The organism is Pseudomonas haemolytica, assembly GCF_009659625.1.
In the GTDB taxonomy this organism is placed as follows: domain Bacteria; phylum Pseudomonadota; class Gammaproteobacteria; order Pseudomonadales; family Pseudomonadaceae; genus Aquipseudomonas; species Aquipseudomonas haemolytica.
In genome coordinates this window covers 342,248-803,620 of record NZ_VOIW01000001.1, presented here as the reverse complement: position 1 = coordinate 803,620, position 461,373 = coordinate 342,248, and the positions used below count along the sequence as shown (strand labels likewise).

Below are 461,373 nucleotides of genomic sequence, written 5' to 3'. Positions count from 1 at the left end.
GAGTCACACAACGATAAAATCATTCTGTACGCAGCTAGCCCTCTTAATGGACAAATATAAAATCAACAACTAATATCAACTCACACTACAACCCAAGACCACTTACCTGACCAACAATTAGCAACTGCAACTACTGGGGGGTGATTGGAAACCGTGTAAATCATGCCGAACTAGCAATGTTTCCTGCAGGGTTAGGATGAAGGACAACTTCTATTGAAAAGCAATATCACTCTTGCCCTCGCCTGCAGCGCTGCCTTCCTCGCCCAAGCCGGTATCAGCAGCTATCTGCCCGCCGTCCCAGCTATCGCCCAAACGCTAGCCGCCGCTGAAGACTATGTTGCGCTGGCCCTCGCGGTGTACCTGGTGGGCATGGCATTACCAATGCTGCTGTGGGGTAGCCTGGGTGAGCGGTTTGGCAGAAAGCCAGTGTTACTTGCAGCATTGGCGGTGTATGCCCTGGCGAGTGCGGCGATTCCATCGGCGTTCAACACTGAGTCATTTCTGGCCTTGCGCCTGCTTCAGGGTTTGGGGGCTGGCGGTGTGTCCGTCATGGCGCGGGTGTTGGTGCGCGACAGCTTCAGCGGCGCACTATTGGCCAAGGGTCTGTCGTGGCTGGGGATGACCTTCGTGGTCGCCTTGGGTATCGCCCAATTCGTAGGTTCGTTGTTGCAAGTGGCGTTTGGCTGGAAGTCGATCTTCTATACGTTGGCGATCGGGGCCATCTCATTGATGGCGGTGTTGCAGCGGGTGGTATTTTCTACGCCCGCAAAAGCCAGTTCCTCGGCATGCGCCTGGCGTATTTACACCGCGATTGTGCGACATCCCCCCTTTCTGCACGCGGCATTGGCCGGCGGTTTGGGCTACGGGGTGATCATTGCATTCAACACCTGCGCACCACTGATTTTGCAGGGACATTTTCAGTGGAGCGCTGCCGAGTACGGCTGGCTGGGTTGGCCGATCAGCGGGGCTTACCTGGCAGGTGCGTTGATGGTCAATCGCTTCGTTGCACACACAGGCCGCTTGACGATGATGAGTGCAGGCGTGGCATTTATGCTGCTCGGTACGGCCATCCTTTTGCTGAGCAGTGTGTTTGCCAGCGGGCTCGCCGTACTGCTGTGGTTGCCGTATTGCCTGGCGGTGCTGGGGCAGTCGATGAGTTACCCCATCAGTTTGTCCCTGGCCAATGATGAGTCACCCGTGAGTGGCTCCTACGCCATGGCCCTGAGCGGGTTTATGCATCAGATGATGGCTGCGATGATCGGCGCCGTGGCGAGCCTGCTGGTGAGTCAGCAGGCGTGGCCGCTGGCGTTGATGTGTGTGGCGTTGGCGGGCGGCGCGTTTGTATGCGTCGTCCGCTGCAGGTCGGATCAAAACGCGCTACGAAAAATCTCCTCTATCTGACGCTGATCCGCCCGCCGCGGATTGGTCAGCCCACATGCATCCTTCAGCGCATTGGTAGCCAGCAGCGGAATGTCCTGCAACTTGGCGCCGAGTTCACGCAAGCCTGCTGGGATGTCCACGTCCTGGGACAGCCCGCGGATCGCCGCGATGGCTGCCTGGGCGCCCTCTTCTGCAGTAATACCCTTGATGTCCGCACCAAGGGCGCGGGCCACGTCGCTCAGGCGCTTGGCGCTGACACTGGCATTGAAGCTTTGTACGTGGGGCAACAACACTGCGTTGCATACGCCATGGGGCAAGTCGTACAAGCCGCCCAATTGATGGGCCATGGCATGTACAAAACCCAGGGACGCGTTGTTGAAGGCCATGCCCGCGAGGAACTGCGCGTAGGCCATGTTTTCCCGGGCGGCCATGTCACTGCCGTCGCGCACCGCCAGGCGCAGGTTGGCGCTGATCAGCTCGATCGCCTTGATCGCGCAGGCGTCGGTGATCGGCGTGGCGGCGGTGGATACATAGGCTTCGATGGCGTGGGTCAACGCATCCATGCCGGTGGCGGCAGTGAGGCCCTTGGGCATGCCAACCATCAGCGCCGGATCGTTGACCGACAGCAGCGGCGTGACGTTGCGGTCAACAATTGCCATTTTTACGTGGCGGGTTTCGTCGGTGATGATGCAGAACCGCGTCATCTCGCTGGCGGTGCCGGCGGTGGTGTTGATAGCCACCAGCGGCAATTGCGGCTTGCTCGACTGATCGACACCTTCGTAGTCGCCGATACGCCCGCCGTTGGTGGCGCACAGGGCGATACCCTTGGCGCAGTCATGGGGCGAACCGCCGCCCAGGGATACCACGAAATCGCAGGCACTCTGTTGCAGCAACGCCAGGCCTTTCTCGACGTTTTCCACCGTGGGGTTGGGCTTGGCGCCGTCGTAGATCACCGAGTCGATGTCCTGCATCGCCAGCTTCTCGGCGATCATGCTGGCCATGCCGGTTTTGGCCAGCCCGACGTCGGTAACGATCAATGCTTTGCGAAAGCCGTAGTTGCGAATGGCGGTCATGGCTTCGTCGAGGCAGTCGATGCCCATGATGTTGACGGCGGGGATGAAGAACGTGCTGCTCATGGTCAATCCTCAGAGGCGTTATGCCGACAGAATCAACCCGTACCGCGTGGCGCATCTTGATCAGGATCAACGCCAGCTCGTGATAAAGTCACCACCCAGCCGATTTCGAGTAGACCCGCCGCAATGAAGGATTTCCAGGATAGTGACGCCCACCTTGAAGACTGGAGCGTCCTGGGCGCTGCCCTCGACTTCAGTGGGATTCTGATCGGCAACGGCGCCAGCCGTACGATTTGGGAAGACTTTGCCTACGACTCGCTGTTTGAAAATGCGCGTACCGTTGAAGAAAAACCCCTGAGCCAATCCGAACTCAGCGTATTTGACGCCTTGCAAACCCGCAGCTTCGAGCAAGCCCTGGGCGCCTTGAAAACCACCAGTCGGGTCAACAAGGCCCTGGCGGTCAGTTCGGCGGCGCCGCGTAACCGTTACTACGCGATCAAGGAAGCGCTGATCAACACCATCCACACGGTGCATATTCCCTGGCGTCTGGTGCAGCCGACGACGCTGGCGATCATCAACCGTGAGTTGGCGAACTACGCCACGGTATTCACCAGCAACTACGACTTGCTCAACTACTGGGCGATCCTGCACACACCGGGCATTGATGACCTGTTCCGCAGCGCCGACGCCAGCTTCGACCTGCGCAATACCCACGCCGACACCACGCGCATCCTCTACCTGCACGGCGGCCTGCACCTGGTGCGCAACCTTGACGGCACGGCACGCAAACTGCCATCCACCGACAGCACCTTGCTCAGCAGTTTTGCGATCAACAACACGATCAAGACCCTGGACGATGTGCCGCTGTTCGTCAGTGAAGGCAAGGTGGAAGAGAAGCTCAAGAGCATCCGCAGTTCGGATTACCTGTCGTTCTGTTATGAGCAACTGCTGAGCCATGAAGGCGCACTGTGCATCTTCGGCCATGACTTGGGGCCGCAGGACAAGCACCTGGTGGATGCGATTCGCCAGGCGAGCATCAGCACGCTGGCGATCTCGGTTTCGGGGCGCAGCGATGGTTTTATCCGTCAGCAGAAGCGGCGGTATTCGGAGTTGTTTGAAGGTACTGGAGCGCAGCTGAAATTCTTCGCGGCGCGCACGCATCCGCTGGGTAACCCGGCGCTGTCAGTGCCGGTCGAACACTGATCTACTGAACAAAGAAGATCAACTGTGGGAGGGGGCTTGCTCCCGATTGCAGAGAGTCAGCTACAGATGAGCTGACTGATCCACCGCAATCGGGAGCAAGCCCCCTGCCACACTGACTGCATTTCAGGTTGCGACAAGCGTTACTCCTCAGAGCTGTGCACCACCACCAGCAACTGCGCCTGCACCTCTCCCACCGAGCGAATCCGATGAGGTTTCTGTGCGTTGAAGTGCAGCGCGTCGCCACGCTCCAGCAGTACTCGCTCGTTCATGAAGTCCACTTCCACCTGGCCTTCATGCACGAACAAAAACTCCTCGCCCAAATGCTCCTTGAAGGTCTTGTCAGTGAACTCCGCCGGCGGGTAGATAATGAACGGCAGCAGGCTGCGCTCGCTGACTTGATGGGCGAGCACCGCGTAACCCGGCGCGGTGTCGGGACGTTCATGGCTGCGCACCAGGCTGTAGCTGTCAAGGCTGACGCTGTCTTCGCTGAACAACTCTTCAACCTTCACGTTCAACGCCTTGGCCAGTTTCAGCGCAGCGGCGATGGAGGGCGTGTTGAGCCCGCGTTCGACTTTCGACAGGTAACTCTTGGTCATCCCGGACTTTTCGGCCAGTGCCTCCAGGGTTACGCCAAGTTTTTTTCTCAATAATTTCAAACGGATAGACATTTGCTGCGGTTAATCCATGCAGAAAGCGATGAGCCATGCTTGCCAATGACACAATGTGTCATATAGCATGTTTAGTGTCATTTGCATTCACCCAACGACCTTGCGAGCAGCGGGCGAGCAGCAAATCCGACGTCCATTGAACCACCCAAAGGACACCGATATGGCCAAGACATTAGCACTCCCAAAAGACCAACTGGTCAAGCAAGCCCTGAGCCAGATGCAAAACAACCTGGCAGATAATACGTGGACCGACCGCCAAAAGCTGGCACTGACCTGCCGAATCCTGTTCGAGCATGGCCACGACTCCGGCCTGGCCGGGCAGATCACCGCACGCGGGCCGACCCCTGGCACCTACTACACCCAACAACTGGGCCTGGGTTTTGACGAAATTACCGCCAGCAACCTGCTGCTGGTCAACGAAGACCTTGAAGTGCTGGAAGGCCATGGCATTCCCAACCCGGCCAACCGTTTTCACACCTGGGTGTACCGTGGCCGGCCGGATGTAAACTGCATCATCCATACGCACCCGACGCACATTGCCGCGCTGTCGATGCTGGAAGTGCCGCTGCAGGTGTCGCACATGGACCTCTGCCCGCTGTACGAAGACTGCGCGTTCCTGGAAGCCTGGCCCGGCGTGCCGGTGGGCAATGAAGAAGGCGAAATTATCACCACGGCCCTGGGCGACAAGCGCGCGATCCTGCTCTCGCACCACGGCCAGTTGTCCACGGGTGCCAGCATCGAAGAAGCCTGTGTCATTGCGCAACTGATCGAACGAGCGGCCAAGTTGCAGTTGCTGGCGATGGCCGCAGGCACCGTCAAACCGATCCTGCCGGAGCTGGGGCGCGAGGCCCATGACTGGATCTCCAAGCCCAAGCGCCACGGCGCCGCGTTCAATTACTACGCCCGGCAAAACCTGCGCAAGCACGCCGATTGCCTGAACTGATTGCCCCTTTTTCGACCGGAGTTTTCCCATGCCCAACCCAACTATTCACGGCATCATCGGCTACACCATCACTCCGTTCAGCGCTGACGGCCAACACGTTGACCTCGATGCCCTCGGGCGCTCCATCGATCGCTTGATCGACAGCGGCGTACACGCCATCGCGCCCTTGGGCAGTACCGGCGAAGGCGCCTACCTGAGCGATGCCGAGTGGGACGAAGTCAGCGCCTACAGCCTCGAGAAAGTCGCCAAACGCGTGCCGACCATTGTCAGCGTGTCCGACCTGACCACCGCCAAGGCCGTACGCCGCGCACGTTATGCCGAAGCCCATGGCGCTGATGTGGTGATGGTGCTGCCCGCCTCGTACTGGAAACTCAGCGAAGCGGAAATCCTCGCCCACTACGCCGCGATTGGCGACAGCATCGGCGTGCCGATCATGCTCTACAACAACCCGGCCACCAGCGGTACCGATATGTCGGTGGAGCTGATCCTGCGCATCCTCAAGCAGGTCGACAACGTGACCATGGTCAAGGAGAGCACCGGCGATATCCAGCGCATGCACCAGTTGAAGCTCCAGAGTGACGTGCCGTTCTACAACGGTTGCAACCCGCTGGCTCTGGAAGCCTTCGCGGCTGGTGCCAAAGGCTGGTGTACTGCAGCGCCGAACTTGATCCCGCAGCTCAACCTAGACCTGTATCACGCAGTGCAGGCCAATGACTTGAACAAGGCGCGGGAGCTGTTCTATCGCCAGTTGCCTTTGCTGCAATTCATCCTCAAGGGCGGGTTACCGGCGACGATCAAGGCCGGGTTGCGCTTGACCGGCTTGGAAGTGGGTAATCCGCGCCTGCCGGTGTTCCCGCTGGGTGAGGCAGGTATTGGGCAATTGAAAACGCTACTGAATTGAAATCAGCTCCCCTGTGGGAGGGGCGGTGCGACGATTCGACTTGCCCCCTCCCACATTTGAATTGAGTACAGCCTTTAAATAGAGACAAATGACAATAATTCTCGATATCATTCACGGCTTTTCCACGCCGTGCTTCGTCAAGAAGGATATCCATGTCTCGTCCCAAGCCCGACCCGTCGTCGGCCGATGCCTGTCGCGGGTTTTATGCAGATATTCTGTATTTCCTGCGTAAACGCACGGACAACGCCAGCGACGCGGCGGACATGACCCAGGATGTCTTTACCCAATGGCTGGGCTACCGCGACCGGGCCAAGGTCGAGCAGCCACGGGCGTTTCTGTTCCAGATGGCGCGCAACCTGCTGCGCGATCACTGGCGCAAACAGAAGGTACGACAGAGCGTCCACCCCGATCAGTCCGAAATGGATGCCGAGCCGGTCACCGACGAGCAGAACGACCCCATGGCCGTCACCCTTCGCCTGCAACGCCTGGAACAATTGAAAGAAGTCCTCGCCCAACTCTCGCCCCGCCGGCGAGAAGCCCTTATGCTGCACCGCTTCGAAGGCTTGAGCCAGGCGCAGATCGCCGAGCGCATGGGCATTTCGACCAGCATGGTAGAAAAGCACATCGCCTTTGCCCTGCTGCATTGCAAGCGACGCCTTCAACCCGACCCCGGCACGGAGCAGCCAGAATGAACCGCCTGAGCGACACCGACGCCCTGGACATCGAAACGAGCGACTCCATCGATGCCCAAGCCGCCAGCTGGTTTGCACGCAACCGTAACGACGCAAGCCGTGCCGACCGCAAAGCCTTTGCCGCCTGGCAAGCGGTACCTGCGCACGCTCGCGCCTATGCCGAATTCGAACAGCTGTGGGCCGACCTGGGCCAATTGCAGCAACTGAACAAACCCGTGCCACTGCCCAAGCGCAAGCCGCCCCTCTGGCGCTCTGCCCTGGCGGTGGCCGCGGCCCTGCTCTGCGCTGTGCTGGCCACGCATATCGGCGCGCCCCGCGAGCTGTATCACACCCAGGTCGCTACCCATGCCAAGGGCATGCGCACATTGAACCTGCCCGATGGCAGCACCTTGTATGTGAATGCCAACACCCACATCCGCGTGGACTTCAACGCCCATCAACGCATTCTCCATCTGGACAAAGGCCAGCTGTATATCGAGGTGGCCGCCGACAAGGAACGCCCACTCTACGTGCAAGCTGGCGAATCGAGCGTACGGGTGGTGGGCACCGGTTTTGATGTACGTCGTGGCCCACAGCAACTGGTGGTCAGTGTTGCCCATGGCCAGGTGGCATTCGAGCCGGATGGCAAAACCCCCGTCACGCTGCTCGGCGCTCGGCAACGCGCCGTTTACAACTACGCCAAGGGCACCTTGCAACAGCAAACCCTCAGCGCTGAAGAAGTGGCTGATTGGCGCAGCGGGCATTTGTCGTTTCGCAATCGCGAGCTGGCCAGCCTGATCGACGAATTGAGTCTGTACCGCCCCCAGGCGCCGTTGCAGGTCAACAAGGCCATTGCGCAGCTCAAGGTGTCCGGCAACCTTGACGTGAATGACCCGGACGCCCTGCTCAATGCCCTGCCCGCGCTATTGCCGGTGAAAACCATGGTATCGGCCGATGGCATCGTGAGAATCGAGCCAAGCAAATAGCCTGCAAAAACCACACATGAGAATATTTTGCATTCGCATGTGTGGTTTTTTTTGCCTGCCCCGTCTTCCTCCTGTCTGCGTTTGATACGCACACCTTTTTGGCTATTTAGCCGCTCCGGGGGATTTCATGTTTCGCGCGCCTTGCCACGCTTCGCACCTGTTTCTTCGACCGACGCTCATCGCTACCTGCCTGGCCTTCAGCCTCGGCGCCCAGGCCGAGTCGTTCAAGCTGCAACTGCCGGCCCAGTCGCTGGCAACGTCCCTGAGCCAAGTGGCACAACAGGCGAAGATCCAGTTACTGTTCGATGAAAGCCTGCTCAAGAACCTGCAGGCGCCGGCTCTCAACGGTGACTACACACCGGAAGTGGCGATTCGCACCCTGCTGAAAAACGGCGAGTTCACCCTGATCAAGGTCGGCAGCACCTATGTCGTGCGCCCGGATGAGGGCAAGACCACTCACAGTGGCGCGATCCAGCTGGACACGTTGAGCGTGATCGGCACCGGTAACGAAGTGAACTCCAGCACCGTCAACCGCTCCACCCTGACCCAGACCGACATCGACCGCTACCAGTCCAACAACATCCCAAGCCTGTTGCAGACCCTGCCCGGCGTCAGCCAGGGCGGCTCGTTGAAACCCGGCGGCCAGACCATCAACATTCGTGGTTTCGGCGATGCAGAAGACGTACCGATGACCGTCGACGGCGCCTCCAAGAGCGGCTTTGAGCGCTATCAGCAAGGCACGGTGTTTATCGAGCCTGAGCTGATCAAGAGCATCGAAGTGGAGAAAGGCCCAAACTCGCCATTCACCGGCAATGGCGGCTTCGGTGGCACGGTCAACATGGTCACCAAGGACGCCCCGGACCTGCTCAAGGACGGCCGCAACAGCGGCGCGATGCTCAAATACGGCTACTCCAGCAACGACCATGAACAGGTCTACAGCGGTGCCGTGTATGGCCGTACCGACGATGGCCGCTTTGACGCGCTGGCCTACCTGACCCAACGCGATGGCGGCGATATGAAGGTGGCCGCCAAGTTGCCCAACGACAATAATGAGTACCCGATCAACCCCCAGCGCCTGCCCAACAGCGCCCAGGATGTGGACGGCAAGCTGTTCAAGGTCAACGCGCATTTCACCGATGAGCACAGTGTCGGCCTGTCGTACTCGCGCTCCCACAGCAACCGCTGGACGCCGTTCTCTGCGGCGAGCTATCCGACGCCACCCAGCCAGTTCAACATTGACCGCTACGGCTACGAAGGCGCGTTGAAGCGTTTCCTGGCCCACCGTGACACGGTCGACACCACCTGGTCCGGCAAGTATGAATACCAGCCCCTGAACAACCCGCTGGTGGACTTGACCATCAAGTATTCCCAGTCCAACACCGAGCAGACCGACGAGCGTGACGCCACCGCGTTTTTCCAGTTGGCCACCGGCGGGCGCAAGATGGATACGTCCTATACCGACAAGAACCTCGACATCCGCAACGTCAGCTTGTTCGACACCGGCCCCTTGCAGCACGCCGTGACCGTCGGCGGGCAAATCCGCAAGCACATCCGCGAAACCGAAATGTGGATGCCCGGCACCGCCTATAACACCCAGCGCTACAACTACGGGCACTTCCAGCCGGGCTTCATGCCCCACGGCAAGGTCGACACTAATAGCTTCTTTATCCAAGACGCGGTGACCCTCGGCGACGTGACCATCACTCCGTCGCTGCGCTATGACCATGTGCGCAACCGTGGCGAAGGCAACGATGCGCCCTATTACAACAACCCCGATCCCAAAGTTGGCCACGACTACAGCGACCGCACCTACACCGGTTGGTCGCCACGCCTGGCGTTGTTCTGGACCGTGACGCCGAATGTCGGGCTGTTCGCCAACTGGAGTCAGACCTGGCGCGCACCGGTGATCGACGAACAATACGAAGTGCAAGGTGTGGGCAGCCGTACCGCCACCAGTGTGGACCTGGACCCGGAACGCATCACCTCGATCACCCTGGGCAACATCACCAGCTTCGACAACCTGATCGCCCAGGACGACAACCTGCAACTGCGCACCACCCTGTTCCACAACAAAGTCGAAGACGAAATCTTCAAGGCCACCGGCGTCGGCTGCCAGAACCAGGCTATCAACGGTGGCACCATCCCGTCCGCCTGCCCGCCGGGGCCGATGTCCAACTACCGCAATATCGGTGGCATGACCATCAAGGGCGTCGAGCTGGAGTCGATCTATAACTCCACCTACCTGTTTGGTTCAGTGTCGTTTGCCTATGCCAAAGGCCAGCACCAAGGCGCCTACACCAACCCTTGGGGCCCGGATGTGGCGGCGCGGGATATTCCGCCGACCAAATGGGTGCTGGTACTGGGTACCAACATTCCGGCCTGGGATGCCCAAGTAGGCTGGATGGGCCAATTCATCGGCGCTACCGACCGCCTGCCCAGCGACAAATACTCCGGTGGCCCCGGTTCCAATCTCGGCGACGCGTTCTACAACCAGTACGGCAACAAGCGCTACAACACACAAGGCCTGTTCGCCAAATGGACACCGCAGCAGGCTTACCTCAAAGGCACCGAGGTGAACTTCACCGTGGACAACCTGTTCAACAACAACTTCCGCCCGGCGTTGAGCGGCGACCGCGCCTACACCAAAGGGCGCGATGCGAAGATCAGCGTGACGCGGTTCTTCTAAAACTGTACGGATAAATCCGCACCCAGCTGTAGGCCCGCAAACGGCGGGACGTGTGGCTAGATGGGCTTCCCTTGAAGCCCTCTTGATCCCGGTCCCGCCCCATGAGCTCGCGCGAAAACACCGGCATGGCCCTCGGCCTGCTGGGCGTCATCATCTTCAGCCTCACCCTGCCTTTCACGCGCATCGTGGTGCAGGAAATCCACCCGTTGCTCAACGGTTTGGGGCGAGCCTTGTTCGCGGCAATCCCGGCTGCAGCCCTGTTGTTGTGGCGCCGCGAACGCTGGCCCACCTGGCGCCAGGTACGCGGTCTGTGTTTGGTGATCGCCGGGGTGATCCTCGGTTTCCCGGTGCTGTCGGCCTGGGCCATGCAAACCTTGCCAGCGTCCCACGGCGCCCTGGTCAACGGCCTGCAACCGCTGTGCGTGGCGCTGTATGCGGCATGGTTGTCCCATGAGCGGCCGTCGAAAGCCTTCTGGGCCTGCGCGGCGCTGGGCAGTGGTTTGGTGTTGAGCTACGCGCTGATTACCGGTGCCGGCAGTATTCAGGCAGGGGATTTGCTGATGCTCGGCGCGATTGCCGTGGGCGGCCTGGGCTATGCCGAAGGCGGTCGACTGGCCAAGGAAATGGGCGGCTGGCAGGTGATCTGTTGGGCGCTGGTGCTGTCAACGCCAGTGTTGATCGGGCCGGTGGCCTACCTGGCGGCGCAGCATCACGGGCCGATCTCCATGAGCACCTGGTGGGCGTTTGGCTACGTGTCGTTGTTCTCGCAATTCCTGGGGTTCTTCGCCTGGTATGCCGGGCTGGCCATGGGCGGGATTGCGCGAGTCAGCCAGATTCAGCTGCTACAGATCTTCTTCACCATCGCGTTTTCGGCGTTGTTCTTTGGTGAGCATATCGAGCCGATTACCTGGTTGTTTGCCTGTGGAGTGATTGTCACCGTGATGCTGGGGCGCAAGACGGCAGTGCAGCCAGCACCTATTGCCAAGGTGCACACAGTCTAAATGTGGGTGCGGGCTTGCTCGCGAATGCGGTGGGTCAGTCGCCGAATTTATTGACTGATACTGCGCATTCGCGAGCAAGCCCGCTCCCACAAGGGCTCTGTGCTCAGTTCAATAGCCCATCGGCACGCAGCAAGGTTTCCAGGCAGTGTTCGCTGATGTGGTAGAACGCCTTGAGTTCCTGGATTTTCGCCAACAGTTGCGCGTTGTCCACCGGCTCCGCACGCTTGACCGCAAGAATCATCTTGTTCTTGTTGGTGTGCTCCAACGAAATGAACTCGAACACCTTGGTCTCATAGCCACAGGCTTCAAGGAACAACGCACGCAGGCTGTCGGTGACCATTTCCGCCTGCTGGCCCAAGTGCAGGCCGTATTGCAGCATCGGCTTGAGCAGCGCCGGGCTCTGGATCTGCAGGCGAATCTGCTTGTGACAGCACGGCGAGCACATGATGATCGACGCGCCGGAACGGATACCGGTGTGGATCGCGTAGTCAGTGGCGATGTCGCAGGCATGCAGGGCGATCATCACGTCCAGTTCACTCGGTGCCACGCTGCGCACATCCCCGCATTTGAACACCAGCCCCGGGTGTTCCAGGCGTGCGGCGGCGCTGTTGCATAAGGTGACCATGTCTTCGCGCAATTCAACGCCAGTGACCTCGCCCTCGGCCTTGAGGGTATTGCGCAGGTAATCGTGGATGGCGAAGGTCAGGTAGCCCTTGCCCGACCCGAAATCAGCGACGCGCACCGGTTGGTCGAGCTTCAATGGCGACGACGTCAGCGCATGGCTGAACACTTCGATGAACTTGTTGATCTGCTTCCACTTGCGCGACATCGACGGGATCAGCGCCTGCTTGGCGTCGGTCACGCCCAGGTCGGCGAGGAATGGTCGGCTCAGGTCAAGGAAGCGGTTTTTCTCACGGTTATGCTCGGCCGACGGAGCCTCACGCAGTTGCTGCGGTTTGCTTTTGAACAGCGAGCTTTTGTTCTTCTTGCTGTATTCCAGCTGGGCTTCGTCGGTCAGCGACAGCAAGTGCGCGTTCTTGAACGACGCCGGCAACAGCTCGGCAATCGCAGCCACGCCGTCGGCCAAGGGGAAGTTCTTGGTGATGTCGCGGGTCTTGTAGCGATAGACGAAGGACAGGCACGCCTGCTCCTTGACCTCAATCTGCTTGATGATCAGCCGTTGCAACTCGGCTTCATCGCCCACGTACTTGGCCAGCACCAGCTTGATAAAAGCGTTCTGCGCAAGGCTGGTGCTGAGCAGTTCGATGAACTGAGCGTGATGATCCGGCGCAGGGCGGGCAGGTTGAGCGGTGACGGACATGAACAAAAACGCCTCGGGTAAAGAATGCCGGGCATTTTAGGGGGGATAGGGGCTCAGGGCACGGGGTTATTTGATCAACGGTCAGTTCCAGCAACCACTGTAGATCCAAATGTGGGAGGGGGCTTGCTCCTGATTGCAGTGTGTCAGCCAACAGATTCATTGACTGGTGCACCGCCATCGGGAGCAAGCCCCCTCCCACATTGGGAACTGCGTTAGCCGTGTTATTCGAGTACAACCAGGCGATTGGGCAACTCATTACGCGTCTGCGTCACCGGCACGTGCACCTTGAGCAACTCGCCACAGGCTTCAACGCATGCAATGAACCCGGCCAGCGTCTGCCCCTGTTTCACCTGCTGGGTAAACGCCTGGACGATGACATCCCAACTGCTGTCATCCAAGTGTTTGGAAATCCCGTCATCCACCAGAATTTCCACATAGCGCTCCGCCTCGCTGACAAAAATCAGCACGCCGGTGCTGCCCACGGTGTGGTGCAGGTTTTGCTCCAGGAACTGCCGGCGCGCCAGGTTGGACGCGCGCCAATGACGCACCGAACGCGGGATCAGCCGCGTGGTGACCTTGGGCAAACGGAACACCAGGCACAACAGAATAAACGTCGCCCATTGCGCCAACAGCAAGGTGTACATGGTCAGGTAGCCCGACAAATAATGCACCACGCCCGGCACCACCAACGCGATCAAGCTCGCCCACAGCAACGGGATATAGGCGTAGTCGTCGGCCCGCGCAGCCAGCACCGTCACCAACTCCGCGTCGGTGGTTTTCTCGACCCGGGCGATGGCTTCGGCGACTTGGCGTTGCTCGTGTTCAGTCAGTAATGCCATGGTTGTAGATGCTCTTTTCTCGTTATTGTCATTACCAGCCACCCGAAGCCCCGCCGCCGCCAAAACCACCGCCGCCGCCCCGGAAACCGCCGCCACCGCCTCCCCCACCGCCGCCGCGTCCGCTGCTGAGAATAGCCAGCAGGATTGCGCCCACCGGCAAGCCCAGGCGATTACACAGCCACAACACGCCGATCAGCAGGATAAACAGGCCGATGGAGAACCCGGGATTATCCTTGGCAAAATTCGCATCCGCCACATGGGCAGGCACTGCCAAGGGTTCGCCGCCAACCACCTGCAGCATCGCGGCCACGCCGTCGCTGATGCCCTGGCTGAAGTTACCGGCCTTGAACTTGGGCAGGATCACCTGGTTGATGATCACCCAGGATTGCGCATCCGTCAGCACGCCTTCCAGGCCGTAACCGACTTCGATACGCACCTTACGGTCATCACGGGCGACGAGCAGCAGCGCGCCGTTGTCCTTGCCCTTCTGGCCAATGCCCCACTGGCGGCCCAATTGATAACCGTAGTCTTCAATGGGCACGCCCTGCAGGTCGGGTACGGTGACCACCACGATCTGGTCGCCCGAGGTTTGCTCCAGCGCCTGCAATTGCTGGGTCAGTTGCTCGCGTACCGCCGGGTCGAGCATCTGCGCGCTGTCCACCACGCGCCCACTCAGCGCCGGGAAGGTCAGCGCTGCCTGGGCCACGCCCACGCAGGCCAACAGCCACAGCGCCAGGCTTATCCGTAATAAACGCATCGACACCTCAGTGCAGCCTTATTTGAACTTCACTTGCGGCGCTTTATCGGCGTCGGCACTGGTGGCTTCAAACGTGGCGCGGATCGGCAAGTCGCTGTACATCACGGTGTGCCACAGGCGGCCAGGGAAGGTGCGAATTTCGGTGTTGTAGGCTTGCACAGCCTGGATGAAATCACGACGGGCCACGGCGATGCGGTTCTCGGTGCCTTCAAGTTGGGACTGCAAGGCCAGGAAGTTCTGGTTGGCCTTGAGGTCCGGATAGCGCTCGGATACCACCATCAAACGGCTGAGTGCGCCGCTAAGGCCATCCTGGGCCTGCTGGAACTGCTTGAGTTTTTCGGGGTTGTCGAGGGTGCTGGCATCCACCTGGATCGAGGTGGCTTTGGCCCGCGCTTCAATCACGGCGGTCAGGGTGTCTTGCTCATGGGCAGCGTAGCCCTTGACGACTTCCACCAGGTTGGGGATCAGGTCGGCACGGCGTTGGTACTGGTTCTGCACCTGGCCCCAGGCCGCCTTGGCCTGTTCATCCAGGGTCGGGATGTTGTTGATGCCGCAACCGCTCAGCACTGTGCTGATCAGTAGCAAAGCCGCAGCCTTGAAGCCCCAGCGGTAATGTTGTGCTGCTTGCATGGTGTTTCTCCTGCCCAATCTTGATGGAAGTTGACGACTAACCCTATAAACGACGCGCTTGGGGCATAATCCGCCACCACTGGCATGCATCGAGCCAATCAGCTACAAAGATGCCCAGCGCGAAAAAGAGTTCAGAGTGTGCTGCATTTATCTGAACAACACCCGAACAACAATAGACGCTCCCCACATTTTGGCCGATCAGCGTTATCGCTGTGCAGTGAGCCGAAAAAGGATATTCATGAAGAAGCTGTGTTTGCTCGGCCTTGTTGCCACTCTGGCCAGTCACCCCGTATGGGCAGAAACAAAGCCTGCTGCGCTTAAAGACAAGGACGCCTTCGTCAGCGACCTGCTCAAGCAAATGACCCTGGACGAGAAAATCGGCCAATTGCGCCTGATCAGCATCGGCCCGGAAATGCCCCGGGAGCTGATCCGCAAGGAAATCGCCGCCGGCCGCATCGGTGGCACGTTCAACTCCATCACCCGCCCGGAAAACCGCCCGATGCAGGACGCGGCCATGCGCAGCCGCTTGAAGATCCCGATGTTCTTCGCCTATGACGTGATCCACGGCCACCGCACGATTTTCCCGATCAGCCTGGCCCTGGCTTCCAGCTGGGACATGGACGCCATCGGCCGCTCCGGGCGCATCGCCGCCCAGGAAGCCGCCGCCGACAGCCTCGACATCACCTTTGCGCCGATGGTCGATATCTCGCGTGACCCACGCTGGGGCCGCACCTCCGAAGGCTTCGGTGAAGACACGTATTTGGTCTCGCGGATTGCCGAAGTCATGGTCAAGGCGTTCCAGGGCGCAAGCCCCGCGAATGCCGACAGCCTCATGGCCAGCGTCAAGCACTTCGCCCTGTATGGCGCGGTGGAAGGCGGGCGCGACTACAACGTGGTCGACATGAGCCCGGTCAAGATGTACCAGGATTACCTGCCGCCTTACCACGCAGCCATCAAGGCCGGCTCCGGCGGCGTGATGGTGGCGTTGAACTCGATCAACGGCGTGCCTGCCACCGCCAACACCTGGCTGATGAACGACCTGCTGCGCAGAGACTGGGGCTTCAAGGGCCTGACCGTCAGCGACCACGGTGCGATCTTCGAATTGATCAAGCACGGCGTGGCCAAGGACGGGCGTGAAGCCGCCAAGCTGGCAATCAAGGCCGGCATCGACATGAGCATGAACGACTCGCTGTACGGCAAGGAATTGCCTGGGCTGCTCAAATCCGGCGAGATCGAGCAGAGCGACATCGACAACGCCGTGCGCGAAGTGCTCGGTGCCAAGTACGACATGGGCCTGTTCAAGGACCCGTACCTGCGCATCGGCAAGGCCGAGGATGACCCGGCCGATCCCTACGCCGACAGCCGCCTGCACCGCGCCGAAGCCCGCGACATTGCACGGCGCAGCCTGGTACTGCTGAAGAACCAGAATGAAACGCTGCCGCTGAAAAAATCCGCGACCATCGCCCTGGTCGGCCCACTGGCCAAGGCGCCGATCGACATGATGGGCAGTTGGGCCGCTGCCGGCAGACCTGCGCAATCGGTGACCCTGCTCGACGGCATGAACGCTGTCATCGGCGAAAAAGGCCAAGTGATCTATGCCCGCGGCGCCAACATCACCAGCGACAAGGCGGTGCTCGACTACCTCAACTTCCTCAACTTCGATGCCCCGGAAGTAGTGGATGACCCGCGCCCAGCCCAAGTGCTGATCGACGAAGCAGTGAAAGCGGCGAAGAACGCCGACGTCATCGTCGCAGCGGTGGGCGAGTCGCGTGGTATGTCCCACGAGTCATCGAGCCGCACCGACCTGAACATCCCGCAAAGCCAGCGCGACCTGATCAAGGCCCTTAAAGCTACCGGCAAACCGTTGGTCTTGGTGCTGATGAACGGCCGTCCGCTGTCGATCCTCGAGGAAAACCAACAAGCCGACGCGATCCTGGAAACCTGGTTCGCCGGCACCGAAGGCGGCAACGCCATCGCCGACGTGCTGTTCGGCGACTACAACCCGTCGGGCAAGCTGCCTATCACCTTCCCGCGTTCGGTGGGGCAGATTCCGACCTACTACAACCACCTGACCATTGGCCGCCCGTTCACCCCGGGCAAGCCTGGCAACTACACCTCGCAGTACTTCGATGACACCACCGGCCCGCTGTTTCCCTTTGGTTATGGCCTGAGCTACACCCACTTCAGCCTGTCGGACATGGCGCTGTCGTCCACCACCCTGAACAAGACGGGCAAGCTCGACGCCAGTGTCACCGTCAAGAACACCGGCAAGGTCGATGGCGAAACCGTGGTGCAGTTGTATATCCAGGACGTGGCCGGTTCGATGATCCGCCCGATCAAGGAGCTGAAGAACTTCCAGAAGATCATGCTCAAGGCCGGCGAAGAGCGCACGCTGCACTTCACCATCACCGAGGACGACTTGAAGTTCTACAACGCCCAGCTCAAGTTCGCGGCGGAACCGGGTGAGTTCAATGTGCAGATCGGGCTGGATTCCCAGGATGTTCAGCAGCAGACCTTTGAGCTGCTCTAAACCTCGAATGCAGTAAAAAATGTGGGAGGGGGCTTGCTCCCGATACGGTGTGTCAGTTAACCGATTCATTGACTGACCCGCTGCTATCGGGAGCAAGCCCCCTCCCACATTTGATTGAGGTGATGCGACTAGCCGCGTCGGTCCAGCAAATTGACCACCAACCGATCAATCCACCCCCACATCCGCTGCTTGACCCGCCTCCACAACGGCCGCGCCTTCCATGCCTCCAGGCTCACCACCTGGCTCTGGGCAAAGTCTGCTTCGAAACTGCCCACCACCGCCGCCGTCAATCCCGGGTCCAACGCTTCGAGGTTGGCTTCCAGGTTGAAGCGCAAATTCCAGTGGTCGAAATTGCACGAGCCAATGCTCACCCAATCGTCCACCAGCACCATCTTCAGGTGCAGGAAGCACGGCTGGTATTCAAAGATCTGCACACCTGCACGTAGCAGGCGCGGGTAATAACGATGGCCGGCGTAACGTACGGATGGGTGATCGGTGCGTGGGCCGGTGAGCAGCAAGCGCACATCTACACCCCGCCCTGCCGCCCGGCGCAAGGCACGGCGCACGCTCCAGGTCGGCAGGAAGTACGGCGTTGCCAACCAGATACGCGTCTTGCTGCTGTTCAAGGCGCGGATCAGCGATTGCAGGATATCTCGATGCTGACGGGCGTCGGCATACGCCACGCGGCCGAGCCCAGGCCCGGTGGCTGGCACCTTGGGCAAGCGTGGTAACCCGAAATGGGTCGCCGGTTTCCATTCACGGCGCGCCACGTTGGCGTGCCATTGCCGATCGAACAGGGCCTGCCAGTCCAACACCAGCGGGCCGCTGATTTGCACCATGACTTCATGCCATTCGGCGCTGTCTTGCCCCGGGGTCCAGAACTCATCGGTGACACCGGTGCCACCGACCACGGCGATATTCTGGTCGATCAGCAGCAGCTTGCGATGGTCGCGATACAGGTTGCGCATCCAGCGCCGCCAGTTCAGGCGATTGTAGAAGCGCAGCTCCACGCCGGCATCGGTCAAGCGCTTGCGCAGCCCGAGGGTAAACGCCAGGCTGCCGTAATCATCGAACAGGCAGCGCACCTGCACGCCGCGTTCGGCGGCCAGCACCAGCGCCTGCACCATAGCGTCGGCACAGGCACCGGCTTCGACCAGATACAGTTCAAGATCAACCTGCTGCTCGGCCCGGGCAATGCCCACCAGCATCTGCGGGAAGAAACTCGGCCCGTCGATCAACAATTCGAACTGATTGGCGCTGCGCCACGGGAACACTGCGCCGCTCATGTCAGCGCGCCGTGAAGATCAGTACCGCACCCACCGGCACCGACAGGCTGATCGACTTCAGCCCAGCCGCCTTACGCAACGCCGCCACACCGGGCGCCAGGTCGAAATCCTCGGCATGCAGCACCACCGGCTCAAGGGTCACCACTTGGAAGCGTCGTTCATCCAGGCGTGTGGCGAGCAACTCGGCGCTGTAGGTCTGGGTCTTGCCGTGCAGCGTGACGTTCAATGGCAAGCGCAATTCCAGCTGCGCGCCGGACGCCAGGTCATTGATCGGTTGCAGATTGATCTGCGCGCTGATCAGCGCTTCAGGGAAGGTCTTGATCTGGAACAGGTCATTGCGCATGCGCTCGTCGCGCAGGGGGATGCCGCTGTTGATCGACTCCATCTCCACTTGCAACTGCGCCGCGCCTTTGGCGTCGACCTTGCCATGCAACACCAGGAAGCGATGCACCTCGGCAATCTCGGTGTTTTTGGTGGTGACGAAAGACAGGCGCGAGGATTCGTTATCCAGGTACCAGTCGGCGTGGGCAGGCACGGTGGCACAGGTCAGCAGCGCGAAGACCAGAGGTTTGACATTGAACATAAAGACTCTAGGGCAAAAAACCTGGATGAACCTTAAGCGCAATCTCACGAATGGCGCAAATCCAATGTGGGAGGGGGCTTGCTCCCGATGGCGGTGGATCAGCAACACATCCAGTGACTGACACTCTGCTATCGGGCGCAAGCCCCCTCCCACATTGGTCCTGTGGTGACTGTCTAGGCCAATGCCTGCTGCACTTCGCGCACCGCTTGCTCCAGGCTGGCCATGTGCAGGTTCAGCACCCGTTCCACCGGCGCCTGATGCATCGGCCAGTGCAGGGCCATGCTCCCCACCAATCGGCCATTGGTACGCACCGGCAGCGCCACCGCACGGATCAGGAACGGCAGGCGCACCGGGTATTCCCAGTAACCTTCGGTGCGCTGGCCGAAGCCTTGGTGCTGGGTTTGTTCGCAGGCACGGTATTGCTCGTCCGCCGCCACCTGATCGCGGCCCGCCAGGCGTTGCACTTCCTCAAGGGGCAATTGCGTCAGGCACGCCTTGCCCATCGCCGAATGAAACAGGCTGGCATACTGGCCGACGATCTGGCAGTTGTTCGGGTACAGCTTGCGCAGCACACCGGGAATCGCACTCTCCATGACTTCCAGGCGCTCGCCATCGAAACAGGACAAGTCCACCACCAAGCCGGTGCGTTCACTGAGCTCCAATAACCAGGGTGCCGCGCTTTCCACCACCTGGCGCTTGAAGCGTTGCTGGGTATCGCCGAACAAACGCCGGGCGCGCAGGCGGTAACGCCGATCGCTCAGGCCACGATAGACCCAGCCCTGTTCCTGCAAGGTCAGCAACATGCGTGACACCGTGGCCTTGGGCAGCCGCGTGAGGTAGTGCAGCTCTTCCAGCCCCAGGGCCTGGTGCTCGCCCAGCAACTCGACGATTGCCAGTGCGCGTTCAACCGAGCGTACGGTGCCTGTGTCCATGTTCGATCTCCCTGTTGCCGGTGGATGATCATTCTCACAGCAAGATACAGGCCCGGTCGCGGCTCAGGCGATCGCTTCAAGGCACGCCGGCGGCCGGCGTTGCACCCATTGGGTCAGTTGTTCATGGGCATAGGCCAATTGCAGCACGGCTCGGTCCGCCTGGGCCGGGCCGATGATTTGCAGGCCCATCGGCAGGCCCTGGGGGTTGAAGCCCACCGGGATGCTCATGCTCGGTAAACCGGCCAGGGTCGGTCCGATCACTACTTCCATCCAGCGGTGATAGGTATCCATTTCGCGCCCAGCCACGTGGCGCGGCCACGCCTGTTGTGCATCAAAAGGGAACACTTGGGCGGTGGGCAGCAGCAGGAAATCGTAACGCTCGAACAAGTTGGCCAAGGCGCGGTACCACTCGCTGCGATCCATCGACGCCTGGTACACCTGCTGCGCACTCAAGCCCTGGCCGCCCTGCACTTCCCATTGTGCTTCAGGCTTGAGCAGTGCGCGTTTCTGCGGGTTGGCGTAGGCCGCGCCGAGGTTGCCATGCACCAGCCAATGGCGGTGTACCAGCCAGCAGCGCCACAGACGCGCCAGGGAAAAATCCGGCTGGCAGCGTTGCACGTCGCAGCCCAGCGTGGCGAAGTCATCGAGGGCCGCTTCGCACAGGCTCATCACGCCGTCCTGCATCGGCAGGTAACCGTTGTAGTCACCCAGCCAACCGAGGCGTGCGCCGTTGAAGTCACGCTGCAACGGCTGGCCCAGCACCGCGGGATCGTCCCGGGATGACAGTGGCACCCGTGGGTCGTAACCGGCCTGGATGCTCAGCAGGCGCGCCACATCCGTAACGCTACGGCCCATCGGGCCTTCGGTGCCCAACTGCTGCACGAACAGCTCCGGCATCGGCCCATGGGGCACGCGCCCTTGGGACGGGCGCAAGCCGAACACATTGTTGAACGCCGCCGGGTTGCGCAGCGAGCCCATCATGTCGCTACCATCGGCCACCGGCAGCATGCGCAGCGCCAGGGCCACCGCCGCCCCACCACTGCTGCCGCCGGCCGCCAGGCGTGGGTCATAGGCATTGCCGGTGGTGCCGAACAGCGTGTTGTAGGTATGGGAGCCCAGGCCGAACTCCGGCACGTTGGTCTTGCCGATGATGATCGCGCCATTGGCCCGCACCCGCGCCACGCTGATGGCGTCTTCGCTCGGTACATGCTCGGAGAACAGCGGTGAGCCCAAGGTGGTGCGCAAGCCTTGGGTCGCCGCGAGGTCCTTGATGGCCTGGGGCATGCCGTGCATCCAGCCACGCGACTTACCCTGATCCAGCTCACGATCACAGGCCCTCGCCTCAGCCAGCACGGCATCGCTGTCGCGCAACGACACCAGTGCATTCACGCTCGGATTAAAACGCTGAATCTGTGCCAGGTATGCCTGCATCACCTCTTCGCACGACACTTGCCGCCCGTGGATCGCCCGCGACAGTTCAGTGGCATCCCACTCGACAATACTCAAGGCTTCACCTCACTTGAAAACGGCAGCGGTTTCTTCGCCCGTGGTGCCTCCTGCATGCAGTAAGTGCCCAGCAGCGTCAGCACGCAAGCGAACAACACATAGAACGACGGCGCCACCGGCGTGCCCAGCACTTTGCTCAGCCAGGTCACGATCAACGGCGCAAAACCACCGAACACCATCACCGCCACGTTATAGGCCACCGACACGCCGGTGGAACGCACCTCGATGGGAAACTGCTCGGCCAAGGCGGTCGGCGCCGGCCCGAAGAACCCGCCAATGGCGGTGCACAGCATCACCTGCATCACCAGCAAGCGTTCGATGGACGGCCCCGCAGCCACCCACACATACAACGGGTAGACCATCACGAAGAACGCCAGGGTGAACGCCATCAACACCGGGCGCCGCCCCAGGCGATCCGAGAGCAGGCCCGACAACGGAATCACCACGGTCATCAGCGCCACCGCAAACATCTGCACCATCAGCACCTGGTCCAGCGGCAGGCCGAGGTTCTTGTGGGCGAAGGTCGGCATGTTCACCAGCACCACATAGAACGACACCGTCGCCCCGCAGGCCAGGCCCATGGACACCAGGATGCTGCGGCGATGATCACGCAACACATCCATCAAGCTGGGTGCCGGGCCGGTCGCGTTTTTACGCGCCTCGATAAACTCTTCCGGGTCTTCCATGTGCCGACGAATCCACAACCCCACCGGGCCGATCAGCAAGCCCAGCACAAACGGTAAACGCCAGCCCCACAGGTCGAGGGTCTCGGGAGAAAAGAAGTGCGTGACCAACGCCACCATCGCCGCCCCGCCAAACACCGCCAGGCATTGCCCCACCAACTGCCATGACCCGTACAGGCCCTTGCGATGGGCCGGTGCGCTCTCCACCAGAAACGCCGTGGCACTCGCGTATTCCCCGCCGGTAGCAAAGCCTTGGAGCATCCGCGCCACCACGATCAACAAAGGCGCGCCCATTCCGATGGCGGCATAGTTCGGCGCGAAGGCGATCAGCGCGATGGATACGGTCATCAGCCGGATAATCAACTGCATCGCCGCCTTGCGGCCTTTGCGGTCGGCATAAATGCCCAACAGGATTCCACCCACCGGGCGCATGAAAAAGCCCACGCCAAAAGTGGCCAACGCCATCAGCAGCGAGGCGTATTCATCCTCAGAGGGGAAGAATTGCCGGGCGATGATGCTCGCCAGAAAGCCGTAGACGATAAAGTCATACCACTCCAGCGCGTTGCCGATCACGGCCGCCACCACTTGGCGGGTGCGGGAGACACCAGGTTTTGAAGTCTGCATGAGGAACACTCCATTCAACCGATAAGGGAAAGGGTCCAGCGGCAGAGAAAAGTGCGCTCGTCAGGCAGGCTTGAGCCAGCTCTCGGCCAGCGCGCCCCAATAGGCGGCGCCGGTCAGCAGGATGTCGTCGTTGAAGTCATAGGCGGGGTTGTGCACCATCGGCCGCGACACACCGTTACCGATAAACAGGTAACTGCCGGGGCAGCGTTGCAGCATCCAGGCGAAGTCTTCGCTGCCCATCAGCGTGCGGGTGTTGCCGTCCACTGCCTCGGCGCCGAGCAAGGCCACGCCGACCTGACGGGCAAACTCGGTTTCTTCGGCGTGATTGACCAGCACCGGGTAGGCCGGGCGGTGTTCGATCTGCACCGTGCAGCCGAAACTGGCGGCCTGGGTCTGGATGATCGCGTTGACCCGTTCCAGCATCTGCTCGCGCACCTTGGGGTTGAGCGCACGCAGGCTCAAGCGCAGCAACGCTTGCTGGGGAATCACGTTGGCGGCCTGGCCGGCCTGCAAGGCGCCGACCGTGACCACAGCGGCTTCCTGGGTATCAATGTTGCGCGCCACTACCGTCTGCAAGGCCATGACCATGCTCGCGGCCGCCACCAGTGGATCGACTGTGAGATGCGGCATGGAGCCATGGCCGCCGACGCCTTCCAGCGTCACGGTGAGCAAGTCCTGCGAAGCCATCATCGGGCCGACCCGCAAGCCCAAATGCCCCGCCGGCAAGCCCGGCATATTGTGCATCCCGAACAGCGCATCACAGGGGAAACGCTCCAGCAGACCGTCCGCCAGCATCGCCTCGGCGCCGCCCTGGCCCTCTTCGGCGGGTTGGAAAATCAGGTTCAAGGTGCCGTCGAATTGCCGGGTCGCCGCCAGATAACGAGCCGCGCCGAGCAGCATGGTAGTGTGGCCGTCATGCCCGCAGGCGTGCATGCAGCCGGCGTGCTGGCTGGTGTAGGAAGCACCGGTGTTTTCGATGATGGGCAAGGCGTCCATGTCGGCGCGAATACCCAGGGTGCGCGAGCTGCTGCCGTTGCGCAGCACGCCGACCACCCCGGTTTTGCCGATGCCGGTGTGCACCTCATAACCCCACTCCCTCAGGGATTGCGCGACCAGCGCAGAGGTTCGGTTCTCTTCAAAGCCGAGTTCAGGATGGGCGTGAATATCGTGACGCACAGCGTGCAAGTCGCTGGCGACGTCGCTGAGCCAATCCAGGATGTGCTGGTGTGGGCGCATGGTGATTCTCCTCACAGGCGGGTGTTCCCGTTCTTGTTGGCGACACACCGACAGCTAAGCGCGATGTGGGCCCGAGGACAATCAAAGGTGGTTCCACTGGGTGGAACCTCAGGGCGTTAGACGACAGCCCTGCCGTTCACCCAACCACCTTGCCGTATGCGTACGCCCCAACCCACTCGCCGTCACTTCACTGCGTTCCGGCTTGTCGATAAACGCACTGGTCGGCACGTACTGCTTCACATACCCACGGCAATACTCCGCCGGATTGTTCTCCACATACCGGCACGAGCAGTACTCCTTGGCTGTGTACGCCGCGATGATGTCGGGGAAGGCTTGCAGGTTGACGCGCTCATGCCACACCCAGCCCAGCAGGGCGAGCACCAGCAGCAGAAACAGACTGGTAAACGGTCGACGGCGAATCATGGCTGCACCGCCGCCAGCACGCGCTTGAGCAGTTCGTTATGGCGGTAGCTGCCATCGCGGTCATCGCCGTAGCGCACGATTACCAGGTGTTCATCGGGCATCACAAACAGCGCCTGGCCCCAGTGCCCGAGAGCGGCGAAGGTATCGGCGGGGGCACCGGGCCAAGGTCTGGGCGTGCCCGTGTTGAGCCACCATTGGCCACCGGGCACGGCTTCATCCTGGCCGGCTTTGTACTTGTCGAACGGCTGGCGATTGAAGGCCACCCACTCCTTGGGCAACAACTGCTGCTCACCCCAGCGCCCGTCACGTGCCATCAGCAGGCCGACACGCGCCAGATCCCGGGCGGTGAGGTAGGCGTAGGACGAGGCGACGAAAGTCTCATCGGCATCGGTTTCCCAGGTCGCATTACGAATGCCCAGCGGCTTGAACAGCGCATCCCACGGGTAAGTCATATAAGCCTTGTGCCCGAGCATGCCTTTGAGGGCGGCGGACAAGATGTTGCTGTCACCGCTGGAGTAACGGAAGGCCTGGCCAGGTGCGGCGACGGCTTGGCTGTCGGCGGCAAACTCGCCCATATCGCCCCGGCCTCGGGTGTAGAGCATCGCCACCACCGAGGATTTCAACGGCGCGTATTCATAGTCTTCCTGCCAGTCCAGGCCCGAGGCCCAGTGCAGGAGGTCGGCCATGGTCACCTTGGGGTGCTGTTTCATCGGCGGATAAAAACGTGCGGCGGGGTCAGTCAATTTGAAGCGGTTTTCGCCGTAGGCCACACCGAGCACCGTGGCCATCAGGCTTTTGCTCACCGACCAGGTCAAGTGCGGCGTGCTGGCGGTGGTGGGGGCGGCGTAGCGTTCGTAGATGATTTCACCGTCACGAATAACCAGCAGCGCGTCGGTGCGAATGCCTTTGCGGGTAGTGTCGTCGCGGGGCGGGAAGGCGTAAGCATCCAGGGCATCGACAGCGGGACCGACGAGTGGCGTGCCCAAGGCCCAATCCTTTTCGGGCCAGATTTCAGCGCGGGCGGTAACGGTGATGAACAACAAGGCAACGCACAACAAGCCACGGACCATGGACGCAAACTCAAGGGGAGCATTCAAGCCCGCGAGCCTAGCGCAGGCCAATGACAGATTTGCTACATAGGGGCTGTCATCCAACCGTCACCGTAACTTCATGGAGATGACACCGAGGCTACATAGCCTGACTTTGGACAACAAAGTCGACTGGCCGAAACGTGGCCGGCACTCGGAGACTCGCCATGACTCAGATCGCCCGCATCAGCGACACCGGCAATGAACGCCGCCTGCAAGCCGAACGCCTGGTTGGCGCCAAGGCGTTGCAGGAAGCCCAGGCCCTGCGGTTCAACGTGTTCAGCGGCGAGTTCAACGCCAAGCTGAAAGGCGCGGAACTGGGTCTGGACATGGATGACTATGATGTTCACTGCAGCCACATCGGCGTGCGGGATTTGAACAGCGGTCGACTCGTCGCCACCACCCGTTTGCTCGACCATCAGGCCGCCAGCACCTTGGGCCGGTTCTACAGCGAAGAGGAATTCAGCCTGCATGGCTTGTTGCACCTGCAGGGCCCGATCCTGGAAATCGGCCGTACCTGCGTCGACCCGGCCTACCGTAATGGCGGCACCATCGCGGTGTTGTGGGGCGAGTTGGCCGAGGTGCTCAACCAGGGCGGCTACAGCTACCTGATGGGTTGCGCGAGCATCCCGATGCACGACGGCGGCATCCAGGCCCACGCGATCATGCAACGCCTGCGCGAGCGTTACTTGTGCAACGAACACCTGCGCGCCGAACCGAAAAAACCGCTGCCGGCCCTGGACTTGCCATCCAACGTCATCGCGGAAATGCCGCCACTGCTCAAGGCCTATATGCGCCTGGGCGCGAAGATCTGCGGCGAGCCGTGCTGGGATGAAGATTTCCAGGTGGCCGACGTGTTCATCCTGCTCAAGCGCGATGAGCTGTGCCCGCGTTACGCGCGTCACTTCAAGGCGGCCATGTGATGAACCGCCTGCGCGTGTATGGGCGCATCGCCCGAGTACTGCTGGTGGTCGCGCTGGGGTTGAGCATGGCCAGTGTGTTCGGCCTGTTCGAACGTCTGGGCGTGGCTAACTCGATGGTGCGCCGCCAGCGTTGGTCGCGGTTCTTTATGGCGCGATTGACCAATGCCCTGCCCTTTCGCGTAACGGTGCACGGTGAGGTGCCGCAAACGCCGATGTTGTGGGTGAGCAATCACGTGTCCTGGACGGATATCCCGCTGCTGGGCATGGTCACGCCAATGTCGTTTTTGTCCAAGGCCGAAGTGCGTACCTGGCCGGTGGCTGGCTGGTTGGCGGCCAAGGCCGGTAGCCTGTTTATCCGTCGCGGCTCGGGTGACAGCCAGTTGATCCGCAAGCAGATGACCCGCCATCTGGAGCAACAGCACCCGCTGCTGATGTTCCCCGAAGGCACCACCACTGACGGGCGCAGCCTGCGTACGTTCCACGGGCGTCTGCTGGCCAGTGCGATTGATGCGCAGGTGTCGCTGCAACCGGTGGCGATCCGTTATCTGCGCGATGGGCAGGTGGACTCACTGGCACCGTTTATTGGCGACGATGATTTGCTCTCGCACCTGATGCGCCTGTTTTCCAATGACCAGAGCGATGTGGAAATTCACGTGCTCAAGCCGATTGCCTGCGCCGGGCAGGAGCGTGCGGCGTTGGCATTCCAGGCGCAGCAGGCGGTGCAGAAGGCGTTGTTCGGGCCGTTGGCGGAGACGGAACAAGTGCATGCTCGACCGGCTTTTGCAGCCTGAGATGTGAACACCGTTCAAATGTGGGAGGGGGCTTGCTCCCGATAGCAGTGGATCAGCCAGCATCAGCGGTGGCTGACACACCGCAATCGGGAGCAAGCCCCCTCCCACATTTAGCTTTGTGTTTTCAGGTGGTTATGCGCGAAGGCTTGCAGTTCAGGGTAGAAGATCCGGAAGTCTTCACTCAGCGGCTCATACAACACCCGCAACTCCTGCATCGCCTGCCCCAACTCCTGAGGCTGCGTCAGCCGCCGCGAAATCCCGCGCAACACCTGATCCATCACCGCGAACTCGCGGTAAGAGCCCAGCCAATCATCCGCTGCCATATACGGCGCAATCTGCGCCAGGCGGCCCGGCAGCGTGGGTTCGGCCGCCAGCACGCGGTACACCTGGGAGGTGAATTGCTCCAAGGGCTGGTCGGCATACAGCGCCCAATCCCGCGCCAGGCAGTGGTCAAAGAATACGTCGAGGACGATCCCGGCATAGCGCCTGCGGGTCAGGCTGAAGCGCGACAACGCCGCGCCGACCAACGGGTGGCTGTCGGTGAAACGATCGATTGAGCGATGCAGCTGGATCGCCGCTTCGATTTGCGGGTTGAACTGGCCCTGCAGGCGGCCTTTGACGAAATCGCCATAGAGGCTGCCCAGCAGTTGCGCAGGAAGTTGGCCGCCCAGGTGCAGATGTGCGAGATAATTCATGGCGCGCAGTCTAACACTGCCATCAACGTATCGTTATAACCCGATATACCTAATCGGCTTGAGCTAAGACCAAAATCATATTGGTATATCGGAATATAACGATTTAAAGTTCGCCTCATCGCGATATAACGTTTTACGACACCGAGCAACTGCCATGTCCATTGACCTCGACGAAATAATAAAAGCCCTGGCGCACCCAGTACGACGAGACATCCTCACCTGGCTGAAAGACCCGAAGGTGCAATTCCCCGAGCAACTGCACAACCACGAATACGGCATCTGCGCCGGGCAGATCGACCAGCGCTGCGGCTTGTCCCAGTCGACCGTGTCGGCCCACCTGGCCACCTTGCAACGCGCCGGGTTGATCAGCAGCCAGAAGGCCGGGCAATGGCACTTTTTCAAGCGCAACGAGGAAGTGATCCAAGCCTTTCTCGCGGCGCTCACCACTGAACTCAGCGCCGATATGAGCGCACCGCTGTAATAAAGGAAACGTCAATGCCCCTCTCGCTACTCATACTGGCCCTGAGCGCCTTCGCCATCGGCACCACCGAGTTCGTCATCATGGGCTTGTTGCCCGATGTGGCCGCGGATCTGGGCGTGTCGATTCCCGGCGCCGGCTGGCTGGTTACCGGCTACGCCCTGGGCGTGGCCATCGGCGCGCCGTTCATGGCACTGGCCACCGCCAAGCTGCCACGCAAGGCCGCCCTGGTAGCGTTGATGGGCATCTTTATTGTCGGCAACCTGCTCTGTGCCCTGGCCAGTGACTACAACGTGCTGATGTTTGCGCGCGTCGTCACTGCGCTGTGCCACGGTGCATTCTTTGGGATTGGTTCAGTGGTAGCGGCCAACCTGGTACCGGCCAACAAGCGCGCTTCGGCCGTGGCCTTGATGTTCACCGGCCTGACCCTGGCCAACGTACTCGGCGTGCCGCTGGGTACCGCACTGGGCCAGGAAGCCGGCTGGCGCTCGACCTTCTGGGCGGTGACCGTGATCGGCGTGATCGCCTTGATCGGCCTGATCCGCTTCCTGCCGGCCAAGCGCGACGAAGAAAAACTCGACATGCGTGCCGAACTGGCAGCCCTCAAGGGTGCCGGCATCTGGTTGTCGCTGAGCATGACGGCGTTGTTCGCCGCCTCCATGTTCACTCTCTTTACCTACGTCGCACCGTTGCTCGGCGATGTCACCGGCGTGTCGCCCAAGGGCGTGACCTGGACCCTACTGCTGATCGGCCTGGGCCTGACCGTGGGCAACATCATCGGCGGCAAGCTGGCGGACAAGCGCCTGGCGGCCACCCTGATCGGCGTGTTCATCAGCATGGCGGTGGTCTCCACCGTCCTGTCCTGGACCAGCGTCGCGGTAATCCCCACCGAAATTACCCTGTTCCTGTGGGCCACCGCCTCGTTTGCCGCCGTACCGGCGCTGCAGATCAACGTGGTGACCTTCGGCAAGGCCGCGCCAAACCTGGTGTCCACCCTCAACATCGGCGCCTTCAATATCGGCAATGCCCTCGGCGCCTGGGTCGGCGGCAGCGTGATTGCCCACGGTTTCGGCCTGACCAGCGTGCCATTGGCCGCGGCGGCCCTGGCGATTCTGGCCCTACTGGTGACCCTGATTACTTTCCGTCAGAGCGGCAATGCCGACCTGGCCCCCGCGACCAACTGATCAACTTAAAGAGAAAGGTGTTTTCCCCATGACGACTATTTTCGATCCGATCAAACTGGGCGACCTGGAACTGTCGAACCGCATCATCATGGCGCCGCTGACCCGCTGCCGCGCGGATGCCGGTCGTGTGCCCAATGCGCTGATGGCCGAGTACTACGTGCAACGCGCCTCCGCCGGGCTGATCCTCAGCGAAGCCACCTCTGTGACGCCTATGGGCGTCGGCTACCCGGACACCCCGGGTATCTGGTCCAACGACCAGGTGCGCGGCTGGGCCAACATCACCAAGGCCGTGCATGGCGCGGGCGGCAAGATTTTCCTGCAACTGTGGCACGTCGGCCGGACCTCCCATGAATCCTATCTGGACGGCGAAACCCCGGTGGCACCCAGCGCGATTCAGGCCAAAGGCCACGTCAGCCTGGTGCGCCCGTTGGCCGACTACCCTACCCCGCGCGCCCTGGAAACCGCTGAAATCGCCGACATCGTCGACGCTTACCGCGTAGGTGCAGAAAACGCCAAGGCCGCAGGCTTTGACGGTGTGGAAATCCACGGCGCCAACGGCTACCTGCTCGACCAATTCCTGCAAAGCAGCACCAACCAGCGCACCGACAACTACGGCGGTTCCCTGGAGAACCGTGCGCGCCTGCTGCTGGAGGTGACCGACGCTGCGATTGAAGTCTGGGGTGCCGGCCGGGTAGGCGTGCACCTGGCACCGCGTGCCGACGCCCACGACATGGGCGACGCCAACCTGGCCGAAACCTTCACCTACGTTGCCAGTGAACTGGGCAAGCGCGGCATCGCCTTCATCTGCTCCCGTGAAAAAGAAGGCGCGGATAGCCTCGGCCCACAACTGAAAAAAGCCTTCGGCGGCCCGTACATCGCCAACGAACGCTTCACCAAAGACAGCGCCAACGCTTGGCTGGCGGCGGGTAAGGCGGATGCGGTGGCCTTCGGCATACCCTTCATTGCCAACCCGGACCTGCCGGCGCGCTTGAAAGCTGATGCACCGCTGAACGAGCCGCACCCGGAGACCTTCTACGGTAAAGGCCCGGTGGGTTATATCGATTACCCGACGCTGGCGATCTAACGCGATCCGCAAAACAATGCGGGAGGGGGGCAAGCCCCCTCCCGCATTTTTGTCTGTGTATAGGCCCTTGGAAACATTGCTTCACAGAACCGCAACAATATCGCTACAAAATACTTAGCCAACTACCTATCAACCGCAGGCCAGCCCGTATATAAAGTCACCCCGCCAATCAGGCAAAGGGACGATTGGCTGTCTCTGGTCTTTACTATTGACACAACTGGACGCAATTACGCATTTTGTCTCAATTGCGCAGGCTGGGGCTCAGGCGCAGCATGTCCAGCCCTATATCAGCCCAGCGCTCGGCGTCCTGATGCAGTTGAAAACTGTCAGGCACCAGCAGCCACTGGCCGATCAAACCGTGGATAAAGGCATGGATACATACGGCCCCGCGGGTGGTATCGAGCGTTTCTGGAAGTTGCCCGCGATGGACCGCGTTACGCAACGTCAAGCCGATGCGCAGGTTGCATTCAAGACTGTGGGTCTGGCGTTGGCGGCGCATGTCACACATTTCATCGGTGAACTCGCACTTATGAAACAGAATCTCGTTGATGCGCCGGGTTTTCGGGTCCAGGGCCACTTCATGGTAGAGATGAATCAGCAATTTGCGCATACAGCCCAGCGGGTCGACCTCATCCTCGCTTTCACTTGCCCGGGCCAGTTCGTCCAGCGGCTCGTGCAACGTGTCGAGCAGCGCCTGGAGCAAGTCGGCCTTATTGCTGAAATGCCAGTAGATAGCCCCGCGTGTCACGCCGGCCAGCGCGGCGATGTCCGCCAGGGTGGTCCGCGCGACACCGCGATCATAGAAAGCCTGCTCGGCGGCTTGCAGAATCTGGCTGCGCGTTTCCTGAGCTTCCTCTTTGGTGCGACGAACCATGGCAGTAAAACCTCAATCGGGACACTGTGGATGGTACTTGACCATCATCTGAATAATTGTGGGACGACGCCGTCATGGGCGCCGAACGTACTAGAATCGAGGCTTACGGTGCTGCTTTGTCAATATTCCACGCAGCCTGTCAAGAGTTTACAAACAACCATGAACGTAAGTATATTGCGTAGCAAGCTACTTATCCACTCACCGCTTGTTTTTTACCCTTCCACACTTCTTGTGCGCACTCTGCGCGCCTGACCCGAGGATCTTCATGCAACTTAAGCCAGCTGTTACCGCTCTGGTCACTGCCGTCGCCCTGGCATCGCTGCTCAGCGGATGTAAAAAGGAAGAAGCGGCACCGCCCGCTCAAACCCCTCAGGTCGGCGTGGTCACCATTCAACCGCAAGCCTTCACCCTGACCACCGAGCTGCCAGGCCGCACCACGGCCTACCGCATCGCGGAAGTCCGGCCTCAGGTCAACGGCATCATTCTCAAGCGCCTGTTCAAGGAAGGTGCGGACGTGAAGGAAGGGCAACAGCTCTACCAGATCGACCCGTCGGTGTATGACGCCACCCTGAAAAGCGCCCAAGCCAGCCTGACCCAGACCAAGTCCATCAGCGACCGCTACAAGCAATTGGTCGATGAGCAAGCCGTCAGCCGTCAGGAATACGACACTGCCGTCGCCAACCGCATGACCGCCGAAGCAAACGTTCAAACCGCCCAGATCAACGTGCGCTATACCAAAGTGTTCGCGCCGATCTCCGGGCGCATTGGCCGCTCTTCGGTGACCGAAGGCGCACTGGTCAGCAATGGCCAGGCCGATGCCATGGCCGTGATCCAGCAACTGGACCCGATCTACGTTGACGTCACGCAGTCCTCGGCGGAAATGCTGAAACTGCGCCGCGACCTTGCAAGTGGCCAACTGGAGAAAGCCGGCGAAAACGCTGCCAAGGTCAAGCTGACCCTGGAAGACGGCACGCCCTACGCCCAGGACGGCAAGCTTGAGTTCTCGGAAGTGTCGGTCGACCAGACTACCGGTTCCGTGACCCTGCGCGCCGTGTTCCCGAACCCTGACCACACCCTGCTGCCCGGGATGTTCGTGCACGCCCAGCTGCAAGCCGGCGTGAACAGCAAGGCCATTCTCGCGCCGCAACAAGGCGTGACCCGTGACCTCAAGGGCATCCCGACGGCGTTGATCGTGAACAAGGACAACAAGGTCGAGCAACGCGTCCTGGTTGCCAACCGTACTTCCGGCGCCTACTGGCTGGTGGAAAAAGGCCTGGACGCCGGTGACCGTGTGATCACCGAGGGCCTGCAATTCATCAAGCCGGGCATCGAAGTCAAGGTCAAGGACGCTGACAACGCTAAACCCGCCGGTACTGCTGCAGCGCCCGCTGCCGCTGCTGGTCAAGGGGAGTAATCCATGTCGAAATTTTTTATCGACCGTCCCATTTTCGCCTGGGTAATTGCCCTGGTGATCATGCTGGTCGGGGCACTGTCGATCCTGAAGTTGCCCATCAACCAATACCCGGCCATTGCGCCAACGGCCATTGATATCCAGGTAACCTACCCAGGCGCGTCTGCACAAACCGTGCAGGACACCGTGGTGCAAGTCATCGAGCAACAGCTCAACGGTATCGACAACCTGCGTTATGTCGCCTCAGACAGTAACTCCGACGGCAGCATGACCATCACCGCGACGTTCAACCAGGGTACCAACCCGGATATCGCCCAGGTCCAGGTGCAGAACAAGCTGAACCTGGCCACCCCGCTGCTGCCACAAGAAGTGCAGCAACAGGGTATCCGCGTGACCAAGTCGGTGAAGAACTTCCTGATGGTGATCGGTCTGGTGTCGGAAGACGGCAGCATGACCAAGGACGACCTGTCCAACTACATCGTGTCCAACATCCAGGACCCGATCTCCCGTACCGCGGGTGTAGGTGACTTCCAGGTCTTCGGTTCGCAGTACGCCATGCGTATCTGGCTCGACCCGGCCAAGCTGAACAACTATCAGCTCACGCCCGTGGATGTCAGCAACGCCATCAAGGCGCAGAACGTGCAGGTGGCTACCGGTCAACTGGGCGGCTTGCCTGCCCTGCCCGGCACCCAGCTGAACGCCACCATCATCGGCAAGACACGCCTGCAAAGCGCTGACGAATTCGCCAAGATCCTGATGAAGGTGAACACCGACGGCTCGCAGGTTCGCCTGGGTGACGTCGCGCGTATCGAGCTGGGCGGCCAGAACTACAGCATCAGTGCACAGTTCAACGGTAAGCCGGCATCCGGTATGGCCATCAAGCTGGCGGCCGGTGCAAACGCCCTGGACACCGGCAAGGCCATCCGCGAAACAGTGAAGTCCCTGGAGCCGTTCTTCCCGCCTGGCATGAAGGCGGTAGTACCGTATGACACCACCCCGGTCGTGACCGAATCGATCTCCGGTGTAGTTGACACCCTGGTCGAAGCGATCGTGCTGGTGTTCCTGGTGATGTTCCTGTTCCTGCAGAACTTCCGCGCCACCATCATCACCACCATGACCGTACCGGTGGTATTGCTGGGTACCTTCGGGATCCTGGCCGCGTGCGGCTTCACCATCAACACCCTGACCATGTTCGGCATGATCCTGGCCATCGGCTTGCTGGTGGACGATGCCATCGTCGTGGTGGAAAACGTCGAACGGGTAATGGCCGAGGAACACCTGTCGCCGAAAGAAGCGACGATCAAGTCCATGGGCCAGATCCAGGGCGCCCTGGTAGGTATCGCCCTGGTACTGTCGGCGGTACTGCTGCCGATGGCGTTCTTCGGTGGTTCCACCGGTGTGATCTACCGCCAGTTCTCCATCACCATTGTTTCGGCGATGGCATTGTCGGTACTGGTTGCCCTGATCTTCACCCCGGCCTTGTGCGCCACCATGCTCAAGCCGATTGATCCAGAAAAACATGGCCAGCCCAAGCGCGGCTTCTTCGGCTGGTTCAACCGTACCTTCGACAGCGGCGTACTCAAGTACGAGCGCGGCGTAGGCGCCATGATCAAGCACAAGATTCCAGCGTTCCTGGTGTATGTGCTGATCCTGGCCGGCATGATCTGGATGTTCACCCGTATCCCAAGCGCGTTCCTGCCAGAGGAAGACCAGGGTGTGATCTTCGCCCAGGTGCAGACACCGGTAGGCTCTTCGGCTGAACGTACGCAAACCGTGATCGACGACATGCGTGCCTACCTGCTCAATGACAAGGAAGGCGAACCGGGTGAAGGCAAGGCTGTGAAGTCGGTGTTTACCGTAAACGGCTTCAACTTCGCTGGTCGTGGCCAGAGCTCGGGCCTCGCGTTCGTGATGCTCAAGCCGTGGGACGAGCGTGATGCGTCGATGTCGGTATTCGAAGTGGCCAAGCGTGCCCAGGGTTACTTCTTCGGGGCCTTCAAGGACGCCATGGTATTCGCCATCGTGCCGCCTTCGGTTCTGGAGTTGGGTAACGCCACCGGTTTCGACGTGTTCCTGCAAGACCAGGGTGGCGTCGGCCACGACAAGCTGATGGCTGCACGTAACCAGTTCCTCGGTGCGGCGGCGCAAAGCAAGGTGCTGGCGGGCGTACGTCCTAACGGCGTGAACGATGAGCCGCAGTACGAGCTGACCGTCGACGACGAGAAAGCCAGTGCCCAGGGCATCAGCCTCGCGGATATCCAGCAGACCCTGGCCATCGCCTTGGGCGGTAGCTACATCAACGACTTCATCGACCGTGGTCGTGTGAAGAAGGTGTATGTGCAAGGTGACGCTGCCAGCCGGATGTCTCCGGAAGACCTGGACAAATGGTACGTGCGCAGCAACTCCGGGAAGATGGTGCCACTGTCGGCCATCTCGTCGGGCCAGTGGATCTTCGGCTCGCCCAAGCTCTCGCGATACAACGGTGTAGCGGCGATGGAAATCCTCGGTACTCCGGCACCGGGCTACAGTACCGGTGACGCGATGGCGGAAGTCGAGCGCATTGCCAAAGAGCTGCCGGCCGGCATCGGCTACTCCTGGACCGGCCTGTCGTATGAAGAGCGCTTGTCCGGCTCCCAGGCGCCTGCGCTGTACGCCCTGTCGCTGCTGGTGGTGTTCCTCTGCCTGGCGGCCTTGTACGAAAGCTGGTCGATCCCGATCGCGGTGATTCTGGTAGTGCCACTGGGTGTGATCGGTGCGCTGATCGCCACCAGCCTGCGCGGCCTGTCCAACGACGTGTTCTTCCAGGTGGGCTTGCTGGTGACGGTGGGCCTGGCGGCGAAAAACGCCATCCTGATCGTGGAATTCGCCAAAGAGCTGCACGAGCAAGGCAAAGGCATTGTCGAGGCGGCTATCGAAGCGTCGCGGATGCGTCTGCGCCCGATCATCATGACGTCCATGGCGTTCGTGCTCGGCGTACTGCCGCTGGCGATTTCCAGTGGCGCAGGCTCGGGTAGCCAGCATGCCATCGGTACCGGCGTAATCGGCGGTATGATCACGGCCACTGTGCTGGCGATCTTCTGGGTGCCACTGTTCTATGCAACCGTGTCCTCGGCCGGCGAACGTAAAAAGAAAGACACTACTGAAACTCCTAAAGAGGCTGGCCAATGAGCAAGTCGCTACTTTCCCTAGCCGTCACGGCATTCGTGCTCAGTGGCTGCTCGCTGATACCTGACTACCAGCGCCCCGAAGCGCCGGTAGCGGCCCAGTTCCCGCAGGGGCCGGCGTACTCGTCGGCCCAGGCGCCGGGCCAGGCCGCTGCCGAGCAGGGCTGGAAGCAGTTTTTCCATGACCCTGCCCTGCAACAGCTGATCCAGACCGCGCTGGTGAACAACCGTGACCTGCGTGTCGCGGCGCTGAACATCGACGCGTATGCGGCGCAGTACCAGATCCAGCGTGCCGACCTGTTCCCAGCCGTGTCGGCCACTGGCAGCGGCAGCCGCCAGCGTACCCCGGCCAAACTGTCGCAGACCGGCGAATCGGGCATCACCAGCCAATACTCGGCCGGCCTCGGGATCAGCTCTTACGAGTTGGACCTGTTCGGTCGCGTCCGTAGCCTGAGCGAAGAGGCGCTGCAAAAGTACTTCGCGACTGAAGAAGCGCGCCGCAGCACCCAAATCAGCCTGGTGGCCAGCGTGGCGAATGCCTACCTGACCTGGCAGGCCGACAAGGAGCTGCTCAAGCTGACCCAGGACACCCTCGGTGCTTTCGAGCAGAGCTTCAAGCTCACCTCGCGCAGCAACGAAGTCGGCGTGGCCTCGGCCCTCGACCTCAGCCAGGCACGCACCTCGGTGGAAAACGCCCGGGTTCAACTGGCCCGGTATACCCGCCAGGTGGCCCAGGACGAAAACAACCTGACCCTGCTGCTGGGCACCGGCCTGCCGGCAAATATCGCCAGCAAGCCACTGTCGGATGACCTGCTCAGCGAAGTGCCTGCCGGGTTGCCGTCGGACCTGCTGCAACGTCGTCCCGACATTGTGCAGGCCGAGTACAACCTCAAGGCGGCCAACGCCAATATCGGCGCGGCCCGTGCGGCGTTCTTCCCGAGCATCAGCCTGACCGCCAGCGCCGGTACCGCCAGCCCTACCCTGGGCGGCCTGTTCAAAGGCGGTTCGGGCACCTGGGCGTTTGCCCCGCAGATCAACATCCCGATCTTCAACGCCGGTAGCCTGCGCGCAAGCCTGGACTACTCGAAGATCCAGAAAGAGATCAACGTGGCCAACTACGAGAAAGCGATCCAGACCGGCTTCCAGGAAGTCTCCGACGGCCTTGCCGCACGTGAGACCTACAAGCAGCAACTGGACGCCCAACGTGGCTTCGTCGCCGCCAACCAGGATTACTACCGCCTGGCCGAGCGTCGCTACCGCATTGGTGTCGACAGCAACCTGACGTTCCTCGACGCCCAACGCCAACTGTTCAGTGCCCAGCAATCGCTGATCACCGACCGCCTGGCGCAGCTCAACAGCGAGGTCAACCTGTACAAGGCCCTCGGTGGTGGTTGGAACGAGCAAACGGCGAAGAATGAACCGCTGAAAGAAGAAGCACCGCCGTTGAAGTTGTTCTGATAGCGCGGGTATGAAAAAACCGCTTCCCTCACCGGAAGCGGTTTTTTTATGCCTTGATTTTCATCCCGCCAACTTGCGTTCGATCATCGCCCACAACCCACCCTGCCCTGATTGAATCGCCCCCGCACCACCGCGCACCATGGCGCCCACCTGAATAAACCCAATAACAACAGGTCCAACGCCATGAGCACTTTCCAACCGCGCCAGCTGTTGCTGGCTACCGCTGTCGCCAGTCTTGCCCTTCCTGCTATCGCCCAAGAGCACGGCTTTTTCGAAGACGCCAGCGCCAACCTCAACCTGCGCAATTTCTTCTTCAACCGCAATTACACCAACCCGACCAAAACCCAGGGCGGTGCGCAGGAGTGGACGCAGAGCTTCATCCTCGACGCCAAGTCCGGTTTCACTCAAGGCACCGTAGGTTTCGGTGTGGATGTGCTGGGCTTGTACTCGCTCAAGCTTGATGGCGGGCGTGGCACCGGTGGCACCCAGTTGCTGCCGCTGGACCATGATGGCCGGCCAGCGGATGAATTCGGGCGCCTGGGCGTGGCGTTCAAGGCGCGGCTTTCCAAGACTGAACTGAAGGTAGGCGAATGGATGCCGGTGCTGCCGATCCTGCGCTCGGACGACGGCCGCTCACTGCCGCAAACCCTGCGCGGCGGGCAGATCACTTCGAAGGAAATCGACGGCCTGACCCTGTATGGCGGCCAGTTCCGCGCCAACAGCCCGCGTGACGACAGCAGCATGAGCGACATGACGATGTTCGGTAAAACTGCGTTTACCTCCGACCGCTTCAACTTCCAGGGCGCCGAATACGCGTTCAATGACAAGCGCACCCAGGTCGGCGTGTGGAACGCCCAACTCAAGGATATCTACAGCCAGCAGTTCATCAACCTGATCCACAGCCAACCCGTCGGCGACTGGACCCTCGGCGCCAACCTCGGGTTTTTCTACGGCAAGGACGACGGTAGCGCCCGCGCAGGCAGCCTCGACAACAAAACCTGGTCCGGCCTGTTCTCCGCCAGGTACGGCGGCAACACCTTCTATGTCGGCCTGCAAAAACTCACCGGCAACAGCGCCTGGATGCGCGTCAACGGCACCAGCGGCGGCACCTTGGCCAACGACAGCTACAACTCGAGTTACGACAACGCCGAGGAAAAATCCTGGCAGGTGCGCCACGACTATAACTTCGCCGCCCTCGGCATACCGGGCCTGACCTTGATGAACCGCTACATCAGCGGCAGCAACGTACACACCGGCGCTATCACGGACGGCAAGGAGTGGGGGCGTGAAAGTGAAGTGGGCTATACGGTGCAGAGCGGCACACTGAAGAACTTCAACGTGCGCTGGCGCAATTCCAGCATGCGCCGGGACTACAGCAACAATGAGTTCGATGAAAACCGGTTGATCGTCAGCTATCCGATAAGTCTACTGTGAACCGGCGCCAGACTTACGGTATGGTGCGCGCCTGCCGCTGCTGACCCACCCAGCAGCGGCCTTTATCGAGCTCGCGTCCCCCATGAAATCCCTTGCCGCAGCCACCGCATTGTTCGCCCTGGCGCTGAGCCTGAGCGGCTGCATCGGCGCGCCCATTACCCTGACGCCAACGACCCAGGAGCGCTTGCAGGCCCAGGCACCGATCCGCTTCCTGCTGACCTTCGATGACGGCCCCAGTGCCTCGGGCTACAACAATCCGAGCCGGTCGGTGGTGGCTGATCTGGCACATAACCCGGTATTACCGGGCATCAAGGCAGTGTTCTTCCTGCAGACCGAGGCCTACCGCTCCGGCGGCAGTTCCCGGGGGCGCAAGACCATGGAACGTGAATTCGCCGCCGGCCACCTCCTGGCGTTCCACACCGCCACGACATTTCATACCAACCACCGTTGGTTGAATGACACAGAGCTGGAGCGCACCCTCACCGTCGGCGCCGCGGCTATCGCAAGCATCACCGGTACGCCCCCTGTATTGGTACGCCCGCCCTTCTGGAACTACGACAAGCGCACCTTCGCCGCCTACCAGCGGCACGGCATGCAGGTACTGCTGACGGACCTGAGTGCCAACGACGGCAAGATCTGGGGCTTCAATGGCAGCCCGCGTCGGCGGGCCAACTTGTATCGGCAACTGTCAGTTGTACGCGAACGTATCGCCTTGGGAGAGTTGCCTAGCGTGGAGGGCGTGATACCGGTGGTGGTGACCTTCCACGATATCAACCGCTACACAGCCCGACACATGCAGGAGTACTTGCAAATCCTGATGGACAGCGCACGAATCAACGGAGTAAAGACCGCTGCCGAGCCGTTCTACACCGACACCGCCATGCTGGAACGCGCAGCACTGGCACGTACCGTGAAGGATGTGAATGAAGAGGTCCATCTGCCGGGCGTATGGAACTGGATATGGGATACGGACTCACACTGAAAGCTACAAACACTTACAGCAGTAAGATATTTAAGTCAGACAGGTAGTCCCATCTTGCCCCACCACGCCCGTCTTATTAACCGCCGACTGACCACAAGCCCTTTAAACACGTAGGAAAATGAAACAAGTGGCGCTGGAACTCAATACTCCCGCACCCCCACTATCGGATCAGTAGCACGTAAGACGTATCGCGCACTGCCTAACCAAATCATACTTCCTAACATTTAAAAGGACTTAGTCATGTCGACAATTCCCTCACAGAACAGCTATTCGCACAGCCTTTACAACGCTAATGAAAAATCCATTGATCCCGATAAAAAACATTCAAACTCACCACACACACTTCACCGTAAAGAAGATAACTTTCTACCGGCAAACACCGCCAAAAAAACTGCAACGGCGAAGGACCAGGTTGTTACATCGCTGATCGGCCAGCGTCTTAACACCTTGACGGATAAACCCGTCAATTCCGCTGCTACGGCTCCAGCACAACAGCCCATGGAATCACGCCCCATCACCGAAGTGCCACGCGCCCTCACCAGCACGCCGACCACTCACACGTATGATAACGGCACCGTCAAAATCACCTCCGCAACGGCCCATGAAGGCAGTTTTCACGGCATTCCCATGCTACGTAACAAAGTCACTATCGAAACCGGTAATAGTGCAGACAACGTTCACCTCAAGAGCCTGCCGGACATTGGGGTCGTCGCAGAAATAAACGGACGGCGTTACTTGCTGCCCGTTCAAAATGTTGGCGGCATGACCGATACCGTAGAAATAAAAACCAAGGGTGGCGACGACCACGTCAAAATTGCAGACGACATCTGGTTCCAAACCACTGTGAGCCTTAACGATAACCACACAGTGTCCGGGACCAATGGCTATACCTCTGCCCCCGAGTCGGCGGGCGTGAAAACATTCTCGCAACCCGAAATCATCGCCATTGCACCTCACCTGCAAAAAGGGGCCGAATTCAAACATGACGAGACCACCTTCAAGTTCTCGCCAAACAACAACCCAAGGCAGTTCGGCGACGGCGTCATGCAAATCATCGCCGGCAGCGGTAATGACACTATTCGTATCAGTGCAGCAGAAGACAATTCATTGTTAGCTGAAGTTAATGGACAGAAATTCCTCCTGCCGATTAAAAACGATCCGTCGGGTGGTTCCAGGCTGTTCATTCAAGCAGGAGACGGAGAAGATAAAGTCACCATCGACTCTAATGTAAAGAACTATGCCTTTATTAACATGGGCGATGGTAAAGCCGGCACTTTATACAGTGGCGGCGGGTTCGTTTCGGGTGAAGAAGAACCCAACTTGAAGCAGCGCTATACCACACAAAACTATAACCCTGTCGAAACCAGTGCCTGAACCCACCCGGGCATAACGTCATGAATGCGCCCCGCCTGATAGCCAGCAGGCGGGGTTTCATGTTTATGACTCCCGCGACTCAACCCCCAGCTCATCCCACACCGACTCTGCCAGGTGAAACGTCGCATTCGCCGCCGGTATCCCACAATAGATCGCACTCTGCATCAGCACTTCCTTGATCTCGGCGCGGGTCACGCCATTGCTGGCGGCCGCACGCAGGTGCAGTTTCAGCTCTTCACTGCGGTTCATGCCGATCAGCATGGCGATGGTGATCAGGCTACGGGTGTGCCGTGGCAAGCCAGGGCGGGTCCAGATATCACCCCAGGCGTGGCGGGTGATCATTTCCTGGAACTCGCTGTTGAACTCGGTCAGGGCATTGAGGCTTCGGTCGACATGAGCATCGCCCAGTACTTCGCGGCGCACTTGCAGGCCGTCGGCGTAACGTTGTTTCTCGTCCACAAAAAGCTCCTCAGCGGGCCAGCAGAAATTCAATCACGCGGTCGCTGAACGCAGCGCCGGCTTGCACATTGGACAGGTGCGCCGCATAGAACTCGGCGTATTCAGCGCCGCGCACATGGCTCTGGATAAAGTGGCTGCCGGCTGGCGGCGTCACCGCGTCTTCGGTGCCGGCTATCACCAGGGTCGGCACGCTGATCGACGACAATTGCTCACGAAAATCCGCATCGCGCACCGCACCGCAGTTGGCGGCATAACCTTCAGGCGAGGTGGCCGCAAGCATGTCGGTGATCTGCTTGGCCTGATGCGGGTTGGCCGCTGCGAAATCCGCGGTGAACCAGCGCGCAATCGATGCATCGCGCAGGGCCACCATCGCGGCGGCGCCATCACGCAGGACCATTTCGATGCGTGGGTTCCACACCTCAGGCGTACCGATCTTGGCGGCGGTATTGCACACCACCAGGCGCTGCAGGCGCTCGCCGGCGTAAATGCCCAGCCACTGGCCGATCAAGCCGCCCATAGACAGGCCGCAAAAATGTGCACGTTGGATATCCAGCGCATCCAGCAGTGCGATCACGTCACGGCCCAGTTGCTCGATGCTGTACGGCCCTTCGGTCACCAGGGATTTGCCATGGCCACGGGTGTCGAAGCGCAATACGCGAAAATACTTGGTGAACGCCGGGATCTGGATGTCCCACATATGCAGGTCAGTGCCCAGGGAGTTGGACAGCACCAGCACCGGTGCCCCCTGCGGCCCGTCCAATTGGTAATGCAGTTCGCCCTCGGCGAGTTGTACAAAAGCCACAGCGGTCTCCTCAGGCAGTCAAAGCAAAGTGTTCGGTCACGGCACGCGTGACCCAGGTATGCGCCTGGCCCAGGTAGTGGGCCGGGTCGAGCAGGCGGTCCAGTTCAGCCGCTGACAACTCGGCGGTCACTTGCGGCTCATCCGCCAGCACTGCGCGCAAGTGGCACTGCTCGGCAACCGCACGTTTGCAGCATTGCTCCAGCAAATGGTGCGCGGTATCGCGCCCCAGCCGTTGCGCAAGCACGATGCTGACAGCTTCGGCCAGCAGCAGGCCTTGGGTCAGGTCAAGGTTCCGCGCCATACGCTCGGCGTCGACCTCCAGCCCTTCACTGACCGCCAGTGCCTGTTGCAAAGCCCCGGACACCAACCGGCAAATCTCCGGCAAGGTTTCCCATTCGGCGTGCCACAGGCCCAGGCTGCGTTCGTGCTCCTGGGGCATGGCACTGAACAGCGTCGCCACCAGGCCCGGTATGCGGGTGGCGGCGCTGATCAGCACGGCGGCACCGACCGGATTGCGTTTGTGCGGCATGGTGGACGACCCGCCCTTGCCCGGCGCCGAAGGCTCAAACACCTCCGCCGCCTCGGTTTGCATCAACAGGCTGATATCGCGGCCCAGCTTGCCGAGGCTACCGGCGATCAGGCCAAGCACACTGGCGAACTCCACCAGGCGATCACGCTGGGTGTGCCAGGGTTGTTCGGGCAGGCTCAGTTGCAGCTCAGTGGCCAAGGCTTCGGCCACAGGCATGGCGTGTTCGCCGAGCGCTGCCAAGGTGCCGGACGCGCCGCCAAATTGCAGCACCAACAGGCGCGGTTTCAACTCGGCGAGGCGCTGGCGACTGCGCGTCACCGCGCCCAGCCAACCGGCAATTTTCATCCCCAGGGTGACCGGCGTCGCGTGCTGCAACCAGGTGCGCCCAGCCAACGGCACAGCGGCGTAACGCCGGGCCTGAGCAGCCAGCACATCCCCCAGGCGCGCCAGGTCCGCTTCGATCAACACCAGTGCCTGACGCACTTGCAGCACCAAGCCGGTGTCCATCACATCCTGGCTGGTCGCGCCCAGATGCACATACCGCTCGGCACCGGGATCTTCACTGGCAATCAACTTGCCCAGCGCCTTCACCAATGGAATCGCCGAGTTGCCCGCGGTGGCAATCGCCACGCCGAGGGCGTCCACGTCGTACAAAGACGCCAGGCACGCCTGGGCGATCGGTGCGACAGCGGCCTGCGGGATCAACCCGACCCGCGCCTCAGCCCGGGCCAGCGCGGCCTCGAAATCCAGCATGCCCTGCAAGCGTCCCTGGTCACAGAACACCTCGGCCATGCTGTCAGCGGTGAAGTAAGCGTCGAACAGTTGATTGCTCGTGCGCAGCGTCATAACTCATCCCTTACAGATCGTGGTGCAGGTACGCCGCCTGTTTCGGCAAGCGCAAGCTGAACAGGAAGGCCACCGCCATCATTGCGGTGACGTACCAGTAGAAGGTGTTTTCCATACCGATGGATTTCAGGCTCAATGCGACCACTTCCGCCGAACCGCCAAACACCGCGTTAGCCACGGCATACGCCAGGCCCACGCCCAAGGCACGCACCTGGGGCGGGAACATCTCGGCTTTGACCAGGCCGCTGATGGAGGTGTAGAAGCTGACAATCGCCAAGGCCAGGGTGATCAGCACAAAGGCCAGGAACGGGCTGGTCACGGTTTTCAAAGTCAGCAGGATCGGCACGGTGAACAGGGTGCCAAGGCCGGCGAACCAGAGCATGGAGTTACGGCGACCGATCTTGTCGGCCAGCATGCCGAACAGCGGCTGCATGCACATGTACAGAAACAGCGCGCCGGTCATGATGTAGCTGGATGTCTTGGCATGCATGCCAACGGTATTCACTAGGTACTTCTGCATGTAGGTGGTGAACGTATAGAAAATCAGCGAGCCGCCGGCGGTGTAGCCCAGCACGGTGATGAACGCTTTGCCGTGGTCGCGAAACAGCGCGACGATACTGCCGGCGTCCTTGTCTTCGCGCATTTCCTTGCTGGTGGTCTCTTTCAGGGTACGACGCAGCAGCAGGGAGATCACTGCGGCAATGGCGCCGATCACGAACGGAATACGCCAGCCCCAGGCGCGCAGTTCGTCTTCGGTGAGGATCTGTTGCAGGATCACCACCACCAATACCGCCAGCAACTGACCACCGATCAGGGTCACATACTGGAACGAGGCGAAGAAACCGCGCTGGCCCTTGAGTGCGACTTCACTCATGTAGGTCGCCGTGGTGCCGTATTCGCCACCCACCGACAAGCCCTGGAACAGCCGCGCCACCAACAGCAGCGCCGGCGCCCAGGCACCGATGTCTTTGTAAGTGGGCAGGAACGCGATGACCAGGGAACCGGCGCACATCATCAGCACCGAGATCATCATCGAGTTCTTGCGACCGTGCTTGTCGGCCACTCGGCCAAACAGCCAGCCGCCGATGGGCCGCATCAGGAACCCGGCGGCAAACACACCGGCGGTGTTGAGCAGTTGGACCGTGGGGTCGTCCGAGGGGAAAAACGCCGGGGCGAAATAAATGGCGCAAAAGGCGTAGACGTAGAAGTCGAACCATTCGACAAGGTTGCCGGAAGAGGCACCGACAATCGCAAAAATCCGTTTGCTGCGTTCTTCTCCGGTGTAGTGACTCGTTGTTGTTGTCATGTTTTTTTACTCAGTGGGAACGGTTATAGCCTAGACATACTTTGCAACAACCATGTTCCGCAAGCAGACTTTTGGGTATGTAGTGACTGTGAGGGCCTCATCGGGAGCAAGCCCCCTCCCACATTGGTATGTATTCACAAGTCCAAATGTGGGAGGGGGCTTGCTCCCGATGGGCCCCTACAGCCAACTCAGTAATCGAAAAACACCGTTTCCTTATCTGTCCCCTGCAAAATCACATTCCACTGATGCACGCCCTGCGCATCCGGCTTGGCAATCAACGTACCGCGACGCTCGGCTGGCACACACGCCAGCAGCGGGTCATCGCCATTGAGTGCCTCACCGTCAAAATAAATCCGCGTCAGCAAGTGCTTCACCAGCCCGCGGGCAAACACCAGCACCACCAGGTGCGGCGCCTGGGTGGTGCCCTTCAAGCCTGGAACGGCACCCGGTTTGATGGTGGTAAAGCGGAACCGCCCTTCGGCATCCACCGGCACCCGGCCAAAGCCTTCGAAGTTGGGGTCGAGCGCCTTGTCCTGCTCATCCTCAGGGTGGTCGTATTTGCCGGCGGCATTGGCCTGCCAGACTTCGAGCATGGCGTCGTTGACGACATCACCGTTGCCATCCACCACCTGCCCGCTGATGGCCACGCGTTCGCCGAGGGTCGCGGCAACGGTCAGGTCTTCGCGGTTCAGCCAGGTCAGGCCGATGTGGTAGTACGGCCCGACGGTGTGGGACGTGGTCGCATTGAGTGTCATCTTATTTCTCCATCGGCGTGGCGTCGCGGCCGCGCAGGACGATGTCCCAGCGGTAACCGAGGGCGTAGGAAGGAACGGTTTTTTCCAGGTCGAAACGCGCGATCAGGCGTTCTTTGGCGCGGGTATCCGGCACACAGTTGTAGATCGGGTCGTATTCGAGCAACGGGTCGCCAGGGAAATACATTTGCGTCACCAACCGCGTCAGCACACTGGGGCCGAACAGCGAAAAGTGGATATGCGCCGGGCGCCATGCGTTGTGGTGGTTGCCCCATGGGTAGGCGCCGGGCTTGATGGTCTGGAACTGGTACCAACCATCGGCATCGGTGACGGTACGCCCGGTGCCGGTGAAGTTCGGATCCAGCGGTGCATCGTGCAGATCGCGCTTGTGGTTATAGCGACCGGCGGCGTTGGCCTGCCAGATCTCCACAAGGATGCCCGGTACCGGTAGCCCGTTCTCGTCGAGCACACGGCCGTGAATGATGATGCGCTCGCCTTGGGGCTCACCGTCATGCTGAGCGGTCAGGTCGTTGTCTTTCTCATTGATGCGCTCGGCGCCGATAGTCGGGCCGGTGATTTCCGACAACGAATGGGGCAGGAACACCAGTGGCTGGGACGGCGAACGCAGGTTCGTCGACTGGTAGGCCGGGTGCAGGTAATCAGGTTGGGTGCCCGCTTGCGGGCGCCGGTAACCGGGCTTGTCACTCATGGAGCAATCCTCTCTTATTAGACGCGTTCAATCGCCAGGGCCAGGCCTTGGCCGACGCCCACGCACATGGTCGCCAGGCCTTTGCTGCCGCCGGTTTTCTCCAACTGGTGCAGGGCCGTCAAGACCAACCGCGCACCGCTCATGCCCAAGGGGTGGCCGAGGGCAATGGCGCCGCCGTTCGGGTTGACCTGGGGTGCATCGTCAGCAATGCCCAGCTCGCGCAGCACCGCCAGACCTTGGCTGGCGAAAGCTTCGTTGAGTTCGATCACGTCAAAGGCAGTGACCGCTAACCCCAGGCGCTCCACCAGCTTGCGCACCGCCGGTACCGGGCCAATGCCCATCACACGCGGGGCGACCCCGGCACTGGCCATGCCCAGCACGCGGGCGCGGGCGGTGAGGCCATGTTTCTTGACGGCCTCGGCGGACGCGAGGATCAGTGCTGCGGCGCCATCATTGACGCCCGAGGCATTGCCAGCGGTGACGGTCTTGTCCGGGCCGTTGACCGGCTTGAGTTTGGCCAGGGCTTCCAGGCTGGTGGCCCGTGGGTGCTCATCGTGCTCCACCAGGGTCTCGCCTTTTTTATGGGCGACCCGCACCGGCACGATTTCCTCCGCGAAGAAACCCGCGGCTTGCGCGGCGGCGGTGCGTTGCTGGCTGCGCAGGGCGAAAGCGTCCTGGTCGGCGCGGGAAACCTGGTAGTCGTCGGCCACGTTATCGGCGGTCTGCGGCATGGCATCCACGCCGTACTGGGCCTTCATCAGCGGGTTGATAAAGCGCCAGCCGATGGTGGTGTCTTCCAACTTCATGTTGCGCGAAAACGCAGCATCGGCCTTGCCCATCACGAACGGAGCACGGGACATCGACTCGACGCCACCGGCAATCGCCAGCTCCATTTCGCCACTGGCAATGGCGCGAAAAGCAGTACCGATTGCATCCATGCCCGAGGCGCACAGGCGGTTGAGGGTCACGCCCGGAATGCTTTCCGACAGCCCCGCCAGCAACAGCGCCATGCGCGCCACGTTACGGTTGTCTTCGCCTGCCTGGTTGGCGCAGCCGAGAAACACCTCGTCCACTGCGCTCCAATCCACCGAGGGGTTGCGCTCGATCAGCGCCTTGATCGGCAACGCCGCCAAGTCATCGGCGCGTACCGTGGACAGGCCACCACCAAAACGACCGATAGGCGTGCGAATGGCATCGCAGATAAATACGTCGCGCATCAGGCTTCTCCCGGCGCTTGGCCGTGGGCCGCGGCCGTGCGTGCTTCGAGATCACGCAGGGCGGTCAGTTCTGTCTCGGTGGGTTCGGCCGTGGTACTGACCTGATCGGCAAAGCGAATCGCCCAGCCGGTGGCGGCGACCACTTGCTCACGGGTCACGCCAGGATGCAGCGCGGTGACCACGAACTCATGGCTGCCCTCTTCCGGCTCCATGATGCACAGGTCAGTAATAATGCCTACGGGACCGGCGCCGGGCAGGCCAAGACGCTTGCGTGAATCGCCGCCTTCGCCGTGACCGACGGAGGTGATGAAGTCCAGCTTGTCGACAAATGAACGGGACGACTGTTTAAGAATGATCAGCACGCTCTTGGCGGAACCTGCGATCTCCGGCGCGCCACCGGCACCGGGCAAACGCACTTTGGGCTGGTGATAATCACCGACCACGGTGGTGTTGATATTGCCGAAACGGTCGACCTGGGCTGCACCGAGAAAACCGACATCAATGCGCCCGCCCTGCAGCCAGTAGCGAAAGATCTCACCGGTGGGCACTACAGTGTCGGCAGTCTCCGCCAACTCGCCGTCACCGATGGACAGCGGCAACACGCTGGGCTTGGCCCCAATCGGGCCGGACTCGTAGATCAGCACCACGTCGGGCGACGAAGTCAGGCGCGCCAGGTTGGCCGCTTTGGACGGCAGGCCGATGCCGACGAAGCAGACTGAACCGTTCTGCAGGCGGCGTGCGGCGGCGACGGTCATCATCTCATTGGTGGAGTAAGCCATTACTTGGCCTCCTGAGTGGTGGCCAGCTTGGCCTGGAATTCACTGAAGTCGGCAGTGCCATGGATGTACTCGTCGATCCAGGCGGTAAAGGTCCCACGGTCGCGGGCAATCGGGTCCCACGCCTGGTAGAAGCGGTTATCCCGCTCGTTGTAGCCGTGGGCGTAGGACGGGTGCGCACCACCCGGTACGTGACATACCGCCGTCAGGGCCCAGGTCGGCAGCACGCAGCTGTTCATCGGTGCATTCAGGTCATCGACGATTTCCTCGACGGTGACGATGCAGCGCCTGGCCGCCAGGGCCGCCTCCTTCTGCACACCCAGAATGCCCCAGAGCAACACGTTGCCCTTGCGGTCGGCTTTCTGCGCGTGGATCACGGTGATGTCCGGACGTACCGACGGCACCGCCGCCAGCACTTCGCCAGTGAACGGACAGGTGACGGTCTTGATCAGTGGGTTGACCTTGGGCAAGTCAGAACCGGCGTAAGCACGAAGCACCGCGAACGGCAGGCCGGATGCACCAGCAACGTAGGCATTGGCCAGGTCGGCGTGGCTGTGTTCTTCGATCTCCAGCGGTTGCGGCCATTGCTTCTCGACCGCGTCGCGCAGCCGGTGCAGGGAGCCCACACCCGGGTTGCCGCCCCAAGAGAAAATCAACTTGCGTGCGCAACCGGCACCGATCAACTGGTCGTAGATCAGGTCAGGCGTCATACGCACCAGTGTCAGGTCTTTCTTGCCCTGACGAATGATTTCATGACCTGCGGCCGTAGGGATCAGGTGGGTAAAGCCTTCGAGGGCGACGGTATCGCCGTCGTTCACGAAGCGCTTGACCGCTTCACGCAGGGTGAGGATTTCAGCCATGGGGTTGGGCTCCCGGGGTTGATCGAAAAAGGCGCTGAGGTGGCGCCGAAGTGCTTGAAGATTAAGCCGGGGAAATGAGTCGAACAATCCGATAATCGACTCAGCGTTCGATTATCGAACGGATTGTTGTCTAGCTAACCTTCTAATCTGGGAGGGGCAAGCTCCTCCCACCTTTGCCTAGGTAGCGTCGGCATGACTGACCATGCCTTTGATCACTACGGCGGCCGTGGCTAACGCCGCCGGAATCACCAATGCTGTAAGCACCTGCTCGAAGTTCCAGCCCAGGCCCAGCAAGGTAGCGCCCATCCACGCGCCGAGGATCGCGCCGAAGCGGCCAATACCAAGCATCCACGACACACCGGTGGCACGCCCTTGGGTTGGGTAGAAGCGTGCGGCCAGGGACGGCATCGCCGACTGCGCACCGTTGACGCACATCCCGGCGATCAGCACCAGGGTTGCCAACAAGGTGATATTGCCCAGGCTCTGCCCGACCGCGTACGCAAACACCCCGGCCAGCAAATAGAAAGTGCCAATCACTTTGTGCGGGTTGAACCGGTCCATTGCCCAGCCCACGCCGACAGCGCTCAATACCCCGCCAAACTGGAACAGCGCGCCGATAAACGCGGCCTGTTCCATGCTGGCACCGCTGTCGCGCATCAGGGTGGGCAGCCAACTGGTCAGCAGGTAAACAATCACCAGGCCCATGAAGTAAGTGAGCCACAACAGCAAGGTGCCGGCGCTGTAGGTGCCCGAGAAGATCACCGCAAACACGTTGCGGGCCTTCACGGTTTTTTGCTCAGGCACACTGAAACCGGTGGCCTGTGCCACGATGCCGGGCTCGATCGGTGCAAGGGTCTTGCGCACCTTGTTGGTGCCGCGATTGCGTACCACCAGATAACGCGCCGACTCCGGCAGCCACACCAACAGCACCACCGCCAGGATCAATGGCAGGATGCCGCCGATCAGCAGCAGGCTGTGCCAGCCGAACGCCGGGATCAGCTTGGCCGAAATAAACCCACCGCCGGCCATGCCCAGGTTGAAACCGCAGAACATGCTGGTCACCAGCAACGACTTATGGCGCTCGGGGGTGTATTCGGAGAGCAAGGTGGTGGCATTCGGCATGCCGGCGCCCAGGCCCAGCCCGGTGAGAAAGCGCAGCACCAGCAACTGGTCGACATTACTGCTGTAGGCCGACGCCAGGCTGAAAGCACCAAACACCAGCACCGCGCCGACCAACACGACTTTGCGGCCAAAGCGGTCGGCCAGGGGGCCGGACCCCAGTGCGCCGAACACCATGCCGATCAGCGCGGCGCTCATTACCGGGCCGAGGCTGGCGCGGTCGATGCCCCAGTCTTGGGACAGTGCCGGAGCAATAAAGCCCATGGCAGCGGTATCGAGGCCGTCGAGGAAGACAATCAGGAAACACAGAATCACCACGCGCCACTGATAGCGCGACAGCGGCTGGGTATTGATAAAGGACTGCACGTCCAGGGTGGTACCGACAGATGGCTGATTCATTATTTTTATTCCACACCGATGGCGGGCTGACGACCTGGGGTCATCATTATTATTGGGCGGCTGCGCACAGCGCTGCCGCACATTAATAAGCCAGGGGAAACACCGTCAATCGAGCGAGCCGGGATCTGTGCGGTCACCGAACAGCTTAGGCAAACAGTTGCGCACTCAAATCACGGCTGGCACTGAGCATGCTCGGCAAAAAACGCTGCTCCAACTCACTGCGGCTGACCCGCCCGGCATGGGTGCTGACGTTAAGCGCGGCCAACACCTGGCCGGAGGCGTCATACACCGGCACCGCGATGGAACGCAGGCCCTGCTCCAGTTCCTGGTCCACGATGCACCACCCCTGCTGACGCACTTGTTGCAGGCACTCGAACAAGGCTTCGGGCGTGGTCAGCGTGCGACTGGTCTTGGTTTGCAGGTCGGCATGCTCGAGATAATCCTGCAGCGACGCATCGTCAAGGGCGGCGAGCAGGATGCGGCCCATGGACGTGCAATACGCCGGCAAGCGCCCGCCCACCGACAAGTCAACGGAGATCAGGCGCTGGGTGGTGGCGGAACGCGCGATATAGAGGATGTCGTCGCCTTCGAGGGTGGCCATATTGCAGGCTTCATGGAGTTGCTCGCTCATGCGGTCCAGATAAGGTTGAGCCGAGACAGCCAGCGGTGTGGACGACAGATAGGCGTGACCAAGGGTCAGCACTTTAGGCAGCAGCGAGTAGGTGCGCCCATCCGTGGTGGCGTAGCCAAGTTTGATCAAGGTATGCAGGCAACGGCGCACGGCGGCGCGGGGGATTTCCGTGCGGTGGCTGATCTGGGCGATGGTGAGATGACGCTTGCGCTCCTGGAACGCCTGCACCACGGCCAGGCCACGGGCCAGGGAGGTCATGAAATCCGGATCACCGGTGAACGCCTGGATGCGCTTGGCCGGTGAAGCCACGATCGGCGGCGCCACTGATGCAAAGGAGTTGCGCAATTGATCGTTCATTTCAAGGGTCCTTTCTCTTGTTCTGACCACGGGAGGGTTGGCCGCTATTACAAGCCGTGCCGGTCGCGATGCACAAGTCAGCGCCGGCAACATTGGGCGATTATCGGACGGTCATGCGATTATCGCAATTTGACAGGCACCGGCCTCAGGGGGCTAACGTTTCAGATTGGCCTTATAAGCTCACAAGAGTGGCCTTCTAACCCTGCCATGTAGAATGAATGCAGACAATATGATGACGGTGTTCACAATTACTGACAGCGACATGTAACAAAATCCTCACACGATGTTGACGCTTTTTAACTTCATGATGATAGTGTTATTCAAATGCACCGCTATAATGCAATCTGTGCAGAGGTCAGCCCGATATCACTGTCGGGATTGGAGCTCACCAGGCGTTGCAGGTTGTATGCAACGCCGGTCACATGTACCCGCTTAAAAGAACTGCCCTCAGGCCCGCCTTTCAACTTGAACGGTTCAACTGTTCAATTGGAAACCGCCCGAGGACGCTTTCAGGCATGACACTGCGCGATCAATAAACTCAACTCAATTAGGTAACACTGTGACGAAAGATGAACTGCGCGCGGAACTTGAGCGCCAGGAGCAACGTTACAAGGACGTTTACGGCGGGGAAGTCACCACCTACGCCGCGCAACCTGAGCCGGAACGCAAACCATGGCGCAAACGAGCCAGCTTGCTGGACCAGGCCTTTGCCCAGGAAATCCAAAAGATAGAACAGGAACTCAAGACCGAAGAGCCATAAGCACTTCGGTTCAAGCCTCCAGGGCCTTGCTGTCTCTGCCGGTCCACCACTGGCAGAGGGCACCTCGTATCCGTGCCCGCTGGTCAGTAACCTACGGCCGCCCACGAAATTTCATACAAATGTTTCAGGCATGACGTTTTCATGACAAAAGCCTGGCTTTTCCGACCTGCGCTTTATAAATCAAAGACTTGCCAAACCCCCGATAACCCTGGGATGCGTCCGTTTTGCCGGTGGTTTCTCAATCAAGATTGTTACCGATGAGCAGCTAATGCATCGATTACTGATGTTTTCTGGCATAATCGCGCCCCCTTACGACCGGGTCAGAAAACCTTCATGATCGATTTATTCAGCGGACTGGATGCTTGGGTTCTAGTGAGCCTGTTGCTCGCCCTGGCCTTTGTCCTCGCCTTCGAGTTCATCAATGGCTTTCATGACACCGCTAACGCGGTGGCCACAGTCATCTATACCAAAGCCATGCCGCCGCACCTGGCCGTGTTCTTCTCCGGGGTGTTCAATTTCCTCGGCGTGTTGCTCGGCGGTGTCGGTGTTGCCTACGCCATCGTGCACTTGCTGCCGGTGGAGTTGCTGATCAATGTGAACACCGGCCATGGCTTGGCGATGGTCTTCTCTTTATTGGCTGCGGCGATCACCTGGAACCTGGGCACCTGGTACTTCGGTATCCCCGCCTCCAGCTCCCACACCCTGATCGGCTCGATCCTCGGTGTCGGCCTGGCCAATGCCCTGATCAACGACATCCCCCTGGCTGACGGTGTGAACTGGCAGAAGGCCGTGGATATCGGCGCATCCCTGGTGTTCTCGCCGATGGCCGGCTTCCTGGTCGCAGCCCTGGTGCTGATCGGCCTGAAGTGGTGGCGCCCGCTGTCGAAGATGCACAAGACGCCGGACCAGCGCCGCAAGCTCGATGACAAGAAGCACCCACCCTTCTGGAACCGCCTGGTCCTGGTAATTTCGGCCATGGCGGTGAGTTTCGTGCACGGTTCCAACGATGGCCAGAAAGGCATCGGCCTGATCATGCTCGTACTGATCGGTATCGTGCCGGCGCAGTTCGTCCTTGACCTGGGCAGCACCACCTACCAGATCGAGCGTACCCGCGACGCGACTCTGCACCTGAACCAGTTCTACCAGCGCAACCACGAGACCCTGGGCGAGTTCCTGGCCCTGGGCAAAAGCGTGAAGGATGACCTGCCGGGCAAGTTCCGTTGCAACCCGCAGCAGACCGAACCGACGATCAACGCGCTGCTGGGTACCTTGAAAGGCGTCTCGGACTACCATTCGCTGACCGCCGACCATCGCATTGAAGTACGTCGTTACCTGCTCTGCCTGGACGACACCGCGAAGAAAGTCGGCAAGCTGCCAGGCCTGGATTCCCGTGAGAAGTCCGACCTCGACAAGCTGCGCAAAGACCTGACTGCCACTACCGAGTACGCCCCGTTCTGGGTGATCCTCGCGGTCGCACTGGCCCTAGGCCTGGGCACCATGGTGGGTTGGAAGCGCGTGGTGCTGACCATCGGCGAGAAGATCGGCAAGCAGGGCATGACCTATGCACAGGGCATGTCGGCACAGATCACCACGGCCACCATGATCGGCTTCGCCAATATCTTCGCCCTGCCAGTGTCCACCACCCACGTGCTGTCTTCCGGCGTTGCGGGCACCATGGTTGCCAACAAGAGCGGCCTGCAAGGTGGCACCGTCAAGACCATCCTGATGGCCTGGGTATTGACCCTGCCAGCGACCGTGGGCCTGTCGGCCGGGTTGTTCTGGTTGGCGTCCAAGGCATTGGGCAACTGATAGCCAGACGGCAATAAAAAAGGTGCGATCCGCGAGGGTCGCACCTTTTTTTATATTCGCATTTAGAGAAAAGCAAAGCGAAAAAAAGGGCGACCGAAGTCGCCCAAAATGCCTTGCGTGCCCATGTAACCCGGAAAGACCTAAGGTTTTTTACGCTTGTTCGCGTCTTTCCAGATAAAAAATCCAAACCCTACAAAAAACAGCACCATGAGGCTTACAGTCAGCACTCCGGCAAAAACCACATTATCGAAAAACATGACCGGCCTCCTGCACTTGCCCTGTTGCGATAGGGCTAAGTTAATGGAGAAGCCGCAGTGGGAAATTGACTAGGATCAATGTCGCCCGCAACGGGGCGTAAAGAAGGGTAATAACTGACCTGCATCAATGGATGCAGGCTGTTTCAACGTTTTTTCGGCTTTTTCTTCGACTTCTTCTTGGGTTTCCCCAAAGGCATGGCTTGTTCAAAGGCTTGTCGAACTTCATTCAAGCGTTTGTCGTTGAGATCATGTACGCGCTTGGCGCGTTCGGCGTTCAGGTCAATCAGTTTGTCGTCATCACTCATGGCTTGGCTTACGCAGTGGCGGGAATGCCGCAATAATGCGGCCTGCCCCGCCCGACGGCAAATCAGCGGGCGACAAAATGCAGGTCATCGACCAAAATCGGCGCTTTGCACCCGACCGAGGAGGCGCCCCCAGTGGCCCTGCACAACGATCTTCCACCGCTGCTGGCCCTGCGCGCTTTCGAAGCCGTGGCGCGGCACTTGAGCTTTATCAAGGCGGCGAACGAGTTGTCGGTGACACAAAGTGCGCTGAGCCACCAAGTGCACAAGCTCGAACAACATTTGGGCAAACCGCTGTTTATCCGGCGTACCCGTGCGATTGATCTGACATCAGACGGGCAACTCTATTACGCCCAAATCCGCCCAGCCCTGGACGCAATCGCGGCTGCCACCCGCAGCCAACGGGTCGCAACCAGCGCCAGCGTGTTGCGCATCGGCGTGCTCGCGTCCTTCGCCGCGCTATGGCTGGCACCCCGCCTGGCCGAGTTTCTCCAGCACCACCCGCATATCCAGGTGGAGTTGCTGCCCGCGATTCAATTGGCCAATGTCGCCACGGCCGAGGTAGACCTGGCCATCCGTTACGGCAAAGGCGACTGGCCCAACGTGCAAGCCACACGCCTGATGGCCGAAACCCTATACCCGGTGTGCAGCCCGGGCTTCAAGGCCAGCCAGGTGCCCCATGGCTCCTTGTTGATGGCGACTTCGCACCGCCCCTTCGAATGGACGGATTGGTCCGCCCATTATCAGGTCGACCTCGAGCGCCACCCCCGCGTAATGCTGCATGACTACAACATCGTGGTGGAAGCCGCGGTGGCTGGCCAGGGTATCGCCATGGGCCGCCACCGCCTGATCGCGCGCAGGCTTCAGGACGGCAGCCTGGTACAGGCATTTGACTGGCCGCCCTACCACAGCGAAATCGGCTACTGGCTGATCGCGCCCCAAGGCCCACTCAGCGCAGCGGCCGAGTGCTTCAGCCAATGGCTGAAGCAAGCCTGCGCCGACGCGTGAGTTTTTTCGATACATCGGGTGAGATCTATCCGTTTGTCGGCCACCTCGACAATCAACATGCTGAAACCTCCTGAACCCAGAGGATTCACCATGAGCGATTCCATCCGCCAACGCGTACACGCCCTCGGCCTGACACTGCCAACGCCCAGCCAACCGGCAGCCAACTACATCAACCATGTCATCAGCCAACACCAGCTGTTCATCTCCGGGCAAATTCCCATGCTCGATGGCAAACCCGCCTACGTCGGGCGGCTGGGTGACGCCCTCGGTGATGAAGAAGGCGCACAGGCGGCGGAACTGGCAGCGTTGGGGCTGCTGGGGCAATTAAGCGATGCGCTGGGTGATGACCTTTCGCGGGTGGTGCGCACCCTGCGTCTGGGCGTGTTCATCGCCAGCACAGCGGACTTCCAGCGCCAGAGCGTAGTCGCCAACGGTGCCTCAAACCTGTTGGTCAACGCCCTCGGCGACAAAGGCCGGCACGTACGCACCGCTGTAGGCGTCTGCAGTTTGCCGGCCAGCGTCGCCGTGGAGGTTGATGCCATTTTCGAGCTGCAGCCGTGAGCCCGCTGGCTATCCAACAACTGCGCAAGGCCACACCCGGCTGCCAGTCAGGCCTGGTGCACTTCAACCATGCCGGGGCGTCATTGCCCAGCCAGGCAACCCTCGACGCCATCTTCGACCAGTTGCAACGCGAAGCCCGTGACGGCCCGATGGAAGCCGGCGAACACGGCGCGGTGCTGGTGGAAAGAGCCCGCCGCGCCGCCGGGCAACTGCTCAATGCGCCGGCCTCCTCGATGGCCTTCGCCAGCAGCGGTTCCACGGCCTGGAGCATGGCCTTCCAGGCGCTGGGCCCCTGGAAAACGGGCGACCGGATCCTGGTGGGCCGCCACGAATGGGGCGGCAACTTGGCGAGCATGGCGTTGGCCGTACAAGCGGGCGCGCGGGTTGAGATCATCCCCTGCGATGCCACCGGCGCGGTCTGCCCAGTGGCGCTGGAGTCGATGCTCGATGCCAACGTGAAGCTGATCGACCTCACTTGGCTGCCGGCCAACGGCGGCCTGATCAACCCAGCGCAGGCCATCGGCGCAGTCGCCCGGCGGCATGCCATCCCCTATTTTATCGACGCCGGCCAAGCCGTCGGCCAGGTGCCGGTGGATGTGCAAGCGTTGCAGTGCGACGTGCTTAAATCCGCCGGCCGCAAGCACCTGCGCGGGCCTCGCGGTACTGCACTGCTGTATGTCAGGCCGGATTTTCTCCAGCACCTGGCCCCCGCCCAACGCGACGTGCTTTCAGCGCCCTGGACCGCCGAAGGCTTCGACTTGCGCAACGACGCCCGGCGCTTTGAAACCAGCGAAGTGTCCTTCGCCCTGCTGGCCGGCCTAGGCAATGCGTTGCAAGAGATCAATCGATTGGGGATCGAGCGCGTGTGGGAAAGGGTCTCGCAGACCCGTGCGCGAATCCGCGAAGCGCTGCTTCAGATATCAGGGATTACCCTGCATGACCTGGGCACCACTCATTCCGGCTTGATCGCTTTCAACCTGGCCGGTTGGGACAGCTTTGAACTCAAGCGGCGCCTGGGATTGAAGCGCATCAATATCGGCGCCAACGGCGTGGCTTACACCCCCTTGGATATGCAGGCACGCGGGCTGGCCAGTATTGCGCGAATCTCCGTCAGCCCACTCAACACCGATGACGATATCGAGTTACTGACAAAGGCCCTGCGTGAACTGAACGATTAAACCTCGATATCCACCCACAGGCCCTGGCGTGGCGCATCTTCGATCAAAGGTGCCACGGGAACAGTGTTGTCCGCGTTAAGCACGTCGCCGGGAATGGGCAAATGCTGCTCCGAGCCGTCGTCGGCTTCGCGCCGGCGTTTCTGCTGTTCCTGCTGGCGGCGTTGTTCTTCGCGCAACAGAAAGGTCGATTGCTCCACATCGCCCTTTTTCAGGTCGATGGTGCTCTCGTTGGAGCCCGCTTGAACGGGTACCACCGGCGGAATATCCGGCTTCTGGCGTGCCGGATCGAGTTGCGACGTGACCGGCACAACGCTGACGGGCAGCATGGGTGGCAGCATGATAGTTACTCTCCTGATCAACAGGCTGTCGGCGGGTTGCAGGGCGACTTGAGCGCGGGCTCGCCAAGCTGTGACTCAGTCGACACTCGCAAGTGCCCGCCACCCGTCGATTCAGCACTCTGCCCGCCCGCCAAACGGAGTAGTTTTTGTCAGAGTCCTTGGGCGCAGGGGCTTGTTCCGTTAAGATAGTCGGCTTTTTCACGGCGGGAGTCAGGCAGCATGGCGCAGCAGTATCAACCGGGGCAACGCTGGATTAGTGACAGCGAAGCAGAGCTGGGGTTAGGCACCGTTCTGGCACAGGACGGGCGCTTGTTGACCGTGCTCTATCCGGCCACTGGCGACACCCGCCAGTATGCGCTACGGAATGCGCCCCTCACTCGCGTGAGGTTTTCGCCGGGCGACACCATCACCCATTTCGAAGGCTGGAAAATGACCGTACAGGAAGTCGACGACGTCGACGGCCTGCTGGTCTACCACGGCCTCAACGGGCAGAACGAGCAGGTCACCCTGCCGGAAACCCAGCTGTCCAACTTCATCCAGTTCCGCCTGGCCAGCGACCGTCTGTTTGCCGGGCAGATCGACCCGCTGGCCTGGTTCTCGCTGCGCTACCACACCCTGGAACACACCAGCCGCCAGTTGCAGTCCTCGCTGTGGGGCCTGGGTGGCGTACGTGCGCAACCTATTGCTCACCAACTGCACATCGCCCGTGAAGTCGCTGACCGTATCGCGCCACGGGTCTTGCTGGCTGACGAAGTGGGCCTGGGCAAGACCATCGAAGCCGGCCTGGTCATCCATCGCCAACTGCTCTCGGGGCGCGCCAACCGCGTGCTGATCCTGGTCCCGGAAAACCTGCAGCACCAGTGGCTGGTGGAAATGCGCCGCCGCTTCAACCTGCAGGTCGCCCTGTTCGACGAAGAACGCTTCATCGAAAGCGATGCCACCAACCCGTTCGAAGACACCCAGCTTGCACTGGTTGCGCTGGAATGGCTGGTCGACGATGAGAAGGCCCAGGACGCACTCTTCGCCGCCGGTTGGGACTTGCTGGTGGTCGACGAAGCCCACCACCTGGTGTGGCATGAAGACAAGGCCAGCGCGGAATACAGCCTGGTCGAGCAGCTTGCCGAGGTTATCCCGGGCGTGCTGTTGCTGACCGCCACCCCGGAACAACTGGGCCAGGACAGCCACTTTGCGCGCCTGCGCCTGCTGGACCCGAACCGTTTCCATGACCTGCAGGCCTTCCGCGCCGAGAGCGAAAACTATCGCCCAGTGGCCGAAGCCGTGCAGGAACTACTGGACAAGGGCCGCCTGTCGCCAGCCGCGCACAAGACTATCCAGGGTTTCCTCGGTGACGAAGGTGAAGCCCTGCTCACCGCCGTCAACGATGGCGACAGCGAAGCCAGTGCGCGCCTGGTGCGTGAACTGCTTGACCGCCACGGCACCGGCCGCGTGCTGTTCCGCAACACCCGCGCCGCCGTGCAAGGCTTCCCCGAGCGCAAGCTGCACGCCTACCCGCTGCCGAACCCGGACGAATACCTCGAGCTGCCTCTGGGCGAACACGCCGAGCTGTACCCGGAAGTCAGCTTCCAGGCGCAACCGGACATCGAGGAAGAAAACCGCTGGTGGCGCTTCGACCCACGGGTCGAGTGGCTGATCGACCAACTGAAAATGCTCAAGCGCACCAAGGTCCTGGTGATCTGCGCCCACGCCGAAACCGCCATGGACCTGGAAGACGCTCTGCGCGTGCGCTCCGGCATCCCGGCCACGGTGTTCCACGAGGGCATGAACATCCTCGAACGTGACCGCGCCGCCGCTTACTTTGCCGATGAAGAGTTCGGCGCCCAGGTGCTGATCTGTTCGGAAATCGGCAGTGAAGGCCGTAACTTCCAGTTCTCCCACCACTTGGTGCTGTTCGACCTGCCGTCCCACCCCGACCTGCTGGAACAGCGCATCGGGCGTCTGGATCGAATCGGCCAGAAACACGTGATCGAACTGCATGTGCCGTACCTGGAAACCAGCCCGCAACAGCGCCTGTTCCAGTGGTACCACGAAGCGCTCAACGCCTTCCTCAACACCTGCCCGACCGGCAACGCCTTGCAGCATCAGTTCGGCCCGCGCCTGCTGCCATTGCTGGAAGCCGCCGACGACGGCGAGTGGCAAGCCCTGATCGACGAAGCCCGTGCCGAGCGCGAGCGCCTGGAGCAAGAGCTGCACACCGGTCGTGACCGCTTGCTGGAACTCAACTCCGGCGGCGCCGGTGAAGGCGATGCGCTGGTCGAAGACATCCTTGAGCAAGACGACCAGTTCGCCCTGCCGATCTATATGGAAACCCTGTTCGACGCCTTCGGCATCGACAGCGAAGACCATTCGGAAAACGCACTGATCCTCAAGCCGAGCGAAAAAATGCTCGACGCCAGCTTCCCCCTGGGCGACGACGAAGGCGTGACCATCACCTACGACCGTAACCAGGCGCTCTCCCGTGAAGACATGCAGTTCATCACCTGGGAGCACCCGATGGTGCAGGGCGGCATGGACCTGGTGTTGTCTGGCTCCATGGGCAACACCGCCGTGGCGCTGATCAAGAACAAGGCGCTCAAGCCGGGCACCGTGTTGCTTGAACTGCTCTACGTCAGTGAAGTAGTTGCGCCACGCTCGTTGCAACTGGGCCGCTACCTGCCACCGGCCGCCCTGCGCTGCCTGCTGGATGCCAATGGCAATGACCTGTCGGGCCGTGTGTCGTTCGTCACCTTGAACGACCAACTCGAAAGCGTGCCACGGGCCAGCGCCAACAAGTTCGTGCAGGCCCAGCGCGATCAACTCACACCGCGCATCAACGCCGGTGAAGAGAAGATCGCCCCACGCCACGCCGAACGTGTGGCCGAGGCCAAGCGTCGCCTGGCCGCAGACACCGACGAAGAGCTGGCACGCCTGACCGCGTTGCAAGCGGTCAACCCGACCGTACGTGACAGTGAGCTGGTTGCCTTGCGCAATCAACGCGAGCAAGGCTTGGCCATGCTCGATAAGGCGGCGCTGCGACTGGAAGCGATTCGGGTGTTGGTAGCGGGCTGATAATCCGCTGTAAGTAGAAGGCCCGCTTAGTGCGGGCCTTTTTATTTGTCTTGCTCCCGATGGAGTCACCTGAATCTCATGCTGTTGCCACCGAAGCCGGCACCTCAACCCCACTCAATCCCTCCTTCATGCGCTTGGCATCGCGCACAAAACTGCGCGACGCCTGAAACAGAAACAGCATGGTCAAGAACAGCGCCACCGGAATCAGGTACATGGCGTCATGCAACCCCACGGCTTTATAAGCCTCCGTCATCTGCTGCGCTCCGGCCGCATACATCGCCGAATGGGCAAAGTGATCGGACAAGGCCCCGACCACCACCGGCCCCATGCCACCGCCCAGTAAATACAGCCCAGCAAAGAACAGCGCCATCGCCGTCGCTCGCAGGCGCGGTTCGATCACGTCCTGGATCGCCGTGTAAACGCAGGTGTAGAAGTTGTAGGCAAACAACCAGCCCACACTGAACAGCGCCACAAACACCCCAATCTCGACACGCCCGGCATGCAATGCCCAGGCGGTGGTGACCGTGGAGATGATCAAACTGAACGCGGCAAACAACAGGCGGCCATTGGCAACCCGTTGATGAATCTTGTCGGCAACCCAGCCGCCCAGCGTCAGCCCCACCAAGCCGGTCAGGCCGACGATCACACCGGTAGCGACGGCTGCATCCTGCAACGGCATCAGGAAATACCGTTGCAACATTGGCACCAGGAACGAGTTGCACGCGTACGTGGCAAAGTTAAAGCACAGCCCGGCCAGCACCAGCCACAGGAAGGTGGGCACCGCCAGCACGCGACGAATCGGGCGGTCGACACGTTCCTGGGCGACTTGCACGGTTTCCGCCGCGCCGCGCTTGGGTTCTTTTATATAGAACATGAACACCGCAAGAATCAGCCCCGGCACCGCCGCGATAAAGAACGGTGCGCGCCAGCTGTCGAATGCCTTGACCATCCAGCCGATGGTAAAAAACGCCAGCAACAGCCCCAACGGTAAACCGAGCATGAAAATACCCATGGCTCGCGCGCGACGGTGGGCCGGGAACAAGTCGCCAATCAGCGAGTTGGCTGCCGGTGCATAGCTGGCTTCCCCGATGCCAACACCCATGCGCACCAGCAGGAACGTCCAGAAACTGCCGACCATGCCGTTGATCGCCGTCAGCCCGCTCCAGGCGAACAGGCCCCAGCCCATCAACTTGCTGCGTGAGCCGGTGTCGGCCAGGCGCCCGAGCGGCAGCCCGGCAATGGCGTAGACGAGGGTAAAGGCGGTGCCGATGATACCGAGCTGGAAGTCGCTCAGGTGCCACTCCATGCGGATGGGCTCGATGATGATCGCGGGGATCGTGCGATCGAAGAAATTGAACAGGTTGGCGAGGAACAGCAGGAACAGAATGCGCCAGGCATTCGCCGCTTGGGTCGAGTTCTGCATGGGTCCGTCTCTATTATTGTTATGAGAGCTGCGATGCCCGATGCATCCTGCCCGGTACCTGCAACATAGTCAGGCTGGCAGCGGTTGTCTGTAATGATTCGTAAAGCTGATAGGGCATGATTTCACCCATCATCAGGGGATTTTGCCTACGAAAATATAAGTGCACGCCCCCCTTCCCAACGGCCATGGCACGGATAGAATGGCGAGCCTCTCGTAGCACCCACCTCCTACTTTTCTTATCGATGACGCCCATGTCCGAAGCCAGTCCGTGTCTGAATTGCGGTGCCTGCTGTTCACACTTTCGCGTGTCTTTCTTCTGGGGTGAATGCGCCTCATCCGGGGGCACAGTGCCCGATGATTTGGTGGTGCAGATCAACCCCAGCCGCGTGGCGATGATCGGTACCGACCAGAAACCTGCACGTTGCTGCAGCCTTGAGGGCGAAGTCGGGCAGGCCACCAGTTGCTCGATCTATGAGCAACGCTCCAGCGTCTGCCGCGAATTCGACGCCTCCTGGAGCCAGGGTGTGCAAAACGTCGACTGCGATGCCGCACGCGCCGCCTTCGGCCTGGCCCCACTGGAAGCGCTGCCCTTCGAACTGGACCTGCCCATCAGCGCTTAGCACCAGACGCTATGCAAGGCATGCCAAAATAATTGAGATCAAAGTGCCATTATTCATGGCAAATCCCGCGCGGCTTCTATACTCGACTTCATAGGTCATCGCCTGTGGCAGTGACGTGGCTCTATGACGGGATAAGCTATGGAATGGCTGGGTCAGCATTTTTTTACCGACCTTCCAGAAAGCGGGCACTTATTACTCAATTGCAGTCATAACCCCTTTCTGGTGCTACTCGCGTACCTGGTCGCCTGCGCAGCGGGTTTCGGTACGCTGGACATGGCCGAACGCGTCGGCCATGTCGAAGACCCCACCGCCCGCCGCCATTGGCGCTGGTTGGGAGCGGGTTGCCTGGCCGGAGGGATCTGGTCGACCCACTTCATCAGCATGCTGGCTTTCCAGGCCCCCATTGCCATTCACTACGAATTGATCATGACGTTCGCCTCGCTGGGGATCGCCCTGATCGCATCGTTGTTCGCCATGCAAACCCTCAGTCATGCCCACCTACGGTTCCATCAGTACCTGCTGGCTTCGGTATGGATGGGCCTGGGCATCGCGCTGATGCACTACGTGGGCATGGCGGCCATGCGCTCCCAGGCCCAGGTGTATTTCGACACAAGGCTGTTCATGGCCTCGGTGGCGATTGCCATCGGTGCCAGCCTCGCGGCATTGCTGCTGTCGAGCTATCTGCGCAACGGTGCCGGGGTGTTTCATCAGTTGCTCAAATACGCCGCCAGCCTGGTGCTGGGCGCCGGGATCCTGAGCATGCACTTCACCGGCATGGCGGCCATGCAAATGCTGGTGCCCAGCGGGGCGGACCTTTCATTGCCAGCGGATAACAACCCGATTCAATTGGGCCTGTCGGTGGCGGTGATTACTTTGCTGGTGATCGGCAGCAGCGTCAGTGCGGCCCTGGCGGACAAAAAACTGCAACACAAGGAGCGCGACCTGCGCCGGGTCAACGCGCTGCTCAGCGAACTGGACCAGGCCCGTGCGTCACTGCAACAGGTGGCCCACTTTGATGCACTGACCAACCTGCTCAACCGCCGTGGCTTCAATCAGATCTTCGCGGAAAAGATCGCAGAAAAAACGCGCAGCCAAGGCATGATGGCGTTGATCTTCCTCGATATCGACCACTTCAAGCGCATCAATGACAGCCTTGGGCATGACGCTGGCGACCAATTGCTGGCGGTGCTGGCCGCAAATATCAAGGGCTCGATACGCAGCCACGAGGATGTGGTCGCACGGTTTGGTGGCGATGAGTTCTGCATCCTGATCAATATTCATCACCGCGACGAAGCCCGGCACCTGGCCCAGCGCATCATGCAGCAGATGAAAGACCCCATCGAACTGGCGGGCCGGCGCATGGTGATGACCACCAGCATCGGCATCAGCCTGTTCCCGGATGACGGCCAAACGTGCGAAGAGCTGCTGAAAACCGCTGACCTGGCGCTGTATCAATCCAAGGACGCCGGGCGCAACAGCCTGAACTTCTTCAGTTCCAACCTTAAAACCCGCGCATTCCTCGAACTGCAACTGGAAGAAGAACTGCGCGCCGCCTTGCGTGCACGCAGCGAACTGGTGCTGTTTTATCAGCCGATCTTCGACATGAAGCTCGGCAAGGTCACGCGCCTCGAGGCCCTGGTGCGCTGGCAACACCCCCAACATGGGCTGCTGGCCCCGGACCGGTTTATCGGCATCGCGGAGAACAACGGGTTGATCGCCGAACTGGACCACTGGGTATTGCGTCAGGCCTGTCATGATCTGAGTCTGCTGTCTGACCGGGGCTACAACGAGTTGACCATGGCCGTGAACTGCTCGGCCCTGAACCTGGCCCGGGACGAGCTGGCCGATGAAATCGAAGCCGCCCTGCGCTTCGCCGGCGTGGCTGCCGACCGCCTGGAACTGGAAGTCACCGAGAATGCGCTGATGGGCAATATCAGCAGCACCTTGGCGTTGCTGCGGCAAATCCGTGCCTTGGGTGTCTCCCTGGCAATCGATGATTTCGGCACCGGTTATTCGTCCCTGGCCTACCTCAAGCGCCTGCCGCTCAACACCTTGAAGATCGACCGCTCGTTTATCCAGGACATTCCCAAGTCCACCACAGACAGCGAAATCGTCCAGGCGATTATCGGCATGGCGCATACCCTGCACTTGCAGGTGGTGACCGAAGGCGTGGAAACCCAGGCGCAGTTCGAGCTATTGCTCAAGCACGAGTGTGACTTTATCCAGGGTTATCTGCTCAGCCCGGCGGTGCCCTTCAACGACATCATCGGCGTGATACAGGGCCTCGCGATGCGCAACCCGCTCTACCCGTTCAGCGTGGAGGGCAACAAAGACACCCCGCCGTCAAAAGACCCTGCCCCGGCGCGTATCAGCCCGCCGTCTATTGTCAGGCCGATTCGTTGAGCGCCAAACGTATGGATTGGCGGTTAAACGGTCATCGATATCCAGCGCTGTGGCACACCTGGAAACAATTCCTTGGCTATTTCCTGGCGAGCTGAACTGTTCCCGTGACGTTAACGTCACCCTCGGCTGTGACCTTTCTCTACGGCAAGTTGCCATCACGGGGCGAGCGGTTACTCCGCTACACACTTGCCAAGGTGAAAAAGCCGCACCTTTTTAGTGCGAGCAATACTTACGCTGCCCTTTCCTGGATCAGAATCCATGGCGAAACCACCACCGCCCACAGGCTCGGGTCACGTTCGACCAGGTCCAATGCCCGCGTCGCAGACACTTCGCCAAGGCTCCCCGCAGCCAGCCAGGCAGCGACTTTGTCGCGGTTATCTTCGGCCATTCCCTCGGCCGCCTCGATCAAATCCAGGCCGGCGTCGACCCACAATAGGGCACCCTTGGCAAAGAACGGCTCGAGCTCCTTCCAGGAAATTTCGGCGGTTTCACCGAGCAGCTTGGCATAGAGGGTGCTAGGTTCTTGGGTCATGGGAGTTCACCTGAGTAAAAAATCGGCGCAATCATAGCTTCGTAACTCCGGCAGAAAAACCCAGTAGCAAATGAGGTAGCGATTGAAAGTGCCAGAAAAGCCAGGGAATGCCTTAGAAGGCTGATATCAACCGCCGCAATTCTGTCTTTTTCTTTCATTTAAGCGACACGCCCGGGTTTTGCCCCCAGCTGCCAGCTTTTCAAGCGATCAACCGGCGCTCTACACTGTACCGGTACAGTTGCCAGGGCAATGCCGGGGGGATATCCGCGATATCTGATCCGGTTCTGCAGCTCACAAGGCCGCTAGAACTATAAAAAATACAACAGTAAGAGTGGAGCACTATGAATAAGGCTACTAAGCAGATTTCCAAACTGTTTGCCGCTATGGTCCTGGCTGGGGTTGCCGGCCATTCGTTCGCAGCCGACACCATCAAGATCGGCATCGCCGGTCCCAAGACCGGTCCGGTGACGCAATACGGCGACATGCAATTCATGGGTGCCAAGCAAGCCATCAAGGACATCAACGCCAAGGGCGGCGTCGATGGCAAAATGCTTGAAGCCAAGGAATACGACGACGCTTGCGATCCGAAACAAGCGGTTGCAGTCGCCAACAAAGTGGTCAACGACGGCGTCAAGTTCGTAGTCGGTCACCTCTGCTCCAGCTCCACTCAGCCTGCGTCGGATATTTATGAAGACGAAGGCGTCATCATGATTACCCCGGCCGCCACCAGCCCTGAAATCACCTCCCGTGGCTACAAGCTGATCTTCCGCACCATCGGCCTCGACAGCGCGCAAGGCCCAGCAGCCGGCAACTATATCGCCGACTACGTGAAACCGAAGACCGTTGCCGTACTGCACGACAAACAGCAATACGGTGAAGGCATCGCCACTGCGGTTAAACAGACCCTGGAGAAGAAAGGCACCAAGGTTGCCGTCTTTGAAGGCTTGAACGCAGGTGACAAGGACTTCTCCTCGATCATCCAGAAACTCAAGCAAGCCAACGTCGACTTCGTCTACTACGGCGGCTATCACCCTGAGCTCGGCCTGATCCTGCGCCAAGCCAAGGAAAAAGGCCTGAACGCCAAGTTCATGGGGCCTGAAGGCGTCGGCAACGACTCCATCTCGCAAATCGCCCAGGGCGCTTCCGAAGGCCTGCTGGTGACCCTGCCGAAATCCTTCGACGCAGACCCTGCCAACAAAGCCATCGTTGAAGAGTTCGCCAAGAACAAGCAGGACCCGTCCGGTCCGTTCGTGTTCCCGGCCTACTCGGCGGTTGAAGTCATCGCCGGCGGTATCGCTGCCGCGAAGAGCGAAGACACCGCCAAAGTGGCCGAGGCCATCCACGCCGGTACCTTCAAGACCCCGACTGGCGATCTGAGCTTCGACGCCAAGGGCGACCTGAAGGACTTCAAGTTCGTGGTCTACGAATGGCACTTCGGTAAACCAAAAACCGAAGTTTCCCCTCAGTAAGCCAGGCATTACTGGTCAACAAGCCCACTGTGCAAGCAGTGGGTTTTGTTTTACGAGGTTTATGGGCCATGTCACCCGCGATCCGGGCGCTGGCTCACCTGAAAATCTTAAAACCGTCACCAGCGGTTCGCTGGCAAACGCTTTGTGCAACCTGGTCACAGAACAGGGCACCGAGCCGGAAATGACTCCACCAGTGAAATGCGTATCGGGTTTTTAGGAGCGCTGTAATGCCTGAGATCTATCATTTTTTCCAACAGCTGGTTAATGGCCTGACCATTGGCAGCACCTATGCCTTGATAGCCATTGGCTACACAATGGTTTACGGCATCATTGGAATGATCAACTTCGCCCATGGCGAGGTGTACATGATTGGTTCCTACGTGGCCTTCATCGCCCTTGCCGGGCTGGCCATGATGGGGATCCACTCTCTGCCGCTGTTGATGACCGCCGCGTTCCTGGCATCGATCATCGTGACCAGTGCCTATGGCTACAGTATCGAGCGAGTTGCCTACCGTCCCCTTCGTGGCAGCAACCGTCTGATCCCGCTGATTTCCGCCATCGGCATGTCGATTTTCCTGCAGAACACCGTATTGCTGTCCCAGGACTCCAAGGACAAGTCCATTCCCAACCTGATCCCGGGGAGCATCTCCTTCGGCCCAGGTGGCGCACAAGAAGTGCTGATTTCGTACATGCAGATCCTGGTCTTCGTCGTCACCCTGGTGGCCATGCTGGGCCTGACCCTGTTCATCTCCCGCTCCCGTCTGGGGCGCGCCTGCCGGGCCTGCGCCGAAGACATCAAGATGGCCAACCTGCTGGGCATCAACACCAACAACATCATCGCCCTGACCTTCGTCATCGGTGCCGCACTGGCAGCCGTGGCGGCCGTGTTGCTGAGCATGCAATACGGCGTGATCAACCCCAACGCCGGTTTCCTGGTGGGCCTCAAGGCCTTTACCGCGGCGGTATTGGGCGGCATCGGCAGCATTCCGGGCGCCATGCTCGGCGGGCTGGTGCTGGGCGTGGCCGAAGCCTTTGGCGCCGATATCTTCGGTGACCAGTACAAGGACGTCGTGGCGTTCGGCCTTTTGGTTCTGGTGTTGTTGTTCCGTCCGACCGGCATCCTGGGCCGTCCGGAGGTTGAGAAAGTATGAGCAGATATCTTAAATCGGCGTTTTTCAGCGCCTTGCTGGTCTGGGCCGTGGCCTTTCCGGTACTCGGCCTCAAGCTGAGCATTGTCGGCATCAACCTGGAAGTGCATGGCACCGGTCCCGTGACCCTGACCATCATCGCCCTGTGTTCGGTACTGATGTTCCTGCGCGTACTGTTTACCCAGCAGGTCGGTGCCTTGTTCAAGGGCAACCGTGGCCCGTTGGTGTCGCCCAAGGTCAGCCAATTCCTGACCCTGCCGCGCACCCAGCGCTACATCATCATCGGCCTGATCATCGCCGCATTGATCTGGCCGTTCTTCGGTTCGCGCGGCGCGGTCGACATCGCCACCCTGATCCTGATCTACGTGTTGCTGGGCCTGGGCCTGAACATTGTGGTGGGCCTGGCTGGTCTGCTCGACCTGGGTTATGTGGGCTTCTATGCCGTGGGTGCCTACACCTACGCGCTGCTCTCGCATTACCTGGGCTGGAGCTTCTGGGTCTGTCTGCCACTCGCCGGTCTGATGGCGGCCACGTTCGGCTTCCTGCTGGGCTTCCCGGTGTTACGCCTGCGTGGTGACTACCTGGCCATCGTGACCCTGGGCTTCGGTGAAATCATCCGTCTGTTCCTGCGTAACCTCACCGATATCACCGGTGGCCCCAACGGCATCAGCAGCATCCCCAAGCCGACGTTCTTCGGGCTGTCATTCGACCGTACCGCAGCCGAAGGCATGCAGACCTTCCACGAGTACTTCGGGATTGCCTACAACCCAGTGAGCAAAGTGGTGTTCCTGTACCTGGTGGCGCTGCTGCTGGCATTGGCCGCCCTGTTCGTGATCAATCGTTTGCTGCGCATGCCGATAGGCCGTGCGTGGGAAGCGTTGCGCGAAGATGAAATCGCCTGCCGTGCGTTAGGCATGAACCCGACAGTCATCAAACTCTCGGCATTCACCCTCGGGGCAACATTCGCCGGTTTCGCCGGTAGCTTCTTCGCCGCTCGCCAAGGCTTGGTGACCCCGGAGTCGTTCACCTTTATCGAGTCGGCGATCATCCTCGCCATCGTGGTACTGGGTGGCATGGGCTCGCAACTGGGCGTGATCCTGGCGGCGATCGTGATGATCCTGCTGCCGGAAATGATGCGTGAGTTCAGCGAATATCGCATGTTGATGTTCGGCGCCATGATGGTGCTGATGATGATCTGGCGTCCTCAAGGCTTGCTCCCTATGCAACGTCCACACATGGAGCTGCGCAAATGAGCCGCGAGATCCTTAAAGTCGAAAACTTGAGCATGCGCTTCGGCGGCTTGCTGGCGGTCAACGGCGTGGCCCTGACCGTCAAAGAGAAACAGGTTGTGGCGCTGATCGGCCCGAACGGCGCCGGCAAGACCACGGTGTTCAACTGCCTCACCGGCTTCTACAAACCGAGCGGTGGCAGCATCCTGCTGGACGGCCAGCCGATCCAGGGTCTGGCCGGTCACGAGATCGCCCGCAAGGGCGTGGTGCGCACCTTCCAGAACGTGCGGTTGTTCAAGGATATGACGGCGGTGGAGAACCTGTTGATCGCCCAACACCGTCACTTGAACACCAACTTCTTTGCGGGCCTGTTCAAGACCCCGGCGTTCCGCAAGAGCGAGCGCGAAGCCATGGAGTACGCGGCGTACTGGCTGGACAAGGTCAACCTGACCGAGTTCGCCAACCGCCCGGCCGGCACCCTGGCCTATGGTCAGCAGCGTCGCCTGGAAATCGCCCGTTGCATGATGACCCGTCCGCGGATCCTGATGCTCGACGAACCCGCCGCCGGCCTGAACCCCAAGGAAACCGAAGACCTCAAGGCGCTGATCAGCGTGCTGCGTGAGGAAAACAACGCCACGGTGCTGTTGATCGAACACGACATGAAACTGGTCATGAGCATTTCCGACCACATCGTCGTGATCAACCAGGGCACGCCGCTGGCCGACGGGACCCCGGAACAGATCCGCGACAATCCTGAAGTGATCAAAGCCTATCTGGGGGAAGCGTAAAATGCTGCAATTCGAAAACGTTTCCACTTTCTACGGCAAGATCCAGGCCCTGCACGACGTCAATGTGGAAGTGCGCCAGGGCGAGATCGTCACCCTGATCGGCGCCAACGGTGCCGGCAAATCGACCTTGCTGATGACCCTGTGCGGTTCGCCCCAGGCTCACAGCGGCAGTATCCGCTACATGGGTGAAGAGCTGGTGGGCAAGCACTCCGCCGAGATCATGCGCAAGAGCATTGCCGTGGTACCGGAAGGTCGTCGGGTGTTCTCCCGCCTGACCGTGGAAGAGAACCTGGCCATGGGCGGGTTCTTTACCGACAAGGGCGACTACCAGGAGCAGATGGACAAGGTGCTGCACCTGTTCCCGCGCCTCAAGGAACGCTTCAGCCAGCGTGGCGGCACCATGTCCGGCGGCGAGCAGCAAATGCTCGCCATCGGCCGGGCGCTGATGAGCAAACCCAAGCTGTTGCTTCTGGACGAGCCTTCCCTGGGCCTGGCACCCATCATCATTCAGCAGATCTTCGACATCATCGAACAACTGCGCAAGGACGGTGTAACGGTGTTTCTGGTGGAGCAGAACGCCAACCAGGCGCTGAAAATTGCCGACCGCGCCTATGTGCTGGAAAACGGCCGGGTGGTGATGCAGGGTACGGGCGAGCAATTGCTGACGGATCCGAAGGTGCGTGAAGCCTATCTCGGTGGCTGAGCCATTGGCGTCAACAAAAAACGGCCTTCGGGCCGTTTTTTTTGCGATTTAGAGGCTCGCGGCAAGTTGACCTTTGCTGGCCCGTTGGCCGACCAGCATCAATCCGCCCCCCGTCAACAGCAAGCCCGCCGCGAGGAAGATATACAGGCCATACACGTCCAGCGGCATATCGAAATACCCGATAACGCTCTGCGCCAGGTTAAGCGTTTGGGAACACACCAGCGTACCGGTCAGCGATGCGATGGCCAGCACGGGTGTGACCGTTGCGGATACACGCCCCATATAGCCTTCAGGCACAGCCTCTTGAAGCATCGGCCCTTGAACAATCGCAAACACCGAAAAGAACAGCCCGCAGCAGAACATCAGTGCCCAAGCCAGGTAAAACGGTGGATGCAGCGAGTACGCCAGGTAGCTGAAACCCATGCACAGCAACGAAATAGTAAATGCCTGACGTGTACTCAAGGACTTCAGCAACGGCCGCACCAGCACGGCGGCAATCAAGCCTCCCACTGGGAACGCCGCGAGTATCAAGCCGTATTCATAGGGGCTCAAGCCCAGGGTTTTGAACGCATACAAGGACAGTGCAACATTATTGACCCCCAGTGAAAACCCATACAGCGCAACACCGATCAGCAGCGTGCGAATGGACGCGTGCCCCCAGGAAAACCGCAGCCCCGCGAGCAGCCCATGCCAGAAAGGCAACCGTTGCTGCTCGGCCAGCAACGTCCTGCGCAGGCCTTGGGTGGAGGCAATACAGAGTGCCGAACACGTAAAGGCCAGCACATTGATCAGCAGTGCCACAGCAGGCCCTACCCACACAAATAACGCCGGCCCAAGGGAAGCCGACAACACTGAAATACCCGTCAAGGAAAACATCGCCTTGGCTGAAGCTTCAACGCGTCGCGCAGAAGGGATGACCACCTGCATGATCGCCTGACGCGACGGGTTGAAAAATTGCGCAGCGGTGCTGTTAACCAACAACAACAGCAGAACCCCGGCAAGCACTTGCATCTGATCAAGCCCTGCCAGCGAATAGATCACGAAAAAGATCAGGAAGTTGAGCACCCGAATAGCATCCGCCGCGATCATCACGTACAGCGGGGCCATTCGATCAACCCAGGCTCCGGCGAGTGGCGCCACAAACACACGCGGGATGGCCGAGGCCGCCACTGCCAGGCCCACTGCCGTCGGTAAAAAGGCACTGTTGTGAAACAAGTCCGTCACCAACCAGACGATGACCGTGCTTTCAAAAACAAACTCGCCAAACGATGAAAGCGCTTGCCCCAGCCATAGGAATGAAAAATTCCTGCTGATGAAAAAATCTGTAAATCGGTTCTTCACAGCCAAAGCACCCTATTGGTCGTAACTACATTCAAAGGACTCTAGCAACCGCTGGGCACAAGACCTGACGGGTTCGGACACTCCGAACTTCGCAGCGATTTCGAGTGCTGCCACGGCGTTCTTGTTTCCTTTAACCGCTTCACCGATCGCCGTCAGGTCTCGCCATTGTTCCCAGGACGGATCAAAGGGTGTGAGGGGTGGATGCCTGTCCTTCCAGTAAAAACCCCAGGTATGCCAACCCTCATAGAACGTTTGCCAATCCTGGGTCAACAGCGGCTTGGCAAAGTTACTGAGCGCCAACGGATCAGCCAGCGGTTGAAACCGAGCCTCGATGCTGCAACGCCAACCCTCGCCGGTATTGGTGGCGCCCCCATGCGGGGTGAAGGTATTGAACAACAGCACATCACCCGGCTGTAATTCGAACACGTTCTTTGTGCCCAGCACTTGCGGGCAGACTTGCCAGCCTGATGGATTGAGCGCCAGCTCGAGCGGTAACAGGGTCTCGCCGGGCTTTTTGTTATAAACCGGCAGCGACCCCGAACTCTCATCGACATTAAAAAACGGCGCCCATAAGGTGATTTGCCGGTCACTGCCTTGCAGTTCCGGAAAGTCCTGGTGAACGCCGGGCGAACAGTGCAGCGAAGAATCCAATGGCGCCAGACCCCGCACCCATTTGACCGGGTGGACAAACACCTCATCGGTATCGAGTAGCACTTTCATCACCTCGATCACTGCTGGGGCCTGAAAAAGTACTTCGGTCAGCTCAGAGCGCATGACGTCGACGAACTTAAGCAGGTCGGCGTCGGGCTGCGCGGGCTCCGTGAATCGAGGCTGCCCCCTGTGGGTAAAACCGTCCGCTATCCGATGATGGAGCAATTGCTGCATTACTTTTTCAGCAAGTACCGTCAGCGTCTCGTTGTCCAGCAACTTGCGAACAACGACGTAGCCCTCTCGCTCGTATGCATCCCTCAGCGGCGAAAGTCTGTTCATTTTTGCAACTCCTTGCGACGCACTCAGCCTGGAAAAACCAGCCGAATGGCATAAAGAACATCCCTTTCTTCACTCAGGCGCAGCATCTGCGACGCTGTTTCTTCATGTACCGCCGGGGTCATTCTGGCCACGAGACCTTGATGCTGCCCTTCCAATAACAAGGCATGACCGACACGCCCCACATCCAACAAGGCTTTGGCATAGGCAATATCGGGATCGGTGAATGCGTCAACGGCAAATTGCCAATTGATTCCAAGCAGCACCGTGATGCCGTTACCCCCAGCCCAGCCTTGGCCCTGAATGATCTTGGCGACTACCTCGCTGTCACTGGGGCGATCCGAACGTTTGAGCGCTCTGGGCGTATGGTCCAACGACCATGCTGCATCCGCCCAACCTTGTACACCCTGGGTCACGACGCCAGCGAAGAGATGTGTCTCCTGGGCCAACGCCTGGTAAAGGCACCTGAGGACCGCCACCAGTACCGAGGAGGGAACGTCCCGCTCGGCAACTGAAGTAAAGCTGCGTCTCGAGATAGCCCGCTTGAGGTCATACCCGGACACTAGCTTATCCAAAAGGTAACGATGACTTTGAAAAGCCTGCGGCCGAGCCGCAAGATCACTCTGCAATGTCTTCAGGAATACATAGGGGCGTTCCCAGTTATGGTGTTCCCACGTCTCGGGGATCAAACGCTCATTACCGCACTGGCTTACGTACATCATTAATTCCACCCCTCCAGCAACCCGATTGAAAACGCCGGAAGGCCGTCATCCGATGACTCATCCGTAAAGTCTTTTGCGTACTCAAAGTCCACGACAAACCGTGATGTGTAATGCCAGTTGCAATAACTTGCCAACGCCGACAATTGAGCCTCTGCATGCCCGGCATCGACCAGTAAGGCACGAAAACTGCGCGGGTCGCGATAACGGAACATTGAACGTCTCACCGCAGCGCACAACACCAGCCTTACCACCCAATCGGCATCGGAGTTTGAAATGCGCTCGGCATCCATGGAGGCCGGCAATGTGCGGGAGAGCAGTTGCAGCGAACTCTTGGTCGGGGAAAAATAGTAGACACCCGGCTCAAGCAGCGGCGAACGATGGACTTCAACAAAACATTCCGTGGGGTGCCTGGCACCGCCTGAAGGGATGGACTTCTTCAGCAACTCAACTTGGTGATAATCACGTTCGCCGTCGTAATACGCTGGTTGGTGCAAGCGCACGCCGAACGTCCCCGACAAAATCATACTGAACTGATAAAAAACAGAATTGCGCAGCTCGTCGATGTCCAAGTTGACCGCGTCAATGATCGCGACATCGTGACTTGAGTCAACACTCAGCTCGACGGGCGGATACTGATGTTCCTTGACGTAGGCGGCCATGATCCGGGCGTCTGCCTCCAACGCCGATAGGCCTTGGGACATGTCAAGAAAGGGGTGATTCTGTGTGGCCAGGTGATAACCGGATTTGGGCTCATCCACTACCGGCGTACAGACGTTAGCCAGCAAGGTACCGATGTCCGCCTCACTGAGGGTGTTATCGAGTGCGATCGCTGCTTTCAAGTGATCGGCATTTACCGCCCGACCGCAGTGCTCGGCAATGAACCTGCCCAAGCCTTTGGAAATTTTGACGCCGTTACAGCCTGAAGAGTATTCAACCCAACATTCTTCTTTGCCGTCGTCGAATACTAATACCGCTGGAGTTATAAAGTACATAAGCTGCTCCTTGAAGGCCTGGAGAGCTAACTCTCCAGGCCCACTGCTTCCTTATTTAGCCACTTTTACCGGCTTTGGCTTGGAAGGCAGTTTCACATGCATCAAGTTGCAGGTGGCACTTTGCAGCAGGGCTACTTTTACTTCTTTCATTGTCACATTCCTTCTTAGTTAGACTGGAACACTCTCCAGCAGAGTCGTTCGTGAACTGCGCATTTCATTTGTCGCCGGCAAAAACAAACTAAACATCCAAAAAACAAAAGTCAAAAGAATAAATCCTTAAATTTACAACTGACTGTTCTCTATACAAAAAACTAATGTATGCGCCCAAGAATGGGGACAAAGCACTTAATCCAAACAAAAAGCCTCTGTACAAAAGACTCGCCACCCTCCACGAACTACCTCTTCGCCCCGAAAACGCAGACACTTAGAAGTGAATACGTAAGAAACCACGCCGTGTATTTAAAAACTAAATAGTCGGCTTACATAATGTATCTGTACTAAAACCAGATCAGATGATGTTCCCGTATTAATTCAAGAATGGCACTGAGCGAACGTCATCAATCGTCCCTCACGTGATTTGGCTGATAGCAATGTGCGCAAAATGCAGCATGAACTCGCGAATGCCTGAAGCTCTTGGCTCAGGCATTCGCGAGCGCTTTTTGCCGGCGCGTTGAATTTTTTTGTCAGCCGCTGTAACGCATTGGGATGTCCTCACTCTAGTGGGGTAAGCAAGCACCAACGCTTCCTTACACAAACCTCACTGCTGGAGATACACCATGACTACTAAAACCCGTTCGCTGTCCGCCGCTACCCTCGTTTTGGCCCTGGGTTCGGCCCTGAGTCTTTCCGCCCTGACCAATACCGCTCACGCAGCCGACGACATGCAGAAATGCTTCGGCGTGGCTGAAGCCGGCAAGAACGATTGCGCCGCAGGCGCCGGCACTTCCTGCGCCGGTACCTCCAAAACCAAAGACCAGGCCGACGCCTGGAAACTGGTCCCCGCCGGCACTTGCACCAAGACCCCAAGCAACACCTCGCCGACCGGTTTCGGCCAGGAAGCCGCCTTCGCCGCCAAATCCTGAAACCCAGCGCCGCCTGAGTAACGATGATGACGCCTACTCCTCACTACACGGTCTCACCGGCTCAGGTGCCCGGCCTCCCCTTGCGGGCCGGGCTGGGGCTAAAGACCGAGCACTTCGCGCAAGTGCTCGAGACCTGCCCCGACATCGGTTTTTTCGAAGTACACGCCGAAAACTACATGGTGGCCGGCGGCCCGTTTCATCACTACCTGGGATTGATCCGCGCGCAGTACCCACTGTCGTTGCACGGCGTGGGCCTGTCCATCGGCGGCGAAGCCCCGCTGGACCGTGAGCACCTGGCACGGCTGGCCACGCTGATTGAACGCTATCAACCCCAGTCATTTTCCGAACACCTGGCGTGGTCCAGCCACGGCCCGGTGTTTCTCAACGATTTATTACCCCTGGCCTACGACGCCAGCACCTTGAACCGGGTGTGCGAGCACATCGACCAAGTACAAAACACGCTCAAGCGGCCGATGTTGCTGGAGAACCCCTCCACCTACCTGCAGTTCGAGCGCTCTACCCTGGACGAAACCGACTTCATCAGCGAGATCGTCCGCCGTACCAGTTGCGGCCTGTTGCTGGACGTCAACAACGTCTACGTCTCCTGCATCAATCACCAGCGCGCGCCATTGGCCTATATTGATGCCCTGCCATTGCACGCAGTCGGTGAGATTCATCTGGCCGGCTTTGCCGAAGACACGGACAGCCTGGGCGACCGCCTGCTGATCGATGACCACGGCGCGCCTATCGATAACGCCGTGTGGCAGTTGTACGAGCAGGTACTGACACGAACCGGGCCAGTGGCCACGCTGATCGAGCGGGATAACCAGGTGCCAGCACTCAGCGTATTGCAGGCCGAAGCCCGGCAAGCGCAATGGTATTTGTCGCAGGTGGCCCGATGAGCATTCAACAGGCATTTGCTCACGCCTTGCTGACGCCAGACGCCGCCTGTCCCGAGGGTGTGTTCAGCAGCAACGGTGCCGACCCGGCGAGCCGCTTCGCGGTGTATCGCAATAATGTCCACAGCTCGTTGATCAATGGATTGGCAGCCGCCTACCCAGTGGTGCGGCAACTGGTCGGCGATGAATTTTTCCACGCCATGGCCGGCCTGTACGTACAAGGCCAGCCGCCTACCAGCCCGTTGATCAGCGAATACGGCAGCACACTTGCCGATTTCATTCAGGATTTTGAACCGGCCTCAAGTGTGCCTTACCTGGCAGATGTCGCTCGGCTGGAACACCTTCGGGTTCGCGCTTACCACGCAGCGGACAGCCAGCCATTGAGTCAGCACAGCGTGCTCCAGCAACTGCAAGGCGTAGCGCGACTGGGGCAGTTACGTGTGCAACTGCACCCCTCCCTCGCCACGCTGAACTCCCCGTACGCAATTGTCGCGGTATGGGCGGCGCACCAGACCGACGGTCCTATTGCCACGTTGGCCCCCTGGCACGCCCAGGGCGCGCTGGTCTTGCGCCAAGGGCTGGTGGTCAAGGTATTCGCCATCGACAGCGGATCTGTGACGTTTATCAACAGCCTCAGCCACGGCGCCGGACTAGAGGTGGCCGTAGCCAAGGCCCTTGAAGCCTCGAACGAATTCGACCTGCACCAATGCCTCACGCTGCTGATCAGCCACGACGTTATTACCCATTTGCATCTGGAACAAAAGGTATCGCCATGAACACTTCCGCTCCCTGCCTGGTAAAACGGACCGTCGCACTGTTCGAAAACATCCCCTACAGCCTGATCGCCTTTATTGCACGCTTTTCCATTGCAGCGGTGTTCTGGAAATCCGGGCAGACCAAAGTTGAAGGCTTTGCCATTGATCTGATCAGCGGTACGTTCCAAGTGGGCGAACCCAAACTTGCTGCTTCGACGTTGTGGTTATTCCGCAGCGAATACAACCTGCCGCTACTGTCACCGGAAGTGGCCGCGCACTTGGCAACCTTTGCCGAGCACTTTTTCCCGGTGCTGATCCTGGTGGGGTTCGCCACGCGCTTTTCCGCCCTTGCCCTGATCGGCATGACCCTGACCATCCAGTTGTTCGTCTACCCTGACGCCTACCCTACCCACGGCACCTGGATCGCGCTGTTGTTGCTGTTACTCGCCAAGGGACCGGGCTGCCTGTCCATCGACCAGTTGATTGCCCGTCGCTATCGCTAAAGCCGGTCCAGCGCCTCGCCGCTGCGCTTGAACCAGTCCACCAGGTAGTCGGCCAATACCTGGGTACGGCGCGGCAGGCCACCTTGATAGGGATGAACCAGGTACATCGGCATGCTGCGCGTCTGATAGTCGCGCAGGAGCCAGCGCAATCGGCCGTCAGCCAGTTCCGTCGGTAATACGTAGGACGGTAGGCGCGCAATACCGGCACCCACCAGCGCGGCTTTTTTCAACAGGTTGTAGTGGTTGGAGGCGAAGGTGCCGCTTACCCGTACCCGCAGCAGTTCGTGCTGCTGGTGATACAGCCATTCCTCACGGCCACTGTAATGGCTGTTGAGCAGACAGGTGTGGGCCGCCAGGTCTGCCGGGGTCAGCGGCTCGCCGTGCTGTTCAAGGTAGGCCGGGCTGGCGCAGGTCATCTCGTGCCAGGCCAGTAAAGGCTTGGCCACCAGGCGTTCATTTTCGATGGCCCCCGAGCGTACGCCCAAGTCAAAGCCATCCCGTGCCAGGTCCCGGTAGCTGTTGTTCAGCTCCAGCTCGATCTGCACCTGTGGGTATTGCTTGGAGAACTCCAGCAGCAAGCCATCGAAGAAGGTTTCCCCCAATGACACCGGAACCGTCATACGCACGGGGCCGGCCAGATCGTCCTTGAGCCGCGCCAACGCCTGGCGTGCGCGCTCCACTTGCACCACCAGCGCTTGTGCCTGAGGCAGCAATGCCGCACCGGCGGCGGTGAGGCTCAGCTTGCGCGTGGTGCGGTGCAGCAGCACCACGGCAAACTGCGCTTCCAACTGGCTGATGCGTTTGGACAACTGCCCCTTGCTGCAACCCAGTTGCTCGGCCGCCACAGTGAAGCTGCCAGCTTCGATCAGCACCGCGAAGGCCGCCAGGTCATCCATTTCGCTCATGGATTGTTTCCATTTGAAAACCAAAGGTTGCCTATTAGCGCGTTTATCCGACTAAAAAGCCACACTAGACTGAACCCTCACTTAACCCCTGGAGGAACAGCACGATGAAAATCCTATTGATTGGTGCCAGCGGCACAGTCGGTTCGGCGGTGAAGGCGGAACTGGCCCAGCGTCACGACGTGATCAGCATCGGGCGCAACAGCGGCGACTTCCAGGTGGACATCAGCGACAGCGCCTCGATCCGTAGACTGTTTGAACAAACTGGCAAGTTCGACGCATTGGTCTGCGCTGCGGGCAGCGTCAACTTCGTAGCCCTGAGCGACATGAGCGAAAGCGATTTTGAACTGGGCCTGCGTGACAAGCTGATGGGCCAGGTCAACCTGCTGCTGATTGGTCGAGAGTACGCCAACGACGGCGCTTCGTTTACCTTCACCAGCGGCATTCTGAACCGTGATCCGATTCGTACAGGCGCCTCGGCGGCATTGGTCAACGGCGCATTGGATGCATTCGTCAAAGCGGCAGCCATTGAATTGCCACGCGGCCTGCGTATCAACGCGGTCAGCCCGACAGTTCTACTGGAGGCCATGGGCAGCTATGCACCGTACTTCCGTGGCTACAAACCAGCCCCAGCTGCCGACGTGGCACTGGCTTACGCAAAAAGCGTTGAGGGCCTACAGACTGGCCAGACCTTTATCGTAGGCTGAGTTTGACGTCTGTCAGAAACGCCTGAAGCCGGCGAGCGGGCTTGTGATGCGGCGCCAGCCTGCGTAACGTGGCGGCACTTGTCTGGAGACCCGATATGCGTGCCGCCCGTACCTTCGCCCTGTGTGCCTTGCTTCCTCTGTTCGCCGCTTGCCAGATGTTCGAAAGCGAGCCGGCCAAGCCCTCTACCGTAGGGCTGACCCGTATGCAGGGGGAATTGACCGCGGTGGGCGGCAAGCTGTTGTTCCAGCCGTGCGGTGACCAGCGTAACTACGTGGTCAAGGACACCGGCGGCACCAGCATCCTGCAGGAAGCCGCTTCCCTGGCCGGTCAGCAAGGCGCGCTGTTTGCCGACCTGCGCGGCAAGTTTTCCGGCGTCGCGACCGGCACCCAGGGCGAAGTGGAGCTACAACAACTCTACCGTGTCGAGCGCTCGACCTCAGCCTGCACCGACCCGGACTTCAAGCGCATGATCCTGCGGGCCAACGGCCATAAACCGGCCTGGGCAATGAATGTCACGGCCAAGGGCATGGTGCTGGAACGTGAAGGCCAGCCGCCGCTGGCGGTGCCGTATGTCGAAGAGCAACTGGGCGACGGCCGCTTCAACCTGATGACCGAAGCCAATAACCAGCACATCGAACTGTGGGTGGCGCCCCAGCGCTGCGTCGACAGCGTGAGCGGCAGCCTGCAACACATGAGTGCCGAGCTGCGGGTCAACGGCCAGGTTCAGCGTGGTTGCGCGGCGTTTGGCGGCTCGCGGGACGACTGATTCGGCCCTGCGCTGTTTTAACATGACCGAAAGTTGCCATTGGGGCCTATAATCGCCGGTTTGCTAAACAGCCGGCCTCCTTGCCCGCCGCCTACCGGATCCTGTCATGTTACGAATCACCGAACTCAAGCTGCCCATCGACCATCCCGAAGAAGACCTGCGGCCTGCCATCTTGCAGCGCCTGGGCATCGCCAGTGATGACCTGCTCGATTTCACCCTGTTCAAGCGCAGCTACGATGCCCGTAAAAAGTCCTCGGAACTGTGTTTCATCTACACCGTCGACCTGAACGTAAAGGGCGAAGCCGCCCTGCTGCTCAAGTTTGCCGACGACCGCAACGTCAACCCGGCGCCGGACGTCAGCTACAAGGTGGTGGGCCAGGCGCCGGCAGGCTTGGTTGAACGACCAATCGTGGTGGGTTTTGGCCCTTGCGGGATCTTCGCCGGGCTGCTGCTGGCGCAGATGGGCTTCAAGCCGATCATCCTCGAGCGTGGCAAGGAAGTGCGCCAACGCACCAAGGACACCTGGGGCCTGTGGCGTAAAAGCGTGCTCAACCCCGAGTCCAACGTGCAATTTGGTGAGGGTGGCGCCGGGACCTTCTCAGACGGCAAGCTGTACAGCCAGATCAAGGACCCGAAATTCCACGGCCGCAAAGTGCTGCACGAGTTCGTCAAGGCCGGCGCGCCGGAAGAGATCCTCTACGTCAGCAAGCCGCATATCGGTACCTTCCGCCTGACCGGTGTGGTGGAAAACATGCGCGAGCAGATCATCGCCCTAGGCGGTGAAGTGCGCTTCGAGCAGCGGGTCACCGACGTGTTGATCGAGGACGGCCAATTGAACGGCGTGGTCATCGACGGCGGCGAACAGATCCTCTCCAAGCATGTGATTCTCGCCCTGGGCCACAGCGCCCGTGACACTTTCCGCATGCTCCACGGCCGCGGCGTGTACATGGAAGCCAAGCCGTTCTCGGTGGGTTTCCGTATCGAACACCCGCAGTCGCTGATCGACGCCGCACGCCTGGGCAAGTACGCCGGCCACCCGAAACTGGGCGCGGCCGACTACAAGCTGGTGCACCACGCCAAGAACGGCCGTTCGGTCTACAGCTTCTGCATGTGCCCGGGCGGCACCGTGGTGGCCGCGACCTCAGAACCCAATCGCGTCGTCACCAACGGCATGAGCCAATACTCGCGTAACGAGCGCAATGCCAACTCCGGCATTGTGGTCGGCATCACGCCCGAGGTGGATTACCCGGGTGGCCCGCTGGCCGGTATCGAGTTGCAGGAGCGCCTGGAGTCCCACGCCTACATTCTCGGCGGCAGCAACTACGAGGCCCCCGCGCAACTGGTGGGCGACTTTATCGCCGGCAAACCGTCCACCGCCATTGGCAGTGTGGAGCCTTCCTACAAGCCCGGCGTATCCCTGGGTGACCTGGCCCTGGCCCTGCCGGACTTCGCCATCGAAGCGATCCGCGAAGCCCTGCCGGCGTTCGAGAAGCAGATCAAAGGTTATTCGCTGCACGACGCGGTGCTGACGGGTATCGAGACCCGCACCTCGTCACCGCTGCGCATTACCCGTAACGAATCGATGCAGAGTCTGAACGTCAAAGGCCTGTTCCCGGCCGGGGAAGGCGCTGGGTATGCGGGTGGGATTCTGTCGGCGGGTGTTGACGGGATTCGGATTGCCGAGGCGTTGGCGCGGGATATGCTCGGCATCGAAGCCTGAGAACACTGCAGTAAAAAATGTGGGAGGGGGCTTGCTCGCGATTGCGATCTGTCAGTCAAAAACGTTCTGACTGAACCACTGCTATCAGGAGCAAGCCCCCTCCCACATTTTGATTTGCGCTGGGTCAGATATTGGCGCACAGGATAGTTTTGGGCAACGGCTCACCACGCTCCACGCTTGCCGCAACGGCCGCCATCAACCCTTCCAACTCATACCCCTGCCCCGCCAGCCACGCCTGATCGTAATAGGTGGTGGCATAACGCTCGCCGCCGTCACACAAGATCGCCACGATCGACCCCGACTCCCCCGCCGCTTTCATCTGTTGCGCCGCCATCAAGGCGCCGATCAGGTTGGTCCCGCTGGAACCGCCGACCCGCCGACCCAGACGCCCCGCCAGGTAATGCATGGCCGCCAACGACAACGCGTCTGGCACCTTGACCATCGCATCAATCACCGCTGGCAAAAACGATGCCTCGACCCGCGGCCGACCAATCCCTTCGATCCGTGAACCACAGTCCAGGCGCAGGCTGGCGTCGCCGCTCTGGTAGAAGTCGAAGAACACCGAACGTTCGGCATCAGCGCACAGCACGCGAGTGCAATGCTGGCGATAACGCACATAACGGCCCAGGGTCGCGGTGGTGCCGCCGGTGCCGGGGCTGGAAATCAACCAGCTGGGCTCCGGGTGCTGCTCAAAGCGCATCTGCTGGAAGATCGACTCGGCGATGTTGTTGTTTGCCCGCCAGTCGGTAGCGCGTTCGGCATAGGTGAACTGGTCCATGAAATGACCGCCGCTTTCCTTGGCCAGGCGTTCTGATTCGGCGTAGATCTGCGTCGGATCCTGGACCAGATGGCTCTTGCCGCCGTAGAAGGCGATCTGGGCGATCTTCTCCTGGGACGTGGTAGCGGGCATGACCGCTATAAACGGCAAACCCAGCAGTCGAGCGAAGTAGGCTTCGGAGATCGCGGTGGAACCACTCGACGCTTCAATCACCGGTGCACCGGGCTTGAGCCAGCCATTACACAGCGCGTACAGGAACAGTGAGCGGGCCAGGCGATGTTTCAAGCTGCCGGTGGGGTGGCTGGACTCGTCCTTGAAGTACAACTCGATGCCCGGCAAACCCGGTAATGGCAACGGAATCAGGTGGGTGTCGGCGCTGCGCTGGAAGTCTGCTTCAATGATGCGAATGGCTTCGCGGGCCCAGGTACGGAGGTCGCTCATGGAGGGTTCTCTAAAGGTTTTCAGCCTTGATCTTAGGATGTTTCCTACACTTCACACAGATACAGTGCCGACTCAATTGGACACACAATTGCTAGTCTTTGGCGCGTCGACAATCCGGCCAGTCTCTTATAACAAATAAGAATATAACTTTTGTTTTAACAACTAACAGTACGGGTTAGGGTACCCACCTATTGAACTTGGAATGGAGAGCACCCCTTGCCTCTGCGTAGCACTTTCACCCGTTTCTTCCAGCTGGAAGCCGCCAGTGGCCTGTTGTTGATCGCCGCTGCCGCCTTGGCGCTGATCATCAACAACTCGCCGTTGTCGCACCTGTACAACGCCTTTCTCGAGACGCCAGTGGTTACACAGGTGGGTGCGTTGACGATCGCCAAGCCGGCGCTGCTGTGGATCAACGACGGCCTGATGGCCCTGTTCTTCCTGTTGATCGGCCTGGAGGTCAAGCGCGAACTTCTCGATGGCCACCTGTCCAAGCCTTCCCAAGTGGTGCTGCCTGGCGCAGCGGCCATCGGCGGCATGGTGGTGCCGGCGTTGATCTACTGGGCGCTGAACAAAGACAACCCCGCCGCTCTCGCCGGCTGGGCGATCCCTATGGCCACGGATATCGCGTTCGCCCTGGGTGTCCTGGCCCTGCTGGGCAAGCGTGTACCCGTGTCGCTGAAACTGTTCCTGATGACCCTGGCAATCATTGACGACTTGGGCGCCATCATTGTCATTGCATTGTTCTATTCCGCCGACTTGTCCGGCGCATCCCTGGCGGGAGCCGGAGCTTGTTTGATCGCCTTGATTGCGATGAACCGCCTGGGCGTGATCAAGCTTGGGCCGTACCTGATCATCGGCCTGATCCTGTGGGTGTGTGTACTCAAGAGCGGTGTGCATGCCACGCTGGCTGGCGTGACCCTGGCGTTCTGTATTCCACTGCGTACCAAGAATGCCGAGACTTCGCCGCTATTGACCCTGGAACACGCTCTGCACCCATGGGTGGCCTACGCCATCCTGCCGCTGTTCGCATTCGCCAATGCCGGGGTTTCCCTCAGCGGCGTCAGCCTGGAGAGCTTCACCCACTCGGTGCCCATGGGCATCGCCGCGGGCCTGTTGATCGGCAAGACTGTCGGTGTGTTCGGCCTCACCTGGCTGGCGATCAAGACCGGCATCGCCTCACTGCCCAGCGGCGCCAACTGGGGCCAAGTGCTTGGCGTGGCGATCCTGTGCGGTATCGGCTTCACCATGAGCCTGTTTGTCGGCTCCCTGGCGTTTGTACCGGGTGCCAGTGAGTTTGCCGGTGAAGACCGCATGGGGATTCTGACCGGGTCGATCCTGGCGGCCTTTATCGGGTATGCGGTGACAGCGATGGCGAGTCGTAAGAAAGCCCTGGTTTCATAATTGGAGTAACAGCCCCAAAACCAAAAAACCGCCCTACCAAGGCGGTTTTTTATTGCCCGCAACTTTTGCGCTTTTTGGCAAGCACAGCGGCGTGCTGGTCTATAAAAGCAAAAACCCCAACCGGTCACCCGGCTGGGGTTTTGTATGACTACGACTTGCCGCTTAACGGGTAACGCGGCTGGTACCGTCAACCGTCATGATGCGTACGCGGTCGCCAATGCGGAAGATTTCATTTTCCTGCACGGCTTGTACGTAGGCGCGCATGCTGCCGTCGTCTTCGCGAACGGTGATTTCCACGCCCTGGGTACGGGTCAGGCCTTCTTCGGTGGCCGAACCCAACAGGCCGCCAGCGACCGCGCCGATCACGGCGGTGACGATGCTGCCACGGCCGCCACCGATGGCGCTGCCGCCAACACCGCCGATGACCGCACCTGCAGCACCGCCGATTGGGGTCTTGGTACCTTCGATTTTCACCGGACGCAAGGATTCGATGGTGCCCATGCGCACGGTTTGTACACGACGCGCCTCATCACGAGAGTACGAGTCGCCGGTCAGACTCGAGGCGCAGCCACCCAGCAGCAACGACAGGGTGGTAAAGCAGGCAACTAGTAAAACGGACTTACGCATAGCATCAACTCCAAAGGACAGGTATTCATTAAACGCTGTGGCTTGGCGCCTGTCACGGCAAGCCAGGCAGAAAATTGTTTTCATTCAGCCTGAGTACAGACTGCCAGCACCAGAAAACTCGACGAACGGTAGCCAAGCCAGGGGGCCGAACGATGCCACAACCTACCTGATCATTGTAGCCGCACAGCCGAAAGCGCCCGAAGTCTCTTGAACAGGGACTTCAGCGCAACAGGGTTGATTCAGGTGGGATGACCAAAGGTGACGCTCAGGGCGCCAGGCGCTCGCGGGACCATTGAGCCCCTTGCAAACGATAGTTGAGGCGATCATGCAGGCGGCTCGCGCGACCTTGCCAGAACTCGATGCGTTCGGGCAGCAAACGGTACCCACCCCAATGCTCGGGGCAATCGGGCTGGGTATCGCTGAAACGCTGTTCAGTGGCCTTGAGCAGTTCCTGCAGTTCTTCGCGGTCACGAATGACCTTGCTCTGCGGGGAGGCCCAAGCGCCCAGGCGACTGCCCAAAGGGCGCACCTGGTAATAAGCATCCGACTCTTCAGGGGTGACCTTGACCACGCGCCCTTCAATGCGCACCTGGCGTTCCAGGGTCGGCCAGAAGAAGGTCATGGCCGCGAACGGCCGCGCCGCGAGTTGTTCGCCCTTGGCGCTCTGATAGTTGGTGAAGAAGGTAAAGCCCTGTGCATCCAAGCCCTTGAGCAACAGGATGCGGCAGTGAGGGCGACCGTTCTGGTCGACCGTCGCCAGGGTCATGGCATTGGCCTCCACCGGCGGCTGTTCGGTTTTCACCGCGTCGCCAAACCACTGATGGAACAACGCAAACGGCTCGTCCGGGGCCTGGGCCTCGCTCAAACCGTCCCGTGTGTAGTCACGGCGCATATCGGCCAGTGCCTGGGTCATGCGGCTTTATCCTTGTGGTTCAACGGCTCAGTTTTTCGCCTGGTCGTTCGAAGCGGGTGCAGCAGCCTTGGCTTTGGCCGCAGCGGGTTTCTTCGCAGCCGGTTTGGCCGCAACCTTTTTAGCCGCTGGCTTGGCGGCAGCTTTCTTGGCCGGGGCCTTTTTGGCTGGCGCTTTTGCCGCCGGTGCCGGGGCTGGAACATTCTGCACGGCAACCATTTCAGCAACAGGTGGCGTCTTGCCCGAGTTGTACTTGCTCAGCAGTGCCAACATCGTTGTACGCTGAGTGAACATGATTTCCATGCGACGATTCAGCGCACGGCCCTGATTGCTGTCGTTGGCAGCACGTGGCATAAGATCGCCCATGCCACGCAGCATCAGGCGATCCTGCTTCAACCCACTGAGGCTGAAAATCGAGGCAATCGACTGCGCACGTTCCTTGCTCAACGCCTGGCTTGCGGGAGCGCTGCCAGTGGCATCGACGTGGCCCAGGACCAGCACAGCGGTCTTTGGATCAGCCTCGACTGCCTTGGCTACACGGGTGAACGGGCCCAGGGTCACCGGCAGCAACATTGCCGGGCGCTTCGGGTTGTAGGAACCGTCTACCGGGGCAATCACCACCAGCACGTTGTCGCGTCGTTCCAATTGCAGGTTGCTGTCCTTGATGGCCGCACGCAGGCGTGGCTCGTAGTCGTCCAGCCAGGCTTGGGTGATTTTCGGGTCAGGCATCGGCACGTTGGTCACGTCGACCTTGGACAATGGCTTTGGCTTGCTTTCGAACGGCCACCACCAGCGAGGCTCGGCGTCGGTCTTGGCGACCACAGGCACCGCGTCCGACGTCGGGGTTGCCGCCTTGAGGTCGGCTTTCAGGTCAGCCTTGGCATCGGCGGCCTTTTCTTCGGCGCTCTTGGTGGAGAACGGCCACCAGCTGTAACCGGTGTCAGCCTTGGCAGCCGGCGCAGCAGCTGCTGCGACAGGTTCAACTGGCTTGGCACCCGCAGCCGGCTTGGCATCGGGCTTGGCGTCGGTTTGGGTCACTGCGTCCTTGGTCGCAGTCTTGTCCGATCCAAATGACCACCAATGCCCACCTTCGGCATCATTTTGTGGAGTTTGTGCACAACCTGTAATAGTGAGGCACAGCGCCAGTGCCAAGGACTTGTTCGATAACATGAGATATCCACAAAATGAGAAAAAACCAGGGGGTCTCGTGACCCGTTAAACAGACGCTTAAAGAACATTCAAGTTACAACATGTCGTTCAGCATCTTTCTTATACTTGCCTTTGTAACAAAAAATTGTGAAACAGCAAGGGGTTTATAGACAACCGGCCAATATTCCGACCAACTTCTGCGCGCGCGGGTCCATAAGTACGTAGGGCCCCAGGGTATTAGTGACAAAACCGAATGCGACATCATGTTCCGGGTCGGCAAAACCGACTGAGCCCCCTGCACCAGGATGCCCAAATGCACGTGGCCCGAGGCCGAACGTAGCGTTGGGCAACTGCGGTTGATCCAACATGCAGCCCAGGCCGAAGCGGGTTTGGGTCAATAAGGTTTTATCCGGTCCGATACTGTGTTCACGGGTCAATTGTTCGAGCATGTCGCTTTCCAGCAAACTACCGTCCAACAAACCGCTATAAAACCCGGCCAGGCTGCGGGCATTACCGTGACCATTAGCCGCGGGCTGCTGCATGCGTCGCCATTCGGGCTTATTAGTGCTGGTCAGAATAGACGGTGGATTGGCAAATGCACGTGTGGTCATCGCCGCAGGTTCGCGCATCATTACTTGAAGTAACCGTTGCGCGGCCTCATCCCCCATGTTGCCTTTACTGCGAGCTATATGGGCAACACGATAAAACTCTTCATCTGCCAGGCCAACGTGAAAGTCCAGCCCCAATGGTCGCGCCACCCGCGCGACGATGGACTCACCCGGCTCGCGCCCATCGGCACGGCGCAGCAATTCGCCGACCAGCCAACCGTAGGTGATTGCCTCGTAGCCATGGCCTTCGCCCGGTGTCCACCACGGGGCCTCGGCCGCCAGGGTATCGACCATCAATTGCCAGTCGTACAGGGCCTCGACGGGCAGCATTTCGCGGATGGCGGGCAGCCCGGCCTGGTGGCAGAGCAACTGGCGTAGCGTGATCGCTTCCTTGCCGGCAGCCGCGAATTCCGGCCAGTAATCGGCAACAGGCGCATCGAGCTTGAGCTTGCCTTCGGCCACCAGTTGCAGGGCGGTGACTGCCGTGAAGATCTTGGTGCAGGAGAACAGGTTGACGATGGTGTCGCTGTGCCAGGCTTCGGCCCCGTCCTTGTCGGCGGTACCGGCCCACAGGTCGACGACGGTTTGCCCACCGATCTGGATGCACAGCCCGGCACCACGCTCCTGAGGGTCATCGAACAACGCGGCGAAGGCTTCGCGTACTGCTTCGAACTGGAGCTCGTAATGACCCTGAATCTGCACCTAAGCCGCCTTTGAAAACACTGTAAGAAGTAGCCGACATTGTTCCAGTCATTGTAGGTTTTGTGAACCCGTCAACGATGAATCAATGCCCATTCCCAGAGTGCCCACCGGCCTGCCCGGTGCCCTGCCCCGCGCCCTTGCCTGCCTGGGCTGATCTACCCCCCTTCGTTCTCTCTCACGGCGCCGACCGCCTTGGCCTTTTCGGCCGCCCTGCCCAATTGATCGACTGCCGCAAGGTTGCTTTTACGTACGCTGTCGACGAAACCCTGGAACGGTACGTCGGTGATGCCAACAAGACCGAAGTGGCCATTTTCGCCATCCAGCAGACGCCCGGTCACTGGCTGGTCCAGGTACTGGAACCAGTGCACGCCGACAATCGACGGCTCAGCCATCGCCTGCGTCAGGAAAGTGCTGTACGCCGCGGCACGGTCTTCTTCACGGGCCAATTGCGTCACGCCCCCCCAGAACGGGCCACGGTCGGCAGAGCCAACGTTGAACTCGGTGATCAGCACCGGTTTGTCCAACGCACGCAGGGTGGCGAAGTCATAGCCGTCCTGGGGTTTGAGGGTGTACATGTTGAAGCTCAGCACATCGCAATACTGCGCGCACGATGCCACGGCTTCCGGGGTGCTCACCGCAAAACGGCCGCCCAGCAACAGTTGGTTGGGCGCGTGCCACTTCAGCGAGTCAGAGATGGTCTTGAAGTAGGTATCGGCAAAGGTCTTCTGGAAATACTTGAAGTCAGCTTCGATTTCTGGGTGCTCGGGGCTGGGCATCGGCGGCTCGAAGCCCGGATCTTCCATCAGCTCCCAGCCTGCCAGGTGAATGCCCCAGGCTTTGGACAACCCCTCCTCATTACGGTACTTGTCGCGCAATTGCTTGAGAAAGGCGCGCTTGGCCGGAACGTCGGTGGTCATGCGCAAAGTGCCGTAGGCCAAGGCGTAGCGAGATTTCGGATCGTCTCCGGGACCGGCCCAGGCCAATTCGTTGTCGGCAAAGAAGCCGATCAACCACGGGTCATCGCGGTGATCGCGCGCGGCGATGGCCACGGCGCGTTCGGTGGCCATGGCAAAGCGTGGGTCGAACGGGTCAGGCATGCCGCCCCACCAGTCGGTGCCGGTGCTGATGCTGGCGTAGTCACCCACAATCGACAGCGGCAAGGTGTACGGCACGCGGTCGGCAGTGGCCAGGTCCTCATCGCTCCAGTTGCCTACGGTATTGAAACCCCAGCCTTGCAAGCGATCGAGGGTGTGGTTGACCCAGCGCTTCTGGTCAAAACCTTCGGTGCCGTAGGCTCGTTGCAGGTTGGCAGCGTAGAAATCGTACCAACGCCCAGCCCCAAAACCGCGACCTTCGCCGGCACCGTTGCCGGTACGGTTGTCGCCACTGCCGTAATACTTGTCAAAGGGTTCACCGGCCTTGGGCAGCGCCGCGAACATCCACTCACGCCCCGCCACATAGGTCTGGCTATTGTCCGGCGCCACGGTGTTGACACCCAGGGAGTAGAACGGATGACCGTCCGGCGTCACCAGGTACCAGCGGCCGTCACGTTTCTCGGTGCGGAAAAAGCCGCTGGCGTCGAATGCCGGACCTTTGTTCCAGCCGCCGTATTGGTCCAGGGAGGATTTATTTCGCTCGGCCAGCCAGGTCTTGAGCTGCTGCTGTTCCTTGGCGGCCGACGCCTTGAGTTGGTCATCGCTGCTGATCTTTTCCGGCCAACGCGTGCGAGTGGACTGACCATAGGCGTCGACCAACTCGCTGTAGGCGGCCTTCAACACCGGCTCGCTGTCCTGCACGCCGAAGCGCTCCAGCAGGATACTTTGGGCGGCATTGGGCTTGATCATCGACAGGGTCACCGAGACGACCTGGCTGCGGTCGATTTCCCCGGCGCTGGCAGCCAGCAACACCCGCTGGCCGTCAACGGTCATCGGCATCGGCGGACCGGCCTTCATGCCCTGGCTCAATGGCGAGTTGGCTTGCAGTGGCACCAACAGGGTCTGCGCCGGGCCGGCCGGCAGGTCAACGCGGCTGACCAGGGTCTTGCCGTCAGCACTCTGCACCTTGACGTAGAGCGTCAGCGCCCAGTTCATCGCGCTCTGGATACGCAGGCTCACAGCGCTTGATTGCGACCAGTCCCATGCGCCGGTTTGCGGGCTGAGTACCAGGCTCGGCTCGGCTGCCGGGTTGAAGGTGATACGGCGCAGTACCTCGCCTTCGGGCGTTTGTTCGGCGTTGTATTGCGGCAGGCTGGCGTCCTGGGTCGCCACCTTGACCACATCGGCAGGCCGGACGAAGTTGAACAGCGTTTGTTGCCCGGCAGGCGCGGCCATCAACGGCGCTGCGAACAGCAAGGCAAAAAGGGCGGGCAGCGTGCGAATCATACGAACAAGGTTCTCCCAGACGGCCAGTGAATGGCCTGATGACATCGATGAGATAGACCACGAAGTGGGCGAATTTGCCCACAGTGGCTTAAGAAATTTCGCGCCTGAACGGCGGCAAAGCATTGAGGATAGCCTTGCCATAGCGCTGGGTGACCAGGCGACGGTCGAGCAAGGTGATGGTGCCCCGGTCTTCTTCCGTACGCAGCAACCGCCCGCAGGCCTGTACCAGCTTCAGTGAAGCATCCGGCACCGAGATTTCCATGAACGGGTTACCGCCCCGGGCTTCGATCCATTCGGCCAGTGCGGCCTCGACCGGGTCATCGGGCACCGAGAACGGGATCTTGGCGATCACCACGTGCTCACAGTAGGCACCGGGCAAGTCCACGCCCTCGGCAAAGCTGGCCAGGCCGAACAACACGCTGGAATCACCACCGTCGACCCGCGCCTTGTGCTTGTTCAGGGTTTCCTGCTTGGACAGGTTGCCCTGGATAAACACCTGCTTGCGCCAGTCACGGTCGAGGCCATCGAACACGTCCTGCATCTGTTTGCGCGACGAGAACAGCACCAGGGTGCCACGGGAACCTTCCACCAACGATGGCAGGTCGCGAATGATCGCCGCCGTGTGCGCCGGCGCGTCCCGTGGGTCGGCCTTGAGGTCAGGCACCCGCAGTACACCCGCATCGGCGTGATGGAACGGGCTCGGCACCACGGCGGTGACGGCCTTTTTCGGCAGGCCGGCGCGCATGCGGAAACGATCAAAAGTGCCCAGGGCGGTCAGCGTAGCCGAGGTCACCAGGCAACCATAGGCCACATTCCACAGGTTGCGGCGCAGCATTTCGGCAGCAAGGATCGGGCTGGCGTTGACCTCGATATCAAACAGTGCCCCGCTCTCCGACAGGGTCAGCCAACGGGCCATGGGCGGGTTGTCTTCCGGGTCTTCGACGGTGAAGGCAGTCCACAGCTCCCAGTTACCCTGGGAGCGGGACAACAGGCTGCCAAACAGCGGGTACCACTCTTCGGCCTGGTTGCTGGCGATGCCGATGTTGACCTCGCCGTCCATGCCTTCCTTGAGCAAGTCGGTCAGGCGGGTGAACAGGTCGGTCAGCCGCGAAAAGCCCTTCTTCAGCTCGATACCCATTTCGCGCATGTGCTCGGGGATCATCCCACCGACAAACCGGTGACGCGGGCGCTCGCGGCCCTCGACGTCTTCACCGGGCTTGAAGTCTGCGACCTGTTCGCAGGCGCTGAACATGAACTGCTGCTGGGTCTTGATCTCGCGCGCCAGTTCCGGCACCTGCTCGATCAGCTTGCCCAGGTCGCCGGGCAATGGATGCTGGGCCAGCAACTTGGTGAGGTTCTTGGCGGTGGTTTCCAGCCAGTCGGCCGTGGAACGCAGGCGCGTGTAATGGGCAAAGTGGCCAATGGCCTTGTCCGGCAAGTGGTGGCCTTCGTCGAATACGTACAGGGTGTCACGCGGGTCGGGCAACACCGCGCCGCCGCCCAGGGCCAGGTCGGCCAGCACCATGTCGTGGTTGGTAACGATCACATCCACCTTGCCCATGCCTTCGCGGGCCTTGTAGAAGGCGCACTGGCCGAAGTTGGGGCAGTGACGGTTGGTGCATTGGCTGTGGTCGGTGGTCAGGCGCGCCCAGTCGGAATCTTCCAGGGCGGTGGGCCAACTGTCGCGGTCGCCATCCCACTTATTGCCGGCCAACTTCTCGATCATGCTGGTAAACAGCTTCTGGCTGGCCTCATCGACCTCGATCTTGAAGCCCTCTTCTTCGAACAGCGAGGCGGTGGCGGTCTGCGCATGGCCTTCCTGCAGCAGCACGTCGAGCTTGGACAGGCACATGTAGCGGCCACGGCCCTTGGCCAGGGCGAAGGTAAAGCTCAAGCCGCTGTTACGCATCAGGTCGGGCAGGTCTTTGTAGACGATTTGCTCTTGCAGGGCGACAGTGGCGGTGGCGATCACCAGGCGCTTGCCCGCGGCCTTGGCAGTGGGGATCGCGGCCAGACTGTAGGCCACCGTCTTGCCGGTACCGGTGCCGGCCTCGACGGCCACGACCGCGGGCTCGCCTTCGCGGCGACCTTCGTCGTCGGTGTCGATATCCCCGAGGACTTTCGCCACTTCGGCGATCATCAGGCGTTGGCCGTAGCGCGGTTTCAAGCTCTTGGCTTCGAGAAAACGCGAATAGGCGCCCTGGATCGTGGTTTTGAGTTCAGTGCTGATCATGGATAGTCGGGCGCAAAAACGCTGGATAAATTTTCAGTGGTTCGGATCGGCCGCTATCATACCCCGCTAATTAATCCCGCGCAGAACGGAGTACCACAATGACCGCGTTTAGCCTCGCTTACACCCTGCATGTACTGGCCGCCCTGATCTGGGTCGGCGGTATGTTTTTCGCCTGGATGATCCTGCGCCCCGCCGCCATGGCGGCCCTTGAGGGCCCTGCCCGGCTCAAGCTGTGGGCAAATGTGTTTCAACGTTTTTTCATATGGGTGTGGGTGGCGGTAGTGGTTTTGCCGATCAGTGGCATTGGCCTGCTGCAATTGCGCTTCAGCGGTTTTGAGACCGCACCGCGTTATGTGCAGGTGATGATGGGGTTGTACCTGGTGATGACGGCGCTGTTTATCCGCATCCAGGCGTTGAAATTCCCGGAGTTGCGCACCGCAGTGGCGGCTGAGGATTGGCCGGCAGGCGCGGCTGCGCTGGGGCAGATCCGCAGGTTGGTGGGGATTAACTTGATCGTGGGGTTGGTAGTGGTGGCGATTGCTTCGGCTCGGCCGATGTTCTAAGCACAGCTGCAAGCTGCAAGCCTTTAACTTGCAGCTTGCAGCTTGTGCCTTGAAGCTGCGGCTCTTCAGAGCCGCTGAATGGTCACAGACCCCGCAGGCCCTGCCGGCCCCGGCTGCCCTTCCAGCCCAGGCCGGCCCTTGTCGCCGCCATCGGCGCGGTACACCAGGCAGCCCTTCGACTGCCCGCCTTTCCCCGGTTTGCCGGCGATACCGGCCAAACCGCCAGCACCACCGTCGACCCAGACCTTGATCTTGTCACCCGGAAAGTCTTGCGGCAGCTCCAGCCGTACACTCGCCCCCGAAGCGCCCGGCAGGCCGTCGCCGCCGTTATCGCCGTTGGCCCCGCGCCCAGCCGAACCCCAGGTGCAACCCGGGTCTTCGCCATGGGCGCCATCCAGGCCCGCATAACCTTGGGCACCGGCACCGCCACGGGCATCCACCGACAATTCTTCAGCGATGAGGGTATTGATCCGCAAGGTCAGGTCACGCCCGGCCTTGGCCGCTTTTTCATGAGTACCTGGGGCGCCGCGGGAGGTAATCTGGCTACCGTGCTCCAACTGCGCCTGGCGCACTTGCATTTGCAGCGCCGTATTGCCGGGGACAATGGCGATGCGTGCGTCACGGCCCAGATGCAGCTCCTCCACCGTGACTTGGCTGATGGTGGACGGGATCAGCAACGTGCCGTAGTCCGCAACGTCCAGGCGCTCCAGTTGCAACACACTGGTGCTGCTGGGCAGGCGCATCAACGAATTGGTTTCGACACTGACGCTTTGGGCCAGGGCAACGGGGCTGACCAACAGGGCCAACAGAAAAACCTTACGCATCATGGGGCTCCTGAGTGTTTTCGAATTTTTCTTTGGGCGCACAGTAACGACTTCTACAGGCGATTTGCCAGTGAAGGATCAAAAAACTTCCGAAGGGCAAGGTTTACCCGAGGATCGCTGGCAATGCCGGATATTTAGCCGCCGCCCGCTCTAGGCCAGCAGGCTCAGCCGCGCTAGTCTCTACGGTCCTTATGTGAGGATGTGTAATGACCGCCGGAATTTCTTCCCGTACGCCCCAGCAAGCACTGGCGGCCCTGCTAGACCTTCAAGGGCCAAAACGCCTGCTGTTATTGGGCGCCAGCCAATTCCCGGCGCTGGATGCCTTTAGAGAAGCACACCCGGACACCGATGTTTGCTGTGCCGCGCCAGGGCCGTTGCCGGAAGAATTGGCGGCGCAGCGTTTTGACCTGGCGCTGGTGGTCGACTGCCTGGAGCACCTGTCAAAACCGCAAGGCCTGACCTTGCTGGGCGGCATTCGTAACCTCAATGCCAGCCGCATCGCCGTGCTGGTCGACCTGAACGCGTGCGGCTGGAAGGAAACCGATTTTTTCTCCCTGGCCCTGCAGGCCGGCGAACGCTTCCAACGCGACAAGCAGTTTCTGACGCTGTTTACCTATGATCTGCTTGACTATAAACAGGTGCCGGACTGGCTCAATGCCCGCTTCTGGGCCAACCCGGAAAATTTCGGAAAGTATTGGTGGTAACCCAATGAGTACATCCATTTGCCCGTGCGGCAGCGGCAATCTGCTGGATGCCTGCTGCGGCCGCTATCACGCCGGCCACCCGGCCCCCTGCGCCAGCGCGTTGATGCGCTCGCGCTACAGCGCCTATGTGCTGGGCCTGGTCGATTACCTGGTGTCCACTACCCTGCCCGCGCAACAGGCCGGCCTGGACCGCGACGCCATCGCCGCCTGGAGTGCCCAGAGCACTTGGCTGGGCCTTGAGGTGGAAAGCTCCGAAGTATTCGGCGGGCAGCCGGAACACGCCTTCGTCACTTTCACCGCGCGCTGGCATGACAGCAGCGGTGAACACAGCCACCGTGAACAATCGTCTTTCGTACAGAATGAGGGGCGCTGGTACTTCATCGACCCGACGGTGGAGGTGAAGGCCGGGCGTAATGATGTATGTTTGTGTGGCAGTGGGCAGAAATTCAAGAAGTGTTGCTCCAGCTACCTCTAATTACCTGACAGGGATAACGCCATGCTTCGGATCTACAGCTTGATGCTGGCGTTAACCTTCGGCCTGACCGGCTGCGCGTCGTGGTTCGAGGACGACTCTCCTCCACCCCACGTTTCCCTGGTGAAGGTCGAGGTGGTGCGGGCGAAGTTGCTCGAGCAGAAATTCAAACTCTATTTTCGCGTGGACAACCGCGACGACGCCGACCTTACGGTGCGCGGCCTGATCTACAAGATCAGCCTGGGCAACCTGCTGCTGACCGAGGGCGAGTCCGACGAATGGCTGACCGTACCGCCGCGCAGTCATAAATTTTTCCGGGTTTCGGTACGTACCAACCTCTGGCCGCAAGTACGTGACGTTGTGCAGATGCTGAAAAATCCCGATCAGCCAGTGCCTTACCGTTTGGAAGGCGAATTGAAAACCGGATTATTCATCGGTAATGACGTGCAGGTCGCGCACAATGGCGAGATAATCCCCGGCGATTTTATTCCGGAGCAACATCGATGACCCAGCAACCCCATGTCCATGGTCCTGACTGCAATCACGATCACGATCACCATGATCACGACCACGGCCATGTCCACGGCCCGAACTGCGGCCATGCTCACCAGGAGCCGGTGCGCAACGCCTTGAAGGATGTGGGTCGCAATGATCCTTGCCCGTGCGGCAGCGAGAAGAAATTCAAGAAGTGCCACGGGGCGTAATTCACCAGCCTCGGTTCGCGCCACTGAAGCCCCGACATGTGGAAGCAAGCTTGCTCCCACATGTCGGGGCTTCTTTGCTTTCAGACCTGTGCAAGCCGCTTCTAACCTTAGACGTAAATATTTCATTGAATTATTGCCCGTCGATCATCACCTATACCCGTAGGCATTCGCTCATCTGGAGAGCTTCATGATCGACCTGTATTACTGGACCACCCCCAACGGTCACAAGGTATCGCTGTTCCTCGAAGAAGCCGGGCTGCCCTATAAGGTGCACCCGATCAACATCGGCCAGGGCGACCAGTTCAAGCCGGACTTCCTGAAAATAGCTCCCAACAATCGCATTCCGGCCATCGTCGATCAGAGCCCCACCGACGGCGGGGCGCCGATTTCCCTGTTTGAATCCGGCGCCATCCTGCTGTACCTCGCGGAAAAAACCGGCCAGTTCCTTCCCCAAGACCTGCGCGGGCGCCAGGAAGCACTGCAATGGCTATTCTGGCAAATGGGCGGCTTGGGGCCGATGGCTGGGCAGAATCACCATTTCAGCCAGTTCGCACCGGAGAAAATCCCCTACGCCATCAAGCGCTATGTGGATGAAACCGCCCGCTTGTATGGGGTGCTGGACCGTCGCTTGGCGGATCGCCCGTTTGTCGCCGGTGCGGACTACAGCATCGCCGATATGGCGATCTACCCATGGATTGTTTCCCACAAGTGGCAGAGCCAGCGCCTGGAAGATTTCCCACATGTGCAGCGCTGGTTCAACAGCATCAAAGAGCGGCCGGCGACCGTACGGGCGTATGAACTGGTGCAGAAAGTGAATCCGCCCAAGCCGTGATCTTGAGTCACATCCGATCAAATGTGGGAGCGGGCTTGCTCGCGAATGCGGTGTATCAGTCAGCGTATGTATCAACTGACGGAACGCCTTCGCGAGCAAGTCGAATCGTCGCACCGCCGCTCCCACATGGATCTCTGCCCGACTCAAGATCTGACGTTTAACCTAAAACTCCCGCTTGCGTCGTTTCGTCGCGCTCACTAACGTAGCGCCTTTACTGACGCTACCCCCCGCAGGAGCTTTGCCATGGCCTCGCCAGCCCTCTTACATTTTCTTCCCCGGTTCGGCGTTGCCGCGGCAGTGGCCAGTGCCTTGAGCCTGGCCGGTTGCCAGCTCCAGAACACCCAGGACACCGTGCCGCCCGTTGCTGGCGTGCAGCCGATCAAGGGCCTCGCGCAAAATGTATCGGTGCGCCGCAATGCCCAGGGCATGCCGCTGATCGAAAGCAACACCTTCCACGACGCGCTGTTCAGCCTCGGTTATGTGCACGCCAGTGACCGCATCACCCAGATGCTCACCTTGCGCCTGTTGGCCCAGGGCCGCCTGGCGGAAATGTCCGGGCCGCAAGTGCTGGATGTCGACCGCTTCATGCGCGCGGTCAACCTCAAGAAAAGCGCCGGCGAGCTGTATAACGCCTCGTCGCCGCGCCTTAAACGCTTCTTTGAGGTGTATGCCCGGGGCGTCAATGCCTACCTGTTCCGCTATCGCGACAAACTGCCGTCGGATCTGGCCCAGAGCGGCTACAAGCCCGAGTACTGGAAGCCGGAAGATTCGGCGCTGCTGTTCTGCCTGCTCAATTTCAGCCAGTCGAGCAACCTGCAGGAGGAAATTGCGTCCCTGGTGCTGGCGCAAAAAGTCGGCGTCGACAAGCTCGCCTGGCTCACCCCAAGCGCGCCGGACGAAGCTATCCCACAGGCCGAAGCCGACAAGCTCAAGGGCGTGAGCCTGGGTCAGATCACCGGCCTCGCCGGGCTGGACACCGTGAGCCAGCAATTGCGCAGCCTCAATGCGCTGGCGGTCACTACCTCGAGCAACTGGGCCATCGGCCCGCAACGCAGCCGCAGCGGCAAGAGCCTGCTGGCCAATGATATCGCCGCCCAGCCACAAGCGCCGACGCCGTGGAGCTACGTGCAGATTCGTGCGCCGAAATACCAGGCTGTCGGTGCTTCGATTGCCGGCTTGCCAACCCTGCTGTCCGGCTTCAACGGCAAGGTCGCGTGGAGCATGAGCGCGGTCAAGGGCGACACCCAGGACCTGTTCCTGGAGAAGGTCAAGCGCCAGGGCAGCGCGTTGTACTACGAGAACAACGGCAAATGGCTGCCAGCCGGCGTACGTAACGAAACCTTCTTCATCAAGGGCCAACGCTCGATTCGCGAAGTGGTGTACGAAACCCGTCACGGCGCGCTGCTCAACAGCAGCCAGGCGCTTACCAGCGGTCTTGGCCTGGCCCTGCAAACCGCCGACTTCAAGGACGACAAGAGCCTGGATGCGTTCTTCGACCTGTCCCGCGCGCAAAACGCCGGCAAGGCGTCGGACGCCACCCGCGAGATTCGCGCCATCGCGTTGAACATGATCTTCGCCGACGCCAGCAACATCGGCTGGCAAGTCACCGGCCGCTTCCCCAACCGCCGTGAAGGCGAAGGCCTGTTGCCATCGCCGGGCTGGGATACGCGCTTTGACTGGGACGGCTACGCCGACGCGATGCTGCATCCCTACGACCAGGACCCGGCCCAAGGCTGGATCGGCACTGCCAACCAGCGTACTGCGCCGCGTGGCTACGGCATGCAGTTGTCCAACTCCTGGGATGCACCGGAGCGCAGCGAACGCCTGGCGCAATTGGCCAGCGCCGGCAAGCATGACAGCCGCAGCCTGATCGCCATGCAGTACGACCAGACCACCACCTTCGCCGCCAAGCTCAAGAGCATGTTCCAGGCACCCGGCATGGCGCAGCCGCTCAAGCAGGCCATCGACGCCCTACCGGCAGCGGAGCGCACCAAGGCCGGCGAAGCACTGGACCGCCTGCTGGCCTTCGATGGTCGCCTTGCGCCAACCTCAGCTGACGCGGCGGTCTACGAGCTGTTCCTGCAGGAAAGCGCCCGGCAGATCTTCCTCGACAAACTCGGCCCGGAAAACAGCGCCAGCTGGAAAGCCTTCGTCAGCAACGCCAGCCTGTCCTACTCGGCCATCGCCGATCACTTGCTGGGCCGTGAGGACAGCCCATTCTGGGATGACACACGCACACCGCAGAAAGAAGACAAACCCGCGATCCTCGCCCGTACCCTCGCCGCCGCCATCAGCACCGGCGACAGCCAATTGGGCGCTGATCACAAGGCCTGGCAGTGGGGCAAGCTGCACAGCAGCACATGGAAAAACACTAATGGCCAGGTCATCCGCGGCCCGTTTGCCAGCGGTGGCGACCACAACACCCTGAACCCTGCGCCATACAGTTGGGGCCAGGATTTCAACACGACCCAGGTGCCGGCGCTGCGCATGATCATCGACTTCGGCCTGGCGGAGCCGATGCTGGGCCAGGGCGGTATTGGCCAATCCGGCAACCCGGCCAGCCCGAACTATGCCAACGGCATCGACCCGCAGCTCAAGGCGCAATACCTGAGCTTCCCGATGCAGCCGCAGAACTTTGAGAAGGTGTATGGGAAGGCCAGGTTGACCCTGACGCCCGGTAAATAACCCGGTTTCCCAGAAGAAACCGAATCCAAATGTGGGGAGGGCTTGCTCCCTCCCACATTTGGCCCCATGTATATCAGATAGAACTTCTCGCGCCGCCTTCGCCTCCTAACTGATAAGCCCATCGCCCACGGCAACCCCATGGACCTTGTCATCGCCCGGCCCGAAGGCCTCTATTGCCCTGCCGGTGATTTCTACATCGACCCCTGGCGCCCGGTAGAGCGCGCCGTGATCACCCACGCCCACGGCGACCATGCCCGCACCGGCAATCAACACTACCTGGCCGCCGCCCCCGGCGAAGGCATCCTGCGCTGGCGCCTGGGCCAGGACATCAACCTGCAAACCCTGGCCTACGGTGAGCGCCTGGTGCATCACGGTGTGACCTTGAGTTTTCATCCGGCCGGGCATGTACTTGGTTCGGCCCAGGTGCGCCTGGAATATCAAGGTGAAGTCTGGGTGGCGTCCGGCGACTACAAGGTTGAACCCGATGGCACCTGTGCGCCGTTTGAACCGGTGCGTTGCCATACCTTTATCACCGAATCCACTTTCGGCCTGCCGATCTACCGCTGGCAGCCCCAGGCGCAGATCTTTGCCGGGATCAACGACTGGTGGCAGGCCAATATCGCCAACGGCAAGGCCAGCGTGCTGTTCTGTTATTCCTTCGGCAAGGCCCAGCGCATTCTCCATGGCCTCGACGCCAGCATCGGCCCGATTCTCAGCCACGGCGCCGTCGAGCCGTTGAACCGGGTCTACCGTGAAGCCGGCATCTACATTCCCGAGACGCTGTATGCCGGCGACTTCAAGAAGACTGACCCACTGCTACGCCAAGCGCTGATCATCGCCCCGCCCTCCGCCGGTGGCAGCACCTGGATGCGCCGCTTCGGCGACTACAGCGATGCCTTCGCCAGCGGTTGGATGCGCCTGCGCGGTACAAGGCGTCGGCGAGGCGTGGACCGTGGCTTTGTGCTTTCAGACCACGCCGATTGGCCTGGGCTATTGTGGGCAATCGAACAAACCGGCGCCGAACGGGTGATGGTTACCCACGGCTCAGTCGGCGTACTGGTCCGCCACCTGCGGGAAAAGGGCTTGGATGCCCAAGGCTTCAGCACCGAGTACGGGGATGACGAAGAAGAGGCCACGGCATGAAAGCCTTCGCCGAGCTGTACGCCAACCTCGACGCCACCACTTCCAGCAATGCCAAGCTCGCGGCCCTGCAGGCCTACTTCCTGCAAGCGCCACCGGAAGATGCTGCATGGGCGGTGTACTTCCTCTCCGGTGGGCGGCCGCGGCAACTGGTGCCGACGCGCCTGCTGCGGGACATGGCCACCGAAGCGGCCAGCATCGAACCCTGGCTGTTCGAAGAAAGCTACCAGTCAGTAGGTGACTTGGCCGAGACGATTTCCCTGCTCCTGCCCGAATCCACCTACAGCTCCGAGGACGGCCTGGCCGTGTGGCTGGAAGAAAAGTTGCTGCCCCTTCGCGGGCTTTCTCCCGTGGACCTGGCCGAGCGACTGCCAGCGTTATGGGCGCAACTGGATCAGCCGAGCCTGATGGTGTGCATCAAGTTGATCACCGGCAGCTTCCGCGTCGGTGTGTCCAAACTGCTGGTCACCCGCGCCCTCGCCGCCATGGCCGATCTGGATAGCAAGCGCGTGGCACAACGGCTGGTGGGCTACACCGACTTGTCGAATCGCCCGACAGCCGAGGGCTACCTCAAGCTGATCGCCGCCGAATCATCCGACGAACATGCGCAACGTGGCGGGCAGCCGTATCCGTTTTTTCTCGCCCATGGGATGGCGCAACCCGTGGAGCAGTTCGACACCCTGCTCGGTTCGCCCGCCGATTGGCAGGTGGAATGGAAGTGGGATGGTATTCGTGCGCAACTGGTCAAGCGTGAGGGGCGCTTGTGGATCTGGTCCCGAGGCGAAGAGTTGGTGACTGACCGGTTCCCCGAACTCCACAGCCTGGTGAGTGGCCTGCCCGACGGGACGGTGATCGATGGCGAAATTGTGGTGTGGAAAGACTCGGTGCAACCTTTCGCACTGCTGCAACAGCGGATCGGCCGCAAGACCCTGAGTAAAAAAGTCTTGGAGGATGCGCCGGTCGCGGTACTTGCCTATGACCTGCTGGAGTATCAGGGCGAGGACTGGCGCAACCACATCCAGGCCGAGCGGCGCACGCAATTGGAACAGGTGATTGCCGCGTGCAACCAACCGGTATTGTTGCCCTCGCCGTTGCTCGAGGGGCCGACTTGGGCAGCGCTGGCCACGCAGCGCGAAGCCTCTCGCAGCCTAGGCGTAGAAGGCATGATGCTCAAAGATCGCAACGGCCTCTACGGCGTGGGCCGCACCAAGGACATGGGCCTGTGGTGGAAGTGGAAAGTCGACCCCTTCAGCATCGACGCCGTGTTGATCTATGCCCAACGCGGCCATGGCCGGCGCGCCAGCCTCTACAGCGACTACACCTTCGCGGTGTGGGATGGCCCGCCGGGCAGCGAGCGCACATTGGTACCGTTTGCCAAGGCGTATTCCGGGCTGACCGACGAGGAAATGCGCAAGGTCGATGCCATCGTGCGCAAAACTACAGTGGAGAAGTTCGGCCCGGTCAGCAGCGTGACGCCGAGCATGGTATTTGAGCTGGGCTTCGAGGGTATTGCCCTGTCCAAGCGACATAAGAGCGGGATTGCAGTGCGGTTTCCGCGGATGTTGCGCTGGCGGCAGGATAAGGCGGTGGATGAGGCTGACAGTCTTACTACTCTGCAGGATTTATTGGCTTGACGCTGGACCTTTGTGGGAGGGGGCTTGCTCCCGATGGCGGTGTGACAGTCACTCCATTCATTGACTGGCATACCGCTATCGGGAGCAAGCCCCCTCCCACATTTGGATCTGGGCCCGAACTAAAATGGCGCACTGGAAATTCAATGCCCATTTTCGGGCATCTCCTACACTCAGGCATGCCTTATCCCACCTTTTAAAAAGCTCATCCGGAACTATGGTGCAGAAATTGCTACTTGTGATCCGTCTGACACCGTTCAGTAACAGTCCTAAACGCGCCACAAGCGCTTATCTTGGTTTTCAGGGAATACCTAATGAAAAAAGCATTGCTGACCCTTTCTGCACTGGCTCTGTGCATGGCTGCTGGTGTTGCTACCGCCAAGGAATACAAGGAATTGCGTTTTGGTGTCGACCCTTCCTACGCACCGTTCGAATCCAAAGCCGCCGACGGCAGCCTGGTGGGCTTCGATATCGACTTGGGCAATGCGATCTGCGCGGAGCTGAAGGTCAAGTGCAAGTGGGTCGAAAGTGACTTTGACGGCATGATCCCGGGCCTTAAAGCCAACAAGTTCGACGGCGTAATTTCGTCCATGACCGTGACCCCGGTGCGCGAGAAGGCAATCGACTTCTCCAGCGAACTGTTCTCCGGGCCTACGTCGCTGGTGTTCAAGAAAGGTGCTGGGTACTCGACACCTGAATCCCTCAAGGGCAAGTCCGTGGGCTACGAGCAAGGCACCATCCAGGAAGCCTACGCCAAGGCCGTGCTGGATAAAGCCGGAGTAACCACCAAGGCCTACGCCAACCAGGACCAGGTTTATGCTGACCTGACCTCCGGGCGCCTCGACGCTTCCGTGCAGGACATGCTGCAAGCTGAATTGGGCTTCCTGAAGTCGCCAGCCGGTGCCGGCTACGAAGTCAGCGCAGCCATCGATGACCCGTTGCTGCCGTCGAAAACCGCCGTCGGTATCAAAAAAGGTAACACTGAACTCAAGGCCCTTTTGGATAAAGGTATCAAAGCGTTACACGATGATGGCACCTACGCCACCATCCAGAAGAAACACTTTGGCGATCTGAACCTGTACAGCGGCAAATAATGCCTGGGGCGCCCTGCCTCGGCGGGGCGCTTTTTTATCGCCATAGGTCCTGATTTATGTTCGAAGATCTGTTGCAAACCCTCGGGCTGAGCGCGTTCAGTTTGAAGGGTTTCGGTCCGCTGTTGCTGCAAGGCACCTGGATGACCATCAAGTTGTCGGTGCTGTCCCTGGCCGTCAGCGTCTTGCTGGGCCTGCTCGGCGCCAGTGCCAAACTGTCCAGCCTGCCGTTCCTGCGTATCCCCGCCCAGCTCTACACCACGTTGATTCGCGGGGTGCCCGACCTGGTGCTGATGCTGTTGATTTTCTACAGCCTGCAAACCTGGCTCACTGGCCTGACCGACTTTATGGAGTGGGAATACCTCGAGATCGACCCCTTCAGTGCCGGGGTGATCACCCTGGGGTTTATCTACGGCGCCTATTTCACCGAAACGTTTCGCGGCGCGATCCTCGCTGTGCCACGCGGCCAACTGGAAGCCGCTACCGCCTACGGGCTCAAGCGCGGGCAGCGGTTTCGCTACGTGACTTTCCCGCAGATGATGCGCTTTGCCCTGCCGGGCATCGGTAATAACTGGATGGTGATGCTCAAGGCCACCGCGCTGGTGTCGATCATCGGCCTGGCGGACCTGGTAAAAGCCGCCCAGGATGCGGGCAAGAGCACCTATCAACTGTTCTATTTCCTGGTACTCGCGGCGCTGATCTACCTGTTGATCACCAGCGCTTCCAACGTTGTCTTGCGCCGGCTTGAACGTCGCTACTCTGCAGGCTCCCGGGAGGCAGTGCGATGATCGAGCTTCTGCAGGAATACTGGCGCCCGTTCCTTTATAGCGACGGCCAGCACATCACCGGCCTGGCCATGACGATGTGGTTGCTCAGCGCCGCGCTCGTCATCGGCTTTCTCGTCTCGATCCCGCTGTCCATCGCCCGCGTCTCGCGCAAGCGCCTGGTGCGTTGGCCCGTGCAGTTCTACACCTACCTGTTTCGCGGCACGCCGCTCTATATCCAGTTGCTGATCTGCTACACCGGCATCTACAGCCTCGCTGCGGTGCGCGAACAACCGCTGCTGGATGCGTTTTTTCGCGACGCGATGAACTGCACCATCCTCGCCTTCGCCCTCAACACCTGCGCCTACACCACGGAGATTTTCGCCGGGGCAATCCGCAGCATGGCGCACGGCGAAGTCGAGGCGGCCAAGGCTTACGGCCTCAGCGGCTGGAAACTTTACACCTACGTGATCATGCCGTCGGCGCTGCGCCGCTCGTTGCCCTACTACAGCAACGAAGTGATCCTGATGCTGCACTCGACCACGGTGGCGTTTACCGCAACGATCCCGGACATCCTCAAGGTGGCCCGGGATGCCAACTCCGCCACCTTCATGACCTTTCAATCATTCGGCATCGCCGCGCTGATCTACCTGGCGGTGACCTTTGCCCTGGTTGGCCTGTTTCGCTTGGCGGAGCGCCGCTGGCTGGCCTTCCTCGGGCCGAGCCACTAAGGAGCTTTCATGCGACATCAGCAACATGACCTGATCGCGCCGGTGCCAGGCACGGCGCGGCAGATCCATAGTTTTCACTTCGGCCCGGAACAGGTCGGCGGCAAAATCTACATCCAGTCCTCACTGCATGCCGATGAACTGCCGGGCATGCTGGTGGCCTGGCACCTCAAGGTGCGCCTGGCAGAGCTGGCGGCGGCCGGGCGCTTGCGCAGCGAAATCGTGCTGGTGCCTGTCGCCAACCCGGTAGGCCTGGAACAAGTACTTATGGATATTCCCCTGGGCCGCTACGAGCTGGAAAGCGGGCAGAACTTCAATCGCCTGTTTGTCGACCTTAGCGAAGACGTCGGTAACCAGGTCGAAGACCTGCTGGGCGATGATCCCCAGCACAATGCCCGCGTGATCCGCACCGCACTGTCCAGCGCCCTGGCCGCGCAGACCGCCCAGACCCAGTTGCAATCCCAACGCCTGGTGCTGCAACGCCTGGCCTGTGATGCCGACATGGTGCTGGACCTGCATTGCGACTTCGAAGCCGTGGCCCACCTGTACACCACGCCCGAGGCCTGGCCGCGGGTAGAACCGTTGGCGCGTTATCTCGGCTCGGAGGCTAACCTGCTGGCCACCGACTCCGGCGGGCAGTCCTTTGATGAGTGCTTCACCCTGGTGTGGTGGCAGTTGCAGCAACGTTTTGGCGAGCGCTTCCCGATCGCCATGGGCAGCTTTTCGGTGACCGTCGAACTGCGCGGCCAGGGCGATGTGAACCATGGCCTCGCTGCGCTGGACTGCCAGGCCATCCTCGATTACCTGACCCACTTCGGCGCTATCACCGGCGACGTGGCGCCCCTACCCGCCCTGGCCTACCCGGCCACCCCGCTGGCGGGCGTGGAGCCGGTGACCACGCCAGTGGGCGGCTTGCTGGTGTTCAGCGCCCTGCCGGGTGAATACCTGGAGGCCGGGCAATTGATCGCCGAAATCATCGACCCCATTACCGACCGCGTAACGCCCGTGCACTGTCGGCACGCCGGCCTGCTTTACGCCCGTTCGCTGCGCCGCATGGCCACTGCCGGAATGGTGATCAGCCATGTCGCCGGCTCACAGGCCTACCGCAGCGGCTACCTACTTTCGCCTTGAGGATGCACGCCCCATGTACAAACTGACCGTTGAAGGCCTGCATAAAAGCTATGGCGACAATGAAGTGCTCAAGGGCGTGTCGCTCAAGGCCAAGACCGGTGATGTGATCAGCCTGATCGGCGCCAGCGGCTCCGGCAAGAGCACCTTCCTGCGCTGTATCAACTTCCTGGAAACCCCCGACGATGGCGCCATGACCCTGGATGGCCAACCGATCCGCATGGTCAGTGACCGCCACGGCATGCGCGTAGCCGACGACGCCGAGCTGCAACGCTTGCGCACACGGTTGGCGATGGTTTTCCAGCACTTCAACCTGTGGAGCCATATGAGCGTGCTGGAAAACATCACCATGGCCCCGCGCCGGGTTCTGGGTTGCAGCAGGAAAGACGCCGAAGACCGCGCCCGCCGCTACCTGGACAAAGTCGGGCTGCCGACGCGTGTAGCCGATCAATACCCGGCGTTCCTGTCCGGCGGCCAGCAGCAACGCGTGGCCATCGCCCGCGCCCTGGCGATGGAGCCGGAGGTGATGCTGTTCGATGAGCCCACCTCGGCCCTCGACCCGGAACTGGTGGGTGAGGTGTTGAAGGTGATCCAGGGCCTGGCCGAGGAAGGCCGCACCATGATCATGGTGACCCACGAGATGAGCTTTGCGCGCAAGGTCTCCAGCCAGGTGTTGTTCTTGCACCAGGGCCTGGTGGAAGAGCAAGGCACGCCAGAGGATGTGCTGGGCAATCCGAAAAGCGAGCGTCTGCAGCAGTTTCTGAGCGGCAATTTGAAATAAACCTTTGCGACGTCTGGAGGGTCTCTGCAATAGAGCCTCCAGAGCGTCAGCTGCCGCATGGCAAAAACCCACGACTTCGCAAAACAATGGTTTGCTGCCAAAGGCTGGAAACCGTTCGCCTTTCAGAAAGACGTCTGGGCAGCGGTCAAGGCGGGCCAATCAGGGTTACTGCATGCCAGCACCGGTGCGGGTAAAACCTATGCCCTGTGGTTTGCCGCCCTCAACCGTTTCGCCATCACTCGCCCGCCCGCCACTGGCAAGCGCAAACCACCCGCTGAGCCGCTGACCGTGTTGTGGATCACGCCCATGCGCGCCTTGGCCGCCGACTCCGCACGCGCCCTGCAGGCACCGCTGGACGCCCTGCAGATTCCCTGGAGCGTGGGCCTGCGCACCGGCGACACCAGCAGCAGCGAACGCGCCCGCCAGACACGTCGTCAACCCACCGCATTGGTCACCACTCCGGAAAGCCTGACGTTGATGCTGGCGCGGGCCGACAGTGAAACGAGCCTGGCGCACCTGCGCATGGTGATCGTGGATGAATGGCACGAACTGATCGGCAATAAGCGTGGCGTGCAGTTGCAACTGGCGCTTGCACGCTTGCGGCGCTGGCATCCTGAGCTGATGGTGTGGGGTATTTCGGCGACCTTGGGTAATCAGGCCCACGCGCTGGAGGTACTGGTGCCACAGGGTGGCGGGATCAATGTACAGGGGCAAACGGCCAAGGAGCTGAAGGTCGACACCTTGCTGCCGCCCGTCACCGAGCGTTTTCCCTGGGCTGGGCATATTGGCTTGAAGATGTTGCCGCAGGTGGTCGCCGAGGTGGAGGCCAGCAGCAGTTGCCTGGTGTTTACCAATACTCGGGCGCAATCGGAGATCTGGTATCAGGCGATTCTGGAGGCCCGCCCGGACTGGGCCGGATTGATTGCCCTGCACCACGGTTCGTTATCGCGGGAAACCCGGGACTGGGTGGAGCGCGCCTTGAAAGACGGCCAGCTCAAGGCGGTGGTGTGTACCTCCAGCCTGGACTTGGGAGTCGACTTCCTGCCAGTGGAACGGGTGCTGCAGATTGGCTCCGCCAAGGGCGTGGCGCGACTGATGCAACGCGCCGGGCGCTCCGGCCATGCGCCGGGGCGGCCATCACGGGTAACACTGGTGCCGACCCACAGTCTCGAACTGGTGGAAGCCGCAGCCGCCCAGGATGCAATTTCCCAGCGGCGCATCGAAGCGCGGGAATCGCCTCACAAGCCGCTGGATGTGCTCGTACAACATCTGGTCAGCATGGCCCTCGGCGGCGGGTTTACCCCGGATGCATTGCTGGCAGAAGTGCGCGGCGCCTGGGCCTATCGCGACCTCACCGAAGCGGATTGGGCCTGGGCCTTGGGGTTTGTGCGCCATGGTGGCCTGTCACTCACCGCTTATCCGGATTACCGCCGCGTGGAGCCCGACGAGCACGGTATCTGGCGTGTCCCGGATGCGCGCTTGGCGCGCCGCCATCGCATGAGCGTGGGGACCATCGTCAGCGACGCGAGCATCCAGTTGAAGTTCTGGAGCAAGGGCGGCGGCGGCAAGAACCTGGGCAGTGTCGAAGAAGGCTTTATTGCACGGCTCAAGCCCGGGGATGGCTTCCTGTTCGCCGGGCGGTTGCTGGAACTTGTACGGGTGGAAAACATGACCGCCTATGTACGTCGCAGCAACGCAAAAAAAGCCGCCGTGCCACGCTGGAATGGCGGGCGCATGCCACTTTCCAATGAACTGGCCCAGGCGGTGGTCGAACGTTTTGATGCCGCAGCGCAAGGGCACTTCGACGGCCCGGAGATGCAGGCGGTACAACCGTTATTGCGCACCCAACTGCGCTGGTCCGGCCTGCCCACACGCGGGAATCTGCTGGCAGAAACCCTGCAATCGCGGGAGGGCTGGCACCTGTTCCTGTATCCATTCGCCGGGCGCCAGGTACACCTGGGCCTGGCGAGTTTGCTGGCGTGGCGGGTCAGCCAACAGCAGCCGCTGACCTTTTCGATTGCAGTGAATGATTATGGCCTGGAGCTATTGAGTGCTACCGAGGTGCACTGGCCGCAGCTGTTGAATGCGGCGTTACTGAGCCCGCAGCACTTGCTGGCGGACGTGGTCGCCAGCCTGAATGCCGGAGAGCTTGCCCTGCGCCGCTTTCGCGAGATTGCGCGGATCGCCGGGCTGGTGTTTGCCGGGTATCCAGGCGCGCCGAAAAGCACGCGGCAGGTGCAAGCCTCCAGCGGCCTGTTCTTTGAAGTGTTCAAACAGTACGACCCGCAGAACCTGTTGCTGGCCCAGGCCGGGGAAGAAGTCCTGCGTGATGAGTTGGATATTCGTAGGCTGGAACAGACATTACGACATTTAGCGGCGCTGAAGCTGGACCTGCACGTGATTCAGCGACCTACGCCCCTAGCCTTCCCGCTGCTGGTTGAGCGCATGCGCGAAAGCATGAGCTCGGAAAAACTCTCGGAGCGCATTGCACGAATGGTCAAGGATCTGGAAAAAGTCGCGGATAAAGGAAAAGGTTGATGCATTGCACACTGACACTGGAGGGCGAAGAGCTGTGGTTATTGGCGGACAAGGCGCTGTACTGGCCCGCTCGTCAGTGCCTGCTGATTGCCGATGCGCATTTTGGCAAAGCATCGGCCTATCGCAGCCTGGGACAACCTGTGCCCCAGGGCACCACCACGGCCAATCTGGAACGCCTGGACAGGCTATTGGCGGCGCTGCCTTGCGCGCAGTTGATCTTTCTCGGTGACTTCCTGCATGGCCCAGGCTCTCACGCCAGCAGCACCCTCAGCGCGATCCGGGCCTGGCGTGCACGCAATGGCGAGTTGGCCTTGACCCTGATTCGCGGCAATCACGATAAACGCGCCGGCGATCCCCCGGACGACTTGAGAATTGAGGTAGTCCCGGAGCCGCTATTGATGGGCCCTTTCGCCTTGCAACACGAACCCGACGCTCACCCTAGCCACCATGTATTGGCGGGGCACGTGCATCCGGTGTATCGCTTGTGCGGCAAAGGCCGTCAGCGCTTGCGCCTGCCGTGCTTCCAGATGGGTAAGCGGGTCAGCCTGCTACCGGCGTTTGGCGCATTCACGGGAGGTTATGCCGTGGAGCAGGATGATGATCACCGAATCTTTGTGATCGGCGACCACAGGGTTTGGCCGATTCAGTGAAGCGCTGACCGGCCGTCCGAATATCAGGCGACAGGTGCCGGTGGTGGCTCATCAGGCAGGGTAGGCTCACCTGGTTCGGTGGGCTGTGGGTAATCGGGCTCAGGTTGGCCGGGGGGAATGCCGCCCGCGTGAGCGGGGTTGGCCATCAGGGACCAGGCCAGAACACCAATCTGGTTGGGTTCAAGCCGGGCGAGTTCTGCGCTGATTCGCGGGTCGATCTTCATAAGGTACTCCTCAAGCGTGGCCCGACGCGTTTTGCACGCGCCGAGGCAGTACACCTAGATAGAGTCACTTTCCGCAGACTAATTCCCTTTGACCGTAGGAGCTTTCGATCAAGCGCGTGGGAGAGTGACGCCACGCTGGCCCTGATACTTGCCTGCACGGTCTTTGTAGGACACTTCACAAGCCTCGTCGGACTGCAGGAACAGCATCTGTGCCACGCCTTCGTTGGCGTAAATCTTCGCCGGCAAGGTAGTGGTGTTGGAAAACTCCAGGGTCACGTGGCCTTCCCACTCCGGTTCAAGCGGCGTCACGTTGACGATAATGCCGCAGCGCGCGTAGGTGCTTTTACCCAGGCAAATGGTCAACACGTCGCGAGGAATACGGAAGAATTCCACAGTACGCGCCAGGGCAAAGGAGTTTGGCGGGATGATGCACACGTCGCTCTTGACGTCGACGAAGCTTTTTTCGTCGAAGTTCTTCGGGTCGACGATCGCCGAATTGATGTTGGTGAACACCTTGAATTCATCGGCGCAACGCACATCGTAGCCATAGCTGGAAACGCCGTACGAAATGACACGTTCATCGCCTTCGCCACGAATCTGGCGCTCGACGAACGGCTCGATCATGCCGTGTTCCTGCGCCATGCGGCGAATCCACTTGTCCGATTTGATGCTCATGGCGGTGTCCTGAATAGCGAGGTGGAAAAAATCTGTGGGCCATCTTACCGGGGCCGGCCCTGGGGTTCAAAGGCCACAGGGGTTTTCTTGCTGAATGCACGGCCCGCCATAAGCCGCAGCCAGCGGGGCCGGTGTCCGGGTTACCGTCAAGGGTGACTGTAAATACCACCGTCAGTCACGAAATTAGAGAAACCTTCGGAAATACCATTGGCACGTTCCTGAAAAAGGGTTAAGGTGGCGCCACTGTGCTGCTTGTGTCACTGAGAATCTCTACACGATATGTTGAATTTCGATCCAACCATCTCCAAGAATTTTTCCTGCTCTTTGCACTCAGTCTCGGCCAGGGCTTTTCCTGAGTCGCAGTTAACTTTGTTCAAGGAGTTACACCATGTCTAATCGCCAAACTGGTACCGTTAAGTGGTTCAACGATGAAAAAGGCTTCGGCTTCATCACTCCACAATCCGGTGACGACCTGTTCGTTCACTTCAAAGCTATCCAATCCGACGGCTTCAAAAGCCTGAAAGAAGGCCAACAGGTTTCTTTCATCGCTACCCGCGGTCAGAAAGGCATGCAAGCTGAAGAAGTTCAAGTTATCTAACTTGTACTGACTCAGTCGAAAAAACCCCGCCCTTAAAAGCGGGGTTTTTTTATGCCTGGAATTTGGTCATACATAAATAAAAATGCCATACGCAAAATGTGGGAGGAGGCTTGCTCCCGATAGCGGTGGACCAGTCGATATTTGGATTGACTGACACACCGCTATCGGGAGCAAGCCCCCTCCCACATTCATGCACTCAAGCTGCGTCGCTTATTGGAACAACGACTCGCTCGACAAGCCATTCTTCTCGAGGATCTCACGCAAGCGCTTGAGGCCCTCCACCTGGATCTGTCGCACCCGCTCACGGGTCAGGCCGATCTCCAGACCTACATCCTCCAGGGTGCTGCTCTCATGGCCGCGCAGGCCGAAGCGGCGAATCACCACCTCACGCTGCTTGTCCGTAAGCTCTGACAACCACTGGTCAATACTTTGGGAAAGATCAACGTCCTGTAACAGTTCGCAAGGATCCGTTGGACGATCATCCGTCAGGGTGTCCAGCAGGGTTTTATCCGAATCCGGTCCCAGCGAGACATCGACCGAAGATACCCGCTCATTAAGGCCCAGCATGCGCTTGACCTCCCCTACCGGTTTTTCCAGCAGGTTGGCGATCTCTTCAGGCGAAGGTTCATGATCGAGTTTTTGAGTGAGCTCACGCGCTGCCCGCAGGTAGACGTTGAGCTCCTTGACCACATGGATCGGCAGCCGGATCGTACGGGTCTGATTCATGATCGCCCGCTCGATGGTCTGTCGGATCCACCAGGTGGCATAGGTTGAGAAGCGGAAGCCCCGCTCAGGGTCGAACTTCTCCACAGCCCGGATCAGGCCCAGGTTGCCTTCCTCGATCAGGTCCAGCAGGGATAACCCACGATTGACGTAGCGTCGAGCGATTTTCACCACCAGGCGCAGGTTGCTTTCAATCATGCGTTTGCGCCCAGCCGGATCGCCCTTTTGCGACAGACGCGCAAAATGGACTTCTTCTTCGGGGGTCAACAGAGGGGAAAAGCCGATTTCATTGAGGTACAGCTGAGTCGCGTCGAGCGCCCGCGTGTAATCAATGTACTTGTGTTGCTTTAACGCGGTGGAGTTCTTGGATTTGGTGCGAACTGAAGGTGGTGCCGCTCCTTCATTATCTGACATCGAATCCGTATCGATACTGGCCTCCATAAGGAGAACCTCATCGTCGATGTCAAACTCCGGCGCTTCTTTACTGAGAGCCATTGTTATAGTCCTTTGGTGAGTTCGACCTCAAGCTCAAGCGACGCCTTTATCCTTGGCAACGCTGGAGCCTGTTCCTTCTACGTGAGGGAACAGGCTGTGCAACACATCAACGACGGGGTAAGAATTGCAGCGGATCTACAGGTTTCCCTTGGCGGCGAATCTCAAAGTGCAGTTTCACCCGGTCTGTACCAGTTGACCCCATTTCGGCAATTGTCTGTCCGACTTTGACTTGCTGCCCCTCCCGAACCAACAACCTGCGGTTGTGACCGTAGGCACTGACGTAGGTATCGCTGTGTTTGATGATGACCAGCTCGCCGTAGCCCCGTAAACCACTCCCGGCGTACACCACTGTCCCATCAGACGCAGCTAAAACAGGCTGTCCCAAATCCCCGGCGATATCAATGCCTTTATTCAAACTACCGTTTGAAGAGAATTTTCCAATTAACACTCCGTTTGAAGGCCACCCCCAACCGGTCGGTGCAGGCCCCGCAGGTGGCAGCGGCGCGGGTGCCGGCTTGCCCGCAACCGTAGGCGCGGCGCTACCTGCAGGCCGGGTGATGACGGTAGTTTTGCTCGAAGACGAGGGCGAAGATCCCGATTTTGTCACAACTGCCGTAGATGCCGAACCGGAGCGACCATCGAAACGGATAGTCTGGCCGGGATGTATCGTATAAGGCACAGGAATGTTGTTACGGGCGGCCAGCGCTTTGTAGTCCCAGCCATAACGGAAGGCGATCGAGAACAGTGTGTCGCCCTTGCGCACCACATATTGGCCGGTGGTCACCGTCGGTCTTTGCGGTGCTGCGCGGTCAACTACCCGCGCACCGCCCGATGGCGTGCTCGAGCAGGCCGCCAATAAGGAACTCAAGACAAGGCCAAGCACCAGTCGCTGAAAGCTTGTTTTACTCATTCGCTGCGCAGGACCTGTGAGACTCACCCGCCGCTCCCTTTGTGGTGGCTGAACGTTAACGCCTGTATCAGGCTTGAAATATGACGCAAGTATAACTGGGCGTTGGCTTTTTACCGGCACACGACTGAAACGAAAAATTCATCATGTTTAATACCGGCCGCCAAGCATGTTGATTCAATAGACCCCGCCGTAAGACACATCCTCGCCAACAGAATTCACTGCTTGCGAAGAAATCATCAGGCCAACGGACCATTGAGCAACGGTACGAATCGCACGGCACCGAGCACATGCCGGGAAAAGCCTTCGTCTTCACGGATAATAAGCATCAACTGTTGCACTTCGCCGGAGCCCACCGGGATGACCAGCCGCCCGCCAGGTGCCAATTGATCCAGCAAGGCTTGCGGCACATCAGTGGCCACCGCGGTGACGATGATGCCGTTGTACGGCGCCAGCGCCGGCCAGCCTTCCCAGCCGTCGCCCCAGCGAAACACCACGTTGCGCAGGTTCAGCTCCACCAGACGTTCCTTGGCCCGGTCCTGCAGCACCTTGATGCGCTCTACCGAGAACACCCGCTCCACCAATTGCGACAGCACGGCTGTCTGGTAGCCAGAACCCGTACCGATTTCCAGCACCTTGTCCAAAGGCCCCGCCGCCAGCAGCAGCTCGCTCATGCGCGCAACCATGTACGGCTGGGAGATAGTCTGGTTGTGGCCGATGGGCAACGCCGTGTCTTCATAGGCGCGGTGCGCCAAGGCTTCATCGACAAACAGATGCCGCGGCGTGCGCCGGATCACTTCCAGTACCTGGGGGTTGGACAAGCCCTCTTCATACAGGCGCTGGATCAATCGCTCCCGTGTGCGCTGGGAGGTCATCCCGATGCCACGGCGCAACAGGTCGTCTTGTTCACGAGCCATCAACGCAGACCCTCCAGCCAGCCATCGAGACCACTGAAGGCATCACTGAAGGTGCGATCAAACTGCAACGGGGTAATCGACACATAACCTTGCATCACCGCGTGAAAGTCCGTGCCCTCTCCGCCATCCTCGGCGTCACCGGCTGCGGCAATCCAATAGCCTTCCTTGCCGCGCGGATCGACCACCTTCAGGGGCGCCGCCGCACGGGCGCGATGGCCCAGGCGCGTGAGCTGGATACCGCGGATATGATCGAGGGGCAAGTTGGGGATATTGACGTTGAGTACCGTACGCGGCGGCAGGTCCAGGGAGCCATGAGCTTGCACCAGCTTGCGTGCGAAATACGCCGCCGTCGCCAGGTTATCCAATTGGCGCGAGGCAAAGGAGAAAGCGAACGCGGTGCGACCCAGAAAGCGCCCTTCAAGGGCCGCCGCCACGGTGCCGGAATACAGCACGTCATCACCCAGGTTGGCGCCCAGGTTGATACCCGAAACCACCAGGTCCGGCTCATGCTCCAGCAAACTGTTGATCGCCAGGTGCACGCAGTCGGTGGGGGTGCCGTTCACGCTGATAAAGCCATTGGCCAGGACCTGCGGGTGCAGTGGACGGTCGAGCGTCAGCGAACTGCTGGCGCCGCTCTTGTCCTGGTCGGGGGCAACCACCACGCACTCGGCGTAATCTTGCAACGCAGCATAGAGCGCGGCAAGACCGGGCGCGGTGGCACCGTCATCGTTTGATATCAGAATACGCATGGGCTGTCCGTCTGCCCCACCGGCGCCAGATCAACAAGTTCGCGCACCAAGACAGTGGCGAAGCATCCGGCCGGCAGGACGAATTCCAATTGCAGAATGTCAGGCTCGGGATAATGCCACGTCAACCCGCCAATGGGCAGTCGCAGAATGCGACGTTCCTGGCTCATACCTGCATTCACCAACCAATCACGCAGGTCGGCCTCGCTGGCAGCGACAGATTGTTCCAGTTCATGTGTAAGACCTGTCGCTGGCGAGTCACCCTCGCCCCACTGCGGGCCGGTCGGGTGCAGGTCCAGGATCGCCAGGCGCGGGTCGCTGCATTCAGCCTCCCCGGCCGGAAAAAAACTGCGACTGTCAGTAAAAGCCAGCAGGTCACCCACTTGGGCGCGCTGCCAGGAACCGTCGGCGACACGCGCCGCCAGCACTTTATTGAACAAGTAGCTGCGGGCGGTAGACAACAGCCGCGAGCGCACATTGCGCTGCTCCGGCAGGGCCTTGCGCGCTGCCCACTCGCGGGCATCCACCACATTACCGCCGTTGTGGCCGAAACGCTGGGCGCCGAAATAATTGGGTATGCCGTGCTGAGCGATCAACTGCAAACGCGCGTCGATGGCGGCGGTGTCGCCGGCCAGCTGGGTCAGGCGCAAGGTGAAGCCGTTGGCCGAATGGGCGCCACGCTGCAACTTGCGCTTATGACGGGCGGTTTTCAGGATCTTGAGGGTATCGTTTTCCGCACCGCTCATGTCCGGGTCGGCCTTGCCGGGCAGTTGCACGCTGAACCATTGCCGGGTCAGGGCCTGGCGGTCCTTGAGCCCGGCATAGCTGACGGTGCGCAACGGCACGCCGGCGGCCTTGGCGATACGCCGTGCAGCCTCTTCGGTATTCAAGCCGCGCTTTTCCACCCACAGCCACAGGTGCTCGCCCTCGCCGGTCAGCGGGATGTCCAGCACTTCATCAACCTGGAAGTCTTCGGCCGTAGCCTTCAGCACTGCGCTGCCCAGGGCCTCGCCGTAGGCCCGTGGGCCCAGCAGTTGCAGGTCGTTCATGCGCGCAGCAACAAGGCGACGGAGTGCACCGCGATGCCCTCTTCACGACCGGTAAACCCGAGCTTTTCGGTGGTGGTGGCTTTCACGTTGACTTGATCCAATTCAATTTGCAGGTCTGCGGCGATCAGCGCACGCATCGCTTCGATATGCGGGGCCATTTTCGGCGCCTGGGCCACGATGGTGTTATCGACGTTACCGACCCTCCAGCCTTTGGCATGGATCAAGCCGACCACATGGCGCAACAACACACGGCTGTCCGCACCTTTGAAGGTGGGATCGGTATCCGGAAAGTGCTTGCCGATGTCCCCCAATGCCGCCGCACCGAGCAACGCATCGCTCAAGGCATGCAAGACAACGTCGCCGTCGGAATGAGCCAGCAACCCATGGTGGTGTGCAATGCGCACGCCGCCCAAGGTGATGAAATCGCCTTCAGCGAAACGGTGCACATCGTAGCCGTGGCCAATACGCATAAAAAAACGCCCCGATTTAATTCAGGGCGTGATTCTACCTACTTTTGCCGCACATTAACCGAGCAAAGCACGACCATGATGTCGCAAATGGTCTTCGATGAAGCTGGCGATAAAGAAGTAGCTGTGGTCATAGCCGGGCTGCAGGCGCAGTTCCAGCGGGTGGCCGGCTGCCTTGGCCGCTTGCATCAGGGCCTCAGGCTTGAGCTGAACCGTGAGAAAATCGTCGCGATCACCCTGGTCCACCAGCAGCGGCAGCTTTTCCGAGGCTTCGCTGATCAGTACGCAGGCGTCCCACTCACGCCACTTCGAACGCTCTTCGCCCAGGTAACGGGAAAAGGCTTTCTGACCCCACGGGCAGTCCATCGGATTGTTGATCGGCGAAAACGCCGATACCGACTGGTAACGCCCAGGGTTGCGCAACGCACAGACCAACGCGCCGTGCCCGCCCATGGAGTGACCGCTGATGCCACGTTTATCCGACGCAGGGAAATGCGCCTCCACCAATGCCGGTAATTCCTGCACCACGTAGTCATGCATCCGGTAGTGCTTGGCCCAGGGCTCCTGGGTGGCATTCAGATAGAAACCGGCACCGAGGCCGAAGTCCCAGGCGTTATCCGGATCGTCCGGCACACCAGGGCCACGGGGGCTGGTGTCCGGCGCCACGATGATCAAGCCCAGCTCGGCAGCCATGCGCTGGGCTGCGGCCTTCTGCATGAAGTTCTCATCGGTGCAGGTCAAGCCGGACAGCCAGTACAGCACCGGCAACTTGCCGCCCTGCTCCGCTTGCGGCGGCAGGTAGACGGCGAAGGTCATGTCGCAACCGAGCACATCGGAATGATGCTTGTAGCGTTTATGCCAGCCGCCGAAGCTCTTCTGGCATGACAGGTTTTCCAGACTCATGGCCAACCTCAGAAGTGAATGACGGTACGAATGCTCTTGCCTTCATGCATCAGGTCAAACGCTTTGTTGATATCTTCCAGACCCATGGTGTGGGTGATGAAGGTATCCAGTGGAATTTCGCCGGTCTGGGCCATTTCCACATAGCTTGGCAACTCCGTACGACCACGCACGCCACCAAACGCCGAACCGCGCCAGACGCGCCCGGTGACCAGTTGGAACGGACGCGTGGCGATCTCCTGGCCAGCACCGGCAACACCGATGATCACCGATTCGCCCCAGCCTTTGTGGCAGCACTCAAGGGCCGCACGCATCAGTTGCACATTGCCGATGCACTCGAAGGAAAAATCCACGCCGCCATCGGTCAGGTCGACAATCACGTCCTGGATTGGGCGATCGTAGTCTTTCGGGTTGATGCAATCGGTGGCGCCCAGTTGCTTGGCGATTTCGAACTTGGCCGGGTTGATATCAATGGCGATGATGCGGCCGGCCTTGGCCTTGACCGCACCGATCACCGCCGACAGGCCAATGCCACCGAGACCGAAGATCGCTACGGTGTCGCCTGGCTTGACCTTGGCGGTGTTGATCACCGCGCCAATGCCGGTGGTGACGCCGCAACCGAGCAGGCAGACTTTCTCCAGCGGCGCTTCTTTAGGAATCCTGGCCACGGAGATTTCCGGCAGTACGGTGTACTCGGAGAACGTCGACGTGCCCATGTAGTGGAAGATCGGCTGACCTTTGTAGGAGAAACGCGTGGTGCCATCCGGCATCAAGCCCTTGCCCTGGGTGGAACGAATGGCCTGGCACAGGTTGGTCTTGCCCGACAGGCAGAATTTACACTTGCCACATTCCGGGGTGTACAGCGGGATCACATGGTCGCCGACGGCTACCGAGGTCACGCCCTCGCCGATGGCTTCCACCACTGCACCGCCTTCGTGGCCAAGGATCGAAGGGAAAATGCCTTCCGGGTCTGCGCCCGACAATGTGTAGGCGTCGGTATGGCACACGCCGGACGCTACCACCCGCAGCAGCACCTCGCCGGCCTTGGGCATGGCGACATCCACTTCAACAATCTCAAGAGGCTTCTTGGCCTCGAAGGCTACGGCAGCGCGGGACTTGATCATCCGGGTTTCTCCATCGGGTTAAAAACTAAGACCGTCAGTGTAAAACATAGCCAGGTGATGAATAATCCGGGCAAAAGCAAAACATTATTGCTATATGGGGACAATCAACATGCTGGAGAACCGCTGGGAAGGCATCGATGAGTTTGTCGCGGTCGCCGAATGCAGCCAATTCACAGCAGCGGCCGAGCGGCTGGGGGTATCGTCCTCCCACATCAGCCGGCAGGTGGCGCGCCTGGAAGAACGCCTGCAAACCCGATTGCTGTACCGCAGTACGCGAAAGGTCACATTGACCGAAGCGGGCCAGACGTTCCTGCAACACTGCCAACGCCTGCAGGACGGTCGTGAAGAAGCCTTGCGTGCGGTGGGCGACCTCACCAGCGAACCCAAGGGCATGTTGCGCATGACCTGCGCCGTGGCGTACGGCGAACGTTTTATCGTGCCTTTGGTCACGCGGTTCATGGCGCTCTATCCGCAATTGCGCGTGGATATCGAGCTGACCAATCGCCCGCTGGACCTGGTCCATGAAGGCCTCGACCTGGCCATCCGCCTGGGGCGCCTGCAAGACTCGCGCATGGTCGCCAGCCGCCTGGCGCCTCGGCGCATGTACCTGTGCGCGTCACCCTCCTACCTCGAACGCTATGGTCGGCCGCATAGTTTGTCGGAGCTGAGCCGGCATAACTGCCTGATCGGCAGCTCGGATATCTGGCAACTGGCCCAGGATGGGCGGGAGTTTTCCCAGCGCGTGCAGGGCAACTGGCGCTGCAACAGTGGGCAAGCGGTGCTGGACGCAGCGCTGCAAGGCGTTGGTTTATGCCAACTGCCGGACTATTACGTGCTGGAGCATTTGCACAAAGGCACGCTGGTGTCGTTGCTCGAGGCCCACCAACCGCCCAATACCGCGGTGTGGGCGCTGTATCCACAGCAGCGGCATTTGTCACCGAAGGTCAGGAAGTTGGTGGATTACTTGAAGGAGGGGTTGGCTGAGCGGCCGGAGTACAGCCGGTAATCAATGGCTGTTTGTGCCGGCCTCTCCCACATTGACCGCATGCCTACAGGGTAAACGCGGTTGAAGGTGGAAGCTGGCTTGCCTGCGATGAAGTCGACGCTGTTTAACTGCCTACCCGCGGTTCGCCCACCGCAACCGCAACCACTCCAGATCTTCAGGGCGGGTCACCTTGATATTATCCGCACGCCCTTCAATCAGCCGCGGCGCCTGGCCAGACCATTCCATGGCCGAAGCTTCGTCGGTGATCACGGCGTCCGCTACCAGGCTGTCGGCCAAGGCGCGGTGCAAGGCACCCAAGCGGAACATCTGCGGCGTGTAAGCCTGCCAGATCAGGCTGCGGTCAACGGTTTCAACCACGCGGCCATGCTTGTCGACACGCTTGAGGGTGTCGCGGGCGGGTACCGCCAGCAAGCCGCCCACTGGATCATCGGCCAATTCCGCCAGGAGCTTGTCGAGGTCATCGCGGCTCAAGTTAGGCCGCGCAGCATCGTGCACCAACACCCAGTCGTCATCACTGGCGCCCAGGGCGTTGAGGTGCAGCAGTGCATTGAGCACCGAGCCGGAGCGTTCCAAGCCGCCGTCCGCACGCTGGATACGCGGGTCAGTGGCGCACGCCAAGGTGGGCCAATAAGGATCATCATCTGCAAGACTGACCACCAGGCCCTTGAGCGCTGGATGGTCGAGAAAACAGCCGAGGCTGTGTTCGAGAATAGTGCGCCCGCCCAATTGCAGGTATTGCTTGGGACGGTCCGCGGCCATACGGGCACCGACGCCCGCGGCAGGAATCACGGCCCAAAAGGCCGGTAAAGCATTATTCATTGGGCCAACTGGTAGAGGGTTTCGCCCTCCTTGACCATGCCCAACTCATGGCGAGCCCGCTCTTCAACGGTCTCCGTACCTTTTTTCAGCTCAAGCACTTCGGCATCCAGGACGCGGTTGCGCTCCAGCAGGCGTTCGTTTTCGGCACGCTGGTCGGCAATTTGCTGGGTCAGCTCTTCCACCTGCGCAAAGCTGCCATTACCGACCCATAGGCGGTACTGCAGGCCAGCCAGCAACAAGAGCAAGACGAGGAACAACCAATTGGGACTGCGCATCGAAATCCGGGTATCCAGTGAAAAAAGACAGTCATGCAAACCTTTTGCAGCAACTGATAGCACGAAGCCTGGAAAAACCAGGCTTGCGCTTGTCAGTCAGCAGATTAGCGCCGAAATTCATACTTTCGTGAGATTTCTGACGCAATCCGCCGACTTTTTACCATTTACTGATTAACCGCGAAACTCACCGCGACCGTTGTACTTGGCTTTACCTGCCAATTGCTCTTCGATGCGCAGCAATTGGTTGTACTTGGAAACGCGATCAGAACGGCACAGGGAACCGGTCTTGATCTGGCCCGCCGAAGTACCCACGGCCAGGTCGGCAATGGTGGAGTCTTCGGTTTCGCCGGAGCGGTGGGAGATCACGGCGGTGTAGCCCGCAGCCTTGGCCATCTGGATGGCTTCAAGGGTTTCGGTCAGGGTGCCGATCTGGTTGAACTTGATCAGGATCGAGTTGGCGATCTTCTTGTCGATGCCTTCTTTCAGGATCTTGGTATTGGTCACGAACAGGTCGTCACCCACAAGCTGGATTTTCTCGCCGATCTTGTCGGTGAGGATTTTCCAACCATCCCAGTCGGACTCGTCCAGGCCGTCTTCGATCGAGATGATCGGGTAGCGCTGGGTCAGGCCCTTGAGGTATTCAGCGAAACCTTCGGAGTTGAACACCTGGCCTTCGCCGGACAGGTTGTACTTGCCGTCTTCGTAGAACTCGCTGGCAGCGCAGTCCAAAGCCAGGGTCACGTCGGTGCCCAGTTTGTAGCCAGCGTTGGCCACGGCTTCGGAGATCACTTTCAGTGCATCTTCGTTGGAGGCCAGGTTCGGTGCGAAACCACCTTCGTCACCTACTGCGGTGCTCAGGCCACGGGCCTTCAGTACAGCCTTGAGGTGATGGAAAATCTCGGTACCCATGCGCAGGCCTTCGGAGAAGGACTTGGCGCCCACCGGCTGCACCATGAATTCCTGGATGTCGACGTTGTTATCAGCGTGCTCGCCACCGTTGATGATGTTCATCATCGGAACCGGCATCGAGTACACGCCTGGAGTGCCGTTCAGGTTGGCAATGTGCGCGTACAACGGCAGGTCCTGGTCCTGGGCAGCGGCCTTGGCAGCAGCCAGGGAGACGGCGAGGATCGCGTTGGCGCCCAGGCTGCCTTTGTTTTCGGTGCCATCGAGCTTGATCATCGCGTGGTCCAGGGCTTTCTGGTCCAGCGGGTCCTTGCCCAGCAACAGGTCACGAATCGGACCGTTGATGTTGGCTACAGCCTTGAGTACACCCTTGCCCAGGTAACGGCTCTTGTCGCCATCACGCAGTTCCAGCGCTTCGCGCGAACCGGTGGAAGCACCGGACGGCGCGCAGGCGCTGCCGATGATGCCGTTATCGAGAAGCACGTCGGCTTCGACGGTGGGGTTGCCACGGGAGTCGAGAACTTCACGACCTTTGATGTCGACGATTTTTGCCATTGTTGTAAACACTCCAAAGTTGACGAAAACGACGCAGCTGAAGGAAATCTTTTGACCGACCGCAAGGGTGGAACAACGGGGCAGGCTTGCAGACGACAAGGCTCAGGCCCAAGGGCCTGAGCATTTAGCGTGGGATACTTTACCGGAGAAATGGCAGTTACGCGGTCTCTACTGTCGGAAAACTCTTGACCAGCTCGTCCAACTGCTTGAGTTGGGCCAGGAATGGCTCCAGCTTGTCCAGGCGCAGGGCGCATGGGCCGTCGCACTTGGCGTTGTCCGGATCCGGGTGCGCTTCGAGGAACAGGCCAGCCAGGGACTGGCTCATGCCCGCCTTGGCCAGGTCGGTCACCTGGGCACGCCGCCCGCCAGCAGAGTCCGAGCGACCACCGGGCATTTGCAGCGCGTGGGTCACGTCGAAGAACACCGGGTATTCGAACTGCTTCAAGATGCCGAAACCGAGCATGTCCACCACGAGGTTGTTGTAGCCGAAGCTCGAACCACGCTCACAGAGGATCAACTGGTCGTTACCCGCCTCCACACACTTGCTCAGGATGTGTTTCATTTCCTGGGGCGCGAGGAACTGGGCTTTCTTGATATTGATCACAGCGCCGGTCTTGGCCATGGCGACCACGAGGTCGGTCTGGCGTGACAGGAAGGCCGGCAGCTGGATGATGTCGCACACCTCGGCGACCACGGCAGCCTGTTCAGGCTCGTGGACGTCGGTGATGATCGGCACGCCGAAGGCTTGCTTGATGTCCTGGAAGATCCGCATGCCTTCTTCAAGGCCCGGGCCGCGATAGGAGGTCACGGACGAACGGTTGGCCTTGTCGAAGCTGGCCTTGAACACATAAGGGATACCCAGTTTCTGGGTGACCCGCACGTACTCTTCACAGACCTGCATTGCCATGTCGCGACTTTCCAGCACGTTCATGCCGCCGAACAGCACCATGGGCTTGTCGTTGGCAATCTCGATGTCGCCTACGCGAATGATCTTCTGGGCCATCAGGTTTACGCCTTCTTCTGATGTTGCGTCAGTGCTGCTTTGACGAAACCGCTGAACAACGGGTGACCGTCGCGCGGCGTCGAGGTGAACTCAGGGTGGAACTGGCAGGCCACGAACCACGGATGATCCGGCGCCTCGACCACTTCAACCAGTTTGCCATCACCGGAGCGACCGGAGATTTTCAGGCCGGCTTCTTTGATCTGCGGCAGCAGATTGTTGTTCACTTCGTAGCGGTGACGGTGACGCTCGACGATCACATCCTTGCCGTAGCAGTCGTGTACCAGCGAACCGGCTTCCAGCAGGCAATCCTGTGCGCCAAGGCGCATGGTGCCGCCCAGGTCGGAAGTTTCGGTACGGGTTTCAACAGCGCCGGTGGCGTCTTCCCACTCGGTGATCAGGCCCACGACCGGGTGGCCGCTGGTGTGATCGAACTCGGTGGAGTTGGCGTCTTTCCAGCCCAGCACGTTACGCGCGAACTCGATGACGGCCACTTGCATGCCCAGGCAGATACCCAGGTACGGCACCTTGTTTTCACGGGCGTATTGCACCGCGGTGATCTTGCCTTCCACGCCACGCAGGCCGAAACCGCCTGGAACGAGGATCGCGTCGACACCTTCGAGCAGCGCGGTGCCCTGGTTCTCGATGTCTTCGGAATCGATGTAGCGCAGGTTGACCTTGGTACGGTTGCTGATGCCGGCGTGACTCATCGCTTCGATCAGCGACTTGTACGCATCCAGCAGCTCCATGTACTTGCCGACCATGGCGATGGTGACTTCATGCTCAGGGTTGAGCTTGGCATCGACCACCGCTTCCCACTCGGACAGGTCAGCGCCATTGCACTGCAGGCCGAAACGCTCAACCACAAAATCATCCAGCCCCTGCGAATGCAGGATGCCCGGGATCTTGTAGATGGTATCGGCGTCTTCCAGGGCAATCACCGCACGTTCTTCAACGTTGGTGAATTGCGCGATCTTGCGGCGCGAGGAAATGTCGATCGGGTGATCGGAGCGGCACACCAGCACGTCCGGCTGCAGGCCGATGGAACGCAGTTCCTTGACCGAATGCTGGGTTGGCTTGGTCTTGGTTTCGCCGGCGGTGGCGATGTACGGCACCAGCGTCAGGTGCATCAGCATCGCGCGCTTGGCGCCGACTTCGAAACGCAGCTGGCGGATGGCTTCGAGGAACGGTTGGGATTCAATGTCACCCACGGTGCCACCGATCTCGACCATCGCCACGTCGGCATCGCCGGCACCCTTGATGATGCGGCGCTTGATTTCGTCGGTGATGTGCGGGATCACCTGGATGGTTGCACCCAGGTAGTCACCACGGCGCTCCTTGCGCAGCACGTGCTCGTAGACACGGCCAGTGGTGAAGTTGTTGTTCTGGGTCATGGTCGTGCGGATGAACCGCTCGTAGTGGCCCAGGTCCAGGTCGGTCTCGGCGCCGTCGTGGGTGACGAACACTTCACCGTGCTGGAACGGGCTCATGGTGCCCGGGTCAACGTTGATGTACGGGTCCAGCTTGAGCATGGTGACCTTAAGTCCCCGCGCCTCCAGGATGGCCGCCAATGAAGCGGAGGCAATGCCTTTCCCCAATGAAGAAACAACACCGCCCGTGACGAATATGTAGCGCGTCATGAAAAACCCTAGAAGTCTGCGTTAAAGCGGTCCGAGCCGCCGGGGAAAGCGAAGGAAGGCCGAAGCCCCCGATCACCTGCATTAATCACAGTGCACCTTTCAAAAAAACCGCCGCGTTGTGACAGACCAGCAATGAAACACCGGTACGTTGATCGCTACACATTTTTTGGAATCGCCCAGCAAAGACTGCTTGGTAATCGGCAACTGCTGCAATTCAGTCGAATCCACAGAAGTTGTATCAAGAAGGGAGCGTAGTCTACCGGAAAGGCTCTATCAGCTCAAACCTTGATCGCAGGTCTGTGGCAACCAATGTAATTGCCCGTCATCCATTGAGCCGGCCCATGCCCCCGCGACGGTTGGGACAGCCAGCAATTGCTCGCCCCGATAGACCAGCGGCAATCTGCCACGGACGAAGCCCGGCAAACCACTTTCATTCAGCAGGCGCTTCAAGTCGCGCCTGCCGCGGCCTGGCACTTCGACGATTTCGCCGCCCTGGCGATAACGGATCACCAATGGGCCTTCGGAGGCATTGCGGCTGAAGCTCAGCTGACCATTGCCAGGTAACTCTAGTGGCATTTGCGGATCCGGCCAGCTCACCGGTACGTCAGAAAACTCCGACCATGCTGTAGGCAACCACCAGATCCGCTCACCGCAGCGATGCAATTGGCCGTCGGCCAGGCACCACACTGGCTGTGCGTCGCCTTTGGCATCGCGCAGGGCATACCAACTGGCCCAGTGGTCGCTGTCAGGCAATCGAGTCAGCGGAGTCAGCCAATGCCGCAGGGCGTTGCGCTGGCGGGCATCGGAAAGATCGCGCAACGGAGCAAGAGTCAAGGAGGGTAAAGGCAACCAGGGAAACGCTGAAGGCTGATCCGCAGCGATCAGGTCCATGTGCGCCAGCTCATCGAGCAGGCCCTGGGCTTCACTCAGGTGCTCGGCAGTGCGCGCCAGGCTTGAGACTGCCTGGGGCCAGCGCTGCGTCAGCGTTGGAAAGACCTGGTGACGCAGGTAATTGCGCGAGAACCGTGGATCGGCGTTCGAAGGGTCTTCAAGCCACTTCAATTGGTGTTCGTGGGCGTAGGCTTGCAGTGCTCCGCGGGAAACCGCCAGCAATGGCCGCACCACGCACCCCGTCGCCAACCGGCGACACTCGGGCATTGCCGCCAGCCCACGCACTCCAGCGCCGCGCAACAGGCGGAACAGCAGGGTTTCGGCTTGATCGTCGCGATGCTGGGCGGTGAGCAGCACCTCCCCCGCCCCGATCACCTCGGTAAACGCCTGGTAACGTGCGTTACGCGCAGCCCGCTCCAGGCTGGCACCGGGTTGCACCTGTACACGCAAAACCTGCAAAGGTATGCCCAGGCTGTCACATAACGCTTGGCAATGACTGGGCCAGGCGTCAGCGGCCGCTTGCAGCCCATGATGGACATGCACAGCGCTGATGGGCGGCAGGGTTTCGGTGTTTGCCAGGGAAGCCAGAAGGTGCAGCAGCACGGTGGAATCGAGGCCACCGGAGAATGCGATATGCCAGGCCGGGGCATTGCGCCAAGGGGCCAAGGTTTTCAGGAGTCTGGCGGGTAGAGCCGGTTTCATCAGATGTCACCGCCGCAAATCTGGAATACGTGGGCCGAGCATACACAAAGCAAATGTGGGAGGGGGCTTGCTCCCGATTGCTGAGTGTCAGTCACTGCATCGGGTGACTGATCCACTGCTATCGGGAGCAAGCCCCCTCCCACATTGAGTTACGGCGTCGACTTTAGAGACCGTAGCTCATCAGGCGCTCGTAACGACGGGCCAGTAGCGCTTCGCTATCCAGCTTCTTGAGCATCGCCAGTTGCGAGCCCAACTCGGCACGGATGGTCGCGGCAGCTGCAGCCGGATCACGGTGAGCGCCGCCCAGTGGTTCGGCGATAACTTTATCCACAATACCCAGGCCTTTGAGGCGATCGGCAGTGATACCCATGGCTTCAGCAGCATCCGGCGCTTTTTCGGCGGTTTTCCACAGGATCGAGGCGCAACCTTCCGGCGAGATCACCGCGTAGGTCGAGTACTGCAGCATGTTCAACTGGTCGCAGACACCAATGGCCAGTGCACCACCGGAACCACCTTCACCGATTACGGTGGCGATGATCGGGGTTTTCAGGCGGGCCATGACGCGCAGGTTCCAGGCAATCGCTTCACTCTGGTTACGCTCTTCGGCGTCGATGCCTGGGTAGGCACCCGGGGTGTCGATGAAGGTCAGGATCGGCATCTTGAAGCGTTCGGCCATTTCCATCAGGCGGCAAGCCTTGCGGTAGCCTTCCGGACGCGGCATGCCGAAGTTGCGGCGTACTTTCTCGCGCACTTCACGGCCTTTCTGGTGACCGATCACCATCACCGGCTGGTCGTCCAGGCGAGCAATACCGCCCACGATGGCCGCGTCGTCGGAGAAGTGGCGGTCGCCGTGCAACTCGTCGAACTCGGTAAAGATATGCTCGATGTAGTCCAGGGTGTACGGACGGCGCGGGTGGCGAGCCAGGCGCGCGATCTGCCAGCTGGTCAGCTTGCCGAAGATGTCTTCGGTGAGCGTACTGCTCTTGTCTTGCAGGCGAGCGATCTCATCGCCGATGTTCAGCGAATTGTCATTGCCGACCAGGCGCAGTTCTTCGATCTTGGCTTGCAGGTCAGCGATCGGCTGTTCGAAATCAAGAAAATTCGGGTTCATAAGCGTCCGTCTTGGGTCGACGGCCAAGGGGTGCCTGGCCAGCCGGTTGTCTATTCGCGCCCTACCTTAAGGGAGAGGCGCGTTTAGGTCGAGATTAAATGTTTAGCCGAGGTCAGGCGTTCTGACCGTTCAGCGGTATTGGAGGAAGACGTTGTCTCGCCCGAACTGGTCACGCAAAGCTTGAATCAAGCCATCAGCAGGATCAATTCGCCACGTCTCGCCAAATTGCAACATGGCCTTGGCTTCACTGCCGGTGTACTCCATGGTCACCGGGCATGCGCCACGGTGGCGTTTGAGCAGGTCACCCAACCAGCGTAGCTGATCGCCCTTGAGCGCTTCGGTCTTGACCTTCAAGCGCAGGCTTTCGGCCAGGTTGGTGCGGGCATCTTCCATACTCATCACCCGCTTGATCCGCAGGCGCAGGCCGCCGGAAAAGTCGTCGTTACTGACCTCCCCTTCCACCACCACCATGGCGTCGGTCTGCAGCAGCGACTGAGCGGAGTGGAAGGCGTCGGCAAACAACGACGCCTCGATACGGCCCGAGCGGTCATCAAGGGTGATAAAGCCCATCTTGTCGCCCTTCTTATTTTTCATCACCCGCAGGGCAATGATCATCCCGGCGACGGTCTGGGTATCGCGCGCCGGTTTCAGGTCGATGATGCGCTGGCGGGCAAACCGCCGGATCTCGCCTTCGTACTCGTCAATCGGGTGACCGGTGAGGTAAAGACCCAAGGTGTCTTTCTCACCCTTGAGGCGTTCCTTGAGGGTCAGTTCCTTGGCCTTGCGATGGTTGGCGTAGACATCCGCATCTTCTTCGACGAACAACCCGCCAAACAGGTCGGCATGGCCACTGTCATGGGTACGGGCGGTCTGTTCGGCAGCCTTGATCGCCTCTTCCATGGCAGTGAGCAGCACCGCGCGGTTGCGGTCGATATTGGCCTGGTAAGCCTTCGGTTCATCATGGAAATACGGGCCGAGCCGGTCGAGTGCGCCGCTGCGAATCAAGCCATCGAGGGTGCGTTTGTTGATGCGTTTGAGGTCAACCCGGGCACAGAAGTCGAACAGGTCCTTGAACGGCCCGTCCTGGCGCGCCTCGGTGATGGCTTCCACCGGGCCTTCGCCCACGCCCTTGATCGCGCCGAGGCCATAGATGATGCGGCCTTCGTCGTTCACCGTGAACTTGAACTCCGAGGCGTTCACGTCCGGCGCGTCGAGGCGCAGTTTCATGGTGCGCACTTCCTCGATCAAGGTCACGACCTTGTCGGTGTTGTGCATATCCGCCGAGAGTACCGCGGCCATGAACGGCGCCGGATAGTGGGCTTTCAGCCAGGCGGTCTGGTACGACACCAGGCCGTAGGCGGCGGAGTGGGATTTGTTGAAACCATAACCGGCGAATTTCTCCACCAGGTCGAAAATGTTACCCGCCAGGTCAGCGTCGATATTGTTAGTCGCACAGCCCTCAATGAAACCGCCACGCTGCTTGGCCATTTCCTCGGGCTTTTTCTTACCCATGGCGCGACGCAGCATGTCCGCACCACCAAGGGTGTAGCCAGCCATCACCTGGGCAATCTGCATCACCTGTTCCTGATACAGGATGATGCCGTAGGTCGGTGCCAATACGGGCTTCAGGCCCTCGTACTGGTAGTCGGAGTGCGGGTAAGCCAGTTCGGCGCGGCCGTGCTTACGGTTGATGAAGTCATCCACCATGCCTGATTGCAGCGGGCCCGGACGGAACAGGGCCACCAGTGCGATCAAGTCTTCCAGGCAGTCGGGCTTGAGCTTTTTGATCAGCTCCTTCATGCCCCGGGATTCAAGCTGGAACACCGCCGTGGTTTCGGCTTTTTGCAACAGGCTGTAGGTCGGTTTGTCGTCCAGCGGGATAAACGCAATATCCAGCGGTTCTTCGCCGACCTTGGCGCGGTCGCGGTTGATGGTCTTGAGTGCCCAGTCGATGATGGTCAGGGTCCGAAGGCCCAGGAAGTCGAACTTCACCAGGCCGGCCGCCTCCACGTCGTCCTTGTCGAACTGGGTAACCAGGCCGCCGCCTTCTTCATCGCAATAGATCGGCGAAAAGTCGGTCAGCTTGGTTGGGGCGATAACTACGCCACCGGCGTGTTTACCGACGTTACGCACCACGCCTTCCAGCTTGCGCGCCATGTCCCAGATTTCCGCGGCTTCTTCATCGACCTTGATGAAGTCGCGCAGGATCTCTTCCTGCTCGTAGGCTTTTTCCAGGGTCATGCCGACTTCGAACGGGATCATCTTCGACAGGCGATCCGCCAGACCGTAGGACTTGCCCTGCACCCGCGCCACGTCACGGATAACCGCCTTGGCGGCCATCGAACCGAAGGTGATGATCTGGCTTACAGCGTTTCGGCCGTATTTCTCGGCCACGTATTCGATGACCCGATCACGGCCGTCCATGCAGAAGTCGACGTCGAAGTCGGGCATGGATACCCGTTCCGGGTTCAGGAACCGTTCGAACAGCAGGTCATATTCCAGCGGGTCAAGGTCGGTAATCTTCTGTACATAGGCCACCAGCGAGCCAGCACCTGACCCCCGGCCCGGGCCTACCGGCACGCCGTTGCTTTTGGCCCACTGGATAAAGTCCATTACGATCAGGAAGTAGCCCGGGAACCCCATCTGAATAATGATATCCAGCTCGAAATTCAACCGATCGACATACACCTGACGCTTGGCTTCGTAATCTTCGGTGGTGTCCTTGGGCAACAGGACGCTGAGGCGTTCTTCCAGGCCATCGAACGACACCTTGCGGAAGTACTCATCGATGGTCATGCCATCGGGAATCGGGAAGTTGGGCAGGAAGTGCTTGCCCAGCTTCACTTCAATATTGCAGCGCTTGGCGATTTCGACAGAGTTTTCCAGGGCCTCGGGCAAGTCGCTGAACAACTCCGCCATTTCCTCGGCGCTTTTGAGGTACTGCTCTTCGCTGTAGTTTTTCGAGCGACGCGGGTCATCCAGGGCCCGGCCTTCACCGATGCACACGCGAGTCTCGTGGGCTTCGAAGTCTTCTTTCTTGATAAAGCGCACATCGTTTGTCGCCACCAGCGGCGCACCCAACTTGTCGGCCAGGGCCACCGCCGCGTGCAGGTGCTCTTCATCGTTGGGGCGATTGGTGCGCTGCACTTCCAGGTAGAAGCGGTCCGGAAAAACCTGCATCCACTCGCGGGCCAGCACTTCGGCTTCCTGGGGGTTACCGCCCAGCAGCGCGATACCGATTTCACCCTCTTTGGCCGCCGAGAGCATGATCACGCCTTCGCTGGCTTGCGCGACCCACTCGCGCTCGATGATGATCGAGCCGTTGCGCTGGCCGTCGATAAAGCCACGGGAAATCAGTTCGGTAAGGTTGCGGTAACCCACGCCGTTCATCGCCAGCAGGCTGATGCGGCTCAGGGGGTTATCCGGGTCTTTGTTGGACAGCCACAGGTCGGCGCCACAGATCGGCTTGATGCCGGCGCCCATGGCGTTCTTGTAGAACTTGACCAGGGAGCACATGTTGTTCTGATCGGTAACCGCCACCGCAGGCATGTTCATGCCCACCAGGGTTTTGACCAGTGGTTTGATCCGTACCAGGCCGTCGACCAGGGAGTATTCAGTGTGCAGGCGCAGATGAACGAATGAAGCCGGCATAGTGATCCTGTCTAGAAACGTGGAGACAACAAGGCCCGGATTGTACCGGGCCTCGAGCAAAACATCAGCCTCGCGACTACACCTCGCTGAGGCTCTCGCGCAGCTCGTAAGCCTGGCGCACCGGGGCGAACGAGCGCCGGTGGATCGGGGTTGGCCCGAGACGCGCCAGGGCTTCCAGATGAACGGGCGTCGGGTAGCCTTTATGCCCGCCGATGCCGTATCCAGGGTAGATCAACTCGAATGCGGCCATTTCGCGATCTCGGCTGACCTTGGCCAGGATCGAGGCAGCCGCAATGGCAGGCACCTTGCTATCCCCCTTGACCACCGCTTCCGCCGGCATCGCCAGCTTGGGGCAACGGTTGCCATCGATCATCGCCAATTTCGGCGTGATATGCAGGCCCTCAACGGCGCGCTGCATGGCAAGCATGGTCGCATGCAGAATGTTCAGCTCGTCGATTTCCTCGACTTCTGCACGGGCGATATGCCAACTCAGGGCTTTTTCACAGATTTCGTCGTAAAGCTTTTCGCGACGGGCTTCGGTGAGTTTTTTCGAATCATTGAGGCCCAGGATCGGACGATTCGGGTCAAGGATCACCGCCGCCGTCACCACCGCGCCACACAAAGGGCCGCGTCCTACTTCGTCAACGCCGGCCACCAGCTCATGGGCTTGGGCAACCAGGCTGAAATCCAGGCCCATTTGCGTGGTCATAAGGCTTCCTGTTTATGGCCGATCAATGTCAGCACGGCGTCGGCCGCCTGATTCGAGGCATCGCGACGCAGGGTGCGGTGAATGTCATCGAAACCACGGGTCTGCTCTTCGCCGCCGTCGATCAAGGGTAATAGAGTTTGCGCAAGCGCTTCGGGCGTTGCATCGTCCTGCAACAACTCCGGCACCAACAGACGCTGGGCCAGCAGATTGGGCAGGGAAATGTACGGGCTCTTGACCATACGCTTGAGAATCCAGAAGGTCAGTGGCGCCAAGCGATAAGCGACGACCATGGGGCGCTTGTACAGCAGGGCCTCCAGGGTCGCGGTGCCCGACGCGATCAACACCGCATCGCAGGCAGCCAGGGCCAGGTGGGACTGGCCGTCGAGCAGGGTCAGCGGCAGGTTGCGACCTTCCAGCAGGGTTTCGATCTGTGCGCGACGTTGTGGGCTGGCACACGGCAGCACAAAGCGTACACCCGGTTTTTGCGCTTGCAGACGTTCGGCCGCATCAAAAAACAGTGCCCCCAAACGTCCGACCTCACCGCCGCGACTGCCCGGCATCAACGCCACCAACGGGCCATCGGGCAAACCCAATTCGGCACGCGCAGCGCCACGATCAGCTTGCAATGGAATTGCATCGGCCAGGGTATGGCCGACAAACCGCACCGGCACGCCCTTCTCTTCATAGAACCGGGCTTCGAACGGTAGCAGGGTCAACATCAGGTCACAGCCTTCACGGATCTTCAGCACGCGCTTCTGCCGCCATGCCCACACGGATGGGCTGACGTAGTGCACGGTCTTGATTCCGGCCTGACGCAACTTGAGTTCGATATTGAGGGTGAAGTCTGGCGCGTCGATCCCAATAAAGACATCGGGCTTTTCTTCGATCAGCGTCTTGATCAGCAGCTTACGGCGAGCGAGCAGTTCACGCAGACGCCCCAAGACCTCCACCAAGCCCATGACCGACAAGCGCTCCATGGGAAAGTAGGAAGTAAGACCTTCGGCCTGCATCAATGGGCCACCGACCCCGATAAATTCCACCGCTGGATGCTGGGCCTTGAGGGCCCGCATCAGGCCAGCACCCAGGATATCGCCGGAAGCTTCACCGGCCACGAGCGCAATACGCAGATTGGCCATGATCAGCGGGTGATGCCGCGAGTCGATGCCTGGATAGAGTCACGGAACACCGCGACTTCCGGGAACAGCGTCGCGGGTTCGGTCAGCTCGGTCAGGGCCTGTTCGACCGTCAAGCCTTGGCGGTATACCGTCTTGTAGGCACGGCGCAGGGCATGGATTGCATCTTCGCTGAAACCGCGTCGGCGCATGCCCTCGAAGTTCATGCTACGAGCTTCGGCAGGGTTGCCGAACACCGTAACGAATGCAGGGACATCCTTGCCGATGGCGGTGCCCATGCCGGAAAAGCTGTGGGCGCCGATATGGCAGTACTGATGCACCAGGGTGAAACCGGACAGGATCGCCCAGTCGTCAACATGTACATGGCCAGCCAACGCGGTGTTATTGACCAGGATGCAATGGTTGCCGATCACGCTGTCATGACCGATGTGCGCATAGGCCATGACCAGATTGTGGTCACCCAAGGTGGTTTCCGCGCGATCCTGCACGGTGCCGCGGTGAATGGTGACGCCTTCACGGATGATGTTGTGGTCACCGATTACCAGGCGTGTTTCTTCACCCTTGTACTTCATGTCCGGGGTGTCTTCGCCTACCGAGGAAAACTGGTAGATACGATTGTGTTTGCCAATGCGGGTCGGACCCTTGAGGATCACGTGTGGCCCGATGACAGTCCCCTCGCCGATTTCCACACCTGCGCCGACGATCGACCAAGGGCCGACCTCAACGTCGTCGGCCAATACGGCCGACGGATCGATGATTGCGCGAGGGTCAATCAAACTCATAGTTTGCGTTCCGCACAGATGATCTCGGCAGAGCACACCGGCTTGCCATCCACCGACGCCTGGCATTCGAACTTCCAGATCTGGCGCTTGCAACTGATGAACTTGGCTTCCAGGATCAACTGGTCACCTGGCGTGACCGGGCTGCGGAAGCGCAGCTTGTCGGAGCCCACGAAATAGTAAAGCGTGCCATCGGCAGGCTTGAGGTCGAGCATTTTGAAACCAAGGATACCGGCAGCCTGGGCCATCGCTTCGATGATCAACACGCCCGGCATAATTGGATGCGCGGGGAAGTGACCGTTGAAGAATGGTTCGTTGATGCTGACATTCTTGTAGGCACGAATGCGCTTTTCCTCGACATTGAGGTCCACTACCCGGTCCACCAGCAGGAACGGGTAACGGTGAGGCAGGTATTCGCGAATCTCGTTGATGTCCATCATTTCGGGGGGAAGCCTGTAATAAAGATTGGGGGCGGGCGAACTAAAAGCACGCCCCGCTAGCAAATCAAGGAGGCAGTCTAGCGGCTGTGCACACTTGATATGGAAATGGTATCAGCCTTCTGATGAAGCATTACCGCCAGGGGTCACGTCCCCAACACGCTTTTCCAGCTGTTTGATGCGCCGTGCCATGTCGTCGATCTTGCGCAAACGCGCCGCACTCTTGCGCCATTCAGCCGCAGGTTGCATGGCCGTACCGGACGAGTAGGCCCCGGGCTCGGTAATCGAGTGGGTCACCATGGTCATACCGGTGATGAAGACGTTGTCGCAAATATCGATATGCCCCACCAGCCCAACGCCACCGGCGAGCATGCAATGCTTACCGATCCTGGTGCTGCCGGAGATCCCCACGCACGCGGCCATGGCGGTGTGATCGCCAATCTGTACGTTGTGGGCAATCTGGATCTGGTTATCGAGCTTCACGCCGTTACCGATCACGGTATCGGCCAGGGCCCCGCGATCAACAGCGGTGTTCACACCGATTTCCACGTCGTCACCGATCAATACGCCGCCGACCTGGGCAATCTTGTGCCAGATACCCTTGGAGTTGGCAAAGCCAAAGCCTTCGCCGCCGATCACAGCACCCGATTGAATGACCACACGCTGACCAATACGCACATCGTGGTAGAGCGTCACACGCGGGGCCAGCCAGCCATCGGCTCCGATTTCGCAACGCGCGCCGATAAAGCAGTGGGCACCCACCGTGACACCAGCGCCAATACGCGCACCACTCTCGATCACGGCGAACGCACCAATACTGGCCGCAGGGTCAACCTGGGCATCATCGGCGATCACGGCAGACGGATGAATACCGCCGGCCGCTTTCGGCTTGGGATCGAACAGGTGTGACGTCTTTGCGTACGCCAGGTACGGGTCGGCCACCACCAGCGCGTCCCCGATAAACCCTTCGGCGTCAGCGGCCTTCAGCAACACGGCTGCGGCTTGGCAATCGACCAGGTATTTACGGTATTGAGGGTTTGCGAGGAAGCTCAACTGAGCTGGGCCAGCCTCCTGCAAGGTGGCTAGCCCAGTGATTTCTTTCTCCGGGGAGCCACGCAAGGTGGCCCCCAGGAACTCGGCCAACTCGCCGAGCTTGATAGTCGCGGTCATGGTTTACTTCAGCTGGTTCATGCGCTCGATCACCTGGCGGGTGATGTCGTATTGAGGCTTGACGTCAATCACGGCGCCGCGCTCGAACACCAGGTCAAAGGCACCCTTCTTGATGACTTCTTCCACGGCGCTGTCGAGCTTAGGCTTGAGCTGCTTGAGCATTTCACGGTCGGCAACAGCCTTGGCTTCGTTCAGTTCCTTGGATTGGAACTGGTAGTCACGGGCCTTTTGCTTGAATTCAAGCTCCAGACGCTCGCGCTCGCCTTGCTGCATCTTGTCGCCACCGGCTACCAGGCGGTCCTGGATGCCCTTGGCACTGCTTTCCAGGGTCTTGAGCTTGGTCAGTTGCGGACCGAATTTCTTCTCGGCGTCCACGGCGTAACGCTTGGCCGCGTCGGATTCCAGCAGGGCCATCTGATAGTTCAGGACGGCGATTTTCATTTCGGCGAAGGCCGGGGTGGTTACCAGCACAGTGGCCAGCAAGACCAATTGAGTCAACTTACGCACGATGTACTCCTACAGAATCCGTTGTCGTTATCTTAGGTCAGACGCTTAGAACGTCTGGCCGAGGGAGAATTGGAAAATCTGGGTTTCAGCGTTATCCGGTTTCTTGATCGGCATGGCCAGCGCGAAGCTCAACGGGCCCAGTGCAGTCACCCAGGTCACACCTACACCCACGGAGCTGGCCAGGTTGCTGAGGCTCACGTCGTTACACTGGGTGTTGGACTTCAAGCCACTCGGGTTCTTGATCTGCTCGCACTTGGAGTCGAACACGTTACCCACGTCCCAGAAGACCGAAGTCCGCAGGGAACGCTGATCCTTGACGAATGGCAGCGGGAACAGGATCTCGGCACCACCCTGGATCAGCACGTTACCACCGAATGGCAGCGGGTCGTTGTCATCATCCGGGCGAGTACCGACGTTACCGGTTTGCTCAAAACCACGGCTTGGGGTACCACGAGGACCCAACGTGCTGTCCTTGAAGCCACGTACCGAGTTGAAACCACCCGCATAGTAGTTCTCGTAGAACGGCAAGCCATTGGTCGAACCATAACCGTCGCCATAACCCAGCTCTGTGTGCAGGCGCATGGTGTAGTTATCGCTCAACGGCTGGAACAACTGGCCGCGGTAGTCGAGCTTGAAGAACGACAGGTCGCTGCCCGGCGTGGTGACCTCCGCAGTCAGGCTCTGGGAATGGCCACGGGTTGCCAATACACCTTTGTTCAGGGTCGACTCGGACCAGCCGGCAGAGGCCTTGAAGTTCAGGAACTTGTCACCTTCACGACGGGTGAAGTCGAAGATCTCGTCCACGGTGTACACACCGGTCTTGATCTCATCCTGTTGCGCAGTGATACCGAAGGTCAGGCGCGAGGTCTCGCTGATCGGGTAACCGATGTTGGCGCCCACACCCAGGCTGTCGATTGCATAGCTTGCAACGTCAACGTCGAGGTCTTTGTAGTCGGTGGTGCGGTAGAAGGCGTTGTAGCCCAGGCTTACACCGTCAGCAGTCCAGTAGGGGTCGACATAACCGAAGTTATAGCGGCTCTGGTATTCGCTTCGGGTCAGGCCGATGGAAACCTTGTTACCGGTACCGAGGAAGTTGTTCTGGGTGATCGAGCCACCGAGGATCAGGCCGGCACTCTGTGCGAAACCGACGCTGGCGGTGATCGAACCCGAGGCTTGCTCTTCAACGGCGTAGTTCACGTCAACCTGGTCATCCACACCCGGTACGGCAGGGGTTTCGACGTTGACTTCCTTGAAGAAGCCCAGGCGTTCAAGACGGGTCTTGGACTGGTCGATCAGGTAGGTCGAAGCCCAGCCACCTTCCATCTGCCGCATTTCACGACGCAGCACTTCGTCCGCAGACTTGGTGTTGCCACGGAAGTTGATGCGGTTTACGTAGGCGCGTTTGCCCGGATCGACAACGAAGGTGATGTCCACGGTGTGGTCTTCATCATTCGGGGTCGGTACACCGTTGACGTTGGCGAAGGTATAGCCTTCGTTACCCAGGCGGCGGGTGATCAGTTCGGAAGTCGTGGTCATCAGCTTGCGCGAGAACACCTGGTCTTTCTGCACCAGCAGCAGGGACTTGACCTGGTCTTCTGGAACTTTCAGGTCGCCGCTGAGCTTGACGTCACGAACCTTGTACTTCTCGCCTTCGTTGACGTTGACTGTAATGTAGACGTGCTTCTTGTCCGGGGTGATGGACACCTGGGTCGAAGCGATATCCATGTTGATATAGCCACGGTCCAGGTAGTAGGAGCGCAGGCGTTCCAGGTCACCGGAGAGCTTTTCACGGGCGTACTTGTCATCGTTCTTGAAGAACGATAGCCAGTTGGTGGTCTTGAGCTCGAACAGGTCGACCAGGTCGTCATCAGCGAACTTGGTGTTGCCCACCACGTTGATGTGCTGGATGGCCGCCACGGTGCCTTCGTTGATATTGACCTTCAGGCCAACACGGTTACGAGGCTGCGGGATCACTTCGGTTTCCACGGTCGCGGAGTAGCGGCCCTGGGCAACGTACTGGCGTTGCAGCTCGTTACGCACACCTTCAAGGGTGGCGCGCTGGAAGATCTCGCCCTCGGCCAGGCCGGACTGCTTCAGGCCCTTCATGAGGTCTTCAGTGGAGATAGCCTTGTTACCTTCGATCGCGATACTGGCGACGGAAGGTCGCTCGACGACCGTGATGACCAGGACGTTGCCTTCGCGACCCAGCTGGATATCTTGAAAGAACCCGGTTTTGAACAGCGCACGAGTGGATTCCACCAGGCGACGATCATCCGCCTGTTCCCCGACGTTCAACGGCAAGGCACCAAAGACGCTACCCGCGGAAACCCGCTGGAGGCCGTTGACGCGAATATCGGAGATGGTGAAGGACTCGGCGTGAACTTCGGCGATCATCAATACGGTGAGAACCGCAGTTAGCAGCAGACGTTTCATGAAGTCCTTTCTTATTCCAACTGGCAATAAACAAACTGCCGCAAAATGCGGCAGATTCGCAATTCAGCGAAGCGTTACAGTCGTCCCAGATCGTTGACCAGAGCTAACAACATCACTCCGACCACCAAACTGATACCGATCTGTATCCCCCAACCCTGCACCCGATCCGACAAGGGGCGACCACGCACCCACTCGACCAGATAAAACAGCAGATGCCCCCCATCCAATACTGGAATGGGCAGCAAATTCAGAACCCCAAGGCTAATACTCAGATAAGCCAGGAAATTCAGGAAATCCGCGACACCCGACTGGGCAGAAGCGCCCGCCACTTTAGCAATGGTTATCGGTCCACTCAAGTTTTTTACCGAGAGCTCACCGAACAACATTTTCTTGAGGGATTCGAGGGTCAGCACGCTCATGGTCCAAGTGCGTTTCGCACCCTCGCCAATTGCTGCCAAAGGCCCGAAACTGACCTCTCGCACCATCGATGGCGGCCACTCGACACCTTTGACCCCGGCACCCAGGTAACCCCCAGCCGCCTTGGCTTCCCCTCGAACCGACAAGGTCACAGGGACGTCAATTTGAGCACCCTCGCGCTCAACTTTCAGCACAATCTTGGTATCAGGACGTACACGTACCAGGTCGACCACTTGCTGCCAGTCACCCAGCGCCTGGCCATCGAGGGCCAGCAGGCGATCACCGGTTTTCAGGCCAGCGGCCTGGGCCGGGCCTTTCGGATCCAGCTCGGCCAGCACCGGCGGCAAGGCCGGCCGCCAAGGACGAATACCCAGGGATTTGATCGGGTCAGGCTCATCGGCGCCTTTGAGCCAATGGTCCAGGGCCAATGCACGCGGGGTTTCGGCACTGGAATCCTGGTCACGCACCACCACGTTGACAGTGCCGCTTTCACCCAGGCGACGCACCAACTGCAAGTTGACAGCACCCCACCCCGTGGTTGGCTCGCCATCAATGGAAACAATTTCCTGGCCCGCGCTCAAGCCAGCCTTGGCCGCGATGCTGTCCGTCTCGACCGCACCAATGACCGGACGCACCTGCTGGCTGCCCATCATGGCCAGGACCCAGAAGAACACTATCGCCAGCAGGAAGTTGGCGATCGGGCCCGCCGCCACGATGGCGATACGCTGACGAACGGTCTTGCGATTGAAAGACTGGTCCAATTGGTCGGCAGGCACTTCGCCTTCGCGCTCATCAAGCATCTTGACGTAGCCACCCAACGGGATGGCGGCGATCACAAACTCGGTGCCACGACGGTCATGCCAGCGCAGCAATGGCATGCCGAAACCGACGGAAAAGCGCAATACCTTGACGCCGCAACGACGCGCCACCCAGAAGTGGCCGAATTCGTGGAAGGTAACCAGCACACCCAGAGCAACCAGGGTGCCGACAATCATGTAGAGCGCACTCATCTAATTTCTCCGCATTTCAATCCAATGCCTGAAGGCTCGAAGCTGCCCACAGCCTAACGCGTGTTGCGGCCCAGCCATTGCTCGGCCAGGGCCCGGGCCTTGGTATCAGCCTCGAACACCGCACCCAGGTCATTCACCGCCACAACGGGCTCAAGATTCAGAACGTCCTCGATGATACTCGCGATCTGCGGAAAGCGGATGCGCCGTTCGAGAAACGCTGCCACGGCCACTTCATTGGCCGCATTGAGCATCGCCGGTGCACTGTTACCTGCTTCGGTCGCTTGCCGCGCCAGGCGCAGGCATGGAAAGCGCTGCTCGTCCGGGGCTTCGAAGTCCAGTCGCGCAATTGCAAACAGGTCCAATGGCGCCACGCCGGAATCAATCCGCTCCGGCCAGGCCAAGGCGTTCGCAATCGGCGTGCGCATGTCCGGGTTACCCAACTGCGCCAACACCGAACCGTCCACATAATCGACCAGAGAGTGGATCACGCTTTGCGGGTGGATCACCACCTCAACCTGGTCAGGCCGTGCATCGAACAACCAGCATGCCTCGATCAGCTCCAGGCCCTTGTTCATCATGCTCGCCGAATCCACGGAGATTTTTCGCCCCATGGACCAGTTCGGGTGGGCGCACGCCTGATCGGGAGACACGTGTTCCAACTCAGCCAATGGAGTCTGCCGGAAGGGACCACCAGACGCCGTCAGCAGAATCCGGCGCACGCCGACCTGGCTCAAGCCGCGGGCAAAATCACCGGGCATGCACTGGAAGATTGCGTTGTGCTCACTGTCGAGAGGCAGCAGCACCGCACCGCTCCTGCGCACCGCTTGCATAAAGAGTGCACCGGACATGACCAGGGCTTCTTTATTGGCCAGCAGGATTTTCTTGCCGGCATCGACTGCTGCCAGGGTCGGACGCAAGCCCGCTGCACCGACAATCGCCGCCACCACGGTATCCACGTCCGGATCGGACGAGACCTGGCACAACCCCGCCTCCCCCACCAACACCTGAGTGGCCAGCCCGGCAGCCCGCAGATCGTCCTGCAGCCCACGGGCCACCGCGGCCTCCGGCACTACGGCAAAGCGCGGTGCGTGGCGCACGCACAAGGCGAGCAACTCGCGCAAACGCGTGAAGCCGGTCAGGGCGAAAACTTGATAACGATCCGGGTGACGGGCGATGACATCCAGGGTACTCAACCCGACCGAGCCGGTCGCACCCAACACGGTGACCTGCTGCAGGCGGCTCACGAAGCAGTCATCCACAGCAGCACGGCAAAGATCGGCAGCGCAGCAGTAAGGCTGTCGATACGATCCAGCACACCACCATGCCCTGGCAGCAGGTTACTGCTGTCCTTGATCCCCGCCTGGCGCTTGAACATGCTCTCGGTAAGGTCACCCACCACCGAGATGAACACGACAATAGCTGTACCCAGCAAGGCCAGGAAGATCTCTTTTACCGACCAGTCACGTACCACACCGACCCCCAATGTGATCAGCAGCGTCAATGCCAAGCCGCCGTATACGCCTTCCCAGCTCTTGCCTGGGCTGACTGCCGGCGCCAGCTTGCGCTTGCCAAAGGCACGGCCCGAGAAGTAGGCCCCAATATCTGCGCCCCACACCAGCACCATCACCGCCAGGATCAATTCGTTGCCGATGGGGTAACGCTTGATCTCCACCAACCCTTGCCAGGCCGGCAGCAGGACCAGCAAGCCGATCACCAGCTTGCAGGCCACGCTTGACCATTGGCCGCTGGTGCGCGGATAGGTCAACACCAGGAATGTCGCCAACGCCCACCACAGCACCGCCGCGCCCAGGACCCAGGGTGCGATATCCGGCAGGATGTACATCAGGAACAACAACAGCGCGACCACTGCGGCATACGCCACGCGCGGTAATTGGCTGCTCAGACCCGCCAGGCGCGCCCATTCCCAGGCACCCAGGGTCACGACCAGGCCGATGAACAGCGCAAAGCCGGAACCTTCGAGCAGGAAGAAACCGCACAAGGCAATCGGCAGCAGGATCAGTGCCGTGATGATTCGTTGTTTAAGCATTTAAACCCGGGCTCCAGCTTCGATCTGCTCGCTCGTTTTACCGAAGCGACGCTGACGGGAAGCGAAATCGGCCAGCGCATTGCGCATGGCATCGTGTTTGAAGTCCGGCCAGAACAGGTCGGAGAAGTACAACTCGGTGTACGCCATCTGCCACAGCAGGAAATTGCTGATGCGATGCTCGCCACCGGTACGAATGCACAAGTCCGGCAACGGCAGGTCGCCGGTCACCAGGCAGGTTTGCAACAGTTCGGGCGTGATGTCGTCCGGTCGCAGATGACCGGCTTGCACTTCGCGGGCAAGGCGCTGCGCGGCTTGGGCAATGTCCCACTGGCCACCGTAGTTGGCTGCGATCTGCAACACAAAACGGTTACTGCCTGCGGTAATGGCCTCGGCTTCGCGCATGGCCGCTTGCAGTTCCGGGTGGAACCGCGAGCGATCACCAATGATGCGCAGACTGATGTTGTTGTCATTGAGGCGCTTGGCCTCACGACGCAGCGCCTTGAAGAACAGGTCCATCAAGGCACTGACTTCATCGGCGGGTCGCTGCCAGTTCTCGCTGGAGAACGCGAACAAGGTCAAGACTTCGACCTTGGCTTCAGCGCACACCTCAATCACCGCCCTTACCGCGTCAACACCCGCTTTATGCCCGGCGACACCCGGCATAAAGCGTTTTTTCGCCCAGCGATTATTCCCATCCATGATGATCGCGACATGGCGCGGCACCACGGAGGGCACAGTCTGCTTGGTCTTTTCCATGAAGGCGTCCTGACCCCTTATACGGCCATCAGGTCCTTTTCTTTTTCTTCGGTCGCCTTGGTGATCTGCGCTTCGGCGTCCTTGGTCAGCTTGTCGATATCAGCGACGGCACGACGCTCTTCGTCTTCACTGATTTCCTTGTCCTTGACCAGCTTCTTCAAGTCACCCAGCGCGTCACGACGGATGTTACGCACGGCAACGCGCGCATCTTCAGCGGCACTGCGCGCCTGCTTGGTGAAGCCCTTACGGGTTTCTTCGGTGAGAGCAGGCATGGAGATCAGCAACAACTCACCCAGGTTGGTCGGGTTGAGGTTCAGACCAGCGCTCTGAATCGCCTTGTCGACCGCCGCGAGCATATTGCGCTCGAAGGCCACGACCTGCAGGGTGCGCGAGTCCTTAACAGTCACGTTGGCCACGCCGCTCAGCGGGGTGTCGGAACCGTAGTAAGGCACCATCACGCTGCCCAGGATGCTCGGGTGCGCCTTGCCGGTACGGATCTGGCCAAATGCGTGGCTCAGGGATTCCAGGGATTTTTGCATACGCGCCTGGGCGTCTTTCTTGATTTCATTGATCATTGTTGGCCTTCCTCGATCAGAGTCCCTTCCGCGCCGCCGTGTACGATATTCAGCAGGGCGCCGGGCTTGTTCATGTTAAATACGCGCAGCGGCATCTTGTGGTCGCGGCACAGGCAGATAGCCGTCAGGTCCATCACACCCAGCTTGCGATCCAGCACTTCATCGTAGGTCAGATGATCGAACTTCTCGGCATGCGGGTCTTTGAATGGGTCTGCAGTGTATACGCCATCCACCTTGGTCGCCTTCAGCACCACGTCGGCATCGATTTCGATAGCACGCAGGCACGCGGCCGAGTCGGTGGTGAAGAACGGGTTACCAGTGCCGGCGGCAAAGATCACCACTTCCTTGGCGTTCAAGTGGCGCATGGCTTTGCGGCGATCATAGTGATCGGTCACGCCCACCATGGAAATAGCCGACATCACGATGGCCGAGATGTTGGCACGCTCCAGCGCATCGCGCATGGCCAAGGCGTTCATCACAGTGGCCAGCATGCCCATGTGGTCGCCGGTGACTCGATCCATGCCGGCCGCACTCAGTGCTGCACCGCGGAACAGGTTACCGCCACCGATCACCAAGCCGACCTGCACACCGATACCGACCAATTGGCCGACTTCAAGCGCCATGCGGTCAAGCACCTTGGGGTCGATCCCGAACTCTTCCGAGCCCATCAGGGCCTCGCCGCTGAGCTTGAGTAGAATGCGTTTATAGCGAGCCTGATAACCACTGCCCTGCTGAGCCATTGCGAATCTCTCCTGCGGCGTATTTTTTAAAAATTCTTGGCGAGCCGTTTACGGCTTGCGTTCACTCTAGCTGGACGCTATCACAGCGCCATCGGAACACGGCTTTGTAAGCCAGTTCCGAGAGGAAACCAAATAAAATTGGCCTTCCCATTTGAAAAGAGGCTGCGCGCGTGAGCGGGCAGCCTCTTTCGGCGACAGTTTGGAACTGTCTTATTGCTTGGCGGCAGCCAGCTGGGCAGCAACTTCTTCAGCGAAGTTGTCGACCGGCTTCTCGATGCCGTCGCCTACTTTGTAGTAGGTGAAGGAAACGATTTCAGCACCGGCTTTCTTGGCCAGCTCGCCAACCTTGACTTCAGGGTTCTTGACGAACGCCTGTTCAACCAGGCTCGCTTCAGCCAGGAACTTGCTGATACGGCCTTTGATCATGTTTTCAACGATGTTTTCTGGCTTGCCGGCGATCTTGTCGGCGTTCAGGCTCAGGAACACAGCTTTTTCGCGTTCGATTGCTTCTTCGGAAACTTCCGAAGGCAGCAGGAACTCAGGGTTGCTTGCAGCAACGTGCATAGCGATGTCTTTGGCCAGCTCTACGTCGCCGCCCTTCAGAACAACCGCTACACCGATCTTGTTGCCGTGCAGGTAGCCACCAACAACATCACCTTCAACGCGAGTCAGGCGACGGATGTTGACGTTTTCGCCAACCTTGCCGACCAGTACCAGGCGATCCGCTTCTTGAGCTTCGATCAGAGGCTCAACGGTGGTCAGCTTCTCGTCGAATGCTTTCTTGACGCTGGCAGCAACGAATGCCTTGAAGTCGTCTTGCAGGGCAAGGAAGTCGGTCTGCGAGTTCACTTCCAGCAGAACGGCGGCTTTACCGTCTTCAACCAGAGCGATAGCGCCTTCAGCAGCGACGTTGCCTGCTTTCTTGGCAGCCTTGATGGCGCCGGAAGCACGCATGTCATCAATGGCTTTTTCGATGTCGCCGCCGGCCTTGGTCAAGGCCTTTTTGCAATCCATCATGCCTTCGCCGGTACGCTCACGCAGTTCTTTAACCAACGCTGCAGTAATCTCTGCCATTTCAAAATCCTCTTGGATAGGTTTTCAACCATTCCACCCGATCAAACGGGCGATCAATTCTTCCCGAATATCCGTTGTAGGCCGCTGCACGTTACAAATGATGTAGCTGCGCTGCCGACAAATGGTTTTCGAGGTGGCAAAAAGGGGGCCAAGCCCCCTTTTTGCTTACTGAGTCAACGCCAGGGCGTCAGTTACTCAGCGGCAGCTACCGGAGCTTCTTCAACGAACTGCTCGGTACCACCAGCAACGTGGTTGCGGCCACGGATTACAGCGTCAGCCATCGAACCCATGTACAGCTGGATAGCGCGGATTGCGTCATCGTTGCCTGGGATGATGTAGTCAACGCCTTCCGGGCTGCTGTTGGTATCGACTACGCCGATAACCGGGATGCCCAGCTTGTTGGCTTCGGTGATCGCGATGCGCTCGTGATCAACGTCGATTACGAACAGTGCGTCAGGCAGACCGCCCATGTCCTTGATACCACCCAGGGAACGATCGAGCTTTTCCAGGTCACGGGAGCGCATCAGCGCTTCTTTCTTGGTCAGCTTGGCGAAAGTACCGTCTTCGGCTTGCACTTCAAGGTCACGCAGACGCTTGATGGAAGCACGGATGGTTTTGAAGTTGGTCAGCATGCCGCCCAACCAGCGGTGATCGACGTACGGCGAACCGCAACGTGCTGCTTCTTCAGCAACGATCTTGCCAGCGGAACGCTTGGTGCCGACGAACAGGATCTTGTTTTTGCCCTGGGCCAGGCGCTCTACGAAAGTCAGAGCTTCGTTGAACATTGGCAGGGTTTTTTCAAGGTTGATAATGTGAATCTTGTTACGCGCGCCGAAAATGTACTTACCCATTTTCGGGTTCCAGTAACGGGTCTGGTGACCGAAGTGCACACCGGCCTTCAGCATATCGCGCATGTTGACTTGGGACATGATAGTTCCTTAATAAGTCGGGTTTGGCCTCCACGTATCCCAATGACCAACCAGCGGCATCAAGGCCTCCGGCACCCAGGTCATCGTGTCGACACGTGTGTGGATTTAAGCTTTGCGGGGTATCCCCGGAAAGCGGCGCATTTTATACCACAGCATCGACAAAAACGAAACCCGCAATCACATTTGCCGCCCGCCGCCTTTGCCTGAGCACTTGAATAGAGCCAACATGCCTCTACCTTATAGAGAGAAGCGATTACCAGACGCTCATGATTTGACGCCATCGTCTGTTAGAATCGCGTTTTTTGGGACTTGCGCGAATTTTGTAACCCTTTGTCGCGCCCCCGTGAACCGTATTGATTTCAGCGCGTCGCGCTAGAGAGAGCCTGTATGACCGTTACCTTGAAAACCGCCGAAGACATCGCAGGCATGCGCGTTGCCGGCAAACTGGCTGCCGACGTGCTGGAAATGATTGCCGAACACGTCAAGCCAGGTGTCACCACCGAAGCACTGGACCGTATCTGCCACGACTATATCGTCGACGTGCAAAAAGCCATCCCTGCCCCCCTGAACTACAAAGGCTTCCCCAAGTCGATCTGCACGTCGATCAACCACGTGGTCTGCCACGGGATTCCGGGTGACAAGCCACTGAAAGACGGCGACACCCTGAATATCGACGTCACTGTGATCAAGGATGGTTATCACGGCGACACCAGCCGCATGTTCCACGTGGGCAACGTGCCAGTCTGGGCCGAGCGCCTCTCCCAGGTCACCCAGGAATGCATGTACAAGGCCATCGAGATCGTCAAGCCCGGCTGCCGCCTGGGCGACATCGGTGAGGTGATCCAGAAGCACGCTGAAAAGAACGGCTTCTCGGTGGTGCGCGAGTTCTGCGGCCACGGTATCGGCAAGGTGTTCCACGAAGAACCGCAGATCCTGCACTACGGCAAGGCCGGTACCGGCATGGAACTCAAGGCCGGCATGACCTTCACCATCGAGCCGATGATCAACCAGGGCAAGGCCGACACCAAGGTACTGGGCGACGGCTGGACCGCCATCACCAAGGACCGCAAGCTTTCGGCCCAGTGGGAACACACCCTGCTGGTCACCGAGACCGGCTACGAGATCTTCACCCTGCGCGCCGACGACACGATCCCGCGCGTCTCTGCGTAAAAGCTGTGCTGGTTTTCCCAAATTGTGTTGTGTCTGACTATTAGATAAAAAGGAAAGCCGATCGATGCCCCAGGTGGATCCCGAACTCTTCGACCGTGGCCAGTTCCAGGCCGAGCTGGCACTGAAAGCGAGCCCCATCGCCGCTTTCAAGAAGGCCATCCGCCAAGCCCGCGAGGTGCTCGACGCGCGGTTTCGCAGTGGCCGGGACATCCGTCGCCTGATCGAGGACCGTGCCTGGTTCGTCGATAACATCCTGCAAAAGGCCTGGGAACAGTTCAGCTGGAGTGCAGACGCCGATATCGCCCTGGTGGCCGTCGGCGGCTACGGTCGCGGCGAACTGCACCCCTACTCCGACATCGACCTGCTGATACTGCTGGGCGGCGCCGACCATGAGATCTTTCGCGATTCCATCGAGCGCTTTCTAACGCTGCTGTGGGACATCGGCCTGGAAGTCGGCCAAAGCGTGCGCTCGGTAGACGAATGCGCCGAAGAGGCCCGCGCCGACCTGACGGTCATCACCAACCTGATGGAAAGCCGTACCATCGCCGGCCCCGAGCGCCTGCGCCAGCGCATGCTTGAGGTCACCAGCACCGCACACATGTGGCCGAGCAAGGATTTTTTCCTGGCCAAGCGCGCCGAACAGAAGGCGCGACACCACAAGTACAACGACACCGAATACAACCTGGAACCCAACGTCAAAGGCTCCCCTGGCGGGTTGCGGGATATCCAGACGATTTTGTGGGTGGCGCGCCGCCAATACGGCACGTTGAACCTGCGCGCCCTGGCCGGTGAAGGCTTCCTCGTAGAGAGCGAAAACGCCCTGCTGGCCTCGTCCCAGGAGTTCCTGTGGAAGGTACGCTACGCCCTGCACATGCTCGCCGGGCGCTCCGAAGACCGCCTGCTGTTCGATCACCAGCGCTCCATCGCCACCCTGCTGGGTTTCGAGGGTGAAGATGCGAAGACCAGCATCGAAAGCTTCATGCAGCAGTATTACCGGGTGGTCATGAGCATTGCCCAGCTCAGCGACCTGATCATTCAGCACTTCGAGGAGGTGATCCTGGCCCCCGAAGACGAAGCGCCGCCGCAGCCGATCAATGCGCGGTTCCAACTGCACGACGGCTATATCGAGGCACGCAACGACAACGTGTTCCGCCGCACCCCGTTCGCCATGCTGGAAATCTTCGTATTAATGGCCCAGCAGCCGGAAATCAAAGGCGTGCGCGCCGACACCATCCGCCTGCTGCGGGAAAACCGTCATCTGATCGATGACGCCTTTCGCAACGATATCCGCAATACCAGCCTGTTTATCGAACTGTTCAAGTGCCGCATCGGCATCCATCGCAACCTGCGGCGCATGAACCGCTACGGCATTCTCGGGCGCTACCTGCCGGAGTTCGGCTTCATCGTCGGGCAAATGCAACACGACCTGTTCCACATCTACACCGTCGATGCCCACACCCTGAACCTGATCAAGCACCTGCGTAAATTGCAGTACACCCAGGTGTCAGAGAAATTCCCGCTGGCCAGCAAATTGATGGCCAGGTTGCCCAAGCCTGAGCTGATCTACCTGGCAGGCCTGTATCACGATATCGGCAAGGGCCGGCATGGTGATCACTCGGAAATCGGCGCAGTGGACGCTGAAGCCTTCTGCCAGCGCCATCAGCTGCCCCAGTGGGATAGCAGCCTGATTGTCTGGCTGGTGCAGAACCACCTGGTGATGTCGACCACCGCCCAGCGCAAGGACTTGTCTGACCCGCAGGTGATTCACGACTTTGCTGGAATCGTCGGTGATGAAACCCGTCTCGACTACCTGTACGTGCTGACCGTCTCCGACATCAACGCCACCAACCCCACGTTGTGGAACTCCTGGCGTGCCAGCCTGTTGCGCCAGTTGTACACCGAGACCAAGCGCGCCCTGCGTCGTGGCCTGGAGAACCCGGTGGACCGCGAAGAGCAGATCCGCCGCACCCAAAGCGCGGCCCTGGATATTCTGGTGCGCGGCGGCAACGACCCGGACGACGTCGAACAACTCTGGTCGCAACTGGGTGACGATTATTTCCTGCGCCACACCGCCGGCGACGTGGCCTGGCACAGCGACGCGATCCTGCAGCAACCAGCCGATGGCGGCCCACTGGTGCTGATCAAGGAAACCACCCAGCGCGAATTCGAAGGCGGCACGCAGATCTTCATCTATGCGCCGGACCAGCACGACTTCTTCGCCGTGACCGTGGCGGCCATGGACCAGCTCAACCTGAACATCCACGACGCCCGGGTCATTACCTCCAGCAGCCAGTTCACCCTCGACACCTACATCGTGCTCGACACTGACGGCGACTCGATTGGCGACAACCCCGTGCGAGTGAAAAAGATCCGCGAAGGCCTGACCGAAGCCCTGCGCAACCCGGACGACTATCCAACCATCATCCAGCGCCGGGTGCCGCGCCAGCTCAAGCATTTTGCCTTTGCGCCTCAGGTGACCATTTCCAACGACGCCCAGCGCCCGGTGACGGTGCTGGAGCTCAGCGCGCCGGATCGCCCAGGGCTGCTGGCACGCATCGGCGGGATATTCCTGGAGTTCGATCTGTCATTGCAGAACGCCAAGATTGCGACCCTCGGCGAGCGGGTGGAAGACGTGTTCTTTATTACCGATGCCGACAACCAACCATTGTCCGACCCGGAGCTGTGCCGACGCTTGCAGGACGCCATCGTCCAGCAATTGAGCGTGACCCAGGAGCCCGGCGTCGAGCTCACGCGCCTGACTATATGAACACCTGATTTCACTGTGGAGTGGGCTTGTGTGGGAGCGGGCTTGCTCGCGAAAGCAGTGTGTCAGCCACACATACATTGACTGATGCACCGCATTCGCGAGCAAGCCCGCTCCCACATTTGAATTGCTTTGCCTAACAGACCGCATGCTTTCAACCGAATTTGACGAGATTTGCGATGAACAACGCCCTGAACCAACTGCAACCCTACCCGTTCGAGAAACTGCGCGCCCTGCTCGGCAGCGTCACGCCAAACCCGGACAAACGCCCGATCGCACTGTCCATTGGCGAGCCGAAGCACAAATCCCCGGCATTCGTGGCCAAGGCGCTGGCTGACAACCTCGACCAAATGGCTGTGTACCCGACCACCCTGGGCATCCCGGCCCTGCGCGAGTCCATCGGTGCCTGGTGTGAACGTCGCTTCAACGTACCCAAGGGCTGGCTGGACCCGGCGCGCAATATCCTTCCGGTCAACGGCACCCGCGAAGCCCTGTTCGCCTTTACCCAAACCGTGGTCAATCGCAGCGACGATGCGCTGGTGATAAGCCCGAACCCGTTCTACCAAATCTACGAAGGCGCTGCGTTCCTGGCCGGGGCCAAGCCGCACTACCTGCCGTGCCTGGATACCAATGGCTTCAACCCGGATTTCGAGGCGGTCTCGCCAGATATCTGGAAACGTTGCCAGATCCTGTTCCTGTGTTCCCCAGGCAACCCGACTGGCGCGCTGATCCCGGTCGACACGTTGAAAAAACTCATCGCCCTGGCCGACGAATACGACTTCGTGATCGCCGCCGACGAGTGCTACAGCGAACTCTACTTCGATGAGCAAACCCCACCGCCCGGTCTGCTCAGCGCTTGTGTCGAACTGGGCCGCCAGGACTTCAAGCGTTGCGTGGTATTCCACAGCCTGTCCAAGCGCTCCAATCTGCCGGGCCTGCGCTCCGGCTTCGTGGCCGGCGATGCCGATATTCTCAAGGCATTCCTGCTGTATCGCACTTACCACGGCTGCGCGATGCCGGTACAAACCCAACTTGCCAGCATCGCCGCCTGGCAGGATGAGGCCCACGTACAAGCCAACCGTGACCTGTACCGAGAGAAGTTCGACGCAGTGCTAGCCATCCTCAAACCAGTGCTGGATGTACAGAGCCCGGACGGTGGTTTTTATTTGTGGCCGAACGTGAATGGCGACGATGCCACCTTCTGCCGGGACTTGTTCGTGGAGGAACACGTGACCGTGGTGCCGGGCTCGTACCTGTCGCGGGAAGTCGATGGTTTCAACCCTGGCGCGGGGCGTGTGCGCATGGCATTGGTCGCTCCGTTGGCCGAATGCGTGGAAGCCGCGGAACGGATTCGCGACTTCATCCAGCGCCGCGCTTGACGGGCATGCCGCTCCCACCCAGTGGGGGCGGCTGTTACAGATGCATCTTGCAACTCATCAGCAGGAACAGAAATTCAACCGCCCCCCACCTAAGCGCATCTGCCCTGAACGCTTTGGTGAAAATTGATGTTATTCAATACCTCCCCACTTTTCGTACCGCACCAGGCTGTGCACGCCACCATTGATCAATCTTTCGAAGAACCACTTCCACTGCTGAGCCGAAATAAACGCGGCGTAGCGTTTGGGGAAAAAACCTGGCCTCAACATGCGGTGTTGAATATCGCGTTATTGAACATGACCAACGACCAGAAAGACCTGGTAAAACACAACATTAACCAATGGGCGCCCTATACCAACCTCTACTTCAAGTTTACTGACGGTCCTCACGGTGACCTCAGGATAACTGCAGACAATAACGCCAGCTCGGGATGGTCAAAGATAGGCACCGATGCAAAGTACGTCCTACTCACTAAACCTACCATGAGCATTGGTTTCAAGGGTTCGCCGACAGAAGTTGCCGCCCAGATCCAGCATGAGTTCGGCCATGGGTTAGGCTTGAAACATGAACAACAGCATCCCGACCGAACCCTGCAACTCGATAAAAACAATATTTACGAAGAGTTTGAATTACGCGGAAGATTTCCATGGGAGGCGGATATCGCGATCATTCAGACCTTGCCGCGCGATCAAGTAACAACCTCCCCCTATGATGTGAAATCCATCATGCACTACGGGTTTCCCGCATCCAGACTGAGCAACGGCCATGCTATCGAGCGTAATACACACCTGTCCGAAGGAGACAAGCGTTTCGTGCGGGCACTTTATCCAGCGGATAATTCACCCTTGGGAAAACTGTTAGACACCGCCATCCGCGCCATGGTCAATACCCAAACTACTTGATACTTCCCAAGTTCGCTTCACTCATATCCAGGTCCGCCAATACTTCGCGAAGTACGTCGTCGCCGATCTGATGCTGGCGACTCAAACGATAAAGCTCCAGCCGCTGTGCACGCAGGGCCTTGAGCCGCAGCTTGCGCTCCAATTGATCCAGTTGCAGCGCCAATGCCTGGGCTTCTGCCGAATCGTTGAAGACCTCCAGTTGATGGCGGTATTCCGACATCAGCCGGGCCTTCAACTCAGTAGCCAATGCAGCCTGGGCGGCGTCAGGGGTTTCAGCTTCGGCAGGCTCTTCGGCCTCAAGCGCATGAATCGCCGCCACGGCGGTCTTTTTCCACGCCTCTCGCACCTCGTTGTGGCGCTTTTCATCCGGGCTCTTTTCAACGCCCCGCAACAACAGCGGCAGCGCGATACAGGCGGCAACCAGTGACAACAGGATCACGCCGGCCGCGATAAAGATCAGTAGATCGCGTTCAGGAAAATCCTGCCCCGGCGCCAGCAGCAAAGGCACCGACATGACACCCGCCAAGGTCACCGCACCGCGCACACCGCCGACGGTCAGTAACCAGCAGGAACGGGCAGTCGGCACCAGCGTCAACGCGTTTTTCCCGCGCAGCCTGCGCAGTAACCCCGACAGTCGCCAGATGCTCTGCACCCAGATAAAGCGCAATACCACCAGCACCAGAAAGATCGCCACCACGTCCAGGCAGCGATACAACAGGGTGGGCCACAGCGTGGTTTCATGGCTGACCACGGCCTTGATGATGTCCGGCAGTTGCAGGCCAAGCAGCAGGAAGATCAGGCCATTGAAGGCAAACTCCAGCAACGACCAGACACTGCGGTTGAGCAAGCGCGTACTGGTCTGGCGTGGCAACAGATCGAGCCAGCTTTGCATCATGCCCGCCGCCACCGCTGAGAGAATGCCCGACGCGCCCAGGCGTTCAGCCAATACGTAGGCAGCAAAGGGCAGCAATAACATGAGTACCACATGGGTCGCTGGATCATCCCAGCCCCGCGCGATCATCCAGGCGCGCAAACGTCCCACCAGCCAGCTCAGCGCCACGCCCACCGCCAGACCACCCACGGCAACCAGCACAAAAGTCAGGCTGGCATCCGCCAGGGAAAATACGCCGGTCAACGCTGCCGCCAGGGCGAACTTGAAGGTCACCAGGCCCGACGCGTCATTCATCAACGCCTCGCCCTGAAGCATATGCATCAGCGGCTTGGGCAAACGATTCTGGGAAATGGCCGACACCGCGACGGCATCCGTCGGTGATAAAACCGCTGCCAGGGCGAAGGCGACCGGTAACGGGATCGTCGGTAATATCCAATGAATGAAGTAGCCGGCGCCCACTACGGTGAACAACACCAGCCCCACCGCCAACGTCAGGATTGGCCCGCGCAATTGCCACAATTCACGCTTGGGCATGCGCCAGCCATCGGAAAACAGCAGCGGAGGCAGGAACAAAAACAGGAACAGCTCCGGGTCCAACGCCACGTGCAGCCCCAGCGTGGGCCAGGCCAACAAGGCGCCGGCGGCAATCTGCACCAAGGGCAGCGGCAGAGGAATGACTCGCCCGACAAGGCGCGAAACGCTGACCAGCATCAGCAGGATAAGAACGGTGTAGGCGGTTTGCATAACGCGGGTTTCCCGGACAATCGACTTGCAACGACACACTTGAGGCAACAACTTGCCGTTGAAGTGCCATATTACCCGGCTATGTTATCCGCTTAGGTTACGCGCTGGCTTTTGCACAAAAGTCGCACGATGCTGACGAGCGGCGCCGAAACCTGCTGGTCGTGGCATAATCCGTGATCTTTCATTTTTCATTCGTCCAAAGGGGGGCAATTCCTTGACCGCTTCAAGCAAAACCTTGCACCTTTTCGGCATCAAAGCCTGCGACACCATGAAAAAGGCGCGCACCTGGCTCGATGAGCACGCGGTGAGCTATGAGTTCCATGACTACAAAACGGCCGGTATCGACCGCGAACACTTGACCCAATGGTGCAACGAGCACGGTTGGCAGGTGGTTTTGAACCGTGCGGGCACCACCTTTCGCAAACTCGAAGACGAACGCAAAGCCGATCTCGATCAGTCGAAAGCCATTGAATTGATGCTCGCACAACCCTCGATGATCAAGCGCCCGGTGCTCGATCTCGGTGACAGAACCCTGATTGGCTTCAAGCCAGAAAGTTATTCGGCGGCTCTCAAGTAGGCCAGCCTTCCATTTTTGTAGAGGTAAAAGCATGTCCCATTCCCTGTTCAGCCTGGGCTTCGGCGTCGGCACTCAGAACCGCCAAGGTGCTTGGCTGGAAGTGTTTTACGCACAACCGTTGCTCAACCCGTCGGCCGAGATCGTGGCCGCCGTCGCGCCGATCCTCGGTTACACCGAAGGTAACCAGGCGATCACGTTCACCATCAGCCAGGCGCTGCAGCTGGCGGATGCACTCAAGAACGTCGACGCCACCCAAGCCGCGCTGTTAAATCGCCTGGCTGAAAGCCACACGCCACTGGTTGCCACACTGTTGGCCGAAGACGCCGCACTGACCTCCACACCTGAGGCCTACCTCAAGCTGCACCTGCTGTCCCACCGTCTGGTCAAGCCCCACGGCCTGAACTTGGCTGGTGTGTTCCCGCAATTGCCGAACGTGGCCTGGACCAGCCAGGGCGCCATCGACATCGCCGAACTGGCTGAACGCCAACTCGAAGCGCGCCTGCGTGGCGAGTTGCTGGAAGTGTTCTCGGTGGACAAGTTCCCGAAAATGACCGACTACGTGGTACCGGCCGGCGTGCGCATCGCTGACGCTGCGCGTATCCGCCTGGGCGCCTACGTGGGCGAAGGCACTACCGTGATGCACGAAGGTTTCATCAACTTCAACGCCGGCACCGAAGGCCCGGGCATGATCGAGGGCCGTGTATCGGCAGGCGTATTCGTCGGCAAGGGCTCGGACCTGGGCGGCGGTTGCTCCACCATGGGCACCCTGTCGGGCGGCGGCAATATCGTGATCAAGGTGGGCGAAGGCTGCCTGATCGGAGCCAACGCCGGTACCGGTATCCCATTGGGCGACCGCAACACCGTGGAGTCGGGCCTGTACATCACCGCCGGCACCAAGGTTGCCCTGCTCGACGAACAGAACCAACTGGTCAAGGTGGTCAAGGCACGCGAGCTGGCGGGTCAACCGGACCTGCTGTTCCGCCGTAACTCCGAGACCGGTGCCGTGGAGTGCAAAACCCACAAATCGGCCATCGAACTGAACGAAGCGCTGCACGCTCACAACTAAGCAGCCACTCGATGCCACTAGCGGGCCGCGCCTTCGGGGCGGCTCGCTTATACGAGTCTTGATCACCATGCTTGTGCCCTCCCCCTGGCGCGCCGATTTCCCGGCCATCGCCACCCTGCAACGGCAGGACCAGACCTATCTGGACAACGCCGCCACCACGCAAAAACCCCAAGCCCTGTTGGATGCCATCAGCCATTACTACGCCAATGGCGCAGCCAATGTGCACCGCGCCCAGCATTTGCCCGGGGCCCATGCGACCCAGGCCTTTGAAGACAGTCGCAGCAAGGTCGCGCAGTGGTTGAACGCAGGTGATAACGGGCAGATCGTGTTTACCCATGGCGCTACCTCTGCGCTGAACCTCCTGGCCTACGGCCTGGAACACTTATTCAATGCGGGCGATGAGATTGCCATCAGCGCCCTGGAACACCACGCCAACCTGCTGCCCTGGCAGCAACTGGCCAAACGCCGCGCGCTCTCGCTGGTGGTATTGCCCTTGGGCGATGACGGTGTGATCGATCTTGAAGCTGCGGCCACCTTGATCGGCCCGCGCACGCGCCTGTTAGCTGTGAGCCAGTTGTCCAATGTGCTCGGCGCCTGGCAGCCGCTGGAAGCCTTGCTGGCAATGGCCCAGGCACATGGCGCCCTCACTGTGGTGGATGGCGCCCAGGGCATCGTGCATGGCCGCCATGACGTACAGGCCCTGGGCTGCGACTTCTATGTATTTTCCAGCCATAAACTCTACGGCCCGGACGGCGTCGGCGTGCTGTATGGGCGCAACGAGATGCTGCATCACCTGCGCCACTGGCAGTTCGGCGGAGAGATGGTGCAACAGGCGGATTACCAGAGCGCCAGTTTCCGCCCCGCGCCCCTGGGCTTCGAAGCCGGCACTCCGCCGATTGCCAGCGTCATCGGTCTGGGCGCGACCCTGGACTACCTGAATTCACTGGATCAACCCGCCGTCATCGCCCATGAAGCGGCGCTGCACGACTACCTGTTGCGTGGGCTGAAAGCACGCAATGGCGTACGCGTACTCGGCTCGCCGCAAGTGGCATTGGTTAGCTTCGTGGTGGACGGCGTGCACAATGCCGACCTGGCCCACCTGTTGACCGAACAAGGCATTGCCGTGCGGGCCGGGCACCATTGCGCGATGCCACTGCTCAAGGCGCTGCACTTATCCGGGGCGATTCGCGTGTCCCTGGCGCTGTACAACGATTCCGATGACCTGGAGCGCTTTTTTGAAGCGTTGGACCAGGCGCTGGACATGTTGCGATGAGCTTGCCAGTTGACGCAGTGGCGGCACTGGAAGCATTTCAGGCCGTCGCCAGCTGGGAACAGCGCGCCCGCCTGCTGATGCAATGGGGCGAGCGGCTGCCCGTCTTGGCGGATGACGAAAAGGTCGACGCCAACCTGGTACAAGGCTGCGAAAGCCTGGTGTGGTTGGTGGGGCGCTTGCAGGACGGTCATTGGCAGTTTGCCGCCAGCAGCGAGGCGCGGATGATTCGTGGGTTGGTAGCGCTGTTGTTGGCGCGGGTCAACGGGTTGTCGGCGGCTGAGTTGCAGGCGGTTGACCTGCCTGACTGGTTTGCACAGTTGGGGCTGTCCCGCCAACTCTCCCCGTCACGCAGCAATGGCCTGAATGCAGTCCTGCAGCGCATGCGCGAACTAAGCCGTACACACAACTAAATGTGGGAGGGGGCTTGCTCCCGATTGCAGAGTGTCAGTCACTGAATAAGCCGACTGACACACCGTAATCGGGAGCAAGCCCCCTCCCACACTTGGATCTGTGTTCGGCAGTGGGATCTAGGTGGGCTTGACCCGCTCCGAAGGCCTGCGCACTCCAGCCACAATCTTGTCCACCGCCTTGGTCGCCGCCACCATGCCGAACGTGGCGGTCACCATCATCACCGCGCCAAACCCTCCCGCACAGTCAAGCTTCACCCCATCGCCGACAAAACTCTTCTGCAAACAAATGCTGCCATCGGGCTTGGGGTAGCGCAGTTGCTCGGTTGAAAACACGCAGGGCACGCTGTAATGGCGGGTCACCGTGCGCGAGAAGCCGTAGTCACGCCGCAGTGTGGAGCGCACTTTCGAGGCCAGCGGGTCATTGAAGGTGCGGTTCAGGTCGCAGACCTGGATCAGCGTCGGGTCAATCTGCCCACCGGCGCCGCCGGTGGTGATGATCTGGATCTTGCGGCGCTTGCACCAGGCAATCAGCGCCGCCTTGGCGTTGACGGCGTCGATGCAGTCGATCACGCAATCGATGTTCGGGGTGATGTACTCGGCCATGGTGTCGCGGGTGACGAAGTCCGCCACTGCATGCACTGTGCAATCGGGGTTGATCGCGCGCAGGCGCTCGGCCATCACTTCGACCTTGGGCTTGCCCACGGTGCTGTCCAGCGCGTGCAACTGGCGGTTGCTGTTGCTGACGCAGACATCGTCCAGGTCAAACAGCGAAATCTCGCCCACCCCGCAACGGGCCATTGCTTCCGCCGCCCAGGAGCCCACGCCACCGACGCCGACAATTGCCACATGGGCCGCCTTCAAGCGTTCCAGGCCTTCAATGCCGTACAAGCGGGCGACGCCTGCAAACCGCGGATCTTCTGTACTCATGATCATTACCCCAAAAACCGGCGCGCATTATAGGACTACGCAGCGACAAGTTTTAAGCTACAAGCTACAAGTAAGAGAACTTACGACGAGTTGCACTGCCCAAAGTCGGGTTTTTCTCGGCTTGCTGTACGCTCAGTGAAAGGCCAGTGTAGGATGCGCGCCGTTCGGCGTAGGCCGGCACCTCTTTTCGTTCCACACCTTTTGGAACCCGAAATAGCTATGTCATCGCGTAAATTTGGACTCAACCTGGTAGTAGTGCTGGCAATTGCCGCGCTGTTCACCGGCTTCTGGGCGCTGATCAACCGCCCGGTCACGACCCCCAACTGGCCTGAACAGATCTCCGGTTTTTCCTACTCGCCGTTCCAGCAAGGCCAGTACCCGCAGAAAAACCAGTTCCCGACTGACGAGCAGATGCGTCAGGACCTGGCGATCATGAGCAAGCTGACGGACAACATCCGTACCTACTCGGTCGACGGTACCCTGGGCGATATCCCCAAGCTGGCCGAAGAGTTCGGTCTGCGCGTGACGCTGGGGATCTGGATCAGCCCGGACCTGGAGCGCAACGAGCGGGAAATCCAGCGCGCCATCGAGATTGCCAACAACTCCCGCAGCGTTGTGCGTGTAGTGGTCGGCAACGAAGCGTTGTTCCGTGAAGAAATCACCCCCGAAGACCTGATCGTACTGCTCGACCGCGTACGCGCCGCCGTGAAAGTGCCGGTGACCACCTCCGAGCAATGGCACATCTGGGAGCACAACCCGCAACTGGCCAATCACGTCGACCTGATCGCCGCGCACATCCTGCCGTTCTGGGAATTCATTCCCATGGACAAGGCCGGCCAGTACGTAATCGACCGCGCCAAAGAACTGAAGAAAGCGTTCCCGAAGAAGCCGCTGCTGCTGTCGGAAGTTGGCTGGCCGAGCAACGGCCGTATGCGCGGCGGTAATGAATCATCCCCGGCAGACCAGGCGATTTACCTGCGTACGCTAGTGAACAAGCTCAACCGCCAGGGTTACAACTATTTCGTGATCGAAGCCTTTGACCAGCCGTGGAAGGTCAGCGACGAAGGCTCGGCGGGCGCGTATTGGGGGGTGTTCAACGCCGCACGCCAGCAGAAATTCAACTTTGAAGGACCGGTGGTGGCGATCCCGCAGTGGCGGGTGCTGGCCATTGGTTCGGTGGTGCTTGCGCTGCTGTCCCTGACCCTGTTGATGATCGACGGCTCGGCCCTGCGCCAGCGCGGCCGTACCTTCCTGACGTTTATTGCATTTCTGTGTGGGTCGGTGCTGGTCTGGATCGGCTACGACTACAGCCAGCAATACAGCACATGGTTCAGCGTGACCGTCGGTATCTTGCTGGCACTCGGCGCCCTTGGCGTGTTTATCGTCTTGCTGACTGAAGCCCACGAACTGGCAGAAGCGGTGTGGACTCACAAGCGCCGGCGTGAATTCCTGCCGGTGGAAGGCGACTCGGACTACCGCCCGAAAGTGTCGATCCATGTGCCGTGCTACAACGAGCCGCCAGAGATGGTCAAACAGACCCTCGACGCCCTGGCCGCCCTCGATTACCCGGACTACGAAGTCCTGATCATCGACAACAACACCAAGGACCCGGCAGTGTGGGAACCGGTGCGTGATTACTGCGAAACCCTGGGCCCGCGCTTCAAGTTCTTCCACGTCGCGCCCCTGGCTGGCTTCAAGGGCGGCGCGTTGAACTACCTGATCCCGCACACCGCCAAGGATGCCGAAGTGATCGCGGTGATCGACTCGGACTACTGCGTATCGCCGAACTGGCTCAAGCACATGGTGCCGCACTTCGCCGACCCGAAAATCGCCGTGGTGCAGTCGCCCCAGGATTATCGCGACCAGAACGAAAGCACCTTCAAGAAGCTCTGCTACGCCGAATACAAAGGCTTCTTCCATATCGGCATGGTCACCCGCAACGACCGTGACGCGATCATCCAGCACGGCACCATGACCATGACCCGTCGTTCGGTGCTCGAAGAACTCGGCTGGGCCGACTGGTGCATCTGTGAAGACGCCGAACTGGGCCTGCGCGTGTTCGAGAAAGGCCTGTCGGCGGCGTATTACCACGACAGCTACGGTAAGGGCTTGATGCCCGATACCTTTATCGACTTCAAGAAGCAGCGTTTCCGCTGGGCCTATGGCGCTATCCAGATCATCAAGCGTCACACCGCCAGCCTGATACGTGGCAAGGACACCGAGCTGACCCGTGGCCAGCGTTACCACTTCCTCGCCGGCTGGTTGCCGTGGGTGGCGGATGGCATGAACATTTTCTTCACCGTCGGTGCCCTGTTGTGGTCCGCAGCGATGATCATCGTGCCGACCCGGGTCGACCCACCGTTGCTGATTTTCGCCATCCCACCCTTGGCGTTGTTTGTGTTCAAGGTCGGCAAAATCATCTTCCTCTACCGTCGCGCGGTAGGCGTGAACTTGAAAGATGCGTTCTGTGCGGCCCTGGCGGGGCTGGCGTTGTCCCACACCATCGCCAAAGCGGTGTTGTATGGCTTCTTCACCACCAGTATTCCGTTCTTTCGTACACCGAAAAATGCGGATAACCACGGCTTCTGGGTGGCGATCTCCGAAGCCCGCGAAGAAATGTTCATCATGCTGCTGCTGTGGGGCGCGGCGCTGGGGATCTACCTGGTACAGGGCCTGCCTAGCAATGACATACGCTTCTGGGTGGTGATGCTGCTGGTGCAATCGCTGCCGTACGTGGCTGCGCTGATCATGGCGTTCCTGTCGTCGCTGCCCAAACCGGTAGCGAAGGCGGAGCCTGTCACTACGGTGTAAAAACTTGCGCAATGCACTAAACGGCGGCCTCTGGCCGCCGTTTTGCTATAAGATAACGGCCGTTTTATGACACTTGGCGCAAGCCCAGCTCCCACATTGAATTGTTTTGTGTTTCATATTCGCCCTGCGCCTACCACACGCTTTCCGGAGTTTTCCCATGACGGCCCACGCCGACCTTTCGCCGACCCTTCAACTCGCTATCGACCTGATCCGTCGCCCCTCAGTGACGCCGGTCGACGCCGATTGCCAGAAGCTGATGATGCAGCGCCTGGGCGACGCCGGTTTTGCGCTGGAACCTATGCGCATCTTCGATGTGGACAATTTCTGGGCCACCCACGGCAAGCACGAAGGCCCGGTGCTGTGCTTCGCGGGTCACACCGATGTGGTACCCACCGGCCCGGTGCAGGCCTGGCAGAACGACCCGTTCGATGCGTTGATCGATGAAAACGGCATGCTCTGCGGCCGCGGTGCGGCAGACATGAAAGGCAGCCTGGCGGCGATGCTGGTGGCCGCGGAACGCTTCGTCAGCGACTACCCGGACCACAAGGGTTCGGTCGCCTTCCTGATCACCAGCGACGAAGAAGGCCCGGCGCACCACGGCACCAAGGCGGTGATCGAACGCCTGGCCGCGCGCAAGGAACGCCTGGACTGGTGCATCGTCGGCGAACCATCGAGCACGACTCTGGTGGGCGACGTGGTCAAGAACGGCCGTCGCGGCTCCCTCGGCGCCACCTTGACCGTGCGTGGTGTGCAGGGCCACGTGGCCTACCCGCACCTGGCGAAAAACCCGATCCACCTGGCCGCACCGGCCCTGGCCGAATTGGCCGCCGAGCATTGGGATGACGGCAACGCCTTCTTCCCGCCGACCAGTTTCCAGATCTCCAACCTCAATTCCGGTACCGGCGCCACCAACGTGATCCCCGGTGACCTGACGGCGGTGTTCAACTTCCGCTTCTCCACAGAGTCCACCGTCGAGGGCCTGCAACAGCGGGTTGCGGCAATCCTGGATAAACATGGCCTGGATTGGCATGTGGAGTGGGCACTGTCGGGCTTGCCGTTTCTCACCGAGCCGGGTGCTCTGCTGGATGCGGTGTCGGCCAGCATCAAGGCAATCACCGGGCGTGAGACCAAGGCGTCTACCAGCGGCGGTACCTCCGATGGGCGCTTCATTGCCACGTTGGGCACCCAAGTGGTCGAACTGGGCCCGGTCAATGCGACGATCCACCAGGTCAACGAGCGCATCCTGGCCAGCGACCTCGATGTGTTGACCGAAATCTATTACCAGACCCTGATCAAGTTGCTCGCCTGATGCTTGCCTGCCCCATTTGCAGCGCACCGCTGAACGCGGTGGACAATGGCGTGGCGTGCCCGCTCGGGCACCGTTTCGACCGCGCGCGCCAGGGTTACCTGAACCTGTTGCCGGTGCAGCACAAAAACAGCCGCGACCCTGGCGACAACCTGGCCATGGTCGAGGCGCGCCGCGACTTTCTCAACGCCGGGCACTATGCGCCGGTAGCCAAGCGCCTGGCCGAACTGGCTGGCGAACGCGCACCGCAGCGCTGGGTGGACATCGGTTGTGGCGAGGGTTACTACACCGCGCAAATCGCCGACGCCCTGCCCCAGGCCGATGGTTATGCCCTGGATATCTCCAAGGAGGCCGTCAAGCGCGCATGCAAGCGCAACCCGGCGCTGACCTGGTTGATCGCCAGCATGGCCCGCGTGCCATTGGCCGATGCCAGTTGCCAGTTCCTCGCGAGCGTGTTCAGCCCGTTGGACTGGCAAGAGGCCAAGCGCCTGCTCAGCCCCGGCGGCGGCTTGATGAAGGTCGGCCCGACCAGCGGCCACCTGATGGAGCTGCGCGAACGCCTGTACGACGAAGTACGCGAGTACACCGACGACAAACACCTGGCCCTGGTGCCGGACGGCATGAGCCTTGCGCACAGTGAAACCCTGGAATTCACCCTGAGCCTGGCCGACCCCAAGGACCGCGCCAACCTGCTGGCGATGACGCCCCACGGCTGGCGTGCCAGTGCCGAGCGCCGTAGCGAGGTGATCGAGGCGCCTGAGCCGCTGCAGGTCACGGTGTCGATGCGCTACGATTATTTCGTGCTTCAATAACTGACTTTCAAGCATCCGCGAATGGATTTTCGAATCCCGCAACGAGGAACATCCATGCGCCAACCCGATATTGAGATTTACCTGAAAGACGCCGACGTCGACTACAAGGCCATCGCCGCCTGGCTGGGCGCCGCCCTGGGCCAATGCACTGACTGGGTCCAGCAAGGCCAGACCTACAAGTGCAAGGCTGGCAGCGTGCCGGTTACCTGGCTGCCGAAAGCCGTCGGCAAGTGGAACAGCCTGTTCCTGGACAGCGACCAGACCCCGTGGGAAGACGACATCGCCTGCGCCCGCGCCGCGTTTGCCGCGCTGAACGTCGAAGTGCGCTGCGCGCCGGGGACGTGGGTTGAGGAAGAAGGTGAGGAAAGTGCTGACACCTGGATTCGCATCAGTGAAGACGGTGAAGAGCAGATCACCTGGAAAACTGCCTGATCCTGAATTGCGAACCCAATCAAATGTGGGAGGGGGCTTGCTCCCGATAGCGTTGTGTCAGGCACTGAATACATTGCCTGATACTCCGCCATCGGGAGCAAGCCCCCTACCACATGGGTTCAGTGCTGAACTTACAAACCGACCACATCCTCCGCCTGCAACCCCTTCTCGCCCGTCACCACGGCGTATTCCACCTGCTGACCCTCGGCCAGCGAGCGGTGGCCGTCACCGCGAATGGCGCGGTAGTGCACAAACACATCCTTGCCGTCTTCACGCTGGATAAAGCCGTAGCCCTTTGCATCGTTGAACCACTTCACATTGCCGGTTTCGCGCGTTGCCATCAGTTCACTCCCACTGGTTTTTTATTGTTGAGTCGCTTATTTGAACTGCCGAGTATAAGACAGGCTCAAAAACCATCAACTCAAGTTTACATCGCTGCTTTTTTGCCGATTTTCGGCGAATACGGCACACTACCCGCCCGAGCGCCTGCTCGGTTTTTTCCACTTGAAGCAGTTCGCCTATGACCCGCTCCCCGTTCCGCCGTCTGGTGTTTGGCACCTTGCGCCGACTGTTGTACCTCTGGGTTCGCTCCGAGACGATCAACCAGTCGTCCCTAACCCTTAACCTGGACCGCAGCCGGCCGGTTTTCTACGTCCTGCAATCACCCTCCCTCACCGAGTTGGCCGTGGTCGATGCCGAGTGCACCAAGGCCGGCCTGCCGCGCCCGGTGCTGCCGGTATCGGTAGGGCCGTTGCTGGAGCCCGCGGCGTTCTTCTACCTCACGCCGGATCCAGACTGGCTCGGCCGCCAGGACAAGCGCGGTGCGCCGCCCACCCTGACCCGCCTGGTCAACACCCTTGCCGACCACGCCGAAGAGAATGCACAAATCATTCCGGTCAGCGTGTTCTGGGGGCAGTCCCCTGCAAGCGAGTCCAGCCCCTGGAAACTGCTATTTGCCGACAGCTGGGCCGTCACCGGGCGTCTACGCCGGTTGTTGAGCATCCTGATCCTGGGGCGCAAGACCCGGGTGCAATTCTCCGCGCCTATCAACCTGCGTGAATTGATCGAGCACAATAAAGGCCACGAACGCACCGTGCGCATGGCCCAGCGCATCCTGCGTGTGCACTTTCGTAACCTGAAGACCGCGGTCATCGGCCCCGACCTGTCCCACCGGCGCAACCTGGTGAAGGGCCTGGTCAATATGCCACTGGTGCGCCAGGCCATCCTGGATGAAGCCGAACGGGAAAAGATCACCCCGGAAAAAGCCAAGGCCCAGGCCCTGCGCTATGGCAACGAGATAGCCTCGGACTACACCTACACCGCGATCCGCTTCCTGGAAGTGGTGCTGAGCTGGTTCTGGAACAAGATCTACGACGGTATCAAGGTCAATAACATCGAAGGCGTGCAGAAGGTGGCCCAAGGCTACGAGGTGATCTACGTGCCTTGCCACCGCAGTCATATCGACTACCTGCTGCTGTCGTACCTGCTGTTCAAGAACGGCCTGACCCCGCCGCACATCGCCGCCGGCATCAACCTCAACATGCCGGTGATCGGTAGCCTGCTGCGCCGTGGCGGTGCGTTTTTCATGCGCCGCACCTTCAAGGGCAACCCGCTGTACACCTCGGTGTTCAACGAATACCTGCACACCCTGTTCACCAAGGGTTTCCCGGTGGAGTACTTCGTCGAAGGCGGCCGCTCGCGCACCGGGCGCATGCTGCAACCGAAAACCGGGATGCTGGCGATCACCCTGCGCAGTTTCTTGCGCTCCTCGCGCATGCCGATCGTGTTCGTGCCGGTGTATATCGGCTATGAGCGCGTGCTCGAAGGCCGCACCTACCTGGGCGAACTGCGTGGCGCGAGCAAAAAGAAAGAATCGATCTTCGATATTTTCAAAGTGATCGGCGCGCTCAAACAGCGCTTTGGCCAGGTCGCGGTCAACTTCGGCGAGCCGATCAAGCTGGCCGAATTCCTTGACGCCGAGCAACCGGACTGGCGCGCCCAGGAACTGGGCCCGAACTACAAGCCGGCCTGGCTCAACGAAACCACCAACCGTCTTGGCGAGCAGGTGGCGCGGCACTTGAACGAAGCCGCGGCGGTCAACCCGGTGAACCTGGTGGCCCTGGCTCTGCTGTCGACGACTCGCCTGGCCCTGGATGAACAAGCCATGGCGCGCCAGTTGGACCTGTACCTGGCGCTGTTACGCCGCGTGCCCTACTCGCCCCACACCACCCTGCCGGAGGGCGATGGCCTGGCGCTGATCAACCACGTCAAGGACATGAAGCTGCTGTCGGAACAGAGCGATGCCCTGGGCAAGATTGTCTACCTGGACGAGCAGAACGCTGTCCTGATGACCTACTACCGCAACAACGTGCTGCACATCTTCGCCCTGCCGGCGTTGCTGGCGAGCTTCTTCCAGAGCAGCTCGCGGATGAGCCGCGAGCAGATCCTGCGCTACACCCGTGCGCTCTACCCGTACCTGCAATCGGAGCTGTTTATCCGCTGGTCGCTGGAGGAGTTGGACGCGGTGGTCGATCAATGGCTGGACGCGTTCGTCGAACAAGGCCTGCTGCGTTTCGAAAACGCCGTGTACCTGCGCCCGGCGCCAAGTTCGCGGCAGTTTGTGCTGTTGACGCTGCTGTCCAAGAGCATCGCCCAGACCCTGCAACGCTTCTACATGGCGATCTCGCTGTTGCTCAACAGTGGCCGCAACAGCATCAGCGCCGAAGAGCTGGAAGACCTGTGCACGATCATGGCCCAACGCCTGTCGATCCTGCATGGCCTCAATGCCCCGGAATTCTTCGACAAGAGTCTTTTCCGACATTTTATTCAGACGTTGCTGGAGCAGGATGTGCTGCGCCGCGATGAAGCCGGCAAGCTGGGCTATCACGATCTGCTCGGCGAGCTGGCGGAAGGCGCCGCCAAACGCGTGCTGCCGGCCGATATCCGCCTGTCGATCCGCCAGGTGGCCTTGCACCGAGTGGATGGCGCAGCCGAGGCACCGACCGAACCGGATGCCGCCAGCCCTGAAGAAAACCGCTAGATTGAATGAGGCGTCGGGCGGATTCCGGCGCCGTTGAAAAGGAGCTGCACCATGAAAAAGATCATCCTCCTGGGCCTGACCGCCCTGCTCGGAGCCTGCCACTCGATGACCCCAACACCGAAGGCCAGCCTCGACGGCGAAGTGTTCTACCTGCAACGTATCGCCCTGCCGCCTACCGCCACGTTGAGCGTCAGCCTGCAAGACGTGTCCCTGATGGACGCGCCGGCCGTGACCCTGGCCGAACAGAAAGGCCCGGTCAAAGGCCAGGTGCCGCTGCCATTTCACCTGAGCTACGACCCGGCCCAGGTCAAACCTGGCCACACCTACTCGGTCAGCGCTCGCATCGAACTGGACGGCAAGCTAATGTTTATCACGACCGAACGGCACACCGTGCAGCTCAATGGCCAGGATCCACAACCGATGCGCCTGCGGGTTGATGCAGTCGCACACTGATAATTTCACGTCATAAGGAAGCGCCCATGCTCCGCAAATCTATTCGCCTCACCGCCCTGTGTGCCGGCCTGCTGTTCGGTGCCAACGCTATGGCCCTGGATCTTGGCAGCCTGTCCCAGGGCGACGCCAGCGGTGGCCTCAAGGATGCCCTGACCCAAGGTGCACAGATAGCCGTGAAACAACTGGGTAAGCCCGGTGGTTTCAGCGACAACCCGGACGTGAAAATCAGCCTGCCGGGCAAACTTGGCAAAGTCGCCGACAAACTGAAAATGTTCGGTATGGGTGACCAGGTCACGCAGCTGGAAACCAGCATGAACAAGGCGGCGGAAACCGCCGTGACCCAGGCCCAGCCGATCCTGGTCAACGCCGTGAAAAACATGAGTGTGACCGATGCCAAGGGTATTCTCAGCGGTGGCCAGGACTCCGCCACCCAATACCTGAACAAAAGCAGCCGCGAAGAAATCCGCGCCAAGTTCCTGCCCATCGTCAAGGCCGCCACCGACAAGGTCGGCGTCGCCCAGCAGTACAACGCTCTGGCCGGCAAGGCAGCAGCCTTCGGCGCTGTGGATGCCAAGAGCGCCAACGTCGAAAACTACGTGACCGAACAGGCGCTGGATGGTTTATTCAAGATGATTGCACAGCAGGAAGAGACGATTCGCAAGAATCCGGCAGCGGCGGCTACGAGCCTGGCCAAGAAAGTATTTGGCGCCCTCTGACCCTTGCGGGTAAGCGCAACGTTGAAGATTGAAAACGCCCTGACTCTATTCAGGGCGTTTTTTTTGCCAAGCCTAAGTACCGGACACTCACGACAAGTACTCACGACTCACTACCTTTCGCTGACAAACATGCTCAATAGTGAATGTGCCGGCCCGACGAAACGTTGCTGTTTTGAGCAACGGACGAACTCGAATTGCTGTTGAGGTTATTGTTGTCGTTGTTGATATTGACATTGACGGGCTGGTTGCAGCTACCGCCACCGTGTTTAGAACCGTGCCCCATCATCGACCCCATCATAGAGCCCATCATCGAGCCCATCACCTGTGCCGGTAGCGTCAGTAAATTTAAAATCATACACACTCCTTACGAATTAGATTGACACCAAAACCCGGCTCACCGTGCTCCATACGCCAGTAGCTTCAGGCCGGGTAATCCTTGTGTGGTATTTTGATAAAAAAGGTTCCTATCCCGCGTACGAAGCGGCACGCAAATCAAGAAGGTCCTTGTGTAAGCGGGAGACCCGCGCCCTATCTGTAGAATGACGTGAGTGGTGTCTGCCCACGATAAACATGCGGTAAATCGTCATTAGCGTAGGCGTGATGGGAATATTGATGGCCACGAACGCCTGACCGTGTCTGCGAAAAACCCGGGCGAACAGGACGATGGTGACCTGAACTTGGTCGGTGGTGTCCGGGGCTATCAAAGGTCGAACGATCACCCTTCTGGCTCGTCAGGAGATTGCCGAGTAAAGACCCTAGGAACGCGCCCTTGAAACTTGCAATTGCAGACAACAGAAACATAAAAACTCCCTGAAAACTTGCTTCAAACGGACCACCGATTGGGTGAGCCCTTCCCATGTGCCTGCTGGGCAGGCACAGATAAGTGGAGTTCCAGCGCAGTTCGTTCCTGCCGTGGCGCACGGCCTTTGCATCTTCATGTAAGTAACAAGAGGTGTTGTCTGAACGTGGGCAACGCGATTACGCGACGCCCTTCTTCACTCGGAACCATGCAGCGTACAGGGCGGGCAGGAACAGAAGCGTCAACGCCGTCGCCACAATCAACCCGCCCATGATCGCCACGGCCATGGGCCCGAAGAACACGCTGCGCGACAGTGGAATCATCGCCAATACGGCCGCCAGAGCGGTCAGCACAATCGGGCGAAAGCGCCGGACGGTGGCTTCGATAATCGCCTGCCACGGCGCAAGGCCGGCCTTGATGTCCTGTTCGATCTGATCCACCAGGATCACCGAGTTGCGCATGATCATCCCCGACAACGCGATGGTGCCGAGCATGGCAACGAAGCCGAAAGGTTGGCGGAACACCAGCAGGAACAAGGTGACGCCGATCAACCCCAACGGCGCGGTAAGAAAGACCATTGCCGTGCGTGAAAAACTGCGCAGTTGCAGCATCAGCAAGGTCAGCACCACCACGATAAACAGCGGCACGCCGGCCTTCACCGAGTTCTGCCCACGCGCAGAGTCTTCAACGGTGCCACCGACTTCAAGCAGGTAGCCATCCGGCAGTTCAGCACGCACATCTGCGAGCGTCGGCAGGATCTGCTGGACCAATGTTGCCGGTTGTTCCTTGCCGTAGATATCGGCGCGCACGGTCACCGTGGGCAGGCGGTTGCGGTGCCAGATGATGCCTTCTTCGAAACCATATTCGAGGGTGGCAATCTGCGACAGCGCCACGCTTTTGCCGTTGTCGGTGGGCACGGCCAGGCTCGGCAGCAGCGACAACTCGGTACGTTCGTGAACAGTGCCGCGCAGGAGAATCTCGATCAATTCGTTGTCCTCCCGGTACTGGCTGACGCTGGAACCAGTCAGGGAGCTCTGCAGGAATTTCGACAGGTTGGCGGTGCTTACACCAAGGGCGCGCGCCCGGTCCTGGTCGATATTCAGGTAGACGATTTTGCTCGGCTCTTCCCAGTCCAGGTGCACGTTGACCACATGGGCGTTCTGGCGAACCTTGGCCGCCACTTTGCGTGCCAGGGCACGTACTTCTTCAATGTGCTCGCCGGTCACGCGGAACTGCACCGGGTAGCCAACGGGCGGGCCGTTCTCCAGGCGGGTGACCCGCGAGCGCAGCTCAGGGAATTGCTCGTTGAGGGTTTCGATCAGCCAGGTGCGCAGGCTTTCACGCTGCTCGATGGTCTTGGCCAGCACCACGAATTGCGCAAAGCTGGCGGCCGGCAATTGCTGGTCCAGAGGCAGGTAGAATCGCGGCGAACCGGTACCCACATAAGCCACGTAGTTGTCGATGCCGGCGTGCTCCTTGAGCATCGATTCCAGGCGTTTGACCTGCTCGGCGGTATTGCTCAGGGAGGAGCCTTCGGCCAGTTTCAGGTCGACCATCAGCTCAAGGCGCCCGGACGCCGGGAAGAACTGTTGCGGCACGAAGCGGAACAACGCGACCGAACCGATAAACAACAGCAGGGTCAGGACGATGACCGTCTTACGCCGATGTACGCACCACTCCACCAAACGTCTTACGCGCTGGTAGAACGGCGTGCCGTAGGGATCCGGGCCATCGGTGCCGTGCTTGGCGGCATGAATCTTCGCCAAGTCCGGCAGGAGCTTTTCCCCCAGGTAGGGTACGAACACCACGGCGGCCACCCAGGAAGCCAGCAAGGCGATGGTCACCACCTGGAAGATCGAGCGGGTGTATTCGCCAGTGCTCGATTGCGCGGTGGCAATTGGCAGGAAGCCCGCCGCCGTGATCAATGTACCAGTGAGCATGGGGAACGCGGTGCTGGTCCAGGCGAAGCTCGCGGCCTTGAGACGGTCGTAGCCCTGCTCCATTTTGATCGCCATCATTTCAACGGCGATGATCGCGTCGTCAACCAGCAAGCCCAAGGCCAGGACCAAGGCACCGAGGGAGATCTTGTGCAGGCCGATGCCGAGGTAATACATGGTGGCAAAGGTCATCGCCAGCACCAGCGGAATCGCCAGGGCGACTACCATGCCGGTGCGCACACCAAGGGAGAAAAAACTCACCAGCAATACAATCGCCAATGCCTCGGCGAGTACCTGGACGAATTCGCCGACGCTGGTCTTTACCGCTGCCGGTTGGTCCGACACCTTGCGCAGTTCCATCCCGGCAGGAAGGTTCTTCTGCAGGCGTGCGAACTCACCTTCAAGGGCCTTGCCAAGTACCAGGATGTCGCCACCGTCGCGCATGGCCACGGCCAAGCCGATGGCGTCTGCGCCCATGTAGCGCATGCGCGGTGCCGGCGGGTCGTTGAAGCCACGATGGATGTCGGCCACATCACCGATGCGCAAGGTGCGATCACCCACGCGAATCGGGAAGTCACGGATCTGCTCCACGGTTTTCAAGTTACCCGAAACGCGCAACTGCACGCGCTCGGTGGGTGTTTCAAAGAAGCCGGCAGTCGAGACGGCATTTTGTTCCTGTAACGCCTGTTGTACCGCGGCCAAAGGCAGGCCAAGGGTGGCGAGCTTGAGGTTGGACAGCTCGATCCAGATCTTCTCGTCCTGCAGACCAAGCAGCTCGACCTTGCCTACATCTGGCACCCGTTGCAGTTGAATCTGGATGCGGTCGGCGTAGTCCTTGAGCACCGCATAGTCAAAGCCGTCACCCGTCAGGGCGTAGATATTGCCGAACGTAGTGCCGAATTCATCGTTGAAAAACGGCCCCTGGATATCCGGTGGCAAGGTCTGGCGGATGTCGCTGATTTTCTTGCGCACCTGGTACCACAGTTCAGGAATCCGCGCCGAGGGCATCGAATCGCGAGCCATGAAAGTGACCTGGGACTCACCGGGGCGCGAGAAAGACACGATGCGCTCGTACTCGCCGGTCTCCATCAGTTTTTTCTCAATGCGCTCGGTAACCTGGCGTGACACTTCCTGGGCCGTGGCGCCGGGCCAGTTGGTCTTGATCACCATGGCCTTGAAGGTAAAGGGAGGGTCTTCGCTTTGCCCCAGCTTGGTGTAAGACAAGGTGCCGACCACAGCCAGCAGAATCATCAGGAACAGTACGATCTGGCGATTACGCAACGCCCATTCGGAGAGATTGAAACCCATGGGGACTACTCCTTGGCCGCCAGATTCACGACACGGTTCGAGCGATCCACCGGGCGTACTTGCTGGCCCTCATGGAGTACATGCACGCCCGCGGCAACCACCCAGTCAGTAGCGGCCAAGCCTTCCAGTACCGGCACGTTTTTTTCACTGAAGGCACCAATGCGCACCGGAGTACGCTTAAGCGTGTTGTCCGGTTGCACACACCAGACGTAGGACGCACCGTTCTCGGCACTGAGGGCAGACAGCGGCACCGAGAGAGGAATGACGCCGTCAGCTTGTATGAACACACGGGCACTTTGACCCAGTTCAGCGGGGACTTTGCCGCCGGTGAAGGCCACGCGTGCGGCGAAGGTGCGTGATTTCGGGTCGGCGGCGGGTGACAGCTCACGGATGCGCCCGGCGAAACGTTGATCCGGCTGGCTCCACAATTCCACCGACACCGGTTGGCCGATCTTGAAGCGGCCAAAGCCTTGTTCGGGCAGGCTGATCAGTACTTCGCGCTCGCCGTCGGTGGCCAGGGTGAACACCGTCTGGCCAGCAGAGACCACCTGACCCACTTCAACGGCACGCTTGGCGACCACACCGTCCTGAGGCGCGCGCAGCACGGCATAGCCGGCCTGGTTGCTCGATACGTCGAACTCGGCCTTGATCTGCTTCAAGCGTGCTTCGCCCGCTCGGTAGAGGTTTTCGGAATTGTCGTACTGTGACCGGCTGACCATCTGACGGTCCATCAGGGTTTTGTAGCGATCACGCTCTGCGCGCACCAGGCTCAAATTGGCCTCGGCCCCGGCCACTTGGGCGCGGGAGGCCTCCAATTGCAGGCGCACGTCCTGGGGGTCGAGTTCGGCCAGTGGCTGGTTGGCCTTGACCCGCTCACCCTCCTCCACCAGGCGCTTGCTGACTTTGCCGCCAATGCGAAAGGCCAGGTCCGGCTCATAACGGGCACGCACCTCGCCGGGATAGCTGTCCACCGCCTGTGCCGAGGGCTGCGGTTGCACCACCATGGCTGGGCGGACGGTGGTCTGGGTCGCTTCTTCATGGCCGCAGGCGGCCAATAGGAAGACCAGGCTGACAGGCAAAGCAAAGGGCAGGAAAGCGCTGCGCATGCTGAAGGACCTTTCGCAAATAGAGCTAGGAATAATTATACTGGCCGGTATGTTATTAATACCAAACTCGACAGTCCAGTATTAAAGGTGAAAATGTCCGACAATCCTGTGAACACCGCAAGCCCCGGGCGTCCCAAGGACATGGCAAAACGCCAGGCAATCCTCGAAGCCGCGAAATCCCTGTTCTTGAGCAAGGGTTACGCGAACACCAGCATGGATGCCGTCGCCCTTGCGGCCGGCGTATCGAAACTCACGGTCTACAGCCATTTCACCGACAAGGAGACGCTGTTCACCGCCGCGGTAGTGGCCAAGTGTGAAGAGCAGTTGCCGGTGATGTACTTCGAGCTCCCCGAAGGCATGCCCGTCGAGACGGTGTTGCTGAACATCGCACGAGGCTTCCATCGGCTGATCAACAGCGAAGAGTCGGTGAACCTGCATCGCCTGATGATGACCACCGGCAATCAAGACGTGAAACTCTCGCGAATCTTCTTTGAAGCCGGCCCCATGCGCATGCTGCAAGGCATGGAGCGCCTGCTCGGCAAGATTGACCAGAGCGGCACCCTGAGCATCGACAAACCGTTCAAGGCAGCCGAACACTTCTTTTGCCTGCTCAAGGGCACGGCGAATTTTCGCTTGTTGTATGGCTGCGGCGGGCAACTGAGCGCGGCAGAAGCCGAGGCGCATGTGCAGGATGTGGTGAGGTTGTTCATGCGCGCCTACCGGAGGTAGGCAGCGGCAAGCTTTTAGCTGCAAGCCGCAGGTGAAAAGCGCTTTGGCTTGCAGCTTGCAGCTTAAGACTTGAGCGCTTTCTTGGGATAGATGTCATAACGGCTGGATTTACCATCCAGCGCGTGGCTCGGTTTCGGCCCGTCAATGCACGGCGCCTTGCGCGGCCGTTTGACCACCACACGGTGGCTGGCCAGGGCCAGGGCTGCGGCGAGCAAGGCCGGTGCATCCGGATCATCGCCTACCAACGGCCGGAACAAGCGCATTTCCTTCTTGACCAGGGCCGTTTTCTCACGGTGTGGGAACATCGGATCCAGATAGATCACCTGCGGCGGCTCACCCTGCCAATTGAGCATCACATCGATGGAGTTGCCCTTGAGCAGCTTCATGCGCGCCACAATCGGCGCCACTTCAAAATCTTCCGCTGCACGGGCAAGGCCGTCTTCGAGCAATGCGCCGATCAACGGTTGGCGCTCGATCAGGCTCATCTCGCACCCCAGGCTGGCGAGTACAAACGCATCCTTGCCCAGACCGGCCGTGGCGTCCAGCACCTGCGGCCGCACGCCTTGGGCAATGCCCACGGCCTTGGCGATCATTTGCCCGCTGCCACCACCATATAAACGCCGGTGCGCCGCGCCACCTTCGACAAAGTCGACCCGCACAGGCCCCGGCGCATCAGGCCCGAGCTGTTGCAGTTGCAGGCCATGCTCCCCGACTTGCAGGGAAAAATCCGCATCCGCCACGTGTAGAGGCAAGCCCAGCAGCGAAGCCCACTGCTCGGCGCGGGCCTGGAAACTGTCGGCCAACGCCTCGACCTGGATGCGGCTGGCCGCTGGTTGTTCGTTCATCAATCGCCACGCTCAAAAATATTAAGGATCGGCAAATAACGGCCGATAAAAACAACAGTCAGGTATTTTGCCAGAGCTGAGCGTCGACCGAGAAAAATGTCAGACATTCTTCCCCTAACCATCGGTGTACTGCCGACCCATAACCACTACGGCCTGCGCAATACTCAAGCGCTGGCCGGGGTGAGTCATGTGTGGCAAGACTTCTTCGCCCGTGCGTTGGCCGAGCAGCTCGGTGAAACGCCGGACGCGCTCGCCGCCAAGGCACCTGCACCAAGGGACCCAGCGGTCGAACCCTGCGAAGGCGCCGACCTGCTGTCGCAGATCCTCACCCAGCGTGAGTGCGACGTGAAAGACACCGAGATCGCCCCGCCTGAACCGCTGTTCCTGCCGATTGCCGAATTCGAAACCGAGCTGCTGCCACCGGCCGCGCAGCCGTTCCCGGAGGAAGAAATTGTTGCCCAGCAGCGCCAGCAGGATTTCGACAGTGGCTGGGTGCGCCCGATCGTCCTGAACGCCGGCCATTCGCTACCAGCGCCAGGCCCGGCGCCGCAGCCGCGCCCACTGCACCTGCCGATTGCCGAGTTCGAACTGGACCTGCTGCCACCGGCCGCCACGCCATACCCCGAAGAAGAGCTTGTGGCGCAACAAAAGGCCCTGGACTTTGACTACTACTGGGCGCGCCCGCTGGTTACCCACAACCTGCGCCTGGCCGCTTAAGCCTCAGCGACACACCCACCAGCGCCCCATATCCAAATGGAAGTGGTTGCGATGCGCCGCGTTGTAGTCCGGGCTCAATACCACGTTGAAATCATCACAGGCGCCATCGCGTACCTGACGCAGGAAACTCGCACTGTCGCCCTCCCCCGGCCAATCCTTGAGTACGCTGATGCTGCGCCCATCCGCCAGGCGAAAACCGGCGATGTCCAGAGCATTGGCCGAGGCGTGCTGGCTGAGTCGCCCGTCGGCACGGTTATAGATATTGCGACAGGCAAAGCTGCCCAGGTGCTCGACCCGACTCACCCTCTGGCCAAAAATCGCCTGGGCCGCCGGTTGCAGGCTGTGGCGTTCGAACAAGGCGAACGCCACGGCCAGCGGGCAACTGGCGAGAAAGCTACTGCTCAAGGCGACGTCAGCACCCTGCACGCGCAGGACATTGCGCAAGGGGCATGCCGAATCCGCCGCGGTATCCGCCTGGCGGCTCACGCGTAGCCCGGAGGTTTTCAATACCTGATCACACAGCGCCGGATCATCTTGCAAACGACTGAGCTTGTAGCGCGTCAGCAGGTTCGGATTTGCGCGCACATCCAAGGGCGCCCAAGGGTTCCACTCAGCGGGCATCGGCACCCAACCACGCCAGACACCCAACACGAAGACGCCCAGCAGCAACAAGAACGCGCCCAGAACTTTTATCAGAGCCACGGCTTAATCCTTGAAAAACAGGAGGTCTAGAGTAACCCCAGTTGCTGCGCGACGGGCTCTCGATGCAAGGTAGGCAGCGGCGGCAAACCTGGCAGGCGCGTCATCAGCTTTGCGTGAAAGCGCAGGGCCAGTTGTGCCGCGAGGCGGTTGTCCGAGGTGTGCAGGAACATGTAGGGCGTGCGTCCCTCTTCGATCCAACTGGCGATCTTTTCCACCCACGGGATCAGGAACGGGTCATTGGCCTCAAGCTGAGGATGGCCGATAAAACGCACCTGAGGAAATTGGGTCAGCGCCGCCGGGCGCACAGGCACCCTGGGCTTTTTTGCCTGGGCATGCAGTACCGCCGCCGAGGTGGACGTACAACTGAACAGGGCGCGAGGATCCAGGCAAATGCGCTCGACACCGCGATCACGCAATAGGCGGTTAAGCATGCGCTCGGCGTCGCCTTTGGCGAAGAACTGCTCATGCCTGACTTCCACAGCCAGTGGCCGATCAATGCCATCCATGAACCCGGCCAGTTCAGCGAGGCGTTGCGGTGTAAAGCCCTTTGATAGTTGCAGCCATAACGGTGAAACGCGTTCACCCAGAGGTTTCATCAACCCGACAAAACTTTCTGCCGCCGGCAATTGCTCACGCAAGTCGCCAGCATGGCTGATATCGCCCGGGAATTTGGCCGTGAAGCGGAAGTCATCGGGCATGATTTCGGCCCAGCGCTGCACGGTGGCGGCCGAGGGTCGGGCATAAAAAGTGGTATTGCCCTCAACGGCGTTGAAGACTTGGGAATAGAGCCCGAGGTAATCGCTGGAGCGTGCATCGATGGGATACAGGTACTCGCGCCAGGCGTTTTCACTCCAGGATGGGCAGCCGATGTAGTAAGGCAAACGCATCAGATATGGATGTCGAGACCCAGCACTTCCATATCCCATTCGACAAAGCCGGCAGTGGTCAAGTAGCTGGCCAGGGCGGTGGCAACGCTTTTGCTCATGGAACGGGGGAAGACCATGTCTTGCTGACGGGCGGGTACGCCGCTGGTACGTGCGCTCCCTGAGCCTTGGGCGCGCGATGGTGTATCAGCGTGGACTTCAATGAAGTCCGGCGAATCCTCGACGGACTCGTCTACCGTCACGTTCGCCTTGCGCGGCTTACGCTTGAGAGGGTAGGACTGTGAGGAGAAGCCGTCTATACGCATACATGCAGACTCGGTATCAATGATGGCAATTTAGCGGCACTTTCCGTAGCGCGCAAATGCTCTGGTGATAACTAGAACACATAATTTGTAAAAGGTTTAGAAACCCGGGCAAATTCAGACGATTGGCGAAATTTGCCACCGAATGCCCACATTTTTGGCGTCAAATAATCCCGCGTTCGGCCTTGGTCTGCGCCACTTTATCGCGCAGGTACACCGGTGCCGCCTGGTCCGCCGCAATGGCCTCGCCGCGCTCGAAAGCAAAACGTGCCAATGCCAACAGATCCTCAGCATGGGGCAACATTGCAGCGTCCTGCCCCACCAGTTGCACATTGATACGTTCGCCATAACCCCAGCCCGTGCCGGCACCGAACCAATCACCGCTGGCGTCATGCGGCAACTGCGCCGCTTCCGGCGGCTGCACCGCTTCCACACCGACCAGGCGCATTTCGCCAGCGATCTCGCTGTAGCAACCCCAATAGACTTCATCCATCCGCGCATCAATCGCCGCCGCCACCTGCGTAGCGCCGTGTTCACGCAGTGCGCGCTGGGCCAGAACGGCGAGGTTGGACACCGGCAATACCGGACGCTCCAACGCAAAGGCCAGGCCCTGCACTACACCAATGGCAATGCGCACTCCGGTGAACGCCCCGGGCCCACGGCCGAAGGCGATGGCATCCACGGCAGCCAGGGTGGTCCCAGCGTCTTCAAGCAACTGCTTGATCATCGGCAACAGCTTCTGCGCATGCAGGCGCGGGATCACCTCGTAGTGGCTCGTTACCTTGCCATCGTGCAGCAAGGCAACGGAGCAAGCTTCAGTCGCGGTGTCCAGGGCCAACAGGGTGCTCATCGGTGCGGGTGTCCAAGTCGGAAAAAAGTGCGCCAGTATAAACAACAACGACCCGCAAGCGGGCCGTTGTGCACAAGCGGAGAGCTGAATCAGCTCAGCGCTTGCAACACCTTGGCGGTGATGGCTTCTACCGAACCCACGCCAGGGATATGGCTGTACTTCGGCTTGCCTTGGGCTGCGGACAGCTTCTGGTAGAAATCCACCAGCGGCTTGGTCTGGGAATGGTAGACCGACAGGCGATGACGCACGGTTTCTTCCGTGTCGTCTTTACGCTGCACCAGGTCTTCACCGGTGATATCGTCCTTGCCTTCCACTTTCGGCGGGTTGTACACGATGTGGTAGACGCGGCCAGAGCCTTCGTGAACACGACGGCCAGCGATACGCTGAACGATCTCTTCGTCTTCAACCGCGATTTCGACCACAGCGTCCAATTCAACACCCGCCGTGACCAAGGCTTCAGCCTGGGGAATGGTGCGAGGGAAACCGTCGAACAGGAAACCATTGGCGCAGTCAGGCTGCGCGATACGGTCCTTGACCAGGGCAATGATCAGGTCATCGGAAACCAGACCACCGGCGTCCATAATGCCTTTGGCTTTAACACCCAGCTCAGTACCTGCTTTTACAGCAGCACGCAGCATGTCGCCGGTGGAGATTTGTGGAATGCCGAATTTTTCAGTGATGAACTTTGCCTGAGTACCTTTACCGGCCCCGGGAGCTCCCAGCAGAATGACGCGCATCGATGTGCTCCTCAATTTTTTATAGAGATGACGCTCGGATTCGCCGCGTGGGGCCAATCTCGTAAAAATAGGATTCCAAGCCGATCAAACGGCCAAAGGCTGATCAAGATACACAGCAGGCCCTCACCATACAAGCCGCCAAAAGTAGGAGAAACCCGCGCTGCACATGCGTCATAGGCAGGGTGTAGCTGAGTGCAACCCCAGCGCCCAAACAATAACCGCCCTTTTCAGGGCGGCCATCCGGGTGTATCTGCAAGCCATTGAGAACACGCAGGAAACCTCAACCGGTGTTGCGCAAACCGGCGGCAATACCGGCAACGGATACCAGCAGCGCCTGTTCCAGAGGGCTGTCTTGCGCCGCCTCCTGCTGACGGGAGCGTGCCAGCAACTCGGCCTGCAGCAAGTGCAACGGGTCGAGGTAGGTGTTGCGCAGGCGGATGAACTCCAGGGTGTCCGGGCTATGGGCCAGCAGTTGCGACTGGCCGGTCAGGCCAAGCACCACATCACACGCCTGCGACAATAGGTCGCGTAAGTGCGCACCCAATGGCAGCAAGTCTGGCTGCACCAGGCGCTCATCATAAAGACGGGCGATATCGGCATCCGCTTTGGCCAACACCATTTCCAGCATATCGATGCGGGTGCGGAAGAACGGCCACTGTTCACGCATCTGCCCCAGCAACTCACCTTCACCTCGTTCCAGCGCCTTGCTCAATGCTGCCTCCCAACCCAGCCAGGCGGGTAGCATAAGGCGAGTCTGAGTCCAGCCGAAGATCCACGGGATCGCGCGCAGGCTTTCAATACCGCCGGCACGGCGCTTGGCCGGGCGACTGCCCAGGGGCAAACGGCCCAACTCCTGCTCCGGCGTAGACTGGCGGAAATACTCGACGAACTGCGGGTTTTCGCGCACCACGGCGCGGTAAGCGCTGACGCCGTCGGCGGCCAACTCATCCATCAGATGACGCCAGGCCGGCTCCGGTGGTGGCGGCGGCAACAGCGTCGCTTCCAGCACCGCTGCCAGGTAGAGATTGAGGTTTTGCTCGGCGATATCCGGCAAGCCGAACTTGAAGCGGATCATCTCGCCTTGTTCCGTAGTACGGAAACGCCCCGCCACCGAGCCCGGCGGCTGCGACAGGATGGCCGCGTGAGCCGGGCCGCCGCCACGCCCGACAGTACCGCCACGACCGTGGAACAACAGCAGCTCCACCTGTCGCTCGCGACAAATATCCACCAGGCGCTCCTGCGCCCGGTACTGCGCCCAGGCCGCGGCGGTGGTGCCAGCGTCCTTGGCCGAGTCCGAGTAGCCGATCATCACTTCCTGCGGGCCCTGCAACCGTGCGCGATAGCCCGGCAGCTGCAATAGCCGCTCCATCACAGGCCCGGCGTTATCCAGGTCGGCCAGCGTCTCGAACAGCGGCACCACACGCATGGGCCGTTGTACGCCCGACTCCTTTAGCAGCAGTTGCACCGCCAGCACATCCGACGCGGCGCCCGCCATGGAGATAACGTAGGAACCCAACGAGGCAGCCGGTGCGGCGGCGATTTCCTTGCAGGTATTGAGTACCTCGGCAGTGTCCGCCGACGGTTTGAAATAACCCGGCAGCAGCGGCCGACGATTGGCCAGTTCCTGGGTGAGGAAACTGATGCGCGCGTCTTCGTCCCAGTCCTCATAACGGCCCAAACCGAGGTAATCGGTGATTTCGGTCATGGCCGACGAATGACGACTGGAGTCCTGACGTACATCCAGGCGCACCAGGAACAGGCCGAAAGTCACCACTCGTCGCAGGCAGTCGAGCAGCGGACCATCGGCAATCACGCCCATGCCGCATTCGTGCAGCGACTGGTAACACAGCTCCAGCGGGTCCAGCAGATCGCGGTTGTCCTGCAACACCTCGGCAGGCGCCGGCGTGTTGGCGGTCAACGAAGTGTGTGCCCACTGGCGCGTGGCGCGCAGGCGTTCACGCAGTTGTTTGAGCAAGGCGCGATAGGGCTCGACGCTGTCGCCAACCTTGGCCTGCAACGCTGGGCTGGCTTGTTGCATCGACAACTCGGAAGCCAGGTGATCGATGTCGCGCAAATACAAATCCGCGGCCATCCAGCGCGCCAGCAACAGCACTTCGCGGGTAACCGGAGCGGTGACATTCGGGTTGCCGTCACGGTCGCCGCCCATCCACGAAGCAAAGCGAATCGGCGCCGCCTCCAGGGGCAGGCGCAGCCCGGTAGCGGCGTACAGGGCCTGGTCAGCCTTGCGCAGGTAATTGGGGATGGCGTGCCACAGCGAATGCTCGATGACCGCAAAGCCCCATTTGGCTTCATCCACGGGTGTGGGCCGGATGCGACGGATTTCTTCGGTGTGCCAGGCTTCGGCGATCAGCCGTTGCAAGCGCTCGCGGATCTGCTCGCGCTCGGCGGTGGTGAGGTCGCGGTGATCCTGCAAGGCCAGTTGTGCGGCAATGGCATCGTATTTCTGGATCAGGGTACGGCGGGCGACTTCAGTGGGGTGGGCAGTGAGCACCAGTTCGATTTGCAACCGCGCCAACTGCCGGGCCAGGGATTCATTGCTGTGGCCTTCGCTTTGCAGGCGGGCCAGCAATTCCGGCAAGACCCGGGATTCGAACGGTGCCGGTTGCGATTCGTCACGCCGGTGAATCAACTGATATTGCTCGGCAATATTGGCCAGGTTGAGGAACTGGTTGAAGGCCCGGGCCACGGGCAGGAGTTCGTCTTCCTGCAATTGGTTGAGTCGGGTGCTCAGTTCGTCGCCGGCGCCGTGGCGATCGGCCTTGGCGCCTTTGCGGATCTGCTCGATCTTGTCGAGAAAATCATCGCCGTACTGCTCTCGAATAGTGTTGCCCAACAGCTCACCCAGCAGGTGAACATCCTCACGCAAGCGTGCATCGATATCACTCATCAGCCAATCTCCAGCCAGAATTCCGGGACGCGCAGGTGTTCCAGAGTGCCGCCCACACCCGTTTCTGACAAGACACTTTAAACCTTGCTGCTTACAGCTAGTCTCAAGGATGAGTCGCCACGTTTTCCACGCAGGCGGCCGGTCACTCATCACCGCCTGCCATCGCGGGCTTATTGAGGTTGCCATGAAGATTCGAGAATTGCCCCAGCATTGGGAAGAAACCGCCAAAGGTCGCCTGACCAAGACCGAATACGCGATTCATCTGGATGTGGAATCCGCCGCACGGCTGGCGGCCATTGCCGAGATGTACCCCAAGCGCCACACCGAAGAACTGCTCGGCGAACTGATCGGCGCCGCCCTTGAAGAGCTGGAAGCCAGCTTTCCCTACGTCCAGGGCCAACAGGTGGTCGCCACCGATGAAGAGGGTGATCCGCTATATGAGGACGTCGGCCCCACTCCAAGGTTTCTCACTTTGTCCCGTCGCTACCTGCATGACCTGTCAGCCAGTGCCGACGAACAAAAGCACTGATAAACATCCGTAAACCCAATATACCCCCCGTTATACCGAGCCTCCAAGAGGCTCGGCGTACATTCTGGCGCGGCGAAAGTTCCATTTTTTAAACACTGACCGCTCAGTCAGATATTTTTTTAGGCAAATCGCCATCTTTGCTGAACTTTTGAAAAAAGCCTCCGGTCACAGCCAGTAAGCCATCACTTGTGGAACGGTCGTTTGAAACTGGCGTCATGTGCTTTATCGCCGGGCCCGCAACCGATACGCCACGATGGATTTTGATGTTTTTCAGGAGTTATCCAATGGAGTTGAAGACGATGAACACCAGCACTGCCAAATCCTCGTTTAACCACCTGCGCGGGCTTAAATTGGCCGCGCTGGCAATCGGCACCAGCTTCGTTTTGGCGGGCTGCGCCGGCAACCCTCCAACCGAGCAGTACGCCGTGACCCAATCGGCTGTTAACAGCGCAGTCAGCGCTGGCGGTACTGAGTACGCGGCCGTGGAAATGAAGTCGGCCCAGGACAAGCTCAAAGAAGCCGAAATTGCCATGCACGACAAGAACTACGACAAGGCTCGTATGTTGGCCGAGCAAGCCGAGTGGGACGCTCGCGTCGCTGAGCGCAAATCCCAGGCAGCCAAGGCAGAACAAGCTGTGAAGGATTCCCAGAAGGCTGTTGACGAGTTGCGTAAGGAAGGCATGCGCCCGGCTGCAATCATGCAGAAGTAAGCCGCAGCACCTTGACTGCATCGCACCTGATATCGAATTGAAAGGACGACACGACTATGCGTAAACAATTGATGATCCCTGCCCTGCTGGCGATGAGCGTTGCCTTGGCGGCCTGCTCCACCCCGCCGAACGCGAACCTGGAAAATGCACGGACCAATTTCTCGTCTCTGCAAACCAACCCGCAAGCCACCAAGCTGGCGGCGCTGGAAACCAAGGATGCCAGCGAATGGCTGGACAAGGCTGACAAGGCATACCGCGACAAAGAAGACGAGAAGAAAGTCGACCAACTCGCCTACCTGACCAACCAGCGTGTTGTAGTCGCCAAGGACACCATTGCCCTGCGCGAAAACGAAGCCAAGCTGAAAAACGCCGGTGACGAACGTGCCCGTGCCCTGCTGGACGCTCGCGATGCGCAGATCAAGCAGCTGCAAAACAGCTTGAATGCCAAGCAAACCGATCGCGGTACTCTGGTGACTTTCGGTGACGTGCTGTTCGCCACCAACAAGTCCGACCTGAAATCCAGCGGCCTGGTGAATATCACCAAGCTGGCTCAGTTCCTGCGTGATAACCCGGACCGTAAAGTCATCGTCGAAGGCTACACCGACAGCACCGGTTCAGACTCGTACAACCAGAGCCTGTCCGAGCGTCGTGCAGCTTCCGTGCAACGTGCGCTGGCTCAACAGGGCGTGGATATCTCGCGCATCGTGACCCAGGGCTACGGCAAGGAATACCCGGTTGCCGATAACGGCAGCGTGTCTGGCCGTGCCATGAACCGCCGCGTTGAAGTGACCATCTCCAACGACAACCAGCCGGTCAAGCCACGGTCTTCCGTTGCTTATTGATTGATTGATGCTGGATAGAAAAACCCACCTTTCGGTGGGTTTTTTTTGACTAGGGATATGTGATCTTGCGCTCTATATCATCATCAGGCGGCGTTATCATCGCTCCACGATGGTGGGTATCGGGCAAACTGTCCGCCTCATTGCTACGCGCTTGCTCTTGCGCGTTTCGCCGCTCCAATGCCTGATGGGCCCTGGCCATGGCCACCATGTTGTGTATCGCATCAATCTTTATCACTGCTTCCCGGCCCCGCTCCGTGTAAAAGTCATATCGCCCTGTGTGGCTATTTACGCAAAACGGTTCCAGGCAGTTTTGTTACACGCAAGCTTCAGCGCGGAGCAGCCGCAAGCACCGGCTTACCCCTGCGCGCATGAAAACCCGCCTATGACCGGCGGGTTATTGACTAACCATCGATTAGTAGTTGATCGGGCCTTGGTTTTCGGCCCCACCCGCTTGAATCTGGCCACCACCTTGCGTGCCATCCTGACCGCCCTCCCCACCTTGGCCGACTTGAGCAAGCAGCTGTTTCAACTTCTCAAGCAGTTCCTCAAGGCTATCACCGCCTCCAGCGCCTTGGGCGCCTCCGGAACCTTGCGAGCCACCAGCGCCCTGCGAGCCTCCGCCCCCCTGGGAACCTTCACCAAGCTTGGATTGAATTTGATCCCTGAGCTGCTGAATTTGCTGATCGACGCCTTGCTGAGGGCCCCCAGCGCCACCTGGGCTGCCGACGTTGCCTGCACCCGACACTCCACTGATACCTTCCATAACGCTGACTCCAGATTGATTAACAGGGTGGACCGATCAGCGATGCCAATCAGTCCGTAATCTGTGGTGAGCGAATCAATATGGTTCCAGTCGGTAAAGGATCTGAACTACGTGGAATGACTAATCGGCCTGTATAACGGAGTTTTCCCACACCAACAGTGCAGCGAGTCACTGTTGCAGTTGCGGAGTTTCCTGCCCCATGCAACGAACGGCTTGCTTCTTGTTATTGACCAGTACGCCACTCAGGCCTTTTTGTTCGGTATCAAACATCACCAACACACCGTCGACGCACTGCGCCACTTGTGCAGCGGGGGTCAGGGATAGTTTGTAATCCTCCCCCGGCACGGTCTTGAGCATTGTAAAGTCGCTGAGCAGCAAGGCGTCTTCCGGCTTGGCGAAGTGCAGGTAGCCGTAATACCACAGGCAACCGACAGTGCCGATGATGGTGCCGATACCGGTCAGAATCAGCGGGATCATGTTGCGTTCTTCACTCATTGCGGGCTCTCTGATGAATCAATTTTAGGAACAGGATAATTCGGAATTTCGCCAAGGCGACGCAGGCCATTGAAGTGCTGCGGGTCGTCCAGATAACGCAGCATGACGGTTTGCCAGGTCTTGTCGGCAAAGGTCTGCACATGACCGCCACGGGTCAGCTGCAACACCCTTGGCGGGGGTGCCGCTTGATACAGGCGGATGCCATTGGTCATCGGTACGATCGGGTCATCCAGGCTGTGGAACAGCAATTTTGGCACGCCGGTCAACTGGGGCATGGCATTGATCGCACTGTCGGCATCAGGCACCAGCCATGAAAGGGGCACCTGCAGCGGCCAGGTTAACCAGGAAGTGCTCAGGGCGAATTGTCCTACGTCACGATAACTGGCGGGCACGCCGTCCAGTACCAGGGCCTTGAGCTGGGTTTGACGTTCAGGGTGGGCCGCCAGGTAATGCACTGCCAGTGCGCCGCCCAGGCTTTGACTGAGCACAATCAGTGGTTGGCCCTGGGTTTCAGGCGCCTTGTCGATCCAGCTGAACGCCGCGTCGATATCCTGGTAGATCGCCGGCAACGACGGCTTGCCTTCCGATAGCCCATAACCTCGGTAGTCCAGCAACAGCACTTGATAGCCTTGCTCCGGCAACCACCAACTGCCACCCAAGTGCCAGGCCAGGTTGCCGCCGTTGCCATGCAGGTGCAGCACCGTACCCTTGAGCGGTACCCCAGGTTTAGCCGGCAGCCACCAGGCATGCAGTTTCACGCCGTCAGCCGTCACAAGGGTGACATCGCGGTATTGCAGGTGAGCTTTTTCCGGCGTGAAAGGCAGGCCGGGCTCGGGGTAGAACAGCAAGGAGCTGCAGCCGTTCAATGTGAGTAGCAGGCACAGAATGCCGAGGATTCTCATCCGTAAGCCTCGTGGTGGGTTGAAAATCTAAAGCCCTGTGGAGATCAACGGTTTCGTCAGGAGAATCCCCTACAGGATATTGGAGTAATCCGCCTCGATCCGGTCCAGGCTCAAGTGGTTGAGGAAGTTGGAGAAGCACATCCACGCCGCCAGCGCGTTCATGTCGCGAAACTGTTCAGGCAGGTACTTGGGCGGTATCACCAAACCTTCATCGACCAGCTGGCGCAAGGTGCGCATGTCTTCGAGGGTGGTCTTGCCGCAGAACAGCAGCGGCACTTGTTCCAGCTTGCCTTTGCGCACGGCGAGCTGGATGTAGTTGTAGACCATGATAAAGCCCTTGAGGTAGGACAAATCCTTGGTAAACGGCAGTCCGGCAGGCACCGAACCACGGAACACTCGGCTGGCGTTGCCATAGCTTTCGGCCATTTCAAAGCCTTGCTCGCGGAAGAACTCGAACACCTGCAGGAAGTCCGCGCCCTCCTCCACCATATGGATGGCCCGGGTACGGTTGGTCAATTTGCGCAGGCGGCTGGGGTAGGAGGCGAACGTGATGATTTCCATCAGGATCGCCAGGCCCTCCTGGGTCACGGTGGATGACGGCGGTCCCTTGGACAGGAACGTGCAGATCGGCTGGTTCTGGCCGTTGAGGGTGGTGCCCACATGCACCAACCCTTCATGCACTTCCAGGGCGCGCACGTCGCGATCATTGAACATCGCATCGGCGCGGATCTTGATGTAGTCGGCGCCCGCTGCCGCATCGGCGACGATCCCGTCAGACTCAAACACTCGAATGGTCTCCTGCGCTTCACCAAACACCTTGTTCAGGCGCGTTTGCAGCAGGCTTACCGCATCCTTGGCGGTGAGGGTCTTGGCTTCGTCCTTGAGGTCGCCACGGCCATCGATATTGTTCAGGTAGTCCGAGAGCATCAGGCCCAGGTCCGCCAGGGTCGGGTCGCCGGCGTGGAAGGCATCCGAAGCGGCGCCGTACAGCTCCTGGGAAATCAGGCCAAAGTCCTCGGTGCCTCGCGCCTCAAGCATGCGCACTACCATGCGGTATTCGCGGCACATGCGGCGCATGATCTGCCCCACCGGGCTGAATTGCCCAAGGCGGCGGGTGATGTCGCGCTCGATGTTCTGGAACTCCAGCTTGACCGCGCTGGAATCGAAAGACAGCGGCCGGTTCAGGTAGTAATCGCGGTCGACGGCAGGCATGGCCTTACCTTTGGCCTTGAGGAATCCCTGGCGAATATTCTCGTCCCATTTCACCGCATCGAGTACGCGGATCGGTGTTTGCGCCAGCACAATGCGATCGGACAAAGTGCGTATCGTCTGCTGGTAATCGTCCACCCGGTGCTTCCTCTTTAAACGTTATTTACCCACGCGGCGGTAGCGCACGGCTTCAACGAACACATCGGCATTGGCCGGGTCATCCAGGTAGGTAAACACCTGGTCCATGGGGCTGTCCACCAGCACACCGGCACCTTCGGCAGTTTCCACGGTGCTACCGTGCAAAGCCTGTTGGTCGATGGCCTGATGGATCTGCTCCAGATCGAGGTTGTAGACCACCAGTTCGTGCTTTTCATCAAACTCAAAGCCCGCCAGGATGAAATGGCCGCCCAGTTTTGCAGGCAGCGGCGCCGACATATACCAACGGTTGCCGTGGCGCGAGACGCCAAACAGATACTCATCGCGCTGGCCCGGCTTGGCTCTGGGGTAGCTCACCGCTTTATAACGATGCTCGCCGACACGGGTGATGTGCAGGTTCAGCGGTTCGCCCCAGGCATTCTTGCTGGCCCATTTGCCCAACAGCGCCTGGGGCGCAGCTTCAGTCGTCGGCAATGGGTCTTTGAACGTCACCAGGCAACCGCTGAGCAACAGGAATGACAAGGCGATTACCGCGACACGCCAGGCTTTCATTGGACATCCTCCGGTGTCAGACCGAAGCCAGCACCAAATGCATGTAACGCTTGAGGATTTCAAGCATCTCTTCCCCGGTCAGAGGCTCTGGGCCGCCGAGCAGGCCCTGATATTCCATCCGACTGATAATAGCCGTCAACACCCTGGCATCCTGTTGCGGCTCGCGCGAGCCCAATACCTGGAAAAACTGCCCGGTGCCCTGCAACAGGATCTGCTGGTGGGAGCGCACCAGTTCAGCCAGGCGCGGGTTCAGCAGGGCTTCCTGGCGAAAGGCCTGCTCGGCCATCAGGTATTCGCGACGGTTGGTCAGTTGGCGCAGCACGTAGTCGGCAGTCAGCCGGGCGATATCATCGGCCAATTGCGAACGCGACTGCGGGCTGCCATCGCCATAGGCAACCATTTCGCGCAACAAGCCCTCGTTGCGCACCCACAGCTTGCCCATGAACGCGGCACTGCGCTCGACGTATTGAGCGAAGGTGTCGGTGAGCAGGTCGTCGATATCCTTGAAATAGTAGGTGGTGGCCGACAGCGGTACGCCGGCTTCCGCCGCCACGGCCCGATGGCGCACGGCACGTACGCCTTCGCGCACCACGATACGCATGGCCGCATCGAGAATGTCCTGGCGGCGTTGCTCGCTGCCCCGGCGACTGGCCTTGCGGCCTTGGTACTGAACGCTTTCAGCCACGGCGGCAGCAATGCCGGCGGCACCTTCTTGAGCCATTACGCGGTTCACCACACATCTTCCTTTACAGGTGACGCTTGAATACGCCACATAAAAAAGCCGCCTTATAAAAGGCGGCTTCGGATTTCGCTACGGTTACGCTTGTGGCCGCATGTGCGGGAACAGGATCACGTCGCGGATCGACGGCGAGTTGGTCAACAACATCACCAGGCGGTCGATACCAATGCCTTCACCGGCGGTGGGCGGCATGCCGTATTCCAGGGCCCGCACGAAGTCGGCGTCGTAGTGCATGGCTTCGTCATCGCCGGCGTCCTTGTCGGCCACCTGGGCCATGAAGCGCTCTGCCTGATCTTCCGCGTCGTTAAGCTCGGAGTAGGCGTTGGCGATCTCGCGGCCGCCGATGAACAGCTCGAAACGGTCGGTGACGTTCGGGTTGTCGTCGTTACGACGGGCCAGCGGCGACACTTCGAACGGGTACTGAGTAATGAAGTGCGGCTGTTCCAGCTTATGCTCCACCAGCTCTTCGAAAATCATCACCTGCAACTTGCCCAGGCCTTCGAAGCCCAGCACCTTGGCGCCGGCTTTCTTGGCGATGGCGCGGGCCTTGTCGATGTCATTCAGGTCGTCAGCGGTCAGCTCAGGGTTGTACTTGAGGATCGAGTCGAACACCGACAGACGCACAAACGGCTCGCCGAAGTGGAACACCTTGTCGCCGTACGGCACGTCGGTGCTGCCCAGCACCAGCTGTGCCAGCTCGCGGAACAGTTCTTCGGTCAGGTCCATGTTGTCTTCGTAGTCGGCGTACGCCTGGTAGAACTCCAACATGGTGAATTCAGGGTTGTGACGGGTCGAGACGCCTTCGTTACGGAAGTTGCGGTTGATCTCGAAGACCTTTTCAAAACCACCCACCACCAAGCGTTTGAGGTACAGCTCAGGCGCGATACGCAGGAACATTTCCATGTCCAGCGCGTTGTGGTGGGTTTCGAATGGCTTGGCTGCGGCACCACCGGGGATGGTTTGCAGCATCGGGGTTTCGACTTCCAGGAAGTCACGCTGCATCAGGAAGCTGCGAATGTGCGCAATCACTTGCGAACGCACGCGGAAAGTCTGGCGCACCTCTTCGTTGACGATCAGGTCAACGTAGCGCTGGCGGTAGCGCTGCTCGGTGTCGGTCAGGCCGTGGTGCTTGTCTGGCAGCGGGCGCAGGGATTTGGTCAGCAGGCGCACGCTGGTCATCTCGACGTACAGGTCGCCCTTGCCGGAACGGGCCAGGGTACCTTCGGCTGCGATGATGTCGCCCATGTCCCAGGTTTTCACCGAGGCCAGGGTTTCTTCGGGCAGGGTCTTGCGGTTGACGTAGACCTGGATACGCCCGGTCATGTCCTGGATCACCATGAACGAACCACGGTTGAGCATGATGCGACCTGCCACTTTGACCGGGATCGCGGCCTCTGCCAGCTCTTCCTTGGTCTTGTCCGCGTATTGCTTCTGCAAGGCATCGCAGTAGTTGTCGCGGCGGAAGTCGTTGGGGAAGGCGTTACCCTTGGCGCGCTCGGCAGCAAGCTTTTCCTTGCGCAGGGCGATCAGGGAGTTTTCTTCCTGTTGCAGGGCTTGCGGGTCGAGTTGTTGGTCGCTCATGTCTTTAAATTTTCCATCAGGTTCGTTGTCCCCGGCGTAGGCCGGGGATCGCCGGCATGCCGGCTTCTACAGTCTTTTTACAGGCCGGACTTCAGGCTGGCTTCCAGGTATTCGTCGATATCACCGTCGAGTACCTTGTCGCAGTCGCTGCGTTCGATGTTGGTGCGCAGATCCTTGATTCGCGAGGCATCAAGCACGTACGAACGGATCTGGTGACCCCAGCCGATATCCGACTTGGTGTCTTCCAGCGCCTGGGAAGCGGCGTTGCGCTTCTGCATTTCCTGCTCGTACAACTTGGCCCGCAGCATTTTCATGGCGGTGTCCTTGTTCGCGTGCTGGGAACGCTCGTTCTGGCAGCTGACCACGGTGTTGGTCGGTACGTGGGTAATACGTACGGCCGAGTCAGTGGTGTTTACGTGCTGACCACCGGCACCGGAGGAACGGTAGGTATCGATGCGCAGGTCGGCCGGGTTGATCTCGATTTCCACCTTGTCGTCGATCTCTGGCGAGACGAACACCGCGCTGAACGAGGTATGGCGACGGTTGCCGGAGTCGAACGGGCTCTTGCGCACCAGGCGGTGCACGCCGATCTCGGTACGCAACCAGCCAAAGGCGTATTCACCCTTGATATGTACGGTCGCGCCCTTGATACCAGCGACTTCACCGGCGGACAGTTCCATGATGGTCGCGTCGAAACCGCGCTTGTCAGCCCAGCGCAAATACATGCGCAACAGGATGTTGGCCCAGTCCTGGGCCTCGGTGCCGCCGGAACCAGCCTGGATGTCCAGGTAGGCGTTGTTCGGGTCCATTTCATGGCTGAACATACGACGGAATTCAAGCTTGGCGAGGTTTTCCTCGAGACGGGCCAGCTCGGCGACGACATCGCCCACTGCGCCTTCGTCGTTTTCTTCGACGGCCATGTCCAGCAGGTCACGGCAATCGCCCAGGCCGGTGTTCAACTCGTCGAGGGTGTCGACGATCTGCGCCAGCGCAGCGCGCTCGCGCCCCAGTTCCTGGGCGTATTCAGGTTTGTTCCAGACGCTCGGATCTTCAAGCTCGCGATTGACCTCGGTCAGACGCTCATGCTTTTGATCGTAGTCAAAGATACCCCCGAATAGTTTCGGAGCGCTCGGACAGGTCCTTGATGGTGTTAAGGATCGGGTTGATTTCCATGGCGGGCAGCACTCGTTGGCGAACTTGTGAAAGCCGGCGAGTATAACGGCAAGCGGAGGAAAACGGCAGCCCGGTTGGTCAGTTGCAAGTGGATTGATCACGCCTGAAGCCCCGACAAATGGGCAGACTGGCAGTGAAAGTGGGGCTGGAATGTTTGCACTGAAGCACCATCAAGCATGCTCACTACACCCAACTAGAAGTAGAAGCACGCCCCTTCGCAGCTAGCCTGATAAAGAATTCATTTCCGAAATCAGCGTAGGGCACTTCCTAATCACATGCCCCCATCTTGTAGCACTTTTTGATTCAAGTAGCTTCAGTTTGCAGCTCACATGTGAGTTACCAACTGCCAACCACCGCATGCCTCTCAGCATTCAAAGGTTAACCTAGCCTACTTTAAGACTCTGATCTGGCAGCGTGCACTTGATTAAGGAGCAAACAATGTCAGGACAACTGGAAATCGGCCCCATTGTTATCACCGCAGGAAAAGAGAACGATTACTCTATAAATGGATTTGGAGGTGGATATGGTCCGCCCCCCATACCTGGCTGGCTTATCGGGATATATGCCGATCTTGTAGCCAGTGCCGACGAAATGGTGCACGAAGAATACCGAAAATCACCCAGGGAATACGAAGCGGCCATTACCGCACTGCCGAAAAAGGCTGAAGCTGAATTTTCTGACATCGAAGCGCAAGCAAACGCCGTTGGTAAAAGCCTCACTGAAAAGCTAGGATTTCAGGTCAAACAAATTGAAGCAAAAATAGCGGAACGATCAGCCGCCTATAGAATTCAGTTCGACATCGCAAAATCTTATGACGGTGCTGATCCTACCACTGGCTTCAGAATCCCAAACGGCAGCTTTCCAGGAGATTTTTATTATCATTTCGCACAAGATTGGATTAAGTCGCATAAAGCGGCCTATGAAGCAAAATTATTAAATGCAGAAGCAAAAATACTGAATGATCACCTTACTCTTATAAATGACGCGCTATCAACCGCCATAGCCGAAGAGCAAGCCCGTCTCACCCGTGAAGCTGAAGCACAACGATTAGCTGCCGAGGCCGCGCAGACAGTTCGAGCGGCCAATACTTTCCGCTCTTCCGGCTCGGCTGCCGCAACGGGGCCTCTGGTCATAACTGCGGCAGGGACTATTTCCACACTTGAAACCGCAGCCGCTACGTTGCAAGCGGCCATTCGCTCTGCCATTAGCGCATTAAGTAGCCTACTGGCGGGTACGGCATCTGGCCTTTTGGTAGGTGTGTCTGCGCTGATCTACTCCCCGAAGTTGGCGAATGGAGAGCTGCCGGAACGTTATGTTCTGAGTACACCGTTGTCCGACCTTGTTCCCTCACACACCCACGATTTGAACGCTCTTGCCAGCACTGGCGGCACAATCGACCTACCAGTGCGTATCAGTTCAAAAACAGCAGCAGATGGGCGCTCGGAAGTTTTTATAGTCAAGACAGACGGCACGGCTGTGCCCTCCAAGGTCAATATTGTTGCCGCCAGCTATGATGTCGAGCAGAGGGTTTATACCGTCACGACGAATGACGCGCCACCAAGGACGTTGATCTGGACACCTATTACTGCACCAGGGAATAGTTCGACCTCGCTGCCCACCGACCAACCAGAGCCACCTGTTTACGTAGGAGCGACAGTGACTCCGGTAGAGGGCAGAGTGGATTACTTTCCAGGAATCAGTGAGGCGAGCTTTGATGACTTCATAACGGTCTTTCCAATAGATTCAGGATTAGCTCCGCTCTATATAATGTTCAGGGATCGGCGAGAAGATCCCGGAATTGTGACAGGCGACGGGCAAGCTATGACCGGTCCTTGGCTAGGAGCGGCCTCACAAGGTGAAGGTGCACCTATACCATCGCAAATTGCCGATAAGCTCAGAGGCCAGGAATATAAAAACTTCAGAGCATTTCGCGAAGCCTTCTGGAAAGCGGTTGCGAACGACTCGGAACTGGAAAGTCAGTTCAATCGTCAAAACCTGTCGATAATGCTAGATGGGAAGGCTCCCTTTTCAAGCAAGTCAGAGTGGGTAGGAAAGTCTGTGAAGTTCGAAATTCACCACAAGAATCTAGTTTCTCAAGGCGGCGCTATTTTTGACATTGACAACATCTACGTCGTCACTCCAAAACGCCATAAAGTAATTCACGGAAAAGGCAATTAACATTATGAAAACTTTAATCAGTGAATATACAGAGACCGAATTTCTAAATTTTGTAGTTTCTCTTTGTGACAGCAGCATACGCACCGAAGAGGAAGACATCGAAATGGTTTTCGAATTTGAGCGTCTGACGGAGCACCCTGATGGCGCAGACCTAATCTACTATCCAAGAGATGACAGAGAAGACAGCCCTGAAGGCATCGTAAAAGAAGTTAAAGAATGGCGCGCAGCTAATGGCAAGCCTGGTTTTAAAGAAGAGTAACCCCCCCGTAATCTCCACCATCAATTAGGCATTGATGGTGGAGATCTTATTTCAACCACTCTTCAGTTGCAGTCAACCCGCAAGCCCTGAAGCTCCAGGTGTGTGAGGGGAGTTACTCCCTTACCTGGGTTTACGCTGGCCCCGGCTCACTCGATACCTACCTGATTACGCCCATTATGCTTGGCCGTATACAGCCCCTTGTCCGCCGCCATGATCAGTTGCCGGCAATCCGTACCTTGTACCGGTGTCAGGGTTGAAAGCCCGATGCTGATGGTCAGGCTCGCGCCCTCGGCCGGGGCAATATGCGGGATTTTCAGCGCCGCCACCGCCATGCGCAGTTTTTCCGCCACCAACCGCGCACCGCCCGGCGAGGTGTTTGGCAGCACCAGGGCGAACTCTTCACCGCCATAGCGCGCTGGCAAATCCGAGGGGCGACTGCTGGCGTCGCGGATAGCGGCGGCGACTTTACGCAGGGCTTCGTCGCCTTCGACGTGGCCGAAGCTGTCGTTGTAGGTCTTGAAGAAATCCACGTCGATCATCAGCAAAGACAGCTGGGTCTGGTCGCGCATGGCGCGCCGCCATTCCAGCTCCAGGTATTCATCGAAGTGGCGGCGGTTGGACAGCCCGGTCAGGCCGTCGGAGTTCATCAGGCGTTGCAGCACCAGATTGGTATCCAGCAGCTGTTGCTGGCTGACCCGCAACGCGCGGTAGGCGGCGTCGCGCTGCAACAGGGTCATGTAGGAGCGCGAGTGGTAGCGAATGCGCGCCACCAATTCAATGTTGTCCGGCAGCTTGACCAGGTAATCGTTGGCCCCGGCCGCAAAGGCCGCGCTCTTGATCAGCGGGTCTTCCTTGGTGGAAAGCACGATGATCGGGATATTCGCGGTGGCCGGGTGATTGCGGTATTCACGCACCAGGGTCAGGCCGTCGAGGCCTGGCATCACCAGGTCTTGCAGGATCACCGTCGGCTTGATGCGGATCGCCTGGGCAATCGCCTGGTGCGGGTCGGCGCAAAAATGGAAGTCGATGTTTTCTTCATGGGCCAGGCCGCGCCGCACGGCCTCGCCGATCATGGCCTGGTCGTCGACCAGCAACACCATGGCGGCGTTTTCGTCGGTCTTGAAGTCGTCGAGCTGTAAATCATTCATGTGCAATCACCTGAACTACTGCCTGCAAGCCAGCATGGCGGGAGATTTTGTTCATTTTGCAAAGACCTCCAGCAATCGGGGCGCAATTCTATCCAGTGGGCGAATTTCAACAGCAGCGTCAATCGCCGCCGCCGCTTTGGGCATGCCATACACCGCCGAACTCTGCTGGTCCTGGGCGATGGTCAAATATCCTTGTTCCCGCATCAACTTGAGGCCCTGGGCCCCATCGCGCCCCATACCGGTGAGCAATACGCCGACGGCGTCACCGTTCCAGTAGCTGGCGACGCTTTCGAAAAACACGTCGATGGACGGCCGGTAAATCTCGTTTACCGGCTCTGCGGTATAGGCTAGCGTGCCATTTTTCAACAAGCGAATATGGTGGTTGGTGCCAGCCAGCAATACCACGCCGGTTTGGGGCGGCTCGCCTTCACAGGCCAGGCGTACCGGCAGGCCGGAAGCGCTGCTGAGCCACTCGGCCATGCCTGCGGCAAATACCTGGTCCACGTGCTGCACCAGCACGATGGCGGCGGGAAAATCCCGCGGCAAGGCCTTGAGCAGAACTTCCAGGGCCGCCGGCCCACCGGCTGAAGAACCAATCGCCACCAGCCGTTGACGCTTGCCGGTGACGCGCTGCGGCGGGGCTTCGGCACGCACGCGACTGCCACGCTGGCCGACCAGCCAGCCAATATTGAGGATCTTGCGCAGCAACGGTGCTGCCGCATCCTTGGGGTTGCCCACGCCCAGCGCCGGGGTATCCACTACGTCCAGGGCTCCATGCCCCATCGCCTCGAACACACGGCTGACGTTGGCCTGGCGATCCACAGTGACTATCACAATCGGGCATGGCGTTTCGGCCATGATCTGCCGGGTGGCCTCCACACCGTCCATCACCGGCATGATCAGGTCCATCAGGATCAGGTCCGGGGTCAGTTCGGCGCAACGCTGCACCGCTTCCAGGCCATTGCTGGCGACCCACACCACCTGATGGGCAGGTTCGAAGCTCAAGGCACGACGCAAGGCCTCCACTGCCAGGGGCATGTCGTTGACGATCGCAATCCTCATGCCCGGGCACCTCCAATCAGTTCAACCACGGCGTCGAGCAAGGCGTCGTCATGGAAACTGGCTTTGGCTAAATAATAGTCGGCGCCGGCGTCGAGTCCACGTCGTCGGTCTTCTTCACGATCCTTGTAGGAAACCACCATCACCGGCAACGATTGCAGGCGGCTGTCACGACGCAAGAGTGTGACCAATTCAATTCCATCCATGCGAGGCATATCAATGTCAGTGATAAGCAGGTCGAAGTCCTCGGAGCGCAGTGCGTTCCAACCATCCATGCCATCGACCGCAACAGCGACTTCATAACCGCGATTGAGTAATAATTTGCGTTGCAGCTCGCGCACGGTCAGCGAGTCGTCCACCACCAGCACGCGCTTGCGTGGTGCTTCGGTGGCTTGCTGGCTGCGCCGGGCGATGCGCTCCAGGCGGCCGGTGTTGAGCAGTTTGTCCACCGAACGCAGCATGTCTTCCACGTCGACGATCAATACCACCGAGCCGTCATCGAGCAAGGCGCCCGCAGAAATATCCTGGACCTTGCCCAGGCGATCATCCAGCGGCAATACCACCAGAGTGCGCTCACCGATAAAGCGCTCCACGGCTATTCCATACACGGCGTCGCGCTCGCGGATCACCACCACTTTCAAGGTATCTGAAGGGTTTTGCCCGGCCGGCCGCTGCAACAACTGGCTGGCGGCAACCAGGCCAACATGCCGGCCTTCATGCCAGAAGTGCTGGCGGCCTTCCAACTGCACGATATCGTCGGGAGCCAGGTCGCACATGCGTTCAATATGAGCCAAGGGGAAGGCATAGGCTTCTTCACCCACCTCCACCACCAGGCTACGCACCACCGACAAGGTCAACGGCACTTCCAGGTGGAAGCGGCTGCCCTGCCCCGCCGTCTGCTCCAGTACCACTGCGCCGCGCAGTTGGCGGACCATATGCTGCACGGCGTCCAGGCCGACGCCGCGCCCGGACACTTCGGTGACTTTGTCGCGCAGGCTGAACCCTGGCAGGAACAGGAACGTCAGCAGTTCCTCTTCGCTCAGACGCAGGGCGGTTTCCACCGGCGACAGGTGCCGGTCAACGATCGAGCCGCGCAGACGCTCAAGGTCGACACCGTTGCCGTCATCGCTCAACTCCAGCACCAGCAACCCGGCCTGGTGGGACGCGCGCAGGCGAATCAAACCTTCCGCCGGTTTGCCCGCCAGCACGCGCTGCTCGGGGGTTTCGATGCCGTGGTCGACGGCATTGCGTAATAAATGGGTGAGCGGCGCCTCGAGTTTTTCCAACACATCGCGGTCGACCTGGGTCTTCTCGCCCTCGATCTCCAGGCGCACTTGCTTGCCCAGGCTGCGGCCCAGGTCACGCACCATGCGCGCTTGCCCGGCCAGCACGTCGGCAAACGGGCGCATGCGGCACGCCAGTGCGGTGTCGTAGAGCACCTGGGCACGCTGGCCGGCCTGCCAGCCGAACTCATCCAGCTCGGCATTTTTTTCCGCCAGCAGCGCCTGGGCTTCGCTCAACAGGCGACGGGTATCGGCCAGGGCCTCCTGGGCTTCCAGGTTCAAGTCCAGGGCCTTGAGTTGGCCATCCAGGGCATCCAGGGCGCGCAAACCGTTACTTTGAATGCGCTTGAGGCGTTGCATGCTGGCCAGGTACGGCTTGAGGCGCTGGGTTTCCACCAGGGACTTGCTGGACAGGTCCAACAGGCTGTTCAAGCGCTCGGCGGTTACCCGCAGAACGCGCTCGCCACCTTCGGTCATGCGCTTGTTCTGGCGCGGCGCTTCACTGCTGACGGGCGGTGCGGGCTCCGGCTCCGGCAACGCTTCAACGATGGGCGCGGGGGCAGGCTCGGGCTCGGGCTTTGGCGCGAGCATGGCGGTGGGTTGCGTCGGATCGAGCAAGCGCTCCATCAGCGCCACATAGGCCTCGATATCCGCCGGCCCCACCTCGTTGCCTGGGGTGGCGATACGCATCAGCAGGTCAGTGCCTTGCAGCAACGCGTCGATATGTTCGGGTTGCAGGTAAAGGCGGCCTTCCTGGGCGCTGACAAGGCAATCCTCCATGACGTGGGCCACGCTGACCCCGGCATCCACGCCGACAATCCGCGCTGCGCCCTTGAGCGAGTGCGCGGCGCGCATGCAGGCTTCAAGCTGGTCGGCCTGGGTCGGGTTGCGCTCCAGGGCCAACAGGCCCGCGCTCAACACCTGGGTCTGCGCATCGGCCTCCAGGCTGAACAGTTCCAACAGCGAGGCATCGCGCATCTGGTCGGGGGTCATGCGAGGCTCCGGGTCACGGCGGACAACAATTGTGCTTCGTCCAGCCAGCGCAAACTGCGGCCTTTCCACTGCAACACGCCTTGGGTATAGCGTGCGCTGGCCTGGGTGCCGGAGGCCGACGCCGCCTTCAAGGTGCGCTCATCGATGGCATGGATGCCATCCACTTCGTCCACCGGCACAACGACCGGGCCGTCCTGGGCGGCGATGATCAACATGCGCGGCATGATGCGCCCGCCAGTAGCGCCGGTACTGGTGCTGTCCAGGCCCAACAGTTCTACCAGCGACAGGCACGCCACCAATGCGCCGCGTACATTGGCCACGCCCAGCAGCGCCCGGGAGCGCTGGTGCGGCAAGGAGTGGATCGGCTGCAACGGCGCGACTTCCACCAGGCAGCGGGTGGCGATACCGAGCCATTCTTCACCGAGGCGGAACATCAACAGGGAACGGGTGACCACCTCGGTATCTGCTTCGGCGGCTGCCTGCTGGCGATGGTCGTCCTGCTGCAATGCATAACGGTCCAGCAGGCGCGTGGCAGCGGCTGAATAGACCGAGCAATTGCGGCAGTGGATGTGTTCCGCCAGCAATGGGCAGGACTTGTCGCCATGAATGCCAATGCGGTTCCAGCAGTCGTCGATGGCTTGGGTATCGGTCAGCGTCAGGTCCAGGCCTGCGGTGTCGAGCGCGTCAGGGCTACTCATCGTTTGGACTCACTGTCAGCTCGCTCGCTACGGGCAGCGCGTGCTTGCAGACGGCGCGCCCCCGCACTGTCGCCTTGGGACTCGAGCAACGCGGCCAGGTGCATCAAGGCCTGCGGATGCTGCGGCTCCAGGTACAAGGCTTTTCGGTAATACCCCTGGGCTTCCAGGGCGCTGCCGGCCACATCGCTGAGCAGCCCAAGCCAGTAAAACACCTGGGCGGCCGGTGGATGGCTGCTCAAATAGCGCTCGCAGGCGGCACGCGCCTCGGCGCTTTTGCCTTCATTGGCCAAGGTCGCGATCTGGCCGAGCAAGTCCCCTGCGTCGGTGTGTGGCGCCTTGACCGGCGGCACTGGGGGGCTGACCGTGCTGAACGGACGCGGCTTAATCGGTATCGGTGCCGCGCTACGCTGCGGTGTTGGCGCGGGCATCGGCACGAAGACCGGGGCCGGCGGGGCTTGCTCTACGTGCCGGCTAAAAGCAAAAGATTGCGGCACGCCGATCGAACGCATGCCGTGGCGCCCCAGCAGGCTGCCTTCGGCGGGGCCTATAAAGAGCACGCCGTCGACATGGGTCAGCGCCTTGAGCACGTCAAACACTTGTTTTTGGGTCGGCTGGTCGAAATAGATCAGCAGGTTGCGGCAGAACACAAAGTCGTAGGTCGGCTCGTTTGCCAGCAGCGTCGGGTCAAGCAAGTTGCCGACTTGCAGGCGCACTTGTTCGCGCACCCGGTCGGCGATGCGGTAACCGCCCTCTTCCTCAGTGAAATGTCGATCGCGAAATTCAAGATCGGCCCCACGAAAGGAGTTCTTGCCGTACACACCGCGCCGCGCACGTTCCACCGACAGCGGGCTGACGTCCATGCCCTGCACCTTGAACTGGTGGGGCGCCACCCCCGCGTCGAGCAAGGCCATGGCAATCGAATAGGGCTCTTCACCGGTAGAACACGGCAGGCTGAGAATACGCAGGGCACGCATCTGCTTGATCTCGGCCAGGCGCTCTTGGGCAAGACGGGCCAAGGTTGCAAAGGATTCGGGATAGCGGAAAAACCAGGTCTCGGGGACGATCACCGCTTCGATCAGCGCCTGCTGCTCGTCATGGGAGTTTTGCAGGTGCTGCCAGTAAGCCTCCGCCGACGGCGCCTGGGATGACTGGCAGCGCTGGCGCACCGCACGCTCGATGATCGCCTCGCCCACCGAGGCGACGTCCAGGCCGATGCGCTCTTTCAAGAACGCCGAAAATCGTGGGTCACTGCTCATAGGCTTAACTCGGCGGAAAACAGTAAGGCGCGCACCTCAGCGGTCAAGAGATCGGCGACGCTGATCCACTGCATCAAGCCCTGCGCATCCTCACGCACCGGCCCAAGGTAGGGCGCCTGCTGGTTGTCCAGGCCATAGGGCTGGAACTCCGCGGGGTCGCAACGCAGGGTGTCGGTGGCTTGCTCCAGGATCAGCCCCAGTCGACGGGCTTCGCTCCAGGGCTGCGGCTGGTAATTGACCAGCACCAGCCGCGTACTGGTGCGGGCCTGGGCCGAGGTGCCGAACGTCAAGGCACTCAAGTCGATCACCGGCACCAGCGCCCCGCGATGGGCGAAGATACCCGCCACCCACAGGGGCGCATGGGCGATGGGTTTAAGCGGCAGGCGCGGCAGCACCTCGGCCACTTCGGTGGCCTTGAGGGCAAAGCGTTCACTGCCGATGTGGAACACCAGGAACAACGCCTTTTTCGCTGCCGGGACGGCGCCGCGTTTAGCCGCGAGGTCGCTCATCAGACTTTGAAACGCGACACGCCGCTGCGCAGACCGACCGCAACCTGGCTCAGTTCATCAATGGCAAAGCTGGCCTGGCGCAGGGATTCGACGGTCTGGCTGCTGGCATCGCCCAATTGCACCAGCGCGTGGTTGATCTGCTCAGCGCCGGTGGCCTGGGCCTGCATGCCTTCGTTGACCATCAACACCCGCGGCGCCAGGGCCTGCACCTGATGGATGATCTGTGACAACTGCTCGCCCACTTGCTGCACTTCGAACATACCCCGGCGTACTTCCTCGGAGAACTTGTCCATGCCCATCACACCCGCCGACACCGCCGACTGAATCTCCCGCACCATCTGCTCGATGTCGTAGGTCGCCACGGCGGTCTGGTCGGCCAGACGGCGCACTTCGGTGGCCACCACGGCAAAACCGCGACCGTATTCACCGGCTTTCTCCGCCTCGATGGCGGCGTTGAGGGACAACAGGTTGGTCTGGTCAGCCACTTTGACGATGGTCACCACCACCTGGTTGATGTTGCCGGCTTTCTCGTTGAGGATCGCCAGCTTGGCATTGACCAGATCGGCGGCGCCCATCACCGAGTGCATGGTTTCTTCCATGCGTGCCAGACCTTGCTGGCCAGAGCCGGCAGCCACCGAGGCCTGGTCGGCGGCGGTGGACACTTCGGTCATGGTGCGGACCAAGTCCTTGGAAGTGGCGGCAATCTCGCGGGAAGTCGCGCCAATTTCGGTGGTCGTGGCTGCAGTTTCGGTGGCCGTGGCCTGTTGTTGCTTGGAAGTCGCGGCAATCTCGGTGACCGAGGTGGTGACCTGCACCGACGAACGCTGTGCCTGGGACACCAGGGCGGTCAGCTCGGTCATCATGTCGTTGAAGCCCGTCTCGACCGCGTTGAATTCGTCCTTGCGCTCCAGGTTCAGGCGTTTGCTCAGGTCGCCGGTGCGCATGACTTCGAGGATTTCGACGATACGCTGCATCGGCGCCATGATCGCGCGCATCAGCAACAAGCCACACAGCGCCGCCGCGAGAATCGCCAGCAGCAGCGAGACGCCCATGCTGATTTTCGCCGCCGCTACGGCATCATCGATGGCGGCCGTAGCATTGTCGGCGACCTGTTTGTTCTCATTGATAATGTCATTGAGCTTCATGCGGCCTGCGGTCCACGCGGGGGTCAGTTGTTCGTCGAACAACCTCAGCGCCTCGACCGGGTTATTGCTCTGATGGGCCTCCAGCACTTGGGCGAGAATTCGGTTGTAGTTCTGGTGCAGTTTTTCGAAGGCGTCGAATTCGGTGCGGTCCTGATCGATATTGATCGTCCCGGCGTAGCTGGCCATGTGCTGCTCGAGCCGCGCCTCGAAGGACTTGTAGTCCTGCTTGTCGACTTCGGAAATGGCCTGGTTCTTGTGGATTCCGACAATTTCCTGGGTTTGCAGGTAGCTGTCGACCCAGGCGCTGCGAATCATCGAGCTGAAAAAGACTCCGGGCACCGCGTCGTCCCGAACTGAATTCTCGCTGACCTCAATCTTCAGCAGGCGCGAATACGAGAGCACCACCATCAGCAGCATGATCGCGATGATTACCGCAAAGCTCGCCAAAATCCTTTGGCGCAGGGTCCAGTTCTTCACAGTAATTCCTCGCAAGGCCATTCAAATGGAGGGGAGTATAGCTGAGCGGATGCCTGCGTTTATCAACGCTTTTGAGGGTGTGTCCACAGAATGCAAATGTGGGAGGGGGCTTGCTCGCGAAGGCGGCCTGACAGCCGAACAGGATGTTGGATCAGACGGGGTGCATATCCGTTATTCAGGTAGCGGCTGCTTATGGTTCCGCCCTTACGGCGGGCCACTTTCGAAGAGCCGGAATACCGGCCCAGGCGAAAGTAACCAAACCGCTCTCGCCCCACCACTCGGCACCTTGCCTAGGCTCAAAAGCAGATCAAGAGCAGCTCGCTCCGCATCGTGATTACGAGGGAGAGCGGTGTCGATAGCCATACTTATGCGTTAAGCCGCACCTGTTTTTCCAGCTCCAGCTTCAAACCTGGCTCAAGTTTCAGTTGGCGGGCCAACTCGTCCAGGTAGGCCTTTTCCATGAAGTTTTCCTCGTCCACCAGCATCACGCTGGCGATGTACATTTCGGCGGCCATTTCCGGGGTGCTGGCGGCGCGTGCGACGTCGGCGGGGTCCAGGGGTTTGTTGAGTTCGCCGTGCAGCCAGTGTTGCAGTTCCTGGTCGTTGTCCAGCTTGGTGAATTCCCCTTCGATCAACGCACGCTCGCGCTCGTCCACATGCCCGTCTGCCTTGGCGGCTGCCACCAGCGCCTTGAGGATGCCCTGGCTGTGTTGCTCGACCTGGGCCGGTGGCAGGCGGTCGATGGTTTGCGGTTCGCCTTGGGGGGCGCTGGCCTGCTGGGCTTGCCAGTTACCATAGGCCTTGTAGGCGATCACGCCCAGTGCAGCCAGGCCGCCGTAGGTCAGGGCCTTGCCGCCGAATTTGCGCGCCTTCTTGTTGCCCAGAAGCAGGCCCATGGCCCCAGCCGCCAGGGCGCCGCCGCCGGCACCGCCGAGCATGCTGCCGAGCCCGCCACCGCCGAGCAAGCCGCCGAGGGCGCCTTTGTCATTGGACTTACGTTGGCCGCCAGCCTTGTTTTGCAACATGTCCTGGCCAGATTTGAGCAACTGATCGAGCAATCCACGGGTATTCATTCGTAGCCTCCAGACACTTGGGTTCATAGGACCAATAGGCCTCCAGCGTAAAACTAAGTGCCAAAAAGCCGCGATCTAGAGTGCTTCCAGATGTAACGTTCTACTGCCATGCTGGAAATGTCTTGTTGCACATGTGACGCCATCATCCCGCCATCAATCATTTTTCCTTGTTCATCGAACCGCTTAAGCTATCCGGCGTCTGTTTATTGTCCGTTGCGTTTGGCCGAAGGCATGTCCGAACCGTTATTTCTGATCCGCTACGTGCCAGGAACGGCGCGGGATTTGCTCACGACAGGTTGTCTCTATGCACCGCAGGAATTTGCTCAAAGCATCCATGGCCATTGCGGCTTACACCGGTTTGTCGGCCAGTGGCCTGCTGGCCGCGCAGGCTTGGGCCGGAAATCGTGCCGCCGATGGCAAGGCCGTGGCGTTCGATTTCGAATCGCTCAAGGCGCAAGCCAAGCAATTGGCCACTCGGGGCTATCAGGACACTAAGCAGGTGCTGCCACCGACCCTGGCCACCATGACCCCGCAGAATTTCAACGCCATCGGCTATGACGGCAACCATTCGTTGTGGAAGGAGTTGAACGGCCAACTGGACGTGCAGTTTTTCCACGTCGGCATGGGCTTCAAGACACCGGTGCGCATGCACAGCGTCGATCCCAAGACCCGTGAAGCCCGCGAGGTGCATTTCCGCCCTTCGCTGTTCAACTATGAAAAAACCACAGTGGACACCCAGCAACTGACCGGCGACCTGGGTTTCTCCGGCTTCAAGCTGTTCAAGGCGCCGGAGCTGGACCGTCATGACGTGCTGTCGTTTCTCGGCGCCAGCTACTTCCGCGCAGTAGACTCCACCGGCCAATACGGCCTGTCGGCCCGTGGCCTGGCAATTGATACCTACGCGAAAAAACGCGAGGAATTCCCCGATTTCACGCAGTTCTGGTTCGAAACCCCGGACAAGAACGCCACCCGCTTTGTGGTCTACGCCCTGCTCGACTCGCCAAGCGCGACCGGCGCCTACCGCTTTGATATCGACTGCCAGGCCAACCAAGTGGTGATGGCAATCGATGCGCACATCAATGCGCGTACCGCCATCGAACAACTGGGCATCGCGCCGATGACCAGCATGTTCAGCTGCGGCACCCATGAGCGGCGTATGTGCGACACCATCCACCCGCAGATCCACGATTCGGACCGCCTGGCCATGTGGCGTGGCAACGGCGAGTGGATCTGCCGCCCGCTGAACAACCCGGCCAAGCTGCAATTCAATGCATTCGCCGACACCGACCCCAAAGGCTTTGGCTTGGTGCAGACCGACCATGAGTTCGCCAGCTATCAGGACACGGTCGACTGGTACAGCAAGCGCCCTAGCCTGTGGGTTGAACCTACCACGGCGTGGGGCGAAGGCTCGATCGACCTGCTGGAAATCCCCACCACTGGCGAAACCCTGGACAATATCGTGGCCTTCTGGACCCCGAAGAAGCCCGTGGCCGCCGGTGATTCCCTCAACTACGGCTACAAGCTGTACTGGAGCGCCCTACCGCCAGTCAGCACACCGCTGGCGCAGGTCGACGCGACACGTTCAGGCATGGGCGGCTTTACCGAAGGTTGGGCCCCCGGCGAACATTACCCGAAAGTCTGGGCGCGGCGTTTCGCCGTAGACTTCAAGGGCGGCGGCCTGGATCGCCTGCCACCGGGTACCGGCATCGAACCGGTAGTGACCTGCTCCCATGGCGAGGTGAAAGATTTCAGCGTGCTGGTGCTGGACAACATCAAGGGCTATCGCATCCTGTTCGATTGGTACCCTACCAGCGACAGTGTGGAACCCGTGGAACTGCGCCTGTTCATTCGCACACAGGACCGCACCTTGAGCGAAACCTGGCTCTATCAATACTTCCCGCCCGCGCCGGAGCAACGTAAGTACACCTGACGCCAACCAAACGGATCATTCCCACGCGGGAACGTGGGAATGATCGTATATGACTCAAAACCGCGACACGCTCTTCATCGCCCCAATCAGATAGCGCATCGCCACCTGATCGTTCTCGGTCAGCGCCCGGTACTGCGCCAGCAGCTCCACTTCATCTGAACTCAACCTTCGCCCCCGCAAGGGCATCCGGCGGCTAAGGAAAGACGCCACTACACCCGCTACGCCATAGGATTTGGCCATGGACCGTTTACTCCTGATGTCAGTCAAAACTCCTGTTGCCCATTTCCCATCTCCCGTGAAGCGCATTGCCTCTGCGGACCAGCAGCCTGCCTCCCTGGGCCAGAAGTCGGGCTTACCCTAAGCGTAGAAACTATCTCGTCCCGCGTGGGATTTTTTTAGAGTATTAACTTAAATAAATAACCTCAGTCATAAAAACCTACAGTTATTACTCACGCAGTGGTCGATACAGGTGAATGCCACAGGGTGCCTGCGCAAACAGTGCGGGATGGGGTTGCTGTAACGCGAGCAAGAAAAAACCCACCGTTTCAGGGTGGGTTTTTCAGGATGCTGCGCAAGATCAATCCCTGAGGTCCGACTCATGGATGGGCTGATCCCTGTGGGTCGCCCGTTGATACTGCGCCGGCCAGATTGCCTTGCGCCCGCCCAGGTCATCGTCGGCATGCAGCGGCCAGTAAGGATCACGCAGCAGTTCACGGGCCAGGAAGATAATGTCGGCCTGGCAGGTACGCAGGATATGCTCGGCCTGGGCCGGCTCGGTGATCATGCCGACCGTGCCGGTGGCGATGCCCGACTCCTTGCGTACCCGTTCGGCGAAGCGTGTCTGGTAGCCGGGGCCGGTGGGGATCTCGGCATTGGCAGCGGTGCCACCAGAGGACACATCGATCAGGTCAACGCCCAAGTCTTTCAGGCGGCGCGCCAATTCCACGGTTTCATCCGGGTTCCAGCCGTCTTCCACCCAATCGGTGGCCGATACCCGCACAAACAGAGGCAGCTCCTGGGGCCAGGCGGCGCGCACGGCCTTGGTCACCTCCAGCACCAGGCGAATACGGTTTTCGAACGAGCCTCCGTATTGATCCTGGCGCTGGTTGCTGATCGGCGAAAGAAACTGATGCAGCAGGTAACCATGGGCCGCATGGATTTCCACCACTTCAAAACCTGCGGTCAAGGCGCGCTTGGCGGCGGCGACGAAGTCGGCGATCACTTGCTGGATCTGCCCTTCGTCCAGTGGCTTGGGCTGGGTGTGGTTAGGGTCGAAGGCAATCGGCGATGGGCCGACGGGCACCCAGCCGCCCTCTTGCGGCTTGACGCTGCCATGCTTGCCGATCCATGGCCGATAGGTACTGGCCTTGCGCCCGGCATGGGCCAGTTGAATACCCGCCACTGCCCCCTGGGCGGCGATAAAGCGCGTGATGCGCTGCAGTGGTTCGATCTGGGCGTCGTTCCACAAGCCCAAATCCTGGGCGGTGATACGCCCATCGGCAGTCACGGCGGTGGCTTCAGTGAAAATCAGCCCGGCGCCCCCCACGGCGCGGCTGCCGAGATGCACCAGGTGCCAGTCATTGGCCAGGCCATCGTCACTTGAGTATTGGCACATCGGCGAGACCGCGATGCGGTTGAGCAGGGTCAATTGGCGCAGGGTATAGGGTTCGAGCAGCTGACTCATGGCGCACCTCTTCTGGGTTCTATGGGCACTGTTCAACAGTGCTTAGAGCCTAGTCGACAACCTTCGATTGCACAGGGTTCAGAAAGGAAAGCGGGAGCCGATTGCCGGCTCCCGTGGTGCAGCGCCTTACATTTCGACCTGGGTGCCCAGTTCGATCACACGGTTTACCGGCAGCTTGAAAAAGCGCAGGTTGCCGTTGGCGTTCTTCAACATGAAGGCGAACAAGGCTTCGCGCCAGCGCGCCATGCCCTTGATGCGCGAGGCGATCACCGTTTCACGGCTGAGGAAATAGGTGGTACGCATGGGGCTGAAGTCCAAGTCATCCAGGTGGCACAGCTTCAGCGCCTCGGGCACGTCCGGCTCGTCGGTAAAGCCGAAGTGCAGGATCACCCGGAAGAAGCCTTCGCCATAGGAGTCCACCTCAAAGCGCCGTGCGGCAGGCACCCGTGGAATGTCCTCGTAGACCACTGTCAGCAGCACCACTTGCTCGTGCAGCACCTGGTTATGCAGCAGGTTGTGCAACAGCGCGTGGGGGACGGCGTCCGGGCGAGCGGTCAGGAACACGGCGGTGCCCTGCACCCGATGGGGCGGCTGCACGCGGATACTGTTGATAAAGATCGGCAACGGCAGGCCGCCCTCATCGAGGCGTTCGACCAGCAATTGCTTGCCGCGCTTCCAAGTGGTCATCAGCACGAACAACACGATCCCCGCGAGTACCGGGAAGGCGCCGCCCTGAATCACCTTGGGCACGTTGGCGGCAAAGAACAGGCCGTCCACCAACAGGCAGCAGAGCAACACCGGCACGGCCAGCACTGGTGGCCATTTCCACAGCAGCAGCATGACCGCCGACACCAGGATGGTGGTCATCAGCATGGTGCCCGTTACGGCTACGCCGTAGGCCGAGGCCAGGGCGCCGGAGGATTCGAAGCCCAGCACCAGCAGGATCACGCCCACCATCAGCGACCAGTTCACGGCGCCGATGTAGATCTGGCCCTGCTCGGCACTGGAGGTGTGCTGGATATGCATGCGCGGGATGTAACCCAACTGGATGGCCTGGCGGGTCAACGAGAACGCACCGGAGATCACCGCCTGAGACGCGATCACCGTGGCCAGTGTGGACAAGCCCACCAACGGGATCAGCGCCCAACTCGGCGCCAGCAGATAGAACGGGTTGCGTGCGGCTTCCGGATCGCCCAACAGCATCGCGCCCTGGCCGAAATAGTTGAGCACCAGCGCCGGCAGCACCAGCAAGAACCAGGCGCGGGCAATGGGTTTGCGACCGAAGTGGCCCATGTCGGCATACAGCGCTTCGGCGCCGGTCAATGCCAACACCACCGCGCCGAGGATCGCCACGCCAATGCCGGGGTGCACCATAAAGAAACGCACGCCCCATACCGGGTTCAGCGCATTCAGCACTTCGGGCTGTTGCAGGATGCCGTACACACCCAGGCCACCCAACACCAGGAACCAGGTGACCATCACCGGGCCGAACAGCTTGCCGATACGATCGGTGCCGTGCTTCTGGATCAGGAACAGCGCCACCAGCACAATCAACGCAATCGGCACCACCCATTTTTCCAGACCGTCGAACGCCAGCTCCAAGCCTTCGATGGCGGACAAAACGGAAATTGCCGGGGTGATCATGCTGTCGCCATAGAACAGCGCTGCGCCACACAGGCCGCACACCACCAGGAAACTGCGCAATTTCGCGCGCTCCCCGGCCGCTCGCCGCGCCAACGCTGTGAGCGCCATGATGCCGCCCTCGCCCTGGTTATCGGCGCGCAGCACGAACAGCATGTACTTGATCGATACCACCCAGATCAGCGACCAAAAAATCAGCGCCAGGATCCCCAAGACACCGTCATGGTTGACCTGCACCCCATAACCGCCGTTGAACACCTCTTTAAGGGTGTAGAGCGGGCTGGTCCCGATATCGCCATAAACCACCCCGACCGCTGCCACCAGCATGCCAATCGGCTTGGCGTTTGAATGCTCGGCACCTGCTGCCTGACTACTTGCCTGACCCATCAACCACTCCTGCCCTTTGACCTGAGGTCTTTTATAAACAGCACGTCTAAGCTGACCCTAGCATGCGCTGTTTTACTTCTCGTAACAGACGTTTTATTGACCCAAGGGCTTTACCCATGCGCAACGGCGCGAAGCATAGCGCAGCACTCGTCGCATTTCCCTGCATAAAGCTGGTCAAGTGCGTTGCCCGTCGCTAGAATTGCGCACTTTTTGATCAGAGGCGCACCAAGCGCCCGTCCGTTGCCTTGTCGTGCACGACCGGCAGCGTCATTCAATACCGAGGTTAGACATGTCCACCACCATCGCAAAAGCCAACCCCAAGGTTGGCTTTGTTTCCCTGGGTTGCCCGAAGGCCCTGGTCGACTCCGAGCGCATCCTCACGCAATTGCGGATGGAAGGCTATGACGTCGTGTCCACTTACCAGGACGCCGATGTGGTGGTGGTCAACACCTGCGGCTTCATCGATTCGGCAAAAGCTGAGTCTTTGGAAGTGATCGGTGAAGCCATCAAGGAAAACGGCAAGGTCATCGTCACCGGCTGCATGGGTGTGGAAGAAGGCAATATCCGCAACGTGCACCCGAGTGTGCTGGCCGTGACCGGCCCGCAGCAGTACGAGCAGGTGGTCAACGCCGTGCACGAAGTGGTGCCGCCTCGCCAGGACCACAACCCGCTGATCGACCTGGTGCCGCCCCAAGGCATCAAGCTGACTCCGCGCCACTACGCGTACCTGAAGATTTCCGAAGGCTGCAACCACAGTTGCAGCTTCTGCATCATTCCGTCGATGCGCGGCAAGCTGGTGAGCCGCCCGGTCGGTGACGTACTCGACGAGGCCCAGCGCCTGGTCAAGTCCGGCGTCAAGGAGTTGCTGGTGATCTCCCAAGACACCAGCGCCTACGGCGTCGACGTGAAATACCGCACTGGTTTCTGGAACGGCGCGCCGGTGAAAACCCGCATGACCGAACTCTGCGAAGCGCTGAGCAGCCTGGGCGTGTGGGTGCGCCTGCACTACGTTTACCCATACCCGCACGTGGACGAGCTGATCCCGCTGATGGCCGCCGGCAAGATCCTGCCGTACCTGGACATCCCGTTCCAGCACGCCAGCCCGAAAGTACTCAAGGCGATGAAACGCCCGGCCTTCGAAGACAAGACCCTGGCACGCATCAAGAACTGGCGCGAGATCTGCCCGGAACTGATCATCCGTTCCACCTTTATCGTCGGCTTCCCCGGCGAAACCGAAGAAGACTTCCAGTACCTGCTGGATTGGCTGACCGAAGCGCAGCTGGATCGCGTCGGGTGCTTCCAGTACTCACCGGTGGAAGGCGCCCCAGCCAACCTGCTGGACCTGGCGGTGGTGCCGGACGACGTCAAGCAGGACCGTTGGGAGCGTTTCATGGCGCACCAACAGGCGATCAGCTCGGCGCGCCTGCAACTGCGTATCGGCAAGGAAATCGAAGTGCTGATCGATGAAGTCGACGAGCAAGGCGCGGTTGGCCGCTGTTTCTTCGATGCCCCGGAAATCGACGGTAACGTGTTTATCGACGATGCCAGCGGCTTGAAGCCGGGCGACAAGGTCTGGTGCACCGTGACCGACGCCGACGAGTACGACTTGTGGGCTGAAAAGCGCGACTGATAGCGTTTGCGTAATTTTGAAAAAGCCTCGCCTCTGACAAGATGCGGGGCTTTTTTCGGTCTATCGTTTTGCCCATCAACGCCAATTACGGCAAGGGGCAGCGGGCATGCGTCAGCATTCGGTTATCCACACACCTAAAACCAGCGATTACACGCGCTTGGCGCAGATCTGGGAAGACTCGGTACGCGCCACCCACGATTTTCTGCCGGGCAGCTATATCGACTTGCTGAAAAACCTGGTGCTGACTCGCTACCTGGACGCCGTGATGCTGATCTGCACCAAGGACTCACGCCAGCACATCACCGGGTTCGCCGGGGTGGCAGCGGGCAAAGTGGAGATGCTGTTTATCGACCCGCAACACCGTGGCCAGGGCCTGGGGCGGCAACTGCTGCGCTATGCGATCGAACATATGAATGCCGATGAGCTGGACGTCAACGAACAGAACCCCCAGGCCCTGGGTTTCTACTTCAAGCAAGGCTTCGAAGTGATCGGGCGCACGGAGCATGATGGCCTTGGCCAGCCTTACCCGTTGCTGCATATGCGATTGCGCCAGCTGCAACAACAGGCGCGCCAGGGTTAAATGAAATGGGCTCGGGATTAACCGGCGCCAGGCAGGTACAATAGCTGCCCCCTTTTGTTACGGCCCTTGTCATGACTGACCCCATACGCCTCTCCAAACGCCTTATCGAACTGGTCGGTTGCTCCCGTCGGGAGGCCGAGCTGTTTATCGAAGGCGGCTGGGTCTCGGTGGACGGCGAAGTGATCGACGAGCCGCAGTTCAAGGTCACTACGGAGAAAGTCGAGCTCGACCCGCAGGCCAAAGCCACCGCGCCCGAGCCGGTGACCATCCTGCTGCACGCACCGGTGGGTGTGGATGCTGAAACCGCCATGGCCTCGATCAGCGCCGAGACCTTGTCCGAAGAACACCGCTTCAGCAAGCGCCCGCTCAAGGGGCACTTTCTGCGCCTGACCGCCAGCGCCGACCTGCAAGCCAAGGCCAGCGGCCTGCTGGTGTTCACCCAGGACTGGAAGATTCTGCGCAAGTTGACTGCCGATGCCGCCAAGATCGAGCAGGAATATGTGGTGGAAGTCGAAGGCGACATGGTTGCCCACGGCCTCAACCGCCTGAACCACGGCCTGACCTACAAAGGCAAAGAGCTGCCGGCCGTCAAAGCCAGCTGGCAGAACGAAAACCGCCTGCGCTTTGCGATGAAAAACCCGCAACCCGGCGTGATCGCGCTGTTCTGCGAAGCGGTTGGCCTGAAAGTCATCGCCATCCGCCGTATCCGCATCGGCGGCGTTTCCATCGGCAAGGTGCCAGTGGGCCAATGGCGCTACTTGTCCGCCAAAGAGAAGTTCTAAGTCGTTCCCCCTTTCTCGGCACCGACATAGTTGCGCGGTGCCCTCAGTTGAATACCAGGATTGCCCACCATGATTCACAACGACGTACTGCGCAGCGTGCGCTACATGCTCGACATCAGCGACAACAAGATGGTCGAGATCATCAAGCTCGGCGGCATGGACGTGACCAAGGAAGACCTGCTGACCTACCTCAAGAAAGATGAGGAAGAAGGTTTTGTGTTCTGCCCGGACGACGTCATGGCGCACTTCCTCGATGGCTTGGTGATCTTCAAGCGCGGCAAGGACGAAAGCCGTCCGCCGCAGCCGATCGAAACGCCGGTGACCAACAACATCATCCTGAAAAAACTGCGCGTGGCCTTCGAACTGAAGGAGGACGACATGCATGCGATCCTCAAGGCTGCGGAGTTCCCGGTATCCAAGCCTGAGCTGAGCGCACTGTTCCGTAAGTTCGGCCACACCAACTATCGTCCGTGCGGCGACCAGTTGCTGCGCAACTTCCTCAAGGGCCTGACGCTGCGGGTTCGCGCTTAAGCCATGAGTTATCAGGTCTCGCCCGTCGGCTTCGTACGCTCCTGCTTCAAGGAGAAGTTCGCCATCCCACGCCAACCGCAACTGGCGCCAGCCGCCCGCGGTGTGCTGGAGCTGGTGGCGCCGTTCGACCAGGGCGAGGCGGTGCAGGGCTTGGAGCAGGTCAGCCATGTGTGGCTGCTGTTCCTGTTCCATCAGGCTCTGGAAGACAAGCCGCGCCTGAAAGTGCGCCCGCCGCGCCTGGGCGGCAACACCTCCATGGGCGTGTTTGCCACCCGCGCCACCCATCGCCCCAACGGCATTGGCCAGTCGGTGGTGAAGTTGGACAAGGTGGAACCTGGGCGGCTGTGGATATCCGGGATTGATCTGCTTGACGGCACGCCAGTGTTGGATATCAAGCCGTATGTGCCGTATGCCGACATTATCGACAGCGCCACCAACAGCATCGCCAGCAGCGCGCCGCAGCTGATTGCTGTGCAGTGGCTCAAGACAGCGCTGCAACAGGCGCAAGGCCACGCTCAGCGCCTGGATGAGCCGTTGGTGGAACTGATTGAGCAATGTTTGGCGCAGGATCCGCGGCCGGCTTACCAGGTTCCTACTTCCGAACGGGAATATGGGGCGCAATTCTGGGATGTGGATGTGCGCTGGCACTATCCAGAACCCGGGATGATCTGTGTGCTGGAAGTGGTTTGCGCTAACTGAATAAACCGGAAACCAAATGTGGGAGGGGGCTTGCTCCCGATGGGGGTGATTCAGTCAACTTACATGTCGACTGACCCACCCCCATCGGGAGCAAGCCCCCTCCCACATTCAGATCTTCTGTGTTGCCCAGTCAGCGCATGGACTGACTGCTTTACTTCTCGACGAACGCACGCTCGATCAAGTAATCACCCGGCTCACGCATCCGTGGCGAAACTTTCAGGCCGAAGCTGTTCAACACTTCGCTGGTCTCGTCCAGCATGCTTGGGCTGCCGCACAACATGGCACGGTCGTCTTCGGGGTTGATCGGCGGCAGGCCGATGTCGCTGAACAGCTTGCCGCTGCGCATCAGGTCGGTCAGGCGGCCTTCGTTTTCGAACGGCTCGCGGGTCACGGTCGGGTAGTAGATCAACTTGTCACGCAGGGCCTCGCCGAAGAATTCATTCTGCGGCAGGTGCTCGGTGATGAATTCGCGGTAGGCAACTTCGTTGACGTAACGCACGCCGTGGCACAGGATCACTTTTTCGAAACGCTCATAGGTTTCCGGGTCCTGGATCACGCTCATGAATGGGGCGAGGCCAGTACCGGTGCTGAGCAGGTACAGGTGTTTGCCCGGCTTCAAATCGTCAAGCACCAGGGTGCCTGTCGGTTTTTTGCTGATGATGATCTCGTCGCCTTCCTTCAAGTGCTGCAATTGGGAAGTCAGCGGGCCATCGGGCACCTTGATGCTGAAGAACTCCAGATGCTCTTCCCAGTTCGGGCTGGCAATCGAGTAAGCGCGCATGAGCGGGCGGCCGTTGGGCTGTTGCAGGCCGATCATCACGAACTGACCGTTCTCGAAGCGCAAGCCCGGGTCGCGGGTGCACTTGAAGCTGAACAGAGTGTCGTTCCAGTGATGAACACTGAGGACACGCTCGTGGTTCATGTTGCTCATGTACGGGGAACTCCTGGAAATGGGTCTGCGCCAAATGATAGGTGCGCAATTGCACAGCATTCTAATGGCGGCGACAATATCTGTTAACTGGATTATTAAGATAAGGGTTATCGGTTATATCGATATGCGATTTACTCTCCGTCAACTGCAAGTCTTCGTCGCCGTCGCCCAGCAAGAAAGCGTCTCCCGCGCTGCTGGCCTTCTGGCCTTATCCCAATCCGCCGCCAGCACGTCGATCACCGAGCTGGAGCGCCAATCCAGCTGCCAATTATTCGACCGCGCCGGCAAACGCCTGAGCCTCAACGCCCTCGGCCATCAGCTATTGCCCCAGGCCGTGGCCCTGCTCGACCAGGCCAAGGAGATCGAGGACCTGCTCAACGGCAAGTCCGGCTTCGGCTCCCTGGCGGTCGGCGCCACCCTGACCATCGGCAATTACCTGGCGACGCTGCTCATTGGCAGCTTTATGCAGCAACACCCCGAGAGCCAAGTGAAGCTACATGTGCAGAACACTGCACATATCGTGCATCAGGTAGCGCACTACGAAATTGACCTGGGTCTAATCGAAGGCGACTGCAGCCACCCGGATATCGAAGTGCAGACCTGGGTAGAAGACGAGTTGGTAGTGTTTTGTGCACCCCAGCATCACTTGGCCAAGCGTGGCGTGGCGAGCATGGACGAATTGACCCATGAAGCGTGGATACTGCGGGAACAAGGCTCGGGCACGCGCCTGACCTTTGACCAGGCCATGCGTCATCACCGCAGCGCGTTGAATATCCGCCTGGAGCTGGAACACACCGAGGCAATCAAGCGGGCGGTGGAGTCGGGGCTGGGGATTGGCTGCATTTCGCGGCTGGCGCTACGCGATGCGTTCCGCCGTGGCAGCCTGGTGCCGGTGGAAACCCCGGACCTGGACCTGGCCCGGCAGTTCTACTTCATCTGGCATAAACAGAAGTACCAGACCTCGGCGATGCGCGAGTTTCTCGAACTGTGCCGCGCCTTCACCGCCGGGGTGCAGCGCAGCGACGAGATCGTGCTGCCGAGCATCGCCTGATCCTCAGATCAGAATCACGGCCCATACCAGGGTGATCATGGTCAGGGCCACGAATTGCGCGGCGCTGCCCATGTCCTTGGCGTTTTTTGACAAAGGGTGACGGTCCAGGGAGATGCGATCGATCGCTGCTTCTACCGCTGAGTTGAGCAATTCGACGATCAAGGCCAACAGGCACACCGCAATCAGCAGCGCCCGTTCAACCCGACTGACCTGCAGGAAAAAGCTCACTGGGATCAGGATAACGTTCAGCAACACCAGTTGGCGGAACGCCGCCTCGCCGGTGAAAGCCGCGCGCAGACCATCCAGGGAATAGCCCCCTGCATTGAAGATACGTTTGATACCGGTTTGACCCTTGAAAGGCGACATAGACGTAGGCAACTGAACCAAAGAAGTGGGGAAGCTAGATCACGCAAAGTCAAAAAAGCGTGAATCGGTTGTAACTTAATGCTGCGAAATTGACTCAAGTTGTTGCAAGAGCAGCGCCGCCTGGGTGCGCGTACGAACCCCCAGCTTGCGAAAGATCGCCGTGACGTGAGCCTTGATGGTCGCTTCCGACACGCTCAGCTCGTAGGCTATCTGCTTGTTCAACAACCCCTCGCAGACCATGGTCAGAACCCGGAACTGCTGGGGCGTCAGGCTGGCGAGACCGTCACGGGCAGCCTTGGCTTCATCGGACACATTGATTTCTTCAAACGCCTGGGGCGGCCACGACACATCGCCATCCAACACCGTGCGCACGGCTTTCTGGATATCTTCCATCGCGCTGGACTTGGGAATGAAACCGCTGGCACCAAACTCCTTGGAGCGCACCACCACGTCGGCTTCTTCCTGGGCCGAAACCATTACCACAGGGATCTGCGGGTATTGCCCGCGCAGCAGCACCAGCCCGGAGAAGCCGTAGGCGCCGGGCATGTTCAGGTCGAGCAGTACCAGGTCCCAGTCGGATTTTTCGGTGAGGCGGGCTTCCAGTTCGGCGATGCTGGCCACTTCGACCAGGCGTACATCAGGGCCCAGGCCCAGGGTTACCGCCTGATGCAGTGCGCTGCGAAACAGCGGGTGATCATCGGCTATCAGGATTTCGTATGTGGCCATTGGTTAAATGATCCTGTTTTTTATGGGAGCCCTGATGGGTTCAGGGTTCACCAATACACGAGGCGACGGCCAGGCAGCTATCGCCACAGGGCCCGCTCAACGTCAAAAAGCCTTTGAAACGACGTCGAGAATTCACGGTTGCGCCCCAATCGGCGCCCAGCATGCCCAGCGCAGCCTGGAGGGTCAAGCACTACGCCCGTGGGCATTTTAGCGGGTTGCAAGTTTACGGTGCCATCATGCAAACGTCGTCTGGCTAGACTGCCGGGATATAGGGTGCGAGGCGCGCATGAACAGCGTCAGTCGGGTCCAGAGGCATTTGGAACTTGGCAGCCAGGTAATGGGTGCTGAATACATCGAGGTAGGCATCCAACACTTCGCTGGCAGCCACGTCTGCGGCCAACTCCAGACACAGTGCCGCCACCTCGGCTGTACAGAAATGGTCATCACGCTTGGAACGGCGCAGTTTGTAGCGCGACAACTGCTCTGGCGCCAGGCTCAGCACCGGCAAATGCTCCAGATAAGGGCTTTTGCGAAACATCTTGCGCGCTTCGCTCCAGGTACCGTCCAGCAGGATAAACAGCGGACGCTTGCCCGCCTCCGCACGGACTTGACTGACCACCCTTTCCGGCGCCACGAACTCACCGGGGAAGACGATGTATGGCTGCCACTGCGGGTCGGCCAGCAACCTGAGCAATTCGGGATCGACCTCGGTACGCGACCAGGCGAATGCAGTGGTGTCGTCAATTACATCGGCGATCAGCCAACCAGTGTTGCTGGGTTTCATCGGTTCAACATCATGCATCAGCAGGCACATGGCGGACCTGGCCGCAACTTTGGGTCTCCACGCGCACAAACAGTATTCGGGAATTACCCGACAGCCGGGGCAGCGCTCAGCTCGGGAACCACGATTTAGAAACGGCCTGACGGCACGCGCCAAGCGCTCAGTGCGCAAGCGAGAAACAGCGTGACTCATCGGGCACGCGGCGAGGAAAAGGTAATCGACACGGAAGAAACTCGTGGAAAACAGAAGTGACGGCAGTTTACCAGCGATACGCCTGGCTGTAGTGGCAAGGGCTCACCTATAATTGCGCGCCACTGAACGCACAGCGCAGTGGCTGGTCTATGCACCAGTAACCGAATCAGGAGAGTTTCATGCTGCGTTCCATGCTGCGCCTTGTTGCCCCATCCGTCGCCCTTGCGTTGGTATTGCCTATGGGCGCCCACGCGGCCTCGCTGCTGGAGGCTCAAATGAACAGGAAGCTGCAAAGCGTCGCGGCCGAAAGCAACAAGGACCTGCCCCGGGAAATCGATGAAAAAACCCTGGAAGTCGCCTACACCGTTGAAGGCATGCAACTGATTGACCATCTCAGTGTGCAGCCTGATCGCGCCGAACAGATGCGTGCCAACCCCAAGGCTGTGTATTTCCAGCTGGGCCGCAGTGTGTGTACCAACCCTGGCTACCGCGAGCTGATGGCCAAGGGCGCGGTGATGCGCTACGAAATCACCGAGAACAAGACCAACCGCCCTGTAGCGTCAGTCAAGTTCGTTGAGGCTGATTGCCCGGCTCCGGCAAAGAAGAAAAAGTAACCTCTGCTTGACCTTCGCGCGCTGCCGTTCAGCGGCGCGCACTCCCCCGCTTCATTTCCTGCCAACGACTAAACTCCGTGATGAGTAACCAATAAGCGGTTGCCAGCCAAGGGTTTTTCGGCCCATGATCAAGCCATCCCATACGCCCGCCCACAGCAGTTTGAATGCTGTTCTGTAACACTTTCAAGGCAAAAGAGGCCTGCCATCCTGCGGCATGCAGCGACACATGCAGTGTCGTGGCCCCGACGACGCTCTCGTCGACTACCCAGGCCCTGTAAAGAAGGAGAAGTTGAATGCCTTATGAATCGAATGACCAGTTACTTCGTCATTTTGAAGAAAACGGGACCGATCTCACGCAGGAGGTCGACGCACAAATCCAGCTGGTCGCTCCAAACAGTCCGAATATCCCTCTTTATCGCGACATGATTCTCACCGTCCTGCGCATGGCCCAGGATGACCGCGACCGCTGGAACGCCAAGATAACCCTGCGCGCCATCCGCGAACTGGACCATGCCTTTCGTGTGCTGGAACAGTTCAGGGGTCGGCGCAAGGTGACGGTATTTGGCTCAGCTCGCACGCCCGTGGAAAGCCCACTGTATGCGTTAGCCCGAGAAGTGGGTGCTGCGTTGGCGCGTTCCGACCTGATGGTTATCACCGGCGGCGGCGGTGGCATCATGGCCGCAGCCCACGAAGGCGCGGGCCTGGAGCACAGCCTGGGGTTCAACATTACGCTGCCGTTTGAACAGCACGCCAACCCGACCATTGATGGCACTGACAACCTGCTGTCGTTCCACTTCTTCTTTACCCGAAAGCTGTTCTTCGTCAAGGAGGCCGACGCGCTGGTGTTGTGCCCAGGTGGTTTCGGCACCCTCGACGAGGCACTGGAAGTCCTGACCCTGATCCAGACCGGCAAGAGCCCGCTGGTACCAGTGGTGTTGCTGGATGCGCCGGGCGGTGGTTTCTGGCAAGGCGCCCTGGACTTTATCCGCAGCCAGTTGGAAGCCAATCGCTACATCCTGCCCACCGACCTCAAGCTGATCCGCCTGGTCTACAGCGCCGAAGAAGCAGTCGACGAAATCAACCAGTTTTACGCCAACTTCCACTCCACACGCTGGTTGAAACGCGAGTTCGTGGTGCGCATGCATCATCCTCTGAGTGATAGCGCCCTGGCCCACTTGCAGGAAGAGTTTGCCAGCCTGCGACTCAATGGTGAATTCCAGCAACTCGTCTATACGGGCGAGGATCATGACGAACCGAGGTTCAGCCATTTGACACGCCTGGTGTTCAACTTCAACGGCCGCGACCAAGGGCGACTGCGGGAATTGGTGGATTACATCAACCTGCCGGAAAACTGGGCACAGGCCCAGGGCAAAACGCAGCAACGGGTGACGCCAGAGCCCGCGTGATTTTTTGCAGGCGAAAAAAAAGGCCCACTATTTTCATAGTGGGCCTTTGGTTTTGGGGCGTTCAGTCGTCCATATCCCGGCCGCTTAACAAGCGGCTGATCATGTCCATGGAAAACCCGCGATAACTCAGGAAACGACCCTGCTTGGCACGCTCCCTGGCATCAATCGGAAGATGACCGGCAAACTTGCGACGCCAGGTGTCTTCTAACTGCGACTGCCAACTGATACCGCACTCACGCAGGGCAAGGTCAATATCAGCACGTTGCAGGCCGCGCTGGCTAAGCTCTTCGCGAATTCGCGCCGGGCCGTAGCCAGAGCGCGCTCGGTAAGACACAAAGCTTTCAAGGTAACGGGCTTCCGACAACAGGCCTTCTTCCGTCAACCGGTCGAGGGCTGTTTCGATCATCTCAGGCTCTGCGCCGCGCTGACGCAACTTACGCGTCAGCTCGACTCGACCATGCTCGCGGCGAGCGAGCAGGTCCATCGCAGTGCGCCGAACGGCGACAAGTGTATCCAGTACAACAGTCATCGTTTGCTTCAGATGTCAGTGTGGGCTTCTTCCATTTCGTCAACCGGTTCGCGGTTGGCGGCAGCTTTCACGTCTGGCGCTGGGGTCAGCAGCTTGTCGCGAATCTGCTTCTCAAGCGTGGCAGCGATATCCGGGTTGTCCGCCAGGAACTTGGCCGAGTTGGCCTTGCCCTGACCGATCTTGCTGCCGTTGTAGGCATACCAGGCACCGGACTTCTCGACGAAACCGTGCAGCACGCCCAGGTCGATCATCTCGCCGTTCAGGTAGATACCCTTACCGTAGAGAATCTGGAACTCGGCTTGACGGAATGGCGGCGCCACTTTGTTCTTCACGACCTTGACGCGGGTTTCGCTACCAACAACCTCGTCACCTTCCTTCACCGCGCCAGTACGGCGGATGTCCAGACGGACCGAAGCGTAGAACTTCAGCGCGTTACCACCGGTGGTGGTTTCCGGGCTGCCGAACATCACGCCAATCTTCATACGGATCTGGTTGATGAAGATCACCAGGCAATTGGCGTTCTTGATGTTACCGGTGATTTTACGCAGCGCCTGGGACATCAGGCGGGCTTGCAGGCCCACGTGCATGTCGCCCATTTCGCCTTCGATCTCAGCCTTGGGTACCAGGGCGGCCACGGAGTCGACCACGATCACGTCGATGGCGTTGGAGCGCACCAGCATGTCGGTGATTTCCAGGGCTTGCTCACCGGTGTCCGGCTGGGAAACCAACAGGTCATCAACGTTGACGCCCAGCTTGCCGGCGTATTCAGGATCCAGGGCGTGCTCGGCGTCGACGAACGCGCAGGTGGCGCCCATCTTTTGCGCCTGGGCGATCACCGACAGGGTCAGGGTGGTTTTACCGGAAGATTCAGGACCGTAGATTTCAACGATACGGCCTTTTGGCAGGCCGCCAATGCCGAGCGCGATGTCCAGACCCAGAGAGCCAGTGGAAATAGCCGGGATCGCCTGACGGTCGTGATCGCCCATACGCATTACGGCACCCTTGCCGAATTGACGTTCGATCTGACCCAGGGCCGCAGCCAAGGCTTTCTTCTTGTTGTCGTCCATTAAAGTCCTCACGTAATCAATAAGGCCTGACGGCCAACACCTGTATAAGTAGACAGTATTGTTCCACAAAGATCCGAGATCGCCTACCCCTGATTTTCTATTTCTGCTGCAGCTCGTCGCAACAAGCCCTCTAGCGCGGCCTTTACCGTTTGTCGGCGGACTTCGTCGCGGTTGCCGGGGAAGTGCGCAAGCTCGGCCGTGACCTCGTCGCCCACCGCAAAGGCCAGCCAAACCGTACCCACTGGCTTGTCTGGCGAGCCGCCATCCGGGCCGGCGACACCACTGACCGCCACGGCAAAACGCGCCAGGCTTTTTTCCTGCGCACCACGGGCCATCGCCTCGACCACTTCCTGGCTGACAGCGCCTACTTTGGCGAACAGTTTTTCCGGCACATTCAACTGCCGGGTCTTCTGCCGGTTGGAATAGGTGACATAGCCCGCCTCGAACCAGGCCGAGCTGCCCGGGATCCGCGTAATGGCCTCGGCAATCCCGCCGCCGGTGCAGGACTCGGCAGTGGTGACGTGGGCACTGAGCACCTGCAAACGGCGACCCAGTTCAGCAGCCAGTTGAGTGATTTCCTTCACGGTCGTCTCCAGGGGTGGGCGGGGGTTCGCCTACCCTACAGGAGCCTATGGGCCTTGCAAGATACAGAGTGCATCAAGAGACTAACGCCCGACGGCCCGCACATACGCCTGGCAGGCTCGCACCGATCCAGCGCAACGCACCTAGCCACCGCATAACACCGCCCTCGCCCGTGCCCACAGCCGCAAACGCTCGTCCAGGCCATTGAGACCGCCATTGATACGCCGAGTGATGGAAGTGAACTGGCCCCTATCGGCCAGTTCATTCAGACCGTTGCTCTGCCAAAACCAGGCTGCCGATTCACAAGCCCATTGCGGTTGCTCCAGCAATTGCGGCTGTTGCAGCAGGCGATCGTCGCCAAATAACCCTTGGCTGCAGGCCAGGTAATTACGCCGCCCCGTAATCTGGATCAGCCCCCTGCCCCGATACTTTTGGCCATCGCCATCCGCCTCGGGCGTATTGCCCAGGCGGGCGGCCAGCGCACCGGTATCGTATTTGCTCAAATATTGATCGCTGCCCAGTTCTCGCACATAGAGCAACTGGCCAGATTCGTGGCCGATCTGGGCGAGGAACGCGGCAGTGCGCTCAGGTGTGGTGATTTGGTGGTGGGACATGGCCGCGTTTAACGCAGAAATAAAAACTCCCGCTTTAAGGCGGGAGCTTGGCAAGACTTTAACTAGCTGTTGCTCAGATAGGACCATACAGCCCTCCTCCTTGAGGTCGAGCTTTCAGTAACACACGAACTCAAGCGTATTTTTCATTCAGTGCGTACAAGATCGCGCAGGTTTCTGCATCAAGTACGCCATCATAGTTTTCAGGCCGAAAGTGCAGTTGAAAGGCCCGCACCAGGTTACTAAAAAACACGTCCGAGGCCGGTGTTTCAACGCCGTAGCCATAACGGGAAAACGCCTGAATCACTTGTTCGCGCCCAGGCATTCCGTCACTGAACTGCTGATGGTATTTGCCTTTCACTGCTTCGTCGTACCAGGCGCCAATACCGGCCTCGGCAAAGTCTTTCCAGGGAAGCTTCGGACCCGGATCGGATTTGCGTCCGACCGCAATATCAGAATGGGCGACCACGTTTTTCGGCGTCATGTCCGGGTAACGTTGCAGGATGTTCCTCGCCAATTGCTTGAGCGCTCGGATTTGCGAAGCCTGGTAGTCGGGGAACGTGAATACGCCATCGACGTCCGTAGCCTGATTGACGATCTCGATGCCGATAGAGGTGTCGTTCAAGCCTGAGCGACCGGCCCACTGGCTAACACCTGCATGCCAAGCCCGGTCCTCTTCCGCCACCAGATTGAAAATCTTCTGCCCCTTGAAGCCCGCCGCACGGTAGCTCGGATCAGTCGGGTCAGGGATCAGGTAGTGAGCACTTGCAGCCCCGGTGGTCAGAGCCTTGACCGAGCCAGCAAAGTCCAAAGCGGTGTAATGCAACACCAGGAACCGTACACGTTTGCCGTAAGGCTCCAGAGTGCGATAAGCGTTGTAGTCAATCGTAAACATAGAACATACCTCTTTCCTATAAGTCCTTTTAAATATTACGCAGCACAAACGCCTTGAATTACTCGCAGGCTAACCCTGCGCTACGGCGTCTTCAGCGCGTTTTAAAGTTCCATCTTTCCCCTGCCGCTAAGATGCCAACCCCGCCGCCATGATCGAACTGCGATACCCCGTCGCCGGATCGCCAACGTGGGTCACTTTGGTGATCGACCAACGCCCCTGCATATACGAAGGCCAGGTTTCATCCAGCACCAGCAAGCCTTCGGCGGCGAGCAACGGGTTGCCGGGGCAATCGATCTGCAGCTTCAAACCTTCACGGCCCACCCGGCGCAGCTCGCCTTCGGCCACAGCGCGGGCTTCGGCTTCGTTCTGGCAGCGCTGGCGCAAGGTCTTGAACGGGGCAATTCCGACCTGGACCACGCGCTGTTTGCCGGCGGCAGCGTCCCACCAACTGACGCGGCTGCCCATGTATTTGGAGCGCGACTTTTCGTCGAGCTTGGCGGTAATGAAGGCGTGCTCACCGGGCCGATTGTCCTCGGTTACCGACAATTTCACTGGCGGCAATAGCTGCCCGGAGAGTGACTTGGCCTGCCCCGCTTCGGCCAGCACATAGAGTTCGTTGAACGGCTTGGTGACCGCGTTGTAGCGCTTGGCCAGGCGGGTGATGAAGGCCATGTCGCTTTCGTTGGACTGGTCGATATGGGCAATCGCAATACCGTCCAGCGCCGGTGCCACACGCGGTGAAAACCCGTGACGGCTGACCAGTTGGCGAAACAACGCGCCCAAGGTGGTCGGCCCATGGCTGGCAGAGCGGCGCTGGCGATAACCGCTTTTATCCACTTCGCTGAAGGGCGCGGCGGTGGCCACGATCATCAAGCGCATCGGAAACAGCACCGGGGTTCGTTGGGTGACGACAAATTCGCCTTTTTCCACCAGTCCGGTTTCCTGGTAGCCGACGCGCAAACCGATCTTGCCACTCAGGCTGGGCAAGCCCTCAAGCCCTTCTATATTAAGGGTCAGTTCCAGGCGGTCGGTCTCGATGCCTGCGGCGTCGGTGTGGCTCCAGTGCATCAGGCGTTGATTGAGCAGCGCCGCGTTGGCGCCGTAGAACTCTACGATCGGGGTAAATCCCTGTGCCATGCAGCCTCCTTAATCCCAGGCCAGAACGGGTCGTACCGCAGCCGGCCGTGTTTGCATCTCAGGCACGATCACCCAGACGCCAGCCGGCAGTACCGGGCCGTATTCGGCCAGTTCGGGGTTCAGGCGCCAGAGGGTTTCTTCCGCCGCGTCATCACAACGCCCCAGCTCGCGGTAGAGCAGCAGGTTGACCGAATCACCGGCGATACTTCGCACTTTACGCATTGACGAATTCCTCCAGCTCAAGGGCCCAGGTCATGACCATGGCGGTGCCGTCATCAATCACGTTGCTTTGGGTTTCCACCACCGAGTTGATGCGCCACAGGCCCCAGTTACGGCCGATGCCATCGACCAGCGGCAAAGGCGCCCGCGCATTTTGCAGGGCGCGCAATTCGTCCAGGCGCTGCATGCCGGTGGCGTACATGGCCGTGCCGTTGAACGTGAGTTTTTCCAGCTTCTGGCCGTTCTGCCGCGACTGGGGTTTGCTGGCGATAATCGCCAGGTCACTCCAGCCGCCATCGCTGTTGCGAATCAACGATGAATAGGCAAAGCCTCGGGACAAGCCAAAGATAAAGTCGCCGAGCACCATTTGTTGTCGCATCAATCACCTCCTGGAGGATCGGCCAGTGCCGCGTTGCGCCGGATGCCAAGGGAGTCGGTAACCATCGGCATGCATTGAAATTGCAGGGCCTGGATCACTTGGCTGACGACCTGCTGGGCATCGGCGGGGTTGACGCCGGTGATCTGGATACTGGGTGAGATCGTGACCTGAACGTTGTCGGTACGGGCACTGTTGAGTTCCTTGCTCAGCGCATTGGGCGCGGGCAGGCGATCATTTGAGCCGAGCAGTTTGTCACCGAGCCAACTGCCCGCTTCGCTGCCCAGCAAGCCACCGATAGCGCCGCCGATTGCAGTGCCGACACCGGGGAAGATCAGGGTGCCAATCGCGGCGCCGGCGGAAGCTCCGGCCCAGGCACCACCGGCAGTGCTCAGGCCAACACCAACAGCCTTGGCGTCGCCGTTGCGTACGCCCTGGACCACATCCATGGCGGTGTCGACATACTTCAGCGGGCCAATCCGACGAGCACCGGCCAACCCCAGTTTGCTCACTGTTCCCAACGGGTTGGCGGGCATCTTCAGCGGGCCAGGCAGAGGCTCACGTGTGAAATTGCGAGCCTGTGGCGGGGCAGTTACCCGACCTTCGGAAGGCAAGGGGATGAGCTTGCGCTCCAAGGCTTCGATCAGCCCTGGGCCTCTGCTCGCGGTCCACTGGCCCGCAGATCCGTTCTTCCTTCGACTGTTCGCCACGGCCACACGAGGTTGCAACCGTCGAACCGGGCCACCGGCATCGAAACCTAAAAACGGCGCAGGCAACAATGCCTTTGCATCACGTTCGAGGCTGGTCAGGATCCGCGCAAACACCCCGCCGTTCTTGGTGGCGGGCGATCGTGTGGTCGAGGCTGTCTTCGGTGCAACCCGTTGTTTTTTCGGCCTGTTCTGAGTGTTTTGCCTGCTTTGCCTGCTTTGCCTGTTCTGCGAGTTCTGAGTGTTTTGAGAGCTCTGCTTTTGTTGCGACTTTGACTGACGAGCGCTCTTTTTCCCGCGGGAACCCTGTGAGCGCGAACGGCGACCTTCGATAGGGTGCTGAGTTGCCGCTGCACAGCAGCATGACTTGTCTTTCTCAGCACCGCCCTCCTTGAACAGCTTGCCAACACCGGGAAGCCTACCCAGGGTCGCATCGACTACGTTGCCTGCAACGCGAGTTTTGATCGTGTCTCCCAAACCTGAGAAAAATTCGGAAAACACCGGCGTAACAGCGCCAGCCGTTTTAATCGCGCCCGCCAGAGCCGGTGACTCTTCAGCAGCGCCATTGGCGCTATCCACCAGGCTCGTCTTGGCTTTCAGCCAAAGCGTTTCGCCCCATACTGGTGTGGCATCCAGGGTCTTAGAGAAACGCTTGCCGCTTTCGCTGGACTCCTCGCGCAGCACCTTGATCGACTTTTCCGAAGTCGCTGTTTTGTCAAATTTCAACTGGCTGCCTGAATGCTGCAGCGCACTTGCCAGGTCGATTATCTGCGCGCTGCCCAGCGTCATGGCCTCGCGGGTATGGCGCATATCCTCCGAGGTGGTCGAAACGGATTCAGACACGGTCTTCGATTCTGTTCGCTCATCCCCTTTGGACGAACGCATAGCAATCGCCCTCAGCGACGACAAGGCGGTATCGAGAGAATGCACACCCTCACGCAATGAGCCGAGCGACTGTGCCAGCTCATCAAGTTTGAGCGTCACGTTAGTGAGCGCGGCAACTGTCCCGGACAGGTCAGCCAAACCTGTTGATGGGATTGAGCTGCCAACCGACAAAGCGCCAGGGCTGACGATATCGGCGTCAAGTGCGCCGTCTGTACTGCCGAACGCATCCCGGCCATTCTTGGCGACGGCATATGCGAGCGAATAACTGTTCTGCATCCCGCTTACTCCTGTTTAACGCCAAGGCGAGTGATCGCAATGTCGTAGCGGCGCAATGCTTTTCCGGCGTCCCAGTCGAGGATCTCCGCCTCATTGACCGAATAGATCAGCGGCACCACATCGAGGATTACTTCGATGTCGCGCTGCGAAAGAAGTCCGCCGGTTGATTTAAAAAATCGTCGATACGCTCCTGCAGTTCCGTCCAGTCGGGCACGGTCAAACCGGCCAGGTCGGGGATCATCAGGCCAGTGCAATGGGCGGTGATGAACTCGGCGCGCTCTTTGTTGGTAGCGAGTTTTTTCATCACTTTGGTGGCGCGCAAGGCCGGCATCTCCAGGGGCAGTTCGGTCAGGGTTCGGCCGGCTGCATTCAGGGGCAATAGCAGTTGGACGGGTTGGTCGTGGGGCGTCGGCTCGTGCTCATCCATGAAGAACGACGCCGGGCGCGTCGACATTTCGTGTACGTACTGGGCAATACTCACGTAGTCCGGGCGTTTGAGCTGGTCGAGCTCTTTTTCCGACAGGCCGGTGGCGAGTTTCGCCAGTTCAAAAAACTGGTCGTCCTCGTCGTCACCGGCCCGGGCCAGCGCGTCTTTTTGCGCGGCGTAGAACAACGGCTTGAGTTGAACCTGCTGGATCGTCGCGCCGGTGTCGGCGGTGATCGGGGACAGCAGGAGGTGCAGCGGTGGCATCCAGGCCATGGGGCAATTCCTTGGTGAAGTATGGGGGCGAGCACGCCCGCCCCCGAGGTTTACGGCATCAAAACGGCGCGGCGGGCATCGCCAAGAATGTCGACACCGTTGAGCACGAATTTCTGGGTGCGCACGTCGATATCGATTACCGAAATGCCATTTTCCAGACGGTTGTAGGTACGGCAGGCCAGTTCCAGCGTGGTGAGCGCCTTGTCGCCCATCTTCAGCTTTGCCTCCTCCAGGGATTTGAGCTTGCCGCCGACGGTGTGGTAGGTGAAGTAGGTCTTGCCATCCTGGTCCTGGCCGGCTTCACGCACGTTCAGCAGGATGTCGTCGCCCATGCGTACGCCCAGGGCGAGCATGATTTCCGGGCCGGCGCCCTGGAGAACCAACTTGGCATTCAGCACCTTGCCGCTCTTGGCCATTTCTTCGGCGATGAAACGCCCGCCGGACATGGCTTCCATGTCGAACTCGATCTTCGGCGGGGTGAACTCTTCCACGGTTGCGGACAACGGCAGGCCTTGAAGGGTGGCCGCGATGGCCTGTCTGACTCGGTTGGTAAACATTAGAGAACGTCCTCCAGGAATTGCTCGATGATTTCATCGCGGGCGTTGAGTTGATAAACCATGTGTTCGTTTGGCGCGTAGCGGCCGTAGTCGATAACGATGAACCAGGTGCCGTTCTTGTACTTCTCGACGCTGTTCAATTCCGGGTGCAGGTACACGCTGCCACCGGGGATGGTTTCGTCGGCGACCAGGGTTTGCAGCCAGTCGTTGATGCGCTTGACCTCCTGGTCCATGAAGGACTTGGTGAGGTTCTTGGCCATGGCTTTCTGGCCGGCCTTGACCAGCTTGCGGCTGATGGCATCTTCCAGGCCGACGTAGCTGATGAACTTGCCGGTGATGGAGCGGTTACCCAGCAGTGAGAAGCCGCCAAGGATGGTGCGAGCGTAGTAGCTCACGCCATAGCGATTGAGCAGGTCGCCTTCGGTGGAGGTGTCGAGGATGTTGTACTCGACCACGCGGGAAACGTCCTCGGCGAACGTCACTTGGTTGCCCGGGCTTTCCCACTGCTTGACCTTGGCCAGTGCGGCGATGGCCAGCGAGGAGGGCGACAGGAATACGTTTTTCTTCGCAGCCTTGGAGTACACCGACGGCATGTTGTGCACCAGCAGGCAACGGTCGAAACCGAGGTCGGCACCGCCCAGCTCGCCGCTGTAGGTCACTTGGTCTGCGACCGGAGCGTCCTTGCCATCCAGCACCACACGGGCCTTGATGCGCTTGCCAAACGAGGCAAACTCACCGGCCACGGCCTTGGTGCCGGTAAAGCCTGGGGCGCCGATGATGGTCAGGTCTTCAGGGACGCTGCTCAAGGCAGCCAGGCCCAGCTTGCGACCGGTGACCGGGTCGTTGCCGCCGATCACGTTGTTGATCGTGTCGGCGGGCGTCGCGCCCTCCTCCACGATGACGACGTAGACCGGCACCTTGACCACTTTCAGGATCTGGTAGACAGCGTGAAACAGCGTGCCAGTCTCCGCGCCGGTGGGGTCCAGCAACGACTGGGTGGTGAAGCTGTTGATGCGGAACGGGGCGTTTTTCGGGATCGATGCATGGGCATTGGGGGCGGTGCCCACCAGGCCGATGACGTTATCACCCAGGCCACCCATGGCCTCGGGGGATTCAGTGGCATTCACGGTGATGCCGTTGTGCTCGAAGTTCAAAACCTCAGCCATGATTAGTCAGCCTTCTTGGGGGTGGAGTTGAGGACGCTGGTCAGTTCCAGGCGGCCAGCGGTGCGCAGGGCAGATGCTTCGACGTCCAGCAGTTCCAGTTCTTCGCCAGCGGTGGACCAATGGCCGTTACCGATGGGGAATGGGATGAGGACGGTGTAGGTTTGGCGGGTGGGCATGGGTGGAAATCTCCGGGTGGAAAATGCCAAAGCCCCTATGGAAGGGGCTTTGGGGAGGCGAAAAAAAACCGCTTTCGCGGTGGGTATCAGGTGCGGTCAGGCAGGGGGTAGAGCGCCTTGATTTCGGCGACTTTGTCACGCCAAGCCTTTTCTTTTTCCGGGGTTTCGTCGTACTGCCACTCTAGAAACAGTGGGTCAGCTTGGATCTCATAAAGCGCGCGACGTGCAGCAATGTTGCTTGCCAGCTTTTCAGTGCGTGTAGCTTCTTCACAGAGTTCGTCGGCGCGAGCTTCGCTAAACCCTAGCGAAATAAGTGTCGGTCGATCAGCCGGAACATTGATGAGTACTTCGCCAGAGTCAAGCAGTAGCGTTTTAATAGAGCCAGCCATATTCAAACTCCTTTGACTGCATAGCGTTGATCGTTATCCAACGTATAGGCCATTCTACTTTCAGGATAGGTGACGCCCATTTCAGGCGCGGTCATCACGAAAGGTTTTACCTTCCAAGATATCTCATAGTCAGCCGTAACCGCCTGACTCAACTCAACCTCGGCGTCTGAGCGGCTGAACCTCACAGGTTCCTCAAAGCTCTTAGTAACAATATAACTCAGCCCTCCTCGCAAGTAGCACCCAGACTCTTGTGGAGAACTTACTAAAGTACCCACAGGCTGATTAAGCCAAATAGGCTTCAACCCAGTTACCGGACGAACATAGGAAAGCATCCCAAATTGAGCGCATCGAACAGTTTCACGATACGTTTGGGATATACGCTTGACTGTCAAAAAATTTGCATCTCCATTCCAAGGAATTCCGCACCCTTCCATTTGGAGGTTCAAGCCAGCAACATGAGGTTCAAAGTTATTATTAAAGGGATTCAATTCGTGGTTTTGAGCGTGGTTCCTAGATATGATTATTTCAGATATCCCCTGCTCGTTACCTGGCATACGCCACCAGACCGGGTAAAAAATATCGGTGGACAACCCAGTAAGATCAATCATCTGTGAGTAAGACGCGCGACCATTAAGGTCCTTGGCCTGCACGCGGCCTCGCCAAGCAGAAAACTGTTCTTGAGCAGCGTCCATCCGAGCATCAATTTTTCCGATCTGATTAGTCACCGTATCGGTGAGCTTATTACACGCATCTACAACTTTCGTGATAGTCGCTTCAATTCCCATCATCAACTCCCTGTCAATTAATCTTTCCAGCACTTTTGTCAGTGCAATTACTTCGCCTCGAGCTGCATAACCCGCAACATCAAATCAACGTGGCGGGACATATTGCCAACCGAAGCAGCCGCCATGATCGCGATCTCCTCCGCCAACAACACATTCAAATTCTCATTCCCCACCACAATCGTCACGCTATCCGCCGGCAACGGCGAAATATCCAGCGTGAACTTCTGCAGCACCCGCGCCGCTGCCGCCTTATACGTCAGCAACTTCCCCGCCACGGAATACACCGCCAGCAAGGTCCCACTGGCGAGGTAAAAACCGAACTCGCCAATCTCATACTCAGCGTCGCCATCAAACAGCGCGGCCATCCTGAGTTGCCGGTCGCCCAGGTCTTCGTAATCCACGATGGCAACTCGCTGGCGCTCATCACGCAAGGCCACTTCTGTGCCGTCGGGGTTGTAGCGGCCGGTACCGGCGCCGATGTGGGTGATTTCGCCTTTCAGGCCCTGGTTCTTTGCCTGCAGCACTTCATCCAAACCCTTGGAGGTGAAGCGCACCAGGCGCGTGATTTCATCTGTCATGGCTGCGCCCTGAGGTCGTAGTCGTTAATGGTGTAGTGCCGGGCAACCCCGGCACTGTTTAGTCGGGCGGCAAGCCCGAGTTCAGGTAGCGCACCTTCAAGCTGCAACTCGCCATCGCTCAGGGGTATGTGGGCGGCGCTGTTGAAGGAGACGGCACCGTGTAGCTTCACCTCGGGCAAGGCGCCGGGTCGGCTGTCTTCACCGATGCTCAGTGCCGGGTCCGCTGCGGCGGCGACACGCAAGCCTTGGCTGGTTTCATGCACGATGGTAATCGTCGCCTGATCCCGCTCACTCTTGGCCGCATTGATACGCCGGATCAGCCGGTTGTGATCGCCGCTGGACCAACTGCGCCCGATGATCGCCTGCACATCGAAGGTGTATGGCACACCCAGTGGCCGCTGCTGATACCAGGCGCTGATGTTGGGGGTGAAGCCCAATGACTCCACCGCATAACTGAGTGCCTTGGGTGTACCGGCCTGGCGTTGGATCTGCCAGGACAAGGCCACGGTCAGGCGCTTTTCCGCTTCGCTGGCGTCGGCATCCCATTCGCTGACGCCACGGTCGGCGGCCAGGTAAGGAAGAAATTCGCTGGGGGTTTGCAGCGGGTTCATCAACGCTGGAAACGGCGGCGTGACGCGCTCGAGCAATTTGCCGAACCCCAGCTCCAGGGCCTTTTCCAGTGGCGAACTATTGGCCGGCAACAAACTCGCTTTGGGTCCACTCATAGCGTGCGCACCTCCACCTCGACACCCGTGCAATACGGGGCCTGGAACGCGGTGCTGACAATCGGCGCCAGCGGTTCAAGGATGTGCAGTTGCGCGGCGCCGGCACTGTGGATGGCGTAGTCGATCCAACTGGGGTCAACCCGCCCTTCCAGGCGATGGCAGGACTCTGCGTAGTCTTGAAGCAGTTTCTGCGCGGCCACTTGCGTCAGCCCCGAGTCCGGGCCGGCGTTGATCTTGGCCACCACGCGAATTTTGTAAGGTTGAATCTGAGCGCCCTGGACAGTGACAAGGTCGGTTTCCGGCCGTACATCCGGGCGTGCGAAATGTCGACGTACGCCGTCAAGCAAGTCGGCAGATGGCGTGCCGTCGCCTTCCCTGGAAAGCACGGTGACCATCACTTCACCCGGCGCTGTGCGTCGACCGTTGCCGTCTTTGACCTGGGCTGCATAACCGTCCGGATCGAAGGTGTAGGTGACCGTCACCACGCCTGGCGTCGCGCTTTGCACTTTCACCGCAGGGCGCTCGCCGAGGGTGAACACTTCGCGGCGATACTGCATCCGTGAACCTGCTGCCGGGGCGTGGGGTGCCAGGTAATAACGCAGGCGAGCGTCGTCGTCGCTTTCCAGGGTGGGCGGCACAGGCGGGAAAGCCGCTGGGTCGCCGGGGTCGAGCACTTGGCGTTCCAGGCCCATATCAGCCAGGCGCGCATCCAAGTTGCTGCCGGTGGCCCACCACGCCAGCATCTGCTTGATACGGGCGTTGTATTTGCGCTCATGGGTTTGCAGGCGGACGCAAAAAGCTTCCAGCGCCAGGGTCAGTAGCTCACTTTCGTTGTCGAGGCTGACCTTGAGTTTGGCCGCGCTTTGCGGCGCGCGGGTGGCGACGTAGTCGATGACGAACGCCTTGAACTCGGCCAGCAACGGTTCGAACTCATCCACCGTGATGATGGCCGGCTCCGCCAGTTGGTTCTGGCCGGGGATCAACATACTCATGTCACGACCTCGAAGGATTGTTGGCGGTTTTTCCAGGTGCCGGCGAACCGTAGCAACAGGCCGGCGCCCTGGCGAGTGGCGACGATGACCTGAGGGTCAAAATCGCTGATACCGTTGTGGGTGTTGTAGAACGCCTGGGCGGCGTGGCTTTGGGCGAGGATCAGCAGGTCGTCACCGAGGTTTTGCCCAAGCAGTTGCGGGATCAGCGAGCCATACAACGGACGCTTTTGCCGAGTGCCCACTGGGGTGGTCAGCGCTCGGGTGGCGCGCTGCACGAATTGCAGCCAGTCATCGACGGCTGCCCCGGTGTTCCTATCGATTCCGATCATGGGAGGTCCTTATCGGGGGCTGATGACGCGTCCTTGATGGTCCACCACCGGGCCGCTGAAGTGCGCGCCGCCGGCATCCAGCGACAGGCTGGTACCACCGATTTGCAAGGTGATGCCCTGGGCACTCATGGTCAGGCTGGCGGCACCGACTTTAATGTCGACCTGCTCACGGGAACCGCTGACCGTGGTGGGGCCGTTGGCCCAGTTGAAGGTGTGGCTGGCGTCGTCGTAGTCGCTTTGGGTACCGTCTTGATGGCGGCGCCGGGTCAGCGTCGCAACGCTGGAGACCGGCGGAAAGCGATCGCTGTTGAGACCGAACAGCGCTACGGACTGCACACCGCCCTCCCCACCGCCGTAGTTAAGCAACAGGCATTGCTCGCCCACCGTTGGAATGCGGGTTTCCGTTTGCGCGCCGGCGCTGGGGTTGAAAAAGCGGATCGCCGGCGTGAGCAAGTCACCATGGCTGACCTTGCAGGTGTTGCTGGCAGCGTCTACCTGTTGGCAGACGCCAATCCGGCAGAAACTTTCGGCGCGTCGGTAAAGGTCTTCGAGTTGGGTTTCCATCTCCGCCAGGCGTTCGACAATCGGTCCCAACTGCATGCGTAACAGCGCGTCGAACATGGGCTACTCCGCCAGTGGCTTGTATTGATCCGGGTCGTCGATGTTCGAGACGTCCCAGGTGCAGGCGAACAGCGGTTGGCCTGTAGGATCGTTGAGTAACGCCGGCCCCAGATAGAGGGTTTGGGTGAAGGAAACGGTCCAGGTGTCGTAGTCCAAATCGAGGGTGCTACGCACCGCGGGGGCGGCGACGATGTTCGCCGGCAAATCGCACTGCGCCTGGGGCAGGTTCCAACGGTTATCCAGCACCAGGTCCATGAGTTGGCTGGCGAGGTCGCAGGCATCAAAAGGCAATGCACCCGGCGCGACCATGGCCCTGAGTGAAATGGCCAACACGTGGGCCTTACGCCCTTCGCGGGAGCGAATGCCCGGGCCATTGCCTTCGACCGTGACCCGCACGCCGGTTTTCTCAGCGTCGCCCTGGAAGTCTTGGTGGCTGCCGACCTTGAGGTCCGGGAAGGCAGCATGCAGCGCAGCGCCGATGGCCTGGGGCAGTTGGGATGGCTTTTCGATAAAGGTCATTTCAAGTAGCGTCCTTGCAACGGTTACTGCGGGTCCTGGCGGGAGCCTTCGTTGACGCCTATGCGCTTGGCCGCCCACCGTTCATAAAGGCCGATGGCTACATCTGCACCGGCCATGGCGGTCAGGCAACCAATGGCGCCGGCCGTCCAGATCGACATGCCGGCGGCGTAGCACAGCATCAGGGCTGAAACCCCGCAGACCATGCAGGCCCCGGAGCGCAGCGCCAGACGGCGGATCAGCGACCAGCCGCGAGCGCCTTCTTTATCTGCACGCCACATCTCTCCAGAAACACCGCCGATCACGGCCAATATGATGACCAGCCAGATAGGCATTTCCGCTAACGCTTGCTGTTCATTTGTCATGTCACGCCTCCTGGCTGAGCCCTAGATAGTCCATTTTTCATATACAAACGCTTCGATAGGTAGGCATTCCAAAAAGCCCGGTTGCCCGGGCTTTTCAGTAATGCTGTCCTCGGACTTTCGGCGCTACTGGCGCGGTACGGTCCTTTCCTCAATGTTTTTCCGACCACGATCCCTGTCTGCCGGATAACTGCTTCTGGTGCTTTACGCTGCACACCCGGGTCAGTTGCCAACCCTCTGAACCGTTAAGGCCGGTTCATCGCTGCCTGTTTTTTCAAGCGTTAAAACTAAAGAGCGTCGGCATCCTTGCCGGTGTTACCTAGCGTCCCTGCCATCGCTTCGATGGCGTCCTTGCCGATGTTGCGTGCCTTCCTTGTCTTCCTTGGCAGCATCCTTGCCGCCTCCACCAGGCCTTGTTGGCTGGCTTGAGGTGAAGAATATGCATGCATGCATATACAGTCAATGCACAAATGCATTTATTTTTGCTATGGAAATGCGCACATGCATTGGCGGCCTTGTGGGCCAGGGGTTTGCTGGTTTTCTCCAGGCGAAAAAAAGCCCGCTCATTGGCGGGCTGTGTCTTGCGCTGGGAGGTTAACGGGCGTACATGCCCCACCAGAAAACATGACCGAGGATGCTGATCTGCTCATCCTGGATATCCTGGAAGCTGTAGTCCTCATCCGGATGCTCATCACGGTTGAAACTGCGCAGGCGAATCCCGGAAGGCAGGCGGTAGAGCTGTTTAACCCGCAGCTGGCCGTTGTGATTGATGGCATAAAGATCGCCATCGACGATATCGCCAATGCCGCTCTTGCCGGCATTCACCCCAACCGTCGCGCCGTCGCGCAACACCGGCAACATACTGTTGCCGCGCACCGTCACGCACTTGGCCTGGTCGAACTGCACACCGTTATGCCGCAGGCTGCGCTTGCCGAAGCGCAGGCTGGCCTTTTCGCTTTCCTCGATGACGAATCTTCCTGATCCAGCAGCCAATTCAACCTCGCGCAGAAAGGGGATCGACACCTCGTCATCATTAACAGGCGTGTCGTCGTCCCACAGGCTTATGTCCTTGAGTTCCGAATGCATCGGGTCGCGCCCGTCATCACGCACAGCACCTAGCGTCGCGCGCCCGCGCAAGTAGTCGGTGCTGACGCGGAAGTACTCGGCGATGCGCGAGATGTGTTTATCCGACGGATCAACGATCTTGCCGCTGAGGATCCGGGACAGTGTGGATTGAGGCACACCGGTGCGCCGGTGAAGCTCCGTGGGGGAGATCCGGTCGCGGTCCAGCAGCTCTCTTAAGACGATAGAAACGTTGCGTTTTTGCATAACGGGGATAATGGCGGGTGTTTGGGAGGTTGGCAAATGCTAATTTGCATATTTTATGCATTTACTAGGCCGACTCCTTTCTTGCGGGAGGCGACCAAGCCTGGGATTGACGCTATGGCAGGCGCGCTTCCCCTTTTAACGATTGGTATCGGGGCTGTACCGACTTTGCTTTTTACCTATCCGTTTGCGACCTGCGAACCCCCGACCTCGCGTGTTAACCTTGCCGCCATCGCAAAAAATGCTGGGCCAAGCGCCCCCTTTGCCCCATCACTTTCAACGAATTTGCCTACTACCCAATGAGTAAAAACACTTCAGATCTGTCCTCCCACACCCCGATTGTGTAGGAGTACGTGAGTGATTTAGGGGGATAGGCCCGTGGTTGCGGGCTGCGACGCTCGCCCGAGACAGGTTGCATAAATGCATAACGGGCATTGGATGGCATAGATTGGCGTGTGGTTTGCCCCATTTTTGCCCCATCCTGCATCCTCAGCGAGGGTCTCCGATGGGGACAGCTTCCGCTAACACAATCTAGCCACATGCATTTTCAAATGCGCCACACAACACTTCTTTTCATCCAGCAAAATTCCATAGCAAATGTCAACGCTGTAATAATGATGGCGGTTTATATATATTGCCAAATCAGAAAATAATTTCAGGGAAGTGAACGTGCTTGGCCATCTCTACGCAGAGGATGCGATTTACTTTCCACGCTCTTTAAGCGCCTCCGATCCAGAAGCGCTGTTCAGCCTGTGCAACGCAATCACCTCACGCCCTGGCGACGTGGTACTGGATGCCTCGGATCTCGTCTTCATAGACCCGCTTGGGCTCGCTACCCTGAGAGCAACCCTTGAGTCACAGCCCTATGGCAAGTGCGTTTTCATTCGCTATATGCGTGATCAAATTTCCTTCTACCTCATCCGGATGGACTTTTTCCACGGACTCAATGTCGAAGGAATTAATGAGGACGCTCGGAACTCCGGTGGTGAGCCATTCAAATGCGTGGAGCTGATAAAGGTTGACGATCAGGAGCAGGCTGAGGCCATTGCTTCGCGACTGGTCCAAGCTATGACAGGACGCCCTTACGATGCAGATGCGGATGCCTCCGAATTTGATTCGTGCCTTCAACCTATTGAGTACGCTCTCAAAGAATTGCTGGGTAACTCTCTTTCCCATGCAAAAAGAGAGGGCAGAGCAAGAGCATCAGTCTGGGTCGCTTGCCAGCACTTCGAGGACTCAGATACGGTCAGGATCGCCATTGTCGATAATGGGTGCGGTTTTCTGGCAACACTGAAGACCCATGAAGCACTCAAAGACCGCACGCACATGAATGCGATTCAGGTAGCACTTATTGAGAGAGTAAGCTGCAATCGTGGTCCAGTTCTTGCGTATGAAAGCGAAAGCCAAAATCAAGGGGTTGGGCTGACGACCACGGCTCGTATTGCCGAGGCGGCTGAAGGTCATCTCATCATAGCCAGTGGTGATGCCTGCCTTCACACCGCATCGAAAAGCGAGTTTTGTCTAAAAAATTCACCTTGGGCGGGTGTAGCAATAGCGTTTTCATGCAAGCGTGACAAATTGCCGCACGTGAACATACCGTCCCTTCTGCCACAAGACGATTTCGTGGTTGACTCCGAGATACGCTTCGACTAGATACAAAATTGTTATAGATTTTTCGGTCGTACATGAATACATTCGCGCATCTACACAAGCGCTACTAGAATCACATCAGCGCAATTTTCCGAGGAAAGCGTCATGCAAACCCATATGATCAGTCTCGCGAGGTCTTCGACCATCCGCACGCTTGGTATGAGGGCTTCTGCTACGCCGTATCGAAAGGACATCGAAACCTCACTCGACAACGGCATGGATGTTGCCATTGATTTTTCTGGCAACGAAGCCACCCAATCGTTCGTAGATGAACTGGTTGGGGCTCTCGTACTAAAGCGCGGCAGAGCGATTCTCTCCCGCATCTCCTTCAAGAACTGTCCTGACGACGTGAAGGCGATAATTAAGTTCGTGATCAACGATAGAGTTCTTCAATTAGAAGACCAACGTTCAATAGCTTGAACCAAAAAAGTCCCGCCATATGCGGGATTTTTTACACATTTTACAAAATTATTTGCATGCCACCGTCCACAAATGGTTGAGTTTGGTGGTGAAGCTTTGGCTCATCATCTCGCGTCGCATATCCCACTCAGGATCCATAGGCACGCTAGCCGTACGCAGTGTCCCCTGCCCCCACCGTACGTTGATCTGATCCAGAACTGCCATTACGCGAGTTGCTTCGGCCGGCTGCGATGTCGCGAACAGATCGTCGGTGTACTCACCAGGCAGGCAAAGGTTGAGCAACATCACCTCAGCCTTGCTGTACTTGAAGCCTACCCGAAATATGCGATCAAGCGCGCCTACCGCCGCCTGAGTGAGCAAGCGCGCGTCGTTAGTAGGATAAGGCAAATCCACTATCACGCCATTGGCGTACTTTGCCTCCTCCGGGTTGAACATCCCAGTTCGAATACATACGCGCACCTTCTTACACAGCGAATTCTGCGCACGGAGCTTCTCAGAAGCTCGCATCATGTACGTGGCCACCGCCTCTTTGATGGGCTGCAACTCCGTCAACCTCTTGCCAAACATCCGGCTGCAGCAGATCTCCTGCTTTGGTGGGTCCGGCTCATCCAACTCCAGACAAGATGTGCCCCCTAGCTCCCTCGCCGTCTTCTCGATCACCACGCTGAACTTCTTGCGGAGCGTCCAGGGGTCCGCTTTAGCCAGGTCCATGGCCGATTTGATGCCCATCGCATCAAGGTGAAGTTTCATCTTTCGGCCAACACCCCACACCTCCGCCACGTCCGTATTACGCAGCACCCAGTCCCGCTTAACAGGGTCAGTGATATTGACCACACCACCAGTCTGCGACTGCAGCCGCTTCGCTGTGTAGTTTGCCAGCTTCGCCAATGTCTTCGTATGAGCGATACCAACACCGACAGGAATGCCGGTGCAACGCAGTACCTGGGCGCGAATCTGTCGGCCCAAGGCATCCAGTCCACCAATACCAGTCAGGTCGGCGAATGCCTCGTCGATGCTGTACACCTCAACTGCCGGCACCATCGCCTCGATCAGGCTCATCACGCGTTCGCTCATGTCGCCGTACAGCGCATAGTTGGAGGAGAACGCGACAATGCCGTGCTGCCTGAGCTTGTGCTTGATCTGGAAATACGGCTCGCCCATTTTGATGAACGGCTTGGCGTCGTAGCTGCGAGCAATGACACAGCCGTCGTTATTGCTCAGCACCACAATGGGCACCTTCGCCAAGTCCGGCCGGAACACCCGCTCGCAACTGGCATAGAAGCTGTTGCAGTCAATCAGCGCAAAGATCGGTTTTTGCTTAGACATGGCTGCGCACTGTGCTGGTGATCACACCCCAGATTGACAGCTCATCCCCTTCAAGAACGTAACGCGCCGGGTATTTGGGGTTCTCCGACAGCAGGACCACCTCTCGGCCGCGCTTAGACAGGCGCTTGCAGACGGGCTCATTGTTCAGCAGCGCCACCACCACGTGCCCATGAGCAGGCTCAATGGCTCGATCCACCACCGCAAGATCACCTTCGAAGATACCAATCCCCTGCATGCTTTCCCCGGTGATTGCTACCAGGTACACATGCGGTGCGCGGATATTCAGGACCTCATCCAATGAGATGTGCTGCTCGATATGATCCGCTGCCGGCGAAGGAAAGCCGGCCGGTACCTGGAACGAACACATAGGCAGCTTCGCGCCTGCCTCAGCGATAGGACCTAGAATGGTGAAGCTCATGATGCGGCCTTTTACAAATACTGTACGAATGTACAGTTAACTTTGTAGGACGCTTGCGGTCAATTTTTCTGTAGGGGATTTCGACAGGCGGAGAGGTGCTTATGTGCGGGCGATTCGTGCAGTACGAAGGGATGGCGATCTTCATTGAAGAACTGAGCCCCCAGATAGAGCTGTTCAGCGGTTACGACGCTCAGCCTATTGATCGCTACAACGTTGCTCCGTCGACACGGGTGCAGTTACTGCACGCCGCTGAGGATGGGCTGCACATCGATGCAGTCAAATGGGGATGGGCACCGTTCTGGGCCAAGGGCAAGCGCCCCGATCCGATCAACGCCCGTGTGGAGACGGTCACCACGGGGAACTTCTTCAAGCAACTTTGGCCGAATTGCCGAGCCCTGGTGCCGAGTGAGGGGTGGTACGAATGGGTCAAAGACCCTGACGATCCGAAGAGAAAGCAGCCCTACTTCATTCGCCTGAAGATTCAAAAGCCCATGTTCTTTGGCGCGCTCGCCCAAGTTCATCCTGGCCTGGCCCCCCACGACGGCGATGGGTTCGTAATCATCACCGCCGCCAGTGATCAGGGCATGGTGGACATCCACGACCGCAAGCCTTTGGTGCTGACACCTGAGCATGCCAGGGAATGGATCGAACCCGGCCTTACTACAGCCCGGGCCGAGGAAATAGCAAAGGAATGTTGCCAGCCTGTGGAGGATTTCGAGTGGTTTCGAGTGGGCACCTCAGTAGGTAACGTTCGAAACCAAGGTGCTAGCTTGATTATCCCGATACTAGATTCAGAGCAAAGCTAACGCACCTGATTCATAAATAGAAGGCTCTGTGCGAGGATACTCAAAGCACATCTGATGAGTACGCCCAACAGATTTATCCAATATTTTCTGGATATCTTTTTAGTAACCAATGGATATCTAGTGGATATCTTTTGATAGCTACAAGTCTAATCATTCAGAAAATTTACGTACGTACGTAATTAAGCAAACACGTAACTTATGCAACCTACGTAAGCTAAACCGAATGTACAATCTGAACAGCGTAGAAACTTTCATTCCCATGGACACCTTGACAACGGCGGGCTGCGGCTTAGTGGCCGCCCTTCAGAAATAAACCTGAAGAGCATTGACAGCTAAGCCCACCTATATGTTTAATCTCCAAGCCTTTTTAAAGCTAACCGCAACCGACGCCAACTAACGCGCCGGACAGCTAAACTCAGCCTGGAGAATAGTATGACCATCGAACTTATTGAACGCGTCCTCACCTTAGCTATCGAAATCGTCAAACTAATTCAAATGCTGGTTCGAGATTAAAACAAGCCACCAAGAGCAGAAGGTATCCAATTCATGATGACAAGCTCACCGGTTACCTCCGCCTTGCCTTTCCGTTGATTGGCATTGCTGTAGCGAATGTCCAGGCACTCAAAATGAAAGCCCTCAAACACGCGCCGAATGTCCGGGTGATCGTTGATGCTAACCATGACCTTCCCTTTGCAGCGCCGCATGAAGTCAGCCACGCGTTCGTAATTCTCAAAGGGAAAATCCACGCCGTAACCGGCAGTCTGCCAGTAAGGCGGGTCCATGTAGTGGAAGGTATGGGCGCGGTCGTAGCGTTCGGCACACTCAAGCCAGCCCAGGTTCTCCACATAGGTGCGTGACAGACGCTGCCACGCTGCCGATAGGTTTTCCTCGATCCGAAGCAGGTTGATCGCAGGGCCAGTTGTCGCAGTGCCAAACGTCTGCGCTGTGACCTTGCCGGCAAAGGTATGATGCTGAAGGGATAAGGGCACGCATTTATTTTCCGTGGGTAGTTCCACTACTTTCGTGTCTCAGCATCAGCAGTGTGCGCAATCCACGTCCCCAGTTGCACCCACCCCACCATCACGCTAATCTCCCTTCGTCGCTGCAAATTCAGCGACCGGGCGTGAGAACCCGAGTCAATCAAGGCGCAAAGCGCCCAATAACCCTATCGCGGCGCTTTTTTTCGTCTGCGGTATCGTTTTATGGCGGCTGTGCGTGGGAGACCTTCGGGTCTACCGGTTGCCTTGATTGCCGGTTTCTCACCCTGCGCACAGCTGCCACCCAAACCTGTGAGAAGGTTCGTGGCAGTTCCTCAAATCAAGGAGCTTTCACTTATGTGCTTCTACGTTTATTGCATCAAACAGCGTTATCTATCTGTGTTCACGTCCTCCGTGCTCGGAGGTGCTGTATGAATGCAGCACAAGACCTGACCACCCTCGGCGTCACCCCCTTCTCCTTTCACTCCGACCAACCTCTATTTCGCGTCAACAGCGGCGTTTCCCTGCAAGAAGCATTGCATCACGCCTCCGATCTCCTCCATGTCGCCAAGTTACTCGCAGAAGATGCGGCGATGACCAAGGAGACGGACCGTTATGCCTGGGCTTCGCATTACTTGCAGGAAATGGTCAAGGCTGTGGTTGATGATGTGGTGAAGGTGTTGGATTCGCCGGTTAATACTCAGTAAGCCGCGAAAGTAGAAAAGGCGGGCAACCGCTAACCTGTGGCGGTGCTACTCCTTTAGTGATTGGGATGGGGGGCACCGCTTTTGCTTTTTACCTATCCGTTTGCGACCTGCGAACCCCCGACCTCGCGTGTTAACCTTGCCGCCATCGCAAAAAATGCTGGGCCAAGCGCCCCCTTTGCCCCATCACTTTCAACGAATTTGCCTACTACCCAATGAGTAAAAACACTTCAGATCTGTCCTCCCACACCCCGATGATGCAGCAGTACTGGCGCCTCAAAAACCAGCACCCTGATCAGTTGATGTTCTACCGCATGGGCGACTTCTACGAGATCTTCTATGAAGACGCAAAGAAGGCCGCCAAGCTGCTGGATATCACCCTGACCGCACGCGGGCAGTCGGCGGGGCAGTCGATTCCGATGTGTGGGATTCCTTATCACTCGTTGGAAGGCTACCTGGTCAAGCTGGTAAAGCTGGGTGAGTCGGTGGTGATCTGTGAGCAGATCGGCGACCCGGCCACCAGCAAAGGGCCGGTGGAACGCCAGGTGGTGCGCATTATTACCCCAGGCACGGTGAGTGATGAGGCGTTGCTGGATGAGCGTCGCGATAACCTGATCGCTGCGGTATTAGGCGATGAGCGTCTGTTCGGCCTTTCGGTGCTGGATATCACCAGCGGCAATTTCAGCGTGCTGGAGATCAAGGGCTGGGAGAATCTGCTGGCGGAACTGGAGCGCATCAATCCGGTGGAGTTGTTGATCCCGGATGATTGGCCCAAGGACTTGCCGGCGGAGAAGCGTCGGGGGACCAAGCGGCGTGCGCCGTGGGATTTCGAGCGCGATTCGGCGCTCAAAAGCCTGTGCCAGCAATTCTCGGTGCAAGACCTCAAAGGCTTCGGTTGCGAGACCCTGACCCTGGCCATTGGCGCCGCTGGGTGCCTGCTCAGCTACGCCAAGGAAACCCAGCGCACCGCCCTGCCGCATTTGCGCAGCCTGCGTCATGAGCGTCTGGACGATACCGTGGTGCTTGATGGCGCCAGCCGTCGCAACCTGGAACTGGACACCAACCTGGCCGGCGGACGTGACAATACGCTGCAATCGGTAGTCGACCGTTGCCAGACCGCCATGGGCAGCCGCTTGCTGACCCGTTGGCTGAACCGGCCGCTGCGCGATTTGACTGTGCTGCAAGCGCGTCAAACGTCTATTACCTGCCTGCTCGACGGCTATCGCTTTGAAAAGCTGCAGCCGCAACTGAAAGAAATCGGCGATATCGAGCGCATCCTGGCGCGGATCGGCCTGCGCAATGCGCGGCCCCGTGACTTGGCGCGCCTGCGCGATGCATTGAGTGCCCTGCCGCAGTTGCAAGTGGCGATGACCGAACTGGACACGCCGCACCTGCAACAGCTGGCGGTGACTACCGGCACTTACCCGGACCTCGCGGCGCTGCTGGAAAAAGCCATCATCGACAACCCGCCAGCGATCATCCGTGATGGCGGCGTGCTGAAAACCGGCTACGACAGCGAGCTGGATGAGCTGCAATCCCTGAGCGAGAACGCCGGGCAGTTCCTGATTGACCTGGAGGCCCGCGAAAAAGCCCGCACCGGTCTGGCTAACCTGAAGGTCGGTTACAACCGTGTTCACGGCTATTTTATTGAGCTGCCGAGCAAGCAAGCCGAGTCGGCGCCTATCGACTATCAACGTCGCCAGACCCTCAAGGGCGCCGAGCGCTTTATCACCCCGGAGCTCAAAGAGTTCGAAGACAAGGCGCTGTCGGCCAAAAGCCGCGCCCTGGCCCGGGAAAAAATGCTCTACGAAGCCTTGCTCGAGGACTTGATCAGCCGCCTGGCGCCGTTGCAAGACACCGCCGCCGCCCTGGCGGAACTGGATGTGTTGAGTAACCTCGCCGAGCGCGCGCTGAACCTTGATTTGAATTGCCCGCGCTTTGTCAGCGAGCCGTGCATGCGTATCGTGCAAGGCCGCCACCCAGTGGTGGAGCAGGTACTGACCACGCCGTTTGTCGCCAACGACCTGTCGCTGGACGACGATACCCGCATGCTGGTGATCACCGGTCCGAACATGGGCGGTAAATCCACCTACATGCGTCAGACCGCGCTGATCGTGCTGCTGGCCCATATCGGCAGCTTTGTACCGGCGGCCAGTTGCGAGCTGTCCCTGGTGGACCGCATTTTCACGCGGATCGGTTCCAGTGATGACCTGGCCGGTGGCCGTTCGACCTTTATGGTGGAAATGAGCGAAACCGCCAACATCCTGCACAACGCCACCGAACGCAGCCTGGTGCTGATGGATGAAGTGGGCCGCGGTACCAGCACCTTCGATGGCCTGTCCCTGGCCTGGGCGGCGGCCGAGCGCCTGGCGCATTTGCGCGCCTATACGCTGTTTGCCACCCACTACTTCGAACTGACCGTGTTGCCGGAAAGCGAGCCACTGGTGGCCAACGTGCACCTCAATGCCACCGAGCACAATGAGCGCATCGTGTTCCTGCACCATGTGTTGCCGGGCCCGGCCAGTCAGAGTTATGGCTTGGCCGTGGCGCAACTGGCCGGGGTGCCGAATGACGTGATCACCCGCGCCCGCGAGCACCTCAGCCGCCTGGAAACCACGGCCCTGCCCCATGAAACCGTGGTCGCCAGCCCGGCCAAGGCAGCGAGCAAACCCAGTGCGCCGCACCAGAGCGATATGTTCGCCAGCCTGCCCCATCCGGTGCTGGATGAGTTGGCTAAGCTTGACTTGGATGGCTTGACGCCGCGTAAAGCGCTCGAAATGTTATATGCACTGCAGACTCGGATATAACGCAGACGCTTGCAAGCTGATAGAATCTTGCGCGGTTTGGGATGCTGCGGGCTTTTAGCCTGGTCCGCAGACTATCGCTCTCAAACCTCGCGAACCCCACCACAAGGGGTTTCGCTGCCGCCGCCTGAGGAGAAAATTAGAAATGACCTTCGTCGTCACCGACAACTGCATCAAGTGCAAGTACACCGACTGCGTAGAAGTGTGTCCGGTGGACTGCTTCTACGAAGGCCCGAACTTCCTGGTTATCCACCCGGATGAGTGCATCGACTGCGCCCTGTGTGAACCAGAATGCCCGGCCGTCGCTATTTTCTCCGAGGACGAAGTCCCGGCGGAGATGCAGGAGTTTATTCAGCTGAACGTCGAGTTGGCGGAAATCTGGCCGAATATCACTGAACGCAAAGACCCGATGCCGGATGCAGCGGAGTGGGATGGCAAGAAAGGTAAGATTGCAGACCTCGAGCGCTGATAGCGTCGTCGCCCCCAAAAGGCCCCTTGCGGGCCTTTTTGCGTTTCTGAGGATGGGTTTCACTTTCCTGCAGGCAAAAAAAGGGGCGGTATGACCCGCCCACATTTTTTCCCTAGTCCCTGTATTCCTTTTCATCATCCTGATGAATCGCATCCTGCGACGTTCCTTCAAACCATCGTTCCTTGATGGCTGTGTCAATCCGTGGACACAGGGCTGATGTTAGAGGGTTCGAAGAGAAGTTCAACGGGATCCAACACGCGGACTGACACGCTTGCGCGCTAAAACAAGTATAAATAATTGTTATTTTTCAAATAGATAGAAAACTCTCGCGCAGATTCGAGACGTACACACCCGGCAAAAAAACCAAACACTTACGAATAAGTAAGCGAATGCTTACACGCACAATTGCGTAAAAGCTCAATGTCACCCGAATGCCGCGTTGGCGGGCATAAAAAAGCCCCGACAACGTCGAGGCTCTCGCCCTTCAACTGGATCAGTCGTCGCTGACCGTAATGGTCGGCATCGCTGGCGCAGCCGCTTCTTGCAGGACAATGCGCGCGCCCACGTGACGGGCCAGTTCCTGGTAAATCATCGCGACCTGCCCATCGGGTTCGGCTGCCACGGTGGGTTTGCCACCATCGGCTTGTTCACGGATCTCCATCGCCAGCGGCAACGAGGCGAGCAGTTCCACACCGTACTGGGTGGCGAGCTTCACACCGCCGCCCTCACCAAACAAATGCTCGGCATGACCACAATTGGAGCAGATGTGGACCGCCATGTTTTCCACAACGCCCAGCACCGGAATATTGACCTTGCGGAACATCTCCACGCCTTTCCTGGCGTCCAGCAGCGCCAGGTCCTGGGGGGTGGTGACGATCACCGCACCGGCCACCGGGACTTTCTGTGCCAGGGTCAGCTGAATGTCGCCGGTGCCTGGCGGCATGTCGATCACCAGGTAGTCGAGATCGCCCCAGGCCGTCTGCGTGACCAATTGCAGCAACGCGCCGGAGACCATCGGCCCACGCCAGACCATCGGTGTGTTGTCATCGGTGAGAAAGGCCATGGACATCACTTCCACGCCCAGCGACTCGATGGGTACAAACCATTTCTGGTCCTTGACCTTCGGCCGCGTGCCTTCAGCGATACCGAACATCACGCCTTGGCTTGGGCCGTAGATGTCAGCATCGAGAATCCCCACCCGCGCACCTTCTCGGGCAAGCGCCAGCGCCAGGTTGGCTGCGGTGGTGGACTTGCCCACGCCCCCCTTGCCGGAGGCCACCGCCACCACGTTCTTGACGTTGGCCAGGCCCGGGATCTGCGCCTGGGCCTTATGCGGCGCGATCACGCATTGGATGTCGACCTGGGCCGAACCCACGCCGTCGAGGCCCTCGATGGCCATTTGCAGCATCTGCGCCCAACCGCTTTTGAACAGGCCGGCGGCATAGCCCAGTTGCAACTGTACCGATACTTGGTCGCCCTGGATCTCGATGGCGCGTACACAGCCGGCACTGACCGGGTCCTGGTTCAAATAAGGGTCGGTGTATTGGCGAAGAACGGCTTCCACCGCTGCGCGATTGACGGCGCTCATGGGCTACTCCCGAAAAAAGACTGACTGAAACAGGCGGCTATCCTAACCGTTCCGGCCGCCGAACGGCATGCTTTCGACGGCGCGGAAGATTCTGAAACAGCGTCACGGGGTGAAATAAATTTCCCGGCGCTTTATAGTGGCCGACCTCCGTTTCATCAAGTAGCCGAGCCCCATGTCCGAGCCACGCAAGATCCTCGTCACCAGCGCCCTGCCCTATGCCAATGGTTCCATCCATCTTGGCCATATGCTTGAGTACATCCAGACCGATATGTGGGTGCGCTTCCAGAAGCATCGCGGCAATCAATGCATTTATGTCTGCGCGGACGACGCCCACGGTTCGGCCATCATGTTGCGCGCCGAAAAGGAAGGCATCACCCCGGAACAACTGATCGCCAATGTAAAGGCTGAACACAGCGCCGACTTTGCCGAGTTCCTGGTGGATTTCGACAACTTCCACTCGACCCACTCCGAAGAAAACCGCGAGCTGTCGAGCCAGATCTACAAGCGCCTGCGTGACGCCGGGCACATTGCCACACGCTCGATCACGCAGTATTTCGACCCGGACAAGAAAATGTTCCTGGCCGACCGCTTCATCAAGGGCACCTGCCCGAAATGCGGCACTGAAGACCAGTACGGCGACAACTGCGAGAAGTGCGGTGCCACCTACGCGCCGACTGACCTGAAGAATCCGAAATCGGCCATCTCCGGTGCCACCCCGGTGCTCAAGGATTCCCAGCATTTCTTCTTCAAGCTCCCGGACTTCCAGCAAATGCTGCAAACCTGGACGCGCAGCGGCACCCTGCAGGACGCCGTGGCCAACAAGATCGCCGAGTGGCTGGATGCCGGCCTGCAGCAGTGGGATATCTCCCGCGATGCACCGTACTTCGGCTTCGAGATCCCGGACGAGCCGGGCAAGTACTTCTATGTGTGGCTGGACGCGCCGATCGGCTACATGGCCAGCTTCAAGAACCTGTGCGACCGCACGCCGGAGCTGGACTTCGACGCGTTCTGGGCCAAAGACTCCACCGCCGAGTTGTACCACTTCATCGGCAAGGACATCGTCAATTTCCACGCCCTGTTCTGGCCAGCGATGCTCGAAGGCTCGGGCTACCGCAAGCCAACCGGTATCGCCGTACACGGCTACCTGACGGTCAACGGCCAGAAAATGTCCAAGTCCCGTGGCACCTTTATCAAGGCGCGCACCTACCTGGACCACCTGTCGCCGGAATACCTGCGCTATTACTACGCCTCCAAGCTGGGCCGTGGCGTCGACGACCTTGACCTGAACCTGGAAGACTTCGTGCAGAAGGTCAACTCGGACCTGGTCGGCAAAGTCGTCAACATCGCCAGCCGTTGCGCCGGGTTTATCCACAAGGGCAACGCCGGTGTACTGGTGGCGGAGAATGCCGCACCAGAACTGACCGCCGCCTTCCTGGCGGCCGCGCCAAGCATCGCCGACGCCTATGAAGCCCGCGACTTCGCCCGTGCCATGCGCGAAATCATGGGCCTGGCCGACCGCGCCAACGCCTGGATCGCCGACAAGGCGCCGTGGTCGCTGAACAAGCAGGAAGGCAAGGAAGCTGAAGTCCAGGCAATCTGCGCCACCGGCGTCAACCTGTTCCGCCAACTGGTGATCTTTCTCAAGCCGGTGCTGCCATTGCTGGCCGCCGACGCCGAGGCGTTCCTCAATGTGGCGCCGTTGACCTGGAACGATCACGCTACCTTGCTCAGCAATCATCAATTGAACGCGTTCAAGCCGCTGATGACCCGTATCGACCCGGTGAAAGTCCAGGCCATGACCGACGCTTCGAAAGAAGACCTGGTTGCCAGCCAGACCGATACCGGTCAATCCGCACCTGCGGGTAATGGCGAACTGGCCAAGGACCCGATTTCCGCGGAAATCGATTTCGACGCCTTTGCCGCCGTGGACTTGCGCGTGGCGCTGATTATCAAGGCTGAAGCCGTGGAAGGTGCCGACAAGCTGCTGCGCCTGACACTGGACATCGGTGACGAACAGCGCAATGTGTTCTCCGGGATCAAGAGCGCTTATCCGGACCCGTCCAAGCTCGATGGCCGCCTGACCATGATGATCGCCAACCTCAAGCCACGGAAAATGAAGTTTGGTATCTCCGAAGGCATGGTGATGGCGGCTGGCCCTGGCGGCGAAGAAATCTACCTGCTGAGCCCGGACAGCGGCGCAAAGCCGGGTCAACGCATCAAGTAAATCCTGCAAAATGCCCCGCCGTTCCAGCGACGGGGCTTTTCAGCTTGCCCACCTCACAGGGCCGGGCGTCAACGCTATGATCAAAGCATGAACCTCATTCAACGTATCGACGCGCTGCTACCGCAGACTCAATGCGGCAAGTGCGGGCACCCGGGCTGTAAGCCTTACGCCGAGGGCATCGCTAAAGGCGAGGCAATCAACAAGTGCCCGCCGGGTGGGCAGGAAACCATCGCAGGGCTCGCGCACTTGCTACGCGTACCGGTGCTCGACCTGGATACCAGCCGCGGAGAAGCGCCGGCACAGCTCGCCTATATCCGCGAAGCCGAATGCATCGGTTGTACTAAATGCATTCAGGCTTGCCCAGTGGATGCCATTGTCGGTGCTGCCAAGTTGATGCATACGGTGATTATCGACGAGTGCACAGGGTGCGATCTGTGTGTCGCCCCCTGCCCGGTCGACTGCATTGAGATGCGCCCACTGGTCAGCGTGGTGCCAATAGTGGGTGGCCTGGCGGCCAACGATCTCGAGCGCCATGAACGCCGCCTCAAGCGTGATCGGGCACGGCTGCGCTATGAACAGCGCAACGCGCGGCTGCAACGGGAAGAAGAGCACAAGCTCGCAGAACGCCTGGCGCGGGCCAAGCGCTCGACGCCGATGGACGCAATCCCTGTAGATAACCATCAGGTTGTTCAGGATGCCGCGATCAAAAAAGCCAAAATCACTGTCGCGATGAGCCGCGCTCAGTTGCACAAATCCTTGAAGGCATTTGGTCACCCTCCGACCTTTGAGCAGCAGTCGCGACTGATCGTCCTGCAACAACAATTCGAAGCCGCGGAGCAGGCACTGGCCACGCTTGAAGTGGGCAGCCCGCCAGCGACATCAACCCCCAAGGACCCAGAACTCAAGCGCGCCAAGATCCAGCTAGCGATGCGTCGCGCCGAGTTGAAAAGGGCGCAGGAGCAGAGCGCTGATACGCAACAACTGGCTACGTTGAGTGCCGCGTTGACCGCCGCCGAGCAAAACCTGCATGAGGCCGAAGCTGCCTCCGAGCAGCCTGCGCCCGTTTTGCAGCGTGTGGAAAAGCGCCCTATCGACAGCCAACTGCGCCAGTTGAAAACCGCTTTAGCCTACGCCCGTGCCGATTTCAGCAAGTTACAACGCCAACCGGGCACCCATGCAGATGAGTTGAACGCAGCGCAACGCAAACTGGACGAGGCACAGCGTCAGGTAGAAGCCCATATGCCACGCTCCGAATGAGCAGGGCCTTGCTACGCGACATGGCCGCCTCCACATTGATACCTGCCGGGTTTATCCTGCCCCGGTTATTGCTCGCAAGGCTCCAGGCCCGAATCCTTTTTTCCAAATGACGTAGACCACCCGCAAGGAACCGCTCTGCCCATGAACGCCGCAAAACGCCTGGAAATTTTCCGCAGGTTTCACGAAGACAATCCTGAACCCAAAACCGAACTGGCCTACTCCTCGCCGTTCGAGTTGCTGATCGCGGTGATCCTATCGGCCCAATCCACAGACGTTGGCGTCAACAAGGCCACGGCGAAGTTGTATCCCGTGGCCAATACACCCGCTGCGATTCATGCCCTGGGTGTGGAGGGCTTGTCCGAATACATCAAGACCATTGGCCTGTACAACAGCAAGGCCAAGAACGTGATCGAGACGTGCCGCCTGCTGATGGAGTTGCATGGTGGTGAGGTGCCGCAAACCCGCGAAGCCCTTGAGGCGTTACCCGGCGTGGGCCGAAAAACCGCTAACGTGGTACTCAATACGGCATTCCGACAGTTGACCATGGCGGTGGATACGCACATTTTCCGGGTGAGCAACCGAACCGGTATCGCCCGCGGTAAAAACGTGGTTGAGGTGGAAAAGCAATTGATGAAGTTCGTACCCAAGCCGTACTTGCTCGACTCCCATCACTGGCTGATCCTGCACGGACGCTACGTTTGCCAGGCCCGCAAGCCGCGGTGCGGCAGCTGTCGGATCGAAGACCTGTGTGAATACAAGGACAAGACGTCCGACGATTGAGCGACCATTGGTTTTATCCATCTGTCGATTGAAAAAATCTTTTTTACCCTTTCGCGGATTATCGCTATAAGGAGCCCCAACGGCAGTCTTAGCCCGGAGTTAACCTTATGAGCACTGGCAAAGAACAACTGGAAGTGGAGGACGACCTCGTTGAGTCGGATGACGATGGGCAAGAGGCGCCTGTGGCAGAGGTGGCCAAGACCAATTTGAGCAAACGCCGCACTATCGACAATCTTCTGGAAGAGCGACGCTTGCAAAAACAGCTGGCCGATTACGACTTCGATCTCTGATCGATGCGTTAATGACCGGAAGCCTCCCTGACGGAGGCTTTTTTCTGCCGGTTACACGGGTGTTGGTGCGGTACAAAGCCCTCCTAGACCAGACCGTTGCGCTGGGCCAGTTCGATCAGGTCCACAAGGGAGCGGGCATTGAGCTTGAGTAGCAGGCGAGTCTTGTAGGTACTGACGGTTTTATTGCTGAGGAACATACCGTCGGCAATCTCCTTGTTGGTTTTGCCGCGGGCCAGCTGTTGCAGCACCATCATCTCTCGCCCCGACAGGCGCTCGACCATGTCGGCTTCACTGGCGTTGCCCATGGTTGAGCGCACCGAGTTCAGCGCTTGGTTCGGGAAGTAGCTATAGCCGGAGAGCACCGCCTTGATAGCACTCAACAGTTCTGTGAGATCCTGCTGTTTGCACACATAGCCGGCCGCCCCCGCCTGCATGCAGCGCATGGAAAAATGGCCGGGAGCCTGGGACGTCAGAACCAACACCTTGAACGATACAGCCTGCTTGGTTGAAGCCAACCGGCAAATAACTTCCAGGCCATCGAGCTTGGGAATTCCGATATCCAGTATGACAATGTCCGGCATATGTTCCCGTGCAAGTTGCAACGCATCGACACCGTTATCAGTCTCGGCAACGACCTCATAACCATGACGCTCCATTAGCATGCGCACAGCAAGACGAATGACGGGATGATCATCCACGATCAGCACTTTATTCATGAGAAAGTCCAATTTCGCTGTTCGAATTATTTAGAGCAAGCACAATAGCCTAGTCGATTACTAGTTGGCATAGCATTCCCCCCCGAGCAACAGCAGGCAGAGACCCAACCCACAAGAAGATAGGAATTAACCTACAAAAAATCGCCAACTTATGGGTGTGTGCCTTTACGCTTCCTTTCAGACCTTTCTCGACGCATACATATTTTGAGTGAAATATCCTCGGTATGAGCCACGAAAGGTAAACGTGCCGCACATGACTTTCAGGAAATGCCCCTTGCTTCTGATCATGACGCACGCAAAGTGGCGCGCACGCGCCCTTTAGGTTAGTTCCATTTAACATTTTTACACACACTCAAAGTTCCTACAGAAAATTCAACAATTCACATACCACTTGCACTTACATGAGTGAATTTTCTGTCAGAAATAGTTCCTCGTCAGATGTAAAAAATCATTCATCCCTGAAAATAAAGGCAACAACAGAAATCCCCCTCTCTAGTTACGGAAAACTTACACATGCTAAACGCCATTAAACATTGACACCTAGTTAACGCTCGCCCTCCAATATCCAGGCAAAAAAAATGGCCCCTTGAGCAAGAGGCCATTTTCACAACGCATCTAATAGTCAGAACAACGAGCGGCCCTTGTTGGCAGCAATACGCATGCGCAGCGCATTCAACTTGATAAAGCCGGCCGCGTCCGCCTGGTTGTAGGCCCCGCCGTCTTCTTCGAAGGTGGCGATATTAGAGTCGAACAGTGACTCATCGGACTTGCGGCCGGTGACGATCACGTTGCCCTTGTACAGCTTCAGGCGCACCACACCGTTCACGTGAGCCTGGGAGGCGTCGATCATCTGTTGCAGCATCAGGCGCTCAGGGCTCCACCAGTAACCGGTGTAGATCAAGCTGGCGTACTTGGGCATCAGCTCGTCTTTGAGGTGGGCGACCTCGCGGTCCAGGGTGATGGATTCGATAGCGCGGTGGGCGCGCAGCATGATGGTGCCGCCCGGGGTTTCGTAGCAGCCACGGGACTTCATGCCCACATAGCGGTTCTCGACGATGTCGAGACGGCCGATACCGTGCTGGCCACCGATCCGGTTCAGGGTCGCCAATACGGTGGCCGGGGTCATTTCAACGCCGTCCAGCGCGACGATATCGCCGTTGCGGTAGGTCAGTTCCAGGTATTGCGGCTTGTCAGGAGCGTTCTCCGGGGAGACGGTCCATTTCCACATGTCTTCTTCGTGCTCGGTCCAGGTGTCTTCCAGCACGCCACCTTCATAGGAAATGTGCAGCAGGTTGGCGTCCATCGAGTACGGCGACTTCTTCTTGCCATGGCGCTCGATCGGGATCCCGTGCTTTTCAGCGTAATCCATCAGCTTTTCACGGGACAGCAGGTCCCATTCACGCCAAGGGGCAATCACTTTTACACCGGGTTTGAGTGCGTAGGCACCCAGTTCGAAACGTACCTGGTCGTTGCCCTTGCCGGTGGCACCATGGGAAATGGCGTCGGCGCCGGTTTCGTTGGCGATTTCGATCAGGCGCTTGGCGATCAGCGGACGTGCGATGGAGGTACCCAGCAGGTACTCACCTTCGTAGACAGTGTTGGCGCGAAACATCGGGAAAACGAAATCGCGGACGAACTCTTCGCGCAGGTCATCAATGTAGATCTCTTTCACGCCCATGGCTTGCGCCTTGGCACGTGCAGGTTCGACCTCTTCGCCCTGACCCAGGTCAGCGGTGAAGGTCACCACTTCACAGTTATAAGTATCCTGCAGCCACTTGAGGATCACCGAAGTGTCCAGGCCGCCGGAATACGCGAGAACGACCTTGTTTACGTCGGCCATGCCATCACTCCACGGGGTTGTACGGAAAGGCGTCGATTCTACCGATCAAAACCGTGAAATTACAGGGGCGCGACAGCAAATGAAGATAAAGCGACAGATTATGTCGAGTGGGCGACCGATGGTCGCACCTATGACGTGGCTGCTGGGTTATTCGGCGCGGTGGCCTGGGGTGCCGGTTTCTCGGGGGCAGCCACTCGCTCAAGTTGAATATTCACACGACGATTGCGGGCGCGATTGGCGGCATTGGTGTTGGGTGCCAGGGGGTAGCTTTCCCCATGGAAGCGCAGAGTGATCTGCGACTCCTGGAGGCCATTGGCCTTGAAGTAGTCCATCACCGCTAGCCCACGACGGCGCGAAATATCGCGGTTGGTCAGGCGGTTGCCGCTGTTGTCGGAATGGCCATTCAACTCGATGTGATTGACGGTAGGGTCGGCTTTCATGAATGCGAGAATCACGTCCAGCTTCTTTTTGGCCGCCGCATCCAACTCGATGCCACCACCTGGGAAACCGACTTCTGTCTGTTTGACCTGGTCATAATTCATTGGCAGCAGCTTGGTGGTGCACAACTGATAGTCGTTATAGGCCTTGTTGAACTTGACTGGCAGCAAGCGAATTTCCGAGTAACCGCCTTCGCGCCCGTAATGCCGCACGGTCGGGCTGCGCCCTTCGAGCAATCCGGTGAACAGACGCCCGGCCTGGGCCTGAGAGCTATTGAACAAGACATCACCACTGCCGACGCGCACCGCGCCAAGGTTGATATCAGCACGCCCCGGCTGCCAAGGTGCGGCGGCAGCCAACAAGGTCGCCGAACCCACGCCCAGCGAGCCGTTATAGGCTTTCAGGCGAAACGTCGCCTGCTCGCCGGCGCGGCGCACGAACTCACCCGAACCGAAATCGGCGATCGGCTGGGTCAGGCGGCACTCGAACTGGTCGCCCTCTACCTTCCACTCAATATTCTCCAGGCGCGTCTGGAACGTGAGAGCCATCGCAGGCAGGCTGGCGAACACACTGAGCAGGGCTAGATAATGCTGGCGCACGGGAGGCTCCACTGGTTTCTACAACACTTCAAAGCGTCATACATCGTTAAGGCATACCCGGGGATATCGGTCGCATCCGGCAAAACTTGATAGCGAGTGCCTGCAAGAGTCTTTTCCGGTAGCATTCCCACCAGATTGACCCGCCTGGAATCCCCAATGTCCGACCGCCTGACCCTGCTGCGTCCCGACGACTGGCATATTCATCTTCGCGATGGTGCTGCGTTACCCCAAACCGTGGCCGATGTGGCGCGCACGTTTGGCCGTGCCATCATCATGCCTAACCTGGTACCTCCGGTTCGCAATGCCGCAGAAGCCGACGCCTATCGCCAGCGCATCCTCGCTGCACGACCGGCCGGCAGCCGCTTCGAACCGCTGATGGTGCTCTACTTGACCGACCGCACCCAGCCTGAAGAAATTCGCCAGGCCAAGGCCAGCGGTTTCGTGCATGCCGCCAAGCTGTACCCGGCGGGCGCGACCACCAACTCCGACTCCGGCGTGACCAGTATCGACAAGATCCTGCCGGCGATCGAAGCCATGGCCGACATCGGCATGCCGCTGCTGATCCACGGTGAAGTTACCCGTGGCGATGTGGATGTGTTCGATCGTGAGAAGATCTTCATCGACGAGCATATGCGCCGCCTGGTCGAACTGTTCCCGACGCTCAAGGTGGTGTTCGAACACATCACCACCGCTGATGCCGTGCAGTTCGTCACCGAGGCCTCAGCCAACGTGGGCGCGACCATCACCGCGCATCACCTGCTCTACAACCGTAACCACATGCTGGTGGGCGGGATCCGGCCGCACTTCTATTGCCTGCCGATCCTCAAGCGCAACACCCACCAGGTGGCGCTGCTGGATGCCGCCACCAGCGGTAATCCGAAGTTTTTCCTCGGCACCGACTCGGCCCCCCACGCCCAGCATGCCAAGGAAGCTGCATGCGGCTGTGCCGGCTGCTACACGGCATTCGCCGCCATCGAGTTGTATGCCGAGGCATTCGAACAGCGCAACGCCCTGGACAAACTCGAAGGCTTCGCCAGCCTCAATGGCCCGCGTTTCTACGGCCTGCCGGCAAATACCGACCGCATTACCCTGGTTCGTGAAGATTGGACCGCCCCTGCCAGCCTGCCGTTTGGCGAGCTGACTGTTATCCCGCTGCGCGCCGGTGAAACACTGCGCTGGCGCCTGCTGGAGGAAAGCAAGTGAGTGAAGACCATTACGACGACGAACAAGAGCACAGTGGCGGCGGCTCGCGCCACCCGATGGCCGAACGTTTTCGCGGTTATCTGCCGGTTGTCATCGACGTAGAAACCGGTGGTTTCAACTGCGCCACCGACGCCTTGCTGGAAATCGCCGCGACCACCATCGGCATGGACGAACAGGGTTTCGTGTTCCCGGAACACACCCACTTCTTCCGTGTCGAGCCGTTCGAAGGCGCCAATATCGAAGCCGCTGCCCTGGAGTTCACCGGGATCAAGCTCGACCACCCGCTGCGCATGGCCGTAAGTGAAGAAGCGGCGCTGACCGATATCTTCCGTGGCGTGCGCAAGGCATTGAAGGCCAATGGCTGCAAACGCGCGATCCTGGTCGGCCATAACAGCAGTTTCGACCTGGGTTTCCTGAATGCAGCCGTGGCGCGACTGGACATGAAGCGCAACCCGTTTCACCCGTTCTCCAGCTTCGACACCGCGACCCTTGCCGGCCTGGCCTACGGTCAGACGGTACTGGCCAAAGCCTGCCAGGCAGCCGGTATCGACTTCGACGGTCGTGAGGCCCACTCGGCCCGCTACGACACCGAGAAGACTGCCGATCTGTTTTGCGGCATCGTCAATCGCTGGAAACAGATGGGTGGCTGGGAAGACTTCAACGACTGAGGTTTAGGGGGCGTTCTCAATTAGTTTCCCCCCCGCGCGGGGTCTGCTGCTGTGCAGGGCAAGGCGCGAGAAGCGTGGTTTGGTCATTCCAAATAAGCTTCGAGCAACGCAGCCCTGCACAGCAGCAGGCCCGGCCCTTCGGGTTGTGCCTTAAAGCGGGGGGGAAACTAATTGAGAACGCCCCCTACTCCCACGCATAAAAAAACCGGCCTTCTCAGGCCGGTTTTTTTTGCTTCAAACCTGGCTTACAGCTTGCCAGCGTTCTCGGTCAGGTAAGCCGCTACACCTTCTGGCGAAGCATTCATGCCTTTGTCGCCTTTTTTCCAGTTGGCAGGGCAGACTTCACCGTGCTCTTCGTGGAATTGCAGGGCGTCGACCAGACGGATCAGCTCTTCCATGTTACGGCCCAGCGGCAGGTCGTTAATGATCTGCGAGCGAACAACGCCCTTATCGTCGATCAGGAACGCACCGCGGAACGCCACGCCGCCTTCGGACTCAACGTCGTACGCCTTGGCGATGTCGTGCTTCATGTCGGCAGCCATGGTGTATTTGACTTTGCCGATGCCGCCATCATTGATGGCAGTGTTACGCCAGGCGTTGTGGGTGAAATGGGAGTCGATGGAAACAGCAACCACTTCAACGTTGCGCGCCTTGAAATCGTCCATGCGGTGGTCCAGGGCGATCAGCTCCGATGGGCAGACGAAGGTGAAGTCCAGCGGGTAGAAGAACACCAGGCCGTATTTGCCTTTGATGGCTTCAGACAGTTTGAAGCTGTCAACGATTTCGCCATTGCCGAGGACGGCTGGAACGTCGAAATCCGGGGCTTGTTTGCCGACGAGTACGCTCATTGGATATCTCCTGATGTGAGGGGTGAAGATTGAAGTAAAAGGACCGGTCGAGCCTGCCTGTAAAAGCTGACAGAAACATGACGCAATCACGCTTCGTGAAGACCGACCATCATACACCGAAAAAACCGTTCGTCAGCGCACGGGGAATACGTGCCAAATTGCTGATGAAACTATTTTGACAATCATTCTCGTTAACATTAAGATCCATCGCACTTAAGCCTTAAACCCGCGACGGTTCTCCCTTATGTATGTCTGCCTCTGCACTGGCGTCACCGACGGACAAATCCGCGAAGCAATCTACGAAGGTTGCTGCAGCTACAAAGAAGTGCGTGAAACCACCGGCGTTGCCAGCCAGTGTGGCAAGTGTGCCTGCCTCGCCAAGCAAGTGGTACGGGAAACCCTGACGCAGTTGCAAACAGCCCAGGCTGCGCTCCCCTACTCAGCAGAATTTACACACGCCTAAATCGGCGTGTTTTAAAGAACCGGACCCAGTGTCCGGTTTTTTTATGCCAGTAATTCAATTAGTTAGCGCCAAGACGCGGAACACAAACATTCTTATTCCGATTAATTTTCATTTATTATTCAATAACTTAGGTTTGACACTAGGAATTTCACCGCTCAGACTCCGCCCTATACACAACTATTACAGGGCAGGACCCCAGTCATGAAAGGCGACATCTCAGTCATCCAGCAACTCAACAAAATCCTTGCCAATGAACTGGTCGCGATCAATCAGTACTTTCTGCATGCGCGCATGTACGACGATTGGGGCCTGGAAAAGCTTGGCAAGCGTGAATACAAAGAATCGATCAAGGCCATGAAGGACGCCGACGCACTGATCAAGCGGATCCTGTTCCTGGAAGGCCTGCCGAACGTGCAGGACTTGGGCAAGCTGAACATCGGTGAGCACACCCAGGAAATGATCAGCAGCGACTTGGGCTTTGAGCGTAAGAGCCACAGCGACCTCAAGGCCGCCATTGCCCACTGCGAAACCAAGGGTGACTTCGGCAGCCGTGAACTGCTGGAAGATATCCTGGAAGACCAGGAAGAGCATATCGACTGGCTTGAAACCCAACTGGGCCTGATCGACAAGGTCAGCCTGGAGAATTACCTGCAGTCGCAGATGGGTGAATAACCCTTAGCGCGCATGTACAAAAAAGCCCCGCTCTCATATGAGAAGCGGGGCTTTTTCTTGCAAACGAATCAAGCTTCAGTCTTGGCTGCCGCTTTTTCCGCTGCATCCTTGATCAACGCTTGCAACGACCCATCAGCTGCCATTTCAGTGATGATGTCGCTACCGCCAACCAGCTCGCCAGCTACCCACAGCTGCGGGAAAGTCGGCCAATTGGCGTACTTAGGCAGGTTGGCGCGAATTTCCGGGTTTTGCAGGATATCCACGTAAGCGAATTTCTCGCCACATTGCATGATGGCCTGGGACGCCTTTGCGGAGAAACCGCACTGAGGAGCGTTAGGGGCGCCCTTCATGTAAAGCAGAATGGTGTTGTTGGCAATCTGCTCTTTGATCGTTTCGATGATATCCATGGAACACCTCGGCTGGAACTTTGCGACTCACAGGTCGGCACGGTGGCGCATTGTAACGCAAAATTCCAGCGCAGTGCTCAGGCGCCTTAGGCAGCCGCTACCCGCACCGGTACGCCATTCAACGCCGCGTTGCCGGATAGCTCATCCAACTGCCGCTCGTCGGTCAAATCATTAGCGCTCGCACCTGGCTGGTGGCTGGCAATCGTCATCTGTACACCCGGACGGCCATGGCCCCAACCGTGGGGCAGGCTGACCACGCCGCGCATCATGTCCAGGCTGGCCAGCGCTTCCACCTCGATCATGCCAATGCGTGAACTCACCCGCACCCGCTGGCCGTCGCTTAGCTGCCGGCTGGCGAGGTCATCAGGGTGCATCAGCAACTGATGACGTGGCTTGCCCTTCACCAGCCGGTGATAGTTATGCATCCAGGAATTATTGCTGCGCACATGGCGACGGCCAATCAGCAGCAGTTCGTCGGCCTCCGGCTCCGGCTGCGCGGCGAAGCGCACCAGATCAGCCAGGATCACCGCCGGGGCAGACTGCACCTTGCCATCCGTCGTTTTCAAACGCGCCGCGAGGTTAGCCTTGAGCGGGCCCAGATCAACACCATGAGGATGATCCGCCAACATCGATACCGACAGTTTATGCCTGGATGCATCACCGTAGGCGCCCGCACGCAGCCCGAAGTCGATCATCTGCGCTGGCGGCAGCGTAGGCTTGAGCACCACGCCGGTCTGCGCAGCAAATGCCTTGGCCAGACCCACAAAGATCTCCCAGTCATGCAAGGCACCCTCTGGCTTAGGCAGGATCGCGCGATTGAAGCGGGTGACATTGCGCACCGCGAACATGTTAAAGGTGGTGTCGTAGTGATCGTTTTCCAACGCTGAGGTGGAGGGCAGGATCAGGTCGGCGTAACGCGTTGTCTCGTTGATATAGAGGTCGATGCTGACCATGAACTCCAAACCATCCAGGGCTTGCTCCAACTGACGACCGTTAGGCGTCGAGAGCACCGGGTTGCCGGCCACCGTGACCAGGGCGCGGATCTGCCCTTCACCCTCGGTAAGCATTTCTTCCGCCAGGGCCGACACCGGCAACTCTCCTGCGTACTCCGGGCGCCCGGACACGCGGCTCTGCCAACGGTTGAAATGGCCGCCACCGGTGGAGGCCACCAGGTCTACCGCCGGGCTGGTACACAGCGCGCCGCCTACACGGTCCAGATTGCCAGTCACCAGGTTGATCAGTTGCACCAGCCAATGGCATAGCGTTCCGAACGCTTGGGTCGAGACGCCCATACGGCCATAGCATACGGCTTTGTCAGCGCCAGCAAAGTCCCTGGCCAACTGGCGAATCTGTTCTGCCGGCACCGCACATTGGCGGCTCATGGCCTCGGCGCTGAATCCGGCAATTGCCCGGCGCACGTCTTCCAGCCCTTCGACCGGCAGATGGCTATCGCGGGTCAGCCCTTCAGCAAATAAGGTGTTGAGCACCCCGAACAGCAACGCCGCATCGCCGCCAGGGCGCACGAACAGATGCTGGTCTGCAATGGCTGCGGTTTCGCTGCGCCGAGGGTCGACCACCACGACTTGACCGCCCCGCGCCTGGATGGCCTTGAGGCGTTTTTCAACATCGGGCACGGTCATGATGCTGCCGTTGGAGGCCAACGGGTTGCCGCCGAGGATCAACATGAAGTCGGTGTGGTCGATGTCCGGGATGGGCAGCAGCAGGCCATGGCCGTACATAAGGTGGCTGGTGAGGTGATGGGGCAGTTGGTCTACCGAGGTCGCGGAAAAGCGATTGCGCGTCTTCAACAGCCCTAGGAAGTAGTTGCTGTGGGTCATCAACCCATAGTTGTGCACGCTGGGGTTGCCTTGATACACCGCCACCGCATTCTGCCCATGCCGGGCCTGGATGCCCGCCAGCCGCTCGGCCACCATCGTAAAAGCCTCATCCCATGCAATCGGCTGCCATTCACTGCCCACCCGCAGCATCGGCTGGTGCAGTCGGTCTGGATCATTCTGGATATCCTGCAAGGCCACTGCCTTGGGGCAGATGTGCCCGCGACTGAAGCTGTCCAGGGGGTCGCCCTTGATCGAGGTGATTGCCAGACTACCGTCTTCGGCTTGGGTGGTTTCCAGGGTCAGCCCGCAGATGGCTTCGCACAGGTGGCAGGCACGGTGATGGAGAGTCTTGGTCATGGCCAGTCTCTTTATAAGGGCTTTGAAACAACTATGGGTCGCCGCGATCCGAGCCGCCAGTAACCTTCGCGCTGTGAATCAGCGGGCATAGGCCAAGCCATGGCTAAGCATGAGCAAATGTTTCAAGCTTGCGACACCCCTCCGAAACCGACGTAACCTGGCCTGGGCGCGCCTGCGCGCATTGCAAAAGGTCTCGACGCCAGTGTACAAATGACCCGCTGCTGTCAGGAAATCGTCTTCAAACGCGCATCAGCGCTCTGCTTGAACACCCTTAAAAACCGTAGCCCTATTGGTAAGACGCGACATTTAATGTCAATATCGCGCCTCCCCCTATTTCGTCGCCCCGTGCGGCTTTCGCCGCAGGTCTCGCCCGTTGTCACAATAAACAAGGCTTTGAGTATCTGCGGTCTGTTGCAAAAAGGTAGTTAATGATGAGCGCAAGGCACTTTCTCTCCCTGATGGATTGCACGCCCGAAGAGCTGGTCAGCGTGATCCGTCGAGGCATTGAGCTTAAAGACCTGCGTAACCGCGGTGTACTGTTTGAGCCTTTGAAAAACCGCGTACTCGGGATGATCTTCGAGAAGTCCTCGACGCGCACACGCTTGTCATTCGAAGCCGGCATGATCCAGCTGGGTGGCCAGGCCATCTTCCTGTCGCCGCGTGATACCCAACTGGGTCGTGGTGAGCCGATCAGCGACTGCGCCAGGGTAATGTCGCGCATGCTCGACGCGGTGATGATCCGTACCTTCGCCCACAGCACCCTGACAGAATTTGCGGCCAACTCCCGCGTGCCAGTGATCAACGGCCTGTCCGATGACCTGCACCCCTGCCAGTTGCTGGCCGACATGCAAACCTTCCTCGAACACCGTGGCTCGATCCAGGGCAAGACCGTGGCCTGGGTCGGCGACGGCAACAACATGTGCAACAGCTATATAGAAGCGGCCATCCAGTTCGACTTCCACCTGCGTATCGCCTGCCCTGAAGGCTACGAGCCGAGCGCCGAGTTCATGGCCAAGGCCGATGGCCGTGTACAACTGCTGCGCGACCCGAAAGATGCCGTGGTTGGCGCGCACCTGGTCAGCACCGACGTCTGGACCTCCATGGGCCAGGAAGACGAAACGGCCAAGCGCCTGGCCCTGTTCGCACCGTTCCAGGTGACCCGCGCGCTGCTCGATATGGCCGCGCCGGACGTGCTGTTCATGCACTGCCTGCCCGCTCACCGTGGTGAAGAAATCAGCCTCGACCTGCTCGACGACCCACGTTCGGTCGCCTGGGACCAGGCCGAAAACCGCCTGCATGCGCAAAAAGCCCTGCTGGAATTTCTCGTCGAACCTTCGTACCACCACGCATGAGCCAGCCATTACTGCTGAACCTACGCAATCTGGCATGCGGCTATCAAGACCAACGAGTGGTGCAGAACCTCAACCTGCACCTCAACGCCGGCGACATCGGCTGCCTGCTCGGCTCCTCGGGCTGCGGCAAGACCACCACCTTGCGCGCCATTGCCGGCTTTGAACCGGTACACGAAGGTGAAATCAGCCTGGCGGGCGAAATCATCTCCAGCGCCGGTTTCACCCTGTCACCGGAGAAACGCCGGATCGGCATGGTGTTCCAGGACTACGCGCTATTTCCACACTTGAGCGTGGCCGACAACATCGCCTTCGGCATCCGCAAACATCCGCAAAAAGACCGCGTGGTCGCCGAACTGTTGGAACTGGTCAACCTGAAGAACCTGGGTAAGCGTTTCCCCCACGAGCTTTCCGGTGGCCAGCAACAACGTGTCGCCCTCGCCCGCGCCTTGGCGCCGGAGCCGCAACTGCTGCTGCTGGATGAACCGTTCTCCAACCTGGATGGCGAGTTGCGCCGCAAGCTCAGCCATGAAGTGCGCGACATCCTCAAGGCGCGAGGCACCAGTGCGATCCTCGTTACCCATGACCAGGAAGAAGCCTTCGCGGTCAGTGACCATGTGGGTGTGTTCAAGGAAGGTCGCCTTGAACAATGGGATACGCCCTACAACCTCTATCACGAACCACAAACCCCCTATGTCGCCAGCTTTATCGGCCAGGGTTACTTCATTCGTGGTCGCTTGAACTCGCCTGAGTCAGTGAGCACCGAACTGGGTGACCTGCGCGGCAATCGCGCCTATACCTGGCCTACCGGCGGTGCGGTGGATGTTTTGCTACGCCCGGACGACATCGTCTACGCACCGGAAAGTGCATTAAAAGCCCGGATTGTCGGCAAGACGTTCCTTGGCGCATCCACCCTGTATCGCCTGCAACTACCGACCGGTGCACAGCTGGAGTCGATTTTCCCCAGCCATGCCGATCATCAGGTCGGGGCGCAGGTGGGCATTCGAGTGGCTGCCGAGCATCTGGTGTTGTTCCAGGCGTAACCAGTTACCTGAAGAACCCGGGTTAAACATGTGGGAGGGGGCTTGCCCCCTCCCACATGAGGATCTCCACAAGGCTGAAAATCAGGCGCGGCCAATCGACGCGAATCTGGCCTGGGTATGCTCAGCCAGCACGCTCGCGGCCAATTCAACCTCCAAGCCCCTCCTCCCCGCACTCACGAAGATCGTCGCAAACGGCTGCGCCGTCTCATCGATAAACGTACGCAAGCGCTTCTTCTGCCCCAACGGGCTGATACCGCCCAACAAATAGCCCGTGGACCGTTGCGCTGCACCCGGGTCGGCCATTTCGACTTTTTTGACACCTGCCGCATGGGCCAGGGCCTTTAAATCCAGACTTCCGACGACCGGCACCACCGCCACCAACAATTCCCCCTTTTCGCTGCTCGCCAGCAGCGTCTTGAACACCTGCGCCGGATCGAGGCTCAATTTTTCCGCGGCCTCAAGCCCATACGACGCTGCCTTGGGATCATGTTCATAACTGTGAATACGATGTTCGGCGCGAACTTTTTTCAACAGGTCCAATGCAGGGGTCATAGAGGCTCCGGGTAGGCAAACTGATGGCCAATTCTAGGCCAAGCTTACCGAAAACGCTCTAGCACAGACCTCCTACAGCCGACGTGCAGCGCCCCAACCATGATCATTCACCATACCAATAGTTAGTAAATGACCGACAGTTCACTTTCGACCTTTGACAGCGGTCATTCTTGTCTATATTTTTTCGTTTCCGAATGCTGTAGGAATAGCCCTCGGAGTGCCAGCAGCAAGCCACGGCCAAGGATGGGGATCCTGGCCACGGTGAACATCGCACAACCGCCCGTTGAGGCAGTGCGCCAGACAAGAACAACAATCGAGGTTTTCCATGACAACTGCTCTTCAACAGCCTTCACTTTCGAGCCAATGCATGGCCGAATTCCTGGGCACTGCGCTGCTGATCTTCTTCGGCACCGGATGCGTCGCTGCGCTCAAAGTCGCGGGTGCGAGCTTTGGCTTGTGGGAAATCAGTATCATCTGGGGGATCGGCGTGAGCATGGCGATCTACCTGAGTGCCGGTATTTCCGGAGCTCACCTCAACCCGGCGGTCAGTATCGCCCTGTGCATTTTTGCCGACTTTGAAAAACGCAAACTGCCCTTCTATATTCTCGCCCAGGTCGCCGGCGCCTTCTGCTCTGCCGCCTTGGTGTACACGCTCTACAGCAACTTGTTTTTCGATTACGAACAAACCCACCACATGGTTCGCGGTTCCCAAGCCAGCCTGGAGTTGGCGTCAGTGTTCTCCACTTACCCCCACGCATTGCTGAGCACGGCCCAAGCGTTCTTGGTAGAAATGGTCATCACCGCGATCCTGATGGGCGTGATCATGGCCCTCACCGACGACAACAACGGCCTGCCACGCGGCCCGTTGGCCCCGCTGCTGATCGGTTTGCTGATCGCGGTGATTGGTAGCGCCATGGGCCCACTGACCGGCTTTGCGATGAACCCGGCACGGGACTTCGGGCCCAAGCTGATGACCTTTTTCGCTGGTTGGGGTGAAATGGCCTTTACTGGTGGTCGCGATATCCCTTACTTCCTGATTCCGATTTTCGCCCCGATTGTCGGCGCATGCCTCGGTGCTGCGGCCTATCGCGGGCTGATTGCTCGCCACCTGCCGAGCGCCGCACCTGCTATAGCTGAAACACCTGACACGGCTGTCAACGGCAAGACTCGTATTTCCTGAAAGCGCCAGCCTGGTCCACTGCCCTTCGCGGCCCAGGCTGATTTCTGACTTCCTTATTTCGTCCAAGGCAATTGACATGACCGACCTTCAGAATAAGAACTACATCATTGCCCTTGATCAGGGCACCACCAGTTCCCGGGCGATCATCTTCGATCGTGACGCCAACGTGGTGTGCACCGCCCAGCGTGAATTTGCACAGCATTACCCGCAGGCCGGTTGGGTAGAACATGACCCGATGGAAATCTTCGCTACCCAAAGCGCGGTGATGGTCGAGGCGTTGGCCCAGGCCGGCCTGCACCATGACCAGGTCGCTGCCATCGGTATCACCAACCAGCGTGAAACCACCGTGGTCTGGGACAAGATCACCGGCCGCCCGATCTACAACGCCATCGTCTGGCAGTGCCGACGCAGCACCGAGATCTGCCAGCAGCTCAAGCGCGACGGCCATGAGCAATACATCGGCGACACCACCGGCCTGGTCACCGACCCGTATTTCTCCGGCACCAAGCTCAAGTGGATCCTCGACAACGTCGAAGGCAGCCGCGAACGTGCGCGCAACGGCGAACTGCTGTTCGGCACCATCGACAGCTGGCTGATCTGGAAATTTACCGGCGGCAAGACCCACGTCACCGACTACACCAACGCATCGCGCACCATGCTCTTCAACATCCACACCCTGGAGTGGGATGCGAAGATGCTGGAGATCCTCGACATTCCGCGGGAAATGCTCCCGCAAGTGAAGTCCTCCTCCGAAATTTACGGCCGCACCAAAAGCGGTATCGCCATCGGCGGCATTGCCGGCGACCAGCAAGCCGCGCTTTTCGGCCAGATGTGTGTAGAAGCCGGTCAGGCCAAGAACACCTACGGCACCGGCTGCTTCCTGCTGATGAACACCGGCGACAAGGCGGTGAAGTCCAAGCACGGCATGCTCACCACCATCGCCTGCGGCCCACGCGGTGAAGTGGCCTACGCCCTCGAAGGCGCGGTCTTCAACGGCGGCTCCACCGTGCAATGGCTGCGTGACGAGCTGAAAATCATCAACGACGCCCACGACACCGAATACTTTGCCGGCAAGGTCAAGGACAGTAACGGCGTGTATCTGGTCCCGGCCTTCACCGGCCTGGGGGCTCCATACTGGGACCCGTATGCCCGTGGCGCGCTGTTCGGCCTGACCCGCGGCGTACGCGTGGACCACATTATTCGCGCCGCCCTGGAGTCGATTGCCTACCAGACCCGCGACGTACTCGACGCCATGCAACAGGACTCGGGCGAACGCCTCAAGGCCCTGCGTGTGGACGGCGGCGCAGTTGCCAACAACTTCCTGATGCAATTCCAGGCCGACATCCTTGGCACCCGGGTCGAGCGCCCGCAAATGCGCGAAACCACTGCCCTCGGCGCCGCCTACCTGGCCGGCCTGGCGTGTGGTTTCTGGGGCAGCCTGGACGAGTTGCGCGGCAAGGCGGTGATCGAGCGCGAATTCGAACCACAGCTGGATGAAACAGCCAAAGAGAAGCTCTACGCCGGTTGGCAAAAAGCAGTGAGCCGCACCCGTGACTGGGAACCTCACGAAGGCGCTGAATAAGCCAAGCGCCGGACCCAGATAGGGTTGTAACTGGCAGGGAGCGGATTCCTGCGTCATCATGGGCCACTTTTGTATGGCAGCCCAAAGGACGCCCCATGAATCTGCCTCCCCGCCAACAACAAATCCTCGAACTGGTCCGCGAACGCGGCTACGTCAGCATCGAGGAAATGGCGCAGCTATTCGTTGTCACCCCGCAAACCATCCGCCGCGATATCAACCAGTTGGCGGACGCCAATCTGTTGCGCCGCTACCACGGCGGCGCGGCCTATGACTCCAGTGTCGAGAACACCGCGTACGCCATGCGTGCCGACCAGATGCGTGACGAGAAGCAACGCATCGGCGAAGCGATTGCCGCGCAAATCCCCGATCACGCCTCGCTGTTCATCAACATCGGTACCACGACCGAATCCATCGCCCGTGCGCTGCTCAATCACAACCACCTGAAAATCATCACCAACAACCTCAACGTCGCCACCATGCTCAGTGCCAAGGACGACTTCGATGTGTTGCTCACCGGCGGCAACGTGCGCCGCGACGGCGGAGTGGTGGGCCAGGCAAGTGTCGATTTCATCAACCAGTTCAAGGTCGACTTTGCCTTGGTGGGCATCAGTGGGATCGACGAGGACGGCAGCCTGCTGGACTTCGACTACCAGGAAGTGCGGGTTTCCCAGGCAATCATTGCCAATGCGCGGCAGGTGATCCTGGCGGCGGACTCCAGCAAGTTCGGGCGCAATGCCATGATTCGCCTGGGGCCGATCAGTCTGGTGGATTGCCTGGTGACTGATCAGCAGCCGGTGCCGGCGTTGGTGCAGTTGCTGAATGACCATAAGGTGCGCCTGGAAGTCGTATAGCCCAGTAGTCTCTCCGGCGTCTGCACTGGCGCCTTCGCGAACAAGCCCGCCTCCACAGTTGACCGCATTCCCAAGCCGGAACTCGGTCGAGTGTGGGAGCGGGCTTGCTCGCGAAGGCGATCTACCCCGCGCCCTTTTCCTCGGGCTTGCCCGGGTAAATGTTCACAAATTTTCCTTTTCCCGCCCTTCGATGAGTTTTTTCAATCGAAGTCGGGTGGCTGTGCCCGCGTTTATCAGCTACCATTTTCGCAAATGAACATTAATGTTCGAATTCCAATACGAAAAAGATCGCGAGGCTAGCCGATGAACCCTTCCACCTTGCCTGCTCCACCGCTTGCCGAAGTCTATGACGTTGCCGTAATCGGTGGCGGGATCAATGGCGTCGGCATTGCAGCAGACGCAGCCGGTCGCGGTTTGTCGGTATTCCTTTGCGAAAAGGACGACCTCGCCAGCCACACCTCATCGGCCAGCAGCAAGCTGATCCACGGTGGCCTGCGTTACCTGGAACATTACGAATTCCGCCTGGTGCGCGAAGCCCTGGCCGAACGTGAAGTGCTGCTGGCCAAGGCCCCGCACATCGTCAAGCAAATGCGCTTCGTGCTGCCACACCGCCCGCACCTGCGCCCGGCGTGGATGATTCGCGCCGGCCTGTTCCTTTATGATCACTTGGGCAAGCGCGAGAAACTGGCGGGTTCCAAAAGCCTCAAGTTTGGCGCCGACAGCCCGCTGAAAAGCGAAATCACCAAGGGCTTTGAATACTCCGACTGCTGGGTCGACGACGCCCGCCTGGTAGTGCTCAATGCCATGGCTGCCCGCGAGAAAGGCGCGCACATCCACACCCAGACCCGTTGCATCAGCGCCCATCGCAGCAACGGCATGTGGGAAATGAACATGGAACGTGCCGACGGCAGCCTGTTCTCCATCCGCGCCCGCGCCTTGGTGAACGCTGCTGGCCCTTGGGTGGCCAAATTCATCCGGGACGACCTCAAGCTGGATTCGCCCTACGGCATCCGCCTGATCCAGGGCAGTCACTTGATCGTGCCAAGACTGTACGAAGGTGCCCATGCGCACATCCTGCAGAACGAAGACCAGCGCATCGTCTTCACTATTCCGTACCTGAACCACCTGACCATCATCGGCACCACCGACCGCGAATACACCGGCGACCCGGCAAAAGTAGCGATTACCGAAGGTGAAACCGACTACATGCTCAACGTGGTCAACGCACACTTCAAGAAACAGCTGAGCCGCGACGATATCGTCCACACCTACTCCGGCGTGCGCCCACTGTGCAACGACGAGTCGGACAACCCGTCGGCCATCACCCGTGACTACACCCTGGCACTGTCCGGCGCTACCGGCGAAGCACCGATCCTGTCGGTGTTCGGCGGCAAGCTGACCACCTATCGCAAGCTGGCTGAGTCAGCCATGGCCCAACTGGCGCCGTACTTCACCCAGATGCGCCCAAGTTGGACCGCCACGGCCAGCCTGCCCGGCGGCGAAAACATGACCACGCCTGAAGCCCTGGCCGAAGCCATCCGCACCAAGTACGACTGGGTGCCGAGCGAAATTGCCCGTCGCTGGTCCACCACCTATGGCAGCCGCACCTGGCGCCTGCTGGAGGGCGTTCAATCGCTGACCGACCTGGGTGATCACCTGGGTGGCGGCCTGTACACCCGCGAAGTCGATTACCTGTGCGCTGAAGAATGGGTGACGCAACCGCAGGACGTGCTGTGGCGCCGTACCAAGCTTGGCCTGTTCACCACCCCGCAGGAGCAGGAGAACGTGCAGCGTTACCTGTCGAAGGTCGAGCAGAACCGTAGCAAGATCGAAGCGGCCTGATCGCCCAGCCCCAAAAAGCCCTCGCACCGAAAGGTGCGGGGGCTTTTTTATGCCTGCGGATCAGGCGATCTCGTATTCGGTTTTCCGAACGCGAGCTCACACCCTATTCGGTTTGCCGGACTAAACGCTGAAACCCTTGTTGCAACACAAAGTTAATCTCCATATAAATCATGAAGTTAACCTTTTATTTTCGGTATGGCACGACTCATGCTCTACACTCTTCGACGATTGCCTGGGGCGCCTTAGGAGCCGTCACGGGCATTCGCTATACAAGAGAGCCGTTCACCTGGCTTCATAAAAAAAACAAATGTCGAGGAAGTATTGATGCGTATCGTTCCCCATATCCTGGGCGCAGCTATCGCTGCTGCTCTGATCAGCACTCCAGTTTTCGCCGCCGAACTCACCGGCACACTGAAGAAAATCAACGACTCCGGCACCATCACTCTCGCTCACCGCGACAGCTCCATTCCGTTTTCCTACATCGCGGATGGTTCGGGCAAACCCGTGGGCTACTCCCACGACATTCAGTTGGCCGTCGTTGAACAACTGAAAAAAGACCTGAACAAACCCGACCTGAAAGCCAAGTACAACCTGGTGACCTCGCAAACCCGTATCCCGCTGATCCAGAACGGCACCGCGGATCTGGAGTGCGGCTCCACCACCAACAACGCCGAACGCGCCCAGCAAGTCGACTTCACCGTCAACATCTTCGAAATCGGCACCCGCCTGCTGGTCAAGAAAGACAAGGATGGCAAGCCGTCCTACGTTGACTTTGCCGACCTGAAAGGCAAAAACGTCGTGACCACCGCTGGCACCACGTCCGAGCGCATCATCAAGGCGATGAACGCCGACAAGCAGATGGGCATGAACGTCATCTCCGCCAAAGACCACGGCGAATCCTTCCAGATGCTCGAGAGCGGCCGCGCTGTCGCGTTCATGATGGATGACGCGCTGCTGGCCGGTGAAGAAGCCAAGGCCAAGAAGCCGGACGACTGGGTCATTACCGGTACTCCGCAGTCCTTTGAAGCCTACGCATGCATGGTTCGCAAAGGCGATCCTGACTTCAAGAAAGCCGTGGATGACGCCATTGTCGCCCTGTACAAGTCCGGCGAGATCAACAAGATCTACAGCAAGTGGTTCGAAAGCCCGATTCCACCTAAAGGCCTGAACCTGAACTTCCCGATGAGCGACAAGGTCAAGGAGCTGATCGCTACCCCAAGCGACAAACCAGCGCCTGACGTAAAAATCTAATACCTGACTAAGCTTATTCCTGAGGGAGCCAACCCTCCCTCAGGCATCTGTTACTACCTGCTGGCTTTAATTTGGAACACTCGACCTGGTGATTTTCGAGCCGATCGCGTGTGCCTGGCATTCATTGTCAGGCGGGAAAGGATCTTCCCCAAGCGGGTGCTTGTATATCGATCGATCTCGAGGGGAGACCCTAATGAATTACAACTGGGACTGGGGCGTGTTCTTCAAGTCCACCGGCGTGGGCAGCGAGACTTATCTCGACTGGTACATCGCCGGCCTGGGCTGGACCATTGCCATCGCTGTCGTGGCATGGATCATCGCCTTGCTGCTGGGCTCCATTCTGGGGGTCATGCGCACCGTGCCAAACCGCATCGTATCGGGCATCGCGACCTGCTACGTGGAACTGTTTCGTAACGTGCCGCTGCTGGTTCAGCTGTTTATCTGGTACTTCCTTGTACCCGACATGCTGCCGCAGAACCTGCAGGACTGGTACAAACAGGACCTGAACCCGACCACCTCGGCCTACCTGAGCGTGGTGGTGTGCCTGGGCCTGTTCACCGCCGCCCGTGTGTGTGAACAAGTGCGTACCGGCATCCAGGCGCTGCCCCGTGGCCAGGAATCCGCTGCACGCGCCATGGGTTTCAAGCTGCCGCAGATCTACTGGAACGTGCTGCTGCCCCAGGCTTATCGCATCATCATTCCGCCGCTTACCTCGGAATTCCTCAACGTGTTCAAGAACTCCTCCGTGGCGTCCTTGATCGGCTTGATGGAACTGCTGGCGCAAACCAAGCAGACCGCCGAGTTTTCGGCCAACCTGTTCGAAGCCTTCACCTTGGCCACGCTGATCTACTTCACCCTGAACATGAGCCTGATGTTGCTGATGCGCGTAGTGGAGAAGAAAGTCGCGGTGCCCGGCCTGATCTCCGTGGGGGGTAAATAATGGACTTCGATTTCAGCGGCATCATCCCCGCTATCCCGGGCCTGTGGAACGGCATGGTCATGACCTTGCAGTTGATGGTCATGGGTGTGGTTGGCGGTATCGCGCTGGGCACCGTCCTGGCGCTCATGCGCCTGTCGTCCAACAAACTGCTGTCCCGCGTGGCTGGCGCCTACGTGAACTACTTCCGCTCGATCCCGCTGCTGCTGGTGATCACCTGGTTCTACCTGGCGGTGCCGTTCGTGCTGCGCTGGATCACCGGCGAAGACACACCGATCGGCGCGTTCACCTCCTGCGTCGTGGCGTTCATGATGTTCGAGGCCGCGTACTTCTGCGAAATCGTGCGGGCCGGCGTACAGTCGATCCCCAAGGGCCAGATGGCCGCAGCACAAGCCATGGGCATGACCTACGGCCAGACCATGCGCCTGATCATCCTGCCCCAGGCGTTCCGCAAGATGACGCCGTTGCTGCTGCAACAGTCGATCATCCTGTTCCAGGACACTTCGCTGGTCTACACCGTGGGCCTGGTGGACTTCCTCAACTCCGCCCGCTCCAACGGCGACATCATCGGCCGCTCCAATGAGTTCCTGATCTTTGCCGGTGTCGTCTACTTCATCATCAGCTTTTCCGCCTCGCTGCTGGTCAAGCGTCTGCAAAAAAGGTTTGCCGTATGATCTCTATCAAGAACATCAACAAGTGGTATGGCGACTTCCAGGTGCTGACCGATTGCAGCACCGAGGTTAAAAAAGGCGAAGTGATCGTGGTATGCGGGCCGTCCGGCTCGGGCAAATCCACTCTGATCAAGTGCGTGAATGCGCTGGAACCGTTCCAGAAGGGCGACGTTGTGGTCGATGGCACCTCCATCGCCGACCCGAAGACCAACCTGCCGAAACTGCGTTCGCGCGTGGGCATGGTGTTCCAGCACTTCGAGCTGTTCCCGCACCTGACCATCACCGAAAACCTGACCATCGCGCAGATCAAGGTGCTGGGCCGCAGCAAGGAAGAAGCCACCAAGAAGGGCCTGCAACTGCTCGACCGCGTGGGCCTGTCGGCACACGCCCACAAGCACCCTGGCCAACTCTCCGGTGGCCAGCAGCAACGTGTGGCGATTGCCCGCGCCCTGGCCATGGACCCGATCGTCATGCTGTTCGACGAACCGACCTCGGCGCTGGACCCGGAAATGGTCAACGAAGTGCTCGACGTGATGGTGCAACTGGCCCACGAAGGCATGACCATGATGTGCGTGACCCACGAAATGGGCTTTGCGCGCAAAGTGGCCGACCGCGTGATCTTCATGGACGCCGGCAAGATCATCGAAGACTGCCCTAAGGAAGAGTTCTTCGGCGACATCAGCGCCCGCTCCGAACGTGCGCAGCACTTCCTTGAGAAAATCCTGCAGCACTAAGCAATACATAGCGCCCATTGCCGAAACGGGGTCAATGTGGGAGGGGGCAAGCCTCCTCCCACATTGGCCCGCACAGGCTGGCAGCTCTGGTTGACCCAAGGCATCTGTGATGAAATGCGACCCCAATCAATATCGCGCCGCGCCGCCATCACTTGCCGTGAAGCCTCGTCTGATACGCCAACTGTTCCTGCCGCCGTTGATCATCGCCCTGATGGTCGGCCTGGGTTATATCGGCTTCTGGGTCAGTGAGTACTATGGCATCCGCACCCTCAGCGACAACGGCGAACGCCAGTTGGAGCTGCATGCCCGCACTGTCGAAAGCGAACTGAGCAAATACACCTACCTGCCCAGCCTCCTGGAGTTGGAGTCGAGCGTTTCCCGATTGCTGGCCGACCCGAACCAGGAAGCCCGCAAAACGGTCAACGACTACCTCGAAGGCCTGAACCGTCGCAGTCGCAGCCGAGCCATCTACGTGATGGACACCACCGGCCGCGTGCTGGCCACCAGTAACTGGCGCGATGCGGACAGTTACCAAGGTGAAGACCTGTCCTTTCGCGCCTATTTCCAGAACGCCGTTCGCGGTCAGCCCGGCCGTTTCTACGGTATTGGCAGCACCAACGGCGAACCCGGTTACTACCTGGCCCATGGCCTTGAAGAGCACGGCAAGATCATCGGCGTCGCGGTGGTCAAGGTCCGCCTCGAAGCCCTTGAAGAACGCTGGCAGCGCGCCCGCCTCGAAGCCTTCGTGAGTGACGAGAACGGCATCATCATCCTCTCCAGCGACCCGGCCCGCCGCCTCAAGGCCGTGCGCCCGCTGAGCGATGACACCAAGGAACGCCTGGCCCACAGCCTGCAATATTACTGGGCGACGCTCAACGAACTGGAGCCCCTGGCTCGTGAGCGCCTGAACGAAGGCACCGAGAAACTGACCTTCCCGGCCAACACGGAAGTGGTCAACGACGAACACGCCGTCAGCTACCTGGCGCAAACCCGCCCACTCAATGACACGCCGTGGAGTTTCACCCTGCTCACCCCGCTCAACGACCTGCGCCGCGCCGCGATCAACCAGGGCATCCTGGTGGCCGTCGCCTTTGGCCTGGTCGCCTTCTTGCTGATTGCCTGGAACGAGCGGCGCAAGGTCATCGCCACCCGCCTCGCCGCGCGGGAAGCCTTGCAGGAAGCCAACAGCCTACTGGAACGGCGAATTGCCGAACGCACCGCCGACCTGCGCGCCAGCAATGAACGGCTCAAGGGCCAGATCCGCGAACGACGCCAGGCCGAAGAAACCCTGCGCCACGCCCAGGACGAACTGGTCCAGGCCGGCAAGCTCGCGGCCATCGGCCAGATGTCCACCAGCATCGCCCATGAATTGAACCAACCGCTGGCGGCCCTGCGCACGCTGTCGGGCAACACGGTGCGCTTCCTTGAGCGAGGCGCCCTGGACACCGCCAGTACCAACCTCAAGACCATCAACGAACTGATCGACCGCATGGGCCGCATCACCGCCAGCCTGCGCTCCTTTGCCCGGCGCGGTGACGACCAGGGCGAGGCCAACCTCGGCAAGGCTGTCGACGCCGCATTCCAGGTACTGGGTGCGCGCCTGGACGGCCTGCCGCTGACCTTGCACCGTGACTTCGACAACGCTCAATTGCAGATCGACCAGACACGCCTGGAGCAGATCCTGGTGAACCTGATCAGCAACGCCCTCGATGCGATGCAAGCACAGTCGGCACCGCAACTGTGGCTGGAAGGCCAGGTCAGCGACGGCAAATACCGCTTGCGCGTACGCGACAACGGCCATGGCATCGACCTCGAGACGCGCAAGCATTTGTTCGAACCATTTTTCACCACCAAGCCTGGCGAGCAGGGCCTGGGCCTGGGCCTGACGCTGTCGGCCAGCCTCGCGGCGGCAACCGGCGGCAACCTCGCCGTGGAACACCCGGCCGGTGGTGGTACTGCCTTTGTCCTGAGCCTGCCGCTGGTGGGCGCTCAACACACTGAGTCGACATGAATACAGACACTACAGCCCCGAACGACGACCTCACCGTGCTGATCGTCGAAGACGACCCCCATGTACTGCTCGGCTGCCAGCAAGCCCTGGCGCTGGAAGACATACCCAGTGTCGGCGTGGGCAGTGCCGAAGAAGCGCTCAAGCGTATCGGCGAGAACTTTGCCGGGATTGTTATCAGCGACATTCGCCTGCCGGGCATCGACGGCCTTGAGCTGCTCACCCGCCTCAAGGCGATGGATAAAAGCCTGCCGGTGGTGCTGATCACCGGGCACGGCGATATCTCTATGGCCGTCGGCGCCATGCGCAACGGCGCCTACGATTTCATGGAGAAACCCTTTTCCCCCGAACGCCTGGTGGACGTGGCGCGCCGCGCCCTGGAGCAACGCGGGCTGGCGCGGGAAGTCTGGTCGCTACGTCGCCAACTGGCCGAGCGTGACTCGTTGGAAGGCCGCATCATCGGCCGCTCGCCAGCGATGCAAAACCTGCGCGAACTGATCGCCAACGTCGCCGACACGTCGGCCAACGTGCTGATCGAAGGCGAGACCGGCACCGGCAAGGAACTGGTCGCGCGCTGCCTGCATGATTTCAGCCGGCGTCATTCCCACCAGTTCGTCGCCTTGAACTGCGGGGGCCTGCCGGAGAACCTGTTCGAAAGCGAAATTTTCGGCCACGAAGCCAACGCCTTTACCGGTGCAGGCAAACGCCGCATCGGCAAGATCGAGCATGCCCACGAAGGCACGCTGTTCCTCGATGAAGTGGAAAGCATGCCGATCAACCTGCAGATCAAGCTGCTGCGAGTGCTGCAGGAACGCACCCTGGAACGCCTGGGCTCGAACCAGAGCGTGGCGGTGGATTGCCGGGTGATCGCCGCCACCAAGTCCGACCTCGACGAACTGAGCCGCGCCAGCCAGTTCCGCAGCGACCTCTACTACCGCCTCAACGTGGTGACCCTGGAACTGCCACCGCTGCGCGAACGGCGTGAAGACATCCTGCAGCTGTTCGAACACTTCCTGCAGCAATCGTCACTGCGCTTCGACCGCAGCGTCCCGGACCTCGACAACCAGACCTTGTCGAGCCTGATGAGCCACGACTGGCCGGGTAACGTGCGGGAACTGCGCAACGTCGCCGAACGCTTCGCCCTGGGCTTGCCCGCCTTCAAGAAAAGCGGCGCGAGCAGCGGCAACCATGGCCAGGCCTTTACCGAAGCCGTGGAAGCCTTCGAGCGCAACCTGCTGGTTGACGCTCTGCAACGCAGCGGCGGCAACCTGACCCAGGCCAGCCAGGAACTGGGGATGGCCAAAACCACCCTGTTCGACAAGGTCAAAAAATACGGGTTGAGTCACTGATGGATCTTTTTCTGAAGGCCGCCCTGGGCGCGGCGGTGGTGCTGATCCTGGCGGCGCTGGCCAAGACCAAGAACTATTACATCGCGGGGCTGGTGCCGCTGTTTCCGACCTTTGCGCTGATTGCCCATTACATCGTCGGTAAAGGCCGTTCGGTGGAGGATTTGAAGACCACCATCGTGTTTGGGATGTGGTCGATCATTCCGTATTTTGTGTACCTGGCAACCTTGTATGTGATGGTGGATCGGATGCGGCTCGAAGCGTCACTGGCAGTGGCCGCCGTGGCCTGGTTGATGGCCGCCTCGATCCTAGTCAGCATCTGGGTTCGCCTCCACTCCTGACTCAACTCGGCATCAGCGGACTATTTTGTCGACTTGGATGCCCAGCTTCTTCAGGCGATACCAGAAGCTCCTCTCGGAAATCCCGATGCGCTGTGCCGCCGCGGCCTGCACGCCATTGCTCTCTTGCAACGCCGCGAGGATGTAGGCTTTCTCCACTTCCGCCAACGCCGCATCCAGGTCTTGTGGCACGCCCGGGCCTTCGCTGAGAATCGCCGTCACGCCAGCCTCGGCAGGCCTGGAAGCAAACAGATACCCCGGCAAATCAATATCCTCGATCACAGGCGAGGCCGCCACGATGGTCGCGCGCTCCACACAGTTCTGCAGCTCGCGGATATTGCCCGGCCAGTGATACGCCGCCATGGCCTGCAGCGCCTCGGGGCTGAAGCCGGTGATGCGCTTGCCGGCGGTGGCGCTCAAGGTCTGGGCGAAGTGTCGGGCCAGGGGGGCGATATCTTCCACACGCTCGCGCAGGGCCGGCAGCGGAATCGGGAAGACGTTGAGGCGGTAGTACAGGTCTTCGCGAAACTCTTTGTTGGCCACCGCGTCCAGCAGGTTCTTGTTGGTGGCGGCGATCACTCGCACGTCGACCTTGCGCTCCCGAGGGTCGCCCACCGGCTCGATCACCCGCTCTTGCAAGGCACGCAAAATCTTGGCCTGCAACGCCAGGGGCATATCCCCGACTTCGTCGAGAAACAAAGTGCCCTTGTCGGCCTGCATGAAGCGCCCTACCCGGTCGGCCACGGCGCCGGTGAAGGCGCCTTTGCGATGGCCGAACATCTCGCTTTCCAGCAAGCCTTCGGGAATCGCCGCACAATTGACCGCCACGAAGGGTTTGTCGGCGCGGCTGCCATGCTTGTGGATGGCGCGGGCGACCATTTCCTTGCCGGTACCGCTTTCGCCAGTCAGCAGGATGGTGGCGCTACTGTCACGTACCGAATCCACGGCCTGCAGCACCTTGCGAAACGCCGGGCTGTCGCCCACCAGGCTGTCGAACTGCGCATGCTCGTCCAGCTCGGCGCGCATGCGTGCGTTATCGCGCATGATGTCGCGAAATTGCAGGGCCTTGGCCACAGTGATATCCAACTCGTCGATATCGAACGGCTTGGCGATGTAGTCATAGGCGCCGTTGCGCATCGAGTGCACGGCATTTTTCACCGTGCTGTAGGCGGTCATCACGATCACCGGCACCTGTGGGTAGCGCAGCTTGATCTCGGCCAGCAGCGCCGGGCCATCCATGCCCGGCATGCGCCAGTCGCTGATGACCAGGTCGATGTCCTCATCTCCCAGCACCTTGAGCGCATGCAGGCCATTGCCCGCGCTGAACACCTGGATGCCGTTCTGGCTCAAGGCCTGGGTCAGCAAATCACAGAGCTTGGGCTCGTCGTCGACCACTAATACGTTATGCGTCATGCCCGTCCTCATCCTCGCCGTCGTCTTCACCGTGAGCCGGAATGTACAGGCTGAAGGTGGCGCCGGCATCTTTCTCACTGGCGCATTCGATGCTGCCGTCGTGACTTTCCATGATTGAATAGACTTTGGCCAGGCCCAGGCCGGTGCCCGATGCCTTGGTGGTGACGAATGGCGTGAAGATGCGCTCTACCATATCCGCGGCTATGCCCTGGCCGGTGTCGCCGATGCTGATCACCGTGTTGTCGCCCACGCTGCGAATCCCCAGGGTCAGGCGCCCGCCGTCGGGCATTGCGTCGATGGCGTTGAGAATCAGGTTGAGGCAAGCCTGCTTGAGCTGCTTGGCATCCGCATAGATCGTGGCGTCGGGCGCCTGGTCGTCAATCTGTGCATCGATGTTGTGAGTACTCAGCTCTGGGCCGCAGAAGCCGAGAATCTCTTCCACCAAAGCGCGTGCCGGCTGCAGCACGCGGATCGGCGGGTTGGGCTTGGCGAAGTCGAGGAATTCGGTGATCAGGTCGTTGATGCGGCTGACTTCGCTGATGACATATTCCAGGTGGCGCTTGTCGGTTTCTGCCAAGTCGGCGCGCCGGTGCAGTAGTTGGGTGGCGGTCTTGATGATGCCCAGCGGGTTGCGGATTTCGTGGGCCAGGCCCATGGCGACTTCACCCAGGGCATGCAGGCGATCACGTCGGCGCAGTTGGGCCTCGAGGTGATGCAACTCACCCAGTCGCTCGGTCATGTGGTTAAAGGTGCTGCTCAATTGCGCCAGCTCGTCACCGCCAGTGACCACCACACGGTGGGCGTAACTGCCCGAAATCACCGCGTCCACGCCCTGGGACAAGTCCCGCAGCGGCTTGGTCAGACGCCGCGACACCAGCAACCCCGCCGCCAGGGACAGCGCCGAGCTGAGCAGGAAGATCAGCACGAACAGGTTGCTCTGGTTCACCAGCCCCACCAGGCTGGTATGACGCAACAGGCCGCTGAAGATCACCCCTTGCAACTCGCCGGCGTCATTGAAGATCGGCCAGTACAAACCGCTGTACTGGTTGGTGAATTGCTCGCTCGGCTGCTTGGTGCTGCGCAGCGCGGCCTCAACGTTTTTCGGAATGCGCGAAGGGTGATTCTCGAAGCGCTGGGTGGAGAATATCTCGGAAAAACCCGCCGGGTTAGCCAGGTACAGGCGCAGGTCGAGGGAGTGCACATCGGCCACGCTGGTAAGGAAGCTGCTGTCCAGGTAAGTGGCCACCAACAACAAGTAGTCGACGCCGTCACGGCTGGTTTCGAAGGTCGACACCACCAGCCCCGTGCTCACCCCGGCGACTTGCACAGTCTGCAGCACCGCGTTGCTGGTCAGGCTGATCTGCCTGACGATGTCATCGGAGGCCGTGCTGAACACCACTTTATGGTCACTGGTGCGAATCAGCGCCACCACGTCGATATCGGTGGCATCGGCAATGTCGGCGGTGAGCCGGTCATGCTTGGCGGCCTGCTTGGACGACGGCGGGCTGGTGTAGCGCAGGAACAGCTTGGCCATGCGTGCGTTGTCATGAAGGATGTCGCCTATCTCATCCTTGACGATCTTGGTCGACTCTTGCAGCCAGATACGCACGTTGCTGTCGAAAATCTGCGACAGCGTGGTGGCGGCCAACTCAGCTGCAATCATGGTCGGAATAACGCTGACCAGCCAGAACGCCAGCACCAGCTTGCGCTGGACGCTCCAACGCGAAATGGCAAAGGGGCGGGCTTTCTGGCGGGTCTTGGTGATCATCAGGTTTCGCTTATCGCAGCAGCCATGGCAGGGTCGGAACGATCCGGTCGAATAAACAGTTTTACAAGCTTGAGCAGGCCGTTGACCAGCCGGTTGCGGTGACGAAAGAACAGGCTGTTGCCCTGGAACTCGCACCCCAGGCGCAGTTTACTGGCATACCCCGCCTGGCCGCACTCGTACACCGGTATATCGTGTTCAATACAGTAGTCGACATTGGTCAGCCAACTGCGGAAGTACAGGTTGTAGTCACGGCTGAACTCGATGTCATGGCCAAAGAACTTGTCTACCAGCCGATGCTCGTCCAGCAGCATCAGGTTAAACGCCACCAGGCGTTCGTCCACCCAGTAAAGAACACAGACCGCCCGCTCGTGAAGGTGTTCGAGCACACCCGTGAAGTAACCGGCGGGCAGGCGCTCGAACTGCAAGTCCGCGCGCGTGAGCGTGGCTTCATACAGGCGCATGACCTCAGGCAACACGTCATCAATATTGCGGCGCCACTCGACCCGTGGCCCAGGCGCGCGCAGCTTGCGGCGCAGGTCCTTGCGCGTGGATTTTCCCAGCGAACCCAGGTACGCGTCCACCGAACCGTAGGGCAAAGACAACACACCAGTAGGCAGGCTCGGCATGCTTTGAAAGCCTGCGGCGCGGCAGCTGTCAGCCCAGTGCGGGTCGTTGGCCGGCGCGTCCTTGACCGCCACCAGCCCGATACCGAATTGATCGGCATCGCCACGCGCAGCCGCCAGCAACTGCTGCAACAACATCGGGCGCCGGGCCGCTGGCACATGGCTGGCGACGCCCGCATCACAGCGTTCGGCCACCGGCGAACCGATGGCGTACAGCGCCAGTTGCAAAGCACCCGGCCACAGTCGATCCAGGCGCTCGGTCAAGCGCTTGCCAGCCCCCGACACCGTGGTGTCGAGGCGATAATGGGTGATGAACGCGGCCGCAACAGCCACCAGCGTTTCATCGTCGTAGACCGCCAGGTAACGCCACTGAAAGTCAGCAATCGCGGCGTTTTCCACGGCCAGATAGTAATCCCAATCCTCCAGGGCACCGGGAAAACAGTCGTTCCAGGCATCGCGCTGGATAGCCCGGATGGTCGGGAAGGCTTGGGTGGTTATCACAGTTTTTCCTTATCAACACCGCCCCTACAGGTAAGCGGATCACGCCACACGATTGAGCTGCACCGCGTGTTGCTCGATAAACTCGGCACTCAACTCGATCACCCGTCGGTATTGCAGGTCGACGGTGATCATGTGGTAGCAGTTATCCAACAGGATCTTGGTCACCGGCCCGCCGAGGTGGCGCTCCACGTAGTCGGCGTTCCAGCGGCTGGTGATGTCATCCTCGATGGAATGCAACACCAGCGCCGGCACCTTGACCTGGGGCATGCGTTTCTTGACCACGGCATTCATACGGTGCAACTCGCGCACAGTGATGCCTTCCATGGTCAGCAACCCTGCCTCGCTACTCTCCCCTTCCTTCATCTGCCGCTCGACGATAGCCCGCAGGCGCTCGTTCTTGATGCCGTAGGGCGGCTTCTCTTCGAAGCGGCAGATGTGCACGCCGAACGGAATCTTCATCAGCAACGGCGTGAGGAACGCCAGCTTGTTAATGCTCCAGCCGTCGTACTTCAAGGTCGTGGAATACATCAGCAGCCCGGCGACTTGGCCTGGGTGTTCGGCGGCCACGTACATCGACATCACCGCGCCCATGGACAAGCCACCGACAAAAACCTGCTCGTGGCGTTGCTTGACCTGTACGAAGGTCTTGCGCACCCCTTCGTACCAGTCCAGCCAACCGGTGGCTTGCAGGTCGCTGTTATCGCCGCAATGCCCGGCCAACGTGGGTACATACACCGTGCAGTTACCCGCCTTGGCCAGGCCCTTGGCGACCTGGCGCAATTCCGTCGGAGTGCCGGTCAGGCCGTGGATCAACAGGATCCCGACCGGACCGTCACCGAGAACGAAGCCGGCATCGCCTTCACCGAGGTCAATACCGTACGTACTCACCGCTTGGTCGCTCGCACCAGCAATTGCTCGAGCAGCTTCAGGCCCAGGTCGATTTCCGGGTAGCTGATTTCCAGGGACGGTGCCAGGGTGATCACGTTCTTGTAGTAACCGCCCACGTCGAGGATCAGCCCGAGTTTCTGGCCGTCTACGACCATGTCGCCTTTCATGCCTTCTTCGACCATGTAGTCCAGGGTCGCCTTGTCCGGGGTGAAACCGTCCGGCCCGCAGATTTCGCAGCGCAGCGCCAGGCCCAGGCCATCGACGTCGCCGATGATCGGGAAACGTTTCTGCAGGTCCTGCAGGCCTTCCAGGAAGTATTTGCCCTTGGCCATGACCATCGCGCCGTAGTCGACTTCGCTGGTCATCTTGAACATTTCCAGGCCCACCGCCGTACCCAACGGGTTGGAGGCGAACGTGGAGTGAGTGGAGCCTGGCGGGAAGACCGTCGGGTTGATCAACTCTTCACGGGCCCAGATGCCGCCCAGTGGGTTGAGGCCGTTGGTCAGTGCCTTGCCGAACACGATCACGTCCGGTTGTACGTCGAAGTGCTCGATCGACCACAGCTTGCCGGTGCGGTAGAAGCCCATCTGGATTTCGTCGGACACCATCAGGATGCCGTGCTGGTCCAGCACATGCTTGAGTTCGCGGTAGAAGTTCATCGGCGGGATCACGTAGCCGCCGGTGCCCTGGATCGGCTCGACGTAGAAGGCTGCGTATTCGCACTGGTTGGTTTTCGGATCCCAGACGCCGTTGTATTCAGTCTCGAACAAGCGCGCGAACTGCTGCACACAGTGGCTGCCGTACTCTTCTTTCGTCATGCCCTTTGGGCCACGGAAGTGGTATGGGAACGGAATGAAGTTGGCGCGCTCGCCGAAGTGGCCGTAACGGCGGCGATAGCGGAAGCTGGAGGTGATCGACGAGGCGCCGAGCGTACGACCGTGGTAGCCGCCTTCAAAGGCGAACATCAGGCTCTTGCCGTTGGAGGCGTTACGCACCACTTTCAACGAGTCTTCGATCGACTGCGAACCGCCGACGTTAAAGTGCACGCGACCGTCGAGGCCGAACTTGTTCTTGGCGTCGACCGCGATCATTTCCGACAGCTCGATCTTGCCTTTGTGCAGGTACTGGCTGGCGATTTGCGGCAGGGTGTCGATCTGCTTTTTCAGCGCGTTGTTCAAGCGCGGGTTGGCGTAGCCGAAGTTGACCGCCGAGTACCACATTTGCAGGTCGAGGTAGGCCTGGTCTTCGGTGTCCCATACGTAGGAGCCTTCGCAACGGCTGAAAATACGCGGCGGCTCGATGTAGTGGACGGTGTCGCCGTACGAGCAGTACTTGGCTTCTTTATCCAGGAGAACCTGGTCTTCGGGGGTGGCGATACGGATATCAGACATGATGGAAGAGTTCCTGATTGTCAGAAGAGGTGTTGAAGGTGGTGGCGTTGGCGGCGATGCCTTGTGGCAGCTTGGCCAGCAATGCAGGCACTTCGGCAAAGGTGTCGAAGCGCGCGTGAGGAATGTTGTTGGCTTCGCAGTACCTGGCGAGGCTGCCCTTGGCAAACACGAAGTCGGCGGTGGAGGCCACGCACATGTCGGACTTGCCGTCGCCGATCACCAGCACGCGTTTGTTACGCGGGGTGGATTTGCACTTGCAGTTGCCGGAAGCAGCACGGCAGGCATCGCTGGCATACGGGAAGTCGATGCGCCAGCTGTTCTGGTCGACCTGGCGCAGGCGGTTGGCCAGGATCGGCAGCAGGGTCACGTAGTTGCGCGACAGGATGCGGGCGATGCCCTGCTCGATGCCGTCGCTGACCACTTCGATGGAGGCGCCAAGGCCCATGACGTGATCGACGAAATCCGGGAAGTCCGGGTCGATCTCGACGCTGTCGAAATACGCCAGCAATTCACTTGGGGTAGCTTTGATCAGCGCCAGTTGAAGGCTCAGGCATTCGCGTGAACCGATATGCCCATCCAGCCATTGCTGCTCAATGGTTTCCCACTCGGGGCCTGCGAAGCGTTGGAGGACGTTGTCGATGACATCCGTGGGGGTAATGGTCCCATCGAAGTCACACACGATATGCCAGTTGATCATCTGCCTTTCCTTTAGGTAAAGGGCCTTAGAGGGCGCGCTGTATGCGCTTGCCAAGGGATAGAGCAGGGACTGTGCCAACTGGCCAAAGCCCAGCGGGGCTGGGGGTTTGCCGAATATTCAGAGGAAAATGTGTCGTGGGAGCTACAATTTTTGTAGCTTGCTACAAACAACATGAGTGCTTGCGCAGACCTGAGGGTTCGCGCGTTCATGCGCGCCTGCCCACCTTAGGAAAACGCATCATGTCCAACATCACGTCTGCTGTATTCACCGGTTTACTTGGGCTGTGGAGCTTTTCCAGTGCCGCGTGGGCAGGCGGCATCAGCGGCGACGTGGGCGCGGGCCTCAGCTATCAGCCCCACGACCCCACCGGCAGCCGCTACGAAACCCGGCCAGTGCCCTACCTGGACCTGGATTGGGGCAACGTCAGCCTGAGCACCGATGACGGCCTGACCTGGAGCGCGCTGAACAGCCACGGCATCACCGCCGGGCCGTATATCAATTACCTGGCGGGCCGTACTTCCAACGGCGAGTTGCAGGGCTTGCGCAATGTGTCGGACATGGCCGAGGTCGGCGGTTTCGTCCAGTACGCCCCGGCCGATTTCTGGCGGGTCTACGCACAAGTGGGCCAGGCCGTGGGCGGCGGGCATTCCCAGAGCGGCACCCTGGGTAAAATCGGTGGCGAGCTGGGCTACCCGCTGGGCGGTGGGGTTATTGGCAGCAGCGGCCTGGTCGCGCATTTTGCCGATGCGCGCCAGACCAACACCTTCTTCGGCGTCGACAACAACGAAGCCGCCGCTACCGGCTTTCGGCCCTACAACGCCAGCGGTGGCTTCCAGAACGTGACACTGAGCAAAAGCTTTGCCTTCCCCCTGGCGCCCCACTGGTCCCTGTTGACCAGCGCCAGCTGGGTGCACCTGGTGGGCTCGGCGGCCAAGAGCAGCATCGTCAAGCAGGCGGGTGACGTGAACCAGGGCCAGGTGCAGACCGCGATCAGCTACACCTTCGATTAAACGCCAGCAGCCTGATGTAAGGAGATCAAAATGTGGGAGGGGCGGTGCGACGATTCGACTTGCTCCCGATAGCGGTGGGTCAGCCATTAATAAGTTGACTGCCCACCTGCTATCGGGAGCAAGCCCCCTCCCACATTTGAACTGATGTCCGACATACCAGACCGGTCAGTTCTCCTCCCCCTCCGCCAGCAACACAATCCCCGCCACAATCACCACCACTCCCACCCAGTGCAACACGCTGATGTGTTCCCCCAACCCCAACCAAGACCCGAGCAACACCGCCACAAACACCAGCGAGCTCAACGGAAACGCCAAGGACAAACTGCTGCGCCGCAGAATCAGCATCCACACAAAAAACGCGCCGAGATAACTGGCGATTGCCGCCAGAATCCCGGGGTTGCGTGCCACGTCAGCCAGCCACTGCCAGGTAAAGTCCATCTGCCCCAATTGATCACCGGCCACCTTGGTAAACAACTGCCCGGCGCTTTCGGTCGCGATCAGCAGCGCCCACAGCACCAGGGTGCCAAGGCGCCCATGCAACCAGCCGGTATCGATTGTCTGCGTCGTCATGCCTGGCTCCCGGCAATCGCCACCAACATCACGCCAAAAGTAATTACCAGCGTGCCCAGCCAGCGACGTGGGCTGACGGTTTCCTTGAGCACCACTCTGCCCGCCAGGACCACCAGGCAATACGCCAATGCCGCCAGCGGAAACAGCAGGCTCAACGGCGCGCGGGACAAGGCTTCGAGCCAGACGAAAAATTCGATGACATAGGCCCCGACGCCGGCCCAGAGCAACGGCGCATTGAACACCTGGCCCCAGAATGCGCGCAGGCGGAACCCGCCATCGAGTTGCGGCAAACGGTCCACGCCCAGTTTGAAACACAACTGACCAATCACATCGAGGACGATGGAAAAAGCCAGCAACAACACTACGGTCAGGGTCACGGGAACAGCTCCTCAAACAGGTCGATCAAGGCTTCATTGGTCGCGGCATTGCGTTGCAAATCCTGCGCGGTCCAACGCTCCGGTGGTGGCTGGTCGGACTTGGCCTCCCAGCGCTTGAACGCGTTGCTGAACGCGGGCACGGCGAACTCTCCACACACGTCGATACCAATGATGCGTTTATGCGCCGCCAATGCCCGCAGGGCCTGGAGCAAATGGGTCAGGCGCATGCCGCCCTGGTCCCAGTTGGTGGCGGCGTCTTCACTGGCCAGCACATCTTTGTCGATGGTGATCCAGATCGCTTCGGTGGGCAGGCTGGCGATCATCTGGTCGAGGAATGCTGCCCAGTCCAGGTCGGCCAGGTTGCGCCAGTGCAGGTGGTTTTCCTGCTGCTGGTGACCGGCACCGTCGCCCACCCGGCCCCAGACTTTCGATGGCGGGTGCTGCCAGGGAAACAGCTGCAAGTGCCCGCGCTTGAGGGCGCCGAGGTTACCGCCGCGCAGTTGCGGGTTATGCAGGTCATCGCTGCACGGGCCGAGGGTAACGATGCGTTTGATCGCCGGCATCTTCAGCGCACGGTTGACCCACGAACCACAGTGGCGCTTGGGTGCAAAGCGTACCCAGTCGGGGTGATTGTCGAAGTGGATCAGGCTGATGGGTTCTTTCAGGTCGGCCAAAAAGGCCGGCGTAAGGTGGTGATAGTCGCCGGAACCGACAAACAGAATCTCCGGGCGTGCGTCCCTGGGCCGTGGCCGTTGGGCCAGGCGCGCGACAAAGCGTTTCCAGGTTTTTTCGGTGGACCACAAACGCAGTTTCGGGCCCAGGTCCAACAGGTCGAGGCGCGTGGCCCGACCGCTGGCCAACCGCCGGGCAATCGGGGCCTGGCCGGTGAGGCTGTGGTCGAGGTCAAGAATGTTCAAGGTAATGTTTCACCCCTAATGGCAGCGCCCAACCGCAGGCCGGGTGGGCTTTAGGGGGGTAATGCAAGGGATGGGCCAGGAATAATCTGCCTGCACCGCTCCCACATTTTGATCTGTGTTTGGCTTTAGTTTTTGGCCTCGGCGATGATCTGGCGAATCGCCCCCACAAAGGCTTCAGCCGGCTGACCACCACTCACCGCATATTGGTCGTTGAACACGATGGTCGGCACCGATGTCACCCCACGGGAGATCCACAGTTGCTCCTGCTCGCGCACGTCGGCAGCGTATTCATCAGAGGCAAGAATCTCGGCGGCGCGATTGAGGTCCAGGCCGACGCTTTCGGCGATGATCGCCAGGGTTGCGTGATCGGACGGGTCCTGGCCACCGCTGAAGTAGGCCTTGAACAATGCCTCCTTGAGGTTGTACTGCAAGCCTTCCAACCCGGCCCAATGCAGCAGACGATGCGCATCGAAGGTGTTGTAGATGCGGCTCTGGCCGTCGGTGCGGAAAGCAAAGCCCAACGCAGCGCCCATGTCGCGGATACGCGCACGGTTGGCCTGGGATTCTTCTGCCGTGGATCCGTATTTCTCAGTGATGTGCTCGACGATATTCTGACCGATGGCGGGCATGTTCGGGTTCAGCTCGAACGGCTGGAAATGGATCTCGGCCTGCACCTCGCTGCCCAGTTGGTCAAGGGCTTCGGTCAGGCCACGCAGGCCGATGATGCACCAGGGGCAGGACACGTCGCTGACGAAATCGATTTTCAGGGGAGTACTCATGGTAGGCAACCTCGCTGGCATTAATGTGCGCCATAAAGGTTGCACGATACACCAACTTCACAGCACCTTCGCAGGCTCGCCCAGGTCAATCTGCGCCCAGTGGGCGGCATCTTCGCGATGGGCTTGCAGGTAAGGCAGCACCGCCGCCAGCAACGGCGCCTTGAACGCCTCTTGGAAACGATGGGCCAGGCCAGGAATCAGTTTCAGCTGGCTACCCTGGATATGCGCCGCCAAGTGCACGCCGTGCATCACCGGCAACAGCGGGTCTGCGGTGCCGTGCACCACCAGGGTCGGCACGCGCAATTGGTTGAGCAACGGCACACGGCTGGGTTCGGCGAGGATCGCCATGATCTGGCGCTTGACGCCTTCGGGGTTGAAGGCGCGGTCATAAGACAGTGCCGCCTGGTGCAAGAGTGCCTGGCGATCATCCTTCACGTCCGGGCTGCCCAGTGCAGCGAGCAAATCCGCCTGTTGTTCCAGCGCCACCTCACGGTTAGGCGCGCTGCGTCGAGACAGTAATTGCACCAGCGCAGCATTCGGAGCGGGCAAGCCTTCGGCGCCGGAACTGGTCATGATCAGCGTGAGGCTTTCCACCCGCTGCGGCGCCATCGCCGCCAGATGCTGGGCGATCATGCCGCCCATGCTCGCGCCCAATACATGGAATTGGCGCACCTGCAAGGCATCCATCAAGCCCAGGGCGTCGTCGGCCATATCCGTCAGCGTGTATGGGGCCGCCACCGGCAGGCCGAGTTTGTAGCGCAGCACTTCGAAGGTCAGGTTGGCGCTGGCCGGAGCCTGGCGCCAAGTCGACAGGCCCACGTCACGGTTGTCATAGCGAATGACCCGAAAACCTTGTTCGCACAGGGCCACCACGACCTCGTCTGGCCAATGGATCAACTGCCCGCCCAGGCCCATTACCAGCAGCAAGGCAGGGTCAGACGCACGGCCGATGCTCTGGTAGGCGATGCTCACCTGTTCCAGGTCGACCGTTTGGGTCGGGACATTGACATCACATCGAGACGCCGCAAGAGACGGCAGGCCGAATAAGAGAGCGGCCAGTAAAAACAACACGCGCATGAAAAACACCGAAACACAGAACCCCAGTAGAGCGCGAGTCTGATGAAGTTTGTTCAAGCGCGCTGCCACGGTTGCGTGACAGTTTGATGAAGGCCGCTCAACGGTCGTCCGATAGTTATGTCCCACCACCGGTTATGGCGATCGCTCTCTAATCATTTTTTATGAATGAGCCACTGCCATGACCGACACCCCAGACGTCAACCTGAACGATTTCGGATTATCACTCCTGCTACCGCCCGCGAATATTGAAGAAAACCTGCTGCTGGACGCCACACAGCGCTGGCAAGACTGCTGCAAGGAAATGCGCGAGTTGATGGCAGGCACGCCATCGGTACGCACAGTGGTCAACCAGATGCTCCTGGAGCATTTACAACTGGACGGTGAGCGCACCGCCCTGAAGTTCCTGCCCACCCAGGCGCGGGGATCAAGCATCCTATCTATAAACGAAGCGTGCCTTTACATGCAGCAGCACCCCTCCCTGGATACGACACAAGTGCCTGAGGGGCAACTCATCTTACCGTCCAACCACCGGCTTTCAGGGTACACGGTGCCCATGGTGCTGGATGAACTCAAAGGGCTGGATCTGGAGCAGGCAATCAAGGATGCCTGGACCCGGCACTTTTTGAACAACCGCGCGCCCGACCAGCCTGTGTCATGCCGTGCAAGGGCAACCGAGCTGTACAAGATCCACTTCGAGGCTTCTGGCGAAGCGCTGTTGGCCCAAGGTGCAATCAGCGCCGCGGCGCTCAACCCACTGTTTGCCATTATCGATCCTCTCCTGGCAGAGCCTGGAGCCGAAAAGATCTGCACTGAACAAATCGTACTCATGCGCCCTGCTGCCGACGCTCTCGTCCTGCCTGGAGCATGGGTGTTAACCCTGGATACCGATCAACCGGTCAGCCAGTTGGTGTATTTGCCCGCCCATCAACCGGCTTGGCGCACGTTCGCCAAACGCACGGACATGGAACGCTGGTTGATCACTCACCAGCAGGTCTTGTTTTCGACCGCGAACTTCGAGCCCCTGGCCACGATTGGCTACCGTCTGAAGACCCGCCCGCTGCAAACTGGTATCAGCGACTGGCTTAATCTATTGGCCGATGCCCAATTTCGCGAGGCGATCAAGCCTGTCCCGGGTGTCGAAATCGATAATGCCAACATGGCGCGGCTGCCTGTCGAAGCGTTCGATAAACAGCGTCAGAGCCATTCGCTGTTTGCACAGGCACCTGAATTGCCAGCGCGCCCCCCACTTGAGGACGCTCCGTTTGCACAGTTCGGCCTGCTCTACGCCAGCCTGCCATTGAGCCACCGCCAGGCCCGAGTTCAGCAACAACGCTCGGCCTTGGATACTCTGTTTGGCGAAACCACGGCTGCAGCCGACCGGAACGCACAGGTGCAGCGATTCAAGCAGCAACTCGATGAGTTGCGGGTACACCAGCAAGCGTCAGCCGTTGCGGCACGCCTCATGCTTGAAAGGCGCCCCAGCGATGTAGCGACCCTCAACACCCAATTTACCGCTCTTTACAATGCGCGCGTGGCGGGGCTGAGAATCGAAGCGCAGATTCAGCAGGCTCTGAACCAGATCAGCGCCGATGAACTGAAATTGCTGGAGGTCGTGCTTGATTCGCCCGTGGCCAAAGACCGCCTTGTTGAAGTAGCAGCCTATTCAATGACCCTCTCGGTCACCGAACAAACCAATGCCACGAAAAAAATTACCGAAAGCGAGCTCAACGGGCCTCTGGTGTTCACTGCCGTAACGGCGTTGAAACCGCCGCCCACATCCGCCGCCAGTTACTTGGTCTACTGGCCCGGCGCAGGCGGAGCCTTGCAACGCTTCACCTCCCGACACGCCTTGGAAGCAGCCCTGTTCAACATCGCCCCTCAGGACGACCAGCTTGCCCTGATGCTCAAGGAGCTGACCGGCAACCCCTTTGAACACAGCCTCAGCCTTCAGCAAACCGAGTTCGAAGAGCACGCGGCGCAGTTGCGCTCGACCTACGCCAGCCCCGACGATGCCGACACGCTGGCCGAACACCTGAAAACATTACGCGAAGAGACCTTCGAACAACTCCTGGTCCCTGAACACAGCGCCCGCGAAGCGGCCTTTTTGCAGATCGTGGAACAGAACAACAGCAGCCACCTGGCGGAAAAACTACCGACCTGGCTTGGCACACAAACTGAGGACCAACGCGAGCTACTCAAGAGTCGGCTCAAGGCTTACATTCCGGCACTCAAGCGCGCACAGGCGCTGCTCGATCGCTCACTGGCGCCACGTGATGAGTTCGTCAGGCTGAAGATCGACTCACGCCTGCGCGAGGATTTTTCTATCACCCAGGGTTTTACCGTGCAGTTGGAGCTGCCTGACTCGACAACAGAAGCCAGGGATCCTGTCGAAGGGGGCAGCGGCGTCGGCGGAACGCCCTTCAAGATGAAAACCACCCCCAGCCTCCAGCGTAGCAAGATGTCGCTGGATGAACTGGCACTGAGCAACATCGACAGCAGCCTGGGCAAGCGCCTGCACTACATGACCCTGGAGGTGACGGCTGACAACACCGCCGAACTCAATAGCCTCAAGGCCGGTATCAATGGCACCTACCTGGTCAGGATGATCCGCGACCTTAACCTGGCAAAAAACTATGAAACACGCATCTACCAGGCATTCAGGGGCACCCCACAAGCGTCGACCTTCCAGCAAGACTACCGCCGCGAATGCCTGACCGAACCGCTGCGCCTGATGCTCAAGATTCAGGGCCAGTTGGCGTTCATGCAGAACCATATAACCGCCGATGACCTGAATATTCTGGAGATCGCAATCGACGCCGACACGCAGGCGGACTGGGCTATCGGCACCCAGCGCATTGCCCTGTTACCAGCAACCCTGGTCGACGACAGCGACAATAACGCCTATGGCACGGTCACCCTCTCAGGCGTGAGTTTCATACAGGAAAAAACTTCCGGGACGACCTTGCTTTACTTGCCTGACGCGCCGGATGAACGCTGCCTGCGACGCTTCGACAGCCTCGAACTGGCACGCAAGAAACTGTTTGACCTGTGCAGCCTCGATAGCATGGTCAACTACGTGGCAAGCCGTGCGTTGACTGGCGAACCCAGGTCTCACGTCAACCGCATCGACCTGGCCAAAACAAAAAACTTTGACGCGATCATCGGTGTCGGCTTTCCCTGGCCGGTCACCACCTCCCTGGCGGCCCATCAATTGGATGCCCACATGGGGCGCTTGATTGAGAGCAATCGAAATGACGCCCGCTCCAACGAAGACCTGGCCGATGAAAAATACGCGCTCAAGAGTGGCTTTGTGTTCAACGGCATCAAAATCGCGCTGGGTTTTATTCCGCTGATCGGCACCGCCGTTTCCCTGGCCGATGCCACCACCAGCCTGTACGCCGCCGTCGATGCCTTCAGGAAAGGCGACACGCACCATGGCATTGACCAGTTGGCTTCGGTGTTCGAGTGCCTGGTGTATGCCGGCATGGACGCCCTGACATTTGCTGCGGTGCCCCCGGCCCGGCCCGCCACCGCAAAGGCATTGATACTCCAGCATCAACTCAAACACGCATGGCGCCCTGGCTTCTGGCGCAACCTGAAGTCTCGCCAGGCAAAAACCAGCGGCCATCGCTTCGCCGGCTATGAATTCGATCAACCGCTTGAAATCGGCAGCCTGCAACCGGTGCATACCGGTGCTTATCGCCACACGTTGCGGCATACCTCCGGAGAGCATTTCATCGCCGACGGCGGCCGTTATTTCAAGGTGAAGTTCGACCCGACGACGCATGAAATGCGCTTGACCGCCAAGGGCAAGCACTACTCGCCAGTCATCGCTCTGGACCAGGCACTGGAGTGGAACACTTACTCGGCCCTGTATGGCGGCCGCCTTACCGCTTATGGCGGCGGCAGCAGGCGCGGACGGGGAGCATCGCGTGCTGGGGCGAGCGGACCACCGGCGGTCAATCGGCAACTGCCGGACGCTGCGCTTCAGATCAACATGCAGCGCCTTGAGCTCAATAACTCGGTGATAAAGCAATTCAACGAGCTTTGCTCTCAGGTAACGCAGAGCGACACCAAACTGAAAAAATACCTGAACGACCACCCGACCCCGAATGCTGTGTCAGCTCAAAAAACCAGGGACAGTAAGGCGCTGGACATCGACCTGACCAAGGACATTGAAGACGCAAAAAAAATGCACACATCGTTTGAAGATGCCAGGCAGAAGCAAGTGCGCCTTTCAGAATTCGACATTCCCGAGGAACTGAATAGAACAGCCTACATCGTATCGGATCGATTGAACCGCCTGCTCGAAAACGCCAGTAACCGGTCACTTGCATTGACTGAGCGATTAATCGCGAGCAATCGCGAACTCAAAAGCTCGTCTCTCGTACCTGGCAGGATTGCGGCACTGCTCAGTGAAATCAGGCAGTGCCGTCTTGACCATCTCGACGAACTGAACCGGATAGAAAGCTCAATAAAGGACATGAGCACGTGGACCAAGCGCATAACCGTCAAAAAAACGCGTACGGAGATGGCGCCCCTTCTGGACAAATGGAAAAGAAGGTTTACCGACCTACGCCTAGCCAGCATCAGAAGCGGCAACCTTATACAAGCCCTCACGCTTCGACCGTCAACCATCAGCATTGAATGGGTCTACCTGGAACACGCAGTGAACCACGCCAGGCGCAAACTCGATCGTTTCGGGCCCCTGCACATGACCCTTAACGAAGCCACTATCACCAGGGTTGAACGCAACCGGATACTGCAAAACTGCATCGAGGTATACGAAGAACTTTCCCGTGACCTGATCGCCTGGAACGACAGCTCACCGGATCATTTCGACCAAACCTTCCTCCCACTCCTGCAAAACGAACTTAAACGCCTGATTCAAAAAGCCCAGCGCGCCATAAAGAAGCCCGCCTCCGAACCGAAGTCGAACGCAACTCAGGCTGTCTTTGAAACCGAAGACGGACACTTAATGATCGGGATCGAAAAACCCGCCGGGCAACAATCGCCAAGACAATTCATGGTCAACGACGCAGATGGAGCGGTCATTGAGGTGTGGGATAACATCGCAGAGAGCAACACCTTTCGCCTGAATACGACCCAGAGCCGCCCCGCCCCACCACCACCGAAACTGCCGACCGACGTCAAGGCCGTCGTGGCCGAGGCCCGTGCGCGCCTGGAAGCAGTGGATGCCTTGGAAAACAAAGTCCGCGGCTACACAACCATGGAACCGATCAATCTCGAACATATGCTGGGTGTAGCAGAAGCCACTGCTCTTGAGACCCGAGCCAGTAACGTGCAAAGCCTGGATGCCGGCAACCCACTGGTCGAGCAACTGCGCAGCCGGGCCGCGGCGCTTAAACAGTCAGGGGAAGCCCTGCGTATCCAGCGCAGTCTGGAGAGCAAGACCCCCACGGAGGGCTACCTGGACTACCTGATTAAAAAAGGCCGAGTGCTGATTCGAAAAAAAGGCACGCGTCAAAAGCTCAGAGACAAACGCCCTGACGGGCAAGACGACTACCTGCAGGAGTACGAGGTTTACGATGCAACCAGGCAGGGAAAAGCCGACAAACCGATCTGGTATGCGCACTTTCACTATGTAGCGCCTCGATCACTGTTCGAAAACTTTGAGAAGGCACATTTGAAGCTCTTCGAACAACAATACCTGGGCATGAAATGGCAGGCGGCTAAAGTGGGTGCCGGGGCCACCTTTGCAGACGTTAAAATCTGGCGCGGCAATATCGACAAACCGCTCGCCAAGCAGCACTTCGAGGCTCTGAACTAACCTGAATGGCGTAGCGGCCCACATGAATACTTTTCAATGCTTTATCATTAAGCACAAAATTCATTCATGGAGGCCGCCATGCTGGAAATCCGCCATCTCAAGACCTTGCACGCCCTACGTGAAGCCGACAGCCTGGTGGAGGCCGCCGAACGCCTGCATCTGACCCAGTCCGCCCTGTCCCACCAGTTCAAGGAGCTGGAAGAGCGTCTGGGCATGCCGTTGTTCGTGCGCAAGACCAAGCCGCTGCGCTTCACCAGCGCCGGCCTGCGCCTGCTGCAACTGGCCGATGCGACCCTGCCGCTGCTGCGCGGTGCCGAGCGGGACATCGCACGCCTGGCCGGTGGTACCGCCGGACGGCTGCACATGGCCATCGAATGCCATAGCTGCTTCCAATGGCTGATGCCGACCATCGACCAGTTCCGCGACGCCTGGCCGGAGGTCGAGCTGGACCTTGCCTCGGGTTTCGCCTTCGCGCCCTTGCCAGCGCTGGCACGTGGCGACCTGGACTTGGTCGTGACGTCCGACCCCCTGGAATTGCCGGGCATCACCTATGTGCCGCTGTTTACCTACGAAGCCATGCTGGCGGTGGCCAACCAGCACGCGCTGGCGAATAAGTCGTACATCGTGCCCGAAGACCTGCTCACGGAGACGTTGATCACCTACCCGGTGGAGCGCGACCGCCTGGATATCTTCACGCGCTTTCTGGAGCCTGCCGACGTCGAACCCGCCCAGGTGCGTACCTCGGAACTCACGGTGATGATGATGCAACTGGTGGCCAGCGGCCGTGGCGTGTGCGGCATGCCGCATTGGGCGCTGCATGAGTACAGCTCGCGCGGCTATGTAAAGGCCAAGCGCCTGGGCGAGAAAGGCTTGTTTGCGACGCTGTATGCCGGAATTCGCGCGGACATGCTGGATGCACCGTATATGCGCGACTTTTTGCTGACAGCCAAGGACACGTCGTTTTCCACCCTGGATGGGGTCAGCGCCGTGCGCTGACAGCCCATCAATGGGTTGATCAGGCGTTAGTGGCCAGCGAAGCGCGGTAAAACGGCAAAATGTGGTCGCGGGTCAACGGCGCCAACTCCAAGCCGCCGTCACTGGCCGGGTCTATCCAGCACACCTCTTCAATCTCTGCGGCGGGTGACACCGCCCCGTCGATATGCACCTGGAACAACTCAGCCTGCACGGTGAACCCCGGCTCATTGGCGGCGGGTGCCGAGAAGTGACCGAGATAGCTGGCCTGGCCTGGATCGATGCGCAGGTTCAGCTCTTCGTGCAGCTCACGGGCCAGGGCCTCCACAGGTTGTTCACCGGCATCGATCTTGCCACCCGGCTGCATAAAGGCCTGGGTGCCGCGCTTGCGCACCAGCAGGGTTCGGCCGTCGCTGCCGATCAACAGGGCGGCGGCAATGCGGATAGTCATGGACATGGAATAAACGCCTTATCTCAAAAGCCGGCAAGGATCACATGCGCGTTATGCACTGGCAACCGTGTTGTCTTGAGCCTGCCTGGCGGTCACACGGTGCTGGTTAATCCAACAAACAAGCACCCCTTAAGCGACAACCTGCGCCCCTAGACTCGCAAACTCCTATTCAGCCAGGCACGCGCCATCTTCGGTGTGGCGTGCCCTCGTTATAAGAGTTTCCCATGCACACTTCATTGCCTCCCGCTTCTGAAGCTACCCAGCCCGTGACACTTCCTGTGGTGGTGCCCGCTTCGCTTTCGGCCGACGAGCAACAGGCACACCTCATTCGCGAGCTGGACAGGCTCAATGCCCAAACCGACGAACTGCTGCAAAAACAGCCGAGGCCGGGCGGCGTGTATCAGCAGCAATTGGCGGCGATATTTCCCGATGCGCCGCGGCCCATCGACCCCAACCAGATCTTCTACAGCCGTTACCAGTTGGACCAGGCCGAGCAGCTGCAACTGTTGTCCTGCGAGCCCCTGGGGTCGCTGATCAAGCGGTTGCGCGAAGCCGACGCGCCGGCCAGCCAGGAGACCGGCGCCTTCTACCGGGAATGCAACACACTGGACGCGGACAAACGCCTGGTTTCAATCGGCTCGATAGCGACGCTGACCAACGCGCCAGCAATTGCTATCACCCTAAGCCTGAATACGTTCTGGACCAAGGGCCAGGACGCACAACCCAACCCGCAAGAGCAGTTGGTCTTCCTGCGCCGACAAGTGCTGGCTCATCAGTTGGCCCTGGGCACAGTCGACGGCACGCTGTCGCGGGCAGGCCGGGCGCTGGCAGACAACGTGCTGAAGTACCCAAGTGCCGCGGGGCGGGAACAGGTGTTTACCGCCGCCAACAGACCCATGGTCTACCGACTGACGCTGAAGGATGGCAGTGAGTTCGCCGGCGCCTTCATCCTCAGCAGTGCGGGCACCACAGCCCCCGCAGGAAAAGTGATGCTGTACAGCCCAAGCGAAGGGTTTGAAGAATACGCAAGCCTGGAGACCTTGAACGAAACCGTCGTGGCGCGAATACGTGAGGGGCTGTTGGCAGGCAAGCTGCTGATCGCCAGCCTGCCAAACGCGGCGCGTGCGGTGCTGAGCGATGCGCCCGAACTGGCTGAGCAGCCGGCACAGATCATCGCGGACGTGATCATCGACAGCGTCCACTCACTGCGAGTCCGCCAATTTCATGCAACCCGCAACACCTTGCGCAACGAGACATTGCCATCGGCCGGCGAGCTTGACCTGAGTGCAGACCTGGCGCCGCAGTTGGACGTCTCCCATGCTCTCGCAGCGCGAAACCTGCGCCTGCTGGAAGCCGACCCCGTCTGGCTGAAATTGGCCGAGCCTCAAGAGCAGGTCCAGTACCGCGAACTGGAACAAGCGCTGCTTGATAGCCATCAGGCACTCACGCCACTGCTTGAGAACATCGCGACACTCCAGGCGTTTTCGCAGCAAGAGACCGAGACGGTGCTCAAAAGACAGAAGCCGGCTTTTACCAACGTGGAGATAGCCCCCTATAGAAGCCTGGTCCATCTGCGCGTGTCCAATTCCAGGACGGCCGAGGTCACAGGCTATCGTGACGAGGAAACGGCCACGGTCTACATCAGCCAAGACCCCAAGATACATATCCCAGAGTATCTGGCGCAGCGAAAACTGACCTGGGGCACCTGGAAGACACAAGTCGCTGTGGATTTGCGCACCCTGGAAAGTTATGCCCGGCGCAATCTCGACCCTTGGTCCGTGCATGACATACACCGAACGATCAGCGCCACCGCCAACATCTTCGACACCGCCGGGAAAAAGTGGGGGGCGCTCGACAATACTGATTTACGCGCCCTCGCCCAGGAGGCCGACATTGGGCAAAAATACGCCGCGTACCTTCGGTCAGCCTTCTCCGAGAGCGGCACGGGAAGCACCTTCGCCACCGCCTGGCAGCGCGCCTGCGCGGCGCAAATGAACAAGGATGCCCTTGAGACTCGCCTCAACCCTGCCGCCCACACACTGTTTACTTTCCAGACCCCCGGCAGCGGGTTTGACTGGATAAAGGCCATCAACGAACACCCCGACTCCACCACCCGCCCCCGAGTGAGCGGGTTCGAAATAGAGGTCAACCTGCTGGTGCTGGGCGGCGCGCAGGCACGGGGTCAAGGGGGGCAGGTAATCAATCGCGTCCTGGTCATTCATCGAAAAGGCACCAGGCCTGACGGGGTCAGTGTGCTCTATACCCCGGAGGCGCCGGATGACGTGCCCTTCAGGGAACTGGCCAACGGGCTGGCGCAACTGGACGCACTGAAAGCGAAACCCGAATGGAAAGCCTATTTCATCCAGCGGATGGCCACTAATGATGCGCTGGAGATCACACGGATCTTCAACGATACCCGCGGCGCGCACCGGTATGCCTTGACGCCGATAACCGGTAATTTCCTCGCATACCTGTATTCCGCGCAACTGGGCTTTCAACTCTCCCACGCCGATTTCCGCTCACGCAGCAATGCCGAAATTTCCCTGGAGTCGACGGTGAACGCCTTTATGTTTGGCGTGGAAACCGCCGACTTTCTGCTCGGCCTGATACCCGCCAAGACGGCGCAGGCGCTTTTGCGCCGCAGCATCAATCGAGGGTTGGGCCTGGCCAGACAACTGGGGCACCGCATCCCGGGGCTGGTGAAAAAAACCGGCGTGGGGCAAAAAACCAGCGTCGCGTTGGCAGGAGCCGCAATAAGGCCGCTGGAACCCGCCTGGCTCGACGTTGTAGCTTATCGGTTGCCGGTACGGATTGAGCCGTTATTTGATTTGCCGGCCTTTGCCCAGGCCCATCATTACAAGCTGTCGCGACCGGTGGGCAGCGCCCCGTGTTTTTTTGATAAACACAATAACCAACTGATCGCGATGCGCGATGAGACCGGCCGCTATCACCTGTTTCAGTCTTATGTGGAGGACGGTGCGCGTTATGTAAAAGCCCCGGCAGGCAACCGCCCAGACTTTATGGTGGTGCCGGGTGATGCAAAAAGCTGGAAGCCACGTTTCGAACGACATACCCGGGGTGGAGGTTCAGTGTTGGGCAGCCTGCGCTCGCTCACACCTGAACAGCAAGTGGATGTGGATTTGATCGCAGCGCTTGGGGTTTATGCATCAGAAGCGGACATGCGGGTTTGCGAAGAAATCATTAAAAAAATGAGTCAACACCAGAAGCGACAACTTCTGAGTAACGCACGACAATACGCAAGAAGGCCTCTAGATGAGGCCGAATTTCGCCGCCGGCTATCAGACCCGGACAATTTGAATCCACGCACTAAAAATGAATTACGCAACGCCTTGTTAACACTCCGGATCGAGCTGGATATTTATAACGAACTGAACCTATCAACACGGATATGGACGCCGCCCCTATCGGACTCAAACAAAGATCAACTGTTTAAAAAAATAAAGAAAATAATTGGCAAAAATGAAAATTTCTCAAAAGAAATTTTGTCCACGATTGGTGTTTTAGACCCCGATACTGGCGCGCAATTTTTAGGTTTCACTGTTACGAAAAAACAGGAGCGCGCGCTAGATGTGTTTGTAAACAAATACAAACTTGATACGTGGCAGGAAGACTCAATCAACGCCTTTTTAGACGAAGGAGACAGATACTCAGTTGTCGAACGATATGCCTCTAGGAATCAAATCACCCTCGAGACAGCACTGATTCAGTTTTTATCGGACTCCGATATAAAAGAAGATTTAGCCCTATTCAGGATTAAATTTTTAAAGAAAAAACTCGAGGACCTGAACGTTGCTTCCTATGCGGATGATTTCAAACAAACCAGAACACCCTATATCGTCATATCGCGAGGCAATCAGCAAAGTCCCGACGCACCCGCGCACATGGTCGACAGCACCGCTATCGCCAAATTTGAAAGCGGCCTGTCCCAATTTTCAACGCCACTAGAATTCGACACACCACGCGTTCAAACACATAGAGTTGACAGGCCAGCCATCCGGCCCGCGCCTCCCGCTGTTCCAGAACCCATACCGACCCGAGATCCGGCCGTCAACATCGTGAGGCTGGATGAACTGGCAGAAACCCAAAAAACACTCCTGCCAGACCCGGCCAGAGCAAAACTTGAGGACATCATCCAGGATATTGAAGCAGGCCGTGTCAGTCGCAAGAAAATCGGCAACTTTACCTATGTGGATTTACCCCAAGTGCAGGCCGGCGCGGGTCGGGGCCTATGGCGAGTGGCGATTGAAAAAGCCGGAAAAGAGGACGCCAAAGATATCTTCATACTCAGGGGTATCTATGATTACCACGCCAGCAAGCCAGTAGCCTGGGGGGTGTAGAACAACACAGCCCTAGGTGAGCAGCAGCGGTTCGTCGGGCGCCTTGATAAACACGCTGTACTTGGCGCCTTCCATCGCTTCAAACGCAATCAACTTATCGACCAGCGGCAGGTTCAGCACCTTGCCGGCGTTGAGCAGCAGCATGCCGTTGTCGGCATTGAGGTTGCGCGCCAGCACCATGCCCTCGGCCAGTTCGCGGGTGGTCAAGACTTTCACGCTCGGGTCACCCAGCGTCACGTCACTGAGGAACGCGGCGCAGGCCTGCACGAAGTCTTCGACCATGCCCGGGTCATAAAGCTTGCCGGCGTATTTGCGAATGTAGAGCAGTGCTTCATCGCTGTTCATCTGGCGCTCGAGAATCAAGCCCTTCTGCAATTCGATAAAGTCGACGGCCAGCTTCAATAACCGCGCGCCGGCAGGGATCGACTCACCTTTGAGATGGTCTGGAAACCCTGTGCCGTCCCAGCGCTCCTGGTGATGACGGATCAAACGCGCCGCGTCCTTCATCGGCTCCAGGGTCATCAGCAATGACTCGCTCTGGGTCGGGTAAGCCCGGTAGCGCTCCCGGTCGGTGCTGTGCAGCAAGTCCGAGGGTGCGACCATCATGCTGTCGCTCCAGCTCAACTTGCCGATGTTGTAGAGCGCGGCGGCCATGGTCAGGTCACGGGCGCTGGCATCGTCCAGCGCCTGAGCCTTGCAATACACCCGAATCAGCTCGATCAACTGGCGGTTGGTCTGCTTCTGCTTGGGCAGGCGCAAGTTGGCCAACAGCGAAAACACTTCGGTGCCGGTCACATAGCTGCGCTTGAGTTCATCGTAAGCCAGGTCGAGCATGTCGGCGGTTTGCTGCAGTTCGCTGGTGCGCGCCTGCACGCGCTTTTCCAGGGTGGCGTTGAGGGCCTTCAACTCGTCGTTCTGTGTGTGGGTCAACTGTTCAAGACGCAACCGCTCGCGCTCGGAATGCCGGTGCTCCAGGGACTGGCGCAACGTCAGGAGCATTTCCTCGTCGTTCCAGGGTTTGCTGATGTAGCGGTGAATCTGACCTTCGTTGATCGCCTTGATCATCATGCTCATGTCGGCATAGCCGGTCAGCAGGATGCGGGTGGTGGACGGGTACAGGCGGTGGGTTTCGGCCAGCAGCATCGCACCATCCATCGTCGGCATGCGTGCGTCGGTCATCACCAGGTCAATGGGTTGGGCCGCCATGATCTCCAGGGCCTGGGCACCACTGCCGGCCAGCAACACATCATAGGGTTGGCCACGCAACAGGCGGCGCAGGCTATTGAGGATCGATTCTTCGTCGTCGACCAGCAAAATGGCGGGGGTGTAGGGGGACGTCGTAGCGAGTTGTTCATCCATGGCGACACCTCCTGGCAATGACACACAATTGCTTCATTGCGCCCCAACGTAATCCATCGCTGTACTTGCGCAAACATTGAGCGCTAGATGAATGCCGGGGCAACTGGCGTTGATTTGACGCCAACTGGCCGACTTATTCAAGGAGCCGACTATGCTGGTGGGATGAAACCGGTGCCCCACCCTGTTTACTTCACGCATTCAAGGTAAGGAAACCCTATGCGCCAGAAACCGCCGTTACCCGCTTCTCGGAACCAGCCATGACCCCCCGCTCAGGCCGGGCCAATCGACGTATCCTGATCGTGGACGACACGGCCTCGATCCATGCGGATTTTCGCAAGGTGCTGTGCGCCGATGCCAATGGCGGCCAGTCCCTGGACAGCATTGAAGAAACCCTGTTCGGTACCGCCCCTGCAGTGCGTCAGACATTTGTGCTCGACTCCGCCTATCAGGGCCAGGAAGCCCTGGAGCTGGTTAACAAGGCCCTGGCTGACAATGCCCCCTATGCCCTGGTGTTCATCGACATGCGCATGCCCCCGGGCTGGGACGGCCTGGACACCATCGAACAGCTGTGGAACGTGGACCCCCACCTGCAAATCGCCCTCTGCACGGCCTACTCTGACTATTCCTTTGAAGCCATCGAAGCGCGCCTCCAATATGACGATCAGTTGCTGATCCTGAAAAAGCCATTCGACGATCTCGAAATCCGCCAGATGGCTACTGCCTTGACGTGGAAATGGCAACTGGCCCACGACGCTGCACTTAAACTGATCGGGCTCGAACGCACCATTGAAGAGCGGGTCCAGGAACTGCTCAAGGTCTCGCACCTGCTGCAATACGACGCCCTCACAGAACTCCCCAACAGCACACTGCTGGGCGACCGCCTGACACAAGCCATCGCGGTCTGCCGGCGCCATGACACCCAGTTGGCAGTGATGTTTATCGGCCTGGACCGCTTCAAACGCATCAACAACGCACTGGGCCACCCGGTCGGCGATGAAATGCTCAAGCAGGTGAGCCAAAGCCTGGTGGCCACGGTGCGCGAGTCGGACTCGGTGTTTCGCTACGGCTCCGACGAATTTGTACTGATCCTCAACGACATCAAGCATCCCCAGCAAACTCAGTACATTGCAGAAAAACTCCTCGCGGCCGTCAGCGCGACCCGCTATGTGGCCGGCCACGACCTGAGCGTCACCGCCAGCGTAGGCATCAGTGTTTACCCTGACGACAGCAGCAGCGCCGTGGAGTTGATCAAAAAAGCCGAAACCGCGATGCACACCATCAAGGACCAAGGCCCTAACGATTTCAGCTTTTTCATCGACGAAATGAACCTGCGTGCCCAGGAACAGCAAAGCCTGGAAAGCGCCATCCGGCTGGCGTTGCTGCGCAATGAGTTTATCGTGCATTACCAACCGAAACTGGACTTGAACAGCGGGCAGATCGTCGGCGCCGAAGCCTTGATTCGCTGGCACCAGCCCGACCACGGCTGGATCTACCCCTCGGCCTTCATTCCCGTGGCCGAAGACAGCGGCCTGATCGTGCCGTTAAGCCAATGGGTGTTGCGCCAGGCCTGTGAGCAAGCGCGCGCCTGGCAGGTCGCCGGCCTGCCGCCTATCTGCATCTCGGTGAATATCTCGGCGATTGATTTTCGCCAGCGCAATTTTGTCGCCAATCTGGTGGAGATCCTTGAGCGTACGGGCCTGGCCCCGCATTTACTGGAGCTGGAGATCACCGAACGGGTATTGATGCAAAACGCCGAAGACACGTTGACCACCCTTCGACGCATCAAAACCTTGGGGGTGCGGCTGTCCATCGACGACTTCGGCACCGGGTATTCCAGCCTCAGCTACCTGCGGCGCTTTCCCATTGATGTACTGAAGATCGATCAATCGTTCATTCGCGGCTTGAGTGAAAACAGCCAGGATGCGCAACTGATCAGCGCCATCATCAGCCTGGGTAAAAGCCTGGACCTGAACATCATCGCCGAAGGCGTGGAAACCGTTGAGCAATTGGTGTTCCTCAAAGCCCACCAGTGCGAGGAAGGCCAGGGGTTCCTGTTCAGTAAAGCCGTGGCCGCCGAGGATTTCGCCCAGTTACTGCAAGCCGGACAACGCAGCCTGATGCCTGCTTACTAACCTTCTGCCCAAGGAACGACCGCTTGAGCCATGCCTTGCCACGCTCTTTGCGTCTATCACCTCAGGTGCTTGGCCTTGCCATCATGCTGGGGTATGGCGCCTGCCAGCCGGCCACGGCCGCGCCGCTGGATGGCCCGCTCAAACCACTGCCACCGGTGCCGATGCTGGATGCAGCCACTGTGGAGCTGGGCCGTCAGTTGTTCAATGAAACGCAGCTGTCCGTCAATAACAGCCTGTCTTGCGCCAGTTGCCATCACCTGGAAACGGGGGGGGTGGATAATCGGCCGTTTTCCCTGGGCTTCGATGGCCAGCCGGTCGGGCTCAACACGCCGACGGTGTTCAATATCAGCCTGAACTTCAAGCAATTCTGGGACGCCCGGGTCGATACCTTGGAGGCACAGGTTGAGCAGGTGGTCACCAGCCCCATGGAAATGGGCAACGACTGGAAAACCGTGGTCAAGACCTTATCCGCCCTGCCCAACTACCAGACCGCATTCCAACAGATCTACCCCGACGGCGTGACGCCAGCCAACGTGCAAAACGCCCTCGCCACCTATGAACGGATCCTGCTCACGCCCAATTCGCGCTTTGACCAGTACCTGCAAGGCAACACCGATATCCTCACGACCCAAGAGAAGTACGGCTACCAGCGCTTCAAGGACTATGGCTGCATCGCCTGCCATCAGGGTGCAAATATCGGCGGCAACATGTACCAGAAGTTCGGCGTGATGGGCGATTACTTCGCGGCCCGCGGCAACCCGACCGACGCAGACCTGGGGCGCTACCTGCTCACTCAAGATGAAGAAGACCGCAACGTGTTCAAGGTACCGAGCCTGCGCAACGTGGCAGTCACCGCTCCGTACTTTCACGATGCCTCGGCCAATACCCTGGAAGAGGCCGTCGATATCATGTTCACCTACCAGTTGGGGCGAATCCCCTCGGCGGAGGACAAGACACTGATCATCCAATTCCTCAAGACGCTAACCGGCGAATGGGCAGGCAAGCCCTTATGAAATCGTCACGCCTGGCCAGCTTGCTCACGCTCAGCGGCATCGCCGTGATACTGGCCTCGGTGCTGGTGTTCCTGTACCTCAAGTCGGTCGGCGACTCATCTACTGCCTACACCGAGTCCCGCGACCTGATCCGCCAGATCAAACAACTCAACGCCCAATGGGACGTAGAAGTGCTCAAGGCCCGGATCGCCCTCACCCATAATTACGACCCGCTGGTGGCCCCGCTCAACGAGATGAGCGAGCTATGGGCCACGCTGGAACGCCGCGAAGGCCAACATCGCCACGCGAACCCCGCCGACTGGCAGACCGCCCAGGCGGCTTATCGCCAGTCGATCCAGGAGAAGGCGCGCTTGGTCGAACAGTTCAAATCCCACAACGCAGTGCTGCGCAATTCCCTGGCCTTTTTGCCGACGGCCGAGGACGACATCCAGGCTCACTTCCTGCAACTGGAAGACGCCGAAAAACTGCAACAGCAAAGCATCGCCACCGACACCTATGACTTACTGCTCAGCGCCCTGGAATTTGCCCAAGTGACGAGCGATGACAGGGCTGCGGACATCCTCGTCGGCCTGAACAAACTGGCTATCAATCAACAAAACCTGCCCGATGCATTCCAGGTACCCGTGGGCATTCTCAGCAATCACATTTCGCTGATTCTGCGCGAGCAACCCAAGGTCAACGACCTGCTTGATCGTATCGCCGCCATCCCCCTGTCCGATCAACTGGACGCCCTGACCACCCAACTCAACCAGGACCAGACAGCCGCCGACCTTATCGATCAGAAGTACCACCGCTACTTGCTGGTGTTTGCGAGCCTGCTGGTGGTGGTGCTGTTGTACCTGGCCATCCGCCTGCTACGCAGTTTTGCCGAGATCAACCGGGTCAATCGTGCGTTGCAAGCGGTCAATGAAAGCCTTGAGCAACGCGTTGAGGCGCGCACCCTGGAACTCAAGAATGCCCAGAGCGAACTGCTCGACAGCGCCCGCCAGGCCGGTATGGCGGAAATCGCCACCAATGTGCTGCACAACGTCGGTAACGTGCTCAACAGCGTGAACATCTCTGCCGAACTGGTCGCCCGAAAGCTGCGCACCAGCAAGGCACTGGGGCTGGGCAAGGCCATGCAACTGATCAACCAGCACCCGGATGACCTTGGCGCTTACCTGCGTGAAGATGAGAAAGGCAAACTGCTGCCCGGCTACCTCAACCAACTGGTGGAGGCCATCGCCCTCGAGCAACAGGGCCTGACCGATGAGTTGGCGCAATTGAGCAAAAGCGTGGACCACATCAAGGACATCGTCTCCACCCAGCAATCCTATGCCGGTGTTTCCAGCGTGCTGGAGCCCGTGCAAATCAGCGCCTTGATGGACGACGCCCTGCGCATGAACTCCGGCGCGCTCAACCGTCACCATGTGACGGTGGTCAAGGAGTACGCCCAGGTGCCTGAGTTGATGGCGGACAAACACCGGCTGCTGCTGATCATGGTCAATCTGATCAGCAACGCCAAATACGCGATGTCGAACCTCGTCGACCGCCCGCGCCAGATCACTTTGTCGATCACCACCGTGGAGGACAGCCTCGTGCAAATCAGCGTCAAGGATGAGGGCGAAGGCATCCCCGCCGAGAACATGACGCGGATCTTCACCCACGGTTTCACCACGCGCAAGGAAGGCCATGGGTTCGGGCTGCACAGCTGCGCCCTGGCCGCGATTGAAATGAATGGCCGCCTTAGCGCCTATAGCGACGGGCCAGGCAAGGGTGCTGTGTTCACCCTGCAAATCCCCCTCAACGATGCAGCAGGCCAAGCATGAATGAACCTACGAACCGGCGCATTCTACTGATCGACGACACGCCCTCGATTCACGAAGACTTCCGCAAAATCCTCATGCCGCCCCTGGAGCAGAATCAGGTCCTGGACGATATGGAAGCCCTGCTGTTCGGCGCCCGCGAAAACCCGCAAGGCCCCACGTTCGAGCTGGACTCGGCCTACGGTGGCCAGGGAGGTCTGACGTTGCTCGAGCACGCCATGGCCGAGCAACGCCCTTATGCCCTGGCGTTCGTGGACATGCGCATGCCCCAAGGCTGGGACGGCGCCCAGACGATTGAAGAACTGTGGCGAGTCGACCCAAACCTGCAGGTGGTGGTGTGTACGGCGTATTCGGATTATTCCTGGGAGGAGTTGCTGTTTCGCCTACACGCCCATGACCGGCTGCTGATCCTGAAAAAACCTTTCGACAATATCGAAGTGCAGCAGATGGCCAATACCCTGGCCGCCAAATGGGAAATGGCGCGGCGTGCATCCTTGCAGACCAGTCACCTGGAGCACTTGGTGGAGCAGCGTACCCAGGCGCTGACCCTGGCAAGCCAGGCTTTACAGCTGGAGATCGACGAGCGCAAACAACTGGAAAGCCAACTGGTGCAATCGGAAAAGCTCGCTTCCCTGGGCCAACTGGCGGCCGGCGTGGCCCACGAGATCAATAACCCGGTGGGGTTTATTTCTTCCAACCTTGGCACCCTGGGCGGCTACTTCAACCAGCTGCAAGAAATGCTCGATGCCTATCGGCAGGCAGAAACCGCCACGGGCGCTGAGCATCTAGAAGCTCTGCGCCGGCGCCTGGACCTGGATTTCCTCAAGGAAGACATTCCCACGCTGCTGCGCGAGTCCAAGGAAGGCATTGGCCGTGTGGTACAGATCGTCAAGGATTTGAAGAACTTTTCCCGGGTGGACAACGACCAGACCTGGCAGTGGGCAAATCTGCAGCAGGGCATTGATTCGACCTTGAACATCGTCGCCAGCGAACTCAAGTACAAGGCCGATGTGATCAAGCACTGCACACCGTTGCCGGACATCGAGTGCCTGGCCTCGCAGCTCAATCAAGTGGTGATGAACCTGGTGATCAACGCCGCGCAAGCCATGGGCCCGGAGCGTGGCACCATTACCCTCAGCAACGGGGTGGAGGGCGAGACTATCTGGCTGGAAGTCGCCGACAACGGCTGCGGCATTGCCCCAGACACGCTGCAGAAAATCTTCGACCCGTTCTTCACCACCAAGCCGGTGGGCGAAGGGACGGGGTTGGGGCTTTCACTCTCCTACGGAATAGTGAAAAAACACCGTGGTGTCATCTCCGTCAGCAGCGAACTGGGCAAAGGCACCACTTTCCGGGTGGTGCTGCCCATTCGCCAAACCGTCTAGCCGCCCTCAGGCCTCGGCTTTTTTCGGATTCGAGCCAAACGAAGCGAAACGCTTGTTGAAGCCGGCAATCCGGCCTTCGGCCTGGGTCTTGCGCTGCTGGCCGGTGTAGATGGGGTGCGACGCGCTGGAAACGTCCAGCGGGATGTAGGGATAGGTGTTGCCGTCACTGTGTGTGTGGGTGCGGTCACTGTCGGCGGTGGAGCCGATCAGGAAGAACACATCGGCAGCGGTGTCGTGGAACAGCACGGTGCGGTAGTCGGGATGGATACCAGGTTTCATAGAGCCTCCGAGGCATCTGGGCGCGTTTGATTTGTTATACAGTAACACAAACAAATGCACTCAAACGAGAACCGATTGCAATAAGAACAGACTGCAAGGTTCTATGGGTTTTCTGGAAGTCCATTTCCAGGGAGCCAAGCCTCTCTTCTGCTTGAGCTCCAACCGTCTTGACCAAACTGACTTAACTGCCGCCCGTATTCAATGCTGACTTGACCACCTGCGGCGTGGCCTCGTTGTTCTTCACGGCATTGGCATACCCTTTAAGGACACCCAAAATATCCCCCCGCTTGGCACTGGCGAGTGCGTGATCAAAACCGTCAACCCGAGTCTTGTCAAAACCTGCCTTGGCCCCCTTGATAGCTCCGACCAACCCCGAATCCGAGTCGCCGATGCCCAGGAGAATATTGCTGAGCCCCGGGATAAACCAGGTTCTTTTTCCGGCCTCACCGGAGGCCCACTGTAGGTTGTCTTTGTTGGTACCGTCGCCCCTGACATGACTATCGTTAGTCGCATCCAGGCGGTGATCGTCCCGTAGGGCTGTATAACCCTGCTCCGTAAAGTCCTTCCACATGCCTGCCGGCGTACCGCGCCGGGCATCACCGCTACTGGTAATGCCTTCAAGGTCGCCATTGTCGTGGGCTTTGCCACGATGTTCACCGTTAGCCGATAAGGACGTATCAATGTAGTTGAGCACCCGCGCGGCGTTGAATGCGGCATCGGCTCGTGCCTGCGGGTCTTTGTTGTTGCTCGTCCAATCCCCCACCATCAGGTAGGCCGATTTACGATTGATATCTTTCTGATGACCCAGGTTTTTGAGGATCGGATTGTCCTCGATGATTTGTTCAGCGGTACGGGTATCCCCCGGAGGCCGGCCCGTGGCGAATTCCGGTTTTCGCCGCACATCCTGTTCGGGCTTCTCGATACCTTCCATCAGTTTGTGCTCTTGGGCGATCTGCGCACGCTGTGAGTCGGTCAACGCACTTTTATTCCAGTCGGGTTGGGGAGCTGCAACCATCCAGGAACCCGGGGCATTATTCAGATTGCTCGATATAGTCATTCGCAAGTCACTCGTTCCAGTCGGTATAAATCCCTCTTCAGAAAAGCGTCCTTGGCCTCGCGGCGATCCGGTCATAACCAGATGCTCAGTTATTGGAGATTTTGTAGCGATAAGTTCCTCTATGATGCTGATGCATATTTTTTCTTGACAGCGACTGATACGCACAAACCAGCGACCGGAAGATCAATCCTTGTCCGTGCTTTATCGACAGGCGCAGAATGGGCAATCGACCTTCAGAGTTGAAACCAAGGAAAACCGTATGAGCCTGTCTTTGTTAAGCCGTTACGCCTTCTTTGCCGTGTGCGTCATTTTCACCCTCGCCAGCCTCCCCTTTATCGAACATGAATGGCTGTGGCCCATCACCCTGGTCACCGGCATCCTCAGCCTGATCGGCATTTTCGACCTGCTGCAAAGCCCCCATGCGGTGCGCCGCAACTACCCGATCCTGGGCAATATCCGTTACCTGGTGGAAGGCATTCGTCCGGAAATCCGCCAATACCTGTTGGAGTCCGACAGCGACGCCCTGCCCTTCTCCCGGGCCCAGCGTTCGCTGGTTTATTCCCGCGCCAAGAACGAAACCGCCGACAAACCCTTCGGCACCTTGATCGACGTGTACCAGTCGGGCTTCGAATTTATCGGCCACTCCATGCGCCCGGCGCCGTTGAGTGACCCGAGCGCATTTCGCGTGATGGTCGGTGGCCCACAGTGCACGCAGCCGTACTCGGCATCGGTGTTCAATATCTCGGCCATGAGCTTCGGCTCGTTGAGCGCCAACGCGATTCGCGCCCTCAACCAAGGCGCCAAGCTCGGCAACTTTGCCCACGATACCGGCGAAGGCAGCATCAGCCCCTACCACCGGGAAAACGGTGGCGACCTGACCTGGGAACTGGGCAGCGGCTATTTTGGCTGCCGCACCAGCGACGGCCGTTTCGACCCGGAACGCTTCGCCGTGCAGGCACAGAACCCGCAAGTGCGCATGATCGAAATCAAGATGAGCCAGGGCGCCAAACCCGGCCATGGCGGGATTCTGCCCAAGCACAAAGTCACCCAGGAAATCGCCGACACCCGCGGCATCATGATGGGCGAAGACTGCATCTCGCCATCGCGCCACAGTGCGTTTTCCACGCCTATCGAGTTGATGCAGTTCATTGCCCAGTTGCGCGAACTGTCCGGCGGCAAACCGGTGGGCTTCAAGTTTTGCCTGGGCCACCCATGGGAGTTCATGGGCATCGCCAAGGCCATGCTCGAAACCGGCATTCTCCCGGACTTTATCGTCGTCGATGGCAAGGAAGGCGGCACCGGCGCGGCACCCGTGGAGTTCACCGACCATATCGGCGTGCCGCTGCGTGAAGGCCTGCTGTTCGTGCACAACACCCTGGTCGGCCTGAACCTGCGTGACAATATCAAGCTCGGCGCCAGCGGCAAGATCGTCAGCGCCTTCGACATCGCCAGCGTGTTGGCCATCGGCGCCGACTGGGCCAACTCGGCGCGCGGCTTCATGTTCGCCATCGGCTGCATTCAGTCGCAAAGCTGCCACACCAACAAATGCCCGACCGGCGTCGCCACCCAGGATCCGCTGCGCCAACGCGCACTGGTGGTGCCCGACAAAGCCCAGCGCGTATTCAACTTCCACCGCAACACGCTTCACGCCCTGGCCGAAATGCTCGCCGCCGCTGGCCTGGATCATCCATCGCAGCTGTCGGCCAAGCATTTGGTGCGGCGTATGTCGGCGACCGAGATCAAGCTGTTTTCACAGTTGCATGTGTTCTTGAAGCCCGGTGAATTGCTAACGGGTGAAGTGAATGGCGAGTTCTATTCGCGCATGTGGCAGATGGCCCGGGCGGACAGTTTTGAGCCGCATGAAAGCGCTGCGGCTTAAATAAGGACGCCTGCCATGCTGAAGGTCATCGCCGAAGATTTCATCCAGCCCGAACACCTGGACACCGTGCGCCCGTGGTACGCCGAGCTGGTGGAAAAAACCCGGCTGGAACCGCTGTGTCTCGCCTACGATTTATTTGTCGATCAGAAAGACCCCGGGCACTTCATTTTCGTTGAGCAGTGGCCCGATCAGGCGGCGCTGGATGCACACTGCCAGACGGAACACTTCACCCGGCTGGTGCCACAGATCAACGCGCATCAGGCCAAGCCCTGCCGGGTGTTGTTAATGGACGCTTTCTGAACATAGCCACTGCCCGCTGAGCCAGACCAGCGACGGCATCACTGAAACCAAGGAGGTTCACATGCCGTTATTGGACTTCACCGCCATAGCCGCGCATCTGCCGCAGAGCTGGCAATCCACAAGCCTGGGCCAGGTCGGCCCGGCGCGGATCAAGGTGTTGCGCATGGATGGGCGTGCGTATGAAGAAGAAACCCACGATTACAACGAAGGGCTTTTGGTGGTCAGCGGCCTGTTGCGCTTGAGCATCGACGATAAAGAAATCTGTGTGAATGCCGGCCAGATGTACCTTGTAGAAGCCGGTACTGCTCATGCCGTACTGCCCGGTAGCAAAGGCGCGTTGGTCATCATTGATGTCTAGGGGGCGTTCTCAATTAGTTTCCCCACCGCGTTGTCGCCTTAAAGCGGGCCAGGCAAGGCGCAGGCCGCTGGGAATGGTTGTTCCCTTTCCAAGGCCTGCAACGCAGCATGGCCCGCTTTAAGGCACAACCCGAAGGGCCGGGCCTGCTGCTGTGCAGGGCTGCGTTGCTCGAAGCTTATTTGGAATGACCAAACCACGCTTCTCGCGCCTTGCCCTGCACAGCAGCAGACCCGGCGCGGGGGGGAAACTAATTGAGAACGCCCCCTAGAGACATTCAGTAATATCCAGCCTTTGCAATTGCTTACAAATACCGCCAACCTGCGCCCGCCCGACGTGCGGCGTGCGAAATGCCGTGCGCTCGCCGGTCATCACCCAACAACTTGTTCAAGAGCCCGCTGCCATGCTGAACGGACGCGACCCGCGCATCGATTTTTTTCGGGGCCTGGCGTTGATCTTCATTTTCTGGGATCACGTCCCCCACAACCCTCTGGGTCTGATCACCTTGCGTAACTTCGGCTTCAGCGATGCGGCGGAAGTGTTCGTGTTTCTCGCCGGGTTCGCCTCGGTGCTGGCCTACGGCAAGGTCATGCAGCGCGAAGGCTACTGGATGGCCTGCCTGAAGATCCTGCGGCGCACCTGGGTGTTGTACGTGGTGCATATCTTCCTGCTGGCGATGTTGATGGGCATCGTGTTCTTCGCCAACAGCCATGTGGAAACCCGCGACCTGGTGGCCGAGATGGGCCTGACGCACTTTGTCACCCATCCACAACAGGCGCTGACCGATGAGCTGCTGTTGCGCTTCAAGCCCAACCTGATGGACCCGTTGCCGCTGTACATCGTCTTGCTGGCCGGTTTGTCCGTGGTGCTGCCGCTGATGGTCCGCGCCACCTGGGCGGTGGTGGGCGTCTCGCTGGTGGTGTACCTGATGGCGCCGTGGATGGGTTGGAACCTGCGGGCCATTGCCGATGGCGTGTGGTATTTCAACCCCGTCACCTGGCAGTTGCTGTTTGTGCTGGGGGGCGCCGCCGCGATCTACAGCCAGCGGCCCAGAGCCCCCGAGACGCGGCCCTTGCTGCGCCAACCGCTGTTTGTCGCGGCGCTGGTATATGTGCTGGTCGCCGGTGTGATCACGCTGTCGTGGCTCTGGCCTGAGGTTCATGACGCGGTGATGCCCGCAACCGTCATCAACTGGCTGTACCCGATCAGCAAGACCGACCTGTCGCCGGTACGTTTGCTGCACTTCCTGGCGCTGGCCTATGTCACCGCCAAACTGTTGCCGGGCAGCACGTGGACACAAAACTGGCCGGCACAGCAAACCTGCCGGATGGGACGTTATTCGCTGGAAGTGTTCTGCCTGGGGGTGCTGCTGGCGCCATTGGCGGATATGGTCAACGCCCTGGCCGGTGATGCCTTCTCCATGCAGATATTCACCGCGCTGGTGGGGGCCGGCCTGATGGCGTTGCTGGCCGCGTGGCTGGAGTTCAACAAGCGACTGGCCCAACCCAAGCAGGCCAGCCCAGCCTGAGGATGTCGCCATGCCCTGACGGAGCATGGCGTTAGGCGATGAGTCTCTGCGATCAGGGCGAATCGCTGGTTGGACTCACAGGGATCTCTTTTCGACGTCCCAATTGTGCAATCAAGTAGGCGACGGAGTCGGCATTGTTAAGCACCGTAATGATGCGTTTAAGCGGATCGGTTCGGAACACTCGTCGGGCATCGCTGAGGGTTTGCGTTCCCGTAGCGGCGAGCAGCCTGTTGAAAATAGGCTCCGTTGACGTGCCCAGGCTCGGATCAGACTTCAGACCGGTGGCGATGTCCACCACCTGAAACAGCTCCTGAACCGGGGTGGTGAGCGACAGCCTTGAAAGCTGGCGGTTTTCCAACACTGTCTTAGTGCTATTGCCGTCAGGGGTTTGAGGGTCGATCAAGTCATGGAAGGGATGGGTGGAGTGCACATAAGCCAAGTCCAACGTCTCACCGACGTGATGAGAGATCTCATGAATGAGGGTAGTCGCACGCGCATGGACGTTGACATAGAACGGCTTTATCAACAAATGACTGTATTTCAGACCTGGGCTGAAAAATGCCTCGGTCAAATACACCAGTTGCAGGGGGTCGGGAACAATCGTAAAGGCCATCACCTTGTAGGCGCCCGTGAGTGCCGGCATCCGCGAGCGGCCGATGACAAATCGCGTTGAGTCCGGGGAGGTCAGTGACGGTTCCATCAACGCACTGCAGACCTTATCGACGACCTCCTGGATTTTTTCAAGGTGTACGTCCTCAAGGGTCTGCAAACCGAAAAACGTTTTGATTTGGCTAACGAGTTCAGGCGCGGCAAGGGGCGTGCGTACGAGCAGGCGCACGTTTTCCTGGGCGTTCCTTGCATAGAACGTAGCCAACGCCAGGGCCTCGGTGATCATCAACGATTCTTGCGCGTAAAGCGCTCGAATATCGCGCATGCCGATGGCCAATATATTCATATTGGGCCGCGCAAAGGGCTCGGAGTAAAAGCGGTTGGTCAATCGTGCAACCGCTCTACGGCTCGTCAGCAACGGGTCACTGCTGCTGAGCATCCACTGTTGCCGTGGGTTGCTTTGCACCAAAGGGCCGACTTCTCGATTGCCGGTGATGTGCCAACCCAACCCGTGTTTGATGACCTGAAACACCTTCCCTGCCACTGCCGCGTAGTAGTGGTCAGAGGCGGATCGGTAAAGGTTAAGCGTGGTGTCTTTGATCAGGCTGGCCAAGGTCGGCTCAAGCACTTCGAACCGTTGTAGCCGGGTGCGCGGCGCAGCCGTTATGTCGAGCGCGGGCCAGGACACCACAGAGGTCGCAGGTGTAGAAGGCGCTGATACCGGGGGGACGCTGCTCGCTGACACCGAAGGCATAGCACGGCGTAAACCGGCCATCAGTGCGACACCGCCGATGAAATGACCAAGTGCCTCATGCCACTGGTGGCTTTGCAGTTCTTCAGCAGAGGCTTTGAACAGTTTATAGCTCTGCCAGACGATCAACGGATAAGCCAATTTGCCGGCATAAAACACAAGTGCCTCATGCACGCCGTCTGCAAATACCGCCTTGGCCGTATCCCACGCGGGGCCTGCATTGGCGATTTTCTGGCAGCCCAACAGCGTCGTCAGCAGCTCGACGTTATCGGTGAACAACTGCTTGAACAGCGGAGCACTGATAGGGGTGCTTGCCAATTGGACGAGGGTGCCAGCTTGAGGTTGCTCCAGTGCGCTTGTCAGTGCCGCATGGTCAACGCCCGGGACCACCTGCCGAACCCAACCCTGTAAGGTGCCGGATGCTGTCAGCTCAGCGCGCAGTGCGGCCTCACCGGTATATTCCTTCAGGGTGTAGCCTGGACTATAGGGGGCATACAGGACGTGAGGCCCCTCGTCACCCGAGGCTGGACTGATCAAGTAAGTCCCAGGGATCTTGATCGTTTTCTTGCCGGCATCGATCAGCAGTTCCAAAGGGCGGATCATGGCGCTGGCGTCTACCACGGTCGCCCGGGCGGTAGCATCCGGCATATCCATGATTTGTTGAATGAGCCCGAAGGCCGCCGGTGAAAGCTGGCCTTGCAACGTCAAGCTGTGAGCGTATTGCATCAGTTGCCAGGGCAGTTGCCTGGCGAATCGCGTTGAGCGCTGCACAAAGTCCGAACTGGCAGGGCCCAGAAGGGATTTGATGTACGTTTGATAAGCCACGTTGATGTTCAACGCCTGTATCCGTGTTTTCAGCGTTTGCGCATCCATGGTGTCAGGCAACCGCGTTGTGCCGGTGCTGGCGAAGAGTGGAATCTCGCCTTTCCAATACGATTGATGACTCAAGGCATAGTCCAGCAGCCCCTGGTTGCGGGCAGGCGTGCTGCCCTCTGCCGGGAGCCCGGCTTCAATGTCATCAGGTGTGACGCTACTCTGCGCATCAAGCTCCTTGAGCAAGGCGCTGAGCTTCTTGCGCGTAAACTTAGCCAGCGAGTCGACGCCATGCAGGTAATCCTGATTGTCGACAACATTGTTTCGATACTGCTCCAACAGTTCGGCATGAAGCTGCTGGTCGACCGCGCTGGCTTGCCCCAACCATTGCGAGCCATGTTGCACGATCATCGCCTGGACCATGTCCTTGGCTCGCCGCAAGTTAGTGGGTGCCAGGTTTTGCGTGACTTGAACCTGCCACAGGTTACGTAACTCTTCGACCGACAGTTTCATGGAGAGGATGTGCTCCAGTTCACGGTCTTTTTGTTGGGCAAAGGTGCGCTGCAAGTGCTCGACGAGGTTGGCTTCGATCAGTTCAAGCGAGCTCAATGCATAGGCCGGATACGCATGCCAATCCGGTTGCCCCAGGTTCTCCAGGAACACCTGTCGTTCGTCCGGGCTGGCCAGGCGTCGATCTACTGCTGCCTTGAAGTGACTCAATGAATCAAAACTTTCCAGTCCCAACGCAGGCGTCCACAACAGCGTGCGCCCGCAATAGTGAGGATCAAGCCCGCCGCGCTCGGTCAGCACGAAGCAGTTACTGAGAGCTTGCGAGGTCGTTTGCCCCAAGGTCGCGACCTTCAAGGCAAATGCGTCAGGACGAAACCCATTGACACTCAGTCGCAGGTCTCTGGCGTAAATGCCGAGTACGGTTAAAAGAACCTCGTAGTCGAGGGGCATTAAAGCGTCGTTCCAGAGCCTGAGTTGCATTTCCGCTGTCAGGCCCATCTCCATGGCTTTTCTCAGCAGGGGCTGGGTGTTGGGGTACACGTTGTGGGTTCTACGCAGATACTGCGTAAAACCGCCGACGGCACTGTCGATCAGCGTATTGAAAGTCGTGACGTCCAAACCCGAGACTTTAGTGGCCGGTTTATCAGGAACCGTTGAGTAGAACTGGGTGTTCGGCGAATCGGTGAGTGGCTCCACTTCGCCACATAAACGCGCCAGAAAATAGTCGACCACACGGCTCGATGACAGCAACTGAGGTTTGTCACTGGCACTCGATGGGCTGCTGTATTGGCGTACCGAGAGGCACGCAGCCTGCAGGTGTGGCGGCTTGATGGCGTGCAGTCTGGTGTTGAGATAGGTAGTGGCGGAGCGCTCCAGCGAGGGGCGCAAGGCAACTTGTTGTTCGATTTCGGCGCTGACATTTTCGAGCAAATGCAGGGTGGTGCGCATTGCAGAGAGCGTTGGCGGAATCCTGGGTTCTGTCGCCGTCGCAGTCCATGTGGCTGCCAACTGGGTACTCCAGCGGCCCATGGGCTCCAGGGTCAATAATGTTTGATCAATCATCACACGCACATCCAGCACATGATCGACCAGGGCGTCGAGATCCATCGTGCCCTGGCTCAGGCGATACTGATCGAGGGCGTATTCAAGGTTACGCCCTTGTTTTTTAATGATGCCCTCCATGACGCTTGGGAAAATGCCCCCGGTGATGGGCGCACAGGTGATGTCGCTGCCCGACAGATCAACTTCGTCAAAGCGTTCCGGCCTGGATAGATGATTTTTCCAGGCCTCGGGATGCTGCCGGGAATTGAGGCTGTCGAGAAGGTGGGTTTTCAGTGCGCCCAGTTCAGTAAACGGGTGCAAGCCATGATGGGGGCTATAGAGCAGCCAGGGCGAGTGATCGCCGCTTTCTGCATGGCTGATGATCAGTGCGCCCGCCAGCTCTGCAGGGGGCTGTTCGGGCGCGTCCAGCAAGGCCTTTTCAGCCTTCAGGATCGGCGTCGGCAGTGTCGCGGCAAGCTCAGCCTTGAGTGGCAGGGCCTGCAGTTGCAGACGTTGCTCGAGCGTAATCGTGGATTGCTGTTGCTGGTCCAGCAACTGCGTGAAAAAAGCCTGGGCCATGGCGTCCGCAAACAGTTGCAGCCGTGAAAGTCCGGTGGCGGCTGGCAGTTCCCAAAAGGCCTTGGGCTGCTGCCTCATGTGTATTTTCAAACCCTGGGCCAGCCCTTGGACTGACACCTCCCAGCGCAGTTGATCCTCGGCCTCCTGAGTGGGCCGTTGTGGATCAAGGACACGCTGGGGGTTGGAGTAGCGTCGAGTTTCACCCGCTGGCCAGCCATTGGCGACGAAATACCGGAGGACGGTTTCGCTCAAGGAGCAGGTGGTCGTGTGTCGGGACGTTGGCGTATCAGATTTGCCTGCTTCGCTGGATGTGTCGATGGCATAACTCAGCACTTGGGTTTGATGCTGGTCGACATCTGGAAAAGCCTGGGCCAATTCAGCGGCAATGTAGTCACCCAGCAGCGAAGTGAAACTGGGCAGCTTGAGCAATTGCTCGCGTATCAGGTTGGCATTTTCAAGTAGGTTGTTGAAGAGGGTGTTGTGCTGTGCTTCGAAGACCGCTCCAGCCACGGTATTTGTGGTGATGGTCATGGGCGTAATGGGTTTTAGCGTGGCTTGCTGGGAAATGGACAGGTAATCAAGCAATGCCTGGCGCTGCACCGGGTCGTTGAGCCAAGTGAGCAGTTGCGTCTTGAGTGTTTCATGGCTTTCCAGCTTTTCCAGACCGCGAGCGGGGGTATAGAGAAAAACCCCACCTTCCGGGGCGGGGCTCATGACAAATGCGCCCGCCATTTCAACCGCGTGCTGGCCGGGCACGTGCAGTTGCAGGGTCTGGACGTGCATCGGCATTTTCTGCGCCTGGCGCAACGCATCGGTGGCCAGGTACACGGCGTCGAGCCAGTCGAGGTCCTTGAGGGTAAAATGGCGTGCGCGTTGGCGGTCGCTCAGTTGCGTGCGGTCGGTTGGGGTTTCGCTGAAAAAATACGCTAGGTTGTCAGTGGCCATCGAGTGCTCTCCCTGCTGGCTGGCTGCAGGGGAAGCAGCCATAAGTGACCTGGGAAAATCACTCTGGCATTTCAAGTTTCAGTCCAGGCACTACATATGCACCAGTGCCTCACACCCCGGTAGAGTGATCGACGCATGGGTGGCCTTCGCCACGAAACAACGCCAGTGAACGCAACAGCGTACGCGTATCCCCCGCCGTGATGAAGGCATCACGGAAGGCCTTGCCGGTATCGGGGTTGAACAGGCCGTCACGTTCAAACCGTTCAAAAGCCTGCCTCGCCAGGACACCGGACCACTTGTAGGAATAGGTTTTGGCCCCAAAGCCACCGACAAACTGTTCGAAACTGTTGAGCGGGCGAGTGCCATCAGGCCACTGTAAATGCCCGACTTCAGCGTTGGCGCTGATGAACACCTCATGAGGTGTACGCCCGTCGCCGTAGGTTCGGTGCAATTCGAAATCGACCAGCCCCGAGAGCAAAACCCTGGCGGTTTCCTGGCTGGTTTGAGTATGTACGAGCCGGTTCATACGGTTGGCCATCTCCTCAGGCAGGGGCTCTCCCGTCTGGAAATGGCCAGAAAGCCAGATCAGGAACGACGGCGTGAAGCAGAACTGCTCCAGCACTTGGCTGACGAATTCCGACGCATCACGGCCCAGTTGATCAATACCTGAAATCGCCCGGTAGGGCGCGCCGGTCAATAGGTGTTGCAGGCAGTGGCCGAACTCATGCAACAAGACCCTGAGTTGCAAGTGATCCAGTAAGCAAGGATGGGCCGCTGTCGGGTTTGGCAACTGGGTACGTAACACCGCCATTGGCGATTCAGGTCGCCCCTCAGCCGTCATTCGGTGGCTGCGCAGACTGGAAGTGAAACCAAGCCCGGGTTCCTCATTGCGCCGATAAGGATCAATGAACAAATGTCCGATCGGCTGCGCGTACTCTCTTAGCTCAAATACCCACACGTCCGGATGCCAGGTATCAACCTCGGTCTGTTCGATCAAATCAACGCCGAAAAGCGTTTTGGTCAACGAACACAAGCGTTGCAGTACTGTGCCCAACGGGAAGTAATTGCGCACTGCCTCCTCGGAGAGGCCCGCCAGATCCTGACGAATTTTTCTAGCGAAATAGTCACAGTCCCAAGGCTTTAGGGCATCGATACCCCGTTGCGCGGCATAGCCTTGCAACTGGTGCGCCTCATGGGAAAACGTCGTGCGTGCCTGCTCGATCTGTTGGTGCATAAATGCAGTGACCTGCTCGGTCGTGTCCGCCATCTGGTCTACCAGCGCCAGTTGGGCGAAGTTGGAATAACCCAGGAGCTGAGCTTTTTGGTGACGGCTATCGAGCAGCACTGTCAGGACCTGTTCGTTGTCATTGGCAATCGCGTCCGGACCGCTATCTACCGCACGGCTGTAGTAGGCAACCATGATCTCCTCACGCAAGGCGCGATGATCGGCGTAGGTCATCACCTCGCGAAAGGACTGACCCGCCAGCGTCAATAACCAGCCTTCCAGGCCGGCTGCCTGAGCCGCAGCCGCCATGCGTGCCTGTGTTGCCTCAGGCAGCCCGCTCAACAACGATTTGTCCTGGATGTGCTTGCGCCATGCGTTGTTCGCATTACTCACGCGGTCCAGGAACGCCTGGCCCAGGATGTCGATGTCTTCGTTTAACGCATTGAGCTGTAGCTGCTGGTCCACTGACAGATCAAGACCGGCCAGGTGGTATCTGCGCAGTATCTTTTGCAGCGCGCTTTGGCGTTGTTCATTGAACAGGGCAGCGATCGGGCTGGCGGCAAGTTGTCGGTGGAGCCGATACAGGTCGAGATTGGCTGCCAGCTCGGCTTTGTACTGTATTGCCAAATCCCGACTGTGCAGTGAAGCCTGCTGCCAGGCCAACCCTTGCGGCACTGAGTCAAGCAGCTTGACGATATGCACGAACCCATCCAGGCGCGCGTCCAGCTCATCCACAGCCAGCACCAGGTCATCCCAGGTGGGAAAAGGTGTCTGGCTGGCAATAATCAAAGCCGTGGCGCTGCGGCACTCGGCAATGACCTGCGTAATGGCGGGCACCAAGTGGTCTGCCTGGATGGCTGAAAAGGGCGGCAGATTATAAGGCAGCAGAAGTGGATTGCTTTGGGGCATGGGTCATTCTTCAAGGTGGCGGTCGGAACAACCAGCCTAAAGAATGAATAAGCAGAGAGAGGAATAGATAGATAGCCGAAGGTTGGGCGGAACCAATAGTGGCCGTTACCCAAATAACGGATATGTACTCGGTCAAAAAACCCAACATCCTGGTCGGCCCTGAGGCCGCCATCGGGAGCAAGCACCCTCGCCACAGGTTCAGCGCAATACCCAAAGTTGTGTAGACACCCAGGGATGGCAACCAGGCAGAAAACGCGGGGCCCGTGAGGCCCCACGTTATTCGTGAACCGGTTGGCTCATTGACTCATCGCTGCTTGAGCGCCGCACCTTCACCGCCGTTGTTCGGTTGCAACCTGAACACGTAGAACAATACCGTCAGCAGCACCAGGAACACCGGGCCTACATACAGCGCAATGCGGGTGTCCGGGAAGTACGCCATCAGGCCCACCACCAGCACCAGGAACGCCAACGCCACGTAGGAGCTGACCGGGTACAGCCACATACGGTACTTGAGGCCAGCCGCCTCGGCCGGGCTCAGGCTTTTGCGGAACTTGAGCTGGGCCAGCAGGATCATCAGCCACGTCCAGATCGCGCCAAAGGTAGCGATCGAGGTCACCCACACAAAGACCTTCTCCGGCACCATGTAGTTGAGCAACACGCCCAACAGCAGCACAAAAATCGACAGCAGCAGCGCCCGACGCGGAACGCCGTTGCTCGAGGTGGTACCGAAGGTCGCCGGTGCCTGGCCATTCTGCGCCAGGCTGTAGAGCATGCGCCCGGTGCTGAAGATGCCGCCGTTGCAGGAGGACAACGCCGCAGTGATCACCACGAAGTTGATGATGCCCGCGGCGGTCTTGATGCCCAGGCGCTCGAAGGTCATCACAAACGGGCTGCCCTGGGTGCCGATTTCATTCCACGGATAGATCGACAGGATCACGAACAGTGCGCCCACATAGAACAGCAGGATGCGCCAGAACACCGAGCCGATGGCGCTGGGGATGGTCTTCTGCGGGTTCTTCGCTTCACCGGCGGTAAGGCCGATCATCTCCACGCCCAGGTAGGCAAACATCACCATTTGCAGGGACATCAATACGCCGGTCACGCCGTTGGGCATAAAGCCGCCGTGGGCCCACAGGTTGGAGATCCCCAGCGCCACGCCATCATTGCCGAAGCCGAACGCGATAATGCCGACACCACCGATGACCATGGCAATGATCGTGACGATCTTGATCAGCGCGAACCAGAACTCGAACTCACCAAACGCCTTGACTGCGATCAGGTTGATGGTGCCCATGCTGACCAACGCCGCCAAGGCCCAGATCCAGCGGGGTACGTCGGGGAACCAGACGCCCATGTACACGGCGACGGCGGTGATTTCCGCCACGCAAGTCACCAGCCACAGGAACCAATAGTTCCAGCCAGTGAGGAAGCCCGCCAAGGGGCCGAGGTAATCCTGGGCGTAGCGACTGAACGAGCCGGCGACAGGGTTATGCACCGCCATTTCGCCGAGCGCGCGCATGATCACCAGGATTGCCAGGCCACCCAGTATGTAGGACAACATGATCGCCGGGCCGGCCATTTCAATGGCCTTGGCCGAGCCAAGGAACAGGCCGACACCGATACAGGCGCCAAGGGCCATCAGGCGAATATGCCGTTCACCGAGTTCGCGTTTGAGCGGGCCGCCTTGAGCGGTCTCGCCATGGGGCAGTGGGTTGCCGACGGGCATGGGGATACAACCTCATCTTGTTATTGGATAAACCACTTGGTCTCACACAGACAGGCCGATAAGCCTGGCTGCGGAGTGAGTCCGAGGCTGTCTCATGGAGAGCCTCGTCTCGTAGGAAAAAACCTACAAGACCAGCGGGGCGTGCAGTATAAAAACCTCAGCGCAGGGTCTTTCACTATAAAAACCCAAAATTCCAGCGGTAATTCGCGGAAAAAACCGGGTTTATGGAGGGGCATTACCTGATTTGTCCCTGAAAGCCGCTGCCCGAAACGGCGGCGAGTATTGCACAGCCTTGGTGCATCGTCATGCCCCTGCCATCGCCTAATTGCCAGTACCGAAGGCTCTGGCACAGGGCTTTCACCCGATAGCGATGCAACCCATGGTGAACGCGGAAAGGTCTCGATGAAGCCTGCTGCCACAACAGGCACCCTCTTTCATCCCCTCCAACGAGACGTTCACGGATGACTGACTTGACCACCCTGCCCTCGCGTCTGCAAGGCGATCGGCAAATGCGGGACACTTTGATCCAGCACCTGCGGGCCGAGCCGCATGCCACCTCGGCGTCGCTCACGGTTCCCGCCCATTGCACCCTCGGCCGCTGGCTCTTGCTGTATCGCCAGGCGCTTGAGCGCCCGTCTTTTCTCGCGTGGGCCGAACAGCAGCGCTTCAAGCCGATGGACGTTAGCGTGCGCAACGGAACATTGCATGCCAACGGCACACCCTTCACCCTGAAAGATGCCAGCGGTTGGCAGCAACTCGCGCCACCGATCCTGGCCATCGTCCAGATCATCGACCCCGATGCGGTCGGCCTGCCTTATCCTGCCGAAAACCTGCAGCTGAGCGCCCGCCAGGTGCTCCGGTTCCATGGCTACCCCCAGCCGACTACCGCTGCCCAGCGCGGTGTGCTGATCGACGCGCTGGGGCGGGCGGCACCTGAGTTGGCGGACGCGTTCAGGCAACTGAATCAGGATCTGCACACCGTAGCCGATGCACTGCACACACAGATCGCCGCAGAGGACGAAGATGAAAACACCTTCAGCCTGTACAGCCTGTATCGCGGCCGTTTCCGACTGAGTTCGAGCTCGTTCTGGGCCGTGACAATGGGCACCGCCAAGACGTTACTCGAAGAGATCACTGAACATCCGCAGTTTCTGGCAGTGGCCCAACGCCGTGAGTTGACACCCGGCCAGTACCAGTTTGACCCTCAGCAACAGTCGATCAGAGGTGTCGCCCTCTCGAGCCTGCCTGTGGAGATCAGCCATGAGCAACTGGCGCCACTGGCTCTGGACGGCCGACTCGAGCGCCTGCAAACCCTCGCCAGCGCCATGGACCTGCCCGTCCACCAGGATGGCAAATTTAGCCTCGCACAACTGCTCGGATTGCATGGCCTGCCCTTGCCGGATAAGCGCGAGGCGGCTTGGGACCTGATGGAGCAACTGCGGCGAAGCGAGCCGGTGGCAGTGCCCCCCGTCAGTGACCTTGCCCATTCCGAGATTGCCTTGCTGCAGTATCAACAACGGCTCGAAACACCCTTGCTCGTGCGCCCCAGCTTGGGTAATTACTGGGAGGCCCTGGGCCTGCCGCATCCGGGCGCACTGACCCTTGGCGCCGAGCAACGCGCCAAAATCATCCACATCACTGCCACCGTTGCCCCCCGACGCATAGGCGGCTTGCTCAACCTGCTGGCCGCCGACCTGACACCCGCACCGCCGGAGCAACAACTGCACCAGTTGCTTGCACGCCCCCGCGCGCAGACGCTCGCCGACCAATTGCTGGGCGCGGTGGGCTGGTTTGGCCACGCCGCCGGTGAACGTACCAGCAACGCCAGCCGTGATGCGCTGGTGCTGGCCGCGCTGATCCTGGATCTCGACCCGCACGCGGCACAGACGCGCTACACCCTCGCGGGCTTGAACCTGAACCACAGCGATTGCCACGGCCATCGCTATCGGGACTTGCGCCGCACACTGGAGTTTCACCTGATCGAAACAGGGGTTACCAACGCCCAACATACGGCGTTGGCCGCGCATCTGTTACTGGCCGGCATCGCGCCGGAGTTTCTGGTACGAGACATTCCCGACTCGCTGTACTTCATGACATCCCACGCCTGGATGCTGTTCAAACAAGGCGTGATGCTGGCAGAAGCACTCGCCTGCGGATCAGCGCGGCAAATGTCGTTCAGCGAAGTCATGGCCCTGGCCACGCAGGCGCCGCATACCGACCAGGAGCGCCTGTGGCGCGAGCATTTCGCCACCTCCACCCTGATCGACTGGGCCATTACCCAGGGTGAGCTGCAACCGGCGCAGGCCTATCGTCCTGAGCAAATCAACAGCGTCAAAGAACGCTTGAGCGCTCGCATAAAGACTTTGGACAGTGCGTCCAGAACGCTGCGCACTAGGCCCACCACGCGTCGCGCCATAGCCTTGGCGGACCTCAAAAGAGTCTTCCCCAACAATCGCCTGCTCAAGAAAAAATGCCTGCAAGAAGGACAGGGCCCGTCGCGACTCCCCTCCCACAGGCCTACGAAGGGCGTAAAGCTCCAGTCGCTGGTGGAGCTGCACATGAGCGGCCACCTGCAACCCCTCGATGACAAATGGCGCTCAACCGAACCCGGGCTCGACCTTGATACCCTGAAAAAAAGCTTCAACCAACTGCGCACTGTCAACGCACTGTTCAGCGAGGCTTCCGGCGCTTACGCTAAACGCCTCAAAAAAGCTTATACCTGTGTCATCCAATACCTATTGGCTCAGTTGCCATTGGCCGACCGCCAGCGCCTTCACCAGAGCACGGTGCAACTGCTGGTGGTGAGGTGGGCAGCCAACAAACCGGAGACCCAGGAGGTAACCGGGGAAAAAATGGCCCGTACCGCTCGGTTCGGCTTCATCCTGCGCTGTACTGCACAAGGCCCCCATCACGACTACGAACTGTTTCCCCTGCTCAATCAGGTGCAACAAAACACCCGGCTTCCCGCCAGCCTGGAACTGGGCGGACGCTCGTTCATAGCCACCACAGGCACGCCGCGCAGCACTCAACCAAAAGCCCATTTGCTGGTGGGCAGCCGTCTGGCGATTGACGAGAATGCCTACTTCGAAGGCAGCCCTCCCACACCAGGCAAATACTGCACCGTGATCGTGGACCGACTCTGGCAGTTCGAAGCCCTTCCAGCCAAGGCCCGGCCCCTGGTGTTCGACTCACCAAGAAACCTCAGCTTGGCGAGCACCATCGTCAAGCAACATTTTTTTCTCGATATCGACGCCTGGGTGGCTCAGGCCAAAGGCATGACCACCCTGGAAGAGCGGGAAAAAAACACCCAACTGGCGTATGAAGCATTGCTGGGTCTCATCCCCTTCTGGACCTGCGGCCACGACCTCGCCTCCGGCGAGATCAAGCGTGTGCTCGATGGTACCCTCGGCTGTTTTTTCGACATGCTTGGCTTGTTCATGCCGACCAAAGGCTTTTTGACCAGCAGCGTAAAGCACCTGGGCAAGCCCGCTCCGGCCTACTTGAAACTGCTGCAACTGACAAAGCTCAGCGCCACCTATCTCAATGAGCTGATCAACCCACTGGAGGCGATACCGTCGCTGGTGCGCCTGACGGCCTATGGCCTGGCTCGGCTGAACCACTCCGGCCAGCGGGCACTGGCGGGCGCACTGCGGCATGCCCAGCAACGGTTTGCCCACAGGACAGCGATTGATTATGCGCGGCTGATCGACCGCCCGGATGTCGGGCCCGGTGTACTCAAACACCCTGAGGGTCTGAGCCACCTGTTGATGATCCGGCGCGCCAACGCCTGGTCTGCCTTCGACCCCTTCAGCGCAAGGCCGTATGGGCCCGCACTGGAAGGTGTGCAGCTGGACACGGCGATAACCGTCACCCCGATCAGCTTGGCCGACGGCTACAAAGCGCGGGTGGCAGAGCGCTTTTTCGAAACGCCACCCTTGCTCATTCCACGCGCCGGCGCCACCGACCTGCTGGATCAGGGCCGCGTATGGCGGTTGGCCCATGACCACTCCAACCATCTGGATGAACTTACGTCAGCGGCGCATGCCAGGCTTGACGACCACTTCGAGACTACCTGCCCGGTGGCTAGAGGTAAGCGCAGCCCAGTGCCTATCGTCTGTTTCACCAAGAAGCTGTATCCGTTCAAAGCCTCGATTCATAAACGTCGAGTGCAGGCGCTCGACCACATTCGCATCCAGCCGGCGCCAGTGATTGATGGCAACAAACGCAAGCTGGTCTATTACCGAAGCGTTCGTGAAGTCAACCCACACTACGATGGCTTTGAACTGACCGAGCAACTCCAACAACCGGCGCTGATCTACCAACAACAGGTCAGCGGCAAACGTATCGACAACGAGCCCCAGTTCGGCTTTCCCGAAGACGACGTGGACACCTTGCTCAGCGAAAAAACCCAGGTGGTGGAACTCGGCGCACTGGTGAACGTGATTCATGACCGAAGAACGCTCCGGGCGCTGAAAATCACGCTACCCAACAGAACAATGCCTTACTGGGTAGCCGAGCCCGATATCGGCGCTTTTTACCGGACAGACGCAACGCCCAGCAGGGCCGACGACACCTTGCAATTCCAGCGCTTGGATTTTAGCCAAGGCGGCGACGATGCAGCCCTGATCAGCGCCTATTGCGACACTAGAATGCAGTTTTTAAGCGCTGGCGGACTGATTCCAGACCAACCACTGGTGACATTGCCGACCCTGGAAGTCCTGTACCGGCAGCTGAGCAAGCGAGGGTTTTCGTCCGAAAAAATCACGCAAATCCGTGCCAAGGCCAGCAGGCTGAGCGTCATCAAACAGCGCGAACTACTGCTGAACACTTCAGACCAAGGCCGGCGCCTGAACTTCAATTTCGCTTCGCAACCGGTCCAGCTGGATATCTGGCCACCTGGCCCCAGTGATCGGCTCCCCCAGTACTATGCCGAGCAAGCCAACGCCAGCACCCAGGCGATGCTGGACAGAACCGGCCTGCGATCCGCCAACGTCCAGGGCGCCACGCCGGATGAAATTCTGCGCCTGCAAGAAACCGAACCTGTGGTGATGTGGGAATACAGCAAGGTCGGCCACCCGAACTACACCGAGGTCATCCTCAAGACCGGTGCCGGCAATTGCGACCAGATGGCCCATGTTGCCTGTGAACTGATTCGCACCAATGGCGGCAACGCCCAGGTGTGGATGTGCCAGGGGCATACCTTTGTGGTGGTCGGCAATATACCCGCCGTCCTGAACACTACCGTTGACTTCCGCGCAGCCGAATGGGCGAACCTGTGGATCAGCGACCCCTGGACTTCGCTGGCGTGCCCGGCGCAGGACTACCTGCGAGAGCTGCGGATAAAAATGCACGTCTGGTACCTGGAGGACAAATCAGTGTTCTTTCATGACGGCGTGAACTATCGCTGGGCTCCGGCCAACAATCGAACCTGGCTGGGCTTTCTGGAGAACAGCGTTAAATTTCCGCGGCCATGAGCACAAATCCATCCGATCTGGCGCCCAACGTCTACGCTTGAAACAAGTCCGATCAATCTGCGTGCAGGGGTCAATCGACTATGGGCGCACTGTGGCAAACCGAATCGACCAAGGCTGCGAAACTACAAGGCAGTTCGGACCCAGCGCCTTCACCCGAACATAAACCCAGGCCCCGTTATCGGCGACGCCTGTTCTGGTTGATTGTGCTGATGGCGCTGGTGGGCCTGGGGTTTGCCGCCGCCAAGGAGATGCGCACTTCCCGCCTGCAGGCCCAGGAACTCAGCCGCCTGGCCCGCAGCCTCACCTACCAGGTCGAGCCAGGCCCCAGCGCTGCCATCGCCTACCCCGGTGCCGGCCCGTTCGACCGGCGCCTGGGCTACAGCGACCTTGGCACCTTTCTGCCGCGCTTGCTCAAGCGCGGTTATGTGATCGAGGCCCAGGCGCGTTTTTCGCCGGCGCTGATGGACTACAGCGCCAAGGGCCTGTTTGTGCCCTACGCGGAAAAGATCCAGGCCGGGCTGTCGATCACCGACTGTCGCGCCGTGCCGCTCTACCAGTACAACTACCCACAACACCTCTACGAAAGCTTTACCGCCATCCCGCCCCTGGTGGTCAACAGCCTGCTGTTTGTGGAAAACCGCGACCTGCTCGACCCTGCCCAACCCCAGGCCAACCCCGCCGTGGACTGGCCGCGCTTTGCCAATGCCGCGTGGTCGCAAGTGGCCAAGGCCCTGCACCTGCCGGGCCAGAGTGCCGGCGGCAGTACCCTGGCCACCCAGCTGGAAAAATACCGCCACTCCCCGGATGGCCTGACCGTGTCGGGCACGGAAAAACTGCGGCAGATGTTTTCCGCCGCCGTACGCGCTTATCGCGATGGGCCGCAAACGTTGCCGGCGCGGCAGAATATCCTGCGCGACTACCTCAACAGCGTGCCGCTGTCGGCGGTACCGGGCCACGGCGAAGTGCATGGCTTGGCCGAGGGTTTGCGGGTGTGGTACGGCGCCGACTTCAACCAGGTCAACCAGGCGTTGCGCGGCCCTGTGAGCGGCGAGCAAGGCCTGGCCTTGCGCCAGGTGTTGTCGTTGATCATTGCCCAGCGCCGCCCATCTCACTACCTGGCCAAAGGTCGCGACGAACTGGCCCGGCTCACCGACAGCCATCTGCGCCTGCTGGCCCAGAGCGGTGTGATTACGCCGGCGCTGTTGCAGGCGGCACTGGCGGCCAAGGTCAGCTACCGCGACTGGGTGCAGCAACCCACGGTGCAGCCCATCGAAACCACCAAAGGCATCAGCATGGCCCGCGCACGCCTGGCCGCGCTGCTCGATCGGCCGCTGTACGATCTGGACCGTCTCGACCTGTCGGCCACCAGCACCCTGCAAGCCCAGTTGCAGGGCCAGGTCAGCGACTACCTCAAGCACCTGGCCGACCCCGACTACGCCCGCCAGGTCGGTTTGCTTGGCGAGCGCCTGCTGAACCCGACCAATACCGCGCAAGTGCGCTACAGCTTCACCTTGTTCGAGCTGACGCCGGATGGGTCACGGGTGCGGGTACAAACCGACAATACCGACCAGCCCTTCGATATCAACGAAGGCAGCAAACTGGAACTGGGCTCCACCGCCAAGCTGCGGGTGCTGACCACCTACCTGCAGATCATCACCGAGTTGCACGACAAGTACGCTATACAAACGCCCGCTGCGCTAAAAGCAGTCACCGTCGACAACCAGGACCGCCTGAGCCGCTGGGCCCTCGACTACCTGATCCAGGCCCCGGACAAATCCCTGAGCAACATGCTCGAAGCCGCCCTTGATCGCACCTATTCTGCCAGCCCCGGCGAAAGCTTTTTCACCGGCGGCGGCCTGCATCACTTCCATAACTTTCGCAACGAAGACAACGGCCGCAGCCCGACCTTGCGCGACGCCCTGCGCGAGTCGATCAACCTGCCGTTCATTCGCCTGATGCGTGACCTGGTGCGCTACAGCACCTATGCCGGCGCCAACAACAGCGCCCAGTTGCTCAAGGACGACAGCGACCCGCGCCGCCAGGAATACCTTGCCGGTTTCGCCGACCGCGAGGGCACCACCTTCCTGCGCAAGTTCTGGAAGAAGTACCAGAAAAAAGATACCCAGGCGCGCCTCGACACCTTCCTTGATGGCCTGCGCCCCACGCCGATGCGCCTGGCCGCCGTGCACCGTTACCTGCTGCCTGATGCCAGCCAGGCCAGCTTCAACCTGTTCGTACGCTCGCACCTGACCGGGGTCAAAAACAACGAAAAACTCAGCGACGAACGCCTGCAAAAACTCTACAAGGATTACGGCCCCGGCGCCTACGACTTGCCCGACCAAGGCTATATCGCCAAGGTCCACCCGCTGGACCTGTGGCTGGTGGGCTACCTGCTCAACCACCCGCAAGCCACCTTCAGCGAGGTGGTCAAGGCCAGCCAGTTCGAGCGCCAGGAGGTTTACAGCTGGCTATTCAAAAGCCGCCATCAAAGCGCCCGCGACAGTCGCATCCGCACCATGCTTGAAGTGGAAGCCTTCCTCGATATTCACCAGCGCTGGCAGGCGGTCGGCTATCCGTTCGACCACTTGGTGCCCTCCCTCGCCACCGCCATCGGCAGCTCCGGTGATCGCCCGGCAGCGCTGGCGGAGTTGATGGGGATCATCCTTAACGACGGCGTGCGTGCCAGGGCGGTGCGCATCGACAGCCTGCACTTTGCCGCCGGAACGCCCTATGAAACCCAAGTGCGCAATGACCCCGCCGCCGGTAAACAGGTGATGCCGGTGGAGGTGGCACGGGCACTGCGCGGGGCGCTCTCCCAGGTGGTGGATGCCGGTACCGCCAAACGCGTGGCCGGCAGCTTCAAGCTGGACGACGGCACGCCACTGGCCATGGGCGGCAAGACCGGCACCGGCGACAACCGCATCGAGGCCATCGGCGCCGGCGGGCGGGTACTCAGTTCCAAGGCAATCAACCGTACCGCCACCTTTGTGTTCTATATCGGCGACCGGCACTTCGGCACGCTCACGGCCTTTGTACCGGGCAGTTCGGCGCAAGGCTTCAAGTTCACTTCGGCGCTGCCCGTGCAGGTGCTCAAAGGCATGGCGCCGATTCTTATGCCGTACTTGAAGCCGGGTGAGCAGACGCTTTGTCTGTCGGTAGCGCCTCGGCAGTGAAAAACAACCGCCGGGCGAACGGCAAGGTGATCTTCGACCGGCCGATTTCCAGCGTCAGGCGTACGCGCCCTGTCTGGCCGGTGCGGATACGCTCGAACGCCTGAGCCTCGACCCGGGCCTGTGCCTGTCGCCCGAGGCGCTCCTGTTCGGGGGTCTTGATATGGGGCTCGCCTTCGTAATGATCATCCGGCCCCTGGCGCCTTTTGTAGTGGAAATGGGCGTAACACAAAGCATCACGGATATCCTGTGCGTCGGTGACCACATAGACCTGCAGATAATCATTGGCCGTACCCCGCAGCAGCACGCGTTGCCCCTGCCGGAAAACCCGCACTTCACCCTGGCGATAAAGGAAGTCGACGTGCTCCTGCGTGGTGGGCCGCAGCCGGGTCGCTCGGATCCGTGCCGCTAACCCGGCGGCCTTGAGGCGACTCACCGCAAGCGCCAGATTATTCTCCATCTCCAATGCGTTGGTTTGTTGGCGAGCCACCAGCCGCACGGTTTCCATGCCCCGTCGCCTGCGGCCAATCGCCTCGGCGGTCCACTGGCGAATATTGGCCTGTGCGTCGAGCAAATGCTCCAGGGAGGACGGATCGTTGACTCGCTCAACCAAGGCTTCGACCGACTGGATGGCCCGGCGCTCATCCTCCAACAGTTTCTGAGCCTTTTTCATCAATTGACCCAGTTGCGCATCCGGCTTGGGCGTCGGTTTCACTGGCTCCCACACGCCATCGTCCGCCTGGGTAAACGTGCCAATGACCTCGCCTCCAGCCTCCTGCAGTTCTGCGGTAACGGGGCTCTGTTGCGTGGCTTCACTGAGCTGCGCCACATACAGGTCGTGATTGCGTGTGCGGATTATTTTTTTACGTCGGCTGCCCGATGGCGCCGGCGCGGGCACGGCCGGTAGCCCCGTGTGCGCCTCAGGCTGCCGGAGGCTGGCCAGGTCCTTTTCGACCTGCTGGTGTAGTTGGGTAAGCAAGGTTTGCAGTTTTTGCAGGTAGTCCAGATCGAACTTGTCAGGTTCCATGGCGCGCCAGAACTCGATCTGGTCGTCGGTTTGGGCATAGATACGATCGATATTTTCCAGCAGTTCAATCCGTTCTGCGGGCGTCGTTTGCAGTTGCGGTAAATCCGCCAGGGTGCGGCTGGCCCGGCGCGCACGCTTGCTGGTTTCTTCGACACTGTCGAATACTTCGTCACTGAGCGCGGGGCCCGCGACGTCGATGGCGATGCTCCACAAGGTGGTCATTTGCAAGGCTTGCAGGTCCCGTATCGAGGGGCGCCTGGCCAGCGTCAGCGCCTTAGCCTTATCCCGACCCAGACGCGGTACACCGCTCAACTCTTCCAGGTACCCGGATTCCAGGATACGCCAGCGGATAGCCTTTTCCTGCACAGCCGCCGACTCACGCATGATACTGCCCAGTTCGGCGTGATCGCGGCGGTTGATATCCGAATCGGCTTCCTCCTCGGTTTCCTCACTCAGCCGGTCCAGCAGCGGCCGGAGCCGGGCATTGAGACCCATGATCTTGTGTCGAGACTGTGCATCCAGCGATTGCGCGGTGAGGATCACCGCCTCCAGCGCCTCGCAAAGCTGTTCCTCATAGCGCACACGTGGGGCCAACTCCCGCAGGCGCTTGAGTAGTGCCAACTCAGCGATAGCCAATTCGAATTTGTTGTTTGTTTCCCGCGCATAACTTTCCCATGCCTGGGCGCGCTGCCGCTCGGTGAGCTGCCCGGCTGAGCGGTTCGCCAGTGTGCGGGCCAGTTGCATCGCCTGGTGGGCCCTTTCTCGTGAGGCCTTGGCGTTTGCATAATCCGCCTCAAGGGTGGCGCTGGTTGCCGGCAGCGCTTGCCGCACCGCTTGAATCGCATCATCGGCATTACCACCCGGCAACCGCAGGCGCATGTCGAAATCCCAGCGCCCCGCGCCCAGATGCCTGAGCCAGGGCCCGAGAGTTTTGCCATCAGCGCTGACCACCCGGACCTGGCCATACTGGACCTGTACCCGGTACAGCGCCCCGCGTACCAGCGCCCGCCACTGCGACCTTTCGCGCAGCAAGCCCTGGGCAAGGCCACTGGAAACGGCATCGTCCAAGGCAAGCGGCCAGGGCTTGGGGAAGGTCTTGAGGCACAAGCGCTCGGCCAGCGCCAATTGCTGCGAGGTCGGCACGTCACGGGCATTGGCCCAGCGCGTGGGGGCATAGAACGTTGCAGGAGCAGGAACCTGCCTGAGTGGCGCCGAGGTCGGCCTGGCACGCGTCAGGGCCGCGAATACCGGGTGCTCCAGGTCCAACGGGTGGTGGGCATCATGGGGCGTGGCCTGGTGAGCGAGAATCGCCAGCAGGTTCACCAGCAAGTCAGTCAAGGCGGCGTTGCGCGCTTGCCCATCGCCACTGTGCAACCCTTCGATATCGCCCTGTACACTGGCCGCCAGTTGCACCAGCCAGCCGCCCAGCGCCAGCGGCCCATTGAGCAGCGGCAGCACGCTGGCGAACAGCAGCCAACCGGCCTGTTTGAGGTGGCGCCAACGCTGCTCGGCATTGGACACCGACTGGCGGTCCGCCAGGGCCACCAATGCCTGGGCCGTGGCCTCGAAAACCTGCCGCGCCGGGTCGCTGGCGGCCACCTGCTTGCTCAATTGCGCCGGAGCCGGCTTTGCAAACACGGTGAATTCATCGCCCGACAGAAAGCGGCGGATGTGCGGTTCGTTAAAGCCATTGTTGGCGTAGATGGCCTGGCGCGCCGGGGCGAGCCAGGTCAGGACGTTGTCCTGCAAGGCGCCTGGAGTCTTGATCGCCGTGAACAAATGCTCGATCGATGCATATTCCTGCAGCATCGGGCTGAACAGTGGCCGGTACAGCAGGTGCGGCCCGCTTTGCCCCTGTTGAGGACCGATGATGAACATACCGGCGACCACATCCGGGTGAGCATCCGCCGTGGCCTTGAATGCCAGCGGCCACAGGGCGATGGCTTGCCCGCCGACCTTGCGCTCGGCCGCGCTTGCCTGCACGGCAGCGCGCACCCGCTGAAAACCGCTGTGGGTCAAACCGTGTTCACCCTTGATCTTCGACTCCAGGGCCGTGAGGGGCAGTTGTACCCGCAGTTGCCGGATGAAGAGCTGGCGACGGCGTGCGGCCTCAGCGGTGTCATCGATCAGCATTTTTTTCAGCAGGGCCGGGTAGGTCTGGCCGACATCGGCCTCCTCCACACAGCGCTTGATCAGGCTATACGTCAGCCACGCCGGTGCCGGGTCAGCATTGAGCGTGATGTGCTTGGCGGTGTGAGGGAAACCGGCAAGGTTTTCCAGGGCCAACTCGGTCAGGGTCACCGTGACCGGGTCCACCTCCCCGGCAATGAACCCGCCAGGCACCGGCACTGGCGCGGCGATTACGCGATCGAAGCTCAGGCAAACCTCTGCCGGCTTGATCGGCGTGGCGTTCGGTTGCGCCTTCAGGCAGTGCTGCAATTGATGGTCGGCATAGTATTCAATCGACTCGATGCCCTCGAGAAAATGCGAGGCACCACTGTCATGCAGGGCTATCACCCACTGCTGCAACAGATGCGCGCAGGCGATGCTGTCCTCGTGGTTCGCCTGGCCCAACCACAACGGCATGGCCTCGCGCAGACGCTGTTGCAGCGTACTCACTTCACCGACAAACCAGCGCCGTGGATCAACGATGTAATCGAGCAGCGCCTGACACTCATCTGCCGTGCGCGGCACAGTGCGCTCGATGCTGTCGATTTCCAGCAGTTGGCGCGCCAGGTAGCTCGCCGCAAGGGCATCGAACGGGTCGCCCTGGGCGTCCAGGGCAAACCACTGTTCGATCGCCCCCGTCAGCACCGGGCTGGTGTAGGCCGGCAACAGCGCGCCGACCGCCGCCACGCTATCAAGGGCGTGAACCCCACTCGCCGGGCTGAACAGCAAGGTTTTCGAGCCATGGCTGAGCACCAGCAGCGGCAACATCTGCGCTTGGTCCGCCGTCTGCCCCACGCCTTGCAGGTGTAAGGTCTGCACCCGCAACGGGCCGCCCTGCAAGCTCCATTGGGGGTCTGGCCGCAGGGGGCGCAACAGGTTTTTGGGAAAGAGTTCGGCGAACTCTGTTTCGTTGGTGCCGGGTGGCTTTGCACAGTCGTAGAGCAACTCCAGCAGGTGATCGGACACGTAGCTCCAAAGTGTCTTGTTGCTCGTGAAGGGCTCACCCCACCAGGTTTGCAAATGCTCGGCATAAGAGGTCAGCAGCAGGGCCCCGCAGTCGTTGACCAGGTTCTCCAGTTCAGCGAGGGTCGGCCCACCTGGGGCATACACCTCGCGCACCCGCAGGACCACGACCTGATAATCATCGACCAACAACGTTGGCCTGGCGCTGGCCAGGCGCTGTACCAGCAACTGGGGCAAGGATTGGTACGTGTAGGACGGCGCGGCACGGGTGCTGTCAGCCGCGGGGGTGCCCAGATGGATCAGGCCGGCGCTCAATCGCTGCGCGGCAAAATACCTGTCCAGGTAGGTCTGGGCCGCCTGTTGCGCCACCGCCAGCAACGACGGGGGCGGACGCAACAGCGTCTCGATTTGTTCGATATGGGCTTGGCGCCGGGACGTTGAACTCGACTCGGATGACGTCATGAAAAGGCTTCTCGGTTGAAGGGAGCCTGCGACGCTACAGGCTGCCTGGCGCCCCATGCCGATAGACAATTACTGCCAAGTACGCCCCTGCGCGACACTAGTCTGAGTGCCCTATTTGCCGCAGAAACTCCTCATGGCCACTCTCGATTACACCGCTCTCGCCGCGCAAAGCACACACTACGAATTCATCCGGGATGCCTTGCCCGACTGGATCAAAACGCTGCCCCTACCCCGCGCCAGTGCATTGAAAGCCAGCCGCAAATCCATACCCGCCTGGTACAAAAGCGCTTCACCCCAGCAACACAAACTATTGCAAGCCGCGATGGCCGAACACTGGAAAACCCAAACCCTGGTCGACAACAAACTGGCCCCCGCTAGCGACCTCAAGAAATTCGCCGAGCCCTTGTTAAAAGCGGCGCTGAAACAGCATTACAACCTCGACGTGGATGTGCACCGCACCTGTCTGCAACTGTATGCCCCAGCCAGGCAAGCCTGGTGGGTCAAGAACCTCAGCGCTGGCGTACAAAGCCGTACGGTGTCGCTGCTGGACGCGGCGCTGCACAACTTTGCCGAGACAGAAACCTTCACCGCCGACTCGCAGTTCATCACCCGGCCCGATGCTTCAGGCAGGTTCGACGTACTACCGCTCAAAAACCAGCTGTCGATCCAGCAGTTCAAAACCCTGATGCGCACCCTCGACATCGGGGCCCAGTACCAAGCGCACCTTGAGCTTTACCTGGGCCGTAGCCAACCGGTGGTTGAAGGCGTGCTGCGTGCGCGGGTCTTGCTCAATCAACGGGCGGCGCTGAAAGTCGCCGCCCGCATGGCACTGATGAAGGGCGATATCCAGGCCGCGGACCATGCGCTGATCACCGGCTTGATCGAAGGCAGCCAAGGGTTGACGCTCGAGGGTAAAGCCGCACACTGCCATGACCTGAGCCTGATGGACGCGCCCTTGACTGGCGTCGTACTGATCGCCGCCGACCTGGAGCACAGCCGCCAGGTGCTGCCCGTCATCGCCTATGTACCGGATGACCCGGAACACCCGCTGAAACGCTACGCCTCGACGAGCCACTTCATGCAGGAACTGACCCGGCAACTGCGCCAGCCTGACTACCAGAAATTCTTCAGCCAGTTTGTCGAGCATCAATACCAAGGGCATTTCTTCAGCCGGTTGGGGATACGCCTGAGCCGGGTGACCTGGCACCCGCATGTACCTGGCGAGCCATTGCCCAGCTGGCGCGACACCGCACTCGACAACCCCAACCTGCAGTTCAGCGTGAAGCGTATCCGAGCGCCGCTGTGGGAGCATATGTACCAGCAAAAACTCAATAAAATCCTCAACGATGCCAGTGAACTGGCCGTTTCCACCGCCTACGCCGACCGCATGGCGCGCTGGGCCTGGTGGGACAACCTGGAGAAAATCTTCGCCGACATCCTCAACGCCGCGTTACTGGTGGTGACCCCTTTCGTGCCGTTTTTAGGTGAACTGATGCTGGCCTATACCGCCTACCAACTCGCCGACGAGGTTTGCGAGGGCCTGCTGGATTGGGCCGAGGGCCAGGGCATAGAGGCGATTGAACACGTGGTCGGGGTCACGGAAAACGTGCTGCAACTGCTCGCGTTTGGCGCTGCGGGGCAGCTGGCGCACCTCAAACCGTCGCCCTTTGTCGAAGGCTTGAAGCCGGTGACCCTGGCCGATGGCAAGCAGCGCTTATGGCATGCGGATTTAAGCCCATACGAACAGACAGGCCTGACCCTGCCACCCGGCTCTGAACCCGATGCCCACGGCTTTCATCAGCACAACGGCATGAGCGTCCTGCGCCTGGATAACAAGCACTACTCCGTCAGCCAGGACCCCGACAGCGGCCAGCACCGGATCATCCATCCACAACGCGCCGACGCCTACCGCCCCGAGGTGGTACAAAATGGCCGCGGTGCCGTGGTGCTGGAGGGCGAGGCGCCCAGGGCCTGGGACGAGCCGCAACTGTTCCAGCGCCTGAGCCCGGTTACCGCCACCTGGTCCGAAGCAAGCCTGGAACACGTGCGCTACATCAGCGGTATCGAACCCGGCGTACTGCGGCATATGTACGTCGAAAACCAGGCACCACCACCGCTACTGGCTGACACGCTGGATCGCTTCGAACTCAGGCAGCACATCGACACACTCAGCGAGCCGTCTGCAGGCAACGGCGAAGCCGCCTATTGGTCGGCCGATATGGTCACGCGAATGGACGGCTGGCCCCCAGGCAAGGCCATCGCCGTGTACGAAGCGCCCGACCTGAGCGGCGACCCCATACTGCATGGCGCGACGCAGGCAACTGCGGCTGCAACCCTGGCCATCAGCCGCGAAGACCTGCTGGCTGGCCGGCTGGCCCAGCGGGTGGTGGATTTGCTCGACAAAACCGAACTGGCCGGGCTGCTCGGCGGGCCGTTGCCCGACGACCCCGACACGTGGGCGCAGGCATTGCGAGAACAGTTGAGCCGCTATGTAGCTTCACGCAAGGATGACATATTCGAGCATCTGTACAGTTTCAAACGCCAGTCCAACAGCGCCCACGGCCTGCTGTTGCAGCGACGGTTCCCGGCCCTGCCCGACCACCTCGCCCAGGCGATACTGGCCCAGGCCCGCCCCGCTGAAGTACGGTTCATGAGCGAAGAACAACAGCTACCGTTGCGCCTCAAGCAGCAGGCCCGGGCGCTGCAGTTCGAAACACAAGCCACTCACGCCTATGAAGGCTTTTACAGGGGCGATGCCCCGACGCCCGACACCGAGCGCCTGCTGCTCGGCTACCTGAAAGTCCATAGTTCCGCGTTCGGTAACCGGCGCTTGAGCATTCGCGAGCAATCGCCAACCGGGCAATTGCGCTGCAGTGTCGGGCCGGACGATGCATCTATCGATACGCTGCTGATACGCACAGCGCCGGGACGCTATGCGCTGCACGGGGCAGACACAGAGACCACCTGGGACTTGTACGAGGCCGTACTGCACGCCCTGCCCGAAGCGCGACCCGGCGACTACCTGAACTTCGCGCCCGGCCAAGGCCAGGCATTGCGCCAGTGGCTCCAGCAAAAACTGCAACCACCCGCCGAACGCCGTGCGGTACTGGCCCAACCGCCGTTCACAGCCCCTCCACGAGAGACCCTGCTGCTGCTGGGAAAACCCGCCTTCAGTGCCCTGCGCGACAGGCTGGGCCGCGCCAGCCTTGAGGAACGACTCAAGGCGCTGTATCCGACGCTGACTGAAGAAGACGTGGCCGACTACGCCCGCGCCCTGAACTCGGCCGATGGGCAGCGCATAGTGCGCGAGCTTGAAACCCAGAAGAAAACCCTGCACAAGGAACTCAAAACCTGGCAGCAGCTCCCCGCCGCCGGAACCCGACGCATGCGGCCATCGCTGCCGGAGCAGTTGTTCAGGAAGCGCGTGAGCACGCTCATACGCGAAAGCTGGGAGCAGTCGGCCAAGGGCTACGAAACGGAGGGCGGTGACAGACGAGTGGGCAGCGAACTGGACCTGCGCGGAGAAACTATCAACGGTTTTTTGCAGAACTTCCCCCAATTCACTACCCAACTGAGCCACATCACCAGCCTCAACCTGGCGGGCGCCGAGTTCACCGACGCCGACAGCCCGTTCCTGCACAACTTCCCCAACCTGCGTAACCTGGACCTCACCGGCAAGCGCTTGAAAAAGTTGCCGGACGCCGTAGCCGGTATGCGTCGCCTCTCGCAACTGGGGCTGGCGGAAAACCCGATCCATTGGACCTCACTGCAGTTGGAACAGCTCTCCCAACTGCACCACTTGCGGGTGCTGATCCTCTCGCACAACGAACACCTGGTCACTGCGCCGGACGTCAGCCGCCTGCCTGACCTGAACATACTGATGCTCAACAACACGCGTATCAGCCAATGGCCTGCTGGGCTCTTCGAGCTACCGCGGGCATCGGACTTCTACCTGAGCCTGCTGAACACCTCCATTACTCAGGTACCTGATGTCGAACCAGGTTCCACATCGGCACAATTGATCGCCCGCACCCGGCTGGACCGCAACAAACTCGAACGCGATGCCGAGGACCGGGTGGTCAGCTACCGCCGCGCCGCGGGCCTGGACCCCTATCGCACTTACCCTCCCCGGGGTGAACACGACAGCCAGTTCTGGCTTGGCCACCTGCCTGCGCAGATACGTCCAGCGTGGCAGGAAGTCTGGGATGAACTGGAGCAGGCACACGGCTCCCAGGGTTTCTTCGAGATCATTAGAAGCCAGCAACAGCCGCCGCTCGATATCGTTCAGGACCCGACAGACCTGGTGCGCTATCAGCAGAACCTGGCGCTCCTGCGCACCAATGTGCGACGCCTGCTAATGGCTGCCGAGAGTGATGAAGCCACTCGCACCACGCTGTTCAACCTCGCCGCGACCCCGACTCACTGCGCCGATGCCGGCGCGCAGGTGTTCAACGCCATGGGCATCGAAACCCTGAAGCTGGAGGCTTGGCGCAAGCCCACCGTACAAGAGCGAACCAATGCCCTGGTGCTGCTGGCCAAACAAAAAGCCCGGCTGGACAAGGTCAACCATATCGCCAACCGGGATATACAGCAGCGTCTCACTACGCCCACGCTCAATGAGGATGGCAGCGAAGGCCCGCCCTTGCGGCTGACCACCGATGTGGTCGACGGTATACCCGGCACCCTGGACGAGGTCGAGGTGTACGGCGCCTACCAGACCGGCCTGAAAGCGCGCCTGGATCTGCCCTGGCTGGCTGACCACATGCTTTACCGGGCAGCTGGCAATGTCGAAGCAGCGCAACTGGTCAGTGCCTACAACACGGTGATCGAGGATGAACAGGGTGATGGGCTGACGGACCAAATGCTTGAGCAATATTTCTGGAGTGACTACTTGCGCAATTTCCATACCGAGGAATATGCACAGATCAAATGCCAGCACCATCAAGTCAGTGAAGCAATCGACGCCTTGCGCCTGGCGCAAAACGCCTGGGCCGCCCATGAGCAACTGCCGCCAGAGCAGAAAAGCCCGAGCACCGCCACGCAACTGCGCCAGCACCTGATCGAGCTGGCCGACACGCTGAACGTGCCCCAGGAGCAAGTCCTGACTGGTGCCCCCATGGATGACGAGTTCTACGGCAGTTTGTTTCTCCAAAGCTTCCATGATGAACGGGAACTAAGCCGACGACTCACACGCCAGGCCATGGTGATCGCCGGAATCTGATCCGCCGCCGGTACTGGTTATGTATTGCTGTGCCTTTCTTGAAGGTCATGGGTGTGGGCATTCGCGTGTGATGCCCTCACACCTGAAGCGGGCCTGCGCGGTTACCTCTATCGCGACAGGAAACCCGCTGGGGCAACCAGCGGACATACCCATTAAACCTCCGAATCCCAGATCACCGTAATGTTGCCCGAATAAGCCCGTGACTCGCCCACGTTGAGCATCTTTTCCACTTCGTCACGCTCGATCTCGAAATGCAAGGTGCTGGGCTTGCGGTCTACATAGAAGGTCGGCTGGAACAGCTCGGTGCCCACGCCATCGCGACGTAGCGGCTGGCGGTTGACCGGGCGCCCGGCCGCGTCGGTGATGCCGTAGGGCAAGCTCACACTGACGTTCACCGGCACCGATTCACCCGAAACGCTATCGAGAATCCGACAGGTATTGTCGGCCTCGGCGTACTGGCAATCGAGGCCCATCTTGAAGCGCGAGGAGGCGTATAGGTTGACGGTCTGGTCCTTGAACAGCCGCGTCGGCTTGCGGCCCTGGTTCAGCCAGGCCTGCCAGCCGCCCTGGGGCACCAACTCGATGTCGTTGCCACCGGGCGGTACATCGACTTTGAGGATATGGTCCACATCCAGGGTGAAATCCAGGGTGAGTGAGCTATCACCGGTAGAGACCATGTTATCGCCAAAATCAAAGTCCGCACCCGCGCCGCCGACGGTGTAGGTAATGCTGCCTACATATTGCCCGGACGCCATGCCCAGAGGGTTGGGCGTGAGCATTTCGTAGGCATATTCCGTGGTGTAGTAGTTGAACCTTGGAATATCCACCGACGGCACACGACTACAGGCACCGGCATCCTTGGGCACGATCCAGAAGAATGACGCAAAGCTGGTGCCTGCCGCCAAATGCCCTGTGGAAACGCAAGGGCTTGGTGCTCTGCGCCACTGGCTCGACCAGTCGCCTCCAGGGTGTGACCATGCAGAAACCCCTGGCGGCCTCGGCAAGGACCAAAGCGACCCGAAGCCCGCAATGCGCACCTGCACAGTGGCTATTTCACCGGTTACCGTATTGCGCACCTCCACGTCCCTGAACGATGAGGGCACCTGGAAATAGGCCCCGGCGCGCGGGTCTTCATGGTTGCCCACGATGGGCGCTTGAGAACTGGCTAAAAAGCTCTGGAAGCGCAAACTGAAAATACCCAGCGCTTTGCACTGAGTAGGAATATGGGCCAGGCAAATCGAGCTTTGGGGCGTGGTGTTGTTGAATTTGTTGGCCGTCACATTGGTGGGGTCCGGCCTGAAGCTGGCAGTGATCTGCTGCGTTTCGGCGCTCGCGCCCTCTACCCATAGCGCACTCACCAAACCTGCAGCCACGGCCGATTGCTTCAATACTTTAAGATTCATTTTTATCACTTACTCGTCGGAGCGCAGGTACCAAGACCTCAACACATCCCGTTTAAAAAAATCAAACCTCCGAATCCCAGATCACCGTGACGTTACCCGAGTACGTCCTCGTCTCACCGACCTTGAGCATCTTTTCCACCTCGTCACGCTCGATCTCGAAATGCAAGGTGCTGGCCTTGCGGTCTACATAGAAGGTCGGCTGGAACAGCTCGGTACCCACGCCATCGCGACGTAGCGGCTGGCGGTTGACCGGGCGCCCGGCCGCGTCACTGATGCCGTAGGGCAAGCTCACACTGACGTTCACCGGCACCGATTCACCAGACACGCTATCGCGGATCCGGCAGTCGTTGTCGGCGTCGGCGTACTGACAATCGAGGCCCATCTTGAAGCGCGAAGAGACGTAGAGGTTGACGGTCTGGTCCTTGAACAGCCGCGTCGGCTTGCGGCCCTGGTTCAACCAGCCTTGCCAGCCGCCCTGGGGTACCAGTTCAACGTTGGTGCCGCCGGGCGGGATGTCGACTTTTAGGGTATGTTCGACCGTCAGCCGGAAATCCAGAGTGATCTGGTCATCGTCGGGCAACATCACATCGCCCAGGTCGAAGTCCTTGTTAGGCCCCACGCTGTAGGTTGTCTGCCCTCGATAAATACCCACGCGCATACCGAGCGGGTTGGGCGTTACCAATTCGTAGGCAAACCCGAAGGATCTAAAGGTCAGCAGGGAAACCGGCTTGGCGGCTCTGATTGCACAGCCCTCGGCGCCTTCCGCCAAGAAATAGGTAAACAAGTAGATCGCAGGGCTCCCGACGGCAGTACCGTTGTTGACACAAGGTGCCGGCGGGTACGTCCAGGAGGTCTCCCAGGTACCAGGCTCCTCCGGGCGATCAGTAATCCCCATGCCGATACCGCTGACCCGAAACTGGAGCGTCTGGGACTCCCCTGTTTCTTCGTGAATGACGGTCACATTCTGACGATAAGTAGGTGCCCGAAACATCACGCCTTGGCGCTCATCGTGCCCGGGCTGGATCGTCTGGGCCAACCGAAACGTGATCGGCGCACCGATGCTGTAGCGATCGCTATGACAATACTGAGGCGCCCAACCGCAATAGCTGTCTCCCGGAGGCGTTTCGTTCTTGAACACATTGCGCATCGGTTGGGTGGGGTCAGGCTTGAACGAGGCAAAGATCGACACCTGTGCGGCCGCAGCAATGCCTGGAAGCAGGCCAAAGGCGACAACCAGAATCAGGCTTTTTAACCACATAATTTTATCCATAGGTAAAAGGCTTGAACTCATGTTCATGGTCTGAGCGCATCAAAAATAATCTGCACACTGCCAAAATATTGCCCCGGCAAATAACCGTTCTGGGGCTGCGGCTCGGCGGCAATCACCAACGGCACCCGCTTGCCAACCTTGGCCTCATCCTCCGGTACCACCAGTGTGTCGACCAGGTCCAGGCGGTGCCCGTTGAAGGTGACTTCCAGGGCTATCAAGTCAGTGCCATTGGACAGCACCGGCGCAAAGCCCAGGCGTGCATTGATACCGCCCAACACATTCTTCACATCGAAGGGTTCACGCAACGGGCTGAGACGGCCGGTCACCAGGTTGTAATCCATGACCTGCTCGCGCTCGAGAAACCCTGGGTCGAGCGGCAGCACGAAAAAGTCGCTGGTGGGCACCTTGACCGAGACATGGAACACCGCTTCTTCGCGGGCGGCGATGGCTTGGAAACTCAGCAGCACCAGCACACAGAACAGCGCTGCCGCCAACAGCCGCGACTGCGACCTGGCGCGGTTCATCCTTGCACCACATGGTTTTTCTGCGCCTCGCCTTCTACGATTTTGAAACGGTATTCGCGGCCCGCCTCCTTGTCGAAGGAGAAAGTGCGCCCCGGCAACACATGGTTCTTGGTGGTGGGGTAGCAGTCAGCGGCTTTACCGACCACGCAGCTCTTAAACTCGTCGACCTCAATCACACTATTGCCGTTGTTGCGTACCGCGTACCGGGCGCCACCGTTTTCAATCCGGGTGTCGAAACGAGTGTCCTTGGGCCGCACGAAAAATACCGTGCCGTAGCCGGCCAATACGCTCACGCCAGCCTGCAGGGTTTTCTGGTACGCCTCACGCTCCTCCTCGGTCACTGCGAACGCATCCTCCTTCTCCGGCATCACCGGGATGTAACGCACGCGGAAATAGCGTTCGCTGCCGCGTTCGCCCAGATACACCAGGCGTGTACCCTGCATGGCGTTGGCCGGCACGATCAAACGGGCGGGGCTGGCCACCAACCCGTCGCGGGCGCGACTGTCGGCCTGGAGTTGGAGCGGCACTTCCTTGGCCCCGCCTTGTGCGTCGTAGACGATTTCAAGTATCTCCACCTTCACAAAGGCCGTGCTGGTACCGCCGTTGAAAATGCGTTTGAGATAGGTACTTTTGTCGCCGTCCAGGTAGTCATACACCACCCCGACATTGATGCTCGGCCCGGCCTGAACCCCTTGGGCCAACAGGCAAAAACCAATGACTGCCAATACTCGTTTCATTGCGGTGAACCTCGTTGAATAACAGGCGCAGGGGCTCGCGCCGCCTGCTAATTTCAGCGCCATCAGCCGGCGGCTCGCGGGACCACCTGGGCATCCGCCAGGGTGTCTTGGGTACAGCGCAGATCGCCGATCATCAGCACATCGTTCTCGCTGCGAGCCTTGCTCGGGTCGAGACGGAACTGGCACAGCAACTCGTTGCCACGACGCACTTCCAAGGTCGGTGAGCCGGCGTTCATTTCCATCGAGAAGAAGCCGTCGACCTCGCTGACTCCACGGCTGGCGTGGTTGATGACGTGATGGCCCTTGAGCGGCCGGCCTTGCGGGTCGATCAGACGGCCGAGCACGGTCACGGTTTTCATCACGCTGATCTTGCGATACCCCACGCCGCCCTTGTTCATGTGGTAAGCAGTGCGCGCCGGTTGGATGGTGGCCGCTGGTGGGTAGTTGCCTTCAAAGTCGAAGGCGACCGAACTGCTCTTATAGGCAGTGATAGGCACGAAGTTGCGCCCGGGGCGCAGCACCATGCTGGAGCCGGTCACGTCATCGGCACGCAGGGCGATGTCCTCCACGTCGGTTTCCACATCGATGATCATCCCCGAGCCGCTGCCATGGTACTGGCTGGTCAGCACCATCTTCTGCGCGCCCACCGCGAGGGTGTTGTTGAGGTTGAGGCCGCCGGTCAAATCGCCGTTATAGGACGAGCGTTGGGCAAAAGCATCGCCCGCCAGCGTGTCGGTGGCGAAGCTGGTCATGCCCGACAGGCCCACGCCGTAGACGTCAGTCAAGGCGGTGACCGAGACGTTTTGCAGGGCGTGGTCCTTGAGTTCCTTGCGGTAGGTCAGCGAGGCGTTGTTATCGCGCTGGCCTTCACGGGCGGTGCGCGAGCCGAGGCTGCCGGACCAGCTTTCCCCAGGGCCACCAAGGGCCAGGTTGAGGGTCAGGTCGACGCCACGGTTGCGTTTGTCGCTGAGAGTGCCAGTGGGGGGCCGGTCGAACACCGACAGGCGCCAGTTGGCATCGCTGCCAAACAGCGTGTCGTGCCGCGTCCAGCCCAGGTCCAGGCCCACCCCTTCGACATTGCCCTGACTGTGGGAGACGCGAGCATTCAGTGAGTTCTGGCCCGGCAAACGGTGGTTGATCGACAGCGACGACGTGCTGGTTTGGCCAACAAAGGTGTTGCGCTGACGTAAGCGCGTGCCGTCGGGCAGGGTTTCGTAGGTGTTGCGGGTGTCGAGCCAACTGCGGTTGTGGCTGGCGATCACACTGCCCGTGCCGTAGCTGTAAAGCCCCTGCACGTCCATGCCGGTGCCATAGTCACGGGTCTGGTAAACGTTGGCATAGAGGCTGACGCCCTGGGCCAGGCTCCAGTCGATGGAGCTGCCCAACTGCAAACGGTCCTGCACTTGGCGGCCCGACAAACCGAGGACCACACGCGGGTGCACCAGGTAGTTGACCGAGGCGCCGGCGGTCATGTCGCCCTTGTCACGCTGTTCCCAGTTGTTGAGCAGCGTGCTCTCACGCCCGGCAAACAGGTTATAGCGCCAGCGCTCGTCATGGTTGCGCCAGTTGTTGGGCTTGTACACCAACTCTTGGGTGGTGGAGGTGACCTGGCCATCTTCGATCAGGCGCACTTCCACTTCATAGATGCCACCTGGCAAGGGCCGGGTGTCGAGGGTCTGCAAACCGGCCGGCACTGCCTGGGTGTTGATCAACAGGCCATTGCGGTAGATTTCCACCGACCCCAGGCGGTTGGCGGTGACGTAGATCGGGTAGATGCTCGGCTTGGGGTTATTCATCGCCAGGCTGTCGGAACTGCCGACCATCACCCCGACGGCCACATCCGGCGCCGCGCCGAACGAACGCGGCTGGCGGTTCAGGCCTTCGGAGTTGGGGGTGAAGTAGCCCAGGCGCAAAAACTGGCCCTCGAACTCGCGCTGGGCGTAAGCCGAATAGAGGGCGTGGTAAAGTTGGGTGTCCGGCCCACCGAGGCGTGCCAGTTGAAAATTGAGGGTCTGGCTCCAGTTGCCCAGGCTGCTGCTGGCCTCGACGCCGAAACGCCCGCCCAGGTCCTGGTTTTGCCCGCCATTGAGGTTCAGTTGGTTGTTGATGATCAGCCCGGTGCTGCCGCCGTCGGGCTGGGTGTAAAACTGCTGGGGGGCAGCATCACGCTCAGCATTTTCGGTGAGGATGGAGACCAGGGAGTTTTCCAGGTTGTAGTGCACCGCCAATAACTGCTCGGGACACGCCTGGGTGCATTGCCCCAAGGGCACACCGGGCTTGAGGTAGTTCTCCCAGGTGTCACGTTCGCTGCCCGTAATCGGGCTGTCGCTGTGGTCGGTGAACTCGAGCAGGGTGATCCGGTCATCCCGGGTCAAAACAATCATCGCTTCGCCCAGGAACTGTTGATCCCGCTCAACCCGTACCGCCAACGGCACATCGAAAAAGTGCTCTTCGAAATCGCTTGGCAAACCTTTGGCCTGAGACAATAAACTGCGCGGGGTGTAGTTATTGTCAGGCGCGGCCATAACGACCGAACAGGTGGTCAGCGCCATGGCTGCCACGAGGGGTCTGAAAGGAAACATTCACTTAATACTCTGCTGGCAAACTGCGGACCGGTTGACAGCCGACCGCAGGCAGCGGCCGGCTGGCGTTTCAATAAGGGCTGGCCTTATGGGTACACCGTCTCAAAACGTGGTGCGCGGTACGTTGTCAAAAATGATTGTCGGCGTAGCGGTGTAAGCACCGGTTTGTGTGTCCGTCGGTTTAACGGCAGTGATGGTCAGACCTTTTTGCACGCCACTGTTGGATTCAGCGTCGGCGGCCACTTCCTTCGGTGTAGCGTCCAGAACTACACCACCCATGGTCAACGTCAGCGCGATTGCGTCGGTGCCGTTGGTCAGCGAGGCCGGGCCGTCTTGCAGGTAGGCGTCGATGGAACCGCCAGTGTTCTTCATGGTGAAGGTTGCTGACAGCGGGCTCAACAGACCGGTAACAGTGTTATAGGTCATGACCTCACTTTTACCGAAGTCCGGGTCCAGCGGCTGGGCATGGAACTGCTTGGTAGGAATGTCGGCACGGATATTAATCGTGGTGCTGGCATCGTTGGCGGCCATCGCAACTGAAGAGCCCAATACTGCAACAGCCAGAGGGAGGGAAACTGCGAATTTCTTGAACATACGTCAATACCTGTTTTTTTCGTTGGTTAAAGCGCCGCCGCTAACTACTGCAACGCCTAAATAGAATCGACCAAATAAAAAAACAGATATGCCAGCCACATCTTTATTGGACGTGGCTTTTGATTTCAATTGTCGAGTGAAAAAGATGGCATTTTGCCAAAACTTTTAAAATAACTGTAAGAATAAAGCCACACACACTTAAACAAGAACGATTCATGCGTAAAAACATCTGTAAGAACAGACTTACAAATCGCTCTAAAACAATAACTTTCATTCATCTAATAATTAATTATTTTTTACCGGCTGAACTAGATTAATTACTCTAGTTCATAAAGCCTCACGGTGGCGCGCGCTTGCCTTTACAAAATCTTTCTCTGCACGCCGTTGGTCAGTCCTGCTTGCCCAAGCAAAAGATATATCTTAAGTTATGTCTAAACGTGTAGAGAGGATCCCAGCATGAGAGAGCATCCCCACCAAAGGCCCGCCGATGGTCGCGACGGTTTCGAAAAACGCCCCGGCCGGGAACGCGGCGAGCGCGGCCCCCGGGTTTTTGCGGCCGGCGATCTGAAGCTGCTGTTACCCGCCCTGATCGCTGAACAGCCCTGCCATGGCTATGACTTGATTCGCCGAATCGAAAGCCTGTTCGACGGTGCCTACACCCCGAGCCCAGGGGTGATTTATCCCACCCTGACCTTTCTGGAAGAAAGCGACCTGATCGCAGGCGACACCGATGGCGGAAAAAAACGCTACACAATCACCGACGCCGGTCGTCTCTTCTTGACCGAGCAAGCGGTTGCCCTGGAGGGGTTGCGCATGCGTATTGACGTCAGCAAACGGTCGCTACGCGGGCACGACCGCCCGCCGCAAATCCACGAGGCGGTGCACAACCTGCGTCACGCCTTGCATTCCCATCACGGGCGCTGGAGCGCGGAGGAAATCATACGGGTGGCCGACCTGCTCAACACCACCGCCAAGGCCATCGTTGACGGCCCAGCAGTTCAATTTGTACCGGAGCAAAGCGAATGAGCGAATACAACAAGTTGGAAATTCATCGCGTGATGCACGACATCAAGCGTCGCCGCCTGCAAGTCCTGCGGGTGGTCGATATCACCCCGCGCATGCGCCGCATCACCCTGGGCGGCCCGGAGTTGGCGGGGTTCATCAGCCTGGGCAGCGACGACCATATCAAGCTGCTGTTACCGCAGAACGCCGCCGAACAAGCCGCACTGGAAAGCCCGACATTCACCATCAAGGGCGACGGCCCGCAACCGGCCATGCGCGACTACACGCCACGGCGTTTCGACCTGAGCATCGGTGAGCTGGATATCGACTTCGTACTGCACGGCGATGGCCCTGCCTCCACCTGGGCCGAACAGGCGCAAGTCGGTCAGCACCTGTATATCGGCGGGCCACGGGGCTCGATGATCGTGCCGGATATCTTCGACAGCTACCTGCTGATCGGCGATGAAACGGCGATCCCGGCCATCGCACGCCGCCTGGAAGAACTGCCGGCGGGGCGCAAGGTGCTGGCGGTGATTGAAATCGCTGATGCGGCGGAGCAGCAGCCCCTGAAAAGTGCCGCCGATGTGGAAGTGATTTGGGTGCTGCGCGGCCAGGATGACCTGCTCGACACGGTGCGCAACCTGACGCTGCCAAGCGGCACGTTGTACACCTTCGTCGCGACCGAAACCAAGCTGTCTCGCCAAGTGCGCCGGGTGCTGCTGGATACGCACAAGGTCAATGACGAGTTCTTGAAGGCCGTGGGTTACTGGCGGGCCGAAGGCAGCGAAGAAGAATAAATTCTCGCAGGCACTTGCCGGCCTTGGGAATGTGAGAGGTGGGCCATGATGGCGGCGTGACAGCCAATCAGGATGTTGGGGGGTTTTGACCGAGTACATATCCGTTATTTAGGTAACGGCCACTATGGGTTCCGCTCTTACAGCGGCTCACTTTTGGAAGGACCCAAAAGTAAGCAAAAGGTCCTCGCCCCACCACTCGGCACCTCGCCTAGGCTCGGCATGCCCTCACTCCGGCCAGCGTGGTTTAACGGGGCGCCTGAGATCAAAAGCCAGATCAAGAGCGACTCGCTTCGCATCGTAGATACGCTGGCGGCGCTTCTGCTTTTCTGTGGGAGCGGGTCAGTTAAGTGAACGAAATGCTCAAGGCAGCGAAGGTCAAATGTGGGAGCGGGCTTGCTCGCGAAGGCGTCGGCCCAGCAAACATAGATATTGACTGACCCACCGCTTTCGCGAGCAAGCCCGCTCCCACAGGGGTACGCGTACGCCTCAACGATCAGGTCGGCTATAAGGCCGCCTCGCTTTTGCTTTTGATTTTGATCTCAGGCGCCCCGTTAAACCACGCTGGCCGGAATTCGATATTGATTTGGGGGGTAAACCGGCAGGGATGCCGGTTTAGCCGCCCCGCGCCAGGGATGGCGCGTGGCGGCGGCCCCCCAAATCAATGTCGGATTACGGGCACACCGAGCCTAGGCGAGGTGCCGAGTGGTGGGGCAAGAGCGTTTTGCTTACTTTTGCGCTTCTCAAAAGTGAGCCGCCGTAAGGGCGGAACCAATAGCGGCCGTCACCTAAACAATGGATATGTACTCGAACCAACCCAACATCCTGGTCGGCTGTCAGGCCGCCACGGGAGCAAGCCCCTCCCACATTGGACCAAGGTGTATCAGTTGGATTGTGCCCGGCCCAGGCGCTTATCCAGCCCCACCATCGCCAACGCCACCAGCACAAACCCCACCAATAATCCGCCGGCATTCACAAACACTTGGGGATAACCCAGGGTCAGCACATCAATGAACGGGTACTGATACTGCCCGAGCAAATCCCCCCGCAACAGCACATACCCGAAGTACACCAACGGGTAGATCACCCAAACACCAACGTGTCTGAACCGCAACTGGCCCTTGGGCACGCAACGCCACCAATAGATCAAAAACAACAGCGGCATCACGTCGTGCAGCAATTCGTCGGCGATAAATTGAAAGCCTTGGGGGCTCCACAAATGCCGCAGCAGCAGGTTATAGGCCAGGCTCACCACGATGATGCTGGCGGCAATCGCACTGCTGACCTGGGGCGCCAGGAAAAACTGCTTCGCCGCAGATTCGCGGTTCACCAGCGCATAGCTCAACACCACCATCACCAGGGTGTTGGTCAGTACTGTGAAAAAACTGAAAAAGCTGATCAAGCCGCCCAGCAGACTGGCGTCAATGCTCCAGCGCGAATAGAAAATCAGATATTGCTGGATCCCCAGTCCTACCCAACCGGCCAGCGCTGCCGCTGCGACAAAGCGCTTCATGGCCTCAATCCAGCGGGCGTTTGGTACGCATCAGCTTGACGTACAGACCTTCGACCTTCTCCCGCGCCCAAGGGGTTTTGCGCAGGAAGGTCAGGCTCGACTTGATGCTCGGGTCGCTCTTGAAGCAGCGGATATCAATACGCTCGGCCAGGCCGCTCCACTCGTAGTGTTCCACCAGGGTGGTGAGGACGTGTTGCAGGGTCACCCCGTGGAGCGGGTCGTTGCTTGTCGCGGTCATGCCAGGCCTATTGCAAAAAGAGGAAACACAGCCGCGCACCTTAGCCGACGAGGCGTGCAGGTGGAAGCATTGCATTGAATATAGCCCGCCACGGAAAGTTCCCCTTCCAGACGAAAAAAGAGATGTTATATTGTAACCATATCTATCAGACGTTTTGCCTAGGAATATCCGATGTCCCTGCCTTCTCTCTGGCGCTTGTCCCCCCTCGCCGCCGCCCTGTTGATCAGTTCCCAAGCCCACGCCCTGGAACTGCCACCCCAAGTTGTCACCGGCAACCCGTTGGGCAGCGAACAACTCGCTTCGCCCACCACCGTGCTGGAAGGTGATGACCTGACCCTGCAACAAAAAGGCAGCCTCGGCGAAACCCTGAACAAGCAGCCGGGTGTGTCGTCGTCGTACTTCGGCCCGGGCGCCAGTCGCCCGATCATTCGGGGCCAGGATGGCGACCGTATTCGCATCTTGCGCAATGGTGTGGGCGCACTGGATGCCTCGTCGCTGTCCTATGACCACGCGGTGCCGCTGGACCCGATCAACGTAGATCGCATCGAAATTGTGCGCGGCCCGGCCGCCCTGCTGTACGGCGGCAGCGCCATCGGCGGTGTGGTCAACACCTTCGATAACCGCATCCCCACCGAAGCCATCGAAGGCATCCACGGCGCCGGCGAACTTCGCTACGGCGGCGCCGACACCACCCGCAGCAGCGCGGGCAAGCTGGAAGCCGGCAACGGCACCTTCGCGTTGCACCTGGACGCCAATGCGCGGGAATTCAACGACCTGAAAATTCCGGGCTACGCCCGCAGCCGGCACGCCCCGGCGACCGAAGACGGCCCAGGTAAAAATGGGCGCCTGGGTAACAGCGACGGGCGCCAGGACGGCGGTGCCGTGGGCGGCTCATACACCTGGGAGGATGGGTATGCCGGGCTGTCCTACAGCAACTACGACAGCAACTACGGCTCGCCGGCCGAGCAGGATGTGCGCATCCGCATGCAGCAGGATCACTACGCCTTCGCGTCCGAGATCCGCAACCTGCAAGGGCCGTTCACCTCGGTGAAACTCGACGCGGGCTACACCGATTACGAACACCGCGAAATCGAAGGCGGCGAGACCGGTACGACCTTCAAGAACAAGGGCTATGAGGCCCGAGTTGAAGCCCGTCACCAGCCTATCGGCCCGTTCGATGGCGTGGTAGGCGCCCAAGTGACCCGCAACGAGTTCTCGGCCCTGGGCGAAGAAGCCTTCGTGCCCCAGACCGACACCAACGCCGGCGCACTGTTTATCCTCGAAGAGATGCAAGCCACCGAGCGTCTGAAACTTAGCCTCGGCGCCCGCGTGGAACACACTACCGTCGACCCGGACGCCAAGGGCAACGAGCGTTTCGCCAATGCAAACAAGAGCAATCACTTCACCGCCGGCAGCCTGTCGTCCGGCGCGGTGTACAGCCTCACGCCCATCTGGTCGCTGGCCGCCACCTTGGGCTACACCGAACGCGCACCGACTTTCTACGAGCTGTATGCCAACGGCGCCCACGTCGCCACCGGCACCTACGAGTTGGGCGATGCCAACCTGAAGAAAGAAAAAGCCGTGTCCAGCGACCTGGCGCTGCGCTTTGACAATGGCACCCACAAGGGCAGCTTCGGCGTGTTCTACAGCCGTTTCTCCAATTACATTGGCCTGCTAGGCACTGGCCGCACCTTGAACGATGAAGGTGAAGAGGACGCGGGTGGTATTCCTGAATACGGATATTCCGGCGTGCGTGCGCGGTTCGCGGGCTTCGAAGCGCAGGATCACTGGAAGCTGGGTGAAGGCGCCTACGGCAAGTTCGCGCTGGAGCTGTCGGGCGACTACACCCGCGCTACCAACCTGGACACGGGTGAAGCCTTGCCACGCATTGCACCGTTGCGCTTGAGCAGCGGCCTGCTGTGGGAGCTGGACCGCTGGCAGGCACGTATTGATGTGGAACATGCGGCAGGCCAAGGGCGTGTGCCGGATAACGAGAGCGGCACCGATGGCTACACCACGCTCGGTGCCAGCGCCGGTTATCGCTTCAATGTCGGCGGTAGCCAGTGGCTGGCCTTCGTCAATGGCGAAAACCTGACCAACCAGACCGTGCGCTATGCCAGCTCGATCCTGCGCGATATTGCGCCGGCGCCAGGCAGAAGCGTGCAATTCGGAGTCCGCACCACCTTCTAACAACACCGCAGTTCCCCTGTGGGAGCGGGCTTGCTCGCGAATGCGGTGTGTCAGTCAGCATCATTAGTGACTGATACACCGCACTCGCGAGCTAGCCCGCTCCCACACTTGTTTTGCAGCGACGATTCGTCACTGTTACCAGATCTGAAATGATGCATCTCGCGATTTACGCTTTCTCTTGGCGCTCCAGCACCTTATCCTTGCAGCAACAAACTGAAACGTTTCACGCCTGCGATCGACCCCATCTTGCCGAATTTCCATTTACGCAAAGACAGCGCTGTCTTAAATCGATCTGCGCCCGGCGATCAATCGCACGCCTGTGGATAACCGAGTTATCCCCAGAAAAACCGAAATTACCGATGAACCAAGCCCGCGCCGAATCGTCATCTACAGTGAAGCACGGGGTTACATAATTATTCCAACGTCACGGAGAAACACACTATGAGCACTGATGGTGCTTCAAGCCCAAGCCGCCTGCTGCCCAGGCTGCTGGGGATCTTGCTGCTGATCATGGGGCTGGCCTTGCTGGCTGGCGGCGTCAAGCTGAGCATGCTCGGCGGGTCGCTGTACTACCTGCTGGCGGGTATCGGCATCGCCCTGACCGGCGTGCTGCTGCTGGCTACCCGCCGCGCCGCGCTGGGCCTGTATGCACTGGTGTTGTTCGCCAGCACCGTGTGGGCACTGTGGGAAGTCGGCCTGGACTGGTGGCAGTTGGTACCGCGCCTGGCCCTGCTGTTTGCCTTGGGCATCGTCATGCTTCTGCCGTGGTTTCGTCGTCCGTTGCTGCGTGGCCAAGCCGCGCCGCTGGGCACTGGCGCGCTGAGCGTTGCCGTGGTGCTGGCCGGTGCTACCGCCCTGGCCAGCCAGTTCACCAACCCAGGTGAAATGGTCAAGACCGGCCAACTGGACCGCGACGCGGTGCCGGGCATGGCCAACGCTGCGCCGACCCAGGCCGATGGTGACTGGAACTCCTATGGCCGTTCGGCCTACGGTGATCGTTACTCGCCACTGGCGCAGATCACCCCGGAAAACGCGCATAAGTTGGTGCCTGCGTGGACCTTCCGTACCGGCGACATTCCTGGCGCAGGCGACCCCGGTGAAACCACCGCGGAAAACACCCCGCTGAAAGTCAATGGCATGCTTTACGTGTGCACACCGCACAGCCAAGTGATTGCCCTGGACCCGGACACCGGCAAGGAAATCTGGCGTTTCGACCCGAAGATCACCACCCAGGGTGCTGAAAACTTCAAGGGTTGGGCACACATGACCTGCCGTGGCGTGTCGTATCACGATGACGCTGCCTACGCTTCCGAGCAGAGCCCGACCGGCAGCGCCAGCCCGGCTGCTGCGCCGAACGCCTGCCCGAAACGCATCTTCGTCCCGACTGCCGACACCCGTCTGATCGCCCTGAACGCCGACACCGGCAAGATGTGCGAAGACTTCGGTGACAAAGGCCAGGTCGACCTGCGTGCCAACATCGGCAGCTTCGCCCCAGGTGGTTACTACTCCACCTCGCCACCGGCCGTGACCAAGAACCTGGTCGTGATCGGCGGTCACGTGACCGACAACGTTTCCATCGACGAGCCAAGCGGTGTGATCCGCGCGTTCGACGTGCACACCGGCAAACTGGTGTGGAACTGGGACAGCGGCAACCCGGACGACACCACCCCGTTGGCCGATGGCAAGACCTACACCCGCAACTCGCCGAACATGTGGTCCATGTTCAGCGTCGATGAAAAACTCGGCATGCTCTACCTGCCGATGGGCAACCAGATGCCCGACCAGTACGGCGGCGACCGTACCGACGATTCCGAAAAATATGCCGCTGGCCTGACCGCCCTGGACATCGACACCGGCCACGTGAAGTGGACCTTCCAGTTCACCCACCACGATCTGTGGGACATGGACGTAGGCGGCCAGCCTTCGCTGATCGACATCAAGACCGAAGCCGGCGTCAAGCAGGCGGTGATGGCGTCGACCAAGCAAGGCAGCATCTACGTGCTGGACCGTGCCACCGGCCAGCCGGTTGTGCCGATCCACGAAGTCGCGGTGCCGCAAGGCGCAGTGGCGGGCGACCGTACCTCCCCTACCCAACCGAAGTCCGACCTGAACTTCATGCCGCCGCCGTTGAAAGAACGCGACATGTGGGGCGTCACGCCGTTCGACCAGTTGATCTGCCGGATCGACTTCAAGTCGCTGCGCTACGACGGCCCGTTCACCCCGCCATCGCTGCAAGGCTCGATCGTTTACCCGGGTAACTTCGGTGTGTTCGACTGGGGCGGCATCTCGGTCGATCCGGTTCGCCAGATCGCTTTCGTGAACCCGAGCTACATGGCGTTCAAATCGAAGCTGATCCCGGCTGCCGACATCGCCAAGCAAGGCCCACGCGTCAGCGAAACCGAAGGCGTACAGCCGAACAAAGGCGCACCGTACGGTGTGATCCTCGAAGCACTGCTGTCGCCAATGGGCCTGCCGTGCCAGGCGCCGGCCTGGGGCTACGTGGCAGCGGTCGACCTGACCAACCACCAGACCATCTGGATGCACAAGAACGGCACCGTGCGTGACAGCTCGCCGGTTCCGATCCCGCTGACCATGGGCGTGCCTAGCCTGGGCGGTACGTTCACCACCGCCGGCGGCGTTGCTTTCCTCAGCGGTACTCTCGACCAGTACCTGCGCGCCTATGACGTGAAAAACGGCAAGCAACTGTGGGAAGGCCGCCTGCCTGCAGGCGCGCAAACCACACCGATGACCTACACCGGCAAGGACGGCAAGCAATACGTGCTGGTCATGGCGGGTGGCCATGGTTCCCTGGGTACCAAGCAGGGTGACTATGTGATGGCGTTCAAACTGCCGGATTAAGCAGAACCGGCGGTAAAACAAAGGCGGCTACCTGATGGGTAGCCGCCTTTTTTTCGTCCTGACAACCATCAACAATCGTCAACGTGTGAGCCATCAGTCGGCTAAAAAACCGGCGTTTCAAGATAAATCCTATCCGTCCTCTGTTCCCTTGAAACTAATTTAGTGCACACGCCCTGCGTACCCTATAAGCACACTGATAAAACTCAAAAGGGAGCTTCTGAACATGATGGACCATGCCGCGACAAAACCAACCACGTCCAAGACAACAAAAATCATAGAGCTTGAATACCTCGATACTTCAAGTCTGAAAAAGCTTATCAGTGGAGAAGTACTTGCCATTCGAGTACCTGAGTTTGCGAACGCAAAAACCAGCGAGCGATTAAATCAAATCATCGGTGATGCCGCCTCGTTGGAGCAATACAGTCACGAAACCTACGAAGATGGCCGCGTCGTACAGCACTTTTATGGCGTACATCGCTGGGGCACCCCGTTCAACTCCACTTACGGCAAGGCCGTCGGCAGCGATGCCCACGTCAAATATTATGCTGACGCAGCCCATATGCGCGGGGTGATCGACAGTATTTGCGCACCTGAAAAACCTCCCATCCAACACCTGATGGAACAGCTCCAGGAGATCTGGCCGCAAGGTGCAGTCGCCGCTGCGTTTCAAGGCCAACCGATGTTCTGCGGCATTATCCGCGCCATGTTTCCCGAGACGGCACACCTCTCGGAAACGGTGCCCCATGTTGATTGCCTGCCCCGCTCGATCGCAGAACTGGAACACCAATTCAGCGCCAATATTTATCTTGAAACGCCGCCTTCAGGGGGAGAGTTGATCATCTGGGATACCGAGGCCTTTGCCTATGACGAGGTCAAGCGTTTCGAAGGCGACCAACTGCCCGAGCACCGTTTACAAAAGCCGCTGCATATCCAGCCGCGTAAAAACGAACTCGTGATTATCAATACCCGCCGCCCCCACGCCATTTGCGGATTCGATTCGGGAAAACGCATCAGCATGCAGTCGTTTATCGGCTATAACGCGGGTGAACCGTTTTATTTCTGGTGCTAATACTTTTAACACTCTTGCAGATGGACCTCTTTTTATGACGCCCGAAGAATTCCGTCGCCATGGCTACGCCATGATCGACCTGATCGCAGACTATCGACAAAATATAGAGCAGCGCGGCGTACAGCCCACCACGGTGCCTGGCGAAATCAAGGCCGCCCTGCCGGTGAACCCGCCAGAAAGCGCCGAACCGTTTGAACAGATCATGGGCGATGTGGAAAAGCTGATCATGCCCGGGCTGCTGCATTGGCAGCATCCGAGCTTTTTCGGTTTCTTCCCTTCCAATGTGGAATTGTCCTCTGTGCTGGGCGATTGCCTGAGCACCGGCCTGGGTGTAGTGGGACTATCTTGGCAATCAAGCCCGGCACTCACCGAAATTGAAGAAGTCACCACCGACTGGCTGCGCGACATGATCGGCCTGAGCCGTGAATGGAGCGGCGTGATCCAGGACTCCGCGTCTACCTCCACCCTGGTGGCCCTCATCAGCGCCAGGGAACGTAGCTCCCAGTACGCACTGGTGCATGACGGCCTGCAAAACAGCGGCGCGCCGCTGATCGTCTACACCTCAGCCCATGCGCATAGTTCGGTGAACAAGGCGGCGATCCTGGCCGGGTTTGGCCAGAACAACATCCGCATGGTCGCCACCGACGCACACAATGCGATGTCGCCGCAGGCATTGGCGTACGCCATCGAACAGGACCTGGCCGCCGGCAACCGACCCTGCGTGGTCATTGCTACCACCGGGACCACGGCCGCCATGGCGATCGACCCTCTGGATGCGATTGGCGAGCTGACCCAACGCCATGGCCTGTGGCTGCATGTCGACTCGGCCATGGCCGGCGCCGCGATGATCCTGCCGGAATGCCGGGCACTGTGGAATGGCATCGAAAAAGCTGACTCGCTGGTCCTCAACCCGCACAAATGGCTGGGCGCGGCCTTCGATTGCTCGGTGTACTTCGTTCGCGACCCCGAGCATTTGATTCGCATCATGACCACCAACCCGAGCTACCTGCAGTCCAACGCCGACGGCCAGGTCAGAAACTACCGCGACTGGCGGATCTCCCTGGGCAGCCGCTTCCGCGCCCTGAAGCTGTGGTTCCTGATCCGCGAGCAGGGTGTCAGCGGCCTGCAAGCGCGGCTACGCAGAGACCTGGCCAATGCACGTTGGCTGGCGGAGCAGATTGAAGGCAGCGAGCACTGGAAGCTGGTGGCCGCGCCCGCCCTGCAAACCCTGTGTATTCGCCATGAGCCGCCAGGGTTGAACGGCGAAGCGCTGGACAATTACACGCGTGCCTGGGCAGAAAGGCTCAACCAGTCCGGAAACGCCTACGTCACCCCGGCCATCCTCGACGAACGCTGGATGGTGCGCGTGTCCATCGGGGCACTGGGCACCGAACGCCAGCATGTCGAACGGTTATGGACGTTATTGCAAACCCTGGTGGTTTAAACCGCGCTCAAGTCGGTACGCGCTCACGCCTCATCCACATCTCGAACGCCATGGCATTCAACGGCCGGCTGATCAGGTAGCCCTGGGCGGTGTCGCAGTTCCAGCGTTTTAGCAGGGTGAGGCTGTGCTCGAACTCCACACCCTCGGCCACAACCTTGAGGCCCAGGTTGTGGCTCATTTCGATGGTCGAGCGCACGATCACCCCGTCACCGCTGGTGCTGTCGAGGTTGCGCACAAAGGACTGGTCGATCTTCAACTCCTGCACCGGCAGGCGTTGCAGTTGCGCCAGGGATGAGTAGCCGGTGCCGAAATCATCCACCGACAGGCTGATTCCGCAGTCACGCAGTTGCTCCAGTACGCTGAGGGCTTGCTGCGGGTTGTGCATGATCGCGCTTTCGGTAATCTCGAAAACCAAGTGCTCGGCGGCCACGCCGTGTTGAGCCAGTAGCGCAGTGACGCGAATGGCCAAGTCGTCATCGGCCAGGTCGTTCACGGAGATATTCACCGACAACTGCATAACCAGGCCACGCTGTGCCCATTCGGCAATCTGACGGATAGCCTCTTCAATCACCCACAAGGTCAGGGCGCCCATGCTGCCGGTGCGCTCGGCCAAGGGAATGAACTCCGTGGGGGACACCTGCCCAAGGGTCCGATGCTGCCAACGCAGCAAGGCTTCCGCCTGATCCACGTGGCCGTGCTTGAGGTCGAGCTTGGGTTGGTAGCACAGGAACAATTCGCCCTCGATCACCGCGCGGCGCAGGTCGCGAATCAAGGTGATCTGGCGTTGGTGAGCGAGGTCGCGGTCGGGCTGGTAGATCTGCAAATGCCCCGGCAGGTTGGCAGCGTCATGCCGAGCGATGGCGGCGCGGTTGATCAGTTCTTCCACCTGCTGCCCGTCAGCGGGGTACGCGGCGATGCCGATGCTCACTTCATGGCGCACTTCGTCGTTGCCGATGCGCTGGGGTTCGGTCAGCAGCCCATAGAGGCGATCGGCACGGGCCACAGCACTCTCGACTTCGGTGTTTTCCAGCAAGAGTAAAAACTCACTCCCGGCAATGCGCGCTGCGGTGTCGCTGGCCGACAGACTCATGGACAGGCAACGGCTCGCTTCGCACAACATCTCCTCGACGCCTTGTGGGCCAAAGCCTTCGTTGATAACCCGGTAGTTTTCAATCCCCAGGTACAGCAACACCACCGGCCGTCGGGCGCTGATTGCACTGCCCAGGCGCTCCATGGCCAGGGCGCGGTTGGGCAGGCCGGTGAGCGAGTCGTGCAAGGCGTTATGGGCCAGTTGCCGCTCGCGCACGGCGATACCGCTTTGCATGGCGTTGAAAGCGCGGGCCAGCAGGCCGAATTCATCGTCACTGCGCACCCGCACTGGCGTGCGGTAGTCACCAGCACCAATTCGCTCGGCGGCTTGCACCAACGCATTGAGCGGGCGTGACACGCGCCGCGCCAGAAACAACGCCGCCGCCAGCGAAACCAGCAGCACCGCCAGGGCAATCCCGAGAAATTGCCGGTCCAGCGGCGCAAAGGATTCCAGGGCGTGGTCCAGCGGGCTTTGCAACAGCACACGTACCTCATCACCCTGGCCGCTATTGGCCAATGGCAATACCTGGCTGAGTACACGCTGACCATAAAACAGGTGGATCCGCGCCTCGGGATCCAGTTGCGTGCCATGCAGGAAGCCGACAACGGCGGGCCTGAACGCACCAGGCTGGGTGGTGAAAAGCTGGCCGACATGGCCGTCCTGCACACAGAGGAACGACACCTCAAGGTTGCTCATGGAGCGCAGCTCGTGGGCGAATTGCGTGTCCATGGGAAAGCCCATGACCACGCGGGCGATGGGCGCCGGGTCGAACACATCCTTTTGCACCAGCAAATAGGGGCGCCCCGCCATAGCGACGATCAACATTTGCAGGCCGCTGCGCCGCGCCTTGCGCAAGGCCTCGGCATAAGGGAACGACTGACCTGGCTTCAGCTCCAGCAAGGTACTGACCATGACCTTGTCATCCAGGCCCAGCACAACCACTTCGCTGGAGCTGACACCGGTACCATGGCGCCCCAGGGCCTCCAGGATCGGCACCGTCTCGCCACGGGCCACGGCCTGCTTGAACGGGCCGTCGGCGGTGAGCCAGTCCAACCCGTATTGCAGGCGGCGGCCGCGCAGGTCCAGCAGGCGCTCGAACACCTGCCGCCCGGTGTCCAACTGCACCTCGGCCTGATTCTCCACCGCCCGGGTGGTGGCGGTCTTGACGGCAAAATAGGTCGCGGCCACGACCACCAGCAACAACAGCGCCAGCACCCCGGCAATACGGGTTTGAAAGGTGTGGCGCCACTGCGTGGCCGTGCCCTCTGGCCGCGCTCGTCGCTCTGTGCTCAACCTTCCCTCTGTCATACGCGTCCCTGCCGACTGCTGACCTGGCGTCAAAAAAACATCCTTTTATGGCTACGTGTTGCCATAGAAGATTAGCCGGGACTGTGGATAAGTAAAACCCAATAATTACCGGGTCTTCAGCGTCATATTTTTGACCAAAAAGCAGTCGAGTGGCCCGGATTAGGCCTGCCCATCTGCTCCGCCAGATGACCACTGGTCTGCCGCGTTATTTCATGCAATATGTTGCTATCTCGCCTGCACCATTGAAACCACCGCCACCCCGCCCCATCTAACCTGCATACTTCCTTATGCAGGTGCCCCATGAGCGACCAGCAAGACGTCCCTGATTACGACCTGAACGACTACGCCGACCCCGAAAACGCTGAAACCACCTCGTCCAACACCGGCCTGGCGCTGCCTGGGCAAAACCTGCCGGACAAGGTCTACATTATCCCGATCCACAACCGGCCGTTTTTCCCGGCGCAAGTATTGCCGGTGATCGTCAATGAAGAACCCTGGGCCGAAACCCTGGAACTGGTGAGCAAATCCGACCACCACTCTCTTGCCCTGTTTTTCATGGACACGCCGCCCGAAGACCCACGGCATTTCGACACCTCGGCCCTGCCGCTGTACGGCACCCTGGTCAAGGTGCACCACGCCAGCCGTGAGAACGGCAAGCTGCAATTCGTCGCCCAGGGCCTGACCCGCGTGCGCATCAAGACCTGGCTCAAGCACCACCGCCCACCGTACCTGGTGGAAGTCGAATACCCGCACCAGCCCAGTGAGCCGACCGACGAGGTCAAGGCCTACGGCATGGCGCTGATCAATGCGATCAAGGAACTGCTGCCCCTCAACCCGCTGTACAGCGAAGAGTTGAAGAACTACCTCAACCGCTTCAGCCCCAACGACCCGTCGCCGCTTACCGACTTCGCCGCCGCGCTGACCTCGGCCACCGGTAACGAGTTGCAGGAAGTGCTGGACTGCGTGCCCATGCTCAAGCGCATGGAAAAAGTCTTGCCGATGCTGCGCAAGGAAGTCGAAGTCGCACGCCTGCAAAAAGAGCTCTCCGCCGAAGTGAACCGCAAGATCGGCGAGCACCAGCGCGAGTTTTTCCTCAAGGAACAGCTCAAGGTCATCCAGCAAGAGCTGGGCCTGACCAAGGACGACCGCAGCGCCGATGTCGAGCAGTTCGAGCAGCGCCTGGAAGGCAAGGTGCTGCCGGCCCAGGCGAAAAAACGCATCGATGAAGAACTGAACAAACTGTCGATCCTCGAGACTGGCTCGCCGGAATACGCAGTAACGCGCAATTATCTGGACTGGGCCACCTCGGTCCCCTGGGGCGTGTACGGCGCAGACAAACTCGACCTGAAACATGCGCGCAAGGTGCTGGACAAGCACCATGCAGGCCTGGACGACATCAAGAGCCGCATCCTCGAGTTCCTCGCAGTGGGCGCCTATAAAGGCGAAGTCGCCGGCTCCATCGTGCTGCTGGTGGGCCCGCCGGGCGTAGGCAAGACCAGCGTGGGTAAATCCATCGCTGAATCCCTGGGCCGGCCGTTCTACCGTTTCAGCGTCGGCGGCATGCGTGACGAGGCCGAGATCAAGGGCCACCGCCGCACCTACATCGGCGCTATGCCCGGCAAGCTGGTGCAGGCGTTGAAAGACGTGGAAGTCATGAACCCGGTGATCATGCTCGACGAGATCGACAAGATGGGCCAGAGCTTCCAGGGCGACCCGGCTTCTGCACTGCTGGAAACCCTGGACCCGGAGCAGAACGTCGAATTCCTCGACCATTACCTGGACCTGCGCCTGGACCTGTCCAAAGTGCTGTTCGTGTGCACCGCCAACACCCTGGACTCGATCCCAGGCCCGTTGCTGGACCGTATGGAAGTGATTCGCCTGTCGGGCTATATCACCGAAGAAAAAGTCGCCATCGCCAAGCGCCACCTGTGGCCAAAACAGTTGGAAAAAGCCGGCGTCGCAAAAAACAGCCTGACCATCAGCGACGGCGCGCTGCGTGCGTTGATCGACGGTTATGCGCGCGAAGCCGGTGTGCGTCAGTTGGAGAAGCAACTGGGCAAGCTGGTGCGCAAGGCGGTGGTCAAGCTGCTGGATGAGCCCGACAGCGTGATCAAGATCGGCAACAAGGACCTGGAAAGCTCGTTGGGCATGCCGGTATTCCGTAACGAGCAAGTGCTGTCCGGCACCGGGGTGATCACCGGCCTGGCCTGGACCAGCATGGGCGGCGCAACCTTGCCGATTGAGGCGACGCGTATCCATACGCTCAATCGCGGCTTCAAGCTCACCGGGCAGTTGGGTGAAGTGATGAAGGAGTCCGCCGAAATCGCCTACAGCTACATCAGCTCGAACCTGAAGTCGTTTGGCGGTGATCCGAAGTTCTTCGATGAAGCCTTCGTACACTTGCATGTGCCGGAGGGTGCCACACCGAAAGACGGCCCGAGTGCCGGGGTGACCATGGCCAGTGCGTTGCTGTCCCTGGCACGTAACCAGCCGCCGAAGAAAGGCGTGGCAATGACCGGCGAGCTGACCTTGACCGGGCATGTACTGCCGATTGGCGGGGTACGTGAAAAAGTGATTGCGGCGCGGCGCCAGAAGATTCACGAGTTGATCCTGCCGGAGCCGAACCGTGGGAGCTTTGAAGAGCTGCCGGAGTATCTGAAGGAAGGCATGACTGTGCACTTTGCCAAGCGCTTTGCGGATGTGGCGAAGGTGCTGTTCTGACAGTTATGTAGTGCCTGAGCTGGCCCTTTCGCGAGCAAGCCCGCTCCCACATTTGACCGAGTTCATCCTTTGGAATGCGGTCACATGTGGGAGCGGGCTTGCTCGCGAAGAGGCCAGCCAAATCAACACAAAACCCTGCCTTGTCACACCTTGTCTCATCTTCGGTTATGCTCCCCCTTCGTCGTGAATCAACGGAGCCCCCATGACCGCTGCCCGCCTGCTTCTCCCCTTGAGCCTTGCCCTGCTGGCTGCCTGCGCCAGTGCGCCAAAGCAAAACATCAGCGTGGAAAAACAGAGCAGTTGCCCGCTCCAGCTTAAAACCGGGCAAAACCTGATCCTCACCCTGCCGAGCAATCCCACCACCGGTTATCGCTGGGCCATCCAGGATTCCGCCGGCGGTGTTTTGCACGCCTTGAGCCCCGAGGTCTACAGCAGCACCGAATCCGGTGTGATCGGTGGCGGCGGCCAGTCTACCTGGCGCTTCCAGGCGTTCGCCGCCGGCCAGGGCCGTTTGCGCCTGACCTCCCAGCAACCTTGGGAGCCGGAAGCCGAGCCCGTCGAAACCTTTGACTGCGCCATTACGGTGAACTGATATGCCATGGCTGATTCTTGCCTTGATGGGCGCCGGCACCTTTATCTACGGCTTGGCGACTCATGCGACGCTGCTGTGCCTGCTGGTCAAGCCGCTGCCGGTGCTGGCGCTGCTGGGTTGGCTGCATGACGCGCCGCCCACTGACTATCGACGCTGGATCAGCCTGGGGCTGATTTTTTCCCTGGTGGGCGATGTGTTGCTCGCCTGGCCAGGGGACCTGTTTATCTTTGGCCTGGGCGCGTTTCTGTTTGCGCACCTGGCCTATCTCAAAGCCTATTTCAGCGACTGTCGACGTCTGGCGTTGCTGCCGCTGGTGTTGGCCCTGGGTGTCGGGGCGATCCTGCTGAGTATTCTGATTTCCCACGGCTTGGGCGAGCTACTGATACCGGTGGTGGTTTACGCACTGGTGATCAGCGCCATGCTCTGGCGTGCGTTGGCGCGGCTGGGCAGCGACGTGCCGAAACGCTCGGCTCTGCTGGCGGCGGCGGGTGCGGTGTCGTTTGTGTTTTCCGATACGTTGATCGGTATCAATCGGTTTGTGCTGGCGTTCGATGCGGCGCCGTATCTGTTGATCACCACGTATTGGCTTGGGCAGTGGGGCATCACCGCCTCTGCATTCGCACTCAATCCACAGACAGGCCATCGCACAACTGATCACTGAAAAACGTGGCTGGATTTAAAGCGAAAACCATTACTGAACTGCTATTTCTGACAGTTACGACGATTGAGAGCAGCCTGTATCTTCTATAAACACCGCCACAATCAGACTGGCGCGTGAACTAGGAGGATTGGAATATGACCCCCAGTAATGCTTATCCGGAAGTTGAAGGGACATTTGTCGCAACCATCAACGGCGTCGCGAACTTCAAAGCAGATACGGTTTATCTGAAGGTGGATGAATGGCTGACCATCGTGGGTGTAGATGAACTTTCAGCAAGCCCCCTGCGTATCATAGATATGCGCTTGGCACCTGACATACCCAACGACAGGCATGAATATCCAAGCGAGTACATTCACTCACTCCAACTCGGTACTAACACCGCGCCCGCCCACTACCTGATTGATCACGCCTATGTGAAAGTTGATTTTGACCGTGAAAAAAACCACTACGCAGGGAAGCTTGAAATCAAAGCAACCGACCTTTTTTCGTCAAATACGCTCAAGGTAGCCGCTAAGTTTGATCTTTCCACCGGAACCATTGCCCACCACAAGCACACCGAGTAGCGCGTGTGCCCACCGCTCTGCGGTCAACCCGCAGGGCGATGAAACCTGCGGCATCGCGGTTTATCAGACAACCCGCGCATCCGAGGGCCAACTTGGCTAAAATGCCGGCCTTTCCCCTTCGTCGCCGGAACAGCCGTGAGCAAAGAACCCGATCGCCTATTCGCCCAGCCCCTGCCCCAGGTGCCGGACTTCGCCTTTAACGAGGATGTGGTGCGGGTGTTCCCGGACATGATCAAGCGCTCGGTGCCGGGTTACCCGACCATCGTCGAAAACCTTGGCGTGCTGGCCGCGCAATTCGCCCAGCCCAATAGCGTGCTGTATGACCTGGGCTCATCCCTGGGTGCCGTCACCCAAGCTTTGCGTCGCCATGTTCGCACCGAGGGTTGCCGGGTGATCGCGGTGGATAACTCGGCGGCGATGGTCGAGCGTTGCCGCCAATACCTCAATGGCCAGGACTCGATGTTCCAGGAGTTGCTGCCGGTGGAGGTGATCGAGGGCGATATTCTCGCCCTGCAGTTCCAGCCCGCCTCGGTGGTGGCGCTGAACTTTACCCTGCAATTTATCGCCCCCGATGAACGCCTGGCGTTGCTCGGGCGTATCCGCCAATCGCTGCTGCCGGGCGGGGCGTTGATCCTTTCGGAAAAGCTGCGCTTCAACGATGTTGAAGAGCACGCACTGCTGACCGACCTGCATATCGCGTTCAAGCGCGCCAACGGCTACAGCGAACTGGAAATCGCCCAGAAGCGCAGCGCCATCGAAAACGTCATGAAGCCCGACAGCCTCGAAGAACACCGCGAACGCCTGCTGGCGGCCGGGTTCTCGAAAGTCTTGCCGTGGTTCCAGTGTCTTAACTTTGCCTCGTTGATTGCCTTGCCATGATTGATTTGTCCCCCCTCGCCCGCCACCTGGTCGGTACTCCTCTGGCCGTTTGGGCCCAGGGCCTGCAAGCGCAGCTTGATAGCAAGATGGAAAAGGGCCATGGCGACCTGGAGCGCTGGCAGAGCGCGTTGGATGCGCTGCCGCAGATCCAGCCCAGCGCAGTCGACTTGCTCAATGGCCTGGTACTGGATACCGATTGCGACGACGCCACCCGCGCACAAATGCACACCGCCTTGATGGGCCTGAGCCCGTGGCGCAAAGGCCCGTTCCACCTGTTCGGCGTGCATGTAGACACCGAATGGCGTTCGGACTGGAAGTGGTCGCGGGTGGCGCCGCACCTGGACCTGAACGGCAAGCGCATCCTCGATGTCGGCTGCGGCAACGGTTATTACATGTGGCGCATGCTCGGCGCGGGGGCCGACAGCGTGATTGGGGTGGACCCGAACTGGCTGTTCTTCTGCCAGTTCCAGGCGGTGCAGCGTTACCTGTCTGAGCCCAGGGCGTGGCACCTGCCATTCCCATTCGAAGACTTGCCGGCGAACCTGGAAGGCTTTGATACGGTATTTTCCATGGGCGTGTTCTACCACCGCCGCTCGCCCATCGAGCACCTGCTGGCACTGAAAGACTGCCTGGTCAAAGGTGGCGAACTGGTGTTGGAGACCCTGGTGGTAGAAGGCGATCAGCAACAGGTGCTGGTGCCAGAAGACCGTTACGCACAAATGCGCAACGTGTGGTTCCTGCCCTCGGTACCGGCGTTGATGCTGTGGCTGCGGCGTGCCGGGTTCAGTGAGGTGCGGTGCGTGGATGTGAGCGTGACCACGGTTGAGGAACAGCGTGGGACTGAGTGGATGAAGTACCAGTCCCTGAGTGACTTTCTCGACCCCGAAGATCACAGCAAGACGATTGAAGGGCTGCCAGCGCCGATGCGGGCGGTGATCATCGCCAAAAAGTAACGGTGAGATATCACTGAATAAACGAAGATCCAAATGTGGGAGGGGGCTTGCTCCCGATGGCGGTGGGTCAGCTAAAAACATGCTGACTGACACACTGCTATCGGGAGCAAGCCCCCTCCCACATTTGATCTCCTTTGTTAGCTAGATCTGAGACTTGGCTCGGCGAGCCTTGAAGAACTCACTCAAGACAGCCCCGCACTCCTCGGCCAGCACCCCACCTTCAAACAACGCCCGATGATTCAGAAACCCCTGGGTAAAAAACTGCCCCTGGCTCTGCACAATCCCGGCCTTGGGCTCCAGTGCGCCGTACACCACCCTTGCGATTCGCGAATGCACAATCAAGCCGGCGCACATGCTGCACGGCTCCAGGGTCACATACAGGGTGCTGCCCACCAGACGGTAGTTGCTGATCGCCTGGGCGGCAGCGCGGATCGCGACCATTTCGGCATGGGCGCTGGGGTCGTTGCCGCTGATCGGGCAGTTGAAGCCGCGACCGATGATTTCACCGTCCTGCACCAGCACCGCGCCGACCGGCACTTCACCCAGCGCGGCGCCTTGGGCGGCGAGGGCCAAGGCTTCGCGCATGAAATCCTGGTCGCGGCTGCGGTCGATAATCGCCGCGGGGCGAATCTGGCGCATCACGCCACCTCGATGGCGGCCATCAGGCCGGTTTCCATGTGGTCGATCACATGGCAATGGAACATCCACACCCCCGGGTTATCCGCCACCAGCGCCACACGGGCACGCTCGTTCTTGCCCAGCAGATAGGTGTCGGTGAAGTACGGGATCACCTTGTGGCGGTTCGAGGCGATCACCTTGAAACTCATGCCGTGCAGGTGGATCGGGTGTTGGTATTGGGTCATGTTCTTCAATTCGAAAATGTAGCTCTTGCCCTTTTCCAGCTTGGCAATCGGGCGGTCGGCGCAGGTCTTGTCGGTGATGTCCCAGGCCTGGCCGTTGATCTGCCACAGGCTCGGCGGCTTGCCGTTGTCCACGTTCACCGAGACCGAACCGACCCATTCAAAATTGAAGTTGAGTTTCTCGGCATTGGCCAGGTCCGGCTCGGCAATCGGGTTGGCCGGTAATGCCGGTGGCCACTCAGTGGGCGCGTCGGTATTGGCCACTGAACGAAAGGTGCCAAGGCGCACCGGGCCGTTGCGGATCGACAGCTCTTCGCCCGCCGGCGGTGCCTTGATCGCCAGGCAAATGCGCATGCCCGGGCCCAGCCAGTATTCCTTGCCCAAGGGGCGCGGCTCGATCGGGTTGCCGTCCAGCGCGTAGATCTGCGCTTCAACGCCGGGAATGTTGAGGCGATAGGTCAAGGTGTTGTCGAGGTTGAGCAAGCGCACGCGCGTGATCTGCCCGGCCGGCAGGTCGACCACTGCCTGGGACACGCCGTTGATCGTCGACAAGCGCCCCGCCGTGCCGCCCCGCGCCGCTTCACGGGGGATGCTGAAGGCGACGAAGGCGCCCTCTTCGTCCACATGCCAGCTTTTCAGGCTGAGGGTGCGCTCGTATTTGAAACCGGTGGGCTCGCGCTCTTCGATGATCAGCGGGCCGACCAGGCCACGGCCGAGTTCTTCGCTGCTGTTCACGTGGGGGTGGTACCAGTAGCTGCCGGCGTCGGGCACGCGGAATTGGTAGTCGAAATACTCGCCAGGCAGTACCGGTAACTGCGAGACGTAGGGCACGCCGTCCATTTCCAGCGGCAGGCGGATGCCGTGCCAGTGAATGGTGGTGGCAACCGGTAAATGATTGATGAAGCGTACTCGCAGCCATTCGCCCTGGCGCACGCGCAACTCGGTGCCAGGCGCCGAAGGGCCGAATGCCCAGGCTTGGGTCTGGTGCCCCGGCACCAATTCCACGTCCAGGGGCGCGGCAATCAGTTGGTAATCGCTTCCTGCGTTGGCATCGGCAACCTTACCCAGCCAGTAGCGGTAGGCACCACCGGCGCCCACACCTACAACGGCAAGGCCGGCAAGGCCACCGAGGATCTGTCGACGGGAAAACGATTGGGACACAACAACCTCACGTATCTGCCGCAGGCCAAGGCCCGCAAAGGGCAGATACGATACACCTGCATCGGCTAAACAGTAAGACTTCGCATGTGGGAGGGGGCTTGCTCCCGATAGCGGTGCGTCAGTCAACTTATGTGTGGCTGACACACCGCTATCGGGAGCAAGCCCCCTCCCACACTGGACGCTTGTTGTTTTTAGTGCTTGGCAGCCGCCAGAATCAAGGCCTTCATCTCGGCAACCGCACCCTTGAAACCGACGAACAGCGCATGGGCCACCAACGCATGGCCGATGTTCAGCTCGTTGATGCCCTTGATCGCTGCCACCGCTTCGACGTTGTGGTAGTGCAAGCCATGGCCGGCGTTGACGATCAAACCTTCATTGAGCCCGCAGTTCACGCCATCGATGATGCGTTGCAGCTCGTCGGCCACTTCGGTTGGGGTGGTGGCATCGGCGTAGCGGCCGGTGTGCAGCTCAATGGCCGGGGCACCGACACGGCGCGAGGCTTCGATCTGGCGTTCGTCGGCGTCGATGAACAGCGACACTTCACTGCCGATCTTCGACAGGCGCTCCACTGCGGCCTTGATGCGCGCTTCCTGACCGGCGACATCGAGGCCGCCTTCGGTGGTCAGTTCCTGGCGGGTTTCCGGCACCAGGCAGATGTGTGCCGGGCGGATGCGTTCGGCAAACGCCATCATTTCTTCGGTGACGCCCATTTCGAAGTTCATGCGGGTTTGCAGCACGTCCTTGAGCAGCAGCACGTCGCGCTCCTGGATATGGCGGCGGTCTTCGCGCAGGTGCACGGTGATGCCGTCGGCGCCCGCTTCTTCGGCGTCCAGCGCGGCCTTGACCGGGTCAGGGTAACGGGTGCCCCGGGCCTGGCGCAGGGTGGCGACGTGGTCGATGTTGACGCCAAGAAGAATGCGATTGCTGGTGGTCACGGAAGCGCTCCTGAAAAGGGAAAGAATCGGTGCACAGCATACACGGGGATGTCAGGGCTTTCGAAACAACTCGCGACTGACCAGCGGTCGCCCGCCCAGATGCACGGCCAGCGCCTGGCGCATCAAACGCTTGGCAGCAGACAAGGCACCCGGTGCGCTCCAATCCGCTTCGCTCATGGCCAGCAGCTCGGAGCCCTGGAACAGGCCCGGTTGCAGCAGGTACACGCGTTCCAGGCCAGCGTCCACTTGCAGGCGGTACATGCCATCGGCGGCGATGGGCTCGCCGTGCAGGTCGTTGCTCAGTTCAAAGCCGTAGCCGAGGTCGTCGAGCAGGCGCCATTCGAAGGCACGCAGCAGCGGTTCCAGGGGCCGCCCTTCGGCCAGGGCCAGCAGCGTGGCGGCGTAGTGATCGAAGACCGCCGGGTGTGGATCTTCAGCGGGCAGCAGGCGGATCAGCAGTTCATTGAGGTAAAGGCCGCTGAACAGCGCATCGCCGTTAAGCCAGGCGGAGGTGCCGACGCTCTCCAGGCGGCCGACGTTTTTCAGCTCGCCCTTGCCACGAAACTCCACATCCAGGGCCACGAACGGCCGCGCCAACGTACCCGCCTTGCCCCGTGCGCTGCGCAACACCGCACGCAGGCGGCCTTGGGGCGTGAGGAAATCCACCAGCGCGCTGGTCTCACGGTAGGCGCGGCTGTGCAGGACGTAGGCGAGTTGGCTGGGAGGTGGGGATTGGGACATGAGTGCTCACTGCTGGCATGCATTTTTGAAAACTACACAAACCTAAAGTGGGAGGGGGCTTGCCCCCGATGGCAGTGTGTCAGTCACTTATTTGTTAACTGATCCACCGCTATCGGGGGCAAGCCCCCTCCCACATTTTTTGCCCTGCGGTGTCCTTACAGGTCGCCATAGCCCAGGGAGCGCAGTGCACGCTCATCATCGGACCAGCCACCCTTAACCTTCACCCACAGGTTAAGCATGATCTTGGAGTCGAACAGCAACTCCATGTCCTTGCGCGCTTCGGTGCCGATACGCTTGATGCGCTCGCCCTTGTCGCCAATGATGATTTTCTTCTGGCCGTCACGTTCGACGAGGATCAACGCGTGGATATGCAGGGTCTTGCCCTGCTGCTTGAACTCTTCGATTTCGACGGTGATCTGGTACGGCAGCTCGGCACCCATCTGGCGCATGATTTTCTCACGGACCAGTTCGGCGGCGAGGAAGCGGCTGCTGCGGTCGGTGATCTGGTCTTCCGGGAAGAAGTGCTCGTTCTCCGGCAAGTAACCGGCGATCACGCGCTCCAGGGCTTCAAGGTTGTGGCCGTGCTGGGCCGAGATCGGCATGATCTGGGCGTTCGGCAGTTGTTCCTGCAGCCAGGTCAGATGCGGCATCAACTCGGCTTTGTCTTCGATGCGATCGGTCTTGTTCAGCGCGACGATCAACGGGCCGGTGACGTACTGCACGCGCTCGAGAACCATCTGGTCTTCATCGGTCCACTTGGTGCGGTCGACCACGAAGATCACCACGTCGACGTCTTTCAACGCCGCCGAAGCGGTCTTGTTCATGTAGCGGTTCAGGGCTTTCTCGCCGCCTTTGTGCATGCCCGGGGTATCGACATAGACCGCTTGCACGTTGCCTTCGGTCTTGATGCCCAGCATGTTGTGGCGGGTGGTCTGCGGCTTGCGCGAGGTGATCGCAAGCTTCTGGCCGAGGATATGGTTCAGCAGCGTGGACTTGCCCACGTTCGGGCGGCCGACGATGGCAACATAGCCACAGCGTGTTGCGGTTGAATCAGTCATGGCCATTCTCCACGCCCAGGGCAATCAGTGCTGCAGCGGCCGCTACCTGTTCGGCAATACGACGGCTCACACCCTGACCTCGGCTTTTTTCGTTCAATAAGGTGATTTCACATTCCACGAAGAACACGCGGCAATGGGGCTCACCCTGGATATCCACCACTTCGTAGCGTGGCAGTTCGCACCCGCGCGACTGCAGGAATTCCTGCAGGCGGGTCTTGGGATCTTTGTTGGTATCGACCAGCGTGAGGCTTTCGATCTCGGAGGTCAGCCAGGCCGTGACACGTGCCTTGGCGGCCTCCATGCCAGCATCCAGGTAGATCGCACCAATCAACGCTTCAAGCGCATCGGCCAGGATCGACTCACGGCGGAAACCGCCGCTCTTCAACTCACCGGACCCCAGGCGCAGGTACTCGCCCAAGCCGAAACCACGGGCCAGCACGGCCAGGGTCTCGCCCTTCACCAAGCGTGCACGCAGGCGCGACAGCTGGCCTTCACGGGCTTGGGGGAAACGCTCGAACAGCGCTTCACCGGCGACAAAATTGAGGATGGCATCACCGAGGAATTCCAGGCGCTCGTTATTGCGCCCTGCAAAGCTGCGGTGTGTGAGGGCAAGGACCATCAATTCCGGGTCCTTGAAGGTGTAGCCGAGCTGGCGCTCGAGACGACTTAGAGAAACGGTCACGGTTTATCCATATCTAGTTGGTGGCACCGGCGGCCATCGACGATTGACGCAGTGTTCAAATTCACATCCTGGTTGGTGCTGCATGGGGCCGGACGGTTAATTGTCCAAGCCCCAGAAAAGCATTCGGCGCTGTGTTCACAGCGCCGCCTGTATTACTTGATCAGCCCGACCCGCGAGAAGTTCGGCAGGTGGCTGAGCTTGGGCTCCGGCCAACTCATCCAGACCGCGAAGGCTTTGCCGACGATATTCTCGTCGGGCACCATGCCCAGCAGGTCCTTGGGAATGTTGGGGTCATCCCAGTAGCGGCTGTCATTGGAGTTGTCGCGGTTGTCGCCCATCATGAAGTAGTGCCCGGCAGGCACTTTCCACTCGCCATCAGGCATCGCGCGGTAGCGGCTCATTTCCTTGCGGATTTCGTGCTCTACCGCACCGAGTTTTTCCTGGTACAGCTCGGCGCTGCCCAGGGTGTTCGGCTCGGCGCCCAGCAGCTTCTCGGCCACCGACTCACCGTTGATGAACAGGCGCTTGTCGCTGGTGTAGCGCACCACGTCTCCCGGCAGGCCGACTACACGCTTGATGTAGTTGACGTTCGGGTCGCTTGGGTAGCGGAACACCATCACATCGCCGCGCTGCGGGTCACCGACCGGGATGACTTTCTTGTCGATCACCGGTAAACGAATTCCGTAGGAAAACTTGTTCACCAGGATGAAGTCGCCCACGTCCAGGGTCGGTTTCATCGACCCCGAAGGGATCTGGAACGGCTCTACAAGGAACGAGCGCAACACCAGCACGATGAACAACACCGGGAAGAACGACTTGCCGTATTCAACCAGCAAGGGCTCTTTGTTGAGCTTCTCGACCACCACTGCATCGGGCTGGCTGACGCTGCCCTGATAGGAAGCGATGGCAGCCCGCCGACGCGGGGCGAAGAACACCAGATCGAGCAACGCCAGGAAACCACAGACGGCAACGGCGATGACCAGCAACAGCGGGAAATTTAGTGACATAGGACCTAACTATCCAACCTGAGCACCGCAAGGAAGGCTTCTTGTGGAATTTCCACGTTACCCACTTGCTTCATGCGTTTTTTACCGGCCTTTTGCTTCTCAAGCAGCTTGCGCTTACGGCTTACGTCACCGCCGTAGCATTTGGCCAGTACGTTCTTTCTGAGAGCCTTGACGGAAGTCCGCGCAATGATCTGCCCGCCAATGGCGGCCTGGATCGCGACGTCGAACATCTGGCGCGGAATCAGTTCTTTCATCTTCTCGGTCAACTGGCGACCTTTGTAGTGCGCGTTGTCCTTGTGCACGATCAGTGCCAGGGCATCGACCTTGTCGCCGTTGATCAACACATCCAGTTTCACCAGATTAGCCGATTGGTAACGGTCGAAATGGTAGTCCAGCGAAGCATAGCCGCGGCTGGTGGATTTGAGACGGTCGAAGAAGTCCAGGACCACCTCGTTCATCGGCAAATCGTAGGTCACTTGCACCTGGGTACCGAGGAACAGCATGTCGTGCTGTACGCCACGCTTTTCGATACACAAGGTAATCACGTTGCCCAGGTGTTCCTGTGGCACAAGAATATTGGCGCGCACAATCGGTTCGCGCATGTCTTCGATGGAAGACAGGTCTGGGAGCTTGGACGGGTTGTCGACGTAAATCGTTTCACCGGTTTTCAGCGCCAGCTCAAAAATAACGGTCGGTGCCGTGGTGATCAGGTCCAGGTCGTATTCGCGCTCAAGGCGCTCCTGGATGATTTCCATGTGCAGCATGCCCAGGAACCCGCAACGGAAGCCGAAGCCCAGGGCGTCGGAGCTTTCCGGGGTGTACTGCAACGAAGAGTCGTTGAGGGTCAGCTTCTGCAGGGCTTCACGGAAGTCTTCGAAGTCGTCGGAGCTGACCGGGAACAGGCCGGCGTAGACCTGCGGCTGGATACGTTTGAAGCCCGGCAGCACGTCTACATCAGGCGTGGAGCTCAAAGTCAGGGTGTCACCGACCGGCGCACCGTGGATGTCTTTGATACCGGCGATGATGAAGCCCACTTCACCGGCCTTGAGGTCGGTGGTGGCGGTGTGTTTCGGGTTGAACACACCAACGCTGTCCACCAGGTGGATCTTGCCGGTGGACTTGACCAGGATCTTGTCGCCCTTCTTCACACGGCCATGGCGCACGCGTACCAGGGAAACAACGCCCAGGTAGTTGTCGAACCAGGAGTCGATGATCAACGCTTGCAGCGGATCTTCGTAGTTGCCGGTGGGGGCTGGAATGGTCTTGACCAGGCGCTCGAGCACTTCGTCGACGCCCAGGCCGGTCTTGGCGCTGCACTCGACGGCGTCGGTGGCGTCAATACCAATGATTTTTTCGATTTCTTCTTTGACGCGATCAGGGTCGGCTTGAGGCAAGTCGATCTTGTTCAGCACCGGCATGACTTCAAGGCCCTGCTCGATGGCGGTGTAGCAGTTGGCCACGGACTGGGCTTCAACGCCCTGCCCCGCATCCACCACCAGCAATGCGCCTTCGCAGGCCGCCAGGGAACGGCTGACTTCATAGGTAAAGTCGACGTGGCCTGGGGTGTCAATGAAGTTCAGCTGGTACTTGATACCGTCTTTGGCGGTGTAGTACAGGGTAACGCTGTGGGCCTTGATGGTGATCCCGCGCTCGCGTTCAAGGTCCATGGAGTCCAGGACCTGGGCCTCCATTTCACGTTCGGCAAGGCCGCCGCACATCTGGATAAATCGATCGGCCAGCGTCGACTTGCCATGGTCAATGTGGGCGATGATGGAGAAATTGCGGATATGACTCAAATCACTCACGGATCAACACTCAAAAAGGCTGCAGGCAGATTGCCCGCTGAAAAATAGCCGGGAATTGTACCTGATGCTCAGGCCAGACGTCATCTTTGCTGACCAGAACAAAAATGCCCCACTCATGGGAGCAGGGCATTTTTTGTGCATAAGCGCGGTTTCAACCGGCCCGGCGCAGTAGCCAGAACCCGGCCAGGGTGCAGATGGCGGTCGGCACCAGCACCGCAAACAGCGGCGAGAAACCAAACACCAGGCTCGACGGCCCGAGCAAGTCCTGGGCGATACGGAAGGTAAAGCCCACCAGTACGCCGGTGAATACCCGCTGGCCGAGGGTCACGGAACGCAATGGCCCGAAGATGAAGGAGATCGCCATCAACACCAGCGCGGCGGTGACCACCGGCTGCAGCACCTTGACCCAGAACGCCAGCCAGTAGCGGCCATTGTTCAGGCCCTGCTCCTTGAGGTAATGGATATAACTCCACAAACCAGAGATCGGCAACGTTTCCGGGACCATGATCACGGTATTGAGCAACTCCGGCTTCAGGGCGATATCCCATTGCTCGGTCGCTACGTTGATCACTTCGGTGCTGGACTGGGTGCCCTGCCCCACATTACGGAAATACGTGGTGGTGACGTCGCTCAGTTGCCATTGCTCGGCACTGTACTGCGCGCGCTTGGCGAAGCTGGAGGACAGCATGTGCCGCTCTTTATCGAACGTGTAGCGCGTCACCCCGATCAACAGGCCGCCTGGCTGCACGGCGTTGATGTGGATGAACTCATCACCCTGGCGGTGCCACAGGCCGTGCTTGGCGCTTTGCGCATCGCCTGACCCCTGGGCCAGGGCGCGATTGGCCTGGGCGGTAGCTTCAGCCGGGGGCGCGACGTATTCGCCGATCAGCACGCTGCACGCCATCAGCAGCAGCATCGGCTTCATCACCGCCCAGACAATGCGGCCAATGGAAACGCCAGCGGCGCGCATGATGGTCAGCTCGCTGTTGCTGGCCAGGGTACCCAGGCCGATCAGGCAACCGATCAGCGCGGCCATCGGCATCATATCGTAGAGGCGGCGCGGCGCAGTCAGTGCCACGTAGCCCAATACATCCGTGACCGTGTAGGTGTCAGTGACGTTGCCCACTTCATCAATGAAGGCGAACAACAAGGCCAGTCCGAGGATGATGCCCAATACCGCCAGGATGGCGATCAGTACGCTGCTACCAATGTAGCGATCAAGCTTAGCCACGGGCCAACTCCTTCAGGCCACGACGGCTCTTCATTTTCAAACGGATAGGTTCCCAGTAGAGCAGCCCCAGGCCGATCATCAGGAAAACCCCGTGCACCCACCACAGGCCCAGGGCCGGCGGCAACTTGCCTTTCTCCAGGGAGCCACGGGCGGAAATCAGGATGGTCAGGTAGGCCATGTAGAGCAGGATCGCCGGCAGCAGCTTGAGGAAACGCCCCTGGCGCGGGTTGACGCGCGACAGCGGCACGGCCATCAAGGTCACGATAAACACCAGCAGCGGCAGGGAGATACGCCATTGCAGCTCGGCGATGGAGCGCAGCTCCTGGCTGCCGAACAGCGATGAGGTCGGCAGTGCGTCGCGGTCGGTGACCTCGTCGCTGATCTCAGGCTTGGGCAGCATCACGCCATAAGTGTCGTACTTGATCGCCCGATAGTCCGCCAGGCCGGGGCTGCCGTCGTAGCGATAGCCATTTTCCAGGATCAGGTAGCGGTTGCCGTCAGGGCGTACTTCCTGGCGCCCGCTGTCGGCCACCAGAATCGAAATGCCGCGGTCTTTCTGGTTCTCGCCCAGGTTCTTCTGGGAAATGAACACGCCGCCGAGGTTGGAACGGTCCTCGGTCATGGTTTCGGTATAGGTCACCCGCGTGCCGTCGCTGAGCGCCTGGAAGCGCCCGGGCTCGAGGGTGTCGAACTCGGTCATCGCATCCTGCTTGTTCAGCAGCAGCTGGAACTGCATGGCACCCTGGGGCGCCAGGCTCATGCTCAACCAGGCCACCACCAGGGCAACGCCGGCGGCCGGCACCATGGTCATGGCCAGCAGGCGCTGCTGGCTCATGCCGGTGGCCGACAGCACGGTCATTTCGCTTTCAAGGTACAACCGGCCATAGGCCAGCAGCACGCCGAGAAACAGCCCGAGCGGCAGAATCAACTGCAGCATGCCGGGCATCCGGTAGCCCATGATCAAAAACAGTGAGCCCGGATCCAGGGCGCCAGCGGCGGCTTGAGCCAGGAACTTGACGAAACGACCACTCATGATGATGACCAGCAATACCGCACTCACGGCACTCAGGGTCAACAGGACTTCGCGGGACAGATAACGGAAGACGATCAAACCAGACACTCCAGGGTTGTCAGGCTAAGGCGGCCAAACAAGCAAGCATACCGAGTCAGCCCGTTTGCACGGGCCGGCTAAAAAGATGGGGCATTATCCTGTGATTGGTCGCGCCTGTCACTGCGCAACCTCATGCGCACGCACAAAGCGTGCGCCAAGGGTTGTCAGGCTCCGCCGGCGAGGTTCAAACTGCGGCCTTTGTCGCGAGCGGCTTACAACGCCGCCAAGCTTTAAAGCCTGGGTACAAACGCCAGGCTCACCGACCTTTATAAGGGACCCGAAAATGGAATTGGTTGTAAAAAGCGTTAGCCCCGAAACGTTGAAAACCGCCACCCTCGTGGTCGCTGTCGGCGAAGGCCGCAAACTCGGCGTCGCCGCCAAGCAACTGGACGAACTGAGCGGTGGCGCGATCAGCGCGGTGCTCAAGCGCGGCGACCTGGCCGGCAAAGTCGGCCAGAGCCTGTTGCTGCAAAGCCTGCCCAACCTTAAAGCCGACCGCGTCTTGCTGGTGGGCGTGGGCAAGGACGCCGAACTGGGCGACCGCCCGTTCCGCAAGATCGTCAGCGGCATCCTTACGACCCTCAAGGGCCTGGGCGGCACTGATGCGGCACTGGCACTCGATGAAATCGTCGTCAAGGGCCGTGACAGCTACGGCAAGACCCGCCTGTTGGCCGAAAGCCTGGTGGACGGCGGCTATACCTTCGACCAGTTCAAGAGCCAGAAAGCCGAACCCCGCGCACTGAAGAAAATCACCCTGCTGACCATCAAGGCCGCCCAGGCTGAAGTCGAACGCGCCGTGACCCACGCCCAGGCGATCGCCAACGGCATGTCGTTCACCCGCGACCTGGGCAACCTGCCGCCGAACATCTGCCACCCGACGTTCCTGGGCGAACAGGCCAAGGCATTGGGCAAAGAGTTCAAGAGCCTGAAAGTCGAAGTGCTCGACGAGAAGAAGATCAAGGAACTGGGCATGGGCTCGTTCTATGCCGTGGGCCAGGGCAGCGACCAGCCGCCACGCCTGATCGTGATGCAATACAACGGCGCCAAGAAGTCCGAGAAGCCTTACGCCCTGGTGGGTAAAGGCATCACCTTCGACACCGGCGGCATCAGCCTCAAGCCGGGCGCGGGCATGGATGAGATGAAGTACGACATGGGCGGCGCCGCCAGCGTGTTCGGCACCCTGCGTGCGGTGCTGGAACTCAAGCTGCCGGTCAACCTGGTGTGCATCCTGGCCTGTGCCGAGAACATGCCGAGCGGCGGTGCTGCGCGCCCAGGCGATATCGTCACGACCATGAGCGGCCAGACCGTGGAAATCCTCAACACCGACGCCGAAGGCCGCCTGGTGCTGTGTGATGCCCTGACCTACGCCGAGCGCTTCAAGCCGCAAGCCGTCATCGACATTGCTACCCTGACCGGCGCCTGCATCGTTGCCCTGGGCTCCCATACATCGGGCCTGTTGGGCAACAACGACGAACTGATCGAGCAACTGCTCAGCGCCGGCAAGGCCGCCGACGACCGCGCCTGGCAACTGCCGCTGTTCGATGAGTACCAGGAACAACTGGACAGCCCGTTTGCCGACATCGCCAACATTGGCGGCCCGAAAGCCGGCACCATCACGGCCGCCTGCTTCCTGTCGCGCTTTGCCAAGAACTTCAACTGGGCCCACTTGGACATCGCCGGCACGGCATGGACCAGCGGCGGCAAGGACAAGGGCGCCACTGGCCGTCCGGTGCCACTGCTGACCCAATACCTGCTGGATCGCGCCAAAGCCTGAAACTGAAGATTCCGGGGCGGCCGTCACGCCGCCCCGGTCTCAGGAACCCCAATGACCCAAGTCGACTTCTATATATTGCCCAGCGCCGATCCCCTCGCGCGCCTGGACTTTGCCTGCAAACTCACCGAAAAAGCCTGGCGCATGGGCCACCGTATCTACCTGCATTGCAGCGATGCCGCCCAACGCGATGAGCTGGATGCACGCCTGTGGCGCTTCAAGGGCGAAAGCTTCGTGCCCCACGGCCCAGCCGAATCGGAACCCGAAGGCCTGGTTGCCCTGGGTTTGGGCGACAGTTGCGGCGATCACCAGGACCTGCTGGTCAACCTCGACCTGAAAGTACCGCCCTTTGCCAAGGCTTTTGCCCGCGTGGCGGAAGTGGTGGTGGAAGACCCCGCTATTCGTCAGGCTGCGCGGGAGAGTTTCCGTTTCTACCGCGAACAGGGCTATTCTCTGCAAGATCACCGGCTACAACGACTTTGAGCACACGATGGACACTCCCAACCCGCTGAAAAAAGACGACCACCTGCTGGATGACCTGGAGTCGATCCGTCAGTTGCTGGGTGATGACAACCTGCAACCGCCGCTGCTGACCGACACGGTCGATGGCGAGGTACAGATTCCGCTGTTGTTCGACATGGTCGGTGGCAAGCCTGCTGCGCCGGAGCCTGTCATTACAGAGCCCGCTCCCGCCGCGGAAAAAGCCCCCGATGCCCTGCTGTTGCACCTGGACAACGAACTGCGCGCCGCCGCGCAACTGATCATGCAAGACGTGATCGACGACTTTGCCCCGCATATCGAGGCCGAGATCAAGCGCCGTATGGATGCGCGGATGGAGCGGCTGCTCAGCCAATACCAGTCCTGAACCACACACAAATCCCTTGTGGGAGGGGGCTTGCTCCCGATGAGGCCGTGTCAGTTGGCATTTATATAGACTGGCACACCGCTATCGGGAGCAAGCCCCCTCCCACATTTGGTTGCGTGCACCTTAAGCCCTGTCTTCGCCTCGCCCTGCGCCTTATCCCCCGTTATACTTGCCGGCTTTCCTGAATAAATGCCAACTAGGGTCCCGCCGCGCATGGATAAGACCTACCAGCCCCACGCTATCGAAACTTCCTGGTACAACACCTGGGAGTCCGAGAACTATTTCGCCCCACAAGGTGCGGGCGACTCGTACACCATCATGATTCCGCCACCGAACGTCACTGGCAGCCTGCACATGGGCCATGGCTTCAACAATGCGATCATGGATGCGTTGATCCGTTTCCGCCGCATGCAGGGCCGCAATACCCTGTGGCAGCCAGGCACCGACCACGCCGGCATCGCCACCCAGATGCTGGTAGAACGCCAACTGGAAGCCACCGGCCAGAGCCGTCACGACCTGGGCCGCGAGAAATTCCTGGAAAAAATCTGGGAATGGAAAGACCAGTCCGGCGGCAACATCAGCCGTCAGATCCGTCGCCTCGGTTCGTCCGTAGACTGGAGCCGCGAGCGCTTCACCATGGACGACGGCCTGTCCGAAGCCGTGAAGGAAGCCTTCGTGCGCCTGCATGAAGACGGCCTGATCTACCGCGGCAAGCGCCTGGTCAACTGGGACACCAAGCTGCACACGGCGATCTCCGACCTCGAAGTGGAAAACCACGACGAGAAAGGTTTCCTGTGGAACCTCAAGTACCCGCTTGCCGACGGCGCCAAGACCGCTGAAGGCAACGACTACCTGATCGTCGCCACCACCCGTCCGGAAACCATGCTCGGCGACGCTGCCGTGGCCGTTAACCCGAACGACGAGCGCTATCAGGCGCTGATCGGCAAGTTCGTTGAACTGCCGTTGGTTGGCCGTCGCATCCCGATTATCGCGGATGACTACTGCGACCCTGAATTCGGCACCGGCTGCGTGAAAATCACCCCGGCCCACGACTTCAACGACTACGAAGTCGGCAAGCGCCACAACCTGCCGCTGCTGAACATCTTCGACAAGAATGCCGCCGTATTGCCGGCCTGCCAGGTATTCAACCTGGACGGCACGCTGAACGACAGCATCGATGGCAAGATCCCGGCCGAATACGCAGGTCTGGACCGTTTTGAAGCGCGCAAGCAGATCGTTGCCGCCTTCGACGCCGCCGGCTTGCTGGTCAGCGTTGACGATCACGGCCTGAAAGTGCCGAAGGGCGACCGCTCCGGCACCGTGATCGAGCCGTGGCTGACCGACCAGTGGTACGTGTCCACCAAGCCGCTGGCCGAGCCGGCGATTGCCGCCGTGGAAGATGGCCGTATCCAGTTCGTGCCAAAACAGTACGAAAACATGTACTTCTCGTGGATGCGCGACATCCAGGACTGGTGCATCAGCCGTCAACTGTGGTGGGGCCATCGCATCCCGGCCTGGTACGACGAGTCGGGCAAGGTCTATGTCGGCCGCGACGAAGCCGAAGTACGTGCCAAGCACAACCTGGGCCCGGACATTGCGCTGCAACAGGACAACGACGTACTGGACACCTGGTTCAGTTCGGGCCTGTGGACCTTCTCCACCCTGGGTTGGCCTCAGCAGACCGAGTTCCTGAAGAAATTCCACTCCACCGATGTGCTGGTCACCGGTTTCGACATCATTTTCTTCTGGGTCGCCCGGATGATCATGCTCACCATGCATTTGGTGAAGAACGAAGACGGCACACCGCAGGTACCGTTCAAGACTGTGTACGTGCACGGCCTGGTACGTGACGGCCAGGGCCAGAAGATGTCCAAGTCCAAGGGCAACGTCCTGGACCCGCTGGACATCATCGACGGCATCGACCTGGAAACCCTGGTGCAGAAACGCACCTCGGGCCTGATGCAGCCGAAGCTGGCGAAGAAGATCGAGAAGCAGACCCGCGACGAGTTCGCCGACGGTATCGCCAGCTATGGCACCGATGCCCTGCGCTTCACCTTCTGCTCGCTGGCCTCCACCGGCCGCGACATCAAGTTCGACATGGGCCGCGTCGAAGGCTATCGCAACTTCTGCAACAAGATCTGGAACGCCGCGCGTTATGTGCTGGACAAGGGCGAGGACTGCGGCCAGAACGGCGAAGCCTATGAGCTGAGCCTGGCCGACCGCTGGATCATCTCGCAACTGCAACGCACCGAAGCCGAAGTGACCCGCCAGCTCGACCAGTTCCGTTTCGACCTGGCCGCACAGGCTCTGTACGAGTTCATCTGGAACCAGTATTGCGACTGGTACCTGGAACTGTCCAAGCCCGTTCTGTGGGACGAAAACGCCCCGGTCGAACGCCAGCGCGGTACCCGTCGTACCCTGGTGCGCGTGCTGGAAGTGGCCTTGCGCCTGGCGCATCCGTTCATGCCGTTCATTACCGAAGAAATCTGGCAACGCCTGGCGCCGCTGGCCGGTATCGAAGGCAAGACCATCATGCTGCAACCTTGGCCGGTGGCCAATGAAGCACGCATTGATGAGGCGGCCGAAAGCGATATCGAATGGCTCAAGACCCTGATGCTCGGCACGCGCAACATCCGCGCCGAGATGAACATCGGGCCGGGCAAGCCACTGGCCGTGTTCGTCAAGAACGCCAGCGCCGAAGATCAGCGTCGCCTCAGCGAGAACGACGCGCTGCTCAAGAAGCTGGCGAAGCTGGAATCGATCACCGTATTGACTGCCGATGCCGAAGCACCACTGTCCGCCACCGCGTTGGTCGGCGACATGGAAGTGCTGGTACCGATGGCTGGCTTGATCGACAAGGGCGCGGAACTGGCCCGTCTCGACAAGGAAATCGCCCGCCTGCAAGGCGAAGTGCAGCGAGTGGGCGGCAAGTTGTCCAACGCGGCGTTCGTCGACAAGGCGCCAGCGGAAGTGATCGACAAAGAACGCGCCAAACTGGCCGAAGCTGAACAGGCTTTGGGCAAGCTGGCGGAGCAACATGCGCGGATTTCCAGCCTGTAAGGCTTGAGTCGCGTAAAAAAAGAGACCTTCGGGTCTCTTTTTTTGCCTCTATGGGAGGGGACTTGCCCCCGATGGCGGTGTATCAGTCTCAGTATTTTTGACAGTCATACCGCTATCGGGGGCAAGCCCCCTCCCACATTTGACCGAGTTGTGCTCGGGAATGTGTGACAATGGCCGCCACTTTGAGCCAACACCAGAATCAACATGACCGCCCCCACTACGCCTAAACCTCCGCGCAAGAAGCCTAAATCCGCTACCCCGGCCAAGCCCGTGGTGCCGCGCAAAGAGGCCACCCTGCATCCGCGCAACCGCCACACAGGCCGCTACGACTTCCCGGCGCTGATCAAGACCACGCCGGAACTGGCGCAATTCGTGATCATCAATCCCTATGGCAAAGAGAGCATCGATTTTGCCAGCCCGGACGCGGTGCGGGTGTTCAACCGGGCGTTGCTCAAGTCGTTCTATGGCGTCCAGCATTGGGATATCCCGGCCGATTACCTGTGCCCTCCTGTACCGGGGCGTGCCGACTATGTGCATTTCCTCGCCGACCTGCTGGCCAGCGTCAACGACGGCAAGATTCCCCGGGGCTCCATCGTCAAGGTGCTGGACATCGGCATGGGCGCCAACTGCGTCTACCCGCTGATTGGCTATATGGAGTACCGCTGGAACTTCCTGGGCTCGGAAGTCGACCCTATCGCCGTGGCCGCCGCCAAGGCGATCGTGCAGTCCAACGACCTGAGCAAGGTCATCCAGCTGCGCCAGCAATCCAACCCCAAGCAGATCCTGCTGGGCTTGCTGGAGCCGGGCGAACGCTTTGACCTGACCATGTGCAACCCGCCGTTCCATGCGTCCATGGACGAAGCCACCAAGGGCAGCGAGCGCAAGTGGCGCGCCTTGGGCAAGGCAGATCCGAAACGCAAGTTGCCGGTACTCAACTTCGGTGGCCAATCGGCCGAGTTGTGGTGTGAAGGCGGTGAAGCGCGCTTTGTGACGCAGTTGATTGCCGAGAGCGCGCATTTTGCCCACAAGGTGCTGTGGTTCAGCACCCTGGTGTCAAAAGCGTCAAACCTGCCCGTGATCCAGACCGCGCTGAAAAAAGCCGGCGTACTGGAAAGCCAGGTGGTGGAGATGTCCCAGGGGCAGAAGCAAAGCCGATTTGTGGCCTGGACGTTCCAGACCAAGAACGAGCAGCAGATCTGGCGCCAGCGCTGGGTTCGCGACTAGCCCTTCATCAGGGTAAAACCGCAGGCAACAAAAAACCGTGCCCGGATCACTCCGGAGCACGGTTTTTTTTACTGCGTCTTACTTGTTAACAGCGTCGGTCAGGCCTTTAGCCACAACCAGCTTGATAACTTTCTTGGCAGCGATTTCGATGGCAGCGCCAGTCGAAGGGTTACGGCCAGTACGGGCAGGACGCTCGGTCACTTTCAGCTTGCCAATGCCTGGCAGAGTGATTTCGCCGCCGTTTTCCAGCTGATCAGCAACGATCTGGCCCAGTTGATCCAGAGCAGCACGCGCGGTGGTTTTTGGCGCGTCGATAGCTTCAGCGATATCAGCGATCAGTTGGTCTTTAGTCAAAGCCATTGTGGTGTTCCTTCCCTATCAAATTCATATGGATTGCAGAGTGCAGTGTCAGCCGTCGAGCCCGACCGTCATGGCCTGGCATCCCCGACCATAACCACAGAGATCGGGGTTATAGATGCTTGAAACGGGGATTGGTTCGACCTGACAAATGCTGAATGCACGCTTAACGCCGAGACTTGGCGTAAGACGGGGCAAAACTAGCACAGAGACGGGGAAATATCCGCCTCAACATACCCATTTGGTCAGCTTTATCGCTCTAAACCGTGAAAAAAAGGCATATGGCCGGTCGGAGGGGGCCAAAACGCGCTTCAAGGCACGTCTTGACCAATGGGTGCGGTACACTGGGCGACTTTTCGGGGAGGCCAACCGCTCCCCCTTCAACCAGCCGAGAAGCCTATGCCGATCCGTCATTGCATCGTCCACCTGATCGACAAAAAACCCGACGGCACACCCGCAGTTCTCCATGCCCGCGACTCCGAGCTTGCCGAGTCAGCCGCCATCGAGAACATGCTTGCCGACCTCAACGAGAGCTACAACGCCAAACAAGGCAAGGCCTGGGGTTTCTTCCATGCCGAGTCCGGCGCGCACCCGTTCAGCGGCTGGTTGAAAGAATACTTTGACGGTGGCCAGGATTTCACCAGCTTCAGTCGTATCGCCGTGGAGCACCTGCAAAAGCTGATGGAAGAATCCAACCTTTCCACCGGCGGCCACGTGCTGTTTGCCCACTACCAGCAAGGCATGACCGACTACCTGGCCATCGCCCTGCTGCACCACAGTGAAGGCGTGGCGGTGACCGATGAGCTGGACGTGACGCCGTCGCGTCACCTGGACCTGGGCCAGTTGCACCTGGCGGCGCGCATCAACGTCTCCGAATGGCAGAACAACAAGCAGTCCAAGCAATACATCTCCTTTATCAAAGGCAAGAACGGCAAGAAGGTCTCGGAGTACTTCCGCGACTTCATCGGCTGCCAGGAAGGCGTCGACGGCCCCGGCGAAACCCGCACGCTGCTCAAGGCCTTCAGTGACTTCGTTGAAAGCGAAGACCTGCCTGACGAATCCGCCCGCGAAAAAACCAAGACCCTGGTGGACTACGCCAGCAGCCAGGCCAAGCTCGGTGAACCGATGGGCCTGGAAGAACTCTCCGGCTTGATCGATGAAGATCGGCCAAAAGCCTTCTACGACCATATCCGCAACAAGGACTATGGCCTGTCACCGGAAATCCCGGCGGACAAACGCACCCTCAACCAGTTCCGCCGCTTCACCGGGCGCGCCGAGGGCTTGTCGATCAGCTTTGAAGCGCACCTGCTGGGCGACAAGATCGAGTACGACGAAGCCGCCGGCACCTTGATCATCAAGGGCCTGCCGACCCAACTGACCGACCAGCTAAAGCGCCGTAACTGATGCTGGGCGGGGTGTTCAAGAAAGTCCTGCTGGTGTTGCTGGTGGTGGTAGTGATTCAGAACTGGGGCAAGGTCGAACGGCTGTTCAACCCGTCCCAGGTGGTGTCGGAGCAGGTACGCGCCTCGGCACGCGTGGTGCTCTATGCCACCGAGTGGTGTGGGTACTGCAAACAGATCCGGCGTTTTCTGGACCAGAAGGGTATTCCTTACCAGGCGCTGGATATCGAGAAAGACGCCCAGGCGCGCAAGGCGTATGAGGCGTTGGGCGGCGGTGGGATTCCGTTTGTGGACGTCAATGGCACGTTGATTCGCGACTACAACCCGGATGCGATCATGGCGGCCCTGAAATAACCTAGTTCCTGAAACACCGTGGATCAAATGTGGGAGGGGGCTTGCTCCCGATTGCGGTGTGTCAGCAACAGAAGGGCTGACTGACACACTGCTATCGGGAGCAAGCCCCCTCCCACATTTGGTTGTGTGGTGGTCTTAGAAGTTGGCTTCCAGAGACACCATCGCCGTGCGCTCCTCCCCCACGTTGTAATACGCCGTGCTTGGCGCCAGGCCATTGACCGGGGCCGAGTTGAACGCCACGGTGCGCGCCGAGCTGAGGTATTCCTTGTCGAAAACGTTGAGCATCGACAAGCGCAGGGTGGCCGACTTGATGACTTTCTTGTCCACCGGCAAATAGATACCGGCGTTGAGGTCAAACACCGTGCGGCCTTCGATTTTTTCCTTGTTGGTCAAATCGCCGTAGAAGCTGCCGACGTACTTGCCCGCAATGTTGCCGTAGAACCGCGAGTCGTCATACCCGAACACCAGGTTGAACATGTTTTCCGGCACATTGGCCAATTGGTTGCCCGAGGTCGGAAGCAGCACATTCTTGCTGAGCAAATCGTCCTTCTGCTCGGACTTGGTGTAGGTATAAGACGCGTAGTAGTTGAAGTTATGCGGCAACAGGCCACTCCACTCCAGCTCAAGGCCCTTGTTAGCGACGCTGCCGACGTTGAGCACCATGTAGTCACCGGCGGCGTCGGTGGTCGACACTTGGCGATCCTTGAAGCTGATGTAGAACAGGGTTGCGCTCAACGCCATGTCGTCTTCGGTGTAGCGCCAGCCCAGTTCCTGGTTCCAGCTCAACTCGGACTTGAGGCTGACGGAGTCGCCCTTGTTGTACAGCACATAGTTGGGTGGCGTACGCATGTTGCGGGTGACGTTGTAGAACGCCTGGTTGCTCTCATCGACCTGGTACTTGGCGCTGAAGCTGGGCAAAAACTGATGATAGCGGGTGTTACGTTTTTCCGATTTGTCGTAAAGGCTGCCGAGGTTGTTGCCGTCACGCTCGACGTATTGGTAGGCCACGCCACCGACAAAACTCAGGTCTGGCGTGGCTTGCCAGCTGTCCTGTACCCAGAGTTTCTGCGACGGGGTGACGGTGTAGTAGTGGCGGCCTTGTACGGTCGCACCGTTCTTGTCGACCACCTGGCCGCCGCTGTTGTAGTCGCCCCACACATCATCCGGCGCGCCTTCGCCGTTGATCCCGATAAATGGCTGAGTCTGGCGCTGGCGTGCGCGTTCATACCAGTAGCCATAGTCCAGGCTGTGCTCTTCGTTGATGTCCCACTTCATTTTGGCCGTGACACCGGGACGCCAGGTCTCGGTCCATGACGGGCGATAGTAGTTGGCCGATTGCAAGTTACTCAGGTCGTAGTTGCCGGCCTTGTCGGACTTCGGCCCCAGGCTGGAGGCGGTCTGGCCGCTGAAGCTGCCACCATTGGACCAGTAGTAGTACGGCGTGACAGTCAGCGACAAATTGTCCTGAAGCTGCCAGCGCTGGGTCAGCGTGGCGTTGACGCTTTCGAATGGGTTGCGGTTGAGTTTGTAGGAGGCAGACAACAAGCCGGCCTTATACACCGGGCTTTCGGCGTAGTCCTTGCGCCGTCCCTCATTGTCGAACTGCGACTTGCTCAGGCTGTTGTAGTTGTAGTTTTCCTGTTTGTTGTACTTCACCGTGGCCAGTGTGGAGTTGCCGTTGTCACCTTCAAACAGGCTGCTCCACTCGATTTTATCGCTGCGTAGGGTGCCCTTGCCGCGCCACTTGTCCCCTTCCAGGTGTGACGCCGAGACCCAGGTTTTCAGGCCACCAAAATCACCGGTGTTCGCCCGCACGAACGTTTTGCGCAGGGCATTGGCGCCGACGATCTGCTTGGCGAACACCCCGGCGTCCTTGGTCGGCCGGATGGTGATCATGCCGATATTGCCGCCGCTGGAGCCGATGTGCGGGCCGTCGGCCTCGGAGGAACCCTGGGTGGCGAATACCTCGGCGAGGTTTTCCGGGTCACCCAACTGGTTGGAGTACACGCTGTAGTTGCCTGAATCGTTGATCGGTACGCCGTCCACCGAAACACCGACCTGGTCCGAACTCATGCCACGCATGGTGAAGTTGGTGCCGCTGGTACCGCTGGCGTCGTCGCTGGAAACGTTGATGCCCGGGGTGTATTTGAGCTTGTCGATGGCGTTGGCGGTGGCCGACATTTCGTCCATGGCTTCCTTGGTCACCGTCGAGCGCGCCTTGGCACTTTCTTCGCGAATCATGTGGCCGTTGCCCAGGGTTTGCTTGCCGGCAACGTTTACCGAACCCACGTCCTGTGTGTCATCAGCCATCACCAGCGGCGCAAAGCCGCCCAGGCCCGATGCCAGAAGCAGGGCATAAAGAGTGTTGTAGTTCACGTGTAGATCCCTTACTGACATTGTTGTGTTGTATGGGGCAGAGGTGCTCTTCCTGACCACTTGCTCAGGAACCCAGGGATGATCCACGGCACGTGTAACCGTTTGGTGACAGGTTTTGGTGATTGCGATGAAGGTTCGGTGAACGGTTCTGCGCCTAGCGCAACACGATGACGCGCCCCAGCAGCCTGTGCTGTTCAAAGCCCAGCACTGCTTGCAAGGCGTTCAAGGCCGCCACCGGGTCTTTGCTCGGGAAACTGCCGCTGACGCGCTTGGCGCCCATTTCGTCATTGAGCAGAAGAATTCGGCCAGGGTAATAACGACGCAAATCCTCGACTACATCGGCCAGCGGCGCCTTGTAGTAGTTGAGCCAGCCATCGCGCCAGGCCAGGCGGGATTCGCCGTCGACAGCGTGCAGGGCATCGGCGACACCATCGGCGTAGGCCACTTGCTGGCCCGCTGTCAGAACCTGCTGCTGGCCTTGCTTCGATGGCGTCACCCCTACCCGGCCGGACAACACGGTGACCTCGGCCCCGGCCGGTTGCAGGCGAACCTCAAACTGCGTGCCCAGTACCCGCGCTTCACCGCCACGCGCCTGCACCACGAAGGACTGGCCGGTGTGGGTCACGCTGAAAAAGCCCGCACCACGCCGCATTTGGATATGCCGTTCGCCATGGCTGTAATCCACAGCGATGGCACTGTCGGCGTCGAGGGTGACCCTGGAGTGATCGGCCAGGGTGAAGGTCTTCACCTCCCCCGGCGCCGTCACGTAATCGGCACCCAGTTCATCGACCCAGCGCGACGGCTGCCAACCGGCGCCCATCGACACCATCACCAGCAGGCAGGCGGCCATGGCCAAGGCGCCGGACCAGCGCACTGCACGGGAGCGCTTGGCGATGTTCATTTTATTGAGGTAGGCCTGCAAGGCCAGCGCATCCTCATCGGCCAGCTTGCGGGCGGGCACTTCGCTCAGCTCCCACAGCACCTGGGCCTGGGCGTAGGCCTCGACATGCGCGGGGTCGGCGCGCAGCCAGCGGCTGAACGTGGCCTGGTCGCCGCTGCTGGGCTGGTCATGCAGCAGGCTCAGCCAATCGAGGGCGGCCTGCTCCTGGGCGGGCGTGGGCATAACGTTCACGGTGCTTTCCCTGGCGTGCGTGGCGGCGATGGTTCACGAAGGCTGGCCTTGCAGGCTTCGAGGGCGCGCATCATATGTTTTTCCACGGCACTTTGGGACAGCCCCATGGCCTTGGCAATTTCTGCGTACTTGCGCCCGTGGATACGGTTAAGCAGGAAAATCTGGCGGGTGCGCTCGGGCAAACTGCGCAAGGCAGCCTCCACATGGCGCAGGTCGTTACCCGCTTCCAGCGCCGCCTGCGGTTCGCAACCCTGGTGATCTGGCTGTTCGGGCAACCAGCCTTCACTGCTGCGGGCCCGCGCACCTTCGCTGCGCAGGTGGTCGATGGCGATATTGCCGGCGCAGCGCAGCAGGTAGGTGCTGAGTTCTTCAACCTGAACCAAGGGGCGACGCCAGAAGCGCAGGAACAAATCCTGCACCAGGTCGGCCGCGGTGGCGCGGCAACCGACACGGCGGCTGACCAGCGCCTCCATTTGCGAACGCTGGGACAAGAACACCTGCAGGAAATGCGCACGCCCACCGGCCGCATCGGTGTGCGGATTGTCCTGGGGTTCCGGCGGAGTGCTGATCATCATGGCAGCCTCAGGACAGGGCGAACGCCGCAACAGGGCTGGCCAGCAAGCCGACGCCCGCCAGGGTCAAGGCCAGCCTCGGCCGATACGGCAACAGCAACACCAGCACCAAGGCGCTGAGCATCAATACCGCACACCACTCCACCAGGCCCTGGCTCCAGCCTGCGGCAAGCACCGCTGGCCAGATCGAGACAATCAGCAGCAACCAACCGCCCAGCCGCAGCCCCAGGCGCCGAGCGGGCGAGGGTTTACTGTGCAGCAGCTCGCCGTGGTGACGATCGGTGGACAGGCACAGTGCGGTAAACCCGGCGTAGCACATCAGCAGCGCGAGGAGCATCAGTTGGCCTCCTGCTTGAGCGTCAACCCACGCGCACGTTCGGCCTTGGGTTGCGGTGCGGCGCGATGGTGCATCTTCCAGGCCGCCCAGGCGAGGAACACGCCGCTGGCCAGGCAGGTCAGGTCGAAGCCGGCCATGGCCCAGTCGCCGTTCATAAGGGAAACACCCAAGTGCTGCGAGGTGGTGAGGGCGTTAAGCAGCGGGATCGCCGCAAACAGCAACGCGCCGATGCTCAGTTGTTCGACCCAGCCCTGGCGACCGCGACGCAGCATGGCGTGGATCACACTCAGGCCCCAGGCGATAAAGAACGCCTGCACTTCCCAGTCGGAGCGTTCGGCGAAGCTCACCGGCAACAGCCGGTTGGCCCAGAAGAACGCGGCGATCGCGATCATCAAGCCGGACATGCTGGCGATATTCAGCACTTCCACCAGGCGCAGCTCAAAGGGCATCACGCCGCTCTTGGCGTGCTTGAGCTGGCGCTTGCCGAGCCAGATCACCAGCCCGGTGCCAATCATCGCCGTGCCCGCCAGGCCGCAGATAAAGTACAGCCAACGCAGCACCGGTCCGGCGAAATGGCCCATGTGCAAACCGTAGAAACTGCCACCGATCACCGCAGGCAAAGACGACTCCCCACTGGCGTGCAACAGCTCGCCGGTGGTGCCGTTGAACGACAAGGTGCTGCCTGAGGCATGCACTACGCTATCGGAGCCGGCGCGAAACACATTGACCGAGGCGTTGACATCGCTGGGGTTGTTGACCGCCACGCGCCCCACATGGCCGCCCGCCCACTGCTCCCGTGCCTGTTGGTACATCGGCATTAACGGCAGTAACTGCCCCGGTTGGCCGAGGGCCGCCGCGTTATTGGTGCTGGGGAACAACTCATTGAAGAACGCCCGGCTGTCATCGCCGTAGGACGCCATGATCGGCGCGGGCATGACCATGTTCATGAAAATCACCAGGCTGCTGTAGGTGATCATCAGGTGAAACGGCAGCACCAGCACACCCACCGCGTTGTGCCCGTCCAGCCAGGAGCGCTGGCCTTTGCGCGGACGGAAGGTGAAGAAGTCCTTGAAGATTTTCTTGTGGGTGATGATGCCGGTGATCAGCGCGACAAACATCACCATGGCCGCGATGGTCGACAGCCAGCGACCCCACGGGTAGGGCATTTGCAACTGGAAGTGGAAACGATAGAAGAACTCGCCGCCCTTGCTTTCACGGGCCTGCACGGGCTGGCCGGTGACAGGATCGAGGACTTTCTGGATGAAGTTGCCACGTTTGCCGGGCTCGACCTTGTCTTGCCACATCACCGACAAGCCGGGGTCGCGGCTGGTCGGCAAGGTAATGAACCAGCGTGCAGCAGTGGGCGCCTGCTGTTGCAGATAGCTTTGCGCCACGGCGAGGCTGCGCCCGTCATCCAGGGGATGGGCCTGCACTTCGGGCTGCATCCAATGGGTTATTTCGTCTTTGAAATAGGCCAGGGTGCCGGTCAGGAAAATCGCGAACAGCAGCCAGCCGAAGATCAAACCGGCCCAGGTGTGCAGCCAGGCCATGGCCTGGCGAAAGCCCTCTTTCATGTGCGCACCATCCAGAAACCTACACCGGCCAGGGTGGCGAACAGCGCACTCGGCACCATCACCCCTGCCCAGGCACGCCACGCCGTACGGCAGGCGAAGCACCAGAGTACCGCCAGCAGGTAGAACACAAACGAACTCATCATGCCGGTGACCACCGCATCGGCGCGGGAGGTGGGCAGCCAGAGGGCCAGGCAGATGGCGGCCAGGGACGCCATCAAGTAGCCGCCGACAACGGCCGCCAGCACACGCGAGGTGACGGCGAGGCGATAGGGAACGGGCAATGAGGTTTTGCTTTTCATGCGGCAGGCGCCAAGTTAATCAGCGCGCAATATTAATGATAAATATTCTCATAAGCAAAAGAGAACGGATGAATCACCTGCGCGGGCGGATTGCCGAACCTTGTCCTGCGCCCTACAATGCGAACAATTCTTGTTCTCTAAAGCATGCCGATGCTTATGGAGTGATCGCGTTGCAGCCGTCCAACACTGTCGAAGTTCTGTACAACGACCATCACCACTGGCTCACCGGCTGGTTGCGACGCAAGCTCGGCTGCCCGGAAAACGCCGCCGACCTGGCGCAGGACACCTTTATCCGGGTGCTCAGCGCGCGGGAAACCCCGACGCTGATCGAGCCCCGCGCCTTCCTCACCACCGTGGCCAAGCGCGTGCTGTTCAACTTCTATCGCCGCCAGGACCTGGAGCGCGCCTACCTCGATGCCTTGGCGCAAATGCCCGAACATGTGGCACCGTCGGAAGAAGACCGCGCAATCATCCTGCAAACCCTGCTGGAGCTGGACCAACTGCTCGACGGCTTGCCCACACTGGTTAAACGCGCGTTCCTGCTGGCACAACTCGATGGCCTGACCTACGCGCAGATCAGCGCGGAACTGGGTATCTCCATCGCCACGGTCAAACGCCACCTGACTAAAGCGGCCATGCGCTGCTATTTCGCCCTATGAACGTCTCCAGCCAAGTCGCCGAGCAGGCCGTGCACTGGCTGCTGGAAATGCAGCAAGGCACGCTCAACCCACGCCGACAAGCAGCCTGGCAACAATGGCTGGACGCCCACAGCGAACACCAGCGCGCCTGGGAGCAGATCCAACGGGTCAACCAACGCCTGCGCGGCATGCCCTCGCCGCTGGCCCATGCGGCGTTGAATGCACCGACCTCCAACAGCCGACGCCAGGCGCTGAAGCTGCTGTTGATCCTCGGTGCCGGTACGGCGGCGGCCTGGAGCCTGCGCCAGCAACATATCTTGCCGCCGTTGAGCGCCGACTATCGCAGCCCGGTGGGCCAGCGTCGCACCGTACAACTGGCCGATGGCAGCCAGCTGAAACTCAACACGGGCAGCGCGGTGGATGTGCATTTCGACGGCCAGCAACGGTTGATCCGCCTGCTCGAAGGCGAAATTCTGCTGACCACCCGTGCAGGTAATACGCCCTTGCGCGTGCTGACCGGCCAGGGCCTGATCAGCAGCCAGGCAGCGCGCCTGAATGTGCGCCAGTTCAACGACCACACCCAACTGGCGGTGCTGGCCGGCCAGGTCGAGGTGATGCCCAACAGCTACAGTGGCCTGCCGCTGAGCGTCGAGGCCGCACGCCAGGTCAATTTCACCCGCAAAGGCTGGGACACCCCACGCCCAACCGACGCCAACAGCGGCGCCTGGGCCGACGGCATGCTGGTGGCCGCGCATATGCGCCTGGAAGACTTCCTCAGCGAATTGGGGCGTTATCGCCGCGGCCAGCTCAACTGCGACCCGCAAGTGGCGAACCTGCTGCTGTCCGGCAGCTACCCGCTGGATGACAGCGAACGCATCCTCGACCTGCTGGAGGTCAGCCTGCCGGTGAAAGTGCGGCGCTTTACGCGCTATTGGGTGACCGTGCAGGCGCGTGCCTGAATTTATTTTTTCTGTGTGTGAGCCGTTTTCCGTACCTCGCGTGACAGAGAAGGAAAGCCACCTTGATCCTTCCTTCTCAGGACCGCCTTCATGCCCCAGCAACCGACGCTTCTTGCCCGCACCTTGCGCCAACTCCTACTGGGCGCCAGCCTCAGCCTGACCGTGCTGCCCCCTGCGATGGCGGCTGACGCCAAGGCTTACCACATCGCGCCGACTACCCTGGAAGCGGCCCTGAATCAATTTGGTCGCGAAGCCGGTGTGCTGGTGTCCTTCGGTTCTGAAGTGACCGCCGGTCTGCAAAGCCGTGGGTTGTCGGGCAATTACAGCGCTGCCGACGGGCTGCAGAAACTGCTGGAAGGCACCGGCCTGCAAGCCCGAGCCGAGGGCGACAATGCCTTCAGCCTGCAACCGGCTGGTGCTCCCACCACTCTGGAATTGCAGACCTCCAACGTGGTCGGCGACTGGCTCGGTGACGCGGCGCAAACCAATGTGTTCGAACACCCCGGCGCCCGTGACGTCATCCGCCGTGAGGAGTTTGAGCGCCAGGGCGCCACCCAGGCCCGCGACGTGCTCAACCGCATCCCCGGCGTCAACGCCCCGGAAAACAACGGCACCGGCAGCCACGACATGGCGCTGAACTTCGGCATTCGCGGGCTCAACCCACGCCTGGCGTCGCGCTCCACGGTGTTGATGGATGGCATTCCGGTGCCCTTCGCGCCCTACGGCCAGCCGCAGTTGTCGTTTGCGCCGATCAGCATGGGCAATATGGACGCGGTGGACGTGGTACGCGGCGGCGGCGCGGTGCGTTACGGCCCGCAAAACGTCGGCGGCATCGTCAACTTCGTCACCCGCGCCATCCCGGATACGCCCACGGTCAAGGGCGGCTTGCAGACCGAGACCAGCCCGTCTTCCAGCCACGACGGTTTCAAGACCACCGGCAACCTGCTGGCCGGCGGCACTGGCGACAATGGCCTGGGCGGCGCGATCCTGTACTCCGGCACCCGCGGCGGCGACTGGCGCGAAAACAGCAACACGCGCATCGACGACCTGATCCTCAAGGGCAAATACCAGCTGGACGACGCCAATAGCTTCAACGCCATGGCGCAGTACTACGAAGGCCAAGCCGATATGCCCGGCGGTTTGAACGTCAAGGACTACAAGGCCGACCCGTACCAGTCCACCCGGCCCTACGATAAATTCTGGGGCCGCCGTACGATGTTCAACGTCGGCTATCGCTACGAGCAGGACCGCCGCGAATTCACGGTCAACAGTTTCTTTACCAAAACCCTGCGCAGCGGCTACCTGGACCAGGGCAGCTTCCTGTCGCTATCGCCCCGCGAATATTGGGTACGCGGCCTGGAAACCCGCTTCGCCCAGGGCTTCGACCTCGGCCCGACCAGCCATGAAGTGGGCGTCGGCTACCGCTACATCAATGAAGCCGGCCACGAATTGCGCTACCGCACGCCGATTGCCGCCAACCAGCAAATCCCGACCACCAACAGCCGCAACGACCGCGACACGCGCGGCGGCACCGAAGCCAACGCGTTCTTCATCGACGACCGCATTGATATCGGCAAGTGGACCATCACCCCGGGCATCCGCTACGAGATGATCGAGTCCCAGCAGACCAACAACCTGAGCAACGTCAAATACAAGGGCGACTACAACACCGCACTGCCCGCACTGAACGTGCTCTACCACCTCACCGACGACTGGAACCTCTACGCCAACACCGAAGGCTCGTTCGGCAGCGTGCAGTACAGCCAGATGCCCAACCGCGTGAACAGCGGCGAAGTGAAGCCGGAAAAAGCCCGCACCTGGGAGCTCGGCACACGCTATGACAACGGCACCCTGCGTGCGGAGATCGGCGCGTTCCTGATCAACTTCGACAACCAGTACGACAGCAACCAGACCAACGACACGGTGATTGCCCGTGGTGAAACGCGCCACCAGGGCATCGAGTCGAGCATCAACTATGCCCTCGACGGCCTGAGCCCGGCGCTGGCCGGTTTCGATGTGTACGCCACCTACGCCTATGTCGACGCGACCATCCGCGAAGACGGCTCGAACAAAGGCAACCGTGTGCCCTTCTCGTCCAAGCACAAAGGCACCCTCGGCGTGGGTTACACCGAAGGCCCATGGAAGCTCAACCTGGACAGCAGCTACCAGAGCAGCCAGTTTGCCGACAACGCCAACACCCAGGCCGAGAGCGCCGACGGTGCCAATGGGCGGATCCCCGGCTACATGCTGTTCAGCAGCCGTGCGGCGTATGACTTTGGCCCGCAATTGTCGGACTTGAATGTGGCGGTGGGGGTGAAGAACATCTTCAACAAGCAGTACTACACCCGCTCGTTCGACGACAACAACAAGGGCAAGTATGTGGGTGAGCCGCGCACGTTGTATGTGCAGACGTCTATCGCGTTCTGATTGAAATCTGCAGAACAACACAGGACCAACTGTGGGAGGGGGCTTGCTCCCGATGGCGGTGTGTCAGTCGGTAAATTTGCCACTGATACACCGCCGTCGGGAGCAAGCCCCCTCCCACATTGGTCCCCAGTGGCTTCAGCTACCCGCCAGGCAACTGGGCGTGGTGGCCACCAGCGCATCGATGGCACAACGCGTCTTGGCCGGCATATGCGCCGCCGTCGGCCAGATGACATGGATCGGCGCCGGCTGCTCGCGATAGCTGGGTAATACCGCCTGCAGTTGCCCCCGCAACGCATAGTGGGCAATCAGCCAACTCGGCAACCAGGCCAGGCCCACGCCCGCGATGGCGGCGTCCGCTACCGCTTGGAGGTCATCCAACACCAAGGGCGAGGCCAGGCGCGAGCGATGCGCGGTGGTATTGCTGCGGTACGCAATGCCGCGATGAGCGGCCAAGTCTTCGATACTTTCAATGCTCCCCCTGCGCTGCACATACGCCGGTGACGCCGCCAACCCCATGACCTGCTGCCCCAGGCGGCGTGCACTCAGGCGGTCGGTATCCGGCAACGGGCCGATCCGCACGGCCATATCGAAGCCATCCTGCGCCAGATCGATCATGCGGTCGGAGAAGCAAATCTCGATTTCCAGCTCAGGGTAACGATCCATCAAGCCCCACAACGCCGGGGCCGCATAGTGGTGACCAAAGGCCAACGGCACGCTGGCTCGCAGCCGTCCACGTGGCTGCTGCCGGCCACTTTCCAGCACCGATTCGGCGGCTTCCAGTTCGGCCAGCGCGCGCAAGCAATGCTCGTAGTACGCCTGCCCATCCTCGGTCAACCGTTGACGCCGCGTAGAGCGCTGCAACAAGCAAGTACCAAGCCGCGCCTCCAGGCGCGCCAAGCCTTTACCGACAGCAGAGCGCGTGAGGTTCAGTCGCTCGGCAGCTTCAGTCAGGTTGCCGCTCTCGACGATTTGCAAAAACAGTTCGACGCCATCAAAACGCGGGGTAGCCATGAGTCAATTGTCGCCTTCGATTCCCTTATCAGCGGAAAACTTATCACGAATAAAGAACCAGCTTCCCGAGAGAATAGTGTTCTCACCTATTTGAAAGGAACCTGCCATGCCACCCGCCGCCGCTGTATCGGCCCTCAGCCCGCCGCGCACCACCAGAAATGGCCTGGCCCTCACCGCCGTCTGCCTCGTGGCCCTGATGTTCGGCCTGGAAATCTCCAGCGTGCCGGTCATCCTGCCGACGCTCGAGCAACAACTGGGCACCGGCTTCCAGGACGCCCAATGGATCATGAATGCCTACACCCTGGCGTGTACCAGCGTGTTGATGGCAGCGGGTACATTGGCGGATCGCTTCGGCAGGCGGCGCATGCTGGTGTTGTGCCTGTGGCTGTTCGGGCTGGCATCGTTGGCCTGTGGGTTGGCCGACAGCGCTTCCACGCTAATCGTGGCGCGGTTTGTCCAGGGTATCGGCGCCGGGGCGATGATGATTTGCCAATTCGCCATCTTGTCCCATCAGTTCCGCGAACCGGCGGCGCGAGCGCGGGCGTTTGCGATATGGGGCGTGATCGCCGGCGTGGGCCTGGGGTTCGGGCCGATGGTGGGCGCATTGATCCTGGCCGTGGCGGACTGGCGTTGGGTGTTCCTGGCGCATGTGCCGCTGACCCTGTTCACCTTGGCGCTACTGCATGTCAGCGTGCAGGAATCTCGTGACCCGGCCAGCCATCGCCTCGACATCGCCGGTATGCTGACCTTGACGCTGGCGGTGTTCGCACTGGTCTATTTCATCACCCAGGGCAGCGACAACGGCTTTGGCACCCCGGCGATGCTGGGATGGGCCGGCCTGTCAGTGGTGGCGCTGCTGCTGTTTATCCTAATTGAGCGCCGCAGCGCCCAGCCGATGTTCGACTTCTCGGTGTTCCGTATCCAGCGCTTCAACGGTGCATTGATGGGCTCGATCGGCATGAACTTCAGCTTCTGGCCGTTCATGATCTACCTGCCGTTGTATTTCCAGGCGGGCCTGGGCTACGACACCCTGACCACCGGCGGCGCCCTGCTCGCCTACACCTTGCCCACTTTGCTGGTGCCACCGCTGGCCGAGCGCCTGGCCCTGCGCTACGGCGCCGAGCGCATCATCCCCGTGGGGCTGGGGGCGATGGGCGCGGGGTTCCTGGCCATGGCCGTCGTCAATACCGCCGCACAGCCCGGCACTGCACTGGTGCTGCTCAGTTGCGTGATCGCCGGCACTGGGCTGGCGCTGACCAACTCGCCCACTACCAACACCACCACCGGCGCCGTTTCCGCCGACCGTGCGGGCATGGCCTCGGGTATCGACTTCAGCGCACGGCTGATCACCCTGGCACTCAACATCGCGTTGATGGGCTTGGTGCTGTTGCTGGGTATCAGCCATCACCTGGCCAATGTGCTGCCTGACAGCACAGCATTGGAGTGGGCAACCCTTAGTCAACATATTGCCGCAGGAAAGTTGAACGCGCCGGGGCTGACTGCCCCCGATGCACAGGCGGCACTGCGCAGCGGCGCCGGTTGGGCCATGCTGTTCGCGGGTTTGGGAGCGTGCGGGTTGGCAGTACTGAGCCGGTATTTCTTCAGGCTCCGTAGCTGAACGAAAACGGGCCTGCATGTGCAGGCCCGTTTTCAGTGGGGTGTTAAAAAACGGTCAGCCGTTAATTACAGCGTTTTCGTTTTCCAGGAATTCCTCTTCGAGTGCGTCCTCATTCACTTTGTTGATTGGCTGGTTTTTCGCGGCAGCGCGGGGCTTGCCTTGCAGTTTGCCAAACAGGTGTTCCAACGCATGGTCCAGTTTGGTGGCGGCGCCATCGATCGCTTGTTCCAGCGTATCGGCTTTATGGCACACGGAAACTGGTTGATGGCCCTTTGGCCGGGCTTCCAGGCGGCAACTCAAATCATGGGGACCGGGCTTGTCGCCGTTCTCATCCCGCAGGTAGACCTCCACGCGGGTCAGGTCTTCTTCGTAACGTTCGAGCGTGCTCTCAATGGTAGTACGTACCCACTCCTCCAGTCGGATGCTGCTTTCAATATGGTTATCGCTATTGACTTGGATTTGCATAGTTCTTCCCTTATTTCAGCTAGCTCGCCAGAGGTCACAAACTGCAACACCGGGGTGGTGAAACCATGACCTCCTGATTACACAATTGAGCACCCGCTGAAACAATTCAACCCCTTTGCAAAGATAAATCCCACATTACAAATTAACCCTGACGCCGGACAAAAACGCTGTTAGGGTGGGGAGTTGGTTACATCTTCTTACGCCCAACCAACCTCACAATTGCCCCTCTCCCAAGGGGTGCAATCCGCGAAAAACCCCTGCTTCTTCCACCAGCCAATCATGCACCGCACGCACGCCCGGATGGTTCAACGCACCCGGCGCATACAGCAGCACGTAGCGTTTATGGTTGGGTACGGCCAGGCCGAACGGTACGATCAAGGTGCCGCGCTCCAATTCATCATTGAGCAAGGTGCGCCGCGCAATGGCCACGCCCATGCCGGCGATGGCGGCTTCGATGGTCAGGTGGTTGCGGTTGAAGGTATGCCCGCGCCGCACGTCCGCGCCGTGGTAGCCAATGGCATTCAGGTAGAACTCCCACTCGGCATATTCATAACTCCCACGCCAGGCAGTGATGTCGTGCAATAGCGGAAAATGCGCAAGGTCAGCCGGGCCATGCAGCGGCGGCCGGCCACGCAACAGGCTGGGCGCGCACACCGGGAATATCTGCTCGTCCAACAGGGCTGTGGATAACAGGCCGGGGTAGCTGCCGTCGTTCAGGTCAATGGCCAGGTCAAAATCACCTTCGTGCAGGGCGATGCTGCTGTCTTCGGCCACCATGCGTAGCTGGATGTCTGGAAAACGCTGCTGCAAGCGTGGCAGGCGCGGGGTCAGCCACTTGCCGAGAAACGACGGGATCGAACGCAGGCGCAAAGTGCCGCTGATCATCCCCGCGTCCAGGCGCTGCAACTCCGCATCAATGCTGCCATACGCCTCCCCCACTACCGCCGACAGGCGCTGCCCCTCGGCGCTCAGCTCTACGCCCCGCGCCCGCCGATGAAACAGCCGAAACCCCAGGCGCTCCTCCAACTGGCGAATCTGCTGGCTCACCGCCCCCGGCGTGATGTGCAGTTCTTCGGCGCAACGGGTGAACGACAAATGCCGTGCCGCGCAGGAAAACACATGCAACCAGACATAAGTCTGGCCGTGAAGGGGGCGAGTCATAGCGTTTAGTCCTGCTAAAGGGTGTCTTAGGATAATTCGTTGGTCAGTGCCGATCCAGAGGCTCAGTATCGCGCCAATTGCGCTCGTCCTACAAAACATGGCAGCGATTTCTACTCCATTGCTTGTAAGGGTTTAGCATGGCTATCAGTGTTTTTGATCTATTCAAGGTGGGCATTGGTCCCTCCAGTTCCCATACCGTCGGCCCGATGCGCGCTGCGGCAACCTTTGCCCAGGCCCTGACCGACCAGCATTTACTCAGTCAAACCCGCCGCGTCGAAGTGCGCCTGTACGGCTCGTTGTCCGCCACCGGCATCGGCCATGCCACCGACCGCGCCTGTGTCATGGGCTTGATGGGCGAATGGCCGGACCGGGTCGACCCCACCTCGATCAATGCGCGTATCCAGCAATTACGCGAGTCCGGCCAATTGCTGCTCGCGGGCTCCCAGGAAATTGCCTTCAACTGGCGCACCGACCTCCTGCTACTGGACGAAAGCCTGCCCTACCACCCCAACGCCATGTCCCTGCACGCCTATGGCGACAAAGGCCTGCTGAGCGAACAAACCTATTACTCGGTGGGCGGTGGCTTCATCATCGAAGCCGCCGAAGCGGCCTCGGGCATTGCGCCGAGCAGCGATGTGGAACTGCCTTACGACTTTTCCAGTGCCGTGGAACTGCTGGCCTTGTGCAACAAGCACGGCCTGCGAGTTTCCGAACTGATGATGGCCAACGAACGTGCGTGGCGCAGCGACGAAGAAATCCGCAGCGGCCTGCTGCATATCTGGTCGGTGATGCGCGAATGCGTGGAACAGGGCCTGCGCGACGAAGGCATCCTGCCCGGTGGCCTGGACGTGCCAAGGCGCGCAGCCAAGTTGCACCGCAGCCTGTTGGAAATCGGCAAACCCAACGTCATCACCTCGACCTTATCTGCGATGGAATGGGTCAACCTGTTCGCCCTCGCCGTCAACGAAGAAAACGCCGCCGGCGGGCGCATGGTCACCGCGCCGACCAATGGTGCGGCCGGGATCATCCCGGCAGTGCTGCATTACTACATGAAGTTCAACCCTGACGCGTCCGATGACGACGTGGTCAATTTCTTCCTGGCCGCCGCCGCCGTCGGCATCCTCTGCAAGAAAAACGCCTCGATCTCCGGCGCCGAAGTCGGCTGCCAGGGCGAAGTCGGCTCGGCTTGCGCCATGGCCGCCGCCGGCTTGGCCGATATCCTCGGCGCCACCCCGGAGCAACTGGAAAACGCTGCCGAAATCGGCCTGGAACACAACCTCGGCCTGACCTGCGACCCGGTCGGCGGTCTGGTGCAAGTGCCGTGCATCGAGCGCAACGCCATCGCTGCAGTCAAGGCGATCAACGCCACGCAAATGGCCCTGCGCGGTGACGGCAAGCACTTCATCTCCCTCGACCGGGTCATCCGCACCATGCGTGATACCGGCGCCGATATGCATGACAAATACAAAGAAACTTCACGGGGCGGCCTGGCGGTCAGCTGGGTGGAGTGCTGATCGGAGCACTGCTACCCGCCCCATACGTGAGCCCGCGCAAAAATAATAACGAGGCAATACCGATGACTGATGTACGTACACCTGCTGCCGACAATCCTGTTTCAGAAGCAACGGTGACCACCGGCTGGACCAAACACGACACCACCTGGATGCTCGGCCTCTACGGCACCGCCATTGGCGCCGGCACCCTGTTCCTGCCGATCAACGCCGGCGTCGGCGGCTTCTGGCCGCTGATCGTGCTGGCGCTGTTGGCTTTCCCGATGACCTTCTTCGCCCACCGTGGGCTGACGCGTTTTGTGTTGTCGGGCAAATCCGGCGACATAACCGACGTGGTCGAGGAACATTTCGGTGTCGGCGCCGGCAAGCTGATTACCCTGCTGTACTTCTTTGCGATCTTCCCGATTCTGCTGGTGTACAGCGTGGCGCTGACCAACACCCTGGGCAGCTTCATGGAACACCAACTGCACATGACCCCGCCGCCCCGGGCGCTGCTGTCCCTGGTGCTGATCCTCGGCCTGATGGCCATTGTGCGCTGCGGCCAGGGCGTGATCGTCAAGGCCATGAGCGTCTTGGTGTACCCCTTCGTCGCCGCGCTGTTGCTGCTGGCTGTCAGCCTGATTCCCAACTGGAATGGCGCGTTCTTCGCCTCCGCCAGCGAAGGCATGCCGCTGCCGCTGTTCTTCAAGACTCTGTGGCTGGCGATCCCGGTGATGGTGTTCTCGTTCAACCATTCGCCGATCATCTCCGCCTTCGCCGTCGACCAGAAACGCGTGTACGGCGCCCAGGCCGAGCGTAAAAGCAGCGGCATCCTCGCCACCGCCCACGGCATGATGGTGTTGACGGTGATGTTCTTCTGCTTCAGCTGTGTACTGGCCCTGTCGCCGGCTGACCTGGCGGCCGCCAAGGCGCAGAACATCTCGATCCTGTCATACCTGGCCAACCACTTCCAAACCCCAGTGATCGCCTATGCCGCGCCGTTGATCGCGCTGGTGGCGATTACCAAATCCTTCCTGGGCCACTACATCGGCGCCAGCGAAGGCTTCCAGGGGCTGATCGTCAAATCCCTGCGCGGGCGCAATCGCTCGATGTCGGCAAAATGGCTGGAGCGTTGCACCGCACTGTTCATGGTGCTGACCTGCTGGGCAGTGGCGACTTTCAACCCGAGCATCCTGGGCATGATTGAAACCATGGGCGGGCCGATCATCGCGTGCCTGCTGTTCCTGATGCCGATGTACGCGATTCGCCGCGTGCCATCTTTGCGCCAGTATTCGGGCCAGCTGTCGAATGTGTTTGTGGTGGTGATCGGGCTGATTGCGCTGTCTGCGATCGTTTTTTCCGTGATGCCCTGAAACAGGTCACTTCCCTCAATAACAACACAGGTCAAATGTGGGAGGGGGCTTGCTCCCGATAGCGGTGTATCAGCCAATAAATGCTCGGCTGAAGGACCTATATCGGGAGCAAGCCCCCTCCCACATTGGGATACCGGTGCCTTGAAAGTCGCTGTACGGCACGCCCTTTGCTGTACAACTGATGAGGAAAACGGACCTTGTGAAAGCCTCAGCGACGGAGTGGCCGATGGTCAGGCGATGCGAACTAATCCCGATACCGGCCGTCAATGACTGCATGTTCTTATCAGGCGGTAACGCACCATGGACAATCCTTTTCAGATTATCACCGACACCTTCACCCCCCAATACCGCGTCAACCTGAGCATCCAGCGGCTGGACGGCAGCATCATGCTCACCCTCTCGGACGAGACCGGCGTGGTGGCCAAGCGCATGATCAGCGCCGAACAGCGCAACGACCCGCAGCGGCTGCAACGCCTGGTGCAGAGCATCCAGTTTGGTATCGCCATCGAGCAGGGCCACAGCGCGGTTGAAATCCTCGAGCTGATGACGGACGGCGACAGCCACAAGCTCCTGCAGCGACCGCCCGCCCGTGCCCTGCCCTTCAGCGTTGGGCTTTAAAGCTCGCCCTTCTCGGTCTCCAGGCTCGCCTCGCCCTTGCGACGCGGGCCTTCGACCTTCACCGAAGGGAACGCCGACGACGCATAGCGCACCACCAGAATGGCAAATGCCAACAGCAGAATCCCGCCGCACAGGTAGATGATGCCGATATCCGGCGGGTTGTGGTGGGACACGTTGGAAATCAGCAGGCGTGTCAGCGCGGTGATCGCCACGTAGATCAGGAAGCGCACCGGCATGTGGTTGGTCTTGAAGTAAATCCCGACCATCGCCCCCAATTCCAGATAAATGAACAGCAGCAATATGTCATCGATCTTGATGTGCCCGTTCTCCAGCATCCCCAAGAATTCCATCACCGCCGCCCAGGCAGTCACCGCACCAATGGCAAACAACGCCAGGTAGTGGAACGACTCGACAAACAGATTGCCCAGCGACTCGGCCAGCCCGTGAACTTGCTGACGCAGCCTTTCGGCCCAGTTGATTTTCAAGATGATGCTTCCTTAGGTCGGCTCGACCGGATAATGCGGGTTGGACGTGACGGTTGTTCTGCATGCAGAAAAAAGGCCAGCACAGGCATGAGATGATGGCTCGGTGGCATGAGGCACAGATTAATCAAGGCGCTCACCATTGTGAGCATTTGCGGTGTAGCAAACCCCCATTTCCCAACTACATTAAAAACCTACTATCCAAACCCCGGCGTTTGGCTTATCCTTTTCGCTGTATATAAATACAGTAGTCGCAAAAGACAACTATCGTGAAGGCATGTGAGGTGGTGAATGGCCGTCGAAGTGGTATACCGCAGCAGCCGAGATCTGGAGCGTTTGTTCATGGATAAAGCCGAAGCTGACCGTCATGACAAGATGCTTGAACTCGCTGAGTTGCTGGCAGAGGTGTTGCAAAAAGCCGTGCCGTCGTTGAGCGAGCAGCAGGTGGAGGAAGCCGGGATCTACATGGCGAAGAACCGCGATGTATTTGCCAAGGCGTTCAAGAGCCAGCCGGACGTGTTGTCCGAGTTGCTGAACCCGGCAGCAGAGTAAAGCCCGAATTGAACAGGCCCTGAATCATGGATTCAGGGCCTTTTTAATGCCTGGCCTATTTGTACAGCAGGCGTTCGGCTAACTCATCGGCCACCCGTGCGGGCGAGCGTTTTTCGGCTTGGGCGTGGGCGAAGATTTCGGTCAGGCGCGTGCCGATGTTCGACAAGTGCGCGGTGATGCCGGGCAGGTCCGTACCGGCGTGTTTGAGGGCGACGTAGATCAGGCCGCCGGAGTTGATCACGTAGTCTGGAGCGTAGAGGATGCCGCGGCTTTCCAACTGGTCGGCGATGTCCAGGTTGGTCAGTTGTGCGCTGGCGGCACCTGCCACGGCGGCGCAGCGCAGTTGGCCGACGCTGTTGCGGTTGAATACGGCGCCGACGCCGCAGGGCGCAAGAATATCGCAGGGTGTGCTGAGCAAGGCGTCATTGGCAATCGGGTGGGCGCCCAGTTGCTCCATGGCCAGTTGCACCTTGCCGTGGTCGATATCACTGACTAGCAGCTCGGCACCCGCGGCGTGCAGTTGCTCGGCCAGGGCATAACCGACATTGCCCAGGCCCTGCACCGCTACGCGCAGGCCCTCGAGATTGTCACTGCCCAGGCGCGCCATGGCAGAGGTGCGGATGCCCGCGAAGACGCCCATGGCGGCATGGGGCGCGGGGTCGCCAGCGGCGGTGGTGCTGGTGACGAAGCGGGTGTGCTGGGCAATGCAATCCATGTCGGCAACCGAGGTGCCGCTATCGATCGAGGTGATGAAACGGCCGTCGAGTTTTTCGATACAACGACCAAACGCTTCGAACAGCGCTGCACGGCTCTCCACGTGCACCGGGCGGATGATGACCGCCGTGCCGCCGCCCACCGGCAACCCGGCGAGTGCGGCCTTGTAGCTCATGCCTTGTGCAAGGCGCGCGGCATCGGCTACGGCGCTTTCATCGTCGGGGTAGGCAAGGTAGCGACAGCCGCCCAAGGCAGGGCCCAGGCGACTGTTGTGGATGGCGATGATCGCTTTCAGCCCGGTCACCGGGTCGACGCTCAGGTGCAGCGATTCAAGGCGGGTGCTGTGCATGAGCGCAAACATCATTGAGCTCCCGAATCACTTTTGGTAGTGGGCCAAGTATAGGCTTGCGGCAGGAAACTGCTGGATTGCGCTGGAATAAGCCGTGCAGTTTCGAAGGGTCTACGACATAAGGACGTGGGATATCTCTCAATATGCTGGACGAAAATTCACAGCAAGGCTAAAACAGGGGCATCCGCCGGAGAACGCAATGAATCCCCGCACCGCCTTTTTCGCCTGCCTGGACCGTTCACCCCCTGCGCTGTTTGAAGCCGCGCTGTGGATTGCCGCCGAGCACGACGCCAGCGTGCAGCCGTTGCAGATCCTGCAGGATCTGAGCCTGCTGCAACAGCAGGTCAGCCAGGGTATGCCTTTGTTGCCGTCAGATGAACTCGGCCAGCCGCTGCTGCGGCGCATGAATGACCTGGGGTTTGCCCAGGATGACCACACCCCGCTGCGCCCCGCCGCCGCCTTGCTGGACAAAGTGCTGCAACGCAAACGCGGGCAACCGTTGGCCATGGGCCTGATCGCACTGGAAATGGCGCGGCGCCTGGAGATCCCCATGGTCGGTGTGAACTTCCCGGGCCACTTCCTGCTACGGGTGCCCGGTGCCGATCACCTGCTGGACCCGTGTGGCGGCCGGCGCCTGTACCCCAACGACTGCCGCGACCTGCTGCATCGCCAATACGGGCCGAAACTCAAGTTACAAGCCGATCACCTGCACACCGCCGATCCACGGGCGATCTTGCAACGGCTGTCGCGCAACCTGCGCCAACTGCACCTTTCCAACGACGAACCGCTGGCGGCCCTGATAGATGCCGAGCGCGTGCTGGAACTGGGCAACGCCAGCGCCGCGGACTACCTGGCACGGGCCAGCCTGTATCAGCGCCTGGACTGCCCGAGCGCCGAGCGCTTTGACCTGGAACATGCCCTGCTGCTCAGCGAAGACCCGATCCAGCGCCTGCGCCTGACCGAGCGGCTGGGGCACCTGCCGCCCAATTCAGTAGTTCACTAGGCCTGCGGCGCCTTGAGAATATCGCCGTGCAGCGGCCCCTGCGGCGTATTGGCCCCCGGTGAGCGCACCTGGATGATCAACAGCGCCGCCACCACCGCCGGAATCGCGCAGAAGAAGAAAATCTGCTGCACCGGTATATGCATCGCCAGCAACAGGCTGCCAAACAACGGCCCCAGGATTGACCCGAACCGCCCTACCCCCAACGCCCAGCCCGTGCCGGTGGCGCGCACGTGCGCCGGGTAGAAATTGCTGGCAAACGCATTAAGGGTCAGTTGCCCGCCGATGATGCAGAACCCGGCGGCAAACACGCAGGCGACCAAGTAGCGTGGATTGTCGTGGTTCAAGCCCAACAGGAGGGTGCACAGCGCAGCTGCGGCCAATACGGCGGACAGCAGCCGCACCTTGCTTTTCAGACGGTCGGCGAACCAGGCCATGAGGATCGCGCCCAAGGTGCCGGCGAACAGGAACATGGAAGTGACCAGATTGGCTTCATTCAGCGCCAGGCCGCTTTCGAGCAACAGCGAAGGCAACCAGCTGATCATGAAATACAGCAGGATCAGGCTGACAAAAAAGGTCGCCCAGATCAGCAACGTCGGGCGTGCGTAGCCATTACGAAACAGCTCCACCACCGTCAGTTTGCTGCCCTGCTCCTGGCGGTTTTCGGCGTCGCTCGCGGGCGGTGGTTGCCAGTCAGGCAGCATGCGCGCCGTGACGTTGCGCAAGCGCAGATACGGCGGCGCATCCCGCAACAGACGTGGCAGGGATTCGGGCAACAGCCATACCAGGAACGGGAACAGCAGCAACGGCGTCACACCACCGGCCAGGAACACGGCCTGCCAGCCAAAACCGTCGATAAACCCGGCAGCTACAAACCCGCCCGCCGCACCGCCGAATGAGAAGCCACATGCGGCCAAAGTCACCATCAGCGTGCGCATGCGTGGCGGCGAATACTCCGACATCAACGCCATGGCGCTGGGCATCGCGCCGCCCATGCCGATGCCGCAGATAAACCGCGCAGCCATCAAGGTGGTCAGGGAATTGGCAAACACCATCAGCACCGTGAGGCTGGCGTAGATCAGTACACACGCCAGCAGGATACGCCGCACGCCATACCGGTCCGCCAGTGGCGTCACCAGCAGCGAGCCCAGGGTCAGGCCCAGCAGGTTGGCACTGAAGACAGGGCCGAACGCAGCTTTTTCCAGACCCCAATCCTGGGCCAGTGCCGGCACCACATAGCCCAGCACCTGGGCGTCATAGCCATCGGTGACCAGCAGCAGTGCCAACAACAGAAGGATCAACCATTGGTAGCGCGACACCGGGCGGGCGTCGAGTGCCGCACGAAAGCTGGCAATCTGATTGTGCATCGCAAGGTACCTTTATTTTTTTTGGATGACGCTGGTCAAAAAAATGTGGGAGGGGCTTGCCCCCTCCCACATTGGTTTTGTGCCCGTTTTGAGAGCTATGGGGTGTCAGGTTGGTTGGTGGGATGAGCCTGCACAAACGCCGGATGCTGCGCCGCCAACGCCGCCACTCGGCCGATACGCGGGTAGGCCGCCAACGGCACCTTGAAGCGCTCGGCCGCATACAGCTGTGGAATCAGAAACGCGTCCGCCATGCCCGGCTGCGCGCCAAAGCAGAAACCCTTATCTCCAATCAACTGCTCCACCGCGCCCAGGCCCTGGCTGACCCAGTGACTGATCCACTCGAGCAATTGCGCCTCGTCATGCCCCCACTGGCGCAACAGGTTTTGAGTGCTGGAGTTGTGCAACGGGTGGATATCGCAGGCAATGATCGAGGCAACCGCCCGCTCATGGGCACGGGTAGACAGCTCTTTGGAGAGCAGCGGCACCTGTGGATAACGTTCCTCCAGGTACTCGATGATCGCCTGTGACTGAATCAGCAACGCCCCCTCATCGGTACGCAAGGCCGGCACGCGCCCTTGCGGGTTGATCGCCAGGTATTCCGGCTGGCGGTTGGCACCGCCTGCCGGCACCAGCAGGTTGATCGGCAGCGCGGTGAAATCCAGGCCCTTGAGTGCCAGGGCAATACGTACCCGATACGACGCGGTAGAACGGTAATAGGTATAGAGTTCCATCGCCCTGCCCTCTTAACGCGCCGCGACCACGGTACCGCGGCATTCGCCGAAACCGATGGAGGCAAAACCTTCACGGTTGCAACGGGCACGCAGGATGATTTCGTCGCCGTCCTCCAGGAATTTACGCACCTCGCCGCTGGGCAATTCAATCGGCTTCTTACCGCCTTCGGTAATCTCCAACAGGCTGCCGAACTGCCCCGGCTTTGGACCGGACAAGGTGCCCGAACCGAACAGGTCACCGGCCTGCAACTGGCAACCGTTGACGCTGTGGTGTGCAACCATTTGTGCCACGGTCCAGTACATGTGCTCGGTGTTGCTCAAAGTCAGGCGATGGGCGGGCAGGTTCTGCTCACGCATCGAAGCCGTGGTAAGCAGCACTTGCAGTTCAATATCAAAGGCACCCGCGTTCTGATCACGCTTATCCAGCAGATACGGCAGCGGTTGCGGATCACCCTCGGGGCGCGCCGGCTGGGCTTTGCGAAATGGCTCCAGCGCCTCGGCAGTCACTACCCATGGCGAAATACTGGTGATAAAGCTTTTCGACAGGAACGGCCCCAGCGGCTGGTATTCCCAGGCCTGGATATCCCGCGCCGACCAGTCATTGAGCAGGCAGAAACCGGCGATATGCTCGGCCGCATCGCCAATGGCAATCGCGTCGCCCATGGCATTGCCCTGGCCGATCCAGATGCCCAGCTCCAATTCATAGTCCAGGCGCGCGCAGGGGCCAAAGGTCGGCTCGGTCTGGCCGGCCGGCAGGGTCTGGCCTTTAGGACGACGCACATCCGTGCCCGATGGGCGAATGGTCGACGCGCGGCCGTGGTAACCAATCGGCACGTACTTGTAGTTCGGCAACAGTGGATTATCCGGGCGGAACAATTTGCCGACGTTCTGCGCGTGCTCGATGCCGACGTAAAAGTCGGTGTAGTCATTGATCCTGGCTGGCAAGTGCATCTGGCAATCGGCGGCACGGTGCAGCACCTGCGCCTCACGGGTTTGCAGCTTGCTGCCTTCGGCCAGCAGTTCCAGCAGGCGCTCGCGCAACGCCACGCGAGGGCCGCGACCGAGTTCGAAAAACGCGTTCAGTTGGCCACCCGCCGTGGCTTCGACGGCGCGTCGGGCTTCACCGTCAAACTCGTCCAGCGCGGCATGCAGGTCGAGGATCGCGTCGCCAATCGCCACGCCACTGCGCGGTGCCGAGCCGTTGATGCTGAACACGCCCAGCGGCAGGTTTTGCAGAGGGAAATCCGCGTGGCCGTTGGCTGAGGCCACCCAGCTACGGGTAAGCGTTGGTTGCGTCATGGGTTATCTCCGGTTCGGGTTGAAGGTGGCGGGCAGCGCGGCCCAGCACGCGTCATAAGCGGGTTGCAGTTGCAGGCATTCCAGGGCGAACTGGGTCGGGCGCAGCACTTGGCTGGTCTCGAACATGAAGGCCATGGTGTTGTCGATCTTGTGCGGCGCCAGGTCCACGTTGATAGCCTTGGTGCAGGTCTCGCCGTCCGGGCCGTGGGCGCTCATGCAGCTGTGCAGCGACGCGCCGCCGGGCAGGAAGCCTTCGGCCTTGGCATCGTAGGCGCCCTGGATCAGGCCCATGTATTCGTTCATCAGGTTGCGGTGGAACCACGGCGGACGGAAGGTGTTCTCGGCCACCATCCAACGCGGCGGGAAGATCACGAAATCGAGGTTGGCCAGGCCATGCACGCTGGTGGGTGAGGTCAATACGGTGAAGATCGACGGGTCCGGGTGATCGAAACTCACGGTGCCGAGGGTGTTGAAGCGGCGCAGGTCGTATTTGTACGGCACGTTATTGCCGTGCCAGGCGACCACGTTGAGCGGCGAATGGTCCAGCTCGCAGGCCCACAGCTCACCGAGGAATTTCTGCACCAGCGTGGTCGGTTGCTTGAGGTCTTCGTAGCGGGCCACTGGCGTCAGGAAGTCGCGGGGGTTGGCCAAACCATTGCTGCCGATAGGGCCCAGGTCGGGCAGGCGCATCGGGGCGCCGTGGTTTTCCGCGACGTAACCGCGTGCTTGGGCGTCCAGCAGTTCGATACGGAATTTGAGCCCACGGGGCAGTACCACAATTTCAAGTGGCTCGACGTCGAGCACACCCAATTCGGTGGCGACGCGCAGACGGCCCTGCTCAGGGACGATCAGCAGTTCGCCATCGGCATTAAAGAACACGCGCTCCATGGAGCGATTGGTGCGGTAGTTGTAGATGCTGATGCCCGAGGGTTTTTCCGATCCCGCGTTGGCGACCATGCCGACCAGGCCGTCGATAAAGTCCGTCGGCTCGCTCGGAATATCCAGCGGGTTCCAACGCAGGCGATTGGGGGTCACCGCGCCCAGCGGGCCACCAGCCAATTGACGTTCCAGCTTGACGAATGCCGGGTGATTGGCCGACGGCTGGATGCGGTACAGCCAGGTGCGCCGCGCTTCGCTGCGCGCTACGGTGAAGGCGGTGCCGGAAAACAGTTCGGTGTAGAGCCCGTAGGGGGCTTTTTGCGGCGAGTTCTGCCCGACCGGCAGCGCGCCGGGCAAGGCTTCGCTGGCGAATTCATTGCCAAAGCCCGATTGGTATTCGAGGTCCATGGATCTTCCTCTGTACAGAAGTTGTTTTTATCGTAATCCAGTTACGCATAACGTAATTTGATCACTATCGAGCGTCAAGCTATAAAGACGCCCATTCATCTCTCGGATTCTCGCCCTTCCATGGAAAAGCCCCGCGACACCGGTAAACAGAAAGTCCGCTCGGCGGAAGTCGGCACCGATATCCTCAAGGCCCTGGCCGAACTGTCCCCGGCCACCTCGTTGTCACGCCTGGCCGAACACGTGCAGATGCCGGCGAGCAAGGTCCATCGCTATTTGCAGGCGTTGATCGCCTCGGGTTTTGCCGAACAGAACAGCGCTACCAACCATTACGGTCTGGGCCGCGAAGCGTTGCGCGTGGGCCTGGCGGCATTGGGCAGCATGGATGTGTTGAAAGTCGGCGCCATGCCCCTGGCCGAGCTGCGCGATGAGTTGAATGAAACCTGCTTTCTGGCGGTGTGGGGCAACCAGGGCGCGACAGTGGTGCAGATCGAGCCGGCGGTGCGTGCGGTGACGGTGGTCACACAGCTGGGCTCCGTGTTGCCGCTGCTGAGTTCGTCTACCGGGCTGGTGTTCAGCGCCTACCTGCCATCGCGGGAAACCGTGGAATTGCGCGAGCGCGAGGTTCAAGCCGGCACCGCCCACTCGCTGGCCGACGATCAGGCCTACGCCACCGTGTGCGAACAGATCCGCAGCCGTGGCCTGCACTTCGTGCATGGTTTGCTGATGCCTGGCGTGGATGCGTTGTCGGCGCCAGTGTTCAATGCGGTGGGGCAAGTGGCGGCGGTGATGACCGTAGTCGGCCCTACCTCACTGTTCCACGCCGATGAAGATGGCCCGGCGGCGCAGCATTTGCTGGCGGCGACCCGGGCCGTGAGTTGGCGCATGGGCTATCAGCCCTGAATCAATCGTCGCTGCGTGACAGCGCCACTGCCACGCGATTCTCCAGCGCCTTGACCTGCGCGCCGGCCACCACATAGTTGTTGGTCAGCATCGAGAACGCCAACTTGCGCCCGTGGGCGTCGGTGATGTAACCGCTCAATGACGATACGCCGCCCATGGAGCCGGTCTTGGCATGCAGGTTGTTTTCGGCCGAGGTGCCACGCAGGCGATAACCCAGGCTGCCGCCGGTCATGCGGTCAGCGTTGCCGGCAATCGGTAGCGCGTTGTACCAGGCGTTGAACCACGGTTGTTTGCTCGCGGCCAGCAGCAGGTCGGTCAGGGTTTGCGACGACACCAGGTTACGCCGCGACAGGCCGGAGCCGTCGACCTGGTTGAGGGCGTTTGTGTCCAGCCCCTGACGCTTGAGGAACCCGGCCACCGCCACTGCACCCGCCGCTGCGGTGCCGTTGTTGGCGGTCTGGCGGCCCATGGCCTTGAGCAAGGCTTCGGACATGTTGTTGTTCGAGAGTTTGAGCAGCGGCACGATCAGTTCCTGCAACGGTGCCGATTGGTGCTCGGCGAGCACCGTTACCGCAGCCGGGCTCGCCCCGCCCATCACCCGACGCCCCAGCACCGTAATGCCCTGTTGCGCCAAGGCCTGTTCGAACAGATTGGCCACCAGCTGCGTCGGCTCCCAGACGCTGACCAGTTGCTGGCTCTGCCGGCCCGGTGCCACCGCGCCGCTGAGCTGTAGCAGGTTAGTGCCATGGCGACGGTTGATGCCATAGCTGTTGCCCGGGCCACTCACGGCGCGATTGCTCAGTTGCAGGTAATCGGTGGGCGGGTAGATCTCGACACCTACCGGCGAGCCGGCCCGCAACGGTGCCTTGGCCGTGACCAGCACGCTGCCCGCATCAAAATCCGTATTGGGTGACACGGTCAGCGCGGAAATCTGCGCGCCGTAGTAGGTGGTTTCATCATCATGGGACCAATCGACGCCCAGCCGCTCGGCATCAAACCACGTGTCGTCGAACACCAGGTCGCCCTGCACCTGGCGCACGCCCTGGCTGGCCAACTGCGCGGCGAGGGCCTGGTAGTCGGCGAACTGGATGGTCGGGTCGCCGAGGCCACGCAGGTACAGGTTGCCGGTCAAACGGTCACCCTGGCGTATGCCATTGCTCAGCAGTTGTGTGGCGAAACGGTACTGCGGCCCCAGCACATCCATCGCCGCCGCCGTGGTCAGCAGCTTGAGGTTGGAAGCGGGCACCAACCGGGTGTGTGGGTTGTGCTGGTAGAGAGTGGCGCCACTGCGGGCATCACGCACCGTCAACGACACCGTGGCGCCGTGCAGCGCCGGGTCGGTTAGCAGTTTATCCAGGGTGGCAGGCGTGGAAGTCTGCGAAACGCTGGCGCAGCCGCCCAGCAAAAAGCTCAAGCCAACCAGCAGGGTGCTGGTGTGTATCCATCGACCCAAGTGCATCAGTACCGTTTTCCTGCAAAGTCTTCAGTGGCGGCAACGCTACCAGCTCAATGCGTCGCCGGCCACTGTGGTCGATCTTAGAAGGTCAAGGTGCTGGACACCGACACCTGCCGCGCATCCCCAATAGACACAAACTGCGTATTCACCGACGAGGTGTAGTAGGTGCGGTCGAACAGGTTCTTCACGTTGAGCTGGAACTTGACCTTCTGCCCCTCGAGCTTGGTGTCATAGCTGGCGAAGACATCGGCCACGGTATAGCTCGGCAGTTCGAAGCTGTTGGCCGCGTCCCCTGCCCGCTCGCCCACATAGCGAGCACCGGCACCGACCCGCAGTTGATCACCGCCCAGGATGCTGCCGAAGTCATACACGGCCGACAGCGAGCCGGTATTTTTCGCCACGTTTTGCAGGCGGTTGCCTTTGAGCGTCGGGTCTTCGGTGACCTCGGCATCGGTGTAGGCATAGCTGCCGATCAGGCTCCAGTTGTCGCTCAACTGGCCGCTGGCATCCAGCTCCAGGCCACGGGAGCGCACCTTGCCCGCCATGCTGTAGGTCGAAGTCAAACCGTCGCCGACCTTCACCAGCACATTGCGCTTATCGATAGTGAACAACGCCGCGCTCGCGGTGATGCGCCCCGGCATATCGAACTTGGTGCCCAGCTCCCAGGCCTTGGACTCTTCCGGTTCCAGGCTGCCATCCAACACGGTTTTATTCGCCAGTGGCGCGATGGTGGAGTTGGGTTTGAACGACTCGGTGTAGCTGCCGTAAAACGACAATTGGTCGGTGTAGCGATACACCAGACCGGCACGCGGTACCCACTTCTGGCCGTTGCCATCGGTGTTGGCAGTGAAGGGCACACCTTTGCCGGCGTATTGGTCGTACATCTGATAGCGCGCACCGCCGACCAGAATCCACTGGTCGTTCAGGTGAATCGCGTCCTGGAAGAACAGTGAATCGCTGCGCAGCAAGTCGGTCTGGTTGCTGTCCGGTGCGCTGACGGTGGTGCCTGCGACTTCATTGCCGTACACCGGATTGTTGTAGTCAAACGTGCCCCGCGGTGCCTGGCGGATCAGGTCGGCACGGTAGATTTTGCGGTACTCATCATCCAGGCCGAACACCAGGTCATGCTGCATACCGGCCACATTAACCTTGCCTTCGAGGCTGGCGGTGGCGAAGCGGTCGGTGGTCAGTGCGCCTTGGGTGCCGTCCATGCTGCGGGTCAGGGTTCCGTTGGTATTGACCTTGACCACTCGCACCTGGCTGGCGTCGTAGGTCTCGCGGTTCCAGCTGTAGCCGAAGTGGGCTTTCCAGTCGTCGTTCAGGTCGTGATCGACGGTCAGGCGATACAAATCGGAGCGGCCTTCCATATTATTGAACGGCTCATCCAGGCGACGGGTGGCGGGGATGTTCAACGGGTGGTTGGTCTTGGGGTCGATGGCCGTGCCGCGGTCGAACGGCGAGAGAAACTCGCGGTGCTCATAGGCGAAAACCACCTGGGTGGTATCGCCATACCAGGCCAGGGATGGCGCCACCAGCGTCTCGCGATGGGTGCCGTAGTTGCGCCAGTAATCTTCATCTTCGTGATCGACGATCAGCCGGTAAGCGAAGCCGCTGTCACCGATAGGGCCAGTGGTGTCGAGATTGCCACCGCTGCCGTTCTTGCCGCTACCAAAGGTCGAGCCACGGGCGGTCAGGGAGGTGGACTGCACCAGCTCGGGCTTTTTGCTGACGATATTGACCACGCCGCCCGGGTCCTGGATGCCATATAACAGCGACGACGGGCCCTTGAGCACTTCAACGCGTTCGGCAGTAGCGTTCATGGCTCGGCCCTGCACCACCGGCATGCCGTCCTTCATGATCGAGCCGTTACGGTTGTCGCCGAAACCGCGCAGCATCACCGCATCCTGGGTGCTGCCGAGGGTATTGGACTGGGTGATACCGCTGATATTGCCCAGGGCGTCATCCAGGTTGCGCGGCTGTTGGTCGCGCAATACCTGGGCCGGCACCACGTTGACGGTTTGCGGGGTTTCCAGCAGCAGGCCACGGGAACGCATCACCGAACTGGTGGGCGGCGGCTGGTAGCTGGTGCTGTCCTGCGTCGGGTTGGCGGCGCTGATGGTGGTGGCGCCGAGGTTGACCGCACCATCGGTAGGCACCGGCTCCAGGGCCAGGGTGCGGGTGTCGATCTGGCGGAAGGTGAAGCCGGTGTTGGTCAGCAGGCGCTGCAGCGCCTGGGTCGCGCTCATCTGCCCACTGACGGCCGGGGCATTCAGGCCATAGGGGGCTTCATCGGTGTAGATCACGCTGATGCCGGTGACCCGGCTGAAATCGCTCAGGGCCTGAGGCAGCGGTTTGGCTGCCAGGGCAAAGTTGAACTGGGCGCTTTGCTGCGCTTGCGCCTGCGCCACGGCCAGGGGCAGCAACGCCAGCCCCGACACCGCCAATACCGAGGCTCCCAGCCACTGTTTTACCCAACCGCCCGCCGTTGACTTCATGCTGTGAGAACCCGTGTAGAAAACGCTGTTAATGCGAATAGATCGCAGTTTCATGCACTACACGGATGGGCCGGTGAATTACCTCACCTGAATCAGCAAATAATTTCGATCATTGATTGCCACTCGCCGCCAGACACTCCTTGGCGCTCTTCTTCAGCTTCTTGATCAACCGCTCCTGGCGCAACGCCTCACCCTTGCTCGCACATTGCTCGGTGTACACCAACGCCACCGCCGGACTGGATAAAAAGAAGCGCGCGCCCTTGCCGCTTTGGTGGGAGGCAAAGCGGCGCACCGGGTCATTGCTGATGCCGCAATACAGCGAGCCATTGGCGGCACGCACCAGGTAGACGAACCAGGGTTTGGGTTCAACAGGATCAGTCACAGGGCGATTTCGGCAAACCAGAGGAGCGCCAATCTTATCAACGACCGGCCTGGAATGCCTTCAAGCCTTTAAGCGCCTGAGCGCGCACGGCGTTTTTCAGCGCCGGCGACCAGCCCAACAGCAGCCCTTTCAAACCCAGGGCCTGGCGCGACCATCGCCACAGGTCGAAGTGGTCGTGGTGCTCGCAGATCTTGCCGTCGCGAAACACAAAGCGCGCGCCGATATCGTTGACCACGGTATTGCCGGTAGCGCTGAACAGGTACGTCGCCACCCAATGCGCGCTGCCGGTGGTTTCGTCGCTGCGAACATGGTCGAAGGTCAGGGAAAAATCCTTGGCGCGGGTGGTGAGCATGCGCCACATATCGCCAACATCGCGCCCGCGCAGCACACCGAATGCCGGATCGCTGAACACCACGTCATCGGTATAGCAGGCGGCCATGGCGTCGGCGTCCAGGCGTTGGAAGGCACGGTAGAACTCGGTGATCAGGGCGTTGTGGGCATCACTCATGGGCAGGGTCCGCACGATGGTCAGGGTGCTGAACGATAGTCTGCGCTACCGGGGAAAGCCATGGCTATTTGCCTAGGGAATGAGTGATGCCTGTAGGTGTTTAGAGGTACACGATATCCAGGGTCGCGTTGCCGTCTATCTGAACTTCTTCAGTAATCGGCAGATCCCGGCTCGGTGCGATCCATGCCTCGAATCGCAGGTCAGCCTCCAAGGTCTGCAACGGCTTCGGAGCAATGGAAGGCCCTGCCGCCGCTTTTATCGAACGCATCCAACCGGGTTGCCAAACTGAGTCCCAGGCATCAAACCAAGTCTGCCCATCCTTGGATTCAATCGGCTCGCCCGGAATACTATCGGCTAAAGCATCGCTTATTTTCAGCATGTACCCGCCAATCTTCGCGTCATTTGACGCCAGACCCAGGCCAAAACCTGAAAGTAGCGGTTGTGAGGGGATGCTTTTGTTATAGCCAGTCCCCAAGCGGTTGTCCGTTACCTTGACAGCAATCAAGGCAGTGGCTGCGCAATCGACCCTCATCTTGAGCGTTGTATCAGGCAACGGTGTGGATAAGCTTGGTTTCAGGTCTTGCGCCGATATCTTCCCGTAATCCACTACGTTGCTGCCAGGAAACGAAGGCGTACAAGCGGACGGGGTGATCTTACCGACCACACTCAGATCCACGCTGGAGGCGGCTATTGCATTAGAAATACCGGCCAACAAGAATGCGCCGGTAATAAGTACACGAGGCGGTTGCATATCAATGCTCACTTTCGGTCGATTATTAACAAATTAAACAAACGCACAGAGGCGCCTGCGCAACCTGCAAGTTCGACTCAACTAATAGACAGGGAATGTAATGTCCCCGCTGCACTAATGGCAGGGCGACCATGGAAATTTAGAGGACACTTCGCTCAAAATTAATACAAGTAATACGAATCCCGCGGCCTGCCCCTTACTTAAATCACTGTCATAAAACTGTAACTTTCTACGGCACCATTCCCGCCGAGCGCGCATAAGCGAATAAGTCTACATCCGTGGAAATACACAGCCGGTTCATCGCGGTACTTTTCTGCTTGCTGATGGTGGAAATGCTGCGGTTGACCCGCGCCGCAATCTGGCTGACGGTCAGCCCGCTGGCCAGCATGCGCACCACTTCGCGCTCCTTGCCGGACAACTGTGGTGCCTGCGATTGATCCCCCGTCCCAGCCTCGTGCAACTGCTCGCGCAAGCACTCGCTGGCAAAGGTCTGGCCTTTGACAACCGCCTTGATTGCCGAGGGCAATTCCTTGGCCGAGGCTTTCTTGGCCACAATGGCCTGCGCACCATGGGCGAAAGACGCACGCAGGGTTGCGATATTAGCGAACATGGTGACGAGGATCACCGGTAGGGTCGGGTATTGGCGCCGTAGCAGGCTCAGCAAACTATAACCGTCGGCCTGACGCCCGCCCGGCATGGCGAAATCGGTCACCAGCACGTCACAAGGCGTGGTGCTCAGCAACACCAGCAAGTCATCGGGGCCGCTGGCTTCACCAACGACCATGCATGTACCACTCGCTTCAATCACCACCCTTTGCCCAATGCGCACAATGGGATGATCGTCGGCAATTATTACTCGAAGCATAAATACTCACGGATAGTGGCCACTTGATTGCAGGCAAAATACCCCCGCCAGCGCTCTTCAACAACCACCTGCCAGAGGCACTTTTAAGCCGCGCCCAATGCCCTATAGCTCGCTCGATTTAGCTTACAAAATAAAAGGAAAATCCCCACACTGAAAAACTACAACTCAACAGAACAATTTCCTACAAAACAACGCACCCAATAAAGCCTCACAGCGTGCTCAAGTAAGCGAAATAAAGTTTGAGGTCATGCTCAAACACCTCCAGCCTTCCCAGGTTCGCCTGCACGCCATGGATGCGGACCTGCTCAATCAGCGACCCTCCCTGGCTCTCCAGGTCATCGCAGCCTAAAAACGCCAGGCTCCCCAGCAGACGATGCAGCCGCCCCAGCGCGAGTTGGGTGTTCAACGTGATGCGCGCATCGGCCAAGGCCGCACAGTCCATGCGCGCTTCACGCAGCAGGCTGTCAAGCATCTGGTTCACCACCCGTTCGCTGCCGAAGGTCTGGATCATGTCCACCCGCGTCGGCCAGTGGGTTGAGGCCCTGGGTAATGCCGGCGACACTTCACCCGGCGGCCCGGGCAGCCAACGCCCGAGCACATCGCACACCTGTGCAAACGTCAGTGGCTTGAGCAGCCATCCATCCATGCCGGCATCGCGGCAGCGCTGGGGGTCATCGGGTTGCAGGTTGGCAGTGAGCGCGATGATCGGAACCCGCCGATGTGCATGCCCCTGCTCGTGCAGGCGTATCGCCCGGGCCAGGGCATACCCATCCATGCGTGGCATATGGCAATCGCTGATCACCAGGTCGAAGTGCCTACGCGTAATGGCCACCAGCCCTTCACCTCCATCAGCGACCAACTCATGGCCGAGCCCGAGCTTTTGTAGAAACCAACCCAGCAAAACCCGATACGCTGAATGATCATCCGCCACCAATACCATCATGTGTCGCCAGTGATCCGGGGGGGAAAAATGCAAAGGAACGCGCTGCGAAGAGACATTGCTCGAAAGCACTCTCGCTCACCTCGTTGATAGTGACAGTTGTCCAGCCCCCTTCACCCGAGAATGTAAACGTTGTTCTGGATGAAAAAACTGACGCGACAGTCAAAGGCCACGCACTCTGCTACCTAGTTCAGAAGTTCAAATGACAGTCATCGCGACCGGAAAGTATCTTTTGATATGCCATCTGGCGATACAACAACTACGAAACTGACGCCCTACCTAATATTCAGTTTTTGAACACTGCGACTTAAATCGGCTGTGTTCACCCGCCAACTTGATTGTCGTAAAAGTTGTATGTCACCGACAACACTCTGTCGCTAGATTATTGCTCACTTCTTCAGGGCGGTCCTGCGCTACCCGAGCCGCTCTGAACAACTTAAAAAAATCCTGCCCTCGTCGACACCTTCTAGCAGCGGGTGTCGCTACGGCGTGATTCAACGTACTGGAACCACAGAAATGAACAATTGCTTTGTTTTGTTGAGCGCCACTCTATTGCTCAGCGGCGCCTCAACCGCGTTTGCCGCCAGCAGCGTGGACCTGACCGTCCAGGGCATCATTACACCCAGCGCCTGCACGCCCAGCCTCTCAAGCGGCGGTGTCGTTGACCACGGGAAAATCTCGGCCAAGGATTTGAAGCCCAATGACTACACGCTCCTCAACGACCACACCCTGCAAATGTCCATCACCTGCGATGCACCAACCCTGCTGGCGCTGCAGGGCGTGGACAATCGCGGCGATGCCATTGACCCAATGAGCGGCTATGGCCTGGGCCTGGTCGACGGCAAAAAGCTCGGTTTCTACACCCTGGCGCTCGCCAACGCGACGTCCAACGGCACGGCCATCTCTGTGCTCGAGTCCAGCGACAGTGGCCTCACCTGGCGGGAAAACACCCCAGGCGACGTCATGCCGGTGACCTACCTTGCGTCGTTCGGCGACCGCTCAACGGGCAGCTGGGCGCCCACGCCCGTGCAGAACCTGACGTCAGACATGAAAGTACAAACCATTCTCGGCCCCACGGCGGGCATGAACCTGGCCAACGAGATTCCCATCCTTGGCTCCGCCACGTACGAAGTGAAGTACCTGTAAGCCTTCCATGACCCACAGGATGTGACCCTATGGCCCGCCCCCTTATTACCCTTGCCGCAACACTCTTGATCATTGGCGCAGGCCCCGTATTCGCCGACAGCAGCACGGACCTGGGCGTCACCGGAGTCATTACCCCCGGTGCCTGTACGCCCGCCCTCAGCCAGGGCGGCGTTGCTGATTATGGAAAAATCGCCGCCAGGGACCTGCAAGAAAACCAACCTACCCCCCTGCCGACCACCACCCTGCGACTGAGTGTGAGCTGTGAAGCCGCCACACTGTTTGCCCTCAACGGCGTCGATAACCGTCCGGGCTCGTCCATTGATGTCGACAGGTCGTCCTATGGCCTGGGGTTCATCAACGAGACCGAGAAGGTCGGCAGTTTCCTGGTCGTGCTCACCAACTACCTCGCCGACACCCTGCCCGTGACCAAGCTGGGCTCGCGCAACAATGGCGCCAGCTGGATCGAGCACAGTGAGGACGCCATCTGGATCCCCGGTTGGCTCGCCGCCTTCGGAAACAACGCCAGTGGCGACTGGGCCCCTATCCCGATCCGGGATCTGAGCAGCGACGTGAGAATCCACCCCTATATCGCCGCCGCCCAGAGCCTGACCCTGATCGAGGAACAACCAATCGACGGCTCCGCCACCCTGGAAGTGCGTTACCTGTAACCCCCCCACCGAATTGCCCAAAAGGACCTGTGCCCATGGAAAAAAACACGCCCGCCGCTCTTGCCCTTCTGCTGGCGGCCTGCGCGCCTGGCGCATTCGCCGCCAGTAACACCGACTTGAGCGTCAAAGGCATCATCACACCTGCCTCTTGCACACCCAGCCTGTCCGACGGCGGCATCGTCGACCACGGCAAGTTGACCGCCAGGGACCTGCACCCGGACAAGCCCACCAGCCTGCAAGCTGGCGAAATGCTGCTGGAAGTGCAGTGTGAAGGGCCAACGTTTTTCACCCTGACCACCGAGGACAGCCGTGCCGGCAGCTCGGCGATCAACCCGGCGCACCATGGGCTGGGCATGGTTAACGATGACCAGAAACTCGGCAGTGTGGCGTTCGGGCTGTTCGATCCGGTAGCAGACAACCTGCCAGTGCAAACCATTCTGTCTCGCGACGGCGGCGCCACCTGGTACCCCTCGTCGTACTTGGGCCACGCAGCCTTGACTGCCTTCGCGGCGCCAAGCGGCCCCACCACGCCGATGGCTCTGCAAACCCTGAGCGCTCGTCTGCGAGCGTTCACGATGATCGCACCCGCCAGTGACCTGACCTTGCTCGACGAAATCCCCATCGACGGCCTGGCCGTGATGCAACTCAAGTACTGGTAACCCCCCCTTTTCCGATATCCCCACTCAGGAACCACATCATGAACACCGTATTAAAATCCCTTACTGCCGCCACGCTGCTGCTGGGCAGTGCCCACGTGCTCGCGGCGTCCAGCGTCGATCTCACAGTCAAGGGCCTGATTACCCCAAGCGCCTGTACCCCGACCCTGTCCAACGGCGGCGCGGTGGACTACGGCAAAATTTCGGCCAAGGACCTGAAAGTTGACCAACAGACTTTTCTAGACTCCCAGACCGTGCAATTCACCGTCACCTGTGACGCCGCTACCCTGATGGCGATGGAGGCCAAGGACAACCGCGAGGGCTCTGACGCCAATAACGACGAAATGGAATTCGGCCTGGGCCTGATCAACGGCACGGAAAAACTCGGCGGCATGGAATTGCGCCTGTTGAACCCCGTTGCCGACAGTGTGCCGGTCGCCACCATCGGTTCCTACGACGGCGGCGTCACCTGGGGTACCGAGCGCAACCTGATGCGCAACAACCTCATTGCACCCGCCGTAGCCGGCGTCAATACGCCGATCCCGGTCCAACTGTGGACCGCAGACCTGAACGTCATGCCCTTTATTGCCAAGACCAGCGGGCTGACCCTGACCAACGAAGTCGCCATCGATGGTTCGGTGACCCTGACCGTGCGTTATCTGTAACGCCATCCGAATCGAACAAAGGCAGGTCTGAACGCTTGCCTTTGTCATACGCAAACGATGAACCCGGCAACCGGTGAACCTCCCCATGAAGCCTATTTCTTTACGACTTCTTGCCCTGCTTTACCTGGCCAGTGCCGGCCCGTGGGTAGTGGCGGCCTCCAGCACCGAGCTGAACGTCACTGGCCTGATCACTCCCAGCGCCTGCACCACCACATTGTCGGCCAACGGCATCATCGACCACGGCATGGTGCCGGCGCGCAGTCTCAACCAGTACGAGTACAGCGTCCTGCCCACTCAAGCGCTGGACTTGACGGTGAGCTGCAACGAACCGGTGCTGTTCGTACTGGTGGGCGTGGACAATCGCGCCAGTTCCTCCCTGGGGCCGGGGTTTTATTACGGCCTGGGTACCAATATCCATGCACCCACCGAGCGCCTGGGCACTGTGTCCCTGGCCATTCGAGAGGCCACGGGCGACGGCGAGCGCGTGCTGGTGCTGGCCTCCAGCAACAAGGGTGAAACCTGGTTCCCCGAATCCAATGCCTTCCCGAACAACTATATGGGCTTCGCCCGGCCAGGCACGTTGGTACCCGAGCCCCATCGTCTGGTGAACGCAACGCTGCAAGTCAACACGTCCATCAATGCCGCCGCCTATCTGACCCTCAAGCAGGAGGTACCGCTGGACGGTTCCATCGTGCTTGACCTGAGGTATTTGTAGCCATGACTGCCCTGCCCTTTTTCACCCGACTGTTCATCTTCGCGCGCCTGGCCTTTGTTTACCTCGGCGCGCTGCTGCTGGCGATCGGTAGCCCTGCCCTGGTACTGGCCGACGGCATGGTGCCCGACACCTCGGTGGTGATCGTCAACGAAGCCGATGGCGAAGCCTCGGTCACCGTGACCAACACCGACAATAAGCTGGCCCTGCTGCACGTAACCCTTGAAGACATTCCTGAAGACACGGCAACACTGCTGTTCGTCACCCCGCCCCTGGCCAGGGTCGAGCCGGCCAAGAGCCAACTGATCCGCTTCATTTTGCAGTCGGCCGAGCCTCTGACCACGCAGCGTTTGAAACGGGTGATCTTCGAAGGCATGCCCCAAGGCCGCTCGGCAGCGCAGGCTGGGCATGCACAGGTGGGCGTGACCGTGCGCCAGAACCTGCCGGTGATCCTGCACCCCAAGGGCCTGGCCCCCAACCGCACGCCTTGGACCGGGCTGGAGTGGCGCGTGAAGCGTGACCAATTGAGCGTGCACAACCCCAGCCCTTATGTAGTGCGCCTGGCTCAGGAACTGCGACTGCTGCCTGGCAAAGGTTCGGCCTTGTTGCCACGGACTTATGTACTGCCGGGTGAAACCCTGAACGTTGCGGTTACAGGCAACGGCGCCGGTGCAAACCGCGTGAAGTTACAACCGGCCACGGTATATGGCTTTGCCGTAGCGCCTTACGAAGCACCGATCACCCTATAAAAAAGAGTGGCTTGAGGCCACCGGACGGCCTGACTGAACCGCAGAGTAAGCGGGCCACCAACACTTGAGTACGACCTTGTGAGCACAGCAATGACTGACCGCGACGGCAGAGCCGTGCCCGGCGTTTCACCACGCCACGCACGCACAATACTGACCAGTCTGGCACTGACCCTGGGCGGTGCACTGCCGTGCGGGGCGGTACTGGCAAGTGACATCGCCGGCTCCTTCGACCCCCAGACCCTGTCCCGACGTGGCATCGACCCGGAACTGGCCAACCTGCTGCTGCAAGCCCCTCGTTTCGGGGCAGGCCGGCATGCCGTCAATCTGACTGTCAACGGCCAGCGCCGCGGGCGTGTGGACGTGGAGTTCAACCGTCAGGGTGGCCTCTGTTTCAACCGTGCCCTGCTGGATGCGGGCAACCTTATAGTGCCCGACGATGATGGAGCGCCCTCCTGTCATCGCTTTATCGAGCGCTACCCACAGACCGTCGTTGAGCCAGACCCGGCAGCCTTGGGCCTGGCCCTGGTGGTGCCCACCGACGCGCTGCGCCCCGACCGGCAGGACATCTCCGGCTACCAGACTGGCGGCACGGCAGTCCTGCTCAACTACGACCTGACCGGCCTCTACAACGAGTTCGGCGACAACAGCAACCGCTTCGGCTCGGCTAACACCGAAGTGGGTTTCAACGCGGGCGACTGGATCGTGCGTAGCCGGCAAGTGAAGACCTGGCAGGACGGCAATTCGCGCACCACCCACCTGGATGCTTATGCCCAGCGCACCTTCGCCGAGCATCAGGCGGTGTTGCAGACCGGCCAAATCAGCCTCTACAACCCGGTGCTGGCCGGTACACAAATTACCGGCGCTCAAGTGCTGACCGAAACCGCCCTGCAAGACCAGAACCAGGGTGCGACCATCACCGGTATCGCCAACAGCCCCGCCCAGGTGGAAATCCGCCAGAACGGCGCGTTGATCCACTCCACCGTAGTACCGGCCGGGCCGTTCGCGTTGACCGATGTACGCCGCTTGAACAGCCGTTCCGATGTGGAAGTCACAGTCAAGGAAACCACCGGCGAAGAACGCCGTTTTACCGTGCCCGCCGCCATGCTCGGCCTGGGCCTTCCTGCGCCGGGCTATTCGGTGGCGGCCGGGCGCGTGCGCCAGATTGGCGACAGCAATGGCCGTGAGCCGTGGGTGGTCAGCGCGGGCTGGAGTGGCCCACTTCACCCGCAACTGAGCCTGAGCGCCGGCGCGCTGGTGGCCGATGCCTACCGCTCGGCAGGCGCAAGCCTGGGGTGGCTCCCTTGGCAGGACAGCCAGTTACAGTTCTCCGCCCAGGCAGCGCAGGCCAGCCTCAGGCGCATGGGAACCGAACGCGGGGTGCAGACCGACCTGTCCTGGTCCCAGCGCTTGAGTGACAACTGGTCGGTTAGCACCGCGGGCTCTTGGCGCTCCCAGGGGTACCGCGACCTTGAGGATTCCACCTACGTCGGCAATAGCGAGGATCAACAGCGGACGCGCTACCGCGACCAGCAAAGCGTCACCGCGTCGTGGGCGCATCCGGCATTGGGCGCATTCAGCGCCGGGGTTTCGCGCACGGCCTCGTATAACGGCGAAAGCAGCAGCCGCGCGCTGGCGTCCTGGGGCACCAGTTTTGGCCGGGTGTCAGTGTCGGCCAGCGCCGAATGGCAAGTGGGCGGCCGCCAGCAGAACGACAACAGCGTTTACCTGAACCTCAGTGTGCCGCTGGGTGAAACCCGTCGCGGGCGGGCCTGGGTGCGTAACACCGGTGGTGAGCATCGGCTGGGGGTTGGGGTGAGCGAACAACTCAACGATCAACTCAGTTACCGGCTGGGCGTGGAGCGCGACAGCCGCGACCGCGAAGTGGAGTCGTCCCTCGGCGTGTCGGCGCTGCCGTGGTACAGCCAGTTGGATTTCAACTACACCCGCAGCAACGACGAGCGCGCCAGCTATCAAGGCGGCGCCCGCGGCGGCGTGGTAGTGCATGACGCCGGAGTGACCTTCTCGCCGTACCCGGTGCGTGACACCTTTGCCGTGATGTCGGTGGGCGAAATGGCCGGGATCAAGGTCACCACCCCAAGCGGCCCGGTATGGACCGACTGGCAGGGCCAGGCGGTGGTACCGCAGGTGAGCGCCTATGGTCGCAGCCCGGTGGAAGTGCAGACGCGCTCACTGCCGCGCAATGCCGATATCCACAACGGCCTGGCCGTGATCGCCGCCGGGCGCGGCGCGGTGGACAAGGTGCAGTTCGGCGTGGCGCTCACCCGGCGTGCGTTGCTCAACGTCACCACGGACAACGGCCAGCCATTGCCCCGTGGATCGACGGTGAGCACTGCCGACGGTGAGTTCGTCACCTTGGTGCAGGAAGGCAGCCAAGTGTTCCTGCCTGACGTGCTCGACCCACGCCCCCTATGGGTCAAGGCACCTGGGCAACCCCGTTGCCGGATGGACTTCGAGCTGCCGAAAAAAGCCGACCCCGAGGTGTACTTCGAGACCGCACCAGCCAGGTGCCACCAGCCATGAGGACGTTCACCATGAGCCTGCAACACCGGTTATATCCCCTGGGTTTGGTACTGCTGGGCAGCGCGGCCTGGGGCGCCGAAGAATGCCAGCTCAACCTGAGCCAGACGCAGTTGGACTTCGGCCTGATGAACCGCGCCGTAATGCTCACACCGGCACCGGAGCGGCTGCTGGGGGAGCGGCGTCTGAGCCTGACGCTGAACTGCCCACACCCCACCGACATGAGCCTGTTTTATCGCGGGCTGGGCGCAGGGCCGCAGCGCTTTCGCTTTACCGAGCGCGGCAGCTATGGCTTGAGCATCAGCGATGCGGTGCTGGATGGCCAAGCGGTGGAGCTGGGCTTGATTGCAGGCCAGGGCCAGCCGCCTTCCGCTGTCAGCAGCCAATTGGCCTGGCAACCGGGCCACGGTGTGGTGCCGATGCGCGGCGGGATCGCCGTGACCGGGCGCAACCTGTCGATGCAAATCGACGCCCGAGCCTGGGCCAACGAGGACGCCACGCAGGTGCGCGATGCCGTGACCTGGGACACCGCCGGGCTGTTCGACGCCCTGGCAGCCGGGCGTTCGCGGGAGCTGCGCCTGCAAGCGCGCTTTGCCCCCGCGGCGTGTACCCCGACTCTGTCCAACGGTGGCCATGTGGAGTTTGGCAAACTGTCGGTCAGCGACCTCAACCCCGACAAGGACACCCCCCTGGCCCCCCGCGCTTTGTCGCTCAGCGTGACCTGCGATGGGCCGACCTACTTTGCCGTGCGCATGCAGGACAACCGTCAGGGCTCGGCCAGCGGCAGCGTCGATGACAACACTTATGGGCTGGGCCTGGATGCCCGCCAACAGAAGATCGGCCGCTATCGGCTGTTGTTCGACCCGGCGCGCATCACCGCCGACAACTTCACCCATGTCTTTAGTACCGACTCGCCCACCGGCATGCTGCCCTGGAACAGCGCCAGCACCCGTATGGCTGCGGTAGGCGCCAATGGCTACCTGGGTTTCAGTGCTGTAGCTGGCAGCACCGCAGGCCCCAGCGCGATTCAAACCCTCAATGCCACGCTGAGCCTGGAAGCGGTCATCGCACCGCTGGGTTCGCTGGATTTGAGCAATGAGGTGCGGCTGGATGGATCGGGCACACTCGAAATCCACTATTTATAGGAGCTGAACCATGAAAACGTTATTGAACACACTGACCGCCTGTGCGTGGCTGACCTGCGCCTGTGCAGCCCAGGCCGCTTCCACCACAGAACTGACCGTGGGCGGGTCGATCACGCCCATGGCGTGCACCCCCGTACTGTCCGCTGGCGGGCTGGTCGATTTTGGCAAGATCTCGCAAAAGGACCTCAACCAGGCCACCGGCACCCGGTTACCGCTCAAATCGCTGACGCTGACCGTCAGTTGCAACGCCCCCGGCCGCTTCGCCCTGCGTATGCGCGATAACCGCGACGGTACCGCCCACGTCAACAGCGAGATCTATTACGGGCTGGGGCTGGACAGCGCCGGCAACAAACTCGGCGTCTATTCGGTGAGCTTTGATCCCAAGCAGACCGTGGCCGATACGTTGCCGGTGACCTACGGCACCGAATCCACCACTGGTGGCGTGGCGTGGCGCACCTCCAACAGCAACCCCATAGACATCGGTTCCAGAAGTTTGCTTGGCTTTACCGATCTGGCCGGCAGCACCGCCGGGCCTTCGGCCATCCAGAACCTGACCAGCACCCTGACGCTCGAAGCAGTGATCAACGCCAAGCAGAACCTGGATTTGAGTGTGGAGACACCCATGGACGGCTCCGCCACCCTGGAAGTGGTTTACCTGTAGCACCACCATTGCCCTTGCGTTGGCGGGACTCCCAAGTATGGGCATCGTGCGAACAGGCCCATCTAGCTCTGCCTGTGGTTAAAGTAGATGAATACGATCTCGCGGTTATCAACACTTTTATGGCTTGTCTCCAATGGTTCGCTGGCTATGGCCACATCATCGGTCGATATCACTGCCAGTGGCATAATCACGCCGGATGCCTGTCACATCCAGCTGTCCGAGCAAGGTATCGATCACGGCAAAATCCCCGCCAGCCGTTTGAACCCGGACGAATTCACAGTCTTGCCGTCACGCACATTGGAGTTGAGCATCCAGTGCGCGCAACCGATGCTGTTTGCCCTGGTGGGCATCGACAACCGTATGGACTCCTCGCTTGCCCCCGACTTTTTCTACGGCCTGGGAAGAAACATCCACGCGCCCACCGAGCGCTTGGGCTCTGTTGCGCTGTCCTACCGCAACCCGGAGGGAAACGGCCAGCCGATGCAAACGCTGGCGTCAGTCGACAAGGGGCAAACCTGGGGGCCGGAGCCGAATGCCTTCCCCAATCAGTACATGGGTTTCTCGTTACCGGGTAACCGTCAGCCCGATTTCATTCGACAGCTGCGCGCCCAGCTGCGCATCGACACGTCCATCAACCTCTCGCAGCAACTGACCCTGGAGCAAGAGGTCCCACTGGACGGCTCCATCGTTCTGGATTTGCGCTACCTGTGACGCACACAGGGTAGCCTCAGCGTTTCTCGCAGGTGGCCTGCACATACTGCGCACGTCCGGCGCCCAGACCGGCGATCACTGCGCCGAGGCCGAGTACCGCGAAAATCCAGCCGACCGCCGCCCAACCGCCGGTCCAGTCATGCACCACGCCAACCGCCAGCGGACCGAGGGACGCCAGGGTGTAGCCGATACCCTGAGCCATGCTCGACAAGTTGGCCGCCACGTGGGCGTCACGCGAGCGCAGCACGATCAGGGTCAGCGCCAGGCTGAAGGTGCCACCCTGCCCCAGACCCAGCAGAATCGCCCAGCCCCACAGCCCCTCCAGCGGTGCATACAAGCAACCGAACAGACCGCCAAGGGTCAACAGCATCACCACCACAATCGCCAGCCGCTGGTCCTTGCCCCGCATGGCCAACCAAGGCGCGACGAGGGAACTGGCCAGTTGCACGATCACCGAACCCGACAGCACCAGTCCCGCCTGGGTCGCCGTCAGTCCACGGCCAATCAGGATGGAGGGCAACCAGCCAAACACGATATACGCCAAGGACGATTGCAGGCCCATGTACAAGGTCACCTGCCAGGCCAGTGGGTCACGCAACAAACCTCTCACGCGGTAGGCCACTTGGTGGGCGCCATGCCTCTGTCCGACCTGGGGCAACCAGAACAGCGCCGCTACCAGTGCCGGCAGAATCCAGAAGCCCAGGCCAATGTTCCAACTGTCACCGAAGTAATGACTCAACGGCACCGTGGCACCCGCCGCCAGCGCCGCCCCCAGGCACAACGCCATCGTGTACACACCGGTCATGGCGCCAGCCTGCCTGGCAAAATCACGCTTGACGATGCCCGGCAGCAACACGCCGATGATGCCAATACTCGCACCAGCCATCAGGCTGCCGGCAAACAGCCCGACCTCACCGAACGAGCTGCGCAGGATGATGCCCGCCGCCAGCGTCAGCAGAATACCCAGCACCACCCGCTCGGCCCCGAAACGCCGGGCCAGCACCGGCGCCAGCGGCGCGAACAGGCCCAGGCACAGCACTGGCAAGGTGGTCAGCAAACCGGCCTTGGCCGCCGACAACCCCAGGCTGGCGGACACTTCGCTAAGCAACGGCGCCATGCTCGACAACGCCGGGCGCAGGTTCAGCGCCACCAGGATCAGGCCCAGCAATAGTAACCACGGCCGTGTGACATGCGGTGGCGTGTGTTGCACCACATCGTCGTCGGCTTCGGCGTCGATCAACAGTTCTTCGAGTTCGGGCGTACGTTTGGTTTCAGGGTTCATTGATCAACTGCCGGCAGAGGGATTTGGCGCGCTCGGGGTCTTGGCTTTGCACCGCGTCAAGCAGGGCTCCAATCATAGGATGAATTGTCTTACAGGCTATTCGGAGCTGCCTACAAAGGCAACGCACTAGGGTTCTTAGGCAGGAAAAGGAGCAGTATTTTCGATTGGTAAAATTACCCTCAGAGGGTAATTATTGGACTCAGGTGTCTTATGGAAAAGTACACACCTCATTACGATTTGGCGGTGATAAAGGCGGATGTGAGGCGGCTTGGAAGAAGAGCGTTTACCCATACAGCACAAAGGTGTGGCCGAGACCTCCACTTCAGCATCAAGGACATGCAGGACTCCATCTATCAGTTACAAAACTGGATGCTGTACAAGTCGATGACCACTCATAGGGATCATCGGATTTGGCAGGACGTGTATCACACACACTAAAAAGATAGGGAGATTTACATCAAGGTCACTTACTCCCCGGACGGTGACCCACCGGTGATCTCCTTCAAGGAGAAGAACCTATGAAGGTAAAAAATTGCTACATCTGTGGCGCCCCCGACGCACTGCATTATTTCGAGGGGCGTAGTGAAACCATCAGTGTCAAAGGCATGGAGCGCAGGGTGGATAACCTTTCCGGCTGGGAATGCCACGTATGCGGCGACGGCTTCTGGGACCCCAATAACGATAGTGCAGACCGATATGGAGAAGCAGGCGACGAACTGGTCCTCGCCGTCCGGAAAACGATAGGCGCCGAGATGAAACGCATCCGCCGCAAACTGCACCTCACACAAAAAGAGGCGGTGGAGTTGCTTTCCGGTGGCGGGCATAACGCATTCTCCCGATACGAGCGCGGCGAGCTGCTAGCTCCCAAACCCTTGGTGCTGCTGATGCGGTTATTGGACCGTCACCCGCATCTGCTCGAAGATGCAAAAGCCTTGGCAGAAGGTGCAGATATGCGTGGCACTTTCAGCTATACGGTGAATAACGATACTGAAACGCTCAAGGCTTCCTAGCCCAAAAAATAAACCCGGCACCAGGCCGGGTTTACTTGTTCAAACATCGCTCAATGCAGAATCTGGCTCAAGAACAACTGGGTCCGCTCATTCTGCGGGTTGTCAAAGAAGTCATTCGGCGCCGCCTGTTCCACGATCTCGCCCTTGTCCATGAAGATCACGCGGTTGGCCACGGTGCGGGCAAAGCCCATTTCGTGGGTCACACACAGCATGGTCATGCCGTCTTCGGCCAGGCTGATCATGGTGTCCAACACTTCCTTGACCATTTCCGGGTCCAGCGCCGAAGTCGGTTCATCGAACAACATGATTTTCGGTTTCATGCACAAGGCACGGGCAATCGCCACGCGCTGTTGCTGGCCGCCGGACAGTTGCCCCGGGAACTTGTGCGCCTGCTCCGGGATGCGCACGCGCTCCAGGTAGTGCATGGCGATTTCCTCGGCCTGGCGCTTGGGCATCTTGCGCACCCACATCGGCGCCAACGTGCAGTTCTGCAGGATGGTCAGGTGCGGGAACAGGTTGAAGTGCTGGAACACCATGCCAACTTCACGGCGGATCGCTTCGATCTGCTTGAGGTCGCTGGTCAGTTCCACACCATCGACCACGATGCGGCCCTGCTGGTGTTCTTCCAGACGGTTGAGGCAGCGGATGGTGGTGGACTTGCCCGAACCCGACGGGCCGCACAGCACGATGCGCTCGCCCTGCTTGACGTTGAGGTTGATGTCTTTCAACACGTGGAACTGGCCGTACCACTTGTTGACGCCCTGCATCTGGATAATGCCTTCAGGGCTCACAGGCTGTTTGATTGCTTCGCTCATAAAAAGAACTCCTAACGCTTGTGGCCTGTGTCGAGCTTGCGTTCCAGATGCATGGAATAGCGCGACATACCAAAACAGAAAATCCAGAACACCAGGGCAGCGAACACGTAGCCTTCAGTGGCCATGCCCAACCATTTGGGGTCGGCGGCGGCTTGCTTGACGCTGTTGAGCAGGTCGAACAGGCCGATGATGATCACAAGGCTGGTGTCCTTGAACAGCGCAATGAACGTGTTGACGATGCCCGGTATCACCAGCTTCAGGGCTTGCGGCAGAATCACCAGGCCCATGCTGCGCCAGTAGCCCAGGCCCATCGCCGCAGCCGCTTCGTACTGCCCCTTGGGAATCGCCTGCAAACCACCACGCACCACTTCGGCCACGTAGGCCGACTGGAACAGGATCACGCCGATCAGTGCCCGCAGCAGCTTGTCGAAGTTCATGCCTTCAGGCAGGAACAGCGGCAGCATCACCGAGGCCATGAACAGCACGGTGATCAACGGTACGCCGCGCCAGAACTCGATGAAGGTCACACAGATCACCCGAATCGCCGGCATAGTCGAGCGCCGCCCCAACGCCAGCATGATGCCCAGCGGTAAAGCGCCGGCGATGCCGACAGTGGCGATCACCAGGGTCAGCATCAGCCCGCCCCATTGGTAGGTAGCCACGTTGGTCAAGCCAAAGACGCCACCATGCAACAGGAAGAAAGCCACGATCGGGTACACCACCAGGAAGCTCAGGCCGTAGATCGCCTTGCGCTGCAGGCGCGAGATGAACAACGGCGCCGCGCCGACAATGGCCAGCCAAACGGTAAGGTCCACGCGCCAGCGCAGGTCGCTGGGGTAGTAGCCGTACATGAACTGCCCGAAGCGCTGTTGGATAAACACCCAGCAGGCACCCTGCCTGGTGCAATCGGCCTGGGTGGTGCCGATCCAGTTCGCGTCGAGGATTGCCCACTGCACAAGGGGTGGCACCACCAGGTACACCAGATAGATCGCCAGCAATGTCAGCAGGGTGTTGAGCCAACTCGAAAACAGGTTGGCGCGCATCCACGCCATCGGGCCGAAGACCCTGCCCGGCGGCGGCATGTCAGGTTTGAACGTATGCGTACTCATGCGTGTTTCCTCACCGCTCGATCAGCGCAATGCGCTTGTTGTACCCGTTCATCAGCAGGGAAATGCTGATGCTGATCGCCAGGTAAACGCTCATGGTTATAGCGATGACTTCAATCGACTGACCGGTCTGGTTGAGCACCGTGCCGGCGAACAGCGACACCATTTCCGGATAGCCGATACCGGCGGCCAACGACGAGTTTTTCGCCAGGTTGAGGTATTGGCTGGTCAGCGGCGGGATGATCACCCGCAGGGCTTGCGGGATGATGACCTTGCGCAGCGTGGGACCTGGGCGCATGCCAAGGGAACGCGCAGCTTCAGTCTGGCCGTGGCTCACAGACTGGATACCCGAGCGCACGATCTCGGCGATAAACGCAGCCGTGTAGACGGTCAGCGCCAGGGTCAGTGCCAGCAGTTCGGGGATCAACACCCAGCCGCCGACAAAGTTGAAGCCCGCCAGCCTTGGCATTTCCCAGTGCAACGGTGCGCCGAAGACCAAGGTGCACAACGCCGGAATCACGATGAGCAGCGCCAGGCCGACCCAGAACTTATGGAACGGTACACCGGTGGCTTCAAAGCGCTTATTGGCCCAACGCGTCATCAGTACGATTGCCACGATGGCGACGACGATGCTGGCAACAAACGGCCAGAAACCCTCAGACGCCAGCGCGGCCGGCATATTCAGGCCCCGGGCGCTCATAAAGAAGGTATCGCCAAAGTTATGGCTGTTACGCGGCAACGGCATGGTCAGGAACACCGCGAAATACCAGAACAGGATCTGTAGCAGCGGCGGGATATTGCGGAATACTTCCACATAAACCGTCGCCAACTTGTTGATCATCCAGTTGGGTGACAAGCGCGCCACGCCGATGATGAAGCCGAGCAGGGTTGCCAGGACCACACCGATAGCGGACACCAGCAGGGTATTGAGCAAGCCGATCACAAACACCCGTGCATAGCTGTCCGATTCGGTGTAGTCGATCAGGTGCTGCGCGATGCCGAAGCCGGCACTGCGCTCAAGAAAGTCGAAACCCGAGGTAATGCCCCGGTGTTGCATGTTGGTCTGGGTGTTATGGAACAAGTACCAGCCCAGCGAGACCACCGCCACAATCGTGATGATCTGGAATAGCCACGCACGCACTTTGGGATCGCTGAAGCTGAGCTTCTGCTTGGGTGCGCCGATTTGATTTTGCATGGAGTGCCCCGAAAATAATGGAACAGGACATCACCCGGCGGTTGGCCCACCGGGTGATAGAACCATCAGCGATCAGCGCACAGGGGGTGCGTATTGGATGCCGCCGTTGTTCCACAGCGCGTTCAAGCCACGGTCGATTTCCAGCGGCGTGCTCTTGCCCAGGTTGCGCTCAAACATTTCACCGTAGTTGCCAACCTGCTTGACGATCTGTACGACCCAATCCTTCTTCACCTTCAGGTCTTTGCCGTATTCGCCGTCAGCACCGAGCAGGCGCGCGACGTCGGGGTTCTTGGTCGACTTCGCTTCAGCTTCAACGTTCTTGGAGGTCACACCGGCCTCTTCTGCGTTGAGCATCGCATAGCCCACCCAGCGCACGATGGCCAGCCACTCGTCGTCGCCGTTACGCACCACCGGGCCCAGTGGCTCCTTGGAGATGGTTTCTGGCAGCACCACGTAGTCTTTCGGCGCGGCCAGTTTGCTGCGCTGGGCGAACAGTTGCGACTTGTCGGAAGTCAGCACGTCGCAACGCCCGGACTCCAGCGACTTGGCGCTTTCATCGGAGGTGTCGAAGGTGATCGGGGTGTACTTGAGGTTGTTGGCGCGGAAGTAATCGGAAACGTTCAGCTCAGTGGTGGTACCGGCCTGGATGCAGATGGTTGCACCGTCCAGTTCCTTGGCGCTTTTCACGCCGAGCTTGCTGTTGACCAAAAAGCCGATGCCGTCGTAGTAGGTGATGAAACCCGGGAATTTCAGGCCCATGCCCGCATCGCGAGAGCTGGTCATGGTGGTGTTGCGCGACAGGATGTCGACTTCACCCGATTGCAGCGCGGTGAAACGCTCCTTGGCGTTCAACTGGCTGAACTTGACCTTGGTGGCGTCACCGAAAACCGCAGCGGCCACGGCGCGGCAGTAGTCAGCGTCGATCCCGAGGATCTTGCCGCTGGCATCCGGCACCGAGAAGCCCGGCAAGCCGTCACTCACGCCACATTGCACAAAACCTTTCTTCTGCACGGCGTCCAGGGTGGCGCCCGCCTGGGCAAAACCACTGACACCCAGTACAGCCGCCGCAGTGACGATGGCCAGGGTGGATTTCAATACCTTCATTCAAACCTCCAGTTGCTCTTGTTGTGTCCAAGCTCCAACCTCAGCGCACCCTTATGAGGCGATATCGACCCGTGTTGGCTTTTTTTGGGGTCAAGCGGCATGAGGCTTTCGCGGTCTTTCCAGCGGCTATCCCCGGAGCGGCAGTCACTGATAGTGTTACCGTCCTAAGATAGTTCTGACATCGACCTACACATAGCAAGGCGCGTACCAGAGTGCCGGCCGAGTACTTGCAACCCGGGCTCACTGGCAAAAGATTCAACCTTGCGACATTCTCTTAACAGATCAACCTGTAGCGCACCGTTCCGACGCCCCCAATCGGAGCGCCCGCACATAGATGGAGCAGACATGACTGACCCCTTGATTATTCAGCCCGCCAAGCCCGCAGACGCCTGCGTTATCTGGTTGCATGGCCTGGGTGCTGATCGCTACGACTTTTTGCCGGTGGCCGAGGCGCTGCAGGAAACCTTGCTGTCCACCCGCTTTGTTTTGCCCCAGGCGCCGACGCGCCCGGTGACCATCAACGGCGGTTATGAGATGCCGAGCTGGTACGACATCAAGGCCATGAGCCCGGCCCGTTCTATCAGCCTGGAAGAACTGGAAACCTCGGCCAAAATGGTCACGGATTTAATTGAGGCACAGAAGAGAACCGGGATAGACGCTTCGCGAATTTTCCTCGCAGGCTTTTCCCAAGGTGGCGCCGTGGTTTTCCACACCGCGTACAAACAATGGCAAGGTCCACTGGGCGGCGTGATTGCCCTCTCCACTTATGCGCCGACCTTCGACGATGAGCTGCAATTGTCCGCCAGCCAGCAGCGCATCCCCACCCTCTGCCTGCACGGCCAGTTCGACGACGTGGTGCAGAACGCCATGGGCCGCAGCGCCTATGAGCATTTGAAGAGCCGTGGTGTCACCGTGACATGGCAGGAATACCCAATGGGGCACCAAGTGTTACCCGAAGAGATACGCGATATCCGCACCTGGTTGACCACCCGCCTGGGCTGAAAACCGGCGTTTATGTAGCCGAACGACAGACGCACTACGCCGCGCCCGATTCTTGCATTACACTGGCCGGCGTACATTCCTTAACCAATTAATGAGATGACCGTGCTCAAAGCACTCAAGAAGATGTTCGGCAAAAGCGAGGCTGAGCCGCTCGCGCCTGTTCCCAGTGCCCCTGCCCCCAAGCCCGGCAACCGCCATGACGGTCAACAGCCCGGCCGTACCGCACCGGCCGCCTCACCGAAAAAAACCACGGTGACCCCGCCTGAACAGGCAACACCCGCCGAGATCGCCCCGGCGCCTGTGGCCAAGCCACGCCGCGAACGCGCGCCCAAGCCGCCCGTGACCCCGTGGAAACTCGAAGACTTCGTCGTCGAACCCCAGGAAGGCAAGACCCGCTTCCACGACTTCAAACTCGCCCCGGAACTGATGCACGCCATCCAGGACCTGGGCTTCCCCTACTGCACGCCGATCCAGGCGCAGGTGCTGGGCTTCACCCTGGCGGGCAAAGACGCCATCGGCCGCGCCCAGACGGGTACCGGCAAGACCGCCGCTTTCCTGATCTCGATCATCACCCAACTGCTGCAAACGCCGCCGCCGAAAGAACGCTACATGGGTGAGCCACGTGCCCTGATCATCGCCCCCACCCGCGAACTGGTGGTGCAGATCGCCAAGGACGCCGCCGACCTGACCAAGTACACCGGCCTCAACGTGATGACGTTCGTCGGCGGCATGGACTTCGACAAACAGCTCAAGCACCTCGAAGCCCGCCACTGCGACATCCTGGTCGCCACCCCGGGCCGCCTGCTGGACTTCAACCAGCGCGGCGACGTGCACCTGGACATGGTCGAAGTGATGGTGCTGGACGAAGCCGACCGCATGCTCGACATGGGCTTTATCCCGCAAGTGCGCCAGATCATCCGCCAGACCCCGCCGAAAAACGAACGCCAGACCCTGCTGTTCTCCGCGACCTTCACCGAAGACGTGATGAACCTCGCCAAGCAGTGGACCACCGACCCGTCCATCGTCGAGATCGAGGCACTGAACGTCGCCAGCGAAAACGTCGAGCAACACATCTACGCCGTGGCCGGTGCCGACAAGTACAAGCTGCTCTACAACCTGGTCAACGACAATGGCTGGGAGCGCGTGATGGTGTTCGCCAACCGCAAGGACGAAGTGCGCCGCATCGAAGAACGCCTGGTGCGCGATGGCGTCAACGCCGCGCAACTGTCGGGCGACGTGCCGCAGCACAAGCGCATCAAGACCCTGGAAGGTTTCCGCGAAGGCAAGATCCGCGTGCTGGTGGCCACCGACGTGGCCGGGCGCGGCATTCACATCGACGGCATCAGCCACGTGATCAACTTCACCCTGCCGGAAGTGCCGGACGACTACGTGCACCGCATTGGCCGTACCGGGCGTGCCGGGGCTGCGGGTGTGTCGATCAGCTTTGCCGGGGAAGATGACTCGTATCAGTTGCCATCGATCGAGACGCTGCTGGGGCGCAAGATCAGCTGCGAGACACCGCCGACGCATTTGTTGCGGGCGGTGGAGCGCAAGCGGCCTTAACGTTCAAACGCAATAAAAAATGTGGGAGTGGGCTTGCTCGCGAAAGCGGTGGATCAGTCAGTACGTCTACAACTGACAGACCGCTTTCGCGAGCAAGCCCACTCCCACATTCGTTTGCATCAAGCGCTCAAGCTTCACCTCATGCCTGTATCAACTCCCTCAGAATAGGCTGGCGAACACGCGTGGCCTCGTCTCTGAATGCCTGGTAATACTCGACGCTGCCGCTCGGCATATCTTTCAAGCCGATGAGGGCGGGTTGCGTCTGGGCCTGAGCCGAAGCAGAAAAGCTGCCGTCGCTGGCCTCAGGGGAAGCCTTCGCCCCCGCCTGGCTCCTACTTTCGATTGATCGGCCAAGGTTGGTAAATCTCAAAATAGCCCGCGTACTGGCGAACGCCTGGCTGTACGGGGTAATACCAGCCTTGTCGGTGAATTTGTAGGTCAAGCCCAACATGCGGTCGCGCCCAGCCATCAACGCACTGCCGATGGGCGTATCAACCAGTTTTCCAACGCCGGTAAATTTTGCAGCCGCGGTCTTATAGGCCATATGCGCCGAGGTATAGGCTCCCCCAATCCCCACAGCTAATGAGGCTACAGAGAATGCGAGCGCCGCCCATCCCAGGTTATTAATGTGGTTCGAGCGGTCCCAGCCCATCGCTTTATCGACCTCGGCAACCCCCAGTGCTGCCGTACTCAGTGTTCCTCCGACGACACCCAACGCAGCACCACCTAATATTGCCGCTTTCGAAGCGATAGCCATCGCTGTCGCGCCTCCGGCCACAGCCCCCGCGAGCGCTGGAGCCCCAAACCCTACCGTCACGAGGGAGAGGGCCAACGCTGCCCCGGTCAACACCCACTTCAACCAGCTAGGCCACAACCCGCTTGGGTCCATCAAGTTGATCGGGTTACACGCACAATAGGCATAGCTGTTGATCCCGCCCTCATCAAAAGGACTCAGCGGGTCGGCCTGCAAAAACATCATCAGCTCCGGATCGTAGGCACGGCGACCGTTACCCAGGAAGTAGAGCCTGATCGCCGCATCCAGTCGCTGACCATTGAACGCAGGTAGTTGCAGGTCTGCCATAGTGCGGGCTTTACCATCATCCAACGGAATTTTGGTGTCGCCGTAAGGCAGGTAGTGCCGCCGCACATGAGCCTGCCCTGGCGCGGATAGGCCACGCACGCTGCCGGCTGCATCGTTGGCATGCAGTTGCGGCCCGTCCACGCCACCACCACGCGCCATTACTTGATCATCACCGGTGAAATAGCGGATCTTTTTATTACCTTCAACCAAGGTTTCGAGGCGGTCGCCTGCATACGCCAGCATCACCGGAGCCTCACCGCTGCGAGAGGCGAGCACCTGTCGGGATTCTGCGTCGTACTGATAGCTGTACTGAAACGCACCGGTCCGTACGTCGGTCAGCTGTTCAAACTCGTTGTACGTATAGAACTGGCCTGAAGGCCCAACCGACAAATTGCCCGCAGCGTCATAAGTCAGGGTGACATCCTGGACTGGGAGTGTGTGGGTCAAGCGTGTCAGTTGGGTGGGATCCGGGCCGGTGAAAAAACGTTCGCAAATGTCTTGGGTGCCGCCGGCAAAGGAGGTGACCACCTGGGTAATGTTATTGAGGCTGTCGAAGCTGAAATCCTGCCCGACGATGCCACGCCCCATCTGATCCTGAGGGTGTTCGAGGCCTTCGCAACGGTAGGTCTTGAGCCGCAGGTAGGCGTCGTAGGTGAACGTCTCACCGATCACCACCCGCGAACTGGCATCGTGCAGGAAACGGCTCGCCAGCATGCTGTTGACATGATAGGTGCAAGTCATCACCTGAAGCAGCGTACCGTTCTGCTCGAAGCGGCGTTCGGCTTCCCGCCCCAGGGCGTCATAAGACACTTTGGTGACTATCTGCATGCTGTCATAGTCGGTGGTCAAGTTCTGCGGCCGGCCCAGGTTGTCGTAGCTCTGTTCAATCACCATGGAGCCCGTGGTCATCTTGGAAAACCGCCCCTGGGCGTCGTACTCCAACTCGCTACGCTGGCCATCGGCAGCCGTTTGATGCAGCAGTCGCCCGCCGGGAGAGTAGCCATAGAGTGTTGTCACTGACGTACCGGTAGCCGTTTGAAGCTCCTTCTCGAGATGGCCGTTCACATCCTGGAAAAACTCATGAATCAGGCCATTGGTCTCCGAACGTGCCAGTGTCCCGGCTACAGGGTCATACCGATAGGTACTCACCGGTAGCCCGGTCATCTCAATGCGGGTCGGTACATCCAATTCTTTGTCGTAAACCAGGCTTTGACGTGCGCCTCGAGGAGAAACCATTGCGATAGGCTCCATCCACCCCGCCTCGTATTCCCAGGTCGTGGTTTGCCCCTCTCCGTGGGCCTGACTGGTCATGCGACCGAGGCTATCGTACGTACGGGTGCCCACCCGCTCGCCATCGACCGTCAGTGCGATGGCAGACTCACTGCTGATGCCGGGTGCATAGTCCATTTTGCGTATGCGAGGGGCGGTGCCATCGGCTGGTTTTTGATGAACCGTCATCTGGCGGTCGAAGGCATCGTAGCTAAACTCGGTCAGGTTGTTGTTGACGTCCAACACCGACATGCATCGGCCCAGGCCATCGTAAGTGCGCGACTCCACTTGGACACCGTGTTCGCTAGCATCGAGGCGTTCCACCCTCACTGGCTGGTTATGCTCATTGAAATAGGTCTTCAAGCGCTCTGCGCCTTCTACCCCCTCGCTCTTAAGGTTGAGCAACGGATCGTACTCATCAATCAGCACACTGCCATCGGCACGCGCCACACGGCTGGCGTTGCCCCAGCTATTGTAGGAGTAGGTGCTCTTCAACGAGCGCGGCCCGTCATTCAGGTAGTCGGTATTGACCACCTCCACGGTTTGTCCCAACGCGTCATAGAGCCAAGTTCCGGTGACGCGCTCCTCGTCCTCACCAATCAATTGGGCTTCGGATACCTGCCGCCCCAAGCCATCGAAGTAGGTGATGACTTGATTATCCTGGGCGTCGGTGGTGATCAAATGGGCACGCTTGCCTTGCGTCGCAAAGTGATAGGTGTAACGACGGGAGGCTTGTTGCGCTTTACCAGAGGAAACCGTTTCCGCCGTCAGCCGGCCACCGACATCAAACCCCAGGTCCAGGGTGCTACCACCGTCTCGGCTCATTGACAGCAAACGTCGATTGGTCAGTGAGAGTGTGCGCGTCGACTCCAGCCATTGCCCTTCGCGGCCCTTCAGACGCCGGTTTTCAACAAGGTTGTCACCTGTAATGGTGTAACTGAAGTCACTGCTCAACGAAAGTCCATCAATGGTGTTGGAAGTGCTTTTCAACCGGCCAGCCAGTTCGACGGGAGTTTCATAGTAGCTTTGCCGCATGCTGAACACTCCGGCCTGGCTACTGGACTCCTGCAAGACAAAATAACTGCTGCCAGTCATTGGTACGCGGGTGTAGGTGTACTCGGTGAGCCGAGCGGCTGGCGTAGGCGCCGCAGGAATAAGGTGCTCTTGCTTAACGTAGCGCTGGAACAAATCATGAGGGTCGGCCGGGCATCTACCTGACTCGCCAGTGATCGGGTAATAGCTGAATTCAGTGCGAACGCCGGAAGCCTCGGTGCGGCCCAGCTCATTGCCGTATTCGTCAGTCTCGATATGCTGGGTCTCTTCCCGTGATGTGCCACCGGCAAACAGCTCATAGCGTTTGGTGATGGTATGGGGAAGTTGAAAATTGGCAGGCTGCTCAGCAAACAGGCCTGGCTTGATATTGTAGGCAACGTTAGTCGTAGTCAGCGTCCCCTCGCGCAGGCATCTCTCTTCGGTCAGTAAATGAAACCTGTTGTAAGTACTACGGATGCTGCTCAGAACGGTATCGTTTAGCAGCGGATCGATGCATTGCTCTTCAGTCCAATAGCTATAGTCACCGCCAATCAGATACAGATTGTCCTCTCCCTCACGAAAGCCACCTGAGTAGGGGAAGCCGGTAAAATTGCTACCTGTGCTGTAGGTGTAGGTTCGGGTGATGGGCTCCTGGCTACTGGCGGGTGTCTGAACCCAACTGAATACCCGTGGGAGATATTGGCCATTGCCATATTGGTGCCCCTTTTCGATGTACCTGATGAATTCTTCGCCCCCCATCGGCGACTTCACTTGGTTGATGCCAATCAAGCCATTGCTAAATGCGGGCGTGTAGCCAAAAACATAGCCGGCACTTTGCAAGGCGCCGTCCCGATCATAAGGTGCTGTGACTGCGGTCAACCGACCATTGGAATAAGTGAATCGGGTACGAGCATATCGACCGCCGTCGACCCTTGAGTCAACCATTGCCAGCTGCCCGCTGGAGTAGGTCAACAGTAACAATACTTGCTGATCATGCCCCAGAACCCGCTCGAGCGATCCGCCCCGCGTATACTCCCACTTCAGGCGCTCACCGTTTTCAAACTCAATCGCCACAATCCGATAAGGCATGGAGCTATCGGTGCGCTGCAGCACCTCGACAGTGCCGTCCTTGTAAACCACATGAAGGGTATTGGCATCCGGGCGCCGAACCACCAGGTCTTTGAGCTTGCGATCTTTGAAGACCAGCGTTCCACCCACAATGGGCATACTCTGGGCCTTGAACTGTTCTCCGCTCAGCAACGTGAGTCGCAAACGAGCACTGTCAAACTCAGTGTTACTTAACCGCCATCCTGTGCCATAGACGCTTGAGTCGGCAGAGAGCATGGAAAACGACAACGCGATATTCCGGCTGACTTCTAACGGCCCCATCGGGCATAACGTCATCAGGTTAATTCGCACACTGTACTGACCGCTACGCGGGTCTACCGCAGCATTTAAATAAGCGCCAAAATTGAAAGCTTGAGAATAGACATTCATATCAAACTCCGCAGAGCGAAATATATAAACAACGGCTCAATATTGCAGAAATGTACTTCCTCACCCATCTTTCAGACTAATAACATTCCCAGAATCCGCCCTTTCAATCATGTAAACCTGCTCACACCCATAATTATCCCACAGGCGCCATTTACTTTTGTGATCTAACGCTACATCCCGAAATTTGTTCTCACGATATCTGACGGCTCGCATAATCGTTGGCCGATCATTGAATTTAACGACTGTCTGGTCTCCGTGTGGATGTCCCTTAAAAATATCTGATATCAGCACCGTAGGATTCGGAACATCTTTACCATAAACTATACCGCCCTTATAAGTACGCTCCCACCTGTCAAAATTATTATTATACGACGAGGTGGAACTCCTACCTTCCCAAGGAAGAAACAGCGGTGAATCAAGACCTCGATTAACCAGAAATTTCAGCCCCGGCGGCGGGGTCCAGTAATACACATCAATGTCGCAATATTTATCATTGTAAGCATGGATATCTGTATGCTGAACCAGCTCATGCACCCCCAATTTATATGGCCGGACGGAACCGATGATCACGTACGAACTAAAGGAAATATCGCCAAAGCTATAGTTTGTTGTATATCGGACTCCATCCACGTCAATAGTGGCCATGAAGCGAACCTTTTCATTACTGGCACTTGGATCAGCACGCATGTAACGATTAACAACATCTACCGCCTCTCGACGCCACCGGCTTGCTGCTTCAGTCTCAGTACCTTGATCCGTGCTTACCGCTTCGGCGCCTGCCCTTCTAAGTCCTACATCGTAGATATTTTTATCCTTGTCGCAACTCCAACCTCTAGGAAGCGGTTCATTAGCATTATTGGAAAAGACTGTTATCGTCAGACTATTTCGCTGCTCGGTCGTTAATGGAACTTGCACCGAACTCCCGTCAGCCCGCAACTGCATGACGACAACCTCAACCTCAACCTTGCATTGATGACGGCCATTGGAGTACAGCTCCTCGGTTGATGTCCCTCCACCGGGAAGCATGATTTCAAACGTCTTCAGGTAGTGCGATCCGACCTCCGACGCTCCTAACAGATATATATTCCCTTCCACGTCACTGTCTAGAGCAAACGTATGTTCTGTTCCGAAATTGTCCAACAACCTCCACGCTCTGCGGCCATAATGTTCGGAGAAAGAAAAAGCATTACTAAAAAGGTTGATTGCTCGCATGATAGTAGGCCGCTCATTGAACTTTACGGGCTTTTGTAAATTAGGCAACCCCACCCCCTGATGAATCTCCCCAATCTCCAGCGTTTGTCCGATCTGATTCTTATTGGTAAGGGTTCCCACCTTGTGGGCGACACCAGGTGGGTTTTTGTTCAGTCGTCGCGACAACGTAGAATCAAATGCAGCCCCGTCACCCGGTAAACGTAGCGCCTCCTCAATGCCTTTATTTTCAACGAATTTCAACGCCGACGGAGGTGTCCAATAGTGCACGTTACCGATAAAAAAGAAAGATGATGAAGTGGCAAAAAACGCTGTTAGATCTTCATAGTGCTCAAGGTCTTCAACATTCAAATAAAATGGATATTCAGGACTTATGACAATCGATGATTCAAAAGCACATTCACCCTTGGAGAAATGCGTAGTATAAATCTCGCCATCAATGACAACTCGTGCCATAAATCGCACCGGCCCCATCGCAGCGCCTAAATCACAACGTAAGTAACGACTCATACGTTCAACTTGCGAATCGGCGGCGACAGCAGTTACGTTTTCCCGCAAACTTTCACTTACCGATGCCCTGGACCAAAGTCCCAGATCATAGCAATTTCTCTCCTTGTCACAACTCCATCCGTGCGGAAGTTCGCCATGGTCGTGCTCAGACCATTCGACAATGGTCAGACTGCTACGCTCTTCATCAGTCAAGCCGGCACTGGTCCAAGTGTTATCTGCAGCACTACTTTGTTTGACGATATCAATGATGACTTCACATTGATGATTGCCATTAGCATAAAGGCCATTGGCCTCATCCCTTTTATTCGGACGACTGATAACGAAACTCAGTAATCTGCTGCTCTCGCGCACGACCATATCTCACCTTCCGCTATAGACTGTTTGAAGTAGTCAATGCTCATCATCAGCAAGTTGGACTCGCCTGAATCTCGCATCAATGACCTAACATCATCAGAACCTATAGGGGAACGGGTAACAACTGTCAGAATTGACAGTTTTATATATCAATTTCGAATAAAAACAGAAGACGCCACATCTGCTCACGGCTTCCAGCGATCAGCCGCCACATGATCACTGCCGCGCCCTTCCACCCAACGCGGGCCATCCGGGGTATTTTCCTTCTTCCAGAACGGCGCCCGCGTCTTGAGGTAGTCCATCACAAACGCACACGCATCAAACGCCGCCTGGCGATGAGCACTGGCCGCCGCGACAAACACAATCGGCTCACCGGGTTCCAGTGCACCGATGCGATGCAGCACCTCCAGCTTGAGTAACGGCCAGCGCTGTTCAGCCTCGACGGCGATCTTGGCCAAAGCCTTTTCGGTCATGCCGGGGTAGTGCTCCAGAAACATCCCCGACACCTCGCGGCCGTCATTGAAGTCGCGCACATAGCCAACAAAACTCACCACCGCGCCCACGCCAACATTGGCCGCGTGCATGGCGTTGACTTCAGCGCCGGGATCAAAGGCTTCGACCTGCACACGAATGGCCATGCTCAGCCTCCGGTCACGGGCGGGAAGAAGGCGACTTCATCGCCGGCATGCACTGGCTCATCGAGACTGCACAGTTCCTCGTTGCGGGCGCACATCAGGCTAGGTTCGTTGAGTACGGCAAAATCCGGGTCGCTGGCCAACGCCAGGCGCACAGCCTCGATGGTGGCGAAATCGCCCTCCATCTCCAGAGAGTCAAAGCCTACCGCTTCGGCGTAACGCGCAAAAAACAACACGTTGATGCTCATACCTGATCCGCCTTGAAGTGCCCGCTTTTACCGCCAAGCTTTTCCAGCAGGCGAATACTTTCGATGGTCATGCCACGGTCCACGGCCTTGCACATGTCGTAGATCGTCAGCGCCGCGACGCTGGCGGCGGTCAGGGCTTCCATCTCCACGCCGGTCTGGCCGGAGAGTTTGCAGCGCGCCAGGATATGCACGCAGTCCACACCGTCGGCGCGCAGCTCGACCTTGACGCCGGTGAGCATCAGCGGGTGGCACAGAGGGATCAGATCACTGGTTTTTTTCGCCGCCTGGATCCCGGCAATACGGGCCACGGCAAGCACGTCGCCCTTGGGGTGGGCGCCGTCGACAATCATTGTCAGGGTTTCGGGCAACATGCGCACCCGCGCTTCGGCCACCGCCTCACGGAACGTCACGGCTTTGTCGGTGACGTCGACCATATGGGCGCGACCTTGGGAATCGAGATGAGTCAGCACAGGGATACTCCTGATCAGGAGCGGCAATTGTAAACCCGTGGGTCAAATTTGCGCAGGGCTGTTTATCCCATAAATAAAGGGGTGCAATGCACCCCTTTACCCACAACCGCCAGGGTTAGAAACGGAAGGTAAACCCGGCGTTGATGCCGTTGTTGTTACCGCGGTTGGACAGCAAGCCACTGTAGCTCAGCGACACCAGGGTGTCCTTGGTCAAGGCCATTTCCGCACTGGCCTTGATCACCGCCCCGTCCCTCGCCACCGGCACGCTGTTGACGGCGAAGGCCGTGTCGCTGCCGGCAAACTTCAGCGAGGCTTCGCGATCGGTATCACCGAACTGATGCTCCCAACCCAATTCACCGCGCAAGGTCACCGCCGAGGTGGAGCTGATCGGCAATTGCGTATGTGCACGCAAGCCCAATGTAGAAAGCGTCGCGTCCTGGCTTTGCTTGCTGGCGTGCAAGGCCGCAGCGCCGCCTTTCTCCTTGAACGAATCGCTTTGATAGTTCAGGTAAGTGAGGTTGGCGAAGGGTTCGAACAGGTTCCATTGGGTGTAGCCGATCTCGGCGAACACTTGGTCGGTGCGCGCGTCGTAGTCGCCCTTGGCATAGTCCGACTGATTGGCATACGCCACCCGCCGCGACGTGTCCAAGCGGTGCCAGGTGGTGGCGCCACCCAGGCGCAGGGCAATGGCGTCAAAACGTTTGCCGCCATAGATCGACAGGTGATAGTTGTCGCTGTCCGCCGAAGCCGACTGGCCGTTGAGGTGGCTCTGGGTATAACCGGTCGCCGCCCCCACACGCCAGCCGTCGCTGACCTCGGTATCCAGGCCCAGCAGCACGCCGCTGGTGGACGAGGAATAGCCACTGGCGTTGTTGTCACCGCTGACGTTATTACGCCCACCCAGCAGTTGCACCCAGCCACCGTTGTCGCTGGCCTGGATCTGCGCGCTGGAGTCCAGCGCCTGGGCCTGTTGCAGACGGCCGTTGACCGCTTCACGCAGGTAACGGCTGTCGGCCATTTGCGCCGCCGCCACATCCGAATGCAGTTGCCCTGATAGTTGCTTGAACGCGTCCCGTGCCTGGGCGGCGGAATCCGAAGCCAACAGGCTTTCGTATACAGGGCTGCCGGCACCGAGTGTCTCGGCCGCCGTCGCCACCGCCCGCTCGTTACGGGTTTGCGCGACGCTGGCGAACGTGGTCTGGTTACGCGCTATCGCCAGGGTCAACTGGTTAGGTTGATAGTTGAGTTGCGTGCCGATGAACAGGTAGTTGGGCGCGAACGCCGCAAACTGGCCATTGATGCCTTGGCTGGCGCTGAGGATGTTGAACTGTTGGCCCAGCAAACTACGCGCCTCGCTGGCGGACAGGAGGTTGGGGCTGTTCTCCAGGGACACGTTCACCACACCGCCATTGAGGGTCGCCACGCCGCTGCTCTGGATCTGGTCGCTGCGGCCATTGGCGCCGACTTCAACGGCATATACCGAGCCCAGGTTGAAGGTCACATCGCCGGTATGTAGCGTGCCGATCGAATGCCCTGGCGCCACACGCCCGCCATTGTTGACGGTCAAGGCGCCTACCGTGCCGTTGCCAGCCAGGGTGCCGCCCAATGTGGTCACTACGCCGTTATCTGCATTGCGCGTGCCCACGGCGCTGCCATCCACCGTCACGGCAGAGGTCAACGCGCCGTCCACCGACAATTTGCCACCGCGCACCCAGGTGCTGCCTGAATAACTGTTCTGGCCTTCCAGCACCAGTTCGCCATCCCCCGACTTGACCAGGCTACCGACGTAGGTGGCGCCTGTGAGCAGGTCCTGGCCACGGGTGAGCGTCGCCTGCTCCCGGGCATGACCGATCTCGTATTCGAACTGGTCATCGGCCGAGGCATTGGCGGGCAGGCCATTGAGCCAGCCCTTTTGCTGCTTGGTGGCCGACCAGGTGGCCTGCTCGGCAGTGTCTTCTACGCGGCGAGCGCGAATGGCCTCATCGGAAATCGGGTTGGCCCAGATATCGCGGGTACCGGTAGGCAAGGCCACCGCCACCGCACCGAGGAACTGTCCTGGCCCTTGCATGGCTTTTTGCAGATTGGGCAAGCCCCAGCCACTGACTACGCCTGGCACTTGTGGCGTGCCCGGCGCGGCGTCGTGCACCGGTTGCAGGTTGTCGTAGGTTCGACCACCGGTCTGGTTGCCTACTGGCGTGTCCGGACCGTCCGGCGCCTGCAGGCTGGAGGTGGTGAGCAACACGTCCCGCGCCTGGCTGGCGGTCATGTAGGGAAAGCGCTGGATCACCAGGGCCAAGGCGCCGGAGACGCTCGGCGCTGCGGCGGAGGTGCCGTTGGCATTCGGGATGATTTCACCCTCAGGCCCCGCGGACGGGATACCCGACACACCCATCACGCACCACCACTTCGAGGTGCCGCAGCGGTTGTAGACCTGGGCGCTGGTCTCGTCGTAGCCGGTGATCGAGAGGAATTTGCCTTCGATGTCCGGCTTGAAAAACGGCAGGTTGGCGTTGGTGTCCGGGTTGGCACCGTGGCTGTCGTTGCCCGCCGAGATGATCTGGATAAAGGTGTTTTGCCGTGCGGTGTCGGCTATGGCGTCCATCCAGGTTTTGTGCCCGGCGTGGGCCTTGTCCCAGAACGGGCGATAGGCGGCGGTCATGTCCCGCAGGTTTTGCGCGGCGCTGTCGCCGACATTGCCGAAGTGGTTCTCCACGTCATCGCGCGAGCTTTGCCCCCAGCTCTGGTTGACGATCGACACGTTCTTCGCCGCCAGGGCGTTGTAGCTGGCCATGAACGCGTTGTAGTCGAGGTCGTTGGAGCCTTGGTACCGATCGTTGTCGCTGCCGCCGGTGTTGGCGACAAAGATATTCGCATCGAAGGCGATTCCGTGCATACCGGTGCCGTTGCGGCTGGCCCCGAGCACACCGGACATTTCCGTACCGTGGCCATCGTTGAACGCCGGGTCATATTCCCCAGGGATACTGAAATGTTCACCCTGCTTGAACTCGCCGCTGGGCACTTCAAGACGGTAGCGCGGATGGGTCGCGTAGTACTCACCCGTGGAGGTCACCGCCTGCACGCGGTCCTGGCCCTGGGCATTCTTGCCCTGGAACTCGAAGTGTTTGGTGAGAATGCCCGAGTCCAGTACACCAACATTCACGCCCTTGCCGGTGATGCCCAGGGCATAGGCGTAATACGCGTTGGTGCGGTCCAGGCCGGAGTTGACCTGGGCTTCCGGGGTCTTCCAGGTTTGCGCGTTGGCACTCCAGTCACGGGTCGCCCCAGCCCAGGATTGGCCGGCGTTCAACTGCCCATTGAGGTTGCTGCTCACACCCGGTTCTACGTAGGTGTAAGGCTTGGCAGCCGGCAGGTTGGCGATGATGGCCTTGGAGAAATCGAGAATATTGGTGGTGTAGCGACCGTTGTTGCTGAACAGCCGGCTGCGGTAGTAATCCAGGCGCGAGGCGTAATCCAGCGGCCGCGTGGTATCGCCGAGCATGGCGCCGATGGTGAGGTTTTCCGGTTGCAGCTCGTAGTTTTGCTTGAGGGCAGAATCGAACTTGCCGGACTGGGCGGCGAAATCCTTGGCCGCCAGGTCGACGATATCCGCGTAGGCAAACCGCAGGTTTTTGTACACGTCGGTGTCGGGGCCGAATGACGCGACGGCTTTCCTGAACGCCGATTCCAATACTTGCGACGTGTAAGGATTGTCATCGGCCCACGCCATCGAGCCCTGCCCCAGCCATAGGGCCAGGCCGAGTGCGATGGGTGTAAGGGGTATCTGCTTGAAACGAGTGGCGCGCGTGCGTTGCGACAAAGTGAAGCCATTACCTGCTACGTCCATTTTCCTTTCCCTTTGGAGATGTGCGTCGTCAATGAGCGATGTTTCGGGCTTTTGTAATAGGCAGGGTCACGTCGAAAACCCTAAGGCAGGTCTTCTAAACATCGTCGAATCTAGGAGGTGGTGTTCCGACGGGGTCACGCAGTGTTCTTATAGTTTTTACCGCGAGAAAAATGTAACAAAATAATTACAAAAACCACAAGCACCCAAAGCGCGTTATCGCAGGCAAATGTCGCACACAACAAAAACCCCGGATTTCGTGAAAAATCCGGGGTGGTTCGTGGCATTTAGCCACTTGTTGAATTACGGATAGTTACAGGTGCGACTCGGCGTACTCGGCCAGGATCGAACGAGGTACCCCTTGCAGCGCAATGTGCACGCCGTTGGGGAAGTCTTTGAAGCGTTCCGTCAGGTAGGTCAGCCCGGAGCTGGTCGCCGACAGGTAAGGGGTATCGATCTGCGCCAGGTTGCCCAGGCACACCACTTTGGAACCGGCGCCGGCACGGGTGATGATGGTTTTCATCTGGTGCGGGGTGAGGTTCTGGCATTCATCGATCAGAATCAGGCTCTGCTGGAAGCTGCGACCTCGGATGTAATTGAGGGATTTGAACTGCAACGGCACTTTGCTGAGGATGTAGTCGACGCTGCCATGGGTGTTTTCGTCATCCATGTGCAAGGCTTCGAGGTTGTCGGTAATCGCCCCCAGCCACGGCTCCATTTTTTCCGCCTCGGTGCCGGGCAGGAAGCCGATTTCCTGGTCCAGGCCCTGCACGCTGCGGGTGGCGATGATGCGGCGATAGCGCTTGGTCACCATGGTCTGCTCGATGGCGGCAGCCAGGGCGAGGATGGTTTTCCCCGAGCCTGCGGCGCCGGTCAGGTTGACCAGGTGGATGTCCGGGTCGAGCAGCGCATACAGCGCCAGGCTCTGGTAGATATCACGCGGTTTCAGGCCCCAGGCTTCCTGGTGCAACAGGGGTTCCTGATGCAGGTCGAAGATCAGCAGCTTGTCGACCTGGATCTCTTTGATCCAGCCGACAAAGCCCTGCTCGTCGACAATGAATTCATTGATATGCACGGCCGGCAGGTTGTCGATCAGTTGCACCTGGTGCCAGGTGCGGCCGTGGTCCTGACGGGTTTCGACCTTGCTGACGCGGTCCCAGAATGAGCCGGTCATCATGTGATAACCACGGGACAGCATCGACACGTCATCGACCAGTTGGTCGGTGCTGTAGTCCTCGGCAGCGATCCCACACGCTCGTGCCTTGAGGCGCATATTGATGTCTTTGGTCACCAGCACCACGCGCAGGTCCTTGTCGCGAGCGTGCAGGTCGATCAATTGGTTGATGATTTTGTTGTCGTTCAGGTTTTCCGGCAGCAGGCTGTTGGGCTCGCTGCGCTTGCTCATCAGGATCGACAGCAAACCCTTGGGCCCGCTCTTGCCACGCTGGATCGGCACGCCGAGCTCAACGTTCTCGGGCGAGGCTTCGCCCAACGTCTTGTCGATCAGGCGGATGGCCTGGCGGCACTCGGCGGCAACGCTGTGATGGCCGCTTTTGAGTTTGTCGAGCTCCTCAAGCACGATCATCGGGATGGCGACGTGGTGTTCTTCGAAGTTAAGCAGTGCGTTTGGATCGTGGATCAATACGTTGGTATCAAGCACATAAAGGATTGGCTGGTCGGAAGAAGGGTTACGTCCATGATCATCCATACTCGGTCACCTTTGTGGGAGCCAGTCGACGCAATACCTGGGCGGTGCTGCGCCTCGATTCGACCACCGACCACACCTGAGTGACGTCAAGTGCAGTGCCCACATGAGGAGTCTTGGAAGACGCCACCTGTGTTGCAGGGTTCGGCGATCTGACTTCGTAATACCGCAAAACCCATGACAGGAAAAAGCACTTTGACGCTTTTTTGAAGTTTATTTTTCAGGATGACGAATAGCACTAGCCGAGTGCCAGCCACCCCGTTAAAGTCGGAAGTCCGCCTGCATCGAAATGTCGCAGCAAATCACCCCGAAAACCCCTCATCCCCAACAGGGCCGGGCACTTCATCGAAATGCCTCGCGACACTCCTGCCAGCCCAAGCCACTCTGCGCCGTAGCCTGCAACACTGCCGGTAATGCCACCCGCGCCTTGTCCTGGGTGTCGTGAAAGGCAATCACGCCTTTGCGCCACAGCAGCATCAGCGTCAGCACCCGCTGCGCCGACTCATCGGCCTTGAGCTTGCCCGGCTCGTCCTGGGAATCGATGTCCCATAACGCCACCTGCAAACCTTGCTGCTGGAAAAAACCCTGGCTGTCTGCACGGCGCTGCCCATAAGGCGGCCGGAACAACGGCACATAGTTTTCCGGCATCAGGTGCTGCACCAGCGAGGCACTGCGGGTGATGGAGCTTTGCCACTCGACCCAATGGCTATGGGACCGATACTCCCACCCCTGGATACCCACGCACTGCCCCTGGTACAGCGCCTGCACATCGGCGGCAGAACTGCGCTCCACACGAGTCTGCAGGCTGCTGCCAAGGGCAAAGAACGTGGCGTTTATCTTCTGCTTGCGCAGGTAGTCGGTGAGCCAGTCAGTATTGCCGCCAACCGGCGCCGGGCCACCGTCGAAGGTCAGCAGGAACATGCGGTCGTTGAGCTCGTCGCCATTGCGCTCATGATCGCCAAAGCGTGCCACCTCACTGCTGATCTGCGGAAACAGCGCAGCCTTGCGCAGCAGTTCATCGAGATAACGCTCATGGAAGTGCCGACTGGGGCCGGCCCAGCCTATATAGAAGGAGTTGTCACTGACCTCGAACTTGCCGGCCTGCTCACGCAGATCGTCCATGTTTTCCACCAGGTAGCAGAACGAGGCGTCTTCCTCGCAGCTCTGCTGGGCGAACGTATAGTTCTCCAACAGCCGTTGCCACAGCTGGCGACGCAGGTCGTCGATAGCCGCCAGGTTGATGATCTTCAGCCCCAGCCGCTGCTTGAGCGCAGTTTCGTCCTGGGCCTCACTGGCCAACAGGCTGTGGGCAAACATCAGGATTTCCGCCCGCGAACCCACATCGAACAGCGCCGGGCTGCTGAGTTTTTCCGGCCAGGTGTTGCGGTCGAGGCTGGCTACATCCACCGGCGCCGCCTGGACGTTCAGGCAGATAAGGCAAGCTGACAATAAAAGCGCTATTCGCACACAGGGTCTCCCTCTCCAGAGTTGCCGGCCATCATAGCGGATCGCATCTATCGCCATCATAGGTGGAGTCAAAACGCCCTACCGCCTAGAATCTCGCCCACGATTACAGGAGCCAACTTCATGCTGATGGTGATTTCCCCCGCCAAAACCCTCGACTTCGAGTCAAAGCCGGTCACTGCGCGCTTCACCCAGCCGCAATACCTGGACCACTCCCAGGAGCTGATCGAACAGCTGCGCGAACTGAGCCCGGCGCAAATCAGCGAGTTGATGCACGTATCCGACAAGATCGGCGGCCTCAACGCCGCCCGTTTCGGCAGCTGGACGCCAGCCTTCACCCAGGCAAATGCCAAGCAGGCCTTGCTGGCGTTCAAGGGCGATGTTTACACCGGCCTCAACGCCGAAACCTTCAGCGACGCCGATTTCAGCTATGCCCAGGACCACCTGCGCATGCTCTCGGGCCTGTATGGCCTGCTGCGCCCGCTGGACCTGATGATGCCGTATCGCCTGGAGATGGGCACCAAGCTCGCCAACGCCCGTGGCAAGGACCTCTACGCCTTCTGGGGCACGCGTATCAGCGAATGGTTGAATGAAGCACTGGCCGCACAAGGCGATGACGTGCTGCTCAACCTGGCTTCCAACGAGTACTTCTCGGCGGTCAAGCGCCCGGCGCTGAATGCGCGGGTCATCAACACCGAGTTCAAAGACTTGAAGAACGGCCAGTACAAGATCATCAGCTTCTACGCAAAAAAGGCCCGGGGCATGATGAGCCGCTTTGTGATCGAGGAACGCATCAACGATCCGGCTAAGCTCAAGCAGTTCGATGTGCAGGGTTATCGCTTCAATGCGGAGCAGTCCAAGCCGGATAACCTGGTGTTCTTGCGCGATCACGCACCGGAATAAGGCCTGCCCATCTCATCCAGGCCGTGAGTTCCAAATGTGGGAGGGGGCTTGCCCCCTCCCACATTTTGCTTGTATTCCAAATCACGAATCGTCATTTATTTGGCGCCAGAAAAACATCCAGATACATCTCTAACAATTTTTTCACTCGACACTCGTCGGTTTTTTTCGTAGTGGCACCACTTTTTTTAATCAGTAGTGGCACAAAACTATCTCCTCGCACCAACTCCCCACAACTACTGGTCTAAGTAGCAAGTGCTATCAATATAGTACCAGTGCCATCTTTTCTAATATTTCAAGAAATTTCCAGAAACAGGATGAGCGGGCAGGAACTTCGTCTTGAAGCACGCCTCATACCACCGGTAACGAAATTCTCTGTTTACGTAAGAGATGACTTACATAGCGACCAACGGAAGTAGTCAAGTTGTCATAAAACACTTTGACTCTATGGTCATATCATCAACTGATTGAGTTGAGGGTGGCAAAAAGGACTCATTGCCAACCCCTATAGGCCACGGCAGCGCTGACCTAAATGTGCCAGTGTGACAACCCAAGGCATTGATATCAAAAGGCTTATAGCCTGTATCAAAGCCCTGCGACACTGGCGCCGGAACCTTCCGCCAAGGAAGCCCGGCTGCATTTCAGGGCAAGCCCCAATAATAAGGCCACGTTGCGCACAACTTGAGTGCAATAGTTAGTCACTCACTATTAAACATGCCTGCACGCGGTAAGTCGGCGTCTATTCGCCCAACTTTCGCGGCATCAGTGACGCTTGTAAACATGAACTCCGGCCATCTAATTGGCATGATTAACAACGTCTTCAGTGACAAAGAGGTAAATGCGATGCGTATCAGCATATTTGGTCTAGGTTACGTGGGTGCAGTCTGCGCCGGTTGCCTGTCTGCCCGTGGCCATGAAGTGGTCGGTGTAGACATCTCCAAGGAAAAGATCGACCTGATCAATGCGGGTAAATCGCCGATCGTTGAACCAGGCCTGGGCGAATTGTTGAGCCAGGGTATCGAGACGGGCCGACTGCGCGGCACCACCAACTTCGCCGAAGCCATTCGTGACACCGACCTGTCGATGATCTGCGTCGGTACGCCGAGCAAGAAGAACGGTGACCTGGAGCTCAACTACATCGAATCGGTGTGCCGCGAGATCGGTTTTGTACTGCGTGACAAGACCACCCGCCACACCATCGTGGTACGCAGCACCGTATTGCCCGGCACCGTGGCCAACGTGGTGATCCCGATCCTCGAAGACTGCTCCGGCAAAAAAGCCGGCGTCGACTTCGGCGTTGCGGTCAACCCGGAGTTCCTGCGTGAATCCACCGCCATCGCTGACTACGACCTGCCGCCGATGACCGTCATCGGTGAATTCGACACAGCCTCCGGCGATGTCCTGCAGTCGCTGTACGAAGAACTCGATGCGCCGATCATCCGCAAGGACATCGCCGTTGCCGAGATGATCAAGTACACCTGCAACGTGTGGCACGCCACCAAGGTCACCTTCGCCAACGAGATCGGCAACATCGCCAAGGCTGTCGGCGTCGATGGTCGCGAAGTGATGGAAGTGGTCTGCCAGGACAAGACCCTCAACCTGTCCCAGTACTACATGCGCCCAGGCTTCGCCTTCGGCGGTTCGTGCCTGCCCAAGGACGTGCGCGCCCTGACCTACCGCGCCGGCTCCCTGGACGTGGAAGCGCCACTGCTCAACTCGCTGATGCGCAGCAACGAGTCCCAGGTACAGAACGCCTTCGACATCGTTTCCAGCCACGACAAGCGCAAAATCGCGCTGCTGGGCCTGAGCTTCAAGGCCGGCACCGACGACCTGCGTGAAAGCCCGCTGGTAGAGCTGGCGGAAATGTTGATCGGCAAGGGCTACGACCTGAGCATCTACGACAGCAACGTCGAGTACGCCCGTGTCCACGGCGCGAACAAGGACTACATCGAAGGCAAGATCCCCCACGTGTCGTCCCTGCTCAACTCGGACTTCGACGCCGTGATCAACAACTCCGACGTGATCATCCTCGGTAACCGTGACGAGAAATTCCGTGCCCTGGCCCATAACGCCCCGCACGGCAAGCAAGTGGTCGACCTGGTGGGCTTCATGTCCAAGGCCACCAGCGTGAGCGGCCGTACTGAAGGTATTTGCTGGTAACAGCAACGGCAAGTTTCAGGCTGCAAGTGTCTTTATCCCCAGCGCTTGCAGGCTGAAGCC

General features: G+C 59.8%; 398 protein-coding genes and 3 pseudogenes (1 of these 401 running past the window's edge). 179 read left to right on the top strand and 222 right to left on the bottom strand.

The features are described 5' to 3' along the window. Both FRT59_RS03640 and FRT59_RS03635 read left to right on the top strand, forming a co-directional pair. Positions 1-73, top strand: partial view of an aminotransferase class I/II-fold pyridoxal phosphate-dependent enzyme gene (locus FRT59_RS03640; protein ID WP_198809579.1) — the final stretch only. It extends 1,154 nt beyond the left edge of the window; only the last 73 of its 1,227 coding nucleotides appear in the window; its start codon lies beyond the left edge, outside the window; its stop codon occupies positions 71-73. Between the two features lie 140 nt (positions 74-213). Then, positions 214-1,401, top strand: coding sequence for an MFS transporter (locus tag FRT59_RS03635; RefSeq protein WP_153870415.1), 1,188 nt, complete (start codon positions 214-216; stop codon positions 1,399-1,401). Here FRT59_RS03635 and yiaY read toward each other — a convergent pair. Beyond that, complete coding sequence (gene yiaY / locus FRT59_RS03630) at positions 1,368-2,516, bottom strand: L-threonine dehydrogenase (protein ID WP_034118571.1); 1,149 nt, start codon at positions 2,514-2,516, stop codon at positions 1,368-1,370. The two genes, FRT59_RS03635 and yiaY, sit on opposite strands and share 34 nt — an antisense overlap. A gap of 123 nt (positions 2,517-2,639) precedes the next feature. Between yiaY and FRT59_RS03625 the strand changes: the two genes are divergently transcribed. Further along, the gene (locus FRT59_RS03625) at positions 2,640-3,656 is read left to right on the top strand and encodes a DUF4917 family protein (RefSeq protein WP_153870414.1); all 1,017 of its coding nucleotides are present in this window, start codon (positions 2,640-2,642) and stop codon (positions 3,654-3,656) included. A gap of 140 nt (positions 3,657-3,796) precedes the next feature. On the opposite strand, the gene FRT59_RS03620 is transcribed toward FRT59_RS03625, so the two are convergent. Next, a complete protein-coding gene (locus tag FRT59_RS03620; RefSeq protein ID WP_034118569.1) occupies positions 3,797-4,324 on the bottom strand; it encodes a helix-turn-helix domain-containing protein in 528 nt (175 codons plus the stop codon). 160 nt (positions 4,325-4,484) lie between these two features. Between FRT59_RS03620 and FRT59_RS03615 the strand changes: the two genes are divergently transcribed. From FRT59_RS03615 to FRT59_RS03590, 6 genes are all read left to right on the top strand, one after another. After that, the gene (locus FRT59_RS03615) at positions 4,485-5,267 is read left to right on the top strand and encodes an aldolase (RefSeq protein ID WP_034118568.1); all 783 of its coding nucleotides are present in this window, start codon (positions 4,485-4,487) and stop codon (positions 5,265-5,267) included. A 28-nt stretch (positions 5,268-5,295) separates the two neighbouring features. Then, positions 5,296-6,168: a dihydrodipicolinate synthase family protein gene (locus FRT59_RS03610; protein WP_153870413.1), complete on the top strand. Its 873-nt coding sequence runs from the start codon at positions 5,296-5,298 to the stop codon at positions 6,166-6,168. A gap of 152 nt (positions 6,169-6,320) precedes the next feature. Next, complete coding sequence (locus FRT59_RS03605; protein WP_153870412.1) at positions 6,321-6,860, top strand: RNA polymerase sigma factor; 540 nt, start codon at positions 6,321-6,323, stop codon at positions 6,858-6,860. Beyond that, positions 6,857-7,825 carry a FecR family protein gene (locus FRT59_RS03600; protein ID WP_153870411.1) on the top strand — a complete coding sequence of 323 codons (969 nt, stop codon included), beginning with the start codon at positions 6,857-6,859 and terminating at the stop codon, positions 7,823-7,825. The genes FRT59_RS03605 and FRT59_RS03600 overlap by 4 nt, the downstream gene beginning before the upstream one ends. 127 nt (positions 7,826-7,952) lie before the next feature. After that, positions 7,953-10,511 (top strand): TonB-dependent receptor, encoded by a 2,559-nt coding sequence (locus FRT59_RS03595; protein WP_153870410.1) that lies wholly within the window; start codon positions 7,953-7,955, stop codon positions 10,509-10,511. A gap of 101 nt (positions 10,512-10,612) precedes the next feature. Continuing rightward, positions 10,613-11,512 (top strand): DMT family transporter, encoded by a 900-nt coding sequence (locus FRT59_RS03590; RefSeq protein ID WP_034118563.1) that lies wholly within the window; start codon positions 10,613-10,615, stop codon positions 11,510-11,512. A 103-nt stretch (positions 11,513-11,615) separates the two neighbouring features. On the opposite strand, the gene FRT59_RS03585 is transcribed toward FRT59_RS03590, so the two are convergent. From FRT59_RS03585 to FRT59_RS03570, 4 genes are all read right to left on the bottom strand, one after another. Then, entirely contained in the window at positions 11,616-12,833 is a 1,218-nt protein-coding gene (locus tag FRT59_RS03585) for a class I SAM-dependent methyltransferase (RefSeq protein WP_153837670.1), read from the bottom strand. A 221-nt stretch (positions 12,834-13,054) separates the two neighbouring features. Continuing rightward, entirely contained in the window at positions 13,055-13,672 is a 618-nt protein-coding gene (locus FRT59_RS03580) for a TPM domain-containing protein (RefSeq protein ID WP_153870409.1), read from the bottom strand. Between the two features lie 31 nt (positions 13,673-13,703). After that, a complete protein-coding gene (locus FRT59_RS03575) occupies positions 13,704-14,429 on the bottom strand; it encodes a TPM domain-containing protein (protein WP_034118560.1) in 726 nt (241 codons plus the stop codon). 18 nt (positions 14,430-14,447) lie between these two features. Continuing rightward, positions 14,448-15,059, bottom strand: coding sequence for a LemA family protein (locus FRT59_RS03570; RefSeq protein WP_034118558.1), 612 nt, complete (start codon positions 15,057-15,059; stop codon positions 14,448-14,450). A gap of 238 nt (positions 15,060-15,297) precedes the next feature. On the opposite strand from FRT59_RS03570, the gene bglX reads away from it, so the two are divergent. Continuing rightward, positions 15,298-17,589: a beta-glucosidase BglX gene (gene bglX, locus FRT59_RS03565; protein ID WP_153870408.1), complete on the top strand. Its 2,292-nt coding sequence runs from the start codon at positions 15,298-15,300 to the stop codon at positions 17,587-17,589. Between the two features lie 128 nt (positions 17,590-17,717). Here the strand turns inward: bglX and FRT59_RS03560 are convergent, their stop codons facing one another. The 8 genes from FRT59_RS03560 to FRT59_RS03525 all read right to left on the bottom strand — a co-directional run bounded on the left by FRT59_RS03560 (position 17,718) and on the right by FRT59_RS03525 (position 25,932). After that, positions 17,718-18,875, bottom strand: coding sequence for a phospholipase D-like domain-containing protein (locus FRT59_RS03560; protein WP_153837667.1), 1,158 nt, complete (start codon positions 18,873-18,875; stop codon positions 17,718-17,720). 1 nt (position 18,876) lies between these two features. Further along, entirely contained in the window at positions 18,877-19,458 is a 582-nt protein-coding gene (locus FRT59_RS03555; RefSeq protein WP_153837666.1) for a YceI family protein, read from the bottom strand. Between the two features lie 173 nt (positions 19,459-19,631). After that, a complete protein-coding gene (locus FRT59_RS03550; protein WP_034118553.1) occupies positions 19,632-20,390 on the bottom strand; it encodes a helix-turn-helix domain-containing protein in 759 nt (252 codons plus the stop codon). A gap of 63 nt (positions 20,391-20,453) precedes the next feature. Next, positions 20,454-21,896, bottom strand: coding sequence for an amidase (locus FRT59_RS03545; protein ID WP_153870407.1), 1,443 nt, complete (start codon positions 21,894-21,896; stop codon positions 20,454-20,456). Beyond that, positions 21,893-23,203 carry a citrate-proton symporter gene (locus FRT59_RS03540; RefSeq protein WP_153870406.1) on the bottom strand — a complete coding sequence of 437 codons (1,311 nt, stop codon included), beginning with the start codon at positions 23,201-23,203 and terminating at the stop codon, positions 21,893-21,895. Before FRT59_RS03540 ends, FRT59_RS03545 begins: the two co-directional genes overlap by 4 nt. A 60-nt stretch (positions 23,204-23,263) precedes the next feature. Continuing rightward, entirely contained in the window at positions 23,264-24,439 is a 1,176-nt protein-coding gene (locus FRT59_RS03535; protein WP_153870405.1) for a M20 aminoacylase family protein, read from the bottom strand. A gap of 108 nt (positions 24,440-24,547) precedes the next feature. Then, positions 24,548-24,862 carry an amidase gene (locus FRT59_RS03530; protein ID WP_153870404.1) on the bottom strand — a complete coding sequence of 105 codons (315 nt, stop codon included), beginning with the start codon at positions 24,860-24,862 and terminating at the stop codon, positions 24,548-24,550. Next, positions 24,859-25,932: a serine hydrolase domain-containing protein gene (locus FRT59_RS03525; RefSeq protein WP_153837899.1), complete on the bottom strand. Its 1,074-nt coding sequence runs from the start codon at positions 25,930-25,932 to the stop codon at positions 24,859-24,861. The genes FRT59_RS03530 and FRT59_RS03525 overlap by 4 nt, the downstream gene beginning before the upstream one ends. Positions 25,933-26,117: 185 nt before the next feature. Between FRT59_RS03525 and olsB the strand changes: the two genes are divergently transcribed. Together olsB and FRT59_RS03515 are read left to right on the top strand one after the other, a co-directional pair. Beyond that, the gene (gene olsB / locus FRT59_RS03520) at positions 26,118-26,873 is read left to right on the top strand and encodes an L-ornithine N(alpha)-acyltransferase (RefSeq protein WP_034118547.1); all 756 of its coding nucleotides are present in this window, start codon (positions 26,118-26,120) and stop codon (positions 26,871-26,873) included. Then, entirely contained in the window at positions 26,873-27,664 is a 792-nt protein-coding gene (locus tag FRT59_RS03515) for a lysophospholipid acyltransferase family protein (protein ID WP_153837662.1), read from the top strand. The genes olsB and FRT59_RS03515 overlap by 1 nt, the downstream gene beginning before the upstream one ends. 110 nt (positions 27,665-27,774) lie before the next feature. Here FRT59_RS03515 and FRT59_RS03510 read toward each other — a convergent pair whose 3' ends face one another. After that, complete coding sequence (locus FRT59_RS03510; RefSeq protein ID WP_153870403.1) at positions 27,775-28,359, bottom strand: acyl carrier protein phosphodiesterase; 585 nt, start codon at positions 28,357-28,359, stop codon at positions 27,775-27,777. Between the two features lie 154 nt (positions 28,360-28,513). Between FRT59_RS03510 and FRT59_RS03505 the strand changes: the two genes are divergently transcribed. Genes FRT59_RS03505 through FRT59_RS03495 form a run of 3 tightly spaced genes read left to right on the top strand, consistent with a single transcriptional unit; the run spans position 28,514 to position 31,105 of the window. Continuing rightward, entirely contained in the window at positions 28,514-28,840 is a 327-nt protein-coding gene (locus FRT59_RS03505; protein ID WP_153870402.1) for an ArsR/SmtB family transcription factor, read from the top strand. Positions 28,841-28,854: 14 nt separating this feature from the next. After that, positions 28,855-30,021, top strand: a complete 1,167-nt coding sequence (locus FRT59_RS03500) for an MFS transporter (RefSeq protein ID WP_153870401.1) — start codon at positions 28,855-28,857, stop codon at positions 30,019-30,021. A 28-nt stretch (positions 30,022-30,049) separates the two neighbouring features. Then, positions 30,050-31,105 (top strand): alkene reductase, encoded by a 1,056-nt coding sequence (locus FRT59_RS03495; RefSeq protein ID WP_153870400.1) that lies wholly within the window; start codon positions 30,050-30,052, stop codon positions 31,103-31,105. 241 nt (positions 31,106-31,346) lie between these two features. Here FRT59_RS03495 and FRT59_RS03490 read toward each other — a convergent pair whose 3' ends face one another. Next, the gene (locus FRT59_RS03490; RefSeq protein WP_034118541.1) at positions 31,347-31,979 is read right to left on the bottom strand and encodes a TetR family transcriptional regulator; all 633 of its coding nucleotides are present in this window, start codon (positions 31,977-31,979) and stop codon (positions 31,347-31,349) included. A 265-nt stretch (positions 31,980-32,244) separates the two neighbouring features. Between FRT59_RS03490 and FRT59_RS03485 the strand changes: the two genes are divergently transcribed. The 6 genes from FRT59_RS03485 to FRT59_RS03460 all read left to right on the top strand — a co-directional run bounded on the left by FRT59_RS03485 (position 32,245) and on the right by FRT59_RS03460 (position 41,802). Continuing rightward, positions 32,245-33,393, top strand: a complete 1,149-nt coding sequence (locus FRT59_RS03485; RefSeq protein ID WP_034118540.1) for an efflux RND transporter periplasmic adaptor subunit — start codon at positions 32,245-32,247, stop codon at positions 33,391-33,393. A gap of 3 nt (positions 33,394-33,396) precedes the next feature. Next, positions 33,397-36,558, top strand: coding sequence for an efflux RND transporter permease subunit (locus FRT59_RS03480; RefSeq protein ID WP_034118539.1), 3,162 nt, complete (start codon positions 33,397-33,399; stop codon positions 36,556-36,558). Beyond that, positions 36,555-38,012: an AdeC/AdeK/OprM family multidrug efflux complex outer membrane factor gene (gene adeC, locus FRT59_RS03475; RefSeq protein WP_034118538.1), complete on the top strand. Its 1,458-nt coding sequence runs from the start codon at positions 36,555-36,557 to the stop codon at positions 38,010-38,012. Before FRT59_RS03480 ends, adeC begins: the two co-directional genes overlap by 4 nt. 183 nt (positions 38,013-38,195) lie before the next feature. Beyond that, positions 38,196-39,446 (top strand): OprD family porin, encoded by a 1,251-nt coding sequence (locus FRT59_RS03470; protein WP_153870399.1) that lies wholly within the window; start codon positions 38,196-38,198, stop codon positions 39,444-39,446. 82 nt (positions 39,447-39,528) lie between these two features. Beyond that, positions 39,529-40,428 (top strand): polysaccharide deacetylase family protein, encoded by a 900-nt coding sequence (locus FRT59_RS03465; protein ID WP_153870398.1) that lies wholly within the window; start codon positions 39,529-39,531, stop codon positions 40,426-40,428. A 240-nt stretch (positions 40,429-40,668) separates the two neighbouring features. Continuing rightward, complete coding sequence (locus FRT59_RS03460) at positions 40,669-41,802, top strand: hypothetical protein (RefSeq protein ID WP_153870397.1); 1,134 nt, start codon at positions 40,669-40,671, stop codon at positions 41,800-41,802. Between the two features lie 63 nt (positions 41,803-41,865). On the opposite strand, the gene pcaC is transcribed toward FRT59_RS03460, so the two are convergent. The 11 genes from pcaC to pcaR form a co-directional block, all read right to left on the bottom strand. Then, the gene (gene pcaC / locus FRT59_RS03455; RefSeq protein WP_198809578.1) at positions 41,866-42,261 is read right to left on the bottom strand and encodes a 4-carboxymuconolactone decarboxylase; all 396 of its coding nucleotides are present in this window, start codon (positions 42,259-42,261) and stop codon (positions 41,866-41,868) included. 10 nt (positions 42,262-42,271) lie between these two features. Continuing rightward, positions 42,272-43,063 (bottom strand): 3-oxoadipate enol-lactonase, encoded by a 792-nt coding sequence (pcaD, locus tag FRT59_RS03450; protein WP_198809577.1) that lies wholly within the window; start codon positions 43,061-43,063, stop codon positions 42,272-42,274. A 10-nt stretch (positions 43,064-43,073) separates the two neighbouring features. After that, complete coding sequence (locus FRT59_RS03445) at positions 43,074-44,438, bottom strand: 3-carboxy-cis,cis-muconate cycloisomerase (RefSeq protein ID WP_153870394.1); 1,365 nt, start codon at positions 44,436-44,438, stop codon at positions 43,074-43,076. A gap of 10 nt (positions 44,439-44,448) precedes the next feature. Further along, positions 44,449-45,744, bottom strand: a complete 1,296-nt coding sequence (locus FRT59_RS03440) for an MFS family transporter (RefSeq protein WP_034118531.1) — start codon at positions 45,742-45,744, stop codon at positions 44,449-44,451. A 188-nt stretch (positions 45,745-45,932) separates the two neighbouring features. Beyond that, on the bottom strand, positions 45,933-46,499 hold the full coding sequence (gene pcaG / locus FRT59_RS03435) for a protocatechuate 3,4-dioxygenase subunit alpha (protein ID WP_153870393.1): 567 nt from the start codon (positions 46,497-46,499) through the stop codon (positions 45,933-45,935). Between the two features lies 1 nt (position 46,500). After that, entirely contained in the window at positions 46,501-47,205 is a 705-nt protein-coding gene (gene pcaH, locus FRT59_RS03430; protein WP_153870392.1) for a protocatechuate 3,4-dioxygenase subunit beta, read from the bottom strand. Positions 47,206-47,222: 17 nt separating this feature from the next. Continuing rightward, entirely contained in the window at positions 47,223-48,425 is a 1,203-nt protein-coding gene (gene pcaF, locus FRT59_RS03425) for a 3-oxoadipyl-CoA thiolase (RefSeq protein WP_198809604.1), read from the bottom strand. Next, positions 48,422-49,201, bottom strand: a complete 780-nt coding sequence (locus FRT59_RS03420) for a CoA-transferase subunit beta (RefSeq protein WP_034118527.1) — start codon at positions 49,199-49,201, stop codon at positions 48,422-48,424. The genes pcaF and FRT59_RS03420 overlap by 4 nt, the downstream gene beginning before the upstream one ends. Next, positions 49,201-50,058: a CoA transferase subunit A gene (locus FRT59_RS03415; RefSeq protein ID WP_153870390.1), complete on the bottom strand. Its 858-nt coding sequence runs from the start codon at positions 50,056-50,058 to the stop codon at positions 49,201-49,203. The genes FRT59_RS03420 and FRT59_RS03415 overlap by 1 nt, the downstream gene beginning before the upstream one ends. Before the next feature lie 177 nt (positions 50,059-50,235). After that, positions 50,236-51,576: a 4-hydroxybenzoate transporter PcaK gene (pcaK, locus tag FRT59_RS03410; protein WP_153870389.1), complete on the bottom strand. Its 1,341-nt coding sequence runs from the start codon at positions 51,574-51,576 to the stop codon at positions 50,236-50,238. Positions 51,577-51,721: 145 nt separating this feature from the next. Further along, complete coding sequence (gene pcaR / locus FRT59_RS03405; protein ID WP_153837651.1) at positions 51,722-52,564, bottom strand: pca regulon transcriptional regulator PcaR; 843 nt, start codon at positions 52,562-52,564, stop codon at positions 51,722-51,724. Between the two features lie 559 nt (positions 52,565-53,123). Here pcaR and FRT59_RS03400 point away from each other — a divergent pair. Both FRT59_RS03400 and FRT59_RS03395 read left to right on the top strand, forming a co-directional pair. After that, the gene (locus FRT59_RS03400) at positions 53,124-53,324 is read left to right on the top strand and encodes a hypothetical protein (RefSeq protein ID WP_003189295.1); all 201 of its coding nucleotides are present in this window, start codon (positions 53,124-53,126) and stop codon (positions 53,322-53,324) included. 333 nt (positions 53,325-53,657) lie between these two features. Then, positions 53,658-55,133, top strand: a complete 1,476-nt coding sequence (locus tag FRT59_RS03395; protein ID WP_003189291.1) for an inorganic phosphate transporter — start codon at positions 53,658-53,660, stop codon at positions 55,131-55,133. A 140-nt stretch (positions 55,134-55,273) separates the two neighbouring features. On the opposite strand, the gene ccoM is transcribed toward FRT59_RS03395, so the two are convergent. Together ccoM and FRT59_RS26935 are read right to left on the bottom strand one after the other, a co-directional pair. Continuing rightward, positions 55,274-55,390 carry a cytochrome c oxidase subunit CcoM gene (gene ccoM, locus FRT59_RS27360; RefSeq protein WP_019817835.1) on the bottom strand — a complete coding sequence of 39 codons (117 nt, stop codon included), beginning with the start codon at positions 55,388-55,390 and terminating at the stop codon, positions 55,274-55,276. A 143-nt stretch (positions 55,391-55,533) separates the two neighbouring features. Then, positions 55,534-55,695: a hypothetical protein gene (locus tag FRT59_RS26935; RefSeq protein ID WP_167524245.1), complete on the bottom strand. Its 162-nt coding sequence runs from the start codon at positions 55,693-55,695 to the stop codon at positions 55,534-55,536. Between the two features lie 132 nt (positions 55,696-55,827). On the opposite strand from FRT59_RS26935, the gene FRT59_RS03390 reads away from it, so the two are divergent. The 3 genes from FRT59_RS03390 to FRT59_RS03380 all read left to right on the top strand — a co-directional run bounded on the left by FRT59_RS03390 (position 55,828) and on the right by FRT59_RS03380 (position 58,439). Continuing rightward, entirely contained in the window at positions 55,828-56,700 is an 873-nt protein-coding gene (locus FRT59_RS03390; protein WP_034118523.1) for a LysR substrate-binding domain-containing protein, read from the top strand. 90 nt (positions 56,701-56,790) lie between these two features. Beyond that, a complete protein-coding gene (locus FRT59_RS03385) occupies positions 56,791-57,261 on the top strand; it encodes a RidA family protein (RefSeq protein ID WP_153870387.1) in 471 nt (156 codons plus the stop codon). After that, positions 57,258-58,439 carry an aminotransferase class V-fold PLP-dependent enzyme gene (locus FRT59_RS03380; RefSeq protein WP_198809576.1) on the top strand — a complete coding sequence of 394 codons (1,182 nt, stop codon included), beginning with the start codon at positions 57,258-57,260 and terminating at the stop codon, positions 58,437-58,439. Before FRT59_RS03385 ends, FRT59_RS03380 begins: the two co-directional genes overlap by 4 nt. On the opposite strand, the gene FRT59_RS03375 is transcribed toward FRT59_RS03380, so the two are convergent. After that, entirely contained in the window at positions 58,436-58,777 is a 342-nt protein-coding gene (locus tag FRT59_RS03375) for an aspartate-semialdehyde dehydrogenase (protein ID WP_153870386.1), read from the bottom strand. The genes FRT59_RS03380 and FRT59_RS03375 overlap by 4 nt on opposite strands. 219 nt (positions 58,778-58,996) lie before the next feature. Between FRT59_RS03375 and rapA the strand changes: the two genes are divergently transcribed. After that, complete coding sequence (gene rapA / locus FRT59_RS03370) at positions 58,997-61,843, top strand: RNA polymerase-associated protein RapA (RefSeq protein WP_034118519.1); 2,847 nt, start codon at positions 58,997-58,999, stop codon at positions 61,841-61,843. 76 nt (positions 61,844-61,919) lie between these two features. On the opposite strand, the gene FRT59_RS03365 is transcribed toward rapA, so the two are convergent. Next, the gene (locus tag FRT59_RS03365) at positions 61,920-63,266 is read right to left on the bottom strand and encodes a spinster family MFS transporter (RefSeq protein WP_034118518.1); all 1,347 of its coding nucleotides are present in this window, start codon (positions 63,264-63,266) and stop codon (positions 61,920-61,922) included. Positions 63,267-63,517: 251 nt separating this feature from the next. Between FRT59_RS03365 and FRT59_RS03360 the strand changes: the two genes are divergently transcribed. Continuing rightward, positions 63,518-63,886: a YkgJ family cysteine cluster protein gene (locus FRT59_RS03360; RefSeq protein ID WP_034118516.1), complete on the top strand. Its 369-nt coding sequence runs from the start codon at positions 63,518-63,520 to the stop codon at positions 63,884-63,886. 138 nt (positions 63,887-64,024) lie between these two features. Continuing rightward, on the top strand, positions 64,025-66,289 hold the full coding sequence (locus FRT59_RS03355; RefSeq protein WP_153870385.1) for a putative bifunctional diguanylate cyclase/phosphodiesterase: 2,265 nt from the start codon (positions 64,025-64,027) through the stop codon (positions 66,287-66,289). Positions 66,290-66,518: 229 nt separating this feature from the next. Here FRT59_RS03355 and FRT59_RS03350 read toward each other — a convergent pair whose 3' ends face one another. Beyond that, on the bottom strand, positions 66,519-66,821 hold the full coding sequence (locus FRT59_RS03350; RefSeq protein ID WP_017530446.1) for a DUF2288 domain-containing protein: 303 nt from the start codon (positions 66,819-66,821) through the stop codon (positions 66,519-66,521). Positions 66,822-67,162: 341 nt separating this feature from the next. Between FRT59_RS03350 and FRT59_RS03345 the strand changes: the two genes are divergently transcribed. The 5 genes from FRT59_RS03345 to FRT59_RS03325 all read left to right on the top strand — a co-directional run bounded on the left by FRT59_RS03345 (position 67,163) and on the right by FRT59_RS03325 (position 72,158). After that, positions 67,163-68,290: a branched-chain amino acid ABC transporter substrate-binding protein gene (locus FRT59_RS03345; RefSeq protein ID WP_153870384.1), complete on the top strand. Its 1,128-nt coding sequence runs from the start codon at positions 67,163-67,165 to the stop codon at positions 68,288-68,290. A 227-nt stretch (positions 68,291-68,517) separates the two neighbouring features. Beyond that, on the top strand, positions 68,518-69,441 hold the full coding sequence (livH, locus tag FRT59_RS03340; RefSeq protein ID WP_003193535.1) for a high-affinity branched-chain amino acid ABC transporter permease LivH: 924 nt from the start codon (positions 68,518-68,520) through the stop codon (positions 69,439-69,441). Continuing rightward, positions 69,438-70,691 carry a high-affinity branched-chain amino acid ABC transporter permease LivM gene (locus tag FRT59_RS03335; RefSeq protein WP_034118513.1) on the top strand — a complete coding sequence of 418 codons (1,254 nt, stop codon included), beginning with the start codon at positions 69,438-69,440 and terminating at the stop codon, positions 70,689-70,691. Before livH ends, FRT59_RS03335 begins: the two co-directional genes overlap by 4 nt. Continuing rightward, positions 70,688-71,455, top strand: a complete 768-nt coding sequence (livG, locus tag FRT59_RS03330; RefSeq protein WP_005785832.1) for a high-affinity branched-chain amino acid ABC transporter ATP-binding protein LivG — start codon at positions 70,688-70,690, stop codon at positions 71,453-71,455. Before FRT59_RS03335 ends, livG begins: the two co-directional genes overlap by 4 nt. 1 nt (position 71,456) lies before the next feature. After that, positions 71,457-72,158, top strand: a complete 702-nt coding sequence (locus FRT59_RS03325; RefSeq protein ID WP_034118512.1) for an ABC transporter ATP-binding protein — start codon at positions 71,457-71,459, stop codon at positions 72,156-72,158. Between the two features lie 48 nt (positions 72,159-72,206). Here FRT59_RS03325 and FRT59_RS03320 read toward each other — a convergent pair whose 3' ends face one another. From FRT59_RS03320 to FRT59_RS03305, 4 genes are read right to left on the bottom strand one after another with little or no spacing between them, the layout of a single operon-like run. Next, positions 72,207-73,499 (bottom strand): MFS transporter, encoded by a 1,293-nt coding sequence (locus FRT59_RS03320; protein ID WP_162524813.1) that lies wholly within the window; start codon positions 73,497-73,499, stop codon positions 72,207-72,209. 12 nt (positions 73,500-73,511) lie between these two features. Further along, positions 73,512-74,489 carry a phytanoyl-CoA dioxygenase family protein gene (locus FRT59_RS03315; RefSeq protein WP_153870383.1) on the bottom strand — a complete coding sequence of 326 codons (978 nt, stop codon included), beginning with the start codon at positions 74,487-74,489 and terminating at the stop codon, positions 73,512-73,514. Positions 74,490-74,512: 23 nt separating this feature from the next. Then, on the bottom strand, positions 74,513-75,208 hold the full coding sequence (locus FRT59_RS03310) for a hypothetical protein (protein WP_034118510.1): 696 nt from the start codon (positions 75,206-75,208) through the stop codon (positions 74,513-74,515). Then, positions 75,208-76,200: a nitroreductase family protein gene (locus tag FRT59_RS03305; RefSeq protein WP_034118509.1), complete on the bottom strand. Its 993-nt coding sequence runs from the start codon at positions 76,198-76,200 to the stop codon at positions 75,208-75,210. The genes FRT59_RS03310 and FRT59_RS03305 overlap by 1 nt, the downstream gene beginning before the upstream one ends. 776 nt (positions 76,201-76,976) lie before the next feature. Between FRT59_RS03305 and FRT59_RS03300 the strand changes: the two genes are divergently transcribed. The 4 genes from FRT59_RS03300 to FRT59_RS03285 are packed head-to-tail and all read left to right on the top strand — an operon-like array spanning position 76,977 to position 79,439. Next, positions 76,977-77,282: a BufA1 family periplasmic bufferin-type metallophore gene (locus FRT59_RS03300; protein WP_153870382.1), complete on the top strand. Its 306-nt coding sequence runs from the start codon at positions 76,977-76,979 to the stop codon at positions 77,280-77,282. 23 nt (positions 77,283-77,305) lie between these two features. After that, entirely contained in the window at positions 77,306-78,184 is an 879-nt protein-coding gene (bufB, locus tag FRT59_RS03295; protein ID WP_153870381.1) for an MNIO family bufferin maturase, read from the top strand. Next, entirely contained in the window at positions 78,181-78,957 is a 777-nt protein-coding gene (locus FRT59_RS03290; RefSeq protein WP_153870380.1) for an HvfC/BufC N-terminal domain-containing protein, read from the top strand. Before bufB ends, FRT59_RS03290 begins: the two co-directional genes overlap by 4 nt. Next, a complete protein-coding gene (locus FRT59_RS03285; protein WP_153870379.1) occupies positions 78,954-79,439 on the top strand; it encodes a DoxX family protein in 486 nt (161 codons plus the stop codon). Before FRT59_RS03290 ends, FRT59_RS03285 begins: the two co-directional genes overlap by 4 nt. On the opposite strand, the gene FRT59_RS03280 is transcribed toward FRT59_RS03285, so the two are convergent. Beyond that, positions 79,436-80,344 carry a LysR family transcriptional regulator gene (locus tag FRT59_RS03280; protein WP_034118503.1) on the bottom strand — a complete coding sequence of 303 codons (909 nt, stop codon included), beginning with the start codon at positions 80,342-80,344 and terminating at the stop codon, positions 79,436-79,438. The genes FRT59_RS03285 and FRT59_RS03280 overlap by 4 nt on opposite strands. Positions 80,345-80,448: 104 nt before the next feature. Between FRT59_RS03280 and FRT59_RS03275 the strand changes: the two genes are divergently transcribed. The 3 genes from FRT59_RS03275 to FRT59_RS03265 all read left to right on the top strand — a co-directional run bounded on the left by FRT59_RS03275 (position 80,449) and on the right by FRT59_RS03265 (position 83,535). Then, complete coding sequence (locus FRT59_RS03275) at positions 80,449-81,048, top strand: short chain dehydrogenase (protein WP_153870378.1); 600 nt, start codon at positions 80,449-80,451, stop codon at positions 81,046-81,048. Between the two features lie 95 nt (positions 81,049-81,143). Further along, positions 81,144-81,815: a COG3650 family protein gene (locus FRT59_RS03270; RefSeq protein WP_153870377.1), complete on the top strand. Its 672-nt coding sequence runs from the start codon at positions 81,144-81,146 to the stop codon at positions 81,813-81,815. Between the two features lie 106 nt (positions 81,816-81,921). Further along, positions 81,922-83,535, top strand: coding sequence for an NAD(P)/FAD-dependent oxidoreductase (locus tag FRT59_RS03265; RefSeq protein WP_153870376.1), 1,614 nt, complete (start codon positions 81,922-81,924; stop codon positions 83,533-83,535). A 124-nt stretch (positions 83,536-83,659) separates the two neighbouring features. Here the strand turns inward: FRT59_RS03265 and FRT59_RS03260 are convergent, their stop codons facing one another. Then, positions 83,660-84,754 carry a PLP-dependent cysteine synthase family protein gene (locus FRT59_RS03260; RefSeq protein ID WP_153870375.1) on the bottom strand — a complete coding sequence of 365 codons (1,095 nt, stop codon included), beginning with the start codon at positions 84,752-84,754 and terminating at the stop codon, positions 83,660-83,662. A gap of 216 nt (positions 84,755-84,970) precedes the next feature. Between FRT59_RS03260 and nhaA the strand changes: the two genes are divergently transcribed. Continuing rightward, entirely contained in the window at positions 84,971-86,155 is a 1,185-nt protein-coding gene (nhaA, locus tag FRT59_RS03255; protein WP_034118498.1) for a Na+/H+ antiporter NhaA, read from the top strand. A 162-nt stretch (positions 86,156-86,317) separates the two neighbouring features. Here the strand turns inward: nhaA and FRT59_RS03250 are convergent, their stop codons facing one another. The 6 genes from FRT59_RS03250 to dinG all read right to left on the bottom strand — a co-directional run bounded on the left by FRT59_RS03250 (position 86,318) and on the right by dinG (position 94,765). Further along, complete coding sequence (locus FRT59_RS03250; RefSeq protein WP_003189251.1) at positions 86,318-86,782, bottom strand: outer membrane lipoprotein; 465 nt, start codon at positions 86,780-86,782, stop codon at positions 86,318-86,320. 265 nt (positions 86,783-87,047) lie between these two features. Next, positions 87,048-87,695: a pyridoxamine 5'-phosphate oxidase gene (gene pdxH / locus FRT59_RS03245; RefSeq protein WP_153870374.1), complete on the bottom strand. Its 648-nt coding sequence runs from the start codon at positions 87,693-87,695 to the stop codon at positions 87,048-87,050. Positions 87,696-87,722: 27 nt separating this feature from the next. Then, the gene (locus FRT59_RS03240; protein WP_034118496.1) at positions 87,723-88,862 is read right to left on the bottom strand and encodes an OmpA family protein; all 1,140 of its coding nucleotides are present in this window, start codon (positions 88,860-88,862) and stop codon (positions 87,723-87,725) included. A gap of 143 nt (positions 88,863-89,005) precedes the next feature. Then, the gene (locus FRT59_RS03235; RefSeq protein ID WP_198809574.1) at positions 89,006-90,151 is read right to left on the bottom strand and encodes a serine hydrolase domain-containing protein; all 1,146 of its coding nucleotides are present in this window, start codon (positions 90,149-90,151) and stop codon (positions 89,006-89,008) included. A gap of 155 nt (positions 90,152-90,306) precedes the next feature. Next, positions 90,307-92,532, bottom strand: a complete 2,226-nt coding sequence (locus tag FRT59_RS03230; RefSeq protein WP_411828970.1) for a beta-galactosidase — start codon at positions 92,530-92,532, stop codon at positions 90,307-90,309. An 88-nt stretch (positions 92,533-92,620) separates the two neighbouring features. Then, positions 92,621-94,765 (bottom strand): ATP-dependent DNA helicase DinG, encoded by a 2,145-nt coding sequence (dinG, locus tag FRT59_RS03225; protein ID WP_034118493.1) that lies wholly within the window; start codon positions 94,763-94,765, stop codon positions 92,621-92,623. A gap of 98 nt (positions 94,766-94,863) precedes the next feature. Between dinG and FRT59_RS03220 the strand changes: the two genes are divergently transcribed. Further along, entirely contained in the window at positions 94,864-95,328 is a 465-nt protein-coding gene (locus FRT59_RS03220) for a CopD family protein (protein WP_034118492.1), read from the top strand. Between the two features lie 65 nt (positions 95,329-95,393). Here FRT59_RS03220 and FRT59_RS03215 read toward each other — a convergent pair whose 3' ends face one another. After that, positions 95,394-96,152, bottom strand: coding sequence for a collagen-like protein (locus FRT59_RS03215; RefSeq protein ID WP_153837632.1), 759 nt, complete (start codon positions 96,150-96,152; stop codon positions 95,394-95,396). Between the two features lie 206 nt (positions 96,153-96,358). Here FRT59_RS03215 and FRT59_RS03210 point away from each other — a divergent pair, with 206 nt between their 5' ends. The 15 genes from FRT59_RS03210 to pdeM all read left to right on the top strand — a co-directional run bounded on the left by FRT59_RS03210 (position 96,359) and on the right by pdeM (position 112,000). Next, a complete protein-coding gene (locus FRT59_RS03210; protein WP_153870373.1) occupies positions 96,359-96,856 on the top strand; it encodes a DUF6231 family protein in 498 nt (165 codons plus the stop codon). A 4-nt stretch (positions 96,857-96,860) separates the two neighbouring features. Further along, complete coding sequence (locus tag FRT59_RS03205; protein ID WP_034118489.1) at positions 96,861-97,331, top strand: YchJ family protein; 471 nt, start codon at positions 96,861-96,863, stop codon at positions 97,329-97,331. Positions 97,332-97,352: 21 nt separating this feature from the next. Beyond that, complete coding sequence (locus FRT59_RS03200; protein ID WP_034118488.1) at positions 97,353-97,835, top strand: LEA/WHy family protein; 483 nt, start codon at positions 97,353-97,355, stop codon at positions 97,833-97,835. Further along, positions 97,832-98,032, top strand: coding sequence for an SEC-C metal-binding domain-containing protein (locus FRT59_RS03195; protein ID WP_003189235.1), 201 nt, complete (start codon positions 97,832-97,834; stop codon positions 98,030-98,032). The genes FRT59_RS03200 and FRT59_RS03195 overlap by 4 nt, the downstream gene beginning before the upstream one ends. A 187-nt stretch (positions 98,033-98,219) precedes the next feature. Then, on the top strand, positions 98,220-98,864 hold the full coding sequence (locus FRT59_RS03190) for a glutathione S-transferase N-terminal domain-containing protein (protein WP_034118487.1): 645 nt from the start codon (positions 98,220-98,222) through the stop codon (positions 98,862-98,864). 243 nt (positions 98,865-99,107) lie between these two features. Further along, positions 99,108-101,549 (top strand): penicillin acylase family protein, encoded by a 2,442-nt coding sequence (locus FRT59_RS03185; protein WP_153870372.1) that lies wholly within the window; start codon positions 99,108-99,110, stop codon positions 101,547-101,549. A 138-nt stretch (positions 101,550-101,687) separates the two neighbouring features. Further along, on the top strand, positions 101,688-102,692 hold the full coding sequence (locus FRT59_RS03180) for a ligase-associated DNA damage response exonuclease (RefSeq protein WP_153870371.1): 1,005 nt from the start codon (positions 101,688-101,690) through the stop codon (positions 102,690-102,692). Then, a complete protein-coding gene (locus FRT59_RS03175; RefSeq protein ID WP_153870370.1) occupies positions 102,689-104,323 on the top strand; it encodes an ATP-dependent DNA ligase in 1,635 nt (544 codons plus the stop codon). The genes FRT59_RS03180 and FRT59_RS03175 overlap by 4 nt, the downstream gene beginning before the upstream one ends. A gap of 311 nt (positions 104,324-104,634) precedes the next feature. After that, positions 104,635-105,414, top strand: a complete 780-nt coding sequence (locus FRT59_RS03170; RefSeq protein ID WP_033902768.1) for a transporter substrate-binding domain-containing protein — start codon at positions 104,635-104,637, stop codon at positions 105,412-105,414. Positions 105,415-105,470: 56 nt separating this feature from the next. Next, entirely contained in the window at positions 105,471-106,199 is a 729-nt protein-coding gene (locus FRT59_RS03165) for an ABC transporter permease (protein WP_034118483.1), read from the top strand. Further along, positions 106,196-106,906: an ABC transporter permease gene (locus FRT59_RS03160; protein WP_034118482.1), complete on the top strand. Its 711-nt coding sequence runs from the start codon at positions 106,196-106,198 to the stop codon at positions 106,904-106,906. The genes FRT59_RS03165 and FRT59_RS03160 overlap by 4 nt, the downstream gene beginning before the upstream one ends. A gap of 9 nt (positions 106,907-106,915) precedes the next feature. Beyond that, positions 106,916-108,034: a succinylglutamate desuccinylase/aspartoacylase family protein gene (locus tag FRT59_RS03155; protein WP_153870369.1), complete on the top strand. Its 1,119-nt coding sequence runs from the start codon at positions 106,916-106,918 to the stop codon at positions 108,032-108,034. Between the two features lie 13 nt (positions 108,035-108,047). Next, entirely contained in the window at positions 108,048-108,812 is a 765-nt protein-coding gene (locus FRT59_RS03150) for an ABC transporter ATP-binding protein (protein WP_034118480.1), read from the top strand. Between the two features lie 57 nt (positions 108,813-108,869). Next, complete coding sequence (locus FRT59_RS03145) at positions 108,870-111,350, top strand: ligase-associated DNA damage response DEXH box helicase (RefSeq protein ID WP_153870368.1); 2,481 nt, start codon at positions 108,870-108,872, stop codon at positions 111,348-111,350. Beyond that, positions 111,350-112,000, top strand: coding sequence for a ligase-associated DNA damage response endonuclease PdeM (gene pdeM, locus FRT59_RS03140; RefSeq protein WP_034118478.1), 651 nt, complete (start codon positions 111,350-111,352; stop codon positions 111,998-112,000). Before FRT59_RS03145 ends, pdeM begins: the two co-directional genes overlap by 1 nt. Positions 112,001-112,023: 23 nt before the next feature. On the opposite strand, the gene FRT59_RS03135 is transcribed toward pdeM, so the two are convergent. Further along, positions 112,024-112,224: a hypothetical protein gene (locus FRT59_RS03135; RefSeq protein ID WP_032877358.1), complete on the bottom strand. Its 201-nt coding sequence runs from the start codon at positions 112,222-112,224 to the stop codon at positions 112,024-112,026. Between the two features lie 108 nt (positions 112,225-112,332). Beyond that, positions 112,333-112,899, bottom strand: a complete 567-nt coding sequence (gene dcd / locus FRT59_RS03130; RefSeq protein ID WP_003189215.1) for a dCTP deaminase — start codon at positions 112,897-112,899, stop codon at positions 112,333-112,335. 388 nt (positions 112,900-113,287) lie between these two features. Between dcd and FRT59_RS03125 the strand changes: the two genes are divergently transcribed. Next, entirely contained in the window at positions 113,288-113,497 is a 210-nt protein-coding gene (locus FRT59_RS03125; RefSeq protein WP_002554837.1) for a cold-shock protein, read from the top strand. Positions 113,498-113,707: 210 nt separating this feature from the next. Here FRT59_RS03125 and rpoS read toward each other — a convergent pair whose 3' ends face one another. The 8 genes from rpoS to FRT59_RS03085 all read right to left on the bottom strand — a co-directional run bounded on the left by rpoS (position 113,708) and on the right by FRT59_RS03085 (position 120,825). After that, positions 113,708-114,715, bottom strand: coding sequence for an RNA polymerase sigma factor RpoS (gene rpoS, locus FRT59_RS03120; protein WP_034118477.1), 1,008 nt, complete (start codon positions 114,713-114,715; stop codon positions 113,708-113,710). Between the two features lie 106 nt (positions 114,716-114,821). Beyond that, entirely contained in the window at positions 114,822-115,652 is an 831-nt protein-coding gene (locus FRT59_RS03115; RefSeq protein ID WP_034118476.1) for a peptidoglycan DD-metalloendopeptidase family protein, read from the bottom strand. 209 nt (positions 115,653-115,861) lie between these two features. Further along, on the bottom strand, positions 115,862-116,497 hold the full coding sequence (locus FRT59_RS03110; protein WP_198809603.1) for a protein-L-isoaspartate(D-aspartate) O-methyltransferase: 636 nt from the start codon (positions 116,495-116,497) through the stop codon (positions 115,862-115,864). 41 nt (positions 116,498-116,538) lie between these two features. Further along, the gene (surE, locus tag FRT59_RS03105; RefSeq protein ID WP_153837624.1) at positions 116,539-117,288 is read right to left on the bottom strand and encodes a 5'/3'-nucleotidase SurE; all 750 of its coding nucleotides are present in this window, start codon (positions 117,286-117,288) and stop codon (positions 116,539-116,541) included. Continuing rightward, entirely contained in the window at positions 117,276-118,334 is a 1,059-nt protein-coding gene (gene truD, locus FRT59_RS03100; protein ID WP_153870367.1) for a tRNA pseudouridine(13) synthase TruD, read from the bottom strand. Before truD ends, surE begins: the two co-directional genes overlap by 13 nt. Beyond that, entirely contained in the window at positions 118,331-118,804 is a 474-nt protein-coding gene (gene ispF, locus FRT59_RS03095; RefSeq protein WP_034118472.1) for a 2-C-methyl-D-erythritol 2,4-cyclodiphosphate synthase, read from the bottom strand. The genes truD and ispF overlap by 4 nt, the downstream gene beginning before the upstream one ends. 54 nt (positions 118,805-118,858) lie before the next feature. Beyond that, positions 118,859-119,710, bottom strand: a complete 852-nt coding sequence (fghA, locus tag FRT59_RS03090) for an S-formylglutathione hydrolase (RefSeq protein WP_198809573.1) — start codon at positions 119,708-119,710, stop codon at positions 118,859-118,861. Positions 119,711-119,712: 2 nt separating this feature from the next. After that, complete coding sequence (locus tag FRT59_RS03085; RefSeq protein ID WP_034118469.1) at positions 119,713-120,825, bottom strand: S-(hydroxymethyl)glutathione dehydrogenase/class III alcohol dehydrogenase; 1,113 nt, start codon at positions 120,823-120,825, stop codon at positions 119,713-119,715. Between the two features lie 109 nt (positions 120,826-120,934). Here FRT59_RS03085 and FRT59_RS03080 point away from each other — a divergent pair, with 109 nt between their 5' ends. After that, positions 120,935-121,831, top strand: a complete 897-nt coding sequence (locus FRT59_RS03080; RefSeq protein WP_153870366.1) for a LysR substrate-binding domain-containing protein — start codon at positions 120,935-120,937, stop codon at positions 121,829-121,831. 111 nt (positions 121,832-121,942) lie between these two features. Here FRT59_RS03080 and ispD read toward each other — a convergent pair whose 3' ends face one another. From ispD to rpsB, 23 genes are all read right to left on the bottom strand, one after another. After that, positions 121,943-122,650 carry a 2-C-methyl-D-erythritol 4-phosphate cytidylyltransferase gene (gene ispD, locus FRT59_RS03075; RefSeq protein ID WP_034118466.1) on the bottom strand — a complete coding sequence of 236 codons (708 nt, stop codon included), beginning with the start codon at positions 122,648-122,650 and terminating at the stop codon, positions 121,943-121,945. Further along, on the bottom strand, positions 122,647-122,925 hold the full coding sequence (gene ftsB, locus FRT59_RS03070; protein ID WP_003189195.1) for a cell division protein FtsB: 279 nt from the start codon (positions 122,923-122,925) through the stop codon (positions 122,647-122,649). The genes ispD and ftsB overlap by 4 nt, the downstream gene beginning before the upstream one ends. Before the next feature lie 171 nt (positions 122,926-123,096). Next, entirely contained in the window at positions 123,097-124,386 is a 1,290-nt protein-coding gene (gene eno / locus FRT59_RS03065) for a phosphopyruvate hydratase (protein ID WP_003189193.1), read from the bottom strand. 157 nt (positions 124,387-124,543) lie between these two features. Next, positions 124,544-125,389, bottom strand: a complete 846-nt coding sequence (kdsA, locus tag FRT59_RS03060) for a 3-deoxy-8-phosphooctulonate synthase (protein WP_153870365.1) — start codon at positions 125,387-125,389, stop codon at positions 124,544-124,546. A 5-nt stretch (positions 125,390-125,394) separates the two neighbouring features. Continuing rightward, entirely contained in the window at positions 125,395-127,026 is a 1,632-nt protein-coding gene (locus FRT59_RS03055) for a CTP synthase (protein WP_034118464.1), read from the bottom strand. A 273-nt stretch (positions 127,027-127,299) separates the two neighbouring features. Then, positions 127,300-128,619, bottom strand: coding sequence for a tRNA lysidine(34) synthetase TilS (tilS, locus tag FRT59_RS03050; protein ID WP_153870364.1), 1,320 nt, complete (start codon positions 128,617-128,619; stop codon positions 127,300-127,302). 163 nt (positions 128,620-128,782) lie between these two features. After that, complete coding sequence (locus tag FRT59_RS03045) at positions 128,783-129,730, bottom strand: acetyl-CoA carboxylase carboxyltransferase subunit alpha (protein WP_034118462.1); 948 nt, start codon at positions 129,728-129,730, stop codon at positions 128,783-128,785. Between the two features lie 129 nt (positions 129,731-129,859). Beyond that, positions 129,860-133,381 carry a DNA polymerase III subunit alpha gene (gene dnaE / locus FRT59_RS03040; RefSeq protein WP_034118461.1) on the bottom strand — a complete coding sequence of 1,174 codons (3,522 nt, stop codon included), beginning with the start codon at positions 133,379-133,381 and terminating at the stop codon, positions 129,860-129,862. 76 nt (positions 133,382-133,457) lie between these two features. Beyond that, complete coding sequence (rnhB, locus tag FRT59_RS03035; RefSeq protein WP_153870363.1) at positions 133,458-134,090, bottom strand: ribonuclease HII; 633 nt, start codon at positions 134,088-134,090, stop codon at positions 133,458-133,460. Next, positions 134,087-135,226: a lipid-A-disaccharide synthase gene (gene lpxB, locus FRT59_RS03030; protein WP_034118459.1), complete on the bottom strand. Its 1,140-nt coding sequence runs from the start codon at positions 135,224-135,226 to the stop codon at positions 134,087-134,089. Before lpxB ends, rnhB begins: the two co-directional genes overlap by 4 nt. 2 nt (positions 135,227-135,228) lie before the next feature. Then, on the bottom strand, positions 135,229-136,005 hold the full coding sequence (gene lpxA / locus FRT59_RS03025) for an acyl-ACP--UDP-N-acetylglucosamine O-acyltransferase (RefSeq protein WP_034118458.1): 777 nt from the start codon (positions 136,003-136,005) through the stop codon (positions 135,229-135,231). Then, positions 136,002-136,442, bottom strand: a complete 441-nt coding sequence (gene fabZ / locus FRT59_RS03020) for a 3-hydroxyacyl-ACP dehydratase FabZ (RefSeq protein WP_034118457.1) — start codon at positions 136,440-136,442, stop codon at positions 136,002-136,004. Before fabZ ends, lpxA begins: the two co-directional genes overlap by 4 nt. 111 nt (positions 136,443-136,553) lie before the next feature. Further along, complete coding sequence (lpxD, locus tag FRT59_RS03015; protein WP_153870362.1) at positions 136,554-137,609, bottom strand: UDP-3-O-(3-hydroxymyristoyl)glucosamine N-acyltransferase; 1,056 nt, start codon at positions 137,607-137,609, stop codon at positions 136,554-136,556. Positions 137,610-137,612: 3 nt separating this feature from the next. Then, a complete protein-coding gene (locus tag FRT59_RS03010) occupies positions 137,613-138,116 on the bottom strand; it encodes an OmpH/Skp family outer membrane protein (protein WP_003189173.1) in 504 nt (167 codons plus the stop codon). A 45-nt stretch (positions 138,117-138,161) separates the two neighbouring features. Then, positions 138,162-140,549, bottom strand: coding sequence for an outer membrane protein assembly factor BamA (gene bamA, locus FRT59_RS03005; RefSeq protein ID WP_153870361.1), 2,388 nt, complete (start codon positions 140,547-140,549; stop codon positions 138,162-138,164). A 74-nt stretch (positions 140,550-140,623) separates the two neighbouring features. After that, complete coding sequence (rseP, locus tag FRT59_RS03000) at positions 140,624-141,976, bottom strand: sigma E protease regulator RseP (protein WP_034118454.1); 1,353 nt, start codon at positions 141,974-141,976, stop codon at positions 140,624-140,626. A gap of 53 nt (positions 141,977-142,029) precedes the next feature. After that, a complete protein-coding gene (gene ispC, locus FRT59_RS02995) occupies positions 142,030-143,220 on the bottom strand; it encodes a 1-deoxy-D-xylulose-5-phosphate reductoisomerase (RefSeq protein ID WP_034118453.1) in 1,191 nt (396 codons plus the stop codon). Next, complete coding sequence (locus FRT59_RS02990; protein WP_034118452.1) at positions 143,217-144,023, bottom strand: phosphatidate cytidylyltransferase; 807 nt, start codon at positions 144,021-144,023, stop codon at positions 143,217-143,219. The genes ispC and FRT59_RS02990 overlap by 4 nt, the downstream gene beginning before the upstream one ends. Next, complete coding sequence (gene uppS, locus FRT59_RS02985; RefSeq protein WP_034118451.1) at positions 144,024-144,779, bottom strand: polyprenyl diphosphate synthase; 756 nt, start codon at positions 144,777-144,779, stop codon at positions 144,024-144,026. Positions 144,780-144,796: 17 nt separating this feature from the next. Continuing rightward, positions 144,797-145,354, bottom strand: a complete 558-nt coding sequence (gene frr / locus FRT59_RS02980) for a ribosome recycling factor (protein ID WP_003189163.1) — start codon at positions 145,352-145,354, stop codon at positions 144,797-144,799. Next, positions 145,351-146,094 carry a UMP kinase gene (gene pyrH / locus FRT59_RS02975; RefSeq protein WP_003172271.1) on the bottom strand — a complete coding sequence of 248 codons (744 nt, stop codon included), beginning with the start codon at positions 146,092-146,094 and terminating at the stop codon, positions 145,351-145,353. The genes frr and pyrH overlap by 4 nt, the downstream gene beginning before the upstream one ends. A 210-nt stretch (positions 146,095-146,304) precedes the next feature. Then, positions 146,305-147,168 (bottom strand): translation elongation factor Ts, encoded by an 864-nt coding sequence (gene tsf / locus FRT59_RS02970; protein WP_153870360.1) that lies wholly within the window; start codon positions 147,166-147,168, stop codon positions 146,305-146,307. A gap of 191 nt (positions 147,169-147,359) precedes the next feature. Further along, positions 147,360-148,097 (bottom strand): 30S ribosomal protein S2, encoded by a 738-nt coding sequence (rpsB, locus tag FRT59_RS02965; protein ID WP_003189158.1) that lies wholly within the window; start codon positions 148,095-148,097, stop codon positions 147,360-147,362. 387 nt (positions 148,098-148,484) lie between these two features. Between rpsB and map the strand changes: the two genes are divergently transcribed. From map to FRT59_RS02945, 4 genes are all read left to right on the top strand, one after another. Beyond that, positions 148,485-149,267, top strand: coding sequence for a type I methionyl aminopeptidase (gene map, locus FRT59_RS02960; protein WP_034118449.1), 783 nt, complete (start codon positions 148,485-148,487; stop codon positions 149,265-149,267). 64 nt (positions 149,268-149,331) lie between these two features. After that, positions 149,332-152,034 carry a [protein-PII] uridylyltransferase gene (locus tag FRT59_RS02955; RefSeq protein WP_153870359.1) on the top strand — a complete coding sequence of 901 codons (2,703 nt, stop codon included), beginning with the start codon at positions 149,332-149,334 and terminating at the stop codon, positions 152,032-152,034. A 176-nt stretch (positions 152,035-152,210) separates the two neighbouring features. Further along, positions 152,211-153,410 carry a succinyldiaminopimelate transaminase gene (dapC, locus tag FRT59_RS02950; RefSeq protein WP_153870358.1) on the top strand — a complete coding sequence of 400 codons (1,200 nt, stop codon included), beginning with the start codon at positions 152,211-152,213 and terminating at the stop codon, positions 153,408-153,410. 126 nt (positions 153,411-153,536) lie between these two features. Then, positions 153,537-154,310 (top strand): M12 family metallopeptidase, encoded by a 774-nt coding sequence (locus FRT59_RS02945; RefSeq protein WP_153870357.1) that lies wholly within the window; start codon positions 153,537-153,539, stop codon positions 154,308-154,310. Here the strand turns inward: FRT59_RS02945 and FRT59_RS02940 are convergent. Then, a complete protein-coding gene (locus FRT59_RS02940) occupies positions 154,303-155,946 on the bottom strand; it encodes a Na+/H+ antiporter (RefSeq protein ID WP_034118446.1) in 1,644 nt (547 codons plus the stop codon). The two genes, FRT59_RS02945 and FRT59_RS02940, sit on opposite strands and share 8 nt — an antisense overlap. 268 nt (positions 155,947-156,214) lie before the next feature. On the opposite strand from FRT59_RS02940, the gene FRT59_RS02935 reads away from it, so the two are divergent. The 4 genes from FRT59_RS02935 (at position 156,215) to FRT59_RS02920 (ending at position 159,272) form a co-directional block, all read left to right on the top strand. After that, on the top strand, positions 156,215-156,523 hold the full coding sequence (locus FRT59_RS02935; protein ID WP_231984831.1) for an arsenate reductase: 309 nt from the start codon (positions 156,215-156,217) through the stop codon (positions 156,521-156,523). Positions 156,524-156,554: 31 nt separating this feature from the next. Next, the gene (gene dapD, locus FRT59_RS02930; protein WP_153870356.1) at positions 156,555-157,589 is read left to right on the top strand and encodes a 2,3,4,5-tetrahydropyridine-2,6-dicarboxylate N-succinyltransferase; all 1,035 of its coding nucleotides are present in this window, start codon (positions 156,555-156,557) and stop codon (positions 157,587-157,589) included. A gap of 67 nt (positions 157,590-157,656) precedes the next feature. Further along, complete coding sequence (locus FRT59_RS02925) at positions 157,657-158,862, top strand: aminotransferase class V-fold PLP-dependent enzyme (protein WP_153870355.1); 1,206 nt, start codon at positions 157,657-157,659, stop codon at positions 158,860-158,862. After that, positions 158,859-159,272, top strand: a complete 414-nt coding sequence (locus FRT59_RS02920) for a SufE family protein (protein ID WP_034118443.1) — start codon at positions 158,859-158,861, stop codon at positions 159,270-159,272. The genes FRT59_RS02925 and FRT59_RS02920 overlap by 4 nt, the downstream gene beginning before the upstream one ends. A 117-nt stretch (positions 159,273-159,389) precedes the next feature. Here the strand turns inward: FRT59_RS02920 and tcdA are convergent, their stop codons facing one another. Further along, entirely contained in the window at positions 159,390-160,199 is an 810-nt protein-coding gene (gene tcdA, locus FRT59_RS02915; protein ID WP_046036662.1) for a tRNA cyclic N6-threonylcarbamoyladenosine(37) synthase TcdA, read from the bottom strand. A gap of 219 nt (positions 160,200-160,418) precedes the next feature. Here tcdA and FRT59_RS02910 point away from each other — a divergent pair, with 219 nt between their 5' ends. From FRT59_RS02910 to FRT59_RS02895, 4 genes are all read left to right on the top strand, one after another. Beyond that, the gene (locus FRT59_RS02910) at positions 160,419-163,010 is read left to right on the top strand and encodes a glycosyltransferase (RefSeq protein WP_034118441.1); all 2,592 of its coding nucleotides are present in this window, start codon (positions 160,419-160,421) and stop codon (positions 163,008-163,010) included. Positions 163,011-163,167: 157 nt separating this feature from the next. Beyond that, positions 163,168-164,319: a succinyl-diaminopimelate desuccinylase gene (gene dapE / locus FRT59_RS02905; protein WP_034118440.1), complete on the top strand. Its 1,152-nt coding sequence runs from the start codon at positions 163,168-163,170 to the stop codon at positions 164,317-164,319. Then, on the top strand, positions 164,319-165,128 hold the full coding sequence (locus FRT59_RS02900) for a putative RNA methyltransferase (RefSeq protein ID WP_153837610.1): 810 nt from the start codon (positions 164,319-164,321) through the stop codon (positions 165,126-165,128). Before dapE ends, FRT59_RS02900 begins: the two co-directional genes overlap by 1 nt. 54 nt (positions 165,129-165,182) lie before the next feature. Beyond that, positions 165,183-165,560, top strand: a complete 378-nt coding sequence (locus tag FRT59_RS02895; RefSeq protein WP_034118438.1) for a hypothetical protein — start codon at positions 165,183-165,185, stop codon at positions 165,558-165,560. Positions 165,561-165,691: 131 nt separating this feature from the next. Here FRT59_RS02895 and FRT59_RS02890 read toward each other — a convergent pair whose 3' ends face one another. Beyond that, the gene (locus FRT59_RS02890; RefSeq protein ID WP_032891681.1) at positions 165,692-165,901 is read right to left on the bottom strand and encodes a cold-shock protein; all 210 of its coding nucleotides are present in this window, start codon (positions 165,899-165,901) and stop codon (positions 165,692-165,694) included. Between the two features lie 179 nt (positions 165,902-166,080). On the opposite strand from FRT59_RS02890, the gene plsB reads away from it, so the two are divergent. Genes plsB through FRT59_RS02875 form a run of 3 tightly spaced genes read left to right on the top strand, consistent with a single transcriptional unit; the run spans position 166,081 to position 169,769 of the window. Further along, positions 166,081-168,600: a glycerol-3-phosphate 1-O-acyltransferase PlsB gene (plsB, locus tag FRT59_RS02885; protein WP_034118437.1), complete on the top strand. Its 2,520-nt coding sequence runs from the start codon at positions 166,081-166,083 to the stop codon at positions 168,598-168,600. 51 nt (positions 168,601-168,651) lie between these two features. Further along, positions 168,652-169,053, top strand: coding sequence for a YbaY family lipoprotein (locus FRT59_RS02880; RefSeq protein WP_153837608.1), 402 nt, complete (start codon positions 168,652-168,654; stop codon positions 169,051-169,053). Between the two features lie 26 nt (positions 169,054-169,079). Next, on the top strand, positions 169,080-169,769 hold the full coding sequence (locus FRT59_RS02875; protein ID WP_153870354.1) for a DUF4197 domain-containing protein: 690 nt from the start codon (positions 169,080-169,082) through the stop codon (positions 169,767-169,769). A gap of 133 nt (positions 169,770-169,902) precedes the next feature. Here FRT59_RS02875 and FRT59_RS02870 read toward each other — a convergent pair whose 3' ends face one another. The 3 genes from FRT59_RS02870 to FRT59_RS02860 form a co-directional block, all read right to left on the bottom strand. Further along, on the bottom strand, positions 169,903-170,124 hold the full coding sequence (locus tag FRT59_RS02870) for a hypothetical protein (RefSeq protein ID WP_034118434.1): 222 nt from the start codon (positions 170,122-170,124) through the stop codon (positions 169,903-169,905). Positions 170,125-170,747: 623 nt separating this feature from the next. Further along, positions 170,748-173,813, bottom strand: coding sequence for an efflux RND transporter permease subunit (locus FRT59_RS02865; protein ID WP_153870353.1), 3,066 nt, complete (start codon positions 173,811-173,813; stop codon positions 170,748-170,750). Positions 173,814-173,818: 5 nt separating this feature from the next. Next, on the bottom strand, positions 173,819-174,919 hold the full coding sequence (locus FRT59_RS02860; RefSeq protein ID WP_153870352.1) for an efflux RND transporter periplasmic adaptor subunit: 1,101 nt from the start codon (positions 174,917-174,919) through the stop codon (positions 173,819-173,821). A gap of 93 nt (positions 174,920-175,012) precedes the next feature. On the opposite strand from FRT59_RS02860, the gene FRT59_RS02855 reads away from it, so the two are divergent. Further along, a complete protein-coding gene (locus tag FRT59_RS02855) occupies positions 175,013-175,648 on the top strand; it encodes a TetR/AcrR family transcriptional regulator (protein WP_153837606.1) in 636 nt (211 codons plus the stop codon). A gap of 62 nt (positions 175,649-175,710) precedes the next feature. On the opposite strand, the gene FRT59_RS02850 is transcribed toward FRT59_RS02855, so the two are convergent. Beyond that, positions 175,711-176,493: a class I SAM-dependent methyltransferase gene (locus FRT59_RS02850; protein ID WP_153870351.1), complete on the bottom strand. Its 783-nt coding sequence runs from the start codon at positions 176,491-176,493 to the stop codon at positions 175,711-175,713. Between the two features lie 96 nt (positions 176,494-176,589). Here FRT59_RS02850 and FRT59_RS02845 point away from each other — a divergent pair, with 96 nt between their 5' ends. Continuing rightward, positions 176,590-177,210, top strand: a complete 621-nt coding sequence (locus FRT59_RS02845) for an energy transducer TonB (RefSeq protein WP_153870350.1) — start codon at positions 176,590-176,592, stop codon at positions 177,208-177,210. A gap of 3 nt (positions 177,211-177,213) precedes the next feature. On the opposite strand, the gene FRT59_RS02840 is transcribed toward FRT59_RS02845, so the two are convergent. The 6 genes from FRT59_RS02840 to ppc form a co-directional block, all read right to left on the bottom strand. Next, the gene (locus tag FRT59_RS02840) at positions 177,214-177,912 is read right to left on the bottom strand and encodes an extensin-like domain-containing protein (protein ID WP_198809572.1); all 699 of its coding nucleotides are present in this window, start codon (positions 177,910-177,912) and stop codon (positions 177,214-177,216) included. 26 nt (positions 177,913-177,938) lie between these two features. Then, entirely contained in the window at positions 177,939-178,799 is an 861-nt protein-coding gene (locus tag FRT59_RS02835) for a DUF72 domain-containing protein (RefSeq protein ID WP_034118426.1), read from the bottom strand. Next, a complete protein-coding gene (locus FRT59_RS02830; RefSeq protein ID WP_034118425.1) occupies positions 178,799-179,101 on the bottom strand; it encodes a hypothetical protein in 303 nt (100 codons plus the stop codon). Before FRT59_RS02830 ends, FRT59_RS02835 begins: the two co-directional genes overlap by 1 nt. 160 nt (positions 179,102-179,261) lie before the next feature. Further along, entirely contained in the window at positions 179,262-179,948 is a 687-nt protein-coding gene (gene tsaB / locus FRT59_RS02825) for a tRNA (adenosine(37)-N6)-threonylcarbamoyltransferase complex dimerization subunit type 1 TsaB (protein ID WP_034118424.1), read from the bottom strand. An 89-nt stretch (positions 179,949-180,037) separates the two neighbouring features. Further along, positions 180,038-180,685, bottom strand: coding sequence for an adenylate kinase (gene adk / locus FRT59_RS02820; RefSeq protein ID WP_153870349.1), 648 nt, complete (start codon positions 180,683-180,685; stop codon positions 180,038-180,040). Between the two features lie 280 nt (positions 180,686-180,965). Continuing rightward, on the bottom strand, positions 180,966-183,593 hold the full coding sequence (ppc, locus tag FRT59_RS02815) for a phosphoenolpyruvate carboxylase (RefSeq protein ID WP_153870348.1): 2,628 nt from the start codon (positions 183,591-183,593) through the stop codon (positions 180,966-180,968). 184 nt (positions 183,594-183,777) lie between these two features. Here ppc and FRT59_RS02810 point away from each other — a divergent pair, with 184 nt between their 5' ends. The 4 genes from FRT59_RS02810 (at position 183,778) to FRT59_RS02795 (ending at position 186,497) form a co-directional block, all read left to right on the top strand. Next, entirely contained in the window at positions 183,778-184,122 is a 345-nt protein-coding gene (locus FRT59_RS02810; protein WP_034118420.1) for a hypothetical protein, read from the top strand. Positions 184,123-184,406: 284 nt separating this feature from the next. After that, the gene (locus FRT59_RS02805) at positions 184,407-184,832 is read left to right on the top strand and encodes a DUF4398 domain-containing protein (RefSeq protein ID WP_034118419.1); all 426 of its coding nucleotides are present in this window, start codon (positions 184,407-184,409) and stop codon (positions 184,830-184,832) included. A gap of 56 nt (positions 184,833-184,888) precedes the next feature. Beyond that, a complete protein-coding gene (gene lptF, locus FRT59_RS02800) occupies positions 184,889-185,674 on the top strand; it encodes a lipotoxin F family OmpA-related lipoprotein LptF (protein WP_034118418.1) in 786 nt (261 codons plus the stop codon). 382 nt (positions 185,675-186,056) lie between these two features. After that, positions 186,057-186,497, top strand: a complete 441-nt coding sequence (locus FRT59_RS02795) for a hypothetical protein (protein ID WP_153870347.1) — start codon at positions 186,057-186,059, stop codon at positions 186,495-186,497. 108 nt (positions 186,498-186,605) lie between these two features. Here FRT59_RS02795 and FRT59_RS02790 read toward each other — a convergent pair whose 3' ends face one another. The 7 genes from FRT59_RS02790 to prfB form a co-directional block, all read right to left on the bottom strand. Beyond that, positions 186,606-186,932 carry a PA3694 family proteiin gene (locus FRT59_RS02790; RefSeq protein WP_034118415.1) on the bottom strand — a complete coding sequence of 109 codons (327 nt, stop codon included), beginning with the start codon at positions 186,930-186,932 and terminating at the stop codon, positions 186,606-186,608. Continuing rightward, positions 186,929-187,834: an alpha/beta hydrolase gene (locus tag FRT59_RS02785; RefSeq protein ID WP_153870346.1), complete on the bottom strand. Its 906-nt coding sequence runs from the start codon at positions 187,832-187,834 to the stop codon at positions 186,929-186,931. Before FRT59_RS02785 ends, FRT59_RS02790 begins: the two co-directional genes overlap by 4 nt. Before the next feature lie 69 nt (positions 187,835-187,903). Next, on the bottom strand, positions 187,904-189,181 hold the full coding sequence (locus tag FRT59_RS02780) for a flavohemoglobin expression-modulating QEGLA motif protein (protein WP_034118413.1): 1,278 nt from the start codon (positions 189,179-189,181) through the stop codon (positions 187,904-187,906). 21 nt (positions 189,182-189,202) lie between these two features. Then, positions 189,203-189,751: a hypothetical protein gene (locus FRT59_RS02775; RefSeq protein WP_153870345.1), complete on the bottom strand. Its 549-nt coding sequence runs from the start codon at positions 189,749-189,751 to the stop codon at positions 189,203-189,205. A gap of 16 nt (positions 189,752-189,767) precedes the next feature. Continuing rightward, entirely contained in the window at positions 189,768-190,484 is a 717-nt protein-coding gene (locus FRT59_RS02770) for a TetR/AcrR family transcriptional regulator (protein ID WP_080752942.1), read from the bottom strand. Between the two features lie 84 nt (positions 190,485-190,568). Beyond that, on the bottom strand, positions 190,569-192,071 hold the full coding sequence (lysS, locus tag FRT59_RS02765; RefSeq protein ID WP_153870344.1) for a lysine--tRNA ligase: 1,503 nt from the start codon (positions 192,069-192,071) through the stop codon (positions 190,569-190,571). A gap of 77 nt (positions 192,072-192,148) precedes the next feature. Next, positions 192,149-193,244, bottom strand: a protein-coding gene (gene prfB, locus FRT59_RS02760; RefSeq protein WP_096001736.1) for a peptide chain release factor 2 whose coding sequence is annotated in 2 segments (ribosomal slippage) — positions 192,149-193,171 and positions 193,173-193,244 — 1,095 coding nt in all. Because the reading frame shifts where the segments join, the coding sequence is not laid out codon by codon here. 438 nt (positions 193,245-193,682) lie between these two features. On the opposite strand from prfB, the gene FRT59_RS02755 reads away from it, so the two are divergent. Both FRT59_RS02755 and FRT59_RS02750 read left to right on the top strand, forming a co-directional pair. After that, entirely contained in the window at positions 193,683-195,422 is a 1,740-nt protein-coding gene (locus FRT59_RS02755) for an S-type pyocin domain-containing protein (RefSeq protein ID WP_153870343.1), read from the top strand. A gap of 4 nt (positions 195,423-195,426) precedes the next feature. Next, the gene (locus tag FRT59_RS02750; RefSeq protein ID WP_080752940.1) at positions 195,427-195,681 is read left to right on the top strand and encodes a bacteriocin immunity protein; all 255 of its coding nucleotides are present in this window, start codon (positions 195,427-195,429) and stop codon (positions 195,679-195,681) included. Positions 195,682-195,827: 146 nt separating this feature from the next. On the opposite strand, the gene FRT59_RS02745 is transcribed toward FRT59_RS02750, so the two are convergent. From FRT59_RS02745 to FRT59_RS02710, 8 genes are all read right to left on the bottom strand, one after another. Beyond that, complete coding sequence (locus FRT59_RS02745) at positions 195,828-196,829, bottom strand: response regulator (RefSeq protein ID WP_032877485.1); 1,002 nt, start codon at positions 196,827-196,829, stop codon at positions 195,828-195,830. A 51-nt stretch (positions 196,830-196,880) separates the two neighbouring features. Continuing rightward, complete coding sequence (gene cheB, locus FRT59_RS02740) at positions 196,881-197,891, bottom strand: chemotaxis response regulator protein-glutamate methylesterase (RefSeq protein WP_034118408.1); 1,011 nt, start codon at positions 197,889-197,891, stop codon at positions 196,881-196,883. Then, complete coding sequence (locus FRT59_RS02735; protein ID WP_034118407.1) at positions 197,888-200,164, bottom strand: hybrid sensor histidine kinase/response regulator; 2,277 nt, start codon at positions 200,162-200,164, stop codon at positions 197,888-197,890. Before FRT59_RS02735 ends, cheB begins: the two co-directional genes overlap by 4 nt. Further along, complete coding sequence (locus FRT59_RS02730; RefSeq protein WP_034118406.1) at positions 200,161-200,862, bottom strand: chemotaxis protein CheW; 702 nt, start codon at positions 200,860-200,862, stop codon at positions 200,161-200,163. The genes FRT59_RS02735 and FRT59_RS02730 overlap by 4 nt, the downstream gene beginning before the upstream one ends. Beyond that, positions 200,859-202,118, bottom strand: coding sequence for a CheR family methyltransferase (locus FRT59_RS02725; protein WP_153870342.1), 1,260 nt, complete (start codon positions 202,116-202,118; stop codon positions 200,859-200,861). Before FRT59_RS02725 ends, FRT59_RS02730 begins: the two co-directional genes overlap by 4 nt. Continuing rightward, on the bottom strand, positions 202,115-202,627 hold the full coding sequence (locus FRT59_RS02720; RefSeq protein ID WP_034118404.1) for a chemotaxis protein CheW: 513 nt from the start codon (positions 202,625-202,627) through the stop codon (positions 202,115-202,117). The genes FRT59_RS02725 and FRT59_RS02720 overlap by 4 nt, the downstream gene beginning before the upstream one ends. After that, a complete protein-coding gene (locus FRT59_RS02715; RefSeq protein ID WP_034118403.1) occupies positions 202,627-204,249 on the bottom strand; it encodes a methyl-accepting chemotaxis protein in 1,623 nt (540 codons plus the stop codon). The genes FRT59_RS02720 and FRT59_RS02715 overlap by 1 nt, the downstream gene beginning before the upstream one ends. Before the next feature lie 365 nt (positions 204,250-204,614). Continuing rightward, positions 204,615-205,322, bottom strand: a complete 708-nt coding sequence (locus tag FRT59_RS02710) for a tellurite resistance TerB family protein (protein WP_153870340.1) — start codon at positions 205,320-205,322, stop codon at positions 204,615-204,617. Positions 205,323-205,626: 304 nt separating this feature from the next. Here FRT59_RS02710 and FRT59_RS02705 point away from each other — a divergent pair, with 304 nt between their 5' ends. Continuing rightward, positions 205,627-207,252, top strand: coding sequence for a glucan biosynthesis protein D (locus tag FRT59_RS02705; RefSeq protein WP_153837596.1), 1,626 nt, complete (start codon positions 205,627-205,629; stop codon positions 207,250-207,252). A gap of 54 nt (positions 207,253-207,306) precedes the next feature. Here FRT59_RS02705 and FRT59_RS02700 read toward each other — a convergent pair whose 3' ends face one another. The 3 genes from FRT59_RS02700 to FRT59_RS02690 all read right to left on the bottom strand — a co-directional run bounded on the left by FRT59_RS02700 (position 207,307) and on the right by FRT59_RS02690 (position 210,964). Continuing rightward, positions 207,307-207,492, bottom strand: a complete 186-nt coding sequence (locus tag FRT59_RS02700) for a hypothetical protein (RefSeq protein ID WP_153837595.1) — start codon at positions 207,490-207,492, stop codon at positions 207,307-207,309. A gap of 337 nt (positions 207,493-207,829) precedes the next feature. Next, positions 207,830-208,936, bottom strand: coding sequence for an NADH:flavin oxidoreductase/NADH oxidase (locus FRT59_RS02695; RefSeq protein WP_153870339.1), 1,107 nt, complete (start codon positions 208,934-208,936; stop codon positions 207,830-207,832). A 126-nt stretch (positions 208,937-209,062) separates the two neighbouring features. Next, positions 209,063-210,964, bottom strand: a complete 1,902-nt coding sequence (locus FRT59_RS02690; protein ID WP_034118398.1) for a potassium transporter Kup — start codon at positions 210,962-210,964, stop codon at positions 209,063-209,065. 289 nt (positions 210,965-211,253) lie between these two features. On the opposite strand from FRT59_RS02690, the gene rimO reads away from it, so the two are divergent. The 5 genes from rimO (at position 211,254) to tsaA (ending at position 215,186) form a co-directional block, all read left to right on the top strand. Beyond that, a complete protein-coding gene (gene rimO / locus FRT59_RS02685) occupies positions 211,254-212,594 on the top strand; it encodes a 30S ribosomal protein S12 methylthiotransferase RimO (protein ID WP_003231334.1) in 1,341 nt (446 codons plus the stop codon). A 106-nt stretch (positions 212,595-212,700) separates the two neighbouring features. Continuing rightward, positions 212,701-213,174: a GNAT family N-acetyltransferase gene (locus FRT59_RS02680; RefSeq protein ID WP_153839800.1), complete on the top strand. Its 474-nt coding sequence runs from the start codon at positions 212,701-212,703 to the stop codon at positions 213,172-213,174. 71 nt (positions 213,175-213,245) lie between these two features. After that, entirely contained in the window at positions 213,246-213,956 is a 711-nt protein-coding gene (locus FRT59_RS02675; protein ID WP_034118395.1) for an rRNA pseudouridine synthase, read from the top strand. A gap of 69 nt (positions 213,957-214,025) precedes the next feature. Next, positions 214,026-214,487, top strand: a complete 462-nt coding sequence (locus FRT59_RS02670) for a YehS family protein (protein WP_034118394.1) — start codon at positions 214,026-214,028, stop codon at positions 214,485-214,487. 3 nt (positions 214,488-214,490) lie between these two features. Next, a complete protein-coding gene (gene tsaA / locus FRT59_RS02665) occupies positions 214,491-215,186 on the top strand; it encodes a tRNA (N6-threonylcarbamoyladenosine(37)-N6)-methyltransferase TrmO (RefSeq protein WP_153870338.1) in 696 nt (231 codons plus the stop codon). A 151-nt stretch (positions 215,187-215,337) separates the two neighbouring features. Here the strand turns inward: tsaA and fpr are convergent, their stop codons facing one another. Beyond that, positions 215,338-216,117 carry a ferredoxin-NADP reductase gene (fpr, locus tag FRT59_RS02660; protein ID WP_003189055.1) on the bottom strand — a complete coding sequence of 260 codons (780 nt, stop codon included), beginning with the start codon at positions 216,115-216,117 and terminating at the stop codon, positions 215,338-215,340. Positions 216,118-216,241: 124 nt separating this feature from the next. On the opposite strand from fpr, the gene FRT59_RS02655 reads away from it, so the two are divergent. Beyond that, positions 216,242-217,168 (top strand): LysR family transcriptional regulator, encoded by a 927-nt coding sequence (locus tag FRT59_RS02655; RefSeq protein ID WP_010212678.1) that lies wholly within the window; start codon positions 216,242-216,244, stop codon positions 217,166-217,168. A gap of 3 nt (positions 217,169-217,171) precedes the next feature. On the opposite strand, the gene FRT59_RS02650 is transcribed toward FRT59_RS02655, so the two are convergent. From FRT59_RS02650 to FRT59_RS02640, 3 genes are all read right to left on the bottom strand, one after another. Further along, positions 217,172-217,534 (bottom strand): diacylglycerol kinase, encoded by a 363-nt coding sequence (locus FRT59_RS02650; RefSeq protein WP_019817716.1) that lies wholly within the window; start codon positions 217,532-217,534, stop codon positions 217,172-217,174. A 75-nt stretch (positions 217,535-217,609) separates the two neighbouring features. Continuing rightward, positions 217,610-218,260, bottom strand: a complete 651-nt coding sequence (erdR, locus tag FRT59_RS02645) for a response regulator transcription factor ErdR (RefSeq protein WP_003189050.1) — start codon at positions 218,258-218,260, stop codon at positions 217,610-217,612. A gap of 253 nt (positions 218,261-218,513) precedes the next feature. Then, complete coding sequence (locus tag FRT59_RS02640; protein WP_153870337.1) at positions 218,514-219,233, bottom strand: tRNA-uridine aminocarboxypropyltransferase; 720 nt, start codon at positions 219,231-219,233, stop codon at positions 218,514-218,516. Between the two features lie 179 nt (positions 219,234-219,412). On the opposite strand from FRT59_RS02640, the gene FRT59_RS02635 reads away from it, so the two are divergent. Then, the gene (locus tag FRT59_RS02635) at positions 219,413-219,847 is read left to right on the top strand and encodes a PA3611 family quorum-sensing-regulated virulence factor (RefSeq protein ID WP_153870336.1); all 435 of its coding nucleotides are present in this window, start codon (positions 219,413-219,415) and stop codon (positions 219,845-219,847) included. Between the two features lie 293 nt (positions 219,848-220,140). Next, complete coding sequence (locus tag FRT59_RS02630; RefSeq protein ID WP_153870335.1) at positions 220,141-221,253, top strand: LOG family protein; 1,113 nt, start codon at positions 220,141-220,143, stop codon at positions 221,251-221,253. 61 nt (positions 221,254-221,314) lie between these two features. Here the strand turns inward: FRT59_RS02630 and recX are convergent, their stop codons facing one another. From recX to FRT59_RS02515, 23 genes are all read right to left on the bottom strand, one after another. After that, positions 221,315-221,782: a recombination regulator RecX gene (recX, locus tag FRT59_RS02625; RefSeq protein WP_034118389.1), complete on the bottom strand. Its 468-nt coding sequence runs from the start codon at positions 221,780-221,782 to the stop codon at positions 221,315-221,317. Positions 221,783-221,790: 8 nt separating this feature from the next. Then, entirely contained in the window at positions 221,791-222,849 is a 1,059-nt protein-coding gene (recA, locus tag FRT59_RS02620) for a recombinase RecA (protein ID WP_153870334.1), read from the bottom strand. A gap of 83 nt (positions 222,850-222,932) precedes the next feature. Beyond that, complete coding sequence (locus FRT59_RS02615; RefSeq protein ID WP_034118388.1) at positions 222,933-223,433, bottom strand: CinA family protein; 501 nt, start codon at positions 223,431-223,433, stop codon at positions 222,933-222,935. A 141-nt stretch (positions 223,434-223,574) separates the two neighbouring features. Continuing rightward, complete coding sequence (locus FRT59_RS02610; protein WP_153870332.1) at positions 223,575-224,132, bottom strand: glycoside hydrolase family 19 protein; 558 nt, start codon at positions 224,130-224,132, stop codon at positions 223,575-223,577. A 43-nt stretch (positions 224,133-224,175) separates the two neighbouring features. Next, positions 224,176-224,937: an N-acetylmuramoyl-L-alanine amidase gene (locus FRT59_RS02605; protein ID WP_153870331.1), complete on the bottom strand. Its 762-nt coding sequence runs from the start codon at positions 224,935-224,937 to the stop codon at positions 224,176-224,178. A gap of 126 nt (positions 224,938-225,063) precedes the next feature. Beyond that, positions 225,064-226,074 (bottom strand): contractile injection system protein, VgrG/Pvc8 family, encoded by a 1,011-nt coding sequence (locus FRT59_RS02600; RefSeq protein WP_153870330.1) that lies wholly within the window; start codon positions 226,072-226,074, stop codon positions 225,064-225,066. 9 nt (positions 226,075-226,083) lie between these two features. Further along, a complete protein-coding gene (locus FRT59_RS02595) occupies positions 226,084-226,296 on the bottom strand; it encodes a tail protein X (protein ID WP_153870329.1) in 213 nt (70 codons plus the stop codon). Beyond that, positions 226,289-226,672, bottom strand: coding sequence for a phage tail protein (locus tag FRT59_RS02590; protein ID WP_034118383.1), 384 nt, complete (start codon positions 226,670-226,672; stop codon positions 226,289-226,291). The genes FRT59_RS02595 and FRT59_RS02590 overlap by 8 nt, the downstream gene beginning before the upstream one ends. After that, positions 226,672-228,537 (bottom strand): phage tail tape measure protein, encoded by a 1,866-nt coding sequence (locus tag FRT59_RS02585; RefSeq protein ID WP_153870328.1) that lies wholly within the window; start codon positions 228,535-228,537, stop codon positions 226,672-226,674. The genes FRT59_RS02590 and FRT59_RS02585 overlap by 1 nt, the downstream gene beginning before the upstream one ends. A gap of 127 nt (positions 228,538-228,664) precedes the next feature. Then, positions 228,665-229,237 carry a phage tail assembly protein gene (locus tag FRT59_RS02580; RefSeq protein ID WP_153870327.1) on the bottom strand — a complete coding sequence of 191 codons (573 nt, stop codon included), beginning with the start codon at positions 229,235-229,237 and terminating at the stop codon, positions 228,665-228,667. A 50-nt stretch (positions 229,238-229,287) separates the two neighbouring features. Then, positions 229,288-229,794: a phage major tail tube protein gene (locus FRT59_RS02575; protein WP_153839789.1), complete on the bottom strand. Its 507-nt coding sequence runs from the start codon at positions 229,792-229,794 to the stop codon at positions 229,288-229,290. Further along, entirely contained in the window at positions 229,794-230,960 is a 1,167-nt protein-coding gene (locus FRT59_RS02570; protein ID WP_153870326.1) for a phage tail sheath protein, read from the bottom strand. Before FRT59_RS02570 ends, FRT59_RS02575 begins: the two co-directional genes overlap by 1 nt. A gap of 2 nt (positions 230,961-230,962) precedes the next feature. Next, positions 230,963-231,136 (bottom strand): hypothetical protein, encoded by a 174-nt coding sequence (locus FRT59_RS26930; RefSeq protein WP_164484513.1) that lies wholly within the window; start codon positions 231,134-231,136, stop codon positions 230,963-230,965. Between the two features lie 86 nt (positions 231,137-231,222). Then, positions 231,223-231,525: a hypothetical protein gene (locus FRT59_RS02565; RefSeq protein ID WP_167524244.1), complete on the bottom strand. Its 303-nt coding sequence runs from the start codon at positions 231,523-231,525 to the stop codon at positions 231,223-231,225. A gap of 2 nt (positions 231,526-231,527) precedes the next feature. Next, entirely contained in the window at positions 231,528-232,313 is a 786-nt protein-coding gene (locus FRT59_RS02560) for a phage tail protein (protein ID WP_233456174.1), read from the bottom strand. A 44-nt stretch (positions 232,314-232,357) separates the two neighbouring features. Continuing rightward, positions 232,358-232,888: a hypothetical protein gene (locus FRT59_RS02555; protein WP_153870324.1), complete on the bottom strand. Its 531-nt coding sequence runs from the start codon at positions 232,886-232,888 to the stop codon at positions 232,358-232,360. Then, the gene (locus tag FRT59_RS02550) at positions 232,885-233,613 is read right to left on the bottom strand and encodes a phage tail protein I (RefSeq protein WP_153870323.1); all 729 of its coding nucleotides are present in this window, start codon (positions 233,611-233,613) and stop codon (positions 232,885-232,887) included. The genes FRT59_RS02555 and FRT59_RS02550 overlap by 4 nt, the downstream gene beginning before the upstream one ends. Further along, entirely contained in the window at positions 233,610-234,605 is a 996-nt protein-coding gene (locus FRT59_RS02545; protein ID WP_153839786.1) for a baseplate J/gp47 family protein, read from the bottom strand. Before FRT59_RS02545 ends, FRT59_RS02550 begins: the two co-directional genes overlap by 4 nt. Continuing rightward, positions 234,602-234,934 (bottom strand): phage baseplate protein, encoded by a 333-nt coding sequence (locus FRT59_RS02540; RefSeq protein ID WP_034118373.1) that lies wholly within the window; start codon positions 234,932-234,934, stop codon positions 234,602-234,604. The genes FRT59_RS02545 and FRT59_RS02540 overlap by 4 nt, the downstream gene beginning before the upstream one ends. A gap of 9 nt (positions 234,935-234,943) precedes the next feature. After that, positions 234,944-235,555, bottom strand: coding sequence for a phage baseplate assembly protein V (locus tag FRT59_RS02535; RefSeq protein WP_153870322.1), 612 nt, complete (start codon positions 235,553-235,555; stop codon positions 234,944-234,946). A 3-nt stretch (positions 235,556-235,558) separates the two neighbouring features. Beyond that, positions 235,559-236,074, bottom strand: coding sequence for a hypothetical protein (locus FRT59_RS02530; protein ID WP_153870321.1), 516 nt, complete (start codon positions 236,072-236,074; stop codon positions 235,559-235,561). Between the two features lie 23 nt (positions 236,075-236,097). Beyond that, on the bottom strand, positions 236,098-236,436 hold the full coding sequence (locus FRT59_RS02525; protein WP_153839783.1) for a phage holin family protein: 339 nt from the start codon (positions 236,434-236,436) through the stop codon (positions 236,098-236,100). 591 nt (positions 236,437-237,027) lie between these two features. Then, the gene (locus FRT59_RS02515; protein ID WP_080752939.1) at positions 237,028-237,762 is read right to left on the bottom strand and encodes a LexA family transcriptional regulator; all 735 of its coding nucleotides are present in this window, start codon (positions 237,760-237,762) and stop codon (positions 237,028-237,030) included. Positions 237,763-238,428: 666 nt separating this feature from the next. Here FRT59_RS02515 and FRT59_RS02510 point away from each other — a divergent pair. Together FRT59_RS02510 and FRT59_RS02505 are read left to right on the top strand one after the other, a co-directional pair. Further along, the gene (locus FRT59_RS02510; protein ID WP_233094146.1) at positions 238,429-239,412 is read left to right on the top strand and encodes an ATP-binding protein; all 984 of its coding nucleotides are present in this window, start codon (positions 238,429-238,431) and stop codon (positions 239,410-239,412) included. 102 nt (positions 239,413-239,514) lie between these two features. Then, positions 239,515-239,829, top strand: coding sequence for an STAS-like domain-containing protein (locus FRT59_RS02505; protein ID WP_153870319.1), 315 nt, complete (start codon positions 239,515-239,517; stop codon positions 239,827-239,829). 48 nt (positions 239,830-239,877) lie between these two features. Here the strand turns inward: FRT59_RS02505 and umuC are convergent, their stop codons facing one another. Next, positions 239,878-241,155: a translesion error-prone DNA polymerase V subunit UmuC gene (umuC, locus tag FRT59_RS02500; protein WP_153870318.1), complete on the bottom strand. Its 1,278-nt coding sequence runs from the start codon at positions 241,153-241,155 to the stop codon at positions 239,878-239,880. Next, positions 241,148-241,573: a LexA family protein gene (locus FRT59_RS02495; protein WP_153870317.1), complete on the bottom strand. Its 426-nt coding sequence runs from the start codon at positions 241,571-241,573 to the stop codon at positions 241,148-241,150. Before FRT59_RS02495 ends, umuC begins: the two co-directional genes overlap by 8 nt. Positions 241,574-241,674: 101 nt before the next feature. Here FRT59_RS02495 and FRT59_RS02490 point away from each other — a divergent pair, with 101 nt between their 5' ends. After that, positions 241,675-242,379 (top strand): SOS response-associated peptidase family protein, encoded by a 705-nt coding sequence (locus FRT59_RS02490; RefSeq protein ID WP_153870316.1) that lies wholly within the window; start codon positions 241,675-241,677, stop codon positions 242,377-242,379. Between the two features lie 509 nt (positions 242,380-242,888). Here the strand turns inward: FRT59_RS02490 and FRT59_RS02485 are convergent. Further along, positions 242,889-243,356 (bottom strand): annotated as a pseudogene (locus FRT59_RS02485) (DNA adenine methylase); the annotation flags it as partial. 431 nt (positions 243,357-243,787) lie between these two features. Between FRT59_RS02485 and FRT59_RS02480 the strand changes: the two are divergent. The 3 genes from FRT59_RS02480 (at position 243,788) to fdxA (ending at position 247,333) form a co-directional block, all read left to right on the top strand. Beyond that, on the top strand, positions 243,788-244,063 hold the full coding sequence (locus tag FRT59_RS02480; protein ID WP_153870315.1) for a DUF3077 domain-containing protein: 276 nt from the start codon (positions 243,788-243,790) through the stop codon (positions 244,061-244,063). A gap of 212 nt (positions 244,064-244,275) precedes the next feature. Further along, positions 244,276-246,867, top strand: a complete 2,592-nt coding sequence (gene mutS, locus FRT59_RS02475) for a DNA mismatch repair protein MutS (RefSeq protein ID WP_153870314.1) — start codon at positions 244,276-244,278, stop codon at positions 246,865-246,867. Positions 246,868-247,009: 142 nt separating this feature from the next. Further along, positions 247,010-247,333, top strand: coding sequence for a ferredoxin FdxA (gene fdxA, locus FRT59_RS02470; protein ID WP_003208688.1), 324 nt, complete (start codon positions 247,010-247,012; stop codon positions 247,331-247,333). A 493-nt stretch (positions 247,334-247,826) separates the two neighbouring features. On the opposite strand, the gene apbC is transcribed toward fdxA, so the two are convergent. Beyond that, positions 247,827-248,921 (bottom strand): iron-sulfur cluster carrier protein ApbC, encoded by a 1,095-nt coding sequence (apbC, locus tag FRT59_RS02465; protein WP_034118354.1) that lies wholly within the window; start codon positions 248,919-248,921, stop codon positions 247,827-247,829. Positions 248,922-249,093: 172 nt separating this feature from the next. Here apbC and metG point away from each other — a divergent pair, with 172 nt between their 5' ends. From metG to FRT59_RS02445, 4 genes are all read left to right on the top strand, one after another. Then, positions 249,094-251,145 (top strand): methionine--tRNA ligase, encoded by a 2,052-nt coding sequence (metG, locus tag FRT59_RS02460; RefSeq protein ID WP_153870313.1) that lies wholly within the window; start codon positions 249,094-249,096, stop codon positions 251,143-251,145. Between the two features lie 87 nt (positions 251,146-251,232). Further along, positions 251,233-252,402, top strand: coding sequence for an electron transport complex subunit RsxB (gene rsxB, locus FRT59_RS02455; protein WP_153870312.1), 1,170 nt, complete (start codon positions 251,233-251,235; stop codon positions 252,400-252,402). 141 nt (positions 252,403-252,543) lie between these two features. Continuing rightward, entirely contained in the window at positions 252,544-253,182 is a 639-nt protein-coding gene (gene nth / locus FRT59_RS02450; protein ID WP_034118351.1) for an endonuclease III, read from the top strand. Between the two features lie 107 nt (positions 253,183-253,289). Next, entirely contained in the window at positions 253,290-253,472 is a 183-nt protein-coding gene (locus FRT59_RS02445; protein ID WP_153870311.1) for a PA3496 family putative envelope integrity protein, read from the top strand. A gap of 83 nt (positions 253,473-253,555) precedes the next feature. Here the strand turns inward: FRT59_RS02445 and FRT59_RS02440 are convergent, their stop codons facing one another. The 3 genes from FRT59_RS02440 to FRT59_RS02430 all read right to left on the bottom strand — a co-directional run bounded on the left by FRT59_RS02440 (position 253,556) and on the right by FRT59_RS02430 (position 257,065). Beyond that, entirely contained in the window at positions 253,556-254,188 is a 633-nt protein-coding gene (locus FRT59_RS02440) for a response regulator transcription factor (protein WP_003188986.1), read from the bottom strand. 622 nt (positions 254,189-254,810) lie between these two features. Continuing rightward, a complete protein-coding gene (locus FRT59_RS02435) occupies positions 254,811-256,028 on the bottom strand; it encodes an argininosuccinate synthase (protein WP_034118348.1) in 1,218 nt (405 codons plus the stop codon). 128 nt (positions 256,029-256,156) lie between these two features. Beyond that, positions 256,157-257,065 carry a flagellar protein MotY gene (locus FRT59_RS02430; protein WP_162524986.1) on the bottom strand — a complete coding sequence of 303 codons (909 nt, stop codon included), beginning with the start codon at positions 257,063-257,065 and terminating at the stop codon, positions 256,157-256,159. A gap of 156 nt (positions 257,066-257,221) precedes the next feature. On the opposite strand from FRT59_RS02430, the gene pyrC reads away from it, so the two are divergent. Both pyrC and rnt read left to right on the top strand, forming a co-directional pair. After that, positions 257,222-258,268 (top strand): dihydroorotase, encoded by a 1,047-nt coding sequence (pyrC, locus tag FRT59_RS02425; RefSeq protein WP_034118346.1) that lies wholly within the window; start codon positions 257,222-257,224, stop codon positions 258,266-258,268. Further along, entirely contained in the window at positions 258,265-258,936 is a 672-nt protein-coding gene (gene rnt / locus FRT59_RS02420) for a ribonuclease T (protein ID WP_005785271.1), read from the top strand. Before pyrC ends, rnt begins: the two co-directional genes overlap by 4 nt. A gap of 245 nt (positions 258,937-259,181) precedes the next feature. Here rnt and FRT59_RS02415 read toward each other — a convergent pair whose 3' ends face one another. After that, positions 259,182-259,784, bottom strand: coding sequence for a peroxiredoxin (locus FRT59_RS02415; RefSeq protein ID WP_003172097.1), 603 nt, complete (start codon positions 259,782-259,784; stop codon positions 259,182-259,184). A gap of 244 nt (positions 259,785-260,028) precedes the next feature. On the opposite strand from FRT59_RS02415, the gene FRT59_RS02410 reads away from it, so the two are divergent. Both FRT59_RS02410 and bfr read left to right on the top strand, forming a co-directional pair. Next, positions 260,029-260,247, top strand: a complete 219-nt coding sequence (locus FRT59_RS02410; protein WP_010564137.1) for a bacterioferritin-associated ferredoxin — start codon at positions 260,029-260,031, stop codon at positions 260,245-260,247. A gap of 201 nt (positions 260,248-260,448) precedes the next feature. Further along, positions 260,449-260,919: a bacterioferritin gene (gene bfr, locus FRT59_RS02405; RefSeq protein WP_012722487.1), complete on the top strand. Its 471-nt coding sequence runs from the start codon at positions 260,449-260,451 to the stop codon at positions 260,917-260,919. Positions 260,920-260,987: 68 nt separating this feature from the next. Here bfr and grxD read toward each other — a convergent pair whose 3' ends face one another. Both grxD and FRT59_RS02395 read right to left on the bottom strand, forming a co-directional pair. Further along, positions 260,988-261,326 carry a Grx4 family monothiol glutaredoxin gene (grxD, locus tag FRT59_RS02400; protein WP_034118308.1) on the bottom strand — a complete coding sequence of 113 codons (339 nt, stop codon included), beginning with the start codon at positions 261,324-261,326 and terminating at the stop codon, positions 260,988-260,990. A gap of 86 nt (positions 261,327-261,412) precedes the next feature. Continuing rightward, complete coding sequence (locus tag FRT59_RS02395; protein ID WP_153870310.1) at positions 261,413-263,521, bottom strand: molybdopterin oxidoreductase family protein; 2,109 nt, start codon at positions 263,519-263,521, stop codon at positions 261,413-261,415. A 431-nt stretch (positions 263,522-263,952) separates the two neighbouring features. On the opposite strand from FRT59_RS02395, the gene argF reads away from it, so the two are divergent. Then, positions 263,953-264,873 carry an ornithine carbamoyltransferase gene (argF, locus tag FRT59_RS02390; RefSeq protein ID WP_153839777.1) on the top strand — a complete coding sequence of 307 codons (921 nt, stop codon included), beginning with the start codon at positions 263,953-263,955 and terminating at the stop codon, positions 264,871-264,873. Then, positions 264,870-265,913 (top strand): ABC transporter ATP-binding protein, encoded by a 1,044-nt coding sequence (locus tag FRT59_RS02385; RefSeq protein WP_153870309.1) that lies wholly within the window; start codon positions 264,870-264,872, stop codon positions 265,911-265,913. The genes argF and FRT59_RS02385 overlap by 4 nt, the downstream gene beginning before the upstream one ends. An 81-nt stretch (positions 265,914-265,994) precedes the next feature. On the opposite strand, the gene ybaK is transcribed toward FRT59_RS02385, so the two are convergent. Then, the gene (gene ybaK, locus FRT59_RS02380; RefSeq protein WP_034118312.1) at positions 265,995-266,465 is read right to left on the bottom strand and encodes a Cys-tRNA(Pro) deacylase; all 471 of its coding nucleotides are present in this window, start codon (positions 266,463-266,465) and stop codon (positions 265,995-265,997) included. Positions 266,466-266,790: 325 nt separating this feature from the next. On the opposite strand from ybaK, the gene FRT59_RS02375 reads away from it, so the two are divergent. The 11 genes from FRT59_RS02375 (at position 266,791) to FRT59_RS02325 (ending at position 279,208) form a co-directional block, all read left to right on the top strand. Beyond that, entirely contained in the window at positions 266,791-267,645 is an 855-nt protein-coding gene (locus FRT59_RS02375) for an MIP/aquaporin family protein (RefSeq protein ID WP_034118313.1), read from the top strand. Between the two features lie 76 nt (positions 267,646-267,721). Continuing rightward, positions 267,722-269,227 carry a glycerol kinase GlpK gene (gene glpK, locus FRT59_RS02370; protein ID WP_153839776.1) on the top strand — a complete coding sequence of 502 codons (1,506 nt, stop codon included), beginning with the start codon at positions 267,722-267,724 and terminating at the stop codon, positions 269,225-269,227. A gap of 95 nt (positions 269,228-269,322) precedes the next feature. Further along, positions 269,323-270,078, top strand: a complete 756-nt coding sequence (locus FRT59_RS02365) for a DeoR/GlpR family transcriptional regulator (protein WP_034118315.1) — start codon at positions 269,323-269,325, stop codon at positions 270,076-270,078. A 303-nt stretch (positions 270,079-270,381) separates the two neighbouring features. Further along, positions 270,382-271,920: a glycerol-3-phosphate dehydrogenase gene (gene glpD, locus FRT59_RS02360; RefSeq protein ID WP_034118316.1), complete on the top strand. Its 1,539-nt coding sequence runs from the start codon at positions 270,382-270,384 to the stop codon at positions 271,918-271,920. A 324-nt stretch (positions 271,921-272,244) separates the two neighbouring features. Beyond that, complete coding sequence (locus FRT59_RS02355) at positions 272,245-273,171, top strand: glutamate/aspartate ABC transporter substrate-binding protein (protein ID WP_034118317.1); 927 nt, start codon at positions 272,245-272,247, stop codon at positions 273,169-273,171. Positions 273,172-273,364: 193 nt separating this feature from the next. Beyond that, a complete protein-coding gene (locus FRT59_RS02350; RefSeq protein ID WP_025856885.1) occupies positions 273,365-274,111 on the top strand; it encodes an amino acid ABC transporter permease in 747 nt (248 codons plus the stop codon). Then, entirely contained in the window at positions 274,111-274,782 is a 672-nt protein-coding gene (locus FRT59_RS02345; RefSeq protein WP_034118318.1) for an amino acid ABC transporter permease, read from the top strand. Before FRT59_RS02350 ends, FRT59_RS02345 begins: the two co-directional genes overlap by 1 nt. Then, positions 274,779-275,513, top strand: a complete 735-nt coding sequence (locus tag FRT59_RS02340; RefSeq protein WP_033896404.1) for an amino acid ABC transporter ATP-binding protein — start codon at positions 274,779-274,781, stop codon at positions 275,511-275,513. The genes FRT59_RS02345 and FRT59_RS02340 overlap by 4 nt, the downstream gene beginning before the upstream one ends. A 109-nt stretch (positions 275,514-275,622) precedes the next feature. Then, entirely contained in the window at positions 275,623-277,524 is a 1,902-nt protein-coding gene (gene aauS / locus FRT59_RS02335) for a two-component sensor histidine kinase AauS (RefSeq protein ID WP_153870308.1), read from the top strand. Beyond that, positions 277,521-278,870 carry a two-component response regulator AauR gene (aauR, locus tag FRT59_RS02330; RefSeq protein ID WP_153870307.1) on the top strand — a complete coding sequence of 450 codons (1,350 nt, stop codon included), beginning with the start codon at positions 277,521-277,523 and terminating at the stop codon, positions 278,868-278,870. Before aauS ends, aauR begins: the two co-directional genes overlap by 4 nt. Further along, a complete protein-coding gene (locus FRT59_RS02325) occupies positions 278,870-279,208 on the top strand; it encodes a GlpM family protein (protein WP_034118321.1) in 339 nt (112 codons plus the stop codon). Before aauR ends, FRT59_RS02325 begins: the two co-directional genes overlap by 1 nt. Before the next feature lie 12 nt (positions 279,209-279,220). Here the strand turns inward: FRT59_RS02325 and FRT59_RS02320 are convergent, their stop codons facing one another. The 6 genes from FRT59_RS02320 to FRT59_RS02295 are packed head-to-tail and all read right to left on the bottom strand — an operon-like array spanning position 279,221 to position 286,486. Further along, entirely contained in the window at positions 279,221-280,618 is a 1,398-nt protein-coding gene (locus tag FRT59_RS02320) for a sigma-54-dependent transcriptional regulator (RefSeq protein WP_153870306.1), read from the bottom strand. Then, complete coding sequence (locus FRT59_RS02315) at positions 280,608-282,386, bottom strand: sensor histidine kinase (RefSeq protein WP_034118323.1); 1,779 nt, start codon at positions 282,384-282,386, stop codon at positions 280,608-280,610. Before FRT59_RS02315 ends, FRT59_RS02320 begins: the two co-directional genes overlap by 11 nt. Next, positions 282,386-283,510 (bottom strand): GNAT family N-acetyltransferase, encoded by a 1,125-nt coding sequence (locus FRT59_RS02310; protein WP_034118324.1) that lies wholly within the window; start codon positions 283,508-283,510, stop codon positions 282,386-282,388. Before FRT59_RS02310 ends, FRT59_RS02315 begins: the two co-directional genes overlap by 1 nt. 39 nt (positions 283,511-283,549) lie before the next feature. Then, positions 283,550-284,398 (bottom strand): alpha/beta hydrolase, encoded by an 849-nt coding sequence (locus tag FRT59_RS02305; protein WP_162524984.1) that lies wholly within the window; start codon positions 284,396-284,398, stop codon positions 283,550-283,552. After that, positions 284,395-285,789, bottom strand: coding sequence for an aspartate aminotransferase family protein (locus FRT59_RS02300; RefSeq protein WP_034118326.1), 1,395 nt, complete (start codon positions 285,787-285,789; stop codon positions 284,395-284,397). The genes FRT59_RS02305 and FRT59_RS02300 overlap by 4 nt, the downstream gene beginning before the upstream one ends. Next, the gene (locus FRT59_RS02295; protein WP_034118327.1) at positions 285,782-286,486 is read right to left on the bottom strand and encodes an MtnX-like HAD-IB family phosphatase; all 705 of its coding nucleotides are present in this window, start codon (positions 286,484-286,486) and stop codon (positions 285,782-285,784) included. The genes FRT59_RS02300 and FRT59_RS02295 overlap by 8 nt, the downstream gene beginning before the upstream one ends. Positions 286,487-286,725: 239 nt before the next feature. Here FRT59_RS02295 and FRT59_RS02290 point away from each other — a divergent pair, with 239 nt between their 5' ends. Beyond that, entirely contained in the window at positions 286,726-287,496 is a 771-nt protein-coding gene (locus FRT59_RS02290) for a MipA/OmpV family protein (protein WP_153870305.1), read from the top strand. A gap of 165 nt (positions 287,497-287,661) precedes the next feature. Here FRT59_RS02290 and FRT59_RS02285 read toward each other — a convergent pair whose 3' ends face one another. The 5 genes from FRT59_RS02285 to FRT59_RS02265 form a co-directional block, all read right to left on the bottom strand. Next, positions 287,662-288,066: an EamA family transporter gene (locus FRT59_RS02285; RefSeq protein WP_153870304.1), complete on the bottom strand. Its 405-nt coding sequence runs from the start codon at positions 288,064-288,066 to the stop codon at positions 287,662-287,664. Then, a complete protein-coding gene (locus FRT59_RS02280) occupies positions 288,063-288,443 on the bottom strand; it encodes a DMT family transporter (RefSeq protein ID WP_162524983.1) in 381 nt (126 codons plus the stop codon). The genes FRT59_RS02285 and FRT59_RS02280 overlap by 4 nt, the downstream gene beginning before the upstream one ends. After that, positions 288,440-289,360, bottom strand: a complete 921-nt coding sequence (locus tag FRT59_RS02275; protein WP_153870303.1) for an arginase family protein — start codon at positions 289,358-289,360, stop codon at positions 288,440-288,442. The genes FRT59_RS02280 and FRT59_RS02275 overlap by 4 nt, the downstream gene beginning before the upstream one ends. A gap of 125 nt (positions 289,361-289,485) precedes the next feature. After that, on the bottom strand, positions 289,486-290,139 hold the full coding sequence (locus tag FRT59_RS02270; protein WP_153870302.1) for a DsbA family oxidoreductase: 654 nt from the start codon (positions 290,137-290,139) through the stop codon (positions 289,486-289,488). A 57-nt stretch (positions 290,140-290,196) separates the two neighbouring features. Next, complete coding sequence (locus tag FRT59_RS02265; protein WP_034118333.1) at positions 290,197-291,216, bottom strand: alpha/beta fold hydrolase; 1,020 nt, start codon at positions 291,214-291,216, stop codon at positions 290,197-290,199. A 178-nt stretch (positions 291,217-291,394) separates the two neighbouring features. Between FRT59_RS02265 and FRT59_RS02260 the strand changes: the two genes are divergently transcribed. Together FRT59_RS02260 and metR are read left to right on the top strand one after the other, a co-directional pair. Beyond that, positions 291,395-297,007 carry a dermonecrotic toxin domain-containing protein gene (locus FRT59_RS02260; RefSeq protein ID WP_153870301.1) on the top strand — a complete coding sequence of 1,871 codons (5,613 nt, stop codon included), beginning with the start codon at positions 291,395-291,397 and terminating at the stop codon, positions 297,005-297,007. Positions 297,008-297,085: 78 nt separating this feature from the next. Beyond that, positions 297,086-298,003, top strand: a complete 918-nt coding sequence (gene metR / locus FRT59_RS02255; RefSeq protein WP_034118334.1) for a transcriptional regulator MetR — start codon at positions 297,086-297,088, stop codon at positions 298,001-298,003. Positions 298,004-298,022: 19 nt separating this feature from the next. On the opposite strand, the gene FRT59_RS02250 is transcribed toward metR, so the two are convergent. Further along, complete coding sequence (locus FRT59_RS02250; RefSeq protein ID WP_153870300.1) at positions 298,023-298,436, bottom strand: NUDIX hydrolase; 414 nt, start codon at positions 298,434-298,436, stop codon at positions 298,023-298,025. 218 nt (positions 298,437-298,654) lie between these two features. On the opposite strand from FRT59_RS02250, the gene FRT59_RS02245 reads away from it, so the two are divergent. Further along, positions 298,655-302,788, top strand: coding sequence for a dermonecrotic toxin domain-containing protein (locus FRT59_RS02245; RefSeq protein WP_153870299.1), 4,134 nt, complete (start codon positions 298,655-298,657; stop codon positions 302,786-302,788). A 12-nt stretch (positions 302,789-302,800) separates the two neighbouring features. Here the strand turns inward: FRT59_RS02245 and nosR are convergent, their stop codons facing one another. Next, positions 302,801-304,147: a response regulator c-di-GMP phosphodiesterase, NosR family gene (gene nosR / locus FRT59_RS02240; RefSeq protein WP_153870298.1), complete on the bottom strand. Its 1,347-nt coding sequence runs from the start codon at positions 304,145-304,147 to the stop codon at positions 302,801-302,803. A 257-nt stretch (positions 304,148-304,404) separates the two neighbouring features. On the opposite strand from nosR, the gene FRT59_RS02235 reads away from it, so the two are divergent. The 4 genes from FRT59_RS02235 (at position 304,405) to FRT59_RS02220 (ending at position 310,482) form a co-directional block, all read left to right on the top strand. Continuing rightward, positions 304,405-306,279, top strand: a complete 1,875-nt coding sequence (locus FRT59_RS02235; RefSeq protein ID WP_034118338.1) for a putative bifunctional diguanylate cyclase/phosphodiesterase — start codon at positions 304,405-304,407, stop codon at positions 306,277-306,279. Between the two features lie 83 nt (positions 306,280-306,362). Further along, positions 306,363-307,292, top strand: coding sequence for a cytochrome-c peroxidase (locus FRT59_RS02230; protein ID WP_153870688.1), 930 nt, complete (start codon positions 306,363-306,365; stop codon positions 307,290-307,292). After that, positions 307,289-309,100 carry a DAHL domain-containing protein gene (locus FRT59_RS02225; RefSeq protein ID WP_153870297.1) on the top strand — a complete coding sequence of 604 codons (1,812 nt, stop codon included), beginning with the start codon at positions 307,289-307,291 and terminating at the stop codon, positions 309,098-309,100. Before FRT59_RS02230 ends, FRT59_RS02225 begins: the two co-directional genes overlap by 4 nt. Continuing rightward, on the top strand, positions 309,097-310,482 hold the full coding sequence (locus tag FRT59_RS02220) for an ATP-binding protein (protein ID WP_153870296.1): 1,386 nt from the start codon (positions 309,097-309,099) through the stop codon (positions 310,480-310,482). The genes FRT59_RS02225 and FRT59_RS02220 overlap by 4 nt, the downstream gene beginning before the upstream one ends. A gap of 6 nt (positions 310,483-310,488) precedes the next feature. Here FRT59_RS02220 and FRT59_RS02215 read toward each other — a convergent pair whose 3' ends face one another. Both FRT59_RS02215 and FRT59_RS02210 read right to left on the bottom strand, forming a co-directional pair. After that, on the bottom strand, positions 310,489-310,761 hold the full coding sequence (locus FRT59_RS02215) for a type B 50S ribosomal protein L31 (protein WP_034118342.1): 273 nt from the start codon (positions 310,759-310,761) through the stop codon (positions 310,489-310,491). A 181-nt stretch (positions 310,762-310,942) separates the two neighbouring features. Then, a complete protein-coding gene (locus FRT59_RS02210; protein WP_233094145.1) occupies positions 310,943-311,818 on the bottom strand; it encodes a hypothetical protein in 876 nt (291 codons plus the stop codon). A 259-nt stretch (positions 311,819-312,077) separates the two neighbouring features. Between FRT59_RS02210 and FRT59_RS02205 the strand changes: the two genes are divergently transcribed. The 4 genes from FRT59_RS02205 (at position 312,078) to FRT59_RS02190 (ending at position 315,880) form a co-directional block, all read left to right on the top strand. Beyond that, positions 312,078-313,697 (top strand): FMN-binding glutamate synthase family protein, encoded by a 1,620-nt coding sequence (locus FRT59_RS02205; RefSeq protein WP_153870295.1) that lies wholly within the window; start codon positions 312,078-312,080, stop codon positions 313,695-313,697. A 15-nt stretch (positions 313,698-313,712) separates the two neighbouring features. Continuing rightward, complete coding sequence (locus FRT59_RS02200; protein WP_153870294.1) at positions 313,713-313,997, top strand: putative quinol monooxygenase; 285 nt, start codon at positions 313,713-313,715, stop codon at positions 313,995-313,997. Between the two features lie 61 nt (positions 313,998-314,058). Next, positions 314,059-314,355, top strand: coding sequence for a cupin domain-containing protein (locus FRT59_RS02195; protein WP_153870293.1), 297 nt, complete (start codon positions 314,059-314,061; stop codon positions 314,353-314,355). Positions 314,356-314,755: 400 nt separating this feature from the next. Continuing rightward, positions 314,756-315,880: an OpgC family protein gene (locus FRT59_RS02190; RefSeq protein ID WP_153870292.1), complete on the top strand. Its 1,125-nt coding sequence runs from the start codon at positions 314,756-314,758 to the stop codon at positions 315,878-315,880. Positions 315,881-315,932: 52 nt separating this feature from the next. On the opposite strand, the gene FRT59_RS02185 is transcribed toward FRT59_RS02190, so the two are convergent. The 3 genes from FRT59_RS02185 to FRT59_RS02175 all read right to left on the bottom strand — a co-directional run bounded on the left by FRT59_RS02185 (position 315,933) and on the right by FRT59_RS02175 (position 324,988). Then, the gene (locus FRT59_RS02185) at positions 315,933-321,011 is read right to left on the bottom strand and encodes a dermonecrotic toxin domain-containing protein (protein ID WP_153870291.1); all 5,079 of its coding nucleotides are present in this window, start codon (positions 321,009-321,011) and stop codon (positions 315,933-315,935) included. A 226-nt stretch (positions 321,012-321,237) separates the two neighbouring features. Then, positions 321,238-323,262, bottom strand: coding sequence for a M3 family metallopeptidase (locus FRT59_RS02180; RefSeq protein WP_153870290.1), 2,025 nt, complete (start codon positions 323,260-323,262; stop codon positions 321,238-321,240). Between the two features lie 304 nt (positions 323,263-323,566). Next, positions 323,567-324,988 carry an amino acid permease gene (locus FRT59_RS02175; protein WP_034118305.1) on the bottom strand — a complete coding sequence of 474 codons (1,422 nt, stop codon included), beginning with the start codon at positions 324,986-324,988 and terminating at the stop codon, positions 323,567-323,569. 461 nt (positions 324,989-325,449) lie between these two features. Here FRT59_RS02175 and FRT59_RS02170 point away from each other — a divergent pair, with 461 nt between their 5' ends. Then, positions 325,450-330,462, top strand: a complete 5,013-nt coding sequence (locus FRT59_RS02170) for a hypothetical protein (protein WP_153870289.1) — start codon at positions 325,450-325,452, stop codon at positions 330,460-330,462. An 80-nt stretch (positions 330,463-330,542) separates the two neighbouring features. Continuing rightward, on the top strand, positions 330,543-333,635 hold the full coding sequence (locus tag FRT59_RS02165; RefSeq protein ID WP_153870288.1) for a transglycosylase domain-containing protein: 3,093 nt from the start codon (positions 330,543-330,545) through the stop codon (positions 333,633-333,635). Here FRT59_RS02165 and FRT59_RS02160 read toward each other — a convergent pair. Further along, entirely contained in the window at positions 333,574-338,253 is a 4,680-nt protein-coding gene (locus tag FRT59_RS02160; RefSeq protein ID WP_153870287.1) for a hypothetical protein, read from the bottom strand. The two genes, FRT59_RS02165 and FRT59_RS02160, sit on opposite strands and share 62 nt — an antisense overlap. A 133-nt stretch (positions 338,254-338,386) precedes the next feature. Here FRT59_RS02160 and FRT59_RS02155 point away from each other — a divergent pair, with 133 nt between their 5' ends. Then, positions 338,387-343,474, top strand: a complete 5,088-nt coding sequence (locus tag FRT59_RS02155; protein WP_153870286.1) for a dermonecrotic toxin domain-containing protein — start codon at positions 338,387-338,389, stop codon at positions 343,472-343,474. A 152-nt stretch (positions 343,475-343,626) separates the two neighbouring features. Here FRT59_RS02155 and FRT59_RS02150 read toward each other — a convergent pair whose 3' ends face one another. From FRT59_RS02150 to FRT59_RS02125, 6 genes are all read right to left on the bottom strand, one after another. Continuing rightward, positions 343,627-344,877 (bottom strand): hypothetical protein, encoded by a 1,251-nt coding sequence (locus tag FRT59_RS02150; RefSeq protein WP_153870285.1) that lies wholly within the window; start codon positions 344,875-344,877, stop codon positions 343,627-343,629. A gap of 61 nt (positions 344,878-344,938) precedes the next feature. Then, positions 344,939-346,135, bottom strand: coding sequence for a hypothetical protein (locus tag FRT59_RS02145; RefSeq protein WP_153870284.1), 1,197 nt, complete (start codon positions 346,133-346,135; stop codon positions 344,939-344,941). Positions 346,136-346,170: 35 nt separating this feature from the next. Continuing rightward, complete coding sequence (locus FRT59_RS02140) at positions 346,171-346,671, bottom strand: CS1 type fimbrial major subunit (protein WP_233094144.1); 501 nt, start codon at positions 346,669-346,671, stop codon at positions 346,171-346,173. Further along, entirely contained in the window at positions 346,668-347,408 is a 741-nt protein-coding gene (locus FRT59_RS02135; protein ID WP_153870283.1) for a fimbrial biogenesis chaperone, read from the bottom strand. The genes FRT59_RS02140 and FRT59_RS02135 overlap by 4 nt, the downstream gene beginning before the upstream one ends. A 62-nt stretch (positions 347,409-347,470) precedes the next feature. Further along, positions 347,471-349,990: a TcfC E-set like domain-containing protein gene (locus FRT59_RS02130; RefSeq protein WP_153870282.1), complete on the bottom strand. Its 2,520-nt coding sequence runs from the start codon at positions 349,988-349,990 to the stop codon at positions 347,471-347,473. Positions 349,991-350,092: 102 nt separating this feature from the next. After that, a complete protein-coding gene (locus FRT59_RS02125) occupies positions 350,093-350,584 on the bottom strand; it encodes a CS1 type fimbrial major subunit (protein WP_153839750.1) in 492 nt (163 codons plus the stop codon). Positions 350,585-351,040: 456 nt separating this feature from the next. On the opposite strand from FRT59_RS02125, the gene FRT59_RS02120 reads away from it, so the two are divergent. Continuing rightward, positions 351,041-351,610, top strand: coding sequence for a PadR family transcriptional regulator (locus tag FRT59_RS02120; protein ID WP_034118297.1), 570 nt, complete (start codon positions 351,041-351,043; stop codon positions 351,608-351,610). Continuing rightward, positions 351,607-352,383: a siderophore-interacting protein gene (locus FRT59_RS02115; protein ID WP_153870281.1), complete on the top strand. Its 777-nt coding sequence runs from the start codon at positions 351,607-351,609 to the stop codon at positions 352,381-352,383. Before FRT59_RS02120 ends, FRT59_RS02115 begins: the two co-directional genes overlap by 4 nt. An 880-nt stretch (positions 352,384-353,263) precedes the next feature. Here the strand turns inward: FRT59_RS02115 and FRT59_RS02110 are convergent. Continuing rightward, positions 353,264-353,893 carry a Pr6Pr family membrane protein gene (locus FRT59_RS02110; protein ID WP_153870280.1) on the bottom strand — a complete coding sequence of 210 codons (630 nt, stop codon included), beginning with the start codon at positions 353,891-353,893 and terminating at the stop codon, positions 353,264-353,266. Positions 353,894-353,897: 4 nt separating this feature from the next. Continuing rightward, positions 353,898-354,131 carry a VF530 family protein gene (locus FRT59_RS02105; protein WP_003188882.1) on the bottom strand — a complete coding sequence of 78 codons (234 nt, stop codon included), beginning with the start codon at positions 354,129-354,131 and terminating at the stop codon, positions 353,898-353,900. Between the two features lie 171 nt (positions 354,132-354,302). Between FRT59_RS02105 and FRT59_RS02100 the strand changes: the two genes are divergently transcribed. The 4 genes from FRT59_RS02100 (at position 354,303) to FRT59_RS02085 (ending at position 361,693) form a co-directional block, all read left to right on the top strand. After that, a complete protein-coding gene (locus FRT59_RS02100) occupies positions 354,303-356,321 on the top strand; it encodes a TonB-dependent receptor (protein WP_153870279.1) in 2,019 nt (672 codons plus the stop codon). A gap of 441 nt (positions 356,322-356,762) precedes the next feature. Continuing rightward, positions 356,763-359,180, top strand: a complete 2,418-nt coding sequence (locus FRT59_RS02095) for a glucose/quinate/shikimate family membrane-bound PQQ-dependent dehydrogenase (RefSeq protein ID WP_153870278.1) — start codon at positions 356,763-356,765, stop codon at positions 359,178-359,180. 223 nt (positions 359,181-359,403) lie between these two features. Further along, a complete protein-coding gene (locus FRT59_RS02090; protein WP_153870277.1) occupies positions 359,404-360,249 on the top strand; it encodes a 2OG-Fe(II) oxygenase in 846 nt (281 codons plus the stop codon). A 34-nt stretch (positions 360,250-360,283) separates the two neighbouring features. Beyond that, complete coding sequence (locus FRT59_RS02085) at positions 360,284-361,693, top strand: pyridoxal phosphate-dependent decarboxylase family protein (RefSeq protein WP_153870276.1); 1,410 nt, start codon at positions 360,284-360,286, stop codon at positions 361,691-361,693. A 7-nt stretch (positions 361,694-361,700) separates the two neighbouring features. Here the strand turns inward: FRT59_RS02085 and FRT59_RS02080 are convergent, their stop codons facing one another. Further along, a complete protein-coding gene (locus tag FRT59_RS02080) occupies positions 361,701-364,076 on the bottom strand; it encodes a putative bifunctional diguanylate cyclase/phosphodiesterase (RefSeq protein ID WP_233094143.1) in 2,376 nt (791 codons plus the stop codon). Positions 364,077-364,391: 315 nt separating this feature from the next. Here FRT59_RS02080 and lon point away from each other — a divergent pair, with 315 nt between their 5' ends. The 6 genes from lon to cmoB all read left to right on the top strand — a co-directional run bounded on the left by lon (position 364,392) and on the right by cmoB (position 370,460). Continuing rightward, positions 364,392-366,812: an endopeptidase La gene (gene lon / locus FRT59_RS02075; RefSeq protein WP_034118290.1), complete on the top strand. Its 2,421-nt coding sequence runs from the start codon at positions 364,392-364,394 to the stop codon at positions 366,810-366,812. A 202-nt stretch (positions 366,813-367,014) separates the two neighbouring features. Then, a complete protein-coding gene (locus tag FRT59_RS02070) occupies positions 367,015-367,404 on the top strand; it encodes a protease inhibitor I42 family protein (RefSeq protein ID WP_034118289.1) in 390 nt (129 codons plus the stop codon). Between the two features lies 1 nt (position 367,405). Continuing rightward, on the top strand, positions 367,406-368,065 hold the full coding sequence (locus FRT59_RS02065; RefSeq protein WP_153838810.1) for a lysoplasmalogenase: 660 nt from the start codon (positions 367,406-367,408) through the stop codon (positions 368,063-368,065). 134 nt (positions 368,066-368,199) lie between these two features. Next, complete coding sequence (locus tag FRT59_RS02060) at positions 368,200-368,628, top strand: hypothetical protein (RefSeq protein ID WP_153838811.1); 429 nt, start codon at positions 368,200-368,202, stop codon at positions 368,626-368,628. Between the two features lie 135 nt (positions 368,629-368,763). Then, entirely contained in the window at positions 368,764-369,507 is a 744-nt protein-coding gene (cmoA, locus tag FRT59_RS02055; protein WP_198809567.1) for a carboxy-S-adenosyl-L-methionine synthase CmoA, read from the top strand. Continuing rightward, positions 369,504-370,460: a tRNA 5-methoxyuridine(34)/uridine 5-oxyacetic acid(34) synthase CmoB gene (cmoB, locus tag FRT59_RS02050; protein ID WP_034118286.1), complete on the top strand. Its 957-nt coding sequence runs from the start codon at positions 369,504-369,506 to the stop codon at positions 370,458-370,460. The genes cmoA and cmoB overlap by 4 nt, the downstream gene beginning before the upstream one ends. A 141-nt stretch (positions 370,461-370,601) precedes the next feature. Here cmoB and tadA read toward each other — a convergent pair whose 3' ends face one another. From tadA to lptF (FRT59_RS02000), 10 genes are all read right to left on the bottom strand, one after another. Further along, positions 370,602-371,099: a tRNA adenosine(34) deaminase TadA gene (gene tadA / locus FRT59_RS02045; RefSeq protein ID WP_153870273.1), complete on the bottom strand. Its 498-nt coding sequence runs from the start codon at positions 371,097-371,099 to the stop codon at positions 370,602-370,604. Continuing rightward, the gene (locus tag FRT59_RS02040; protein WP_034118284.1) at positions 371,099-372,481 is read right to left on the bottom strand and encodes a multicopper oxidase family protein; all 1,383 of its coding nucleotides are present in this window, start codon (positions 372,479-372,481) and stop codon (positions 371,099-371,101) included. Before FRT59_RS02040 ends, tadA begins: the two co-directional genes overlap by 1 nt. A 191-nt stretch (positions 372,482-372,672) precedes the next feature. After that, positions 372,673-373,416 carry a pyridoxine 5'-phosphate synthase gene (gene pdxJ / locus FRT59_RS02035; RefSeq protein ID WP_005785150.1) on the bottom strand — a complete coding sequence of 248 codons (744 nt, stop codon included), beginning with the start codon at positions 373,414-373,416 and terminating at the stop codon, positions 372,673-372,675. Positions 373,417-373,467: 51 nt separating this feature from the next. Then, positions 373,468-374,157: a DNA repair protein RecO gene (gene recO / locus FRT59_RS02030; protein WP_034118281.1), complete on the bottom strand. Its 690-nt coding sequence runs from the start codon at positions 374,155-374,157 to the stop codon at positions 373,468-373,470. 155 nt (positions 374,158-374,312) lie between these two features. Continuing rightward, positions 374,313-375,215, bottom strand: coding sequence for a GTPase Era (era, locus tag FRT59_RS02025; RefSeq protein WP_005785147.1), 903 nt, complete (start codon positions 375,213-375,215; stop codon positions 374,313-374,315). Continuing rightward, entirely contained in the window at positions 375,208-375,897 is a 690-nt protein-coding gene (gene rnc, locus FRT59_RS02020; RefSeq protein WP_034118280.1) for a ribonuclease III, read from the bottom strand. Before rnc ends, era begins: the two co-directional genes overlap by 8 nt. Positions 375,898-376,049: 152 nt before the next feature. Beyond that, complete coding sequence (gene lepB, locus FRT59_RS02015; protein WP_034118279.1) at positions 376,050-376,904, bottom strand: signal peptidase I; 855 nt, start codon at positions 376,902-376,904, stop codon at positions 376,050-376,052. A 5-nt stretch (positions 376,905-376,909) separates the two neighbouring features. Then, entirely contained in the window at positions 376,910-378,709 is a 1,800-nt protein-coding gene (gene lepA, locus FRT59_RS02010; protein WP_003210439.1) for a translation elongation factor 4, read from the bottom strand. A gap of 151 nt (positions 378,710-378,860) precedes the next feature. Beyond that, positions 378,861-379,940 carry an LPS export ABC transporter permease LptG gene (lptG, locus tag FRT59_RS02005; RefSeq protein WP_034118278.1) on the bottom strand — a complete coding sequence of 360 codons (1,080 nt, stop codon included), beginning with the start codon at positions 379,938-379,940 and terminating at the stop codon, positions 378,861-378,863. After that, positions 379,933-381,051 carry an LPS export ABC transporter permease LptF gene (gene lptF, locus FRT59_RS02000; RefSeq protein ID WP_153870272.1) on the bottom strand — a complete coding sequence of 373 codons (1,119 nt, stop codon included), beginning with the start codon at positions 381,049-381,051 and terminating at the stop codon, positions 379,933-379,935. The genes lptG and lptF (FRT59_RS02000) overlap by 8 nt, the downstream gene beginning before the upstream one ends. Positions 381,052-381,334: 283 nt before the next feature. Here lptF (FRT59_RS02000) and FRT59_RS01995 point away from each other — a divergent pair, with 283 nt between their 5' ends. The 5 genes from FRT59_RS01995 (at position 381,335) to rlmF (ending at position 387,971) form a co-directional block, all read left to right on the top strand. After that, positions 381,335-382,825: a leucyl aminopeptidase gene (locus FRT59_RS01995; RefSeq protein WP_153838817.1), complete on the top strand. Its 1,491-nt coding sequence runs from the start codon at positions 381,335-381,337 to the stop codon at positions 382,823-382,825. Between the two features lie 51 nt (positions 382,826-382,876). Beyond that, entirely contained in the window at positions 382,877-383,305 is a 429-nt protein-coding gene (locus FRT59_RS01990) for a DNA polymerase III subunit chi (RefSeq protein WP_153870271.1), read from the top strand. A gap of 7 nt (positions 383,306-383,312) precedes the next feature. Continuing rightward, complete coding sequence (locus FRT59_RS01985) at positions 383,313-383,687, top strand: DNA polymerase III subunit chi (RefSeq protein ID WP_153870270.1); 375 nt, start codon at positions 383,313-383,315, stop codon at positions 383,685-383,687. Positions 383,688-383,900: 213 nt separating this feature from the next. Continuing rightward, positions 383,901-386,747 carry a valine--tRNA ligase gene (locus tag FRT59_RS01980; RefSeq protein ID WP_153870269.1) on the top strand — a complete coding sequence of 949 codons (2,847 nt, stop codon included), beginning with the start codon at positions 383,901-383,903 and terminating at the stop codon, positions 386,745-386,747. Positions 386,748-386,951: 204 nt separating this feature from the next. After that, a complete protein-coding gene (gene rlmF, locus FRT59_RS01975) occupies positions 386,952-387,971 on the top strand; it encodes a 23S rRNA (adenine(1618)-N(6))-methyltransferase RlmF (RefSeq protein WP_034118272.1) in 1,020 nt (339 codons plus the stop codon). Between the two features lie 78 nt (positions 387,972-388,049). Here rlmF and FRT59_RS01970 read toward each other — a convergent pair whose 3' ends face one another. Continuing rightward, a complete protein-coding gene (locus FRT59_RS01970) occupies positions 388,050-388,331 on the bottom strand; it encodes an HU family DNA-binding protein (RefSeq protein WP_005785131.1) in 282 nt (93 codons plus the stop codon). Between the two features lie 396 nt (positions 388,332-388,727). Here FRT59_RS01970 and yejK point away from each other — a divergent pair, with 396 nt between their 5' ends. Both yejK and FRT59_RS01960 read left to right on the top strand, forming a co-directional pair. Then, positions 388,728-389,732, top strand: a complete 1,005-nt coding sequence (yejK, locus tag FRT59_RS01965) for a nucleoid-associated protein YejK (RefSeq protein WP_034118271.1) — start codon at positions 388,728-388,730, stop codon at positions 389,730-389,732. Then, the gene (locus tag FRT59_RS01960) at positions 389,732-390,082 is read left to right on the top strand and encodes a glutaredoxin family protein (protein ID WP_034118270.1); all 351 of its coding nucleotides are present in this window, start codon (positions 389,732-389,734) and stop codon (positions 390,080-390,082) included. The genes yejK and FRT59_RS01960 overlap by 1 nt, the downstream gene beginning before the upstream one ends. Positions 390,083-390,217: 135 nt before the next feature. On the opposite strand, the gene FRT59_RS01955 is transcribed toward FRT59_RS01960, so the two are convergent. From FRT59_RS01955 to FRT59_RS01930, 6 genes are all read right to left on the bottom strand, one after another. After that, positions 390,218-392,458 carry a TonB-dependent receptor gene (locus FRT59_RS01955; protein WP_198809566.1) on the bottom strand — a complete coding sequence of 747 codons (2,241 nt, stop codon included), beginning with the start codon at positions 392,456-392,458 and terminating at the stop codon, positions 390,218-390,220. 154 nt (positions 392,459-392,612) lie between these two features. Continuing rightward, a complete protein-coding gene (locus FRT59_RS01950) occupies positions 392,613-393,590 on the bottom strand; it encodes a FecR family protein (RefSeq protein ID WP_198809565.1) in 978 nt (325 codons plus the stop codon). Then, positions 393,587-394,165, bottom strand: a complete 579-nt coding sequence (locus FRT59_RS01945; RefSeq protein WP_034118267.1) for an RNA polymerase sigma factor — start codon at positions 394,163-394,165, stop codon at positions 393,587-393,589. The genes FRT59_RS01950 and FRT59_RS01945 overlap by 4 nt, the downstream gene beginning before the upstream one ends. A gap of 7 nt (positions 394,166-394,172) precedes the next feature. Then, a complete protein-coding gene (locus tag FRT59_RS01940; RefSeq protein WP_153870267.1) occupies positions 394,173-394,499 on the bottom strand; it encodes a DUF3325 domain-containing protein in 327 nt (108 codons plus the stop codon). Then, positions 394,499-396,073: a PepSY-associated TM helix domain-containing protein gene (locus FRT59_RS01935; protein WP_153870266.1), complete on the bottom strand. Its 1,575-nt coding sequence runs from the start codon at positions 396,071-396,073 to the stop codon at positions 394,499-394,501. Before FRT59_RS01935 ends, FRT59_RS01940 begins: the two co-directional genes overlap by 1 nt. Then, positions 396,070-396,372 (bottom strand): DUF3649 domain-containing protein, encoded by a 303-nt coding sequence (locus FRT59_RS01930; protein ID WP_034118264.1) that lies wholly within the window; start codon positions 396,370-396,372, stop codon positions 396,070-396,072. The genes FRT59_RS01935 and FRT59_RS01930 overlap by 4 nt, the downstream gene beginning before the upstream one ends. A gap of 170 nt (positions 396,373-396,542) precedes the next feature. Here FRT59_RS01930 and FRT59_RS01925 point away from each other — a divergent pair, with 170 nt between their 5' ends. The 3 genes from FRT59_RS01925 (at position 396,543) to fecA (ending at position 400,396) form a co-directional block, all read left to right on the top strand. Beyond that, the gene (locus FRT59_RS01925) at positions 396,543-397,031 is read left to right on the top strand and encodes a sigma-70 family RNA polymerase sigma factor (protein WP_034118263.1); all 489 of its coding nucleotides are present in this window, start codon (positions 396,543-396,545) and stop codon (positions 397,029-397,031) included. Next, entirely contained in the window at positions 397,028-397,969 is a 942-nt protein-coding gene (locus FRT59_RS01920; RefSeq protein ID WP_153870265.1) for a FecR domain-containing protein, read from the top strand. Before FRT59_RS01925 ends, FRT59_RS01920 begins: the two co-directional genes overlap by 4 nt. 90 nt (positions 397,970-398,059) lie before the next feature. After that, on the top strand, positions 398,060-400,396 hold the full coding sequence (gene fecA / locus FRT59_RS01915; protein ID WP_153870264.1) for a TonB-dependent Fe(3+) dicitrate receptor FecA: 2,337 nt from the start codon (positions 398,060-398,062) through the stop codon (positions 400,394-400,396). Between the two features lie 135 nt (positions 400,397-400,531). Here the strand turns inward: fecA and FRT59_RS01910 are convergent, their stop codons facing one another. Beyond that, positions 400,532-401,407 carry a LysR family transcriptional regulator gene (locus FRT59_RS01910; protein WP_153870263.1) on the bottom strand — a complete coding sequence of 292 codons (876 nt, stop codon included), beginning with the start codon at positions 401,405-401,407 and terminating at the stop codon, positions 400,532-400,534. 106 nt (positions 401,408-401,513) lie between these two features. Here FRT59_RS01910 and FRT59_RS01905 point away from each other — a divergent pair, with 106 nt between their 5' ends. Continuing rightward, positions 401,514-403,025 (top strand): MFS transporter, encoded by a 1,512-nt coding sequence (locus FRT59_RS01905; protein ID WP_153870262.1) that lies wholly within the window; start codon positions 401,514-401,516, stop codon positions 403,023-403,025. A gap of 54 nt (positions 403,026-403,079) precedes the next feature. Here the strand turns inward: FRT59_RS01905 and FRT59_RS01900 are convergent, their stop codons facing one another. Together FRT59_RS01900 and FRT59_RS01895 are read right to left on the bottom strand one after the other, a co-directional pair. After that, complete coding sequence (locus tag FRT59_RS01900; RefSeq protein WP_034118258.1) at positions 403,080-403,490, bottom strand: HPF/RaiA family ribosome-associated protein; 411 nt, start codon at positions 403,488-403,490, stop codon at positions 403,080-403,082. Positions 403,491-403,703: 213 nt separating this feature from the next. Beyond that, positions 403,704-404,651, bottom strand: a complete 948-nt coding sequence (locus tag FRT59_RS01895; RefSeq protein ID WP_153870261.1) for a LysR substrate-binding domain-containing protein — start codon at positions 404,649-404,651, stop codon at positions 403,704-403,706. Positions 404,652-404,788: 137 nt separating this feature from the next. Between FRT59_RS01895 and FRT59_RS01890 the strand changes: the two genes are divergently transcribed. The 3 genes from FRT59_RS01890 to FRT59_RS01880 all read left to right on the top strand — a co-directional run bounded on the left by FRT59_RS01890 (position 404,789) and on the right by FRT59_RS01880 (position 408,132). Then, positions 404,789-406,165, top strand: a complete 1,377-nt coding sequence (locus FRT59_RS01890; RefSeq protein ID WP_153838826.1) for an L-serine ammonia-lyase — start codon at positions 404,789-404,791, stop codon at positions 406,163-406,165. 62 nt (positions 406,166-406,227) lie between these two features. After that, positions 406,228-407,514, top strand: a complete 1,287-nt coding sequence (locus FRT59_RS01885) for a serine/threonine transporter (protein ID WP_153838827.1) — start codon at positions 406,228-406,230, stop codon at positions 407,512-407,514. A 300-nt stretch (positions 407,515-407,814) separates the two neighbouring features. Then, positions 407,815-408,132, top strand: coding sequence for a DUF3509 domain-containing protein (locus FRT59_RS01880; protein WP_153870260.1), 318 nt, complete (start codon positions 407,815-407,817; stop codon positions 408,130-408,132). On the opposite strand, the gene FRT59_RS01875 is transcribed toward FRT59_RS01880, so the two are convergent. Further along, positions 408,129-408,617, bottom strand: coding sequence for a phosphate-starvation-inducible protein PsiE (locus tag FRT59_RS01875; protein ID WP_056845459.1), 489 nt, complete (start codon positions 408,615-408,617; stop codon positions 408,129-408,131). The two genes, FRT59_RS01880 and FRT59_RS01875, sit on opposite strands and share 4 nt — an antisense overlap. A gap of 288 nt (positions 408,618-408,905) precedes the next feature. Here FRT59_RS01875 and FRT59_RS01870 point away from each other — a divergent pair, with 288 nt between their 5' ends. Beyond that, entirely contained in the window at positions 408,906-409,166 is a 261-nt protein-coding gene (locus FRT59_RS01870; protein ID WP_153870259.1) for a YebG family protein, read from the top strand. 55 nt (positions 409,167-409,221) lie between these two features. Here the strand turns inward: FRT59_RS01870 and FRT59_RS01865 are convergent, their stop codons facing one another. Then, positions 409,222-410,241, bottom strand: coding sequence for a Glu/Leu/Phe/Val dehydrogenase family protein (locus tag FRT59_RS01865; RefSeq protein ID WP_034118252.1), 1,020 nt, complete (start codon positions 410,239-410,241; stop codon positions 409,222-409,224). 187 nt (positions 410,242-410,428) lie between these two features. Here FRT59_RS01865 and FRT59_RS01860 point away from each other — a divergent pair, with 187 nt between their 5' ends. Beyond that, on the top strand, positions 410,429-411,232 hold the full coding sequence (locus FRT59_RS01860) for a SirB1 family protein (protein ID WP_153870258.1): 804 nt from the start codon (positions 410,429-410,431) through the stop codon (positions 411,230-411,232). Here FRT59_RS01860 and FRT59_RS01855 read toward each other — a convergent pair. The 4 genes from FRT59_RS01855 to hmgA all read right to left on the bottom strand — a co-directional run bounded on the left by FRT59_RS01855 (position 411,229) and on the right by hmgA (position 415,913). Then, on the bottom strand, positions 411,229-412,596 hold the full coding sequence (locus tag FRT59_RS01855; RefSeq protein WP_153870257.1) for an MFS transporter: 1,368 nt from the start codon (positions 412,594-412,596) through the stop codon (positions 411,229-411,231). The genes FRT59_RS01860 and FRT59_RS01855 overlap by 4 nt on opposite strands. A gap of 95 nt (positions 412,597-412,691) precedes the next feature. Beyond that, positions 412,692-413,327, bottom strand: a complete 636-nt coding sequence (gene maiA, locus FRT59_RS01850) for a maleylacetoacetate isomerase (RefSeq protein WP_153870256.1) — start codon at positions 413,325-413,327, stop codon at positions 412,692-412,694. A gap of 12 nt (positions 413,328-413,339) precedes the next feature. Beyond that, the gene (gene fahA, locus FRT59_RS01845; protein ID WP_153870255.1) at positions 413,340-414,626 is read right to left on the bottom strand and encodes a fumarylacetoacetase; all 1,287 of its coding nucleotides are present in this window, start codon (positions 414,624-414,626) and stop codon (positions 413,340-413,342) included. A 3-nt stretch (positions 414,627-414,629) separates the two neighbouring features. After that, positions 414,630-415,913, bottom strand: coding sequence for a homogentisate 1,2-dioxygenase (gene hmgA / locus FRT59_RS01840; protein WP_153870254.1), 1,284 nt, complete (start codon positions 415,911-415,913; stop codon positions 414,630-414,632). Positions 415,914-416,033: 120 nt separating this feature from the next. Here hmgA and FRT59_RS01835 point away from each other — a divergent pair, with 120 nt between their 5' ends. Then, a complete protein-coding gene (locus FRT59_RS01835; protein ID WP_153870253.1) occupies positions 416,034-416,813 on the top strand; it encodes an IclR family transcriptional regulator in 780 nt (259 codons plus the stop codon). A 1-nt stretch (position 416,814) separates the two neighbouring features. Here FRT59_RS01835 and dacB read toward each other — a convergent pair whose 3' ends face one another. The 7 genes from dacB to FRT59_RS01800 all read right to left on the bottom strand — a co-directional run bounded on the left by dacB (position 416,815) and on the right by FRT59_RS01800 (position 424,213). After that, the gene (gene dacB / locus FRT59_RS01830; RefSeq protein ID WP_153870252.1) at positions 416,815-418,272 is read right to left on the bottom strand and encodes a D-alanyl-D-alanine carboxypeptidase/D-alanyl-D-alanine endopeptidase; all 1,458 of its coding nucleotides are present in this window, start codon (positions 418,270-418,272) and stop codon (positions 416,815-416,817) included. A gap of 77 nt (positions 418,273-418,349) precedes the next feature. After that, a complete protein-coding gene (locus tag FRT59_RS01825; RefSeq protein ID WP_153870251.1) occupies positions 418,350-420,764 on the bottom strand; it encodes a TonB-dependent siderophore receptor in 2,415 nt (804 codons plus the stop codon). A 109-nt stretch (positions 420,765-420,873) separates the two neighbouring features. Further along, a complete protein-coding gene (locus FRT59_RS01820; RefSeq protein ID WP_034118243.1) occupies positions 420,874-421,146 on the bottom strand; it encodes a GIY-YIG nuclease family protein in 273 nt (90 codons plus the stop codon). Positions 421,147-421,183: 37 nt separating this feature from the next. After that, positions 421,184-421,654, bottom strand: coding sequence for a nuclear transport factor 2 family protein (locus FRT59_RS01815; RefSeq protein ID WP_153870250.1), 471 nt, complete (start codon positions 421,652-421,654; stop codon positions 421,184-421,186). Between the two features lie 100 nt (positions 421,655-421,754). Then, complete coding sequence (locus FRT59_RS01810) at positions 421,755-422,405, bottom strand: DUF1120 domain-containing protein (protein WP_153870249.1); 651 nt, start codon at positions 422,403-422,405, stop codon at positions 421,755-421,757. A 229-nt stretch (positions 422,406-422,634) separates the two neighbouring features. Continuing rightward, positions 422,635-423,270 (bottom strand): response regulator, encoded by a 636-nt coding sequence (locus FRT59_RS01805; RefSeq protein WP_153870248.1) that lies wholly within the window; start codon positions 423,268-423,270, stop codon positions 422,635-422,637. A gap of 208 nt (positions 423,271-423,478) precedes the next feature. Then, the gene (locus tag FRT59_RS01800) at positions 423,479-424,213 is read right to left on the bottom strand and encodes a response regulator (RefSeq protein WP_153870247.1); all 735 of its coding nucleotides are present in this window, start codon (positions 424,211-424,213) and stop codon (positions 423,479-423,481) included. Between the two features lie 513 nt (positions 424,214-424,726). Between FRT59_RS01800 and FRT59_RS01795 the strand changes: the two genes are divergently transcribed. From FRT59_RS01795 to FRT59_RS01750, 10 genes are all read left to right on the top strand, one after another. Then, positions 424,727-425,356, top strand: a complete 630-nt coding sequence (locus tag FRT59_RS01795) for a DUF1120 domain-containing protein (protein ID WP_153870246.1) — start codon at positions 424,727-424,729, stop codon at positions 425,354-425,356. A gap of 29 nt (positions 425,357-425,385) precedes the next feature. Then, the gene (locus FRT59_RS01790) at positions 425,386-426,024 is read left to right on the top strand and encodes a DUF1120 domain-containing protein (RefSeq protein WP_034118237.1); all 639 of its coding nucleotides are present in this window, start codon (positions 425,386-425,388) and stop codon (positions 426,022-426,024) included. Between the two features lie 35 nt (positions 426,025-426,059). Then, positions 426,060-426,683 (top strand): DUF1120 domain-containing protein, encoded by a 624-nt coding sequence (locus FRT59_RS01785; RefSeq protein ID WP_034118236.1) that lies wholly within the window; start codon positions 426,060-426,062, stop codon positions 426,681-426,683. Between the two features lie 38 nt (positions 426,684-426,721). Beyond that, the gene (locus FRT59_RS01780) at positions 426,722-427,345 is read left to right on the top strand and encodes a DUF1120 domain-containing protein (RefSeq protein WP_153870245.1); all 624 of its coding nucleotides are present in this window, start codon (positions 426,722-426,724) and stop codon (positions 427,343-427,345) included. 85 nt (positions 427,346-427,430) lie between these two features. After that, positions 427,431-428,060 (top strand): DUF1120 domain-containing protein, encoded by a 630-nt coding sequence (locus FRT59_RS01775; RefSeq protein ID WP_034118234.1) that lies wholly within the window; start codon positions 427,431-427,433, stop codon positions 428,058-428,060. A gap of 2 nt (positions 428,061-428,062) precedes the next feature. Further along, the gene (locus tag FRT59_RS01770; RefSeq protein WP_080752936.1) at positions 428,063-428,806 is read left to right on the top strand and encodes a fimbria/pilus chaperone family protein; all 744 of its coding nucleotides are present in this window, start codon (positions 428,063-428,065) and stop codon (positions 428,804-428,806) included. A gap of 90 nt (positions 428,807-428,896) precedes the next feature. Further along, entirely contained in the window at positions 428,897-431,347 is a 2,451-nt protein-coding gene (locus FRT59_RS01765; protein WP_153870244.1) for a fimbria/pilus outer membrane usher protein, read from the top strand. An 11-nt stretch (positions 431,348-431,358) separates the two neighbouring features. Beyond that, positions 431,359-432,489 carry a DUF1120 domain-containing protein gene (locus tag FRT59_RS01760; protein WP_153870243.1) on the top strand — a complete coding sequence of 377 codons (1,131 nt, stop codon included), beginning with the start codon at positions 431,359-431,361 and terminating at the stop codon, positions 432,487-432,489. 10 nt (positions 432,490-432,499) lie between these two features. After that, entirely contained in the window at positions 432,500-433,150 is a 651-nt protein-coding gene (locus tag FRT59_RS01755) for a DUF1120 domain-containing protein (protein ID WP_034118231.1), read from the top strand. 87 nt (positions 433,151-433,237) lie between these two features. Then, the gene (locus FRT59_RS01750) at positions 433,238-433,861 is read left to right on the top strand and encodes a DUF1120 domain-containing protein (protein WP_153870242.1); all 624 of its coding nucleotides are present in this window, start codon (positions 433,238-433,240) and stop codon (positions 433,859-433,861) included. Positions 433,862-433,877: 16 nt separating this feature from the next. Here the strand turns inward: FRT59_RS01750 and FRT59_RS01745 are convergent, their stop codons facing one another. Both FRT59_RS01745 and FRT59_RS01740 read right to left on the bottom strand, forming a co-directional pair. Continuing rightward, positions 433,878-435,143: a CynX/NimT family MFS transporter gene (locus FRT59_RS01745; protein ID WP_153870241.1), complete on the bottom strand. Its 1,266-nt coding sequence runs from the start codon at positions 435,141-435,143 to the stop codon at positions 433,878-433,880. Beyond that, positions 435,133-435,210 (bottom strand): annotated as a pseudogene (locus tag FRT59_RS01740) (GntR family transcriptional regulator); the annotation flags it as partial. The pseudogene FRT59_RS01740 and the gene FRT59_RS01745, both read right to left, overlap by 11 nt. Before the next feature lie 143 nt (positions 435,211-435,353). Between FRT59_RS01740 and FRT59_RS01735 the strand changes: the two are divergent. Next, positions 435,354-435,665, top strand: a pseudogene (locus tag FRT59_RS01735) (type II toxin-antitoxin system MqsR family toxin). Next, the gene (locus FRT59_RS01730; protein WP_153870240.1) at positions 435,662-436,153 is read left to right on the top strand and encodes a type II toxin-antitoxin system MqsA family antitoxin; all 492 of its coding nucleotides are present in this window, start codon (positions 435,662-435,664) and stop codon (positions 436,151-436,153) included. Before FRT59_RS01735 ends, FRT59_RS01730 begins: the two are co-directional and overlap by 4 nt. A 50-nt stretch (positions 436,154-436,203) precedes the next feature. On the opposite strand, the gene FRT59_RS01725 is transcribed toward FRT59_RS01730, so the two are convergent. The 4 genes from FRT59_RS01725 to FRT59_RS01710 form a co-directional block, all read right to left on the bottom strand. After that, complete coding sequence (locus FRT59_RS01725) at positions 436,204-436,968, bottom strand: amino acid ABC transporter ATP-binding protein (protein ID WP_153870239.1); 765 nt, start codon at positions 436,966-436,968, stop codon at positions 436,204-436,206. An 11-nt stretch (positions 436,969-436,979) separates the two neighbouring features. Continuing rightward, positions 436,980-438,077, bottom strand: coding sequence for an amino acid ABC transporter permease (locus FRT59_RS01720; protein ID WP_153838836.1), 1,098 nt, complete (start codon positions 438,075-438,077; stop codon positions 436,980-436,982). A 10-nt stretch (positions 438,078-438,087) separates the two neighbouring features. Further along, complete coding sequence (locus tag FRT59_RS01715; protein WP_034118225.1) at positions 438,088-439,269, bottom strand: amino acid ABC transporter permease; 1,182 nt, start codon at positions 439,267-439,269, stop codon at positions 438,088-438,090. Between the two features lie 72 nt (positions 439,270-439,341). Further along, a complete protein-coding gene (locus tag FRT59_RS01710) occupies positions 439,342-440,373 on the bottom strand; it encodes an amino acid ABC transporter substrate-binding protein (protein WP_034118224.1) in 1,032 nt (343 codons plus the stop codon). A 345-nt stretch (positions 440,374-440,718) separates the two neighbouring features. Between FRT59_RS01710 and FRT59_RS01705 the strand changes: the two genes are divergently transcribed. Continuing rightward, positions 440,719-441,375: an alpha/beta hydrolase gene (locus FRT59_RS01705; protein WP_153870238.1), complete on the top strand. Its 657-nt coding sequence runs from the start codon at positions 440,719-440,721 to the stop codon at positions 441,373-441,375. A gap of 96 nt (positions 441,376-441,471) precedes the next feature. Continuing rightward, the gene (gene rhlB / locus FRT59_RS01700; RefSeq protein ID WP_034118222.1) at positions 441,472-442,938 is read left to right on the top strand and encodes an ATP-dependent RNA helicase RhlB; all 1,467 of its coding nucleotides are present in this window, start codon (positions 441,472-441,474) and stop codon (positions 442,936-442,938) included. Between the two features lie 139 nt (positions 442,939-443,077). Here rhlB and FRT59_RS01695 read toward each other — a convergent pair whose 3' ends face one another. The 8 genes from FRT59_RS01695 to FRT59_RS01660 all read right to left on the bottom strand — a co-directional run bounded on the left by FRT59_RS01695 (position 443,078) and on the right by FRT59_RS01660 (position 458,256). Next, positions 443,078-447,817, bottom strand: coding sequence for an RHS repeat domain-containing protein (locus FRT59_RS01695; RefSeq protein WP_153870237.1), 4,740 nt, complete (start codon positions 447,815-447,817; stop codon positions 443,078-443,080). Between the two features lie 60 nt (positions 447,818-447,877). Beyond that, complete coding sequence (locus FRT59_RS01690) at positions 447,878-449,893, bottom strand: hypothetical protein (RefSeq protein WP_153870236.1); 2,016 nt, start codon at positions 449,891-449,893, stop codon at positions 447,878-447,880. Positions 449,894-450,075: 182 nt separating this feature from the next. Continuing rightward, positions 450,076-450,528 carry a molybdopterin synthase catalytic subunit MoaE gene (moaE, locus tag FRT59_RS01685; protein ID WP_153870235.1) on the bottom strand — a complete coding sequence of 151 codons (453 nt, stop codon included), beginning with the start codon at positions 450,526-450,528 and terminating at the stop codon, positions 450,076-450,078. Between the two features lie 2 nt (positions 450,529-450,530). Then, a complete protein-coding gene (gene moaD / locus FRT59_RS01680; RefSeq protein WP_153870234.1) occupies positions 450,531-450,773 on the bottom strand; it encodes a molybdopterin converting factor subunit 1 in 243 nt (80 codons plus the stop codon). Continuing rightward, positions 450,770-451,243 (bottom strand): cyclic pyranopterin monophosphate synthase MoaC, encoded by a 474-nt coding sequence (gene moaC, locus FRT59_RS01675; protein ID WP_198809563.1) that lies wholly within the window; start codon positions 451,241-451,243, stop codon positions 450,770-450,772. Before moaC ends, moaD begins: the two co-directional genes overlap by 4 nt. Positions 451,244-451,358: 115 nt before the next feature. Continuing rightward, positions 451,359-455,087: an autotransporter domain-containing protein gene (locus tag FRT59_RS01670; RefSeq protein ID WP_153870233.1), complete on the bottom strand. Its 3,729-nt coding sequence runs from the start codon at positions 455,085-455,087 to the stop codon at positions 451,359-451,361. A 310-nt stretch (positions 455,088-455,397) separates the two neighbouring features. Further along, a complete protein-coding gene (locus FRT59_RS01665; protein WP_153870232.1) occupies positions 455,398-456,792 on the bottom strand; it encodes a PhoH family protein in 1,395 nt (464 codons plus the stop codon). Between the two features lie 339 nt (positions 456,793-457,131). Then, positions 457,132-458,256 carry a polysaccharide deacetylase family protein gene (locus FRT59_RS01660; protein WP_198809562.1) on the bottom strand — a complete coding sequence of 375 codons (1,125 nt, stop codon included), beginning with the start codon at positions 458,254-458,256 and terminating at the stop codon, positions 457,132-457,134. Between the two features lie 120 nt (positions 458,257-458,376). Between FRT59_RS01660 and yaaA the strand changes: the two genes are divergently transcribed. Both yaaA and FRT59_RS01650 read left to right on the top strand, forming a co-directional pair. Next, entirely contained in the window at positions 458,377-459,156 is a 780-nt protein-coding gene (yaaA, locus tag FRT59_RS01655; protein ID WP_153870231.1) for a peroxide stress protein YaaA, read from the top strand. An 840-nt stretch (positions 459,157-459,996) separates the two neighbouring features. Then, positions 459,997-461,313 (top strand): nucleotide sugar dehydrogenase, encoded by a 1,317-nt coding sequence (locus tag FRT59_RS01650; protein WP_034118790.1) that lies wholly within the window; start codon positions 459,997-459,999, stop codon positions 461,311-461,313. The last annotated feature ends 60 nt before the right edge of the window (positions 461,314-461,373 follow it).

Excerpts from the sequence above, each read along its gene's own strand:
- livG (WP_005785832.1), top strand. The coding sequence starts at position 70,688 with ATGAGCCGCGAGATCCTTAAAGTCGAAAACTTGAGCATGCGCTTCGGC.
- metG (WP_153870313.1), top strand. The coding sequence starts at position 249,094 with ATGTCCGAGCCACGCAAGATCCTCGTCACCAGCGCCCTGCCCTATGCC.
- FRT59_RS01895 (WP_153870261.1), bottom strand. The coding sequence starts at position 404,651 with ATGACTCGCCCCCTTCACGGCCAGACTTATGTCTGGTTGCATGTGTTT.
- FRT59_RS03555 (WP_153837666.1), bottom strand. The coding sequence starts at position 19,458 with ATGTTCAATGTCAAACCTCTGGTCTTCGCGCTGCTGACCTGTGCCACC.
- FRT59_RS02060 (WP_153838811.1), top strand. The coding sequence starts at position 368,200 with ATGACCCCCAGTAATGCTTATCCGGAAGTTGAAGGGACATTTGTCGCA.
- dapD (WP_153870356.1), top strand. The coding sequence starts at position 156,555 with ATGTCCCATTCCCTGTTCAGCCTGGGCTTCGGCGTCGGCACTCAGAAC.
- uppS (WP_034118451.1), bottom strand. The coding sequence starts at position 144,779 with ATGGAAAAGACCAAGCAGACTGTGCCCTCCGTGGTGCCGCGCCATGTC.
- glpK (WP_153839776.1), top strand. The coding sequence starts at position 267,722 with ATGACCGACCTTCAGAATAAGAACTACATCATTGCCCTTGATCAGGGC.
- FRT59_RS02745 (WP_032877485.1), bottom strand. The coding sequence starts at position 196,829 with ATGAATGATTTACAGCTCGACGACTTCAAGACCGACGAAAACGCCGCC.
- FRT59_RS03615 (WP_034118568.1), top strand. The coding sequence starts at position 4,485 with ATGGCCAAGACATTAGCACTCCCAAAAGACCAACTGGTCAAGCAAGCC.
- FRT59_RS02670 (WP_034118394.1), top strand. The coding sequence starts at position 214,026 with ATGATTCACAACGACGTACTGCGCAGCGTGCGCTACATGCTCGACATC.
- pcaK (WP_153870389.1), bottom strand. The coding sequence starts at position 51,576 with ATGAATCAGCCATCTGTCGGTACCACCCTGGACGTGCAGTCCTTTATC.
- nth (WP_034118351.1), top strand. The coding sequence starts at position 252,544 with ATGAACGCCGCAAAACGCCTGGAAATTTTCCGCAGGTTTCACGAAGAC.
- FRT59_RS02250 (WP_153870300.1), bottom strand. The coding sequence starts at position 298,436 with ATGTCCATGACTATCCGCATTGCCGCCGCCCTGTTGATCGGCAGCGAC.
- FRT59_RS01720 (WP_153838836.1), bottom strand. The coding sequence starts at position 438,077 with ATGAGTACGCATACGTTCAAACCTGACATGCCGCCGCCGGGCAGGGTC.
- FRT59_RS02650 (WP_019817716.1), bottom strand. The coding sequence starts at position 217,534 with ATGTCGCCTTTCAAGGGTCAAACCGGTATCAAACGTATCTTCAATGCA.
- FRT59_RS03165 (WP_034118483.1), top strand. The coding sequence starts at position 105,471 with ATGTTCGAAGATCTGTTGCAAACCCTCGGGCTGAGCGCGTTCAGTTTG.
- FRT59_RS02550 (WP_153870323.1), bottom strand. The coding sequence starts at position 233,613 with ATGAGTGGACCCAAAGCGAGTTTGTTGCCGGCCAATAGTTCGCCACTG.
- FRT59_RS02545 (WP_153839786.1), bottom strand. The coding sequence starts at position 234,605 with ATGAGTATGTTGATCCCCGGCCAGAACCAACTGGCGGAGCCGGCCATC.
- FRT59_RS03285 (WP_153870379.1), top strand. The coding sequence starts at position 78,954 with ATGAACACTTCCGCTCCCTGCCTGGTAAAACGGACCGTCGCACTGTTC.
- frr (WP_003189163.1), bottom strand. The coding sequence starts at position 145,354 with ATGATCAATGAAATCAAGAAAGACGCCCAGGCGCGTATGCAAAAATCC.
- tilS (WP_153870364.1), bottom strand. The coding sequence starts at position 128,619 with ATGAAACCGGCTCTACCCGCCAGACTCCTGAAAACCTTGGCCCCTTGG.
- pcaR (WP_153837651.1), bottom strand. The coding sequence starts at position 52,564 with ATGAACGATCAATTGCGCAACTCCTTTGCATCAGTGGCGCCGCCGATC.
- FRT59_RS02530 (WP_153870321.1), bottom strand. The coding sequence starts at position 236,074 with ATGACCTTTATCGAAAAGCCATCCCAACTGCCCCAGGCCATCGGCGCT.
- livH (WP_003193535.1), top strand. The coding sequence starts at position 68,518 with ATGCCTGAGATCTATCATTTTTTCCAACAGCTGGTTAATGGCCTGACC.
- fecA (WP_153870264.1), top strand. The coding sequence starts at position 398,060 with ATGCCCCAGCAACCGACGCTTCTTGCCCGCACCTTGCGCCAACTCCTA.
- FRT59_RS03470 (WP_153870399.1), top strand. The coding sequence starts at position 38,196 with ATGAGCACTTTCCAACCGCGCCAGCTGTTGCTGGCTACCGCTGTCGCC.
- FRT59_RS02095 (WP_153870278.1), top strand. The coding sequence starts at position 356,763 with ATGAGCACTGATGGTGCTTCAAGCCCAAGCCGCCTGCTGCCCAGGCTG.
- FRT59_RS01815 (WP_153870250.1), bottom strand. The coding sequence starts at position 421,654 with ATGAGTGATGCCCACAACGCCCTGATCACCGAGTTCTACCGTGCCTTC.
- FRT59_RS26930 (WP_164484513.1), bottom strand. The coding sequence starts at position 231,136 with ATGCCCACCCGCCAAACCTACACCGTCCTCATCCCATTCCCCATCGGT.
- FRT59_RS02735 (WP_034118407.1), bottom strand. The coding sequence starts at position 200,164 with ATGACCCCCGACCAGATGCGCGATGCCTCGCTGTTGGAACTGTTCAGC.
- FRT59_RS03610 (WP_153870413.1), top strand. The coding sequence starts at position 5,296 with ATGCCCAACCCAACTATTCACGGCATCATCGGCTACACCATCACTCCG.
- FRT59_RS01890 (WP_153838826.1), top strand. The coding sequence starts at position 404,789 with ATGGCTATCAGTGTTTTTGATCTATTCAAGGTGGGCATTGGTCCCTCC.
- FRT59_RS01865 (WP_034118252.1), bottom strand. The coding sequence starts at position 410,241 with ATGTTTGCGCTCATGCACAGCACCCGCCTTGAATCGCTGCACCTGAGC.
- FRT59_RS03575 (WP_034118560.1), bottom strand. The coding sequence starts at position 14,429 with ATGCGTTTATTACGGATAAGCCTGGCGCTGTGGCTGTTGGCCTGCGTG.
- FRT59_RS01855 (WP_153870257.1), bottom strand. The coding sequence starts at position 412,596 with ATGCACAATCAGATTGCCAGCTTTCGTGCGGCACTCGACGCCCGCCCG.
- moaE (WP_153870235.1), bottom strand. The coding sequence starts at position 450,528 with ATGGCCATTCGTGTGCAGGTCGAAGCCTTTGATCCCGGCGCTGAAGTC.
- FRT59_RS01930 (WP_034118264.1), bottom strand. The coding sequence starts at position 396,372 with ATGAAAAGCAAAACCTCATTGCCCGTTCCCTATCGCCTCGCCGTCACC.
- FRT59_RS03465 (WP_153870398.1), top strand. The coding sequence starts at position 39,529 with ATGAAATCCCTTGCCGCAGCCACCGCATTGTTCGCCCTGGCGCTGAGC.
- rhlB (WP_034118222.1), top strand. The coding sequence starts at position 441,472 with ATGACCGTGCTCAAAGCACTCAAGAAGATGTTCGGCAAAAGCGAGGCT.
- FRT59_RS02935 (WP_231984831.1), top strand. The coding sequence starts at position 156,215 with ATGAAAAAGGCGCGCACCTGGCTCGATGAGCACGCGGTGAGCTATGAG.
- pdeM (WP_034118478.1), top strand. The coding sequence starts at position 111,350 with ATGCATTGCACACTGACACTGGAGGGCGAAGAGCTGTGGTTATTGGCG.
- FRT59_RS03495 (WP_153870400.1), top strand. The coding sequence starts at position 30,050 with ATGACGACTATTTTCGATCCGATCAAACTGGGCGACCTGGAACTGTCG.
- olsB (WP_034118547.1), top strand. The coding sequence starts at position 26,118 with ATGACTCAGATCGCCCGCATCAGCGACACCGGCAATGAACGCCGCCTG.
- FRT59_RS03210 (WP_153870373.1), top strand. The coding sequence starts at position 96,359 with ATGACCGCCGGAATTTCTTCCCGTACGCCCCAGCAAGCACTGGCGGCC.
- FRT59_RS02785 (WP_153870346.1), bottom strand. The coding sequence starts at position 187,834 with ATGAGAATCCTCGGCATTCTGTGCCTGCTACTCACATTGAACGGCTGC.
- FRT59_RS03085 (WP_034118469.1), bottom strand. The coding sequence starts at position 120,825 with ATGATCAAGTCCCGCGCTGCCGTAGCCTTCGAGGCCAAGAAGCCTCTT.
- maiA (WP_153870256.1), bottom strand. The coding sequence starts at position 413,327 with ATGGAACTCTATACCTATTACCGTTCTACCGCGTCGTATCGGGTACGT.
- FRT59_RS02285 (WP_153870304.1), bottom strand. The coding sequence starts at position 288,066 with ATGACGACGCAGACAATCGATACCGGCTGGTTGCATGGGCGCCTTGGC.
- FRT59_RS03315 (WP_153870383.1), bottom strand. The coding sequence starts at position 74,489 with ATGAACAGACTTTCGCCGCTGAGGGATGCATACGAGCGAGAGGGCTAC.
- FRT59_RS01725 (WP_153870239.1), bottom strand. The coding sequence starts at position 436,968 with ATGAGCGAAGCAATCAAACAGCCTGTGAGCCCTGAAGGCATTATCCAG.
- adeC (WP_034118538.1), top strand. The coding sequence starts at position 36,555 with ATGAGCAAGTCGCTACTTTCCCTAGCCGTCACGGCATTCGTGCTCAGT.
- FRT59_RS01780 (WP_153870245.1), top strand. The coding sequence starts at position 426,722 with ATGAACACCGTATTAAAATCCCTTACTGCCGCCACGCTGCTGCTGGGC.
- FRT59_RS01825 (WP_153870251.1), bottom strand. The coding sequence starts at position 420,764 with ATGAAGTCAACGGCGGGCGGTTGGGTAAAACAGTGGCTGGGAGCCTCG.
- FRT59_RS03605 (WP_153870412.1), top strand. The coding sequence starts at position 6,321 with ATGTCTCGTCCCAAGCCCGACCCGTCGTCGGCCGATGCCTGTCGCGGG.
- tcdA (WP_046036662.1), bottom strand. The coding sequence starts at position 160,199 with ATGAGTACAGAAGATCCGCGGTTTGCAGGCGTCGCCCGCTTGTACGGC.
- FRT59_RS01765 (WP_153870244.1), top strand. The coding sequence starts at position 428,897 with ATGACTGACCGCGACGGCAGAGCCGTGCCCGGCGTTTCACCACGCCAC.
- cmoB (WP_034118286.1), top strand. The coding sequence starts at position 369,504 with ATGATTGATTTGTCCCCCCTCGCCCGCCACCTGGTCGGTACTCCTCTG.
- bfr (WP_012722487.1), top strand. The coding sequence starts at position 260,449 with ATGAAAGGCGACATCTCAGTCATCCAGCAACTCAACAAAATCCTTGCC.
- mutS (WP_153870314.1), top strand. The coding sequence starts at position 244,276 with ATGAGTAAAAACACTTCAGATCTGTCCTCCCACACCCCGATGATGCAG.
- rpoS (WP_034118477.1), bottom strand. The coding sequence starts at position 114,715 with ATGGCTCTCAGTAAAGAAGCGCCGGAGTTTGACATCGACGATGAGGTT.
- FRT59_RS02265 (WP_034118333.1), bottom strand. The coding sequence starts at position 291,216 with ATGCGCGTGTTGTTTTTACTGGCCGCTCTCTTATTCGGCCTGCCGTCT.
- FRT59_RS02270 (WP_153870302.1), bottom strand. The coding sequence starts at position 290,139 with ATGAGTACTCCCCTGAAAATCGATTTCGTCAGCGACGTGTCCTGCCCC.
- FRT59_RS02480 (WP_153870315.1), top strand. The coding sequence starts at position 243,788 with ATGAATGCAGCACAAGACCTGACCACCCTCGGCGTCACCCCCTTCTCC.
- FRT59_RS02860 (WP_153870352.1), bottom strand. The coding sequence starts at position 174,919 with ATGCGCAGCGCTTTCCTGCCCTTTGCTTTGCCTGTCAGCCTGGTCTTC.
- FRT59_RS02245 (WP_153870299.1), top strand. The coding sequence starts at position 298,655 with ATGCACACTTCATTGCCTCCCGCTTCTGAAGCTACCCAGCCCGTGACA.
- FRT59_RS03460 (WP_153870397.1), top strand. The coding sequence starts at position 40,669 with ATGTCGACAATTCCCTCACAGAACAGCTATTCGCACAGCCTTTACAAC.
- FRT59_RS01785 (WP_034118236.1), top strand. The coding sequence starts at position 426,060 with ATGGAAAAAAACACGCCCGCCGCTCTTGCCCTTCTGCTGGCGGCCTGC.
- FRT59_RS02680 (WP_153839800.1), top strand. The coding sequence starts at position 212,701 with ATGCGTCAGCATTCGGTTATCCACACACCTAAAACCAGCGATTACACG.
- FRT59_RS02675 (WP_034118395.1), top strand. The coding sequence starts at position 213,246 with ATGACTGACCCCATACGCCTCTCCAAACGCCTTATCGAACTGGTCGGT.
- tsaA (WP_153870338.1), top strand. The coding sequence starts at position 214,491 with ATGAGTTATCAGGTCTCGCCCGTCGGCTTCGTACGCTCCTGCTTCAAG.
- FRT59_RS02170 (WP_153870289.1), top strand. The coding sequence starts at position 325,450 with ATGACTGACTTGACCACCCTGCCCTCGCGTCTGCAAGGCGATCGGCAA.
- FRT59_RS02495 (WP_153870317.1), bottom strand. The coding sequence starts at position 241,573 with ATGAGCTTCACCATTCTAGGTCCTATCGCTGAGGCAGGCGCGAAGCTG.
- FRT59_RS01730 (WP_153870240.1), top strand. The coding sequence starts at position 435,662 with ATGAAGGTAAAAAATTGCTACATCTGTGGCGCCCCCGACGCACTGCAT.
- umuC (WP_153870318.1), bottom strand. The coding sequence starts at position 241,155 with ATGTCTAAGCAAAAACCGATCTTTGCGCTGATTGACTGCAACAGCTTC.
- kdsA (WP_153870365.1), bottom strand. The coding sequence starts at position 125,389 with ATGGCCCAGAAGATCATTCGCGTAGGCGACATCGAGATTGCCAACGAC.
- FRT59_RS03415 (WP_153870390.1), bottom strand. The coding sequence starts at position 50,058 with ATGGCTGAAATCCTCACCCTGCGTGAAGCGGTCAAGCGCTTCGTGAAC.
- FRT59_RS03480 (WP_034118539.1), top strand. The coding sequence starts at position 33,397 with ATGTCGAAATTTTTTATCGACCGTCCCATTTTCGCCTGGGTAATTGCC.
- recO (WP_034118281.1), bottom strand. The coding sequence starts at position 374,157 with ATGTCCCAATCCCCACCTCCCAGCCAACTCGCCTACGTCCTGCACAGC.
- ftsB (WP_003189195.1), bottom strand. The coding sequence starts at position 122,925 with ATGCGCAGTCCCAATTGGTTGTTCCTCGTCTTGCTCTTGTTGCTGGCT.
- FRT59_RS01920 (WP_153870265.1), top strand. The coding sequence starts at position 397,028 with ATGAACGTCTCCAGCCAAGTCGCCGAGCAGGCCGTGCACTGGCTGCTG.
- FRT59_RS02140 (WP_233094144.1), bottom strand. The coding sequence starts at position 346,671 with ATGAACCGCGCCAGGTCGCAGTCGCGGCTGTTGGCGGCAGCGCTGTTC.
- FRT59_RS03490 (WP_034118541.1), bottom strand. The coding sequence starts at position 31,979 with ATGGTTCGTCGCACCAAAGAGGAAGCTCAGGAAACGCGCAGCCAGATT.
- FRT59_RS03200 (WP_034118488.1), top strand. The coding sequence starts at position 97,353 with ATGCTTCGGATCTACAGCTTGATGCTGGCGTTAACCTTCGGCCTGACC.
- FRT59_RS01935 (WP_153870266.1), bottom strand. The coding sequence starts at position 396,073 with ATGAAAGAGGGCTTTCGCCAGGCCATGGCCTGGCTGCACACCTGGGCC.
- FRT59_RS01755 (WP_034118231.1), top strand. The coding sequence starts at position 432,500 with ATGAAAACGTTATTGAACACACTGACCGCCTGTGCGTGGCTGACCTGC.
- FRT59_RS02395 (WP_153870310.1), bottom strand. The coding sequence starts at position 263,521 with ATGACCAAGACTCTCCATCACCGTGCCTGCCACCTGTGCGAAGCCATC.
- FRT59_RS02090 (WP_153870277.1), top strand. The coding sequence starts at position 359,404 with ATGATGGACCATGCCGCGACAAAACCAACCACGTCCAAGACAACAAAA.
- cheB (WP_034118408.1), bottom strand. The coding sequence starts at position 197,891 with ATGAGGATTGCGATCGTCAACGACATGCCCCTGGCAGTGGAGGCCTTG.
- FRT59_RS03270 (WP_153870377.1), top strand. The coding sequence starts at position 81,144 with ATGCGTGCCGCCCGTACCTTCGCCCTGTGTGCCTTGCTTCCTCTGTTC.
- FRT59_RS02945 (WP_153870357.1), top strand. The coding sequence starts at position 153,537 with ATGTTATTCAATACCTCCCCACTTTTCGTACCGCACCAGGCTGTGCAC.
- aauS (WP_153870308.1), top strand. The coding sequence starts at position 275,623 with ATGAAATGCGACCCCAATCAATATCGCGCCGCGCCGCCATCACTTGCC.
- adk (WP_153870349.1), bottom strand. The coding sequence starts at position 180,685 with ATGCGCGTCATTCTGCTGGGAGCTCCCGGGGCCGGTAAAGGTACTCAG.
- FRT59_RS02290 (WP_153870305.1), top strand. The coding sequence starts at position 286,726 with ATGTCCAACATCACGTCTGCTGTATTCACCGGTTTACTTGGGCTGTGG.
- tadA (WP_153870273.1), bottom strand. The coding sequence starts at position 371,099 with ATGCGCCAGATTCGCCCCGCGGCGATTATCGACCGCAGCCGCGACCAG.
- FRT59_RS03265 (WP_153870376.1), top strand. The coding sequence starts at position 81,922 with ATGTTACGAATCACCGAACTCAAGCTGCCCATCGACCATCCCGAAGAA.
- FRT59_RS01805 (WP_153870248.1), bottom strand. The coding sequence starts at position 423,270 with ATGCTTCGAGTAATAATTGCCGACGATCATCCCATTGTGCGCATTGGG.
- FRT59_RS02705 (WP_153837596.1), top strand. The coding sequence starts at position 205,627 with ATGCACCGCAGGAATTTGCTCAAAGCATCCATGGCCATTGCGGCTTAC.
- FRT59_RS02910 (WP_034118441.1), top strand. The coding sequence starts at position 160,419 with ATGTCATCGCGTAAATTTGGACTCAACCTGGTAGTAGTGCTGGCAATT.
- FRT59_RS03260 (WP_153870375.1), bottom strand. The coding sequence starts at position 84,754 with ATGAGCGACCTCCGTACCTGGGCCCGCGAAGCCATTCGCATCATTGAA.
- FRT59_RS03580 (WP_153870409.1), bottom strand. The coding sequence starts at position 13,672 with ATGGCATTACTGACTGAACACGAGCAACGCCAAGTCGCCGAAGCCATC.
- FRT59_RS01670 (WP_153870233.1), bottom strand. The coding sequence starts at position 455,087 with ATGGACGTAGCAGGTAATGGCTTCACTTTGTCGCAACGCACGCGCGCC.
- FRT59_RS03230 (WP_411828970.1), bottom strand. The coding sequence starts at position 92,532 with ATGATTCGCACGCTGCCCGCCCTTTTTGCCTTGCTGTTCGCAGCGCCG.
- FRT59_RS02200 (WP_153870294.1), top strand. The coding sequence starts at position 313,713 with ATGCTGAAGGTCATCGCCGAAGATTTCATCCAGCCCGAACACCTGGAC.
- FRT59_RS02300 (WP_034118326.1), bottom strand. The coding sequence starts at position 285,789 with ATGTCTGATATCCGTATCGCCACCCCCGAAGACCAGGTTCTCCTGGAT.
- FRT59_RS03550 (WP_034118553.1), bottom strand. The coding sequence starts at position 20,390 with ATGGACACAGGCACCGTACGCTCGGTTGAACGCGCACTGGCAATCGTC.
- bglX (WP_153870408.1), top strand. The coding sequence starts at position 15,298 with ATGAAGAAGCTGTGTTTGCTCGGCCTTGTTGCCACTCTGGCCAGTCAC.
- FRT59_RS02440 (WP_003188986.1), bottom strand. The coding sequence starts at position 254,188 with ATGAATAAAGTGCTGATCGTGGATGATCATCCCGTCATTCGTCTTGCT.
- FRT59_RS03560 (WP_153837667.1), bottom strand. The coding sequence starts at position 18,875 with ATGAGCGGCGCAGTGTTCCCGTGGCGCAGCGCCAATCAGTTCGAATTG.
- FRT59_RS01980 (WP_153870269.1), top strand. The coding sequence starts at position 383,901 with ATGGATAAGACCTACCAGCCCCACGCTATCGAAACTTCCTGGTACAAC.
- FRT59_RS03530 (WP_153870404.1), bottom strand. The coding sequence starts at position 24,862 with ATGATTCGCCGTCGACCGTTTACCAGTCTGTTTCTGCTGCTGGTGCTC.
- FRT59_RS03585 (WP_153837670.1), bottom strand. The coding sequence starts at position 12,833 with ATGTCCGTCACCGCTCAACCTGCCCGCCCTGCGCCGGATCATCACGCT.
- FRT59_RS01695 (WP_153870237.1), bottom strand. The coding sequence starts at position 447,817 with ATGAATGTCTATTCTCAAGCTTTCAATTTTGGCGCTTATTTAAATGCT.
- FRT59_RS03175 (WP_153870370.1), top strand. The coding sequence starts at position 102,689 with ATGAAAGCCTTCGCCGAGCTGTACGCCAACCTCGACGCCACCACTTCC.
- fahA (WP_153870255.1), bottom strand. The coding sequence starts at position 414,626 with ATGACGCAACCAACGCTTACCCGTAGCTGGGTGGCCTCAGCCAACGGC.
- dacB (WP_153870252.1), bottom strand. The coding sequence starts at position 418,272 with ATGCACTTGGGTCGATGGATACACACCAGCACCCTGCTGGTTGGCTTG.
- FRT59_RS02640 (WP_153870337.1), bottom strand. The coding sequence starts at position 219,233 with ATGAGTCACGCTGTTTCTCGCTTGCGCACTGAGCGCTTGGCGCGTGCC.
- aauR (WP_153870307.1), top strand. The coding sequence starts at position 277,521 with ATGAATACAGACACTACAGCCCCGAACGACGACCTCACCGTGCTGATC.
- FRT59_RS02220 (WP_153870296.1), top strand. The coding sequence starts at position 309,097 with ATGAATGAACCTACGAACCGGCGCATTCTACTGATCGACGACACGCCC.
- FRT59_RS02590 (WP_034118383.1), bottom strand. The coding sequence starts at position 226,672 with ATGCGACAACAAATGGTGCTCGGCGACTTTATCTTTGGCTTGTCCCGA.
- FRT59_RS02595 (WP_153870329.1), bottom strand. The coding sequence starts at position 226,296 with ATGCGTAAAGTGCGAAGTATCGCCGGTGATTCGGTCAACCTGCTGCTC.
- FRT59_RS02810 (WP_034118420.1), top strand. The coding sequence starts at position 183,778 with ATGAAGATTCGAGAATTGCCCCAGCATTGGGAAGAAACCGCCAAAGGT.
- pcaH (WP_153870392.1), bottom strand. The coding sequence starts at position 47,205 with ATGAGTGACAAGCCCGGTTACCGGCGCCCGCAAGCGGGCACCCAACCT.
- lpxD (WP_153870362.1), bottom strand. The coding sequence starts at position 137,609 with ATGACCGCGACTATCAAGCTCGGCGAGTTGGCCGAGTTCCTGGGGGCC.
- surE (WP_153837624.1), bottom strand. The coding sequence starts at position 117,288 with ATGCGTATTCTGATATCAAACGATGACGGTGCCACCGCGCCCGGTCTT.
- FRT59_RS03355 (WP_153870385.1), top strand. The coding sequence starts at position 64,025 with ATGGAATGGCTGGGTCAGCATTTTTTTACCGACCTTCCAGAAAGCGGG.
- FRT59_RS02105 (WP_003188882.1), bottom strand. The coding sequence starts at position 354,131 with ATGACCGCGACAAGCAACGACCCGCTCCACGGGGTGACCCTGCAACAC.
- FRT59_RS03540 (WP_153870406.1), bottom strand. The coding sequence starts at position 23,203 with ATGCAGACTTCAAAACCTGGTGTCTCCCGCACCCGCCAAGTGGTGGCG.
- map (WP_034118449.1), top strand. The coding sequence starts at position 148,485 with ATGACCGTTACCTTGAAAACCGCCGAAGACATCGCAGGCATGCGCGTT.
- ppc (WP_153870348.1), bottom strand. The coding sequence starts at position 183,593 with ATGAGTGATATCGATGCACGCTTGCGTGAGGATGTTCACCTGCTGGGT.
- FRT59_RS01690 (WP_153870236.1), bottom strand. The coding sequence starts at position 449,893 with ATGGTCGTGCGCGAGAGCAGCAGATTACTGAGTTTCGTTATCAGTCGT.
- FRT59_RS01790 (WP_034118237.1), top strand. The coding sequence starts at position 425,386 with ATGGCCCGCCCCCTTATTACCCTTGCCGCAACACTCTTGATCATTGGC.
- FRT59_RS02580 (WP_153870327.1), bottom strand. The coding sequence starts at position 229,237 with ATGGCCTGGATGCCACCGCTGCACCTCCTGCTGTCCCCGATCACCGCC.
- FRT59_RS01870 (WP_153870259.1), top strand. The coding sequence starts at position 408,906 with ATGGCCGTCGAAGTGGTATACCGCAGCAGCCGAGATCTGGAGCGTTTG.
- FRT59_RS02175 (WP_034118305.1), bottom strand. The coding sequence starts at position 324,988 with ATGCCCGTCGGCAACCCACTGCCCCATGGCGAGACCGCTCAAGGCGGC.
- plsB (WP_034118437.1), top strand. The coding sequence starts at position 166,081 with ATGACCCGCTCCCCGTTCCGCCGTCTGGTGTTTGGCACCTTGCGCCGA.
- FRT59_RS02160 (WP_153870287.1), bottom strand. The coding sequence starts at position 338,253 with ATGACGTCATCCGAGTCGAGTTCAACGTCCCGGCGCCAAGCCCATATC.
- FRT59_RS03190 (WP_034118487.1), top strand. The coding sequence starts at position 98,220 with ATGATCGACCTGTATTACTGGACCACCCCCAACGGTCACAAGGTATCG.
- FRT59_RS02925 (WP_153870355.1), top strand. The coding sequence starts at position 157,657 with ATGCTTGTGCCCTCCCCCTGGCGCGCCGATTTCCCGGCCATCGCCACC.
- FRT59_RS03185 (WP_153870372.1), top strand. The coding sequence starts at position 99,108 with ATGGCCTCGCCAGCCCTCTTACATTTTCTTCCCCGGTTCGGCGTTGCC.
- FRT59_RS02210 (WP_233094145.1), bottom strand. The coding sequence starts at position 311,818 with ATGACTATATCGAGCAATCTGAATAATGCCCCGGGTTCCTGGATGGTT.
- FRT59_RS02100 (WP_153870279.1), top strand. The coding sequence starts at position 354,303 with ATGTCCCTGCCTTCTCTCTGGCGCTTGTCCCCCCTCGCCGCCGCCCTG.
- FRT59_RS03125 (WP_002554837.1), top strand. The coding sequence starts at position 113,288 with ATGTCTAATCGCCAAACTGGTACCGTTAAGTGGTTCAACGATGAAAAA.
- FRT59_RS03055 (WP_034118464.1), bottom strand. The coding sequence starts at position 127,026 with ATGACGCGCTACATATTCGTCACGGGCGGTGTTGTTTCTTCATTGGGG.
- FRT59_RS02955 (WP_153870359.1), top strand. The coding sequence starts at position 149,332 with ATGCCCCAGGTGGATCCCGAACTCTTCGACCGTGGCCAGTTCCAGGCC.
- FRT59_RS02515 (WP_080752939.1), bottom strand. The coding sequence starts at position 237,762 with ATGCAAAAACGCAACGTTTCTATCGTCTTAAGAGAGCTGCTGGACCGC.
- FRT59_RS02895 (WP_034118438.1), top strand. The coding sequence starts at position 165,183 with ATGCGCCAACCCGATATTGAGATTTACCTGAAAGACGCCGACGTCGAC.
- FRT59_RS03345 (WP_153870384.1), top strand. The coding sequence starts at position 67,163 with ATGAATAAGGCTACTAAGCAGATTTCCAAACTGTTTGCCGCTATGGTC.
- FRT59_RS03440 (WP_034118531.1), bottom strand. The coding sequence starts at position 45,744 with ATGACAACAACAACGAGTCACTACACCGGAGAAGAACGCAGCAAACGG.
- dapE (WP_034118440.1), top strand. The coding sequence starts at position 163,168 with ATGACGGCCCACGCCGACCTTTCGCCGACCCTTCAACTCGCTATCGAC.
- FRT59_RS02835 (WP_034118426.1), bottom strand. The coding sequence starts at position 178,799 with ATGCGTTTGCCTTACTACATCGGCTGCCCATCCTGGAGTGAAAACGCC.
- FRT59_RS01905 (WP_153870262.1), top strand. The coding sequence starts at position 401,514 with ATGCCACCCGCCGCCGCTGTATCGGCCCTCAGCCCGCCGCGCACCACC.
- FRT59_RS02655 (WP_010212678.1), top strand. The coding sequence starts at position 216,242 with ATGCGATTTACTCTCCGTCAACTGCAAGTCTTCGTCGCCGTCGCCCAG.
- FRT59_RS02230 (WP_153870688.1), top strand. The coding sequence starts at position 306,363 with ATGCTGGGGTATGGCGCCTGCCAGCCGGCCACGGCCGCGCCGCTGGAT.
- FRT59_RS02730 (WP_034118406.1), bottom strand. The coding sequence starts at position 200,862 with ATGAGTAGCCCTGACGCGCTCGACACCGCAGGCCTGGACCTGACGCTG.
- yaaA (WP_153870231.1), top strand. The coding sequence starts at position 458,377 with ATGCTGATGGTGATTTCCCCCGCCAAAACCCTCGACTTCGAGTCAAAG.
- FRT59_RS03080 (WP_153870366.1), top strand. The coding sequence starts at position 120,935 with ATGCTGGAGAACCGCTGGGAAGGCATCGATGAGTTTGTCGCGGTCGCC.
- FRT59_RS02350 (WP_025856885.1), top strand. The coding sequence starts at position 273,365 with ATGAATTACAACTGGGACTGGGGCGTGTTCTTCAAGTCCACCGGCGTG.
- truD (WP_153870367.1), bottom strand. The coding sequence starts at position 118,334 with ATGAACGACCTGCAACTGCTGGGCCCACGGGCCTACGGCGAGGCCCTG.
- FRT59_RS03510 (WP_153870403.1), bottom strand. The coding sequence starts at position 28,359 with ATGAATTATCTCGCACATCTGCACCTGGGCGGCCAACTTCCTGCGCAA.
- FRT59_RS02585 (WP_153870328.1), bottom strand. The coding sequence starts at position 228,537 with ATGCAGAACAGTTATTCGCTCGCATATGCCGTCGCCAAGAATGGCCGG.
- grxD (WP_034118308.1), bottom strand. The coding sequence starts at position 261,326 with ATGGATATCATCGAAACGATCAAAGAGCAGATTGCCAACAACACCATT.
- dapC (WP_153870358.1), top strand. The coding sequence starts at position 152,211 with ATGAACAACGCCCTGAACCAACTGCAACCCTACCCGTTCGAGAAACTG.
- FRT59_RS03505 (WP_153870402.1), top strand. The coding sequence starts at position 28,514 with ATGTCCATTGACCTCGACGAAATAATAAAAGCCCTGGCGCACCCAGTA.
- FRT59_RS02225 (WP_153870297.1), top strand. The coding sequence starts at position 307,289 with ATGAAATCGTCACGCCTGGCCAGCTTGCTCACGCTCAGCGGCATCGCC.
- yejK (WP_034118271.1), top strand. The coding sequence starts at position 388,728 with ATGCCGATCCGTCATTGCATCGTCCACCTGATCGACAAAAAACCCGAC.
- FRT59_RS02750 (WP_080752940.1), top strand. The coding sequence starts at position 195,427 with ATGAAAACTTTAATCAGTGAATATACAGAGACCGAATTTCTAAATTTT.
- FRT59_RS02065 (WP_153838810.1), top strand. The coding sequence starts at position 367,406 with ATGCCATGGCTGATTCTTGCCTTGATGGGCGCCGGCACCTTTATCTAC.
- FRT59_RS01985 (WP_153870270.1), top strand. The coding sequence starts at position 383,313 with ATGGACACTCCCAACCCGCTGAAAAAAGACGACCACCTGCTGGATGAC.
- FRT59_RS02575 (WP_153839789.1), bottom strand. The coding sequence starts at position 229,794 with ATGTTTACCAACCGAGTCAGACAGGCCATCGCGGCCACCCTTCAAGGC.
- FRT59_RS03365 (WP_034118518.1), bottom strand. The coding sequence starts at position 63,266 with ATGCAGAACTCGACCCAAGCGGCGAATGCCTGGCGCATTCTGTTCCTG.
- FRT59_RS02920 (WP_034118443.1), top strand. The coding sequence starts at position 158,859 with ATGAGCTTGCCAGTTGACGCAGTGGCGGCACTGGAAGCATTTCAGGCC.
- FRT59_RS03445 (WP_153870394.1), bottom strand. The coding sequence starts at position 44,438 with ATGACGCTGCGCACGAGCAATCAACTGTTCGACGCTTACTTCACCGCT.
- FRT59_RS01940 (WP_153870267.1), bottom strand. The coding sequence starts at position 394,499 with ATGCTCCTCGCGCTGCTGATGTGCTACGCCGGGTTTACCGCACTGTGC.
- FRT59_RS02120 (WP_034118297.1), top strand. The coding sequence starts at position 351,041 with ATGAGAGAGCATCCCCACCAAAGGCCCGCCGATGGTCGCGACGGTTTC.
- FRT59_RS02115 (WP_153870281.1), top strand. The coding sequence starts at position 351,607 with ATGAGCGAATACAACAAGTTGGAAATTCATCGCGTGATGCACGACATC.
- FRT59_RS02560 (WP_233456174.1), bottom strand. The coding sequence starts at position 232,313 with ATGATGGGAATTGAAGCGACTATCACGAAAGTTGTAGATGCGTGTAAT.
- FRT59_RS02535 (WP_153870322.1), bottom strand. The coding sequence starts at position 235,555 with ATGTTCGACGCGCTGTTACGCATGCAGTTGGGACCGATTGTCGAACGC.
- FRT59_RS02490 (WP_153870316.1), top strand. The coding sequence starts at position 241,675 with ATGTGCGGGCGATTCGTGCAGTACGAAGGGATGGCGATCTTCATTGAA.
- FRT59_RS02555 (WP_153870324.1), bottom strand. The coding sequence starts at position 232,888 with ATGACAGATGAAATCACGCGCCTGGTGCGCTTCACCTCCAAGGGTTTG.
- FRT59_RS01715 (WP_034118225.1), bottom strand. The coding sequence starts at position 439,269 with ATGCAAAATCAAATCGGCGCACCCAAGCAGAAGCTCAGCTTCAGCGAT.
- FRT59_RS01880 (WP_153870260.1), top strand. The coding sequence starts at position 407,815 with ATGGACAATCCTTTTCAGATTATCACCGACACCTTCACCCCCCAATAC.
- FRT59_RS02775 (WP_153870345.1), bottom strand. The coding sequence starts at position 189,751 with ATGAAAGCCTGGCGTGTCGCGGTAATCGCCTTGTCATTCCTGTTGCTC.
- rsxB (WP_153870312.1), top strand. The coding sequence starts at position 251,233 with ATGAACCTCATTCAACGTATCGACGCGCTGCTACCGCAGACTCAATGC.
- FRT59_RS03250 (WP_003189251.1), bottom strand. The coding sequence starts at position 86,782 with ATGCGTAAGTCCGTTTTACTAGTTGCCTGCTTTACCACCCTGTCGTTG.
- FRT59_RS03335 (WP_034118513.1), top strand. The coding sequence starts at position 69,438 with ATGAGCAGATATCTTAAATCGGCGTTTTTCAGCGCCTTGCTGGTCTGG.
- FRT59_RS26935 (WP_167524245.1), bottom strand. The coding sequence starts at position 55,695 with ATGAGTGATGACGACAAACTGATTGACCTGAACGCCGAACGCGCCAAG.
- FRT59_RS03325 (WP_034118512.1), top strand. The coding sequence starts at position 71,457 with ATGCTGCAATTCGAAAACGTTTCCACTTTCTACGGCAAGATCCAGGCC.
- lon (WP_034118290.1), top strand. The coding sequence starts at position 364,392 with ATGAGCGACCAGCAAGACGTCCCTGATTACGACCTGAACGACTACGCC.
- era (WP_005785147.1), bottom strand. The coding sequence starts at position 375,215 with ATGACTGATTCAACCGCAACACGCTGTGGCTATGTTGCCATCGTCGGC.
- FRT59_RS01800 (WP_153870247.1), bottom strand. The coding sequence starts at position 424,213 with ATGATGGTATTGGTGGCGGATGATCATTCAGCGTATCGGGTTTTGCTG.
- FRT59_RS03145 (WP_153870368.1), top strand. The coding sequence starts at position 108,870 with ATGGCAAAAACCCACGACTTCGCAAAACAATGGTTTGCTGCCAAAGGC.
- pcaG (WP_153870393.1), bottom strand. The coding sequence starts at position 46,499 with ATGACACTCAATGCGACCACGTCCCACACCGTCGGGCCGTACTACCAC.
- FRT59_RS03170 (WP_033902768.1), top strand. The coding sequence starts at position 104,635 with ATGAAAAAAGCATTGCTGACCCTTTCTGCACTGGCTCTGTGCATGGCT.
- rlmF (WP_034118272.1), top strand. The coding sequence starts at position 386,952 with ATGACCGCCCCCACTACGCCTAAACCTCCGCGCAAGAAGCCTAAATCC.
- rpsB (WP_003189158.1), bottom strand. The coding sequence starts at position 148,097 with ATGTCCCAAGTCAACATGCGCGATATGCTGAAGGCCGGTGTGCACTTC.
- yiaY (WP_034118571.1), bottom strand. The coding sequence starts at position 2,516 with ATGAGCAGCACGTTCTTCATCCCCGCCGTCAACATCATGGGCATCGAC.
- FRT59_RS02180 (WP_153870290.1), bottom strand. The coding sequence starts at position 323,262 with ATGCCCCAAAGCAATCCACTTCTGCTGCCTTATAATCTGCCGCCCTTT.
- FRT59_RS03290 (WP_153870380.1), top strand. The coding sequence starts at position 78,181 with ATGAGCATTCAACAGGCATTTGCTCACGCCTTGCTGACGCCAGACGCC.
- FRT59_RS02195 (WP_153870293.1), top strand. The coding sequence starts at position 314,059 with ATGCCGTTATTGGACTTCACCGCCATAGCCGCGCATCTGCCGCAGAGC.
- FRT59_RS03595 (WP_153870410.1), top strand. The coding sequence starts at position 7,953 with ATGTTTCGCGCGCCTTGCCACGCTTCGCACCTGTTTCTTCGACCGACG.
- ccoM (WP_019817835.1), bottom strand. The coding sequence starts at position 55,390 with ATGTTTTTCGATAATGTGGTTTTTGCCGGAGTGCTGACTGTAAGCCTC.
- ybaK (WP_034118312.1), bottom strand. The coding sequence starts at position 266,465 with ATGACCCCTGCATTGGACCTGTTGAAAAAAGTTCGCGCCGAACATCGT.
- FRT59_RS02365 (WP_034118315.1), top strand. The coding sequence starts at position 269,323 with ATGAATCTGCCTCCCCGCCAACAACAAATCCTCGAACTGGTCCGCGAA.
- FRT59_RS02870 (WP_034118434.1), bottom strand. The coding sequence starts at position 170,124 with ATGATTTTAAATTTACTGACGCTACCGGCACAGGTGATGGGCTCGATG.
- erdR (WP_003189050.1), bottom strand. The coding sequence starts at position 218,260 with ATGGCCACATACGAAATCCTGATAGCCGATGATCACCCGCTGTTTCGC.
- FRT59_RS03160 (WP_034118482.1), top strand. The coding sequence starts at position 106,196 with ATGATCGAGCTTCTGCAGGAATACTGGCGCCCGTTCCTTTATAGCGAC.
- FRT59_RS02325 (WP_034118321.1), top strand. The coding sequence starts at position 278,870 with ATGGATCTTTTTCTGAAGGCCGCCCTGGGCGCGGCGGTGGTGCTGATC.
- fabZ (WP_034118457.1), bottom strand. The coding sequence starts at position 136,442 with ATGATGGACATCAACGAGATTCGCGAATACCTGCCTCACCGTTACCCG.
- apbC (WP_034118354.1), bottom strand. The coding sequence starts at position 248,921 with ATGAGCGCCGTCAATCGCGCAGCGGTGGAAGCCGTTCTTCGCCAATAC.
- nosR (WP_153870298.1), bottom strand. The coding sequence starts at position 304,147 with ATGGATGAACAACTCGCTACGACGTCCCCCTACACCCCCGCCATTTTG.
- FRT59_RS02890 (WP_032891681.1), bottom strand. The coding sequence starts at position 165,901 with ATGGCAACGCGCGAAACCGGCAATGTGAAGTGGTTCAACGATGCAAAG.
- FRT59_RS03420 (WP_034118527.1), bottom strand. The coding sequence starts at position 49,201 with ATGGCTTACTCCACCAATGAGATGATGACCGTCGCCGCCGCACGCCGC.
- FRT59_RS01750 (WP_153870242.1), top strand. The coding sequence starts at position 433,238 with ATGAATACGATCTCGCGGTTATCAACACTTTTATGGCTTGTCTCCAAT.
- FRT59_RS03205 (WP_034118489.1), top strand. The coding sequence starts at position 96,861 with ATGAGTACATCCATTTGCCCGTGCGGCAGCGGCAATCTGCTGGATGCC.
- FRT59_RS02850 (WP_153870351.1), bottom strand. The coding sequence starts at position 176,493 with ATGAACGAACAACCAGCGGCCAGCCGCATCCAGGTCGAGGCGTTGGCC.
- FRT59_RS02790 (WP_034118415.1), bottom strand. The coding sequence starts at position 186,932 with ATGAGTGAAGAACGCAACATGATCCCGCTGATTCTGACCGGTATCGGC.
- FRT59_RS03305 (WP_034118509.1), bottom strand. The coding sequence starts at position 76,200 with ATGTACTTTATAACTCCAGCGGTATTAGTATTCGACGACGGCAAAGAA.
- recA (WP_153870334.1), bottom strand. The coding sequence starts at position 222,849 with ATGGACGACAACAAGAAGAAAGCCTTGGCTGCGGCCCTGGGTCAGATC.
- eno (WP_003189193.1), bottom strand. The coding sequence starts at position 124,386 with ATGGCAAAAATCGTCGACATCAAAGGTCGTGAAGTTCTCGACTCCCGT.
- moaD (WP_153870234.1), bottom strand. The coding sequence starts at position 450,773 with ATGAGCATCAACGTGTTGTTTTTTGCGCGTTACGCCGAAGCGGTAGGC.
- FRT59_RS02315 (WP_034118323.1), bottom strand. The coding sequence starts at position 282,386 with ATGATCACCAAGACCCGCCAGAAAGCCCGCCCCTTTGCCATTTCGCGT.
- pdxH (WP_153870374.1), bottom strand. The coding sequence starts at position 87,695 with ATGACCCAGGCACTGGCCGATATGCGCCGTGACTACACACGGGACGGT.
- FRT59_RS02540 (WP_034118373.1), bottom strand. The coding sequence starts at position 234,934 with ATGATCGGAATCGATAGGAACACCGGGGCAGCCGTCGATGACTGGCTG.
- FRT59_RS02900 (WP_153837610.1), top strand. The coding sequence starts at position 164,319 with ATGCTTGCCTGCCCCATTTGCAGCGCACCGCTGAACGCGGTGGACAAT.
- FRT59_RS01775 (WP_034118234.1), top strand. The coding sequence starts at position 427,431 with ATGAAGCCTATTTCTTTACGACTTCTTGCCCTGCTTTACCTGGCCAGT.
- rseP (WP_034118454.1), bottom strand. The coding sequence starts at position 141,976 with ATGAGTGCGCTCTACATGATTGTCGGCACCCTGGTTGCTCTGGGTGTG.
- FRT59_RS02990 (WP_034118452.1), bottom strand. The coding sequence starts at position 144,023 with ATGCTTAAACAACGAATCATCACGGCACTGATCCTGCTGCCGATTGCC.
- FRT59_RS02600 (WP_153870330.1), bottom strand. The coding sequence starts at position 226,074 with ATGGCACAGGGATTTACCCCGATCGTAGAGTTCTACGGCGCCAACGCG.
- FRT59_RS03135 (WP_032877358.1), bottom strand. The coding sequence starts at position 112,224 with ATGAAGATCGACCCGCGAATCAGCGCAGAACTCGCCCGGCTTGAACCC.
- FRT59_RS03525 (WP_153837899.1), bottom strand. The coding sequence starts at position 25,932 with ATGGTCCGTGGCTTGTTGTGCGTTGCCTTGTTGTTCATCACCGTTACC.
- FRT59_RS02865 (WP_153870353.1), bottom strand. The coding sequence starts at position 173,813 with ATGGGTTTCAATCTCTCCGAATGGGCGTTGCGTAATCGCCAGATCGTA.
- FRT59_RS02805 (WP_034118419.1), top strand. The coding sequence starts at position 184,407 with ATGGAGTTGAAGACGATGAACACCAGCACTGCCAAATCCTCGTTTAAC.
- FRT59_RS02205 (WP_153870295.1), top strand. The coding sequence starts at position 312,078 with ATGAGCCTGTCTTTGTTAAGCCGTTACGCCTTCTTTGCCGTGTGCGTC.
- FRT59_RS03110 (WP_198809603.1), bottom strand. The coding sequence starts at position 116,497 with ATGACCTCCCAGCGCACACGGGAGCGATTGATCCAGCGCCTGTATGAA.
- FRT59_RS03180 (WP_153870371.1), top strand. The coding sequence starts at position 101,688 with ATGGACCTTGTCATCGCCCGGCCCGAAGGCCTCTATTGCCCTGCCGGT.
- FRT59_RS01710 (WP_034118224.1), bottom strand. The coding sequence starts at position 440,373 with ATGAAGGTATTGAAATCCACCCTGGCCATCGTCACTGCGGCGGCTGTA.
- bamA (WP_153870361.1), bottom strand. The coding sequence starts at position 140,549 with ATGAAACGTCTGCTGCTAACTGCGGTTCTCACCGTATTGATGATCGCC.
- FRT59_RS02070 (WP_034118289.1), top strand. The coding sequence starts at position 367,015 with ATGACCGCTGCCCGCCTGCTTCTCCCCTTGAGCCTTGCCCTGCTGGCT.
- FRT59_RS02410 (WP_010564137.1), top strand. The coding sequence starts at position 260,029 with ATGTATGTCTGCCTCTGCACTGGCGTCACCGACGGACAAATCCGCGAA.
- FRT59_RS01945 (WP_034118267.1), bottom strand. The coding sequence starts at position 394,165 with ATGATGATCAGCACTCCGCCGGAACCCCAGGACAATCCGCACACCGAT.
- fdxA (WP_003208688.1), top strand. The coding sequence starts at position 247,010 with ATGACCTTCGTCGTCACCGACAACTGCATCAAGTGCAAGTACACCGAC.
- FRT59_RS03350 (WP_017530446.1), bottom strand. The coding sequence starts at position 66,821 with ATGACCCAAGAACCTAGCACCCTCTATGCCAAGCTGCTCGGTGAAACC.
- FRT59_RS02375 (WP_034118313.1), top strand. The coding sequence starts at position 266,791 with ATGACAACTGCTCTTCAACAGCCTTCACTTTCGAGCCAATGCATGGCC.
- lysS (WP_153870344.1), bottom strand. The coding sequence starts at position 192,071 with ATGAGCGACCAACAACTCGACCCGCAAGCCCTGCAACAGGAAGAAAAC.
- ispD (WP_034118466.1), bottom strand. The coding sequence starts at position 122,650 with ATGAATAATGCTTTACCGGCCTTTTGGGCCGTGATTCCTGCCGCGGGC.
- FRT59_RS03195 (WP_003189235.1), top strand. The coding sequence starts at position 97,832 with ATGACCCAGCAACCCCATGTCCATGGTCCTGACTGCAATCACGATCAC.
- hmgA (WP_153870254.1), bottom strand. The coding sequence starts at position 415,913 with ATGGACCTCGAATACCAATCGGGCTTTGGCAATGAATTCGCCAGCGAA.
- dnaE (WP_034118461.1), bottom strand. The coding sequence starts at position 133,381 with ATGCCGGCTTCATTCGTTCATCTGCGCCTGCACACTGAATACTCCCTG.
- FRT59_RS02260 (WP_153870301.1), top strand. The coding sequence starts at position 291,395 with ATGACCGACACCCCAGACGTCAACCTGAACGATTTCGGATTATCACTC.
- FRT59_RS01970 (WP_005785131.1), bottom strand. The coding sequence starts at position 388,331 with ATGGCTTTGACTAAAGACCAACTGATCGCTGATATCGCTGAAGCTATC.
- FRT59_RS02690 (WP_034118398.1), bottom strand. The coding sequence starts at position 210,964 with ATGGGTCAGGCAAGTAGTCAGGCAGCAGGTGCCGAGCATTCAAACGCC.
- FRT59_RS03385 (WP_153870387.1), top strand. The coding sequence starts at position 56,791 with ATGAGCGATTCCATCCGCCAACGCGTACACGCCCTCGGCCTGACACTG.
- FRT59_RS02605 (WP_153870331.1), bottom strand. The coding sequence starts at position 224,937 with ATGTTTACGATTGACTACAACGCTTATCGCACTCTGGAGCCTTACGGC.
- dinG (WP_034118493.1), bottom strand. The coding sequence starts at position 94,765 with ATGATCAGCACTGAACTCAAAACCACGATCCAGGGCGCCTATTCGCGT.
- FRT59_RS02155 (WP_153870286.1), top strand. The coding sequence starts at position 338,387 with ATGGCCACTCTCGATTACACCGCTCTCGCCGCGCAAAGCACACACTAC.
- FRT59_RS01745 (WP_153870241.1), bottom strand. The coding sequence starts at position 435,143 with ATGAACCCTGAAACCAAACGTACGCCCGAACTCGAAGAACTGTTGATC.
- FRT59_RS03535 (WP_153870405.1), bottom strand. The coding sequence starts at position 24,439 with ATGCGCCCACACCAGCACATCCTGGATTGGCTCAGCGACGTCGCCAGC.
- FRT59_RS03570 (WP_034118558.1), bottom strand. The coding sequence starts at position 15,059 with ATGCAAGCAGCACAACATTACCGCTGGGGCTTCAAGGCTGCGGCTTTG.
- FRT59_RS02505 (WP_153870319.1), top strand. The coding sequence starts at position 239,515 with ATGCAAACCCATATGATCAGTCTCGCGAGGTCTTCGACCATCCGCACG.
- FRT59_RS03275 (WP_153870378.1), top strand. The coding sequence starts at position 80,449 with ATGAAAATCCTATTGATTGGTGCCAGCGGCACAGTCGGTTCGGCGGTG.
- fpr (WP_003189055.1), bottom strand. The coding sequence starts at position 216,117 with ATGAGCAACATGAACCACGAGCGTGTCCTCAGTGTTCATCACTGGAAC.
- FRT59_RS02940 (WP_034118446.1), bottom strand. The coding sequence starts at position 155,946 with ATGCAAACCGCCTACACCGTTCTTATCCTGCTGATGCTGGTCAGCGTT.
- FRT59_RS02610 (WP_153870332.1), bottom strand. The coding sequence starts at position 224,132 with ATGGTCCTATCTGAGCAACAGCTAGTTAAAGTCTTGCCAAGCTCCCGC.
- FRT59_RS02880 (WP_153837608.1), top strand. The coding sequence starts at position 168,652 with ATGAAAAAGATCATCCTCCTGGGCCTGACCGCCCTGCTCGGAGCCTGC.
- FRT59_RS02150 (WP_153870285.1), bottom strand. The coding sequence starts at position 344,877 with ATGAATCTTAAAGTATTGAAGCAATCGGCCGTGGCTGCAGGTTTGGTG.
- FRT59_RS03500 (WP_153870401.1), top strand. The coding sequence starts at position 28,855 with ATGCCCCTCTCGCTACTCATACTGGCCCTGAGCGCCTTCGCCATCGGC.
- FRT59_RS01995 (WP_153838817.1), top strand. The coding sequence starts at position 381,335 with ATGGAATTGGTTGTAAAAAGCGTTAGCCCCGAAACGTTGAAAACCGCC.
- lptF (WP_034118418.1), top strand. The coding sequence starts at position 184,889 with ATGCGTAAACAATTGATGATCCCTGCCCTGCTGGCGATGAGCGTTGCC.
- FRT59_RS01665 (WP_153870232.1), bottom strand. The coding sequence starts at position 456,792 with ATGGATGATCATGGACGTAACCCTTCTTCCGACCAGCCAATCCTTTAT.
- FRT59_RS01835 (WP_153870253.1), top strand. The coding sequence starts at position 416,034 with ATGGAAAAGCCCCGCGACACCGGTAAACAGAAAGTCCGCTCGGCGGAA.
- FRT59_RS01705 (WP_153870238.1), top strand. The coding sequence starts at position 440,719 with ATGACTGACCCCTTGATTATTCAGCCCGCCAAGCCCGCAGACGCCTGC.
- FRT59_RS03600 (WP_153870411.1), top strand. The coding sequence starts at position 6,857 with ATGAACCGCCTGAGCGACACCGACGCCCTGGACATCGAAACGAGCGAC.
- FRT59_RS02415 (WP_003172097.1), bottom strand. The coding sequence starts at position 259,784 with ATGAGCGTACTCGTCGGCAAACAAGCCCCGGATTTCGACGTTCCAGCC.
- FRT59_RS02700 (WP_153837595.1), bottom strand. The coding sequence starts at position 207,492 with ATGGCCAAATCCTATGGCGTAGCGGGTGTAGTGGCGTCTTTCCTTAGC.
- FRT59_RS02725 (WP_153870342.1), bottom strand. The coding sequence starts at position 202,118 with ATGAGCAGTGACCCACGATTTTCGGCGTTCTTGAAAGAGCGCATCGGC.
- FRT59_RS03485 (WP_034118540.1), top strand. The coding sequence starts at position 32,245 with ATGCAACTTAAGCCAGCTGTTACCGCTCTGGTCACTGCCGTCGCCCTG.
- rapA (WP_034118519.1), top strand. The coding sequence starts at position 58,997 with ATGGCGCAGCAGTATCAACCGGGGCAACGCTGGATTAGTGACAGCGAA.
- FRT59_RS02755 (WP_153870343.1), top strand. The coding sequence starts at position 193,683 with ATGTCAGGACAACTGGAAATCGGCCCCATTGTTATCACCGCAGGAAAA.
- lpxB (WP_034118459.1), bottom strand. The coding sequence starts at position 135,226 with ATGGCCAATCTGCGTATTGCGCTCGTGGCCGGTGAAGCTTCCGGCGAT.
- FRT59_RS01650 (WP_034118790.1), top strand. The coding sequence starts at position 459,997 with ATGCGTATCAGCATATTTGGTCTAGGTTACGTGGGTGCAGTCTGCGCC.
- FRT59_RS02635 (WP_153870336.1), top strand. The coding sequence starts at position 219,413 with ATGCTGCGTTCCATGCTGCGCCTTGTTGCCCCATCCGTCGCCCTTGCG.
- FRT59_RS01860 (WP_153870258.1), top strand. The coding sequence starts at position 410,429 with ATGAATCCCCGCACCGCCTTTTTCGCCTGCCTGGACCGTTCACCCCCT.
- FRT59_RS02435 (WP_034118348.1), bottom strand. The coding sequence starts at position 256,028 with ATGGCCGACGTAAACAAGGTCGTTCTCGCGTATTCCGGCGGCCTGGAC.
- FRT59_RS02125 (WP_153839750.1), bottom strand. The coding sequence starts at position 350,584 with ATGTTCAAGAAATTCGCAGTTTCCCTCCCTCTGGCTGTTGCAGTATTG.
- FRT59_RS02235 (WP_034118338.1), top strand. The coding sequence starts at position 304,405 with ATGACCCCCCGCTCAGGCCGGGCCAATCGACGTATCCTGATCGTGGAC.
- metR (WP_034118334.1), top strand. The coding sequence starts at position 297,086 with ATGCTGGAAATCCGCCATCTCAAGACCTTGCACGCCCTACGTGAAGCC.
- FRT59_RS02875 (WP_153870354.1), top strand. The coding sequence starts at position 169,080 with ATGCTCCGCAAATCTATTCGCCTCACCGCCCTGTGTGCCGGCCTGCTG.
- FRT59_RS01990 (WP_153870271.1), top strand. The coding sequence starts at position 382,877 with ATGACCCAAGTCGACTTCTATATATTGCCCAGCGCCGATCCCCTCGCG.
- FRT59_RS02135 (WP_153870283.1), bottom strand. The coding sequence starts at position 347,408 with ATGAAACGAGTATTGGCAGTCATTGGTTTTTGCCTGTTGGCCCAAGGG.
- FRT59_RS02525 (WP_153839783.1), bottom strand. The coding sequence starts at position 236,436 with ATGACAAATGAACAGCAAGCGTTAGCGGAAATGCCTATCTGGCTGGTC.
- FRT59_RS03590 (WP_034118563.1), top strand. The coding sequence starts at position 10,613 with ATGAGCTCGCGCGAAAACACCGGCATGGCCCTCGGCCTGCTGGGCGTC.
- dcd (WP_003189215.1), bottom strand. The coding sequence starts at position 112,899 with ATGAGCATCAAATCGGACAAGTGGATTCGCCGCATGGCGCAGGAACAC.
- FRT59_RS02720 (WP_034118404.1), bottom strand. The coding sequence starts at position 202,627 with ATGAGCGACCTCGCGGCTAAACGCGGCGCCGTCCCGGCAGCGAAAAAG.
- lpxA (WP_034118458.1), bottom strand. The coding sequence starts at position 136,005 with ATGAGTTTGATTGACCCTCGCGCAATCATCGATCCGTCGGCCGTATTG.
- bufB (WP_153870381.1), top strand. The coding sequence starts at position 77,306 with ATGATGACGCCTACTCCTCACTACACGGTCTCACCGGCTCAGGTGCCC.
- ispF (WP_034118472.1), bottom strand. The coding sequence starts at position 118,804 with ATGCGTATTGGCCACGGCTACGATGTGCACCGTTTCGCTGAAGGCGAT.
- FRT59_RS02795 (WP_153870347.1), top strand. The coding sequence starts at position 186,057 with ATGACCGGCGGGTTATTGACTAACCATCGATTAGTAGTTGATCGGGCC.
- FRT59_RS02710 (WP_153870340.1), bottom strand. The coding sequence starts at position 205,322 with ATGAATACCCGTGGATTGCTCGATCAGTTGCTCAAATCTGGCCAGGAC.
- FRT59_RS01770 (WP_080752936.1), top strand. The coding sequence starts at position 428,063 with ATGACTGCCCTGCCCTTTTTCACCCGACTGTTCATCTTCGCGCGCCTG.
- FRT59_RS03300 (WP_153870382.1), top strand. The coding sequence starts at position 76,977 with ATGACTACTAAAACCCGTTCGCTGTCCGCCGCTACCCTCGTTTTGGCC.
- FRT59_RS02085 (WP_153870276.1), top strand. The coding sequence starts at position 360,284 with ATGACGCCCGAAGAATTCCGTCGCCATGGCTACGCCATGATCGACCTG.
- FRT59_RS01760 (WP_153870243.1), top strand. The coding sequence starts at position 431,359 with ATGAGCCTGCAACACCGGTTATATCCCCTGGGTTTGGTACTGCTGGGC.
- pyrC (WP_034118346.1), top strand. The coding sequence starts at position 257,222 with ATGTCCGACCGCCTGACCCTGCTGCGTCCCGACGACTGGCATATTCAT.
- FRT59_RS03625 (WP_153870414.1), top strand. The coding sequence starts at position 2,640 with ATGAAGGATTTCCAGGATAGTGACGCCCACCTTGAAGACTGGAGCGTC.
- FRT59_RS02110 (WP_153870280.1), bottom strand. The coding sequence starts at position 353,893 with ATGAAGCGCTTTGTCGCAGCGGCAGCGCTGGCCGGTTGGGTAGGACTG.
- FRT59_RS01795 (WP_153870246.1), top strand. The coding sequence starts at position 424,727 with ATGAACAATTGCTTTGTTTTGTTGAGCGCCACTCTATTGCTCAGCGGC.
- FRT59_RS03150 (WP_034118480.1), top strand. The coding sequence starts at position 108,048 with ATGTACAAACTGACCGTTGAAGGCCTGCATAAAAGCTATGGCGACAAT.
- tsf (WP_153870360.1), bottom strand. The coding sequence starts at position 147,168 with ATGGCAGAGATTACTGCAGCGTTGGTTAAAGAACTGCGTGAGCGTACC.
- FRT59_RS02830 (WP_034118425.1), bottom strand. The coding sequence starts at position 179,101 with ATGCGTATAGACGGCTTCTCCTCACAGTCCTACCCTCTCAAGCGTAAG.
- FRT59_RS03395 (WP_003189291.1), top strand. The coding sequence starts at position 53,658 with ATGATCGATTTATTCAGCGGACTGGATGCTTGGGTTCTAGTGAGCCTG.
- FRT59_RS02565 (WP_167524244.1), bottom strand. The coding sequence starts at position 231,525 with ATGGCTGGCTCTATTAAAACGCTACTGCTTGACTCTGGCGAAGTACTC.
- lepB (WP_034118279.1), bottom strand. The coding sequence starts at position 376,904 with ATGTCACTAAATTTCCCGCTGTTGCTGGTCATCGCCGTTGCCGTCTGT.
- FRT59_RS02190 (WP_153870292.1), top strand. The coding sequence starts at position 314,756 with ATGCTGAACGGACGCGACCCGCGCATCGATTTTTTTCGGGGCCTGGCG.
- FRT59_RS03280 (WP_034118503.1), bottom strand. The coding sequence starts at position 80,344 with ATGAGCGAAATGGATGACCTGGCGGCCTTCGCGGTGCTGATCGAAGCT.
- rimO (WP_003231334.1), top strand. The coding sequence starts at position 211,254 with ATGTCCACCACCATCGCAAAAGCCAACCCCAAGGTTGGCTTTGTTTCC.
- FRT59_RS03620 (WP_034118569.1), bottom strand. The coding sequence starts at position 4,324 with ATGTCTATCCGTTTGAAATTATTGAGAAAAAAACTTGGCGTAACCCTG.
- FRT59_RS03375 (WP_153870386.1), bottom strand. The coding sequence starts at position 58,777 with ATGCTGCCACCCATGCTGCCCGTCAGCGTTGTGCCGGTCACGTCGCAA.
- FRT59_RS02130 (WP_153870282.1), bottom strand. The coding sequence starts at position 349,990 with ATGTTTCCTTTCAGACCCCTCGTGGCAGCCATGGCGCTGACCACCTGT.
- FRT59_RS01910 (WP_153870263.1), bottom strand. The coding sequence starts at position 401,407 with ATGGCTACCCCGCGTTTTGATGGCGTCGAACTGTTTTTGCAAATCGTC.
- FRT59_RS01810 (WP_153870249.1), bottom strand. The coding sequence starts at position 422,405 with ATGCAACCGCCTCGTGTACTTATTACCGGCGCATTCTTGTTGGCCGGT.
- FRT59_RS02355 (WP_034118317.1), top strand. The coding sequence starts at position 272,245 with ATGCGTATCGTTCCCCATATCCTGGGCGCAGCTATCGCTGCTGCTCTG.
- FRT59_RS02695 (WP_153870339.1), bottom strand. The coding sequence starts at position 208,936 with ATGAGTCAGCTGCTCGAACCCTATACCCTGCGCCAATTGACCCTGCTC.
- FRT59_RS02855 (WP_153837606.1), top strand. The coding sequence starts at position 175,013 with ATGTCCGACAATCCTGTGAACACCGCAAGCCCCGGGCGTCCCAAGGAC.
- FRT59_RS03215 (WP_153837632.1), bottom strand. The coding sequence starts at position 96,152 with ATGCGTAAGGTTTTTCTGTTGGCCCTGTTGGTCAGCCCCGTTGCCCTG.
- rnhB (WP_153870363.1), bottom strand. The coding sequence starts at position 134,090 with ATGACCACGCAAATGGGCCTGGATTTCAGCCTGGTTGCCCAAGCCCAT.
- FRT59_RS02145 (WP_153870284.1), bottom strand. The coding sequence starts at position 346,135 with ATGTGGTTAAAAAGCCTGATTCTGGTTGTCGCCTTTGGCCTGCTTCCA.
- FRT59_RS02385 (WP_153870309.1), top strand. The coding sequence starts at position 264,870 with ATGAGCCAGCCATTACTGCTGAACCTACGCAATCTGGCATGCGGCTAT.
- glpD (WP_034118316.1), top strand. The coding sequence starts at position 270,382 with ATGAACCCTTCCACCTTGCCTGCTCCACCGCTTGCCGAAGTCTATGAC.
- FRT59_RS01885 (WP_153838827.1), top strand. The coding sequence starts at position 406,228 with ATGACTGATGTACGTACACCTGCTGCCGACAATCCTGTTTCAGAAGCA.
- argF (WP_153839777.1), top strand. The coding sequence starts at position 263,953 with ATGAGCGCAAGGCACTTTCTCTCCCTGATGGATTGCACGCCCGAAGAG.
- FRT59_RS02165 (WP_153870288.1), top strand. The coding sequence starts at position 330,543 with ATGGGCGCACTGTGGCAAACCGAATCGACCAAGGCTGCGAAACTACAA.
- pyrH (WP_003172271.1), bottom strand. The coding sequence starts at position 146,094 with ATGGCTCAGCAGGGCAGTGGTTATCAGGCTCGCTATAAACGCATTCTA.
- FRT59_RS03155 (WP_153870369.1), top strand. The coding sequence starts at position 106,916 with ATGCGACATCAGCAACATGACCTGATCGCGCCGGTGCCAGGCACGGCG.
- FRT59_RS03515 (WP_153837662.1), top strand. The coding sequence starts at position 26,873 with ATGAACCGCCTGCGCGTGTATGGGCGCATCGCCCGAGTACTGCTGGTG.
- FRT59_RS02445 (WP_153870311.1), top strand. The coding sequence starts at position 253,290 with ATGAGCACTGGCAAAGAACAACTGGAAGTGGAGGACGACCTCGTTGAG.
- recX (WP_034118389.1), bottom strand. The coding sequence starts at position 221,782 with ATGACTGTTGTACTGGATACACTTGTCGCCGTTCGGCGCACTGCGATG.
- FRT59_RS03045 (WP_034118462.1), bottom strand. The coding sequence starts at position 129,730 with ATGAACCCGAATTTTCTTGATTTCGAACAGCCGATCGCTGACCTGCAA.
- FRT59_RS02345 (WP_034118318.1), top strand. The coding sequence starts at position 274,111 with ATGGACTTCGATTTCAGCGGCATCATCCCCGCTATCCCGGGCCTGTGG.
- FRT59_RS03220 (WP_034118492.1), top strand. The coding sequence starts at position 94,864 with ATGACCGCGTTTAGCCTCGCTTACACCCTGCATGTACTGGCCGCCCTG.
- FRT59_RS03360 (WP_034118516.1), top strand. The coding sequence starts at position 63,518 with ATGTCCGAAGCCAGTCCGTGTCTGAATTGCGGTGCCTGCTGTTCACAC.
- FRT59_RS02340 (WP_033896404.1), top strand. The coding sequence starts at position 274,779 with ATGATCTCTATCAAGAACATCAACAAGTGGTATGGCGACTTCCAGGTG.
- FRT59_RS02630 (WP_153870335.1), top strand. The coding sequence starts at position 220,141 with ATGCCTTATGAATCGAATGACCAGTTACTTCGTCATTTTGAAGAAAAC.
- FRT59_RS03310 (WP_034118510.1), bottom strand. The coding sequence starts at position 75,208 with ATGATGTACGTAAGCCAGTGCGGTAATGAGCGTTTGATCCCCGAGACG.
- FRT59_RS02320 (WP_153870306.1), bottom strand. The coding sequence starts at position 280,618 with ATGACGCATAACGTATTAGTGGTCGACGACGAGCCCAAGCTCTGTGAT.
- FRT59_RS01960 (WP_034118270.1), top strand. The coding sequence starts at position 389,732 with ATGCTGGGCGGGGTGTTCAAGAAAGTCCTGCTGGTGTTGCTGGTGGTG.
- FRT59_RS02215 (WP_034118342.1), bottom strand. The coding sequence starts at position 310,761 with ATGAAACCTGGTATCCATCCCGACTACCGCACCGTGCTGTTCCACGAC.
- FRT59_RS01900 (WP_034118258.1), bottom strand. The coding sequence starts at position 403,490 with ATGCAAATCCAAGTCAATAGCGATAACCATATTGAAAGCAGCATCCGA.
- FRT59_RS02295 (WP_034118327.1), bottom strand. The coding sequence starts at position 286,486 with ATGATCAACTGGCATATCGTGTGTGACTTCGATGGGACCATTACCCCC.
- tsaB (WP_034118424.1), bottom strand. The coding sequence starts at position 179,948 with ATGAGCACCCTGTTGGCCCTGGACACCGCGACTGAAGCTTGCTCCGTT.
- FRT59_RS02845 (WP_153870350.1), top strand. The coding sequence starts at position 176,590 with ATGTCAGACATTCTTCCCCTAACCATCGGTGTACTGCCGACCCATAAC.
- FRT59_RS02570 (WP_153870326.1), bottom strand. The coding sequence starts at position 230,960 with ATGGCTGAGGTTTTGAACTTCGAGCACAACGGCATCACCGTGAATGCC.
- FRT59_RS03240 (WP_034118496.1), bottom strand. The coding sequence starts at position 88,862 with ATGTTATCGAACAAGTCCTTGGCACTGGCGCTGTGCCTCACTATTACA.